Source organism: Leucobacter denitrificans, from assembly GCF_014396385.1.
GTDB lineage: Bacteria > Actinomycetota > Actinomycetes > Actinomycetales > Microbacteriaceae > Leucobacter > Leucobacter denitrificans.
In genome coordinates, this window is the sequence record NZ_CP060716.1 from 1,267,462 (window position 1) to 1,728,834 (window position 461,373).

Annotated in this window: 438 protein-coding genes, 8 tRNA genes and 6 pseudogenes (2 of these 452 cut by a window edge); 214 read left to right on the top strand and 238 right to left on the bottom strand. The window is 60.5% G+C overall.

The annotated features are described in order from the left end of the window. Nucleotides 1–407 carry the 3' end of an amidohydrolase gene (locus H9L06_RS06100; RefSeq protein ID WP_187554374.1) on the top strand. 1,186 nt of this gene lie to the left of the window's left edge, so only the last 407 of its 1,593 coding nucleotides appear in the window; its start codon lies beyond the left edge, outside the window; its stop codon occupies nt 405–407. Further along, on the top strand, nt 404–2,122 hold the full coding sequence (locus H9L06_RS06105; RefSeq protein ID WP_187554375.1) for a thiamine pyrophosphate-binding protein: 1,719 nt from the start codon (nt 404–406) through the stop codon (nt 2,120–2,122). Before H9L06_RS06100 ends, H9L06_RS06105 begins: the two co-directional genes overlap by 4 nt. 11 nt (nt 2,123–2,133) lie before the next feature. On the opposite strand, the gene H9L06_RS06110 is transcribed toward H9L06_RS06105, so the two are convergent. The 5 genes from H9L06_RS06110 to H9L06_RS06130 all read right to left on the bottom strand — a co-directional run bounded on the left by H9L06_RS06110 (nt 2,134) and on the right by H9L06_RS06130 (nt 6,644). Then, nucleotides 2,134–2,745 carry a cupin domain-containing protein gene (locus tag H9L06_RS06110; RefSeq protein WP_187554376.1) on the bottom strand — a complete coding sequence of 204 codons (612 nt, stop codon included), beginning with the start codon at nt 2,743–2,745 and terminating at the stop codon, nt 2,134–2,136. A 468-nt stretch (nt 2,746–3,213) separates the two neighbouring features. Further along, on the bottom strand, nt 3,214–3,870 hold the full coding sequence (locus H9L06_RS06115) for a TrmH family RNA methyltransferase (RefSeq protein ID WP_223165236.1): 657 nt from the start codon (nt 3,868–3,870) through the stop codon (nt 3,214–3,216). A gap of 75 nt (nt 3,871–3,945) precedes the next feature. Beyond that, a complete protein-coding gene (locus H9L06_RS11960; RefSeq protein WP_187554377.1) occupies nt 3,946–4,509 on the bottom strand; it encodes an excalibur calcium-binding domain-containing protein in 564 nt (187 codons plus the stop codon). Nucleotides 4,510–4,771: 262 nt separating this feature from the next. Then, nucleotides 4,772–5,725, bottom strand: coding sequence for an aldo/keto reductase (locus tag H9L06_RS06125; RefSeq protein WP_187554378.1), 954 nt, complete (start codon nt 5,723–5,725; stop codon nt 4,772–4,774). Between the two features lie 16 nt (nt 5,726–5,741). Beyond that, on the bottom strand, nt 5,742–6,644 hold the full coding sequence (locus H9L06_RS06130) for a glycerophosphodiester phosphodiesterase (RefSeq protein WP_246454275.1): 903 nt from the start codon (nt 6,642–6,644) through the stop codon (nt 5,742–5,744). A gap of 135 nt (nt 6,645–6,779) precedes the next feature. Here H9L06_RS06130 and H9L06_RS06135 point away from each other — a divergent pair, with 135 nt between their 5' ends. Further along, a complete protein-coding gene (locus H9L06_RS06135; protein ID WP_187554379.1) occupies nt 6,780–7,613 on the top strand; it encodes a siderophore-interacting protein in 834 nt (277 codons plus the stop codon). A 115-nt stretch (nt 7,614–7,728) separates the two neighbouring features. Here the strand turns inward: H9L06_RS06135 and H9L06_RS06140 are convergent, their stop codons facing one another. From H9L06_RS06140 to H9L06_RS06165, 6 genes are all read right to left on the bottom strand, one after another. Beyond that, nucleotides 7,729–9,297: a carbohydrate-binding domain-containing protein gene (locus tag H9L06_RS06140; RefSeq protein ID WP_187554380.1), complete on the bottom strand. Its 1,569-nt coding sequence runs from the start codon at nt 9,295–9,297 to the stop codon at nt 7,729–7,731. Beyond that, on the bottom strand, nt 9,294–10,097 hold the full coding sequence (locus tag H9L06_RS06145) for a polyphosphate polymerase domain-containing protein (protein ID WP_187554381.1): 804 nt from the start codon (nt 10,095–10,097) through the stop codon (nt 9,294–9,296). The genes H9L06_RS06140 and H9L06_RS06145 overlap by 4 nt, the downstream gene beginning before the upstream one ends. Next, nucleotides 10,094–10,786: a DUF4956 domain-containing protein gene (locus H9L06_RS06150; protein ID WP_187554382.1), complete on the bottom strand. Its 693-nt coding sequence runs from the start codon at nt 10,784–10,786 to the stop codon at nt 10,094–10,096. Before H9L06_RS06150 ends, H9L06_RS06145 begins: the two co-directional genes overlap by 4 nt. 174 nt (nt 10,787–10,960) lie before the next feature. After that, nucleotides 10,961–11,656 carry a phosphoribosyltransferase gene (locus tag H9L06_RS06155; protein WP_187554383.1) on the bottom strand — a complete coding sequence of 232 codons (696 nt, stop codon included), beginning with the start codon at nt 11,654–11,656 and terminating at the stop codon, nt 10,961–10,963. A gap of 33 nt (nt 11,657–11,689) precedes the next feature. Next, nucleotides 11,690–13,936: an ATP-dependent Clp protease ATP-binding subunit gene (locus H9L06_RS06160; protein WP_187554384.1), complete on the bottom strand. Its 2,247-nt coding sequence runs from the start codon at nt 13,934–13,936 to the stop codon at nt 11,690–11,692. Between the two features lie 105 nt (nt 13,937–14,041). After that, nucleotides 14,042–18,865 carry an NAD-glutamate dehydrogenase gene (locus H9L06_RS06165; RefSeq protein ID WP_187554385.1) on the bottom strand — a complete coding sequence of 1,608 codons (4,824 nt, stop codon included), beginning with the start codon at nt 18,863–18,865 and terminating at the stop codon, nt 14,042–14,044. 372 nt (nt 18,866–19,237) lie between these two features. On the opposite strand from H9L06_RS06165, the gene H9L06_RS06170 reads away from it, so the two are divergent. Further along, on the top strand, nt 19,238–20,200 hold the full coding sequence (locus tag H9L06_RS06170; RefSeq protein WP_187554386.1) for a hypothetical protein: 963 nt from the start codon (nt 19,238–19,240) through the stop codon (nt 20,198–20,200). Nucleotides 20,201–20,326: 126 nt separating this feature from the next. Here the strand turns inward: H9L06_RS06170 and H9L06_RS06175 are convergent, their stop codons facing one another. Together H9L06_RS06175 and H9L06_RS06180 are read right to left on the bottom strand one after the other, a co-directional pair. Next, complete coding sequence (locus H9L06_RS06175; protein WP_343069232.1) at nt 20,327–22,006, bottom strand: amidohydrolase; 1,680 nt, start codon at nt 22,004–22,006, stop codon at nt 20,327–20,329. Between the two features lie 11 nt (nt 22,007–22,017). Next, a complete protein-coding gene (locus tag H9L06_RS06180) occupies nt 22,018–23,259 on the bottom strand; it encodes an MFS transporter (protein WP_246454276.1) in 1,242 nt (413 codons plus the stop codon). A 119-nt stretch (nt 23,260–23,378) separates the two neighbouring features. Between H9L06_RS06180 and H9L06_RS06185 the strand changes: the two genes are divergently transcribed. Then, entirely contained in the window at nt 23,379–23,999 is a 621-nt protein-coding gene (locus H9L06_RS06185; RefSeq protein WP_187554388.1) for a TetR/AcrR family transcriptional regulator, read from the top strand. Nucleotides 24,000–24,057: 58 nt separating this feature from the next. Here the strand turns inward: H9L06_RS06185 and H9L06_RS06190 are convergent, their stop codons facing one another. Then, nucleotides 24,058–24,714, bottom strand: a complete 657-nt coding sequence (locus H9L06_RS06190; RefSeq protein WP_246454277.1) for a TetR/AcrR family transcriptional regulator — start codon at nt 24,712–24,714, stop codon at nt 24,058–24,060. Nucleotides 24,715–24,773: 59 nt separating this feature from the next. Here H9L06_RS06190 and H9L06_RS06195 point away from each other — a divergent pair, with 59 nt between their 5' ends. The 3 genes and pseudogenes from H9L06_RS06195 (at nt 24,774) to H9L06_RS06205 (ending at nt 28,557) form a co-directional block, all read left to right on the top strand. Next, on the top strand, nt 24,774–25,802 hold the full coding sequence (locus H9L06_RS06195) for an agmatine deiminase family protein (RefSeq protein ID WP_187554389.1): 1,029 nt from the start codon (nt 24,774–24,776) through the stop codon (nt 25,800–25,802). Between the two features lie 11 nt (nt 25,803–25,813). Next, nucleotides 25,814–27,525: pseudogene (locus tag H9L06_RS06200) on the top strand (amidase). Between the two features lie 9 nt (nt 27,526–27,534). After that, a complete protein-coding gene (locus H9L06_RS06205) occupies nt 27,535–28,557 on the top strand; it encodes a threonine aldolase family protein (RefSeq protein ID WP_187554390.1) in 1,023 nt (340 codons plus the stop codon). On the opposite strand, the gene lysE is transcribed toward H9L06_RS06205, so the two are convergent. Then, nucleotides 28,554–29,168: an L-lysine exporter gene (gene lysE / locus H9L06_RS06210; RefSeq protein WP_223165172.1), complete on the bottom strand. Its 615-nt coding sequence runs from the start codon at nt 29,166–29,168 to the stop codon at nt 28,554–28,556. The two genes, H9L06_RS06205 and lysE, sit on opposite strands and share 4 nt — an antisense overlap. Nucleotides 29,169–29,259: 91 nt before the next feature. On the opposite strand from lysE, the gene H9L06_RS06215 reads away from it, so the two are divergent. Both H9L06_RS06215 and H9L06_RS06220 read left to right on the top strand, forming a co-directional pair. After that, on the top strand, nt 29,260–30,162 hold the full coding sequence (locus H9L06_RS06215; protein WP_187554391.1) for a LysR family transcriptional regulator ArgP: 903 nt from the start codon (nt 29,260–29,262) through the stop codon (nt 30,160–30,162). A 54-nt stretch (nt 30,163–30,216) separates the two neighbouring features. Continuing rightward, nucleotides 30,217–30,813, top strand: coding sequence for a nitroreductase family protein (locus H9L06_RS06220; protein ID WP_187554392.1), 597 nt, complete (start codon nt 30,217–30,219; stop codon nt 30,811–30,813). 99 nt (nt 30,814–30,912) lie between these two features. Here the strand turns inward: H9L06_RS06220 and H9L06_RS06225 are convergent, their stop codons facing one another. The 8 genes from H9L06_RS06225 to H9L06_RS06260 form a co-directional block, all read right to left on the bottom strand. Next, entirely contained in the window at nt 30,913–31,338 is a 426-nt protein-coding gene (locus H9L06_RS06225; RefSeq protein WP_187554393.1) for a hypothetical protein, read from the bottom strand. Between the two features lie 2 nt (nt 31,339–31,340). Next, entirely contained in the window at nt 31,341–32,123 is a 783-nt protein-coding gene (locus tag H9L06_RS06230) for a uroporphyrinogen-III synthase (protein ID WP_187554394.1), read from the bottom strand. 170 nt (nt 32,124–32,293) lie between these two features. Beyond that, on the bottom strand, nt 32,294–32,551 hold the full coding sequence (locus H9L06_RS06235; protein ID WP_187554395.1) for a hypothetical protein: 258 nt from the start codon (nt 32,549–32,551) through the stop codon (nt 32,294–32,296). Continuing rightward, on the bottom strand, nt 32,548–32,982 hold the full coding sequence (locus H9L06_RS06240; protein ID WP_187554396.1) for a phage holin family protein: 435 nt from the start codon (nt 32,980–32,982) through the stop codon (nt 32,548–32,550). Before H9L06_RS06240 ends, H9L06_RS06235 begins: the two co-directional genes overlap by 4 nt. After that, entirely contained in the window at nt 32,979–33,326 is a 348-nt protein-coding gene (locus tag H9L06_RS06245) for a YtxH domain-containing protein (protein ID WP_187554397.1), read from the bottom strand. The genes H9L06_RS06240 and H9L06_RS06245 overlap by 4 nt, the downstream gene beginning before the upstream one ends. 113 nt (nt 33,327–33,439) lie before the next feature. After that, entirely contained in the window at nt 33,440–34,747 is a 1,308-nt protein-coding gene (locus H9L06_RS06250; protein ID WP_187554398.1) for a hypothetical protein, read from the bottom strand. Between the two features lie 11 nt (nt 34,748–34,758). After that, the gene (locus H9L06_RS06255; protein WP_187554399.1) at nt 34,759–35,892 is read right to left on the bottom strand and encodes a CPBP family intramembrane glutamic endopeptidase; all 1,134 of its coding nucleotides are present in this window, start codon (nt 35,890–35,892) and stop codon (nt 34,759–34,761) included. Nucleotides 35,893–35,977: 85 nt separating this feature from the next. Beyond that, a complete protein-coding gene (locus tag H9L06_RS06260; RefSeq protein WP_187554400.1) occupies nt 35,978–37,363 on the bottom strand; it encodes a glycine--tRNA ligase in 1,386 nt (461 codons plus the stop codon). A 188-nt stretch (nt 37,364–37,551) separates the two neighbouring features. Here H9L06_RS06260 and H9L06_RS06265 point away from each other — a divergent pair, with 188 nt between their 5' ends. Beyond that, entirely contained in the window at nt 37,552–38,316 is a 765-nt protein-coding gene (locus H9L06_RS06265; protein WP_187554401.1) for an NADPH-dependent oxidoreductase, read from the top strand. Nucleotides 38,317–38,319: 3 nt separating this feature from the next. On the opposite strand, the gene H9L06_RS06270 is transcribed toward H9L06_RS06265, so the two are convergent. Further along, the gene (locus tag H9L06_RS06270; protein ID WP_187554402.1) at nt 38,320–39,273 is read right to left on the bottom strand and encodes a 2-hydroxyacid dehydrogenase; all 954 of its coding nucleotides are present in this window, start codon (nt 39,271–39,273) and stop codon (nt 38,320–38,322) included. Nucleotides 39,274–39,357: 84 nt separating this feature from the next. Next, nucleotides 39,358–40,191 carry an alpha/beta hydrolase gene (locus H9L06_RS06275; RefSeq protein ID WP_187554403.1) on the bottom strand — a complete coding sequence of 278 codons (834 nt, stop codon included), beginning with the start codon at nt 40,189–40,191 and terminating at the stop codon, nt 39,358–39,360. A 144-nt stretch (nt 40,192–40,335) separates the two neighbouring features. On the opposite strand from H9L06_RS06275, the gene H9L06_RS06280 reads away from it, so the two are divergent. Next, complete coding sequence (locus H9L06_RS06280; RefSeq protein WP_187554404.1) at nt 40,336–41,226, top strand: alpha/beta fold hydrolase; 891 nt, start codon at nt 40,336–40,338, stop codon at nt 41,224–41,226. A 57-nt stretch (nt 41,227–41,283) separates the two neighbouring features. On the opposite strand, the gene H9L06_RS06285 is transcribed toward H9L06_RS06280, so the two are convergent. After that, a complete protein-coding gene (locus H9L06_RS06285; protein ID WP_187554405.1) occupies nt 41,284–42,525 on the bottom strand; it encodes an MFS transporter in 1,242 nt (413 codons plus the stop codon). A gap of 160 nt (nt 42,526–42,685) precedes the next feature. Between H9L06_RS06285 and H9L06_RS11910 the strand changes: the two genes are divergently transcribed. The 4 genes from H9L06_RS11910 to H9L06_RS06305 all read left to right on the top strand — a co-directional run bounded on the left by H9L06_RS11910 (nt 42,686) and on the right by H9L06_RS06305 (nt 46,789). Then, a complete protein-coding gene (locus tag H9L06_RS11910; RefSeq protein WP_187554406.1) occupies nt 42,686–45,106 on the top strand; it encodes a TNT domain-containing protein in 2,421 nt (806 codons plus the stop codon). Then, nucleotides 45,103–45,426, top strand: a complete 324-nt coding sequence (locus H9L06_RS06295; protein WP_187554407.1) for a hypothetical protein — start codon at nt 45,103–45,105, stop codon at nt 45,424–45,426. Before H9L06_RS11910 ends, H9L06_RS06295 begins: the two co-directional genes overlap by 4 nt. Before the next feature lie 667 nt (nt 45,427–46,093). Next, nucleotides 46,094–46,462, top strand: a complete 369-nt coding sequence (locus H9L06_RS06300) for an SseB family protein (protein WP_187554408.1) — start codon at nt 46,094–46,096, stop codon at nt 46,460–46,462. 54 nt (nt 46,463–46,516) lie between these two features. Beyond that, nucleotides 46,517–46,789, top strand: coding sequence for a hypothetical protein (locus H9L06_RS06305; RefSeq protein WP_187554409.1), 273 nt, complete (start codon nt 46,517–46,519; stop codon nt 46,787–46,789). 42 nt (nt 46,790–46,831) lie between these two features. Here H9L06_RS06305 and H9L06_RS06310 read toward each other — a convergent pair whose 3' ends face one another. Beyond that, a complete protein-coding gene (locus H9L06_RS06310) occupies nt 46,832–48,124 on the bottom strand; it encodes a type II toxin-antitoxin system HipA family toxin (RefSeq protein ID WP_187554410.1) in 1,293 nt (430 codons plus the stop codon). Next, on the bottom strand, nt 48,117–48,368 hold the full coding sequence (locus H9L06_RS06315) for a helix-turn-helix domain-containing protein (protein ID WP_187554411.1): 252 nt from the start codon (nt 48,366–48,368) through the stop codon (nt 48,117–48,119). Before H9L06_RS06315 ends, H9L06_RS06310 begins: the two co-directional genes overlap by 8 nt. Nucleotides 48,369–48,558: 190 nt before the next feature. Between H9L06_RS06315 and lplAB the strand changes: the two genes are divergently transcribed. Beyond that, nucleotides 48,559–49,608, top strand: coding sequence for a lipoate-protein ligase LplAB (gene lplAB, locus H9L06_RS06320; RefSeq protein ID WP_187556393.1), 1,050 nt, complete (start codon nt 48,559–48,561; stop codon nt 49,606–49,608). 21 nt (nt 49,609–49,629) lie between these two features. Here the strand turns inward: lplAB and H9L06_RS06325 are convergent, their stop codons facing one another. Then, on the bottom strand, nt 49,630–50,379 hold the full coding sequence (locus tag H9L06_RS06325) for an IclR family transcriptional regulator (RefSeq protein ID WP_187554412.1): 750 nt from the start codon (nt 50,377–50,379) through the stop codon (nt 49,630–49,632). Nucleotides 50,380–50,484: 105 nt separating this feature from the next. Between H9L06_RS06325 and H9L06_RS06330 the strand changes: the two genes are divergently transcribed. Next, the gene (locus H9L06_RS06330; protein WP_187554413.1) at nt 50,485–52,668 is read left to right on the top strand and encodes a malate synthase G; all 2,184 of its coding nucleotides are present in this window, start codon (nt 50,485–50,487) and stop codon (nt 52,666–52,668) included. 8 nt (nt 52,669–52,676) lie between these two features. Further along, complete coding sequence (locus H9L06_RS06335) at nt 52,677–54,074, top strand: FAD-binding oxidoreductase (RefSeq protein WP_187554414.1); 1,398 nt, start codon at nt 52,677–52,679, stop codon at nt 54,072–54,074. On the opposite strand, the gene H9L06_RS06340 is transcribed toward H9L06_RS06335, so the two are convergent. Then, nucleotides 54,064–55,038 (bottom strand): quinone oxidoreductase family protein, encoded by a 975-nt coding sequence (locus H9L06_RS06340; protein ID WP_187554415.1) that lies wholly within the window; start codon nt 55,036–55,038, stop codon nt 54,064–54,066. The two genes, H9L06_RS06335 and H9L06_RS06340, sit on opposite strands and share 11 nt — an antisense overlap. A gap of 347 nt (nt 55,039–55,385) precedes the next feature. Here H9L06_RS06340 and H9L06_RS06345 point away from each other — a divergent pair, with 347 nt between their 5' ends. Beyond that, complete coding sequence (locus tag H9L06_RS06345; RefSeq protein ID WP_187554416.1) at nt 55,386–57,680, top strand: molybdopterin-dependent oxidoreductase; 2,295 nt, start codon at nt 55,386–55,388, stop codon at nt 57,678–57,680. 141 nt (nt 57,681–57,821) lie between these two features. Here H9L06_RS06345 and H9L06_RS06350 read toward each other — a convergent pair whose 3' ends face one another. The 15 genes from H9L06_RS06350 to H9L06_RS06420 all read right to left on the bottom strand — a co-directional run bounded on the left by H9L06_RS06350 (nt 57,822) and on the right by H9L06_RS06420 (nt 73,669). Then, nucleotides 57,822–59,045, bottom strand: a complete 1,224-nt coding sequence (locus tag H9L06_RS06350) for a quaternary amine ABC transporter ATP-binding protein (RefSeq protein ID WP_187554417.1) — start codon at nt 59,043–59,045, stop codon at nt 57,822–57,824. Between the two features lie 2 nt (nt 59,046–59,047). Beyond that, nucleotides 59,048–60,964: an ABC transporter permease gene (locus H9L06_RS06355; RefSeq protein WP_187554418.1), complete on the bottom strand. Its 1,917-nt coding sequence runs from the start codon at nt 60,962–60,964 to the stop codon at nt 59,048–59,050. A gap of 143 nt (nt 60,965–61,107) precedes the next feature. After that, nucleotides 61,108–62,133 (bottom strand): glycine betaine ABC transporter substrate-binding protein, encoded by a 1,026-nt coding sequence (locus H9L06_RS06360; RefSeq protein WP_187554419.1) that lies wholly within the window; start codon nt 62,131–62,133, stop codon nt 61,108–61,110. Between the two features lie 203 nt (nt 62,134–62,336). Beyond that, nucleotides 62,337–63,314, bottom strand: a complete 978-nt coding sequence (locus H9L06_RS06365) for an alpha/beta fold hydrolase (RefSeq protein ID WP_187554420.1) — start codon at nt 63,312–63,314, stop codon at nt 62,337–62,339. Then, nucleotides 63,311–64,078, bottom strand: coding sequence for a 3-hydroxybutyrate dehydrogenase (locus H9L06_RS06370; RefSeq protein WP_187554421.1), 768 nt, complete (start codon nt 64,076–64,078; stop codon nt 63,311–63,313). Before H9L06_RS06370 ends, H9L06_RS06365 begins: the two co-directional genes overlap by 4 nt. Next, on the bottom strand, nt 64,075–64,743 hold the full coding sequence (locus tag H9L06_RS06375) for a TetR/AcrR family transcriptional regulator (RefSeq protein ID WP_187554422.1): 669 nt from the start codon (nt 64,741–64,743) through the stop codon (nt 64,075–64,077). Before H9L06_RS06375 ends, H9L06_RS06370 begins: the two co-directional genes overlap by 4 nt. After that, nucleotides 64,727–66,337, bottom strand: coding sequence for a class I adenylate-forming enzyme family protein (locus tag H9L06_RS06380; protein WP_246454278.1), 1,611 nt, complete (start codon nt 66,335–66,337; stop codon nt 64,727–64,729). Before H9L06_RS06380 ends, H9L06_RS06375 begins: the two co-directional genes overlap by 17 nt. Further along, on the bottom strand, nt 66,334–67,401 hold the full coding sequence (locus H9L06_RS06385) for a branched-chain amino acid ABC transporter permease (RefSeq protein WP_187556394.1): 1,068 nt from the start codon (nt 67,399–67,401) through the stop codon (nt 66,334–66,336). Before H9L06_RS06385 ends, H9L06_RS06380 begins: the two co-directional genes overlap by 4 nt. A gap of 23 nt (nt 67,402–67,424) precedes the next feature. Beyond that, nucleotides 67,425–68,306: a branched-chain amino acid ABC transporter permease gene (locus H9L06_RS06390; protein WP_187554424.1), complete on the bottom strand. Its 882-nt coding sequence runs from the start codon at nt 68,304–68,306 to the stop codon at nt 67,425–67,427. Continuing rightward, nucleotides 68,303–69,019 carry an ABC transporter ATP-binding protein gene (locus H9L06_RS06395; protein WP_187554425.1) on the bottom strand — a complete coding sequence of 239 codons (717 nt, stop codon included), beginning with the start codon at nt 69,017–69,019 and terminating at the stop codon, nt 68,303–68,305. Before H9L06_RS06395 ends, H9L06_RS06390 begins: the two co-directional genes overlap by 4 nt. Continuing rightward, entirely contained in the window at nt 69,016–69,780 is a 765-nt protein-coding gene (locus H9L06_RS06400; protein WP_187554426.1) for an ABC transporter ATP-binding protein, read from the bottom strand. The genes H9L06_RS06395 and H9L06_RS06400 overlap by 4 nt, the downstream gene beginning before the upstream one ends. 40 nt (nt 69,781–69,820) lie before the next feature. Then, nucleotides 69,821–71,023 carry a substrate-binding domain-containing protein gene (locus H9L06_RS06405; RefSeq protein WP_187554427.1) on the bottom strand — a complete coding sequence of 401 codons (1,203 nt, stop codon included), beginning with the start codon at nt 71,021–71,023 and terminating at the stop codon, nt 69,821–69,823. Between the two features lie 164 nt (nt 71,024–71,187). Further along, a complete protein-coding gene (locus H9L06_RS06410) occupies nt 71,188–72,357 on the bottom strand; it encodes an acetyl-CoA C-acyltransferase (protein ID WP_187554428.1) in 1,170 nt (389 codons plus the stop codon). Next, a complete protein-coding gene (locus H9L06_RS06415; protein WP_187554429.1) occupies nt 72,354–73,001 on the bottom strand; it encodes a CoA transferase subunit B in 648 nt (215 codons plus the stop codon). The genes H9L06_RS06410 and H9L06_RS06415 overlap by 4 nt, the downstream gene beginning before the upstream one ends. 2 nt (nt 73,002–73,003) lie before the next feature. Beyond that, the gene (locus H9L06_RS06420; RefSeq protein ID WP_246454532.1) at nt 73,004–73,669 is read right to left on the bottom strand and encodes a CoA transferase subunit A; all 666 of its coding nucleotides are present in this window, start codon (nt 73,667–73,669) and stop codon (nt 73,004–73,006) included. Between the two features lie 219 nt (nt 73,670–73,888). Here H9L06_RS06420 and H9L06_RS06425 point away from each other — a divergent pair, with 219 nt between their 5' ends. From H9L06_RS06425 to H9L06_RS06435, 3 genes are all read left to right on the top strand, one after another. After that, on the top strand, nt 73,889–74,665 hold the full coding sequence (locus tag H9L06_RS06425; RefSeq protein WP_187554431.1) for an IclR family transcriptional regulator: 777 nt from the start codon (nt 73,889–73,891) through the stop codon (nt 74,663–74,665). A 48-nt stretch (nt 74,666–74,713) separates the two neighbouring features. Continuing rightward, nucleotides 74,714–75,934: a D-alanyl-D-alanine carboxypeptidase family protein gene (locus tag H9L06_RS06430; protein ID WP_187554432.1), complete on the top strand. Its 1,221-nt coding sequence runs from the start codon at nt 74,714–74,716 to the stop codon at nt 75,932–75,934. Between the two features lie 198 nt (nt 75,935–76,132). Further along, a complete protein-coding gene (locus H9L06_RS06435) occupies nt 76,133–77,533 on the top strand; it encodes an aspartate aminotransferase family protein (RefSeq protein WP_187554433.1) in 1,401 nt (466 codons plus the stop codon). Between the two features lie 67 nt (nt 77,534–77,600). Here the strand turns inward: H9L06_RS06435 and H9L06_RS06440 are convergent, their stop codons facing one another. The 14 genes from H9L06_RS06440 to H9L06_RS06505 all read right to left on the bottom strand — a co-directional run bounded on the left by H9L06_RS06440 (nt 77,601) and on the right by H9L06_RS06505 (nt 92,088). Continuing rightward, complete coding sequence (locus tag H9L06_RS06440; RefSeq protein WP_187554434.1) at nt 77,601–78,341, bottom strand: aspartate/glutamate racemase family protein; 741 nt, start codon at nt 78,339–78,341, stop codon at nt 77,601–77,603. Beyond that, entirely contained in the window at nt 78,338–79,186 is an 849-nt protein-coding gene (locus tag H9L06_RS06445) for a citryl-CoA lyase (RefSeq protein WP_187554435.1), read from the bottom strand. Before H9L06_RS06445 ends, H9L06_RS06440 begins: the two co-directional genes overlap by 4 nt. Nucleotides 79,187–79,225: 39 nt before the next feature. Beyond that, nucleotides 79,226–80,398 carry an acyl-CoA dehydrogenase family protein gene (locus H9L06_RS06450; protein WP_187554436.1) on the bottom strand — a complete coding sequence of 391 codons (1,173 nt, stop codon included), beginning with the start codon at nt 80,396–80,398 and terminating at the stop codon, nt 79,226–79,228. Nucleotides 80,399–80,422: 24 nt separating this feature from the next. Further along, nucleotides 80,423–81,292, bottom strand: coding sequence for a polysaccharide deacetylase family protein (locus H9L06_RS06455; RefSeq protein WP_187554437.1), 870 nt, complete (start codon nt 81,290–81,292; stop codon nt 80,423–80,425). Nucleotides 81,293–81,300: 8 nt separating this feature from the next. Continuing rightward, nucleotides 81,301–82,080 (bottom strand): SDR family NAD(P)-dependent oxidoreductase, encoded by a 780-nt coding sequence (locus H9L06_RS06460; RefSeq protein ID WP_187554438.1) that lies wholly within the window; start codon nt 82,078–82,080, stop codon nt 81,301–81,303. A 32-nt stretch (nt 82,081–82,112) separates the two neighbouring features. Next, nucleotides 82,113–84,272 (bottom strand): oxidoreductase, encoded by a 2,160-nt coding sequence (locus H9L06_RS06465; protein WP_187554439.1) that lies wholly within the window; start codon nt 84,270–84,272, stop codon nt 82,113–82,115. A 152-nt stretch (nt 84,273–84,424) separates the two neighbouring features. Continuing rightward, nucleotides 84,425–84,862, bottom strand: a complete 438-nt coding sequence (locus H9L06_RS06470) for a hotdog family protein (protein ID WP_187554440.1) — start codon at nt 84,860–84,862, stop codon at nt 84,425–84,427. 24 nt (nt 84,863–84,886) lie between these two features. Further along, complete coding sequence (locus H9L06_RS06475; protein WP_187554441.1) at nt 84,887–87,124, bottom strand: aminotransferase class III-fold pyridoxal phosphate-dependent enzyme; 2,238 nt, start codon at nt 87,122–87,124, stop codon at nt 84,887–84,889. Nucleotides 87,125–87,333: 209 nt separating this feature from the next. Then, a complete protein-coding gene (locus H9L06_RS06480) occupies nt 87,334–88,788 on the bottom strand; it encodes an APC family permease (protein ID WP_187554442.1) in 1,455 nt (484 codons plus the stop codon). Between the two features lie 232 nt (nt 88,789–89,020). Further along, nucleotides 89,021–89,188 (bottom strand): hypothetical protein, encoded by a 168-nt coding sequence (locus H9L06_RS06485; RefSeq protein WP_187554443.1) that lies wholly within the window; start codon nt 89,186–89,188, stop codon nt 89,021–89,023. 1 nt (nt 89,189) lies between these two features. Beyond that, complete coding sequence (locus H9L06_RS06490) at nt 89,190–89,393, bottom strand: FAD-dependent oxidoreductase (RefSeq protein WP_187554444.1); 204 nt, start codon at nt 89,391–89,393, stop codon at nt 89,190–89,192. 10 nt (nt 89,394–89,403) lie between these two features. Further along, nucleotides 89,404–90,027: an NAD(P)H oxidoreductase gene (locus tag H9L06_RS06495; protein ID WP_223165173.1), complete on the bottom strand. Its 624-nt coding sequence runs from the start codon at nt 90,025–90,027 to the stop codon at nt 89,404–89,406. Nucleotides 90,028–90,034: 7 nt separating this feature from the next. Then, nucleotides 90,035–90,469 (bottom strand): hypothetical protein, encoded by a 435-nt coding sequence (locus tag H9L06_RS06500; protein WP_187554445.1) that lies wholly within the window; start codon nt 90,467–90,469, stop codon nt 90,035–90,037. Then, nucleotides 90,454–92,088, bottom strand: a complete 1,635-nt coding sequence (locus tag H9L06_RS06505; protein WP_187554446.1) for a GMC family oxidoreductase — start codon at nt 92,086–92,088, stop codon at nt 90,454–90,456. Before H9L06_RS06505 ends, H9L06_RS06500 begins: the two co-directional genes overlap by 16 nt. Nucleotides 92,089–92,337: 249 nt before the next feature. Here H9L06_RS06505 and H9L06_RS06510 point away from each other — a divergent pair, with 249 nt between their 5' ends. Further along, nucleotides 92,338–93,018, top strand: coding sequence for an aspartate/glutamate racemase family protein (locus H9L06_RS06510; protein WP_187554447.1), 681 nt, complete (start codon nt 92,338–92,340; stop codon nt 93,016–93,018). An 8-nt stretch (nt 93,019–93,026) separates the two neighbouring features. Here H9L06_RS06510 and H9L06_RS06515 read toward each other — a convergent pair whose 3' ends face one another. From H9L06_RS06515 to H9L06_RS06560, 10 genes are all read right to left on the bottom strand, one after another. Beyond that, on the bottom strand, nt 93,027–93,776 hold the full coding sequence (locus H9L06_RS06515; RefSeq protein WP_187554448.1) for an enoyl-CoA hydratase-related protein: 750 nt from the start codon (nt 93,774–93,776) through the stop codon (nt 93,027–93,029). 49 nt (nt 93,777–93,825) lie between these two features. Further along, complete coding sequence (locus H9L06_RS06520) at nt 93,826–95,265, bottom strand: aldehyde dehydrogenase family protein (RefSeq protein ID WP_223165174.1); 1,440 nt, start codon at nt 95,263–95,265, stop codon at nt 93,826–93,828. A 13-nt stretch (nt 95,266–95,278) separates the two neighbouring features. Next, entirely contained in the window at nt 95,279–96,361 is a 1,083-nt protein-coding gene (locus tag H9L06_RS06525) for a cytochrome b/b6 domain-containing protein (RefSeq protein ID WP_187554449.1), read from the bottom strand. A 155-nt stretch (nt 96,362–96,516) separates the two neighbouring features. Continuing rightward, nucleotides 96,517–97,497: an electron transfer flavoprotein subunit alpha/FixB family protein gene (locus tag H9L06_RS06530; RefSeq protein WP_187554450.1), complete on the bottom strand. Its 981-nt coding sequence runs from the start codon at nt 97,495–97,497 to the stop codon at nt 96,517–96,519. 38 nt (nt 97,498–97,535) lie between these two features. Next, the gene (locus H9L06_RS06535) at nt 97,536–98,309 is read right to left on the bottom strand and encodes an electron transfer flavoprotein subunit beta/FixA family protein (protein ID WP_187554451.1); all 774 of its coding nucleotides are present in this window, start codon (nt 98,307–98,309) and stop codon (nt 97,536–97,538) included. Between the two features lie 19 nt (nt 98,310–98,328). Beyond that, nucleotides 98,329–99,405 carry a tartrate dehydrogenase gene (locus H9L06_RS06540; RefSeq protein WP_187554452.1) on the bottom strand — a complete coding sequence of 359 codons (1,077 nt, stop codon included), beginning with the start codon at nt 99,403–99,405 and terminating at the stop codon, nt 98,329–98,331. After that, nucleotides 99,392–99,817, bottom strand: a complete 426-nt coding sequence (locus H9L06_RS06545) for an acyl-CoA thioesterase (protein WP_187554453.1) — start codon at nt 99,815–99,817, stop codon at nt 99,392–99,394. The genes H9L06_RS06540 and H9L06_RS06545 overlap by 14 nt, the downstream gene beginning before the upstream one ends. Beyond that, a complete protein-coding gene (locus H9L06_RS06550) occupies nt 99,818–100,714 on the bottom strand; it encodes a nitrilase-related carbon-nitrogen hydrolase (protein WP_187554454.1) in 897 nt (298 codons plus the stop codon). It abuts the gene before it with no gap. After that, a complete protein-coding gene (locus H9L06_RS06555) occupies nt 100,711–102,243 on the bottom strand; it encodes a class I adenylate-forming enzyme family protein (RefSeq protein ID WP_187554455.1) in 1,533 nt (510 codons plus the stop codon). The genes H9L06_RS06550 and H9L06_RS06555 overlap by 4 nt, the downstream gene beginning before the upstream one ends. A 184-nt stretch (nt 102,244–102,427) precedes the next feature. Next, the gene (locus H9L06_RS06560; protein ID WP_187554456.1) at nt 102,428–103,639 is read right to left on the bottom strand and encodes an NAD(P)/FAD-dependent oxidoreductase; all 1,212 of its coding nucleotides are present in this window, start codon (nt 103,637–103,639) and stop codon (nt 102,428–102,430) included. Between the two features lie 195 nt (nt 103,640–103,834). Between H9L06_RS06560 and H9L06_RS06565 the strand changes: the two genes are divergently transcribed. The 3 genes from H9L06_RS06565 to H9L06_RS06575 all read left to right on the top strand — a co-directional run bounded on the left by H9L06_RS06565 (nt 103,835) and on the right by H9L06_RS06575 (nt 106,603). Further along, complete coding sequence (locus H9L06_RS06565; protein WP_187554457.1) at nt 103,835–105,529, top strand: PucR family transcriptional regulator; 1,695 nt, start codon at nt 103,835–103,837, stop codon at nt 105,527–105,529. A 111-nt stretch (nt 105,530–105,640) separates the two neighbouring features. Continuing rightward, entirely contained in the window at nt 105,641–106,123 is a 483-nt protein-coding gene (locus H9L06_RS06570; protein ID WP_187554458.1) for a MaoC/PaaZ C-terminal domain-containing protein, read from the top strand. A gap of 93 nt (nt 106,124–106,216) precedes the next feature. Next, on the top strand, nt 106,217–106,603 hold the full coding sequence (locus H9L06_RS06575; RefSeq protein ID WP_187554459.1) for a RidA family protein: 387 nt from the start codon (nt 106,217–106,219) through the stop codon (nt 106,601–106,603). 66 nt (nt 106,604–106,669) lie between these two features. Here H9L06_RS06575 and H9L06_RS06580 read toward each other — a convergent pair whose 3' ends face one another. From H9L06_RS06580 to H9L06_RS06615, 8 genes are all read right to left on the bottom strand, one after another. Continuing rightward, complete coding sequence (locus H9L06_RS06580; protein WP_187554460.1) at nt 106,670–107,524, bottom strand: substrate-binding periplasmic protein; 855 nt, start codon at nt 107,522–107,524, stop codon at nt 106,670–106,672. Between the two features lie 62 nt (nt 107,525–107,586). Continuing rightward, nucleotides 107,587–108,246: an amino acid ABC transporter permease gene (locus H9L06_RS06585; RefSeq protein ID WP_187554461.1), complete on the bottom strand. Its 660-nt coding sequence runs from the start codon at nt 108,244–108,246 to the stop codon at nt 107,587–107,589. Then, complete coding sequence (locus H9L06_RS06590) at nt 108,243–108,935, bottom strand: amino acid ABC transporter permease (RefSeq protein ID WP_187554462.1); 693 nt, start codon at nt 108,933–108,935, stop codon at nt 108,243–108,245. The genes H9L06_RS06585 and H9L06_RS06590 overlap by 4 nt, the downstream gene beginning before the upstream one ends. After that, nucleotides 108,932–109,708, bottom strand: a complete 777-nt coding sequence (locus tag H9L06_RS06595; RefSeq protein ID WP_187554463.1) for an amino acid ABC transporter ATP-binding protein — start codon at nt 109,706–109,708, stop codon at nt 108,932–108,934. The genes H9L06_RS06590 and H9L06_RS06595 overlap by 4 nt, the downstream gene beginning before the upstream one ends. 165 nt (nt 109,709–109,873) lie before the next feature. After that, a complete protein-coding gene (locus H9L06_RS06600) occupies nt 109,874–111,388 on the bottom strand; it encodes an APC family permease (protein ID WP_187554464.1) in 1,515 nt (504 codons plus the stop codon). A 57-nt stretch (nt 111,389–111,445) separates the two neighbouring features. Continuing rightward, the gene (locus tag H9L06_RS06605; protein WP_187554465.1) at nt 111,446–113,080 is read right to left on the bottom strand and encodes a GMC family oxidoreductase; all 1,635 of its coding nucleotides are present in this window, start codon (nt 113,078–113,080) and stop codon (nt 111,446–111,448) included. Between the two features lie 39 nt (nt 113,081–113,119). Continuing rightward, on the bottom strand, nt 113,120–114,421 hold the full coding sequence (locus tag H9L06_RS06610) for a flavin monoamine oxidase family protein (protein WP_187554466.1): 1,302 nt from the start codon (nt 114,419–114,421) through the stop codon (nt 113,120–113,122). A gap of 42 nt (nt 114,422–114,463) precedes the next feature. Beyond that, nucleotides 114,464–115,585, bottom strand: coding sequence for an alcohol dehydrogenase catalytic domain-containing protein (locus H9L06_RS06615; RefSeq protein ID WP_187554467.1), 1,122 nt, complete (start codon nt 115,583–115,585; stop codon nt 114,464–114,466). Between the two features lie 207 nt (nt 115,586–115,792). Between H9L06_RS06615 and H9L06_RS06620 the strand changes: the two genes are divergently transcribed. Then, a complete protein-coding gene (locus H9L06_RS06620) occupies nt 115,793–116,596 on the top strand; it encodes an SDR family NAD(P)-dependent oxidoreductase (RefSeq protein ID WP_223165175.1) in 804 nt (267 codons plus the stop codon). Nucleotides 116,597–116,618: 22 nt separating this feature from the next. On the opposite strand, the gene H9L06_RS06625 is transcribed toward H9L06_RS06620, so the two are convergent. From H9L06_RS06625 to H9L06_RS06640, 4 genes are all read right to left on the bottom strand, one after another. Beyond that, nucleotides 116,619–117,821, bottom strand: a complete 1,203-nt coding sequence (locus H9L06_RS06625; RefSeq protein WP_187554468.1) for an ABC transporter substrate-binding protein — start codon at nt 117,819–117,821, stop codon at nt 116,619–116,621. A gap of 486 nt (nt 117,822–118,307) precedes the next feature. Then, entirely contained in the window at nt 118,308–119,957 is a 1,650-nt protein-coding gene (locus H9L06_RS06630) for an amidohydrolase (RefSeq protein WP_187554469.1), read from the bottom strand. Next, nucleotides 119,954–121,618: a thiamine pyrophosphate-dependent enzyme gene (locus tag H9L06_RS06635; RefSeq protein WP_187554470.1), complete on the bottom strand. Its 1,665-nt coding sequence runs from the start codon at nt 121,616–121,618 to the stop codon at nt 119,954–119,956. Before H9L06_RS06635 ends, H9L06_RS06630 begins: the two co-directional genes overlap by 4 nt. 110 nt (nt 121,619–121,728) lie before the next feature. Continuing rightward, entirely contained in the window at nt 121,729–123,069 is a 1,341-nt protein-coding gene (locus H9L06_RS06640) for an MFS transporter (protein WP_187554471.1), read from the bottom strand. Between the two features lie 159 nt (nt 123,070–123,228). Between H9L06_RS06640 and H9L06_RS06645 the strand changes: the two genes are divergently transcribed. Next, nucleotides 123,229–124,392, top strand: a complete 1,164-nt coding sequence (locus tag H9L06_RS06645; RefSeq protein WP_187554472.1) for a PucR family transcriptional regulator — start codon at nt 123,229–123,231, stop codon at nt 124,390–124,392. A 9-nt stretch (nt 124,393–124,401) separates the two neighbouring features. On the opposite strand, the gene H9L06_RS06650 is transcribed toward H9L06_RS06645, so the two are convergent. The 7 genes from H9L06_RS06650 to H9L06_RS06680 form a co-directional block, all read right to left on the bottom strand. Further along, nucleotides 124,402–125,925 (bottom strand): chlorohydrolase family protein, encoded by a 1,524-nt coding sequence (locus tag H9L06_RS06650; RefSeq protein WP_246454279.1) that lies wholly within the window; start codon nt 125,923–125,925, stop codon nt 124,402–124,404. Further along, on the bottom strand, nt 125,925–126,779 hold the full coding sequence (locus H9L06_RS06655) for an ATP-binding cassette domain-containing protein (RefSeq protein ID WP_187554473.1): 855 nt from the start codon (nt 126,777–126,779) through the stop codon (nt 125,925–125,927). The genes H9L06_RS06650 and H9L06_RS06655 overlap by 1 nt, the downstream gene beginning before the upstream one ends. Then, nucleotides 126,776–127,630, bottom strand: a complete 855-nt coding sequence (locus tag H9L06_RS06660; RefSeq protein WP_246454280.1) for an ABC transporter ATP-binding protein — start codon at nt 127,628–127,630, stop codon at nt 126,776–126,778. The genes H9L06_RS06655 and H9L06_RS06660 overlap by 4 nt, the downstream gene beginning before the upstream one ends. Further along, complete coding sequence (locus H9L06_RS06665) at nt 127,627–128,514, bottom strand: ABC transporter permease (RefSeq protein ID WP_246454281.1); 888 nt, start codon at nt 128,512–128,514, stop codon at nt 127,627–127,629. The genes H9L06_RS06660 and H9L06_RS06665 overlap by 4 nt, the downstream gene beginning before the upstream one ends. Continuing rightward, on the bottom strand, nt 128,511–129,461 hold the full coding sequence (locus tag H9L06_RS06670) for an ABC transporter permease (RefSeq protein WP_246454282.1): 951 nt from the start codon (nt 129,459–129,461) through the stop codon (nt 128,511–128,513). The genes H9L06_RS06665 and H9L06_RS06670 overlap by 4 nt, the downstream gene beginning before the upstream one ends. Before the next feature lie 3 nt (nt 129,462–129,464). Next, complete coding sequence (locus tag H9L06_RS06675) at nt 129,465–131,102, bottom strand: ABC transporter substrate-binding protein (protein WP_187554474.1); 1,638 nt, start codon at nt 131,100–131,102, stop codon at nt 129,465–129,467. A gap of 65 nt (nt 131,103–131,167) precedes the next feature. After that, nucleotides 131,168–132,241 (bottom strand): amidohydrolase family protein, encoded by a 1,074-nt coding sequence (locus H9L06_RS06680; protein WP_187554475.1) that lies wholly within the window; start codon nt 132,239–132,241, stop codon nt 131,168–131,170. 116 nt (nt 132,242–132,357) lie between these two features. Here H9L06_RS06680 and H9L06_RS06685 point away from each other — a divergent pair, with 116 nt between their 5' ends. Genes H9L06_RS06685 through H9L06_RS06695 form a run of 3 tightly spaced genes read left to right on the top strand, consistent with a single transcriptional unit; the run spans nt 132,358 to nt 135,258 of the window. Continuing rightward, a complete protein-coding gene (locus H9L06_RS06685; protein ID WP_187554476.1) occupies nt 132,358–133,041 on the top strand; it encodes a FadR/GntR family transcriptional regulator in 684 nt (227 codons plus the stop codon). Beyond that, nucleotides 133,028–134,209, top strand: coding sequence for an MFS transporter (locus tag H9L06_RS06690; RefSeq protein ID WP_187554477.1), 1,182 nt, complete (start codon nt 133,028–133,030; stop codon nt 134,207–134,209). Before H9L06_RS06685 ends, H9L06_RS06690 begins: the two co-directional genes overlap by 14 nt. 59 nt (nt 134,210–134,268) lie before the next feature. Beyond that, the gene (locus H9L06_RS06695) at nt 134,269–135,258 is read left to right on the top strand and encodes a GGDEF domain-containing protein (protein ID WP_187554478.1); all 990 of its coding nucleotides are present in this window, start codon (nt 134,269–134,271) and stop codon (nt 135,256–135,258) included. A 63-nt stretch (nt 135,259–135,321) separates the two neighbouring features. On the opposite strand, the gene H9L06_RS06700 is transcribed toward H9L06_RS06695, so the two are convergent. Next, nucleotides 135,322–135,543 (bottom strand): DUF5302 domain-containing protein, encoded by a 222-nt coding sequence (locus H9L06_RS06700; protein WP_187554479.1) that lies wholly within the window; start codon nt 135,541–135,543, stop codon nt 135,322–135,324. Between the two features lie 138 nt (nt 135,544–135,681). Here H9L06_RS06700 and H9L06_RS06705 point away from each other — a divergent pair, with 138 nt between their 5' ends. From H9L06_RS06705 to H9L06_RS06715, 3 genes are read left to right on the top strand one after another with little or no spacing between them, the layout of a single operon-like run. Beyond that, on the top strand, nt 135,682–135,852 hold the full coding sequence (locus H9L06_RS06705; protein WP_187554480.1) for a hypothetical protein: 171 nt from the start codon (nt 135,682–135,684) through the stop codon (nt 135,850–135,852). A gap of 42 nt (nt 135,853–135,894) precedes the next feature. Beyond that, nucleotides 135,895–136,140 (top strand): hypothetical protein, encoded by a 246-nt coding sequence (locus tag H9L06_RS06710; RefSeq protein ID WP_187554481.1) that lies wholly within the window; start codon nt 135,895–135,897, stop codon nt 136,138–136,140. Nucleotides 136,141–136,147: 7 nt separating this feature from the next. Continuing rightward, entirely contained in the window at nt 136,148–136,693 is a 546-nt protein-coding gene (locus tag H9L06_RS06715) for a TspO/MBR family protein (protein ID WP_187554482.1), read from the top strand. Between the two features lie 115 nt (nt 136,694–136,808). On the opposite strand, the gene H9L06_RS06720 is transcribed toward H9L06_RS06715, so the two are convergent. Further along, the gene (locus tag H9L06_RS06720; protein ID WP_187554483.1) at nt 136,809–138,011 is read right to left on the bottom strand and encodes an ABC transporter substrate-binding protein; all 1,203 of its coding nucleotides are present in this window, start codon (nt 138,009–138,011) and stop codon (nt 136,809–136,811) included. Nucleotides 138,012–138,220: 209 nt separating this feature from the next. Here H9L06_RS06720 and H9L06_RS06725 point away from each other — a divergent pair, with 209 nt between their 5' ends. Both H9L06_RS06725 and vapC read left to right on the top strand, forming a co-directional pair. Then, nucleotides 138,221–138,436 carry a type II toxin-antitoxin system VapB family antitoxin gene (locus H9L06_RS06725; RefSeq protein ID WP_187554484.1) on the top strand — a complete coding sequence of 72 codons (216 nt, stop codon included), beginning with the start codon at nt 138,221–138,223 and terminating at the stop codon, nt 138,434–138,436. Beyond that, a complete protein-coding gene (vapC, locus tag H9L06_RS06730) occupies nt 138,433–138,831 on the top strand; it encodes a type II toxin-antitoxin system VapC family toxin (RefSeq protein WP_187554485.1) in 399 nt (132 codons plus the stop codon). The genes H9L06_RS06725 and vapC overlap by 4 nt, the downstream gene beginning before the upstream one ends. Nucleotides 138,832–138,861: 30 nt before the next feature. On the opposite strand, the gene H9L06_RS06735 is transcribed toward vapC, so the two are convergent. Further along, on the bottom strand, nt 138,862–139,356 hold the full coding sequence (locus tag H9L06_RS06735) for an HNH endonuclease (RefSeq protein ID WP_187554486.1): 495 nt from the start codon (nt 139,354–139,356) through the stop codon (nt 138,862–138,864). Between the two features lie 96 nt (nt 139,357–139,452). Between H9L06_RS06735 and H9L06_RS06740 the strand changes: the two genes are divergently transcribed. From H9L06_RS06740 to H9L06_RS06760, 5 genes are all read left to right on the top strand, one after another. Then, a complete protein-coding gene (locus H9L06_RS06740; protein ID WP_187554487.1) occupies nt 139,453–139,620 on the top strand; it encodes a hypothetical protein in 168 nt (55 codons plus the stop codon). 220 nt (nt 139,621–139,840) lie between these two features. Next, the gene (locus tag H9L06_RS06745) at nt 139,841–140,779 is read left to right on the top strand and encodes an ABC transporter ATP-binding protein (protein WP_187554488.1); all 939 of its coding nucleotides are present in this window, start codon (nt 139,841–139,843) and stop codon (nt 140,777–140,779) included. After that, complete coding sequence (locus H9L06_RS06750) at nt 140,776–141,576, top strand: ABC-2 transporter permease (RefSeq protein WP_187554489.1); 801 nt, start codon at nt 140,776–140,778, stop codon at nt 141,574–141,576. Before H9L06_RS06745 ends, H9L06_RS06750 begins: the two co-directional genes overlap by 4 nt. A 30-nt stretch (nt 141,577–141,606) precedes the next feature. Next, entirely contained in the window at nt 141,607–142,224 is a 618-nt protein-coding gene (locus tag H9L06_RS06755) for a HEAT repeat domain-containing protein (protein WP_187554490.1), read from the top strand. Between the two features lie 668 nt (nt 142,225–142,892). Beyond that, on the top strand, nt 142,893–143,243 hold the full coding sequence (locus tag H9L06_RS06760; protein WP_187554491.1) for a DUF1801 domain-containing protein: 351 nt from the start codon (nt 142,893–142,895) through the stop codon (nt 143,241–143,243). 92 nt (nt 143,244–143,335) lie between these two features. On the opposite strand, the gene H9L06_RS06765 is transcribed toward H9L06_RS06760, so the two are convergent. After that, entirely contained in the window at nt 143,336–143,803 is a 468-nt protein-coding gene (locus H9L06_RS06765; protein WP_484497129.1) for a DUF7010 family protein, read from the bottom strand. 242 nt (nt 143,804–144,045) lie between these two features. Between H9L06_RS06765 and H9L06_RS06770 the strand changes: the two genes are divergently transcribed. Continuing rightward, complete coding sequence (locus tag H9L06_RS06770; protein WP_223165178.1) at nt 144,046–144,273, top strand: VOC family protein; 228 nt, start codon at nt 144,046–144,048, stop codon at nt 144,271–144,273. 191 nt (nt 144,274–144,464) lie between these two features. On the opposite strand, the gene H9L06_RS06775 is transcribed toward H9L06_RS06770, so the two are convergent. Continuing rightward, a complete protein-coding gene (locus H9L06_RS06775; RefSeq protein WP_187554493.1) occupies nt 144,465–146,120 on the bottom strand; it encodes an ABC-F family ATP-binding cassette domain-containing protein in 1,656 nt (551 codons plus the stop codon). A gap of 818 nt (nt 146,121–146,938) precedes the next feature. Here H9L06_RS06775 and H9L06_RS06780 point away from each other — a divergent pair. Next, a complete protein-coding gene (locus H9L06_RS06780) occupies nt 146,939–147,919 on the top strand; it encodes a DNA-processing protein DprA (RefSeq protein ID WP_187554494.1) in 981 nt (326 codons plus the stop codon). 3 nt (nt 147,920–147,922) lie between these two features. On the opposite strand, the gene H9L06_RS06785 is transcribed toward H9L06_RS06780, so the two are convergent. The 6 genes from H9L06_RS06785 to nrdH all read right to left on the bottom strand — a co-directional run bounded on the left by H9L06_RS06785 (nt 147,923) and on the right by nrdH (nt 153,628). Continuing rightward, entirely contained in the window at nt 147,923–148,129 is a 207-nt protein-coding gene (locus tag H9L06_RS06785; protein WP_187554495.1) for a helix-turn-helix domain-containing protein, read from the bottom strand. A gap of 58 nt (nt 148,130–148,187) precedes the next feature. After that, a complete protein-coding gene (locus H9L06_RS06790; RefSeq protein WP_187554496.1) occupies nt 148,188–149,459 on the bottom strand; it encodes a tyrosine-type recombinase/integrase in 1,272 nt (423 codons plus the stop codon). Between the two features lie 363 nt (nt 149,460–149,822). Then, the gene (gene nrdF / locus H9L06_RS06795) at nt 149,823–150,791 is read right to left on the bottom strand and encodes a class 1b ribonucleoside-diphosphate reductase subunit beta (protein ID WP_187554497.1); all 969 of its coding nucleotides are present in this window, start codon (nt 150,789–150,791) and stop codon (nt 149,823–149,825) included. A gap of 38 nt (nt 150,792–150,829) precedes the next feature. Continuing rightward, nucleotides 150,830–152,971 (bottom strand): class 1b ribonucleoside-diphosphate reductase subunit alpha, encoded by a 2,142-nt coding sequence (nrdE, locus tag H9L06_RS06800; protein ID WP_187556402.1) that lies wholly within the window; start codon nt 152,969–152,971, stop codon nt 150,830–150,832. Continuing rightward, on the bottom strand, nt 152,971–153,372 hold the full coding sequence (nrdI, locus tag H9L06_RS06805) for a class Ib ribonucleoside-diphosphate reductase assembly flavoprotein NrdI (RefSeq protein ID WP_223165179.1): 402 nt from the start codon (nt 153,370–153,372) through the stop codon (nt 152,971–152,973). Before nrdI ends, nrdE begins: the two co-directional genes overlap by 1 nt. A 22-nt stretch (nt 153,373–153,394) precedes the next feature. Then, nucleotides 153,395–153,628 (bottom strand): glutaredoxin-like protein NrdH, encoded by a 234-nt coding sequence (nrdH, locus tag H9L06_RS06810; protein ID WP_187554499.1) that lies wholly within the window; start codon nt 153,626–153,628, stop codon nt 153,395–153,397. Between the two features lie 362 nt (nt 153,629–153,990). Between nrdH and H9L06_RS06815 the strand changes: the two genes are divergently transcribed. Next, on the top strand, nt 153,991–154,224 hold the full coding sequence (locus tag H9L06_RS06815; RefSeq protein WP_187554500.1) for a helix-turn-helix domain-containing protein: 234 nt from the start codon (nt 153,991–153,993) through the stop codon (nt 154,222–154,224). 58 nt (nt 154,225–154,282) lie between these two features. On the opposite strand, the gene H9L06_RS06820 is transcribed toward H9L06_RS06815, so the two are convergent. From H9L06_RS06820 to rpmB, 10 genes are all read right to left on the bottom strand, one after another. Next, entirely contained in the window at nt 154,283–154,978 is a 696-nt protein-coding gene (locus H9L06_RS06820) for a hypothetical protein (protein ID WP_187554501.1), read from the bottom strand. Between the two features lie 52 nt (nt 154,979–155,030). Continuing rightward, nucleotides 155,031–155,384, bottom strand: a complete 354-nt coding sequence (locus H9L06_RS06825) for a hypothetical protein (RefSeq protein ID WP_187554502.1) — start codon at nt 155,382–155,384, stop codon at nt 155,031–155,033. Between the two features lie 70 nt (nt 155,385–155,454). Beyond that, nucleotides 155,455–155,913, bottom strand: coding sequence for a 23S rRNA (pseudouridine(1915)-N(3))-methyltransferase RlmH (locus H9L06_RS06830; RefSeq protein WP_187554503.1), 459 nt, complete (start codon nt 155,911–155,913; stop codon nt 155,455–155,457). Between the two features lie 2 nt (nt 155,914–155,915). After that, complete coding sequence (locus H9L06_RS06835; protein WP_187556403.1) at nt 155,916–157,133, bottom strand: pyridoxal phosphate-dependent aminotransferase; 1,218 nt, start codon at nt 157,131–157,133, stop codon at nt 155,916–155,918. Between the two features lie 97 nt (nt 157,134–157,230). Then, entirely contained in the window at nt 157,231–159,099 is a 1,869-nt protein-coding gene (locus H9L06_RS06840) for an ABC transporter ATP-binding protein (RefSeq protein ID WP_223165239.1), read from the bottom strand. A 30-nt stretch (nt 159,100–159,129) separates the two neighbouring features. Next, nucleotides 159,130–160,545 (bottom strand): MFS transporter, encoded by a 1,416-nt coding sequence (locus tag H9L06_RS06845; RefSeq protein ID WP_187556404.1) that lies wholly within the window; start codon nt 160,543–160,545, stop codon nt 159,130–159,132. A gap of 149 nt (nt 160,546–160,694) precedes the next feature. After that, a complete protein-coding gene (locus tag H9L06_RS06850) occupies nt 160,695–160,973 on the bottom strand; it encodes an HU family DNA-binding protein (RefSeq protein WP_187554505.1) in 279 nt (92 codons plus the stop codon). Nucleotides 160,974–161,280: 307 nt separating this feature from the next. Then, nucleotides 161,281–161,586 (bottom strand): 30S ribosomal protein S14, encoded by a 306-nt coding sequence (gene rpsN / locus H9L06_RS06855; protein ID WP_187554506.1) that lies wholly within the window; start codon nt 161,584–161,586, stop codon nt 161,281–161,283. A gap of 3 nt (nt 161,587–161,589) precedes the next feature. After that, entirely contained in the window at nt 161,590–161,757 is a 168-nt protein-coding gene (gene rpmG, locus H9L06_RS06860; protein ID WP_187554507.1) for a 50S ribosomal protein L33, read from the bottom strand. Beyond that, nucleotides 161,757–161,993 (bottom strand): 50S ribosomal protein L28, encoded by a 237-nt coding sequence (gene rpmB, locus H9L06_RS06865; RefSeq protein ID WP_187554508.1) that lies wholly within the window; start codon nt 161,991–161,993, stop codon nt 161,757–161,759. Before rpmB ends, rpmG begins: the two co-directional genes overlap by 1 nt. Nucleotides 161,994–162,346: 353 nt before the next feature. Here rpmB and H9L06_RS06870 point away from each other — a divergent pair, with 353 nt between their 5' ends. Together H9L06_RS06870 and H9L06_RS06875 are read left to right on the top strand one after the other, a co-directional pair. Next, on the top strand, nt 162,347–163,114 hold the full coding sequence (locus H9L06_RS06870) for a FadR/GntR family transcriptional regulator (protein WP_246454283.1): 768 nt from the start codon (nt 162,347–162,349) through the stop codon (nt 163,112–163,114). Then, the gene (locus H9L06_RS06875; protein WP_187554509.1) at nt 163,111–163,806 is read left to right on the top strand and encodes a cache domain-containing protein; all 696 of its coding nucleotides are present in this window, start codon (nt 163,111–163,113) and stop codon (nt 163,804–163,806) included. Before H9L06_RS06870 ends, H9L06_RS06875 begins: the two co-directional genes overlap by 4 nt. Nucleotides 163,807–163,823: 17 nt before the next feature. Here H9L06_RS06875 and H9L06_RS06880 read toward each other — a convergent pair whose 3' ends face one another. The 4 genes from H9L06_RS06880 to H9L06_RS06895 are packed head-to-tail and all read right to left on the bottom strand — an operon-like array spanning nt 163,824 to nt 167,931. Continuing rightward, nucleotides 163,824–164,603 (bottom strand): gamma-glutamyl-gamma-aminobutyrate hydrolase family protein, encoded by a 780-nt coding sequence (locus tag H9L06_RS06880; RefSeq protein WP_246454284.1) that lies wholly within the window; start codon nt 164,601–164,603, stop codon nt 163,824–163,826. Beyond that, complete coding sequence (locus H9L06_RS06885; protein WP_187554510.1) at nt 164,561–165,268, bottom strand: substrate-binding periplasmic protein; 708 nt, start codon at nt 165,266–165,268, stop codon at nt 164,561–164,563. Before H9L06_RS06885 ends, H9L06_RS06880 begins: the two co-directional genes overlap by 43 nt. Next, nucleotides 165,265–166,686: a glutamine synthetase family protein gene (locus tag H9L06_RS06890; RefSeq protein ID WP_187554511.1), complete on the bottom strand. Its 1,422-nt coding sequence runs from the start codon at nt 166,684–166,686 to the stop codon at nt 165,265–165,267. Before H9L06_RS06890 ends, H9L06_RS06885 begins: the two co-directional genes overlap by 4 nt. Before the next feature lie 33 nt (nt 166,687–166,719). Continuing rightward, nucleotides 166,720–167,931, bottom strand: coding sequence for a cytochrome P450 (locus H9L06_RS06895; RefSeq protein WP_187554512.1), 1,212 nt, complete (start codon nt 167,929–167,931; stop codon nt 166,720–166,722). A 194-nt stretch (nt 167,932–168,125) separates the two neighbouring features. Here H9L06_RS06895 and H9L06_RS06900 point away from each other — a divergent pair, with 194 nt between their 5' ends. Both H9L06_RS06900 and H9L06_RS06905 read left to right on the top strand, forming a co-directional pair. Beyond that, on the top strand, nt 168,126–169,409 hold the full coding sequence (locus H9L06_RS06900; protein WP_187554513.1) for an FAD-dependent oxidoreductase: 1,284 nt from the start codon (nt 168,126–168,128) through the stop codon (nt 169,407–169,409). 6 nt (nt 169,410–169,415) lie between these two features. Further along, on the top strand, nt 169,416–169,877 hold the full coding sequence (locus tag H9L06_RS06905; protein ID WP_187554514.1) for a flavodoxin domain-containing protein: 462 nt from the start codon (nt 169,416–169,418) through the stop codon (nt 169,875–169,877). 15 nt (nt 169,878–169,892) lie between these two features. Here the strand turns inward: H9L06_RS06905 and H9L06_RS06910 are convergent, their stop codons facing one another. The 3 genes from H9L06_RS06910 to H9L06_RS06920 all read right to left on the bottom strand — a co-directional run bounded on the left by H9L06_RS06910 (nt 169,893) and on the right by H9L06_RS06920 (nt 172,921). Next, nucleotides 169,893–170,705, bottom strand: coding sequence for a gamma-glutamyl-gamma-aminobutyrate hydrolase family protein (locus tag H9L06_RS06910; protein ID WP_187554515.1), 813 nt, complete (start codon nt 170,703–170,705; stop codon nt 169,893–169,895). Nucleotides 170,706–170,786: 81 nt separating this feature from the next. Then, the gene (locus H9L06_RS06915; RefSeq protein ID WP_187554516.1) at nt 170,787–172,388 is read right to left on the bottom strand and encodes an APC family permease; all 1,602 of its coding nucleotides are present in this window, start codon (nt 172,386–172,388) and stop codon (nt 170,787–170,789) included. 179 nt (nt 172,389–172,567) lie between these two features. Then, nucleotides 172,568–172,921, bottom strand: coding sequence for a hypothetical protein (locus tag H9L06_RS06920; protein ID WP_187554517.1), 354 nt, complete (start codon nt 172,919–172,921; stop codon nt 172,568–172,570). Between the two features lie 38 nt (nt 172,922–172,959). On the opposite strand from H9L06_RS06920, the gene H9L06_RS06925 reads away from it, so the two are divergent. Further along, nucleotides 172,960–173,901 (top strand): tRNA uridine(34) hydroxylase, encoded by a 942-nt coding sequence (locus H9L06_RS06925; RefSeq protein WP_187554518.1) that lies wholly within the window; start codon nt 172,960–172,962, stop codon nt 173,899–173,901. Between the two features lie 2 nt (nt 173,902–173,903). Beyond that, nucleotides 173,904–174,767, top strand: coding sequence for a hypothetical protein (locus tag H9L06_RS06930; protein WP_187554519.1), 864 nt, complete (start codon nt 173,904–173,906; stop codon nt 174,765–174,767). On the opposite strand, the gene H9L06_RS06935 is transcribed toward H9L06_RS06930, so the two are convergent. Beyond that, nucleotides 174,731–176,725, bottom strand: a complete 1,995-nt coding sequence (locus H9L06_RS06935; protein WP_187554520.1) for a M13 family metallopeptidase — start codon at nt 176,723–176,725, stop codon at nt 174,731–174,733. The two genes, H9L06_RS06930 and H9L06_RS06935, sit on opposite strands and share 37 nt — an antisense overlap. A 128-nt stretch (nt 176,726–176,853) precedes the next feature. Here H9L06_RS06935 and H9L06_RS06940 point away from each other — a divergent pair, with 128 nt between their 5' ends. Next, on the top strand, nt 176,854–178,185 hold the full coding sequence (locus tag H9L06_RS06940; protein WP_187554521.1) for an MATE family efflux transporter: 1,332 nt from the start codon (nt 176,854–176,856) through the stop codon (nt 178,183–178,185). A gap of 78 nt (nt 178,186–178,263) precedes the next feature. Here the strand turns inward: H9L06_RS06940 and H9L06_RS06945 are convergent, their stop codons facing one another. Then, complete coding sequence (locus tag H9L06_RS06945; RefSeq protein WP_246454285.1) at nt 178,264–181,473, bottom strand: lamin tail domain-containing protein; 3,210 nt, start codon at nt 181,471–181,473, stop codon at nt 178,264–178,266. Between the two features lie 179 nt (nt 181,474–181,652). On the opposite strand from H9L06_RS06945, the gene nucS reads away from it, so the two are divergent. Then, nucleotides 181,653–182,345 (top strand): endonuclease NucS, encoded by a 693-nt coding sequence (gene nucS, locus H9L06_RS06950; RefSeq protein ID WP_187554523.1) that lies wholly within the window; start codon nt 181,653–181,655, stop codon nt 182,343–182,345. Here nucS and H9L06_RS06955 read toward each other — a convergent pair. Beyond that, nucleotides 182,342–183,109: an alpha/beta fold hydrolase gene (locus H9L06_RS06955; RefSeq protein ID WP_246454286.1), complete on the bottom strand. Its 768-nt coding sequence runs from the start codon at nt 183,107–183,109 to the stop codon at nt 182,342–182,344. The genes nucS and H9L06_RS06955 overlap by 4 nt on opposite strands. Further along, a complete protein-coding gene (locus tag H9L06_RS06960) occupies nt 183,106–183,654 on the bottom strand; it encodes a TetR/AcrR family transcriptional regulator (protein ID WP_187554524.1) in 549 nt (182 codons plus the stop codon). The genes H9L06_RS06955 and H9L06_RS06960 overlap by 4 nt, the downstream gene beginning before the upstream one ends. Nucleotides 183,655–183,718: 64 nt before the next feature. Here H9L06_RS06960 and H9L06_RS06965 point away from each other — a divergent pair, with 64 nt between their 5' ends. From H9L06_RS06965 to H9L06_RS06980, 4 genes are read left to right on the top strand one after another with little or no spacing between them, the layout of a single operon-like run. Continuing rightward, nucleotides 183,719–184,357: a biotin transporter BioY gene (locus tag H9L06_RS06965; protein ID WP_187554525.1), complete on the top strand. Its 639-nt coding sequence runs from the start codon at nt 183,719–183,721 to the stop codon at nt 184,355–184,357. Then, nucleotides 184,354–185,034 carry an energy-coupling factor ABC transporter ATP-binding protein gene (locus H9L06_RS06970; protein ID WP_187554526.1) on the top strand — a complete coding sequence of 227 codons (681 nt, stop codon included), beginning with the start codon at nt 184,354–184,356 and terminating at the stop codon, nt 185,032–185,034. The genes H9L06_RS06965 and H9L06_RS06970 overlap by 4 nt, the downstream gene beginning before the upstream one ends. Next, nucleotides 185,031–185,639: an energy-coupling factor transporter transmembrane component T family protein gene (locus H9L06_RS06975; protein ID WP_187554527.1), complete on the top strand. Its 609-nt coding sequence runs from the start codon at nt 185,031–185,033 to the stop codon at nt 185,637–185,639. Before H9L06_RS06970 ends, H9L06_RS06975 begins: the two co-directional genes overlap by 4 nt. A gap of 23 nt (nt 185,640–185,662) precedes the next feature. Then, a complete protein-coding gene (locus H9L06_RS06980; protein ID WP_187554528.1) occupies nt 185,663–186,127 on the top strand; it encodes an SseB family protein in 465 nt (154 codons plus the stop codon). A 66-nt stretch (nt 186,128–186,193) separates the two neighbouring features. On the opposite strand, the gene H9L06_RS06985 is transcribed toward H9L06_RS06980, so the two are convergent. From H9L06_RS06985 to H9L06_RS06995, 3 genes are all read right to left on the bottom strand, one after another. Continuing rightward, nucleotides 186,194–186,766, bottom strand: coding sequence for an HdeD family acid-resistance protein (locus H9L06_RS06985; protein ID WP_187554529.1), 573 nt, complete (start codon nt 186,764–186,766; stop codon nt 186,194–186,196). An 84-nt stretch (nt 186,767–186,850) separates the two neighbouring features. Beyond that, nucleotides 186,851–187,249 (bottom strand): acyl-CoA thioesterase, encoded by a 399-nt coding sequence (locus tag H9L06_RS06990; RefSeq protein ID WP_187554530.1) that lies wholly within the window; start codon nt 187,247–187,249, stop codon nt 186,851–186,853. A gap of 41 nt (nt 187,250–187,290) precedes the next feature. Next, entirely contained in the window at nt 187,291–187,512 is a 222-nt protein-coding gene (locus H9L06_RS06995; protein ID WP_187554531.1) for a hypothetical protein, read from the bottom strand. A gap of 86 nt (nt 187,513–187,598) precedes the next feature. On the opposite strand from H9L06_RS06995, the gene tagD reads away from it, so the two are divergent. Next, nucleotides 187,599–187,997 (top strand): glycerol-3-phosphate cytidylyltransferase, encoded by a 399-nt coding sequence (gene tagD / locus H9L06_RS07000; protein WP_187554532.1) that lies wholly within the window; start codon nt 187,599–187,601, stop codon nt 187,995–187,997. A 14-nt stretch (nt 187,998–188,011) separates the two neighbouring features. Here tagD and H9L06_RS07005 read toward each other — a convergent pair whose 3' ends face one another. The 4 genes from H9L06_RS07005 to H9L06_RS07020 form a co-directional block, all read right to left on the bottom strand. After that, nucleotides 188,012–188,785, bottom strand: a complete 774-nt coding sequence (locus H9L06_RS07005) for an amino acid ABC transporter ATP-binding protein (protein ID WP_281381484.1) — start codon at nt 188,783–188,785, stop codon at nt 188,012–188,014. Next, nucleotides 188,697–189,812 (bottom strand): amino acid ABC transporter permease, encoded by a 1,116-nt coding sequence (locus tag H9L06_RS07010; protein ID WP_246454288.1) that lies wholly within the window; start codon nt 189,810–189,812, stop codon nt 188,697–188,699. The genes H9L06_RS07005 and H9L06_RS07010 overlap by 89 nt, the downstream gene beginning before the upstream one ends. A gap of 119 nt (nt 189,813–189,931) precedes the next feature. After that, the gene (locus H9L06_RS07015) at nt 189,932–190,831 is read right to left on the bottom strand and encodes an ABC transporter substrate-binding protein (protein ID WP_187554533.1); all 900 of its coding nucleotides are present in this window, start codon (nt 190,829–190,831) and stop codon (nt 189,932–189,934) included. 236 nt (nt 190,832–191,067) lie between these two features. After that, nucleotides 191,068–191,155, bottom strand: a tRNA-Ser gene (locus H9L06_RS07020). 196 nt (nt 191,156–191,351) lie between these two features. Here H9L06_RS07020 and H9L06_RS07025 point away from each other — a divergent pair. Continuing rightward, nucleotides 191,352–191,987 carry a lipase gene (locus H9L06_RS07025; RefSeq protein WP_187554534.1) on the top strand — a complete coding sequence of 212 codons (636 nt, stop codon included), beginning with the start codon at nt 191,352–191,354 and terminating at the stop codon, nt 191,985–191,987. Here the strand turns inward: H9L06_RS07025 and H9L06_RS07030 are convergent. Further along, a complete protein-coding gene (locus H9L06_RS07030) occupies nt 191,984–193,222 on the bottom strand; it encodes a glycosyltransferase (protein ID WP_187554535.1) in 1,239 nt (412 codons plus the stop codon). The two genes, H9L06_RS07025 and H9L06_RS07030, sit on opposite strands and share 4 nt — an antisense overlap. 4 nt (nt 193,223–193,226) lie before the next feature. Then, on the bottom strand, nt 193,227–194,435 hold the full coding sequence (locus tag H9L06_RS07035; protein ID WP_246454289.1) for a glycosyltransferase: 1,209 nt from the start codon (nt 194,433–194,435) through the stop codon (nt 193,227–193,229). Between the two features lie 217 nt (nt 194,436–194,652). On the opposite strand from H9L06_RS07035, the gene H9L06_RS07040 reads away from it, so the two are divergent. After that, nucleotides 194,653–194,961, top strand: coding sequence for a helix-turn-helix domain-containing protein (locus H9L06_RS07040; protein ID WP_187554536.1), 309 nt, complete (start codon nt 194,653–194,655; stop codon nt 194,959–194,961). 6 nt (nt 194,962–194,967) lie between these two features. On the opposite strand, the gene H9L06_RS07045 is transcribed toward H9L06_RS07040, so the two are convergent. After that, complete coding sequence (locus tag H9L06_RS07045) at nt 194,968–195,255, bottom strand: DUF4229 domain-containing protein (protein ID WP_187554537.1); 288 nt, start codon at nt 195,253–195,255, stop codon at nt 194,968–194,970. Nucleotides 195,256–195,330: 75 nt separating this feature from the next. Between H9L06_RS07045 and H9L06_RS07050 the strand changes: the two genes are divergently transcribed. The 6 genes from H9L06_RS07050 to H9L06_RS07075 all read left to right on the top strand — a co-directional run bounded on the left by H9L06_RS07050 (nt 195,331) and on the right by H9L06_RS07075 (nt 201,558). Next, nucleotides 195,331–195,702: a PLD nuclease N-terminal domain-containing protein gene (locus H9L06_RS07050; RefSeq protein ID WP_187554538.1), complete on the top strand. Its 372-nt coding sequence runs from the start codon at nt 195,331–195,333 to the stop codon at nt 195,700–195,702. Next, nucleotides 195,702–197,501: a 2-succinyl-5-enolpyruvyl-6-hydroxy-3-cyclohexene-1-carboxylic-acid synthase gene (gene menD / locus H9L06_RS07055; protein ID WP_246454291.1), complete on the top strand. Its 1,800-nt coding sequence runs from the start codon at nt 195,702–195,704 to the stop codon at nt 197,499–197,501. The genes H9L06_RS07050 and menD overlap by 1 nt, the downstream gene beginning before the upstream one ends. A gap of 185 nt (nt 197,502–197,686) precedes the next feature. Beyond that, nucleotides 197,687–197,995 (top strand): hypothetical protein, encoded by a 309-nt coding sequence (locus H9L06_RS07060; protein WP_187554539.1) that lies wholly within the window; start codon nt 197,687–197,689, stop codon nt 197,993–197,995. Further along, nucleotides 197,992–200,076, top strand: coding sequence for an alpha/beta hydrolase (locus H9L06_RS07065; RefSeq protein ID WP_187554540.1), 2,085 nt, complete (start codon nt 197,992–197,994; stop codon nt 200,074–200,076). Before H9L06_RS07060 ends, H9L06_RS07065 begins: the two co-directional genes overlap by 4 nt. Further along, the gene (locus H9L06_RS07070) at nt 200,064–200,735 is read left to right on the top strand and encodes a hypothetical protein (protein ID WP_187554541.1); all 672 of its coding nucleotides are present in this window, start codon (nt 200,064–200,066) and stop codon (nt 200,733–200,735) included. The genes H9L06_RS07065 and H9L06_RS07070 overlap by 13 nt, the downstream gene beginning before the upstream one ends. A gap of 301 nt (nt 200,736–201,036) precedes the next feature. After that, the gene (locus H9L06_RS07075) at nt 201,037–201,558 is read left to right on the top strand and encodes a hypothetical protein (RefSeq protein ID WP_187554542.1); all 522 of its coding nucleotides are present in this window, start codon (nt 201,037–201,039) and stop codon (nt 201,556–201,558) included. Here the strand turns inward: H9L06_RS07075 and H9L06_RS07080 are convergent. Next, complete coding sequence (locus H9L06_RS07080) at nt 201,555–202,892, bottom strand: isochorismate synthase (RefSeq protein ID WP_246454293.1); 1,338 nt, start codon at nt 202,890–202,892, stop codon at nt 201,555–201,557. The two genes, H9L06_RS07075 and H9L06_RS07080, sit on opposite strands and share 4 nt — an antisense overlap. A gap of 64 nt (nt 202,893–202,956) precedes the next feature. Between H9L06_RS07080 and ubiE the strand changes: the two genes are divergently transcribed. From ubiE to H9L06_RS07100, 4 genes are all read left to right on the top strand, one after another. After that, a complete protein-coding gene (gene ubiE, locus H9L06_RS07085) occupies nt 202,957–203,832 on the top strand; it encodes a bifunctional demethylmenaquinone methyltransferase/2-methoxy-6-polyprenyl-1,4-benzoquinol methylase UbiE (protein ID WP_246454295.1) in 876 nt (291 codons plus the stop codon). Continuing rightward, complete coding sequence (locus tag H9L06_RS07090) at nt 203,829–204,887, top strand: polyprenyl synthetase family protein (protein ID WP_187554543.1); 1,059 nt, start codon at nt 203,829–203,831, stop codon at nt 204,885–204,887. The genes ubiE and H9L06_RS07090 overlap by 4 nt, the downstream gene beginning before the upstream one ends. Before the next feature lie 10 nt (nt 204,888–204,897). After that, a complete protein-coding gene (locus H9L06_RS07095; RefSeq protein WP_187554544.1) occupies nt 204,898–206,274 on the top strand; it encodes an FAD-dependent oxidoreductase in 1,377 nt (458 codons plus the stop codon). A 179-nt stretch (nt 206,275–206,453) separates the two neighbouring features. After that, on the top strand, nt 206,454–209,852 hold the full coding sequence (locus H9L06_RS07100) for a pyruvate carboxylase (RefSeq protein ID WP_187556413.1): 3,399 nt from the start codon (nt 206,454–206,456) through the stop codon (nt 209,850–209,852). Between the two features lie 91 nt (nt 209,853–209,943). Here H9L06_RS07100 and H9L06_RS07105 read toward each other — a convergent pair whose 3' ends face one another. The 4 genes from H9L06_RS07105 to H9L06_RS07120 form a co-directional block, all read right to left on the bottom strand. Further along, nucleotides 209,944–210,204 (bottom strand): hypothetical protein, encoded by a 261-nt coding sequence (locus H9L06_RS07105; protein WP_187554545.1) that lies wholly within the window; start codon nt 210,202–210,204, stop codon nt 209,944–209,946. Between the two features lie 91 nt (nt 210,205–210,295). Next, a complete protein-coding gene (locus H9L06_RS07110) occupies nt 210,296–211,144 on the bottom strand; it encodes a Sir2 family NAD-dependent protein deacetylase (RefSeq protein WP_187554546.1) in 849 nt (282 codons plus the stop codon). A gap of 34 nt (nt 211,145–211,178) precedes the next feature. After that, the gene (locus H9L06_RS07115; protein ID WP_187554547.1) at nt 211,179–211,580 is read right to left on the bottom strand and encodes a type II toxin-antitoxin system VapC family toxin; all 402 of its coding nucleotides are present in this window, start codon (nt 211,578–211,580) and stop codon (nt 211,179–211,181) included. 2 nt (nt 211,581–211,582) lie between these two features. Next, nucleotides 211,583–211,933, bottom strand: a complete 351-nt coding sequence (locus tag H9L06_RS07120) for a type II toxin-antitoxin system Phd/YefM family antitoxin (RefSeq protein WP_246454296.1) — start codon at nt 211,931–211,933, stop codon at nt 211,583–211,585. Between the two features lie 104 nt (nt 211,934–212,037). On the opposite strand from H9L06_RS07120, the gene pyrE reads away from it, so the two are divergent. The 6 genes and pseudogenes from pyrE to pheA all read left to right on the top strand — a co-directional run bounded on the left by pyrE (nt 212,038) and on the right by pheA (nt 218,483). Next, nucleotides 212,038–212,592, top strand: coding sequence for an orotate phosphoribosyltransferase (pyrE, locus tag H9L06_RS07125; protein WP_187554548.1), 555 nt, complete (start codon nt 212,038–212,040; stop codon nt 212,590–212,592). 42 nt (nt 212,593–212,634) lie between these two features. Beyond that, nucleotides 212,635–214,179, top strand: coding sequence for a gamma-glutamyltransferase family protein (locus H9L06_RS07130; RefSeq protein ID WP_187554549.1), 1,545 nt, complete (start codon nt 212,635–212,637; stop codon nt 214,177–214,179). Nucleotides 214,180–214,201: 22 nt separating this feature from the next. Beyond that, complete coding sequence (locus H9L06_RS07135) at nt 214,202–214,975, top strand: sulfite exporter TauE/SafE family protein (RefSeq protein WP_187554550.1); 774 nt, start codon at nt 214,202–214,204, stop codon at nt 214,973–214,975. Between the two features lie 33 nt (nt 214,976–215,008). Continuing rightward, nucleotides 215,009–215,830, top strand: a complete 822-nt coding sequence (locus tag H9L06_RS07140; RefSeq protein WP_187554551.1) for a carbon-nitrogen hydrolase family protein — start codon at nt 215,009–215,011, stop codon at nt 215,828–215,830. A 44-nt stretch (nt 215,831–215,874) separates the two neighbouring features. Beyond that, a complete protein-coding gene (locus H9L06_RS07145; RefSeq protein WP_187554552.1) occupies nt 215,875–217,515 on the top strand; it encodes a phosphohexomutase domain-containing protein in 1,641 nt (546 codons plus the stop codon). 21 nt (nt 217,516–217,536) lie between these two features. Further along, nucleotides 217,537–218,483: pseudogene (gene pheA, locus H9L06_RS07150) on the top strand (prephenate dehydratase). Between the two features lie 3 nt (nt 218,484–218,486). Here pheA and H9L06_RS07155 read toward each other — a convergent pair. Beyond that, nucleotides 218,487–219,515 carry a diacylglycerol/lipid kinase family protein gene (locus H9L06_RS07155; RefSeq protein ID WP_187554553.1) on the bottom strand — a complete coding sequence of 343 codons (1,029 nt, stop codon included), beginning with the start codon at nt 219,513–219,515 and terminating at the stop codon, nt 218,487–218,489. A gap of 39 nt (nt 219,516–219,554) precedes the next feature. On the opposite strand from H9L06_RS07155, the gene serS reads away from it, so the two are divergent. The 3 genes from serS (at nt 219,555) to H9L06_RS07170 (ending at nt 221,801) form a co-directional block, all read left to right on the top strand. Beyond that, a complete protein-coding gene (gene serS / locus H9L06_RS07160) occupies nt 219,555–220,832 on the top strand; it encodes a serine--tRNA ligase (RefSeq protein ID WP_187554554.1) in 1,278 nt (425 codons plus the stop codon). Next, the gene (locus H9L06_RS07165; protein ID WP_246454297.1) at nt 220,829–221,677 is read left to right on the top strand and encodes an HAD family hydrolase; all 849 of its coding nucleotides are present in this window, start codon (nt 220,829–220,831) and stop codon (nt 221,675–221,677) included. The genes serS and H9L06_RS07165 overlap by 4 nt, the downstream gene beginning before the upstream one ends. A gap of 33 nt (nt 221,678–221,710) precedes the next feature. After that, nucleotides 221,711–221,801, top strand: a tRNA-Ser gene (locus H9L06_RS07170). A gap of 16 nt (nt 221,802–221,817) precedes the next feature. Here H9L06_RS07170 and H9L06_RS07175 read toward each other — a convergent pair. Both H9L06_RS07175 and H9L06_RS07180 read right to left on the bottom strand, forming a co-directional pair. Beyond that, nucleotides 221,818–222,039 carry a CDGSH iron-sulfur domain-containing protein gene (locus tag H9L06_RS07175; RefSeq protein WP_187556416.1) on the bottom strand — a complete coding sequence of 74 codons (222 nt, stop codon included), beginning with the start codon at nt 222,037–222,039 and terminating at the stop codon, nt 221,818–221,820. Further along, nucleotides 222,039–223,127: an iron-containing redox enzyme family protein gene (locus H9L06_RS07180; RefSeq protein WP_187554555.1), complete on the bottom strand. Its 1,089-nt coding sequence runs from the start codon at nt 223,125–223,127 to the stop codon at nt 222,039–222,041. Before H9L06_RS07180 ends, H9L06_RS07175 begins: the two co-directional genes overlap by 1 nt. Before the next feature lie 188 nt (nt 223,128–223,315). Between H9L06_RS07180 and H9L06_RS07185 the strand changes: the two genes are divergently transcribed. From H9L06_RS07185 to H9L06_RS07195, 3 genes are all read left to right on the top strand, one after another. Next, nucleotides 223,316–224,587: an LCP family protein gene (locus H9L06_RS07185; protein ID WP_187554556.1), complete on the top strand. Its 1,272-nt coding sequence runs from the start codon at nt 223,316–223,318 to the stop codon at nt 224,585–224,587. Between the two features lie 58 nt (nt 224,588–224,645). Continuing rightward, a tRNA-Ser gene (locus tag H9L06_RS07190) sits at nt 224,646–224,737 on the top strand. A gap of 84 nt (nt 224,738–224,821) precedes the next feature. After that, nucleotides 224,822–225,121, top strand: coding sequence for a hypothetical protein (locus tag H9L06_RS07195; protein ID WP_187554557.1), 300 nt, complete (start codon nt 224,822–224,824; stop codon nt 225,119–225,121). Between the two features lie 26 nt (nt 225,122–225,147). Here H9L06_RS07195 and H9L06_RS07200 read toward each other — a convergent pair whose 3' ends face one another. The 9 genes from H9L06_RS07200 to H9L06_RS07240 form a co-directional block, all read right to left on the bottom strand. Beyond that, the gene (locus tag H9L06_RS07200) at nt 225,148–225,963 is read right to left on the bottom strand and encodes a thermonuclease family protein (RefSeq protein ID WP_187554558.1); all 816 of its coding nucleotides are present in this window, start codon (nt 225,961–225,963) and stop codon (nt 225,148–225,150) included. A 27-nt stretch (nt 225,964–225,990) separates the two neighbouring features. Beyond that, nucleotides 225,991–226,197 (bottom strand): hypothetical protein, encoded by a 207-nt coding sequence (locus H9L06_RS07205; protein ID WP_246454298.1) that lies wholly within the window; start codon nt 226,195–226,197, stop codon nt 225,991–225,993. 59 nt (nt 226,198–226,256) lie between these two features. After that, on the bottom strand, nt 226,257–226,925 hold the full coding sequence (locus H9L06_RS07210) for an SOS response-associated peptidase family protein (RefSeq protein WP_187554559.1): 669 nt from the start codon (nt 226,923–226,925) through the stop codon (nt 226,257–226,259). 42 nt (nt 226,926–226,967) lie between these two features. After that, nucleotides 226,968–228,785, bottom strand: coding sequence for an ABC transporter ATP-binding protein (locus tag H9L06_RS07215; protein WP_187554560.1), 1,818 nt, complete (start codon nt 228,783–228,785; stop codon nt 226,968–226,970). Then, complete coding sequence (locus H9L06_RS07220) at nt 228,782–230,566, bottom strand: ABC transporter ATP-binding protein (RefSeq protein WP_187554561.1); 1,785 nt, start codon at nt 230,564–230,566, stop codon at nt 228,782–228,784. The genes H9L06_RS07215 and H9L06_RS07220 overlap by 4 nt, the downstream gene beginning before the upstream one ends. 78 nt (nt 230,567–230,644) lie before the next feature. Next, a complete protein-coding gene (locus tag H9L06_RS07225; protein ID WP_187554562.1) occupies nt 230,645–231,598 on the bottom strand; it encodes a 1,4-dihydroxy-2-naphthoate polyprenyltransferase in 954 nt (317 codons plus the stop codon). Beyond that, nucleotides 231,595–232,836, bottom strand: a complete 1,242-nt coding sequence (locus H9L06_RS07230) for an AMP-binding protein (protein ID WP_246454299.1) — start codon at nt 232,834–232,836, stop codon at nt 231,595–231,597. Before H9L06_RS07230 ends, H9L06_RS07225 begins: the two co-directional genes overlap by 4 nt. 35 nt (nt 232,837–232,871) lie before the next feature. Further along, nucleotides 232,872–233,804, bottom strand: coding sequence for a 1,4-dihydroxy-2-naphthoyl-CoA synthase (locus H9L06_RS07235; RefSeq protein ID WP_382336274.1), 933 nt, complete (start codon nt 233,802–233,804; stop codon nt 232,872–232,874). 27 nt (nt 233,805–233,831) lie between these two features. Next, nucleotides 233,832–234,197, bottom strand: a complete 366-nt coding sequence (locus tag H9L06_RS07240) for a TfoX/Sxy family protein (protein ID WP_187554563.1) — start codon at nt 234,195–234,197, stop codon at nt 233,832–233,834. A 68-nt stretch (nt 234,198–234,265) separates the two neighbouring features. Between H9L06_RS07240 and H9L06_RS07245 the strand changes: the two are divergent. Continuing rightward, nucleotides 234,266–235,263, top strand: a pseudogene (locus H9L06_RS07245) (o-succinylbenzoate synthase). 24 nt (nt 235,264–235,287) lie between these two features. Further along, complete coding sequence (locus H9L06_RS07250; RefSeq protein WP_187554564.1) at nt 235,288–235,782, top strand: DUF4385 domain-containing protein; 495 nt, start codon at nt 235,288–235,290, stop codon at nt 235,780–235,782. Nucleotides 235,783–235,798: 16 nt separating this feature from the next. Here the strand turns inward: H9L06_RS07250 and H9L06_RS11775 are convergent, their stop codons facing one another. From H9L06_RS11775 to H9L06_RS07260, 3 genes are all read right to left on the bottom strand, one after another. Next, nucleotides 235,799–235,999 (bottom strand): HAD hydrolase-like protein, encoded by a 201-nt coding sequence (locus H9L06_RS11775; protein WP_246454300.1) that lies wholly within the window; start codon nt 235,997–235,999, stop codon nt 235,799–235,801. A gap of 77 nt (nt 236,000–236,076) precedes the next feature. Next, nucleotides 236,077–236,463: an HAD family hydrolase gene (locus H9L06_RS11780; RefSeq protein WP_246454301.1), complete on the bottom strand. Its 387-nt coding sequence runs from the start codon at nt 236,461–236,463 to the stop codon at nt 236,077–236,079. 49 nt (nt 236,464–236,512) lie between these two features. Continuing rightward, nucleotides 236,513–237,292, bottom strand: a complete 780-nt coding sequence (locus tag H9L06_RS07260; RefSeq protein WP_187554565.1) for a GntR family transcriptional regulator — start codon at nt 237,290–237,292, stop codon at nt 236,513–236,515. A gap of 270 nt (nt 237,293–237,562) precedes the next feature. Here H9L06_RS07260 and H9L06_RS07265 point away from each other — a divergent pair, with 270 nt between their 5' ends. The 9 genes from H9L06_RS07265 (at nt 237,563) to H9L06_RS07305 (ending at nt 247,250) form a co-directional block, all read left to right on the top strand. Further along, nucleotides 237,563–238,783 carry a TIGR03364 family FAD-dependent oxidoreductase gene (locus H9L06_RS07265; RefSeq protein ID WP_223165180.1) on the top strand — a complete coding sequence of 407 codons (1,221 nt, stop codon included), beginning with the start codon at nt 237,563–237,565 and terminating at the stop codon, nt 238,781–238,783. Next, on the top strand, nt 238,780–239,880 hold the full coding sequence (locus tag H9L06_RS07270; protein ID WP_187554566.1) for an ABC transporter substrate-binding protein: 1,101 nt from the start codon (nt 238,780–238,782) through the stop codon (nt 239,878–239,880). Before H9L06_RS07265 ends, H9L06_RS07270 begins: the two co-directional genes overlap by 4 nt. 79 nt (nt 239,881–239,959) lie before the next feature. Continuing rightward, on the top strand, nt 239,960–240,796 hold the full coding sequence (locus tag H9L06_RS07275) for a hypothetical protein (RefSeq protein WP_187554567.1): 837 nt from the start codon (nt 239,960–239,962) through the stop codon (nt 240,794–240,796). Beyond that, the gene (locus H9L06_RS07280) at nt 240,793–241,680 is read left to right on the top strand and encodes an ABC transporter permease (RefSeq protein ID WP_187554568.1); all 888 of its coding nucleotides are present in this window, start codon (nt 240,793–240,795) and stop codon (nt 241,678–241,680) included. Before H9L06_RS07275 ends, H9L06_RS07280 begins: the two co-directional genes overlap by 4 nt. Next, nucleotides 241,677–242,816: an ABC transporter ATP-binding protein gene (locus H9L06_RS07285; RefSeq protein WP_187554569.1), complete on the top strand. Its 1,140-nt coding sequence runs from the start codon at nt 241,677–241,679 to the stop codon at nt 242,814–242,816. The genes H9L06_RS07280 and H9L06_RS07285 overlap by 4 nt, the downstream gene beginning before the upstream one ends. After that, entirely contained in the window at nt 242,813–243,583 is a 771-nt protein-coding gene (locus H9L06_RS07290; RefSeq protein ID WP_187554570.1) for an alkaline phosphatase family protein, read from the top strand. Before H9L06_RS07285 ends, H9L06_RS07290 begins: the two co-directional genes overlap by 4 nt. 87 nt (nt 243,584–243,670) lie before the next feature. After that, nucleotides 243,671–244,249 (top strand): NADPH-dependent F420 reductase, encoded by a 579-nt coding sequence (locus tag H9L06_RS07295; protein ID WP_187554571.1) that lies wholly within the window; start codon nt 243,671–243,673, stop codon nt 244,247–244,249. Nucleotides 244,250–244,412: 163 nt separating this feature from the next. Continuing rightward, entirely contained in the window at nt 244,413–245,375 is a 963-nt protein-coding gene (locus H9L06_RS07300; RefSeq protein WP_187554572.1) for an alcohol dehydrogenase catalytic domain-containing protein, read from the top strand. A gap of 264 nt (nt 245,376–245,639) precedes the next feature. Beyond that, nucleotides 245,640–247,250, top strand: coding sequence for an ABC-F family ATP-binding cassette domain-containing protein (locus H9L06_RS07305; protein WP_187554573.1), 1,611 nt, complete (start codon nt 245,640–245,642; stop codon nt 247,248–247,250). On the opposite strand, the gene H9L06_RS07310 is transcribed toward H9L06_RS07305, so the two are convergent. From H9L06_RS07310 to H9L06_RS07320, 3 genes are read right to left on the bottom strand one after another with little or no spacing between them, the layout of a single operon-like run. Then, complete coding sequence (locus H9L06_RS07310) at nt 247,247–248,455, bottom strand: cobalamin-independent methionine synthase II family protein (protein WP_187554574.1); 1,209 nt, start codon at nt 248,453–248,455, stop codon at nt 247,247–247,249. The genes H9L06_RS07305 and H9L06_RS07310 overlap by 4 nt on opposite strands. A gap of 59 nt (nt 248,456–248,514) precedes the next feature. After that, nucleotides 248,515–251,682, bottom strand: a complete 3,168-nt coding sequence (locus H9L06_RS07315; RefSeq protein WP_187554575.1) for a DUF2207 domain-containing protein — start codon at nt 251,680–251,682, stop codon at nt 248,515–248,517. A 2-nt stretch (nt 251,683–251,684) separates the two neighbouring features. Further along, entirely contained in the window at nt 251,685–252,173 is a 489-nt protein-coding gene (locus tag H9L06_RS07320) for an adenine phosphoribosyltransferase (RefSeq protein WP_246454534.1), read from the bottom strand. 204 nt (nt 252,174–252,377) lie between these two features. On the opposite strand from H9L06_RS07320, the gene H9L06_RS07325 reads away from it, so the two are divergent. After that, nucleotides 252,378–252,451, top strand: a tRNA-Arg gene (locus H9L06_RS07325). 64 nt (nt 252,452–252,515) lie between these two features. On the opposite strand, the gene H9L06_RS07330 is transcribed toward H9L06_RS07325, so the two are convergent. Continuing rightward, entirely contained in the window at nt 252,516–252,803 is a 288-nt protein-coding gene (locus tag H9L06_RS07330; RefSeq protein ID WP_187554577.1) for a rhodanese-like domain-containing protein, read from the bottom strand. 23 nt (nt 252,804–252,826) lie between these two features. Beyond that, entirely contained in the window at nt 252,827–253,225 is a 399-nt protein-coding gene (trxA, locus tag H9L06_RS07335) for a thioredoxin (RefSeq protein WP_187554578.1), read from the bottom strand. A 93-nt stretch (nt 253,226–253,318) separates the two neighbouring features. Here trxA (H9L06_RS07335) and H9L06_RS07340 point away from each other — a divergent pair, with 93 nt between their 5' ends. The 6 genes from H9L06_RS07340 (at nt 253,319) to H9L06_RS07365 (ending at nt 257,769) form a co-directional block, all read left to right on the top strand. Beyond that, nucleotides 253,319–254,197, top strand: coding sequence for an exodeoxyribonuclease III (locus H9L06_RS07340; RefSeq protein ID WP_187554579.1), 879 nt, complete (start codon nt 253,319–253,321; stop codon nt 254,195–254,197). A gap of 147 nt (nt 254,198–254,344) precedes the next feature. Continuing rightward, a complete protein-coding gene (locus tag H9L06_RS07345) occupies nt 254,345–254,689 on the top strand; it encodes a hypothetical protein (RefSeq protein WP_187554580.1) in 345 nt (114 codons plus the stop codon). 126 nt (nt 254,690–254,815) lie between these two features. After that, a complete protein-coding gene (locus H9L06_RS07350; RefSeq protein WP_187554581.1) occupies nt 254,816–256,000 on the top strand; it encodes a CE1758 family FMN-dependent luciferase-like monooxygenase in 1,185 nt (394 codons plus the stop codon). Nucleotides 256,001–256,005: 5 nt separating this feature from the next. Continuing rightward, nucleotides 256,006–256,470: a MarR family winged helix-turn-helix transcriptional regulator gene (locus tag H9L06_RS07355; RefSeq protein ID WP_187554582.1), complete on the top strand. Its 465-nt coding sequence runs from the start codon at nt 256,006–256,008 to the stop codon at nt 256,468–256,470. A 14-nt stretch (nt 256,471–256,484) separates the two neighbouring features. Then, nucleotides 256,485–257,147, top strand: coding sequence for a CE1759 family FMN reductase (locus H9L06_RS07360; protein WP_187554583.1), 663 nt, complete (start codon nt 256,485–256,487; stop codon nt 257,145–257,147). Between the two features lie 169 nt (nt 257,148–257,316). Then, nucleotides 257,317–257,769, top strand: coding sequence for a VOC family protein (locus tag H9L06_RS07365; RefSeq protein ID WP_187554584.1), 453 nt, complete (start codon nt 257,317–257,319; stop codon nt 257,767–257,769). A 33-nt stretch (nt 257,770–257,802) separates the two neighbouring features. Here the strand turns inward: H9L06_RS07365 and H9L06_RS07370 are convergent, their stop codons facing one another. The 3 genes from H9L06_RS07370 to H9L06_RS07380 all read right to left on the bottom strand — a co-directional run bounded on the left by H9L06_RS07370 (nt 257,803) and on the right by H9L06_RS07380 (nt 261,181). Further along, nucleotides 257,803–258,111, bottom strand: a complete 309-nt coding sequence (locus tag H9L06_RS07370; protein ID WP_187554585.1) for a DUF2853 family protein — start codon at nt 258,109–258,111, stop codon at nt 257,803–257,805. A 171-nt stretch (nt 258,112–258,282) separates the two neighbouring features. After that, nucleotides 258,283–259,674, bottom strand: coding sequence for an aspartate aminotransferase family protein (locus H9L06_RS07375; protein WP_187554586.1), 1,392 nt, complete (start codon nt 259,672–259,674; stop codon nt 258,283–258,285). A 19-nt stretch (nt 259,675–259,693) separates the two neighbouring features. Then, nucleotides 259,694–261,181: a CoA-acylating methylmalonate-semialdehyde dehydrogenase gene (locus H9L06_RS07380; protein ID WP_187554587.1), complete on the bottom strand. Its 1,488-nt coding sequence runs from the start codon at nt 261,179–261,181 to the stop codon at nt 259,694–259,696. 143 nt (nt 261,182–261,324) lie between these two features. Between H9L06_RS07380 and H9L06_RS07385 the strand changes: the two genes are divergently transcribed. Beyond that, nucleotides 261,325–262,995 (top strand): PucR family transcriptional regulator, encoded by a 1,671-nt coding sequence (locus H9L06_RS07385; protein WP_246454302.1) that lies wholly within the window; start codon nt 261,325–261,327, stop codon nt 262,993–262,995. 135 nt (nt 262,996–263,130) lie between these two features. On the opposite strand, the gene H9L06_RS07390 is transcribed toward H9L06_RS07385, so the two are convergent. The 7 genes from H9L06_RS07390 to H9L06_RS07420 all read right to left on the bottom strand — a co-directional run bounded on the left by H9L06_RS07390 (nt 263,131) and on the right by H9L06_RS07420 (nt 273,102). Then, nucleotides 263,131–263,790 (bottom strand): Maf family protein, encoded by a 660-nt coding sequence (locus H9L06_RS07390; protein ID WP_187554588.1) that lies wholly within the window; start codon nt 263,788–263,790, stop codon nt 263,131–263,133. A 122-nt stretch (nt 263,791–263,912) separates the two neighbouring features. Next, nucleotides 263,913–265,076, bottom strand: coding sequence for an NAD(P)/FAD-dependent oxidoreductase (locus tag H9L06_RS07395; RefSeq protein ID WP_187554589.1), 1,164 nt, complete (start codon nt 265,074–265,076; stop codon nt 263,913–263,915). Nucleotides 265,077–265,144: 68 nt separating this feature from the next. Then, nucleotides 265,145–266,308, bottom strand: a complete 1,164-nt coding sequence (locus tag H9L06_RS07400; protein ID WP_187554590.1) for an ABC transporter substrate-binding protein — start codon at nt 266,306–266,308, stop codon at nt 265,145–265,147. A 70-nt stretch (nt 266,309–266,378) separates the two neighbouring features. Beyond that, nucleotides 266,379–268,109 carry an ABC transporter permease gene (locus H9L06_RS07405; RefSeq protein ID WP_246454304.1) on the bottom strand — a complete coding sequence of 577 codons (1,731 nt, stop codon included), beginning with the start codon at nt 268,107–268,109 and terminating at the stop codon, nt 266,379–266,381. Next, complete coding sequence (locus H9L06_RS07410; protein WP_187554591.1) at nt 268,109–269,311, bottom strand: ABC transporter ATP-binding protein; 1,203 nt, start codon at nt 269,309–269,311, stop codon at nt 268,109–268,111. The genes H9L06_RS07405 and H9L06_RS07410 overlap by 1 nt, the downstream gene beginning before the upstream one ends. A gap of 105 nt (nt 269,312–269,416) precedes the next feature. Next, the gene (locus H9L06_RS07415; RefSeq protein WP_187554592.1) at nt 269,417–271,432 is read right to left on the bottom strand and encodes a hydantoinase/oxoprolinase family protein; all 2,016 of its coding nucleotides are present in this window, start codon (nt 271,430–271,432) and stop codon (nt 269,417–269,419) included. Then, nucleotides 271,429–273,102, bottom strand: a complete 1,674-nt coding sequence (locus H9L06_RS07420; RefSeq protein ID WP_187554593.1) for a hydantoinase B/oxoprolinase family protein — start codon at nt 273,100–273,102, stop codon at nt 271,429–271,431. The genes H9L06_RS07415 and H9L06_RS07420 overlap by 4 nt, the downstream gene beginning before the upstream one ends. A 367-nt stretch (nt 273,103–273,469) precedes the next feature. Here H9L06_RS07420 and H9L06_RS07425 point away from each other — a divergent pair, with 367 nt between their 5' ends. Next, the gene (locus H9L06_RS07425; protein WP_246454306.1) at nt 273,470–274,429 is read left to right on the top strand and encodes a LacI family DNA-binding transcriptional regulator; all 960 of its coding nucleotides are present in this window, start codon (nt 273,470–273,472) and stop codon (nt 274,427–274,429) included. A gap of 48 nt (nt 274,430–274,477) precedes the next feature. Here the strand turns inward: H9L06_RS07425 and H9L06_RS07430 are convergent, their stop codons facing one another. Beyond that, nucleotides 274,478–275,212 (bottom strand): ABC transporter permease, encoded by a 735-nt coding sequence (locus tag H9L06_RS07430; protein WP_187554595.1) that lies wholly within the window; start codon nt 275,210–275,212, stop codon nt 274,478–274,480. Continuing rightward, on the bottom strand, nt 275,209–275,949 hold the full coding sequence (locus H9L06_RS07435) for an ABC transporter ATP-binding protein (RefSeq protein ID WP_187554596.1): 741 nt from the start codon (nt 275,947–275,949) through the stop codon (nt 275,209–275,211). Before H9L06_RS07435 ends, H9L06_RS07430 begins: the two co-directional genes overlap by 4 nt. A 79-nt stretch (nt 275,950–276,028) precedes the next feature. On the opposite strand from H9L06_RS07435, the gene H9L06_RS07440 reads away from it, so the two are divergent. Further along, nucleotides 276,029–277,354: a class I SAM-dependent RNA methyltransferase gene (locus tag H9L06_RS07440; protein WP_187554597.1), complete on the top strand. Its 1,326-nt coding sequence runs from the start codon at nt 276,029–276,031 to the stop codon at nt 277,352–277,354. 86 nt (nt 277,355–277,440) lie between these two features. Here H9L06_RS07440 and H9L06_RS07445 read toward each other — a convergent pair whose 3' ends face one another. The 3 genes and pseudogenes from H9L06_RS07445 to H9L06_RS07455 all read right to left on the bottom strand — a co-directional run bounded on the left by H9L06_RS07445 (nt 277,441) and on the right by H9L06_RS07455 (nt 279,388). After that, on the bottom strand, nt 277,441–278,259 hold the full coding sequence (locus tag H9L06_RS07445; protein WP_187554598.1) for a hypothetical protein: 819 nt from the start codon (nt 278,257–278,259) through the stop codon (nt 277,441–277,443). Then, a pseudogene (locus H9L06_RS07450) lies at nt 278,256–278,876 on the bottom strand (ATP-binding cassette domain-containing protein); the annotation flags it as partial. The pseudogene H9L06_RS07450 and the gene H9L06_RS07445, both read right to left, overlap by 4 nt. Before the next feature lie 86 nt (nt 278,877–278,962). Beyond that, entirely contained in the window at nt 278,963–279,388 is a 426-nt protein-coding gene (locus H9L06_RS07455) for a GntR family transcriptional regulator (RefSeq protein ID WP_187554600.1), read from the bottom strand. Between the two features lie 92 nt (nt 279,389–279,480). On the opposite strand from H9L06_RS07455, the gene H9L06_RS07460 reads away from it, so the two are divergent. The 3 genes from H9L06_RS07460 (at nt 279,481) to H9L06_RS07470 (ending at nt 281,250) form a co-directional block, all read left to right on the top strand. After that, on the top strand, nt 279,481–279,867 hold the full coding sequence (locus tag H9L06_RS07460; RefSeq protein WP_246454308.1) for a YchJ family protein: 387 nt from the start codon (nt 279,481–279,483) through the stop codon (nt 279,865–279,867). Nucleotides 279,868–279,937: 70 nt separating this feature from the next. After that, nucleotides 279,938–280,639, top strand: a complete 702-nt coding sequence (locus tag H9L06_RS07465; protein WP_187554601.1) for a DUF6498-containing protein — start codon at nt 279,938–279,940, stop codon at nt 280,637–280,639. Next, complete coding sequence (locus tag H9L06_RS07470; RefSeq protein WP_187554602.1) at nt 280,636–281,250, top strand: GyrI-like domain-containing protein; 615 nt, start codon at nt 280,636–280,638, stop codon at nt 281,248–281,250. The genes H9L06_RS07465 and H9L06_RS07470 overlap by 4 nt, the downstream gene beginning before the upstream one ends. Nucleotides 281,251–281,275: 25 nt before the next feature. Here H9L06_RS07470 and chrA read toward each other — a convergent pair whose 3' ends face one another. Further along, nucleotides 281,276–282,475: a chromate efflux transporter gene (gene chrA, locus H9L06_RS07475; RefSeq protein WP_187554603.1), complete on the bottom strand. Its 1,200-nt coding sequence runs from the start codon at nt 282,473–282,475 to the stop codon at nt 281,276–281,278. A 52-nt stretch (nt 282,476–282,527) separates the two neighbouring features. Further along, the gene (locus H9L06_RS07480; RefSeq protein ID WP_187554604.1) at nt 282,528–283,124 is read right to left on the bottom strand and encodes a TetR/AcrR family transcriptional regulator; all 597 of its coding nucleotides are present in this window, start codon (nt 283,122–283,124) and stop codon (nt 282,528–282,530) included. 119 nt (nt 283,125–283,243) lie between these two features. On the opposite strand from H9L06_RS07480, the gene H9L06_RS07485 reads away from it, so the two are divergent. Further along, nucleotides 283,244–284,764, top strand: a complete 1,521-nt coding sequence (locus H9L06_RS07485; RefSeq protein WP_187554605.1) for an MFS transporter — start codon at nt 283,244–283,246, stop codon at nt 284,762–284,764. A 31-nt stretch (nt 284,765–284,795) separates the two neighbouring features. Here the strand turns inward: H9L06_RS07485 and H9L06_RS07490 are convergent, their stop codons facing one another. After that, on the bottom strand, nt 284,796–285,278 hold the full coding sequence (locus tag H9L06_RS07490; RefSeq protein WP_187554606.1) for a pyridoxamine 5'-phosphate oxidase family protein: 483 nt from the start codon (nt 285,276–285,278) through the stop codon (nt 284,796–284,798). 157 nt (nt 285,279–285,435) lie between these two features. Between H9L06_RS07490 and H9L06_RS07495 the strand changes: the two genes are divergently transcribed. The 3 genes from H9L06_RS07495 (at nt 285,436) to H9L06_RS07505 (ending at nt 287,976) form a co-directional block, all read left to right on the top strand. Next, nucleotides 285,436–286,344 (top strand): sulfurtransferase, encoded by a 909-nt coding sequence (locus tag H9L06_RS07495; RefSeq protein ID WP_187554607.1) that lies wholly within the window; start codon nt 285,436–285,438, stop codon nt 286,342–286,344. Then, a complete protein-coding gene (locus H9L06_RS07500; RefSeq protein WP_382336291.1) occupies nt 286,341–286,784 on the top strand; it encodes a SufE family protein in 444 nt (147 codons plus the stop codon). The genes H9L06_RS07495 and H9L06_RS07500 overlap by 4 nt, the downstream gene beginning before the upstream one ends. Before the next feature lie 61 nt (nt 286,785–286,845). Next, a complete protein-coding gene (locus tag H9L06_RS07505) occupies nt 286,846–287,976 on the top strand; it encodes a pyridoxal-phosphate dependent enzyme (RefSeq protein ID WP_187554609.1) in 1,131 nt (376 codons plus the stop codon). Here the strand turns inward: H9L06_RS07505 and mmsB are convergent. The 3 genes from mmsB to H9L06_RS07520 are packed head-to-tail and all read right to left on the bottom strand — an operon-like array spanning nt 287,964 to nt 291,539. Beyond that, complete coding sequence (mmsB, locus tag H9L06_RS07510) at nt 287,964–288,860, bottom strand: 3-hydroxyisobutyrate dehydrogenase (RefSeq protein ID WP_187554610.1); 897 nt, start codon at nt 288,858–288,860, stop codon at nt 287,964–287,966. The genes H9L06_RS07505 and mmsB overlap by 13 nt on opposite strands. A 25-nt stretch (nt 288,861–288,885) precedes the next feature. Beyond that, entirely contained in the window at nt 288,886–290,031 is a 1,146-nt protein-coding gene (locus H9L06_RS07515; RefSeq protein ID WP_187554611.1) for an acyl-CoA dehydrogenase family protein, read from the bottom strand. Nucleotides 290,032–290,036: 5 nt separating this feature from the next. Beyond that, nucleotides 290,037–291,539 carry a CoA-acylating methylmalonate-semialdehyde dehydrogenase gene (locus tag H9L06_RS07520; RefSeq protein WP_187554612.1) on the bottom strand — a complete coding sequence of 501 codons (1,503 nt, stop codon included), beginning with the start codon at nt 291,537–291,539 and terminating at the stop codon, nt 290,037–290,039. A 184-nt stretch (nt 291,540–291,723) separates the two neighbouring features. Here H9L06_RS07520 and H9L06_RS07525 point away from each other — a divergent pair, with 184 nt between their 5' ends. From H9L06_RS07525 to H9L06_RS07545, 5 genes are all read left to right on the top strand, one after another. Next, nucleotides 291,724–292,017, top strand: coding sequence for a lactococcin 972 family bacteriocin (locus H9L06_RS07525; protein WP_187554613.1), 294 nt, complete (start codon nt 291,724–291,726; stop codon nt 292,015–292,017). A 95-nt stretch (nt 292,018–292,112) separates the two neighbouring features. Next, nucleotides 292,113–292,724, top strand: coding sequence for a hypothetical protein (locus H9L06_RS07530; RefSeq protein WP_187554614.1), 612 nt, complete (start codon nt 292,113–292,115; stop codon nt 292,722–292,724). Nucleotides 292,725–292,731: 7 nt separating this feature from the next. Continuing rightward, a complete protein-coding gene (locus tag H9L06_RS07535; RefSeq protein WP_187554615.1) occupies nt 292,732–293,802 on the top strand; it encodes a peptidoglycan-binding domain-containing protein in 1,071 nt (356 codons plus the stop codon). Then, a complete protein-coding gene (locus H9L06_RS07540; protein WP_187554616.1) occupies nt 293,793–294,425 on the top strand; it encodes an ATP-binding cassette domain-containing protein in 633 nt (210 codons plus the stop codon). Before H9L06_RS07535 ends, H9L06_RS07540 begins: the two co-directional genes overlap by 10 nt. Nucleotides 294,426–294,428: 3 nt before the next feature. Beyond that, nucleotides 294,429–295,499, top strand: a complete 1,071-nt coding sequence (locus tag H9L06_RS07545) for a hypothetical protein (RefSeq protein ID WP_187554617.1) — start codon at nt 294,429–294,431, stop codon at nt 295,497–295,499. Nucleotides 295,500–295,636: 137 nt separating this feature from the next. Here H9L06_RS07545 and H9L06_RS07550 read toward each other — a convergent pair whose 3' ends face one another. Beyond that, complete coding sequence (locus H9L06_RS07550; protein WP_187554618.1) at nt 295,637–296,038, bottom strand: RidA family protein; 402 nt, start codon at nt 296,036–296,038, stop codon at nt 295,637–295,639. A gap of 91 nt (nt 296,039–296,129) precedes the next feature. Here H9L06_RS07550 and H9L06_RS07555 point away from each other — a divergent pair, with 91 nt between their 5' ends. Beyond that, a complete protein-coding gene (locus tag H9L06_RS07555) occupies nt 296,130–296,981 on the top strand; it encodes a fumarylacetoacetate hydrolase family protein (protein WP_187554619.1) in 852 nt (283 codons plus the stop codon). A gap of 67 nt (nt 296,982–297,048) precedes the next feature. Here the strand turns inward: H9L06_RS07555 and H9L06_RS07560 are convergent, their stop codons facing one another. The 7 genes from H9L06_RS07560 to H9L06_RS07590 all read right to left on the bottom strand — a co-directional run bounded on the left by H9L06_RS07560 (nt 297,049) and on the right by H9L06_RS07590 (nt 305,383). Further along, nucleotides 297,049–298,371 carry an MFS transporter gene (locus tag H9L06_RS07560; RefSeq protein ID WP_246454312.1) on the bottom strand — a complete coding sequence of 441 codons (1,323 nt, stop codon included), beginning with the start codon at nt 298,369–298,371 and terminating at the stop codon, nt 297,049–297,051. Nucleotides 298,372–298,488: 117 nt separating this feature from the next. Further along, the gene (locus H9L06_RS07565) at nt 298,489–300,879 is read right to left on the bottom strand and encodes a bifunctional salicylyl-CoA 5-hydroxylase/oxidoreductase (RefSeq protein WP_425489984.1); all 2,391 of its coding nucleotides are present in this window, start codon (nt 300,877–300,879) and stop codon (nt 298,489–298,491) included. Nucleotides 300,880–300,889: 10 nt separating this feature from the next. Continuing rightward, nucleotides 300,890–302,539, bottom strand: a complete 1,650-nt coding sequence (locus H9L06_RS07570) for an AMP-binding protein (RefSeq protein WP_187554622.1) — start codon at nt 302,537–302,539, stop codon at nt 300,890–300,892. A 37-nt stretch (nt 302,540–302,576) separates the two neighbouring features. Further along, nucleotides 302,577–303,443, bottom strand: a complete 867-nt coding sequence (locus H9L06_RS07575) for an acyl-CoA thioesterase (RefSeq protein WP_187554623.1) — start codon at nt 303,441–303,443, stop codon at nt 302,577–302,579. Then, nucleotides 303,440–303,880 (bottom strand): cupin domain-containing protein, encoded by a 441-nt coding sequence (locus H9L06_RS07580; protein ID WP_187554624.1) that lies wholly within the window; start codon nt 303,878–303,880, stop codon nt 303,440–303,442. Before H9L06_RS07580 ends, H9L06_RS07575 begins: the two co-directional genes overlap by 4 nt. Nucleotides 303,881–304,097: 217 nt before the next feature. Further along, on the bottom strand, nt 304,098–304,919 hold the full coding sequence (locus H9L06_RS07585) for a PaaX family transcriptional regulator (protein WP_187554625.1): 822 nt from the start codon (nt 304,917–304,919) through the stop codon (nt 304,098–304,100). Between the two features lie 2 nt (nt 304,920–304,921). Further along, the gene (locus H9L06_RS07590; protein ID WP_187554626.1) at nt 304,922–305,383 is read right to left on the bottom strand and encodes a hypothetical protein; all 462 of its coding nucleotides are present in this window, start codon (nt 305,381–305,383) and stop codon (nt 304,922–304,924) included. A 98-nt stretch (nt 305,384–305,481) separates the two neighbouring features. On the opposite strand from H9L06_RS07590, the gene H9L06_RS07595 reads away from it, so the two are divergent. Next, on the top strand, nt 305,482–305,910 hold the full coding sequence (locus tag H9L06_RS07595; RefSeq protein ID WP_187554627.1) for a DUF1801 domain-containing protein: 429 nt from the start codon (nt 305,482–305,484) through the stop codon (nt 305,908–305,910). A gap of 61 nt (nt 305,911–305,971) precedes the next feature. Here the strand turns inward: H9L06_RS07595 and H9L06_RS07600 are convergent. Then, nucleotides 305,972–306,055, bottom strand: a tRNA-Leu gene (locus H9L06_RS07600). A 145-nt stretch (nt 306,056–306,200) separates the two neighbouring features. On the opposite strand from H9L06_RS07600, the gene H9L06_RS07605 reads away from it, so the two are divergent. From H9L06_RS07605 to pknB, 7 genes are all read left to right on the top strand, one after another. After that, nucleotides 306,201–306,950, top strand: coding sequence for an FHA domain-containing protein (locus H9L06_RS07605; RefSeq protein WP_187554628.1), 750 nt, complete (start codon nt 306,201–306,203; stop codon nt 306,948–306,950). Then, nucleotides 306,947–307,480 (top strand): FHA domain-containing protein FhaB/FipA, encoded by a 534-nt coding sequence (locus H9L06_RS07610; RefSeq protein WP_187554629.1) that lies wholly within the window; start codon nt 306,947–306,949, stop codon nt 307,478–307,480. The genes H9L06_RS07605 and H9L06_RS07610 overlap by 4 nt, the downstream gene beginning before the upstream one ends. A 2-nt stretch (nt 307,481–307,482) precedes the next feature. Further along, complete coding sequence (locus H9L06_RS07615; RefSeq protein ID WP_246454313.1) at nt 307,483–308,886, top strand: PP2C family protein-serine/threonine phosphatase; 1,404 nt, start codon at nt 307,483–307,485, stop codon at nt 308,884–308,886. After that, complete coding sequence (locus H9L06_RS07620; RefSeq protein WP_187554630.1) at nt 308,876–310,279, top strand: FtsW/RodA/SpoVE family cell cycle protein; 1,404 nt, start codon at nt 308,876–308,878, stop codon at nt 310,277–310,279. The genes H9L06_RS07615 and H9L06_RS07620 overlap by 11 nt, the downstream gene beginning before the upstream one ends. Then, nucleotides 310,276–311,763: a peptidoglycan D,D-transpeptidase FtsI family protein gene (locus H9L06_RS07625; protein WP_187554631.1), complete on the top strand. Its 1,488-nt coding sequence runs from the start codon at nt 310,276–310,278 to the stop codon at nt 311,761–311,763. The genes H9L06_RS07620 and H9L06_RS07625 overlap by 4 nt, the downstream gene beginning before the upstream one ends. After that, nucleotides 311,760–313,487: a protein kinase domain-containing protein gene (locus H9L06_RS07630; RefSeq protein ID WP_187554632.1), complete on the top strand. Its 1,728-nt coding sequence runs from the start codon at nt 311,760–311,762 to the stop codon at nt 313,485–313,487. The genes H9L06_RS07625 and H9L06_RS07630 overlap by 4 nt, the downstream gene beginning before the upstream one ends. Before the next feature lie 77 nt (nt 313,488–313,564). Further along, on the top strand, nt 313,565–315,271 hold the full coding sequence (gene pknB / locus H9L06_RS07635; RefSeq protein WP_187554633.1) for a Stk1 family PASTA domain-containing Ser/Thr kinase: 1,707 nt from the start codon (nt 313,565–313,567) through the stop codon (nt 315,269–315,271). A gap of 105 nt (nt 315,272–315,376) precedes the next feature. Here pknB and H9L06_RS07640 read toward each other — a convergent pair whose 3' ends face one another. From H9L06_RS07640 to H9L06_RS07650, 3 genes are read right to left on the bottom strand one after another with little or no spacing between them, the layout of a single operon-like run. Further along, nucleotides 315,377–316,015, bottom strand: coding sequence for an anthranilate synthase component II (locus H9L06_RS07640; RefSeq protein ID WP_187554634.1), 639 nt, complete (start codon nt 316,013–316,015; stop codon nt 315,377–315,379). Next, nucleotides 316,012–316,170, bottom strand: a complete 159-nt coding sequence (locus H9L06_RS07645) for a hypothetical protein (RefSeq protein WP_187554635.1) — start codon at nt 316,168–316,170, stop codon at nt 316,012–316,014. Before H9L06_RS07645 ends, H9L06_RS07640 begins: the two co-directional genes overlap by 4 nt. Further along, the gene (locus H9L06_RS07650; RefSeq protein WP_187554636.1) at nt 316,170–316,913 is read right to left on the bottom strand and encodes a class E sortase; all 744 of its coding nucleotides are present in this window, start codon (nt 316,911–316,913) and stop codon (nt 316,170–316,172) included. Before H9L06_RS07650 ends, H9L06_RS07645 begins: the two co-directional genes overlap by 1 nt. Nucleotides 316,914–316,973: 60 nt before the next feature. Between H9L06_RS07650 and H9L06_RS07655 the strand changes: the two genes are divergently transcribed. Next, nucleotides 316,974–317,249 carry a cell division protein CrgA gene (locus H9L06_RS07655; protein WP_187554637.1) on the top strand — a complete coding sequence of 92 codons (276 nt, stop codon included), beginning with the start codon at nt 316,974–316,976 and terminating at the stop codon, nt 317,247–317,249. 69 nt (nt 317,250–317,318) lie between these two features. Here the strand turns inward: H9L06_RS07655 and H9L06_RS07660 are convergent, their stop codons facing one another. Further along, complete coding sequence (locus H9L06_RS07660; RefSeq protein WP_246454314.1) at nt 317,319–318,131, bottom strand: rhomboid family intramembrane serine protease; 813 nt, start codon at nt 318,129–318,131, stop codon at nt 317,319–317,321. Between the two features lie 170 nt (nt 318,132–318,301). Further along, entirely contained in the window at nt 318,302–318,811 is a 510-nt protein-coding gene (locus tag H9L06_RS07665; RefSeq protein WP_187554639.1) for a peptidylprolyl isomerase, read from the bottom strand. Between the two features lie 69 nt (nt 318,812–318,880). On the opposite strand from H9L06_RS07665, the gene H9L06_RS07670 reads away from it, so the two are divergent. Further along, complete coding sequence (locus H9L06_RS07670; protein ID WP_187554640.1) at nt 318,881–319,384, top strand: DNA/RNA helicase; 504 nt, start codon at nt 318,881–318,883, stop codon at nt 319,382–319,384. 43 nt (nt 319,385–319,427) lie between these two features. On the opposite strand, the gene H9L06_RS07675 is transcribed toward H9L06_RS07670, so the two are convergent. From H9L06_RS07675 to H9L06_RS07685, 3 genes are all read right to left on the bottom strand, one after another. Beyond that, entirely contained in the window at nt 319,428–319,937 is a 510-nt protein-coding gene (locus H9L06_RS07675; RefSeq protein WP_187554641.1) for an NUDIX hydrolase, read from the bottom strand. Between the two features lie 9 nt (nt 319,938–319,946). Further along, nucleotides 319,947–321,002, bottom strand: coding sequence for an alpha/beta hydrolase (locus H9L06_RS07680; RefSeq protein ID WP_187554642.1), 1,056 nt, complete (start codon nt 321,000–321,002; stop codon nt 319,947–319,949). Between the two features lie 232 nt (nt 321,003–321,234). After that, complete coding sequence (locus tag H9L06_RS07685; protein WP_187554643.1) at nt 321,235–321,375, bottom strand: hypothetical protein; 141 nt, start codon at nt 321,373–321,375, stop codon at nt 321,235–321,237. A gap of 100 nt (nt 321,376–321,475) precedes the next feature. Here H9L06_RS07685 and H9L06_RS11785 point away from each other — a divergent pair, with 100 nt between their 5' ends. After that, the gene (locus H9L06_RS11785; RefSeq protein WP_246454315.1) at nt 321,476–322,147 is read left to right on the top strand and encodes a MarR family winged helix-turn-helix transcriptional regulator; all 672 of its coding nucleotides are present in this window, start codon (nt 321,476–321,478) and stop codon (nt 322,145–322,147) included. A 73-nt stretch (nt 322,148–322,220) separates the two neighbouring features. Here the strand turns inward: H9L06_RS11785 and H9L06_RS07695 are convergent, their stop codons facing one another. Both H9L06_RS07695 and H9L06_RS07700 read right to left on the bottom strand, forming a co-directional pair. After that, nucleotides 322,221–323,834, bottom strand: a complete 1,614-nt coding sequence (locus H9L06_RS07695; protein ID WP_187554644.1) for a hypothetical protein — start codon at nt 323,832–323,834, stop codon at nt 322,221–322,223. A 186-nt stretch (nt 323,835–324,020) separates the two neighbouring features. After that, nucleotides 324,021–324,093 (bottom strand) — tRNA-Ala (locus tag H9L06_RS07700). A gap of 116 nt (nt 324,094–324,209) precedes the next feature. Here H9L06_RS07700 and H9L06_RS07705 point away from each other — a divergent pair. Next, nucleotides 324,210–325,268: an FUSC family protein gene (locus H9L06_RS07705; RefSeq protein ID WP_187554645.1), complete on the top strand. Its 1,059-nt coding sequence runs from the start codon at nt 324,210–324,212 to the stop codon at nt 325,266–325,268. Here H9L06_RS07705 and H9L06_RS07710 read toward each other — a convergent pair. From H9L06_RS07710 to H9L06_RS07720, 3 genes are read right to left on the bottom strand one after another with little or no spacing between them, the layout of a single operon-like run. Continuing rightward, nucleotides 325,243–325,995 carry a pyrimidine reductase family protein gene (locus tag H9L06_RS07710; RefSeq protein ID WP_187554646.1) on the bottom strand — a complete coding sequence of 251 codons (753 nt, stop codon included), beginning with the start codon at nt 325,993–325,995 and terminating at the stop codon, nt 325,243–325,245. The genes H9L06_RS07705 and H9L06_RS07710 overlap by 26 nt on opposite strands. Further along, on the bottom strand, nt 325,992–326,939 hold the full coding sequence (gene folP, locus H9L06_RS07715; protein WP_246454316.1) for a dihydropteroate synthase: 948 nt from the start codon (nt 326,937–326,939) through the stop codon (nt 325,992–325,994). Before folP ends, H9L06_RS07710 begins: the two co-directional genes overlap by 4 nt. Continuing rightward, entirely contained in the window at nt 326,936–328,162 is a 1,227-nt protein-coding gene (locus H9L06_RS07720) for an NAD(P)/FAD-dependent oxidoreductase (protein WP_343069235.1), read from the bottom strand. The genes folP and H9L06_RS07720 overlap by 4 nt, the downstream gene beginning before the upstream one ends. A gap of 73 nt (nt 328,163–328,235) precedes the next feature. Between H9L06_RS07720 and H9L06_RS07725 the strand changes: the two genes are divergently transcribed. Further along, nucleotides 328,236–329,600: an alpha,alpha-trehalose-phosphate synthase (UDP-forming) gene (locus H9L06_RS07725; protein ID WP_246454535.1), complete on the top strand. Its 1,365-nt coding sequence runs from the start codon at nt 328,236–328,238 to the stop codon at nt 329,598–329,600. Nucleotides 329,601–329,654: 54 nt separating this feature from the next. On the opposite strand, the gene H9L06_RS07730 is transcribed toward H9L06_RS07725, so the two are convergent. The 8 genes from H9L06_RS07730 to dnaA all read right to left on the bottom strand — a co-directional run bounded on the left by H9L06_RS07730 (nt 329,655) and on the right by dnaA (nt 339,515). Continuing rightward, a tRNA-Ile gene (locus H9L06_RS07730) sits at nt 329,655–329,731 on the bottom strand. A gap of 64 nt (nt 329,732–329,795) precedes the next feature. After that, on the bottom strand, nt 329,796–330,203 hold the full coding sequence (locus H9L06_RS07735) for a DUF3566 domain-containing protein (RefSeq protein ID WP_187554648.1): 408 nt from the start codon (nt 330,201–330,203) through the stop codon (nt 329,796–329,798). Next, complete coding sequence (gyrA, locus tag H9L06_RS07740; RefSeq protein WP_246454536.1) at nt 330,196–332,742, bottom strand: DNA gyrase subunit A; 2,547 nt, start codon at nt 332,740–332,742, stop codon at nt 330,196–330,198. The genes H9L06_RS07735 and gyrA overlap by 8 nt, the downstream gene beginning before the upstream one ends. 19 nt (nt 332,743–332,761) lie before the next feature. After that, nucleotides 332,762–334,753 carry a DNA topoisomerase (ATP-hydrolyzing) subunit B gene (gene gyrB, locus H9L06_RS07745; RefSeq protein ID WP_187554650.1) on the bottom strand — a complete coding sequence of 664 codons (1,992 nt, stop codon included), beginning with the start codon at nt 334,751–334,753 and terminating at the stop codon, nt 332,762–332,764. A gap of 173 nt (nt 334,754–334,926) precedes the next feature. Beyond that, nucleotides 334,927–335,415, bottom strand: coding sequence for a DciA family protein (locus tag H9L06_RS11965; protein WP_187554651.1), 489 nt, complete (start codon nt 335,413–335,415; stop codon nt 334,927–334,929). Further along, nucleotides 335,415–336,587 carry a DNA replication/repair protein RecF gene (recF, locus tag H9L06_RS07755; RefSeq protein WP_187554652.1) on the bottom strand — a complete coding sequence of 391 codons (1,173 nt, stop codon included), beginning with the start codon at nt 336,585–336,587 and terminating at the stop codon, nt 335,415–335,417. Before recF ends, H9L06_RS11965 begins: the two co-directional genes overlap by 1 nt. Before the next feature lie 4 nt (nt 336,588–336,591). Then, nucleotides 336,592–337,734: a DNA polymerase III subunit beta gene (gene dnaN / locus H9L06_RS07760; RefSeq protein ID WP_187556428.1), complete on the bottom strand. Its 1,143-nt coding sequence runs from the start codon at nt 337,732–337,734 to the stop codon at nt 336,592–336,594. 347 nt (nt 337,735–338,081) lie between these two features. Then, entirely contained in the window at nt 338,082–339,515 is a 1,434-nt protein-coding gene (dnaA, locus tag H9L06_RS07765; protein ID WP_187554653.1) for a chromosomal replication initiator protein DnaA, read from the bottom strand. A gap of 288 nt (nt 339,516–339,803) precedes the next feature. On the opposite strand from dnaA, the gene rpmH reads away from it, so the two are divergent. The 9 genes from rpmH to H9L06_RS07810 all read left to right on the top strand — a co-directional run bounded on the left by rpmH (nt 339,804) and on the right by H9L06_RS07810 (nt 346,534). Next, nucleotides 339,804–339,941 carry a 50S ribosomal protein L34 gene (gene rpmH / locus H9L06_RS07770; RefSeq protein WP_187554654.1) on the top strand — a complete coding sequence of 46 codons (138 nt, stop codon included), beginning with the start codon at nt 339,804–339,806 and terminating at the stop codon, nt 339,939–339,941. A gap of 20 nt (nt 339,942–339,961) precedes the next feature. Continuing rightward, nucleotides 339,962–340,315, top strand: coding sequence for a ribonuclease P protein component (gene rnpA, locus H9L06_RS07775; protein WP_187554655.1), 354 nt, complete (start codon nt 339,962–339,964; stop codon nt 340,313–340,315). 8 nt (nt 340,316–340,323) lie between these two features. After that, on the top strand, nt 340,324–340,620 hold the full coding sequence (yidD, locus tag H9L06_RS07780) for a membrane protein insertion efficiency factor YidD (RefSeq protein WP_187556429.1): 297 nt from the start codon (nt 340,324–340,326) through the stop codon (nt 340,618–340,620). A 4-nt stretch (nt 340,621–340,624) separates the two neighbouring features. Continuing rightward, complete coding sequence (yidC, locus tag H9L06_RS07785; protein WP_187554656.1) at nt 340,625–341,572, top strand: membrane protein insertase YidC; 948 nt, start codon at nt 340,625–340,627, stop codon at nt 341,570–341,572. Nucleotides 341,573–341,579: 7 nt separating this feature from the next. Beyond that, the gene (locus tag H9L06_RS07790; RefSeq protein ID WP_246454318.1) at nt 341,580–342,095 is read left to right on the top strand and encodes a Jag family protein; all 516 of its coding nucleotides are present in this window, start codon (nt 341,580–341,582) and stop codon (nt 342,093–342,095) included. A gap of 11 nt (nt 342,096–342,106) precedes the next feature. After that, on the top strand, nt 342,107–342,769 hold the full coding sequence (rsmG, locus tag H9L06_RS07795; protein WP_187554657.1) for a 16S rRNA (guanine(527)-N(7))-methyltransferase RsmG: 663 nt from the start codon (nt 342,107–342,109) through the stop codon (nt 342,767–342,769). Continuing rightward, a complete protein-coding gene (locus H9L06_RS07800) occupies nt 342,762–343,697 on the top strand; it encodes a ParA family protein (RefSeq protein ID WP_187554658.1) in 936 nt (311 codons plus the stop codon). Before rsmG ends, H9L06_RS07800 begins: the two co-directional genes overlap by 8 nt. Before the next feature lie 2 nt (nt 343,698–343,699). Continuing rightward, nucleotides 343,700–344,737: a ParB/RepB/Spo0J family partition protein gene (locus H9L06_RS07805; RefSeq protein WP_187554659.1), complete on the top strand. Its 1,038-nt coding sequence runs from the start codon at nt 343,700–343,702 to the stop codon at nt 344,735–344,737. A gap of 75 nt (nt 344,738–344,812) precedes the next feature. Next, nucleotides 344,813–346,534: a long-chain-fatty-acid--CoA ligase gene (locus H9L06_RS07810; protein WP_187554660.1), complete on the top strand. Its 1,722-nt coding sequence runs from the start codon at nt 344,813–344,815 to the stop codon at nt 346,532–346,534. A gap of 11 nt (nt 346,535–346,545) precedes the next feature. On the opposite strand, the gene H9L06_RS07815 is transcribed toward H9L06_RS07810, so the two are convergent. Further along, nucleotides 346,546–347,745 (bottom strand): thiolase family protein, encoded by a 1,200-nt coding sequence (locus H9L06_RS07815; RefSeq protein ID WP_187554661.1) that lies wholly within the window; start codon nt 347,743–347,745, stop codon nt 346,546–346,548. Between the two features lie 379 nt (nt 347,746–348,124). Between H9L06_RS07815 and H9L06_RS07820 the strand changes: the two genes are divergently transcribed. The 3 genes from H9L06_RS07820 (at nt 348,125) to H9L06_RS07830 (ending at nt 351,707) form a co-directional block, all read left to right on the top strand. Next, the gene (locus H9L06_RS07820) at nt 348,125–348,901 is read left to right on the top strand and encodes an electron transfer flavoprotein subunit beta/FixA family protein (RefSeq protein ID WP_187554662.1); all 777 of its coding nucleotides are present in this window, start codon (nt 348,125–348,127) and stop codon (nt 348,899–348,901) included. A gap of 15 nt (nt 348,902–348,916) precedes the next feature. Continuing rightward, a complete protein-coding gene (locus tag H9L06_RS07825) occupies nt 348,917–349,891 on the top strand; it encodes an electron transfer flavoprotein subunit alpha/FixB family protein (RefSeq protein WP_187554663.1) in 975 nt (324 codons plus the stop codon). A 76-nt stretch (nt 349,892–349,967) separates the two neighbouring features. After that, entirely contained in the window at nt 349,968–351,707 is a 1,740-nt protein-coding gene (locus tag H9L06_RS07830; RefSeq protein ID WP_187554664.1) for a cytochrome b/b6 domain-containing protein, read from the top strand. A gap of 56 nt (nt 351,708–351,763) precedes the next feature. On the opposite strand, the gene trxA (H9L06_RS07835) is transcribed toward H9L06_RS07830, so the two are convergent. The 3 genes from trxA (H9L06_RS07835) to H9L06_RS07845 form a co-directional block, all read right to left on the bottom strand. Continuing rightward, nucleotides 351,764–352,087, bottom strand: coding sequence for a thioredoxin (gene trxA / locus H9L06_RS07835; protein ID WP_187554665.1), 324 nt, complete (start codon nt 352,085–352,087; stop codon nt 351,764–351,766). A gap of 47 nt (nt 352,088–352,134) precedes the next feature. After that, entirely contained in the window at nt 352,135–353,088 is a 954-nt protein-coding gene (gene trxB, locus H9L06_RS07840) for a thioredoxin-disulfide reductase (protein ID WP_187554666.1), read from the bottom strand. Between the two features lie 73 nt (nt 353,089–353,161). Beyond that, nucleotides 353,162–355,384: a DUF6049 family protein gene (locus H9L06_RS07845; protein ID WP_187554667.1), complete on the bottom strand. Its 2,223-nt coding sequence runs from the start codon at nt 355,382–355,384 to the stop codon at nt 353,162–353,164. 42 nt (nt 355,385–355,426) lie between these two features. Between H9L06_RS07845 and H9L06_RS07850 the strand changes: the two genes are divergently transcribed. The 3 genes from H9L06_RS07850 (at nt 355,427) to H9L06_RS07860 (ending at nt 358,904) form a co-directional block, all read left to right on the top strand. After that, entirely contained in the window at nt 355,427–356,872 is a 1,446-nt protein-coding gene (locus tag H9L06_RS07850) for a CCA tRNA nucleotidyltransferase (RefSeq protein ID WP_187554668.1), read from the top strand. Beyond that, nucleotides 356,865–357,683 carry a PIG-L family deacetylase gene (locus tag H9L06_RS07855; protein ID WP_187554669.1) on the top strand — a complete coding sequence of 273 codons (819 nt, stop codon included), beginning with the start codon at nt 356,865–356,867 and terminating at the stop codon, nt 357,681–357,683. The genes H9L06_RS07850 and H9L06_RS07855 overlap by 8 nt, the downstream gene beginning before the upstream one ends. Before the next feature lie 153 nt (nt 357,684–357,836). Then, nucleotides 357,837–358,904: an inositol-3-phosphate synthase gene (locus H9L06_RS07860; protein WP_187554670.1), complete on the top strand. Its 1,068-nt coding sequence runs from the start codon at nt 357,837–357,839 to the stop codon at nt 358,902–358,904. Nucleotides 358,905–359,114: 210 nt separating this feature from the next. Here H9L06_RS07860 and H9L06_RS07865 read toward each other — a convergent pair whose 3' ends face one another. Continuing rightward, entirely contained in the window at nt 359,115–360,047 is a 933-nt protein-coding gene (locus H9L06_RS07865) for a hypothetical protein (protein WP_246454319.1), read from the bottom strand. A 101-nt stretch (nt 360,048–360,148) separates the two neighbouring features. After that, nucleotides 360,149–361,474 (bottom strand): glycosyltransferase, encoded by a 1,326-nt coding sequence (locus H9L06_RS07870; protein WP_187554671.1) that lies wholly within the window; start codon nt 361,472–361,474, stop codon nt 360,149–360,151. Nucleotides 361,475–361,686: 212 nt separating this feature from the next. Here H9L06_RS07870 and rpsF point away from each other — a divergent pair, with 212 nt between their 5' ends. The 7 genes from rpsF (at nt 361,687) to H9L06_RS07905 (ending at nt 366,232) form a co-directional block, all read left to right on the top strand. Next, a complete protein-coding gene (gene rpsF / locus H9L06_RS07875) occupies nt 361,687–362,046 on the top strand; it encodes a 30S ribosomal protein S6 (protein WP_187554672.1) in 360 nt (119 codons plus the stop codon). A gap of 3 nt (nt 362,047–362,049) precedes the next feature. Then, nucleotides 362,050–362,589 (top strand): single-stranded DNA-binding protein, encoded by a 540-nt coding sequence (gene ssb / locus H9L06_RS07880; protein WP_187554673.1) that lies wholly within the window; start codon nt 362,050–362,052, stop codon nt 362,587–362,589. A gap of 53 nt (nt 362,590–362,642) precedes the next feature. Further along, nucleotides 362,643–362,903: a 30S ribosomal protein S18 gene (gene rpsR / locus H9L06_RS07885; protein ID WP_187554674.1), complete on the top strand. Its 261-nt coding sequence runs from the start codon at nt 362,643–362,645 to the stop codon at nt 362,901–362,903. Nucleotides 362,904–362,915: 12 nt separating this feature from the next. Further along, nucleotides 362,916–363,368, top strand: coding sequence for a 50S ribosomal protein L9 (gene rplI / locus H9L06_RS07890; RefSeq protein WP_187554675.1), 453 nt, complete (start codon nt 362,916–362,918; stop codon nt 363,366–363,368). Between the two features lie 528 nt (nt 363,369–363,896). Then, on the top strand, nt 363,897–365,273 hold the full coding sequence (dnaB, locus tag H9L06_RS07895; protein WP_187554676.1) for a replicative DNA helicase: 1,377 nt from the start codon (nt 363,897–363,899) through the stop codon (nt 365,271–365,273). 67 nt (nt 365,274–365,340) lie between these two features. Beyond that, complete coding sequence (locus H9L06_RS07900; protein WP_187554677.1) at nt 365,341–365,964, top strand: DUF308 domain-containing protein; 624 nt, start codon at nt 365,341–365,343, stop codon at nt 365,962–365,964. Beyond that, nucleotides 365,948–366,232, top strand: a complete 285-nt coding sequence (locus H9L06_RS07905) for an ABC transporter ATP-binding protein (protein ID WP_187554678.1) — start codon at nt 365,948–365,950, stop codon at nt 366,230–366,232. Before H9L06_RS07900 ends, H9L06_RS07905 begins: the two co-directional genes overlap by 17 nt. A 21-nt stretch (nt 366,233–366,253) precedes the next feature. Here H9L06_RS07905 and H9L06_RS07910 read toward each other — a convergent pair whose 3' ends face one another. From H9L06_RS07910 to H9L06_RS07925, 4 genes are all read right to left on the bottom strand, one after another. Next, nucleotides 366,254–367,318, bottom strand: a complete 1,065-nt coding sequence (locus H9L06_RS07910; protein WP_187554679.1) for a DUF998 domain-containing protein — start codon at nt 367,316–367,318, stop codon at nt 366,254–366,256. Nucleotides 367,319–367,381: 63 nt separating this feature from the next. After that, nucleotides 367,382–368,221, bottom strand: coding sequence for a siderophore-interacting protein (locus tag H9L06_RS07915; RefSeq protein WP_187554680.1), 840 nt, complete (start codon nt 368,219–368,221; stop codon nt 367,382–367,384). A gap of 47 nt (nt 368,222–368,268) precedes the next feature. Beyond that, nucleotides 368,269–369,651 (bottom strand): adenylosuccinate lyase, encoded by a 1,383-nt coding sequence (gene purB, locus H9L06_RS07920; RefSeq protein ID WP_187554681.1) that lies wholly within the window; start codon nt 369,649–369,651, stop codon nt 368,269–368,271. A 64-nt stretch (nt 369,652–369,715) separates the two neighbouring features. Continuing rightward, complete coding sequence (locus H9L06_RS07925) at nt 369,716–370,123, bottom strand: phage holin family protein (RefSeq protein ID WP_187554682.1); 408 nt, start codon at nt 370,121–370,123, stop codon at nt 369,716–369,718. Nucleotides 370,124–370,198: 75 nt separating this feature from the next. Here H9L06_RS07925 and H9L06_RS07930 point away from each other — a divergent pair, with 75 nt between their 5' ends. The 10 genes from H9L06_RS07930 to H9L06_RS07975 all read left to right on the top strand — a co-directional run bounded on the left by H9L06_RS07930 (nt 370,199) and on the right by H9L06_RS07975 (nt 382,060). Beyond that, complete coding sequence (locus H9L06_RS07930; protein WP_187554683.1) at nt 370,199–371,530, top strand: AAA family ATPase; 1,332 nt, start codon at nt 370,199–370,201, stop codon at nt 371,528–371,530. A gap of 2 nt (nt 371,531–371,532) precedes the next feature. Beyond that, nucleotides 371,533–373,047 carry a tetratricopeptide repeat protein gene (locus tag H9L06_RS07935; protein WP_187554684.1) on the top strand — a complete coding sequence of 505 codons (1,515 nt, stop codon included), beginning with the start codon at nt 371,533–371,535 and terminating at the stop codon, nt 373,045–373,047. A 26-nt stretch (nt 373,048–373,073) separates the two neighbouring features. Next, entirely contained in the window at nt 373,074–374,267 is a 1,194-nt protein-coding gene (locus tag H9L06_RS07940) for a thiamine pyrophosphate-dependent enzyme (RefSeq protein ID WP_187554685.1), read from the top strand. After that, complete coding sequence (locus H9L06_RS07945) at nt 374,264–375,262, top strand: alpha-ketoacid dehydrogenase subunit beta (protein WP_187554686.1); 999 nt, start codon at nt 374,264–374,266, stop codon at nt 375,260–375,262. The genes H9L06_RS07940 and H9L06_RS07945 overlap by 4 nt, the downstream gene beginning before the upstream one ends. A 60-nt stretch (nt 375,263–375,322) precedes the next feature. Further along, the gene (locus H9L06_RS07950; protein WP_187554687.1) at nt 375,323–376,675 is read left to right on the top strand and encodes a dihydrolipoamide acetyltransferase family protein; all 1,353 of its coding nucleotides are present in this window, start codon (nt 375,323–375,325) and stop codon (nt 376,673–376,675) included. 81 nt (nt 376,676–376,756) lie between these two features. Continuing rightward, the gene (locus H9L06_RS07955) at nt 376,757–377,518 is read left to right on the top strand and encodes an SDR family NAD(P)-dependent oxidoreductase (protein WP_187554688.1); all 762 of its coding nucleotides are present in this window, start codon (nt 376,757–376,759) and stop codon (nt 377,516–377,518) included. A 143-nt stretch (nt 377,519–377,661) separates the two neighbouring features. Next, complete coding sequence (locus H9L06_RS07960) at nt 377,662–378,318, top strand: GntR family transcriptional regulator (protein ID WP_187554689.1); 657 nt, start codon at nt 377,662–377,664, stop codon at nt 378,316–378,318. Continuing rightward, nucleotides 378,315–379,838 (top strand): MmgE/PrpD family protein, encoded by a 1,524-nt coding sequence (locus H9L06_RS07965; RefSeq protein ID WP_187554690.1) that lies wholly within the window; start codon nt 378,315–378,317, stop codon nt 379,836–379,838. Before H9L06_RS07960 ends, H9L06_RS07965 begins: the two co-directional genes overlap by 4 nt. Beyond that, a complete protein-coding gene (prpB, locus tag H9L06_RS07970; protein ID WP_187554691.1) occupies nt 379,838–380,761 on the top strand; it encodes a methylisocitrate lyase in 924 nt (307 codons plus the stop codon). Before H9L06_RS07965 ends, prpB begins: the two co-directional genes overlap by 1 nt. A 111-nt stretch (nt 380,762–380,872) precedes the next feature. Further along, entirely contained in the window at nt 380,873–382,060 is a 1,188-nt protein-coding gene (locus tag H9L06_RS07975) for a bifunctional 2-methylcitrate synthase/citrate synthase (protein WP_187554692.1), read from the top strand. 146 nt (nt 382,061–382,206) lie between these two features. On the opposite strand, the gene H9L06_RS07980 is transcribed toward H9L06_RS07975, so the two are convergent. Together H9L06_RS07980 and H9L06_RS07985 are read right to left on the bottom strand one after the other, a co-directional pair. After that, nucleotides 382,207–382,974 carry a sulfite exporter TauE/SafE family protein gene (locus tag H9L06_RS07980; RefSeq protein ID WP_382336279.1) on the bottom strand — a complete coding sequence of 256 codons (768 nt, stop codon included), beginning with the start codon at nt 382,972–382,974 and terminating at the stop codon, nt 382,207–382,209. 154 nt (nt 382,975–383,128) lie between these two features. Next, nucleotides 383,129–383,824 (bottom strand): helix-turn-helix transcriptional regulator, encoded by a 696-nt coding sequence (locus tag H9L06_RS07985; RefSeq protein WP_187554693.1) that lies wholly within the window; start codon nt 383,822–383,824, stop codon nt 383,129–383,131. A gap of 100 nt (nt 383,825–383,924) precedes the next feature. Here H9L06_RS07985 and H9L06_RS07990 point away from each other — a divergent pair, with 100 nt between their 5' ends. The 7 genes from H9L06_RS07990 (at nt 383,925) to H9L06_RS08020 (ending at nt 390,708) form a co-directional block, all read left to right on the top strand. Continuing rightward, nucleotides 383,925–384,356: a hypothetical protein gene (locus H9L06_RS07990; RefSeq protein WP_187554694.1), complete on the top strand. Its 432-nt coding sequence runs from the start codon at nt 383,925–383,927 to the stop codon at nt 384,354–384,356. A gap of 86 nt (nt 384,357–384,442) precedes the next feature. Further along, nucleotides 384,443–385,378 carry an ABC transporter ATP-binding protein gene (locus H9L06_RS07995; protein ID WP_187554695.1) on the top strand — a complete coding sequence of 312 codons (936 nt, stop codon included), beginning with the start codon at nt 384,443–384,445 and terminating at the stop codon, nt 385,376–385,378. Between the two features lie 98 nt (nt 385,379–385,476). After that, complete coding sequence (locus tag H9L06_RS08000) at nt 385,477–386,256, top strand: ABC transporter permease (protein ID WP_246454537.1); 780 nt, start codon at nt 385,477–385,479, stop codon at nt 386,254–386,256. Nucleotides 386,257–386,463: 207 nt separating this feature from the next. Next, nucleotides 386,464–387,783, top strand: coding sequence for a sensor histidine kinase (locus tag H9L06_RS08005; protein WP_246454320.1), 1,320 nt, complete (start codon nt 386,464–386,466; stop codon nt 387,781–387,783). After that, nucleotides 387,780–388,451, top strand: a complete 672-nt coding sequence (locus tag H9L06_RS08010; protein ID WP_187554696.1) for a response regulator — start codon at nt 387,780–387,782, stop codon at nt 388,449–388,451. Before H9L06_RS08005 ends, H9L06_RS08010 begins: the two co-directional genes overlap by 4 nt. A 43-nt stretch (nt 388,452–388,494) precedes the next feature. Further along, a complete protein-coding gene (locus tag H9L06_RS08015; protein ID WP_246454321.1) occupies nt 388,495–389,256 on the top strand; it encodes a YwaF family protein in 762 nt (253 codons plus the stop codon). Nucleotides 389,257–389,265: 9 nt separating this feature from the next. After that, nucleotides 389,266–390,708: an MFS transporter gene (locus H9L06_RS08020; RefSeq protein WP_187556436.1), complete on the top strand. Its 1,443-nt coding sequence runs from the start codon at nt 389,266–389,268 to the stop codon at nt 390,706–390,708. Between the two features lie 63 nt (nt 390,709–390,771). On the opposite strand, the gene H9L06_RS08025 is transcribed toward H9L06_RS08020, so the two are convergent. Continuing rightward, a complete protein-coding gene (locus H9L06_RS08025; protein ID WP_187554697.1) occupies nt 390,772–391,962 on the bottom strand; it encodes an NAD(P)-dependent malic enzyme in 1,191 nt (396 codons plus the stop codon). 258 nt (nt 391,963–392,220) lie between these two features. Then, the gene (locus H9L06_RS08030) at nt 392,221–393,417 is read right to left on the bottom strand and encodes an MFS transporter (protein WP_187554698.1); all 1,197 of its coding nucleotides are present in this window, start codon (nt 393,415–393,417) and stop codon (nt 392,221–392,223) included. 124 nt (nt 393,418–393,541) lie between these two features. Here H9L06_RS08030 and H9L06_RS08035 point away from each other — a divergent pair, with 124 nt between their 5' ends. Both H9L06_RS08035 and H9L06_RS08040 read left to right on the top strand, forming a co-directional pair. Next, nucleotides 393,542–394,891: an MmgE/PrpD family protein gene (locus H9L06_RS08035; protein ID WP_187554699.1), complete on the top strand. Its 1,350-nt coding sequence runs from the start codon at nt 393,542–393,544 to the stop codon at nt 394,889–394,891. 25 nt (nt 394,892–394,916) lie between these two features. Next, on the top strand, nt 394,917–396,296 hold the full coding sequence (locus H9L06_RS08040; protein WP_187554700.1) for an MmgE/PrpD family protein: 1,380 nt from the start codon (nt 394,917–394,919) through the stop codon (nt 396,294–396,296). 99 nt (nt 396,297–396,395) lie between these two features. Here H9L06_RS08040 and H9L06_RS08045 read toward each other — a convergent pair whose 3' ends face one another. The 5 genes from H9L06_RS08045 to H9L06_RS08065 all read right to left on the bottom strand — a co-directional run bounded on the left by H9L06_RS08045 (nt 396,396) and on the right by H9L06_RS08065 (nt 401,282). Continuing rightward, complete coding sequence (locus H9L06_RS08045) at nt 396,396–396,800, bottom strand: Zn-ribbon domain-containing OB-fold protein (protein WP_187554701.1); 405 nt, start codon at nt 396,798–396,800, stop codon at nt 396,396–396,398. A 9-nt stretch (nt 396,801–396,809) separates the two neighbouring features. Further along, nucleotides 396,810–397,967 carry a thiolase family protein gene (locus tag H9L06_RS08050; protein ID WP_187554702.1) on the bottom strand — a complete coding sequence of 386 codons (1,158 nt, stop codon included), beginning with the start codon at nt 397,965–397,967 and terminating at the stop codon, nt 396,810–396,812. Nucleotides 397,968–397,990: 23 nt separating this feature from the next. Further along, nucleotides 397,991–399,166, bottom strand: coding sequence for a CaiB/BaiF CoA transferase family protein (locus H9L06_RS08055; protein ID WP_187554703.1), 1,176 nt, complete (start codon nt 399,164–399,166; stop codon nt 397,991–397,993). After that, complete coding sequence (locus H9L06_RS08060; RefSeq protein ID WP_187554704.1) at nt 399,163–400,392, bottom strand: CaiB/BaiF CoA transferase family protein; 1,230 nt, start codon at nt 400,390–400,392, stop codon at nt 399,163–399,165. The genes H9L06_RS08055 and H9L06_RS08060 overlap by 4 nt, the downstream gene beginning before the upstream one ends. Before the next feature lie 116 nt (nt 400,393–400,508). Next, entirely contained in the window at nt 400,509–401,282 is a 774-nt protein-coding gene (locus tag H9L06_RS08065; protein ID WP_187554705.1) for an enoyl-CoA hydratase/isomerase family protein, read from the bottom strand. Between the two features lie 78 nt (nt 401,283–401,360). Between H9L06_RS08065 and H9L06_RS08070 the strand changes: the two genes are divergently transcribed. The 14 genes and pseudogenes from H9L06_RS08070 (at nt 401,361) to H9L06_RS08130 (ending at nt 415,312) form a co-directional block, all read left to right on the top strand. Further along, nucleotides 401,361–402,056 (top strand): GntR family transcriptional regulator, encoded by a 696-nt coding sequence (locus tag H9L06_RS08070; protein WP_187554706.1) that lies wholly within the window; start codon nt 401,361–401,363, stop codon nt 402,054–402,056. 133 nt (nt 402,057–402,189) lie between these two features. Beyond that, nucleotides 402,190–403,653, top strand: a complete 1,464-nt coding sequence (tcuA, locus tag H9L06_RS08075; RefSeq protein WP_187554707.1) for an FAD-dependent tricarballylate dehydrogenase TcuA — start codon at nt 402,190–402,192, stop codon at nt 403,651–403,653. Continuing rightward, nucleotides 403,650–405,071, top strand: a complete 1,422-nt coding sequence (locus tag H9L06_RS08080) for an MmgE/PrpD family protein (RefSeq protein WP_187554708.1) — start codon at nt 403,650–403,652, stop codon at nt 405,069–405,071. Before tcuA ends, H9L06_RS08080 begins: the two co-directional genes overlap by 4 nt. Before the next feature lie 227 nt (nt 405,072–405,298). Next, nucleotides 405,299–406,288: an ABC transporter ATP-binding protein gene (locus H9L06_RS08085; RefSeq protein WP_187554709.1), complete on the top strand. Its 990-nt coding sequence runs from the start codon at nt 405,299–405,301 to the stop codon at nt 406,286–406,288. Further along, nucleotides 406,288–407,106 (top strand): ATP-binding cassette domain-containing protein, encoded by an 819-nt coding sequence (locus tag H9L06_RS08090; RefSeq protein WP_187554710.1) that lies wholly within the window; start codon nt 406,288–406,290, stop codon nt 407,104–407,106. Before H9L06_RS08085 ends, H9L06_RS08090 begins: the two co-directional genes overlap by 1 nt. Before the next feature lie 4 nt (nt 407,107–407,110). Then, a complete protein-coding gene (locus tag H9L06_RS08095) occupies nt 407,111–408,661 on the top strand; it encodes an ABC transporter substrate-binding protein (RefSeq protein WP_187554711.1) in 1,551 nt (516 codons plus the stop codon). 7 nt (nt 408,662–408,668) lie between these two features. Next, complete coding sequence (locus H9L06_RS08100; protein WP_187554712.1) at nt 408,669–409,688, top strand: ABC transporter permease; 1,020 nt, start codon at nt 408,669–408,671, stop codon at nt 409,686–409,688. A gap of 13 nt (nt 409,689–409,701) precedes the next feature. Continuing rightward, nucleotides 409,702–410,640 carry an ABC transporter permease gene (locus H9L06_RS08105; RefSeq protein WP_187554713.1) on the top strand — a complete coding sequence of 313 codons (939 nt, stop codon included), beginning with the start codon at nt 409,702–409,704 and terminating at the stop codon, nt 410,638–410,640. 40 nt (nt 410,641–410,680) lie between these two features. Continuing rightward, complete coding sequence (locus H9L06_RS08110) at nt 410,681–412,147, top strand: aldehyde dehydrogenase family protein (protein WP_187554714.1); 1,467 nt, start codon at nt 410,681–410,683, stop codon at nt 412,145–412,147. A 42-nt stretch (nt 412,148–412,189) separates the two neighbouring features. Then, nucleotides 412,190–413,209 carry a zinc-dependent alcohol dehydrogenase family protein gene (locus H9L06_RS08115; protein WP_187554715.1) on the top strand — a complete coding sequence of 340 codons (1,020 nt, stop codon included), beginning with the start codon at nt 412,190–412,192 and terminating at the stop codon, nt 413,207–413,209. Nucleotides 413,210–413,213: 4 nt separating this feature from the next. Continuing rightward, nucleotides 413,214–414,281 carry a C45 family autoproteolytic acyltransferase/hydrolase gene (locus H9L06_RS08120; protein WP_187554716.1) on the top strand — a complete coding sequence of 356 codons (1,068 nt, stop codon included), beginning with the start codon at nt 413,214–413,216 and terminating at the stop codon, nt 414,279–414,281. A gap of 123 nt (nt 414,282–414,404) precedes the next feature. Beyond that, a pseudogene (locus H9L06_RS12045) lies at nt 414,405–414,716 on the top strand (MBL fold metallo-hydrolase); the annotation flags it as partial. Between the two features lie 221 nt (nt 414,717–414,937). Then, a pseudogene (locus H9L06_RS12050) lies at nt 414,938–415,021 on the top strand (hypothetical protein); the annotation flags it as partial. Between the two features lie 141 nt (nt 415,022–415,162). Beyond that, nucleotides 415,163–415,312 carry a hypothetical protein gene (locus H9L06_RS08130; RefSeq protein WP_187554718.1) on the top strand — a complete coding sequence of 50 codons (150 nt, stop codon included), beginning with the start codon at nt 415,163–415,165 and terminating at the stop codon, nt 415,310–415,312. Here H9L06_RS08130 and H9L06_RS08135 read toward each other — a convergent pair. The 4 genes from H9L06_RS08135 to H9L06_RS08150 all read right to left on the bottom strand — a co-directional run bounded on the left by H9L06_RS08135 (nt 415,303) and on the right by H9L06_RS08150 (nt 420,420). Further along, nucleotides 415,303–416,325 carry a cation diffusion facilitator family transporter gene (locus tag H9L06_RS08135; RefSeq protein ID WP_187554719.1) on the bottom strand — a complete coding sequence of 341 codons (1,023 nt, stop codon included), beginning with the start codon at nt 416,323–416,325 and terminating at the stop codon, nt 415,303–415,305. The two genes, H9L06_RS08130 and H9L06_RS08135, sit on opposite strands and share 10 nt — an antisense overlap. Before the next feature lie 39 nt (nt 416,326–416,364). Next, nucleotides 416,365–418,632: a heavy metal translocating P-type ATPase gene (locus tag H9L06_RS08140; protein ID WP_246454538.1), complete on the bottom strand. Its 2,268-nt coding sequence runs from the start codon at nt 418,630–418,632 to the stop codon at nt 416,365–416,367. 135 nt (nt 418,633–418,767) lie between these two features. Then, nucleotides 418,768–418,977 carry a heavy-metal-associated domain-containing protein gene (locus H9L06_RS08145; RefSeq protein ID WP_187554721.1) on the bottom strand — a complete coding sequence of 70 codons (210 nt, stop codon included), beginning with the start codon at nt 418,975–418,977 and terminating at the stop codon, nt 418,768–418,770. A gap of 39 nt (nt 418,978–419,016) precedes the next feature. Beyond that, nucleotides 419,017–420,420, bottom strand: a complete 1,404-nt coding sequence (locus tag H9L06_RS08150; RefSeq protein WP_187554722.1) for an amidase — start codon at nt 420,418–420,420, stop codon at nt 419,017–419,019. Nucleotides 420,421–420,506: 86 nt separating this feature from the next. Between H9L06_RS08150 and H9L06_RS08155 the strand changes: the two genes are divergently transcribed. The 10 genes from H9L06_RS08155 to H9L06_RS08200 all read left to right on the top strand — a co-directional run bounded on the left by H9L06_RS08155 (nt 420,507) and on the right by H9L06_RS08200 (nt 429,051). Further along, on the top strand, nt 420,507–421,610 hold the full coding sequence (locus H9L06_RS08155; protein ID WP_187554723.1) for a metal ABC transporter substrate-binding protein: 1,104 nt from the start codon (nt 420,507–420,509) through the stop codon (nt 421,608–421,610). Next, nucleotides 421,607–422,452, top strand: coding sequence for a metal ABC transporter ATP-binding protein (locus tag H9L06_RS08160; protein WP_187554724.1), 846 nt, complete (start codon nt 421,607–421,609; stop codon nt 422,450–422,452). Before H9L06_RS08155 ends, H9L06_RS08160 begins: the two co-directional genes overlap by 4 nt. After that, complete coding sequence (locus H9L06_RS08165) at nt 422,449–423,324, top strand: metal ABC transporter permease (protein ID WP_187554725.1); 876 nt, start codon at nt 422,449–422,451, stop codon at nt 423,322–423,324. The genes H9L06_RS08160 and H9L06_RS08165 overlap by 4 nt, the downstream gene beginning before the upstream one ends. A 4-nt stretch (nt 423,325–423,328) precedes the next feature. After that, a complete protein-coding gene (locus tag H9L06_RS08170) occupies nt 423,329–424,153 on the top strand; it encodes a metal ABC transporter permease (RefSeq protein WP_187554726.1) in 825 nt (274 codons plus the stop codon). Between the two features lie 2 nt (nt 424,154–424,155). Further along, nucleotides 424,156–424,551 (top strand): Fur family transcriptional regulator, encoded by a 396-nt coding sequence (locus H9L06_RS08175; RefSeq protein WP_187554727.1) that lies wholly within the window; start codon nt 424,156–424,158, stop codon nt 424,549–424,551. A gap of 86 nt (nt 424,552–424,637) precedes the next feature. Beyond that, complete coding sequence (locus H9L06_RS08180; protein ID WP_187554728.1) at nt 424,638–425,414, top strand: amino acid ABC transporter ATP-binding protein; 777 nt, start codon at nt 424,638–424,640, stop codon at nt 425,412–425,414. Between the two features lie 87 nt (nt 425,415–425,501). Continuing rightward, nucleotides 425,502–426,380 (top strand): glutamate ABC transporter substrate-binding protein, encoded by an 879-nt coding sequence (locus tag H9L06_RS08185; protein WP_187554729.1) that lies wholly within the window; start codon nt 425,502–425,504, stop codon nt 426,378–426,380. A gap of 73 nt (nt 426,381–426,453) precedes the next feature. Next, nucleotides 426,454–427,104, top strand: a complete 651-nt coding sequence (locus tag H9L06_RS08190; RefSeq protein WP_187554730.1) for an amino acid ABC transporter permease — start codon at nt 426,454–426,456, stop codon at nt 427,102–427,104. Next, complete coding sequence (locus H9L06_RS08195) at nt 427,101–427,931, top strand: amino acid ABC transporter permease (protein WP_187554731.1); 831 nt, start codon at nt 427,101–427,103, stop codon at nt 427,929–427,931. Before H9L06_RS08190 ends, H9L06_RS08195 begins: the two co-directional genes overlap by 4 nt. Before the next feature lie 10 nt (nt 427,932–427,941). After that, on the top strand, nt 427,942–429,051 hold the full coding sequence (locus tag H9L06_RS08200; protein WP_187554732.1) for a threonine synthase: 1,110 nt from the start codon (nt 427,942–427,944) through the stop codon (nt 429,049–429,051). Here H9L06_RS08200 and H9L06_RS08205 read toward each other — a convergent pair. Both H9L06_RS08205 and H9L06_RS08210 read right to left on the bottom strand, forming a co-directional pair. Next, nucleotides 429,048–429,815, bottom strand: coding sequence for an SGNH/GDSL hydrolase family protein (locus H9L06_RS08205; protein WP_246454323.1), 768 nt, complete (start codon nt 429,813–429,815; stop codon nt 429,048–429,050). The two genes, H9L06_RS08200 and H9L06_RS08205, sit on opposite strands and share 4 nt — an antisense overlap. A 30-nt stretch (nt 429,816–429,845) precedes the next feature. Further along, complete coding sequence (locus tag H9L06_RS08210) at nt 429,846–430,148, bottom strand: ribbon-helix-helix domain-containing protein (RefSeq protein WP_187554733.1); 303 nt, start codon at nt 430,146–430,148, stop codon at nt 429,846–429,848. 177 nt (nt 430,149–430,325) lie between these two features. On the opposite strand from H9L06_RS08210, the gene H9L06_RS08215 reads away from it, so the two are divergent. Next, nucleotides 430,326–431,144, top strand: coding sequence for a MerR family transcriptional regulator (locus H9L06_RS08215; RefSeq protein WP_187554734.1), 819 nt, complete (start codon nt 430,326–430,328; stop codon nt 431,142–431,144). Here the strand turns inward: H9L06_RS08215 and H9L06_RS08220 are convergent. Further along, a complete protein-coding gene (locus tag H9L06_RS08220) occupies nt 431,141–431,917 on the bottom strand; it encodes a FadR/GntR family transcriptional regulator (protein ID WP_187554735.1) in 777 nt (258 codons plus the stop codon). The genes H9L06_RS08215 and H9L06_RS08220 overlap by 4 nt on opposite strands. A gap of 102 nt (nt 431,918–432,019) precedes the next feature. On the opposite strand from H9L06_RS08220, the gene H9L06_RS08225 reads away from it, so the two are divergent. The 6 genes from H9L06_RS08225 (at nt 432,020) to H9L06_RS08250 (ending at nt 440,395) form a co-directional block, all read left to right on the top strand. Beyond that, nucleotides 432,020–432,574 carry a YbhB/YbcL family Raf kinase inhibitor-like protein gene (locus tag H9L06_RS08225; protein ID WP_187554736.1) on the top strand — a complete coding sequence of 185 codons (555 nt, stop codon included), beginning with the start codon at nt 432,020–432,022 and terminating at the stop codon, nt 432,572–432,574. Nucleotides 432,575–432,643: 69 nt separating this feature from the next. Beyond that, entirely contained in the window at nt 432,644–433,750 is a 1,107-nt protein-coding gene (gene hisC, locus H9L06_RS08230) for a histidinol-phosphate transaminase (protein ID WP_187554737.1), read from the top strand. Next, the gene (locus tag H9L06_RS08235; protein WP_187554738.1) at nt 433,747–434,691 is read left to right on the top strand and encodes an ABC transporter permease; all 945 of its coding nucleotides are present in this window, start codon (nt 433,747–433,749) and stop codon (nt 434,689–434,691) included. The genes hisC and H9L06_RS08235 overlap by 4 nt, the downstream gene beginning before the upstream one ends. A 2-nt stretch (nt 434,692–434,693) precedes the next feature. Next, the gene (locus H9L06_RS08240) at nt 434,694–435,485 is read left to right on the top strand and encodes an ABC transporter ATP-binding protein (RefSeq protein WP_187554739.1); all 792 of its coding nucleotides are present in this window, start codon (nt 434,694–434,696) and stop codon (nt 435,483–435,485) included. Nucleotides 435,486–435,642: 157 nt separating this feature from the next. Further along, on the top strand, nt 435,643–436,650 hold the full coding sequence (locus H9L06_RS08245; RefSeq protein WP_187554740.1) for an ABC transporter substrate-binding protein: 1,008 nt from the start codon (nt 435,643–435,645) through the stop codon (nt 436,648–436,650). A 115-nt stretch (nt 436,651–436,765) separates the two neighbouring features. Then, complete coding sequence (locus H9L06_RS08250; protein WP_187554741.1) at nt 436,766–440,395, top strand: aldehyde dehydrogenase family protein; 3,630 nt, start codon at nt 436,766–436,768, stop codon at nt 440,393–440,395. 73 nt (nt 440,396–440,468) lie between these two features. On the opposite strand, the gene H9L06_RS08255 is transcribed toward H9L06_RS08250, so the two are convergent. Then, on the bottom strand, nt 440,469–440,942 hold the full coding sequence (locus tag H9L06_RS08255; protein ID WP_187554742.1) for a GNAT family N-acetyltransferase: 474 nt from the start codon (nt 440,940–440,942) through the stop codon (nt 440,469–440,471). Between the two features lie 111 nt (nt 440,943–441,053). Between H9L06_RS08255 and H9L06_RS08260 the strand changes: the two genes are divergently transcribed. After that, nucleotides 441,054–441,134, top strand: a tRNA-Tyr gene (locus H9L06_RS08260). Nucleotides 441,135–441,203: 69 nt separating this feature from the next. Here H9L06_RS08260 and H9L06_RS08265 read toward each other — a convergent pair. After that, nucleotides 441,204–441,380 carry a hypothetical protein gene (locus H9L06_RS08265; RefSeq protein WP_187554743.1) on the bottom strand — a complete coding sequence of 59 codons (177 nt, stop codon included), beginning with the start codon at nt 441,378–441,380 and terminating at the stop codon, nt 441,204–441,206. Nucleotides 441,381–441,540: 160 nt separating this feature from the next. Here H9L06_RS08265 and H9L06_RS08270 point away from each other — a divergent pair, with 160 nt between their 5' ends. Next, a complete protein-coding gene (locus H9L06_RS08270; protein WP_187554744.1) occupies nt 441,541–441,717 on the top strand; it encodes a hypothetical protein in 177 nt (58 codons plus the stop codon). A gap of 32 nt (nt 441,718–441,749) precedes the next feature. Here H9L06_RS08270 and H9L06_RS08275 read toward each other — a convergent pair whose 3' ends face one another. Continuing rightward, nucleotides 441,750–443,816, bottom strand: coding sequence for an FAD/NAD(P)-binding protein (locus H9L06_RS08275; protein ID WP_187554745.1), 2,067 nt, complete (start codon nt 443,814–443,816; stop codon nt 441,750–441,752). Between the two features lie 165 nt (nt 443,817–443,981). Here H9L06_RS08275 and H9L06_RS08280 point away from each other — a divergent pair, with 165 nt between their 5' ends. From H9L06_RS08280 to H9L06_RS08305, 6 genes are read left to right on the top strand one after another with little or no spacing between them, the layout of a single operon-like run. Beyond that, nucleotides 443,982–445,622 carry a TIGR04028 family ABC transporter substrate-binding protein gene (locus tag H9L06_RS08280; RefSeq protein WP_187554746.1) on the top strand — a complete coding sequence of 547 codons (1,641 nt, stop codon included), beginning with the start codon at nt 443,982–443,984 and terminating at the stop codon, nt 445,620–445,622. A 10-nt stretch (nt 445,623–445,632) separates the two neighbouring features. Further along, nucleotides 445,633–446,652 carry an ABC transporter permease gene (locus H9L06_RS08285; protein WP_187554747.1) on the top strand — a complete coding sequence of 340 codons (1,020 nt, stop codon included), beginning with the start codon at nt 445,633–445,635 and terminating at the stop codon, nt 446,650–446,652. Next, nucleotides 446,649–447,536, top strand: coding sequence for an ABC transporter permease (locus H9L06_RS08290; protein ID WP_187554748.1), 888 nt, complete (start codon nt 446,649–446,651; stop codon nt 447,534–447,536). Before H9L06_RS08285 ends, H9L06_RS08290 begins: the two co-directional genes overlap by 4 nt. After that, nucleotides 447,533–449,242 carry a dipeptide ABC transporter ATP-binding protein gene (locus H9L06_RS08295; RefSeq protein WP_187554749.1) on the top strand — a complete coding sequence of 570 codons (1,710 nt, stop codon included), beginning with the start codon at nt 447,533–447,535 and terminating at the stop codon, nt 449,240–449,242. Before H9L06_RS08290 ends, H9L06_RS08295 begins: the two co-directional genes overlap by 4 nt. Before the next feature lie 43 nt (nt 449,243–449,285). Next, the gene (locus tag H9L06_RS08300) at nt 449,286–450,590 is read left to right on the top strand and encodes an alkylhydroperoxidase domain protein (protein ID WP_187554750.1); all 1,305 of its coding nucleotides are present in this window, start codon (nt 449,286–449,288) and stop codon (nt 450,588–450,590) included. A 41-nt stretch (nt 450,591–450,631) separates the two neighbouring features. Further along, nucleotides 450,632–452,626 (top strand): bifunctional copper resistance protein CopD/cytochrome c oxidase assembly protein, encoded by a 1,995-nt coding sequence (locus H9L06_RS08305; protein ID WP_187554751.1) that lies wholly within the window; start codon nt 450,632–450,634, stop codon nt 452,624–452,626. A 13-nt stretch (nt 452,627–452,639) separates the two neighbouring features. On the opposite strand, the gene H9L06_RS08310 is transcribed toward H9L06_RS08305, so the two are convergent. Genes H9L06_RS08310 through H9L06_RS08320 form a run of 3 tightly spaced genes read right to left on the bottom strand, consistent with a single transcriptional unit; the run spans nt 452,640 to nt 455,568 of the window. After that, nucleotides 452,640–454,244 (bottom strand): aminotransferase class I/II-fold pyridoxal phosphate-dependent enzyme, encoded by a 1,605-nt coding sequence (locus H9L06_RS08310; RefSeq protein WP_187554752.1) that lies wholly within the window; start codon nt 454,242–454,244, stop codon nt 452,640–452,642. Then, a complete protein-coding gene (dcd, locus tag H9L06_RS08315; RefSeq protein WP_187554753.1) occupies nt 454,225–454,824 on the bottom strand; it encodes a dCTP deaminase in 600 nt (199 codons plus the stop codon). The genes H9L06_RS08310 and dcd overlap by 20 nt, the downstream gene beginning before the upstream one ends. A gap of 60 nt (nt 454,825–454,884) precedes the next feature. Further along, a complete protein-coding gene (locus H9L06_RS08320) occupies nt 454,885–455,568 on the bottom strand; it encodes a TetR/AcrR family transcriptional regulator (protein ID WP_246454325.1) in 684 nt (227 codons plus the stop codon). A gap of 86 nt (nt 455,569–455,654) precedes the next feature. Between H9L06_RS08320 and H9L06_RS08325 the strand changes: the two genes are divergently transcribed. From H9L06_RS08325 to H9L06_RS08345, 5 genes are all read left to right on the top strand, one after another. Beyond that, the gene (locus H9L06_RS08325; protein ID WP_187554754.1) at nt 455,655–458,492 is read left to right on the top strand and encodes an MMPL family transporter; all 2,838 of its coding nucleotides are present in this window, start codon (nt 455,655–455,657) and stop codon (nt 458,490–458,492) included. Next, entirely contained in the window at nt 458,489–460,399 is a 1,911-nt protein-coding gene (locus tag H9L06_RS08330; protein WP_187554755.1) for a YhgE/Pip domain-containing protein, read from the top strand. Before H9L06_RS08325 ends, H9L06_RS08330 begins: the two co-directional genes overlap by 4 nt. A gap of 239 nt (nt 460,400–460,638) precedes the next feature. Further along, a complete protein-coding gene (locus tag H9L06_RS08335) occupies nt 460,639–461,073 on the top strand; it encodes a hypothetical protein (RefSeq protein WP_187554756.1) in 435 nt (144 codons plus the stop codon). Then, nucleotides 461,073–461,294, top strand: coding sequence for a helix-turn-helix transcriptional regulator (locus H9L06_RS08340; protein WP_187554757.1), 222 nt, complete (start codon nt 461,073–461,075; stop codon nt 461,292–461,294). Before H9L06_RS08335 ends, H9L06_RS08340 begins: the two co-directional genes overlap by 1 nt. Next, nucleotides 461,291–461,373 carry the 5' portion of an NAD(P)-dependent alcohol dehydrogenase gene (locus tag H9L06_RS08345; RefSeq protein WP_187554758.1) on the top strand. 961 nt of this gene lie beyond the right edge of the window, so 83 of the gene's 1,044 nt are visible here — the first part of the coding sequence; its start codon is at nt 461,291–461,293; its stop codon lies beyond the right edge, outside the window. Before H9L06_RS08340 ends, H9L06_RS08345 begins: the two co-directional genes overlap by 4 nt.

The following is a 461,373-nucleotide window of genomic DNA, read 5'->3' on the forward strand; positions in this document are numbered from 1 at the left end:
CGAAATTCTCCCTGAGAACACTCAATAGGATCCAGGGGCGCATACCCGGCAATTCCGATACGGCAGGTGCGCAGCCATTCACTACGAACCCGTGGTTCACAATGCAGTGCATGTTGCAACTCACAAACAAGAATGGTATCGAGGTGAGCCCCGGCGAAACCGTGGATGTGCAAACCGCGCTTAAGGCGTTCACTGTCGATGCGGCCTACGCCACCATGCAGGAGACAAAGAAAGGTCGACTCGCTCCCGGGTACTTCGCCGACCTCGCAGTAGTCGACAGCGACCCCTTTGAACTCGCGACAGAGGACTTCGCCGGTGTGCAAACGCTCGCAACCATTGTGGGCGGTGACGTGGTGCACGGTTCGTTGTCGGCGCGTGCCGCCGCACCCAGTGGAGAAGGACAATGACCGCAGCTTCACAGCAGTCGGCGTACCCCGAGGGCAGTTCCGCAACCCGTGCGTCGGCCGAAGCGGCATCGATCGACCTGACAGTCGCCGATTCGATTGCGCGTCGGCTGGCACAGTACGGTATCGAGCGTGTCTTTGGCATTCCCGGCACGCATAACCTCGAGCTATTCCGATCTCTCGGCGCGGCTGGCATTGAAATCATATCCGCTCATCACGAGCAGGGCCTCGGGTATGCAGCAGACGCGCATGCCCGACTGACCGGAAAGCCTGCTGTAGTTGTTACCACTACGGGACCCGGCATCACGAATCTCGTCACTGCCCTCGCCACGGCGCGTGCAGCATCGGTGCCTATCCTCGCCATTGCCCCTGGCATACCCGAAAGCGGGGTGGGAAGGGACGAGGGATGGCTGCACGACTTGCCATCCCAGCTCGGACTAATGAGCCAACTCGTGCGGAGCCGACGTGCACAAAGCGGTTCAGAGGCTATCAAGTTCATCGACGAAGTCGCCCGCTCTTGGGAAAATGAGCGACCACTGCCTGCCTACCTTGAGATTCCTTTCGACATGTTTGGTGCCCCTGCGAACATATGCAGCGAGGGTGGGTCAACAGTTAGTGCGCTTGGCGAGCATACTAACGCTACGAAACACGACATTGATCGGGCTGCCCAATTCCTCGCCTCCTCGTCGTCTCCCCTCATCATTGTGGGGCGCGGCGCGACAAATCATCTCGCGGTAGGCGCGGTGCGTGAAATCGCGGAAGGGTTGGGCGCGCTGGTGATGACGACCGCGAATGCCAAGGGTGTACTCGACGAACGACATCCGCTCTCGCTAGGCGTGTCGCTGCGTACCGCATCGGGTAAACGTCTCATCGAGAGTTCCGATGCATTGCTGGTCGTCGGCTCAGATCTCGGCAGGTCCGAGTTCTGGGGACCCTTCCCAACAGGAGGTGGTCGGATGGTACGCGTGGACGTCGACCCTCAGACCATTTCTGCGAATGCCGATCCTCAGTTCGCGCTTCGGGGCCGCACCGAGGAAATCATGCCGCAACTTTCCGCACGCATCTCTAAATTGGCAAGCAAAGTGAAACGAGAGGATGTAGACGCATCTCTTCATACACGGGCGAGTGAGGCTGCCCGGGAAATCTCAGCTGATCTCGTTCAGGGAGGGCAGGTATATCGGGCGTTTCACGAGCATCTTCAGGATCTTACCGCAGGCCTCGACATCGCTGTTGCGGGTGATTCATCTCAGGCGACATACTTTGGTACCGCCACGTTCTGGAAGGCCACTCGACCGAATCGCTTCCTCTATCCCGCGGGCTACGGGACTCTCGGCTATGCGTTGCCAGCAGCTATAGGCGCGGTGCTTGCACAGGAGGTCGACCGCGTCGTGGCCTTCACTGGAGAAGGTGGCATGCTTTTCAGCGTCCAGGAGCTTGCGACAATCGCGGAATACTCCCTACCCATTATTACTGTCGTTTTCGTCAATGGCGGTTACAGAGAAATTCGCGATGGTATGGAGCAAGCTGGTATCGCACCCGTAGGAGTCGACTTCCCACCCCCTGATCTCGTGGCTATTTCTCGAGGATTCAGGATCGATGCGCGATCGATCGTTGCCGACGGAGAAGACGAAATAGAGTTTCGTGAAGCTTTAGTTTGGGCATTGCAACAGGAAAGTCCAACGCTAATCTCTGTTGATATCGGAAGAATTGAATCTTAGATGAGACTTCTCTAGATGTCGTTCTGTGCGGACGAAATCACCCAGAGCACGACGGCATTCTCGTCGGTGTTGTTCGAAAACGAATGATCAAGTTTCGGGTCTATAAGGATCGCATCACCCGGACCTAAGTCGTAGGGATTGCCATTCCATTCGAAGTGCAGTCTGCCCTCAAGCACGAGTACACACTCTTCATTTCCTTGATGACTGTATGGCTCGGCTCCAGAGCTTCGCCCCGGTGCGATCACATTGTGATGGATCTCGAGATCCTTAGCGATCTTCGGTGTAATGAGATAGTTAGCGCTGCCATCGGGCCGGAAAATACGACGTCGGTCTTGGAACCGCACGAGGTGCTGATCAACCTGCTGTGGTTCATGTGCGTCGTTGAAGAGCGCGCCCATATTCTCTCCAAGCGCCACGCAAATGCGACGCAACGACGAGATTGAAGGGCTGGTGAGTCCACGCTCTATTTGCGAGAGGAAGCTTTCGGAAACTTCTGCCAGGCGGGCAACCTCACGAAGAGGCATGTGCTTTGCCTTCCGAAGCGCCCGCAAGCGGCTACCAAGCGCACGTTGCTCGTCGGCTTCCGGATCGACCGCTTCCGCCATATGTACATGGACGGTCACGGGAGCCCCCTTAAAGGGTCAGACAAAAACAAAGAATCTTACAGTTGGCATAATATCAAGATATCCGCGGAGAGGTCGCCGACGCATCTAATTGTGTCGTACTTGACGGCTCGATTCTCGACTAAGCGTGGGCGAACGCATTGTTCATGTGGCGTCGAGTACGAAGTACGAGCGGAGTACTTAGTCATTGCTTTGTAGCGATTGAGCTGGTGTATTCAACAGATTGATTCAACACCGTCATTTTGAACAATCACAGACTGTTCGTCGAGTCCAGTTCTGGGCAGTTTGTCCCCAAGCACTTTCTCGAGTGTACGAGCAGGCGCGTGTGTTACCTCGTTGACGTCGTCCGAATCTCAATGCTCCAGGTCACCACACACTGGGATGATGCCAGCTAGGACATTCCGAGATGAAGTTCGTACAGCATCCCCGTGCTACTCCCCAATACCCGTTGCGCAAAGGTACTGCGAATCAGTTGAGCGAGCGGGGTGCGAGCGGGGAGTTCTGGGTCACCCACGAGTACATGGCCACCGCGGCAGCGGCTGAGGCGTTGATCGATCTCGTGGATCCATACTGCGTGATCTCAACCACCGCTTCGGCGGCGGCGATCGCCTCGTCAGAGAGACCCGGCCCCTCTTGACCGAACAGCATGATGCAGCGCTCGGGCCACTCGAACGATTCCATGGGTACACAGCCAGGCACGTTGTCGATTGCGATGATCGGGAGGTTCTGGGATGCTGCCCACTCGGTGAGTGCCGCGACATCGGGGTGATACTGAACGTGCTGATAGCGGTCGGTCACCATCGCGCCGCGCTTGTTCCAACGCCTGCGCCCCACGATGTGCACGGTGTCGGTTGCGAACGCGTTCGCGCTGCGCACGATCGAGCCGATGTTCATGTCGTGCTGCCAGTTCTCGATCGCGACGTGAAACGTGTGGCGGTGTTCGTCGAGATCCGCAACGATCGCGTCCATGCGCCAGTACCGGTACCGGTCAATTACATTGCGGGTATCGCCGTGCTCGAGCAGCTCGGGGTCGTAATGCTCTTCGTCGGGCCACTCGTCGCGCCCACCCGGCCACGGTCCGACACCAGCGCTCACGCGTTGTGGATCAGTGCCCACACCACCAATACCCGCTTCCGCAGTAGCTGAACTCTCGTCCCCAATTTCATCAGTCTGGCTCACCCACCCATTCTCCCAGGTTGGTTACTCACATCCGATTCCGTCGCCGTCACGGTCGAGATGCCTACCGTAACCAGGATCTCCTGAACGAACTGGCGCAGCCCCCGCTGCTCGTGCTGCTGTACAGTTTGCAAAGTAGCTCGGAGCACTCGGTGCAGCAGGAGCAGGGGCCGGGGCGGGTGCCGGCGAAGCAAGAGGAACGGGAGCAGCCGCGCTCTCGGCCTTTGCCTTTGCAAGTTCTCCTTCGAGACGCGTGACCTCGGATTCGAGATCAGCGACCTTCGACTTTAGCTCTGAGATTTCTCCCTTATGTGCGTCATGCTTTTCGGCGAGCACCGCTCGCTCATCCTCGACTTCAGCAAGTTCGGTGGTGACAGTGAGCCTCGTCTGCTCGAGCGTGTCGACTTTCGATTCCAGAGACAGTTGAGTCTCCTGATATTCCTCGATCTCACCCTTTGAGGTTGAGGAGCCGATGCCCGAGCCGATTCCTAGCGCAAGCACCGCAGACAACACCGGTATGCCTACCGACTTCCACTTACCCCAGTTTCGCTTTTTGTCCGCCGAGTAGCCGGCCGATACTTCGCCCATTTATAACTCCCCCATTACCGCGTTCCCAAAGAGTCCGCACCAATTTCCTCAGCATACGCGAAGTTAAGACATAGGCAACATTAATGTTCAAGATGCATCGGAGGATAGGTGGGTTCCCGATGAGTGAATGGGATCAAAGCGGCCACCTCTACTCAGCGTCAGGCGAAAAAAGAGCGTCGCGCGAACAAAAATCGCGGTTTGGGTTCGCGTGGTGCTCAAACTTCGCCTGACGCGAAGTTCGGGGTGGATCGGCTAGCCGACCCTAAGCCGAGACGGCGGTGAGGGCGTCGAGCTCGGGTGCGGAGAGCTCAAGGTCGAGGGACGCGAGAAGCGCGGGGAGTTGCTCGGTGTTGCGGGCGCTCGCGATCGGTGCGCCTACAGTCGGCTGCTGCCTGAGCCACGCGAGCGACACCGACGCAACCTCTACCCCGTGCGACGCGGCGATCTCGTCAAGAGCACCGAGCACGCGGCGGCCCCGATCGTCGAGGTACTCCGATGCCAGGGCAGCGCGCGGGCTCGCACCCGGCAGCGTAGCGTCTGCGGCGTCGCGGTACTTTCCAGCGAGAAAGCCCCTCGCGAGCGCGTAGTACGGAAATACTGTGAGACCCTCAGAAGTAGCAACTTCACGCAGCCCGTTGGACTCGAAACCTCGCTCGACCAGGCTGTAGAGCGGCTGCAGCGCGACGGGCAGGTGATAGCCGCCATCCTTGGCAATCGCGAACCACTCCGCGACTCGCTCAGCGGTGTAATTTGAGACACCAATCGAGCGGATCTTCCCAGCGTCTACCAACTCCGAGAACACAGCGACAGTCTCCTCCAACGGCGTGTCAGCGTCGTCGAAGTGGGCGTAGTAGAGATCGATACGGTCGGTCTGCAGCCGATTCAGCGACGCATCAACCGCCGCACGAACATTCGAGGCAGCGAGCCCTGAGAACTGTGGGTGAGTCGACACTTTCGTTGCGAGCACCAGCTGCTCGCGCGCACCACGTGAGGCGATCCACTCACCGATAATGGTCTCTGACTCACCACCACCGTTGCCCGGCACCCAGTGCGAGTACCCATCGGCGGTGTCGACGAAGTTCGCGCCGCCAGCAACGTACCCGTCGAGAACTCCGAACGAGGCGTCGCGGTCTGCCGTCCACCCAAAGACGTTGGTGCCGAGCGCGAGCGGCGCGATGCTGAGGTCAGATGTTCCGATGCGGATCGATGCGGCCATGGGCAGGGCTCCTTCGTTAGAGATTGACCCCTCGCCAGTCTTCGAGCGCAACGGGGTTATCGGTGATGATGAGGTCGATGCCGCGATTGCGCGCCTTCGACCACTTGCTCTTGCTATTGAGCGTGTACACCATTGTGCCAATTCCTAGGGTGCGAGCCTCAGAAATGAGCCCAAAGTTACTCGAAAAGACACGGTTTCTCGCTCCGACTGCCGATGCGCCGAGCACCGAGGCGGTTTCGAGGGTCTCACGGTTCCACTCGCGCGTGAGCATGACCCGGGCGAATTCGGGCGCGAGCGCCTCAAGGCGCACCAGGTTTTCGAGTTCGAAGGATTCGAAGGCGACCCGATCCACCAAATAACGATCGTGGAGCAACTCGACCGCGTGCATCACCTGCTCATCGTTCCACTGGCCCTTGAGCTCGATGAGCGCGCGACTATTGGTCGGGGTGAGTTCGTCGAGAAATTCTTCGAGCGTCGGCACCGGTTCGCCGGCAAACTCTGGGCCGAACCACGAGCCCGCATCGAGCGCCTTGATTTCGGCGAGCGTGAGGTCGGCGACCTCGCCAGACCCGTTCGTGGTGCGGTCGACGGTTGGATCGTGCATGAGCACCGGCACACCGTCGGCCGTGAGATGCAGATCTGCTTCAACAAAATCGACGCCACGGTCGAATGAGATGCGCATTGCGACGAGCGTGTTCTCTGGGGCATCGGAGGCCGCGCCGCGGTGCGCGATAATTCCGAAACCTTCGTCACGGCTCAGAGCGCCGTGCAACTGGAGGGTACTGGCGTTCGCGGCGTACGGATTCGAGCCGAGCGATGCGACCAACATGAGCACGAGAAAGGCAGCAAAGAGCGCCATACGTGTTCCCGCTGACTGGGCGCGGGTAAGTACCGCGCTCAGGGAGTAGGTGTGGCGCATCCTCGGTCTCCTTGCTCCGCGCCCCGTCGCGCGGTGACCCAAGCATAGCGAATTTCGTTACCGTTCTGTGATATTTGTTTTTGGGGTCGGTTTTCGTGCTCCACGCGTACCCTGAAGAGAAGGAAAGTGGGAGCAATGAGCGATTCAGTGAAGCACCCGCCACAGGTGCGATACCTCACCGTCGTGCGCACCGCGCGCATCACGCCATCAATTGCTCGCGTCACGCTCGTCGGCGACGACCTCACTGGGTTTAATGCGCCCGGGTTCGACGATCACGTCAAGATTTATTTGCCCGATTCGCACGGTGAGATCTCGGCCCCGGCACTCGTCGGTGGATCGCTGAAGCACACTGGCAAGAAAACCTCTGCCACACGCGACTACACAGTGCGGGCGTTTCGAGACGCCGTCGGCGATCGGCCCGCAGAGCTCGACATCGACTTTGTCTTGCACGGGCACGGTCGCGAGGGTGAGGGCGCTAGCGACGGTGCTGGTGGTGGTGGTGACGCCGCGGGACCCGCGTCGGAGTGGGCGGCTGATGCTGGTCTTGGCGATCCACTGGTCATCACCGGGCCGAAGCGGTCAGAACTCGCGCCCACGTGGGCGAAGTCTGCGGTGATTATCGCTGACGAGACCGGTTTTCCCGCGGCCGCCCGCCTCATTGTGGATCTCGGGGATGTTCCGATCGTGTGCCTCTTCGCCGCTTCAACTGAGTGCGTCGACGCGTACTTCGCCGAAGTGCCTGGGCGCGAGCGCCTCGATCTTCGGGTGGTGAAGTACCCGGAGGCCGCGGACGAGCACGAAGCCGCGCTTCGAAACCTGAGCATCGATGCCGAAACTTTCGTGTTTGCCGCGGGCGAGAAGCACTTGCTTGCCCCGCTGAGGCGCTACCTCAAGAAGCAGCTCGAACTGCCAAAGCAGCAGCTCTCGATGCACGGGTACTGGAAGCGAAGCAGCAAGCACCACACCTAAGCCCACCACCCCACCCATCAACAAAATCGGACCAAGAAACTCAGTTCGAATTGCGGAAAAAGTCGGACTTTCTTGGACCGATTTTGAAGGATGGGGGCGAGGTGTCGAAGTGGATCTAGGAGGTTGGGGGCTCCATTCCCTCTGGGGGCTTCATTCCCTCCGGCATCTCCCCTGAGTTGAAGCCACCAAGCGCACCTGGAGCAGCAGCACCATCCCCGGGCCCGTGGCCGGCACCACCGGGCGCACCGCCAACTCCACCGGGCCCACCCATGGATTCTGCGCCCTCACCAGCGACTGCTGCACCAACCTCGACACCGTCGACGTTCACGGCGTAGGTCGATCCATGTTCAATATCGGCGGCCGAATACGTTACCGAGCTCGCCTGTTTGCGCGAGGTGAAGGTCGCCACCACCGCACCAGACTCGTCGACTATCTCGGCCTCTTGACCCGCCCCGAGCGACGCGCTCACGAGCACCCAGCCCTGGCCGTCATCACCGAGGCCGACCTCCATGCCTCCAGCGCTCAGCGAACGTACCGTGCCGCCGGTGACTGAGATGGCACCGTTCGCATCGATACCACCATTGCCGGCACGGGTCGGGCCGTACACCACGGTGTCACCGCCCGAGATCGAGAGCGATCCGTTCGAGTCGATCCCGTCGCCCTCAGCATCGACGGTCACCGATCCACCAGAAATTTCAAGGCGCTCACCCGTGTCGGCCATGCCACCACCGGCCATGCCACCACCCGGCCCCACTGCAGATTCTGCTGCAGGCTCGGCTGCACCCGAGTCGGCTGCTCCGAGCTCTGTTGCCCCCGACGCGTTAATGCCGTCATCTGAGGCGGTGAGGTCGATCGTGCCACCTGAGATGCCGATGTACGCGGCCTCCATCGCCTCTGTCGACTCTGTTACGGTGACCTGCCCGTCGCCGACCGAGAGGATCACCTCTCCCTTCACACCGTCGTCGGCGGCCGACACGGCGAGCGATCCACCCGCGATGATGGTGTCGGTCTGCGCCTGCACCCCATCGTCACCCGCTGCGATGTCGATCGATCCGCCCGAGATATACACATAGCCTTGGGTTTCGTCGTCTTCTTGGTCGCTCTTCAAGCCGTCACCAGCGGTAGCATCGAGCACGACTGAACCGCCCTCCACGACGAGCGAATCCTTGCCGCGCAGTGCATCGTCGGCGGCACTGACGGCCACATTGCCTGAGAGAATCACAAGGTCATCCTTGCTCGTGATTCCGTCGTTGCCGTTCGCCTGAACGGCGAGAGACCCTGAACCAGAGATCGTGAGGTCCTGCTCCGAGTAGATCGCTGCGTTCGCCTCGGCATCCTCGGCGTACGATGAGGCGTCAGACACTAAGTTCTCACTGCCTTCAGCCAGGTGGATCGCCACATCGTCAGCCCCCCGCACCTCGATCGCGGGGCCATCGGGGTTGTCGATGTGCGCGCTATCCAAGACGAGCACGACGAGTGCGTCCTCCGCAGCCTCGACGAGCACTTGACCCTGGAGCGATCCGCTCAACTGGTATACGCCAGCTTCGCTGATCGTGACGGGAGACGACGCGGCAGACAGATCGATAGCTGTTGCATCAACCGCTGACCACTCATCCTCGTTCACGGTCGTGTAGTCGGCATTGTCAGCGAGCGCAGGCGGGGTGAATAGGAGCGATCGTTTCATGAGTGAATCCTTGGGTGTAGTGGTGCGTTGTGCGAGAACGGGCCGCGCAGCACGCGCGCCCACTTGTTGCTCGGTAGTTCTGGGTGCAGCGCCGCCGTTCCTGTGCCGAACTTGCTGATTCCACTCGGTCTGTGGCCGAGGCGCCAGAGGGTGCGGTCGATCTCGCTGGGGCCTCCGAGCGACTTCGATTCGATGATCGCGTGATCGGTCATGCTCAGGGTGCGTGCTGCTCCGTCGTGCCGCCACGAGGGGCTCACCCAGGCGAGGTGGGTATCGATCGTCGCGCGGCTGCCGCCACGTATGAGCAGGGTGGATCGCGTATAGGTGCTCCGCAACGCAGGATGCAACCGATCCACAACTGCGGGATCGACTCCTTGCTCCGCGAGGGTTGCCCGCACGAACCCCGCCGCTTCGGGCGTGAGCTCACCGCGCGCCTGAGGGTCGATCGGCATGCGCCGCTTCACCGTCGTTCCGCGCCCACCCTTAGTCTTGACCTCGACAAACGATTCGCCCGTGTCGCAGTAGTGCCTCGTGCGGATCTTAAAACGCCGCCTACGCCGCTGAGCGGTGAGCCGAAAACTTAGACGGTCGAATGTGTCGAAATAGAGAGAGTCATACGAGAGGCGTCGCGTTCGATCAATCTCAAGCACTCTGGTGCCCGAGTCGAGCCCATCAATCAGCGTTAGCGCGGTGTGGATCGGCACCAAGTACTTGCGGTCCACCCTCGTGAGCAGTGCGGCTTCGCTGGCGAGCTCATCGAGCCCTACCGGGGCGAACCTCGCGAATGATACGTCGATCATCGGGGGCCGCCAGAGGAGTGGTGCGACGCCGATACTGAGCGAAAGATCTGTTGCTCAGCGTGCGGTTGGTGGGGTGCGGCTGGTGTCGCTGGCTGAGCTGCCGGGGCCCGCGACTTCAGCGAGGCTGCTCCCGAAGTGACGGTCGGCACGCGGTAGCGCACGTCGACGAGCGTGAGGTCGTTCACGTAGTCCGTGCTCTGCACAGTGAGCGAGGTGACGGTCGCCCCGAGCTTGCGCTCGAGCTCGGTCTTCAGCTCATCCTCATTGGCAATCGCGCGATCGAGGCGGATCACCTGTTGCCTGCTACGGGAGAGGAGCGATGGGTGATCCGCCGCCCACATCACCACGAGAATAACGAAGATGAGCACGCTCGGAACGATGACGCTCGACTGCGCCAGGCCGCCGATGAGGCCCATCGCGAGGGCCGCGAAATAGTAGGCGACTTCGCGCTGCGAGATCTCCGAGGATCGAAGCCTGATGATCGAGAGTACACCGAACAGCCCGAGCCCCAGCCCGATCGCGACCTCGGCAGTGCCGAGCACCGACGCGACAGCGAGCACGCCGACATTCACGCCGAGAAACGCAACCACCAGGTCTCTTCGCCGATGCCTTGGGTAGTAGATACCGAACACGAGCACGAGGGCAGCGACGATATCGACGGTGATGAGTATGAGGGCGTTGACGGACAAAGGTTCTCCTGAAATCAGCGCGCGTGTTGCGCGGTGATCCCATCCCACCGAAAATGCCTATGCGAGACCTATGATTTCACCCCAAGTAGGTTGAAAGCGGGAATATCTGCGCAGAGAAATCCGCTCTTTAGCGCCAGATTTACAGACATTTCTGCGCATATTTAGCCGAAGAAGCTACGCCTTCGCCTGCTCCAGGATCTCGAGCACCTCGGCGTCGGAGACCTGGCGGAAGTCAAGATAAGCCATGCCTACCGCGTGAAGTCTCGGCGCGATCCACGGGCACAGCACTTCGTCGACCTCCTCCAAGAATGCAGCGGGCACAGAGCCGACGATGACCGGTAGTGCGAGTATGACGCGGGCAGCGCCTGCGGCCCTGGCGGCGCGAATTGCGGCGAGCGCAGTCGCACCGGTCGCAACGCCGTCGTCGACGAGGAGCACTGTGCGGTCGGCGAGGTCGAGGTCTGACCGACCGCGCCTGTAGTCTGCTCGTCTTCGCCGAAGTTCGGCGACCTCGGCGGCTTCGATCTGTTCGGCTTCCTTCGCGTCTGCACCCCATTGCCGAACGGCTTCGGCGAGCTCCGGGTTTTCGACGCGCACGATCGTCTCGCCCACCGCTGCAACCGCACCCATCGCGACCTCTGGCTGCCCAGGCATGCCGAGCTTTCGCACAATGAGCACATTGAGCGGCACGCCGAGGGCGGCGGCGACCGGTTCTGCAACGGGCACGCCGCCGCGAGGCAGCGCAAGCACAATTGGTGGATCGTCGCCTTCGGCTCCCTGCGCCGCGAGAGCCTCGGCAACCACACCGGCGAGCACGGCCCCGGCGGCACTGCGATCCGCATACGGTCGAGAGTCGCCACCGTTTTCCATCACGTACTCCAATCCCGGGCGCCGATATGGCAGCTACTCCTCGACGATCTCCCCTTCAATGACCTCGTCCGAGCCGTCGATCCCATTGGTTGTCCCTGCGGTAGGGATCCCCCCGGGCCGTGTCGCATCGAGCGCGAGCTCGTCGCCGCTCGTCGCCACGTCGACGCGCACCATGTCTCCATCGTGCGCCTCGCCACCGAGGATCGCGCGGGCAAGCCGGTCATCGATCTCACGCTGCATGAGTCGGCGCAGCGGACGAGCGCCGTAGATCGGGTCATACCCGCGCTCGGCCAACCAGCTGCGTGCGGCGGGCGTGACCGCAAGGGTGAGCCTGCGTTCGGAAAGACGCTGCTGCATGCGGTCGATCGACAACTCAACGATCTGGCCTAGATCCTCTTGCGAGAGCGAGTGGAAAATCACCATCTCATCGAGACGGTTCACAAACTCGGGCTTGAACGCGCGACGCACAGTCTCGCGCACTGCCTCTTCCTTTTCAGACCACGCCATGTCGGGATCGATGAGGTACTGCGACCCGAGGTTCGAGGTAAGAATGAGGATTGTATTGCGGAAGTCAACCGTGCGCCCCTGACCGTCGGTGAGGCGACCGTCATCGAGCACCTGCAGCAGCACGTCGAAGACCTCGGGGTGCGCCTTCTCAACCTCGTCGAGCAGCACGACCGAGTACGGCCTGCGGCGCACAGCTTCGGTGAGTTGGCCGCCCTGTTCGTAGCCGACATACCCGGGAGGGGCCCCGACGAGGCGAGACACCGAGTGTTTCTCGCCGTACTCCGACATGTCGATGCGAACCATGGCGTGTTCATCGTCAAAGAGGAACTCGGCGAGAGCCTTGGCGAGCTCGGTCTTGCCGACACCAGTTGGCCCGAGGAAGAGGAACGAGCCGGTGGGTCGGTTCGGATCCGCAATGCCTGCTCGGGTGCGCCGAACCGCGTCGGCCACCGCGCGCGCAGCCTCCTGCTGCCCCACAACGCGCTTCGCGAGCTCGTGCTCGAGCGCGAGCAGCTTCTCGGTCTCGCCCTGGAGCAGGCGACCGACTGGAATCCCTGTCCACGCGGCGACAACATTTGCGATGTCTTCGTCGGTGACCTGGTCGTTCACCATGCGGGGTTCGCCGTCGGCCGTAGTGCCCTCGCTCTCCGCACGCTCTGCCTCTGCTATCTCGCGCTCGATGTCGGGAATCTCCCCGTAGAGAATCCGTGAGGCGCGCTCGAGGTTTCCCTCGCGCTGGGCAATCTCAGCCTCCATGCGCTTGCTATCGCGCTGTTCGCGAAGCTCACCGAGTCGGTTGAGTGACGTGCGCTCGCGTTCCCACCGCGCCTCGAGCACGGCAAGCTCAGCCTCACGGGTCGAAAGATCCTCGCGCAGCTTCGCGAGCCGCTCTTTCGATGCGTCGTCTTTCTCTTTTTTCAGTGCAAGTTCTTCGAGCTTCAGCCGATCCACCGCGCGGCGCAGCTCGTCGATCTCCATTGGCGCCGAGTCGATCTCCATGCGCAGGCGCGACGCCGCTTCGTCAATGAGGTCGATCGCCTTGTCTGGCAGCTGACGCGCGGTGATGTATCGGTTTGAGAGTGACGCCGCTGCAACAAGGGCCGAGTCGGCGATCGTCACCTTGTGGTGCGCCTCGTAGCGCTCCTTGAGCCCGCGGAGAATCGCGACCGTGTCTTCGACCGACGGCTGCCCCACGTACACTTGCTGAAAGCGCCGTTCAAGTGCCGCGTCTTTCTCGATGTACTCACGGTACTCGTCGAGCGTTGTCGCACCGATGAGGCGCAGCTCGCCACGCGCGAGCATCGGCTTGAGCATCTGCGATGCGGCCACCGAGGACTCGCCGCCGCCAGCACCCATGAGGGTGTGCAACTCATCGATGAACGTGATGATCTGCCCGTCGGAGTCTTTGATCTCCTGCAGCACCGCCTTCATGCGCTCCTCGAACTCGCCACGATATTTGGCACCCGCGATGAGCGCTGAAATGTCGAGCGAGATGAGCTCTTTGTCTTTGAGCGACTCGGCGACATCGCCCGCGACGATACGCTGGGCGAGCCCCTCGACGACGGCTGTCTTACCGACGCCAGGCTCACCGATGAGCACTGGGTTGTTCTTCGTGCGCCGGGTGAGCACCTGGCTCACACGGCGGATCTCGCTGTCGCGCCCGATCACCGGGTCGAGCTTGCCCGAGCGCGCGACCTCGGTGAGGTTCACGCCGAACTGTTCAAGCGCGCTTTGCTCGCCGCCCTCTGGGGCGGGCTGCCAATTTGCCTGCATGGTGTTCCTCTCATGGTCCGTAGGTGTTGTGTGGATCGGCTCACGCACCGAAATCACAAACTTGAGTGCAGTTGACTCAAGTTTATAAAACTTTGTCGACGGCCGCTACTGCCGCATGCTGGGAGATTGGCGCACGAGCGAGCGAAGCCTGCGAAGCGCGACCGATAGCGTTGCGAGCCCCGTTTCCTCACCTGCACCCGCAGCGGCCGCAGCCTCGTCGAGCGCACGCGCTGCAGCCGGTCCGCCACCCGCGATCCATGCGTCGACGCGGGCCACTGGATCCACAACCGCCGCATCGCCACCCGCCGTGCGCTCGATGGCCGACGCGGTGAGCTCGCTCATCACCGCGTAGAGGTCGTCGCGCATCGCAGCCCTCGCGAGTGAACCCCACCGGTCGTCTTGCGGCAGCACCGTCACGCGGGCAAGCAACTCGTCGATGTGCACGCGCGACGATGTAGCGAAGTAGACGCCCGCGACCTCGTCAATGCTCCACCCACGAACCCGCGACTGCTCGATGATATCGAGCAGAGCGAGTGAGTCGAGCAGCCCAGCCCCTCGCTGTGCAAGCTCTTCGGGAACACCGGCCTCCACGAACTCCGCTTTCTCGGCGTCGAAGCGCTCTCGCTCTACACCCTGCTGCAGCGACCCGAGTTGCGGCGCGAGCTGCGACACCGAGTCTGCAAACAACTCGACCTCAGCACCGATGTCAATGGATTCTGATCGGTGCTGCACAAACCACCGGGTTGCGCGATCGAGCAGCCGCCTGAACGTGAGGTACAGCTTCGTCTGCACCTCGGTCGACACGACATTGTCTGTCGCCTCGACCTGCTCGACGAAGCCGCGCAGGTCGAAGATCTCTCGCGCGGCCACGTAGGCGAGGGCGATCTGCTCGCTCGTCGCACCGGTCTCGTCGGCGGCACGGTAGGCGAAGGTGATCCCTCCGCGATTCACCATCGAGTTGACGACCGAGTTGACGATGATCTCGCTGCGCAACGGGTGCGCGGCGAGATCATCACCGTACACCTCACGAATCTGCGCGGGAAAATACTCCGCCATCGTGCGCTCGAACCAGGGGTCTGCGGCGAGCGCGGTCGACGCGAGATCCGCCTTCAACGCGAGCTTCGCATAGGCGATGAGCACGGCGAACTCGGGCCGTGTCAGACCACGACCGGCCGCAATGCGCTCGTTAACCTCGGTGACGCTCGGCAGGCCTTCGAGTTCGCGGTCGAGCTCGTCTCGCCCTTCGAGCCACTCGATGAGCCGCTCGTGTGAGGGCAGCATCTCTGCGGCGTTGGCCCGAGAGTTGCCGAGGAGCACGTTTTGCTCGTAGTTGTCGCGCAGCACCTGCACGCCGACGTCGTCGGTCATCGAATGCAGCAGCTCGTTGCGGGCATCGCGGGTCAGGCGTCTGTCGCGCTCCACAGCACCGAGCAGAATCTTGATGTTCACCTCGCGGTCTGAGGTGCCAACCCCCGCGGAGTTGTCGATCGCATCAGTGTTGATCCGCACCCCGTGCATCGCCGCCTCAATGCGACCGTGCTGGCTGACACCGAGGTTGCCGCCCTCGCCAACGACCCGCAGCCTCAGCTCGTTACCGTTAACTCGCACCGCGTCGTTTCCGCGGTCTCCGATCTCGGCGTTGGTTTCGCTGCTTGCCTTGATGTAGGTACCGATCGCACCGTTCCAGAGCAGGTCGACCGGCGCAAGCAGCACCGCGCGTTTCAGCTCAGCAGGTGTGAGCGAGTCGACACTCGGTTCGAGTCCCAAAGCGTCCCGCATCTCGTCGCTGATCTTGACTGATTTAGCCGTGAGCGGGAACACCCCACCTCCTGCCGAGATGAGCGACTCGTCGAAGTCGCCCCATGAAGACCCCGGGGTGTTGAACAGGCGTTGCCGTTCGACAAAGGTAGACGCCGCGTCGGGCGTTGGATCCACAAAGACATGCCGATGGTCAAACGCCGCAACGAGTCTGATGTGTTCAGAGCGAAGCATCCCATTCCCAAAAACGTCGCCCGACATGTCGCCAATGCCGACCACGGTAAAGTCCTCGCTCTGGGTATCGTGGCCCATCTCGCGGAAGTGCCGCTTCACCGATTCCCAGGCCCCGCGCGCCGTGATACCCATGCCCTTGTGGTCGTAGCCCGCCGATCCACCAGAGGCAAAAGCGTCGTCAAGCCAGAACCCGTACTCGGCCGAGATACCGTTCGCGATATCTGAGAACGACGCCGTGCCCTTGTCTGCCGCGACCACGAGATACGAGTCGTCGCCGTCGTGGCGCACGACGCGCTCTGGTGGCACGACCTCGCTCCCAACCCGGTTATCGGTGATGTCGAGCAGCCCCCTGATGAAGGTGCGGTATGCGGCCTTACCCCCCTCGAGCCAAGCGGGTCGATCCGCCGGATCGGGGAGCCGCTTCGCGACGAAGCCGCCCTTCGAGCCGGTCGGCACGATCACCGCGTTCTTCACCATCTGCGCCTTCACAAGCCCGAGCACCTCGGTGCGGAAGTCTTCGCGCCGATCGCTCCAGCGCAACCCACCGCGCGCGATCGCCCCGAATCGCAGGTGCACGCCCTCGACCTCGGGCGAGTACACCCAGATCTCGGCCATCGGGTGCGGTTTCGGCAAACCAGGTATCGACGCGCAGTCGAGCTTCATCGACACCCATGGCTTCGGGTCGCCGTGCTCATCGCGCTGGAAGAAGTTCGTGCGCCAGGTGGCGTCGATGATGCTGATGAAGGAGCGCAGAATGCGGTCCTGGTCGAGGCTCGCCACCTGCTCGAGTTGCTCCTTGAGTGACGCATGCGCCGCGCGGGTTTGCTCAGCGCGCTCGCCGGTCAGATCTGGATCGAAGCGCAGCTCAAACAACCGCACGATATCGGCAGCGATGGCTGGATGCGCGATGAGCGCCTGGTCAATGTATTCGACCGAGAACGCCGACCCGATCTGGCGCAGGTACATTGCAATTGCGCGGAGGATGACGATGCGCCGCCACGTGAGTCCACCGAACAACACGAGCGCGTTCAGGCTGTCGCTCTCTGCCGCCCCGGTCCACACGGCTGCGAACGCCCGCTCGAACTCAACGCCCCACTCGGGGTCATTCCAATCCTCGTGGCTTGGTGCGGTCAGCCCAAAGTCAGAGATGTAGTGTGTCTCGCCGCTCGCAAGAGTCAGCGCGTAGGGGCGCTCATCGACCACGTCGACGCCAAGGTTGGTGAGGATCGGCAGCACGCGCGTCAGCGGATACAGTTCTCGTGACGCGACGGTCAAAAAGCGCTTATTTGGCTCGTCTGGTTCGGGCGGATAGAGGTGCACCCCAAACTCGCGCTCGGCCATGAGGCCCTCGAGCAGCGCAATGTCTTCGATCGCTTCTTCCGGGGTGACATCTTCTTTGTAGGCCTCGGGAAACGCGTTGCCGTATTGCGCGAGCAGCCTGGCGGTCTCCTCTTCTCCGTGTGTCCGGTGCAGCGCGTCAACGAGCACCTCGCTCCAGCTCTGGATCGTGGCCTCGAGCTGCGCCTGCAGTTCTGCCTCAGACACGTCTGGGATTGATGACCCCTTCGGCAGGCGCACAACGAAGTGGACCTGCGCGAGCGGCGAATCACCGACGCGCGTCGTGTGATCCACCGTCTCTGCGCCGAAGACCTCGCGCAGCAACGCTTCAATTCGCAGCCTCACGACCGTGTTGTAGCGGTCACGCGGCAGGAATACGAGCGCCGAAACGAAGCGACCGAACTCGTCGCGGCGCAGGAAAATGCGGGCACGGCGGCGCTCACGGAGCCTGCCGACCTCGACTGCGACCTGCAGCAAATGCTGCGGGCTGTCTTGAAAGAGCTCGTCGCGCGGGTACTGCTCGAGAATCTGCAGCAGATCTTTGCCCGAGTGCGAATTCGACGCGAAACCCGACTCGTCGAGCACGGCCTGCACCTTCGTCGAGACGATGGGCAGCGTCATCACGCTCGCAGCATACGCGACCGACGTGAACATGCCGAGAAAGCGTCGCTCGCCGATCACCTCGCCGGCATCGTTGAACGTGCGCACGCCGACATAGTCAAGGTAGACGTCGCGATGTACCGTCGCTCGAGAGTTTGCCTTGGTCACTGTGAGCAGGCGTGGATCGCGCGCCGTGCGCGAGGCTTCTGGTCTGAGCTGCGACACCGCTGTTGTTGGTTTGCGCAAGATCCCGAGCCCAGTGTGCGGGAGCGGCCGGAGCACCTCCTCGCCCGTCTCTCCCTCAAGAAGATATTCGCGGTACCCGAGAAAGGTGAAGTTATCGTCGGCAAGCCAGTTCAAGAACTCAACCGTTGGACCGACCTCGGCCGGGTCAACCGTCGCGGGGGCATCCGCGCGAAGGTCAGTGACGATCTCAAGACACGCGCGCCGCATATGCTGCCAGTCGCCGACCGCCGCGTGCACATCAGCGAGCACGTCACCGAGCCGCTCCTCGAGAGCGATCCGCTCCTCATCGGTCGGCACCCGATCCACCTCGAGGTAGATCCACGACTCGAGGTCACCTCCGTGCGCCTCGATCTCAAGCAACTCGCCGGTGTCCGAGCGCCGCACCGACACCAAGGGGTGCATGAGTAGGTGAACGGTGAGACCCAGTCGGGCCACGGCCGCAGTAACTGAGTCGACGAGGAAAGGCGCATCGGCAGTACAGATATTCACAATCGTGCGGCGAGAGGTCCACCCGTGCTCGCGAAGGGTTGGGGTGAACGCCTTGACGAGCGTCTCGCTGGGTTCCCTGCGCTCGGCGAGCGACAGCATCGAGCGGATCGACCCCACCACGTCACGGGGTTCGCGCTCATTGAGATCTTCATCGTCGATGAGGGTGAGTAGGTGCTGCACCCCATGTCTAAATTCCGGATCGATCGTCTCAAGCTCTTCGTCAAGCGACGAATGGTTTGCGTTGGTGTCGTGTGCGCTGCTCATGAACCTCAGTCCCATCAGGCGTCCCAGCGAGTCACCGTCGACTCGTGATCCCAGCGTAGCCCCGTAGAACTATTTCATCTAGCGCCCGCCACCTCCCCCTCGGTCACCAATCACAAGCCACCAACCGAATGGCCCGCGATCCACACCCTCTGGCCAGCACGGTTGGGTTGTCAGTTTGGTGCGCGATCCACACTTTTAGCGCACCGAAGTGACAACTCAACGGCAGAGTGCCACTCAGCTAGGAAGTATCGAGCGACCCGGCGAACCCGCCCTGCCGTCCACAACGTTGAAACTAGCGATAATCGCGCAAATTATTCATATTCGGCACTTAGTGCTCGGGTTCAGAACGCCACGTTGCATCAGAATTGCCCAATGCCCATGACCCCCCGATCCCTCTCCAAGCATCTCGGCCCAGGGTTCTCGACGGCACAGGCAAGAGCAGCGGGAGTCGGCTCACGCCGTCTTGCGCGCGATGATGTTCGCCGGATCGCGCAAGGCCTCTACATTCGGCAAACCCACGATGCACAGGAACAGGGGCACCCTGCAGAGTGGTGGCGCGAGAGACAGCGCGCCCGCGCAATTGCGGTAGCTGATTCAATCGGGCCGAACCACTTCTTTGCACGCCGCACTGCCGCGGCACTCTGGGGGCTCCCGGTCCCACCGAGTAAATCCGACGTTCTCGAGGTGTGCGCGTATTACCCACATCGGTCAACGAGACGAACCGGCATCAGTTCGAGTCAGGTTCGACCACATCTTGTAAACGTGGTCGAACGAAAACATGTGCGGCTCACCGACCCGGCAACGACCTGGGCGATGCTCGCGGGCGCTCTAGATCGGGCCGATGCGATCGCGCTTGGTGATGCAGTGATCCGCCGCGTGAGAATTCCAGGCACTCAGCGACTCGAGCGACCGCCGCTCGCAACCCTGAATGATCTCGAGCAGATACTCGAGGCGGGTCGACGAGAGCACGCCGCAGTACTTCGACAATTACTGCCGCTCCTGAGCACGTCAAGTGCGTCTGCTCCCGAGAGTCATCTACGTATGAAAATGCTTGAATGGGGTCTCCCTGTGCCTGTGCTAGATCACGACGTATATGACGAACGAGGGCGTTTGCTCGGGTGCAGTGAATTCGCCTTCCCTACACAAAAGCTCGCTGTGGAGTACGAAGGTCGGCACCATCTCACGAGCTCGCATCAATGGAATCGTGACATCCAGAAGTATCGCGACTATGCCGATGCTGGGTGGGAAGTTCTGCAGGTGACCTCGGCACTGCTCTATCGACGCAGTGACGAACTCAAACGCCAACTTAGCGCGGCTCTGGCTCGCCGAAGTTGATTAGCCTCACTCAGTTGTCACTTTGGTGCCTCATTTCGGTGGATCGTGCACCAAAGTGCCAACTGAGCTCCGGGTGGGTGGAGAAGGGATACCGGCGGCAAAGGTTGCAAGTAGAGATGGTTGCAGTTACCGGCCCGTTGGCGCGGAAAGCCTAAACCCCATCCCCCGCCGAGTGACGCACCTCCCCTCAACGACGGTGAGCCGCACCTTCGTGTCGAGCAGCGCTTCGGGCGCATCAGCGAGGGGGTTTGCGTCGAGCACGACGAAGTTGGCGAGAGCCCCAGGCACCAGGGCCCCAACCTCCTCCTCCGCGCGGGTCGCCCACGCGCCTCCGTAGGTCATCGCCTCGAGAGCATCGGCGGGCGTGAACACGCGCTCGGGTGCGTAGGCCCGGCGATCCCGCTCGAGCACCGACCTCGCGGTCATCGCGATGAACAGGTTGTGTGGCGCCTCGTGCGGTGCGGTTGGCGCATCGGTTCCGAGCGCCATGTGCACGCCCGCATTCCGAAACTCGTGCCACGGAAACCCACGCTCAGCACGCTCGTCACCGAGCATCGCGAGCCAGTTATCCATGATCGCGGGGTCGCAGTGCACGGGCTGCATCGACGCGGTAATTCCAAGGCGCGCCATATTGTGGATCGTCTCGCTGGTCACCGACTCAAGGTGCTCGATGCGGGGGCGGCGGTCAGCACGCGGCCCGTTCTCTCTTTCGCAGGCCTCGACGAGTTCGAGCGCGAGCTCGCTCGCCGCGTCACCGATCGCGTGGATTGCAAGCTGCAGACCGAGCGAGTCCGCGGCAACTGCGGCAGCGATCGCGTCTTCGCGAGGCCAGATCGGCTCAGCGTTTGACCCGTTGGCGTACGGTGCACGCATGGCCGCGGTGCAGGCGTCGATGACGCCGTCGAGAATGAACTTCACTCCCGCGATGCGCAGCGTGCCGGCGGAATCCTGCCCCTCGCAGCGCGCGGCGAGGCGGTCCCTCCACTCGGCGGCGCGCTCGACCTGAGCCCGGTCGGTCCCAGGAGCCCCGCTCGGCTGCAAGATCACGTGAGCGGTCATCGCGAACGGCAGCCGCCCGTCGCGGTCGAGCATACGCTCGAAGGCAGCGAGGTCGGCCTCGTTCAACGCCATCTCGGTCGCGGTCGTCACCCCGGTTTCGATATAGGCACGAAACGCGTTCTGCAGGTACCGGTCGCGATCCGCCTCGGTTGCCGACTCTTCAATGTACGGCCACGCGTGCTGCATCGCGGCAGTCTCGAGCAGAAACCCGGTCGCCTTACCCTGAGCGTCACGGCGAATCTCCCCGCCAATCGGGTCGGGTGTCTCGTCGGTGATGCCGATCGCGTCGAGCGCCGCGCTGTTCACCCACGCGGAGTGCAGGTCGTTCGCGTCGAGTACGACGGGTACATCGACGACCGCCTCGTCGAGCATCGCGGCCGTCGGATCCGCACCAGCGAGCGCCTCAAACCGCCAGCTGATGCCGAGGATCTGGCGAGCCTCTGGGTTCGCGTCCCGAGCCGCGCGAAGCCGCGACTGAATCTCGGCCACGCTCTCGCAGTCGCGCAGTTGCACCTTTTCGACGGCCTGGCCGAGCATGAGCATGTGCGTGTGCGACTCGACGAACCCGGGTGCGACGAAGACGTTGCCGAGATCCACTATCGACGCTTCGGCACCCGCCGCGGCAGCGACCTCATCAGCCGAGCCGACCGCGAGCACACGCCCGTCGCGCACGGCGACCGCCTCAGCGAGTGGATTGCCAGCGCGCCCAGTAAATACGGTGTCGGCGCGGTAGATGGTGGTGGTCACAGCGCTGCTCATCACGATGTCGCCCCCTGACGAGCAAGTGCCTTCTCGGCTCCAATTGACACACGAGCGACCCAGACCGCAGGAACGATCGCGATGAAGCTCACAATGCCCATGAGCACGCCGAAGGTCGGAATGCCGACGGCGTCGATGATCCACGCACCGATGATCGGGGCAAAGCTCGAACCGACGAGGTACGCACCGATGAGTGGCGCCGACCAGCGACCGCGGGCGTCGAGTCCTGCGGCGGTCGCGAGGAAGAGCACGAACGCGAAACCGTAGATGGTGTTCACGACGATGATGAGCGCGGCGAGCGTGGAGGGGTCGGTGGCGAGACCGATCCACATCTTGACGGCACCGCCGAGTACGAGCGCAATAACCAGCGGAACAGCGCGACCCATGCGGTTGCCGAAGACGGTCACAATGATCATTGCGATTGCGCCGCCACCGGCCGCGGCGCTGAGCGCGAAGCCGAGGGCCGCGGGATCGAGCCCGACGTTGTCGCCGAGGACCGAGGTGAGCGTCCAGACCGCATCTTCGCTCGCGCCCCAGACTGGGAACAGCACGAGCAGCACTATGCCAGCAATGGTGATGCGGCGCGGCTCGGCGATTTTCAATGACTGGGTGACCTCGACGGGCTCGGCATAATCTGGCGCGTTGGGAAGCCAGGCAGCGAGTACCAGCCCAATGAGCGAGAGCACCGCGAGTGCACCGAACACGCTGATTTGGCTCAGGCCAATGATGGGAATGATCGCGAGCACGATCATCACGAGCACGCGGTTGACGACACCGCTCGTGGCGCTCACGCGGTTCGGGTTGCGGATCGCCGCGATCGCAGCGCCAGACGCTGCAATCGCGGTTCCAACGCCCGCCCCACCGATGATGAAGCTCGCGACAACAACCGCGGGCCCCGTCAGCATCGCGGCGACCGCGAAGCCGAGAGTCGCGACAACGAGACCAGCTGCGGCGAGCGCCCGCCGGTGCGCGCCTGCTGCGAGGCGTGCGGTGCCGAGGCCGACGACTGCCGAGGCGAGAAGTGCCCAGGTGAGGATGTTGCCCGATTCAACGATGTCGAACCCGAGTTCGCCGAGCACACTCATGATGAGCGGGGCGAGGTTCGCCATCATGAGGCCTGCGAGCGAGAGCATAAAGGTGGCGCTGCCGTTTTTCCACCCGAGGGGAACGCGCGGATCGTGCGGCGCGGGCGTGGAATTTGGCGCTGGCACGTGGCCGAGCGCGGTGGCGGGGGTCGTCATGAGGCATCCTCTCTGATGACTGCGAAACTATCTGCAGCGATTAACCGAAACAATTTCGGTTTACGAGTATGATGCACTTGAGAGATCGAATTTGTCAACATCTCGTCATCGGAGACCCTGTGGCCAGACCCAAAGCACCGCTGCTCAGCCGAGAGATTATCGCGCGCGCCGCCATCGAGCTTGTCGAAGAGGGGCACGAACTGCAGGTTGTACCGCTCGCCGAGCGCCTTGGAGTAAGCACGTCATCGCTGTATCACCACGTGGAGGGGCGGGTGGGCATCGTTCACGCAATCCGCGAAGTGCTCGGCGAGGAGTACTCGCTCACTCCCGTGCCCTCCTCTTCTTGGGAGGAGACGGTGCGCAAGTCGACCCACACGCTGTGGCGGCTTTACGGGGATCACCCGAAGGTCATGCCGCTCCTGCTCAGCGTCGTGATCACCGAGCCCACCACCGTCGACTTCTACACCCTCATCATCGACGCGCTCGACGAGGCCGGAATTCCCGAGGACGAACAGCTGAGCACCGTCGAGATGCTCGACGCCTTCGCGTTCGGCGTGGCGCTTGACGCGCTCTCACCAGACCTCATCTTCGAGCCCAGCGGTGAGCACGAGCGCCTGAATCGGCTCATCCGGAAACACCCGTCGGGCCGCGAGCGCAATGCGCTACTCTTCGAACGCGGTCTCGACGTCATCGTGCTCGGAATTCGTGAGCGCGCGAGGCTCGCGGCTCTGGGCGCGTAAAACACCAAGCACCGCGACACGGGTCAACTCGACGCAACGCCAAGCATCGCGACAGGCCTCAATCCGACGCCACGCCGAGCATGGCGTCGACCGCCCGCAGCATGAGATCCACACGGTTCTCGTCATCTTGCCAACCGACGAGTGAGTGGGCACCGACGCCGTCGATCATGCCGAGCAGCTGCCCGGCGACAGCGAGCGGATCGGCGACCCGATACACCCCCGCCGCCTCGCCAGCCTCAATGAGGTTTGCGAGTAGCGCCCGCCACGCATCCATCTGAGCGCGCACGCGTGCCGCGAGTTCTGCGTTCTCTCGGCCGAGCACCCACGACTCCACCCAGACCCGAGTGACTTCTGTACGCGAACCGTCGAGCACCGACTTGAGAAGCTCAGGGAGTGCCCGCCCAGGCTCACGAACTTGCGAGGCGAGTTCTGTCACCTCACCGAGCTCCGATCCGACGATCCGCTCAAATGTGTTGGCAACCAAGAGGTCCATGCTCTCTGCATGGTGAAGCACGAGGGTTGGCGCGATTCCGATCCGCGCCCCGACTGCGCGCATGGTCACACTAGACAGCCCCGATTCACGCGCAATGGACTCGGCTGTGGAGGCAATCTCGGCGCGCCGCTCAGCCGCCGACTTGCGGGTCGTGCGGGCTGCGGCTCTTGACGGCATGCGGATCCATTCGGTACATTTGCGAGCAATCTCACTGTTGATCACTTGATCAACAACTCTATCCAGTAGCGACTCCCACGGCTACCGACGAACGGAAGACACACATGGCCTGGCGCATGCCCTCAGAAACCGCACCCCACGAACGCACCTGGATGGCGTTCCCACGCCCCGGCTACACCCTAGGCGAATCGGCAGCCGAGCAAGAAGATGGCTACGCGGCGTGGGCCGAGACCGCAAATGCGATCGTGCAGTTCGAACCACTCACCATGGTGGTGGATCCGAGCGAGGTCGAGCGCGCAAAGCGCATGCTCGCGAGCGAGATCGAGATTCTCGAGGCACCGCTAGACGAGTTTTGGATGCGCGACTTCGGACCCACCTTCGTCGTGGACGACGAGCGGCCGGGCGTGCTCGGCGCGGTGAACTGGGTGTTCAACGGGTGGGGCGACCCCGAGTGGGCCGAGTGGGAACTCTCGGCCAAGATCGGCCGCACGGTCGCCGAGTCGGTCGGCGCTGAGGTCATCTCATCGCTGCTCGTGAATGAGGGCGGCGGGATCCACGTCGACGGCGAGGGCACCGTGCTGCTCACCGAGACCGTGCAGCTCGACCCGCGCCGCAACAAGTACGCCGATAAGGCCCGCGTCGAGGCCGAGATGGCGCGCACCATCGGCGCCTCGCACGCCGTGTGGCTGCCGCGCGGACTCACCCGCGACTACGACGAGTTCGGCACGAACGGCCACGTCGACATCGTCGCAACCATCACCTCGCCTGGCCACCTGCTGCTCCACTCACAAGAAGACCCAGCTCACCCAGACTTCGAAGTAAGCGCGCAGCTTCGCGAGTTCTTCACGGGCCAGGTCGACGCCGCGGGCCGCAAGTTCACCGTGCACGAGATTGCGGCGCCGAAGACACTCAAAGATGACGAGGGCTTCGTCGACTGGAGCTACGTGAACCACCTCGTCGTGAACGACGGCGTGATCGCCTGCGGGTTCGACGAGCCGGAGGCAGACACCCGCGCTCGCGAAATCCTCGCCGAGGTCTACCCTGGCCGCAAGGTGGTCACGGTCGACGCCCGCCCGATGTTCGCGCGCGGCGGCGGGATCCACTGCATCACCCAGCAGCAACCACGAGTCTAAGGATCTAAAGCATGAGTGAGCATTTTGACGTCGTCGAGGCAAGCATCGCCGACCTGCGAGGGGCACTCGAGCGCGGCGAAGTGACGAGCGTGGGCCTCGTCGAGGCGTACCTCGCGCGCATCGAGGCGTACGACGTAGCGGGCACCGAGACCGAGCTGAACGCGCTCGTGGTGCGCAATGACGATGCGCTGGCAGAGGCGCGCGCGTCAGACGAGCGCAGGGCTCGCGGCGAAACGCTCGGCCCACTCGACGGCATCCCGTATACGGCGAAAGACAGTTACCTCGTGAAGGGGCTCACGGCTGCAGCCGGCAGCCCCACGTTCAAGGATCTCGTGGCCCAGCGCGACGCCTTCACCATCGAGCGGTTGCGCGCGGGCGGAGCGATCTGCCTTGGCCTCACGAACATGCCACCCATGGCGAACGGCGGCATGCAGCGCGGCGTCTACGGCCGCGCCGAGAGCCCATACAACGCCGAATATCTCACCGCGCCGTTCGCGTCGGGCTCATCGAACGGATCGGGCACCGCGACCGCCGCAAGCTTCGCAGCGTTCGGGCTCGGCGAAGAAACCTGGTCGAGCGGGCGCGGCCCCGCCTCGAACAACGCACTCTGCGCCTATACTCCGTCCCGCGGCGTCATCTCGATTCGTGGCAACTGGCCCCTCGTTCCCACAATGGATGTCGTTGTGCCACACGCGCGCACCATGGCAGACCTACTCGAGGTGCTCGATGTCATCGTTGCTGAAGATCCCGAGACGCGCGGTGACCTCTGGCGGGCGCAGCCGTGGGTGAAGATCCCCCGGTATCTGAGTTGCGGCCCGAGAGCTATCGCGCGCTTGGTGGTCACAGTGGATCGGGCCCGCTCGCGGGCCGCCGCTTCGGCATTCCAAAGATGTACATCAATGCAGACCCCGAGTCCGGCACCGCGACAGACCCAGGTATCGGCGGTCCGACCGGGCAGCGCATCGATACCCCCGCCTCAGTTGTCGACCTGTGGGAGGCCGCGAGGCGCGACCTCGAGGCATCAGGAGCCGAGGTCATCGACGTGGACTTCCCAGTCGTGTCGAACTACGAGGGCGACCGGCCAGGCGCGCCGAAGATTCACACGCGCGGCTTCGTGACGGCCGAGTACCTGAAGCGCGAGATCGTCGATCTCTCGGCATGGTCGTGGGACGACTTCTTGCGCGCGAACGGCGATCCGGCACTCCCAGATCTCACGGGCGTCGACGGCGCACAGATCTTCCCGCAACCAGAGGGAGCGCTCCCCGACCGCTACACCGGCTTCGACGACGACATCGCCGAGTACCCGGGCCACGTGCGCGCGAACCCGGTCGCCTCATTCACCGAGATCCCCGAACTCGAGGCGGGATTCAGGGGCCTCGAGCGCACCCGTGAGGTCGACCTCGAACAGTGGATGGACGAGCTCGGCCTCGACGCCGTCGTCTTCCCCGCGGTCGCAGATGTCGGCCCCGCAGACATGGACGTGAACGAAGCCTCAGCAGACCTCGGCTGGCGCAACGGGGTGTGGATCGCAAACGGCAACCTCACGATCCGGCATTTCGGTATCCCCACCGTCACCGTGCCGATGGGGCTCATGTCAGACATTCAGATGCCGGTTGGTCTCACGTTCGCCGGTCGTGCGTATGACGACACGAGACTCCTCGAGTTTGGTGCGGCGTTTGAGGCGATCCGCCCCCGCCGCGTCGCCCCACCCCGCACGCCGTAAGCTGTGTTCGTGCCATCGAACGAACTCGCAACGCCCCACTCATTCGCCTCCGACAACTGGTCGGGGATCCACCCCGAGGTGCTCGCCGCGATCACAGCCGCGAACACCGGGGCAGCCCGGGCGTATGGCGGCGATGCGTGGACCGAAAGGTTTCAGCAAGTTGCGCGCGAGCTGTTTGGCGCCGAGACTGAGGCGTTTCCTGTGTTCAACGGCACTGGCGCGAACGTACTTGCGCTGCAGGCCGCGACCCCACGGTGGGGTGCGGTGATCTGCGCTCGCAATGCGCACATCAATACCGCAGAGACCGGCGCCCCGGAGAAAACAGGTGGCCTCAAGCTGCTACCTCTCGAGGGCGAGCACGGCAAGCTCACCCCCGAGATCGTCGCGCGCGAGGCATGGGGCTGGGGCGATGAACACCGCGCTTCACCAGACGTCGTCTCGATCTCGCAGGTCACAGAAGTAGGCACGTGCTACACGCCCGACGAGATCCGAGCACTCGCCGATCAGGCTCACGAACTCGGCATGCTGCTGCACGTCGATGGATCACGTCTCGGCAACGCCGCCGCGCACCTCGGAACGAGCCTGGCCGCGATCACGAACGACGCCGGGGTCGACCTGCTGAGCCTCGGAGGCACGAAGAACGGTGCGCTCGCGGCTGAGGCGGTGGTGGTGTTGCGGCCCGGATCCACCCCGGGAATCACCTCGCTGCGCAAGATGAACCTGCAGCTCTCGTCGAAGATGCGGTTCATCTCAGCCCAGCTCACCGCCCTGTACGGGGGCGATCTGTGGCTGCGATCGGCTCGGCATGCGAACGCAATGGCGGATCGGCTAGCCGAGGGACTCGAGCCGCTCGGCGCGACACTACTCCACCCCGTCGAATCAAACGCGGTGTTCTGCGAGCTCGACCCCGAGGTCGCAGCTCGGGCAGACCTCCGCACCTCGCGAGGCAAGGGAAACACCTACCGTCTCATGTGCGCATTCGACACCACGCCCGAGGCCGTCGACGAGCTACTCGCAACGCTTCGCGGCTAACCCGCGATCCCGCCAAAGGCGAGGCGGGCGGCGATCACGAGCATGGTCACGGCGACGACACCGTCGAGGATCCGCCACGAACGCGGGGTCGCGAAGAATCGCGTGAGCGCGCGAGCGCCGTACCCGAGAAGGAAGAACCAGCCGATGCTCGCAATCGCGCCGCCGGCCACGAACCACCATCTGGCCGGGTCGCCCTGTGCGTTGCCGATCGACCCCATGAGCACCATGGTGTCGAGGTAGACGTGCGGGTTGAGATATGTAATCGCGAGGCAGGCGAGCACGGTCTTCTTCAGTGTAGTTTCGCCGCCGGCTCCAGCTACGAGCACCTCGGGTCGCATCGCGCGTCTCGCCGCCGACCAGGCGTACCAAATGAGGAAAGCGACGCCGCCCCAGCGCACCACGTCGAGAACAACCGGAGCACGCTCGACGATGAGGCCGATTCCGGCGACACCGAGCAGCTCGAGCATCGCGTCAGTGACTCCACAAATGAGCACCACCGGCAGCACGTGCTCGCGCCGAATGCCCTGCCTGAGCACGAACGCGTTCTGCGCGCCGATCGCGACGATGAGCGAGAGGCCGCTGCCGATGCCGATGAGAAGTGGAAGGATCACAGCATCGAGGCTAGAGCCTGTGATGCCAAGTTCACGAATTTAGCGCGCCTCATTATTCTCACCCTCATTAAGCATTGCTTAATATGTGAGTATGGATCTCCCCATCGACCACCTCCGCACCCTCGCCGCCGTCGTGCACCAGGGGTCGCTCGAGGGCGCCGCTAAGCAGTTGCACATCACGCCATCGGCGGTGAGTCAACGCATCCGCGGCCTCGAAGAGCGGGTTGGCTCGGTGCTGTTGCGTCGCACCAGACCCGTGTCGGTCACCGAGGCTGGCGCCGCGGTACTTCGCGCCGCGCGCCAGGTTGAGCAGGTGGTAAGTGACCTCGCGAGTGAACTCGAGCAGGGATCCACCGGAGGCTCACTCATTCCCGTTGTGGTGAACGCCGACTCACTCGCGACCTGGTTCGTTCCGGCCCTCGCACGTGCGGCCCGCGAAACCGGGGCCCGCTTCGAGGTGATCCGCGCCGACGAGACGATCTCGACCGAGAAGCTACAGAACGGCGAGGCGATGGCCGCACTCACCGCGACGCGCGAGGCGGTGCCCGGGTGCACCTCATCCCCCATTGGGGTGGATCGGTACTACGCCGTCGCAACCCCCGAGTTCGCAGTCGAGTACTTCGCATCAGGGCTCAGCGCTGCAACCCTCGCCGCTGCACCGCAGCTCGAATTCGATCGACACGACATGTTTCAACAGCGCTTCATCAAGCGGATCACCCGGGCCCGAGTCGATCCACCCCGACACTTCGTACCCTCGTCTGCCGAGTTCGTCATGGCGATTGAGCTCGGCATGGGATGGGGCATGGTGCCGCGGCTGCAGTGCGCGGAATCGCTCGCTTCGGGGCGACTCGTCGAGATCATGCCGGGATCGCACATCGACCTGCCGCTCTACTGGCAACGGTGGAACCTCCGCTCCCCGGTGCTCGATGCGCTCTCCGAAGTGATTGCCGACGAAGCTCGACACGCATTTCTTTCACCGGTGAAGCAGGAATAGTAGAAGGATGCCTGACGTTCAACTTTGTGGCGAGGCAGAGGCTTCGCCACACGTATGAACTCAGGAGAACTTTCCGTGATAGTGAAGCACGCAACTACCAGCGCACCCATTCTCGACACGCTCATCGAGCGATGGAGCCCGCGTGCCTACGACGCCGATCACGCACTCACCGAGGGTGAGCTGCGAGGCGTCTTCGAGGCCGCACGTTGGTCGCCGAGCGGCAGCAACACGCAACCGTGGCGTTTCATCATCGCGCGCCGTGGGTCGGATTCATTCGCAAAGGTCGAAGCCGCACTTATGCCCGGCAACGCCGCCTGGGCAAACACCGCCGCCGCGTTTATCGTGAACCTCGCCGTGAACCAGACCGAAGACGGGCAGCCTATGCGTTGGGCCGAGTACGACCTCGGACAGGCAGTTGCGCACCTCTCAGTGCAGGCGCACAGCGAGGGGCTCTATGTGCACCAGATGGGCGGCTTCGATCCGCAGGCTCTGAGCGAGGCATTTGACCTCGACGCGACCCTCACGCCGGTGACCGTCGCCACAATCGGTAAGCTCGGCACCCCAGATCAGCTTCCCGAGCCTCTCAGAGAGCGCGAACTCGCACCGCGCACGAGACTCTCGCTTGAAGAGATCATTGTCGTCAACGACTGATCGCCAAGCGCCAGGGACGAACTTCAGCCGTTTGCGAAGCGATACCCACTGAGCTCAACCAGGTGACGCGGCTCCGGAGGTTGCGATTCCGGTGCCGCGTTACTTGTTGGTATCGACCCTGAACGGTTCGTCTGCGTCTTCGAGCCGAAGCGCGCGAACCAAATCTGCCGCGTGTACGGTGGAGATAATGACGCGGGCGAACGAGTCGAACTCTCCGATCCACCCTTTGTTATCTTCACTGCTCTCAGCGACATCGAGGTCGATTACAACTGCGGATCGACCACGCCGCGCCAGCACGAAGTCTCTGCCACCGCGCGTGCGCCAGGTTCCATACGCAAGACCGCCAGGAAGACTCGCGCCGGGTGCCCTGATCCCGCGGATCCACACCCACGGGTCGTCAGTAATGACCGCAGAGCGGATCGCCTCGCGGTCAAGCACCACGTCACGCCTGCGTAGCGACACCGCCTTTTCGGCCGCGGTGAGGCGAATGACCACCCGGTCGCTGTGCACCTCGATACGTGCCATGGCTAGTCCAGCATGTCTGAGTGGTCGATCGCAGACTCAACTGCATCGATGATGGCCTGCCTGAGCGTGGAGTTGCCCTCTGAGCAGCCGGGAAGGCCGAGCTCAGCGGCAGCGGCAAGCGTGTTCTCACCGACGCACACGACGAGCGTGTCTTTGGGAACATTGACGAACTGCTCTCGCACCTGTTCTGCAATCTTCGCTGATGCAACGAGAATCGCATTGATGCGGCCCGAATCGATGTCTTCACGAATGTGCACCGAGGCTGGAACCCCAATGGTTCTAAACGCGAGCACTTGGGTCACGTTGTGGCCGCGGCTGATGAGACCCTGCGTGAGCACGGGAGTCGCAACATCTGAACGGAGCGTGAGCACCCGGAGCACATTGCCCGCGTCGATCTCGTGCCACTCCTTGAGCAACTGATGCGTTGAGTTCTCGTCTTCTTTCGGTGTGAGAGTGACGGGGTACCCGGCCTCGCGAAACGCTACTGCGGTCGCCTCGCCAACAATCGCGACCTTGGTGCGCTCATGGAACACCGCATTGTGGTGTTTCAACACATCGGCAACCGTTGCACTCGTCGCCGTCATCCAATCAAACTCGCCATTTTCAAGATCATGCAACGCAGCGACGAGCTTCTCTTCTTCACTCGTGTGCGCAAAATCTACTAGTGGCGCAATTACCGTTTGTGCTCCTTGTTCACGGAGCGCCTGGGAGACGAGGTCGCCCCAGATCCCACCGCGAGGAACGAGCACACGAAGGCCACTGAGCGGCTTCGCCTGATCCGACATACACCCCACTCACTCGAGCACGAACATGGAAATATAAACCCAAAGGTCAATGAATACCCAAAACGAGAATAACCTGTTCACCCTATTCTTGCCTTGCATTGCGCAAGACGCAAAACGTGCGTCGTTTTCAGTTGAATCGCAACACAGCCGTTATGCGGAAATAGCGCGATTTAGCGAATTCTCTTCGCTATTCCACTCGCAACCGCCCACACAACCGCACCAACTGCAGCCGCCGCCACAACCACGCCGGCCGCGAACACGGCTGGCCGTTCCTCCTTGACCTCCTGAATTCGCACCCCCACCCGATCTACCGCGTCGTCAAACCGTTGGGCGTAATTCAGCCGGTCACGCAGCTGACCAAGAGTGTCATAAAGGTCTGCGCGCGCGAGTTCGGCTTCAATGATGCCCTGTGCCTTGCTCTTGTTCATCGCACTCCTCCCGGGCCACCGAACGCTGGCCCGTCGTTGTTGACGCGCACCTCGCCCATCGCGTGAATATCGCCGGTCACCCGATCAATCGTTTCGTCGGGCACAGGGTTGCCTCGCTTGATAAGCATGACGCTGGCGAGGATCGCAAGCGCGGCGAGCACCAGTAGGCCCGCAGCCACAACCAGCGCCGCAAGCCACCAGGGCCACACCAAAGCGAGCGCTGCAACGGCTGCGATGACGAGTGCCTCAAGCATGAAGAAGAGGAAGAACAACGCGACGACAATGCCCGCCGCCCCGATGCCAATCTTCTTTGCCGCTGACAGCACCTCGCGCTTTGCGTTCGCGAGTTCGATCTTCGCGAGGCTCACAATTTGCTGCGGCAGCCTCGTCAAAAGTTCGAAGGTGCCCGGCTCATTGCGCTTTCGGCTCATACCAATGTCTCCTCCGCACCATCAGGCTTCGTATCCCCCGGTGCGGAACCCTCGTGTTTTGCCCCAGAATCGCTGGCCCTTGCGCCCCGCGGTTGCGTCGCTGCACCACGCGGCTGAGTTGCGGCGTCGAACGCTGCCTTCGCAACATTGGCCGCGGCAGCCTTCACGCTGTCGAGTCCGTCGCCAATCTGGTGTTTTACTGCCGAGACACCCTGCTGAACGAGCGGTGTCTCCCAGACCGCCGAGGCGCCTCGCTTAATCTGCTCGTAGCGTTCTCTGCCCGCTCGGCTTCCGAGTACGTAACCGAGCGCAGCTCCGAGAACGAAACCTATTTTGCCCTTCATGCTGCCTCCAGTTCGCGGTTGTATCCACCCTAACTTGCAAGGGACGACTGCGATACATTCCAGATTTGAAATATACAGGGCAATACTTGCCCATTCAAGGGGCTTGCAAATCTTTAGGCGATACCGGTAAGCCTTCTTCGAAGATGCACCGCACGGTCCCTGGCATCGGCAATGGCGTCGCCAAGCTCCCCACCGAACAGCTCAGTTCCGCAGAGCACAACGTTCGGGTGAGCGGCGTTCCAGTCGTCGACTTTGGTCTTTGCGCTCGCGCGCTGCTCGAGTGTCACAAATGGTGCCGGAACCGTGTGCGAGGTCGCTGAATTCGGTACAGGATCGAGACCTAATTCTTCTGCGAGGCCTGCGAGAGACTCGATCGTGTGTGTCTCTTCCGTGCGGTCACGACGACCGCTTGCGAGGGAGAGCGACCACGACCCATCAGCATGCAGCCTCGTACGAGCCGCCCACTGCTCTCCCGAATTCGAATTGATAATGCGCAATTTATCCGCATGTCCACCCTCAACCTGAGCGGTTCGCTGGCCATCAATTCCAATTTCAGCATATTCGCGATACTCCGAAGCACGAAGCTCCCGCGCTGACTGAAAGTCGTCGCTCGCACCTGAGATCGTTTGCTCAGGATCCGTAATGACTGCGGCAACCTCGAGCACGCGGCCAGTATCGTCCCATGCAGCCCAAGCGCTGCCATCGGTCGTCGATCGAAGATCAACGATCGCGGCATCGAGCCGCTCTGCACCGTATAGCTCGAGCCGCTCGTATAACACCTCAACAGCTCGCGCCCAACCCCGTGCCGGAGCAACGAGAGTTTCACGTGCAACGTGTCGCTCTAGGTGAAGCAGTGCGCCGCCGCTCAGCGAACCCGCCCGCGTCAGGCTCTCATTAAGCCCCGGAGCAACAGCAGCGACTTCAAGTTCTTCGGCGTGCGCACCGAAACGTTCAAAAACCAATGGTTCAACAAGCAGTTTGAGCACCTGTGCACCCATGCGTGACTGCACGAGCTTTGCAAGGTTCTCCTCTTTGCCAATCGTGAGCACCGGCTTGAGCCGGTCGAGGTACGCGCGCATGGCGCCTCCGAACCCGAGCAGGTTTAAGCAATCGCTCGCGAGTGGCACCGTCGGAATCCCCCACGGCGCCGCCTCGGGTACCGGTTGCCATCTGCCGTCGTGTCCCCGAAGCTGCACGGGCGCCGGCGCGCTCTGGGTCGGTCGCACACTCGGTTCGGGCCGACCACCGTCAGCAATTGGCGCGGCAAGCTCGTCGAGCAGTGTCTTCACGGTGCCATGTGGATCGCGTACCGGCCCATGCGGCACCCGGCCTGGCACGTCGGCGATCCACACCTTTACACCGACCTCTGCGAGGTCGAGCGCGGCCGCAAGCGCGGAGACACTTGAGCTAACGAGCAGCACGCCCTTCATAGTCAGCTGCCCGGGTGAACTGGTGGGGTCGGCTGTGGCTGTTGCTGCGGCTCGACCGGTGCTGCAGCCGAGGGCTGAACCGGCTGCATGACGACGTCAATGCGCTCGCGCCCGTACCCGTGCTTGCGGAAAATGCGAATCACGAGCCACGCAAAGACAGCGAGGCCAGCGATCTCGCCGATGATGCTCTCGATGCCGCTGCCGCTTTCAACCTGGGCAGTCTCACCGGTGATACCCGAAGCCATGAATGCGAATGCAATTAGGTTATTGAGTACGTGAATCGCGATCGCTGCCTCAAGACCACCGGTCTTCCAGGTAAGCCAGGCGGCAACGAGTCCCATAAGGCCAACTGCGATCAGCCCCCAGATGTCATAAATGTGCATTGCTGCGAAGGCCACTGTCGAGAGACCGATTGCAAGCCACGGCGACTTCATCCACGAACCAAACACCTGCAGCAAGAGACCGCGGAACGCGACCTCTTCGGCTGCCGCTTGAAACGGAACCAGGAGAACGACGAGCACCATCGAGATGATCGCGGCGTTCACGTCAAAGTCGGCGGGGAGTTCGGGTGCCTCGGCACCCGTCGCACCTGTGATTCCATCGATGACCATGTCGGCAAGAATGCCAACCCCGTTCATCACGATGACGCCGACAAGCGCGGCACCTAAGGTTCGGCCGAGCAATCCCCAGCGAATGCGCCCCGCGACAGACCACACCCTGCCGGTTGGCCGGATTCCGAGCGACAGCATCGCAAGAATCACCGCAGGAATAAACAAAATGATGAGAGTCATGCTCATCACCAGCGACCACGGGTGCTGCGTGTCGAGTATTGCCTGATCCTGTAGCAGGAACGCGCCCTGCGCGTATTCCGGATCAAAAACCATCAGGAGCGGTATGAACAGGAGACTTAGCGTCAAGTTCATCGCGAGGTAATAACTCACCGCGAGCAGAAATACGAGCAGCGGCTTCCACCACCGATACTTCGGGGCACCCCGGTACAGGCGGTGGTACTCGAGCGGCTCGGTCTCGACCGGAACGTACACCGGCTGCGGCTGCGCCCACGCCCACTGAGGTGGGGCGGTGGCAGGAGCCGTCACCGTGCCCGGTTCAGTGGGTTCAGATGGTGGGATGGTCATTGCTCAGGCCACCCCTCGCTTCGCTCCGTGGGCTGCCGCAGTGGCGGCACCGCGCGAGACTCGAAATGCGATGCATTTCTCATGCTCACGCGCCACGGAGTCTCGTTGCCAGGTACGCGTGCAGATCCGCAACTGGAATGCGCTCCTGCTGCATCGTGTCGCGCTCGCGCACCGTCACCGCGTTGTCATCGAGCGAGTCGAAGTCGACCGTGACGCAGAACGGGGTGCCGATCTCGTCTTGGCGACGGTAACGACGCCCGATTGCACCCGAATCGTCAAAGTCGATGTTCCAGTCGTCGCGCAGGTCGGCAGCGATCTCGCGGGCGAGCGGCGAAAGCTTCTCATTGCGGCTGAGCGGCAGCACCGCCGCCTTCACTGGGGCGAGGCGTGGATCGAGGCCGAGCACCGTGCGCGTGTCGGTGCCACCCTTCGCGTTTGGCACCTCCTCTTCGCGGTACGCGTCAACGAGGAACGCCATGAGCGAGCGCGTCAGTCCAGCCGCAGGCTCGATCACGTACGGGGTGTAGCGCTCGTTCTTGTTCTGATCGAAGAACGACAGATCCTTGCCCGAGTGCTCGGAGTGAGTCGTGAGGTCGAAGTTCGTGCGATTCGCGATGCCCTCGAGCTCGCCCCACTCGCTGCCTTGGAACCCGAAACGGTACTCAATGTCGGTGGTCTGCTTCGAGTAGTGCGAGAGCTTCTCTTTCGGGTGGTCGTAGAAGCGCAGGTTGTCGCGGTCGATACCGAGGTTCACGTACCAGTTCATACGCTCGGCCATCCAGTACTCTTGCCACTCGTCGTCTGTGCCTGGCTCGACGAAGAATTCCATCTCCATCTGCTCGAACTCACGGGTGCGGAAGATGAAGTTGCCCGGCGTGATTTCATTGCGGAAGCTCTTGCCGATCTGGCCAATGCCGAACGGTGGCTTCATGCGAGCAGACTGCAGCACATTCGCGAAGTTCACGAAGATGCCCTGGGCAGTTTCGGGACGCAGGTAGTGCAGGCCCGCCTCATCGTCGACGGGGCCAAGGAAGGTCTTGAGCAGACCCGAGAAGGCGCGGGGCTCGGTGAACTGGCCGCGGGTGCCACATGCGACACAAACGATCTCGGCGAGCCCATCTTTCGGCTCGCGACCCTTCTTCTCCTCGAATTCCTCAATGAGGTGGTCTTCGCGGTACCGCTTGTGGCACTGCATGCACTCGACGAGCGGATCACTGAATACCTCGACGTGACCCGAGGCCTCCCACACTTGCTTCGGCAGAATCACGCTCGAGTCGATGCCAACGACATCGTCGCGCTTCTGCACCATCGTGCGCCACCACTGGCGCTTGATGTTCTCCTTGAGCGCGGTGCCTAAGGGCCCGTAGTCCCAAGCGGATCGCGATCCACCATAAATCTCACCCGCCTGATAGACGAAGCCGCGGTGGCGGGCGAGGGCGATTACCTTATCAAGGCGGGACTGTTCAGCCATGTGAATTTCACTCCAAGGGGCAGACGGGGATCTTGGGTATTGTGCTGTGCGCCGGAACCCTGGTCGCAAGACCACGGTCAGGGGTACCAGAATTGCAGATACCCCGATCGCATAGACCTCTACATCCTATCCCTGCGTCGTTGAGCGTGAGCCGATAGCGTGGGTTGCTAACAAGAGAATGGACGGCAATGACGACACCCTCAAACCCGGTAACCGACCTTCAGCTGCAACACCGTTCGGTGCGCAAATACCTGAGCACCCCGGTCACCGATGAGCAGCTTGAGCTCATCGTTACTGCGGCGCAGCGTGCGTCGACGTCGTCGAATCTGCAGATCGCGACCGTCGTCGCGGTGCGTGACGCGAACCGCAAGCGTCGCATTTCAGAGGCAATAGGCGGGCGCGATTACGTTGAGAATGCGTCGGTTTTTCTGGTGTGGATCGCCGATTTCTCGCGCAACGTCGAGTTGGTGCGGGCACAGGGTGTTGAAACCGAAACCGTGGGGCTCATCGAGAACACGCTCGTGGGTGCGGTCGATGTGGGTATTGCAGCCCAGAACGCTCTGCTCGCTGCTGAGTCGATGGGTCTCGGGGGCGTGTTTGTGGGGTCTGTGCGAAACAATCCCGAGGCTGTGAGCACCGAGTTGGGCCTGCCGAAGCACGCGTTTCCAGTCGTCGGCCTCGCGCTCGGCGTGCCCGACCCTGAGGAGGGCACCGGGCTCAAGCCACGGCTGCCGCTTTCAGGTGTGCTGCACCACGAAACCTACAACGTGGCTGCTTGGGAGCACGCCGTCGAATCTTACGAAGAGGAGTACCGCGAGTACTTCGAGACGCAGGGCATTCCGGGTCGCAGCTGGGCGCGCACGGTCACCCGGCGCATCGCAACTCCAGAGGGGCTGCACGGCAGGCACACGATGCGCGACTCCCTGCGCTCACAGGGCTTCGACTCGGAGTAAGCGCTACTTCCACTCTCCGAGCACGATGTTTTCGGGGGTCGTGCCCGCCTGCAGGTGCCCGATCTGACGCTTGATGAGCGCGACCATGCGCGGCAGCATCGCCGATGAGTCCCCACCGACGTGCGGGGTGATAAGCACGTTCGGTGCATCCCACAGTGGATCATCAGCTGGGAGCGGCTCTTTCTCGGTTACGTCGACTGCGGCCCGCAGCCGACCGCTCTCAAGCTCTGCGATGAGTGCTTCGGTCTGCATGATCGGGCCACGGCCGACGTTCACCATGAGTGCGCCATCGGGCATCGCGGCTAGCTCAGCGGCACCGATGATTCCGCGAGTTTCGTCGGTGAGCGGCAGTCCAATAACCGCAATCTCTGCCTCGGCGAGCAGGTCGTGCAGTTCATTGAAGCCGTGTACGTGCACGGTTTCGCCAGCCTGGTTCACTTCGTCGCGGGCGGATCGCGCAACGCGCGTCACCGTCGTCTCAAACCCGGCGAGACGCGCCTCGATTGCCTTGCCCACGCCGCCGTAGCCAATGAGCAGCACCTTACGATCGGCGAGACTGGGGTACGACACCAAGTCCCACTTGTGCTCAAGCCCGTCTGTAATGAATTTCGGAAGACCGCGCTGAGCCGCGAGCATGAGCGCGAGCGCGAGTTCTGCGGTCGATGCCTCGTGCACTGTGGTGGCGTTCGCGACAACGCGACCCTCTGGGAGGTAGCGCTCCATACCGTTGTACCCAATCGACTGCCATTGCACGAGTTGCGTCGAAATATCAGCGAGCCTGGTGAACGGTTTCACCCCGCCCCAGTACGGAGGCACCACGATGTCGATGTGGTCGCGCGGTGCTGGGCTATCCAGGTCCCAGTCGACGATCTCTACATTGGATCCCTCGCCGAGCGCATCTACGAGCGCGTCTTTAAGGCCGGGATCACTGGGCAGCGAGAGCACGAGATTTTGCATGGTTCGAGTCTAGATGGGCCCACGGAGCGCGATCGAATCGCAGCTGCGCCGATCCACCGCTATCGGCCCGACACACACCCAGGACTAGTGAACGAGCACCGTTCGCAGCTCGTTCACGAACCTTGCGATCGTGGCGGTCGCGTCGCTGAGCGCCTGAGCTGACTCGTCGGGGCGATTCATGTATCCGTGCACCGTTCCGGCCTGCACGGTCTCAGAGACCGTCACGCCAGCAGCGCGAAGTTGCTCTGCGAACTCTTCGGCTGAGACCCTCAGATCGTCGGCGTCGGCATTCACGATGATCGTGGGAGGCAGCAACGCGAGGCGCGACGCCGGCAGCTCCCCCGCGATCGGAGCACCGGTCTCGCCAAGGTAGTACTCGTACATTTCGGCGATGCGCTCTGGCCCGAACCTCCGCTGCTCCGGCAGCTGCGAAGTCGCGGCGGCGACTACCGCATGATCGCGCTGCACGCGATGCAGTGTCGGGTATTCGAGTAGCAGGGCCTGCGCTTGGCGCGCACCCTGTCGATCCACCTGATTGAGCGTCGCGAGCACCGCGAGATGACCGCCCGCGCTCGCGCCCCCGACCACAAGCGGGGTCGTGTACTCGGCCGCGGCCCACGCGACCACCGCGGCGACATCGTTCGAGGGCGCGGGCGCCTTCACGGTGTCACTCGCCAACACGTAGTCGACCGAAATCACCCGAATGCCGGAGTCTGCGAACTGGCGCGAAACCCAATCGGCCTCAGGCCAATCGAGGGTGCCGCGCACAAACGATCCACCGTGAGCCCAGACGAGGGTTGCCCACGGGTCGAGCACTGGCGTGTACACCCGCACCGGCACCTCGGTAGAGCCTGGCAGCGATTGCAGCGCGGGCCCCGGCACCGTCATCGACACGACGAGCGGATCACTAGACGCCATCTCGCTCCCTTCGGCCTTGACCGTAATACACGACGCACAGAAGAGTAACGCCACGAGAAGAAGTGGCGCAGTGAAACGCCAGGCTCGCCGCATTGACCCAGTATATTTCTGCGTTTGCGCACTTGGGTAGGCCAGAATGAGCACATGAGCGAACAGAACAAGCGGCCTACTAGCGAAGCCTTCTCCTACGTCGACGCGCACGGCGTTGAGATCAGCGCGTACGCTTGGCTGCCTGACCCCGAGGTGACGCCCGAGCCCGTTGCGGTCGTGCAGATCGCACACGGCATCGGTGAGCACGCACTGCGGTACGACGCGTTTGCGCGCTTTCTCACGCAGGCGGGGCTCGCGGTGTACGCCGACGACCACCGCGGGCACGGCGAAACCGGCAGGCGTCAGCACGGGGGCGACCTCTCGTTGCTCGGCAAGCTTGGCCCTGGCGGGCTTCGCGCCGCCGAGGCCGCGATCGTGCAATTCACGGGCCTGATTCGCGAGCGGCATCCGGGGCTCAAGGTTGCGATGTTTGGACACTCGTGGGGGTCGCTCATGACGCAGCGGATCCTGAACGAACACCCGAAGCTCTGGGACGCGGTCGTGCTCTCCGGCTCCGCCTTCCGCACCTTCAAACACATGGAGAGCGGCGACCTCAACGCGAATTGGGCCTCCGTCGCAGATGTGAACGGATTCGAGTGGTTGAGTCGCGATCCCGAAACGGCGGCGGCCTTCATTGCCGATCCGCTGTGCTTCGAGGCGAACGTGCTCAAGCTGTTCGGCGTCGCCGATGGGCTCAGGCTCTACGGCAAGCCTGGGCCTGGCCTCGATCCGCTCACCCCGATGCTCATCGTCTCGGGTAGTGAGGATCCACTGAGCCGCGGCGACGGACTAAAACTGCTCGCCGACGCATATCGCGCTCGCGGAATGCGCGATATCTCGGTGAAAATCTACGCCGAAGGGCGACACGAGATGCTCAATGAGACGAACCGCGACGAGGTGTTCGAGTTCTTAGCGACGTGGATCCTGGAGCACACCGCCGAGTAGAAGTGGCCGCTCACGAGTTGGGCCATCATTCTGGCGGATCGCCGAGGGTTCCACGCGCTAAGACTTACGGGGCACGAATATTGGCAACCAGCGCAGGAACCCGGCGACACCTACGAGTCCGATCCCACCCATCACCCCGGTCGCGACCATGATCGGTGCGACTGCTGCGATGCCCGAAAACGCGAGGGGTGCGAGTACGGCACCGGAGTCAGTGAGTGTGCGCCACGAGCCGAGAAACGGGGCGGGATCGTGGCGCGGCGCGAGATCCGCACCGAGCGTCATGAGAATGCCGCTCGAGAGCCCGTTACCGAGCCCAATCACGGCGGCGAACACGGCGAACCAGATACCCGCAGCACCAAGGTCGTGGGTGAGCGATAGCGCGAGAAACCCGAACGCCATGAGCAGCATCGCGGGAGCGACCGCCCAAAGTCTGCCGAACCTATCCATGACCTGACCGCTCACATAAAACAGCGCGAAGTCGAGCGCGCCCGCGACACCGACCACGATGAGGATCGTCTGCGCGTCGAGGCCGATCGAGACTCCCCAGATCGGCAGCACAATGTCGCGCGCCGAGCGGATCGCCGAGAGCGTGGCGGCCGAAACCCCGATGCGGGAGAGCACCGTGCGGTGCTTGATCATGGTGCCGATTATGCCGTCGCGTTCAAGCGGAATCGGTGACGTCGCGGTTCCCTGCGGCTGCACGCGGGCAGCGAATTCGGTCTCTGGATCGGGTCCGAACCACACCAGCAAGAATGTGACGACGATGCATCCGACCAGGAACCAGATCGCTCCAGTCTGATGGCCGGTGAGACCGAGCATGAGCGCACCGACGAACGGGCCCACGAACGTGCCGAGCCGGAACGTGCCACCCAGCAGCGACAGTGCCCTCGCGCGGAAGGTAAATGGGACCCGAGTCGCCATGAATGCGTGCCTCGCGAGACCGAATGCAGACGTTGCGATACCGAGAATGAAAATCGCGATCGTAAGCACCGCCACGTTCGGCGCAAAGAGCATGCCGAGCGCGCCGACCATTGCGACGAGGCTCGCGAGGCTCATGGCGATGCGCTCACCCAGGCGCGCAACGACCCAGCTCGAGGGGAGATTGCCGCAGAGCTTTCCGATGACGAGCGCTGATGCGATTGCGCCGGTTGCTGCGAGACTCGCGCCGAGCCCGGTTGCCATCGTCGGGATGAGGGGAATGACCGCGCCCTCACCGAGGGCAAAAATGAGCGTCGGCCCATAGATCATCGGGGCGAGGCGAAGGATGAGTTTGCCGCCCGATGGTTGTGGGTCCGTCATTCAAATCCTCTCCAGAGGCAACCCTACCGCGGCGCTGGTTCTCACTAAGCGCAGCGGTTCGGTCAGTTTGCGCAGAGCGTGCGGTTCGGCGGTTTATGGCTACTACATTTGCGCGGAAGGGGGCTCAAGTTCGTTCGTTAAGTGAGTGAGGCTCCTCCCGGTGTTTGTGCGTGTGAATCCAGCCGCGATCGCGTCTGACGCCGAACAGGTCGGGTCGGTCGCAACCAAGATTCTCACCGCTACCACCACAGCGGGTTCGTCACTTTTGGCATGCCAGGGCATGGCCGGAATCGATCCGATGGCCGAGGAGTTCGCGCTCGGCACGAAGACCGAGGGCGGGTACGACCTGTCGGCCGCGTCGATGATTGAGTCCGGGGTGACGCTCGCGAAGGCCGTCGCGACCTTTGAGGGCCAAGTCCTGGGTCTTGCTTCCGCGTATCGGGCAATGGAGCTCGTCGGGCTTGGTGGTGGATCGAACCCGTACGCGACCATTACCCCCACCCAAATCACGGCGTCTCCGCCGTCGGTTGGTTCGTCTTTGGGTGATGAGCAGCGTGGTACCCCGCAGGGCGAGATCATGGAATGGGTCGAAAACTTCCTCAAAGACACGGCGGGGATTGTGATCCCGACCGCAGACACCGGGAAAATCACCCAAGCCGCCAGTGCGTGGGATGCGTACGCTGGGGAACTCACCACCGCAAAAGCAGAGCTTGAAGCGGCGCTCCCGCTGACGCTTGCTTCGGAGTTCCCGCAGCGCGGCGATGTTGCGGCGGTACACACGAAACTGTCGAGTCTCATTGAAGACCTCGCAGGCGATGCTGCCTCACTCAGCGAGGGGTGCGCGGCGTTCGCGAAGAGTGTCGAGGAGATCCGGGCCGAGCTCCTTGCAATGCTCGGGCAGTTAGCGGCCGAGATCGCGCTCGATATCGGACTCGGGGCGGTCCTGTCACTCGTGTCGTTTGGGGCTGGCGCGGTTGCGGCCGCGGGGAAGGCTGCACTCACGGTCGCGAGGTGGGTGCCAAAACTCCTCGCCGTGATCAACCGGCTGAAGACCTTGATTCAGTCAGCGAAGCGCACCATGGCGGTGATGCGCCGGGCGTCGATCGAGGCGATCGAATCGGCAGTATCAGGGACGGTCGCGAACGCGACCGCGTCGGCCGCGTTTGGGAACTTCTCCTGGGACGATGTGGGTGGTGCTGCGGTGTCGTCCGCGATTGGCGGCGCGATCGCGGGACCCTTCTCCCATATTGGCAGTAGCATCACCTCCCGCGGTGCCCGGGTCACGACCCGTGCCACGGTTGACGGGGTTACTGGTGGGGTGGGTGGTGTTGCGGGTGAGTTCGCCGCATCGCAGGTGACCGGGCAAGACTTCAATCTCCTGATGTCCACCCTCGTCGGCGCTGCGGGCGGCGCTGCTGGTGGTGGTCTGACATCGATCAAGAACCCGTCAGCGAGCTCGAGCGTTTCAGCCAACCCGAACGCGTCACTCACGAACACTTCACCTACGCCGGTAAGCAGTGGCGCACCATCGGCGACAACACTTGCGGGCGGGACCTCGTCAACCGGCAGCAATGCGATGAACACAGGTACGCCGAATGGCGGTCCACCGAACATAGGCGTGCCGACCCCTGGTGGAACTGCCTGCGGCGGCACCCCTACTCCTGGTATCGGTGATGGACCAGAAGCCCCAGTCGGTGAAGGCCCGGGCAACGGCAGTTCAAGTTCTGGAGGTACTGGAAGCGGTCCTATTGCAGGTGGCACGGACGTACCGCAAAGCAACATCGAGATTCCAGCATCACTACCCCACGACGCCGCTGCGGGTGAGGCCAGTACCCGCTCAGAGGTTTCCACGGCCACCTCAACCATGGAAGTGGATCCAACTGGTAGCGCTGGTCTAGAGACTACAAGTATCCCCGACACAAACGTCGAAGTACCGACTTCATTCGAGAACGACGTGCCACAGAGCGGTACGGGCGAATCGCCTACGACATTAGTGGATGCCGACGTTGAAAACGGCGGAGATCACAACACTGGTGGATCCGAGCCGAATCACCCAACGTGGCAGTTTGATGATCCGCAGGTGCAGGACCTGAAGAACACTCTCGAAGATGCGGTTCGAGCCAAGAACCTGCCGGATTACGACCCGACTGGTGGGCTCGGCTGGGAACAGTTCATGGATAGGTACTTCCGCGGGTTTGACACGGACGGCCGGGCGGAATGGAACTGGCCGGAATATCCACCACACAAGAACGGCTTCAAAAATGGTGAATCGACGCCGACTGACCTCAAACCTGGAGACACAATCGAACGCATCACTTTCTTAGACGAGGACGGCTTCCCGAAAGACGGACGCTTTGCCGCCCCCAAAGATACTCCCTTCGAAAAACTCTCACTACCGCCCGATAGACTCACCGACGAAACGATCACGGTACGATACCAAGTACTCAAGGATCTCCCTGATTTCATCCGAAAAGGAATCATTGCTCAGGGCTTTGGACAGCCTGGTCATGGGGTTCAGCATTACTTCCCCGATGGCCTAGAGAAACTGACCCAACTCGGCTATTTAAAGGAGATCACATGAATCAGCATGAGTTCAACGAAGCAATACTGGGAATCGGCGGCGGACCTAACGCATCCGAAACACTCGTTTGGATCGCTCCCGATGCCAAGACTCTGACTCAGAGGCCCTACAACTTTGTACCAGTCGGTCCAGGTCTTTACGAGATTTGGAAACCTGGTGGGAGGGGCGACTACTTTGCAGCTAGTGTCTTTGGACCAACTCTCGAGATGCCAAAATTCGTCGGCACATTAGGAGAAGCTTACGATTGGGTCTTCGCTGAACGCGAGCGTCTCTACGGCAGACGTGTTAAGCGCGGGAATGATCAGCCGAATGATGCTTGAGATGAAGCTCAGAAACAGGCCGCATCAGGCGTGGTGACCACTAATTGCGTTGAGCCACGAAAGTTTGGTCTATAAGGTAATTAACTCTCGAGGTGATGTCTTCAAAGGAAGCCTCGAGGAATCGTATGATCACATCTTCACCGCTTTACTTAAGCGTTTAGAGATTTATAAGGGGTGGACCCCAAACTGACTGTCTGGTCGCGCCTAAGGTGGCAACAATGCATCGTGATGAAGCGTTAGAAATTATTCGCAAGGAGAAACATGAGAATTATGTGTGGTTTGAGACACCTAAAAATATGGTTGATTGCGTAGCTATCTACGAAGATCATGGGTCATGGTTCGTGGTGAATACGGATGAACGAGCGGTAGTCGGGGCAGTGAAACAGTTCGGCAATGAGGCCGATGCGCTGGAACTGTTTATTCGTCGGCTACGTCTTTCGAAGCTGATTCGAGAAGATCAATTTGATCCACTTTCCCTCGGACAATTCCAACCTCGCACTGCGGACTTTCAACTTTGTTCGTGCGAAAGACGACCAATACGAAATCTGGCAGTCCGGCGAGCGAAATCTTTTCTTCAAGGCCTCAGGGAGCTACGGTGTGCCATTCCGTGGGTCGTTGGAAGATGCCATCCGCAGATTGTCTTGGATCGCAGAGGATAAGCGTTTCAATGAACTTAACTGAACGCGCAATTCTTGCGGCCCGCGGTGGAGATATTGAACTGCCAGTGCTCATAGCAACAATCCTGGAGTCCAATCTGCTGGTTCCTGCTCACGAATCGTATATCGCTGGCAAGGTCGACTTCTGCCCACTGCTTACGTCGCGTAACGGAGAAAGCTACGTTGTCGCTTTCACTCATTCCAAAGAAATAGAGAAAGCTGGGGTCGAAACCCAGTACGTTGCATCCTTTATTGGGTCCCAACTTTTTCGTGCAATTCCGGCTGGTACTGGCCTGATGATCAATGGCGGTTCCGACGACTCGTTTGCACTAAATGGCGAATCGGTCGCCAATATCGTCGCGGCAATGCCGAACCACTGACGGCCCCGACTGACCGCGCCTGAAGGCCAGCGCTGTTTGCAGAAAGGAGACTTCATGAACCGCGAAGAGTTTATTGAAAGCATGATGGTTCTCGGGTACACCGAATCTGGGGCTGACGATCTTATTTGGATTGCTGCCGATAGTACTGAGTCAAATCTAACTCTACGGGCGTTCAATTTCGTCACAGCGGGGGACGATCAGTATGAGATTTTCCTTCCAGGGGATAGAGGCGGATATTTCAAAGCCTCAGTGAGCTACGGTGTGCCATTCCGTGGGTCGCTGGAAGATGCCTACCTTTGGGTCTATAACGACAGGGCCGGACTCTAACGGATCCAGCTCACTTGCCTACGACGTTGGGGTTTGAACTGCTCAAGTGATCCACCCACGTGCCGCGCTGTAACTTGCGATCGCATCAACCAGGCTGTCGATGAACTTGCGACTGCCTTCGTCATCGAGACCCGGTAGTTGCCGCGCCTCATCACCAGCAGTGGAGAACGCCTCCGCAGTTTTTGAGAAGATCGCGTCAGTCAGCTCTCTTGCTTCAAGTTCATCGATGTCTAGAGACTTGGCGACGTTCACGAGCTGTTCTACACCCACAGCGTCGATCCGATACTTCCCGTCAATCGACATCGCTAGTTCCAGTGGGGAACCAGTTGCTGACGGGTACGCCGCATGGCTACCCAAGTCATACAGTGGCGCAAGCTTCACTTCTTTGTTGTTGAGTAGGAGCGAGTAGTTCTTTGCGTGCGCGTCTGTCCCTTGCATGGCGACGTTGAACACCAGCGACTTGAAGAAGGAACGCAGTGTCGATTGCCTGTTCGCTATATCAACCGAGCCCCTGAGGAGACGAGCAATCTGCTTCACACTCGGGCCACCGTCAGTTTGGTACTTCTGGTCCGGCATCACTGACATTGCTTGGCACAGGTCTTCTTGGTGCAGTCTTCGCCAGGTTCCGTCGCGCAGCTCACGGTCGTACCGTTGGGATACGAAAACATGATCCCCCGCAACTGTTCGAATGACTTCATCGCGGGCAACGTTCAAACCCAAGTGCCGCGCAGCAGTCATTGTCATGAACTCATTGATGTGGTGGTCTGAGTATGGAGGAACGGATGGTTTGAGAATATGTGTTGTCGGAGTTGAGTCGTTCGGCGTGGCCCAGTTGCCTTGCGCAGTCTTATGCAGTGCAACTTTGGGTTGCGCGCCTGGAAGGCTCCACTTGCCGCCACGTTTTGAGGCAGCCCAGGTTTCCTTGTTTCTGATGATCTCCGCAATCATTTCAGCAAACTCATCGTCATCATGAAGAGTTACGTCACCCTGACGTATGGCGGCGTCGCTGCTTTCGGCCCCTGAGGGGAGCAGTTGAACGGCCCCAGCCGCGTCAGATCCCATGTATTGCAGCAGTGCGACCGGATTCTTCCAATTGACTTGGTGTTGGCTTGCAATTGCTTTGAGACGACCCTCACTGTCAGGCAGCAGCCCCGCGAGAAATGCTCTGACCGGCTTATTCCCGTGCCGTGCTCGCTCCATAGGCATTGAGAGCGACAGTGGGGTGTGGTGGTTTGCCAGGTACTCGTCATCGTATGTGAACTCCGTTGACCCGCCGCTCGACTGCACCACTCTTCCAATCAGGGCCCCGTCGAGGTATGCGTCGAGTTCAATCATCGCGAGCCTCCTCTATTTCGGCATATATGGATACGCCAAGCACACTGAGTACATCCATTACGCGATACAGAACCGCTGAGGATCCATCTCGCTCGAAACGGGCCACCCAGGACCGGCTTACGAGGGCGCGGTCAGCAAGCTCCTGCTGCGTAAGCCCGAGGTATTCACGGCGCTCCGCGACAAATGCCCCCATACCGCGAGGTGAGCGCACCTGGCGGCGTAATCTACTCGCACCTTGTGTCATACGTGACACAATAGTCGATGTGTCATAGATGACACAATAGCGAACGTGTCACAAATGACACAAATTGGAAAGTGTCATCTGTGACACACAAGCACAAACGAGAATGACGAAAGCGCATCCGATACACAGAGGTTGTGGCGCTTTTGCCAGCAGAGAGTAGCCTGGTAACAACTTCGTGAAGGAGGCAGTGATGCACGGTGAGTACAAAGTTCCCGGCGGCAAGCTCGTGGTCGTTGACTTCGAACTTGTAGATGGCAAGATTTCAGACTTCAGTCTCTCTGGCGACTTCTTCCTTGAACCCGATGAAGCGCTGCACGACATCAATCGCGCGGTCGAAGGAATGAGCCCGAACGCGACCATTGAAGAGTTCGCTGATGCGATCCGCAAAGAATTGCCGAGCGAGGTGCACCTGCTCGGATTCACGCCAGATTCGGTGGGCATCGCGATCCGCCGCGGCGTCACCGGGGCCGCTCACTGGCGAGACTACGACTGGCAGATCTTGCACGAACCGCCCGTCGCCCCGATGCTGAACGCGGCGCTCGACGAAGTGCTCACGACCGCGGTTGGCGAGGGGCTTCGCGGCCCGACGCTGCGCATCTGGGAGTGGAACGAGCCCGCAGTCTTCATCGGCAGTTTTCAGTCGGTGAAGAACGAGGTCGATGAAGAGGCATCCCAGAGGCGTGGATCGAAGATCGTACGCCGCATCACCGGCGGTGGCGCGATGTACATGGAACCCGAGTCCTCGATCACGTATGCGCTGTACATTCCGGGCGAGCTCGTGCGCGGCATGTCGTTCGCCGATTCCTATGCTTACCTCGATGACTGGGTGCTCGAGGCGCTGAAGTCACTCGGCATCGACGCCGTGTATAAGCCGTTGAACGACATCACGAGCCCACATGGCAAGATCGGCGGGGCTGCGCAGAAGCGCCTCGGTTCGGGCGCGATTTTGCACCACGTCACGATGGCATATGACATGGATCAGGACGCTATGACCGACGTGCTTCGCATTGGCCGCGAGAAGCTTTCCGACAAGGGCACGGCGAGCGCGCAGAAGCGTGTGGATCCGCTGAAAAGCCAGACCGGGCTCCCCCGTGCAGAGATTGTTAAGCGCATGATCGAGGTGTTCCAGCGCCGTCACGGTGGTGTGATGGGCGAGGTCACCGAGGGTGAGTGGGATGCGGCGGAGCGTCTCGTGGAGCAGAAGTTCAACACCGAGGAGTGGCTGCGCCGCGTGCCGTAAGGCGCGCTCGTGCCGCGCCACTCACACGGCGGCGAGCTCGGCGGCAGCGCGCGTGAGTTCTGTGACCGCGGTCTCGACGATCGCGTCGGTAATTCGCGCGCTCGGGCCCGAAATCGACACCGCCGCAGGGGGTGTGGATCCGGGAATCGCGACCGCGATGCAACGCACGCCGACCTCCTGCTCCCCGTCATCAATGGCGAAGCCGCGGCGCCTGGCGTCGCGGAGATCCACCACGAGCGAATCGGCAGTGGTGTGCGTCGTCGCGGTATAACCAGGCATGCCCGTGCGCTCGGTGAGATCTCGAACGCGCACCTCGGACAGCGTCGAGAGCATCGCCTTGCCGACCCCGCTCGCGTGCGGCAGCACCCGGCGACCGACCTCGGTGAACATGCGCATGTGATGCCGCGAGGGCACCTGGGCAATGTAGGTCACGAGGTCACCGTCGAGCACCGCGAGATTCGCCGTCTCCTGCGCAACGTCTTCAAGCCGAACGAGCACCGGCCGGGCGCGCTCTGCGAGCCTCGGCGTCGCCCGCTCCCCGAGACGCATGAGCCCGGGACCGAGCGCGTACTGCCGGTTCTCGAGCTGGCGCACGTGGCCTAAGTCGAGCAGCGTGCGAAGCAAGCGGTGTGTTGTGGGCTGCGCGAGATCCGCCCGATCGGCGATCTCGGCAAGCGTGAGCTCACCGTCGGCCTGCGCGAGCACCTCGAGCAGCGCGAAGGCACGAACAACGGACTGCACTTGGCCTGCCTGGGACGATTCTGCACTCATAGATTCCACGATACGAAATAGGGATTCCAAAAACAAGAATTTCTCCTATCGTGAGGAGGTATAGGGCCAAATCGGCACCGACCCTCGAAGATCTCGGAGTACAGCATGACCACTTACGCCAGCCGCGCAGACCTGTCCGTCGCAGAACCGATCATCGCGTTCGCCGAGGAAAGCCTTGAGCGTCACAATCTCGACCCCGCAGGGTTCTGGGCCGGTGTGAGTGACATCGTGCACGATCTAGCTCCCCGCAACGCTGCGCTTCTGAAGATTCGCGAAGACCTCCAGGCGCAAATCGATATTTACCATCGCACCAACCCCGGCCGCCCAGACCCCGCCGCCTACCGCGCCCTCCTCACCGAGATCGGCTACCTGCAGCCAGAGCCGAGCAACGTGCAGGTCACCACAACCGGCGTTGCTCCCGAAGTTGCGAGCCTCGCCGGACCGCAGCTCGTGGTGCCCATTCTTAATGCTCGCTTCGCACTCAACGCGGCAAACGCGCGCTGGGGCTCGCTCTACGACGCCCTCTACGGCACCGACGCGATTTCGCAAGAGGGTGAGCTTGCCCCGGGCTCTGGGTACAACGAGACCCGCGGTGCCGCGGTCATCGCACGCGGGCGCGAACTGCTCGACACCGCAGCTCCCCTGCGCGGCGCCTCACACGCTGATGCCACGGGCTATTCGGTGCGCGACGGCGAACTCATCGTGTCGCTGCACGGTGGATCAGAAGCAAAGCTCGCAACACCCTCGGCGTTCGCTGGCTACACCGGCTCGGCAGAAGCACCCGACTCGGTGCTGCTCGTGCACAACGGACTGCACCTCGAGATCGTGATCGACGGCTCCGGTTCGATCGGGGCGACGGACGACGCGGGCGTGCAAGACATCGTGCTCGAATCAGCGCTCACCACGATCATGGATCTTGAGGACTCGATCGCGGCGGTCGACGCCGAGGACAAGGCACTCGGATACCGCAACTGGCGCGGGCTCATGGACGGCTCCCTCACCGAGGAGGTAGCGAAGGGCGGCAAGACATTCACCCGCGCGCTCAACCCAGACCGCACCTACACGGCGCCTGACGGAAGCGAGCTCGTGCTCCCAGGCCGCTCGGTGCTCTTCGTGCGCAACGTCGGTCACCTCATGACGAGCGACTCGATCCTCGATCGCACCGGGGCAGAGGCACCCGACGGCATCATCGACGCGATCATGACCGCGCTTGGCTCGCTCGACGACATTCGCGGCGCTCAAGCCAACTCGCGCACCCCGTCGATGTACATCGTGAAGCCCAAGATGCACGGCCCCGACGAGGCCGCGTTCACCGCCGAGTTGTTCGGTCGCGTCGAGCAGCTCCTCGGCCTCCCCGCACTCACGCTGAAGGTCGGCATAATGGACGAGGAGCGCCGCACATCGGCGAACCTCGCAGCCTCGATTGCCGCGGCGAGCGACCGTGTCGTGTTCATCAACACAGGGTTCCTTGATCGCACGGGTGATGAGATCCACACCTCGATGCACGCCGGCCCGTTCTTGCCGAAGGCTGCGATACGCGGCGAGCGCTGGCTGCCAGCTTACGAGGCGCGCAACGTCGATATCGGTGTTGCGTGTGGGCTCGATGACCATGCGCAGATCGGCAAGGGCATGTGGGCGATGCCGGATCTCATGGCCGACATGCTTGAGCAGAAGATTGGGCACGTGCGCTCGGGCGCTTCGACGGCGTGGGTTCCGTCGCCGACCGCGGCGACCCTGCACGCGACGCACTATCACCTTGTCGACGCATTCAAGGCTCGCGCAGCGCTGCCGCCCGCATCGCCCGACTCGCTCGATGCGCTGCTCGATATTCCGCTCGCGTCGCCCGCCGACCTCACTGCTGAGGTGGTGCAGACCGAACTCGAGAACAACGCGCAGTCGATCCTTGGGTACGTCGTGCGGTGGATCGACCAGGGCGTAGGCTGCTCGAAGGTTCCAGACATTCACGACGTTGCGCTCATGGAGGATCGCGCGACCCTGCGCATTTCGTCTCAGCTGCTCGCCAACTGGTTGCTGCACGGCGTGATCACTGAGGCACAGGTCGATGCGGCGCTCGAGAAGCACTCGGCGGTGGTGGATCGGCAGAACGCAGGCGACCCACTCTACGAGGCACTGTTGGGGGCAGATGGCCAGACACCGGGTCTCGCGTTCGAGGCCGCTCGTCGCCTCATCCTCGAGGGTGCATCGCAGCCGTCGGGGTACACCGAGCCGCTCCTCCACGCACTGCGCCGCGCGAAGAAAGAGTCGCTCGTGAGCAGCCCAACGGCTTAATCTGGGGTATGGCTTCAGAGCACATGACCACCCTCAAGAATCTTGCGGCACTGCTTCCGGAGGGAGCGGTCATTACTGACTCGGATCGCATGGAAGCGTACCGCCGTGATCGCGCTGCGGATCCACACGCTGGAACACCCATCGCTGTGGTGAGGGCAACCTCGACCGCAGACGTGCAGGCGGTCGTTCGGTTCGCAGCCGCGACCGGCACTCCCGTCGTGCCGCGGGGTGCTGGCTCGGGTCTCTCAGGTGGTGCGACTGCGATCGATGGCGGCATCGTGCTCTCGCTCGAACGCATGCGCGACATCTCTGTTGACCCGGCCACCCGCATTGCGACGGTGCAGCCCGGAGCGTTTAATGCCGAGGTGAAGGCCGCCGCTGCGGAGCACGGGCTGTGGTATCCGCCCGATCCATCGTCATTTGAGTTCTGCTCGATCGGCGGCAACGTTGCGACAAACGCTGGCGGCCTCTGCTGCGTGAAGTATGGCGTGACGACCGACTACGTGCTCGGCATGACCGTGGTGCTTGCTGACGGGCGCGCAGTGACGCTTGGTGGCCCGCGCATCAAAGATGTTGCTGGGCTGTCGCTTACGAAGCTCTTCGTTGGGAGCGAAGGCACCTTGGGTGTGATCACCGAGGTGCAGCTTCGATTGGTCCCTGCCCAGCGCACACCAACGACGCTCGTCGCCCTCTTCCCGTCGCTCACCAACGCCACAGATGCGGTGCTCGCAATTACGCGAACAATGCGGCCGTCGATGCTTGAGCTCATGGATCGCATCTGCATCAACGCCGCCGAGGATCAGCTACGCATGGGACTCGATCGCGGGGCCGAAGCGATGCTGCTCGTGCAGTCCGACGAGAGTCCCGACCAGGCGGCCACAGAGATCGCCGCGATCGAACAGCTCTGCAACCAGCACGAAGCGTCGGAGTGCTACTCAACCGATGACGCGGACGAGGGCGCTGCCTTCATCGTCGCAAGACGGATCGCCATCTCGTCGCTCGAGAAGCAGGGAGCTCTGCTGCACGAAGATGTCGGTGTGCCGATTCCTCGCTTGAGCGACCTCGTCACCGGGATTGCAGAGATCGGCGCCCGAAATGACGTCACGATCGCGGTGATTGCGCATGCTGGCGATGGGAACACGCACCCGCTCGTGGTGCTCGACCCGACCGACCAGGCGCAGCACGCTCGCGCACATGTTGCGTACGGCGAAGTGATGGATCTCGCGATCTCGCTCAGCGGCACCATCACCGGCGAGCATGGGGTCGGCAGGCTCAAACAGCCCTGGCTCGGCGACTATCTCGGCCCCGATGTGCTCGAGCTCAATCACCGCATCAAGCAGGCGCTCGACCCCCAAGGCATTCTCAACCCAGGGGTCGTGCTCGCTGCTGATCCACCTACGGAATGAGCACGACCTTGCCTGTGGTCGCGCGTGACTCGAGCGCGGTGTGCGCGGTCGCGGCCTCGGCGAGCGGGAAGGTCTGGCCGACCCGCAGATCGAGGGTTCCGTTCTCGAGCGAGTCGAAGAGTTCCTTGTAGCGCCACTCGCGCTCCTCGGGCGTGCGCAAGAAGTGTCCGAGCGAGGGGCGGGTGATCGAGAGCGATCCACCAGCGTTCAAACGTTGCAGGTCAAACGGCGGTACCTGGCCACTCGATCCACCGAAAAGCACGAACTCGCCGCGCGTGCGAAGTGTCGCGAGCGACTCATCGAAGGTGTCTTTGCCAACGCCGTCGTAGACCACCGCAACGCCCTCGCCGCCCGTGAGTTCGCGCACGCGATCGCCGAAACCGGCGTAGTCGATCGACTCGCTCGCTCCCGCTGCCGAACTGAGCTCGCGCTTCTCGGGCGTCGACGCCGTGGTGATGACGCGGATCCCGCGTTCGACCAACAACTGCGTCAAAACGAGGCCGACGCCTCCGGCACCCGCGTGCACGAGCACGGTGTCGCCTGGCTGTGCGTGTGCGGCAGAGGTTGCGAGGTAATGCGCCGTCAGGCCTTGCAAGGGCAAAGCTGCGGCGACCTCGGCTGGCAACTTCGCTGCGAGTTGCTCGGGCACTCGAACAGCGCCCTCGGCGGAGACAACGAATTGTTCGGCATAGGTCTTCTTCGCCTCCGAGGTGGTCACAAGATCACCTACTGCGAATCCGGTGACGCCCTCGCCAAAGCCGATCACGAGCCCCGACGCTTCATTGCCGGGCGTGAACGGAAAATCGACTGAGTAGACCCCCGATCGTTGGTACGTGTCGATGAAGTTCACGCCCACCGCTCGCGTTTCAACAAGCAGTTCGCCCGGCCCAGCTTCGGGGACCTCAGTCTCGCGAAACTTCAGAACTTCTGGTCCACCGGCCTGATCAGCAATGATTGCACGCATACCCCCACACTACGCCGGGGCTCGGAGTTTTCCACAAGTACCCGAAGCCGGAGATGACCACACGTCTAGGCATGTAGCATGGAAGTGACAGCGCCCCTCCAAGGCTAGAGCTTCGGCTTCCTGAAATCGGAGGGGCCTATCTTTTCTCCGGCGCTGCAAACGCCCCAAGCAACAATCTGGCGTTTGACGTTCAGATTTCGTCTCAACCTCGCAAAATGGCGGTTCAGGTTCAGCGGGATCCTTGGGCCGGACTGACATTATTGGAAAGATACCAATGGTGGGGCGACTTGAGATACTGTTCGCTGGCTACAGCGATGAAGCATCTGAAACTAGCTGAAGGGTAAGCAATGGGGCGACTTCACCTCACTCATTTTGGAGTGTTCGAGGCAGATTCCGACGGCAAAACGCTGAGAACACGGCCATGGTCTGGCGATCCCGACCCGCGCCCAGTTATAGACAATGTTGCAAGCAGTCAACACCACCCGGCGCGCATACTACGGCCGGCCGTTCGCCAAGGATGGCTTGAGCGCGGCCCAGGTGGTGCCGGGCGCGGCGATGAGCCATTCGTAGAGGTGGACTGGGAAACCGCGCTTGAACTACTCTCAGACGAACTCTGCAGGGTGTACAAAGAGCACGGATCATCGGCCGTGTATGGCGGCTCCTACGGTTGGGCAAGCGCAGGTCGCTTTCATCACGGACTCAGTCAAGTGCACCGATTTCTCAACAGTCTCGGGGGATACGTCTCATCAGTCGGAGACTATAGTTACGGCACATCTGGCGCACTCATGCCCCATGTGATCGGTACCGGGCCTGCAGACGTCATGACCAACGCCTCAACCTGGGAAACCGTAGCAGCGCACACTGAACTGTTTATCTCGTTCGGTGGGATGTCGGAGAAGAACACCGCGATTAATCCGGGTGGAGTGAGTGGGCACGGAACTCGCTCAGCGGTACGCACAGCGCGTGCACGAGGGTGCCAATTTGTCGACGTAACGCCGATCCGCGACGATACGTTCGCAGAAGCCGATGCCGAGTGGATCGCACCGCGACCCGGATCTGACGCCGCACTCATGCTGGCTCTCGCGTTCGTTCTCGAGACCGAAGAGTTGGTGGATCAGCATTTCATCGAGAAGTACACGACAGGGTATCGGCGCTTTATTGCTTATGTCCTCGGAGAGACGGACGGTATACCCAAGACACCCGAATGGGCGTCAGAGATCACGGCAGTTCCTGCGGAGACGATACGCAATCTTGCCCAGCGCATGGGGCGATCACGGACAATGATCAACTTGAGCTGGTCGATGCAGCGCCAGCCGCATGGAGAACAACCTATATGGCTTGGAATCACACTCGCTTCGATGCTCGGTCAAGTCGGGCTTCCGGGCGGCGGATTTCAACATGGGTACGGCACTGTCGCTTATGTCGGTATGGCAAAACGGGTCTCCAGCACCCCCTCGTTTCCACAGAGGAAAAATGAGGAGAAAGGTTTCATTCCCGCCGCGCGAATTGCTGACCTCTTACTCAATCCCGGGGCAACGATTCCGTTCAACGGCTCAGAAGTAACGTTTCCGAGAATAGAGCTCGTGTATTGGGTTGGCGGCAACCCGTTCCATCACCACCAAGATCTCGCTCGATTCCGTCGTGCGTTTCAGCAGCCGTCAACGGTAGTGGTGCACGAACAGTTTTGGACCAGCACTGCTCGCCACGCAGACATCGTGCTGCCTGCAACCATGTCGATCGAACGTGACGACTATGGTGCCGGCCGAAACGATCCACGCTTCTTCCCGATGCCTGCACTCACCGAACCGGCCGGAGAGGCACGCGATGACTACGCAATTTTTGCTGCCTTAGAACAAAAAATGAGCACCAAACACGAAATGCTTTGGTCGTTTTCAGAGGGGCGCACCGCATTCGAATGGCTGGAGCACCTATACGCCGATTGGTCTATCCACCTCGCTGCCAAAGGAATCGATGTACCAAAGTTCACCGAGTTCTGGGAGCAGGACTTTATTGAACTCCCTGCAGAGAATGAGAACCAGGTGTTGTTCTCTGATTTCCGTACTGATCCGGTTGCGAACCCGTTGCGCACTCCATCGGGCAAGATCGAGATTTTCTCTGAACACGTTGACTCATTTGGGTACGAGGATTGCCCAGGACATGCGGTTTGGTTGCCGCCGCAGGAGTGGCTCGGTGATCCGGCACGCAAGTTCCCACTCCATCTCATTTCAAACCAACCCAAAACTCGCCTCCACAGTCAACTCGACGTTGGCGCGGAAAGTCAAAGGAGCAAAATCCAAGGCAGGGAACCCGTGCGCTTGAATCCACAGGATGCCAAGGCTCGAGGACTCGTCGAGGGCGATATCGTTCGCATCTTCAATGACCGCGGGTCGTGCCTAGCGGGGCTCGCCATTTCAGATGCGCTGCTTGAAAATGTCGCCCAGATTGCCACGGGTGCCTGGTATGACCCAGACCCAAACGATCCATCTTTTTGCCGTCATGGCAACCCAAACGTACTCACTCCAGATCTTCCGACCTCACGTCTCTCACAAGGCACCTCCGCGCAGCACACGCTCGTCGAGATTGAGAAGTGGACGGGGTTGCTCCCAGCCCTCACCGTAGACGCTCCGCCGAGGTTCGCGTAGCCGCTGCTTTTTGTCGCAGCGCACTAACAAGCTAAAGAAAAAGTAGGTTGGGAGACCTTCTTTGAGGTTTCCCAACCTACTTTCGTAAATCCCCGCTGGGAGCCAGCTACGAGCACCGAAGTTATCGCTGGGCCTGCGGGCTCACAGGTCAGTAGCTTCTACTTTTTCCGAAAGTGCCCTCACGACCGAGGCCTCGTCAACGTAACCCATAGCTTCACCTGATGCGCTTCGCACCACTACCGGCCCGTTCGCCGCCGACAGGGATTCCATAACTGATTCAAGACGCGCATCTGCATTAACGCTATGGTCATTTTTCGGTGCTATTTCTGACAGCGCACGACCGTGCACGTGCGCTGCGAGAAGTTCCTCCGCCACTAGTAAGCGAGGCTCTGTCTCAGCACCCTCAAGTAGAACTGCTCGGTGCCCCTCACGCTCCAGCTTGGTCAAAATATTGCCCGGTGTTTCCGAATCAGATACTCTAATCAGCGGTTTCGTCACCGCAGAAGCTTTCACAACTTTCGCTCGAGGGGCTTCGACGGCAAACCGTCGCACATACTCTGTCGCGGGTCGCAAGACGATATCCTCTGGGGTTCCGACCTGCACCAGTTTGCCATCCTTCATAATCGCAATCCGATCCCCAACTTTGAGGGCTTCAGATAGGTCATGAGTAATGAAGATCGATGTCTGACGCATGACCCGAGCAAGTCGGATCAGTTCGTCCTGCAGATCAGTTCTGATGAGCGGGTCCAGTGCGCTGAAAGGCTCATCCAACAGAAGTAGTCGTGGGTTTACCGCGAGAGCGCGCGCCAGTCCAACACGCTGACGCATGCCGCCACTCAACTCTTGGGGATATTTACCTTCCACCTTCCCAAGACCAACGAGTTCAATCACCTCTCGAGCCCGAGCATAACGCTTCGCTCGCGGGACACCACTAATCTCGAGACTGTATGCAACATTGTCCAAAACTCGACGATGGGGAAGCAGACCGAAGTGCTGAAAGACCATTGACCAATCTTTTCGACGCATCTCAGTAAGAGCCGCAGATGACAACGATCGAACCTCGGTGTCGTCAATCCACACTTCACCAGCTGTCGGTTCGATCAGACGAGTAAGGCACCGCACGAGCGTCGACTTACCACTACCCGACAAGCCCATGACTACGAATGTCTCGCCAGAACTCACTGAGAAACTCACGTCATTCACGGCAACCGTGTGTCCGGCCAAATCTGAAATATCCTGCCCAGCCTGAAGCTTCGTTGCCACCCGTTCAGCGTGAGGTCCAAATACTTTCCAAAGGTTCTTCACTGTGACCGAAGTGCCAGCGCCAACGCCGACTGCGGTCTCACGTACTTCTTGCATAGTCATTTTTATTCCTTCTCAGGCGATCCCGCTGAGTGTCTTGCCTCAGCCAAGTAGTTCGTTGCCCCGTTGAAGAGGCGATCAATAATCACTGCCAGCAAGAACATGGCAAGCCCAGCCTCAAACCCGATCGCCAAATCTGCCTTGAGTACCGAGGTGAGGATACTCGAGCCCAATCCCGGAGCACCGATCATCGCGCTTACAACAGCCATAACCAACGACATGAGAATTGCCTGGTTTAAACCAATCGCAATCGTTTTGAGACCGAGAGGGATGCGAACTTGCCTCAATATCTGCCCAGGGGTCGCACCGAACATTGTGGCTGCCTCCACTACCTCTGGATCAGCTCCTCTCAATGCGGCATTCGTATATCGGATAAGGGGAGGTACCGCCGCAATTGCAGTAGCCAAAACCGCCGCAACTTCTCCAATTCCAAGCAACATTACGGCCGGAATTATAAGCAGATAGACAGGCAGTGCTTGCATCACGTCGAGAACGGGGCGCAACACTCGAGCCACCGGATCACTCATTGCCATAAGAATTCCGAGTGGAAAGCCAATGAGGACAACCACGCCGATGGAAGTACTAACGACGGCCATCGTTTCCACGGTTTCCTGCCACATCCCGAAAGCACCGATGAACATAACTCCAGCACCCAATAGCAAACTCGCTATACGGCCGACCAGAACGTACCCAATCACTACAGTCGCGACAACGACTACATACCAAGGGATGCTTCCAAAGAAATCTGCCAGCACATTCAGCCCATAAGTCTGAACGAAATTGCTCACGTCTTCGAGTACCGGCCCCCAATTCAAAGTGAGCCAGAGCACGAACGCATCAGCAGGTTCCCGAAGATTGACAAGCACTCCCCAGGGCGGATCTGAGAAATCTTGCCAGGTTCCCCGATGTAATTGACTGGCAAGAACAGCAGCTACGAACGTCAGTAGATAATAGTGCCCCTTGCCCCAAGGACGACCCCAGAGCGATCGGAGAATCTGAGCCGAAGCCCCTGAGACTCGCGTCTTGAACACAGTCGTGTTGCGACCACTAGGATCTGAGGCACGATCGATGAGTATCGCGATCAAGACGAGCGCGATTCCTCCCTCTAGCGCATCACCGAAAGCTAGCCGGGAAAGTCCGCTCCAGACCGGTGCACCGAGTCCCGCTGCACCAACCATAGCTGCCATCGTCGCCATCGCGATCGCATACATGATGAGTTGATTGGTTCCAGCCTGAATGCTGTTCCTTGCGAGCGGGAGTTTGACACCAAAAAGCAGCTGTCTAGGGTTTGCACCAGCCGAGATAGCGGCCTCGATCGTATCTTCAGAAGCAGTTCGAAGCCCCAAACTTGTCATGCGCGCAAGTGGTGGGAGCGAATAGATCACTGTGACGACCAATGCTGCAGTGTTTCCCATTCCAAATAAGAACACCGCCGGAACCAAATAAGCGAAGGCCGGGAAGGCTTGGAGAGAGTCAAGGAATATATTAACGGCTGCATTAATTCTCGGACCTATTGCACCGATCATGCCAACGATAATGCCCAAGATGAAAGCGGCACCCACACCAACCAGCATGAATGCCAGGGTTTCTACCGTATATTCCCAAAGACCTGTCGCTACCACCCATATGAAAGTTACAAGACCTAATAGTGCCAATTTCAACCCACGGAAGTAACCCAGAAGGCACAGCAAGCCCACGGCCAACACCACAGGTGAGATTCCAGTGAAGAGGTTTAGTAGCGCCGCATATGAAATATCTAACGCTGAGGTAAATGGTTCATAGACCCAGGTCGCGTCTTCTCGAAAAAGGGCAAAAGCTGATTCTAGTAGGCTACCTATTCGCAGTCTCAGAATTTGGGGGAATTCGCTCAAATTGAGCGTAAAAGCAGAGAGAATTACTGCTCCGATGGCGATCGGGAGCAAGTACCATTGTCTCCAACTAAATCCTCGTCGACTACCCCGGCTACCATGCCGGGTGCTTTCACGTGAACCTGAAGCTGATTCACGTGAAAGCACCCCGGGCACTGCATCGCGCTCTAAGATCGTCACAGTTCTAGTACCTACTCTTAGGCTGTCAGCCAAGCCTGCCATATATCAGTGTTTTCATCCATCCAGGATTCCGCTGCGTCTTCCGGCGACATTCCGTCATCCGTCACCAACGACTGCATTTCATGGAGTTGCTCGTTTGTGATCCCATAGTTTTCGACGATGCCGAATAGAGTCGGATGATCTTCTTGGACAGCTGTTGACGCGATTTTGTAAATAGTTGTTTCTGGCCACTGGCACGCATAGGTATTGCCCCAGCACTCGTCGGAGTACTCAGGGAAATCAACACGCGTGAGGTCATACTTGTGTGTCATGTAATTTGGTCGCCACATGAGGCCCAGCCATGGCTTGCCCTGCTCATATGCTCGTGTTAAGTCAGCAAACAGAGCCGCTTCTGAACCCGCAAAAACCATCTCATAATTGAGGTCGAGATTTGCTATACGGTCAGTATCACCGTACGCATCTGCCCAAGCCTCAGCACCCGTTGTGTATTGGCCCTTGTCACCTGTTTTAGCGCTCTTGAATACGTCCACGCACTCGTTAAGGGCCTCCCAGTCGGGCAAGCCAGGGCACATTGGTTCTATTCCCCGCTCCGTGTCACCTTCGACTACGTAGCTAGGAACATACCAACCTTCCTCGCCCGTGTATTCAGAAGTGCCAACTTCTACTACGACACCTTCTTGCTCGACATATTGTTCCCAAAGGTCCGGATACTGCCAACGCCAAATATCTAGAGAAACAATCGCATCTCCATTTGACATCGCTGCCATTGTTTCGGGGTGCCGACCTTGCAGAACGTCTGCTTCCCCTCCAGCTTCATTGATAACCGCAGCCATGAGATATGCCTGAATCGAACTCTCCATATAGAGGTTATCTGTAAAAGTAACCTTGCCTTCCGCTGCGAGAGCCTCGCTGATTTCGGCAGGTACTCCCTCCGCGGTCGCGGTTACCGACTGCGGAGCACACGCAGATAGCAAGGCCGCGGCCCCAAGACCGAGTGCGACTGCAGTTATGAACCGGCTTTGTTTCTTCTTCAAATGCACCATTGCTCCTCAAAGATGGGAAAGCGGGGTAAAAATAATCTGTAGTACTCCGCAATCAGTAGTTCGCAGGCGCCGTGAAGTGTCCTCCATCTGATGCCCGCGTGAACAATGCTTCCATCGAGCGAGATGCTAGATCATTGGTACTTTAACAATTAATTGGACCCGAGCCAGTATTTTCACTATGAATCCCGCGCTTTGGTTCGAAGTTAGGTGGTGGATTGGGCGGTCGCTACAGAAGTCGCGGCGCGCAGCAGTGGGCCGATGCGCTCGGCGCCGCGCGCACTCATGACGACCGTGTAGTGGTTGAGGTCGTCGAGGCGGTCGTGATCCACACATGGGAACGCCTCGAGTAAGCGAGCGAGATGCGCTGGCGCGTAGAGCCCAGGTGCCTCGTTCTGCAGGCCCCTCGGCACCGTGATGAAGTGGATCGGCTTCCCGAACCCAGGCAGAGCGCCGAGCGCATCGACGAGCGCGGTGCCCGTGTTGAGGTCGACGGTGTCTTCGGTCGTTGTCGCGAGGCTCGTTGCGGGCCGAAATTGCTCGCCGTCAGCGACGAGGTCATAGGTGAAGTACTCGTCGAGCTCAGCGCTCCACTCTTGAAACGCGGGGTGTGCTCGCCAGAATGAGAGGTACGACTCGGTCGTATCGAACCGCTTCGAAAGCCGCTCAGCGGTCGGCCCAAGAATCGCAGCGACGAGGTCTTCCGCTGAGATTCCAGCGGGTGCGTCGAGCGGCAGGCCGCCGTCGATGAGCATGAGGCGATCCACTCGCTCGGGTGCGAGGTGCGACATTACGACCGAAACGAACCCGCCCATTGAGTGGCCCAGGACCGGCAGCGACTCGATGCCGAAGTGGTCGAGCACCGCGACCAGGTCGCGCGCGTGAGTCGCCATGCCAGCGGGCCCCTCGACATCAGCGCTCTGGCCGCGGCCGCGCAGATCGGGCGCGATCAGACGCACGCCCGGGAGCTGATCCACAACAAACTGCCACGCGAGGTGCGATGCGGTCACGCCGTGGATCGCGAGCACGCTCGGCACGTGAGCGGGTGACGACTCGGAGGCGCGGGTGGAGTCGAAAGCGCCAGGCACCTCGGCGTCCGCAATGCTGGCAGGCTCCCACACGCCGACCCGCAGGTCGCCGCCAGCAACGGGCACATCAACCGTGCGATAGGTGTGGGTGCTCATCGTGCGCTCCATCCGCCATCCATGGTGTACGACGCACCTGTCACCATGCCCGCCTTGCCTGACACGAGCCAGCCCGCGAGCGACGCAACTTCATCGGCCTCGACGAGGCGCTTCACCGCGCTCTCGGTGAGCATGACCTGCTCAACCACTTCACTCTCGGGAATGCCGTGCACCTTCGCTTGGTCGGCGATCTGCCTCTCGACGAGCGGGGTGCGCACGTACGCGGGGTTAATGCAGTTGCTCGTGACGCCGTGTGGGCCGCCCTCGAGAGCGGTCACTTTCGAGAGTCCCTCGAGGCCGTGCTTCGCCGCAACGTACGCCGATTTAAAGGCGCTCGCACGCAGCCCGTGCACGCTCGATAAGTTCACGATGCGGCCCCACCCGCGCTCGTACATGCCCGGAAGCGCGGCACGGATCAGCAGGAACGGTGCTTCAAGCATAAGTCGCTGAATCAGGCGAAACGCTTCGGGGTCGAACTCTTCGATTGGGCTCACGCGTTGGATTCCGGCGTTGTTGAGCAGAATATCGACGTTGAGTTCGAGTGAGTCGAGCGCCTGCGTGTCTGACAGGTCGACGACCCATGACTCGGCACTGCCGCCCGCAGCCGAGACCTCTGCAACCGCCCGGTCGGCCGCCTCCGCATTGAGGTCGGCGATGATGACGTGCGCACCGCGGCCCGCGAACTCCTGAGCGCAAGCAAGCCCGATTCCGCTTGCACCGCCGGTGACAAGGGCACGACGGCCCGCAAGATCACGTTCTGTCATGATGCCTCCCCTTTTCGTTGCTCGTTTGAGCCGAGTGCGTTGGCGATGAACAGCATCATCGCGTCGAATACGCCTGGCTCGATCCGTGTCGGCTTCGCGCCCTCGCTGTCTTGCTCCCACAACAAGAAGCGCATGCCGATGAGTTCACCCATGCCCATGAGCGCCCAGGCGGCGACTTCTGGATCGAGCCTCGGGTCGATATCGCCCTCGCTCTGGGCTGCGCGAAGACCCGCAGCGTACCCGTCAACGATGCGCTCATAGTGCAGCCGCATGGTCGCGGGAGACACGAACTCCGCCTCGCGCACGACCCTGTACAGGGCCGGGTGCTCGGCCGTGAACCTGAAGAACCCCTCGAACCCGCCGCGCTCGGCCTCAAGCCTGGTCGTAGCCCCGGCCATCGACTCGGTCATCGACTGACGCACGCGAGCGTTGAGATCAATAACAAGCGCCTCAAAGATCGCCTGCTTGCTGTCGAAGTAGAGGTAGAACGTGCCGAGTGCGACGCCTGCCCGCTCGGTCACCTTCACGATCGACGCCTCGTGATAACCGAGGTCGGCAAACACGTCTTCGGCGGCCTCGAGAATGCGCCGCCTCGTCGCCTCGCCGCGCTTGGTGAGCGGTCGGCCTGTCGCGGGTGATACAAACACCTCATCGATTTGCGTCATGATCCGCCCCCTTCATTTCGCTGGCACCGCGTGTGTCGTGCGACTCAGTCGAGCCGGGCACTTCGAGTGCCTTTAGTGCTCGCCGTCGCAGCTCGCCGCGGTCAATTTTTTCAATGGTGGATCGCGGCAGCTCCTCCACGACCTCAACGTGACTTGGCAGTTTGAACGCCGCAAGGCGAAGCCGCGCGTGCGCAAGCAGTTCGTCTGGTGAGACGGGTGCCGCGGCCTCGACGAACGCGTAACCACGCTCACCCCACACCGGGTCTGGGACCCCGACCACCGCGGCATTCGACACGAGCGAATGTGTCATGAGCGCCGCCTCGACCTCGGCGGGGGCAACGTTCTCGCCACCTGAAACGTAGATGTTCTTGAGCCGATCCACCACCCGATGCACGCCCCCGGCATCGCGCGTCACAAGATCGCCCGTGCGCAACCAGCCGTCGTGCATGGCACGCTCGGTCGCCTCGGGATCATCGAGGTACCCCGCGAACAGGCTCGGACCGCGAACCCAGAGCTCGCCGGTTGCGGGCCCCGCAAGCGGCAGTTGGGTCTCGGGGTCGACGATCTGCGTTTCGACCGACGGGTACGGCATGCCAACCGCTCCCGGGTGCTCTTTGAGGCCGCTCGGCTGAAGGTGCAGCACGTTCGGGCCGGCCTCGGTGAGCCCGTACCCCTGCGTGAGCGGCACCCCGAGCGCCGCCGCGTCACTCGCGAGCTGCTCGGATATCGACGATCCGCCGACGAGCACGCGGCGCAGCGACGACAACTTCGAGTCGCGCACATTGGGCTGGTCGAACAGCATGCGGTACTGCGTCGGCACGCCCATGATCGTGGTGACGCCGCGCTCGCAGATGAGCTGCAACACTCGGCCCGGCTGAAATGATCGCTCGAGCACGACCGTCGCCCCAATGCACCAGGCGAGCAGCGGCTGCACGTTCCACGCGGCCACGTGATACTGCGGCAGCATCGACAGCACGACATCGTCAGCGGTCATGGGCATGGCCTGCGAGAGCGCAAAGTTGGTCCAGAAGCACGATGAGTGCGTGAGAATCACGCCCTTGGGTGCTGCCTCGCTGCCCGACGTGTAGATGACAAGCAGTGGATCGTCGCCGGTCGCCTGCCGCCTCAGCCGCGTCACAGCGGCGTTCGGCACCTCGCGCTCAACCCCCATCAGCCCGAGTTCGGCAGACGTCGGCGCCCCTATCCCCCCATCGGTGAGCGCGCGAAGCGCCTGCCCACCGAGGCTTGCATACTCGTCTTCCACGAGCAGCAGGTCTGGTTCGCTTCTGCGAATGAGTTCCCCGAGTTCACTCGCGGTGAGCCGCCACGACAGCGGCACGAACGCGATGCCGAGCTGCGCGCAGGCAAAGAATGCCACCACGTGATCGGTCGAGTTGCCAGAGATTGTGGCGATCCGCCCACCGGCCCCGTACCCCGCGCGGCTCAGCCGCTCAGCGAGCGCCTCGGCCCGCTCGTTGAGTGTTGCGTAGCTCGTGAGCACACCGCGGTCATCGATCGCGATGTTCGACCCCGCAAGCTGCGCGCGATCGCGCAACCAGTGGCCGACCGTGTATGCGTGTGAACCCTCACTCATGGCCGAACCTGCCGTCTGCGCTTCCATACCTTGTCGAGCGTACCCGCGATGCCGCCCGGGAGGAACATCACAACAAGGATGAACAGTGTGCCGAGAATGAAGAGCGGCTCCGAGAGCGGAATGCGCAAGACGTCGGGCAGATTCTGGATCACGTCGGCCTTCGCAAGCACCGTGAGTCGCTGGTCGAGCAGCGTGTAAATCACGCCACCGGCGATCGCGCCCCAGCGGAACCCGACACCGCCGAGCACCACCATGACGAGCACGGTGATCGTGAGATCCGCCGACACCGCGCGCGGCACGGTGCCCGACTGGAGCAGCATGTAGCCCATACCAGCGAGGCTCGCGAGCACTGCCGCGATGACGAACACGATGAGCTTGGCTGTGTACGGGCGGAGGCCAAGCACGCGCACCCGCTGCTCGTTCTCACGCGCGGCACGAGCGAGGTGGCCGAGGCGGCTGCGATCCACCCACAGTGCCACGAGGTACACAACGACAACTATGCCGAGAATTAGCCAGTAGAGATTGCGCGTGTTCACGACGCCGATGAGGAAGTCGGGAACCCCGTCGGTCTCGAGGCTCAGGCCCTCTTCGCCGCCGGTGACCTGCGCGTTGCGGCGCACGAGCACCGACCCCGCCTGGGCGAATGCCAGCGTGACCATCGCGAACGGAATGCCAGAGACACGGTTCGCGATTGCACCCGTCACCAGCGCGATGACGAGGCCGCCGATGATCGCGATGAGCGTCGCTGGCACGAGCGACACACCGAACTGGTCGAGCGTGATGCCGAGCAGATACGCGCCGCCGCCAAACGAGAGCGCGTGGCCGAACGACAGCATGCCCGCGGTACCGAGCAGCAGGTTGTACGAGAGCGCGAGTGCCGCGAAGACCATGCAGAGAGACAGCAGCGCGAGTGCGCCCGGTTGGTAGGTCGCGGTCGGCAAGATGCCTGGGAGCTGCAGGTTGAGCAGCGGCAGCACCGCCATGAAAACGACAAGCGCGACACCGACAATGATCGGGATGAGTCCGCTGCGTTGCCGCTGCGGGGTCGCCGCGGTCTCGAGCATGCCTGATTCTTGGGTCTGGATCGTCATTTTGCGACCGCCTTTCCCATGATGCCCTGTGGTCTGACAAGCAGCACCACCGCGAGCAGGATGACGACGATGAAGTCACCGGTGCCACCAAGGTAGAAGTTTGCGAACTGCTGCATCACCGCGACGATCACCGAGGCGATGGCCGCGCCCGCCAGCGAGCCCAGCCCGCCGACGATGGTTACGATGAACGCGAAGATGAGCAGGGTCTGGCCGATGTGCGGCGAGACGAAGGTCATGTAGTGCATCGTGAGCACGCCGCCGATGCCAGCCGCGGCTCCACCGATCGCGAAGACGAGCGTGAACGCCTTTCGCACATCGATGCCGAGCGCGGTAACCATCGAACGGTTCTCGACACCCGCCCTGATGATCATGCCGTAGCGCGTCTTCTTCAGGAAGATCACGAGTGCGGCGAGCACGATCGCGGCGGCGAGAATGAGGATCCAGTACACGTTCGGGATCTTCGCGCCGAGCACGAGCGTCGTCTGCTTGAGCCAGGCTGGCCCGGCGATGGTGACGGCGTCGGCGCCCCAAATGCCCTCAAACAGTGCGGTCGCGGCGAGCGCGAGGCCCACTGTGACGAGCACCTGTTCAATATGGCGTTCATAGAGCGGCCTGATGAGCAGCAGCTCGGTGAGCGTCGCGAAGATGCCGCCGACGAGTGCGCCGACGAGCACTGAGATCACGAGCGCGAACCAGGTGTCTGTGCCGAGCGCTTGCGCCGTCATCCACCCGATGAGCGCCGCGAGTGTGAGAAACGCGCCGTGCGCGAAGTTGAGCACGTGCATGAGGCCGTAAATGAGGCTCAGGCCCGATGCTGCAAGGAAGTAGAGCGCGCCAAGACCGACGCCCGTGATGAGTACGAGAATGATTGAGCTCATAGCTGCGCCTCCTCGTCTGCGTGAACGCCGAGCAGCTGCATGGTGAGCTGTTCGTCGTCGAGAATTTCGCGGGCCTTGCCTGTGTGCACGACGCGCCCGCTCGAGATGACTATGGCGTCATCGGCGAGCTGCTTCACGACCTCGAGGTTCTGTTCGACGAGCAGAATGGGCACGGTCTTCGATGCCTCCTGAAGCGCCTCGGCGACCTCTTGCACGATCTTCGGGGCGAGGCCCTTCGTGGGCTCGTCGACGAGCAAAATCTTGTTGTCATTGATGAGCGCGCGTGCGACCGACACCATTTGCTGTTGGCCACCCGAGAGGGTTCCCGCCTGTTGGTTGCGGCGCTCGACGAGGTCTGGGAAGAGCGCGGCGACGAAGTCGCGACGTGGATCCGCCTGGCGCTCCGCGAGCGACAGGTTTTCGGCGACGGTGAGCGCGCTGAACACCTCGCGGTCTTCGGGTACGTACCCAATGCCGCGCTGTACGAGCTTGTGGGTGGGCATGTTGTCGATCCGCTCACCCGCGAGGCGAACCTCGCCCGTGCGGTGGATCAAACCCATAATGCCCCTGAGCGTTGACGTCTTGCCCGCGCCATTGCGGCCGAGCACTGCCGTGATGCCGGTTGCGGGCACTTCGAACGTGACTTCTTCAACAACCTGCTGGCCCGCGATCGAGCAGCGAAGTCCGTTCACTGTAAGAATTGGTTCGGTCATGCTGTCTTCCCCAGGTAGGCGCTCTGCACGGTCGGGTTCTCCATAATGTTCTGTGGGGAGTCGAAGGCGATGATGTTGCCGAAGTACATGACCGCAACGCGGTCGACGAACCCGAGCAGCACATCGATATGGTGCTCAACCATGAGCACGGTGCACTGGGTCTCCTGCTGCAGGTCTCGAATATTCTGCACGAGACCTGTGACATCGCCCGATGCGACGCCAGCCATTGGCTCGTCGAGCAGCACGAGGCTCGCTTCGGAGACGAGAAGCACGGCAATCTCAAGCTTGCGCTTATCGCCGTGCGAGACGTCCCCAGCGAGTGTCTCTGCCTTGTGCGCGAGGCCGACCTTCTCAAGGCTTTCGAGTGCCTTGACGGTCGCGGTGTCGCCCCGCTTTGGAAAGTGGAACAGCGAGTTGCTGCCGCCCTCGGACACCTGCGCTGCGAGACGCACGTTCTCGAGCACAGTAAGCATTGGGAAGTAGCTTGAGGTCTGGAATGTGCGGCCCAGCCCCGCCCGCGCCCTGGCAGCGACCGAGGTTCGCGTGATGTCGTCGCCGTGCAGGTGCACGGATCCACTCGTCGGTGTGACGAGACCAGAGATCACGTTGAACAGGGTCGTCTTGCCTGCGCCGTTCGGACCGATGACGCCGACGATGGAGCCCTGCGGAACGTCAAGGTTGACGTCTTTCAGGATCGTGGCGCCACCGATCTTCAGGCCGAGGCCTTCGACGCGGAGTGCGGACGGGGGCTGGGTATGCACAGTGGAATTCCTTAGCTACTTGCGCTGACTTGCCGCGCGGTTACTGGGCTTCTGCCGGAGCAACGTCGTCGGCCGAAACCGTTGCGACGAGTTCTGGCGTGAAGGTGTCACCGTCTGCAACGAGCTTGACCTGGTACATCTCCTGGAGGAGTGCGTGGTCGCTCGCGCGAACCGTGGTCTTGCCCTTTGGCCCGTCGAAGCTGAAGCCCTCGAGCGCATCGATCATTGCGTCGACGTCGCCCTTGCCTTCCTTCACCGCTTGCACGATCATGAGTGCCGCGTTGAACCCGTCTGGGGTGAAGAGGTCAGGTGTGCCGCCAGCTGCTTCAACCGCCTCGACCATTGCGTCGTTCACCTCGTTGTCAGGTGCGCCCGGGAAGTAGTGGTTCAAGAAGCTGATCTGCTCAGAAGCCTCACCGTACGCGCCGAAGGTGATCGAGTCACCGAGACCCGTAACTACGGGGATCGAGTCGAAGACACCCTGCTGGCTCATTGCCTGCCACATTGCGCCGGTCGTAGCTCCAGCCCACGCGACAAACACGAGGTCTGCACCGGTGTCGAGCACCTGGGTGGCGAACGGCGTGAACTCGGTCACGTCTTCGGCAACGAGCACTGGAGTGATGGTTGCGCCCTGGGTGCCGAGGATCGCCTCGACCGCTGCGACGTTGCCCTGGCCAAACGCGGTGTTCTGTGCAAGCACTGCGATGGTCTTGCCATCGAGTCCGTCGAGGAACGTGCCCGCGGTTGCCACGTCTTGCGCGCTCTGGCGGCCGCTGCGGAAGGTGTAGTCGTTGATGCCGGTCAGCGCGTCAGCTGCTGCTGGGCCCGAGATGAACACGACCTTGTTCTGCTCGGCCTGCTCAGCGACAACCGCTGCAACGCCCGACGACGCGCTACCTGCGAGTAAGTTCACGCCCTGGCCGATGAGATCTTTCGCGGCCGTCACTGCCTTGTCAGGGTCGCCCGCATCGTCGATGTACTGAATGTCGAGTGCGATGCCGTCGACCTCGTTGGTGCCATCGGTTGCGTAGTCGAGTCCGGCCTTGAAGCCGTCGAGGTACTGAGCACCGTAGCTTGCGAGCGCTCCGGTCTCACTGGTGATGATGCCGACCGATACCGACTCGGGGCCTTCGCCGCCGCCCTCGTTGTCGTTTGAGCTGCTGGCAGCCGGCGCACACGCCGACAGGACCAGTGCAGCCGATGCGAAGAGCCCGACCGCTGCTAATTTCTTTCCAATGCGCATGTGCATTACCTTTCGTCCTTGGAAGGTTTATGAAACCTGATTCAGGTTACAAGAGTTCACATTAGGTGAGGCCCGTCGGCCCGTCAAGTGAATTAATAAATTAGTTACCTAAACAGCACGAAAGCCCCGCACCAAACGGGCGCAGGGCTCTCGTAGCTTCAGATTTAGAGGGCGCGCAGCACCACAGCGGATCCCTGCCCGCCACCACCGCAAATGCCGACGGCGCCGAGCGATCCACTGCCGAGGTCGGCGAGTTGGCGCGCGAGCGTGCCAACGATGCGCGCACCCGATGCCCCAATTGGGTGGCCGAGAGCGATCGCACCGCCGTGTGGGTTCACAATTTGTGGATCGAGGCCGAGCTCACGGCTCGACTGCAGCCCAACGGCGGCGAACGCCTCGTTAATCTCGACCGCCTGCAGCTCCGACGCCTCAGCCCCGAGCTTGTCGAGCGCCGCCGTGATCGCGCGCGAGGGCTGCGAGTGCAGGTGCGTGTCGGGGCCCGCAACAAACGCGGTGGATTCGATGCGCGCGATGGGGTGAAGCCCAAACTTCTCAGCCGCGGCCTCGCTCACGATCACGAGCGCTGCCGCACCGTCAGTGATCTGAGACGCGTTGCCCGCGGTGATCGTTCCATCTTTCGCGAACGCCGGGCGAAGACCCGAGAGCGACTCGGCGGTCGTATCCGCGCGCACTCCGTCATCAGTAGACACAACTGTGTCTCCGCGGCGGGACTTCACCGTGTAGGGCGCGATCTCACCCGCGAAGAAGTCGGCCGAGGCCGCCGCGCGCTGGTGAGAGGTTGCCGAAAACGCATCCTGATCCTCACGCGTGATCTCGAGCGGTGCGTTGCCGGTTTCGGTGAGCTCTCCCATTGCGACCCGATCGAACGCGTCGGTGAGCCCGTCGTGATCCACTGTGTCGACGAGCGTCGCGGCACCGTACTTCGTGCCGCCGCGCATCGGCATCACGTGTGGAGCAAGCGACATCGACTCTTGTCCAACCGCGACAACTACATCAGCCTCGCCAGCATTGATGAGCCTGGCCGCCTGCGTCACAGCTTCGGTACCCGAGAGGCACACCGCGTTCACCGTGATCGCGGGCACGTTCATCGGAATTCCGGCGCCAACGGCAGTCTGCCGCGCAGGGTTCTGGCCCGCCCCGCCCTGAAGCACCTGCCCGGCCACAACGGTGTCGACCTGATCGGGCGCAACACCCGCGCGCTCGAGCGCCGCCTGCACCGCATGTGCACCAAGCGCAGTCGCGGGCACGGATGCGAACTGGCCAGTGAACCGCACGAACGGGGTGCGGGCATATCCGGCAATGAGAGCAGTCATCGGTTTTCCTCCACGAGATCGACAGTGAACGACGCCCCGGTCACCGCCCTGATGTCGTCGACACTGAGACCCGGAGCAACACGCTTCAGTATCAGCGTACCGTCGACGATGTCGAAAACGGCACGGTCGCTGATGATGCGGTTCACGACGCCCGCGCCAGTGAGCGGCAGTGAGCACTTGTCGACGATCTTTGGCGACCCATCTTTTGCAACGTGATCGGTGAGCACGATGACGCGAGGGGTGCCCGCGACGAGATCCATCGCGCCGCCCATGCCCTTCACGAGCTTGCCCGGAATCGTCCAGTTCGCGAGGTCGCCGTTGCCCGCGACCTCCATCGCGCCGAGGATCGCAGTCTGTACGTGCCCACCGCGGATCATGCCGAACGACGTCGCCGAGTCGAAGATCGATGCACCCGGTGCAAGGGTCACGGTCTGCTTGCCCGCATTAATAAGGTCGGCGTCTTCCTCGCCCTCGTATGGGAACGGCCCCATGCCGAGAATGCCGTTCTCACTCTGCAGCTTCACATCGACCCCGTCTGGGAGGTGGTTCGCGACCAGCGTCGGCATGCCGATGCCGAGGTTCACGTACTGACCGTCTTCAAGCTCGGTTGCGGCGATTGCTGCCATTTCGTCTCTGGTCCACATGGTTACGCCTCCTGCATTACGGACTCGGCCACTCGCGGCCTGGTGGTCACTTGTTCAATAACCTTCGTCTGGTCTTCGCACTGCACAACGCGCTGCACGAACACTCCTGGGGTGTCAATTCGTTCTGGATCGAGGAATCCCTCGCTCAGATTCTCAACCTCGGCGAGGGTCACCTTGCCGCACATTGCAGCCAGTGGGTTGAAGTTGCGCGAGGTGAGGCGGTAGCGGAGGTTGCCCTCGGCGTCACCGGTGTGGGCACGGACGAGCGCGAGATCCGCCACGATGCCCCGCTCGAGAATGTAGCGGCGGCCGTCGAACTCGGCCTCGGGCTTGCCCTCGGCGATCGGGGTGCCGACGCCAGTCGCCGTGTAGAACGCTGGCACGCCGACGCCACCCGCACGCATGCGTTCGGCAAGAGTGCCCTGCGGCACGAACTCAACGTCGAGCGTTCCGTTCAGGTACTGCTCTGCGAAGAGCTTGTTCTCGCCGACGTACGACGAGAGCACCTTCGAGACCTGCTGATTCTCGAGCAGCAGCCCGAGCCCCTGTCCGTCGACCCCCATGTTGTTCGACACGACCGTCAGGTTCTTCGCACCCGAATCACGCAGCGCGCGGATCAAGTTCGTGGGGTTGCCGCTCAGGCCAAATCCCCCGACGACGACCGTCATGCCGTCGCGCACGACTTCTGCAAGCGCCTCCGCCGCAGTTTCGTAAACTTTTGAAGCCACGTTGCCTCCAATGTCCGTGATGTGGCCGCCGTTCATGATGTGACCGCGGCCAATTTGCACTCTTACCGTACGCCTGGCTAATGGCTGACTGCAATGCTGCAAGCCCCTGCGAATCAAATTGCTCGCCTGGTGAGGAAATTCCTTGCTATCGTTCACATTATGAACACCCTAGTTTCATCTTCGGGCACACAAGTCGTGAGCCGCATGACCAGGGTGCTGCGCGAACTCAGCACCCGCATGCCAGACGGCACCGGCACGAGCGACGTCGCCCGCGCGACCGGGCTCACCAGGCCAACCGCACACCGGCTCCTTTCTGCGCTCGCGGCAGAAGGGTTTGTGGATCGCAACCAGCACAACGGCAACTGGCTTCTCGGCCCCGAAATCTACCTCATGGGCGCGGTCGCCGCCGAGCGCTATGACGTCACCGAGATCGCCCGCGAGCACGTCGCAGCGCTTGCGGCCGACACCGGCGAGAGCGCGTTCTTCTCCGTGCGTCGGGGCGGTGAAACAGTCTGTCTCGTGCGGCAAGACGGCAGCTTTCCGATCCGCTCATTCGTGCTCTACGAGGGCAAGCGGTTTCCGCTCGGCGTCGCGTCGGCGGGGCTTGCGATTCTTTCGTTCCTTCCCAAAGACGCGGTGGATCGGTACCTCGCAGACGCGCAACTCACCGGAGAGTTCGGTGACGCGCACGACGTGGAGGCAGTGCGCGAGCGCATTCAGGAGACGCGGCGACTCGGGTACGCCGTGAACCCCGGGCTGATCGTCGAGGGTAGCTGGGGCATGGGGGCGGCTGTCTTCACACGGTCAGGGCAACCCGCGTGGGCGCTCAGCCTCACGGGTATCGAACCCCGCTTCAGCCCCGAACGCAGGCCCGAGCTCGGGCGGCTGCTTCTTGAACACGCGCACCGGCTCACAGAGCAGCTCGCGCGCAGGTAGTGGATCCACACCGGCGTTCACTCAACCACGGCGTATTAGGCTTTCTGCATGAGCACTGCACCCCGGCGATTCAGTCAGCGACGTCGGCGGAGGCTCTTCTTCACCTCACTCGTCGCCGTGCTGTTGCTCGGAAGTGGCGGATACGTTGCTGAGGCCGCGATGGCCGATCTGCCCGAGCCGACGCTTGCGCTCGCTTCAGCTGAGACGGCGATCGTGGAGGCGGATCCAAGCACCGCCCAAGCAGTCGTCGACGCGCAGACGCTTCCGACCGCAATCGGATGGGCAGACGATGATGATGTGTGGTCAAACGACGACGAAACACACCCACTCGGGAGCATCACGAAGCTCATCATGGTGCTTGTGAGCATGGATGAGGATCCACTCGAACCGGGCACCGAGGGCGAGACCTACACCTGGACCGCAGAAGACGCTGAACTCACAAACTATTACATCGCTCAAGACGGGGTCGCGTTCTATATTCCTGTCGGAGCAGAGCTCACTCAGCGCGACATGCTCAAGTTCATTTTTCTTCCGTCTGCCAACGATGTAGCTCATTCGTATGCGCTGTGGAGGTTTGGGAGCATCGAGGCGTTTCTCGAAAAGCTTGAGGCCTGGAAAATCAAGTACGATCTCCCCTCGATCACACTCGTCGAGCCGACCGGCATGGACACGAAAGATCAGGCGAATCCTGCGGATCTCGTGCGCGTCGCGAGGCTCGCGTTGGAGATTCCCGCGATCGCCGAACTCAACGGCATGCAGACCGCTGAGATGCCGTGGGGTATCGGCACGATTGAGAACTCGAACCCCCTACTCGGTTCCATGCCCGGGATTGTGGGTACGAAGACCGGCACAATCTACTCCTCGTATAACTTCGTCGTCTCACAGCACATCGATGTCGACGGTCGTGAAGCCACCAGCATCGCGGTTACGCTCGATCGAGCTTCGAAGGAGGACCGTGCGGCGTCAGGTCGCGAGGTGCTCACCGCGATGGGAGGGCTCGCGAGCGAGGTGTCCGTCGTCAAAGCCGGTGAGCAAGTCGCGACCCTCACCTCGGTCGATGGTCAAGTTGCACCGCTCGTTGCAGACGGTGAGGCGAGCGCTGTGCTGCTGCCGGGCGAAACTGCCGAGCGCTCAATCTCTGCTGATGCGAGTTCACTTACAGTAACGGGCCCGGCGGGCGAAACCGCGATCCCGATCGTGCGCACCTCAGAATTCAGCGAGCCGGATCTTTGGTGGCGCATCACCAACCCCGGCCTCGTATTTGGGTAAGTGAGCAGCTCGTAGAGAGACAACGAACCAGGCTCCTCATGTGTGTTTTCTCTAGGTTCGGCCTAATCTTCGTGATTTTCACCAATGTCCGCTTTCCAGTTCCTCTAACACAATGAGAAGTGCGCGCGGTGAATGGCTGCGCCTCAACCGTCTGACTTCGACGTAGCAGACCCTATAAGAAAGACAGCGAGGACGCTTATGGGTACCCCAATCAATCGCGAACGAGTAGATGAACTGACCGAGCAGGAACTAACCAAGCTGATCGAACGAACCCCAAATTCGAAGAAGCGCTGGGAGGAAGCATCGACACACCTCTCTAGCGGCGTCGCCTCGTCGTATCAGTTGATTGAGCCGTATCCGATTTCGATCGAGCGTGGACACGGACCGAGAATTTGGGATGTTGACGGTCACGAGTACATTGACTACATGAATGGCTTCGGTGCGATGATCCAAGGCCATTCAAACCCGGTGATCGGCGAGGCGATTGCCGAGCGCTTCCCGCTGGGCACCCACTTCGGCGCACCAAGTGGCGATGCCGCAATCGTGGCGAAAGAACTCGGGCGCCGCTTCGGACTTCCCAAATGGCGGTTCACGAATTCTGGTTCCGAGTCCACGATGGATGCGATCCGTATTGCCCGCGCGATGACTGGTCGCGACACTGTGATGAAAATCTTCGGTTCCTACCACGGCCACCACGACGCGGTCATGGTGTCAGTGGGATCCGCAGGAATGGATGATCCGGAGATTCGAGGAACCCGGGATAATTACGCCTCGATTTCGTATGGAGGGGGCATACCCCAGAGCATCGTCGATATGACGGTTGCAGTACCCTTCAATGACGCCGAAGCGATGGAACGGCGTATCGAGGAACTCGCAAACGAGGGCCGTAAGCCGGCGTGCGTCATCATGGAAGCCGCGATGATGAACCTTGGCGTCGTGTTTCCGCTACCCGGCTACCTCGAGAAGGTGCGCGAGATCACACGCAAACATGGCATTGTTCTCATTTTCGATGAGGTTAAGACTGGCCTGCTCATCGCAGCAGGTGGTGCCACCGAGAAGTTCGGTGTCACTCCAGATATTCTCACGATCTCAAAGGCGCTCGCAGGCGGACTCCCGAGTGGTGCGGTTGGCATGACCGAGGAGGCTTCGAAGCTCGTTGAGAGTGGCGAAGTGAATCAGGTCGGAACCTACAACGGTAATCCGCTCACAATTGCGGCTGCACGCGCGAACCTTTTTGAGGTGCTCACCGACGATGCTTACGCTCACCTCGCGCATCTCAATGACCGGATCCTAGCTGGGTGCAATGAGGTCATCGCCAAGTACGACCTCATTGCTCACACCGTAGGCATCGGGGCAAAGGGATGTATCGTATTCTCGGACACACCTGTCACCGATTACGAAAGCTATTTTGTGAGTGCTGAAGCCATGGAGCTCACTACGGCACTCACGACACTGGCGTGGCTCTTCAACGTGAACCGCGGGGTCTTTATGGCACCGGGTCGCGAGGAAGAATGGACGCTTTCGGTCACACACGGCGACGCCGAGGTGGATCGTTACGTTGAGGTGTTTGACGAACTGGCTGCAGCTCTACGAGCGTAACCATGACATCGTAAAAAGGAGGGGTGGAGATCGGTTGATCTCCACCCCTCTACGTTTTCTGACCTACCTACGTCATATGCGGGTACACGCGAGGCTCAGCCGCCCGATGTGCCCAGTCGATGAGTGTCATCACATCATGCACAGGAAGACCCGTTGCTTTTCGAATTGCAGGGGCGTACGGAGGCAGGTCCGTACATTCGAGCAAAATCGCCCCAAGATCTGGATTCTGTTTCTGCATCTCCAGGGCTTCAGCTACGAGATCCGCTTCCATCTCCTCAAACTCGAAGCTTCCGCTTTCCTCAGCCACCGCAGCGCGAAATGCCGGTCGATGTGAGAGGCCGTGAATTACGTAGCGCAAGGGCAAACCGGCCGTTGCGATTTCCATGTGACGCGACGTCAGCGACTCGGCGGAGAAGGTGAGGATTCCCACCTGCTTAGCCGGAGAAATCGTTTGAGAGATCAATGGCAGTTGAATGAGGCTCGATGAGTAAACGGGTACCGGTAGGGCCTCGGCGAGTTCGCGCTGAAACAGCACCATGAATCCACAACTGCCGACCACTGCTTTTACGCCGCGCTCAACCAGTCGATGTCCAGCTTCAATGAACTGATCGCGCAGTTTATCGAAGGCAGGAGCGTAGATGAGTGACTCATAGTTCGCTTCAGCGATCGTCTCGTGTGTGACCGGGTATTCAAACGTGCGCGCATTGTTCGGAGATCCCGGCGGGTACGGCACCTTCGCGTTCATCATGATCACCCCGATCGGTATCCCGGCGGGGTGGATCCCGGTGTTCGCGACGTATCGCATCATGAGCCTGACTGAGTTGTGTCTACATCCCACCCAGCGGCGGCCATGTCGGCCTGCAGGTCGAGCTCGGGCACATCATATTTAGCCTCGCTTCGCTGTACCTGGCGTACAAGGCGCCCCGAAGTGATTTCCTCAGTAATGTGTGCGGCTACACCAGGGAGGGTACCTATAACAGCAAGGGCAGTTGCCTCTTCAGGTGTAAACTCCATCGCCACGCACAGAGCGGCAAGCATTCCAACGTCATTAATTGGGAAATGTGCAACCTTCGGGTTCTTCACGAACTCAGCGTGAATTGCTTCGTAGAGTTTCGCTGGGCCTTCCCAAATTCCCGCCTCGACGGCGATGCGCTTGAGCTTTTGCGCCCGCGGGTCCTCGCCTCGGAAAACGGGGTGACCAAAACCAGGAATTCGGTATCGTTTGGCAGAGGCGTCGGCAACGACACCCGCTGCGAACTCTGCCATGTCAGCACTTCCCGACTCCTCAAAAGCTGAGTACTGCTCCTGAATGAAGCGAGCTGCGTTCTCCGGGGCCACGCTATGCTCGCCCGCGCCCAGAATTGCCGTGGCAAGGCCTGCCTGCATGTTTGGGTTGCTTGAGACAATGAAGCGCGCCGCTGCGGTGCCTGCCTTCTCGAGCCCATAATCCAAGATGCTAGTGAGGATTGAATCGACTACGCGTGCCTCCCCTGGTGAAGGCAACCGCCCCCGAAGCTGCAAGAATGTCGTCGCAGCGAATGGGAGTCCTATGAGCTGTTCAAGGTCGTAGCCGCGGATATAGATATGTTCTGGTTCGATCCGGCTAATTCCGGTCTTCCAGTACTTCTGCTCAGCAGCTTGTTCGTTCGTCATTCCAGTAGTCTCCTTCTTTAGTTCTAAATTTCGCGCCGACTACTTCAGACCTGCGACCAGTTCTTTCGCCAGCACGAATCGGAGCACGTCGTTCGATCCCTCTCCGATCGGCATGAGCGCCGAATCTCGGAAGTATCGTTCGACAGGGAATTCCTTGATGTACCCTGATCCACCGAGTATCTGCATTGCGTCATACGTGACCTTGAGACCGTTCTCGGTCGCAAATATCTTTGCCATCGCAGATGCACCGCTTGCGCGGCCTTCAGCCATCGTCTTCCGCGCTGCATTGATATATAAGAGCCGCGAAGCCTCAATCGTCGTCGCCATGTCTGCGAGCTTGATTTGGATAGCCTGTCGATCGCTGAGAGGCTTACCAAAGGTCTCACGCTGAGACGCATAAGAAAGGGCCTGCTCCAAGCTCGCCTGAGCCATGCCCGTGGAGGCAGCGGCCATGTAAATGCGACCGCGATCGAGTGCCGCCATCATTTGATAGAAGCCCTTACCCTCTTCCTCGCCGAGCAGATTCTCGGCGGGGATGATTGCATTCTCAAATACGAGTTCGGCGAGTTCAAGACCTCGATGGCCGAGCTTCTCGAAATCCTTCCCATAGCTCAATCCGGGCGTATCGTGCTCGAGCAGCATCAAGCTGATGCCACCTCGGTGGGCAGGCTCAATCGTTGGATCGGTCTTCACCATGAGAAGCAATGGATTCGCTCGGCGCCCATGCGTAATGAAGATCTTCGACCCATTGAGCACGTAGTGATCGCCTTCTCGACGGGCAGTCAACTTGATTTGTTTGAGATCGCTACCGGTCGACGGCTCGGTCATGGCGATGCCACTCATCCGCTCACCCGCGACTATGCCTGGAAGGAATTTCTCCTTCTGCGCCTGGGTGCCAAACTTGTCGATGAGGTACCCGCCACTCGTATTTGTGTATACGAGACTTGCGAGGCTCATCTGTCCTCGCGCGAGTTCTTCGAAGATCACGCCGTAACTCATATAGTCGGCGTCAGAGCCTCCAAACTCCTCGGAAATAGTGAAACCGAAGAGGCCGAGCTCGGCGAGTTCGGGCAGGAGCTCTTCTGGATAGATATCTCCCCGATCACGCTCTCCAGCACCTGGAATCACTCGCTGATCAACGAAATCTCTCACCATCTCTCGAAGCGCGACGTGTTCCTCATCGAGTCCCGGAGTAATGTATTTGCTTGCCATTTTGGAGTCCTTTGCGAAGAATACTTATTTGACCGAGTTGGCCGGTGCGTTATCGTCGGTACGCCAGGCATCGACGACTTCCGAGAGAGTTGGGAACCACACTCCCTCGTGCGATTGCATGTACTCGATGAATCGTTCGAGCATTAGCAGGTTGTACGAACGCCCAATGGTCTGCGGGTGGAGTGTCCATGTTGCGATGCCGCCGGGGCAACGTTCATATGCGAAATCGAATGCATCCTTCCACCGCTGAAACACCGCCTCGTTCGACTGCTGCGTCGCATTTCCCTTCAAGAGTTCAAGTTCAGGGAAATCATCGAGACCCCACGACACAGGTATCTCGAGAACTGAAGAAGGCTTTCCAAATGAATTGCCTTGCTCAAGATCAATCGATGTCACAAGACGAGGATGGTAAGGCTCGAAGTCCCGTCCCATGAGCGACGAATCCCACTCGAGTCCGAACTCCTCAAGTACGCTGAGAGTGTTATCGGTGATGTCGAGCGCAGGAGAACGGTACCCGCGCGGTCGACGACCGATGTGCTTCTCATGCAGGTTGAGTTGAAGCTCCATGAGCCTGCGTTCTTCATCGAGTTCTAGTTTTGGTACGTATTCGTGCCAAACACCGTGCGCGGCGACTTCATGACCAGCGTCGACTACCGCTGCTACACGTTCAGGGAACGTCTGCATGGTATGGGTCGGAATACACCATGTCGTGGTGATCCCGTATCGGGCGAACGTCTCCAAGAGTCGTGGCGCACCGACCTCTGCCCCAAACTCGCCCCGCGAAAGTGCAGACTGCGATGAGGTTCGGAATGTCCCGATCCACACACTGTGCGCGTCAAAATCGGGGCTCAGCGAGATCGCAAGCCGCTTACCTTCTGGCATCTGCAAAGACATGATGCTACCTATGCCGCTATCCAGCCACCGTCAACGTGAATCACGTCGCCGCTGATGTAAGAGGCGCCCTCGCCAGCGAGGAAGAACACGGTAGATGCAACCTCTGACGCCTCAGCAGCTCGACGGAGTGGCACGAGCATGTCTCGGAGCTCTGGGTTTGTGCCGACACCAACATTGGTGTCCGGAACAAGTTCGCCCAAGATTTCCTCAGATGTCGCGCGAATACCAGTACGAATGACGCCAGGTGCAACGATGTTTGCGTTAATGCCATGTGGACCCAGATCGACTGCAAGGCGCCGCGTCATTCCTTCGAGGCCCGCCTTCGATGCATCGTAGGCAAGGCCATCAGGGGTTGCCCGGTGCGCGGCAATTGAGCTCATGAGCACGATGCTTCCCGACTTCTGCGAAATCATCTGAGCCGCCACCGGTTTGACCACATTGAATGTGCCGGTGAGGTTGATATCGATAACGCGGTCCCACAACTCGCGAGTCGTTGTCTCCACAGTCGCAAGACCGTCGAACACACCTGCGCAACCAGCAAGTACGTCGATGGATCCGTGGGAAGCGACCTTCGCCACTGCCTCCTGCACGGCGTCAAAGTCAGTGACGTCTACGGGGTACTGCTCAACAAGCTCAGTAGGGAGCTCCTGAGCAACCTGGGCGAGTCGATCTGCTGAAATATCGAGCAGGTGAACGCGATCACCGGCATCGGTAAACACCTTCGCGACAGCAGCGCCGATTCCGCTGCCAGCACCAGTGATGAGAATATTGCGGGGAGTGGTCGTCATGTCTGTTCTCCTAATTTGTAATTCTTCGAATCTCAGTAGATGCTCGACAAGGCCTTGGCGCCGAGCTGATAATCTTCGGGCGTCGCGTCGATGATTCGGCGCTCACGAATAAATGGCAGCGGCTTCGCGGGATTCTCGGAATCGATCTCACGGGCGAGGCGATGCCCTGAGAATATAGCCTCGGCAATGAAGTGTGGTCGCACACTGTCGCCGATTCGGTGCACCATTGAAACGTCATTCTCAGCCCACTCGTTTCTTCGATCAAGCAGGCCCTTGAAGAGGCCATTGTCTGAGGTTCTTGGGCCGACCAGCACGATATTGTCGAACTCGAACTCCTCTTGCCAGTCGGGAGAAACCAGGGCGACCTTGGAATCTCCGGCCGGTATCACTGAGGTTTCGGTGCGGAGCTTCACTCCGAGATCTCGAAGGTCGCGAAGTGTGTGCGAAATCTCAAGCGTGTACCGCTGATACTCGCCGATATGCTCGCCCCTTGTTGCCAGCACGACTTCACACCCTCGCTTCGCTAGCATCTCTGCAATGCCGGGCCCCATGAAGTATCCGTCGTAGTCGACTACAACGACGCGCTTACCGACCTCAACTCCATCGCGCACTACTTGTTCCGGCGTGAGAACCCTCTCTCCATACACAGGATCGAGACCGATTGGCAGCCGGTTGTAGGGGTCGATGCCGTTACGCATGTAATGCGACCCGGTAGCGGCGATGATTATTCCGGCGCCGTACTCAAGCGCCTCTTCTGCGGTGAATTCGGTGTTGAGGATCACTTCGACGTTGTCGAGCTGGCTGAGTTGTAGCTCACGGTACTCGACGAGGCGACGCCATTCGTGTCGGCCCGGGATATTGGAGACCCAATTGATGCTGCCGCCGATCTTGGAGTCCTTCTCAACGAGGTGCACGTTCTCGAACCCTCGCTTGCCGAGAATCATCGCGCATTCCATGCCCGCTGGACCAGCGCCGATAATGAGCACGGGCTCGTCTCGGTTCTTTGCGGGGGTGAAGTTCTCGGGGTTCCAACCGCGCCGGAATTCCTCGCCCGCTGTCGCATTCTGCGTGCACTGCAGCGGCATTGAAATCATGTCGCGTGAGACACAGATGTTGCATCCAATGCACTCACGAATGTCGCCGATATTATTCGTGCGCACCTTTTCGGGCAAATATGGGTCAGCAATACCCGCACGCGCCGCGCCGATGAAATCGCACTGACCTGATTTCAGCACCTCGACCATTGTGTCTGGGCTGTTGAAGCGCCCGACGTTGACGACTGGTTTTGTTGTAAACGCTTTGAGACCGTCTACCCATTTCTTCTCGTGGTTCTCGGCAACCGTTCGCGAGGACTGCGCGTCAATCCCCCAGTCGACGACTCCCGGGACGAAATCCCAGTAGTCAACGAGGTCATCGAGCTGCTTGATGACCTCTGGTGTGTCGCCATCAGAGCGAAGTCCACGGTCTCCCAGTCCGATGGGCTCGTCGAGCGTATCAACGCCAAGCCGAAGTCCGAACGCGATACCAGGCCCAACTGCGTCACGAACTGCCTGAAGCATTTCGCGCGCAAAGCGGGTGCGGTTCTCAACCGATCCCCCGTACTCATCGGTACGCGTGTTGTAGTAGGGAATGAGAAAGTGAGCGATGATTGACGCAGCGTGACCGGCGTGGAAGGTCACGAGATCGAATCCGGCATCGCGTGCGCGGAGTGCTGCAGACACATAAATCTGCTTGATCTCCTCGATACCTTCACGGTCAAGCTCGAGAAGCGTGCCGGCGTATGCCACTGAGAGGCCCGAATCACCGATTCCGCCAGAAACCATCTTTGGCTGAAGCCCACGGCCTTCTGCCATAGGGTTCACGGATACGTTGTACTCGAGTTCAATACCCGCAAGAGCGCCGTTTCGGCGAATCTCGTCTACGACGAACCTTTGGTTGCGTACGTCTCCCTCGTCCCACATTCGCGACATCTTGAATGGAGTCTTGTCCATGTCTGGAGAGATTGTGTTCGCCTCAGTAAAGACCACACCCCAACCCCCAGCAGCACGTGTTGATCGCACGCCTGCCTGAGAAGCCACATTATCGATGCCGTAGCCAATAGCGTGCGGAGTAGACCAGAAACGGTTCTTCGCAGTGTGCGGCCCGACCTTGATCGGTTCAAACAGTATTGAGTAACGATCTGACAAGGTCATGAGCGCTTCCCCTCTCGCGGCACAAAAACGACATCGAATGTACTCTGAGCGTACGCAACTCCGACGGGTTCATTTCCTGTAAGAATCACAACATAGATCCATTGCTTGCGGAATATTTCCTATCCCTGGAAGCTTGCTATAGAGAGGGAACCCTATTCAGGCTTCTTGCTCCAGAGAAAGACCCATGTTCCGCGCTGACATACCTTGTGTTCGTGGGTGCGAATCTCGAACTCAAACTCCACGATCCCGCGATCAGGCTTGCTTCGGGAAGGTCGAAGCGCAGCAATACGCTGCATAACATAAACCGTGTCCCCGGAGCACACTGGCTCGATGAACGACCAGTCTTTCATCCCGAGCACGGCCATTGCAGTTCCTTCATTGATGCCGAGTCTCACCCAGGCAAGTCCCGTTGCGATCGCGACCGCACCGGCCTCCGGCATTATCAACCTGCCGGAGGGATCCACGTCGACCGCCGACCCGGTAAGACCGACGAACCCGACCACATCTGCGTCAGTGATTGTCCGTCTCGGGGTAATCCACTCTTGCCCAAGAGTGAATTCCTCGAACCAAAGTCCCGGCGCATTCGTCACGATGTCTACTCCTGTCTCGTGCGCTTAACGACTGTTTGCGACCGCACGCCCAATGGTTCGCGCAACAAAGTCGAGTTGGGCATCTGTGATCACCAATGGAGGCCGGATCTTGATCGTGTCCCACGCGAATCCTGTGGCGCTGAGCATGACTCCCTCGCGCCGCGCGAAATCTACGATCGGCTTGCCTGATCCATGGCCATCGAATTCGACACCGAACAGCAGCCCGATTCCCCGGAACCCCTTGAAGTTCGGCGATCCGCCAATTTCCTCGAGAATTCTCTCACGCAGATACGCTCCCTTTCGAGCAGATTCGGCGATGAGGTTTTCGTCTCGAATGACATCGAGCACGGCGAGGCCGGCAGCGGCCGCGACTGGCGACCCGGCGAAGCTACTAAACAGCTCCTGGTGTCGTCCGAGCGCATCGACATCGCTTGAGCGCGCCACCACGGCAGCGATCGGGTATCCATTGCCCATCGGCTTCCCGAGAGTGACGATGTCAGGGCGGAGACCAACAGCCGCAAACGACCACAGATGCTCGCCAGTTCTCGCGTAACCGCCCTGAACTTCATCGACGACGACACGGATTCCGGCAGCGTGTGCCGATGCGCTGAGTGCGGCGTGGTATTCCTTGCTGAAGGTGAGAATTCCGTCGGACCCGTATACAGGATCAACGAACATAGCGGCTGCTTTGAGGTTACGTGAAGCAAGAACATCGATTGCATTCTCAATTGATCCACCGGGCGTGAAGCGCGCTATGCGATCAGCCCGCATATCCTGCAACCACTCACCCGGCGATAGCTCTGTACCGGCCATCGTCACACTGTGGAACGCCATGTCAGTAACGATCGCACCGTCGCGCTCCGAAGCCGCAGACGCGATACGCCATGCGAGATCGTTGGCCTCGCTTCCCGAGTTCATGAACAGTACCGTGTCGAGACCGAGATCCGCAGGCATCGACTCAATAATTCGCTCAGCTAATTGAATCGCGCGCGGATGCAAGTACCGCAAGTTCGTGGAAAGTGTGCGTGTCTCGTCTGCAATCGCTCGGGCAACTCGCGGGTGAGCGTAACCAAGCGAAGGAATGTTGTTATACGCATCGACAAGAACTGTGCCGTCAGCCTCGGTAACGGTGGCGCCACGGCCAGACACCGGGTACAGCGGATCGCTATACGTGAGTGGGACAAGTCCCGACCCAAATACGCGATTCCGCTCTTCAAGGAGAGAGGATTGGGGCAACACCGTCGGATATACGCCAAGCTTCTGCGCAACCGCCTCCGGTCCAAGCTCATCGAGTTGTTCGAGCTGGCTCCACGCAGCACCCTCCCATGCCTCGAGAAAATCAGCATTGTTTGGATGCTCGGCAGCACGCCATGCACCGAGTGTCACCGTCGTAGCAAGTCGTGCTGCAAGCACGTCGCCGAGCAGTTCGCGCTCAAGGGGCTCGAGCGGAGTGATCCTCTCATAACCATCAAGGAAGAGGCGAAACGCTGTGAACAGATCGTCGCCTTGTCGCATGTCACCAAGCGATGTGAACGCTGCAGCAACATCGGCGACGAGTGCGGTATGCGTAAGATCACCAAGATCGATAATTCCGCTCACGATACCGTCATCCATGAGCACGTTATCGAGCAACATGTCGGAATGCACGACCTGCGCGCGCAATGAATTCCAACGCGGCGCAACGCGCGCATCAAAACGCTCGAAGGTCCGCTCTACCATTTGGCGGCGCCCTGACTCACCGAGGTGATGGGTCATATTCCGAACACGGTCGAGTGACTCGATATGCCACAAGACTTTTCGGTCGGCAGAAGGGTGAAAGAAGCCGCGGAGCGCCTTAGCGAATCTCGCGACTGCTTCGCCATACTGCTTGATCTCATCAGACCCAAGGGTCGATCCATGAATCGACGCGGTTCCCTCGAGCTTCGGGTAAACCCGAACGAAATGTCCGTCGAGTGACCCGCTCAGTTCTCCTGTCAAAGTTGGCATCGGTCCCGCGAGTGGAAGATCGGGATCCGCCCGCCTCACCCATTCAGCTGCCGCATTCTCAAGGCTGACATTGCTCTCAAGCTCGGCAGAATTTGAGACTTTCAGAATTCTCTCTTCACAGGATTCACCACGGAGGAGCACAACTTGGTCGCGCTCGCTCGACAGGACTGTCTGAACCTTGCTCGTGAACCCGTAGAGCCGTTCCATAGTTGACTCGAGTTCAGCATGCGAAAACGTCGGAGTTTCATTTGCAAGGATCTGTTCGAGTGTTTCCATATGTCATTCCTACCTCTCGTCTCTCGCATGGACACATGGTTGTTTTACCAAGTGAGTCAAGACTGTCTGGTGTTTCTACCGCCCGGAGCACGCATAACGAGACCAAAAGTGGAGAACGTACTACTCAGCAAACAAAGCTCCCATACATAAGATCTGCCACTCGCGAACGGTTTAGCGAGTGGCAGATCCATCTGGGGCTTAAATGACTACTAGTTGTCTCGCCGGCCGACGTTAGCGTAGATGTCGGGACGGTTCTTCTTCAGGTAGATACCAAGGACGACACCGCTAAGAATGAAGAGCCAGCAGACGGTGAGCATGACAATTGCGGGTGTTCCCACTAGACCACTGAGCAAGTCGAATCTCACGCTCGCGAAAATCATCGCTGCAGTAAATATTGCACCGGCGACGAAGATCAATATAGCGTGCAAAGCGCTGCTCGTTTTGTTCCTAAGAATGTACACACCGATTCCAAAGGACAGAGTCGAGACAAGAATGATCATTCCATATGTCACGAACGACACGACGGTCGCGTAGAGCGTGGCATTCGGGATTCCTGAGACTGCGACGCCGAAGACGCCGACGACAGCGACAATCGAAACTGCTGCAGATGCTTTATATGGTGAGACGTGCCTCGGGTGAGTAGCAGCCATTGCCTTCGGGAAGATCTTATCGACCCCGAAGTTGTACACGTAGCGAGTCAGAATATTGTGAGATGCCAATTGCAACGCAAAGGCGCTGGTAAAGAGCAGAACGTTCGCAAACAGGTAGCCGATGTCGCCAACGTACTCACGCACGCTCGCGCCTGAGGCTCCAGCGACGTCTTGGGTGAGGATCTCCATGACCACTGCAGGACCATAGGCATTGATAAACACCCACGCAAGTACGGCGTAGCTGCCGGCGAGCAGCGCGATGACGCCATAGGTCGCACGCTTAATCGTCTTGTCTGGGTCACGCACCTCCTCGCGGAAAATTACGGTCGCTTCGAATCCACCGAAGATGGTAATTGCGAATAGTGCGCCTACTGCGAGGGCCCCCGAAAACATGTGCTCGGGCGTGAAGGATTCAAAGCTAAATCCGTCAGCACCGCCTTGCGCAAGCACCGCAATGATGTACACGAGAATGAGCAGGAACTCGAGCGAGAGAAATACCGCGAGAACCTTCGCAGAGAACTGAATGTTGAAATGGCCAAGGATTGTCACTACCACGAGGCAACCCAAGCCGACGATCCACCAAGGAATGGGCTCTCCGCCCATAAAGTTCACGACGAAGTCGGAAAATGCTTGGCCGCCAATTACGTACACACTCAGCAGCGCAGCAAAGTAGGTAAGCAACGCTGTAAAGCCGGTACCAAGCCCGACGACTCTGCCGAGGCTCGCTGAAACAAGCGCATAGAAACCGCCGGGGCGTTTGATGGATTCAGAGACATTAATAAGACCTGTTGCAACCACGGTGAGCAATACGCCGGCAGCAAGAATCATCGCCGGCGCACCAAGGCCGTTGCCCCAGAGGATCAGAACGGGAAGGAACCCCATGAAAACCACAGCAGGACCGTTGTAAGCAACAACTGTGAATATGACATCGAGTACGCCTAGGTTGCCATGCAGCTTGCCCTGGGCTTTGGTGTCTGGCGGAATAATCGCCGCTATACCGGTTTCTGAACTCATTAGTTTGTGCTCCTTTGCAGTAGAAAAATGAGACATGACTCAAAAGGTCAAGAAATATCCACCTCAGCCATCTACGTTAGGCTGACCAAAAAATCAACAGCTTGTTTATTTCACGAAGCCGCGCTATCGAATTGGAAATTTCCCAGAATTTGACCAACGCATACAAGTTGGATGGCAGCTGTGTCGTTGAATCCGATAAGAGATCTTCCGCTATTTGGGCAGCGATAGCCTTTCAGCTCGCTATGACGCCAGAGACCCACCCTGTACGGAGATTTGGATGGTCGGTCCCTGCAAAGTACACATTCCTGTGAGGTTTCTCGAAGGCGCGATAGTCGCCGCTCGAGATCCAGCCAGGGTCAACAAGCATCGTCACCCAGTCATGCGTGTCGACGGCGAGCACTTCAACCTCCGGCAGGTATTACACCCCCGATTTCAACCATGTGGTCGGTACCAGAAAACTTCCGGTACCAGGTCCGCCCACCCGGCCTATCGCGCGCCCCCCCTAAAACGAGCACACGATAGCCCTGCTCGGTCAAATCGCGCGCAGCTACCAGCCCAGAGAACCCTGCTCCAATGACAATAACGTCCCACTGTTCCCCCGGCATGGCCTTCCTTTCAAACACTCGTTACGTCTGCAAACGCCACTACCCGTTGCACGGCCCTCCGCGCTTGACTACGGAGTGATGAGACGTGGAATGACATGTCGGCCACTCCTTCAGCCAACGTGTTGTACAGAAATTCCACTTCACTATGTTTGGCACCGCAATATTGCGCAATTCCCACATTGAGGTAGCGCTCCATCATTTCGTCATAGTTACGCTTTGCAAAGGCTTCTTGGGTATCTCCGGCCAGAGCAACCCACAACACCCTTTCGAATCCAATCCTTCGTCCACCTCCGTAGAAGTAACCGTGGTTCCAGACGCGATCGACGTACCCTTTCATCAGGGCAGGAAATGAGTACCACCACACCGGGAAAACAAACACCACTGAGTCAGCCTGACCATATTCTTTGATGTGTTCCATGACATCAGGGCTGTACTCTTTATCGAGATTTTCCCAATCAGGCTCGTCTGGTTCACGGAGAATAGGTTCAAAAGCAGAGCGATATAGGTCGACCACGGTGAGATCATGACCTAAACTCTGCAGCTCATCGATAGCGTCGCTTGCTACCTTCCCAGTGAGCGAGTCCTCCCTTGGATGCGCCCACACCACGATGGTCTTCAGTGTCTTGTCACCCAATGCAGCCCTACTCCGGGGTTGGAACGTAGATTGGTCCGCGCTCGATCACCGGCGCGATGAGCTCTGGCGAGACCAATTGGTCAGGAGTTGCTTCCGCGACTGGGACGCGGCCCTGACCCGGGTAGTTCAATGCCTGTCGCACGTCCTTCGACATGTAGTAGGCGGCATGCAATGCAAAGACGAGACGCTCCGTGTCCTCACCCATCCATTGCTCGACGTCAGCGAGCGAAATCTCGCTCGTTTGAGCTGCCTGCTCACCACATCTGCGAACAATCGGCTCAAGCTTCGGGTCGGCCCGCAGCACTCGATCAAGTAGTTCTCCCTGAGCATCGACGGCAGTCGCTCGAGGCAACACTTCTGTGCCCGGCAGAAGAACATCCATCACCCGGGCTACTCCCTGACGCGTCACGTCATCCATTGTGACCTCTACTTCTTCACACACAGCGGTACCTCCTGATTTGCTGCATTCTCAACAAGATGCTCGGTAGCCCGAGCTGCGAAGGCAGCGATTGTCACTGTCGGATTCACTGCCGACGATGTGACAAAGACGCTGCCGTCCATAACAAACAGATTAGGCACGTCATGCGATCGCCCGAACTCATCAACGACCGATGTTGACGGGTCAGTGCCGCACCGCGCAGTACCGAGTTGATGCCAACCCACACCGGGCATCCAAGGAACTTCTTTGGTTTCATAAGCGCCTGCCGCACGGTGGGCTTCATGCATGCGTTCTACATTCCACTCAAGATTGCGTCTGCTGTCTTCGGAGATGGTGTAATGAATTTTCGGCGCAGGCAATCCTGAGCTGTCGACGAGATCCGGACTCAATGAAACGTAGTTTCGCTCATCTGGAAGATCTTCAATAGTGGCTGCCCACTCAAATGCGTGCCCGAGCGCCTTCTCGACGAGCTTCTGCCCGGCCGCGCCGGTACGCTCCGCGAGCGGCACGTCGTGGTAACGCTCGAGGATATCCATCGGCCCCGGTATTGGCATGAGCGACCACTTGGTTCCGCGAGCAAAGCCTCGACTCAGATCGGTCTCAGCAAACTGCATCGAAAACAGACTTGCGCCGAATGGCCCCATCCAGCCCTGGAGATCCTCTTCGTAGATACCCATCACACCCACGAAGGGGTGGAGCATCAGGTTTTTGCCCACGAGTCCCGATGAGTTGGCAAGACCATTTGGAAAGAGGTTGGAAGTGGACATCTGGAGAATTCTCGATGTGCCAACGCCGTTCGCGCACATAATCACCACTGATGCCGCTGTATGGTGCTCCACTCCCTCGGCATCAATCCAGGTCGCACCCGTCGCGAGACCTCGGTCATTAACGGTCACCTCACGTACTCGCGCCTCGGTGATGATCTTCGCTCCTGCTGCGATGGCCGCGGGCCACATCGCGATATCAAACGACGCCTTTGCACCCTCAGGGCAACCCCACTGGCACATCGCCCAGCGCGCACATGCACCCCGATCACCTTCACCCTTTGAGCGAATCGCCTGGGCTGCTGGCCACCAATGCCAGCCAAGCTTGTTCATTCCCTCGGCGGCTTTCACACCCATTCGTCCAATTGGGAGTGCGGGCAGCGGATGCTCGAGCCCAGGCGGGTATGCGGTATCGCCGGGGTATCCCGACGAGCCCACCATCTCGTTGATGAGGTCGTAATAGGGCTCAAGATCTTCATAGCTGATTGGCCAGTCGTCGGCGATTCCGTACAGGCTATTGAGCTTGAAGTCGGAGGGGATGAGTCGCGGCCACTCCCCCGCAAAGAGCACGGTGCCTCCGCCGACACCATTGAAGTTGATTGGGTGGATCTCAGCTTCGCTCACGTCGCACGGGTAGTCAGTGCGTCGGCCGCGCACATTCGGATCGATCGACCACGAACTCGCACCCAGGACTTCACGCTCGAGCTTGTCACCCGCAATTTCGAGTCGGTTTGTCCATGTGCCCTGCTCAAGCACAGTCACATTGAAGCCGCTCTCAGCCAATACCCGCGCTGAGGTCGCGCCCGAGGGGCCAGCCCCAATAATAAGTACGTCCTGAGCACCGTCCGTGCGGCTCATACTCTCTCCTACTCTCGCCAACGAGTTGCGGTGACCAATTATCGCGAATACCAGGTGGATCGCTGAGGTCTCCATCTCAGTAAAGTGTGAGGAGGGTGAATTCCGTATTGGAAGAAATACATAAGCCCGTCCGGTTATTCAGAAATACTCACGATAGCTATTCTGGCCAAATCGATCATGCTTGAAAGTGGCGAATAAGACGAACTCAACTCGCCCCTTTTACTCACGTATGGCCATTGGAGGCTCGACATGAACGTCAAGACAAAACAGCGGGTACTATTTCTCACCCCGTTCAATTTCAATGATGAGCGTTTCGACGACGAGTTCGACGCACTTGTGCAAAAGCAGTTCGAGTCGCTTCCCGGTGTCGAGGTTGTCGCCGATCACGTAAATCGATTCGATGCTGATGACGATTCTTACGAATCGGTCCAGGAACAGATCGTCGTTGATGCCGTTAAGAATGCAGATGCGGACGGTTTCGATTCGGTGGTTATTGCGTGCTACTACGATCCCGCAGTGCCAGCAGCCCGTTCGGCTGCTCCCGTCCCTGTAATCGGGCCTTTGCAGCTCGTGGCAGGAATGGCAACCCAATACGGGCCGAAGTTTCATCTGATCACCGACATTGATGAAGCTGTTGAGCCTACCGAGCAGCTTCTTACAAGTTATGGGTTCAGCAATGCATCCACCGGAGTCACTGCACTCGGCATCGACGGTGACACTATTCTCAGTGATACGCGAGCGGCCGCAGAGCGTGCCGATCGAATCATTCAGGAGGTTGCAGAAGCAGGTGAAGCGCAATCGGTCATCATCGGTTGCACCATTGTCTCGGCGGCCTATGAGAAGCACCGTGATGAGTTCCCCGACCACGGAGTTCTTGTATTAAACAGCAACAAGCTCGCGCTTGAGGGAGCGGCAATTCTCAGTCGATAGCTGCCACTTCAGTCGGCCCAGTGAGGGGGTCGCCGCTCGAAGAAAGCGGCGATTCCCTCAGCCATTTCTGGGCCGCGGCGAACGCTCTCAAGATGCTCCTCAGTAGCATTCCACCCTACGGCTTCCACGTGTTCCCACACTTGGTCGCGAACCGCGAGAGTGGCTCGAATTGATGCGGGAGACGCTTTACGAATACGCCGAGCAAACTCGACCGCTGCTGACAAAGCTTTGCCAGGCTCGCAGAGCTCATTCACGAAACCGAACGCATACGCGCGCTCAGCGCTTAACGCTTCGCCAGTGAGCAATAGCTCATTGGCTACGTTACGAGGAAGCGCTCGCTGCGCACGAAACATGCCGCCGGATGCTGCAAGCGTTCCACGAGTCGCCTCCGGCAGGGCAAACCTTGCTTCTCTCGACGCAACAATGAGGTCACACGCGAGAGCGATTTCGAATCCGCCCCCGAAGGCGACGCCCTCAACCGCCGCTATAAGCGGTTTCGTGCGTCGCCTTCGAATCACTCCGTATTCGCCACCCCTCGGCATATAGTTTGAGCCGATTTCTGCTTTGAGGTCGCTTCCCGCGCAGAACACGCCTCCAGTCCCGGTAATCACTCCCGCACGAAGCGACGAATCGTCTTCGAGTTCATTGAGCGCTGACTCAATCTGCTCCGAGGTATTGCGATCGATCGCATTCCGTTTTTCATAACGATCAATCGTCACCACGAGCGTCGAATCGAATCGCTCAGTCACCACAGACATATGCGCGTCCTTCGAGTAAACGGTAGTTAATCTTCCAGGAACTAAAGCCTTACGACGTCTGCGTCATCACGTGCTTGTAGCGCGAGTACTCCTCGAGAGCCATCATTGAAAGCTCCTTTCCGTACCCTGAATTTCCGAATCCGCCGAACGGTGCCTCAGGCAGTACTTGGAGGTGGGTGTTAATCCACACAGTCCCGAAGTTCAGTTCGCGCGCCGCCCGTTGCGTGATGTTCTGGTCGTTGCTCCAGACACTTCCCGCGAGACCATACTGGCAGTCGTTTGCCCACCGCAGCATTTGATCTTCCGTCTCTGCGCGCTGAATGGATACGACTGGCCCGAATACCTCTTCTCGAATAATCTCGGAGTCCTGAGCCGCATCCAGCACGACCGTAGGCGAAACGAAGTAACCACCGTCTCCGGCAACGTCTCCACCCAGCGCAATATTTGCATATCCACGAGCACGGTCAACGAATCCCTGCACAGAGTCACGGTGCACTGCAGACACGAGCGGCCCCATGGTTGTCGTCTCATCGAGGCCCTGGCCCATTACGATCTGCTTGGCGAAATCGAGGTAATGCCCTACGAATTCGTCGTAGGCTGCTTCGTGAACAATGACGCGGCAGGCGGCAGTGCAATCTTGCCCCGAGTTGGCGAAGCCGGTACCGACAAGGTATTCTGCAGCGGCCCGGAGATCGATATCGGGGTGGACCATCACTGGTGCCTTACCTCCAAGCTCGAGGTGCATCCGCTTCAGGGTTCGAGCTCCCTCAGCCGCAACCTGCTTACCGGTACTCGTGGCACCTGTGAGTGAAAGGAGTCCGACACCTGGGTGCGCAACGAGCGCTTTGCCGCCCGTCGAGTTGCCGAGCACCAGGTTCAGCACACCTGGGGGGAAGATCTCTTGAGCAATTTCAAACAATCGCGTCGTCGATAGTGGGGTTATACCGGTAACTTTCATGACGACCGTGTTGCCCGCAGCGAGCGCCGGACTGATCTTCCAGACCGCTTCGAGAAGCGGGAAGTTCCACGGGATGATGAGGCCGACGACTCCGATTGGTTCGCGCTCGACACGCGAGTACAGGCCTGGACCAACTTCACCTAGTGACGAGCCATGCGCGAGACGCGCCGCGCCGGCGAAGTATCGAAGTGGATCGGTGTGGAAAGGGATCTCATCGCGTGCAGTCGAAATCGGCTTTCCGACATCGAGTGACTCGAGGCGCGCAAAGGTCTCACCCTCGGCCTCGATCGCATCCGCGAGGCGGAGGAGCATTTCGGACCGTTCGGCAGCGGTCGTGCGACGCCACGACTGGAAAGCTCGAGCGGCTGCCTGCACTGCCGCGTCGACGTCTTGCTCCGTGGCAACCGCCTGCGCACCCACCTCTTCGCCGGTGCTCGGATTAAATACCGCCTGCTTCTCTGAGCTATCAACGCGCTCACCGCCGATTACATGGTGTAAGCGAGGTAGCGTCGGCATTGTTACGAGAGTCATTTTCTTTACCTAACTATTTCGAGAGAGTTCCGGTGCGAGCAGCAATCGGACGTATGAATATTGGTTGAGTGAGCCACCATGCGGCAGCGATGACGACGAGCGATCCACCGAATACTGCGAGGCCCCACCAGTCGACGACGTCTCGCGATGTGAACATGTGGTTGAGGTTGCGAAGGGCGCCTGTGAAAAACACAAGGAATATGTGGACAATGGTGAACCCGACGAAGTAGAGCATTACCGGGAAATGGATCGCCCGCGCAATTTCGACGGGATATATCTTCGTCAAGCCCGCGTGCTGATCAGGCCACCACGTGGAGAACCTAATGCCTGAGATCACAGCAAACGGCGCCGCAATAAACACGGTTATGAAGTAGGCGAACACCTGCAAGGCGTTGTAGTGGATCCAGCCATTCTCCAGCGGCCAATTCAGTGACGCATACTGCAGCCCCGAAGAAAGGGCGTTCGGGAAGAACTCCCAGCTTGTCGGCACGATTTTCTGCCAGTGCCCCGTGACCAGGAGGAGCACGACAAACACAATACCGTTCACTACCCACAACACATCGAGCGACTGGTGCACCCACTGGGTAAGGCTCACCTTTTTCGGGGTCGCCCCTCTCGGGGAGAAGAAAGAACGCTCCTTCGGCTTCCAGTATCCGGGTGACTTCTTCTCGAGCCGCACCTGAAGGCCGGTGCGAACTATGAGCACCATGAAGAACATGTTGAAGAAGTGCTGCCACCCGATCCAGGCAGGCAGACCCACCGGTGCCGACTCCGGGAGTGCGACGTGTCCGGGATAAGTCGTCAGGAACTGCTGCACCTCAGGTAAGGTTCGCAACCAACGAGCAACGAGAACCACCCCAACCGCCGCAGCAACCAGAATCGCGCAGAAAATAGCGCGTCGAAGCCACCGCTTGCCTGGTTCGGTCGCGTTTTGCGATGCTGTCGCTGGGACGGCAGGTTGTTCCGCGGGGACCTCGGGCTGTGGAGTAACAGTGGCGGCCCCCATCCGGGTACGCTGAGCCGATGCCGCCGGCGCATCAGCCATTCTTGTGCGGTTCGCAGGAGCTGCCTCCGAAACCGTAGCTGATGCTCCCATACGCGTTCGATTCGGAGCCGGCTTTCCAGCTTCCAAGCCGCTTGGGGCTGACGCGGCGGAGCGAGTTGGGGCAGCATGCTGCCCCATCCTCTGCCGTCGCGGACCTTCTGGTCGACTCTCATCAGACATTTGCTTGTTCTCTCTTATCGCGCGGCTCAGGCGCCGCGTCGAGCCTTGATGCCTTCGATTACCTGCGGCACGACCGTGAAGATGTCGCCTACGATTCCGAAATCTGCGACTTCGAAGATTGGCGCGTCCGCATCCTTATTGATGGCAACGATTGTCTTTGAAGTCTGCATCCCAGCGCGGTGCTGAATCGCGCCTGAGATGCCGAGTGCCACGTACAGTTGAGGCGTTACCGTTACCCCTGTCTGACCCACCTGGTAAGACTGTGGCACATACCCTGCATCGACAGCGGCGCGTGATGCCCCAACTCCGGCACCAAGCGCGTCGGCAAGTTGCTCGACGATTCCGAAGTCTTCCTTTGAGCCGACACCGCGACCACCCGAGACAACAATATCTGCCTCGCGAAGTGCGGGCCTATCAGACTCGGCAACGACGGGTGTCGCACTAACCACCTGTGCGCTGCGACCGGTAACCTCGGGGCGGAGTTCGACGACCTCAGGGTTGTCTTGAGCCGGAGCTGCACCTTCAACGGCACCAGAACGGAGCGTGATGATGAGTGGACCGCCATCAACAGCTGACTCAGTGATGTAGTCGCCGCCGAAGACTGAGTGTTCTGCAATGACTTCATCGCCTTCAGAATCGAAACGAAGACCCGTGACATCGACTGCAACGGAACCGCCGGATCGCACAGCAAGGCGACCCGCAATTGAGCGCGAATCATTTGTATTCGGCAGGATCACCGCGTGCGGCGACGACTCAGAAATGGCTGCTGTGAGGAGTGCAGTCGCATCGGCGCCCAAGTCCGCTGGATTGCTCGCTGCGGCTGTGTAAATCTTGGCAGCACCGATGGCACCGAGTTGGGCACCAAGAGCGGTGTTATCGCCCGTTTGAGACGGGACTACCACGGCAATTGGCGTCCCGACCGAAGCGGCGGCGGCGAGAATACCGGCTGCGTTCGGCTTGATTTCGCCAGTATCGGTGGTTTCAATGAAAGCAAGTACGTTTACCATAATTCTGTTTCCGTTCGAATCTTGTAATGCCCGCGCGCCTAGATAACCTTCTGCGCGGCGAGGAAATCGATGAGTTGGGTCGCTGCGCTGCCATCATCAACAACCTTCGGACCGGCTGTACGTGCTGGCCGCTCTGTAGCGGAGACCATGACCGAACTCGCGGCGCGAGCCTGACCAGCGTTAGGCAGGTCGGCCAAGCTCCATGTGGTGTAGGGCTTCTTCTTTGCCTGCATAATCCCCTTAAAGTTCGGGAATCGCGGCTCTGCGGAACGCTCGGTAATCGAGATGATAGCCGGGAGCTCTGCGGTCAGCTGAATCTGCTCCGCCTCTGCTGTGAGATCGCCGCTCACCGCTGAGTTCGAGATCTCCACCGTGTTCAGAGCCGGAAGCACCGGCCAACCCACATACTCAGCGATCATCGCCGGCACTACTCCGCCACGACCGTCAGTTGACTCGTTACCCGCAATGACGAGGTCAGGATTGAGCTTCTCTACAGCCGATGCGAGAATTTCGGCCGTCCGTGCGGCATCGGAGCCGGCAATAGCATCATCCGTGATCACTACAGCAGAGTCCGCACCCATTGCGAGCAACTTGCGGATCGACGGTTCGGCACCAGCAGGCACAACAGAAACGACGATAATTTCGGCATCATTTCCCGAATCCCTGAAGCTCAATGCGTGCTCGAGTGCCCGCTCGTTGATCTCATCGGGCACAGACTCGGCCGACGCGCGGTCAAGAATTCCGCTATTGGGATCTAGCTTTCGAGTGCCCGCGGTGTCGGGAACTTCTTTTGCAAGAACGACGATCTTCATCTTGAACCTCTCTCAGATTTCAATGTTTGGTGTTGATTTGTTCAATCACGGCTGCTGTGAATTCTTCGGTGCTCAGGCTGCCACCGAGATCCGGCGTAGAGTGTCCCAACGCAACGACGGACTCAAATGCCCCAGTGAGCTCGGCTGCGGCCGCTTTCTGACCAAGGTGTTCGAGCATCATGGCTCCCGCCCACATTTGCCCAATAGGGTTTGCGAGACCCTTCCCTGCGATGTCGGGCGCGGAGCCGTGAACAGGCTCGAATAATGATGGAAACTCGTGCTCGGGATTCAGGTTGGCCGAGGGCGCGATTCCGATCGAACCAGCGGCAGCAGACAACAGGTCCGAAAGAATGTCGCCAAATAGATTCGAAGCAACAACTACATCTAAAGTGTCTGGCCGAAGCACTCCGCGCGCTGCAAGCGCATCGATGAGTACCGGTTCGATTGTCACGCTACTGAACTCTTTGCCCACCTCGTCAATGACCTCATCCCAGAAGGGCATCGAGTGGATAATTCCGTTCGACTTCGTCGCGGACACGAGCCTTCCGCTCCGCCTCGAAGCGAGGTCGAGGGCGAACCTTGCAACACGTTCCACTCCACGTCGGGTGAATAGCGCTTCCTGAATTGCGAGCTCTTCCGGTCTTCCTCGATAAGCGCGGCCTCCGAGCTCAGAGTATTCCCCTTCGACATTCTCCCGAACAACGAGAAGATCGATAGAGTCTGCCCCGGTAACACGAGGCTTCAGCCCCGGGAGCAACTTCGTCGGACGAAGGTTTATGTACTGCATAAAATCGCGGCGAATTGGGATCAGCAGGCCCCAGAGCGTGATGTGATCGGGAATATCGGGTGTGCCTACCGCGCCGAGAAAGATTCCATCCCCGTCTGCGAGTTGTTCGATACCATTTGCAGGCATCATGGTTCCATCGCGAAGGTACCGCTCCGAACTCCAATCCCGTTCACGCCACGTAATCGTAAAATCATGTTTCGCGGCCAACATATCGATGCAGGCGATTGCCGGCGGCATTACTTCTTGGCCTATGCCGTCACCAGCTATGACATCAATTGCGTAAGACTGTTTGATCTCACTGTTTTCCATTTGGATCCTTCTCACTTCTTAACGCTGCCCTAAGAGCGGTCGCGACTTTTTCGGGGAGAGGTACAGACTTTTCTTCTTTGGCATCGACATTGACGTGCACCATCGTGAGTTCGGCTATAAGTTCGCTCTTTCGAGAGATCACATTGCGTAACTCGAAACTGCTCGTGCCCACCCGCACGCACTGCACATCAACATCGAGTAGGTCGTCATAACGCGCCGGCACGGCAAACTGCGCATTAACACTGACCACCGACGGATCCGCACCGAGCTCATTGAGTTCCCCGTAGGTCCACCCAAGTGTCCGGATGAATTCCGCGAAAGCTACGTCGCAAATCTCGAGGTATCGGCCGTTGAAGAGAAAGCCCTGTTGGTCAACCTCGTGATAGCGGACATGGTGAGAATAGACGTGCATTTACACGGGCTCCTCACGCAGCTTGCGGTAGAGATCGGGTCGGTGCAGTTTCAGTCCGGGAGCCTCAGGCTTCTCGCGTGATTGAAGTAACAGTTCGCGGTCGAGATCCGCATACAGAATCATCTCCCCGGCCTCCTCTGAGGCAGCGAGCAGGCCATCATTCAACCCGAAGGTGCGATCCACCGGTGTAGCGACGAGCGATTTACCTACCGCATGCATCGGCGCATCAAGAGGAAAACCACTCGAACCGACGAGAGGCGACATCACAACATACATTTGATTCTCGATAGCCCGCGCCTGGGAGCCGGTCTTTACCCGATGCACTCCTCTGCGGTTCCACGTGAGCGACGGGCAGACGATAAGTTCGACTCCGCGTTCCATGAGGTACCGAGAGAGCTCGGGGAACTGGATGTCGGCGCAAATAAGCAGACCCGCAGTAAATGGCCCGATCTGTGTCACGAGCAAATCGTCCCCGCCACGGGCACCCATGTCATGCTCCGGCGGCGTCAAGTGCATTTTGTCTTGCGTCTCGAGTCGGCCATCAGGGTGGGCGAGAAACGCGGTATTTCGAAGTGTGCCGTCATCAGCAATGCGGTTATGACTACCGCTCATCACCCAAACGCCATACTTCTTCGCGAGATCTTGAGTTGCCTCCGCGATCGCGTCGGAAAACGGCGCGAGATGCTGCCAGTAATCGTCACCAATTGTCTTGCCGGTGACTTCGTGATCCGAAATGGTCGCGAGCAAGCCACTACTCGCGAATTCAGGGAATACGACGAGTTCGGCACCGTGCTGCACAGCTTCGGCAACGAGTACCTCAGTGTGGCTGAGGTACTCCTCAAGCGTCGACTCCTTGCGCAATTCGAATTGCACACTTGCGACTCGAAACGTGGTCATGACCGCACTCCTTCTTGAAGCATCTGCCGAACCTTTGATCGATTGATCTTCTGTGTCGTCGAGTTGAGGGGAAGTTCGTCAACGCGCACGAATCGCGACGGAACCTTGAATCGGGCAAGGCGCTCAGTGACAAACGCTTCGAGCTCCTCATCTGCAATGTCCGCACCGTCGGCAAGTTGAATGACTGCGACGACTTCTTCACCGTATTCCGGGTCGGGTACTCCGACTACGGCGGCCTCGAGTACGGAATTATGTTCGCGCAGTGTGCTCTCAACTTCACCCGGCGAAACGTTGCTTCCGCCACGAATGATCATGTCGGAGAGTCGGCCAACAACATACACATAACCGTCGGAGTCAACCCGCACGAGGTCCTTGGTCTTGTACCAACCGTCGTCGGTGAGGGATTCAGCCGTGAGTTCTGGGTCGTTCCAGTATCCGAGCATAAGTCCGGGTCCACTTGCGAGCGCCTCACCAGTCTCTCCTGGTGCGACGTCACGACCTTCCGCGTCGACCACCCGCATCAGGGCGTTGGGAACAATGCGCCCTGCCGACCCCTGCTTTGGCTCGGGGTCGAGTCGCGGATCATAAGTAATGAGAGGGAAGCTCTCTGAGGGGCAATACGTGTCGTGCACGGGGATTGACGTGTACTTGCGGAGCAAGTTGAAAGCCTGCTCGTTCCGTGGCTCGCCACCGGAAACGATAAGTCGAAGAGACGACAGGTCCCAACGGCGCTCGTCGCTATCGAGGAATCTCGCCAACTTTCCTAGCACCGTCGTGACCGTTGGGAAGATAGTGACCCGACGGCGCTCGATAGCTTCAGCAATCAGTTCGGGACGCGACCTCCGGAGTGAAACTACGGTTCCCCCAACAAGGAGGGTCGACATCGAGGAGGTGTCGAGACCGTAAAGCCAAGCCATGGGAAGGCTCACAAGTGTGACGTCATGAGATTGCAGCCCCCACACATCAGCGTAGACACGGGCACCGTTGTAGAGAGCTCTTGCGCTGAGCATGATTGCCTTGGGCCGCGAAGTTGTTCCCGACGAGTAACAGATCAGGCTCAGGGGCTCACGAAGATCCGTGGGAGTGGGAGCTACATCGGTCGCAACGCTCTCAACGACAAAGTCTGCAGTGTCAATGAGCGTGATGGGGAGACCCTCCCTCACAGCCCCTCGTACGAGATCTTCGGTTCCGGTGTCGCTGAGCACAAGCACAGGGTCGGAGTCTGCGAGCGTTGACTCGAGATCTTTCTGAGGGATCGACGGGTAGATGGTGACAAGCACGCCGCGCGCGACCCATACCGCAATTGCGGTCATGATGAAGTTTGCGGAGTTCTCGGCGATGATAGCCACCCGACCCCCTGCCTGCAGACCGCCCGAACGCAACTGCGCTGCCCGGTCCTCGACTGTCTCACGCATCTCGCTGTAGGTGACGTGGTCTTCACCGTCGATAAACGCAATCGCGTCAGGAGTGGCGTGTGCGATTGCGCTCAGTTCTGAGTAGTACCGTTCCTGGTCAGTAGATGCACGCATCAGGATCCTCTTTCTACTTGGCGCCACACTGAGAGGTGCTTCGACAACGAAGCGAATTTCTAGGTGTGAAGCTTCCCTTAGCCAAAGTTAACCCGGAAGAGCGGTGTCACACTTTGGTGGGTTCACAGAACTCAAGTGGATGTGTTGGTGATTCACCAACACATCGCTTGCCAGGAGGCAGAGATCACTTACGAGGGAGTCGGCTGCTTCGAAGTGCGTGATGAAATGGGCCCGTTTCACCCATAACGGTCTCCGCCATGAGTTGCCCACCTATCGGCCCCGTGGCGATGCCATTTGCATGGCCGACGTTCACATACGCTCCGTCAACGCGATCAATGACGGGCAATGCGTCATCCGTCCAAGAAGCGACGCCCGCCCAAAGACCGACGATTCCAAGATCAACTTTTTCTGGATATCGGTCGAAGGCTGCGTCTACCATCATCTTTGATGCTGCAAGGCCGATGTGGGGATTGAGCGACCCGTATCCGTCGAAGCTTGACCCGATCCACAGCACTCCCTCGCTACTCTGCGAAATCATGTCTTCGTAGCTGAAGGGGAGTCGCACATCCTCTGTCAGAGATCCGACACCATCGTGCTCAAACACTGAATATTTGAAACTGGGTAGTTCGGCAATCGCGGTACAAGTTGCGACCCCTCGGGGCCCCTTCATTATCGGCGCATCAGGAATAGGGGTGGTCGCCTGCATAATGAGTTGTCCCTGCCTCGCGGTAATAAGGGGGATCTCAATTCCCTCGCTATCGAGGCTCACAGACCAGGCACCAGTCGCCCACACAAGCGCAGGCGCCATAACGTCTCCTCGCACCGTGCGCACCCCGCTGACGATATCACCATTGCGAATCGTGGAGAGGGCTGAAGTGTTCTCATAGATCCGCACGCCCGCGCGAGCGCTCGCCGAGGCTACCGCACGCACGAACTTCGGCGATGACAACTGCGCGTCCTCGGCGCAGTAGACCGCACCGATCGCAGTTCTCGGAACTAATTCTGAGCGTCGTCGAGCTGACTCCTGGTCAAGCATCTCGATTTCGAGTCCGAGCGCACGTCGGTCGGATACATATTCTTCAAGAATCGTCCCCTGTTCCTCGGTTTCGAAAAAGAAGAGCCCTCCATTTTGACGATAATCGAATGTGTTGCCGAGCTCATCTATATAATCGAGGTACTTACGCTGCCCTGCGCGCGAGAGTTCGAGTTCAGTACCGCTGCGGCAGGTCTGAATCCACAGGCTGCCCGCGTTCCGACCCGAGGCACCATACGACGGAAAGCGTTGTTCGAGCACGACGACGTCAAATCCGCGAGATTTGAGTTCGAACGCAGTCGTGATTCCCGAAATTCCCGCACCGATAACAACGACGTCAGCAGAATCAAGTAACGCTTGCATTGCGACCTGCTTTCTTGAGGCTTGTACTCCAGAACCTCGCTGGATGCTTCACACGATAATGGTGATGTCTGCAACCATCATTAGTATTCACACCAAGAGTATCCGGTTCATCATGTAGTAATACCAAAGTATGCTTCTCTCAGAAGAGTGGATAATCCGGGGTAGAGATATTCTGACGGTGGAGGGGGCCAGCTCATGGATTCGGTCACCCGCGCAGTTCGACTCTCCGAGTTGTTTCACCTCTGGGATGCACCAGTGCGTTTTGCCGCGCAACCGGACATAGCAGATCCAAGTGTCACCGGAGCTCTCATTTGGGAGGCTGGAGCCGCATCTCAATCCGATCTACTTGTGCTCGTTCCCCAGACGGATTCCGGCTCCTTTATCAAGGAAATGACCGGTCTTGCGAAAGGTGATCAGGCAGGCACCTACCTTCTCATCGGTTGGGGCGACGCAGATATTGCGCGCATCGAAGACGTACAAACGCGTAGCACTATCGCTATCGCGCCCGAGGACATCAGCACTACTGTCGCGATCGAATCCGTCATTCGATCTACAATCGATCCAACTGCCGCCGAGTTGAGACGATTGACGGCGCTGCAGCGATCATTCACACAGGAACTCAGTAGTGAAAGTCCAACGCAAGCGATCCTGGAGCGACTCAAGCGACTCTCGAATGCCGTCTCACTCGTGGTGACGACCCGGGGCACTGTGCAAGAGAACACGGGTCAAATCCCCCTACAACAGGTTCTCGAGCAACTTGGCAGAACCGACTCTCCGAGCCAGTTCATTTCTGTTGGCGACTGGCACGGGCAGGCAGTCCGACTCCAAGAGGTCGACATGGTCGGAAGCCAGGCCGGATGGTTGGTAGTGGCCTGCCGTCGCGAAGGGTTTCCGGACTCGTCTGCCTCGGCCGCAATACATATTGCAGCTTCACTTATCGAGACCGTGCGACATATCAATGCTCAAGCGAGGTCGCAGGAAGAGGCAGTCCGTACTTCCCTGCTCGAACAAACCTTGGCACTTCGCCCGCAGTACAACTCACCAGAACTCGAGAGCCGTGTTGCCGCGATTGGTCTTTCATTCGATAACCCCCTTCGCGTTATTGTTGCCTCACCTCACGGTGGCAGACCGGCTAATCGCGCACCGGTGAAGGATGTACACGAAGAACTCAACAAGATTTTTTCAGAATCTGACATCGTGTCGCTCTCGACCGCGAGAGACGACGGTGCGATATTCCTGGTGCAGGCGAGCGAAGCTACTATCCAGCGGCTCATACGCAGCAACAAGCAGACACTCGCGAAAGTTCACTTTGGGCTCGGGCGAAATATGCGTCACGTTGGAGATGCCGCAGACTCGTTAGCAGATGCCTGGCTCGGGATCCGCACGCTACGTGCCGGCGGCCATTCTGAATCGCACATCTCATTCGAGCAGTTCGACTTTGCCACGAGGCTCTTTTCGAACGTTGGCATTGATGTGATGGCTGAGTGGTCGAGAGATTATCTCGAACCTCTCTTGGAGCGTGACCAGCTCATCTCAGGCCTGAGGCAATACTTCCTTCACTCACAAAATATTGCCTCTGCAGCGGATGCACTAGGTATCCACCATAATTCGCTCAGGTACCGCCTCGCTAAGGTCGAGGAGTTGTTAGACATTAATCTCCGCGACCCCGCGGCAATTTCGTCTCTGTACCTTGCAATCACGTCGCTTGACCTCGCAGTACTCAGCGGTAACACGCATGCACTGGCACAAACCACCGAAATTGTTGGCACCCGTGATCTTGCTCCAGCAAACTCTGCACGATTTCCGGGCGATCAAGAAGGCTCTCGCCGGCCTGGTGCTCGAATGTCTCCCGCAGGCATGCCTGCGTATCGAACATCACAGCCCCACTAGCCTTTTGGAAAACTTCCAAGAAATGCGCCGATAAGTCGATTGCCTCACACTATCTGCGATCCACGTGTTCCTTGAGAATCGTTATTAAGGATCATTGGAAAGGATTTACTCATGGGCGATTCTGCCGTACTCACGAATCAGGCTGACAGAGGGCTCTACCTCGACGACTTCTACGTAGGACAGCATTGGCTGAGCCCTCGTCGTACCATCACCGATGCAGAACTCACCGCGTTCGCCGGAATCTCCGGAGATTTCAATCCGCTCCACACTGATGAAGAGTTTGCCAAAACTACGCAGTTCGGCGGCCGAATCTTCCATGGTCCAGGTGTGTTCGCGATTGCAACGGGGCTTGAGTCGCGCCTCGGTATCAAAGAGGGAACGGCAATTGCGTTCCTTGGAATGAACTGGAAGTTGACAGGCGCCGTTCGCGTCGGCGACACCATTCATGTTGACCAGACCGTCGCAGAAGTTCGGCCTTCAAAGAGCAAGCCTGACCGGGGCATCGTCACGTTCGACGTCAAGGTGCGAAATCAGCATGGCGAAATTTGCCAAGAAGGCGAGTGGATCGTCATGTTCAAGCGCAAAGAAAGCTAAGACACGTATAAAGATCCCGGTTCGGTGAAGTGCCAGAGGCCAAGCACCGAGCCGGGGTCTTTCTGTTGTAACCACTCATGGAGAAAGCACATAATGAACTTAGAACGCAAAGAAATTTTCGTCACTACGCCCGGCAATGGCCAGTTGTATTCGGATGCTGTTGTAGCGGGCGGACTCATGTACACCACCGGGCAGATGCCCCTTGATGAGGATTGGAACCTCATATCTGAGAGCTTCGAAGAACAAGCGAGCTACGTCTTCGCGCAACTCGAAAAGGTGCTGGAGGCCGGTGGATCGGGTGTTGATCAGATCATACGACTGACGATCTATCTGGCCGATATCGATGACACATCACGTTTGGCACCGCTGCGTCGCGCCTTTCTCGGAGACGCCAGGCCTGCGAGCGTTATTGTGCAGGTCGGTGCCTTCGGAACACCAGGGATGCGTCTTGAGGTGGAGGCTATCGCGGCTGTCAAGTAGCGTCACATATAAAGTTTGGCCCGGCATCACGAAGGTGGTGCCGGGCCAAACTTTTATTAGACTGACTTATGCAAATTGGTCGACGTCTACGATGCGAGGATCAAGACCGTAGGTCTCGACAATCTTTGCGTAGTCGCCATTCTCGTGCATCTCGTTGATCTTCTCGTTCAATGCAGCGGTGAGTTCGTCGTTGCCCTTGGTGTGGCAGATGTTTGGCAACTGAGGCTCTACCGAGCTCGAGATGACTGGATTCGGATCCATGAGTTCCGTCTTGATCTCTGAGAGCGCTTGCGTCTGATCCACAATGTACGGGGCATCGATACCTCCTACAAGCGCATATTCGATGCGGCCGGCCTGAAGGTCCTGCAGCGTGGCATCACTGCTCTGGTACTCTTTCAGCTCACCCGCAATCTCAGCGAGCTCTTCATTCCATGTGTACCCGCTGATGGTGCCGACAACTTTTCCGCGCAGATCTTCGATGTCACTGGTGCCGTCTGCCGATGCAATTGTTGGTAGCTCAACATAGATAGGATCCGAGAGGCCCACGATCTCGCCACGTTCCTCCGTCGCGTACCAACCCCCTCCGGCAACATCAGCTCTGCCAGAGGCAACAGCCTGAATGACCGATGAGGCCGGCTGTACCTGCCAGTCGATGTCGAGGCATGCATCAGCAGCGAATGCCTTCAAGAAGTCTGCGTCGACGCCCTGCGGGGCACCGCCGTTTTCACTGAAGTACGGCATCAACTCGTTGATCGAGACAGTTAACATGCCATCGGAAATGGTAGGAAACTCCCAACGGGGAGTGCAGTCTTCTGTTGTCGCACCGTCGCCAGTGTCGGACGACGATGAGCAACTTGCAAGTGTGGTTACCGCAAGCATTGCGACCGCAATTGACGTGGCAACTTTATGGATCTTTTTCATTTCAACTCCATTGTGTGATGTGGTTACTTGGATTTGCGAACGTTACTAAGAGACGGCACCGTTCAAACTGACGACTTCGAACTACGCCTCTCAAGAGCCGCCACGAGCTGCGACCCTGGAATTGAGAATGCGGCGTAGATCATGCCGACAAGAATAAATAAGGTGAGGTACTGGAAATTCTTTGAAGCAATCGAGTACGCAGCGCTCATGAGTTCAGGCACAGCGATGGTGAATGCGATCGCGGTCGTCTGGAAGTAGACAATGATCCAACTCAGCAAAGGAGGGGTGATGATTCGGAAGGATTGCGGAATTGTCACGAAGCGCACTGTGTGCCAGCGATTCAGCCCGAGCGCTGATGCTGCCTCGAGTTGACCACGTGGAATACTATCGATCCCCGACCGCATCGTATCGCTGACGTAACCGATGTAGTTAATGGACAGCGCTATCGTCGCTGCAACGAAGGATGTCAGGGTTAGGCCCACTGATGGCATGCCGAAGTAAATGAGGTAGAGCATGATCAGTGACGGTATTCCGCGGGCGAACTCGATGATTGCAATGAGTGTCCACCGAAGGATCTTAAATCGGCTCCGGAGACCTATGGCGGCGAGAAATGCCAGAGGAGTGCCTACCCCAACCAACGAGGCAAGCAGCAGCACACTGACCCACAAGCCCTTCAATAATTGCGGAAAGTACTCAATCGCAATTGAGATCGGATCACTCATTTGATCGTCACCGCCTCGGTGAGGGTCGTCGCCGACTGTACTCGTGTTCTCCTGCCAGAGAACCGTTCGTCAAGCCAGCGTCCGAAGATACCGACGGGCACGCTGATCGCAAGATAAACAAGGCCCGCTGCGAGAAAGACAAGAAGTCCTTCTCCACTCGATCGATTCAGGCTGGTTGCGATCGAGGTAACATCAGCGACCCCGACCACCGAAACGAATGCGCTGTCCTTGAGAATCGCTATAAGGTAGCCGACCGCAAGTGGAAGGATCGTCTTGACCGCTTGCGGAAAAACGACGAGCACATTGACTTTGAGCCTGCTCATTCCGAGCGCGGTACCGGCCTCTACCTGCCCCGTGGGAACCGCCCGAAGACCAGACCGGTAGATTTCGGTGAGATAGGCAGATGCCACTAGGGAGAACACCCAGATTCCGGTCTCGATCGGGCTGAGCCTGAGTCCAATTATCGGGAATCCAAAGTAGACGATAAACAGCCAGGCGAGCGGTGGAACCCCTCGAAGGATCTCGACCCAGGCACCGCCAAGAAAACGAAGAATACCGAAACTCGATCGGCGGGCGGCAGTAATCGCAATAGCTAGGAGCCCACCAGCTACAAATGAAACCACTGCGACGAGCAGCGTGTATTGCAATCCGCGGAGCAGTGCGGGAAAGAACTCAAAGAAGACCATCATCGCTCCAGAACTGCATGCAGGAAACGTTGGGTTCGCGGGTGCTGCGGATTGCGCAACACGTCGCGAGGCTTGCCCTCTTCGACTATGCGCCCGTCTGAGATAAACACAAGACGGTCTGCAACGTCTTCCGCGAACTGCATTTCGTGCGTGACCACGATCATCGTCATTCCCGCTTCTGCGAGCTCACGCATAACTGTCAACACCTCCGCACCCAGCTCGGGGTCGAGCGCTGATGTGGGCTCGTCGAAAAGCACCACGAGCGGATCAAGCGCCAACGTGCGGGCAATTGCGATTCTCTGCTGTTGACCTCCTGAACACTCGTCTGGTCGATGATTCGCACGTTCGGCAAGACCTACCCGGTCGAGCAACGCGAGGGCTTTCTCGCGGGCCTCCTGTTTCGAGCGACCGAGTGCGTGAATCTGCGCCAGCATCACATTCTCGAGGGCGGTGAGGTTGGGAAATAGGTTGAACTGCTGGAAGACCATGCCAACACGACGTCTGAGCTGGGCGAGGTCCCTAGCATTCGGGTGACGATCCCTGCCTTCAGTGATTGCAACTCCATCGATGCGCACTGTTCCGCTCGTGGGTGATTGCAAGTGGTTGATACACCTAAGAAACGTGCTCTTGCCCGAACCGCTCGGTCCGATAATGGCGACGACTTCGCCACGTTCGACGGTGAGACTGATGTCTTGCACAGCGGGTTTGCCATTGAATTCGACACTGATGTTCTCTGCTACCAGAAAAGGCTGCGTGTCTTCAGAGTGCTGCGCCATTCGATACCCCTTTGAATAACCCGACGATTGCGTCGCAACTCCATTGAAGACCGTTGCATCGGATCGTGGTACTGAAGAAACTCTCAAGAAGGACCAGTACCTTTGGATTCCTACCAATTGGGTCGTCGTAGCTACACCGCGACGACGACCCAATTGGTAGTTTCTCTAAGTCGCGTCCTTCACCGCTGGTTGAGGTACGCTGGCAGAACTCGTGGCCGCAGTCTCCAAAACCTCGGTCGAGATCGTCTGCCTTCCAATCCGCTCGTAGACGTCAGGCTTGTTCCGACGCAGAACGAGGGACCACACGAACCCGATGACGAACGCAAGTGCAATTATCAGAAGCAGCACCGTCGAGGTCATCACGTTTCCGCCGATAAGGTCGGGGAAGTTCATTACGCCGAGAACAACCATGGCGAGAAGGGCCACACCAGAGATGGCGGGAGCCGTTTGGCGCTTCCATCGAGAGATTGGAATGTGTGTATTCTTCGAGAAATATCTGAAAATCGCAAAGCTCGTGAGTGTCATGGCAGAGAGAATGCCGACAGAGGCGAGACCCGCGAACCAGCCGTAGGATTCTTCCGCAGTAAGACCCCAGAACACGACAATTGCGACGAGTAACGCGTACACCGCACTCACTACCATGGATGCACGGTGAGGAGAATGATGCTTTTTGTGTGCGATACCCAGAGCCTTCGGCAGTACTCCGTCAACCGAAAGCGAGTACACGTAGCGCGTCGTCACATTTTGGATGGCAAGGTGCGCCGCGAAGATACTCGTGAGCAAGAAAACATTTGTGATGTCCACGAACGTCTGCCCGGCAAACGTACGCGCTACGGTAAAGAATGCGCCAGCAGGGTCATCTGACGCCATCTGGATCGCATTCGATGCTCCCATGCCGGTGATAAATGCCCATGAAGTGACGAGGTAGAGCACACCAATAAATATCGCGACCACGATCGTCGCCCGGGGAATCGTGCGCTCAGGATCCTTCGCTTCTTCACGATAGATCGCAGTTGCTTCAAATCCGCAATAGAGGCAGGCCGCAAAAACAAGCGCGATGCCGATCCCGCCAGATGCGAAGTTCTGCGGACTGAACACCTCAAGTGTGATCCCTTCGGCACCACCCTTCGAAAAGACGATGACGTCGAAGAGCAGTATCATAACGAGCTCAATCATGAGTAGAACGCCGAGCACTTTGGCGGAAATAGCTACGTGGAAGTAAGCGAGTGTTGCTACCAGCGCCCAGAACGCAGCGCTATACAGCCACCAGGGAAGATCTGGGCCACCGCGCGACGAAACAAATGACGCAGCTGACAGACCAGCAAAGGCATAGAATCCCAGGCCGATTGCAAAATATGAGGCGAGGATCATGAGCCCTGACCCAAGTCCGGCGCTTCGCCCAAATCCAGCGGTAACGTAGGCATAAAACGCGCCGGGATTCTTGACGTATTTCGTCATTGCCCCAAACCCAACCGCAAATATGAGGAATGCGATTGTGACCGGAATAAACGCCGCAGGTGCTCCCAATCCGTTACCGTAGGCAATGATGAAGGTGATGTAACCCACTACACCAGTGAGGGGCCCAGCGTACGCGAGCGTCGCCAATGTGATATCGAATGTCCCGAGCCGTCCCTTGAGGTCCGGGTTCTTCGAACCAACTGTCTGTTCTTGTTGTGACACAGATACGTCTTTCATTGTTTATTGATCGTTGATTTTGTCTTTCGAGAGAGCAAGCGACTAATTTGGGCTTATCTGCGTCGTTGCATTCTCGACGAGATTGATAGCACCACGTGCAGCGAACGCGACGACGGTGGGCGTGGGGTTGACTGCTGAAGAGGTCACAAAGACACTGCCGTCGAAGACATAGAGGTTGGGTACGTCGTGGCTTCGTCCAAACTCATCGACCACGGATGTTTCAGGATCGTTGCCACAACGCGCGGTGCCGAGCATGTGCCAACCCACCTCCGGCATCCACTCGACGCGTTTCGTCTCGATCGCGCCGCTGGCGAGATGCGCCTCTGTCATGCGCTCAACTTGAAACTCAAGGTTCTTTCGGCTGTCTTCTGAGATCCGGTACGTGATCTTCGGTGCAGGAAGGCCGGAGCTGTCTACGAGTTTGTCGCTCAAGGTCACGGTGTTGGATTCAAGTGGGAGATCTTCGATCTCGGCTCCCCATTCGAAGGAGCGGCCGAGCGCGCGCTCGACAAGGCGATGTCCCGCAGCTCCTGTGCGCTCTTCAAGTGGAAGGTCTGCGTACCGTTCAAGAACCTCTATTGGGCCTGGAATCGGCATAGAGAACCACTTAGCACCGCGGACAAACCCTCTTGCTGGATCAGATTCAGCGAATTGCATCGAATTGATGTTGGCACCGTGCGGGCCAAGCCAGCTTTCAAGTGGATCCTCGTATACACCCATGACAGTCACGAGCGGGTGCATCATCAAATTCTTTCCCACCAGTCCTGATGAATTGGCAATCCCATTTGGGAATCTCTTCGAAGTTGAGAGAAGCATGAGACGAGCGGTTCCGACTGCGTTTCCGCAAACGATGACGAGAGAGGCAGACGCGTGATGTTCGTTACCTTCGACGTCGATCCAGGTCGCTCCGGTCGCTAATCCTTCGGCGTTGACGGTAATCTCGCTGACCCGAGCTTCCGTAATGAGCTGGGCGCCAGCAGCAATCGCGGCGGGCCACATCGCAACGTCGAAAGAGGCCTTCGCACCCTCTGGGCAGCCCGTCATGCAGGTGCCCCAGCGCGCGCACGCTCCGCGATCGCCAATGTTCTTCGTCGTGATCGCGTGACTATTCGGCCACCAGTGCCAACCCAGTTTGTTCATCCCTTCCGCTGCCTTCACTCCAATGCGACCGATCGGCACACCATCAAGAGGTGGTGCGACATTCCCGGGGTAGGCGGTGTCTCCTGGGAAACCAGATGAGCTGATCATCTCGTCAGCGAGCTCGTAGTACGGTTCGAGATCTTCGTAAGCAAGCGGCCAATCATCGGCGACCCCTGTCAGGCTCTTCACTCGAAAATCTGAAGGCACGAATCGAGGCCATTCGGCACCAAACATGATCGAGCTGCCGCCAACGCCGTTGAAGTTGTACGGATGCATCTCGGCGTCTTCGACATCGCAAGGGTAATCCCAAGAGTTTTGTCGCCTATTAGGATTCGCCGACCATGGTCCGCTCGCGAGAACCTCACGTTCGAGCTTGTCACTCGGATAATCGAGTCGGTTTACCCAGCCACCTTGCTCGAGCACAGTTACCGAGTATCCACTCTCCGCAAGAATGCGGGCAGCGGTCGCACCAGACGGCCCCGCACCGACTATCAACACGTCGGAATGCTCGGCACCCCTGAGGTTAATCGCGCTCATCTTCTTCCCCTCTTCATTCGCAACCCTGGACGTCGCGTGCTACTGCAAAGAGTGCGCAACCTGTTCGGCGACATCGACACCACTCGAGAGTGCTCCCGCGATCCACCCCGTCCACACCATCGAGTGGTCCGCCCCAGCGAAATATACATTTCCGTGAGGCGCGGCAAAGGCTTTGTGTTCCCCGCTCGCGACCCAACCCGGATCAATGATCATCGAGGTTCCGTCAGAGAACTCATCGCCGATCCAGTCGTGGGTATCTATCGCGACAACCTCGACGTCAGGAAGATAGTTGCGGAGCGCCTGCTCAACACTGTCTTTGCTAAATGTGTCGACTTTAGCCACGTCATATCCGAAGTTGCAGAGGAGTGACGTGCCGTCTTCGAGTCGGTAGATCTCGCAAGTCCACTCGAAGCCCTGGTCCCACCCGACCGCAAGGAATCCCTTTGGAACATTTCGGCACTGCGCCCAAACCTTGAATGACTTCGACTTCGTTCCCTTTTCGACTTTACCTGCCGCAAGTTCGGGAAGTGCAGGGGTGAATTCCACTCGATGGAGCGAGTTGATCGGGACCGTGCATATCACTCGCTTCCCGGTGAAACTATCGTTGTCAGTTTCAACCGTCACAGTTCCGTTATCGGACTCCAGGACGCGACGTACCCGCGCACCAAACTTGATCTCGCCCGAGAAAGATCCCGCAATTGCTTCTGCTAGCGATCGCGTTCCATGCGTGAAGCGCTGAGAAAGCCCGTAGTGCAAACTCGTTATGCGGTTGTCGAACTGGCCGAAGATTGTGAGGAAGTGGAGCAATGACACATCTACTTCATTCGTCCCGCTGTACATGGAGGCCCACGCATAAATGAACTCTCTTGTGGCGAGCGGGAGCTCTTTGAAGGGCGGCCAATCAGCGAGAGGAACGTCAAGATCCGAGTAGTCTTCTGAATCGAGCACCTTACCGTTCGGAACTCGCTTGAGCGCCTCATACAATGCCGAAATTGCTCTCTCGGCTAGAGGAAATTCGTCGGCTGGAATCGGCGCGTGCTTGCGCCTTTGCCCACCTGTGACCCAGAGCATCTCCTCACAGCCATCTTGATCAACTATTTCGATGCCATAGCGGTCGACCTCACGCATCAAGGTAGGCATCGAGTCTTTCGAAAACCATGTGCCGCCCATCTCGATTTCGTGATCGGTGTCGCCAAACTTTCGATACCAGGTGCGACCACCGATGCGATCACGACCCTCAAGCACGAGCACACTGTGACCCTTCTCGCTCAGGTCTCTCGCTGCCGAAAGCCCGGAGAATCCCGCTCCAATAACGACGACGTCAAAAGTTCCTTCAGACATAAAGCCCCTCACCTCACTGTGATCTAAATCGAAAATTGCAGTTTATCTAAACTGAATGAGCGGCTTCAGTACTCCGACGCTACTGTCACCGAGTTCTGTCAACGCACGCCCGACCTCGTCAAATGAATAAGTGTGTGTGAAGAACACATTAGGGTCGAATGGCTCGCTCTCGAGCAAACGCAGCAAACGCGAGATACGTTCACTACCGCAGAGTTGAAAAGTGCTCAAGATTGTTTTATCTCCGAGCCCCCATCCCCATTGCTCGATGGGAAGTGACAAGGACGATTCGGCGGCGCCGTCGTACGAACTGAGCACGCTCGTCGTGCCACCAAGGCGCGTGAGCTCGATCGCGAGCGGAAACGCTTGGGTAGAGCCAGAGGCCTCCACGACAAGATCGGCGCCTGCGCCGTCGGTGAGCCGTAGCACTTCAGCTCGGACATCATCATCCGTATGGTTCAACGTCACTGTTGCTCCGAGCGCGCGCGCACGATCTTCGCCGCCCGGTCGATTCTTCACAACAATGACGCGGGCCGCGCCCTGCAGTTTCGCCGTCACAGTTGCTGCAAGGCCAACATGGCCTTGACCAATCACTACTACTGTGCTTCCAAGTGCAATGTTCGCCGCTTCCACACCAGAGCTACCGGATGCAAGAGTGTCTATCGCGAGCAACGCTGCGGCGTCGCTCACCCCGTCCGGAATCCGCACGAGGTTCTCGCGGGCATCTGTCACGCGATAGAACTCTGCAAGGTACCCGTCTCGGGAAACTCCGGCGGTGTACCCACCCCAGATGGTTCCTCCACAGTGACCTTTAAACCCGCGTTGGCAGTTTGTACATTGCCCACACGGGGAAGTCGAGGCAGCTCCCACGCGATCACCAATTTCGAAGCCTTCTACAAGTTCACCGATCGCGTGAACGGTTCCGATCGCCTCATGCCCGACTACGATTCCCCGCTGGTCGACGGATCCCGTTGCGAAGTCGAAGTCACCCTTAACTGTCGCAATATCAGCGGAACACATCGAGGCTGCCGTCGTGCGAACGATCACATCGTTTGGGCCAGGCTGAGGCAACTCGCGCGTTTCGATCCTTGCCCCGCCGCCGCGAGCAACAAACGCTCGCATGTCCCTCCGAGAAACGTCGCCGCGATCACCTACTACTTCGGTCACGTCCACCCCGCCCCTTGCATCTGCAATCGACCGCAGCTCATGATGCACACGACTGCTGCTCGTACTTCACAGTAGTAACGACCAGACTTTTTGCGTTTAGAAATTCGCCAATTCTGCCACGCAGGACCTGGTGTACTTCACAACGGACGGGCATGAGCCCAACGCCGTAAGGTTGACGATAAGACTGAGGATAAGGAACGATTCATCATGAGTCTCTCTGAAGCAACGGGTATGTCCACTGATTTCCCCGAGATGAGAGCCGTTATCGCTGGCGGCAGTTCAGGAATAGGGTTTGAGAGCGCTCGGAAACTTGCCTCACTCGGCACCAGATCGTTCGCCCTCATGTCATTCAATCAAGTTCGCCTAGAGGCAGCTCGTGACCGATTGCTCACTGAATATCCAGACGCAAGCGTCTCAGCGATTCAGTTCGATGCAATGGATCCAGAATCGGTGCAGACCGCGATCGACAAAGCCGCTTCCGAGCTTGGGGCTATCGATACCCTGATCGCCTCTATATCGGCACCGAAGTTTAAGCCCGAACTGCTGTTCCGCACTCCAATCACTGACATTCCTGAGATGCTCCTCGCGCAAGCAGTCGGCCCTATGCTCCTATCCAGAGCCGCACTCGACCATATGCGCGAGCAGAAATCGGGAAGCATCATCACTATCGCTTCCGACGCAGCAAAGGCCGCAACACCCGGTGAGACAGTACTCGGCGGCGCGATGGCGGCGATCGTCATGTTCACCCGATCGCTTGCACTCGAGGCGAAACGTGACGGGATCCGTGCGAACTCCGTCACTCCATCACTCCTCACTGGCACGCCCACGACTGATCGTGCACTGTCAGATGGTTTCAGCAAGAAGCTCTTCGAGAAGGCCGCTCAGCTTGCAAATCTTGGCGTGGCGTCTGCAGAGGATCAGGCGGAGATTGTCGCCTTCCTCGCCGGTCCCGCGTCTGAACGCATAACGGGCCAGGCAATCAGCGCAAATGGCGGAATCAGCGCGTTCTGATTCCGCCACTAAATGAAAACTCTTACAGTCCGAGAAGCTTGTTAAAGCTGGTGGTATATTTCACGTCTTCCTCATCGGAGATTCGGCGGTACGACTTCAACCTACTTACGATGGTTTCGTCGGGGAAGATGCTGGAATTCTCGACCTGAGTCGGATCAACTTTCTCCATTGCTTCTTGGGCTCCGCGTACAGGGGTGATTCCTCCGACGTATGCGGCTACGTGAGCAGCAACAGTAGGATCAAAGTAGAAGTTGGCTAACTCCTCGACCCATTCCTTACGTTCCTCCGGAGTTCCATTTGGGATCGTAAGCGAATCGGAGGCGAACGGTGCGCCGAACTCGGGTACTTCGTACGTCCATCTATCACCGAGTTCGGCATTCATAATCGCAATGTCACCAGACCATCCGAGCGAGGCAAGCAAGTTGTCCCTCTCTAGCTCGATGGTGTAGGAGTTTCCGAGAAGATTGGCGATGTGCCCATCGCTAATAGCGCGATCAAGCCATTCGAGAGCGCGCTCGTATTCCGGGTCTCCCCACTCCCCGCTAATGTCCACGCCTTGACCTGACATGATCACACCCATCGTGAACCGCCATTCGCTCAATAGCCCGACGCGGCCTTTGAGCTCCGGAGCTAGTAGATCGTCGAGAGTGTGGACCCCTCCAGGAACCAGTTCCGTATTCCAAACCAGCCCGCAGCCGGCGGCGTCCCAAGGCACCGAGAAGTCCCGGTTAGGGTCATTCGGAATTATGCTTTTGAAGAGATCAATAGTGTTCTCGTACACGAGTGGAATATTGGTGCGATCGAATTGCTGCACCGACCCCGACTCGATTATTCGAGCGTTCATCCAGTCCGTGAAGGTGATGACGTCATAACCGGTGAAATCGTTGAGACTTAGTTGATCCTTGATCTTTGCAAAGAATGTGTTGTTGTCATCAATGTCTTCGAGGTATCGAACGGAGATCCCTGATTCCGCAATGAACTCGTCGAGAGTTGGATAAGTCTGTGCGTCAGGATCGTAGTCAAGCAAGTACGGCCAGTTACCCCAGGTGATCGACTTCTCACCTGCTCCACTGGTACATGCGCTTAAAGTGAGTCCGGCCGCGCCTGCGAGGCCTGCCTTGATGAACCCTCGTCGATCGAGTTCAAGGATCGACGCTATTCGTCTCTTATGTGTCAACTCTCCAGGCACGTTCGTTCCTTCCTGTCGATGGCCTGCGTAGGCCAATCGGGCGAGATCTCGGCACCATTGCCAGCCTCTTGTCGTAACCTACTGGGTTTACGTAGTTGGCGGTATTGGTAAATGCACGCCTTAAAACTGCTGGTTATGGACAAATTCCGAACCCGCGCTCTCTAGAGGGAGAACTGCAGGCCTGTCTGTTCCTAGGCGACCTCTCGCGCAATCTCCAACCCATTTTTCGGAGTATGGCGTTCTCGCTGACTCGGCAGCTGACCCGCGCTCAAGAATCTCGATCACAACCGTGGCGGCCGACGCTGCAACATCGCTCCCTCGTTGTCGCGACAAGCTCGACCTTCAAAGGACGTCTTCCCGATCTGCTCTCGCAGTAATCACCGCGGGTCGGTACGCGTACACCTTAGACAACGGTGTACACGTCATTCCTATCAGCGCACTCAGGGACTAACACCTAACTGTCAGGCGAATTTCGGGCGACACACGGATTAGTCCACAACTACAGTTCTTGTTTCGCGCGTCCTAAGCCCGTGAGTCGTAGCTCAGTTCTCCGCCGAGCACCGTCGCGACGACATCGATCTCAGCGATGTTCGCGGCTTTGACTGGCGACTCCGAGAACACCGCGAAGTCGGCAAGCTTGCCACGCTCGAGCGTGCCCTTGTCACCGATCTGCCCGGTCGCGCGTGCTGCCCACTCGGTATGCGTGCGCAACGCATCTTCGGGCGTGATCGCCTCGTCGGCCGCGAGCGATCGGCCGGTCTCGGTGAGGCGGTCCACGGCCGACTGCATGCCACGGCGCAGATTGTTGTCGGCTACCGGAAGGTCCGACGACCCCGCAAGGATCATGCCGGAATCGATGATCGAGCGGCCGCGGTAGAGCCAGGCTTCACGGTCTGCGCCCACGCGATCCATCATCTGGTCGCCGATAGGCCCAATGAAGCCGGCCTGCGGCGTGACCGCGATGCCGAGCTTCGCGCCGCGCTCGACCTGGTCGGGCCTGGCGATGCCAAAGTGCTCGATGCGGCACGGCGCCTGCAGCAAACCGTACAGCTTCTGCGCCTCGTCGATGAGCTCGAGGGCGAGGTCGATCGCGGCGTCACCAATCGCGTGGAGCGCAAGCGGCCAGCCAGCTCGATACGCGCCGAGCACGCGCTCGCGGTACGACTCTGGGGTGTCGAGCAGGTAGCCGCGGTTGCCATGGTTCTCGTGCCCGCAGAAATCTTCGGTGACGGCAGCGGTTGCGCCGAGCAGCGACCCGTCCATGAACACCTTGACGTGACCAAATCGCACGAGGTCGTCGCCGAACCCGTAGCGAATGCCGAGATCTAAGCCGTTGCCCTCACCCTGGCCGTGAAGGTCGCTCGCGTGCCCGGTGATCGAGTGGAGTGCATCGAGCGCTGGCATGAGCTGAGCCCTGGCGTGCAACTTTCCGCGCTCTGCCGCCGCCTGGTATGCGGCGACTTCGATGGTCGAGTGGCCGATCCACCCGCCACCAACGCCAGCCTCTGAGAAACTCGTAATACCCTCTGCCGCATACCGCACGGTCGCCGCCTCGAGTGCGCCAACAAGTTGCTCGGTGGCGTACGGAAGCAGCAGTGCCTGCACGAGACCCTGCGCGGCCTCTTCAACCACGCCCGTTGGATGACCCTGCTCGTCGCGCACGACAACGCCACCGGTCGGGTTCTGAAACCCGGGCTCAAGCGCGCCAACAAGTTTGAGCGTCGCCGTGTTCGTAATCGAGGCGTGACCCGAGGTGTGCCTGAGGTACAGCGGACGGTCGCCCGTCAGCTCGTCAAGGCGCGCAATGTTTGGGAACTCGCCACTGTGGTGCGATTGGTTGAACCCGGTGCCGTGCACCCACGCGTGTGGATCGTCGCCGAGCCGCTCCACCTCAGCCTGAACCAGCGCGTACAGCTCGTCGAGCCCGCGCGCCTTGCTCAGGTCGATCGCGGAGAGCCCAAGCCCCCACCAGGGGGTGTGGCAGTGCGCGTCGATGAGTCCCGGGGTGACTGTCGCGTCGGGGTAGTCGAGGGTGCGCTCGGCGTCCAAGCCAGCGATCTCCTCGTCGAATCCGACGATCCGCTCACCAATCACGCCGACCGAGGTCGCCGTCGGGCGCGCCGGGTCGAGCGTAATGATCTCGCGCGCGGTGATAATCAGATCGAGTTTCACGCCGCTTTCCCTTCTGCTGGCACGTCGCTCGCGGCGGGCGGCATCACGGTGTCAGGTATGAGAATGTGGATCAACGCGGGCCCGTCGGACGCGAGCGCGCGATCGAGTGCGGGAGCGAACTCCTCGGTACGTTCAACCCGTTCGCCGTGCCCGCCGAAGGACCGCATCCACTCAGCAAAGTCAGGATTCGACATGCGCGTACCAGACGGTCGGCCCGGGTAATGCGCCTCCTGATGCTGCACGATCGTCGCGTAGATGCCGTTGTCGACCACGATAATGAGCGGCTTGCCGCCGTGGGCAACCGCAGTCGCGATCTCTTGACCGTTCATGAAGAAGTCACCGTCGCCGCACACAGCTACTACATCACGGTCAGGGAATATAAGGGATCCGGCGACAGCCGCGGGAACCGCGAGGCCCATTGCGCCATTGCGTGCACCCACAAGGCTCGCATGGGTGAGGTGACGCACGAAACGGTGCGCCCAAATCGTCGCGTTGCCCGCTCCAAAGGTGAGCACTGCCTCACCGTTCAGGCGGTCATCGAGCTGACCGAACGCAACGCCGAGATCCATCTGCTGCGCCTCGCCGTCGACACTTGCGTCGGGGCGGTGTGCTGCGGTTTTGGCCTGCGCGTCAGCACGGCCCGCCATCCATGCGTCCGTGCGCTCACCGCGTGCGGCCTGCACGTCAAGCGATGAAAGCGCCGCAGCGAACGTTGCCGGGGTTGCAAGCACCTGCTGGTCAATACGGCCCGCATGCATCACCGCGTTCGGATCCACATTCACCAGCACGGTCTCAGCCTCGAAGCCTCGCGTGTACCCGTCAGAGAGTACGTCAGCACGGCCGCAGCCAACAAAGATCAAGAGGTCAGCTTCACCGTAACCCGCGGCGACCGCGTCGGTACGCCCATAGCCGAGCCACCCGGCCCAGGCCGGGCCCTCGTTCGGTACCGCGTCGTAGGCGCGCCAATCCGCGAACACCGGAATACCCGCAGCCTCAGCAAAATCGAGCAGCTCGCGCCCGGCGCCCTCGTGCCACCCGTCACCGCCGACGACGAACGCGGGCCGCGCAGCTTTCGCGAGACGGGCCGTGAGCGCATCAAGCTCAACCTGAGCGGGCGTAGGCGACACCGGCGCGATCGGCTGCGCCGCGTCACGATCCGCCAACTCAACGAGCACATCTTCGGGGAGCCCCACCACGACGGGTCCTGGGCGGCCAGTGGCCGCGATCCGCATCGCCTCAGCGGTGAGTTCGCCAGCGCGTGCCGGGTCATCGATCGTCATCACCCGTTTCGCGGTCGACCCAAACCAGCCCGTCAAACTGAACTCTTGGAATGCCTCCCGCTCCCGATCATTCACCGGTACTAGGCCAACAAACAGCACCAGAGCGGTCGCGTCTTGCCACGCAGTGTGCAAAGCAATCATCGCGTTCGCAGCACCCGGCCCACGCGTCACCATCGCGATACCCGGGGTGCCGGTGAGACGCCCTTCGGCGAGCGCCATGAACCCAGCCCCGCCTTCTTGGCGGCACACCACGGTCTCAATGCCGGAGTCGTGCAGGCCGTCGAGCACGTCAAGGTAGCTCTCCCCAGGCACCGCGTACACCCGCTTCACACCGTGAGCCTCAAGAGTACGAACAATAAGATGACCAGCCGACTGCGCCATGATCGAATCCTTTCGGGAAGACAGGAAGTGTGTTGAGACGTTTGTGCCACACCAAAATGGGCGGCGCAAAGTGAGTGGCGGGGCGGTATGTGCCCGCCCCGCCAGGGTGATTAGTGCTTGAACCCTGGGAGATTCACGCTGAGCTTTGGTGCGATCCACCCGGCAAGTGCCGTGAGCAGCGAGAGCGCAATGAGCAGAATCGCGGCGGGCCACCAGTGGTTATCGAAGCCCGCAACGAGCGCGGTTGCGGCGAGCGGCACGAAGCCAGCCATCACGCCAGCGCCGTTCTGCGCGAGGCCAACACCGGTGTAGCGGGTCTTTGCCGAGAAGAGGCCGGTAAGCACCGTGCCCGAGGCTGCGTATGGGAATGAGAGGATCGAGACCGCAAGCGCCATCGCGATGACTACGAGCACACCAACGCCGCTCTGCAGCATGAGGAAGCTTGGAACCGACACGATCGCCGACGCGATACCGCCCCAGATGATGACCTTGCTCGCGCCGAATTTCTCGCCGAGGCGACCACCGTAGATGAGCACTGGAATCTGAACCGCAGCACCGATCATGCTGCCGAGGAGCATGAGTGACGGGTTGTAGCCGAGCACGTTCACGCCGTACCAAACGATGAACGCGGTAACGAGGTAGAAGCCAGCGACGCCGAGGAGCGCTACGAACATACCGGTGATGATCTGCTTCCAGCTGTCCTTGAACGCTGTGCGAATCGGTGCGGGCTCAACCTCGCCGAGCTCTTCGAGCTCGCGGAACACGGGCGACTCTTCAAGGCGCGAACGAATGTAGACGGCGATGAGCAGCATCGGGATTGCTGCGAGGAACGGCACGCGCCAGCCCCACGCGTCGAAGTTCACCTGCGAAAAGAGAATCGTCATGATGAAGAAGCCACCCGACGAGAGGATAGTGCCGATCGGCGAACCAATCTGTGGGATCGCGGCGTAGCGTGCGCGCTTGTGCAGTGGAGCGTTCTCAACAACGATCGTCATAGCGCCCGACCACTCGCCACCCACGAAGAGGCCTTGGAGCACGCGCAGGAGCACGAGGAGGATTGGGGCAGCAATACCGATAGCGGCATACGTCGGGAGTGCACCGATGAGGCCTGTGACGATACCGATGCCGACGATCGTGATCATGAGCACCTTGCGGCGGCCGATCTTGTCGCCCATCGCGCCGAAGATCATGCCACCAATGGGGCGCGCGACGAGACCGACACCAAACGTTGCGAACGAAGCCATCGCTGCTGCGGTGGCGTTCTCACTCGCGAAGTACTGCACGTTGAATACGAGCGCGGCAGCGGCTGAGAAGAGGAAGAAGTCGTACCACTCCATCGCGGTGCCAATGAGGGCACCGAGCACGACCTTGTTCGCGTCTTTCTCGCTGAGGGCCGCCGTGGCCCCATATTCAATCGTTGATGTACTTGATGTAGTTGGTGTTTCGCTCATGTAGCTCTCCATCGAGGATTACGGATCCCGGATATACGTCTACGGATTACACCCGGGAAATGGGTACATCTTAGGATGCCAAGGGAAACGCACTTATTAGCGGGTCATTCTTCGCCAGTTTTTCCACCAAAACAGTGCATTTGCACATAATCTGGGTGCATGGCCCCGTCACACACCCTGAGTGCGGTTCCCGCACCCCACGATGCCGAGCGGTGGAACGCACTGTTGAACATGCTCGACGTCGAGCAGCTCACCAAAGACTTCCTCTCCGTCGTCGAGCGTGTTCCGGGCTACGATCCGGCGCCAATCCCACAGGCCGAACTCGTGCGTACGGCCATTCTCTCGTTCGAGGCGCTCATCGCTGGTCTCCGCGCCGGAATGCTCGACGAAGAGATCAGCATCGCGCACCAGGTTGGAGTATCACGGGCCCGGGCAGGAGTGCCGCTCGCGGCGCTCATGACCGCGATCCACAACGACTTCACGGTGCTGTGGGAGGCACTCATTGCCGTGTCTGAACCCGAAGATGCCAAGCTCATCGTGCGGCACACCGCCATTGTGCTGCATACGGTGGATCAGTACGTGCGCCAGACGCAGGAAGCCTACGTTGACGAGCAGCGCCGCATGGACGAAGAAGCGTCGTCGCTGCGGCAGGGGCTCATCGCTGAGTTGTTTCGGGATCCACAACCACCCGCCGAACGCCTGATTGCGATTGCCCAGGTGCTCAGCATACCCGCCAACGCGCGAATCGATGTTGTCGTCGCGCTCGGTGACGACATCGAGTCTCTTCGCGTGTTTGTCTCTGAGAGCGAACGTGCCGGTGCGCGCGTCTACACGCACCACTCGGGTGATGCGCTGCTCGCCTTTTCGCACACGCCCGTTCCTGCGGGGTCGAGGCTTGAGGAGGTGCGTACGCAGCTTCTCGCGCAGCGCGTCGGGGTGAACACCGCGACCAATATTCGGACCCTTCGCGAGACCGCGAACGCTGCCCGAGAGCTTGCGCGGTTGCTCGAACCCACTGAGACAGGCGCGATGGATTGGACTCGCGGCTGGGCCAGACTCGCGAACCGTTCGCTGCTTGAGACTGGAACCCCGGTGATCTCAGACGTGACCACCGCACTCGATGACGCGGGACCGACCGAGCGTGCGCGGCTCGAAGAGGCGGTGCGCAGCTACCTCGCGACCGGCAGCATCAGTGAGTCGGCCGCGCTGCTGTTTTGCCACCGCAACACGCTCGCGAACCGTCTGCGTCGCTTCGCCGAGATCACCGGTGTGGATCCGCTCCTCCCCACCGATGCCGCGAGGCTCGTCGTCGGGTGGGCTTGATCCCCTCTCTTAAGACGCTGCGCGCCGCGGGAACACCGGGGGAAAGAGTTCGCTCTCGGGGGTAGGTTCCGCGCCTGCGAGCGGGTCGCGCTCTCCATACGCGGCTCGAAGCTTCTCGAAAATCCGTTGTCCCTCCGCGCGGAGTGCCTCCGTGTCGAGGTCGGCAATCCGGCCGTCTCGCATGATGACGCGTCCTGCAACCATACTGAAATGCGCGTCCCTCGCCGTTCCGGCCAGAGTGAGCGCGCGAATCGGGTCGTCGACCACTCCCATCCGCAGATCACTCAGCGAGAAAGCGACCATGTCAGCCTGCGCACCGGGGCTGAGACGCCCGAGGTCAGGTCGCCGAAGAGCGGCCGCGCCACCGAGCGTCGCCGCTTCAACATACTCAGCGAGCATGCCCGCGCCGAGGTCATTGTGCTGCGCCTTCGACAGTTGCACACCGGTATCGATCGCGCGGATGAGGTCGGGCGGGAAGGAGTCTGTGCCGAGCGCGACCCCGACTCCAGCCTCTAGGTACTGCGAGAGCCGCTCGAGAAGGAACGCGTAGCGCGCGTTCGTGAGCGGACAGTGCACGATGTGCGCGCCAGCCGCAGCGAGCCGGGCGAGGTCACCGCGATCCTCACCGTGCACCTGCGGGTGCACATCGAGATAGACGCCGTGGGCGAGAATCAGGCGCTGGGTGAGAAGGCCGACCCGCTCGAGAAGCTCGAGTGGCGTCACCCCGCCGCGCTCGCGCTGCAATATGTCGAGCTCATCGCCGAGTCCCTGCGCTGCGTGCACCCGCACGAGTACATCGCGCTCCGCAGACACCTCGGCGGTGCGCTGCAGCAGCTCATCACTCACCGTCTCGACGCGGCACGGCACGAGCACGCCAGTTACGAGTGGATCGCCGAGCGCGCTGACGGTGTCGAGAAATCGCACCGCCTCCGCGAACCCTGTCTCGCCGCGCCGCTCGTCCCAGTGAATGGCGCGTGAGCCATCGACCCGGGTGACGTGCACGCCCGAGCGGTAGGAGGGCCCGAGGAACACCCGAATACCGAGCTCAGATGCCGTGCGCGCGGTGTCGAGAAGATCGTCGTGCGTTTCCGCCCACGCACCATGCACCTCGCTCGAGATCGGCATCGCGCTCGTAATTCCGTGAAGAACGAGCTGCACGAGCCCATAGCGACGAAGGGTGCTGCGTTCGGCCTCAGTGAGCACTTCACGAAGGTTCAGGGCATATGTCTCCGACCACTCCAGGCGTGCAGCGTGAGCGTCGCTCCACCAGGAATCGAGTTGGAGGTGATCGATATCGACGAGGCCTTCGAGGTCGATGAGGCCCGGCATAAGAAGGCTCTCCCCAAGGTCGATCGTCGATTCGGCGGCCCCAGCGAGCGCGTCCCCCTCTCGCCCCGAGGCGACATCAATGACTTCACCCCCCGAGACGAGAACCGTGGCATCCCGCAACTCGACGAATCCGCCACCGCCTACCTGACCTTCTTCCCAGACCAGCGCGTGCGTCGCACGGATCGCTTGCGATCCACCGCTCACTACGCCTCCAATGTCGCTCTGCGCGACGGTCGCCAGCCAGGCCCCGGCACGGCGGCGCGTAGGGTTCGGGTGTAGGGATGGGTCGGGTGCGCGAGAAGCGCGCTCGTGTCTCCAGCGTCGACGACAACACCGTTCTCCATCACGATCATCCGATCGGAAATCTGATGAACGACCGCGAGGTCGTGAGAAATGAACAAATAGCTCACCTTACGCTCCGCCTTAATATCCGCGAGGAGATTGAGGATCTGCGCCTGGATCGACACGTCGAGCGCCGCTACCGCTTCGTCAAGCACGATCACCTTCGGCTCTGCGGCGAGCGCGCGAGCTATCGCCACGCGTTGCCGCTGTCCGCCAGAGAGTTCCCGTGGAAACCGATCGGCAAACGACCAGGGCAACCCGACGGAATCGAGAATCTCCTTGCCGCGATTCTCGAGTTCCTTGCGAGAGATTGCGCGATCCGCATGCAAGCGCACATTGTTGAGCACAACCTCGCCGATTCGCTGCCGACCGTTGAGCGACGAGTAGGGATCCTGAAAGACATACTGCACCTCGCGTGCGCGGGCGCGCCGCTCCCGGAGGTGCTTCGGCGCGGCGGTGCGATCCTGCCCGAGCACCTCGACGGTGCCGCTCGTCACGGTTTCGAGGCCGACGATCATGCGCGCAACCGTCGTCTTTCCAGAGCCCGACTCGCCGACGATCGCCAGGCACTCATCAGCCTCGAGGTCGAAACTCACCCCGTCAACGGCGAGCACTTCGGCGCCCTTCGTGCCGCGGGGTGCCGGGAAGACTTTACGCAGATCGCGCACGCTCAGGAGTCGCGTGGATTCGCCGTCGACTCGTGAATCTATAGTCATGACGCGCTCGCTTTCAGGTCATCGTGGAGTTCTCGGTTGTACGTGAGCACAGGCAAACGCTCAAGTTTCTCGTCGATGCTTGGGCGCGCTCCGAGGAGCTCTTTTGTGTAGGGATGGCGCGGATCCTTGTAGACATGCGCTCCCTGCTCGACGATCTCGCCGGCGTACATCACTGCGAGGCGATCACAACATGCGTTTGCCAGTTCGAGGTCATGGGTAATGAAGAGCAGAGACAGTCCGCGAGCCCTCCGTTGCTCGTCAAGAATCGCCATAACATCTGACTGGGCCGTGACATCGAGCGCTGTCGTCGGCTCATCGGCGAGGATGAGCGTCGGCTCGGCGAGCAACACACTCGCGATCATGACTCGTTGCAAGAGCCCACCCGAGAGTTCATGCGGATACTGCCTCAGGCGACGCTCGGGATGACGCACGCCGACCTCATCAAGGAGTTGCACCGCGCGTCGCTCAACGGCGTCGCGCGACTGGCCGCGCTCACGCATAAGCGCTTCGGTAAGGAAGTCACCAACGGTGTGCACCGGGTTTACGTGTGCGCGAGGATCCTGGAAGATGATCCCCACGTCTTTCGCCCGGTATCGCCGCAGTTCCTCTCGTCCGAAGCCCAGCACAGATTTTCCGTCGAAGCGAATGTCACCAGTCGTGCGAAAGCCTTTCGGCAGCATCCGCATGATGGCTCGAGTCGTGAGCGACTTGCCGGATCCGGACTCGCCGACGATGCCGAGAGCCTCCCCGCGGTCGAGTACGAGATTTACGCCATTGAGCAGATCGAGTCGCCGGTATTTGGTGATGAGGCTGGCGTGCAGGTCCTCTATCTCGAGAAGCGTTGCGGTCACTTGACACTCCTTGCGTTGTCGGTGAGTCGGTCCCCGATCACCGTGATGCTCCAAACGATGAGCACGATCGCGGTTCCGGCAGTGATCGCTTCGATCGGATGCCCACGGAGCACCGAATCAAAGCCGCTCTTCACCATGAGGCCGAGGTCTGCCGTGGGCGGTTGTACGCCGAGGCCAAGAAACGAGATCGCAGCGAGGTCGACGACGGCGAATCCGAGCGACGAAACCGCCTGTGCAACGACGATCGGCTGCACGTTCGGCAGTATCTGTCGCAGACTAATTCCGACGCCCGACTGACCCTGCAGCCAGGCTGCTTGGACATACGGCATATTGCGTTCGCGCAGCGCTGCGCCGCGCACGAGACGGGCGACGTACGGGATGTACCCGATCGAGAGACCCACGATCACTGTCGGGAGGCTCGGTCCGAAGACTGCGACCGCAATCAGGCCGAACACGATTCCGGGCACTGAGAAGAGCACGTCAAGGCACCAGGAGATCACAGTGTCAACGATGCCCCCGTTCCATGCGGCGAGCAGCGCGAGCAGCACGCCGACCACGGTTGCAATGAGGATCACGAAGGTTGGACCGATGAGGGTGATCCGGGTTCCCCACATGAGCCGAGACAGGAGATCTCGACCGAGCGTGTCCGCCCCGAGAAGATGATCCACAGTCGGCCCGGAGAGCGCCGCGAGAAGGTCGGGAGCGTTCGGATCGTACGGAGCAGCCCACGGCGCGAGCAAAGCCGCGAGCGCGAAAACCGCTAGGACAGCGCTCGCAACGAGGCCGAGCACACCGAGTTTTCTCATGATGAGGGTGAACGGGCCCGGATCCTGGCTTCTCGACCTCGCAATTGCGAGCTGTGTTGTGCGCGGTGCGGAGGTCATTGCTTGCTCCCAAGTTGAATGCGCGGATCGATGATGGTGTACAGGAAGTCGACGATCGCATTGATCACCACGAACGCTACGACGAGCACGAGAATCACCGCCTGCACGAGTGCGAAGTCGCGCTGAAGGATCGCCCGAACGAGGAGCGATCCAAGCCCGTCAACCGCGAAGACGCTTTCGATCACCACGGCACCTGCGATGAGCGTCGCGACGGTGAGGCCGATCACCGTGGTGATCGGGATGAGTGCGTTACGCAGCACGTGCCGAGCGACGACAATTCGGGGGCGAAGCCCGCGAGCCACCGCGGTCTGCACGTGCTCCCTGCCGTTCTCTTCGAGTATCGAGGCCCGCGTGATGCGCGATAAGTACGCCGAGCTCGCGACCGCAAGCGCGATCGCCGGCAGGGTGAGATGGACAATCGTGTCGAACCCACCCGATCCACTGCCATTTGTCGGGAACCACCCGAGTCCCACACTGAACAGGCTGATGAGGGCGACACCAATGACAAAGGTCGGCGTCGCGAGACCGAGGGTCGATAGCGTCGTGATGACCTGGTCGATCCACCCACCTCGCAAGGAGGCGATGAGACCGAGGCTCACACCGATCACCACAATGATGATCATGGCGAGGGAGATCAGTGCGACGGTGGTGCTGATGCGGCTACCGAGCAGATCGGTGACGCTCTGCCGATAGACGATCGAGTCGCCGAGGTCGCCCCGGAACACATCTGCCAACCACGCGAAGTAGCGAACGAAGAACGGGTCATCGAGGTGGTACTGCGCGGTGACCTGTGCGACCTGTTCCGGGGTCCCGCCCCGGGGCCCAAGCACAAAGAGCAGTGGGCTTCCCGGAGCGAGATACATGAGTCCGAAGACCAGGAACGATGTCACCAGTAGCACGAGAAGCAAGCTTCCCAAGCGCCGCAGGATGAATGTTGCGATGGACACGGACTACTCCACACCGCCGATGGTCGCGGCCCACGGGTAGTAGAGATACGCGATCGACGCGGTTGCGCCCGAGATCCGGTCACTCTGCACGAGGATCGGCGGCATGTACGTGAGCGGGAGCCACGGGAGTTCCTCGGTCACCTGTTGCTGAATGTCGACGGTGAGTTGCGCTCGAGCCTCATCATCGAGCGTGGCCCGCGCCTCGGCTACCGCATCGTTGACACCCGTGTAATTGCCGAAGTTGCTCGCCCCGTCGGTCGTGAAGACGGCATACACATCGAGCGGATCGGTCACGTTCCCGTACCAGGTCGTGAAGAAGGCGTCGATGCCTTCGCGGGCAGCAGGGTCGTAGTACATGTTGCCGTACTGTTCCACGGGAATGACCTTCGTCTCGATCTTGAGTCCGATCGATTCGCCAGCGGCCTGAATCAGGTTGGCGGTCTGCTCGTGCACCGCCGACGATCCCTGTACTGCGATCGTGATCGTCTCACCCGCTTCGGGCAATCCCTCGATCAGGCGCTTTGCCTCCTCTGGGTCCGAGGCGACGTCAAACTCTGCGAAAGCCGGTTCGTAGATGGCCGCTTGATCACCCCAAAAGTCGGGGCCAGCGAGCGTGGGCGCAGGCGCGGCAGCTCCCTGGAAGACGACGTCGGCGATCGCCTGACGGTCAATCGCGAGAAGTAGCGCTTGACGAATGGTCGGATTTGCGAATGGACCCTCCTGATTCGCACCGGCAAGGGTGAAGTACACGAAGGACTTGCCGAATGTTGTCGTCGCGCCACTGTCGCCCTGGAGTTGATTCAGCCCTGTCGGCGGGAGGTAGAAGTACTGCCCGTCGACGTCGCCAGCGCGAAGCGCATTGACTGCGGTCGTCTCGTCGGCAATGAAGGTGAAGCTCAGCTTCTCAGCCTTCGGAATGAGCGACTCATCCCAATAATTGGGGTTCTTCGCGAGCACGATCGACTTCCCGGCGCTCCAGGACTCAAGCGAGAACGGCCCGGTGCACATGAGACCACCCTGTGGTGTGCCGAATGCGGGACCCGCGGATTCCGCGAAGGCCTGCGACACGATCGCCCCAGCAGCCGTGGCCATCGCCTGGTTGAAGAGCGCATCGGGCTCGCTGAGATGCACGGTGACCTCGTGCTCACCGGTCTGCTCGACTGATTCCACGCTCGTAAGGTACTCACCAAAGTAAGAGTCACCGTTGTGCTCGCCGCTCTGGCGGGCGAGTGAATACACGACGTCCGCGGCCGTGAGCGGAGTTCCGTCCCAGAATGACACGTCATTGCGGATCGAGTACACGACCGTCGTGTCATCAGGCATGTCCACCGACTCGGCGAGGCCAGGGCCCGTCGTGAGGTCGGGGTTCAGACGCAAGAGACTGTCGCATAGGTTCGCATCGACAGTGTTCTCGGCGTAGTTAAAGCTCAACATCGGGTCGATCGAGAGCGGCTCGTACGGGAGGTTCCACGTCACCTCGTCGATCGGAGCGGTTCCCGGTTCGGTCGTGGTCGCGAGGTTCGAGAGGTCAACATCGAGCTGGTTATTACCCGATGCTGTTCCTCCCCCTCCCGAGCAAGAGGTCAATACGAGCGCAGCGACGGCAACGGCGCCGACGACTGCGATTGTTCGTTGGGACACGGGGTCCTCCTTTTGATTGCGGTTCATCATTCGGTTGACTGGCCAGAACTGGCTGCTTAGGTCGCTCAGAGCGAGGAGTTCGGGTGTATGGGGTGGCCTCGACGAACGACACTGAACGGGACTGGGCGATCGACCACGAGTTGAGCGATGCTCTGTGAGTGGAACTCGAGATACGTTCCGCCTGAGGCACCATCCCAGGTGGCGAGATCCGGGATGCGGAGCATCTCACCCCCAGCCGTCGAGCTGAGCCGGAACGCGCGCTCGAGCTCCGCGTCAGTGATTGCCCCGGTTCGGTAGGCGAGAAGATGTGCGCGGTCGACCATGCTCCCTGTGCCGAACGGGCTCCAAGAATCGCGCACACCATCGGATCCGGCAGCCAGCCGCACGCCGTGCTGTTCGAAAAGCCCCAGATCGGGTACAGGGTCTGGGCCGAGCGCGCATGTCGCGATCCACATCTCAGCCTCAGCGACGCGCTCGAGAGTCTCGCGCAAACTTGGAAGCGTCGAGTCGCAAAGCGCGAAGGCATGACCGATAGTGACGCAACCTTGCAGTCCGGCTGCGACTGTACGCGCGGCGATCTCGCGGATCTGTGCAAGTCCTTCCTCTCCTCCGTCATGGAGGTGAATGTCGATGTCGCGCCCTGCCCGGTCGGCGAGTCCGAAGACAGCATCGAGATGGCCTGCCATGTCGCCGTCGACTCCGATGGGGTCGATCCCACCGACAAGATCCGCCCCCGCCGTAAGCGACGCGGCCATTGCGTCGAGCGTGCCGGGATTCGTGAGCAGACCGAACTGGGGAAACGCGACGATCTGCACTGTGAGGTGAGGTGCAAGCCGCTCGGCCGCGGCACGAACACCCTCAACATTCGCCGTGCCGAGCTCAGATGAGACATCGACATGGGCACGCATCGCCAAAGTTCCATTGCGAAGCGCGTGCGAGAACAGGGCGTAGGCTCTCGCCTCAACCGTTTCCGCGAATTCTCTTTGCGTCGCAAGGTCATTCGCGATGAAATCCTGGAGCGTAGAGGCAGGGCGACGTGACATCCACGGCCCGGCCCAGCCTGTCTTATCGGGATGAATGTGCGCATCGACGAGACCCGGAGTGTAAACCACGGGTGCTACTTCTGGGTTTTCCGCCATTGGAAACCTTCCTCGAATCGTGCCCGCGTACCGGGCGTCGCAATCACTCTAGCGTGATCTGGTCATCAGACATATGATAACCATATAACTAAATTATTACCGATAGGATGGACAACGTGCAACAGGTTCAAAGACGTTCTCTCGTCGACACCGTCGTCGACGAGATGAAGCGTGAGATCGCCACCGGCAATTGGCAGGTCGGCGACCGCATTCCGTCGGAAGCCGAACTCACCGCGCAACTTGGCGTGAGCCGACCGTCTGTACGGGAGGCAGTCCGCTCACTCGTACAGCTCGGACTCCTCGAGACTCGACAGGGCGACGGCACGTATGTGGTTGCAACTGATGCGACGCAGGTCGCCCTGCGTCGCGCTCTGCACACCGCAGATCGGCGCGAGGTCATTCTCGTACGCAAGGCTCTCGACGCTCTCGCGGCGGGCGCAGCCGCCGAACAGCGAAGCGACGCCGATCTCGAGTTTCTCGCGGCCCAACTCCGCGCCCGATCCGCCGCCATTCGCGACGGCGACGTAGCAACATTCACGGACGCCGATGTTGCGTTCCACCTCGGTGTCGCAAGGATTTCGGGGAACCGCTTGCTCTCCGACATCTACGCAAGCTTCGATCATTCGCTCCGCGAATCGATTACCGACGCCTCATGCCTCGCCCGCGGTGACGACCCTGACCGCGCAGACCAACACGAGACCCTCTATCAAGCCATCGCCGCCGGCGATCCGGAGGCCGCACGCAATGCGGCCCTCGGTGTGCTCGATCAGCAGGAACGTCTCCTCGATGCTAGCGAGTGATCGTCGACAAGGATTCTCGGCGGGCCTGCTCGTACTCGCCATCGGCCTGAGCGTTAGGTTTCCGATCACCTCCGTCTCGCCGGTGCTTCGCGAGATCGGTGACGAGTTCGCGCTATCCCCGTCTGAACTTGCGCTTCTCAGCGCGATTCCGGTGCTTCTGTTCGGCGTCGCAGCGCCACTCGCACCCGTGCTTGTAGCGCGGCTCGGGCTCAACCGGGCGATTACGATTCTCCTTGCGACGCTCGCGATCGCGACCCTGCTCAGGCCACTCACGACACCACTTCTCTTCGCGGGTACAGTCGTCGTCGGATCCGCGATCTCCCTTCTCGGCATCCTCGCACCCCAGTACATCCGCCAGTCACTTCCCGCGCGTGGTGGGCTGTGGACCGGTGTATATACGACGTCCTTCGGGGTAAGCGCCGCGGTCGGTGCTGCCTTCACCGTTCCACTGTTTCACGCCTTCGGTGAGCAGCTCGAAGCTGCGCTCATGTTCTGGGCGATCCCCCTCCTCATCGCGTTCGGAGTTGCGCTCGGTTCCACGCGAGCGAGCAACGGTGGACCGCATAGGGCGCCAACACCGCGCACGCGTGGGAATATATCGACGTTCCGTACTCCGGGCATTTGGCCCGTGACCGGCTTCTTCGCTTGTCAAGCGCTTATCTACTTCTCGCTCACGGCTTGGTTGCCGACGCTAGCGGTAGCGCGCGGAATGGGAAACGCGGAAGCGGGACTCACCCTTGCGTGGATGAGCATCATCGGTCTGCCCGCTGCACTCATCTTTCCGACCCTGGCAAGCCGGGCCCGTTGGCGCACGCGGCTCGTTGTCGGTGTCGCCATCGTTTCGGCGGTGGGACTCGGAGGACTCGCCCTCGCACCGGTCGGGCTTCTTCCGACGTTCGTCGCGTTGCTCGGACTCGCACAGAGCGCGGCTTTTGGCCTCGCCGTCGCGCTCATCGTCTTCACTGCTCCGTCATCCCATGAAACTGCAGCATTCTCAGCCGTCAGTCAGGGCGTCGGCTATCTCGTCGCCGCCATCGGACCGCTCGTCGTCGGCCTCCTCGCTGACGTAGGCATCGGATGGCGGGAAATCGTGCTCACGCTCATCGCCGCCTCCGTCGGGGAACTCCTCTTCGGTATCGGCGCTGCCCGGGCCTCGGAAACCACATAAGCCATCACATAACCGATCACTTTTATCGCGCGACGGAGGCCACGTCTAGACTGGTGCGCGTGCCAGAACGCAGCGTCTCTCGGTTATTCAAGAACCAGTCGGAGCTTTCGATTGCCGTGGCGGCAGTCTTTGTCGCGGGCGGGATATTCGCAGTGCTCACCGCGATCCTCTTCCCACCCGAACGGCTGTGGACCTGGCCGAACCCCCATATCGTCGCGTTAGCCACGTTCACGATCGCAATTCTCATCCTCTTACGAGGGCGACGACTACGCCGCCCCGCCGCTGTCTGCACAACCGGCGCCTACGTGTGCACGCTTATCGTCACCGCTGCCTTTGTCGAGAACATCGAGCGTGCGCTCGCCGCGGGGCTCCTCATCATGGGCGTCACACTCATCTTCGCCTGGTTCATGCCGCCGCTCGTAACCCGCCTGTTTGGCCACACGAGCCTCGCCGCCTACGGAGTCGTGCTACTCATATGGCACCCCGGAAATGGCACGGTGCTCATCTCACTCGCGATCGCCGCGCTTTCGGTTCTACTCACAGAGATTTACGGTAGTTTCAAGCGCGAACTCCAGCGCACCGTGCTCACCGACCACCTGTGCCAGGTGTGGAACCGTGCCGGTTTCGAGCGGATGCTCGAAAGGGAGATCCGATCGGTCGTGCGGTCGAAGGCGCCGCTTTCGCTTCTCTACCTCGACCTCGACGGGTTCAAATCGGTGAACGACACGGAGGGCCACCTCGCGGGCGACCGAGTTCTCCAGCAGGTAAGTCGAAGTCTCGAGGCCTCCGTGCGCGGCCCGGATACCGTTGCGCGCATCGGCGGCGACGAATTCGTGCTCATTCTGCCCGAGACGACAGCGGCCGCAGCCCGTGCGCTCGGGTTGCGGCTTCGAAATGACGTGACTGCCTGCGAGTGGTCGTTCGGCGTCGCCGAGTATCAGAACGGAGAGAGCGCGCAGGAATTCATCGAGCGTTCAGATGCCGAGATGCTCGAGTACAAGCGGAAGCGCCGGCACAAGGCAAGTGCGGCAGTGCAAGGTCGCGGCTAACACGAAGAATCCCGTTCGAGAGATTTTACGTGCGCTGTAGTTCAGCGTTTTTCTTGGTTCGACTCAGCCGCTCTTCCGACGGTGCATCCGCTTCTGCACGGCGGGGCCGGTGTGAGCCGACTGCACGCCGCCATTTGGGTTCATGCCTGGGCCGTGGTGGCTGAATTTCTTCTTGTCGAGCGCCTCACGAAACTTGCGGCGCTGCGCTTCCTCGGGGGTCTCGGCACCCTCTGGAGTGTCCTGTGGTGTCGCGGGCTCGGTTTCAGCGGGATTATGATCATCCATGCAACTACCTTGCCCTCTACTGCGCAAGATGTCGACCCTAGAGGCACCTTCCGTCATTGCGCAACCCCCTACAGGTGTCGGCAATAACCCGGAATGCTGGTTACTCCAAACCCCATAAACTCACACCAGGAGGTCACCATGTCAATGATTGACGATGCCGACGACCAGACTAAAGACTCCATCAAACAGGCCAGGGAGCGAGCCCAAGAGCTCGGCGATCACCCCGAGGAGACAGATAGTTCGGATCAAGACGAAAGCGACGAGCCCCGTGACACGAGCGGCGACGTTCCTGTCGAGAATCTCGAGTAACACTGACCGGACACCCATCGATTTCACATAGGCAGGAACACTATGAATACGCGTAAGAAGGTTAGGAAAGCAGCCGAAGCTACCGCCTGGAACCCCATGAGCATGCTCAGCGACTGGGGCATCCGCAGTTCACATCTCTACTGCGCGGGCGCGATCGCTGCGGGACTCTCGATGCTCCGGTGGATGATTTCCCGCCGAGGCGACAACCCCAGTCGCCTGCACGTGGGAACATTTGCCCCCACACTCATTGCGCTCGGAGTGGGGTTGAAGATCGAAGAAGAGTCGTAACGAGACCGTGTCAGCACAGACCCGCGCTGCGGCTGGTCCGGCACCCGTTGGAGTCGGTCGCCAGATTCTTGCTGGCGTGCTCTTTCTCGTCGCTGTAGCCCTGATCGCGTTTCTCGGGTCACTTGCGACCATGCCGAACACCGAGGGCTGGTACGCCGAGGCCACGAAGGCACCGTGGAGTCCACCGAACTCGGTATTCGGTCCAGTGTGGTCGGTGCTGTACGTACTCATCGCGCTCGCCGGATGGCTTATTTGGCGGGCCGGGTACCGCGTCGGCGGGCCGAACGCCGCGCGAAGAACACTCGCGCTCTACGTCGTGCAGCTCGTGCTCAATGGTCTGTGGACTCCGGTGTTCTTCGCCGGGTACCCGCTCATCGGCGACATTGCGTGGTGGATCGCGCTCGCAATCATCCTCGCGCTGATTATTAGCGTGATTTGGCTCGCAGTCGCCGCCGTAAAATGGTCACAGGCCGCAATGTGGATCATGATCCCTTACCTGCTCTGGCTCATGTTCGCGACTTCGCTCAACCTCGCCATCATTGTGCTGAACTAACAGGAATCGGACGAATGGATCCAGCAGACGAGCAATCACTTCTCGCCATCCGAGGTGAAACTTCTACAAAACTAGACTTCAAACTCCTGCAAAACACGTAATGGCAGTTCAAAACCTAGTATCCAAGGACTCGCTGGTAGGCCTGCGAATAGCGGTTATCCTCCTCGGAACTCAATGGGCGCAGGTCGAAAATCTGCGAGACCATTTCGTCGTCTGGGAAGATGAGCGGATCCGCCGCGAGTTCTGGATCGATAACTTCCATCGCCTCCCGCGCGCCGGCAACGGGAGTGACGTACTGAACATAGGCGGCGACCTCGGCCGCGACCTCAGGCTCATAGTAGTAATCAATGAGCTTGTGGACCTGGTCGTACGCATCCACCGCCGTTGGCATGACGAAGGAGTCGATGAACTGCGTCGCACCGGCTTCAGGAACCACGAACTTCCAGACTTCCTCACCAGCTGAATCGTTGATCATCGTGATGTCGCCAGACCAGGCCATGCCCGCCCACACGGCTTCAGTCTCGAGGTCCTGGGTGTACGAGTTGCCCTTCACCGTATAGACCTGGCCGCTCGCGAGATGCTCTTCGACCACCTCAAGAGCGGCGTTAAACTCATCGTCACCCCAATCACCGGTGATGTCGATTCCCTGTTCGAGCATGATGAGACTGATGGTGTCACCCTGTTCGCTCAGCAAGCTGACTTTGCCCTTAAGTGCTGGATCCCAGAGATCTGAGACTGTTTTCACACCCTTCGGATACAGCTTGGTGTTGTACACGAGCCCCGTCATACCGGCCTGGTATGGAATCGACCAGGTCCGATCCATATCGAATGCCGCGTGCTGCACCAAATCGATCATCTGCTCGCTCACATTCGGCATAAGACTGCGGTCGAACTCGGCGAGTTGCTCGCGCTCGAACAAGCGCAAGACCGTCGAGTCGGTCAGGCAGAACGTGTCGTAGCCGGTGTCTTGCCCGAGCTGCAATTGATCCTTGATCTTCGCGACGAACGTGTTGTTGTCGTCGATGTCTTCGTAATACTGCACCCGGATATTCGTCTCAGTCTGAAATGCGTCAAGCGTCGGGTAGGTGACGGCGTCTTCGTCGAAGTCGAGGTAGTAGGTCCAGTTTGCCCACCGTACCTCACCACCGGAACCGTCTCCGGGCCCAGAATCAGACGAGCAGCCTGCAATTCCCGCCGTGGTCATTGCGGCCCCGCCGAGGCCGAAACCTTTTAGCAGGTTTCGCCTGCTCATCTTGGCGGCCCGCGCCTGCTGCAAGAGCCTGCGAACCATTGGATCTTCGGGAAGTTGTCGACGCATTGCGAGCTCCTTTGCTGCATACCGTTCTGGCCATAGTTGCATGAATTTGGCAGGAACGCTGGAGACATCCGGAGATGCGACGTACTTGATTCCTGCTGACCAACACGGATTCCTTGCGCTGCTCTCTGGCGCAGCCCTACTCACCACCAAAAGGCTCACGAAGGGCTGAAACCCACTGCGCGTTGAAAAAGCTGGTGTATCATTGGTGTATGACACGCACAAACATTGAAATTGACGACGACCTCATTCGAACCGTCATGCAGCGTTACGATGTGCGCACCAAAAAAGACGCGGTCGACCTAGCGCTTCGCAGACTCGTCGGCGTACCGCTCACCTCTGAATTCTTTAAGGGCATCAAAGGAATCGGGTGGGGCGCCGACCTTGATGAGATCCGTATGAGCGACAACCCTTGGGAGGCTCGGTGATCCTCGTCGACACATCTGTGTGGATCGAGTATCTGCGCAATGGCGACCAGCCCACAGTTGCCCGACTCGAAGCGCTTATTAATGCGAACGAAGACCTCCGCATCACCGAACCCATCGTTATGGAGTTACTTGCTGGCGCAGATACTCCGTTGCGAGACTCCCGTATCTCCCAGTTGGTAAACGGGCTCCCTCTCCTACCGCTCAATCCAGCACTGGACTACCGCGCTGCTGCCCAACTTTATGTCTTGAGTCGCAAGAACGGTCACCCGATTCGCAGCCTCAATGACTGCCTTATCGCAGCTGTCGTGGTTCGCTCCGGCGCACACCTCTTACATCGCGATCGAGACTTTGAGTTTCTGGCCGAGATCACGCCTCTCTCATTTCTTCAGGACTAAGTGGTTCGGACACACTGAACTATGCACTGCTTAGACCCGGTCGTGACGCAGTGCGCGATCCTCTACGCTCATCTCCCAACGAACGCATCGAGTTGACTCGGTCTGCACATAGGTTCGACGTCGTCGTTCGAGACCCAACACGTACCACCAAGGCGGCGTTATCGCTCCCTTTGATCGATTATGTGTTCGACACAGCGCTTGAGCGTTGCTCACTATCGTGGCGCCACCCTTCGACCAAGGGTAAACATGATCAGCTTCGACGGCATCTTCGCGACAGCGACCCCAGATGACGAAAAATGCAGCCTCGCATCGGCCGCCGGCCCGCTCGAACACTTCTCTGCGAGCGGCAAAACGGTAGCCCCGCCAAGGGTCTCGTTTTGAGCTCCACGATCCTCTACCGAGCGGCGGAAATCTAGCAATCGTCACAATGACAAGCAAGCCAATCATCCATGGGAAATAGGGCTGCAGCGCAAACCAAAGTGCGTCAATTACTTCCAACACAGCCACAGCCCCCAATTTGCGCATTCCCTATTCAGATCGTAACCCAGGGTGACCTCCGTCCCGTTTCAGCACCAGGCGAAGATGGAGCACCAGGCTAACTCTCAGGCAAAAAGTCTTCGTATGACGCCAGATTTTCGCCTGACGCTCACTGCGCAGACTGACGCTCACTTCCCACGCTCGCTGCGCACGTGCACCGCGCAGACTGAGGCGCACGGCAAAGGCCCGAACCCGCAGAAAATACTGGGAGATCCACACCGAGTGACCTGGGAATCACCGCGTCGATGGTGAAATCGAGCGAGTGGTCGCCGTCGGCGTTAGTCCAGGTCGCAGTGATCGGGAACTCGGTGCCGATGAGCAGGTTCTCGCCGAGCGCGACCGGGGGTTCCGTCGGTCGAAGATTAGTTCATGCTGACCCGGGCTGTGATGCCGAGACCCGTCAAGGCTGAGTCGACTCGGTACCGGCATCAAGCAGATGCGAGAAGCTGCACATCCGCTTAATGTTATAAACATGCGTTCACGAGCGACCACGCCTCCGATCATTCAGTGCGAGAAGCTGACCAAGAGGTTCGGCAGCTTCACCGCCGTTCGAGATCTTGACCTTGACCTCGAACCGGGGACTGTGCTCGGTTTCCTCGGGCCGAACGGCGCGGGCAAGAGCACCACTATTCGGATGATGCTCGGCCTTTCCACGCCGAGCTCTGGAACAGTTCGTCTCTTCGGTGAGGATCCGCTACGCAACCGAGATGCACGCGCGAGAGTCGGTTACTCACCAGGTGAATTGCGTCTTGACGACAGGCTGACCGTTGCTGCGACGCTTAATAGTTGGGCGCGACTTCGAGGTGGTGTCGATATATCATTCCGAGACAGCCTTATCGACCGGTTCGGTGTGCAAGTGGATCGGCACGTGCGCGGCCTTTCGACAGGAAATCGCCGTAAGCTCGCGCTCGTTGGTGCGCTGATGGCACGCCCCGAGCTTCTAATTCTTGATGAACCCACGAATGGTTTAGACCCGCTTGTGCAGAACGAATTCATGTCGGCGCTCGAAGAAGTGACTGCTTCTGGCACGAGCGTGCTGCTCTCGTCACACATACTCAGCGAAGTCGAACGCATCGCAGACCGCATCATTGTCATCCGTGCGGGCGTCGTGGTAGCAGACGGAACGACCAACGAGCTCCGTCGTGGTGCAGCCCAGGAGTACCGAGCTGTTTTCACAGGCGCCGCACCCGATACATCCACCTTTGCGTCGCTCTCCGGCGCGCAATCCGTAGATTCCCCGCAAGCAGATGAATTGCGTGTTCAGTGGGCCGGGCCACCGCGTGAGCTGCTCAACAAGCTCGCCGAGTATGAACTCGAATCACTCACCGCACCCGAGCCTGACCTCGAGCAGGCGTTCATGTCTTACTATCGCAGCGATCCACCACACGTCCAGTCGGAAGGGGGTGCATGATGAACACAGAACTCCTGCGTCGTGGACTCGGCGCACAGCGACGCGGCGCACTCATTTGGGGTGCTGCGTTGTTTGTTCTTACCGTCTCTGTCGTGGCTATCTGGCCGTCGATGAACGAGTCAGGCTCCCTTGACACGCTGGTGGCTGACATGTCTCCCACGCTCATCTCCGCGCTCGGTCTTGAGTCCCTGGCATCTCCGGCGGGTTTCCTTAACGGCAACCTGTATGCATTACTCCTCCCGCTACTCTTTGCGGCCCTCGGCATCATGCACATGAATGCTCTTACCGCTGGCGATGAGGACGCCGGGCGTCTCGAGCTGCTGGTCGCGCTCCCTGTGAGTCGAGTGAGCATCTATCTCAGCCGATTCGTTTCGGTTGTACTCGTACTTGCAGCGGTTGCTCTCCTCGTCGGACTCACAGTCGGCTTTGGTGGTGCAGCCTTCGATATGGAGCTCGACACCATGGGCGTTGTCGCGGCGACCGTGAATGTCTTCCTACTTGCACTGTTCCATGCTGCTCTCGCACTGGCTCTTGCAGGACTCGGGTTGCGAACCGGAGCCGTGCTCGCGGGGTCGTTCGGAGTGCTCATCTTGGGATACCTCGTATACGCGTTGTTTCCGTTGATCGAATCGTTGGAGAGCGTGAGCAAAGGATCGCCCTGGCATTGGGCGCTCGGCGGGCAGCCTCTTGAAACCGGGTTCGATGCTGCTGGCACCGCACTGCTCATCTGCGGCACTGTTGTACTCACCGCCGTGGGCCTCCTCGCAGTGCGTCGGCGAACCATACGTACGGCGTGACCCCACACATCCAGTTGAGAGAATAAGCGTATGACGAACTTGGTCACGCAACTTGCCAGCGGGCTCTCGCAGATGGATCCTTCGGCCCGACTTCAGACGGCTCTCACGGCGGGAACCTATCCCGACGACGCTTTTTTAGAGGTCCTGGTTGAGCGGTGCGCGATCGAACCCGATTTTTCTGTGCGCGAGATGCTGACTTGGGCGTTGACGCGACTTTCGCATGATCTCGTGCTCGAGCGCGTCATCGCAGAGCTTGACTCACCCATCGCGCAGGCCCGTTCGCAGGCGCTTCACACACTGTCCAAACTGCGTGACGTTCGGGCTTGGCCCGCAATCACGATGGCGCATCTGCACGATACAGATGATGAAGTCGCCCGCACCGCTTGGAGAACCGCGACAGGTCTCGCACCACTTCAAGAGCACGATGCGCTAGCTGGTGAGCTCAAGCACGAGTTCGGCAGAGGTGACGTCGACGTGCAGCGCAGTCTTGCACGTGCAATGGTGGATCTTGGTGACTCTGGCGAGAAGGCCACGCGAGAGGCACTTCTTGCCGGTGCCCCCAGGGTACGTATTCACGCGTCGGCCACACTCCGTCTGATCCACGACCCAGAGGCGACGTTCTACCTCGATCCCGGCGACGAACTCTAAGAGAACAGCCAATATCGTGCAGGAGCCCGCATTGGTCCTTCAAGCCAGAACTTCTTTCCCCATGGTGCCCGCACCCACCGGACCCTGCATGCCACACCGAATGGGTGTTCCTGGTCATTTCCGTCTTCCTCTGTTATCGAGCAGAGGGCATGAAAAAGGCCCGAGCCCGCGAGATTTCGCGGATCCGGGCCTCTGACCAGGCTTTTCAGCCGGGGCGCTTCAAGAAACTTCTAGAAATCCCAGTTCTCGTCATAGGTCGCATTATCATGCGGAATCTCAGGGGTTGCAGCGGGGCCGTGCCCTCTGCGTGCCACTCATGAAATATGGGCGCTTCGCGTGCAATTGCGAGACCGCGGCACAGTCAAATTGTAGCAATGCTGCTACGCCCGCGAGCAAGCAGAGCGCTGAAGTTCGCAGCAGTACGGGCCGATCAGCGACAAGCAGCGCGACTGACGAAACCTACGATCGCACTTCCTCTATCGAGCTTTGCGAGGATCGAGGTAGCCTGATAACGGTGGCACGCCACCAACAGCACTTCCACGTGGCAATTACGTGAATCATCGCGGAGAGGCCTGAGCACTACAGGACATGTCCGGATGGGGTGCGGCGCACCTACACGCCGACTTCATTCCGCCGATGCTAAGCATCGGCTGACGAAAGGACAAGACATGTCGAAAGACGAAAAGAACCTGGCTCAGGTCATCGACAAGATCGCGAAGATGGACGAGCCGAGACGTTCCGTCGTGCAGCGTGTGCACGACGTAATCATGAACACCGCTCCAACTCTCAAGCCACGCATCTGGTATGGAATGCCCGCCTACGCAATCTCCGCGAGCACGCCCGCATTGCTGACGCTACGCAATGATGAGCGGCTGAACCTTGCCATCACCGAGAAGGCACCCTTCCGCGCCGGGGGCGGCGTGGACGGCAAACTGATGCCAACTGCATGGTACTTCGAGAACGTAGACGAGGATACCGAGCGGCGGATCGCTGACATCGTGCGTTCAGTGCTCAACTGACAGCACAGGCCCGCCCGGCAATGCCCACGCACATGTGTCGGGCGGGCCCCGTACGAGTGGCCGGGAAGCCAACTGCCCAGATGGGTTACGGTCTACAGAAACCAGGCAATAACGGCGCTGACGACCAGCACGACGCCGGTGATCAGACTGGCGCGCCCGGCTTGCATGCTCGAAGACTGTTCTTCTGACCTGTCGGCACGACCCTTAATTCCCATAGCTACTGTGACACCGATGGACACCGCAGCCCCCAAGATCAGATACAGCGGCGTGGCGTAAAGCCACGAGTAAGGCGCGAAATGCACCACGAGCACGATCGCCATTGCCAACGGCACCTGCGTGTACCGGCGCGTAGCGACCAGAAGAATCACGAGTGGCAAAGCGAGCAACTGGCCAGCACTGAGCAGCACGGACAGTGTGTCCATGCCTTCCAGCACCGGACGATCGGCACCGGCGGTCAAGGCGGTCAGGCCCAATGCAACTGGCAACGCGGCCATGCCTTGGAACAGGGTTGCGTAAGCAGCCGTGCGCGGACTCGTCCGGCGCCACAGTAATGCGCACACCAGCCAAGTTGCCCCGTACGCAGCAAGGAAACCCCAACCGTGCCTGGTCGCCTCTCCCAGTGCGTGGGTATATTCAGGTATCGTCAATAATCCTCCGCAGGTCGTCGTAGTACCAGTCTGGCAGACGGTCCGTCCGGACCGACATCGACAGCGTTCACATCTTCAGCTTTTCGGCCGGGTCACGTCAGGCTGGCTGAGCAATCAGTCGATCACAATGACCCACGAATGCGAGAATGAGTCCCATGAGAGTGGAACGTGTCGTGCCGAACCTCGTGGTCACGGACCTATCAGGTGCGGTCGCCGAGCATCAGGATGCGCTGGGATTTTCTGTGTTGATGGATCACGGTTGGATCGTGACACTCGGCGATGACAAGGGCCACCAGCTCAGCCTCATGACAGCAGATGCCTCAGCGCCGGTCGCTCCCACCGTGTCTGTCTTCGTCGATGACGTGGCCGAGGCATTCTTGTAACATCGTGCGTTTCTGGGCTGACGATCCTCGGAGTTTGCTCGAGGAAGTCAGGGAACATATCGGGTAGATTTCGCTGTTCGTCAGCGCCTCGAAGAACCGATGCATGATTGCGAATCACCTCCCAGGCGCGGCAACTCCCAAAACCCCACGGTATTGTGCACCCAGAGGGAGATGACTGCTGGCTGGTTACCTCATACCAGCGCGGATCTTTCGGCGATCGTGCTGAGATGACAATGAGGCCATTCAGCGACATCTCGTAGAAGTTGCCGGTCGTGAGTCGACAGTACGACGGCCGCTTGGGTAGCCCCGAGTGCCTCGGTGAGTTCGTCGACGAGCGCGATAGAGAGGTGGTTGGTGGGTTCGTCCAACAGCAGCACGTGCGGGCGTGTCGCGAGCATGAGCGCCAGATCGAGGCGTCGTTGTTGACCCATCGACAGCTCACCCACCCGTTTGCCCGCCTCGCGCGATCGCAGCAGACCAAGCCCCGACAGGCCGACCGCCTCAGATGATTGCAGGTTTCCTTGAGCGACGAGTTCGTCGATGTGCCGGGCATACACTTCGTTCGCACGCCGATCAGGCGGCAACACCGACTCCTGGCGCAGAAAGCCCAAGCGCGTGCCACGGGATGTTCGCACTGTTCCCGTGTTTGGCAACAGTTCGCCCGCCGCGATGCTTAAGAGCGTCGACTTCCCTGCCCCGTTCGGGCCAGTCACTACAAGCCTGCTGCGGTGCGAGAGTTCAAACGACACCGGCTGCGTTAACCGCTCGGCAAGGCTCACGTTGTCGACGTTCAGCAGCACTGCGCCCTTTCGTGTGGGCAGGTCTGGAAACTGGAACAGCTGCGGTGGTTCAGGCACCGTCACCGCGTGGGCTCTCAGTGCCTCCTGTCGTCGGTGCACGCTCTGCACCAGCCCGCCCGCACGTGTGGCGCGGCCGTGTTTGGGCGAGCCCTTCTCCGGTCGCCACCCGGACACGAGCCGATTCTGCGCAGCGCTGAGACTGTCCTGCAGTCGCGCTTGCTCCTGCTGCTGGCGCTCGTACTCCTGCTCCCACCGTTCCCGGTCAGCCAGGCGCCCTTCTCGGTACCCCGCATACCCGTTGCCGTAGATACGGGGGCGATCATCGGGCGTCGGATCGAGGTCAACAACCGTCTCCGCAATGTCAGAGAGCAGCGCGCGATCGTGGCTAACGATGACGACACCACCCTTGCGCGCGCGGAGTTGCGCGGTCAGGAATTCAAGCCCGCTGCGGTCGAGGTGATTCGTGGGCTCGTCCAGCAGCAGGAAATCATCCTCTGCCCCCAGCAGGCAGGCCAAGCGCACTCGATACCGTTGCCCTACCGAGAGATCGGCGAGCAATCGTGTCATGTCGGTTTCTGCGTCGAGTGCTTCGAGCGCGATCTGTACGCGGCGCTCGGCATCCCACGCGTTGAGTGCGTCAGCACCTTCCAATGCTGCGGCGTACTGCTCTGCGGCCTCGCTGCTCCCATCTGCGAGAGCGGCAGCGGCGGCGTCGAGTGCGGCCAGCGCTGCGAGCGGTTCAGCGATGGCCTCGGCGACGGCCTGCCCAACGGTGCGGTTGTCGGTGGAGTTCATTTCTTGTTCAGCGAGCCCAAGTGCGCCGATGCGCTGGATCGTGCCGCTGTCAGGAGGCAGCGTGCCAGCGAGCGCATGGAGAAGCGTGGTCTTTCCACGCCCGTTCTCGCCAACGATCGCCACACGAGACGAGGGAGTGACGACGAGATCGACATGGTTGAGCACCGGTGTTACGCCTCGCATGACGGAGAGGTCGGAGGCGGTGAGCTGCGCGCGATGGCGCGCCGGATGACGGTTGGTAGGGGTAAGCATTCAAATCCTTCAGAACAACGCACCACGGCAAGCCGAACAGCCAACGGGTACGCAAATGACGGCGACCCTCCATGGGGTCAGAACAAGCGGCCGCCGCAAGCTCGGAGTTACTCAACGAGCGCGGTAGGCCTGCTCAGCCATCACAAGAAGTACAAATGCATACCGTCAATTCTACCCCACACTCACACCGCACCAACGAATCGGGTGCCGACTGTGGCTTCGGAGGCTTGATCGGTCTGACTCGGTCGCACTATCGGCGCCGCTCTCGCGATCTGTAGGAATCAACTCAGGGCCAGCTCAGACACCTTCTCACCGTCACGCCGTTCATCGGGTTGCTTTGCACGCACGCGACACAAGATGATCAGGCTAATGGGTCCAAACATGATGAATTTCATCGCATTCCACAGGCTGAGAAGGACAAGGAAATTCAGCCATGCTGGTCCGCCACCAGCGGCCGAAGATGAGCACCAAAGCGCGAGGCCGAGGTATGGCAGGGCGAGGAGCATGGCAGGCACTCCCCACTTCAAGCCACGCCGACTCCGGACTCACCGGAGCACGATGTTGCTCGGTGCGTAGCGCTGCAGGAGCGAATAGATAAAGTTCGTAATCGCCAAGATTGGACGAATCATGATGGGCCTCTCGTCACACGTCGTTCTCCGCCGAGGAAGCAGCGTGTGATCGAACGCCCAGAAGGGCCGCCCCGGAGGGCCCGCAGAATTGAGAACCTGCTTCAGCCTCCAGGGTACGCCGACATTCCGATTGGCGAAAGGGCAGCTCGCGCGTACCTCCTGAGCGATACACAGCCAAGGAGGCTTTCTATGCCAACGCTCACAGCCCTCGCCAAGGACGAAAGAACAGCTCGCCAGCTGTTGGCCGTGATCGGTTCACCGGGCGACATCTCGACCGGTGCACTTCTCTCCCAAGTCGGCGCGGTTGAGGCAGTCGCTCTCATCGAGCGCGACATCGCTGTCCCAGGAATGGATGCGGTCGAATCGGCTGTCTGGCGAGATCGTATGCGTCCCCGAGCGGGTGTGGATCATCTTGCCGCACAGACGCTCAGCAGCGAGGACTACCGGGTACTGATCCCGAGCGATCCAGATTGGCCGACCGGGATAGCCGACCTCGGTGATCGTGCCCCGTATGCGCTGTGGGCGCGCGGACGTACGGATCTGCTCGGCAACACACTCTCACGACTCGTCACCGTCACTGGTGCAAGAGCAGCCACAGCGTATGGCACGCACATCACCGAGGACCTCGCCGGTGAGCTGGCCCGAACCGGTAAGACGCTGGTCGCTGGCGCGGCTTACGGAATAGAAGGATCCGTACACCGTGCGGCGCTCGCCGAAGGGGGCAACACCATCGCAGTGCTCGCTTCCGGGATCGACCGCCCCTACCCCGCGGGGCACAGCGAACTGGTGGCCTCGGTCGCACGCGCTGGTCTGGTGCTTTCTGAGGCGCCGCCCAGCGTCGCACCAACCCGGCAGCGATTTCTGGATCGTTCTCGTATCCTCGCAGCACTATCCGGAGCCACGGTCGTTGTTGAGGCAGGGTTTCGGTCCGGTGCGCTTCATACTGCTCATGAGGCCAACGCACTCGACCGAATCGTTGGTGCACTGCCCGGCCCCATCACGAGCGCTGCCAGCTCCGGCACGAATCATCTGTTGCAAGACGGCGGTGCTGAAGTCATTGTCCGCGCGTCGGACGTGGTGCGCGCCCTGGACACCGAAGACGCTCCCAGTCGGAACTCGGTCCGTCCAGGAGCGTATCGATCACAATCTCCAACGAGCCGTGCGTTGTAGCGGCTACTTCACTGTGGGAATCTCCACGACCAAAGCCTTTCGCACTTCATCCAGATCGACGCGGATGAGCCGACCGACACGGTACCCGTGCACGGTTCCATCAGAGATCCGGCGTCGAAGGGTCTTGACCGAGACACCCAGGCTCTCTGCTGCCACTGTCAGTGAAACCAGCACAGAGTTCTGGAGTTCCTGCGACTGCCGAGCGATCATCGTGAGGCCCTCCTGTGAGCTGACTACCTTTGCTTCACAGGTGTCCAGCGCTGTCCGGTTACGACGTCTCGCCCTCGCTTGGTGCCCCGGAGATCGTCCCGGTGACACGAACACTCATGCGATCCGCCAACTCCCGATCTCGACTCATCGTGGCGTGCTGGTATCGGAGCACGATATGGATGTCAGCGTGGCCGCCGCGTCGCATCAGCTCCGCGAGAGTTGCTCCCTCCTGCGCGAAGAGCGTCAAGCCCGTGTGCCGGAGGTCATGGAACCGGAAGCGATGCGGCAGGTTTGGAACGCGCTCACGTGCGTCAGCCCAGATGTACCCCCAGCGAGTGTTCGAAAGCGGCACGCTGCCCCGCGGGCTCGATGGGATCACGGGAGCTTTGGCCTCCGCAGCGACGTACTCGTTGAGGTGTTCCTTCAAACGACGAATCATGAGTTTCGGAACGCTCAACGAACGCTTGCCCGCCTCACTTTTCAGCTCGGTGTAGTCGCCGGTGTTGGCGTTGAGCTGGCGGCGCACGTGCAGTGTTGCGCTGCCATCGTCATGCCATTCGATATCTCGGCGCTGTACGCCCAGGCACTCGCCCCGTCGGAGCTGGCACCACGCAGCAAGCTGCACCATGATCGCCCACTGGTTCGGCACTGCCTCATACAGCGCTTCGACCTGTATCGGCGTGATGACGTCTTCGCTTTCGTCGTGGTCGGCGTCGTATCGAACGGACTCCTGGCGTGGGATCGAAACGTTCGGTGCGGCAGGAATGATGCCCTCGCGAGCGGCTTGGCGCAGGATCATCATGAGCACGATCAGCACCGGTCTTGTGATGCCGTTGAACTTCGACTTCGGATTCAGCGGTGCCGGTATCTGGTCGAGTCGATCTGTCATCTCACGAATACGATCGGCGTCAATCTCTTTCAAAGGAGTATCGCCAAACTCCGGGACGAGATACCCCGTCACTTTGCCCGCGTAGGAGCGAACCGTTCCAACGGCGCGCATCTTGCCGCTGCGGTTCGGTTCGGTCCTGATCATCTGCAACCAGCGCTTCGAGTACTCCTCGAAGCCCATGGAACGTGCTTTCTCCTGCTCCGTATCAGCGCGGTGTCGTGCCGCCACGACCGCAGGAGGCTCCCACTGCCCGAGCGAAATCTTCGTATGCACCGCCGCAAGCCATCGGCGGGCGTCCGTCTTGGTGAGAAACGTGAGCGACTTATCGTCTTCGGTTCTCGCCGTGTAGGTCTCGCCATCTGGGCCCGGGTACCGAGCCTGCCAACGCCCGGAGGGCAACTTCCGTAGGCTCCCCCACGATTCCCTCTTCGTCGCACTCATGATGCCCTCCCGTGTACTCGGATGGACGCGAATGGACGCTCGTGCCACTCCGTGCCACTCACTCCGTACACCGGCGAGTATCCGCAGGATTCCGCGGATCTCACGGGGTTAGCAGCGCTTCCTATGGCACGAAGTGGCACGCACCCGGCACCTTGCCGAGCCCAAATTTCGGTGGGTACGCTCCCTCGCTTCCGCGGGGAAGGTGCACGCGTGCCATCCGCGTGCCACTCCGAATGGGCATTCCTGGTCATTTCTGTCCTCCTCTGTCATCGAACAGAGAGCACGAAAAAGGCCCGAACCCGCGAGATTTCGCGGATCCGGGCCTTTGACCAGGCTTTTCAGCCGGGGCGCTTCAAGAAACTCTTAGAAGTCCCAATCCTCGTCTTCGGTGGCCTCTGCCTTGCCGATAACGTAAGAAGAACCGGAGCCCGAGAAGAAGTCGTGGTTCTCGTCTGCGTTCGGCGACAGCGCCGAGAGGATGGCCGGGTTCACGTCGGTCATCTCCTTCGGGAACATCGGCTCGTAACCCAAGTTCATGAGCGCCTTGTTCGCGTTGTAGTGCAAGAACTTCTTCACGTCTTCGGTGAGGCCCACCGGATCATACAGATCCTGCGTGTACTTCACCTCGTTCTCGTAGAGATCGTAGAGCAGTGCGAACGTGTAGTCCTTGAGCTCCTGGCGGCGCTCTTCGGTCTCGTTCTCGAGCGCTACTTGGTACTTGTAGCCGATGTAGTAGCCGTGCACTGCCTCGTCGCGGATAATGAGGCGGATCAGGTCTGCTGTGTTGGTGAGCTTCGCCTTCGACGACCAATAGATCGGCAGATAAAAGCCCGAGTAGAAGAGGAACGACTCGAGAAGGGTTGAAGCGACCTTGCGCTTGAGCGGATCGTCGCCCTCGTAGTAGTCGACAATGATCTGCGCCTTCTTCTGCAAGTTCTCATTCTCGGTCGACCAGCGGAACGCCTCATCGATCTCCTGCGTCGAACACAGCGTCGAGAAGATCGATGAATAGCTCTTCGCGTGCACTGACTCCATGAACGCAATGTTCGTGTACACAGCCTCTTCATGCGGGGTCACCGCATCTGGGATGAGTGAAACTGCACCGACAGTGCCCTGAATTGTGTCAAGCAGGGTGAGGCCGGTGAACACCCGCATGGTGAGTAGCTTCTCGGCCTCGTTCAGCGTCTCCCACGACTGCACGTCGTTTGAGAGCGGCACCTTCTCTGGCAGCCAGAAGTTGTTCACCAGACGGTTCCAGACTTCGAGATCCTTGTCGTCCTCGATACGGTTCCAGTTAATCGCCCGAACCGCGTGCCCCAACTTGTAGTTCATTGAACTCTTTCTTCTCCGAAATTTCCCTGATCAGCGCATTACAACATGCAGCTGACGCACTGATCAAGCTCAGTGCCCTCGAGTGCAACCTGACGCAAACGGATGTAGTAAATCGTCTTGATGCCCTTGCGCCATGCGTAAATCTGCGCCTTGTTGATGTCACGGGTTGTCGCGGTGTCCTTGAAGAACAGCGTGAGCGAGAGACCCTGATCCACGTGCTGTGTGGCAGCAGCGTAGGTGTCGATGATCTTCTCTGGGCCGATCTCGTAGGCATCTTCGTAATACTCGAGGTTGTCGTTCGTCATGAACGGCGCCGGGTAGTAAACGCGACCCAGCTTGCCTTCCTTGCGAATCTCAACCTTCGAAGCGATCGGGTGAATCGACGATGTCGAGTTGTTGATGTACGAGATTGAGCCTGTCGGCGGAACTGCCTGAAGATTCTGGTTGTAAATACCGTGCTCCATGACACTCGCCTTGAGCTCACGCCAGTCGGCCTGCGTCGGAATCTCGACGTTCGACTTCGCAAACAACTCGCGTACACGCTCGGTCGCTGGCTCCCACACCTGGTCAGTGTATTTGTCGAAGAACTCACCCGAGGCGTACTTCGAATCAGCGAAGCCCTCGAAGGTGGTCTTACGCTCAATCGCGATCTTGTTCGATGCCTTCAGCGCGTGGAACAGAATTGTGTAGAAGTAGATGTTCGTGAAGTCGATGCCCTCTTCCGAACCGTAGTGCACGTGCTCGCGAGCGAGGTACCCGTGCAGGTTCATCTGGCCGAGGCCAATCGCGTGCGAGCGATCGTTGCCGTCTTCAATCGAGCGCACCGAAGAGATGTGGCTCATGTCGCTCACCGCAGTAAGTGAGCGGATCGCAAGTTCTACTGCTTCACTGAAGTTTTCGCCATCCATCATCATGGCGATGTTCATCGAACCAAGGTTGCACGAGATGTCCTTGCCGATTTCCTTGTAGCTGAGGTCTTCGTTGTAGGTGGTTGGGGTGTTCACCTGAAGGATCTCAGAGCAGAGGTTCGACATATTGATGCGGCCCTTGATTGGGTTCGCCTTGTTCACGGTGTCTTCGAACACAATGTATGGGTAGCCCGACTCGAACTGCAGTTCGGCAACGGTCTGGAAGAACTGGCGCGCACTGATCTTCGACTTCGAGATGCGCGAATCATCGACCATCTCGTAGTACTTCTCGGTCACCGAAATGTCGCCGAATGGCACCCCGTACACACGCTCTACGTCGTATGGCGAGAAGAGGTACATGTCTTCGTTCTTCTTCGCGAGTTCGAACGTGATGTCGGGCACGACGACACCGAGCGACAGGGTTTTGATGCGGATCTTCTCGTCTGCGTTCTCACGCTTCGTGTCGAGGAACCGCATGATGTCGGGGTGGTGTGCGTTGAGGTACACCGCGCCGGCGCCCTGGCGAGCACCAAGCTGGTTTGCGTAGCTGAAGCTGTCTTCGAGCAGCTTCATCACGGGAATGATGCCCGACGACTGGTTCTCAATCTTCTTGATCGGCGCACCCTGCTCGCGAATGTTCGAGAGCGAGAGCGCGACTCCACCGCCGCGCTTTGAGAGCTGCAGCGATGAGTTGATGCCGCGCGAGATCGACTCCATGTTGTCTTCGATGCGCAACAGGAAGCAGGAGACAAGCTCGCCGCGTTGCGCCTTACCGAGGTTCAAGAATGTCGGGGTTGCGGGCTGGAAACGACCCGAGATCATCTCGCGCATGTAGCCGCGAGCGAGCTCTTCGTCGCCCTGAGCGAGGCCCAGCGCGACCATCACGACGCGGTCTTCGAAACGCTCGAGGTACCGCTTGCCGTCAAACGTCTTGAGTGCGTACGAGGTGAAGAACTTGAACGCACCGAGGAACGCAGGGAACCGGAACTTCAGAGCGAACGCCTCATCACGAAGCTTTTCGATGAACTGCATCGAGTACTGGTCAACGAGCGCTTTCTCGTAGTACTCGTTGTCGATGAGGTAGCGCATGCGCTCTTCAAAGTTATGGAAGAACACCATGTTCTGGTTGACGTGCTGCAGGAAGTACTGGCGAGCAGCCTCGCGATCCTTGTCGAACTGGATCTTGCCGTCTGCGTCGTACAGGTTGAGCATCGCGTTCAGCGAGTGGTAGTCCATCTCGCTGATCTTCGACGACTCGAGTCCTGGTTCCATCACTGCTGTTTCCAAAACTTTTCCAATCCTTCTTGGACGGCGATAACGTCGTCCGGTGTACCAAAGAGTTCGAACCTATAGAGAAACGGCACTTGGCACTTGCGGGCGATTATGGTGCCCGCAAGGCCGTATGCCTCACCAAAGTTCGTATTGCCTGCTGCCATGACGCCCCGCAAGAATGACCGGTTCTGCTCGTCATTGAGAAACTTGATCACTTGCTTGGGGACTGCTCGTGTGTCGGGACCGCCCCCGTAGGTCGGTATCAACAGCACATATGGCTCCGAGACCTTAAGCGGCTCGTCGTGTGCGTAGAGCGGGATTCGTTTCGCCGGAATGCCGAGCTTCTCGACAAAGCGGTGCGTGTTCCCCGAAACGCTGGAGAAATACACCAGATCGGCCACGGCGACCGAACCTCCCTCCGAGTTAGGCCAGGCGGCCCGCGAGTCCTGCAATCTTGTCTGGGCGGAAGCCTGACCAGTGCTCATCGTCAGTCACCACCACTGGTGCCTGTAGATAGCCAAGTTCTTTCACCGTCTGCAGCGCCAGCTCGTCTTCCGAGAGGTCGTGAACTTCGTACTCGATGCCTTGGCTATCGAGAGCTCGGTAAGTTGCGGTGCACTGAACGCAAGACGGTTTGGTGTAGACCGTTACTGCCATGATTTGTACCCTTCTCTCATAAGTCTTCGCCTCGACCGAGGCACAACATCTAGTGAACCACATCGAGGCCGACCACAACATGGTGTAGTTACAACGTTGTAGTTTTCCACCAGCTTTCCACCGCCAAACACGCCCGCTTGGGGACAACTTTTGGCTCAGATCCGCCCTAAACCGCAAGTTATCCACAGGTTGAGGAAACAAAAAGTTTTTTCGTTACACAGGCGGCCCCGGCGTGTCGCAAAACCCCTCTTCCCTACATAGAGTTCAACACCAAAAGTGCCCGATTTATGCCTGAATTCAGGTTCTCCACAGCCCCAAAATCTGACCTGGATTCGACGCCAATAGTGGTGGATCATGCCCGTATGACGTATTACATCGAACGCACTCCAGCTCTCATGACCGGCGCCCGCATTCGTGAGCTTCGCGACCGAACCGGTACGAGCCGCAAACGCCTCGCATTGAGTTCAGACACCAACATCACACACCTCGCACGCATCGAGCGCGGAACCGCGAATCCAAGCCTCGGCACCCTGGCCCGCATAGCCGATGCGCTCGACACGAGCGTCGCCGACCTCGTGCGAGACGTGCGGAGCTAATTTCTATCGTTCCCTAAAGTCGAAGCTGCGTGAGCTATACCCCTTGCTCACCCGGAGCTCAAGCGTGCGACTCCCCCTTTGTCCACACTGGAGGGGGAAACCTCGAGGATGCGGGATCAGGGTCACCAAGTACCTCGCGAAGATAATGCACCAGGTTCTCATAAGCCTCGCTCTCTGACTTCGCTTTGACGCCTGGAGGCTTCGCACCAGCACCGAGCGTGAACTTGGTGCTCACCTTGCCATCTTCACTGAGCTTCGAGTAAGGGCTCTGCGTCACCCGTTCCGGTCTCGTGAGAAATCCACGCTCGTTCGGCTCAGCATCCGCAGACTCGACGAAGTAGTGCTTCACGAGCCATTCCTTGCCATCCATGCCATCGAACCAGTCGACCGCGGCTCGGCGCACCTCAGCGAGCGAATACTGCGCCGAAAAGTCGATGTTCATGGCCGATCTGTGCAGGCGCGCACCGAGCATGAAAGACCCGATGTCCCACTGCTTGCTATTGCCAGGCTTGCCGACCTTGCGGCTGATGGCGCTGCGCAGCTTCTTCTCCGCCGCCTCCTCATCTTCAAGTTCTTCAACCGTGACCCGGTGATACACGCGAGGGCCACCCTCAAAAAACTCGATCTTCTCATCGAGGCCAGCCGCGGTAATCGCCTGTTGAAGCTCGGCGGCGCCCGAGACTTCGTCGACCCATATTCGATACGCGAGTTCGGGCAGAATCTTAAGCAGCGTGTCGAAGTCGTATGTCGCCATGTGCTCCACGCTACTCGGAAATTATTCGCCAGCACCAGACCAATGTGCCGAACTACTCGAGCGGGATCGGCCATAGCAGCTCCGTTCCATCGGGCTGAAACCAACGCATCACGAGCATCGCATCGTGTGCCTCGGCAGCTTCATCGGCCAATGAGCCTCGCACCGCTACGCGAATGCGTTCACCCGGGTGCAGTGTGCTTGGCAGAGATAAGCCGAGCATGCCTGCACCAGCAAGCGCAAACCGCACCTGATGCGCTGATTCGACTCCGCGATGCTCGATCTCAATAATGCCGAGCGACCGCCTCACCACACGCCAAGGCACCGCCACCGGTGCAGGGTCGAGCGAACGTACCGGTGATTGGGCTCTGGCGGGGAGTGCTCGCGCACTCAGGCGAAATGGTGACATGTCGGAAGGCTAAACCACACCTCGGACATTGAGAGTTGGAGCAGCCGCCTCTCCCCTTACCGCCGCATTGTCACACGTGGTGATACGGCCGACCGGCCGCGATCTCCTGAGCCCGATACAGTTGTTCAGCCACAATGAGACGCACCAACTGGTGCGGAAACACCAGCTTCGAAAGACTCCACACAAGGTCTGCGCGCGCCCGCACACGATCGTCGACGCCATAGGCGCCCCCGATGATGAGCACGACCTGACGCCCGATATCGAACGCTCCCTGAAGCCGACCAGAAAGCCCGGGCGAATCAAGATTCACCCCGCGCTCATCGAGCAGCACAAGAAAGGCGTCGCGATCCACACGATCGAGCAGACGATCTGACTCTTCGGTGCGCGCGGCATCGCCCTCTCGCGCCGAGTGCGGCAGCAGCTGCCACGACACATCGAATGGCTTGCGCAGTCGGCGCTCATACCGGTCAATGCCGTTGGTCACCCAGGCCTCGTGCTTCTTGCCGATTGCGAGCACCCGCACAGACACGGTTACGCCACCCGAATCTCGTCGAGGTACCCGGCGATTCTCTCGATCGCTTCGCTCAGCACCGGCACCTCGGGCAGCGTAACGAAACGCAGGTGATCAGGGGTCGGGAGGTTGAATCCGCGCCCGTTGGTGACCAGCACTCGGGTCGCCCGCAAGAGTTCAATCACGAATTGCTGGTCGTCGGCGATGGGATACATCTCAGGGTCGAGCCGTGGGAACAGGTACATTGCGCCCCCTGGCAGCTCGCACGTCACACCGGGAATATCGGTGAGCAGTGAGTGGGCCGCGATCCGCTGCTCAAAGAGCCTGCCACCCGGCGCACACAGCGAGTCAATCGACGACTCAACCTCGAGGGCTACGGGTATCGCGTGCTGCGCAGGCACATTGGCGCACATGCGCATGTTCGCGAGTAAGGTGAGCCCCTCGAGAAAGTCGCTTGCGCGCGCTCGATCACCAGAGGTCACGAGCCATCCCGAGCGGTACCCGGCGACGCGGTGTGACTTAGATAGGCCCCCAAATGTGAGGCACAGCGTATCTGTGACGTGGAGGGCGGCGTGCTCGTGCGTCGCGCCGCCGTAAAGAATTCGGTCGTAGATCTCGTCGGCCATGAGCACGAGCCCATGCCGCTCGGCAAGCGCGGCGAATCCGCGAACCAGTTCGGGCGAATATACGGCCCCGGTCGGGTTATTCGGATTGATGAGCACAATGCCCTTGGTGTGCGGAGTGATGAGCGTCTCGATAACGTCGAGATCAGGCATCCACCCGTTCGCCTCGTCGCACGGGTAGTGCACCGCCGCGGCCCCCTGCAGCGTCACCTGCGCCGTCCACAGCGGGTAGTCGGGTGCGGGCACGAGAATCTCGTCACCCGGGCTAATCAGCGCCTGCAGCACCAGTGAGATGAGCTCGCTCACCCCGTTGCCGAGGTACACGTCATCGGGGCCAATTCCCGTGACGCCGATCTCTGTGTAGTGCTTCGCGACAGCCTCACGCGAGCGCAGCACGCCACGCGAGTCGCTGTATCCCTGCGCGGTTGCGAGCGCGTCACTCATCGCTTCGGCGAGCTCGGGAGGTGCCTCAAACCCAAACGGCGCGGGGTTGCCGATGTTCAGCTTGAGAATCTCGTGGCCCTCGCGTTCGAGCCGCTGCGCCTCCTCAAGAATGGGGCCGCGCACGTCGTAGCGCACGCCAACGAGCCTGTTCGACTGGGTGATCGGTCGCATTCGTAAGCTCACGGGCCGATTTTACTCCCATTATTGGGCCGTTCTTGCACGCGCCGCATCGAGAGCACTCGCACTGCGCGCTTCGCGCCGGGGTGGATCAGGTCTGCTGCGCGTACAGTTCGGCATATGCGCCGCCTGCCGCAAGCAGCTCGGCATGCGAGCCCTGCTCGACGATGCGGCCGGCTCGCACCACGTAAATGCGGTCGGCCTGCTCGATCGTTGAGAGGCGGTGCGCGATCGCGATCGTGGTGCGCCCCTCGCGTGCGTCATCGAGTGCGTGCTGCACAATGCGCTCGTTGACCGTGTCGAGTGCGCTCGTCGCCTCGTCAAGCACGAGCACGCGCGGGTTCTTGAGCAGCACGCGCGCGATCGCAATGCGCTGCTTCTCGCCGCCGGAGAGCCGGTAGCCCCGCTCGCCCACGATCGTGTCGTACCCGTCAGCGAACGATTCGATCGTTTCGTGAATGTTTGCAAGGCGCGCCGCCGCCTCGATCTCGCCCCTGGTCGCGTCGGGCCTCGCGTACCGCAGGTTGTCTTCAATCGAGGCGTGAAACAGGTATGGCTCCTGCGACACGACACCGATCCGCTCCATTAGCGCTTCCTGCTTCAAGTCGCGCACGTCGACGCCGCCGTACCGCACCACTCCAGCGCCGACGTCGTACAGCCTCGGTATGAGCGACCCGATCGTTGTCTTACCTGACCCCGAAGCCCCAACAAATGCCACGAACTCGCCGGGCTGCACCTCAAACGACACATGGTCGATGATTGGTGGATCATTCTTGTCCGAGTCCGGGTACCAGAAGACGACGTCTTCAAACGCAATTCGGCCGGCATCGCCCGGAGCGTCTGAGGGCTCGAGCGCGTCAGCGCGATCTACAATCGAGGGCTTGAGGTCGAGGTACTCGAAAATGCGCGCGAACAGAGCGCTCGATGTCTGCAGGTCGAGCGCAACCCGCATGAGCGCCATGAGTGGGAAGAGCAGGCGCGACTGGATCGTCGTAAAGGCAACGATCGTTCCAGCGGTGATCGCGGACTCGAGCCCCTGATCAGTCGCGCGCACGATGAGCCACCCAGAAACGAGGTACACGATCGCGGGAACCGCCGAAAGAAACACGTGAACGAGCGCGAAGAACACCTGGCCGCTCATCGCCTGCCGCACCTGCAGCGAGATCTGCCGCTGGTTTTCGGTCGCGTATCGTTCGGTCTCTGCCGTCTGCCGTGAGTAGGTCTTGGCCAGCAAGACGCCCGACACCGAGAGCGCTTCCTGGGTGATCGCCGTCATCTCCGAGAGCGACTCCTGCGTCTTACCGGCAATTCGGGCACGGATCTGGCCCACCCGGCGCTGCGCAATCACGAGCACCGGCATGAGGATCACGGCGATGATCGTGAGCTTCCAACTCAGCAGAATCATGGCCACTGCCGCAGCGATCACCGTGACCGTGTTACCGATCACGTTCGAGACGGTGTTGGTGAGCACATTCGCTACGCCGCCAACGTCATTCTGAAGCCTGGACTGAATAACGCCCGTCTTTGTGCGGGTGAAGAAGCCGAGCTCCATTGACTGCAGGTGTGAGAATAGGCGCACTCGCAGGTCACCCATGACCCGATTACCCACCCGCGTGGTGAAGTAGGTTTGCACGACCCCAAGCACCGAGGAGACAACGAAGACTGCAATCATGAGGGCGACGAGCCACCCGAGCACCGGAAGGTTCGGGCCACCGCCCTCTACGGGAAACAACCCGTCATCAAACACTCGCTGAGTGATGAGCGGTGGAACGATGCCGAGCGCCGCCGAGATGAGCACCAAAACGATGATGACTGCGAGCGGTACACGGTATGGCCGGAAGAGTTCGGCTATGCGCGACCCGAGGTTCTCAACCTTGGGTGCCGACTCGTTGAGTTTGCGCTGCGCCTTGTAGTCTCCGCCGGAAACCCGCGTTCCGCGCCCGCCACCACCGCCGCCCATACTCATAGGTCGAGAATACCCGTATCGTAGCTACGCATCTGGCGTCACCACTACCGGGTCTTGGCGCTTTGGCCGCGGAGCGAAGAATAACGTGACACCAGCACCCACGATAATGATCACCGCGGGTAGCACGAGCGACTCTGCCATGGCCTGCGCGAACCCCTCGCGAAGTGGTTCGGGGAGCCGACCCGCTCCACCATCCATGCCGACCGTAGCTTCTTCACCGAAGTACGATGCCAGCCTTGACGCCATGAGCGCTGTGATTGCAGCCGAACCGAGCACGGCACCCACCTGACGGGTCGTGTTGTAGACCCCGGACCCGGCACCGGCGAGTTCGAGCTTGAGGTTAAATGTTGCGATTGCCGAAAGCGGACCCCACATGAGTGTGTTCGCGACACCGAGCACCGCGCTCGGAATGAGCAGCACCCATACCGAGACATCGAGCTGCATCAACCACACGTAGAGCAGGATTCCGCCACCCACGAGGAGCAGGCCGAACGTGCCGAGTCTGCGCGGGTCACCGCGGTCAATGAGCAGGCCGACGGGCCGCGCGAGTGCCGCTGACAGCACCGCCATGGGGGTGAGCATAAGCGCAGATTGCGTTGGCGTGAGGCCGAGCACGAGCTGGAAGAAGAACATGAGCGGCAGGCTCATGCTCGTCACAGCGAATCCGGCAGTCGCGATCGCCGCGCTACCGACCGAGAAGTTGCGGTCGTGGAAGATTGCGAGCGGCATCAGTGGTTCGCCCCGCTGCGCGCGCTGCCACCACACGAACACTACGAGCACGACCGCGCCGACGATGATTAGCGACCACACCGAAACAGGCCCCCAGATGATGCCCCAGTCGAAGTTCTCGCCCTCTTGAATACCGAAGACCACGAGGAACATGCCGACGGCGCTCAGTGCCACACCAACCCAGTCGAATCGATGCTCATGCGTTTCGAGCACCGGCACGTACCGCATTGCGAGCACAAACCCTATGATGCCGACCGGGATATTGATGAAGAAGATCCACTCCCAGCCAGCCAGGTCGATAAGAAACCCACCAGCAATCGGACCGACGAGCGTCGCGACGCCAGCGGTAATACCCCAGACAGCCATCGCCTGGCCCCGCTCACGCGGAGCAAAGATGCGCGTAATAACGGTCATCGTCTGTGGCGTCATACAGGCCGCTCCGAGCCCCTGAAACACACGGGCAATGATGAGCATCTCGATCGATGTGGCGAGCCCACACACAAGCGACGAAACAACAAAGCCCGAGAGACCGATGAGGTACATACGCCGCGGACCAAACCTGTCGCCGAGGCGACCCGTGATGAGCAGCGGCACGGCGTAGGCGAGCAAGTAGGCGCTCGTCGCCCACAGCGTTGCCGTCATGTCAGTGTGCAGCCCCCGCATAATCGTAGGGTTCGCGACCGAGACAATCGTCGTGTCGACGAGGATCATGAAGAATCCGAGCACAAGCGACCACAGCGCGGCCCAGGGGCGAATATTGGCGGGATCAGTGGTCTTTGGCACCGAGCCAGCTTACGCCCTACCTACGACAAAACCCCAGCCGCATAAGCAGCCAGGGGTTTTGTACTGATCGCGAAGTGTTACTTCACGGCAGCCTTGAGCTTCGAGCCAACCGAAACCTTCACGCGCTTGCCAGCGGGGATGTTGATGGTCTCGCCGGTGCGAGGGTTGCGGCCGGTGCGAGCAGCGGTGGTCGCGGTCTCGAATGAGAGCCAGCCCGGAATCGAAACCTTCTCGCCAGCTGCAACGGTCTCTGAGACGGCAGCGAAGAGGCCGTCGAGAACGTTCGAAACTGCAGCCTGGCTCTGGCCGGTCTCAGCGGCGATCTTTGCAACGAGCTCGGTCTTGTTGAGTGCCATGTTGTGTCCTTTCAGGGCGATAACCGAATTTCGGCCGGCCCCTGATCGAGTACGGGGTGTCACCTCCGTGAAGAGGCTCCGATCAGTTTGATCGGTATGAATCTACCCTACGTTTACGCAAAAGTGGCAAGATTACGCGGATTTTCTCCGATTACATGCCCCAATTTTCTCTCTCTGGGCGAATTTCTGGCGCCACCCGCCCGAAATAGCTCGCCACGCGGCGCAAATAGCGAAGTGGCGGGGTGGATCCCTTAAGATCCACCCCGCCACTTCAGCGGAAACGACGAGCCGCTACCAGCTCAAACGCTTACCAGCTCGACTTTGTGATGCCTGGCAGCTCACCGCGGTGAGCCATGTCGCGGAAGCGAACACGCGAAACACCAAACTTCGAGAGCACACCACGGGGGCGGCCGTCGATGACGTCGCGGTTGCGCACGCGAACGGGCGAAGCGTTGCGTGGGAGCTTCTGCAGGCCTACGCGAGCAGCCTCACGGCTCTCATCGGTGCCATTGGGATCGACCAGTGCCTTCTTCAGCTCGAGGCGCTTTTCAGCGTAACGAGCGACGATTTCTTGACGCTGCTTGTTCTTCGCAATCATGCTTTTCTTTGCCATGATTTAGCGCTCCTCTCGGAATTCGACGTGCTGACGGACCACCGGGTCGTACTTCTTGAGCACGAGACGGTCGGGGGTGTTGCGACGGTTCTTGCGGGTCACGTAGGTGTACCCGGTACCTGCGGTCGAACGGAGCTTGATGATCGGACGTACGTCCTTATCTTTTGCCATTAGAGCTTCACCCCGCGCTTCTGCAGATCAGCAACTACTGATTCGATACCACGAGCGTCGATAACCTTGATGCCCTTCACCGAGAGGGTGAGGGTCACCTTGCGGCCGAGCGACGGCACGTAGTAAGACTTCTTCTGGATGTTCGGATCGAACCGACGCTTGGTGCGACGGTGCGAGTGCGAAATGTTGTGTCCAAAGCCGGGAACGGCTCCGGTCACCTGGCACACTGCTGCCATGATGTTTCCTCTCATACCGTGAGACCGGACGGCCTCACCCAAGATTTCTTGTCTGCGGGATCCCACTGTGTTTACACACGAGCTTCGGTTCCCGCGGTCTGCGCACTGGGACTGCGCACAGCCAAGGGTCAAGCTTACGGCATGCTCGGGCATGTCGCAACGCGAAGTTGGTAGAAAGAGGCGAACGCACCGCTCCAATAAGGCGTAGGCTAAAGGCAGCGCGCGCAATGGCTGCGCGGAACTCGCGGCAGTGTCCGCAGCGTAGATCACAATATAAAAGGAGTCGCCTTGCCCGTGAGGACAATCGTCACTGCTGACTGCGGATCCGCAACAGACTCACACTGACCACGACAATGCGCACGCCCATGCTCAAGAACGGCACCGGCCACGGTTCGCTCGAAGACGCACCTGGCCAGCAGGTTGGCAGTATCGTCGAGCGCATCGCGTCAGCGATTTCGGTCGGCATGCTCGCAGTTGGCGAGAGGCTCCCCGCAGAGATTGAACTCGCGAGCCAGTTCGGCGTTGCGGTCGCGACACTTCGTAAGGCCCTCGCGAGCCTCCGTGCGAAGGGCATCGTCGAAACGAGACGGGGTCGCAACGGCGGCACGTTCGTCGTTAAGGCACCGTTTCCCACAGACGAGTCGCTCACAGCAGCACTCGCTCACAGCAGCACAGCGTCGCTGCGCGACCTCGCAGACGAGCACACCGCTATCTCCTCGGCCGCGGCGCAACTCGCAGCTGAGCGCACCTCGCCCTCCCAGCGCACCCGACTTGCCGAGCTCGCATTCAGGGCTCGCGAAACCCACGGCTCCCAAGAGCGCTCACTGGCAGACAGCAGATTCCACATCGAAGTTGCAGTGCTCAGTCACTCACAGAGGCTACTCACCGCAGAGCAACGGCTGCAGACCGAAACGGCGCCGCTTTTATGGTGTGAGGCATTCTCCAAAGTCTCGGTACAAGACGCGTTTAACGACCATCTCGCTATGGTCATGGCGATCGAACAGGGCAATGCCGACGTGGCCAGGCAACTCGCTGGGGCCCATGTCATGAGCAACTTCCGTCGCATCATCGAGGCCAAATACTCACTGCCCGATCCACTGAGCATTGGGGGCGACTCGTGACACCCGATGAGACCATCGAGCAACTCGCGGCCTGGTTCGAAGACCGCTTCGCGCAACTGCGCTCACTCGCAGACACGCTCACCTCGATACTTAACCTTGATGCCGACGGAATGCTGGTACTCAGCAGCACCGCACGCCGCGAGATGAAGTCGGCCGCCTCGGACTTTTTACAGCAGCACCTGGTCGTGGATGGTTGCGGCCTCATTTTTGCCCACTCAAGTCTCGGCACGAAGTCGGGCAGGCTCGAGTGGTGGGTGCGAGAAGACGAATCGCGGTTTGCCCGCTACTCGTTCGGCGTAGTGCCTGGCGGAGACCGCTATTACAACTATGAACAGCACGAGTGGTTCATTCGCGCGTTCGAAGAAGGGCGCAGTGCCGCAGTCGGGCCGTTTATCGACTACCTCGGCGTCGAGGTCTACATCATGACGCTCACAGTGCCCGCGGTGGTTGAGGGGCAGCGCGTTGGTGCGGTCGGCAACGACCTGCAGATAGACGATCTCGAACGCGCGCTGCTTCCCATGCTGCAGCAGTGCGAAACCGACCTTGTTGTGTTGAGCCGTCATGGCAACGTGCTCGTCAGCAACACCGCAGAGTTTCTGCCCGGCGAACTCGTTTCAGATCCACGCCCCGGGTACCGGTTCGTGGCACTCCCCGACGTCACCGACGGAATACGGGTGATGGTCGCGGGCTGACGCCACCGTCTCAGACCCTACTTGCGGGAGCGGTAGAGACGGGCCTCGTCTACGAGCCACTGGAAGAGTGCGTGCTGCTTCGGGTCCTTGGCCGCTGTGTCTTCGGGATGCCACTGGATCGCGAGCAACGGTGTCGCGTTATCGGCGAGCTCGAGCGCCTCAGGTACGCCGTCTTCTGCAGTACCGACGACACGAAGGCCCTCGCCCACTCTCGCAACTGCCTGGTGATGGTACGACGAAACTTCGAGCGCGCCGACTTCCATGACCTTGGCGAGCGCTGAGTCTGGCTCGAGGTCGACGGCGTGCACGCTGTTGCGGTGCATGCTATCTACAGGCACGTCTTGCACAAGCGATCCACCGTACTCAACGTTCAAGAGTTGAAACCCGCGGCATATCGCGAGCACCGGCATCTGTAATTCGGTCGCTGCAGCCATCATGTCGGCTTCGAACTGATCTTGTGCGGCAAAGTCTGCGGTCGAGGTGGCCTCATGCGGGCTTTCGCCGTAGCGGGCTGGGTCAACATCCGATCCACCGGGAACAAGCAATGCGTCGAAGCCCCGCAAGCGATCGCGCGCCGACTCATTTGACTCTGCGAACAGTGAGTGCGGTTCGCCGCCCGCACGTATGACCGAGCGGAGGACGGCCGATGCCACCGCGCTGCCGTCGAACCGAAGTCCGTGGATCTGATTCGACCACATTCCGGTGACAGCAATGCGCGGCGCACCACCCGCACCGCCCGCATCTCCCGAACTCGTCACCGTGATTCCCCGAGCGGGAAGTCGAGCAGTGGCATCCACTTCTTCCACACCGCCTCGAGCGAACCGTCGGCGATCACTGCGGCGAGCGCGTCGTCGATCTGGGTGCGAAGCTCGTCGTTTCCGGGTGCCACTCCGATGCCCCAGCGGTTGCCCGTCATCGCGGTGAACGCGAGGTCAAAATCAGGGTCCTCTTCGGCGAGCGGCACCATGACCACGTCGTCGTCGACGAACCCGTCGATCGCACCCGAGCGGGTCGCCTCGATCATGTCGCCGAACACATCGTCGCTCGCACCAAAGCTCACGAGTTCGGCGCCCGCGAAGGTCTCGGCGAGCTTCATGTTCGTCGAGTTCGCAATCGCGCCGATCTTGTAGCCGGCGAGATCGTCGGCAGACTTGGCTGGGTCACCCGCGCGAACAATCACCGATTCGTTAAATACCGCGTAGGGTTGGGTGAAGTCCACGAGGGCAGATCGCTCCTCGGTCATCCCCTGTCCGCACCACACGGCGTCAGCGTCGCCGCGCCGCACCGCCGGAATCATGTCTTCCCACGGGAGCATGATCCACTCGATTTCGGCACCGAGGCGCTCGAAGACGAGCTTCGCGGCCTCGGGTTCGTACCCGTCGCGGGTCACCCCGTCTGGGCTTTTGTCGAACAGCGGAAGCGCCGCCGAGTCGATGCAGGCAAGTCGTACTTTGCGGGTCATGGAATCGCCTCCCAGTACTGGTCAAACTCCCACTGAGTGATCTGACCGCAGTAGCGGGCCCACTCATCACGCTTCAGCTGCAAGAAGATGCGCGTGAGCTCCTCAGGCATCGCTCCCATGAGGTACTCGTCTGCCTCGAACGCGTCGATCGCCATGCCGAGCGTGTTCGGCACGACCACGTCGGCGATCTCGGGTGTGGGCTGCCCCGGATCACCCGGGTCGAGTGCTGCCTCGAGTCCGTGCTCGATCGATGCGAGTAGGTAGATGTGCGAGAGATATGGGTTCACGCTTGCGTCGGGCAGGCGGTACTCCATGCGGCCGTTGGCTGAAATGCGGATCGCAACGCCTCTGGTGTCGAGCCCCCAGTCTGCTCCCGATGGCGCGAACTGGCCCGCGTCCCAATAGCGCTTGTACGAGTTGACGGTGGATCCCATCACGAGCATCGAGCCCGGCGTGTGAAGGAGCATGCCCGCGATCGCGTTGCGTGCGGTCTCGGTGGCGTGCAGTTCGACGCGACCGTCTTCAACGACGTTCTCGTCACCGCGCCACAGGCTGAGGTTGTGGTGGCAACCGTTGCCCATCTTGCCGTTGTACGGCTTCGCCATGAAGCTCGCCTCGACCCCGAGTTCCCGTGCAACCTGCTTACAGATCTGCCGGTAGGTCGTCATGCGCTGGGCGGTGATCTCAGCCTTGTCGTACTCCCAATTGAGCTCGATCTGCCCGTCGTCTTCGTAGTCGCCCTGAATCATGTTGAAATCAAGGAACTGACCGTAGCTGATGACCTTCTTAAAGATGGGCCGCATCTTTTCGAGGTTTTCGACCTGATACGCCGGGCTCTGATCGTCCTTCGCGATGACCTCGAGGCCAGGGCCTCGCCACGTCATTTCGGGCTCGAGGCCGCTTCGCAGTTCGAGACCGGTTCGCTCGGTAAACCCCTGGTGCGCGACGCGCAGAAGCGCACGCGTATCGAGCGGAATCAGTCGACCACCATCTTTGCCGAGATGTGGTGGATCGTACGCGGTGCAGAATATGCGACCGAGCTCTGGATCCCACGGAAGCTGCTGAAATGTCTCTGGCTCGGGAAGCCCCCAGAACTCGTGAGCATCAATGCCGCCGCCGATGAGCTCGCCCTCGCGGCTGGTCTGGAGATCGGTGAGGGCCGTGCGGTGGAACGCGATGCCCTTACCGAGCATGCGCTTGTAGTGCTCGGCAGGTACGACCTTCGCGACCGTGCGAGCGCCGAGCGTTGCGACTGCGAAGTAGATGTACTTCACTCCCGTACGCTCAATTTTTTCGCCAAGTTCAGCGAGAACCTCGGGGCGCAGATTCGCCTCGCGATGTCGGTCAAAGGCAGAGGTGTCTGCAAGTACTTCACGGAGGTGAGCACCGAAGCGGCCACCTGTCTTGAGGTCTTTCATGGTGATCCTTTCGCCATTGGAAGGTAGTCAGAGCTAACGAACCGAGAAGGTGACCGGCAACTTGAGCGGGCCGTGGTTACCCGAATCGGGTAGCCAGACGTCACCGCCCGGGCAGTCAAAGTCAGTGAAGGCCTCGGCAAGTTTCGGCAGCGCGATGCTCATGTCCGCTCGGGCGATGTAGTGACCGAGGCAGTGGTGCATACCACCGCCAAAGGTGTGGTGGCGCGGGCGATCGGTCGCGAGAATGTCGACCTCGGGGTCTGGGTAGGCCTCTGGATCGGTACCGCTCGCCATCGTAAACAGGTGCACGGTCGTGCCCTTCTTGATTTCGAGACCGTTGTACTCGAAGTCCTCATTCGCCTCGCGGGTTACCCATCGCGTCGTGGGGTTGACTCGCAACCCCTCTTCAAGAGCTGGTGTCGCGAGCTCGTCTGGCCTACTCGCAAGCAGCTCCCACTGGTCGCGGTTGCGCATGTAGGTCTGCAACAGCAACCCGATCTGATTGCGGGTCGTGTCCATGCCGCCAAACAGCATGAGCACGATCGCGTTGCGAAGCTCGATGTCGTTGAGCTTGTCACCGTGCGCGGTGAAGCCAATGAGTCGCGAGACCACGTCCTCGCCCGGCTCTGCCTTGCGTTCTTCGATGAGCTCCTCGACGAAGTCATAGAGCTCGTGCACCGCCTGGTCTATCGCCTCAATGTCATCCTTAATCGTGACAGCGAGGGCGTACCCGACCGTGTTCGCGCGAGATGCGATGAACGGCCAGTGCTTGTGATCGAGACCCATCATCGCGCAGAGCGCGCGCGTTGCGTACGGCTCAGCAAAGTCGCCAATGAACTCGACCGTCTCACCCTTGGCGTGTTTCTCTTTGAGCCCCTCGATCAGCTCGTCTGCGAGTTCAGCGAACTGCGGTTTCAACTGCTCCGCGACTCGAGGTGAGAATGCCGGGTTGAGCAGACGACGAATGCGGTGGTGCTCTTCCCCCTCGAGCACGAGCAGGTTCTTTGACCACCAGTCATAGAACTTGCCGCTGTGAACCCCGTTGTGTTCGGGCCACTTAGCACTGCCCTGGTTCAGGCTCTGATGCTTCAACAGGTCGGTGACCTGTTTGTATCGCAGCACGGCAACGCCGTAGTTGGTGTTCGCGTACCAGTTACGCTCCCGCGCATCACGAACTTCTTCTGAACTCATTGCGAAGTTTTCGGATGAAATATCGAGGTATGGAACCTCTGTCGCCTGGCTCATTCGTACTCCTTTGTCGAATTTCGCTGCCATCACCTTTGATTGGTAAATACGCTATACATAGATCTTTTAATTTGCAAGGGAATACAAGCGTGAGACAGCGACTTTTGAGGCGCAGCTGAACATATACCTTCACAACATGAATCTTTACGAGGTACACTCTTGGCAGACCGGTCTGATTCGCAAAGGAGCTGAACATGCCGAGCGATCTTTCTCCCCGCCTCGCCGTGATTGGCAGCGGCCCAGCAGGCTGCTACTTCGCCCAATCAGTGCTTCGCGGAGCCCCCAAGGCCGAGGTCACCATCTTTGACCGCTTAGCGAGCCCGTTCGGCCTTGTGCGCTACGGCGTCGCAGCTGATCACCAGCACACCAAAGCAATTACCAGGCAGTTCGAGCGTTTCTTCGCACAACCAAACGTGCGGTTTGCGGGCAACGTCGACATTGGCCGCGACATTACGCTCGATGAACTGCGTGAAGCATACGACGCGGTGATCCTCGCAACAGGGTTAAGCGCCGATCGCAGTTTGGGTTTACCCGGCGAAGCGCTGCTCGGTATTTATGGATCGGGGGGCATCACCCGAGTTCTCAACTCTCACCCCGGTGAGCGCCCTGAGTTCCCATCGCTAGGCAGCGACGTCGTCGTCATCGGTGGCGGCAATGTCGCGATCGATCTGCTTCGCTTCCTGGTAAAAGATCGCAGCGGGTACGAGGCGAGCGACATCTCCGATGAGGCGCTTGAGGCGTATCTCGCGAACCCTGCCGAACGCGTCACCGTGCTGCATCGCTCGGGTCCAGCAGAGGCGAAGAGTGATCCACAAATACTCAAAGAGCTCGCGGCACTGCCCCGCGGCCGCTACGAGTCACCAGATCTCGCCGATGCGTCGCCCGCGCCAGAGGGCGATCGGCAGGCAACCGCTCGGCTCGCGGCGTTCGCTGAGCTCACGAGTGTGGATCGGGAACCCACCACGGCCCCTGTCGTATCGCTGAGGTTCAACACGATTCCGGTCGAGTTCATCGGAACAGACCAGGTTGAGGCAGTGCGAGTCGAGACTTCCCGCGGCACCGAGACGATCGCAGCAACATCGGTCATCACCGCAATCGGGTTCGAGCAGGCGTCGAGTGAAATTTCTGAGCTCACCGAGGAACCAGCCGAAACCGGTCGCATCGAACCGGGCATGTACCGCACCGGCTGGGCCAAACGAGGACCTCGCGGTGCGATTCCAGAAAATCGAGCATGCGCGAAGGGCGTGGCTGAAGAACTCTTGGCCGATCTCGAGGCTGGCACCCTCACTGTGGGGTCGCCGGGGTTCGATGCTCTGAGCAACGATCTGCATGAACGTTCAATCTCGTACGAGCAGTGGACGAAGCTAGACTCACACGAGCGCGAATCAGCCGCAGAGGGCCGGGTTCGACGCAAACTTACTGATCATAATGAGATGGTCAACATTGCACGTGATGCTCAAACGGGCGAAAGGAACTGAGGCATCGTGAAGATTACCGTGTTGTATGGAACCGAATCGGGGAACAGCGAGCTCGTCGCCGAAGACCTCGGTGCGAAGCTACGCGAAACCCACGACGACGTCGAGATCTTTGATCTTCAAGACTTTGATCCGGCCGACCTCACCGCCGAACATTTCTACGTGGTCGTGTGCTCGACCCACGGCGAGGGTGATCTGCCAAACACCGCGATCGACTTCGCCGAAAAGTTCGACCAACTTCTGCCTGACCTCACGGGCATGCGCTACGCGATCTTCGGGCTGGGCGACAGCTTTTACGATACGTACAGCCAGGGCAGCGAACACCTTGACCGCCGTTTCACCGCGCAGGGCGCCGAGCGCGTTGGCGAGTACGGCCGCCACGACGCCTCGTCGTGGGACATGCCGAGCGACATAGCTCTCGAGTGGCTGCCCGGCGCAATGGAGGCGGCAGGACTTGCGCTCGCTGGCTAAGTTGCTTCGACTGACCTAGTTGTCATCGTTGCCTGAGTTGTCGCCCGTGCGAGCGACAACCTCGTCGACAAACCCCTGAAAGATCTTGCGGCGATCATCGAGATCGGCGCCCGGCTCCTCGGGGTGCCACTGCACGCCGATCATCCACGTCGCGGTGCGATGCTCAGTTCCCTCGACGATTCCGTCGTGCGCCCGCGCGGTGACACGGAGTTCGGGAGCGACCTCGTCGACCGCCTGATGATGCCCGTTACGCACTGAAATGACTTCGCTGCCCATGATCTCAGCGATCTTCGATCCGGGTTCGAGCATCACCTCTTCATTGATGAACAGCGGGTTGCCATCACCCTTGTGGAGCGGCCAGTTCTCGATGTCGGGGAACAATGTGCCACCGAAAGCTACGTTGAAGAGCTGCGATCCACGACAAATTGCGAGCGTCGTGACATCGCGAGCCGCGGCCTCACGAAATAGGTCGATGCAGTAATCATCGGCACGGCGATCGATGCCGTACAGATTGTCGGGCAGCTCTCCCGTGTAGCCGTACGCGTCGGGATCAACATCGGCCCCACCCAAGAACACGATGCCATCGGCTCCATCAAACACCTCGGCCGCCGGTTTCAGTTCGGTGTCCGTCGTGTACTCGACGAGTCGCGGTCGGCCACCGGCAGCGCGAATCGCGTCGAACGCGAGCCTCGTGGTCTCCTCTTGGATCGTGGCAGCGCCTTTACCCATTCCTGGAAAGCCGAGGGAAACGACCATGGGAATGATCGGGCCATTCGGGTTCTCGTCGGCGGACGGACGAAACTGCTCTGGATCAATCGAAACGACCATCACTCCACTTTCACTCTGGTGACGCGACAGCGGGCGACCGATACTGGCTCGGCCGCCCGCTGTCACTCAGTTGTACGAATATTATGCGTCTTGTGGTGCCACTACCTTGACTGGCCCGCTCGCATCACCAGCAGGGGCATCGCCGCGGAGGTGCGCCTTGGTTCCCAGCATGTACAAGAAACCAACCACGAGCACGATCACGAGCACGATGAGCACCGCCCAGTCGAGGAAGGTGTTGTCGTTCACTGGCCACGGGAACGAAATGTTCACGATCGCCAGGATGCCCCAGATGAGCGCGAGGATGTTGACCGGGTATGCCCAGGCTCCGAGCTTGAACTTACCGGCCGGCTTCCATCCCTTGATACGGGCGCGAAGGGCCGCGAGCACCACCATTTGGAATCCGATGTAGATGCCGACGGTACCGAACGCAATGAGCGCGGTCAGTGCATTCTCTGCGAACAGCGAGAGCAGAATGAACAGCCCTGGGAACACCGCCGCCGTGATGACCGCGTTGCTCGGAACACCGCGCGACGGCGTGTGGTGTGCAAGCCACTTCGAAGCTGGCAAGAAGCCGTCGCGACCCATCGAGAAAAGCAGACGGCTGGCTGCAGCCTGCAGGCTCGTGACGCACGAGATAAACGCGATACACACGATGATCATCACGATTGGGAATACCGGACCGAACGCGTCGCTAATCGCCGCGCTAATCGGATTCGCAACAGTGCCGTCAGCGACCTTCGAGTAGTCGGGAACCGCGAGCACGAGAGCGAACACGAGCAGGTTAGCCGTGAGGCCACCCACGTAGAGCGTCATGCGCATCGACTTTGGCACCTGGCGACTCGGATCCTTGATCTCCTCTGCGACGTCACCGTTTGCTTCGAAGCCGTAGTAGGCGTACATACCAATGAGCGCCGCCCAAGCGAACGCACCGAAGTATCCACCAACCCCGCTACCGAACGGTCCATCGGCACCGATTGCGGTCACCGTTCCATCGGCTGCCGTGATCTGGTTCGTAAAGAACACTGAGAACGAGTGTCCCGGATGCTCCGGGTTATCGCCCGCGAGGAAAATGAAGTTGCGAATAATGAGATAGACACCGATTGCAACCGAACCGATCATCTCGGCGATCAGCCCCACCAAGGCCGCGATACTCAACACCTTGGTTCCCGAGTAGTTAAGTATCGATGCGATCGCCAGCGCGCCGAACGCCACCAGGATTGTGGCAGTCGCGGTCGGTGCCGGACGCGCCTCGTCGTAACCAAGGAACGCATCGATCAAGAATGGCGCAACGCTGTACGCGACGGCGGCGATGGTACCAACGAGCGCAACCACGTAGATCCACCCGTTCATCCAAGCCCACTTGCGACCCCAGAGACGGCGAGACCACGGATACACGCCGCCGGCGACCGGGTAGTTCGATACGACCTCACCAAAGATGAGCGCCACGAAGAACTGCCCGACGAGCGCAATAGTGAGTGCCCACGCCATGGGTGGGCCCGCAGCCATGAACGAGAACGCGAACATCGCGTAAACGCCAGCAATCGGGGAGAGGTAGGTAAAGCCCAGGGAGACGTTCCCCCAAAAACTCATCTCCCGCTTAAACGTAGTGTCGTAGGTATAGCCGAGTGATGCCAGATGGGCGGCATCCTCGTCGTGTCCTGGCGACATCGATGTGTGAGCCATGATACTTGTACTCCTTTGTACGATCACCGCCGACTTGACGCCGACGATTAGCTATTAAAGTACATGCAGATGTTTTATTCTGCAAGGAATACAAAGGGCTGTCGCCGTATTGTGTCCGGGAAAGTTACTGATTAATTTATCTGTGCATGAATTCAGAATGCCGGTGAATTACTGCCAGATCACTGCCACAGCACAGCGATAACGACATTGAGCACGCCGAGGCCAGCAAGCGCGCCGAACGTTCCGGCAGACACGTCGCTCTTCTTGCGATTGAACAGCGTGAGAGCGACCATTGCGATGAGCACGACCATCTTGAGCGAGATCTTCAGGTTGTCAACCGGCTCGTCAAGCATGTACTTGAAGACGACGAGCAGCAGACCGGTCAAGAACATGGTGTTGAGGCCGTGAAATAGCCCCGGCACGATGGCACCCCGCCCCGCCTTTGCAGCCGGTAGCTGCGCAAGGGCGGTGCCGAAGACTGCCGCAAAGCCGATGATGTGGATGACGACCAGTACGCCTTTGAGGATCTCCATAACCTAAGCCTAAGCAACGACGACGTACCATTGGTAGCGTGAGTGACCCGAAGATTCTGCTGTACTACGCATTTGCCCCCGTTGCCGACCCAGAAGCCGCGCGCCTCTGGCAGCGCGAGCTGTGCGAGTCGCTCGGCCTGCGCGGCCGTATCATCATCTCGAAGCACGGCATCAATGGCACCGTTGGTGGCGAAATCGACGCGTGCAAGCAGTACCTCAAGCGCACACGCGAGTACGGCCCGTTCAGAGGCATCGACGTGAAGTGGAGCGATGGCACCGGTTTCGTCGACGCCAAGCCCACGATGCTTCGCGGGGTGGATCGCAGCGCGCCCTGGAAGCAGATTGCCGATTTCCCGAAGCTCAGCGTCAAAGTGCGCGATGAGCTCGTCGCATTCGGCATTCCTGAGGAGACGAAGGTCGACGCGAGCGGAGTCGTGGGTGGCGGCAAGCACCTGAGCCCTGAGAGGGTGAACAAGCTAGTCGCTGAGCGCGGCGATGACGTCGTCTTCCTCGACGGTCGCAACGCCTGGGAGGCCGAGATCGGCAAGTTCAAGGGCGCAATCGTGCCAGACGTCACGACGACGCACGACTTCATTGCCCAGATTGAGTCCGGGGCATTTGATGACATCAAGGGCAAGCCAATTGTCACCTACTGCACCGGTGGCATTCGCTGCGAGATCCTCTCGGCCGCAATGGTTGCCCGCGGTTTCGAAGAGGTGTACCAAATCGACGGCGGAATCGTGCGCTACGGCGAACAGTTTGGCAACGGTGGCCTGTGGGAGGGCTCTCTCGCGGTGTTTGACGGTCGAGAAACGATGGACTTTGAGCCTGGCGCAAAGGTGCTCGGCACCTGCGTCGTGTGTGGATCAGCGACTTCGTCGCTCGCGAACTGCGCCGATGGTTCATGCCGCGCGCGCCTGGTCGCCTGCGCCTCGCACGAAGCGGCGCATTGCCAGGAGCACGCGGCCGCCCGGGTCTAAGCATGTCGATCACGCCGTCGCCGGAGGATTACGCAATCACTGAGGTCGAAACCGCTGATCGCGTTCGATCGCTCGCGCTCGTCGACAAAGCACTCGACCGCATTCTCTCAGTACAGCGGCCTATTGTGCTCGGGCACATTCGCCGATTGCGGGCCCGGCACCCCGAGGCGAGCCCAGCTGTTCTCATCAGTTTGCTCGAGAAGCATTACCTCACGACAGTGATGGCTGGCGGAGCAGGGGTCGGCGCCACTGCTGCGATTCCCGGAGTCGGAACCGCGGCGGCTCTCGCTATTTCGAGCGCGGAGACCATCGGCTTTATCGAGGCGACGGCCCTGTACGGTCACGCGGTTGCCGAAGTTCACGGACTGGTGCTCGCAGATCGCGAGCGTGCCCACGCCCTGATTCTCGCGCTCATGCTCGGCGATGAGGGCGCCTCGCTACTTAGACAAGTGACGGGTCAGGTCGCCGGCGGCACGATTCGGAACGTTTTTTGGGGTGAGGTCATCACGAAGTCGATGCCGAAGAACCTCGTGAACCCAGCGGTGGATCAGCTTCGCAAGCTCTTCCTCAAGCAGCTCGCAAAGAAGGGCACAGCTTCGGTCATCGGCAAGGTGATTCCCTACGGAGTCGGCGCAGTCATTGGCGGCACGGGCAACCGACTTCTCGGTGGTCGCATCGTCAAGAACTCGCGACGAACCTTCGGACCCGCGCCGCTGTACTTCCCGTTCGAACTTGCCGAGGTCGCACCGAAAGTGCCCGCAAAGGTTCGCCGAGCGGAACGCAAGGCGCTGCGAGCGGAGCAAAAGATGCTGCGCTCACAGCCTGCAGATCACCAGATCGAAACGCGCTCTTCTGGCGACAGGTAGAGGCCATCGCCCGGCTTCGTGGCGTATGCCTCGTGGAACGCTGCGAGGTTCTTCACGATCTGGTTGCAGCGGAACTCGTTTGGCGAGTGCGGATCGATGGTGAGCAAGCGCACGGTTTCTTCCGGGCGAGACTTCTGCTGCCACGCCTGAGCCCATGCGAGGAAGAAGCGCTCGGCGCCGGTTAGTCCGTCGATTACCGGCGACTCGGCTCCCGCGAGTGATCGCAGGTATGCTTTCCAGGCAATTTCGAGGCCGGAAAGGTCGCCGATGTTCTCGCCAATCGTGAGTTCACCGTTGACGGTTTGTCCGTCTGCTCCCTCTGGCGAGAGCGCGTTGTACTGGCCGATGAGCGCCGATGTGAGCTTCTCGAATGCCTCGCGGTCTTGCTCCGTCCACCAGTCGGTGAGCTTGCCGTCACCGTCGTAACGCGAACCCTGATCGTCGAAGCCGTGCCCGATTTCGTGCCCGATGACCGCGCCGATCGCACCGAAGTTCGTTGCCGCATCCCAACTCGCGTCGAAGAAAGGAGGCTGCAGAATTGCGGCCGGGAAGACGATCTCGTTCATACCGGGGTTGTAATACGCGTTGACCGTCTGCGGCGTCATGAACCACTCGTCGCGATCGATCGGCTTGCCAATCTTCGAGAGTTCGCGGTTGAACTCGTATTCCGCGACCCGACGAGAGTTCCCGAGCAGGTCACCAGCGTCGACCGAAAGGTCTGAGTAATCACGCCACTTGACCGGGTATCCGATTTTCGGCGTGAACTTCGAGAGCTTCTCGAGTGCCTTCTCCCGGGTCTCTGCTCCCATCCAGTCAAGGCTCTCGATCGACTCTCGGTAGGCACCAATAAGGTGATCCACCAGCTCGTCCATCGCCGCCTTTGAGTTCTCGTCAAAGTGCTGTTCTACGTAGAGACGACCGACTGCCTCACCCATTGCCCCTTCGACGAACGAAACACCGCGGCGCCAGCGGTCGCGCTGCTCGGTCGCACCTGTCAGTGCGGTGCCGTAGAAGTCAAAGTTTGCCTTCGAGATCTCCTGCGAGAGCAGCGACGCCGACGCGCGCACAACGGCCCATGCGAGCCAGGCCCGCCAAGCCGGTAGTTCTTCTTCGGTGAGCAGCTCTGCAAGCCCCGAAAGCGCCTCGGGTTGAGCCGCGACGACCTCGGCGAATGCACTCTCTGGAACGCCCATGGCGGCGAGATACGCCTTCCAATCGAGTTGCGGAGTCATCTCTTGCAGACCCGCAAAGTCGCGCAGGTTGTACAGCTTTTGAATGTCGCGGCTCGCGACTGTGTCCCAGTGCGAGGCAGCGATGCGCTTCTCGAGATCGAACGCGAGACCTGCCAGCCGGTCTGCCTCACTCACGCCCGCGAGGGTGAGCATGCGCTCGATGTGTGCGACATACTGCTCACGCACCTCGGCGAACTGATCTTCGCGGTAATACGACTCATCAGGCAGCCCAATGCCACCCTGCATCACAAACACGATGTAACGCGAGGGATCACCCGGATCGTTGTCGATAAACATGCCGTAGAAGCCGCCAAGGCCCTGCCGTTCAAGCTCGGCTGTCACCTTCACGAGCTCTGAAACCGACGAGATCGCGAATACTCGCTCCAGATCGTCCCAAATCGGCTCAGCACCGAGAAAATCGACGCGCCCCGTGTCCATGAAGCTCGCGTAGAGTGCGGCAACCTTGCTGGCCTCGGCCTCTGGCCCGCCCTTGATGAGCCCGGGCGCTGGTGATTCCGTCGTCGTAATAATCTCGCGCACCGCCTCTTCGGCGTTCTCGGCGAGCACCGCAAACGAACCGTAGCGCGCCTTATCGGCGGGAATCTCAGTGCGGGCACTCCACTTACCGGTCACGTGCCGAAACAGGTCGTCTTGTGGGCGGATCGCGTGATCGAGCTCGTTGAGATCGATGCCTGACTTGCCAAATGAGGGCGCTTCGTTGCTCATGAGTGTAAGCCTAGTGCTGGCGTCTGACACCGGCATCTTGGTTCACTCTCAGCGATCCACACGCAGCCCGCGAGCCACCCACGACCTACGACACCGAGTTGTCGTAGGCCCGCGATACTCTGAACACCATGCCCGAGAACAGTTCGCGTCGCGTGATCGACCGCAGAATCGCGGGCCTTGCCGTACCCACTCTCGGGGCGCTGGTTGCCGAACCACTGTTCCTCATTGTCGACTCGGCACTCATCGGCCACCTCGGGGCCGAGCCACTCGCTGGCCTCGCAATCGCCGCAGCAATTCTACAAACAGCCGTCGGTCTCATGGTCTTTCTCGCGTACTCGACGACGCCGCTCGTCGCCAGGCGGCGCGGGGCCGGTGAAGTTCGTGGCGCGGTTCAGGCAGGTATCGATGGCCTCTGGCTCGCGCTCGGCATTGGTGTGCTCGTTGGCCTCGTCATTTGGAGGCTTGGTTCTCCGTTGGTCTCGTCATTCGGGGCCGACACCGGCACCTCGGAGCAAGCACTTACGTACCTCTCAGTGTCATGCATCGGAATTCCTGCGATGCTCGTCGTGTTCGCGGCGAGCGGGCTCCTCCGCGGCCTGCAAGACACACGCACACCCCTTGTTGTCGCGACCGTCGGGTTTACTCTGAACGCTCTGCTGAACTGGTGGTTCATCTACGGTCTCGGCTGGGGAATCGCAGGAAGCGCCTGGGGCACGGTCGCAGCTCAGTGGGCAATGGTGCTCGCCTATATCATCGTGATCGCGCGGCACGCAGTGCAAGCCGGGGCGAGCCCGTGGCCTCACAAAGACGGACTTTCGCAGACTGGCCGCATGGGCGGGTGGCTGTTCATCCGCACTCTTGGACTACGCGCCGCGTTTCTCGCCACGGTGTTTGCTGCAACAAGCCACGGCACAACCGCGACCGCCGCCTACCAGGTCGTGTTCACCATTTTCACAACCGCTGCCTTCGCGCTCGATGCCTTGGCAATCGCGGCGCAGGCTCTTGTCGGCGACGCGCTCGGTGGTCGAGACCCCGATCGGGCCAGGTTGGTCACGAAGCGCACGGTGTTTTGGGGTTTTGTGTTCAGTGGCATCATCGGTGTGGTGCTCGCCGCGCTGAGCCCGCTCATCGGATTTGTCTTCACGAGCGACGCGGGCGTGCTCGAAATTCTTCCCCCAGCGCTCATGGTGCTCGGTCTCACTCTGCCGCTCAGCGCGTATGTGTTCGTGCTCGACGGCGTGCTAATGGGAGCTGGCGACGCGCGCTACCTTGCATGGACGAGCCTTCTCAACGTCGCGGTGTACCTGCCAATCCTCTGGCTCGTCACCAGACTCGTGCCGAGCGGCGTGCCAGCTCTTGTCTCGCTCGTCACCTGCTTCACCATCGTATTTATGCTCGCCCGAGCTGTGACGCTCGGCGTGCGTGCCCGCGGCAGTCGGTGGATCGTGCTTGGAGTGTAACAAGCTCAGACATCTCATCACGACGAAGAGGCCCCGATCCGCAGACGCGAACCGAGACCTCTTCGTTTGTATCGAGGGCTATGCCTGGGTCTGCCCCGCCTTACGGCGAACGGTCACCAAGAACGCGCCGCCGAGGAGGAGCACGGCTCCCAGCGCGAGCGCGGCAGCCGAAGCCTCGGCACCCGTCGCGGCGAGCGCTCCTACCCGAACGTCGGTCCACCCGAGCAGGGTGCCATCGAGCGCGTAGACCGCGATGCGGTGATTGCCCGCAGTGGCATCATTCGGGATCGTCACAGTGATCGCCCCGGCAGAGTTCAGCGTGCCTGCGCCGATCTTCACCGGCGTTGAGTACATCCACGCCTCGACCTGCGTGCCAGCATGCTGGGCACCGACCGTGATCGTGATGCTGTCACCCGGGTTGGCAAAGTCGGTGGATCCGACCGCGCCGCCGCGGTTGCTGTCAGTCAGCGAGGTGCCAGGCAGCGGGGTCACTGTGCCGGGATTCGAGCCGCCGACGCCGGATCCACCGCCACCATCGGAACCGCCGCCATCCGAACCGCCGTCACCATCGGAACCGCCGTCGCCAGAACCGCCGTCGCCACCGGAGGACTGCCCACCCGGGAGCGTTCCCACACGCAGTGCCTGAGATGTGAAGCCATCGGCGAACCACCACACTGGGCGCTGACCGTCAATTGCGAGCGACGCCGGAGCCGTGGCGAAGCCTTCGTTGTTGATGTTCGGGAGGCCAGCTGGAGCCGCGAAGTGCGCGACTTCAGGTGTATCGGTGCCATTGAGGGTCAGCTGTGCGGTCTTGCCTGCGCAACCGTCGTCACACATAGCCCACAGCACGCCGAGGGCGATGTCGTAGTCGAGACCCATGACGCCGGGCAGGCCCGGATCGAGTGATGCGACGAGGGTCGCCGATCCACCATTGCCGAGCGCGAATGCGAACACGCCACCACCGTCTTCAACGGCCACGAAGAACAGCCCGTTGCCCGCGTAATCACCTGGCACATACGGCGCATTGGTGTTGTCGTCCCATAGCTTGCCAGCAAGTGCATCGTCCGAGATCCACTCAATTGCCTCGGCACCGAGGTTTGCACCAACGAGCGGCAGCAAATCGGTGATGTCCCATTCGGCCACCGCGAAGAGGTCTGAAGCGTCCTCATTCGGGTTCACCATAAGGATCGTGTTCTGGTTGACGCCCTTTGCGCTGTTATCGCGCTCGGCGACAACGTACACGCTGCCTGCGCCGTCAACCGTGATGCCCTCCGAGTCGGGGCCTGCGGCGCCCGCGTTGCCAGCGTCGCGCTGGTACCTCACGCGCTTGCCGTCAGCCCAGCCTTCGGCGGGGGTCACGGAGCCGTCAGCGGAGGCCTCGAACTTCCAGATGCGCCCGGTGCCATTATCAACGAGCCAGAGGAACGTGCCGTCGGCGGTCTCCTGCACGTCGAGTCCCGAACTATCTTCGAGGAACGTCGGGGTCTGATCGAGCACGCGCACGTCGGGCGAGCCGGGCCAGGTCGAGACCGCGATCTCGCCAACGCAGACATTCGGTTCACCCTTAGTCGACTCAGCTGTGGCAGCGAACGGGCCGGTACCAGTGGGGCAGCGCCCCCAGGTTGGATCGGCGTGATCGGCAGGCCAAGTGGTCGAGTCGACGAGCTGGTCGCCGTCAAACAAGCGCACTGAATCGCCGCCACCTAGGCCGAAATCGAAGTCGGCCTCTTCGAGCACGAGATAGCCAGATGCCGGAACGGTGGTGCCAACCGGGATCGTGTACTCGTGGGTATCGTCGTTATCCTTCACAACGATGCCGCCAACATCGAGCGCGGATGAGGTCGGGTTGTACAGCTCGATCCAGTCACCGAGTGTACCACCCGACGACTCGACCTCGTTGATGCGCACGGGGTTACCGCAGGCGTTGCGCATACCGGGAGTGCCGACTGAGACGTCGGCGAAGTCACCGGTTCCGTCCTCACAGCGAGCCCAGAAACCCTCTGCGTGATTCGGATACGCGTGCTCCGCGACGGTCAGGCCCTGCGCGTTACGAATGGTGACGGTGTCGCCATTGCCGAGACCGAAGGTGAAGTGGCTCGTGCCGTTGAACACGAAGTACTCACCGGGCTGGAGGATAGTGCCCTCTGTAAGCGGAATGACGTCTGTGGCATGACCTGCCGGATCGTTGTCCATGAGGGTCCAGCCCGAGATGTCGATCGGCTCGGTGCCGGTGTTGACGATTTCTGCCCAGTCCGGCGCACCCTGCGAATCGATCTCATTGATAGCGATCGTCGGTGGCACGCAATTGTTCAGTGCGCCAGGCGTCGCGAACGCGAGCTCGAATGAACCCTCGCCGTCGATGCAGCGGGCGTAGGAGGCCGCGGCGAAATCGCCGTCGATGGCGGCGTGACTCGTCCACGCGCCCGTGCGGTCGATGAGTGCGCCAGATGCGTCGAAGAGGCGGATCTCATCGGCGCTGCCGATGCCGAACACGCCGAACCCTGTTTCGACCCCTTCGGTGATGCCGATGTCGCCCTGCTCAACGAGCAGCAGCTCGCCGCCGGGAATGACGGTGCCGTCGGGGAAGGCCCACCGGTGGTCGGTGTCGTCGGCGTTGTCACGCAGCTCGTAGCCCGAGATGTCGAATGGCTCGGTGCCCGGGTTGTACAGCTCCACCCAGTCGGCCGGCTGCGAATCGACCTCGTTGAGCACGACCGAGCCCGGCACGGGCAGCGGCGCGCATATGTTGGCTTCGCCAGGCGTCGGCAACGTGGCGTGTGCCCACTCGCCGCTGCCGTCGACGCAGCGCGCCCACGTGCCAAGCGGGGCGGTTGCCTCGTAAGCATAGGTATCGACCGCGGTACCGGCTGGGTTGAACAGCGTGACCTGATCGCCCTTTCCGAGACCGAAGTCGAAGTGGGTGTCTTCAATGAACACGAAGTACTCGCCCGGCGCGAGCGAAACGTCACCGAGCGGCATCGCTGTGCGCTCGTCGAGCTTGTCGTCGTAGATCCACCAGCCCGCGAGCGAGACGGTTTCGCTGCCGCGGTTGTAAATCTCAACTTGGTCGAGACCAGACGGTAGGCCCGATGACTTGTCGTAGATGATCTCGTTCAGCACGATGTCGGAGGTCGTGCCGGCGGTGCCGGTGTCGCCACCCTCGTCAGATACACCTCCGTTCAAGACAACTTCATTGACGTGGTTGCCGATTTCGTCGGCGGCGACAGCAGCGGTGGGGGCGGCGAGCAGCAGGGAGGCGCCGACGGCGCTGATTACTGCTGTTGCCATTCCTCGTTGCATACGAGACATGGAACTCCAAGCGTGAGTGTAGAGAGTTGGGAACAGTGAGAACCCCGTTTAGAACACCAGACCCAACTTGCCAGTTCGAAAACGGCGCCTAACCGGGTGGTGAACGCAAAATAATCGAAGGGTTCGAGTACTCGGTTGAGGCCGCATAGACTGTCACGGTGAGAATCGTGGTTGCAGACTGTTCCGTTGATTATGCGGGCCGCCTTTCGGCCCACCTTCCGCGCGCTAAGCGGGTGCTCATGCTCAAGGGCGATGGCAGCATTCTCGTGCACTCAGACGGTGGATCGTACAAGCCGCTCAACTGGATGAGCCCACCTTGCTCGCACGAGACACTCGAGCTTGACGACGAGCAGCGCGAGGCCGGGCTCGTCGAGCAGTGGCAGGTGACGCACAAGAAGACCGCTGACAAGCTCATCGTTTCACTGTTCGAGATCATGCACGACTCGTCGCACGATCTCGGTGTGGATCCGGGCCTGATCAAAGACGGGGTCGAGGCTCACTTGCAAGAGCTGCTCGCAGATCAAATCGACCTGCTGGGCGACGGCCATTCGCTCGTGCGTCGCGAATACATGACAGCGATTGGCCCGGTCGATATTCTCGCGAAGGACTCTGAGGGTGTGTCGATCGCAGTGGAGATCAAACGCCGCGGAGGCATCGACGGCGTAGAGCAACTCACGAGGTACCTCGAACTCATGAACCGTGACCCGAAGCTCGCGCCCGTGCAGGGCGTGTTTGCGGCCCAGGAGATCAAGCCGCAGGCGCGCACTCTCGCCGAGGATCGCGGGATCCGCTGCCTCGTGCTCGACTACGACGCAATGCGCGGCATGGAAGACGTGAACACCCTCTTCTAGTTACGCAGCAACCCGCGCGAGCGGAGAAACTCAAGGATCATTGACGCGACCGGTTCGGGGCTCTTGATAATTGCCTCATGACCGCGGTCTTCGATCTCTGACATCTCGCTGTTCGGAATCGCATCTGCGATCTCAGAAACCCAGTTTCTCGGGCACACTCGATCAGTCTCGCCGCGAAGCACCAGCGTGGGGGCAGCGATCTTCGCACAGATCGCCTCGAGCCGGTGCTCAAGCATGAATTTCAGCTTATTCACGAACCAGATCGGACTCGTTTTCAGATACTCCCACAGCCCGAGCAACAGTACCTTTGGCCCTTCACCGACTAGGTCCTGCATCATTCGTGCTGCCTGCTTAAGCGCCGTGCGCTCTCGTCTGTTGACTGTCGGCGCGATGAGCACGAGCGCGCGAACAAGTTCTGGGTGCTTGCATGCAATCTCGGCAGCAATTTGAGTACCCATCGAATGCCCTACAAGCACAACCTGCTGGTAGGTCTCGTCACGAATGAACTCTGCAAGAACCTCGGCGGTTTCCTCGAGAGTTGCTGCACTTCCCGGCTCGGGTGAGTCGCCAAAGCCCGGGAGATCCACCGCGATCACCCGCCCCGCGCTCGCGAGCACATCGTTTACATCAGCAAACACGATGCGCCCCATGCCAATGCCGTGCAGCATCACGAAGGTCTCTGCGCCCTCGCCGCGCACCTCGGTGTATGCCATGACAACCTCGCCGCGAGTGTACCGACGGTCGAGGCTTTCGAACCCGCTCACGCGAGGCCCTTGAGAATGATGTCGAGGCCACGCTCGAACGACGAATCGAGGTCGCTAGACATGGCAGCAGGCTCGGCCTCGCTGTCATCTCGGTGCCGACCAGCCGGTGGATCAATCAGCGCGCCAAACGCCTCGGCCTGTCGATGCGTTTGGGTCGACTGGGCATGACCGAAGGTGTACAGCAGGAGCGTGCGTGCACCGTCCGAGCCGACGAGCTCAGCGATCCGCTCTTCGATCTCTGACGAACCAAGCCTGAAGGCCGTTGCCGTGGCGACGACATCGGCGCCGTCGCGCACCGCAAGCATTGCGTCACGCAGCTCGATGCAGAGCAGGCGTGGGTCTCGCGATTCGGCCGCGGTTACCGGATCCACAATCTCATCGGCCATGAGAGCGAGCAGGTGCTGCTTGTTGGGCACGTGATGGTACAGCGCGCTCGGCTGCACCTCGAGCTCGGCGGCAACTCGCCGCATCGAGCACCCTTCGAGGCCCTGGGCCTGCAGCACGCGCAGGGCCGCTAAAACGACGTCTGCTCTCGTGTTGCGCATTTGCCAAGCCTATCGTAACCTGAACACTGTTCAACAGAACACCGTTCAGGTACAAGGAGCCGCAATGACCGCCGCACAGATCACCACCGACCCAGAGGGCACCCGCCCCCGCAGGCGACCCGCGACCGACCTTGCGCTCATTGCGAGCTTTGCCGCGCTCATCGCGGCGTGCGCGCTCCTTCCCGCAATTCCGGTCGGCGGCCTCGTTCCAATTACTCTGCAAACCTTCGGTGTGATGCTCGCGGGCGCGGTGCTCGGTGCTCGCCGAGGCTTCCTCGCCGTGCTGCTCTATCTCGCGGTCGGCGCTATCGGCCTCCCGGTATTCTCGGGCGGTGCCGCAGGGCTCGCGCCATTTGCAGGCCCAACGGTCGGATACCTCGTCGCGTTTCCGTTTGCTGCCTGCCTCACAGGTTTCATCGTGGAGCGGCTCCCGCGGAAGCGCGTGGCAACGAGCATTCCGCTCATCTTCGTCGCGGGTTTCATCTCGAGCCTCATCTTCATTCACCCGCTGGGTGCCCTGGGGCTCGCGTGGCGCGCAGACATGACCATCGGTCAAGCGTTCCTGTTTGACCTCACCTTTATCCCGGGCGACATCATCAAGAACATTCTCATGGGGATTGTCGCGACCTCCGTGCACCGCGCGTTTCCCGCACTCCTTCCGACCAGGTCTGCGAGCGCTAGGCGCGATACGATCAGCGCGTGATTTCGTTCGACAGTGCCGCAGTCGTCGCCCCCGACGGCACCGAGATTCTGCGACCTATCACCCTCACGCTCACTGAGCCTCGGGTGTCGATCGTGGGCGCGAATGGATCAGGCAAGTCGACGCTCGCGAGGCTCATCAATGGGTTGATAGAGCCAACCACTGGCAGTGTGCGAATCAACGATCTCTACACCGTCCGAGACGGAGCAGAGGTGCGCAAAGCGGTTGGCTTCGTCTTCACCGACCCAGCTGCACAACTCATCATGCCGACGGTCATCGAAGACGTAGAACTATCGCTGCGGCGCACACACAAGTACCCCCGGGACCGTCGGACCGCGGCGATAGCTGCTCTCGAAAGGTTCGGCCTTGAGGCGCTCGCCGAGCGGAGCGTGCATACGCTCTCAGGTGGCCAGAAGCAGTTGCTCGCCATCGCGACAGTACTCTCGACCTCCCCCGCTACCCTCGTCGCCGACGAACCAACCACTCTGCTCGACCTGCACAACAGCATGCGCATCGGAGACCTGCTCATGTCGCTCGCGCAGCAGGTCATCGTTGTCACGCACGATCTCGAGCTTGCGGCTCGGGCAGACCGCACCCTCGTCGTCGCCGACGGATCCATCATCTTCGACGGCGACCCCGCCGAAGCGATCGCCCACTACCGCGCGAGCGTGACGCAATGATCACCTCTCCGCTCGGTGCGTACATCACAAGGCAGGGCCCACTGCACCGACTCAGGCCCGGTCTCAAACTGCTCGGCCTCTTTGTGCTTGCGATCGCAGTCATCGCGACCGGTGGGTGGATCTGGACCACCGCAGCGCTCTGCTTTTCGATCGCGCTCGCACTCGTCGCGGGGCTGCGGGGGCGAGATTTCTGGCGCGTCGCCCGGGGCTTCTCACTCATTGCAATTCCCCTCTTCGCTTTTCAGGCGTGGAGCGCCGGTTGGCTGCGCGGCTACGAGGTCGTCGGCGACCTCTTCGCGCTGATCCTTGCGGCGAGCGCAGTGACCGCCAGCACGAAGGCGACCGAGATGCTCGACACGATCGAGTGCGCGTTGCGACCGTTTCAGCGCTTCGGGGTGAACACAGAGCGTGTGGCGCTCACGTTCTCGCTTGCGATCCGCATGATTCCAGGGATTCAAGAGCTTGCGCGCGAAACCCTCGACGCGGCGCGCGCACGCGGCCTCGAGCGTAGCCCCCGGGCACGGTCAATACCACTCGTGCTGCGAACTGTCTCGCAGGCGCACCTGACAGGCGAGGCCCTCGCGGCCAGAGGCATCGGCGACTAGCCCTCGCACCGTAGGCTAGGGGTATGGCGAAGTCTGTGGATCTACCCGAGGGCGTTGACGAGAATTACGAGAATGTCGCCGTTCGCTCGGCACTCGAGGCGCTGCTCTCCACCCCTGACTACGCGCACCTCGCCGCTTTTCTCATGTCACTCCGAGAGGGCTACCTCGTCGTTGATGTGACGGGAGCAACCTCGAAAAAGAAGGGCGCTCGGGTGCGCACGATCCGCTCGACGAACGGGCAACTCGTGTTACCGATCTTCACGTCGATGGCGGAGTTGCGATCGATCTCACCCGCGGTGCGCGGCGAAGAGGTCAAGGGAGCGGTCATGCCAGCGAAGTCGGCGCTCGCGCTCATCACGACCGACCGCTTCGTCGCCGCGGAGTTCGACAAGGGTTCACTCTCGCAGGTCATTCTGCGCAAGTACATTTCGCTCGTGTTGGGTGACGACCCAATTACCGCCGAGCTGCTCGAGTCGGGTCGCTCATAGCGGTGTGGATCGGCTGCGCCTTTGACAGCTCCGCCGATCCACACCCTGCGAATACAACTCGCCGGCTTAGCGCGAACGGAACGCGCGAATAATCTGCGTGATGCCGAGCACCAGCATCCCGATGCCGAGCAGCCACCAGAGCGTGATCGCGCCCATGAGTGGCGAGAAGATGAGTGCGCCGCCAGCGAGCAGCGAGATGATGCCGTAGATGATGCTCCAGACTTTGCTCTCGGACTTCGAGGCGGTGACGAATGAAAGTACGCCCTCGAAGATCCAGGTGACGCCGATCATGATCGAGAAAAGCAGAGCGGTGACGACCCCTGAGAACAGCAGGTTCGACATGATGATCACGCCACCGATGACGTACAGGATGCCAAGCAGAATGTACCCGACTCGCGACCACGCGCTGATGGATTTCGAGCGGAACGCGGTGCCAAAGTACACGAGGCCGGTGACGACCGCGTAAATGCCGATGAGCGCTGCGATGAGCAATAGTGCCGCGCCAGCGGTCGCCTTGGGTGCGAAGAGCACGAAGAGACCGAGGATGACTGCGATGAGACCGCCGACCCCGAAGAGAACGCGCGAGCCCTCGCCCGCATCTTGCTTTGGAGTAGACGTCGTTGTGGTGGTGTCGACCATAAAAGCTCCCCTAATTCGTCACTTCGCGATGCACCGCTTTCTCCAATGTTGCCATCTCGCGTGGCGAAATAGGGGATTTCAGCGTTATTCGCGCAACCGTTCGGTTCCGCGCGTCGGTTCTGACTGACCGTGAGCGACCGGCTCACCACTCTCGTCGACCGAAACGAACACGATGCGCTCGAGCTGCAGCACTGCGTCGCCAGTAATCGCGTTCTCTACATTGCAACTCAGCACGATCGAGGTCGTACCAAAGCGCGCAATTGAAAACTCGAGTTCGAGCAGATCGCCGCGCTCAGCGCGCGCCATGAAGTTCACCTCTGAGATAAACCGCGTCACAATCTGCTTTGTACCGAGCTGAGCCATCGCGATGATTGCCGCATCCTCGTCGATCCAGGCGAGCAAGCGACCACCAAAAAGTGAACCATGCTGGTTAAGGTCTTCGGGCTTCACCCATTTGCGCACGATGTGTCGGTATTCAGACATGCGCTCAGCCTAGCCGCTGCCCGATCCACACCACCGTGGTGTTACTCAGCTGATTCGCTCGCCGAGGCGCTTTCGGTGTCGGCATGTTTTGCGCGTGACACATCGGCGTTGTGCTCGCCTGCGACCTCGTCAGGGTCAGACTTGGTGGTGTGCGTCGCTGGCCCCAAGTGCGAGGCACCGCCCTCATCAACCCACCCGTCCCCTGGCGTGTGGGCCGGATCCGACTCATGATCGTGCTGGCTCTTCTTCACATCGTTAGACATTTCCGCACTCCCTTCAAACACACCTATTGCTTCACACGATACGCCTCAACCGGATCTTCAGCCAGGGTGCACATAAGATGGGCGACATGAAGCGCATACTCACCTACGGCACCTTTGACCTTCTACACTGGGGCCACATTCGGTTGCTCAAGCGCGCAAAGAGCCTAGGCGACTACCTCGTTGTCGCCGCTTCGACCGAGGAATTCAACGCGGGCAAAGGCAAGAAGACCTATCACGACTTCGAGACCCGCAAAAACATGCTCGAGGCTGTTCGCTACGTCGACCTCGTCATTCCCGAAGAGGCGTGGGATCAGAAGATCAACGACGTCAAGAAGTACGAGATCGACACCGTCGTCATGGGTGGCGACTGGGAAGGCGATCCCAGGTTCGAGATTCTCACCGAGTACTGCGACGTCGTTTACCTCGATCGCACCGAGGGCGTCTCCACGACAAAGATTAAGCGCGACCTCGGAGTAAACTCCTAGCTCACTCCGAGCCCTTACAGCACCTTCGAGAGGAACGCCTTCGTGCGCTCGCGCTGCGGGTTCGTGAGCACCTCGACTGGATCGCCCGACTCTACGACGACGCCGCCATCCATGAAGACCAGCTCGTCGGCAACCTCGCGGGCGAACCCCATCTCGTGCGTCACGACGATCATCGTCATGCCGCTCTCGGCGAGGCCCTTCATGACATCGAGCACCTCGCCTACGAGCTCGGGGTCGAGCGCACTTGTCGGCTCGTCAAAAAGCATGAGCTTCGGCTCCATCGCAAGGGCGCGAGCAATTGCGACACGCTGCTGCTGCCCACCCGAAAGGTGCGCCGGGTAGTAGTCATGGCGCTCGGCAAGCCCCACGCGCGCGAGCAACTCCATTGCCCGCGTCTGGAGGGACGCCTTCGACCCCTTCTTCAAGAGGGTCGGTGCCATCATCACGTTTTCGAGCGCAGTCTTGTGCGGGAAGAGGTTGAAGCGCTGAAACACCATGCCGATGTCGCGGCGCTGCTTCGCCGCTTCCTTCGGATGCATCTCGTAGATCTTGTCGCCACTCTGGCGGTACCCGACAAGCTCGCCATCAACCCAGAGCCTGCCTGCGTTGATCGTCTCAAGGTGATTAATGCAGCGCAAGAACGTTGACTTGCCAGAGCCAGAAGGCCCGACAAGGCACAGCACCTCGCCGCGCTTCACCTCAAGTGAGATCGACTTGAGCACTTCGTTTGAGCCAAACGACTTTGAGACCGCTTCGGCCTTCACCATTGGGGTTTGTTCGTCGCTCATGCTCCGCCGCCTCCGGGTCGTTCGTGTGGGGGAACGATATTCTCGCCCCGGCCTTGCTTGGATAGGTCGGATGCGTCTCACCGACGACAGTGACCGTAGAAGTTTCAACCGATGGCTTCATTACATCTGGTCGCTGGGATACGCCCTTTGCGAAGTGCTTCTCGAGGTAGTACTGACCAACCATTAGTATTGAAGTGACGGTCAAGTACCAGATCGAAGCGACGATGAGCATCGGCACTGGCTGATACGTCACAGCCGAAATGTCGCGGGCTCGACCATAGAGATCGAGCGTGAACGGCACTGCCGTCACGAGTGAGGTTGTTTTCAGCATTGAAATAACCTCGTTGCCAGTTGGCGGAATGATGACGCGCATCGCCTGCGGCAAAATCACACGAGTCATCGTGTGCCACCAGCCAAGACCAAGTGCAATCGCGGCCTCGTCTTGCCCCTTATCGACGGCGAGCAGACCCGCGCGAACAATCTCGGCCATGTATGCGGCCTCGTTGAGCGCAAGGCCAATCACCGCGAGCGTAAAGTACGTGAATAGATCTTTCGTGTCAATCGACAAAAGCGCTTCCGTGAACGGAATGCCAAGCTCGATGGTCTTGTAGATCGTCGGGACCAGGCCCCAGAAGACGAGCTGCACATACACCGGTGTGCCTCGGAACAACCAGAGGAACACCCATGCCACCGCAGCAACGACCGGGTTCGGTGAGAGCCGCATGACCGCCATGGTTACACCGAGAATGATCGCAATGATCATTGAGTAGACGGTGAGCTGCAGCGTGTACCAAGCACCCGTAACGATGCGCTCGTCGAAGAGATACTGCCCGACTACGCCCCAGTTGTAGACGGGCCGGTTGAACGCCGCGTCGTAGATGAAGAGACCCGCGAGAATGATGAGCACGACCGCGAACACGGTACGCCCGTTGTGTCGTAGGCGGATCGCCTGAATTGCCTCGGGCTTCGCGTGATCGGTGGCGACATTGCCCCCGGATCCCCCGCTCCCGTACTGATTGTCTGTCATGGGAATCTCTTCCTACTTCTCACTGTTCATCGTGCAGCCCCCAAGAGCTGTGAGAGAGCACGCAGTTTGACCGGCGCAGATGCGAACACCCGCACCGGTCAAACCACACACCTTGCTGGTTAGTTCTGGCCAGCGTTGATTGTTGCGGTGTCGAGAGCGCCCGACTCAATACCTGCGCGAGTCAGGATGTCGAGGTAGGTGCCATCGTCCATCAGCGACTGGAGTGCCGCCTGAACCGCCTTGGTCATATCGCTGTCCTGCTGGGTAGCGAAGCCGTATGGCGCTGCGTCGAAGAGATCGCCAACGAGCTCGAGCTGGTCGCTGAGCTGGGTCACTGCGTCGCCGGTGACCGGTGAGTCAGCCGAGAATGCGTCTGCGCGGCCATCAACAACTGCCTGAGTTACCTCTGGCTGACCGTCGAAGCGCAGCACCTCGATCTCAGGCTCGCCTGCGTCGATGCAGGCCTGGTTCTTGGCAGGAAGCTCGTCCGTGTCCTGAACCGTGGTTGCCTGAACTGCGATCGTGAGGCCGCACGCATTGTCAGGATCCACATCAGACCCAATCTGGCCAGCCCACTGGCTACCGGCATTGAGGAAGTTCACGAAATCAACCGACTTCTGACGCTCAACGGTGTCGGTGAATGAGGAAGAACCCATGTTCAGGGCACCCTCTTGAATGCGAGGGATGATGCTGTCGAAGCCAAGGATCTCCCACTCGGGTTCGAGACCGAGCTTCGCTGACACAGCCTCAGCGAGCTCAACGCCCCAACCAGTGGGGTTGCCATCTGCGTCCTTGTACTCGTTCGGTGGGTACTCGGCATCGGTGCCAATGGTGAGTACTCCCGAATCCTTCACATCCGCTGGCAGCAGCGCAACTGCGGCATCATCTGGCTGGATCGAAGCTGCAGCCTCGGGCGCGTCGTTTGAACCGCCGCCTTCGGTCTCGGCGTTGTTCACGCAGCCAGTGAGAACGAGCGCTGCAGCAGCAGCGAGCGCAGGAAGCGCGTAGCGAATCTTCATCGATTTCTCCTAGATAAGAGGGTGGTTTACAACATTGAAACCTCGAAGCGAGCGTAACGTGTTCCGAAGTCCCGACAGTAGCCAGAGTATCTACCCGGCTCCATATAAGGTCTGGAACAGCGCCGTATTGTTGTCGAACTGTGTCTGGAATCTCGGATCAGTCTCGATGACTCTTAAGCTAAAAAAATAGAAATAGCCCCTGACCATGGCATAAAATCCCAGGTCAGGGGCTATTTTGGCGGAGGATAGGGGATTTGAACCCCTGAGGGCGTGAACCCAACACGCGTTCCAGGCGTGCGCCATAGGCCGCTAGGCGAATCCTCCTTATTAACCGAGCGCGCTCAGTCAACGCCGACAAGTCTAGCGCGTTCACGGCGCACATTTGACCGACTCGCAATCGGCGCAACTTCCTGTGAACTTCCTGCCCGGATTTGAAATGTAACAGAACCATAACGCATACTAGTGAGGTTGCCATTTCGTTAAATGTGCATATGTGGATTATTTATTTGGAGTTAAGTTAGTGCCATCACCCGCGAAGCCGTTTGTGGTCAGTCTTGTGGCGCTCGTTACTTTTTCATTTGGCGTTGCCCCTGCCGTAGCTTCTGAGACGATCGATATGTCTCCTGTTGCGGCGTCATCACCCGCAGTCACCGTTGAGGCGCAGTCCCTCAACACGCTCGGCGATCCAACATCGTTGCCCGCAATCAGCTCAGTACTCGAGCTCAGCGAGGCCGCAAATGCCAGCCACAATTTTGATGTCGAAGCCACCATTGCCGCCGCGACCGCAGAGGTCGGCACCAGCCGCGCGACCGGTTGGGGTCAGCCCGGCGAGTGCATCGTCTCCGCTCAACGGTGGATCCAGGCTGGTGGCGGCGCATGGACGGGCGGCGGCGACCCCGTTTCGAACTACAACGGCGCCCTTCGCCTCCCACTGTCAGACGTTCAGCGCGGAGACATCATTCAGTACGAGAACCTCGCCTTCCCCACTTCCTGGGTTTCGGGCGTACACACCGTACTTGTTACCGGCGTGAACGAAGACGGGACGCTCTCTATTATTGAGTCGAACAATCCCGGTGGATCGGGGCTCGTCGGTGCGAACGACAGCTGGACACCAAGCCCGCCCGCCGGCTTCCAAGCAGTTGTCTGGCGCTTCTAGTTCCGCTGACTAAGTACGCTTTCGTACAGCTTCACCATCGCCGCGGTCTTGCTTGATTGCAGCATGGTCGAGCCTTCGGCCTGAGAAACCCTGAGTTGCCCAGGCGCAGCCGCTAGCTCTGACACTGCGGCGCGAATCGTCTGCGCGAGCGCAGCGACACTCGCATCTGGTGCGAGCCACGAAGGCGAGACACCCACATCACTCGCGATATTTGGATCGCAAAAAATCGTGGGGGTTCCGAGAGCCGCAGCTTCAAACGGAGTAAGCCCCTGCGTCTCGAACCCGACCGAGGTCTGCACGAGCGCATCGGCATCGCGCATCGCGGCGAGCGCCTCAGGGTAAGAAACGGGCGCCTCGATCCGCACTCGCTCGCCCAGCCCCAACTCGGCGATTCGCCGCCGAACTTTCTCAAGCAACAGCCCGGCACCGTAGAGCACAACGTCGGCCTCAACATCTGCCTCACTGAATGCTGAGACGAACTCGAGCACGCGTTTCTCATGGCTCATGCGCCCAAGCCAGACGAGGCGCGGCCGCTCTCTCGGTGAACGTTCGTTGCGACGTGTCTGCTCGATCAGTTCGTCGTCTACCCCGCCCGGTGTTACCTCAACGTGTGAAGCAACGCCGTGGAGCACCAGTTGGTCAGCGAAGTGCTGCGACGGAGCCGTGACAAGCTCAGCGACCTGGGTGAGGTCTGCGAGATAACGCCACGCTCCGCTCGGGCGCCGCATATGAGTTTCTGCGGCACGCCTTGTCTTACCCACCGCCATCCTGCGCCACACCCGCAGGCCAGCAAATGCGAGAGGCGCGAGAGGCGTCACGGCGCGGGTTCCCTCGTCAACATTGTTGTGCATCGTGAAGACCACGGGCAGACCAAGGCCTCTCGCCGCACGAAGCCCAATCATTGCCCCCCAGAAGTCCCCCTGAATATGCACGAGGTCGACCGGAGGCGCACCGGCGGCGACACGAGCATTGAGTGCGCGCGCAAAGGCCCGGTCAGTCTTCCTCCCTGGCCAAGAGACGCCGTATTCGAGGTCACGTGTAATGGGCCAAGAAGGGAGGTTGATGTACGCTTCGCGACCCACATCGGCGACCTGGTAACCGCGGCGATGAAGGCGCGGGGCCGCGATGGTGGCCGTGTGACCAGCGAGCTCGAGCGCACGCCGCTGCAGCCTCAACGCCACCTGCACACCCCCAAGCGAGTCGGGGTGCTGGTCGGTGACAATAAGGATGTGCATGTGTTTATGCGCTCGGCACGCCTCGGTAAAGGCCCTCGAACACGTCGAGCGTGCGATCGATGTCGTGCGCCTGCACCGCTTCAAGCGAGGCGCGCTGCATCGTTTCGTACTCAGCAGGCGACATCTCAAACACCGTGTTCATTGCGTCTGCCAGTTCGCGGTCATTGCTCGCTTGGAACAAGAACCCGTTCTCTCCGTGATGCACCAGGTGTGGCAGCGCCATCGCATCGGCAGCGATGATGGGCAGGCCCGAGGCCATCGCTTCCATTGTTGCGATCGACTGCAACTCAGCGATTGACGCGATGACAAACATGCTGGCCTCTGTGAGGTGCCGCCGTAGCTCCTCGTCGCTCACTCGGCCCGTGAAGTGTACGCGGTCTGCGAGTCCCAGTTCGGTCGCAAGTTTCTCGAGATTCTTGCGCTGGTCGCCGTCACCGACAACGGTAAACGACACGTTGAGCTTCGGGTCGAGCCTCGTCATCGCGTGCAAGATGACGTGGATCTCCTTCTCGAGTGTGACGCGACCGACGAACACAATTCGGTTCTCATCGCGCGCCCCAACTACCGCGGTGTAGTCGCTGGCGCGAAGCCCACAACTCACCGGTAGCACGCCGCGCCGATGCGTGCTTCGCTCAAGAAAGTCTGCGGCGCGACGCGTGGGCGTGGTGACCGCTGCGGCCTTGCGCAGTATCAAGTCGGCCTGACGCCACCCCCACCGCACGAATAGGCGCTTCGCCCGCTCGGGCAACAGTGTGAAGTCGAGCACGTTCTCGGGCATGACGTGGTTCGTGGCAACGATGCGGATCTTGCGCTTCGCGCCCTCGATCGCGAGGCCACGCCCAATGACGATATGCGATTGCAGATGCAACACATCAGGCTGCACGAGGTCGAGCACTCGCCTCGCATAAGGCTTCGCCCGCCACGGAAGCACGAAGCGCAGCCAGTCATGCGGGTACCAGCGGAAGCTCGGGATGCGGTGAACCGTCATCTGCTCACCCTCGATGGTCTCGACGAAGGCCCCGGAGAGTCGATGCCGCTTCGAAGGCGCCATGATGTGCACGTCATGGCCGCGTTGCACAAGACCGGCAGCGAGCCGCTCGGCGAACCGCGCAGCACCGTTTACATCGGGTGCAAATGTGTCGCAGCCAATCAGAATTCGGAGCTTGTCTTCTGGGGTAACGTCAGTGGTTTCGGGGGTGGGCGAGCTACTCACGGCGTGCGATCGTCCTTCTTGTGGGTGGATGTCGAACTCGCTCAAGTGTAGTTCGACGGGAGACTCGGCGACATCAGGGTTAACCCTGAATCTGTGGTGGATCGGGCTCTCAGGGTGAACCCTGCACGATCCACATCGTACACATTTTCACCAAGCATATTTCTACCTGGTTGTCTACCTTCTGGTGCTCAGACGCCAGGGTGACAACCCTAGTAGGGTGCCCGGCATTCATTCATCGGCAGCTCGCATTATCGGCGAGCGTATTCGTGATGCGCGCAGGGCACTCGGAATTTCGATGGACGACCTCAGCGAACTCGCCGAAGTCAGCCTCACGACAATCGGAAAAATCGAGCGGGGCACTCAGAGTCCGACGGCAGAAACTCTCGTGCGGATCGCCTCGGCACTGGAAATCGACGCGGGTTCACTCATTAGTGGGCTTCAGGCCAAGGATTTCGGCGAGCGTGAACATGCGTACACGGTGAAAGACTTCTTGAGAGCCCGCCGCGAGCTCAGCGGTCGCGGCTAGCGTGACCTATTCGTTCGAGGAGTCGAGCGCGGAGTCTTCCGCAATGTCGTCGGCGGTGCGATCGCGATGGCGCCAGTCATGAATACTCTCGGACGCCTTCTCGCGGTGTTTCGACAGCAGCAGAATTGAGAGCGAGACCGAAATAAGGGCGGCAATGACAGCCGCGACGATGCCAGAAAGCATCATCGTGAATCCGAGCGAAAGCCCGAGAACGTACAACCCAGCAAACGGAACTGCAAAGAACAGTAACCGCAACACGGTGTAGGTAATCCATGCTTTACGTTGCTCACTCACAAGTAGCGAGTCTACCGCCGCCGCCTGGGTGAGAGCGCTCAGGAGCAAATGAGCCGCCACCGCTAACATAGGAGCATGGCCAGGATCTTGATTGTTGGGGTCGTTGTTGCCGTCGCGTTCACCTTGTATTCATTGGTTGACGCGGCGATGACCGATCACTCACGTGCTCGCGGGGTGAGCAAGCCTGTGTGGATCGTGATAATCGTCCTGCTCCCCGTCATCGGCGGCCTCCTCTGGCTATTTATCGGCAAGGGCGACGCCGCTGAAGCGAACCGCCGCCACACTGCCCCCGATGATGATCCTCGGTTCTCGGGTTCGCGCATGTCTGACGCAGAGCTCGACACCCATATGCGCGACCTCGAAGCTCGCTTGAAAGAGCTCGACGACGAGGTGTTCCCTGGCGAAGATCCGGGTAAAGAACCCGGCAAGGGGCAGGGCACCGACTAGTGAACGCCGGCCCAGCACCGTCGTCAATATTCGCCGTTGAACTGATCGCAGAGTTTGTTCGTCGCGGCGTCTCAGACTTCGTCGTGTGCCCGGGCTCGCGTTCTCAAGCACTCGCCCTTGCGGCCGCCGCTGCGGAACAGGCGGGGGCTATCAGGCTGCATGTGCGCATCGATGAGCGATCCGCCGCCTTCTTCGCGTTGGGTGTTGCACGTGAAACGGGGCGACCGGCACCGATAATCGTGACGAGTGGCACCGCAGTCGCCAACTTGGTTCCGGCCGCATTCGAAGCACACGAAGGTCGCGTGCCGTTTATCGCACTGACCGCTGACCGGCCGGTCGAGCTGCGCGGTCGACGCAGTAATCAGACCACCACGCAGGCCGGCATGTTTAGCGAGATCGCCCGCCTCTCGCTCGATGTACCCGCCCCCACGGGCGAGCCCGCTACCAGTGGCAGTTCGAGCTTCACTGAGCCGGGTCAATTGGCAGCGCAGGCACTGAGCGCCTCCCTCGGGGCACTGCACCGCGCTCCCGCAGGCCCCGTGCAGCTCAATCTGCAGTTCCGCGAGCCGCTCTCTGGCACGGCCGGGTTCGACGACATGATCGCGCAGGGTTTCGCTGTGGCGGGCGAAGAGGGCGTTGAGGCGCGCGCGATCCACCCGACATTGCTCGTGCCGAGCATCGATGACGCAACGCCCGATGAGACCGACCCGACACTGTATGTGCACGGAGACAACGCGCTCACCGTGGTCATCGCGGGTGCAGGTGCGGGAGCCGAAGCAGAGGAATTTGCGCGCGAGGCCGGGCTGCCCCTGCTCGCTGAAGTCGTGAGTGGATCGCGTTACGGCCGCGAGGCCATCACTGCCTACGCGTCGCTCATCGCTGATCCTGAGGTGGGTGGGCTTATTGAGCGGGCAATCGTGTTTGGGCACCCGACGCTCACTCGCCAAGTGCCGTCGCTGCTCGAGCGCGATGACGTCGAGGTGATCGTGGTGGATCCACACACAGACACCGACCACGTTCAGCCCTCTCGCGGTGCGCGCGTTGTGCGGGCGGCACGGGTTGCGGATGGGCACGATCCACACACTCACCGGCGGTGGCTTGGCGCGTGGGTCGCCCCCGATCGAGAGTTGCAACGCGAGCGCAGTTCGGCACACGTGCCCGACCTCGAGGCCGCGCGGGAGACCGGGTACAAAGAGCGCAATGCATACGCTCGCGCTGAAATGGCGGCTCGCCGTGAGCCTGTAACCCGGGCGATGCTTGTCGAGAGCGCCTGGCTCGGCACTTGGCCCCACGACCGGCTCGTCATCGCAGCCTCGCGGCTCGTGCGGGTGCTCGATGGTATTGCGCCTGCTCGCAAGGTCACAGTGCACGCGAACCGTGGACTCGCGGGAATCGATGGAACGATCGCGACAGCACTCGGCATCGCCGTGACGAGCCAGGCGGATCCCGACCCCAAGAAGGCCGCCGGAACCACACGCGTAATTCTTGGTGACATCGCGCTCCTGCACGATGTCGGTTCTTTGCAGCTGCCGCCCGACACCGAAGTGACGCCCCGCATCCAACTGCTCGTGGGCAACGACGGCGGCGGCACCATCTTCGACGGGCTTGAGGTTGCGGCGAGCGCCTCCACCGACACTTTCGACCGCGTCATGCTGACTCCTCAACAGGTTGATCTTGAAGCACTCGCTCACGCATATGGCTGGGCTTACGAGCGCGCAGAAACACGCGTGGAACTTGAACGAGTATTCACTGCGCCGGTAACCGGGCCAACAATCGTCGAAGTTCCGCTCGCCCGATAGTTATCCACAGGCGTATTGCGCATTGTTTGCGGTCATTGTTCTCTGACTGCTAGCTTCAATGCATTGCCCGATTGCGGGCGATACGTTCAAAAAATGGTGTGCACCAGGGGCTCTGCATTGTGATTGGAGTTCCTGTTGATACGACTTACCGTACCCGTTCTGCACGCTAATTTTGCGCTGTCAGCATGACGGACCAGCTACAGATTCGTGATGAGGTGCTCGAGTCTGCAGGCACGATGATGCTGAGTGCAACTCGCTGCATGTCTGCAGGCAACCGGGCGGTGCCGAACTCACCGATTTCGAGTTTGACTGGTGTCGGAGGCGACATTCGTGAGTTCTTGCGAGGAGTGCAGACTGGTCGTTTAGCACTCGGGGATGCCGCGAAGACTTCGTGCGAACAGCTCGCAGCCCTCATGAACGAGAGCGGCTCAGTTGACTGTAGCCTTGCGGCGTCACTGCCCACTGGCTTTGCCCTGCATGGGGGTAAGCGTTGAGCGTATACGTGCCGAGAGACGGTAAAGATGTGCTCAAGGGCACTCCGATCCTCGGCTCTACTGCGGAAATCGACGAGATCAGTGACTACCTCAAGAACATTGAGGCAGATGCGCAGCAATACAGGCGTGAGGTGCAAAGTGCTCTCCTTGCTCTCACAAACACGTCAAGCCGGGCAGTGACGAAGCTCAGCGAGAAGCTCGATGGGCGTCTCTGTGTTGGTGCCAACTCGCTACAGCAATCTACCGAGCAGGGAAGGAATGCGTGCAATTCATACGCTGCGGAAATCGACAGAATTCACACCGATGCAAGGAACGTCGTGCGCGATGTAGAGACTGCTTTAACCACGATTCAGGTACAAGCTTGGGAAGTCGAAGAAATCGCAGAAGCCATCTTGGCCCCGGTGCCAGCGCGGTGGGACGAGGAGGTTCCGAAGAACATGCCCGAGCCCCAGTTGTGGGCTGATGTGTATGGGACAGGGGTCGGCCCTGCAGAGCGTCCCACAAACGTCGCACAATTACGCAGCCTTTATGAGACGAGGTGGCTGGGTGCCGCTCATCACTGGCATGTAGCACTCGAAGACATTCGAGGTTTGCAGACCAAGTGGGCCAATCTCATCGAAGACCGCCGAGACGTGGAGAACTGGCTGAGAGGTGCGCTGTCGAACACCATCATCGGTCAATTGCTGACGGTGAGTAGTGCTGGTGCCACGGCTCAGCGTTTCACCATCGCCACGGCGCTTTCTGGCGAGCTTTGGGGTAAGTCGTATGCGAACGCCAAGATCGCGATGACACATCCGCTGCTATTGAAGCTGATTGGCTCGAAGTCGGGCGCGAATGCGTGGGATGATCCTCCCGCCCCTGAACTTGTCGCCAACGCATGGGCAGGGCTTTCAGCGGAAGAGCAGGCGACGCTCATTGCTGAGGTGCCCTGGGTCATCGGAAATCTCCCGGGTCTGCCGTATGCCGTGCGCGACACCGCAAACCGCAACATGCTCGAGTTCTATCGGGAGCATCCTCACATGCTGTCGCTGGATCAGCTGAAGCTGCTGTCTGATCTACAAGAGATCTTTAACCGAGAGGTATCGGAAACGCTGAAATATGGTGAGGCGCGTCCACCCATTCAGCTTGTCGCACTCGACCTCACCGGCCCAGTTTCAAAGACTGCTGTTGGATACGGTGATCTCGATACGGCAACGGATACGACGCTCGAGGGCCCCGGTATGGCTAGCGATGCACACCTCGCGCTCGAAGGGTGGGATGAGGCAAGTCGCAATCTTTACGCCGCGCAGAGTGATATCTCTGGATATACCGGTTCGACTGCTGTTATAGCCTGGCTCGGATACGACACCCCTGATTCACCCTTTGAGGGCGACTTGGGTGTGCTCAGTTCTGAAGACGCAGCTATAGGCGCCAAGCGCTTTGCAGCGGAACTCGACGGCCTGCACGTCGCACGCAGCACGAGTGGGAATGGAATGCCTACGGTCAATGTTTTGGCGCACTCATATGGTACGACGCTCGCGTCGATAGCACTCACTGAGGTTAAGTACACAGTGAGCACTTTCACGATGTTGGGTTCTGCAGGGTTGGACACCGAGATCGTGCCGTCATACGAGGTTCTCAACGTGGCAGATGCCGAGCCAGGAAAGAAAGCGATCTATACGACCCACGCTTCCGGTGATCATTTGGCCCCGCTGGGCGCAGGATTTGCCGGAAGGGGTCAGCCGAACCCCGACGCCTCAGCAATTGGATTGGAGAATTTGAGTCCGGTATACGGAGGCGCATTTTCCTTCTCATCTGAAGGCGACCCATCGCGCGGTCTCTTGAAAGCCGACGGGCATTCCACTATTGGTGAAGGCTCGAGACCTGGTCCCATTGGCATGACCGCCTCAGAGGGTCATGGCTATATGGACCGTCGTACCCAAACACTAGACACGGTGGCTCACATCACGACGGGCATGATTGACGCGGAACTTGAGGAATCGTTCGTAATCACAGAGGCCGAGCCGAAAACACTCTACCCGGGGCTGGGGTTTCGTGTGCTGGTCGAAATGCAAAAGGCGGAATACTCATGGCTCCATTAAGAAAAAGAATACTCACCAGTGCGGTCAAGGCGACGATCCTAATCTTTGGAGTGTTGACACTTGCCGGTTGTTTGCAGGAGGTTCCATTGGTATCAGAGGCAAAGATAACGACAGGCAAATCACTCAGGGAACTAAGGACTTGGGTTGGCGAGCAACTAGATGCCGCGGTCGCCGCGAGCGAAGTCGATGAAGGGTGGTACGACAGCTACTGGCACGATGTGTTTTGGTCGACAGATAGGCCCCAAGACCGCGAACTACTTCTGAGCGCACTATTTCCAGGAGGGTGCGGAGGCAATGGGGGCCGTATCGAGATTTCGCTGAAAAACATGACTGCGGAAGACCCCCTTGCCGCGGCTGCAAAAGTGCGAGACTTCTGGAAATCCGAAGGGTGGGTTGTCTCTGACATTCGCACGTATGCACCAGACACCCAGCCATACTTCCGAGCTGATAACGAGTACGGCGAAACCCTCGCGTTCCAAGCGTCCTCGGAGGGGATGACCCTAGAAGTGGCATCCTCCTGCTCCCGGGGCGTGAAGACGACGAGCTGGCAGGACGACATGAAACGCGAACTGCTTGCCTCTCGAGCGTCACAGATTAGCTCAGGAAGTATCAACGAGTTCAAGGACGAGATCGAGCGACGCGAACAATCCGATCAGTAGCAACAGCTCAGCAGTTCCAGAACGCATTGCCATCACCCTGGCTTGCGGGGGCCAACTGATTCAAAACAAGTATCAGCATTTCAAATTGAAAGAGACAACATTGGCATCGAAGAAGACAAAGACAATCGGCGCCCTCATTACGATTGCGCTAGCAAGTCTCGCGCTGAGTGGCTGCACCTCACTTGCTGCAAATTTGGGCCAACTCTCGAAACAGAAGAACCAACAAACCGAGCCAGCCGAGAGGGCCGAGAAACCCGAGAGAACCGACAAACTCAATAGTGACGAACAGTCAGACGAGCTCATGAGTCAAGAAGAAATCGACGTGCTCGCGAGGCTAACAACTGGATCACCCCCAACAGACTTGCTGTGGCACTTTTCGAAGGACTTGCCTGATGGTTGGACATACGAAAAGTTCAATGATGAGGGAATCGTACAGGCGACAGTGTCACCGCGATGTATCCTCCAATTTCATCAACCAATGGGGTTAGGGGACGATACCGAACCAGACTCTGCACAGGTGGCGCTCGACTACGCAACTGAACTCGGACAGGAAGCCTTTAATACCGAGCTCACCGTGACACCTGAAGCGATGGTCATGCTCAACGCCATCATCAATGACGGCGCGCTCTACTCTCAACTAGGTTTTGCACGGGTAAGTTTTTCAGCCGAATCAACACCCGGGCTCGAAGGAACAACTTACGCGCTACGGCAAGGCGACTTTGCCTTGATCGCAACCGCCGTGTGCGGTGATGGCGAGTTCGCCAAGCATGGCGACCAAATGCGCGAATACATTGAGAGCGCATCGGCCGACATCACGTATTAAGAACCCGAACTGAACGCCTCAGTGATTGGGCGAAACTTCGACACCGTCTCACCAAGCTCATGCTGAGGATCAGAACCCGCGACTATTCCGCCGCCAGCCGTCGCAACAACGGTTCGGCTCCCCGATCCACCGTCTGCTTCAGTCACTTGAGCACAGCGCAGCGCAATGACCCATTCGCCGTCGCCGTCGGCGTCGATCCACCCCACGGCACCCGAGTATCGACCGCGATCGAACGGTTCGAGTTCTGCAATAAGCTCGACCGCATCGGCCGTGGGCGTACCCGCAACCGCAGCCGTTGGGTGCAACGCATCAACAAGCTCAAGAGCCGTTGTCTCAGCACCAAGCGAAGCCCCCAAGTCGGTAGCGAGATGCCACACATTTGGCAACTGCAACGCAAACGGATCGTCGCTCGTGCGCATGTCCCGAACGTGCGGTGCGAGAGCCGTCACCACGCTCTGAACTGCAAAATCGTGCTCGTGCTGTTCCTTCGCACTGCGCAACAACTCATCACGAGCGGCGCGATCTCGTGCCGCATCCTCTGGGTGGCGACCGCGAGTTCCCGCAAGTACCCGAGCCGACACCGCACCACCAGTCGAACGAACGAGCGTCTCGGGACTCGCGCCGATAAGTCCATCAACCGCAAAGGTCCAACAATCAAGATACTTCGCGCTCAACCGATCGAGCGGAACGCGCAGGTCCGCTCCGGCGCTGACCTCGCCCGCAATCTGCCTCGAAAGCACAACCTTCTCAACTGCCCCAGCATCGATCCGCTGAGTCGCCTCAACAACGCCCGCAAGGTAGTCGTCGACCTTACTCCCGGCCGTGGCTCGATCCACCGAATCGCTTGCAGCATGCAATTCAACACCGTGCCACACACCGAGGTCAGTAGCCGTGGGCAACACAGGCACAGACTTCTCCCCCGCAACCTGGCTCGAATCAACGCGGGTAATTTCCGTGATCCACGCCGTACCGCGATGCCGGTTCACCAAGATTCTCGGCACAATCAACACACTCTCGACCGAGCTGTCATCAGCGAATGCGAACGTTCCGAAGGCGAGCAAGCCAGAACCCGGCATACCAACCGGGTCGTCAATCTCGGCGTGTGCCGCTATCTCACGCCACGCGCGCGAGGCTTCGAGGTATCGCTGCTCGCCAGAAAACGTAAGCCGCAACACTTCTCCGACACCAACACAACCGCGATCATCGCGATTCCAGAACATAGGGTTTGTCGGATCTGCGTACGACAAGAGTCGAGGAAGCTCACTGAGGGGCCTCGTCACAGCGCGGAGATGTGGAATCTCGCCCACAGCGTGCCTGTTCGCTTCGCTCGTCACCCTGCTAATCTACCTGCCCGACTTGTCAAGCGTTCACAGATGAACAACCGGCTACGATGGAACAGTGACTCGACCCGATACCGAGACCAAGAACGCGACGGAAGTATCTGCGATGTTCGATGAGGTCTCCCCCAGGTACGACCTGCTGAATGACGTACTCTCGGCGGGCAACTCCCGCCTGTGGCGCATCGCCACTACTCGGGCGATCGCTCCACGCAAGGGCATGCGAGTGCTCGACATCGCCGCTGGCACCGGCACTTCTTCGGCCGCGATTGCGGCACACGGAGCACACGTCATCGCTGCAGACTTCTCCGAAGGCATGCTCGCCGAGGGCCGCAAGCGCAACGCCGACAACGACCTCATCGAGTTCGTCTTCGCCGACGCGACCAAGCTTCCATTCGACGACGACAGCTTCGACGCAGCAACAATTTCGTACGGGCTCCGCAACGTGTCTGATCCGAAACAGGCGATCGCCGAAATGGTGCGAGTCGTAAAGCCGGGCGGGCGAATCGTCATTGCAGAGTTCTCGCGCCCCTCGTCAGATGCGGTGAACTGGGCATACACCAAGTACAACAGGCACGTGCTGCCGCGGGTTGCCGCGCTCATCAACCGTGACGCGGCCGAGGCCTACAAGTACTTGAATGAGTCGATCGAAGCTTGGCCGACGCAAGAAGAATTGGCGAAGTGGCTGCGTGAGGCAGGGCTCGAGCGCGTGGCCTATCGCAACCTCAGCCTTGGAATCGTTGCGCTGCACCGTGGTTTTGTTCCAAGCGCTCCGGTGACCACGTCTACGGCAGCTCGCAAGAAACCAGCAGCCCCGAAGAAGGAGCCGAAGTCTGCGCCAACTCCAAAGGCAACACCGGCCACAAAGAAGCCTCCAACCGCGAAGAAGCCAGCAACAAAGACATCCACCCCGGCGAGCAAGGGTACTGACAAATGATCCGCCCATTGGCCGCAGACACAACAACGCAGGCGCTTCCACTTCGACTGTTTCGCAGTGCTGAAGACCGGCGTCTCGTGAAGCAGCTGCAGCAAGAACTTGACCTTGTCGAAGAAGGCCTGGTCGAGCACCTGAGGTTTGCTTCGCCGATCGCCGACGCACCCGCACGGTACCTCGCGGCTGCTGGCGGCAAGCGGATCCGCCCGCTACTCACACTCATCTCGAGCCAGCTCGGCGATGGCCCCAACGAGATGGTTCGACGCGCAGCGCAAGCGATCGAGATGACCCACCTCGCGTCGTTGTATCACGACGATGTGATGGACGATGCGAACCTGCGACGAGGAGTACCATCTGCGCAGGTGGTTTGGTCCAACTCAGTTGCAATCCTCGCTGGTGACCTGTTGTTCGCGCGTGCATCGTCACTCGTTTCAGGAATGGGCGAGGCGGCTATCTTGCTGCAGGCTCAGACATTTGAGCGCTTGTGCCTAGGGCAGCTGCACGAAACGGTCGGCCCTCAGCCCGGCGACGAACCCATCGCGCGCTACATTCAGGTGCTCGCCGACAAAACCGGTGCGCTCATCTCGACGGCAGCGCGCATGGGCGTCATGTTCGGCGGTGGATCGGAAGAGTTTGCTGACGCGGTAACTGAGTACGGCGAGAAGATCGGCGTTGCATTCCAACTCATCGATGACGTCATCGATCTCTCGCCCGACAAGAAGCGCACCGGAAAGCGCGCAGGGACTGACCTGCGGGCCGGTGTCGCAACATTGCCACTGCTTTTGCTCAGGTCGCGGGCCGAATCGGGCGACGCAGAGGCCACTGAACTGATCACACGAATCGACGCAGGTATCGCTGCGATCGCGGAGGGTGCGGACCTTCAGGTGATGGATCCTGAGGTTGACGCACTCTACGCGCACCAAGTGACGCGTGAAACAGAGGCAACGGCACGACAGTGGGCGGACGACGCAGTTGCAGCGCTCAGTGTGCTGCCAAAATCGCCAGTGAAGCGCGCGCTTGAGCGCCTGGCAGAATCAATCGTCTCGAGAGAAGGGTAATTCTGGGGGAATGAGCAAGATGCGTTTAGCGATTGTAGGGGCCGGACCCGCGGGAATCTATGCTGCGGACCTGCTGCTGAAAGCGGAACGAGATTTCGAGGTCGAAATTGACCTTTTCGAACAGCTTCCTGCCCCCTACGGGCTTGTGCGCTACGGCGTTTCGCCAGACCATCCCCGCATCAAGGGCATCATCAACGCACTACGCGATGTGCTCGATAGCGGCACGATCCGCTTCTTTGGCAACGTTCGCTACGGTGAAGATCTCACGCTCGCAGACCTCAAACAGCACTACAACGCGGTGATTTTCTCGACCGGCGCGATCCGCGATGCCTTCCTCGACATCCCCGGTATCGACGCCGAATCCTCATACGGCGCCGCCGACTTCGTCAGCTGGTTCGACGGCCACCCAGACGTGCCACGCACCTGGCCACTTGAGGCCCGCTCGGTTGGAGTCATCGGCAACGGCAACGTCGCGCTCGACATTTCTCGCATGCTCATCAAGCACGCAGACGATCTGCTCCCAACTGAGATTCCCGACAACGTATATAAGGGACTCGCAGCAAACCCGATCGAAGAACTGCACCTTTTCGGCCGCCGAGGCCCGTCGTATGTAAAGTTCACGCCGCTTGAGCTTCGCGAACTCGGCGAAGTGCGCGACGTCGATATGGTCATCAACGAGCGAGACTTCGACATTCCAGATGCGCACGCCGAAGAAGTGCTCACGAAGAACAAGCAGGTCGTCGTGATCAACCGCATCATGAACAAGTGGCGCGAGGACCAGCGTGCGCGCGAATCCGGTGAGGTGCAGCCCGCCTCGCGCAGATTGCACCTGCACTTCTGGTCGAAGCCGGTTGAGGTTGTCGTTGAAGACGGTCGCGTCGCTGGCCTGAAGATCGAACGTACAGCGCCCGACGGTAAGGGTGGCGTCGTTGACACCGGCGAGTTCGAGGTCATTCCGATGCAATCGCTCTACCGCGCAATCGGTTACTTTGGCTCACCGCTCGATGAAATTCCGTTTGACGACGTGCACGGCGTTATTCCCAACGAGCAGGGTCGCGTTGTCGACGAGTCGGGCATCTACATTCCCGGCATTTACGCAACTGGGTGGATCAAGCGAGGCCCCGTCGGGCTTATCGGTCACACAAAATCTGACGCTATGGAAACGCTGGAGTGCCTCATGGAGGACGCAGATACCTGGTGGAAACCAGAGCATCCCGACGGTGAGGCTGTTGTCGCACTGCTAGAGTCACGCGGGGTACCGTTTACCAACCTCGATGGGTGGCACCGCCTCGATGAGCACGAACTCGCGCTCGGCGCGGCTGATGGGCGCACTCGGGTGAAGGTTGTTCCACGCGAGGAAATGACCCGAATCGCACGTGGCGAATGAGATAACAATCTTGACGTCGAACTAAATATGCGTATGGAAGCACATATTCTCGGCTATCCTGGGTCGGGGTCCGAGCCTCGTCACTGCGAGCCGATCCACGACACTACCTGTGTCACGCCTACCGGCAGCACCCATCTCTGGCCAGCAACCCGGCCACTCAAGGGAGAGACACCATGAAGATGTTTAAGAAGATTCTGGTTGCAAACCGCGGTGAAATCGCGATTCGCGCCTTTCGAGCGGCTACCGAGCTTGGGGCTCGTACCGTTGCGGTATATCCCTTCGAAGATCGCAATTCGCTGCACCGTCTGAAGGCCGACGAGGCCTACCTCATCGGCACGGAGGGCCACCCCGTTCGGGCATACCTCGATATTGCCGAGATTATTCGCGTCGCCAAGGAGTCTGGCGCAGACGCTATTTACCCGGGCTATGGTTTCCTCTCTGAGAACCCTGAGCTTGCCGCGGCAGCAGACGCCGAGGGCATCACCTTCATCGGCCCCGGCCGCCTCGCGCTCGAGATGGCAGGCAACAAAGTCGCGGCGAAAGAGCACGCGATTGCCGCTGGCGTTCCCGTTCTGAAGTCCACCCCGCCATCAACCGACATCGAAGCGCTCATTGCCGGCGGCAACGAAATCGGATACCCACTGTTCGCTAAGGCAGTCGCCGGTGGCGGCGGTCGCGGTATGCGCCGTGTCGAGCGCGCCGAAGACCTGCGCGAGGCGCTCGAGAGCGCGATGCGCGAGGCCGATAGCGCGTTCGGTGATCCCACCATGTTCATCGAGCAGGCAGTACTGCGCCCGCGCCACATCGAGGTGCAGGTGCTCGCAGATAACACCGGCGAGGCGGTGCACCTGTTCGAGCGTGACTGCTCGGTGCAGCGCCGCCACCAGAAGGTCGTTGAGATCGCACCAGCACCGAACCTCACGCAGGCGCAGCGCGACGCACTCACGAGCGACGCGATCGCATTCGCGAAGTCGATCGGGTACGCGAACGCCGGAACCGTTGAGTTCCTTCTCGACACCGAGGGTGCACGCGCTGGCGAGCACGTCTTCATCGAGATGAACCCCCGTATTCAGGTCGAGCACACCGTGACCGAAGAGATCACTGATGTGGATCTCGTGCAGGCACAGATGCGTATCGCGGCGGGCGCAACCCTCGAAGAGCTCGGGCTGACCCAAGACAAGATCCAGATGCACGGTGCGGCGCTTCAGTGCCGTATCACCACCGAGGATCCGGAGAACGGATTCCGCCCAGACCTTGGCCGCATCACCGCGTACCGTTCACCGGGTGGCGGCGGCGTACGCCTCGATGGCGGCACGATCAACCCAGGCGCGTACATCAGCCCGCACTTCGACTCGATGCTCGCGAAGCTCACCTGCCGCGGCCGCTCGTTTGAAGATGCTGTGGTGCGTGCCCGCCGCGCCCTCGCAGAGTTCCGTATTCGCGGCGTCGCAACGAACATTCCGTTCCTCCAGTCGGTGCTTGACGACGCTGACTTCCGCGCGGGCGACGTTTCGACTGCATTTATCGGGGAGCGTCCGGAGCTGCTGTCGCTCAACAAACCGAAGGATCGCGCGACGCGCCTCCTCCAGCACCTCGCGAACGTCACCGTGAACCAGCCAAATGGTCCGCGCCCGCAGCAGATCGATCCGCAGGTGAAGCTTCCAGAGGTCGATCTCCTCACCCCAGCCCCTGCTGGTGGCAAGCAGCGTCTGCTTGAGCTCGGACCTGAGGGATTCGCGAAGGCGCTCCGTGAGCAGAATGCGCTCGCTGTAACCGAGACCACGTTCCGTGATGCCCACCAGTCACTACTTGCGACGCGCGTGCGCTCGCGAGATCTCCTCGCGGTCGCTCCGCACGTTGCACGACTCACCCCCGAGCTCTTCTCGGTTGAGGCGTGGGGCGGCGCGACCTACGACGTCGCGCTTCGCTTCCTTGGCGAGGACCCGTGGGAGCGCCTGGCGGGCATGCGTGAGGCGCTGCCGAACGTGCCGATCCAGATGCTGCTTCGCGGCCAGAACACCGTGGGCTACACCCCGTACCCGCCGAAGGTTGCGCAGGCATTCGTGCGCGAGGCCGCGGCGACCGGTGTTGACGTGTTCCGCATCTTCGACGCCCTGAACGATGTAAACCAGATGCGCGTCGCAATCGACGCCGTGCGCGAGACCGGCACCGCTGTCGCCGAGGTCGCGTTCTGCTACACCGGTGACCTGCTGAGCCCTAACGAGGACAAGTTCACGCTTGACTACTACCTCGGTCTTGCTGAGCGGATCGTTGAGTCGGGTGCCCACATTCTTGGTATCAAGGATATGGCGGGTCTGCTGCGCCCAGCCGCTGCCGCAAAGCTTGTTACCGCTCTGCGCGAGCGTTTCGACCTGCCGGTGCACTTGCACACGCACGACACTCCGGGTGGTCAGCTCGCGACACTGCTCGCAGCCTCGACCGCAGGCGTCGACGCGGTTGATGCAGCTTCGGCACCGATGTCTGGCACGACGAGCCAGCCATCCCTCTCCGCACTCGTGGCCGCTCTGTCTCACACCGAGCGCGACACCGGCATCAACCCAGATGCCGTGTACGAGCTCGAGCCATACTGGGATGCCGTGCGCACCCTGTACAAGCCGTTCGAATCAGGGCTCCCTTCGCCGACGGGCCGCGTGTATACGCACGAGATCCCGGGCGGTCAGCTGTCGAACCTGCGCCAGCAGGCGATCGCACTTGGGCTCTCTGAGAACTTCGAGAAGATCGAAGACATGTACGCGGCAGCGGATCGTATCCTCGGCCGCCTGCCGAAGGTAACGCCGTCATCGAAGGTGGTCGGCGACCTCGCACTACATCTTGCTGCAGTTGACGCTGATCCCGCAGACTTCGAAGCGAACCCAGAACGCTACGACGTTCCACAGTCGGTTGTTGGCTTCCTCGCGGGAGAGCTCGGCGACATTCCTGGTGGATGGCCTGAGCCGTTCCGCTCGAAGGTGCTCGCGGGCCGCGACGTATCGATCGAGGTCGCGCCGGTTTCGGATGAGGACTCGGCACGACTCGAAGGATCAAGTCAGGAGCGCCGATCCACACTGAATCGCCTGCTCTTCCCGGCACCGACGAAGCAGTTCGAGGCAGTTCGCGAACAGTTCGGAGACCTCTCGGTCGTTGACACCGGCGACTACCTCTACGGACTCGAGACGAGTGCGGAGCACGCGATCGACCTCTCGAAGGGTGTGCGACTCTACGTTGGACTCGAAGCAATTGGCGAGGCAGACGAGAAGGGTGTGCGCACCGTCATGGTGCGCGTCAACGGCCAGCTCCGCCCCGTCTTTGTGAAAGACGAGAGCATCAAGGTCACCGTGGTTGCTGCAGAGAAGGCTGACCGTACGGTTCCGGGCCAGGTTGCGGCTCCGTTCTCTGGCACCGTCACCGTCAAGGTCGCTGCGGGCGATCAGGTTGAGGCAGGCCAGGCAATCGGCACGATCGAAGCAATGAAGATGGAGGCTGCGATCACCTCTCCAGTCGCAGGCACGGTGCAGCGCATCGCGTTCGACGGCACCCGAGGTGTCGAAGCCGGCGACTTGATCGTCGTCGTCGAGTAGGTAGCCACTCAGACACAGGATCCGAGTCAAAGTTTGTTGCTAAGCCCTAGGGTTTAGTCGCAGACTTTGACTCGGATTTCTGCGTTACGGACTAGGTTGCTGACACTTCCGCAGGCGGGCACTTGAGGTGGGTCGGCTTACCCGGTCCACCCCGTTCGACTCGGTGCTCTTTCATGGGTGCCCCACATACTGGGCACTTCGGGTTCTCGGGCATGATGTAGGCGGGTTCATTGCGGTCGCCGAGTTGAGCGGATCCCTCGAACTGATAAAAGAGCCTTCGCCAGGCGGCCCAGAAGCCCGGAACACCATCCCAGGGTGTCTCATGCCAGAGTCGTCGTTTTCGTTCGCGCACATCCAAGATGCTAGCCACTCACTCTGAACCACGCTTTACGCTTCGTCATGCTAGCTCGGCGGTATTGCTGGCGACCCACTAGAGAAGCAGGTTACGCCCCGAGTGCATCGGCGAGCGCGACGAGCGTCTCGGTCGTGCCGCCCTCTATGCGAAGCGCAAGGCTCGAACGCAGGTCGAGCGCGGTGTGCCCTCGGTTGATGGCAGCTATCGGGATCCCGCGCTGCTCAGCACGAAACACGAGCCTGATTCCCGTGTTGACTGCGAGCGAGGAGCCCGCGACGAGGAACGCTTCTGCCTCACTCACCAAGTGTGCGGCCTCATCGAAGACTTGAACGGGCACTGTCTCACCGAAGTACACGACATTCGGTCGAAGTACCCCACCGCACACGTGGCATTCGGGCACGACAACCGTGTCGACCTCAGAAACGATCGCATCGCCATCGGGCGCCACTTCCGCAGACGAGTTACGTTCGGCCAAACCGGGATTCAATTCGTCGAACCATTCCAAGACCTTGGTCCGGTTCCAGCGAGAGTCACATTCGACGCAGCGAATAACACTGCCACCGCCGTGGAGTTCCACGACCTTGCGCGACCCCGATTTTGCGTGCAGACCGTCAACGTTCTGCGTGATCACGCCGTCAATACGCCCGGCCGCTTCGAGTCTCGCGAGCGCCTTGTGCCCCGCGTTCGGCATGACTTTGAGCATACGGTTCTGCCCGATGCGTGCACCTGCCCAGAATCGTTTGCGGTACTGTTCGTCGTCACGAAACTGTGCGATGTTCATGGGATTCCTCGGTGGACTCCCCTCGCCTCGGTAGTCGGGGATGCCGGAATCGGTGCTGATTCCTGCACCCGTCAGCACGGCCACGGTGCCATGCTCGAATAGGCGAACGAGCGCAACAAGCTGCTCTTGGTCTACGAGCGCACCTGCCTTATCCACACGCTCATCCTATGCCGCGGTTACTACCCGAGCCTCAGTCAGCAAACGGATTGAGCAATCGCACGCCCAGGTCACTGAACTCAGCAGTATTTCGAGTCACAACTGTGAGATCGTGCGCGGCTGCAGTCGCCGCGATAAGCCCGTCAATAGTAGGCAAAGTCCGCATCGTTGGGAGTGTGACCCAGGAATCAATCACTCGCTCATCAATTGGGAGAACGCGTGTCATGAAGTCACGACGAACTCCTTCAAGCCATGCTGCAATCCGCTCCGCACGACGATCGTCGCGCTTCCGCAACGCCTGAGCACCCCGACCTATTTCGCCAAGCGTGAGTACGCTGACATACATGTCGGGCTGATCCACAACCCAGTTCTTTACCCCTAAATTTGGCCGGGGCTTCGTAAGTTCTGAGAGCACGTTCGTGTCAATGAGGTACATCTTTAGTCGCCATCACGAAACAAGTTGTCAACCTTCGCCCAGTACTCTGGCTCAGCAGTCCGGGGCGAAATCTCCAGTTCATCACCTTCAGCTAGGGCGCCCTCGAGCGTGAGAAGGTACTCCGCGAAACTCTGTTGTGTTTCATGCGTTCGTCGGTAATCTTCAATATCCACCACAACCGCGACAGGCTTTCCATGCCTCGTAATGAACTGCGGCTCGCCGCCCTCTGCGGCACGCAGCAGTTCGCTGAACCGCTGTTTTCCAGCCTGTACCTGCCATGTTCCCATGCACGCAGAGTACGCCGACAAATCAATTCTGTCTAGTCTGTCTAGATTCATGATCTCGCCCTTCATGAATCCAGCCTGGCACTCCTAATAGTTACTGCCGCCGTACTCCACAGGCCCTCCCATGGGAAAGTCACCAGATGCCCGATGTGGACGACGGTAGAATCGAATTCATGACTACCGCGCGCGAACAGCTCATCGAACTCATCAAGTCAGAAGCTGTGTTCCACGGCGATTTCACGCTCACGAGCGGCAAGAAGGCGACGTACTACATCGATCTGCGCAAGCTGTCGCTCGATCACCGCGCCGCACCGCTCATCGGGCAGGTCATGCTCGACCTCATCGAAGACGTCGACGGTGTCGTCGCTGTTGGCGGCCTCACGATGGGTGCCGACCCCATTGCATCAGCAATCATGCACCAGGGCGTCGCGCGCGGCAAGACGTACGACTCGTTCGTTGTGCGCAAAGAACCAAAAGACCATGGGCGCGGCCGCCAGGTCGAGGGGCCTGACCTCAACGGCAAGCGCGTTATCGTCGTCGAAGACACGTCGACAACTGGCGGATCTCCACTCAAGGCGATCGAGGCACTCAAGAAGGTTGGGGCTGAGATTGCCGGCGTCGCCGTCGTGGTGGATCGCCAGGCGCCCGCCAAAGCCCGCATCGAAGAAGCAGGGTACGAGTACCGCTTCGCCATCGGCCTTGAAGACCTCGGGCTCGAACCGCAGTAACGCGCACCACACAAAGCAACTCAGAGGGGAGAGCTGACAAGAATGTCCGTCATCGCGTCGGGCCAGAGCGCCATCTCGACCTCTCATCACCTCGCGACCGAAGCCGGTGCCGCCGCGATGCGTGCTGGTGGCAACGCCGTTGATGCCGCACTCGCTGCTGCAGCGACGCTCTGTGTTGTGTACCCAAACAACGTCGCGCTGGGCGGTGACCTCGTCGCGCTCGTGCGCAGCCCAGACGGCAGAGTTCGCTTCTTGAACGCGACGGGCGCCGCTCCTCAGGCGCAGACACTGGAGGCGTTGCGATCCACACACGGTGACCAGTTGCCCCTGCGCGGCATCGACACAGTCACGGTGCCGGGTGGTGTCTGCGGCTGGAATTCGCTGCACGAATACGGGGCTACGCGCAGCTGGGCAGATCACTTCGAGCACGCGATTCGTCACGCCTCCGAAGGGTTTCCGAACTCTCGCTCAGTGGCCAATGCCCTCATCGATGACCGCGTAACGCTCGAGCAAGACCCAGGTGCCGCGGCCGTCTTCTACCCCGACGGCAAGCCTGTCGCTAAGGGTGAAACGCTCAGACAGCCGGCGCTCGCAGAGACCCTTCGTCGTGTCGCCGAGTATGGCTCGGGTGAGTTCTACGAGGGTCGCACCGCGGTGAAGTGGATCGCCGGACTGCAAAAGCTCGGTTCGAAGATCACGCTGCAGGATGCGATCGACTATTCAGCGTATTGGGGCGAACCGCTCGAGGGCGAGTTTGGCGACCTTCGAGTACTCACTGGGCCACCAAACACCTCCGGCTTCATGCTGCTGCGAGCACTGAATGCCATCAACGGCACGGGCGGCAGCCCCGGAATAGAGGATCCACTCGGCACTGGAGCGGGAGAACTCGCCCGAGCGTTCGATGATGCAAACATTGTGCGCGCGGCGTCGCTTGCTGACCCGCGCATGGGTGGCGCGTGCGGCCCTGAACTCGTAGAGATGGATGCGAGCGGACTCACAACTCGAGGCCTCCCGAAGGCGAGCGGCGATACCGTCGGCCTATCGGCAGCGAGTGCTGACGGCTGGGCGGTCTCGCTCATCAACTCGGTGTACTGGGGTTTTGGCGCTCACATTCTCGAGCCCGAAACCGGCATTATTTTTCAGAACCGTGGAACTTCGTTCTCGCTCGATCCCACCTCACCGAATGCGTTCGCCCCGGGCAAGCGCCCGAGGCACACACTCATGCCCGTGCTGGTGCTGCGTGGCAGCGACCTGGCGTGGGTGCCGGCGACGATGGGTGGGGCGGCGCAGCCGCAGATCCACACCCAACTGCTCGTGCGCTCTGTGAGCGGGGCCACGCCGAGCGAGGCGACTCACACGCCCAGGTGGATAGTGGACGAACGCCGCGGCGATAACCCACCCTCGGTGACCGTCGAAGAAGGAGTCACCGAGGAGACCAGGCTCGCCCTTGAGCAAGCCGGTTTCACTGTGAACATCGTGCCCGATCACAGCGAAGACCTCGGTCACTCAAACCTCATTCGCATCGCAGATGACAACGTCGATGCAAGCAGCGACCCGCGCTCCGACGGTTCGGCAATTGTCTTCTAACCTCGCAACGAGAAAGTTTCGCATGACAGATTCAGTGCGCCCGAGCGCCATTTCCCTCCTCCTCGTAGGCGTCGCCGGCGGCTTGCTCTCAGGGCTCTTCGGCATCGGTGGCGGCACCATCATCGTTCCTGCGCTTGCCCTCTGGCTGTCGATGCCGCAGAAAATCTCGGCGGGCACTTCGGTTGCCGCGATTCTTCCGACTGCGATCGTGGGTGCGACCAGCTACGCGGTTCAAGGAAACGTCGACTGGGTCGCCGCGATACTACTTGCCGCAGGAATCATCGCGGGAGCACAGCTGGGCACTTACCTGCTCGCGCGCATTCCCGTTTCAGCGGTGCAGTGGTCATTCATGGGCTTTCTCGCGGTCGTCATTGTGAGCCTCTGGTTCGTTGTGCCGAGCCGCGAGAGCGAGATCACCATCAACTTCTTGACGGGCGCGCTTCTCGTGCTCACCGGATTCATTACGGGCATTCTGTCTGGAGTTCTCGGCGTCGGCGGCGGGGTAGTGGTTGTGCCGGTGCTGATGTTCTTCTTCGGGTCGAGCGACCTCATCGCAAAGGGCACGTCGCTGCTCATGATGATCCCCGGCTCAATCTCTGCAACCCTCGGCAATGTTCGCCGCCAGAACGTCGACCTTCGCGCCGCGGTGTGGGTCGGTGTCGCGGCGTGCGCGGCCGTGCCGTTTGGTTCGATTCTCGCGGGGTGGATCGACCCCTTCTGGGGCAACGTCGCATTCTCGGCATACCTCGCCTTTGTGCTCATCCAGATGCTCACGCGCAAGCTGAAGAAGAAATAGCCGAAGCGCGCGAATTGTGCTTGCATGAGGGGTATGACTGACGTGGCTTCAACACTCAAGATCGCTGTGTGGCAGGCTCACAGCACACCCGGCGATGTGGAGGCGAATCTGCAGGCGCTCGATGCCGCCGCGGGTTCGGCCGCGGCGCAGGGTGTGGATCTGCTCATCACCCCCGAGATGTTCGTCACAGGCTACAACATCGGCGACAGGATTCGCACGCTGGCAGAGCAGCAACCGCTGGAGTTGGTGCGCGACGTTGCAAAACGGAACCGGATCGCGATCATTGCTGGTGGACCAGAGTGGCTCGAGCCATCGGGCGACGCACCAGCGAGCGTCGCAAACGCGGCCTGGTTCGTAGACGAAACCGGGAATGTTCTCGCGCGTCACCGCAAGATTCAGCTGTACGGTGACCTCGATCAGTCGAAGTTCAAGGCCGGCGATTCGCCGCTCACGCTCGTCGAGTATCGCGGCTTCAACGTTGCGGTGCTCATATGTTTCGATGTCGAGTTTCCCGAAACAGTTCGCACCGCTGCGCTCGCTGGTGCAGACCTTGTCGCGGTTCCCACCGCACAGATGGAGCCGTTCGACTTCGTGAATCAGCACCTCATTCGGGTGCGCGCCTGGGAGAACGCCACCTACGTCGCGTACGCAAATCAACACGGGCCAGATGGCGAGCTCACATATGTCGGTCAGAGCGTCATCGCCGACCCATACGGGGTGCACCTCGCTCAAGCGCAGCGGGCTGGCGACGAACTGCTGATCGCCGACGTGGATCGCACCACTGTGACCGAAGCTCGAACCCAGAACCCATACCTCTCAGAGGTTCGAAGCTCACTGTTTCAGCGATCCTCTTGAGCAGAGCACGAAAGCCCTCCGCGTGAACCTGGCAGACTGGTGCCATGGATACTCGATCCGGCCAGCTCCCGCGCCCTGAAGACCTCATCGATGTCGAAGCACTCTTACGCGCATACGTTGAGATCGTTCCCGACCCAGAAGTCCCTGCGCAACGCGTTGTATTCGGCACGTCTGGCCACCGCGGCTCGGCACTGAGCGCGTCGTTTAACGAGGCGCACATCGTTGCGATGAGCACGGCTATCGCCGAATATCGTGCGGATCAGGGCATTCGCGGCCCACTCTTCATCGGAGCGGACACGCACGCACTCTCGGCCCCGGCCGAGCGCACGGCAATCGAAGCGCTCCTCTCGCTCGGAGTGCACGTGATGACGAATGCAGGGACCGGCGATGAGGCCTTCGTTCCAACCCCCGCGCTCAGCCACGCAATTCTCACGCACAATCGTGGGCGCGACACTAACGATCCGGAGCGAGCCGACGGCATCGTGGTGACACCGAGTCACAACCCGCCTGCCGACGGAGGATTCAAGTACAACCCACCGCATGGCGGCCCCGCTGACGGAGATGCAACGGGGTGGATCGCGCGCCGCGCAAACGAGCTGCTCGAGACCGGCGAGTGGCGCACGGTCACCGACCGTGAAGCCCCTCTGGGGATTCGGGGCGCATACGACTTCCTCGGTGGCTACGTCGAATCCCTCACCGATGTGACCAACCTCGAGGCGATACGCGACTCGGGTATTCGAATCGCGGCGCACCCGCTCGGTGGGGCGAGCGTCGCGTACTGGTCGGCGATCCGCGACCGCTACAACCTTGATCTCACAGTGCTCGGGGCAGGTGTTGACCCGCAGTTCGCGTTTCTGCACCTCGACTGGGATGGCAAGATCCGCATGGATCCATCCTCCCTACATGTAATGTCGACGATCGATTCCTACCGCGACGAGTTCGCAATCGTCACCGGCAATGACGCCGACGCTGACCGGCACGGCATAGTGACACGCGACGGCGGGCTCATGAACCCGAACCACTTCCTCGCGGTTGCGATCGACTATCTGCTCGAGCACCGACCTGATTGGCCGGTCACTGCGGGCATTGGCAAGACGCTCGTCTCCTCGGCGATGATCGACCGAGTCGTAGCCGCCCACGAGAGGTCGCTCGCTGAGGTGCCTGTTGGGTTTAAGTGGTTCGTGTCTGGCCTCTCATCTGGTGAACTGGTGTTCGGCGGCGAAGAGAGCGCTGGCGCTTCGTTCCAGCGGTTCGACGGCAGCGCTTGGAGCACCGACAAAGACGGCATTCTGCTGTGTCTGCTCGCGGCCGAGATTCAAGCGGTGACGGGCGAGTCGCCGTCAGAGCGGTACCGCAAACTGGTGGATCGCTTCGGCGAACCCGCCTACGCGCGCATCGACGCCCCAGCAACCGACGAGCAGAAGGCGAAGCTCCTCGCACTCTCGGCAGACGACGTGACCGATGGTGAACTCGCCGGAGATCCAATCACTCAAACGCTGACGGTGGCACCGAACGGAGCTGCGATCGGCGGACTCAAGGTGCAAACCGAGCACGCTTGGTTCGCGGCCCGCCCGTCGGGCACCGAAGCGGTAATGAAGATCTACGCAGAGTCGTTCAGAGGCGCGGAACATCTTGTCGAGGTGCAGTCTGCGGCTCAAGCTCTTGTGGCCCGTGTGCTGGGTTAGGGCGGCAGTAAGCTGGTGAACATGTCGCAGAGCCCCACGCTAACCCGCCGCTACTCCTACCTGGGGCCGGCGGGCACCTTTACCGAGGCAGCGCTCAAGCAGGTCGAAGAGGCGCAAGGGCAGGAGTGGCACCCAGTCTCAAATGTGGGTGAGGCGCTCAACGATGTGGTGACGGGCGCGAGCGATGCCGCAATGATCGCGATCGAGAACTCGATCGACGGCGGTGTCACGGTCGCGCAAGACGCACTCGCGACGATTCCCGGCCTTCGCATTATCGGCGAGTACCTGGTTCCCGTGAGCTTCGTGCTCGTCGCGCGTCCCGGCACCAAGCTCGAAGACATCACCGTCGTTGCGGGTCATCCGGTCGCGTACGGTCAGTGCCGCACTTGGCTCGATGCCAAGGTGCCCGCGCACGAATACATGCAGGCAAGTTCGAATGTGCAGGCCGCAGCAGACCTTTTTGAGAACAAGGGGGTCGATGCGGCGATCGCTCCCCCGGTATCGAGGAGCACTACGACGTCGAGGTGCTCGCGTCAGGACTCGCCGCAAACCCTGACGCGGTGACGCGCTTCGTGCTCGTGAGCCGCACGGTGCCAATGGGCGAGCCGACCGGCGCCGACAAGACCTCGCTCATCGTCGAGCTACCCGAGGACCGCTCAGGTGCGCTCCTCGACCTTCTCGAGCAGTTCTCAACCCGCGGCGTGAACCTCACACTCCTCGCCTCGCGGCCAATCGGTGACCGCATGGGCCGCTACCGCTTCGTCATCGACGCCGAAGGGCACGTGAAAGACGAGCGCGTCGCCGACGCACTGCTCGGTGTAAAGCGTTTTAGTCCGCGCGTCGTGTTTCTCGGGTCATACGTGCGGGCGGATCGCGTAGCAGCGACGATCCACGATGTGCACGACGACGACAACTTTCGCGATGCCAGAGACTGGTTGCGCGAAGTGATCGAGGGCGTCGACTCGTAGCTGTCAGATGAGCGGCAGCCAATTCGGCAGAACGCGAACGATGAGTGCCCCCGGATCCACCACACCGCGCACCGCAATCGCGAGCCCGAAGTCATCACCATCAAGCTGCACCGGCTCTGGCCTCGGTACCGAAAGCGCGTAGGTTCGTGCGGTGAGATAGTTCACGCTCTTCGTGTCATTCACGAGGTCGATGATGCGGCGGCCGACCTTCGACTTGCGGAGTACGCCGTTTTCCCACCCGATCTTGTTCCAGATACGCAGCCAGGAAAACGGGCCAAGCGGAGTGAGCGCCACGACGTCGAGGAGGCCGTCATCGATGTGCGCGTCGGGTATGAGCAGCACACCGCCCGGAAGCAGGCCACAGTTGCCGATCATCACCGTGTAGACCGTGAGTTCGTGCGCGGGGCCGCCGTCGACGGAGTAATGGATGTTGAGCGGGCGATCCTTCACCATCGTGCGAACGCCCGCATCGACGTAAGCAAGCCAGCCGACTCGCCGCTTCAGCTCTGACTTCGTGGTGCGGATCGTGCGCGCGTCGAGCCCCATGCCTGCCAACACAAGAAACGCGTGCTCGTCTTCGCGTTCGATACCCTCGGCGTCGGGCGGGCGCACGATCGTCATTCTGCCGAGATCGATCGGGCGATTGCGCCCAAAAAACGCTCCCTCAACTGCGGCGGCAAGATCACCGAGCGGCACACCAAGGTTGCGTGCGAGCAAATTGCCCGTGCCCTGCGGAATAATCGCGAGCGGCACGCGCGTGTGCCCGAGCCCCTCGGCGATCGCGCGGATCGTGCCGTCGCCACCCGCCCCGAGCACGACGCTCGCGCCGTCTGCGATTGCCTGCCGCGCCGCGCCCGTTCCCGAATCGTGCGCTTCAGTTTCGTACCACCGGGTCGGCGCCCACCCTGCTCGCGCCTCAGCGCGACCAACAGTGGATCGCAGGAGCGAAAGCTGTGTTTTCACGGGCTGATAGACAACCGCCGCGTGCGGCCAGCTTCGCGCTTGCTCTGCACCCGGGGCTCCCTGTGTCATGGCTCAATCGTAATGGGAAGCGCGCGATAGGCTTATGGGGTGATCGATCCAGTACTGCTCCGTAACGATCCCGACGCGGTCAAGCGCTCACAGCGCGCCCGGGGAAATGATGAATCATTGGTAGATCAGGCGCTCGCTGCCGATGCCGCCCGTCGCAGTTCGCTCGCTGAGTTCGAGCGCCTCCGGGCTGAGCAGAAGTCTGTCGGTGAGCGCGTAAAGGCTGCTTCGAAGGAAGAGAAGCCCGCACTCATCGCGGCCGCGCAAGAGTTTGCCGCTGGCGTGAAGGCAGCAGACGCTGCGGCGAAAGCCGCCGAGTTCGAGTTTGAGGAGATCGCCTCTCGCATCGAGAACATCGTGCTCGATGGGGTACCTGCTGGCGGCGAAGACAACTTCGTGACGCTGCGCACGGTTGGCGAGATTCCAACGTTCGACTTCGAACCGCGTGACCACCTCGAGCTCGGTGAGATGCTCGGCGCGATTGATATGGAACGCGGTGCGAAGGTCTCGGGAGCACGCTTCTACTTCCTCCGCGGCGTCGGCGCACGGCTCGAACTCGCCCTCATGAATATGGCTCTCGATCGGGCGATCTCCCGCGGATTCGTGCCGCTCATCACCCCCACTCTCGTGAAGCCAGAGATCATGGCGGGCACCGGCTTCCTCGGTGAGCACTCAGACGAGGTGTACCACCTGCAAGATCAAGACCTGTACCTCACAGGTACGAGCGAGGTTGCACTTGCCGGGTATCACGCCGACGAGATTCTCGACCTCTCAGAAGGCCCGATCCGCTACGCCGGATGGTCGACCTGCTACCGCAGCGAGGCTGGCTCACACGGCAAAGACACCCGCGGAATTCTGCGCGTGCACCAGTTCAACAAACTCGAGATGTTCGTCTACACGACGCCAGACGAAGCAAACGCAGAGCACGACCGACTCGTTGCCTGGCAAGAAGACATGCTGCAGGCACTCGGCCTGAGCTACCGCGTCATTGACACGGCAGCAGGCGACCTCGGCTCGAGCGCCGCGCGCAAGTTCGACGTCGAGGCCTGGGTGCCGACACAGGGCACCTTCCGCGAGCTCACCTCGACCTCAAACTGCACGACCTACCAGTCGCGCAGGCTCAAGACCCGGTACCGCACAGAGAGCGGCAAGACCGCGCAGGTTGCGACGCTCAATGGCACGCTCGCGACCACGAGGTGGATCGTCGCGATACTTGAAACGCACCAACAAGCCGACAGCAGTGTCATCGTGCCAGAGGCGCTCCGCCCCTACTTAGGCGGACTCGAAGTACTCACCCCGAACCAGAAAGCATTGACGTGACAGATCGCCACATTGTTGCCCTTGATCTCGATGGGACCGTACTCAGGCACGGTTCAGCAGGTGTGGGTGACAACCCGTTTGGCGGCGTCATCGACGACGACCTCGGTGATGCTATTCGCACGATCCACAATGCGGGGCACGAAGTCATTGTGTCGACCGGTCGCTCGACCGATGCGACCATTCCCATCGTCGAAGAGCTGCGCATTCGCCCCGACTGGGTCATCGCGGCAAATGGGGCGGTGACACTCAAGCGCGATCCACTCGCTACGCGCTCGTACCGGCGCAAGCACGTCGAGGCTTTCGACCCGACCGATGCGCTGCTCAAGATTCGTCCGCTACTCACGACCGCACACTTCTCTGTCGAACTTGCGGATGGCAACTTTCTTTACACCAAGCCGATTCCCGCTGGCACACTGCCTGCGAAGCAAGAGAAGGTCGACTTCGAAGACCTACTCGGTGTGCAGGCCGCGCGAGTGATCGTGTTCTCGCCCGACCATCACGTCGAGGAGTTTCTGTCGGCCGTCGAATCTCTCGGCCTCACGCACGTGTCATATTCCGTCGGCCGCACCGCTTGGCTCGACATCGCACCGCACGGCGTCACCAAAGCGAGCGCCCTTGAGGTTGTGCGCGCCAAGATCGGCGTGAACCCAGCAAACGTGTTTGCGGCGGGTGACGGGCGCAACGACCTCGAGATGCTGCGCTGGGCGGGCCGAGTCGGCATGTCAGTTGCCATGGGCCAAGCAGTGGAAGAGGTACAGGAAGCGGCGACACATGTGACCGCCTCAGTCGAAGAGAGCGGGCTCTTGCTCGCGCTGCGCAAACGTTTTCCTGAGCTTCTCAAATAGGAGCATGGCCCAACGTTTGCTAGGCTTTTCCGCGGAGGGTTGTCCGAGCGGCCGAAGGAACTTGTCTTGAAAACAAGCAGGCGGTGATCCCGTCTCAGGAGTTCAAATCTCCTACCCTCCGCCAAAACCCCCGGTGAGACCTAGTTTTCGCCGGGGGTTTCCTCGATTGTGGGCTCGGTTCGAAACCCCATGAGCTTGTGGGTTCCGTCGCAAAACGGCTTGATGTTCGACGCCCCGCATCTGCACAGTGCGACGGTTCGCCGTCGACAATCGATAGTTTCGCCGCTTGAATCCACGAGTTCGAAGTCGCCACGAATAAGCAGAGGACCATTGGCGCAGGTAACTATCTCGGAGTTGGTCATCACTTCGCCCCCTCCATCTCGAGTGCATCTGCAGGGTGTGATTGTTCTCCCACGGCAAACGGTTGCCGCAGTGCAGAACGGTCCGCGATCCACGCCTCGAGTGCCTCTTCTGCACCCCAACCGTCGATACACACCGACGCGTTCGCGCCAAAGACAATGTCTGCGAGCAATTGTGGCTCCTGCTCTGCGAGCCCTCCCGCGAGATCTCGCCCAGCTATCTGCTCGTGCACTGCGTCCGCCTCGACGTGCTCATCGAAGTAATCCGACACCGCTTCCCCAAACCCCAAGCGGCGAATCCCGTCACCGATCATTCGGTTCGGCAGTGACGACGTCATTTCGTACGCCGCATAGTGACCAGCACTGGCACCGCGAAGACGCCTGTTCAGACCGAACATGCTCATCATGTTGAACGAGGCGATGATCAGCGCCGGAACCGAATCGAGATGCGCAGCATAGGTGTCGTCAAGCCCGAACTCACGCATAGCCTTCGCGAATATCGACGAGTGCATACGTTCCTCGCGGCCGCCACCGTATTCATCGGTCTGGATCTCGACGAGCGCAGCCTTCACGCGTCCGTTGAGACGCGGGATCGTCCAGGTCTGCGCATCTGCCTCTTTGAGGGTGTACACGGATCGCAGCACGAGATACTCGCGCACGTGTTCTGCGGTCGCCCGCTTCGCGATAAACCGCGCGAGGCTCGGGCCCGGGGTTGGCTTTGTTAGCTCGAACAGTGCTGAAGCCACGGCCTCCGCTTCTGGCTTCGGCAGAGGCACTTCAGGAACGACTTCCCGCAGTTGGCGTTCAAACTCGCGCTCAATCGCGACTCGCGCGGCGACCATCACCGGGTGCCATTCCCACTCCTCGTCGGCGTCAACGACCGATCCATAGTGCAAACCGTGTAGCACCAAGAGGCTCACCTGCAAATCGTCATCGCGCAGAATGTCGTTCACGTGGCTCAGTGCGTGCGCGAGCCGTTCGTCGAAGCCAGCAAGTGTTTCTTCTGATTCCGAGGTGGGAGCACCCAGAGCGGCCAGCAATTGCTCACTCACAGGCCCCCGAGCTTGGAACGGCGGTTCGGCATAGCGCATTGTGGGTCCCCTTTCTGTTGACCTCTCCCCACAATAGAAACTTCGGCACGATCTGCGGTAGGGCTTGAACTTCCTGGGCATTGGGTGGTAGCTACGTGCCATTCCAGGCTGCTTCAAAGGCTCATCGGGTAAATTTGAACGTTAGTGCGGTTTTTGAGTTGTGCCGCGAAGTTAACCAAGGGGATCCGATGGCGAAAAAGAATGAGTGCGAGGAGCCGCGCCGATCTGTCGTGCGCCACGGCAAATTGCGCCGCTCGAGTTCGTGGCGAAATCTCACGCGCGTTGTGCTCACTACGCTGCTGGTTATCGGGTTCAGTGGTGTCGCCACCGCTGCATACGCCGTGTGGGGCATTGTGCGCGACGCAGAGACGATTGACCTCGGCGTTCCCGTGCCTGCGCCCGATGCTGTTGGCGCTGGCTCGCAGTCGATTGAGGGCGAGCTCAACATCTTCCTTGCGGGCTCAGACACGCGGCAAGGCCAGAGTTACAACGACGGCGAAGAAGGCGAACTCAACGACGTCAATCTGCTGCTCCACATTTCGGCGGATCACCAGAACGCAACCGTCATCAGCTTTCCTCGTGACCTGATGGTGCCGATCCCGAGCTGCCCAAGCGAAGACGGAGTCGACAACTACTACTCCGCGATGAGTGAGCAGCAGCTCAACAGCGCCATGATGTACGGCGGTCTGCCGTGCGTGGTGCGCACGATTTCGGAACTCACTGGTATGGAGATTCCGTACGCCGCCGTCATCACATTTGATGGCGTGGTCGGCATTTCGAACGCCATCGGCGGAGTCGAGGTGTGTCTCGCCCAGCCGATCGTTGACCCAAACACAGACCTCAACCTGCCCGCTGGTGACGTGACGCTTGAGGGCTGGGACGCGCTTCAGTTCTTGCGCACCCGTTACGGTGTCGGCGATGGTAGTGACGTTGCTCGCATCAGCAACCAGCAGGTCTTCATGTCTTCGCTCATGCGCAAGCTGAAGAGTGCGGAGACCCTCTCAGACCCAATCAAGGTCTGGAGCCTCGCGAAGGCTGCCGTGGATAACATGACGCTTTCGGAGAGCATGAAGAGCGTTCAGTTCATGCAGGCCGCCGCAGGCACCGTGAAAGACATCAACCTCGACAACATCAACTTCGTGCAGTACCCGACGTACGCTCACCCGTATCAGGAGGGCAGGCTCACCCCCGATTACACGTCTGCACAGACGCTGTTCGACCTCGTAAAGAGTGGTCAGTCGTTTAACGTTGCGGGCGTAGGCGAAGGCGCAGCTGTCGAGCAGACCGAAGAAACAGCACCAGAGACTGTGCCGGAAACCCCGGCAGACGGCACCGAGACTGTTCCGCCAGAGGGCACAACCGAGGGCACGGAAACCGAGGGGCCTGTTGTTCTACCTGAGAACATCACTGGGCAATCCGCAAGCACCGCCTCGTGCTCGGCCGGGCGCACCAGTTTCTAGCAAGCTGATTTCCGCGCTCAGCAAATTGCCGTTAGACTAAATGGCGCTGCCTGCGCATGGAGACGTGCCGGAGCGGCCGAACGGACTTCACTGCTAATGAAGGGTCGGGGTTAAACCTGACCGGGGGTTCAAATCCCCCCGTCTCCGCCATTTGCTAGGCAGCACTTAACCCCCGAATCACTGTTTATAACTGGGTTCGGGGGTTAAGCTTTTCTCTCGCATTAAGCTGACAACATGTCGCATACGAGTATCAATCGCCCCTCGCACCCGAAGCTAGCGCGCATCTTCGATGACGCAATGCAGCGAGGATTCGAAGTCAGGTACGCCGACGAACATCAGGTCGTCATATACAAACGTAATCGGTGGGGCTGCGGAGGAATCCTCCTACTGATCCTTCTCGGAATAGTTACGGTCTTGATCGTGCCGATCATTCTCCTGCTGCTCGGAGTCCTCGCACCGGGCGGTCAAGTAATTACCTACACGCTGAAACCCAACGGGAAGATCAAGAAGAAACAGCGCGCTGCACGCAACTAAATGCGATCGACCGCGACCAGGTACGCTCACTCACACGCGAGGCCATCACCGTCACCGTCGCCGCGGTGGCCAGTGCCATGTGCGAACCAGTTATAGATCTCGAGTTGTGCGGGATCAGACACGCTGAACGGGCCCGTCGGGTGACCCACGGTGTTCCGCTTGAGCGCCGCACACGAGGGATAAGAGCTCCACCAGCTTGCGTCTGCGCTAGGGGCCTCAGTTGGCTGGGGAGACTCATAATCCGGGATAGATTTCGATTCGCAACCAGTCGCCTGCACTGTGCCATCTTCGAGTAGAACAGCGAGTTGAGCTTCACGATACGACGATTCCTGCGGGTGTTCCGGGTACCCATCCTGTGAGTCGTACCGCGCAACCGCAGAGCCTGCCATCAGTTGGGTGAGCCCGATGTCGATGCCTTCCTGGGTCGAAACGTAGCGCAGCAGACGCTCGTACCTGTCAGTGTCGTTCTGCCCAGCCGGCAGACGAAGAAGAATCTCATCACCGACCTCGATGTGCTGATCGATGACCGCTGCTGCCTCCGCATATCCGCACTCACCTCGCTCTGGAGTGTCGATTCCTATGAGCCGAACAGTTCCCAGATCCGTTTCAATTGTGTCGCCGTCGACTATTGAAATGAAGGTCGCATGAGTGACAGTTGAGTCGTCATCGTTGAATGGCGTTTCATCACTTCTAGGTATGGCATCTGGCCGAGAAGACGAAAACTCCTCGTCGGTCATGAAGCCCAGCACCCCCGCAACAAGCATCAAGATGCCGACGACAATGACGATCAGACAACCGCAGCCTTTGGTTTTACTGCGCTTACGCGCACCCCGAGCCCCCATACGCTCATACTAGGTGGTAACTGGGCTCTAAACGTCTTCGTCGCGCACTGGTCGACGCGGTGAGGTCGTCGCCTTGAGGAACAGCCTTACCAGCATGCGTTTCTTCTCGAAATAGGCGTGCGGCTCGATCTCGCCGTCTGCGTACTGCTGCTCCAGTTCACGCAGCGTCTCATCCGCTGCAGCAGCGTCGAAACGTGATGTGCTCCCGATCGAAGTAGTTTCCCGAATTCTCACAATGCTGAACACTACCCGTCGCCCCAGACAAACAACCTGAACGCCCAGAGAGAAGATGCTCAGAAGAGGGTCGCGTGCAATCCGGGCTCGGCTTCACCGGTCGTCATCGCGTACGAAATCTCTTCCGACGCAACGAGCGCTTCGGCGACGAGGTCGGCGTCGCCGGGCCGTTGTGGATCGAGCCACGTATCATGCATCTCTCGCGGCAAAACCAGCGGCATGCGCGATTCGCCCCGAGACGACACGACTGTCGAAGCCTCACCCACGCCGTGACGGGTGACCATTGAATAGCTCAGGCCCGATCCACCATCTTCGAGTGAGCGCGGTGCGAGTATTGCTGCAATGCCGAAGAGTGCGCCGTCGGGTAGCGCCCAGCGCTTCTTACCCTCGAAGTACCAGTCGGCCGGGATAATGGCTCGGTGCTGAAACGGCTTGCGCCACTTAGTGACGAGAGCATCGTCACGGGAGTTGAACGCGGTGAACTTCGCGGGAGCACCGCCGACGTGCAACCACCACCAGGCCAGATCGATGCGCCGACCGTCTTCGTCGACTGAAATGACCGGGTTGAGGTTCACGCCCTTCTTTTGCGAGCGCGTCGTGTTTGCTTTGCCGCCCCACTCGGTGGCCCACTGGGCGAGCAGCGCCATGTTCGCCGGGTCGCTCATCGGCGGCAGGTCATAGGGCAGGGCTCGGCCGTCGCCGCCGCCAAGACCATACGATGCGCACATGCCGCCAGCGTACTCCGCACAGGTGCGAGTCGCCAGGAACCGTTAGGAGAGCGATTCCTTCCATGCGCGGTACAGGTGGGAGAAGCGACCACCCTGGCTAATGAGCTGCTGGGGCGACCCATCTTCGACGACTCGCCCAGACTCCATGACCAGTACCCGGTCTGCGATCGCAACAGTCGAGAGGCGGTGCGCGATAATGATCGCTGTTCGGTCGGCGAGCAATCGCTGGAGCGCATCCTGAACGAGTCGCTCGCTCGGCAGGTCGAGCGAGGCCGTTGCTTCATCGAGAATGAGCACCGCAGGGTTTGCGAGGAACGCACGGGCGAATGAGATGAGTTGCCGCTGACCCGCCGAGACGCGCCCTCCGCGTTTGTTCACGTCGGTGTCGTACCCATCTGGGAGCTCCATGATGAACTCATCAGCACCGACAGCACGAGCGGCTGCCTGAATCTCTTCGGCTGTCGCGTCGGGGTTGCCGAGCGCAATGTTTTCGGCGACCGTGCCGCTGAAGAGGTACGCCTCTTGGGTCACCATGACAATCGCGCGATGAAGGTCGGTTGACGAGAGGTCGCGCAGATCCACACCATCGAGCAGCAACCGACCCGAACTCGGGTCATAGAACCTCGCAATGAGCTTCGCGAGTGTCGACTTGCCAGCACCGGTCGTGCCAACAAGAGCGACGGTCTGACCGCCCAAGATTTTGAGGTTGCAATCGTTGAGCACGGTCGTGTGCTCGTCATACCCAAAGCTCACGTTGTCGAACTTCAGGGTGCCGTTCACGCTGCCCAGTTCGACGGGATGTGCCGGGTCTTCAACTGTCGGCTCCTCCTCGAGCACCCCTGACACCTTTTCAAGCGCCGCAACCGCAGCCTGATACGAGTTCAGGAACATCGCCACGTCTTCGAGCGGACCAAAGAAGTTGCGCACGTACAGCAGCGCCGCGAGTAGCACGCCAATCGCGAGCGAACCGTCGAGCACCCGCAACGCACCCCACGCGAGTGCGAGTGCGATCGAAATATTGCCCAGCAGAATGAGCCCGGGATCGAGCACGCCAAAGAGATTGATCACCCTCAGGTTTGCGACGCGATAGTCCTCTGAAACCTTGGCGAATTCGCGGTCATTGCGCTTTTCGCGACGAAACGCCTGCACCGCGCGAATGCCGGTCATCGTTTCGACGAACTGCACGATGAGCCTCGCGCTGACCACTCGCGTCGCGCGATATCCCTTCTGCGACTGCACAATGAACCACCAGAGCAGGAGCGCGAGCGGCACCCCCATGCTGACCACCACGAGTCCGCTGCGCCAGTCGAGAAGGCACAGAGCGGCGAGAGTGAACACTCCGAGCAGAACGGCGTTGATGAGCTCGCTGAGACTCCCACCCAGCAGTTCCTGGATCGACTCGAGGTCACTCGTTTGTCGCGAAATGATGCGGCCCGAGGTGTAGCCCTCGTGAAACTCAAGGCTCAAGCGTTGCGTGTGACGAAAGATGCGCGTTCGCAGCTCAAGCATGACCGACTGGGTGAGCTTTGCGATGAGCACGACGTACCAGCCGAGAAGCGCTGCGCCGCCCCCGCCAACGGCGAGGTACGCGATGGTGATGCCAACTGCCGGTACCCAGTCACCCTCTGAGATCACACGCGGAAGCGCGGTGTCGATGCCATAGGCGATGAGGCTCGGTCCGATAGCGCTCAGTGCCGACGACACCACAACGACCACCGCGGTCAGGGCGATGAGCTTTCGGAACGGACGCAGCAGCGAACCGAGGAGCCTGAGCGAGCGGCGTCTGATCGCTCGACTTTCCTCGCGCGAATACGTGTGGCGATCCTCCCCCTGCGTGCCGCGCACGCTCTCGCCGCTCACGAGTCAACCCCTTCCTCGAGCGTTGAGAACAGGAACCGGTAGTGCTCGCTCGACTTCAGCAGTTCGCTGTGCGTGCCAACCTCGACAACGCGGCCGTCTCGCAGCACGGCCACTCGATCCGCCATCGCGACCGTCGAGGGTCGATGCGCGACGATGAGGGCGGTCGTGGTCGCGAGCACGCGCCTGAGCGCTTGCTCGACCATCGCCTCGGTATCGACGTCGAGCGCAGAGAGTGGATCGTCGAGCACCAAGACACTCGGGGCCGCCGCAACGACCCGCGCGAGTGCTAACCGCTGGCGCTGGCCGCCTGACAGGCTCAGCCCCTCTTCGCTAACTGGGGTGTCGACGCCTTCGGGTAGTTCGTACGCAAACCCCGCCTGCGCGACCTCGAGTGCCTCGCGCAGCACACGCTCGGCCTCGGGGCTCCCGGGTTCGAGATCCTCGCGACCGAGCAGCACGTTCTCGCGCACGCTCGCCGAGAAGAGGATCGGCTCCTCGAAGGCGATACCAATGTGTCTGCGCAGGTCTTCGAGTTTCAACTCGCGCACGTCGACCCCATCGAGCTCTACCGCACCCCCGGTGACGTCGTAGAGCCGGGTCGGAAGCGTCGTGAGCGTCGTTTTTCCGCTGCCGGTCGCACCAACGAGCGCCATAGTTTCACCCGGCCTGAGCACCAGGTCGAGCCCGTCAACCAGATCTCGCTCCCCACTTCTCGCGTCTTGGAACCGGAAGCTCACATTGCGAAACGCGAGCTCACCACGAGAGTGGTCGGCGGTGCGGGGGCTGGGTGGATCCGCAATCTCAATCTCGGTATCGAACACCTCAAACACACGATCGACCGAGGTACGCGCGTCGATCATGAACGAGAAAAGAAACCCGAGCGAATTCATAGGCCAACGAAGCGCTGCGGCGAGCGCGAAGAACGCGAACAACTCGCCGACCGTGATGTGGTCGAGGCTGACGAGCACGATTCCGGTGAGTAGGCAGAGTCCGAGCGCCATCGCAGGCACCATGTCGTAGGCGAACCACATGACGCCGACCTCGCGGGCCTTGCGCATCTCGGTGCCACGCAGCGACTCGGCCTTCAGGCGAAACTGGCCGAGCGCGTGGCCTCCGCGACCAAAGGCTTTGAGCACGCGGATCCCGTGCACGCTCTCCTCGACCGACGTTGCGAGGTCGCCCGCCTGGTCTTGGCTCGTGCGCGAGAGTGTGCCGTACTTCTGCTCGAAGCGGTACCCAACGATCCAGATAGGAAGCGAGCAGAGGAAAAACACAACCCCAAGCGCCCAGTGCCAGCGGAACAGCAACGCAATGCCCGCGAGCATGGTGAGCAAGTTCACAAACAGCATGATCGCGCCGAAGGTGAGCCAGCGCCTGATGCGGCCAATGTCTTGCATCATGCGGCTGAGCAGCTGACCCGACTGCCAACGATCATGGAACGACACCGATAGGCGCTGCAACCGCTCGTAGAACGACTGGCGAATCTCGAACTCGACCTCGGTCATCGGGCGCAGCACTAATGTGCGTCGCAGAAAAATGAACGCGGCCTCAGCAATGCCGAGAGCGAGCACACCCAGGGTTGCCCACACGAGCGCTTGCCGGTTGCCCGACGTTAATGGCCCATCGACGACCCACTGCAGCAGGAGCGGTATGGCGAGGCTCGCGGCGGTCGCAAGCATCGCTGCACACAATCCGGCGATGACTCGTGGCATGGCAGGTTTGACGAACGGCCAAAGTCTGGCGAGCGATCGGGGAAGCGATTGCGAGGATGATGTGGTCATGGTGCCCTAGGAAAAACGATACTGGTTTGGGCAGGCCAGCACGAGGGCCGTAACTGGCTGGTGAAGCGAACTGCGCGGTCAGAACGCGAACGCGCAACCGAGCAGCACACCGTAAGCGAGGGCGGAGATGCTCGTGAGCTGCAGCACGATGATGAGTTCTCGCGCGGTCTTGGCAGTAAGCGTGATGATCATTGCTGGGAGTGCCGCCACCAGCACGAACCACACGAGCACCATTCCGGGCTGCACAGCTGAGTACAGCAGTGGCACACCAAACGGCAGCAGCACACAGAGCACAAAGAGAATGCGTGAGGGCAGGTCCCCTATCCGCACCGCGAGCGTGCGTTTACCCGCGAGCCTGTCGGTGGGAATGTCGCGGATGTTGTTCACGACGAGCACGGCGACTGCGAAGAAGCCGACGCCGGCTCCCGCGATCCACATCTCTTGGTTCTGCACATCGGTCTGCAGATACACCGTGCCTACCGTTGCCACCAGGCCGAAGAAGACGAACACGACGACCTCGCCGAGCCCCGCGTAGCCGTACGGCCGCTTGCCGCCCGTGTAGAACCAGGCGGCGACGATCGCTACCGCCCCGAGCGCGAGGAACCACCAGCGACCGCTGAGCACAACAGCGACAAGGCCAGCCGCTGCGGCGAGCGCGAAGAATATGAGTGCGAGCGTGAGCACGCGTTTCGGGTTTACGAGCCCTGAGCCTGTGAGACGCGCTGGGCCGACGCGGAACTCGTCAGTGCCACGAATGCCGTCGGAGTAGTCGTTCGCGTAGTTCACGCCGATCTGTAAGAAGAGTGCGACGGCGAGTGCGAGCAGTGTGAGCGTGAGCGAAAAGCCCTGAAGCATGTGCGCGATTCCCGCGCCCACTGCGATCGGTGCAACGGCGAGGGGAAGTGTGCGGAGCCTCGCACCACTGATCCAGTCGCGAACGGTGACGTTGCCGCGCTCGCCCGCTGCGATGAGTTGCTCTGCCGCGGCCCTGCGTGCGGGGTTGCCAGATCGCTTCGGGTGCTTGTTGCTCACTCGTGTACTCCTTCGGCCGCAGTCAGGTCTGTTGCCTGAGGCACGCGAAGACGCGCGAAGCTCTGGCGCAGCGTGCCGATCCACGCCTCGATAGCCTGCAAATCGGGCTTGCCACCGACAAGCCTCGGTAGGGTCTCGGTTTCGGTCGCCCACTCGGGTGCCGCGGCCGCACCAAGACGGGTGCGGATCGCCTCACGCACCTCATCGAACGGCACCGCGCCCGGTTCGGTTTCAACAACGAGGCTTGGGCGCTCACCCCACTCTGGGTGCGTGGTGGCGAGTGCGACCGTACTTCCCCATCCTGGCAGTTCGCGGGCGACGCGTTCGATCTCATCGAGCGAGACGTTCACACCGCCCGAGATGAGCACCCGGTCGAGTCGGCCGGTCACCGTGAGCATGCCGCCGAGAAGCTCGCCCGAGTCACCAGTGCGGTACCAACGTACGTCTTCGCCGTTGCGATCTTTGTCAGTGACAAACCGGTCATTCGTGAGGGCTTCATCGCCCACGTACCCGAGGGCGAGCGTGCTGCCTGCGAGTTGCACTTCGCCGTCGCGAATCCTCACGCGGGTGTCGCCGATCTCGACGCCGTCGTAGACGCAGCCGCCCGCGGTCTCTGTCATTCCGTAGCTGCGGCGAAGTTTCACGCCGAGTAGGTGCGCGCGCCTGCGTTGCTCGAGCGACACCGCCTGGCCGCCGACAAGCACCGCGTCGAACTGGCGCAGCGTATCTGCCGCATCTTCGTCTTGCTCGGCGAGGTCGAGCAGCCTCGTGAGCTGCACAGGAACGACTGAAATGTAGCGTCGCTCGTGGGTCATAGTGTCTGCGAGATCGAGCAGAGTGCGCGCATCCGCGCCCTGCGGTGCAAACACGGGCTCGATGCGCGTCGAGGCACTTCTCACGAGCATCTGAAGCCCCGAGATGAGGTTTGGCGGGAGAGTGACAAGCCACTGCCCCGCACCGCCAAGCTCTTCGCGCGTTGCGGCGGCGCTCGTTTTCAAGGCCTCAGCAGAAAGCGCGACAGCCTTGGGAATTCCACTCGACCCCGAAGTGCGCACCACGACCGCGGTGCCCTCTGGAAGTCTTTGCGCTTTGAGTGCCTCAATCTCTGGGTCACGCGGGTCGATGCCCGAGGCAAGCGGCAAAATTGGGGCACCCCCGGCGAGCGCATCGTCGAGGGCTGCGATGAGCCAGGCGCGATCGTCAACGGGAACCACACGAAGAGCGAGCGGATCAGTCACCCCTCTAGGGTACAACTCCCCCACTGGGTGGGGGCTCAGTAGTGGTAGGGGTACGGCGCCCAGTCGGGCTCGCGCTTCTCGAGGAATGAATCGCGCCCCTCAACAGCCTCATCGGTGCCATATGCGAGCCGGGTGGTCTCGCCCGCGAACAATTGCTGGCCCACAATGCCGTCGTCGACCGCATTCATCGCGTATTTCAGCATGCGGATCGCAGTCGGAGACTTTCCGAGAATAGTGCGCGCCCACTCAACTCCGGTGGTCTCGAGCTCAGCGTGCGGCACGACCTCATTCACTGCCCCGATCTCGCGAGCACGCTCAGCGTCATACTCGCGCGCGAGGAAGAAGATCTCCCGGGCAAACTTCTGACCCACCTGGCGCGCAAAATACGCACTGCCGTAGCCCGCATCAAATGAGCCAACGTCGGCATCAGTCTGCTTGAACTTCGCGTGCTCGCGACTTGCGATCGTGAGGTCGCAAACCACATTGAGCGAGTGACCGCCTCCCGCTGCCCACCCGGGCACGAGCGCGATCACAATTTTGGGCATGAAGCGGATCAGGCGCTGCACCTCGAGAATATGCAGGCGCCCAGCGCGAGCTTGGGCTTCAGGACCCACGGCCGTCTCAGAGTCAGAGTACTTGTAGCCGTCGCGGCCGCGGATGCGCTGGTCGCCACCCGAGCAGAATGCCCAACCGCAGTCTTTCGGCGACGGCCCGTTACCGGTGAGCAGCACGACCCCAACTCTTGGATTAACGCGAACTCGTTCGAGCGCATCGAAGAGCTCGTCAACAGTGTGCGGGCGAAACGCGTTCCGCACCTCAGGTCGATCGAATGCAATGCGCGCGATCCGCCCATCGAGACTGAGGTGAGCTGTGATGTCGGTGTAGTTCGCTGCACCAGGCGCAGTTTCCCAAATCGTTGGATCGAAGAGATCTGAAACACCGTTGCTCACAACCTGCTGGCTAGTCATGCCCCTAGCTTACGCAGTGCGCCGGTGTCACAGCTCTGCGCTCGGCACGGGCGGCTCCGACTGTTTCTTCTTCGGCCGTTTCGGCTTCGGAGCCGGGAGTACAGAAGCGGTTAGCCCGATGAGCTCAGTGAGCCAATCCCGATCTTCCCACCGGTCCCCGCTCACCCTGAAGTACAGCTTGGACCCGGGATAGGCTGGCGCCTCGTCGGGCTCGCCGATGAACGCACGCCCCTCCTGAGTCGGCTTCACGAACAGTTCGTCGTCGCACACAAACGCAACCGGCTTCTCGTCGCAGTACAGGCAGTACTCACCAAACATTTTGCGCGTGCGAATGTTCGGCAGCGCCGTCAGCTGGTCGGTGAGAAACTCCATCGTTTCTACTCGGGTACTCATGCCGAAAGCATAAGCTCCACCGGAGACATTCGGGTGCGCGAGCAGCCGCCGAGTGGGAGGATCGAACCATGACGACACCGACGCTGCAAGATTTACTCGATGCCGCACACGTGGTTGCGATTCCGACGCGCACGAGGTTTCGCGGCATTTCGGTGCGCGAGGCGGTCATCTTTGAGGGGTCGAGCGGCGCGAGCGAGTTCTCGCCGTTCACCGAGTACGACGATGCAGAGGCCTCGCGCTGGCTCCAGGCCGCAATCGAGTTCGGGTGGGGTGAGTTGCCCGAGTTGAACAACGATGTCATCGCAGTGAATGCCACCGTGCCGGCTGTCGCTGCCGACGAGGTCGCGGGCGTGCTCGCCAGGTTCCCCGGGTGCACGACAGCCAAGGTAAAGGTCGCAGAGCGCGGGCAGGCCCTCGCCGACGATGTGGATCGCGTGCGCGCTGTGCGCGAGGAGCTCGGCCCTGAAGGGCTCATTCGCGTGGATGCGAACGGCAACTGGTCGGTTGACGAGACGCTTGAGGCGCTATCCGCGCTCTCTGAGTTTGGGCTCGATTACGCAGAGCAGCCGTGCGCGACGATCGATGAGCTTGCTGAGGTTCGCGCGCAACTCGGCGGCAGGGTGCGCATCGCCGCCGACGAGAGCGTACGCAAGGCAGAGGATCCACTCGCCGTCGCGCGAGCGGGCGCAGCCGATCTCCTCATCGTGAAGGCGCAGCCGCTTGGAGGTATCACGTCGGCGCTGCGCATCATCGAAGAAGCGGAGTTGCCAGTCGTGGTGTCGAGCGCACTCGACACGTCGGTCGGAATCTCGATGGGCCTCCACCTCGCCGCGGCGCTGCCCGACGGTGCGCTCGCGGGTGCGTGTGGGCTCGGCACCGTCGCACTGCTCGAGGGGGACATCGCGGTGGATCCGCTGCTCCCCTGAACGGCGAGCTTTCGGTGCGCAGGCCCGCGCTCAACCTCGCTGCTCTCAGCCGCTATCGCGCCGACAACGAGCGTGAGACTTGGTGGCGCGAGCGGATCGAACGCTGCTTTGCCCAGCTTGCGCGCGAAACCGCCGAATGACCAAGCCCGAGGAGGAACTCATCGATGGCACCAGAATTCGACTACACCCTCGATTTCGACAAGATTGACTTTCGAAAGCAGCCTGGGCTGTATCGCAGCGGACGCGGGGAGCAGGGCGTGCTCATGGTCGAGCCGTATAAATCGGAGATACTTCCACACTGGCGGTTTGCCACGCCTGAGGTGGCTACGGCTTCGAGCGAGAAGATCCTAGCCATGTTTTATGAGTACCTCGAACAAGAAGACTTCGTTGGCGCCGATATGGCTCGCAAGCTTCTGCAGATGGGCTTCACCCGCGCAAGACGGTACGCCAATTACCCCGGAGGCAAGAAATACAAAGGTCCCGTTCCCGAGGACAAGAAGGGGCAGTGTGGATCCCACGGCCGACCCGAGAATCCCCGTCAGAAAGAAGACCCGGTAAAGGCTGAGAGCGCACGCATTTTTCGCGAGAAGTGGCAAGAAGCTGCTGCCGATCCGCGCTACAAAGAACTTCGCGAGCGCCACCACGAACTCTATGGCTGAAGCTACTGATAACGGACTAGGCGCGCAAGCTCATGATTTCTGTGACGGTCGACATGATGTGAGTGTGTGGCGAACACTCGAGCTCCTCTGAAGGGTGCGCTCCGGAGAGCACCCCAACCACATGCGCAGCACCCGCTCTCGTACCCGCAAGGAGATCGTTGGGCGTGTCACCCGCAACAAGAACTTTGCGCACATCGTCGACTCCGGTCGCTTCCATGGTGTGAAAAATAAGATAAGGCGCCGGGCGAGAAGCGACGACTTCGTCCGAAGAAACGAGCGCGTCGACGTGCGTTCCTACCTTCCACCCCGCCCCTCGAGCAACAATTCGGCGATGGGGCGCGAGTACCCGGTCTGGAGCGCAACCTTCACTCCTTCGTCGTGAAGCTGAGCGAACATCTCGGTCACTCCAGCGAACGGCGCGGGCGGGTCGTTCCGATACCGATCAACAAGCGCCTTCGTGAACTCTGCGTACACATCATTCGAATCCGCATCACTCTGGAGCGCGGCGAGCATCCCCTCAATAGCTTCATGCTTTGACGTGCCAGTCCATTTATCCACAAGCTGACGAGGTACCTCGGCCCCTATCGCTCGCGAAACCGACTCACCCAAGACCTCATACACGGTATTGCCGTCATCGAATGTGGTGCCTGCCATATCGAGTGAAACCAGGCTGAAAGTCATGCGTATCTCCTTGTCGAGAGGCGTAGTTTGGGTCGGGCTCGTAGGTGGATCATCGAGCATTCACGGCGGTGCTTCGCGACGCGCTCACCAGCGCAGCCGAATCTGCTCGAGAGTTGCGAATCCGTATGTTCGCGAGGTCAGATCGATACCGATCTTCCGAGTATTCGAGTACATGTCCCGCAGCCGAGGTGGTATTGCGGCGGACTCTGAGAATCGGGCTACCCGGTTCGACCTGGAGGAGCTCTGAATCGAGCGCGTTCGCCGGAACGGCATCGACGAGGTGTGTGCCTTCGTCGAGTTCGGCACCGCGTTCGATCAAATACTCATAAATTGATCCGCTGTCAGTATCGAAGTTCATCAACGCCTGACCGACAGAATCGTGAAACGTCGATCGCTCAATCATGGTGGGGCGGTCATCGATGAGACGCAAGCGGGTGAGATGAACAAGAAAGTCGCCTTCTGGGTACCCAAGAGGCAGTTCGGGCTCAGGGCTCTCACGTCGGCGTCGGGAGATCTCGATGGTCCGCTGCCCCGGAATGTGCCCCTGCGCAACCACCCACGATGAGAATGAGAAGAAGTCATCAATCGACTGCGCGAGCGGTTGCGCGTGAACAACAGGGCGTCGCCCGCGGCTCGTGTGGATGAGGCCTTCGTGACGCAACGTAGCGAGCGCCTGGCGAATCGTTCCACGCGAAACGTCGAATTGTTTGACCAGGGTCGACTCCGACGGAATCTCGCTGCCGACTGGAAACTCGCGCGATTCAATCGCGTGACGCAAGTGGTTCGCGATTGCAACATGCTTCGACTCGTCGGCGGCGCTCAGGTCCATACGAAGAAGTCTATACACGTGGCCGCATGCCTAAGGGTAAACAACGGATGAAGAATCATTTTAGGCGGGTAGGACCGAGCTGCCATTCCACCACACGCTTGGCAAAGCCGTGTCCGACGCTCCGTCTATTGTTGCCATGAACAGGAGTTTTTTCCTGAGATCACCCGATTGAGCAAACAATGGCTGACCAAGAAGAACGAGAGATGAAGTGTCAACGTCAATTGCGAAAACTCGCCAACATGTCTAGTCAAGACGTGCTTACATTGCCTCGTGCTTGAACGAAACTTCGAACCTATATCCGCACCAAAAGCGCTCTCAGTGCATCAGTACGATCTTGTGATTATTGGAGCAGGGATTGTCGGTCTCTCTCACGCCTGGCACGCACTTCGTCTGGGACTACGCATCGCCATCGTGGAGCGTGATGATGCTGCCGTCGGCGCATCGGTGCGAAACTTCGGCCACATTGGAGTTTCGGCACATTCTGGCAAGGCACGTGAATACGCCGAGATTGCCCGGGCGGAGTGGCTCGCGATCGCTGCTGCGACCGGCATCACGGTCGGCGAAGTCGGTACAACCGTGATACTGCGCAATGAACTCGAGGCCGCGGTCACAGAGGAATTCGCGGCGACCAACGTTGTCGAAACACGGCACCTCGACTCCGTGCAAGCCGCAGATGTGCTTGGCACAGACGCAGCACACATTCACAGCGGTCTGCATCTCCCGTATGACCTCAAGCTCGATCCGCTCACGGCGATACCCACTCTCGCACGCCATCTCGGTGATCAGGGCGTCGATTTCTACTACGCCACAAATGCAGGCCGACTCGAGCCTGGTTGTGTGTACACCAGCCGAGGAAAGCTCAACACCAAGTACATAGTCCTTGCAGTGAATCACGACATTGATCGATTCTTCCCAGAGATTGCGGACCTGCATTCTGTTGAGCGGTGCCGTCTTCGGATGCTCGAGATCGAACCGCCACGTGGTGTGCGCATCAACCCTGGGATCCTCACGGGACTCTCGCTTTTGCGATACGACGCGTTCCGAGAGCTCCCGTCACACGACGCGCTGAGGGCGCATTTTGCGCAGGAGCGCCCAGAATTGCTTGAACACGATCTCAACCACATGCTTACTCAGCGCCCTGACGGCATCCTCATCGTCGGCGATACCCATCATCGCGAACGAACCGAGTCCCCTTTTGAGCTTGAGCGCAGCGACGATCTGCTACTCCGAGAAACTCAGCAACTTTTCGGTGTCGACCACCTCACCATCCGCCGTCGGTGGCGCGGCCTCTATGCCTCCTCTGCCTCGACCAACTTCGTCAGTGAAAATCCGCTCCCTGGAGTACGCGCAATCTCCGTAACGACGGGCATCGGCATGACGACCGCACTCGGATTTGCCCGCGCCTCTCTTGAGTCGCTCCTCAACGCATCCTCGACCCCACCCTCAGACCCACTGCGATCTGCGCTGCTCACCTCGAAAGGTATCTCATGAAAAAGAAATTCATTGGAGTCCTCGGACTCACTGCTTCCGCCGCACTCGTGCTCACCGGCTGCTCCTCGACCTCACAAGCTGCCGAAGGGGACTGGACCGCAGCACCGGTGATGGAGAATCTCCAAGCCCAGGCCGACCCATTCACCACGTACGCTCTACCGGACGAATGGGCAAACTACGGCGCTCTGTTCGAAGATTTTTGCGAGATCAATGACCTCACATGCTCGCACGTTGACAGCGACATGTCCTCAGGAGAGGCGATCCAGCGATACGCGGCAGAAAAAGGGAACCCGATTGGGTACCTCAGCGACATCGGTGGCCTCTGGGGGCAGGTTGCTGAGGGCGCCGGAGTCACGGCACCGTACGTTCCGGAAGGTGCCGAGGACCTGCTGCCCGGTCAGTACGGAGAAAACGGCGGTTGGATCAATACATTCACCGGAGTCGTCGGCTTCCTCGTCAATGACTCTGTTTCTGAAGCACCGCAGACTTGGGATGACCTGCTGAAGCCGGAATATGCCAACGGAAAGGTCGCTTCGAGCGGTCTCAATGAGCCGATCGGCGGAACCCAGCAGGCAGTCGACCTCTCAATCGCACTCGCGCGCGGCGGCGACGTCACCGATACGGATGCGACCTGGGAGTATCTCAATGAGCTCTTCGCTACAACGAATGTCTCTGACGTATCTCCCAGCATCGACGCACTAATCCGCGGCGAGTACGGGGTAATGGTGCAGTACGACTTCAACGCGATCGCAGCGATCGAACAGGCTGAAGCACAGGGAGTATCACTCTCATTCGTCGTTCCGTCCGACGGCTCAATCTACATGCCTTCATCAATCCTTGCGAACGGTCACAACTCTGAGTCGATGGACTTCATCAAGGCCTTCATGGATTACGTACTCACAGACGAAGCGCAGCTCAAGTTTGCTGACTTCGGCGCCAGACCGATTCGCTTCGTGAACGGCGACCTCGAGGTTCCAGAAGAACGGCGCGCACGCTGGTTGCCCGAGGAGAACTATGCGAACACCCAAACCTTCGATGCCTCGCTCATTGATCCCGAGCAATTGCTCGCTGACTATAACGCGAACGTAAAGAACTAAGTCAACGGGTGTGTGAGGCGGTATCGCCTCACACACCCCCAATGACTACCCCACCTAGATACGGAAGAGTTCGCGAACCATGAAGCTCTACACGCTCGCTCGCACCCTACCCGCACTCCCGATGGTCCTCCTCGGTGCTGCGTGCCTGGTATTTCCCATGATCATGCTCATGCACACCGCACTCCAAACCCCAGATGGAGTCGGACTCGACAACTTCGTGCAAGTCTTTGCAAACCCAGTCGACCGCGCGGCGATTCTCAACTCGGTGCAATTTGCGCTTTGGCAAACGTTGCTCTGCGTGGGCATCGGTACCCCAATAGCTCTCGCGCTCCTCCGCCTCTCAACGAAGTCGCGCGGGTGGGTGATGTCGGCAATTAATGTCGCATCGAATTTCGGCGGACCGAGTCTCGCGTTTGCATTCCTTTTACTCATTGGGGCGAACGGGATGCTCTCGATCCTGTGGGGCAAAATCTTTGAACCCACCGAATTTCCCACACTCGGATCAATGGCGGGGCTGAACATCATCATGTTGTACGTGCACCTTCCCCTCTATCTCCTCCTCACCTTGCCGAGCTATGCGCTGCTTCGCGACGAGTGGCGTGAAGCGTCACGCATGGCAGGTGCGGGTACCTGGCGATACTGGACTCGTGTTGGCATACCCGTGCTCACGCCCTTCGTGCTCGGCAACGCGCTTCAGGTGTTTATGTGGGCGATGGGAGCGTATGGAGTGCCATATGTGGTAACCCAGTCTCCCAGTTCGGTCGACTTACTCTCCGTTCAAATTGGGCTCGGAGTGCAGGGGGGAATCTTCGGGCTCGAGCACCCAGCCACGCTCGCCGTGTTGCTCATGGTCCAAGCGATTGCATTGATCTGGCTGTACCGCACTGTGCAGCGCCGAGGGGAGAAGATACTGTGACACTTACACTGACTCAGAGCTCGACACGTCCCACCCGTGTTCAGCGATTCAATAGCTCGCGCATACCCATCGTTCTGCTGTTCGTGTACCTCGGGCTACCGCTTCTCGCGCTACTCCTCTTCAGCTTCTCGCGAGTGTGGGATGGAACTGTCTTACCATCTGCGTTCACTCTGGAGCACTGGAAGAATGCTCTGCAGAATACCGACGTTGTGCAGGCCACCGGCCGGTCGCTTTTCGTCACGCTCATGGTGTGTGTGATCAACTGGATCGTTGTGATTCCCGCGGCCTACATCGCGGTTGTCGTGTCACCCCGGCTCCGATCGCTCTTCCACGCGCTTGCGATCGCGCCCTTCGCACTGCCGTGGATCGTGATCGCTGCTGGCATGCAGCTCACGGTAGGAGAATTCGCCCCGCAACTCTTCGCCACAGTGGGACTGCTCGTAGTGACGATCTCAGCAGTGACATTTCCGTACCTATATTGGGCAGTCGAGAGCTCATTGATTTCGAATAACGTGAAGCAGCTCGCTGAGGCAGCACAGATGAGCGGCGCAGGGTGGTGGCAGACAATCACTCGGGTGGCCGTGCCATCGGCAAAGAAGGGCATCATGTCAGGCACGCTGCTTGTTGCTTCGGCAGCTTTCGGTGAGTTCGCGATCACGCAAATCATCATCGGTGGCGCTTATGAAACACTGCCGCTCTGGACGTTGCGCATGTTCCACGGGCGCGTTCCAGGGGCAGGCACCGACCTCGCCGCAGTCTCGTTCGCGATTTTCCTCGTGTTGTTCGCTGTCTCGATGGTTCTCAGTCGTATCGACTCTGATCCCGCACAACCCACGCTGGGTGGTTCGCAAAAGCTACAAAATAGAAAAGGAGTGAAGCGATGAGCGCGGTCACTGTGAAGAACGTTCGCAAAGCATATGGAGATCATGTCGTTCTCGACGACGTGTCGCTCGAATTCTCTGAAGGAGAATTCGTCTCCCTGCTCGGACCTTCCGGGTGCGGCAAGACGACACTGCTTCGGGTTATTGCTGGCCTTCAGTCTTTCGACTCAGGCAGCGTCGAGTTCGATGGTGTCGACATGACGAACGTACCCGCGCAGAAGCGCGGTATTGGCATGGTGTTTCAGCAGTATTCCCTCTTCCCGAACATGACCGTGCGCAAGAACATCGCGTTCCCGCTCGAAGCAGCTCGAATGCAACGGGCCGATATCGAGCGGAGGGTTGACGAGATGGTCGAGCTCATCGGGCTAGAAAAGCACCAGCATAAGCGGCCAAAACAGCTCTCAGGGGGTCAGCAACAGCGGGTCGCTCTCGCACGGGCGCTCGCCCCTCGCCCGCGCATTCTCCTCCTCGACGAGCCACTGAGTGCACTTGATGCCCAGGTACGATCGCGTTTGCGCGATCAGATCCGCGACATTCAAAAAGAGGTCGGAATCACTACGATCTTCGTTACGCACGATCAGACCGAGGCGTTCGCCATGTCGGATCGGATTGTGCTCATGGGCAGTTCGGGCATCTTGCAAGTCGCAGAACCAGCAGAGATTTACGCAAGACCAAGCCATCGCGAGGGCGCGAACTTCATTGGTCGCCGTAACGATATCAAAGTCGTAGCCTCGGAGGGTCGACTCAGGTGGGAGGGACTCTTCGACCTCCCGTCACCCGTGCCCGACGGAGAAAAGGTGCGCTGCTCATTCAGGGCGGAGAGCGTGAATGTAACTCTGGCCGGAGGAGCTCGGCGGTCAAACAGCGTCGTCAATGAATGGGCTGAAGCGAGATGGGTTCCTGCACGGGTGAGAACGCGCACCTACCTCGGTTCAACGAGTTCACTCAAACTCCAGCTCGCAGGCGAGGAGAAACTTAAGGCAGTAGTTACTGGGTCACTTGCCGTGCACATCGAAGATGACAGTGCCGTCGACGTGAGCGTCGATGCGAAGGACATTAACGTCTACTCGAAGGGGCGCTTGGTCGCAGTGGGTTCTGAGCAGGTAATGGAAACATACGAAGGAGCAACTGCAGCATGACCAAGAAAGTCCTTCTCTTCGGTCTCGACGGCGTCAGACGTGATTCACTCGAACAGGCATCGACCCCGCACATCGATGCTGTTGCTGAGCGCGGTGGCCGTACTGCGATCGATATCGATGAACGATGCCACACCGTCTCGGGCCCCATGTGGAGCACCATTCTCACCGGAGCCTTTCCCGAAGAGCACGGCGTTCACGACAATATTCAGCAACCAACCATGCGAGTGCCAGACGTTTTCTCGCGGCTCGTTACCGCTGGAAAGGCCAAACATCCGGTTGCTGCGGCATCGTGGCCACCACTTACGAGTCGGGTCGAATGTGGCCCTATCGTCAACCCTTCACTTGTGCGTGCGTTCGCAGCACCGCTCCGCGTCGAGACCCCGGAAATATACATTCCGGGCGACGTGATGGTTCGCGATGCTGCCATCGAACTCGTCGGCGTTCCAGAAGTTGATGGTGGTTTCGTGTACTTCGGTCAGGTCGATACCGTCGGGCACACTGAGGGAATCGGCACGAGCTATCTCAAGGCAATCGAGCGCTGCGACGAACACATCGGCTCTGTGCTCAATGCCCTTGCGGCGCGCGGCGATCGAGATGAGTGGATCGTTGTGATCACGACCGACCACGGCCATCTTGATACGGGCGGTCACGGTGGCCGCACATTCGAAGAGTGCGCGGTATGGGTTGTAAGCGACAGCGACGAACTGCTTTCCCGAATCACTGGTCCGCAGGACATCGCATCTGCGATTGAGCACGCATACGGATAACAGCTCGAATTCAGCCACTTTGGTTGCACTTACAACCAAAGTGTGTCTATCATTTAGTTACACGTACAACTAAAGGGGAAACCCATCATGGCTTCATTCACAATCTTCGGCACCGGCAACATGGCAAACGCAATCGGCGGCGTCTTTGCAAACGGCGGCGCCTCAGTCGACTACGTGTCGCACGAACAGGCCGCCGACGCGGTAGTGAATGGCGACACTGTCGTTCTCGCAGTGCCGTACCCCGCGGTCGCTGAGATCCTCAAGAACAATGCGGATAAGTTCGCTGGCAAGACTGTCGTTGACATCACCAACCCGTTGAACTTCGAGACCTTTGACTCGCTCACCGTGCCGGTTGGCAGCTCAGCAGCAGCTGAAATTCAGAGTGCTCTGCCCAACTCGCGCGTACTCAAGGCCTTCAACACCACCTTCGCGGCAACACTCGCATCAGGCAAGGTAGGCGACACCAAGACCACTGTGCTCGTCGCGGGTGACGACGCAGACGCGAAGTCAGCTCTTGTTACAGCAGTGCAGGCAGGCGGCCTCGGCGCGATCGACGCGGGCTCACTGAAGCGCGCGCACGAGCTCGAAGCAATCGGGTTCCTGCAGCTCACCCTCGCCGCTGGCGAGAAGATCACCTGGACTGGCGGATTCGGCGTAAACAACTAATCAGCCAATCAGAAGGGTCGCGCGTCACACTGGACGTGCGACCCTTTTTCTATTCTGCGCCGAGCGGCGACACGCGCCGCACCCACAGAAGATCCACCCAGGAATACTTCGCATTTGAAGCCGGTTGTATTTATATGCAAACGAATATAAAAGGAGTTGTGACATGAAGGCATGGCAGTTCACAGGAACCAACAAACCTCTTGAGCTCAACGAGGTACCCGAACCCACCGCTGGGCCAGGTCAGGTCGTTGTCACCGTTCGAGTAGCCGGCGTCTGCCACTCTGACGTTTCTGCGCTCGACGACGAAGGTTGGATGGGCCTCTTCCCCACACTCCCCCGCACGATGGGCCACGAGAACGCTGGCGTCATCACCGAGGTGGGCGAAGGCATGGATCACTGGAAGGTCGGCGACCGCGTAGGCCTCGCACCGATGTTCTCCGACGGAGACGCACTCGGGTACGGCAAGTGGGACGGCGGCTTCGGGCCGAAGCTCCTCGCAACTGACGATAACCTCGTCAAGCTGCCCGACGAGGTCTCATTCGAACTCGGCGCTATGGCGACCGACGCAGGCCTCACGGCATACCACGCCATCATGACCCTCGGCGAGGTGAAGAAGGGCACGAAGGTCGGAGTCATCGGACTCGGTGGACTCGGCTACATTGGCGCCCGCGTCGCAGTACTTTCTGGGGCTGAAGTGTACGGCGCAGATCTCAGCCTAGCCGCGCGCGAGCTTGCCGACGAAATCGGCCTCGCAGGAGTTGGCGAATCGATCGAAGAGTTTGCCGACAAGGGCCTCGAAGTTGTGGTTGACTACGCAGGTTTCGGCGTTACCACCGAATCAGGCGTGAACGCACTCTCGAAGTTCGGCGTGTTCGTGCAGGTGGGTATGGGCAAGCTCGAGGCGCGCCTCGACACCCTCCAGCTCATCACAAAGCAGCTCACTGTGAAGGGCTCGAACTCGGGCACCAAGGAGGATCTCGAGAACCTCTACGAGCTGATGCGCTCTGGCGATCTCAACCCGCCGGTGAACCTCATCACGCACGCAGAGATTCCCGAAGCGATCGATCGCCTCCGCGAAGGCGGGGTCGTCGGGCGTCTCATCGCCGTCTACGACGAGGCTCAGTAGCGGTCCGGATCGGTGGGGCGTTCGGGCTATTCGCTTAAACCTGGGCCAGTCGGCCCAGCGCGCCAGGCAAAAATGCGTCGCATTTTTGACGCGCCCCGCGTGTCACCTTCGTTGCCACGCGAACCCCGATGCGCGACTATCCCGAACGCCCCACCGATCCACCTCGCTACAAACCAACCTGGTACCCTAGACGCGTGCATAAGCATTACTTCTTTCTCTAGTTCGGTGATCGGTCTTCTGTAACTCCGACACCGAGGAAGTATTTTGCATACCCAAAAACACTCTGGGGCGTCTGCACGCGCCCAAATAACTCTCGCCTCCGCCTCAGTTTCGCGCGGCGGCAATCGCATTCTCAACAAGATCGACCTGTCGATCTCAGCACAATCACGCGTCGGCATCGTCGGCGAGAACGGTCGCGGCAAGACCACCCTGTTGCAATTGCTCGCTGGCAGGTTTGAGCCAGACAGTGGATCAGTCACTCGCATTGGATCGATCGGCGTCGCCGACCAAGAGATGCCCACGCACGACGAGCGCACTGTCGAAGACGCCGTCACTGAAGCGATCGCAGAATCAACTGCGGCGCTCGAGCAGCTCGATGCAGCGGCGGCAGGGCTCGGGAGCGGTGACGATCCACATGCTGAAACTCGCTATGCCGAGGCGCTCGAGCACGTTGAGGCCCTCGAGGCATGGGGTGCTGAGCGCCGAGTTACGCTCGCACTTCGCGAGCTCGACGCAGACTTCGACCGGGACCACAGGCTCGACACGCTCTCGGTCGGGCAGCGATACCGCGTGAGGCTCGCATGCTTGCTCGGCGGCGACCACGACCTGCTGCTGCTCGACGAGCCGACGAATCACCTCGATCGCTCGGGGCTCGACTTTCTCACGGTGAGTCTACGGGCGAGGCGTGGTGGGGTCGCACTCGTAAGCCACGATCGCGCCCTACTCGCCGATGTCGCGAACATCATCGTTGACCTCGACCCAACCTTCGACGGAAAGGCACGTGTGTACGGCGGGTACGACGCTTACCGGGAGGGCAGGGCGGCCGAGGTCGCACGTTGGGAGCAAACGTACGAACGCGAGCAAGCAGAGCGTGCACAGCTGCATGATGACCTGGTTGCTGCGCAGAGTCGGCTTTCGACTGGATGGCGACCCGACAAAGGCACAGGTAAGCATCAGCGCCAAAGCCGAGCCGCTGGCATCACCCAGTCGGTACACAGGCGACGTGAAGCACTCGAGGCCCACGCGGTCACGGTGCCAGAGCCGCCGCTTCGGTTCAACTTTCCCGAGCTCAAAGCACGCTCAGGTTCAGTGCTTATTGAGGCCGAAGGGGTCGTGCTGCACGGTCGGCTCGCGCCGGTTCCTGCGGTCGAAGTGCAGGGTGGATCGAAGCTCCTCATCACCGGCCCGAACGGTGCGGGTAAGTCGACGCTGCTCAGGCTGCTCGCAGGCGAACTTGAGCCGGATGCGGGGAGGGTGACGCGATCCACAACTGCGCGGATCACGCTGCTCAGTCAGGAGTCTGACCTGCCGCTGCGCCGAACCGCGGCTGACGTCTTTAGATCGGCGGCGCAAGGCGACGACACAGTATCGCTCACCTCGCTCGGGCTGCTGCGTTCCGCGGACACGTCGAAACGCGTCGGCGAGCTCTCGATCGGTCAGCAGCGGCGCCTCGATCTCGCGATCACACTGGCAAGCAAGCCTCAGGTGCTCTTGCTCGATGAGCCGACGAACCACCTCTCGATTGGACTCGTAGACGAACTCACCGAGGCGCTCTGTGCCATGCCGGCCGCGGTCGTGGTGACGAGCCACGACCGCCAGCTCCTCCGCGACCTCACGAATTGGTCGAGGATCGAGCTCGCCGATCCACACCACTAAATACGCGAAGCAGCGCGGCGCGCACCCTCACCGAGTGACTCGAGTTTCGCCCAGGCGATCTGCGGGTGTACGCGCCCGCCGAGCCCGCAGTCGGTCGCGGCGATGACTCGCTCGGGGCCAACGATCTTTGCAAAGCGCTCGATGCGCTGCGCAACGAGGTCGGGGTGCTCGACGAGGTTCGTAGAGTGACCTACGACGCCCGGTACGAGGATGAGGTCGTCTGGGATGAGGCCCTTGTTCTCTTCCCAGACAGCCCACTCGTGCTCGTGCCTCGCGTTCGCAGCCTCGAACGAAATCTGGCCAACATTCGCACCGAGCACGGTCTTCAGAATGTGCTTGAGCTCAATATCGGTGGTGTGCGGGCCGTGCCACGAGCCCCAGCACAGGTGCAAGCGAACCTGCTCCTTGGGCAGGCCCTTGATCGCCTCGTTGATGGCATCGATGCGGATCTGCGTGAACGCCACATAGTCCTCGACACTCGGCTCGGGATTGATCTGATCCCAGTTTTCGGCGAGCGACGGATCATCGAGCTGCAAGATCAGACCCGCGTCGGTGATCGCACGGTATTCCTCGCGAAGCGCGCCGACCCAGGCGTCGATGTGCTCCTGCTCGGTCGGGTAGAAGTCGTTGCGCACACGCGCGGCCGAACCGGGAGCGATCGCGGTGAGGAACCCAGACTCACCCTCGTTCAGTGCAGCGCGCAGGTGCTGGGTGTCTGCGGCCACGGCATCATGGCCGCGATACGAGATCTCACTCGTTGTGGTGGGAAACGCGGTTGCAGTTCGGCCGGTCGCAATGCCGCTCTCGGGGTCGTTGTACGCATCGGCAAACGCGGCCCGGTCGCGACGATCAAGGAACGCCGTGAGCTGCACGTTGCCCGGAGTCGAGCGGCGAGCTGGCTCGTTGAACGCATTCACCTCGGTGAGCGAGAGCCCGTTCACGCGCTGGAACGAGTACCCCCACCAAGCACCGTAATCAACCGCGTTCGACATCGCCTTGCCAAACTCGCCGTCACCCGGCTGCGTGATGCCAACCTCGCGCTGGCGCGCAACTACGTCGCGCACGGCTTCGGCGACGAGCTCGTTGAACTCGGGGGTCGACTTCAGCGTGAATCCGTCGTCTTCAAAGGTGCGCGCGGCGTTCGCGTCGATAAGTGCCTGCGTACGCGGCAGGCTTCCTGCGGTGGTGGTCTCAATGGTCGTCATACTGCGAAACTACCCCCGATCGAGCAGAGATACGACTCACGTGACGACGTATGACGCAACTAGCGGTTCTTCGTCGTGCGTTTCGTCGAACCGGTGGCTGCGAGCACGATCCACTGCCCAATGACGGTCACCCACATGAGCAGGCTGGATGCAATGAGCAAGCCCACCTTCACATCGCTGCCCGCCATCGTGCCCGTCACCCACCAGAACACAACAGACTGCGCGACCGCGAGCAGCAGGATCGTGCCCATCGAAGTGAGCAGCACTGAGGCGCTCGGCAAGCGGGCGCGTTTCTTGAGATACAGGAACACGCCAACCGACGCGCCAATTGCCAAGACGGTGAGTGCGATCACAAGCATGAGGGGCAACTGGTAGCTCACGCGGTAATCAATTAGGCCGCCGGCAGTAGCTTTCGTGAACGTGTCATCCTTGAAGTTGAGCGTGACTCCGAGGTCGCCGTTAATCGCGAGCTCGTGCTGCCCGAAGGTCTCGTTTAGCTCAGAATCCACCTCGAAGGCCCCGAGCGAGGTGTCGCCTTCCTCCCACTCATCAACCCGGGACTTCACGTTATCGGCGTCGAGCGTCATCACGAGTGCGCCGTCTCCGAACTGCGCCACATCACCGATGCGCAATTCGTAGCGGGTTGAATCCCCGACCTTCCCAGAAGGACCGTCAACGTAAATCGTGTTTGAGTACTCCCACTCATGGAAGCCGGAGCCACGCTCATACGGCTGGTTGTCGGGGTCGCCGTAACCGATCCACCCGCCAGACGCGACGTCGTCGACGAGGTCAGGTGGGATTGTGAACTGCACCCGCAAGGGTCGCACGGGTGAAGTCCCGTCATAGATCGCGTCACCGTCGGTGTAGAACGTGTCATCCCAGAACCACAAGAGGCCTGACCAGCGCACTTGCTGTCGCCCCTCGCCACCATCTGACACCTCGACAGACGGATTCGTCAGCGCGTATCTGATTTCGACGTCATACACACCGGAGAGCGGCTCGCTCAGCTGCGTCGCCAAAGCCCGGGTGCGCTGTCCGTCAACGGTGTGGTACTTCACCTCAGCACCGTCGACGCGCACCGACTTGATAACGAGACCCAAATCCTGACCATATCTCGAGGTCTGCCACTCGCGCTCGAACTGGGGCACCGAGGATCCACCCGGCGTGAACTGCACGCTATGCCGCTCAACTACCTCGAGCCGCGCGGCACCATCATCGTCTCGCGAGATCTCAGCCTCGATTTCGAACCCTTCGGTCTGGGTCCAGATAGCACCCTTCGATACCGAGGAGGGCCACGTAAGGTATTCGTTCGAGCCGTAGGGCGTGGGGAGCGTCGAGACGAGCACGATCGACCCTGCGAACAGCGCGAGGGTGGCGACGAACGCAAGCATCGACGGAATCGACAGGAAGTGCTGCGTGCGCCAACCGTCGACAATTCGCCGCTCGCCCGTCTCTTGCACAACCTGTTCGATGACCGCGTTGCCAGCAGCTCGCGGGCTCTCGGTGAGCACTGCGTACGGCAACAGTGGATCGTCAACAGGCCCACGATCGAGCAGGCGCGTGCCGCGGGCCCACACGTCGATACCTTTCAGCTGCTGCACCGTGAGCGCACCCTTGCGCGTAAGCGGCCTCGGCTTGCGCACGGCCCACACCGCGATGCCGGCGATAATCGTTGACGCAGCGACGAACGCGAACGGCCACCACACGATGAGCAGAATGAACTGCTCGGAGAGCTGGCGGAGGATGCCCCACTGCAGCATCGTGACAGCGATCGGCGCGAAGATGAATGTGTCGCGCACATAGCTGTCAGGCTTCCATCGCAGGCCCTGATCCACCACCGTGGTGTCGCCTGCCCAGCGTGTCGACCACCGCATGGCCGACGGCAGGTTGCCAACGCGGCCCGCGCGGCGACCCGCCCAGGCGACCGCTTGCAACCACCGCGAATGGCGAAGCTGTTGCCGTGCACCGTCGCTCCATTTGCGCCTTCGCGACTTCCGCTTTCTGCCATGGGTGTTTTCGGCAGCATCGTGGCCCCGAGTGGGCTCGGCAAGGGTCGACACAAGCTCAGCGTGACGTGGCTTGCCGAGCAGTTGCGCGGCGAGCGTCGGCGACAGATCGTCGGGTGGATCATTGCGCACCACGAACCACGGCTCACCCGCCGAGTCGGCCCACACAACCCAGCGTGCGGCGAGCGCGAACAGCATGAGCACGAGGAGCACAGCGAGCGGGATGAGTGGGCCCCAGGTTTGCACCCAGAACAGCGTGGTTTGTGCGGGCTGCGTGAATGTGCCATCTGTGAAGTCGAAGCGCAGCCAGACATCGGAGTTTGGTGGGAGACTGTCGTCATTCGTGAATGAGTAGGTGACCCACTCGTCGGTGACCTCGTCTGGTTCCATCCAGACGTTGCCCGAAACTAACAGCCATCCGACCGTCGCGTAGGGCTTGCGCAGGAGTTCATCGTCGAGTTCACGCTCTAGGGCTACCGAGACCTCGAGGCCCTTGGTTGCCTGGGTCCAGCTCGGTGCGAAGACGGGCCACTGCCACTGCTGCATCGCGTCGCCGGTCACACTGTCGTCGGTGTCTTCGATGAGATCGCGCAGACTGTACACCATCTCGATCTCGTAGGTGCCATCGAACTTATCGCCGCTTGGCGGTCGCAGCACGATGTCTGTGGTCGTCGCCCGGCCCGTCACCTTGGCGTCTGCGGGAACTCCGTCGATCGTTGCCGACTCGAGCTCAAACATTGCGTCGTGGCCATGAACCTCGGTGACGATCCGCCTAGTCACCGTGCTCTCTGCGCCGTTCACGAAGTTCGCGGTGTACCCCTCACGCACCGTAGTGCGAAAGTTGCCGTCGTCGTCACGACTCACCTCGTAGTCGAAGCTCGCATTCTGGGCGACCCACTCGACGTCTTTGAACTCGGCACTCGCAATGACCTCGTCGAAGTCCATCGGTTTATTGATGATGGGGCCGACGAGCAAGAAGATTCCGACTGCCGCGATGAGACCCCAGAACACGCGAATACCCATGCGCAGGCTGGTTCCGCCTCGCGCGCGCAAGAACTCTTCGACGTTGCCGAGCACCTCTGCGAGCCAGCGAAACAACCCGGTGTGTTCGGGGTGTGGATCGGGTATACGCCCCGACCGCAACAGTTCGGGGTCGCTGCCCGAAAAATCGAAGAGCTCCTCTGCTATTTTGCTGCGCTCGCGCTTCCCCCTATTCGCCACGCCTAACTCCGGAACACCGTGTGCAGGTGCGGATCCTCTAGCGCTGACCTACCACCGAGACCGTCGATCTCGAAGAGCACCGCAATACCCGCGACCTCGTAGCCGAGTTCACGGAGTAGCTGGCGCGCCGCGATGAGGGTGCCGCCTGTTGCGAGCACATCGTCGATGAGCAACACGCGACTGCCCTGTGGCACGTCATTGTGGGCCTCAACTTCAGCCACACCGTATTCGAGTTCGTAGCCAACCGATGCCGCTGGCCGGGGTAGTTTGCCTGCTTTGCGGATCGGGAACAGCCCCACCCCGCTTGCGTAGGCCGCCGCGCTTGCGAGCAGAAAGCCGCGGGCCTCAAGGCCAGCAATCACGTCGAACTTACCGAGGAACGGTTCGATGAGCGCATCAACCGTCGTGCGCAGGGCGGGACCGTCTGCAAGGAGCGGCATGATGTCGCGGAACAGGATGCCGGGTGCCGGATAGTCTTTCACTTCTCCGATGAGCCGTTCGGCGCGAGCAAGATCACTTGCAGTTGGCGCTGTCGAGGCTGGTGTCTGAACAGTGGGGTCGTTACTCGCAGGGTTCGCTGGCACGAATCCAAGCGTACCCGAGGTGACGACTCGCGCATGGGGCCCGCTTTTGTGCCTGCTTTTGCTGATCCGCACGGGATCGTGTAAAGTCTTTCTGGTTGAGAGATCAACATTGCGCCCCTAGCTCAGCTGGATAGAGCATCTGACTACGGATCAGAAGGTCAGGGGTTCGAATCCCTTGGGGCGCACAGAGAGAAATACCCGGTCAGACGAGAATCTGACCGGGTATTTTCGTTTGTGAGCGTGTGCGAACTACCGAACGACGGCGATGCCTGTGGCCTCCGCGGCCTCTTCGAGCGCACCGAGGTTTGTCGCGCTCGTGAATCCGGCCTGCTGCATAAGTTCGACCGTATGACCCGAACGCCCACCCGACTTGCAGTACACCAGGTAATCGGCAGTTGGATCGAGCTGCGGAATTGCCTCGTGGACTTCACCGTCAAGATAATTCACGAGTTGCGCCCCATCAAGGTGCCCCGCGTGATACTCCTCGGGTGTGCGCACATCAAGAATGATTGGCTGTGGATCGGTAGCTGCGTTCATGTGTGAGTTGGTCTCCTCGGTAGCTATTCTGCCGACTGCTCGTTTGCGGCCTGTTTTGCAGCGGCCTGCTGCTCGGCGACCTGCTTGCGCACATCGTCCATGTCGAGATCGCGTGCGCCCTGCACGAGCTGCTCGAGCTGGGGTCCTGCGAGCGCACCCGGCTGCGAGTAAACCAGAATACCGTCGCGGAAGACCATGAGCGTGGGGATCGAAGTGATTTGAAAGCTTGCGGCGAGCTGCTGCTCTGCTTCAGTGTCTACCTTGCCGAAGACGATGTCTTCGTGCGTTTCAGATGCTGACTCAAACACCGGCGCGAAGGCCTTACACGGTCCACACCAGTCGGCCCAGAAATCAACGAGGACGATTCCCTCGGTGCCTACCGTCGTAGCGAAGCTATCGAGCGTGAGTTCTTTGGATGCCACGTGGCTCCTCTCTTCCGCAACAATCTGTAGCGGTCATCCTCAATCCTCCAGGCTCAAGCTGTGAACGCAGTCCGAACTCAGTAGGCTTGGTCCATGCGCATCGCGACTTGGAATGTGAACTCGATCCGCACTCGATTTGGCCGCGTGGTTGACTGGCTGCAGCGCGAAGACATCGATGTGCTTGCAATGCAGGAGATTAAGTGTCGCCCCGACCAGTTCCCCATCGAAGCATTCGAACAGGCGGGGTATCAACTCGAGATTCACGGTCTCAATCAGTGGAACGGGGTCGCGTTTGCGAGCCGACACGAGATGAGTGATGTCGAGCGCAGCTTTGAGGGTATGCCGGGATTCGGCAAGCCCATCAAAGGTCAAGAAGAAGCTCAGGGCCTCGGCCCGAACGGGCTGCCGCTTGAAGCGCGCGCACTTGGACTCACCGTTGGCGACCTGAGGTTGTGGAACCTGTACGTTCCGAACGGGCGTTCCCTCGACGATCCACATCTTGAATACAAGCTTGAGTGGCTGACGCAGCTTAAGAACAACGTCGATACCTGGCTTGGAGAGGACCCAGAACTCGCGCTTGCACTCATGGGCGACTGGAACATAGCCCCGCTCGACTCCGACATGGGTGATCCGAGCTTTGTTCCGGGACACTCAACCCATATTTCGCCGGTTGAGCGCGCTGCGTTCGACGCGTTCGCACCCTATCTCGACGATGTTGTGCGACCCATCGTTCCCGACGGATACACGTTCTGGGACTACAAGGCAGGTCGCTTTCCGAAGAACGAGGGCATGCGCATCGACTTCATACTTGGATCGCAAGCGTTCGCCGATACCGTCACGGACGCGAGTATTCACCGCGATGAGCGCAAGGGTGACGCGCCGAGCGATCATGTGCCCGTAGTTGTCGACATCGACCCATCGCTCCTCGGCGGAACGTTCGAGGACGAGTACGACCGTCCCATGGTGTTCTAATCTCTCCACCTCCGTCCACAACCGGGAAATCTTGAATTGCTAGCGGAAGTTATCCACAATTCATGAGTTCCCTACTCGTTCCTCGCTGATTCTGAATAACCTCGTCTTGCAGTAGCCCCACAGGAGGGCGAGAATCGAGGTATGTACGTGTCGGCTGAAATAATCACGACGGTTGTGGCGGTGTTTAGTGCCGTCGCATCTGTATTCGGCGGCATGTACGTCTTGATGCAGCGACTCGAGAAGCGCATTGAACGGCACATGGACCTCAGGTTTAGCATCGTCGATGCGAGGTTCGAACAGGTGGACAAGAGGTTCGAACAGGTTGACAAGAGATTCGAACAGATCGACACGCAACTAGTCGAGGTTCGACAGGAAATTGTCAGGGCACACCAACGCATCACTGATGTGTCAGACAGTCTCGTGAACCTGCAGATTACAGTCGCACGCTTAGAAGGGCCGAGACGCACTCTTGAGATGCCGATCGGAAGTTAGTTTGTAAAACCTGGGAATAGATGCAGACGCATCTGGTTATATTTATATGCAAGCGCATATAATTGAGTTGGGACGGGGTTACGAGCCGCCGCACCCCTTCCGCACAGACAGCCAGGAGCACACACCATGGAATTCGGAATCTTCTCCGTCTCAGACGTCACACGCGACCCCATCACGGGAGAAACCCCGAGCGAGGCCGAGCGCATCAAGGGACTGGCGCAGATCGCGAAGCACGCAGAAGAAGTTGGTTTCGACGTCTTCGCAGTTGGCGAGCACCACAACCCACCGTTCTTCTCGTCGAGCCCTACGACGTTCCTCGCGTACATCGCAGCACAGACCACGAAGCTCAAGCTCACCACGAGCACGACGCTCATCACGACGAACGACCCGGTACGCATCGCCGAAGAGTACGCAATGCTTCAGCACCTCGCCGATGGTCGCATGGACCTCATGCTCGGCCGCGGCAACACCGCCCCGGTATACCCGTGGTTCGGCAAGGACATCCGTTCCTCGCTGCCACTCGCACTTGAAAACTACAACCTACTGCACAAGCTCTGGAGTGAAGACGTCGTCGACTACGAGGGCAACTTCCGCACACCGCTACAAGGCTTCACTTCGACGCCTCGCCCACTCAACGATGTCGCACCCTTTGTGTGGCACGGCTCGATCCGCACCCCTGAGATCGCCGAACAAGCCGCGTACTATGGCGACGGGTTCTTCTCGAACCACATCTTTGCACCGTCGGCACACTCGCTGCGTCTGATCAACTTCTACCGTCAGCGCTTCGAGCACTACGGTCACGGCAAGGCAAAGCAGGCGATCGTAGGCCTCGGTGGCCAGGCGTACATTGCGAAGAACTCGCAAGACGCCGCAAAGGAGTTCCGCCCGTACTTCGACGAGGCGCCCGTTTACGGGCACGGGCCGTCGATGGAAGACTTCGCGAACCAGACGCCACTCACCGTTGGCAGCCCGCAAGAGGTCATCGACAAGACACTCTCGTTCCGCGAGATGTTTGGCGATTACCAGCGTCAGATGTTCCTCATCGATCACGCTGGTCTCCCCACCTCGACCGTGCTCAAGCAGCTCGACCTCTTCGGATCCGAGGTACTCCCGGTGCTACGCGCAGAATACGACGCGCGCCGTGACCCAGAAGTACCCGATGCCCCGACCCACGAGTCGCTCGTGAAGGCAAAGTACGGCGACGCCGCGCCGCGCCAGCCACGCCCGAACGCGAACCGCGGCGACAATGTGACCGGTGGATCGCCATACCAAGACAGCCCCGCCCTTAAGGGCGCAGCATTCGGACTGTGAGACCAATGATCAGCAAGAGAACAGACATCCGCCTCGCGAACGAGGCATGGGAGTCGCTTATGACCGCGTACTCGCGGCTCTCGTCTGACTTCGGTTCCGAACCCATTTGGAACGATGCGAACATGCGCGAGTACGACGTGCTCTACACACTCGCGAAGCGCGACGAGCCTATGCGCCTGTGTGATGTGCAGAGCGGCGTGCTGCTGAGCCAGCCCGCACTCTCTCGCATGGTGGATCGACTCGTTACTCGGGGCCTGCTCGAGCGCGAGACCGATCCACACGATGGTCGCGCGGTGCTCGTGCGACTCAGCGAGGAAGGCAAGCGAGTGCAGCGCGAGCTCGGTAGGGCACACGGCCGCGATATTGGCGAAGCACTTCGCGTACTTGAGCCGGAAGAGCTCACCGAACTCAAGCGACTCACGCAAAAACTTATCGAGGCGCGCGAAGCAGACGCGCCAGCGCAAGATTAGACAGGACCATTCACATGACCGACACTAAACAACTCGTCGTCGTAAACGCGGGGGCAGGCGATCCATCGACCACCCGCCTGCTTGCCGACCGCCTCACGCAGAAGACGCTCGCTGAGGCGAAGCGTCAGGGCATTGAGATGGAAGCCAGGGTGATCGAGCTTCGTTCGTTGGCCGGCGACATTATGGCGGCGCTCACCACGCAGCTCGTTTCACCAGAGCTCGAACGCGCAACCGAACTGATGCGCGACGCCGACGCAATCATCGCGGCGACCCCCATCTACAAGGCGGCGGCGAGCGGGTTGTTCTCGTCGTTCTTCCAGGTGCTCGACAACGACCTGCTCATTGGCACCCCCGTGGTGCTCGCTGCGACCGCGGGCAGCCCACGTCACTCGCTCGTGGTCGACGACCAGTTGCGTGGCTTCTTCTCGTACCTGCGCGCGGTGACCGCACCGACCTCACTCGTGAGTTCGCCTGACGATTGGAACAGCAAGGAGTTCGGCAGTCGAGTGGATCGCGCCTCGCGCGAGCTCGTTGCGCTCGTGAAGGGCGGCTTCAGAGACAGCGCGCGCGGCGAGGGGTGGATCGAGTACCAGCACTCCTTCGGTAGTGCCGGTGGCACCGAGCTCGGCATCGACCTGAGCTCCGACCTCATGCGGTTGGCAACGGGCGGGCGCTGAGCGAGAAAGCATCGCTTTTGAGCTCCGCGCCCGGTGCCGCCCACGGCGGCAGCCTACGGAGCGGAGCGAGGGACGGGGGCAACTGGATCCACCCCCTAGTCAGGCCGAGTCAACAGGAGTACTGTGGTGCCCTGCAATGAAGCAACCTGAAACGGCGCGAGGAGCCCCCATGATTTTCGTCAACCTCACCACGACCGATCTCGACCGCAGTAGGTCGTTCTACACGGCGCTCGGCTGCGACATCAACCCGGCATTCACCGACGAGAATGCGGCGTGCATCGTCTGGGACGAGAACACCTTCTTCATGGTGCTCACCCACGCCCACTTCTCGCAGTTCACTGACAAGCAGATTGTCGATCCACACACGAGCGCCCAGGCACTCATCGCTCTCTCGCGTGACTCGCGTGAGCACGTCGACAGCACGCTGACGGCCGGGCTCGCTGCCGGTGGCAAGGAGCCCCGCGATCCACAGGACTACGGGTTCATGTACTCGCGAACCATGGAAGATCCCGACGGGAACATTCTCGAGTTCATGTACATGGAGCCGCAGGCCGCCGAAGAAGGCCCTGAAGCCTATGTCGCGGAGCACGGAGAGGGCCCCGATCAGGTGCCGGGTTACTGAGCGCCTCGCTGCGCCAGATCAGCCCGTAAAGTCTCAGGCGAAAACGTCGAGCTTGCCGTAGCGCTCGGCGAGCAGGTAGTACACGGTGAGGCGCTGCGCGCACCCGTCAACCTGATCGCCGACGTCTGCGATCGCCTCATCGATGAGGGCGTCTGCGGCGGCGATGCCGAGTTTGCCCTTTACGAAGGTCTCTCGCACCATTGCGAGATCTGACCGATCGCTATAGGCCACCATGCGCGTGTCTTCGTTGCTCAGCGCGCGGGCAAAAGCCTTCTCCATATTGGTTACGACTGATTCGTTCGCCCCAGGGGCGTACTTCTTGATGTCTTCAAGTGCACTCATGCAGCATGATTCCTTCCCCAGAAAAGTCAGGTCCCCCGCAGGACCTGTCCTCATTCTGGCCCTTATCGGCGAAAAGATACAGAGGCAAATCATAAAAGCCGCGGTGCAAAACACGCAAAAACACGACTGGCCCGGTTCAAAAACGAACCGAGCCAGTCTGTGAATAGGCGATTACTTGCCCGTGTAGTAGCTATCTGCAACGTCGAGCGCCGCATCGATGATGTCGAGGCCGCGCACGAGATCTTCCTCGCTCGTCACGAGCGGAGGAGCAACCTGCAGACGGTTGCCTGCCGCGAACGGCCAGAGCCCCGCCTGCTTGCACGCAGCGACCACTGCATTGAACGGTGCCGCAGCCTCGCCTGACGCGTTGAACGGTACGAGCGGTTCGCGGGTCTCGCGATCCACAACGAGTTCAAGTGCCCAGAAGAAGCCCTTGCCTCGAACTTCGCCGACCGACTTGTGCTTCTCAGCAAGCTGACGCAGACGCGGCTCGATGACGCGCTCACCCAGGTCGCGAACCCTCTCGAGAATGCCCTCTTCTTCGAAAATGTCGAAGGTGGCAACGCCCGAGGCGCACGCGAGTGGGTGACCCGAGTAGGTGAGGCCGCCCGGGAACGAGCGATCCACGAAGGTGTTGTGGATCTCTTCAGAGATCACCACGCCACCGAGTGGCACATAGCCCGAGTTGACGCCCTTCGCGAAGGTGACGAGGTCAGGCTTCACGTCGAAGCCCTGGTACGCGAACCATTCGCCGGTGCGGCCGAACCCAACCATAACCTCGTCGGCGATGTACACGATGCCGTACTTGTCACAGAGCGCGCGAACACCGGGGAGGTACCCGGGCGGAGGCACGAGCACGCCGTTGGTGCCGGTGACCGTTTCGAGAATAATCGCTGCGATCGTCTCGGGGCCCTCAAGCTGGATCGTCTGCTCGAGGTGAGCAAGTGCGCGCTCTGCCTCTTCCTCGGGCGAGGTTGCGTAGAACGCACTGCGGTACGCGTAGGGTCCGGTGAAGTGCACAACGCCAGCATCGAGCGTGCCGTTCGACCAGCGGCGAGGTTCACCCGTGAGGGTGATCGCCGTGCCGGTCGAGCCGTGGTACGAGCGGAACCGCGACAGCACCTTCTGGCGGCCGGTGTGGTGACGCGCCATGCGCACCGCGTACTCAACAGCGTCAGCGCCGCCGTTCGTGAAGAACACCGAGCGCGCACCCTCGAATGAGTGCTCGACGATGCGCTTGGCAAGCTCGCCGCGAGCGTCGTTTGCGAGTGCGGGCTGGATCGTCGCGAGGCGTCCCGCCTGCTCCTGGATCGCCTTGATGAGCTTCGGGTGCTGGTGCCCGAGGTTCAGGTTTACGAGCTGCGACGAGAAGTCGAGGTACTCGTTACCGTCGTAATCCCAGAACGTCGCACCCTCACCCTTCGCAATGGGCAGCGGGTTGATCGCGCCCTGCGCCGACCACGAGTGGAAGACGTAGTTGCGGTCGTTCTCGCGAACCTCACGCTGTGCTTCGGTGTCACCGAACGTCTGCGGGGTGCCCGCGAGATCGATGTAATCAGTCATCGCCGTGTGACCTTTCGGGTTAGCTGTTGCTCGGGAAACCGAGGTCGATCTTCGACTGCTCTGGGTTCGGCCAGCGAGTGGTGACGACCTTTGAGCGGGTGTAGAAGTTGATCGACTCTGGGCCGTAGATGTGGGTGTCGCCGAAGAGCGAATCCTTCCATCCACCGAACGAGAACGCTCCGACGGGAACAGGGATCGGCACGTTGACTCCGACCATGCCAGCTTCAACGTCGAACTCGAACTGACGCGCGACGCCGCCGTCGCGGGTGAAGATCGCGGTGCCGTTGCCGAACTGGTGATCGTTGATGAGCTGCAGGCCCTCTTCGTAGGTGTTCACGCGCACAACTGCGAGCACTGGCCCAAAGATTTCGTCGCGGTACACCTTGCTGTGGGTCTTCACGTGGTCGAGCAGCGTCGCACCGGTGAAGAAGCCATCGCCCTCGTAGGTGAAGTCGCGGCCGTCAACGACGATCGTCGCGCCCTCTGCCTCGGCACCAGCGACGTAGGACTCGACGCGAGCCTTCGCCTCAGGAGTGATGAGTGGCCCCATGTCGGTGCCCTCAGCGGCGCCATCGCCGATCTTCAGATCCTTGATGCGGCTGACGATCTCGGGGATCACGCGATCCGCAACCTCATCGCCCACGGCGACAAGCACCGAGATTGCCATGCAACGCTCGCCGGCAGCGCCATACGCAGCCGAAACAGCGGCGTCTGCGGTGACCTTGAGGTCAGCATCTGGCATGACGAGCATGTGGTTCTTCGCGCCACCGAGCGCCTGCACGCGCTTGCCGTTTGCTGCGGCGCGCTCGTAGATGTACTTTGCAATCGGTGTGGATCCGACGAAGCTCACAGCCTTCACGTCTGGCGCGTCGAGCAGCGTATCGACAGCGGTCTTGTCGCCGTTTACAACGTTGAGCACGCCGTCTGGCAGGCCAGCCTCGCGGAAGAGATCCGCAATGAAGATCGAAGCCGATGGGTCGCGCTCTGAAGGCTTGAGCACAACGGTGTTGCCGCACGCGATTGCCGACGCGATCATCCAGAGCGGAACCATGATCGGGAAGTTGAACGGGGTGATTGCCGCAACAACACCAACAGGCTGCTTGATCGAGTGAACGTCGATGCCGGTCGAAACCTGCTCGTCGCGCTCACCCTTGAGGAGGTTCATGAGGCCCGCTGCGAACTCGACGTTCTCGAGGCCACGCGCAACCTCGCCCGCTGCGTCGGCGAGCACCTTGCCGTGCTCGCTCGTGACGATAGCTGCGAGGTCGTTGGTGCGCTGCTTGAGCAGCTGGCGCAGGTTGAAGAACACATCTGCACGCTTCGTGAGGCTGGTCTTGCGCCAAGCTGGCAGAGCAGCCTTTGCCGCAGCGATTGCCTGCTCGACGGTCTCAACCGAAGCGATGCCGAGCTCGTGCTGCTGCTCGCCGGTTGCCGGGTTGTAGACCGGCTGCGTGCGCTCAGCCGCTTCGACCTTTTCGCCGCCGATGAAGTGTGGAATGTGCGCCATAGCTATCTTTCCTCCCGAGTGACCCAGTGTCATTCAATGTGTTCGATCGCGAAAACTCGCGGTATTACAAGCATTGCAGGGAACATCGAAAGCGTCGCCAGGCAAAGTATCGCCAATTCAGCAATTCTCCGTACACTTTGTATGTGGCCGAGAGTTTTGAATCCCTTCCGAGCGTGCGCGACGTGCTCGGTCTTGCCGAGCTTGCGGCTGGCGCACCCGAACTCGTCACGGGAGAGACCGGGCTTTCGCGCTCTGTGCGTTGGGCGCACGTGGTGGCCGGGCGCGAGGCTGTTGCACTGCTCGACGGTGGTGAGCTCGTGCTCACGACTGGCGCTGGCTGGCCGCAAGAGAGCGAAGACCCCGAGGGCCTTGCCGCCCTCGTAGAAACTCTCGTCGCAGCATCGCCCGCAGCAATTGTGTTCGAGCTCGGCACCCGCTTCGACGAGACGCCCCGCGCGCTCGTTACCGCTTGTGCGCGAGAGGGCATCCCGCTCATCGTGCTGCACCGAGAGGTGCGCTTCGTGCAGATCACTCAGCGCGTGCACCAGCGGCTCCTCACTGCGCAGAACGAGGCACTTGAGGCACGCGCCGAGGTGCACGCGATGCTTACCGAGCTCGGCTTGAATCGCAGCCCGGTCGATTATGTTGTGGATCGCATTGCCGAGACCCTCGGCGCACCCGTCGTGCTCGAAAGCGCGGGGCACCAGGTGGTCGCATGGTCGGGCACCGATACGACGGTGCTCGACCACTGGTCGGGATCAGAACGGCGACACCACGGATTTACGCCCGAGCTGCCGGAGGGCGCGATCCGCGTTCCCGTCGAAGCTCAGGGCACCAGATGGGGCACGCTCACCGCTCTACCCGGCCCGCCTCACCCCGCGGGCCGCGAAACCGTGCTCGAACTCGGTGCCTTCGCGCTCGCGCTCGCGCGGCTCGCAGACCCCGACGGCGAACAGTGGATCGACTTCGGCTCCAAACGACTCTTCGATGCCGTGCTCGAGGGCCGTTACAGCGGCGAGCGCGAGCTCTCGACCCAACTTGCCGCGGGCGGTCTCACCGTAGAAGACCGCGTGCTCCTCGGAGCCACGCTCTCGGGCACCGGCGACTTCGGCACACACGGTTCGCTCGAAACCGCGATCCTCTCAACCGCCCTCAGGCGCACGGTCGCGCCCGAGGGGCAGGTCATTCTGGCTCCGTCACCAGGCGACACTCGCACGCTGCTCGTGTTGCTGTCGTTCCCCGAGAACGATCCGCGACTCACATTCACCCACTCACCCGACACGCATCCGCTCGCCTTGCGGCTTGAGCAGGAGCTCGGGCGAATGCTTCCCGCAACCACACCTGCCTCGTGGCGGGCACACCTGAGTTTGGGCGTTACCGCTCGCAGGCCGCTCGCCCTGATCGCTTCACTCGAGCGGATCGCCGCTGGCGCCGGCGCACTCGCACCTTCTGGCGGCGGGCCTTCGCGCAGCAGGGTGACCGTGCAGCTCGCTGAGGAGCGGCCGCTCGCGTACCTCGTGCGGGGGCTCGCGGGCATGCCAGAGGTTGAGGAGTTTGCTGCGGCGCTGCTTGATCCACTCGTCTCGCACGACTCAACCACGGGTGCCGGGCACACAGGTGATCTACTGCAGGTGCTCGCCGCGTATCTCGCCCACCCGACAAACCGGTCGCTCGCCGCAAAACAGGCGCGTCTCTCGCGCTCGGTGTTCTACCAGCGCATAGCACTCATCGAGGAGCTACTCGGCGTCGATCTCACCGACGGTGAAACTATCGCCGCACTCTCGGTCGCACTCCTCGCCCGCGGCGGAATGTAGTCGCGGCACTCAATCCCGACGCCACACCTATTTCACCTCCAGGCGAAAATCGAGCACCAAACGTACGATTTTTGTCTGAGGCTTCGCATGAAGCTCATATTTCGCCTGACGCTGAGTCCCGGGTTCCTGAGCAGGTCAATCCCAGAGGGCGGTGTACTCGTGGCCGAGCTCGCGCACGAGTCGGCGCAGCGCGGGGAGCGACAGACCGATCACGCAGCTGGGTGCGCCCTCGATGCGTTCGATGAAGGCCCCGGCGAGCCCGTCGATCGCGAACCCACCCGCAAGCTCGAGTGGCTCTCCCGTGCCAACGTACGCCGCGAGCTCCTCGTCGGTGATGTCGGCTGAAAGCGTCACCTTTGCTGTGTCGATCGACCCAGCAGCGGGTGAGTCTTCGACGGCTGGGGCCGATCCACCGCTGTAATCAATGACCCAGTGGCCCGAGTGCAGCACACCGGTCTTGCCGCGGTGCTGCTTCGAGCGTTCGAGCGCGATCTCGGGCAGGTGGGGCTTGCCGAGGATCTCGTCGTCGAGCAAGAACATCGAGTCGCCGCCAAGTACGAGGCCACCACCGAGTTCGGCGATTTCGGCGCCGTGCCTGCGCACAACATCTTCGGCCTTGAGTCTGCCGAGGTACTCCGTGAGTTCGGGTGCGCTGAGTTCACGGCCAAGCTCGGCCTCGCGTGCGGCAACCTCGGCGTCTTCATCGACCTCGGGCGCGAAGCACACGGGGGTGATACCGGCAGCACTGAGCACCGAGAGTCTGGCGGGCGAGGTCGAGGCGAGAATCAAACGCATGCGATTCAGCTTATTGGGTTCAGATCCGAGTCAAAGTTTGCCCCTAACTTGCAAGGCAAACTTTGCCTCGGATCTGATTCGACTCTGCGCCGAACCTGCATCGAGGCTGTGCGGAAGGAGATTTAACCTTTCTGCTCGCCCTCAAGTGCATATGGATCGAAGTATCCTACGCCACGTTGCGCCGCTTCCAGCACCCGCGCAGGGCGGAACTCGTCAAGCAAGGAATGAGACTCCCCAGAAACGACCTCAGTCGCAACAAGTCTCGACACAATTGCCGCGAGCGTTACACCACTATGCATAGTCGTCACGTACAGCCCATCAAGACCGTTCCAGTTACCGACCACAGGCAGGCCATCAAAGAGATACGGTCGAGAAGCAATCGCGATCCGCTCGGCAAGAACATGCCGAGCTTCGAAGTCGTTAAGGTGCTCCCCGGCAATCTCGAACAGTTCATCGACAGCGCCTTGAGGAAGATCCCAAGCTGCTTGGTCAATCTGACGATCAGTATTCTTGGACCGCACGACAACACGGCCCTCGGCTTCGGGTCGAATACTCAACGCAGGAAAATGCAGTACCGTCGAAAGGCTTGAAGCACCTGGTGAGGTCGTGATCGAAACTCCCGGGGTACCAGACGTCCGGACATTGATGTCGTGTGAGGCAAGTAAGTCTCCGAGACCGGCTCCAGCTGCAGCTATAACTATGTCGGCTTCGAACTGTTCGCCAGATTCAAGGCGAGCACCGCAAACTTGACTCCCCTGAACCACAAGGCCCCGTACCCGTTCACCGAGCACAAATCGGGCGCCCAACGACTTTGCTGCGCCAATCAAATCGTGAATGAGCAAACTCGTCGAAACGTACCCCTCAAAAGGAAAGAACGCTGCATATTCATAGCTCTCCCTTCGGGTAATCGAACGGTCAAGCAGATGCAAATCATCCACCGGATATGGAATCGCAGCGTAACCGTATGAGTGAAGCCGGGCGACTCTCTCCGCTAGTCCCGCGGCGCTCTCGGGCGTATCCGCGACATGTAGGTTTCCGACTGGGTGTAGCCACTGATCACTCTTCAGTTCTCTCGCAACGAGTTGCCACTCCATAATCGACATGACGCTGAGGTCGTGGTACGGGCGGAGTGCCTTGTTGTTCGAGTTAATCCACGCGAGGCTTGCGGCACTTGCCGCTGCACCCGGAGTCTCAGCATCGATTACGGTCGTCTGAACTCCGCGCTTTGCAAGTTGGAAGGCAATTGAAGCGCCAATAACTCCGGCGCCGACAATGATGGCTTTCACGAATTCTCTTTCTAAGGATTTGAGGGGTCTTGCACGCTCCCGTGCAAGACCCCGTAATGTTGCGTCTGCTAACCCGTAATCCCAAATGCGGCATTCCAACCCGCGACTACTGAAGCGCTGTTGTTCTTTGCCTCTTCCGGCGTGTATGGATAGAAGATCTCGTCATTAGGGAGCGGAAGCTCGATATCACCGGTGGGAACTTGTCCTACGTCGGTCCGTGCACTGACGAAGCCTTGTGCTTGAGCAAACTTCTGGCCGCTCTTTGAGAGCATCCAATTCATGAATAGTTGTGCTGCGGGGTTGTCCTCACCCTTGGTCGTGAGTCCCTGCATGTTGTATGCACCTGCCACACCGTCAGTCGGAATCACAATTGAGATGGGAGCGCCTTGAAGGGCCGTGGCGTACGCGGTATTCACTACTGCGGGTGCAGCTTCGATTTCACCTCGAGCGAGTGCTTCCATGGCGACAGAAGTCACGTCAAAGAGCCGAGGTTCCTGCGCAGCCAGTCCAGTCCAGTACTCCTCACCGAATACGTCTTGCTGGAAGGCAGCCTGTCCTTGCGCAGCACCGCCAGCTCCTGCACTCACCACTCCAACTTTGCCCTTCCAAGCAGGCTCGAGTAAATCTGCCCAACTCGTCGGCGCCGACTCGGCTGGAACGGCTATGCTGTTGTACGCAATTGCAGAAACGGTATTGAATGCGGTGTAGTAGGCTCCGTCGCTCCACACAACATTCTCGGTTCCCTGCAACACATCGTGGGATGGCATCCCTGAGTAGGCAACGAATACACCTTCGTTGGCGAGTTCCTCAGCAAATACGGGGTCGCCAATTGTCACGACATCAGTGCTGAGTTTGTCTACGCCTGCTTCACTGAGTAGGCGCTCATTAAGCTTCGTTGATGCGAGTCTGCTGGCTTCAATACTTACGCCAGTTTCTGCTTCAAAACGGGCTGCTGTGAGCTCGGCGGTGTCACTACCTGAAGATGTAATCCAGATAAATGAACCAGCTCGCGCAGCTTCAAGTAGTTCAGCGTCCGCGACGAGTTCGCCATCTATAACGAGTCCGTCGGAGTCATCGATCTCTGGCATTGCGAGTATTTCAGACGTCTCGTTTTCCTCTGCGCTGACGTTCGCATGAGCGTCCTCAGCGCTCCCGGCAGAGCATCCTGAGAGAAGCAGCGCTGCGGTTGCTGTGACTCCAACGAGCGTGGTTGTAATTCGGAATGTATTCATGTGTTGAGCTCCTTTGCTTGAACAGTGGTTGGGTGAGTGTTTGTTAGAAATTTCCGGACAGTTTCAGCTCTTATGCTCGAACTAGCCGTCGCGGAATATAGGAGAGAATCATCATCAGGGCGACATAGAAGACACTGAGTGCAGCCGCTTCACGAAGCGCGCCACCGGTTTCGAAGGCGTCGTATATCGCGATTGACAAGATTTCTGCGTTTCCTGTGTTGAGGAATATTGGAACAGTAAGCTCACGCATACTCAGCATGAGCAAGAGCAAGAAGGTCGACAGAAGACCCATTTTCATGAGAGGCGCCGTGATCTTCGTAATTGCGGTGAACCTTGAAGCCCCGAGTATCACCGCAGAATCCTCAAGATCCCGATCAGTTGCAAGCATCGAAGCGGCAATTCCGCGATAACCCTGAGGGGCCTGTACCGCCAGGAATGCAACGACGAGCACCATAATGGTGCCATACAGCGGAACCGGCAGAATAAGCCAAGTCCACAACAGTCCGATGGCAAGCACAACTGCAGGAATGGCGAGCGGGATCATCGTCACGCCTTCGATGAACTCCTTACCTGCTGCTTTCGTTCGGTAGACAATGTATGCGCAGATAAACGCAAGGGCCACACCGATCAGCGCAGTAGTCACGCTGACTACGAGACTGTTCACCGATGCGTCTAGCACTCTCGGGGAAGTGAAGACACCCGCAAATGCGCTCAGATCAAACCCTCCTGGCGCGACGAGCTGCCGTAGGGAAGTAAGGTACGGGGTTGCCTGACCCGCGACAGTCACAAGTCCCAGCACAGGAAGAACGATCGACAGAAGGAAGAAGATCAGCACACCAATGAACGCAGGAACCCTCGCGGCACCAAGCGAAACCCTCTTAGGTCGAACCCCTTTTCCGCTCACGGTCGTATACGAGCGTTTAGCAACGATCCGGCCCTGCACCCACGTTACGAGCAGCACAACTGCAACGAGAATAACTGCGATAGCAGCGCTCTCATTTCCTCTCGATGGGCTCGTATTCATAAGCCGATAGATCAAGGTGGGTAATGTGTTTACCCCACCTGGTGTGCCCAGCGCCTGCGACACAGGAAAGTTCTCAAAAATGAGAATGAATGTGAGTAGTGCGGCTCCCATGATTGCTGGCAACGCGAGTGGGAACGAGATTAAGCGCTGCATGCGCCCTTGGGTCGCTCCGTGTACTCGTGCAGCTTCTTCCAAATCTGGACTCATCATCGACATCGCCCCATGTACCAACAAGAACGCATACGGGGAGTAGTAGATTGCAAAAACGAAGATCATGCCTGGTATCGAGTACATATTCAGTGGGATGGAGGTTCCCAGGTCTCGCTGAGCAATATTCAAGAGTCCAGCAACAGGGCTCCCAAGCGTTGACCATGCGAGTGCGCCGACATATGAGGGTAGAAACATTGGCATGAGGCCGACCAGATAAACGAACCCAGGCAGCGGTATGTTCGTGCGAGCTGCAAGAAACGCTAGTCCCGTGCCGATCGCGCACGCGAGTATCGATGCCGACACCCCAATGAGCAGCGAGTTCCAAAATGCCCCAAGCACCTCTGGAGTCGCAATAAGGGAGAAGCTATCCAGAGTGAGATTCCAGGTAATATTTCCCGGGCGAGGCACATCAGTGCTAAATGCCGAGAGAAGCACCAATCCCGCGGGAAGCACGATGAGAATTGCAAGGATGCTCAGCACGATTGCGCTGACCACCCAACGTCGCCTCGGCCGCATCACGGGTGACGCGGTGTTCCTAGGTGACACGAGCGACCGTACCGCAGCCATCAGTTACTCCTCCCCCAACGTGCCCGAGTTTTTTTCGACTGACTCATGGCAGGAATGGCACGTGTCGAGAGGCCCTCCAGTTCGACTGGAGTATCTGCCTGGGAGTCAGAGGATGCACTCGGCACCTCATCCGGAAGCACCAATACGTTACGAGCATCGAACTCCAGATACACTCGATCCCCCACATGCAAGTCAGGGGAGGATTGCATCCGAGTTTCAACCTCCATAGTTGGTCCCGCATCGAGCTTTACGGTCCATCTGGTGTATGCCCCTTGAAAGAGCCTCACCTCAATCACACCCGGCCAGGAATTGTCAGAATCAGTTCGCTGGCTGACCGCCATTGAAATATTCTCCGGGCGCACACACATACTGAATGTATTCGTGTGCGATTGGGTCTGGCCCTCAGCCACTACTTCGAGTTCATACTCAGCAAGCCGACCTCGCCCACCAACAAATGGGGCAAGCTTAAAGACGTTGACCATGCCCAAGAACGTCGCAATCGACGCTGATGCGGGTGAACCATAGATGTCTGCGGGTGCAGCAAGCTGACTTATCCTCCCGTGTTGCATAATTGCGATGCGATCCGCGAGGGCCAAAGCCTCACCTTGATCGTGTGTCACATAGACCGAGGTGAGTCCGAGTTCGAGTTGAATTCGTCGAAGTTCCACCCGCAAATCTTCGCGAAGCCGTGCATCGAGGTTTGATAGCGGCTCGTCCAGAAGCATGACGTTAGGTCCCATCGCAAGGCTTCGGGCAAGAGCAACTCGCTGCATTTGACCACCTGACAGCAGACTGGCACCCTTCTCGGCAAGATGCTCTAGTCCCACAATTTCAAGAGTTTCGAGTGCCTTACTTCGGACTTCCTTCTTTGGCAGACGCTTCATGCGAAGAGGGAACGAAACGTTCTCGAGGACTGTCATGTGTGGCCAAATCGCGTACGACTGGAACACCATGCCAATATTCCGCTTGTTCGGCGAAAGGTTGCGTCTCGATGCAGCATCGAACACAGTCTTTCCACCAATGCTGATGGAACCACCATTCGGGTCTTCGAGCCCAGCAATGCATCGCATCGTACTCGTCTTGCCACAACCAGACTGGCCGAGCAAGACAAGTGACTCACCCTCTGCAATGTCAAGATCGAGATTCTTAACTGCGTGAAAGTCTCCGTATGACAGCGAAAGTCCGTCAATTCTTACATCCATAGTTTCCTCCCGAAGGATCGCTGCTCTACGCCCTTGCGGCGTCGAGCATGGAAGCCTCTTCTGGCGAGCCTGCGGTAAGGCCAGTGTTGATAATCGCTGAACCGTCTACGAGTGGAGTGAACGTTGCCCCCGGGGCACCGCGATTGTGGTGTCCTCTTGAAACACGAGTGCGGGTCCGGTGATCTCGCTACCCACTTCAATCTCAGAGCGGTGAACCGCCCGAGTAGCAGAACTCCGATCACGTTCCCACCAAACCTCTATTTCTCGAGAGAGGATCCGGTCCGCAGGCGCACCTTGTGAAGCATAGCTTGTAGGTGAATCCTCGATGCGTGGCAAAGCTACGCTCGCCTCCAGGCGCACGCTCACCAACTCAATAATTTCGTCTTCCGCGGCATATCCGTTCTGTGCACGGTGCGCATTAATGAATGCCCTCCGTGCAATTTCGAGGGATTCAGTTGTGAGTGGAAGATCCGAGAGATCCACTGCCAGTGCATGGTGTTGGCCTCGGTACCTCATATCTGCGCGTAGTCGATAGTCCGGCACTCCGCCGTGCACTGCTTGCTCTTGTACCCATACCGAAGCCTCATGTTGCAACCCACTCGCCAATGTGTTGAGAGCTTTGAGGTTTTCAGCATCCAACTCAATGATTTGCGAAGATACAAACTCTGCTTCCTGGTCAGAGACCAAAAGTCCTAGTGCACACATCGTTCCGGGTGTCGCGGGAATAAGAACCTCTCTTATGCCAAGTTCACGAGCAACGTCCACAGAATGCATTGGGCCTGCACCTCCGAATGCAACAAGGGTGAAATCACGTGGGTCTAGGCCGCGTTCGAGAACCAACTTTCTGGCGGTGAGAGACATGTTTGTGTTTACGATATCGAGCACCGCACGAGCTGCACCCACCGGGTCAAGCCCCAGTTCGTCCGCAATTGTCTTCATCGCTTGCAGCGCGGCGTCATAGTGGATCGTCACGCTCGACCCAAGTTCGAGATTCGCTGGAATAAGACCAACTAAGACGAGCGCATCCGTGACAGTAGGCTCAGTACCACCGTGCCCATAGGCAGCCGGTCCTGGCCGCGCTCCGGCCGAGCGGGGCCCAACGCGCAACCGCTTCCCTGAATCTACCCACGCGATGCTACCTCCGCCCGCACCAATGGTGCTGATGTCGAGGCTGTTCCCAAGTACCGGGACTCGTTCGACCTCACGGAGTCGAAGCATGGTCGGCTTGCCCCCGTGAATCAAACTCAGGTCGGCACTCGTTCCTCCCATGTCAAAGGTGAGAAGTTCAGAACGATTGAGCCGCTGACCTGTTTCAATTGTTCCCAGTACTCCAGCAGCTGGGCCAGAAAGCAAGGTCATTGTGGGATGTTTGCCGGCATCACTCAATGTTGCAAGCCCTCCAGCCGAGTGCATCAGCAAAGGGTGTACAAAGATAGATGCATCTTCAACACGCTCTGAGAACCGTTCTAGGTAACGCTTCATAAGCGGTCCAAGCGCCGCATCCAAGACTGCTGTCGAGAATCGCTCGTACTCACGAAACTCTGGCGCAACTTCAGCCGAGGTCCACACTGGAATCCGAGGGAAGTCTTCGCTAATCCATTCGGCAACTTGACGCTCGTGCTCAGCATTAATGTAGGAGTGCAAGAACCCCACACACAGCACCTCTGCACCGTCCTCAATAAGGCTTGCGACCTTTTCTCGAACCTGCTCCCTCTCCGGCGCAACCAGAGGCACGCCTTCGGCACTCATTCTCTCATCGAGTTCGATACGCATGTTTGCGGGAACAAGGATCCGGCGGCTCCGGAACAACAGGTCATACAGCCCCTCGCGGGTCTGTCTTCCCACCGCAAGAACATCGGCGAATCCTGCAGTCGTCAAGAATCCAACCTGCGCAAATTCACCTTCGATAGCGGCATTTGTCGCAACAGTTGTGCCATGACTCACACCGAAAACCGACTCAGGTGCAGCCCCCGAGCGCTGAAGGATGACCTCGATCGCATGTGACACAGCTTCGTCGGGGTTCGGGCGGGTTGACGGCACTTTTGCACTGTAGAAACGTCCCTCCACTTCCGCGACGACATCCGTAAATGTTCCACCGATATCAATTCCAATGCGGGTCATTTTCCGCCTCCTATCTTGCTCTCGTTCTGGCTGATCTCAGCCGACACGGTTCCTGCGGCGGCTTCCGGCTGGCCATAACCGCCGCCACCAGCGGTTTCAATTCGGATAATGCTGCCCTGGGGTAACGAAGTTCCGTTATCCTCCCTGCGATAGATCCACTCTTGGTCGGTCTCTGGATCAATCGTCACTCTGAGCGTGCTACCAGCACCACCCCCCGCGAGACCCCATGGTCCGGTACGGACTCTGTCGCCCTTGGTACGAAGACGAACGCCTGGGACAAGTGTCTCAATCTCGCGGACAATACCCTCCCCGCCTCGAAAATGGCCCTCCCCACCAGAACCACTTCTCAGTCCGTATCGTTTGATCCGGAATGGATAGGCGATTTCCATGACCTCATTTGGGGTGTTGGCAGTGTTGGTCAAATGCGAGTGCACCCCATCGGGTCCATCGCCAGCAGGCGATGCACCAAAACCACCCCCATAGCTCTCAACGTAGCTAAAGAACTGTCCTGATTCGGGGTACCGCCCGTGGAGGTGAATGCTTGGAATGGAGCCGTGCGAAGCTGCAGGAATTCGATCTGGAAGCGCGGGGGCCAGAGCGCCTAGAATCGCTTCGGCGACACGCTGGCAAGTATCAGATCGCGACCAAACCGGAGCTGGATCAATCGGATTCAGAATTGAACCCCGCTCTGCCTGAATGTCGATCACGCGATAGAACCCCGAATTTGCAGGAAGCTCCGGATCCAGCGCGGCCTTGATCGCGTAATAGACTGTAGCGTCAAGAGCTGATGGCACCACATTGATCTGGCCTGGAACCTGACTCGAAGTACCTGAGAAGTCGACGCTGACGTTGTCAGCGCTAATACTGACTGCAACTTTGATCTCGATATCTTCGGTGCCAGCACCGTCATAATCAATGTAATCAACAAATGAGTAGGTTCCTGGCGTGACCTTCTCGAGGGCCGACCGGACCTGCTGTTCGGCCTTATCAAGCCACAGTTCGGTGGCTTGAAGCACATACTCGGGTCCGTACTTTTCACAGAGGTCCGCATAGCGTTGAACTCCCAGCCGAACTGCTGCGAACTGTGCCCGGAGGTCCCCACGCCGATCCAAAGGAGCACGGCAATTGTTCAAGATGAACCGCATAACCTGGTCGTCAACGAGACCACCGGAGATAATCTTCACCGGCGGGATCCGCAGGCCTTCTGAAAAGATGTCGGGTGCGCCACCGAGTGACCCGCCCATTTCGGCATGGTGCGCAACGCTGGCCGCAAACCCCGCAAGTTTTCCGTCCGCAAACATCGGGGCGACAACTGATACGTCTGGAAGGTGTGTACTACCCCCTACGTACGGGTCGTTGGAAAGAAATACATCACCCTCGTGAATGTCATCTCCGAATTGCTCCAATAAGCGTGGTATGAATCCAAACATCGACCCCATATGAAGTGGGATATGTTCTGCCTGGGCAATCGTACGACCCTCCCGATCGAGGAGAGAGGTTGAGCAGTCCCGACGTTCCTTAATATTCGGAGAATAGGCAGCGCGGATCAACGCAACGCCCATTTCTTCGGCCGTCGCGAGTAAGTGATTGCCGAGAATGTCAACCGAGACTGAGTCGATTAACAGTTTATTCTCTGAAGTCATGTCTTCTAACTTTCTGTATTTGGGCATAAGGATTTCAGGTCTGCAAAAGCCGCATCTTGGATGTTTGCGACGAAGTCAGGCTGGAAAATTCGATAGCTCTGGCTTCCTGTCCTACGGCTGGAATTCATCCATCCGTCTAACGATCGATATAGCTCGGTCGCATTCTTGAGTTATTTTGGACGACGTTGTCATTCAAATGTAACTAGTTACACTGTAAGCATGTCAAGTACTTTTTGCAACTGTTATCGAAGTTCGAGAATCTTGAATCCTCTAAATTCAACTCCCAACCCCACAACTTTTTGACGGTAGTGTTCACATCGTGACGAAAAATCGAAGGGCGACAATCGCAAAGGTAGCCGCGACAGCTGGCGTCTCTACGGCTACGGTTTCTCGAGTGCTTAGCGGAAGTTCGGCAGTGACTGAAGCAACACGGAACCGTGTGGAAGAGGCAGCCAAGTCCTTGAATTACCGCCCGAGCGACCTCACGCGAGCGGTGTTTGCGGGTCGCTCAAATTCCATCGGCGTTCTATTTGCCGACATGCGCAGCCCGTACTACGTGGGCCTTATTGAAGGCATTACCCATGTGTCAAGTCGCGCAGGGGCGCTGGCCTATCTAGCTGCGGGCAATCGTGACATGGACCAAGAGGAGCAGATCCTCTCCCTTATGGACTCGCACAGGGTGCGCGGCCTCATAACAGCTGCGCATCATCATGACGACCTCATACTCAACATGGCCGAATCTGGTACCGAATGTGTGTATATCACTCGGGAACCGACCTTCATCCATCCGCGGGCGCATAGCATTAGGCTCGATAACATCGCAGCGGGAAATCTTGCATTGCAGCATTTGACCGAGATTGGTTGTACGCGCACGCTCATCGTGAATCAAACTCCGCTGCGGTTGACCTCAATAGAGCGCACACAAGGTTTCCGCGACGCGGCACAGGCCGCGGGTTTGCATATTGCTGACGAACAAGTCCACAAACTGGATTCACTTTCCGCGCCGAGCGCCGATCTAGCGCAAACAATTCAGACTTATTGGCAGCAGGGACGGATCGATTCAGTTTTTGCAACCACTGGTGCCGCAACCTTCCGAGCCTATGAAGCACTTGCCGGCAGCGGACTACGTATTCCCGAAGATATCGCGATCCTCGGAATCGACGACTTCCAGTGGGCTTCCCACCTTGCTGCGCCGCTTTCAGTCATCACTCAACCCACCTTTGACATGGGTGAGGCTGCGGCGAAGCTTATTCTCGAGGAACCCGGATCCAGTCAAACCATGATTTTTCCGCCGTCAATTATTGTGCGCGAGTCCACCTTGGGGCATGCTGCCTCAGACAATGACGCGAGCTAAAGAGCAATTGAGGCGCGCCCAACAGACTAGCCACCACCTATAGGTCCCCTACGGAGTACGGCGGCGCAGCGTCACTGACGCCAGCACAAGCGCAGCGAGCGAAACGCAGGCGATCACGATGAGTGGCTTCCAAAGCTCCCACCCCTCGTCACCCGCGGTCACCGCATTGACGGCATCGACCGCGTAACTTAGCGGCAGCCAGTTCGAGATGTTGTACAGCACCTCGGGCATTTGGTCGCGCGGCATGAGCAACCCGCCCACGAGAATCTGAGGGATCACGACGAGCGGCATGAACTGCACCGCCTGAAACTCAGTGCGGGCGAAGGCACTTGCGAGCAGGCCAAGGGCGGTTCCGAGCAGAGCATCGAGCACGGCGACGAGACCGAGCTGCCAGACTGGGCCCTCGACCGTAAGCCCGCAAACCAGCACCGCGTAAGCAACGGTAAACACCGCCTGCACAACGGCGATGAGCCCAAAGGCGAGCGCGTACCCAACGATGAAGTCTGCCTTGCCGAGCGGGGTGGTCATCAGGCGTTCGAGTGTGCCCGACCTGCGTTCGCGCAGCGTCGTCACGCTCGTCACGACGAACATGAGAATGAATGGGAAGAGGGCGAGGATCGGCCCGCCGAGCTGGTCAAACACGCCATCTTGCTCGTCGAACAGCCAGGCGAACAAACCGACGAGGAGCGGCGGCGCAACGAGCAGCAGCACGACCGAGCGTGCATCATGCGAGAGCTGCCGCAGCACTCGAGCAGCGACGGCGAGGGTTCGGGCCGGGTTCACGACGCTCCTCCCTCGTGCGCTCGAATCACTTCGAGAAACGCGGATTCGGGATCGGGAGCACCCGTATCGGAGAGAAGAGCGTGCGGTGTCGTGTCGGCGATGACCTCGCCCTCGCGGAGCAGCAACAGGCGGTCGCAGCGGAGCGCCTCGTCCATCACGTGGCTGCTCACGATGAGCGCGGCGCCCTCGCCCGCAAGCCTGGCAAACAAATCCCACAGCTCTGCCCGCAGCACCGGGTCGAGACCGACTGTCGGCTCGTCGAGCACGATGAGCTCGGGGCTCCCGAGCAGTGCCGCGGCGAGCGAGACCCGGTTTCGCTGCCCACCAGAGAGGGATTCCACGCGTTGTTTGGCCTCGTTGCGCAAGCCAACGAGATCCACCACGCGTTCGGCGTCACCCTTCGGCGCACCGAGGGCACTCGCAAAGAAGCCCAGGTTCTGCATCACGCTGAGGTCGTCGTAGACCGAGGCGGCCTGCGTTGCGTACGCAACTCGCGTGCGCAATTCTCGCGAGCCAGCTGGTAGCCCGAGCACCCGCACATCCCCGCCGACATTCGCCTGCGCGCCGACGATTGAGCGCAACAGCGTCGTCTTTCCGCACCCAGACGGGCCAAGCACCCCCGTGACCTTGCCCACCGCAATGTCGAGGGTGAGGCCCGAGAGCACCTCTCGATGCCCGCGCTTCACCGTCAGCCCAGAAAGCCGGACCGCAACCGCATCATCGCTTGCGTGCTTCACAGCTTCAGCATACGCCCGGCGCTACAAGCGGGGAACGAACGCCCAGGATCTTGCGCAAAGTGATGGGAGAATAGTGCTCATGTCTGAACAGCGCAGCACCAGCCCACTTGAGGTCGGCACCGAGGTTGAACTCGAAATCACCGGCATTGCCCACGGCGGGGTGAGCGTCGCGCGGCACGAGGGCCGCGTTATCTTCGTCGCCGACGCAATTCCGGGCGAGCGGGTGCTCGCGCGCGTGACCGACGCGAAGAAGAAGTCGTTTGCCCGGGCCGCAGTCACCCGGGTGCTCGACGCGTCGGCGGATCGGCGGGACCACATCTGGGCCGAAGCCTCGGTCGACCGTGACCCCGAGGAACGCCCCGGCGGCGCAGAATTCGGGCACATTGCGCTCGAACGGCAGCGGGTGCTCAAGGCCGAGGTGCTCGTCGACTCGATGTCACGCTTCGGAGACATCGAGCTCGCAGCTGAGGAAGACGAAGACTTCGCAGATGTACTTGCTGAACTCGTCGAACCGGCCGACGGCGACGATGAGGCAAACGGGCTCGGCTACCGCACCCGGGTTCGACTCCATGTCGACCCCGAGACCGGCACGGTTGGCCCGTACGCCGCGCGAAGCCGCCGCGTGATCCCGGTCGAGTCACTTCCGCTCGCTATCGAAGGCATCAATCAGATCGCTCCACTTTTCGAGCAGATGGGTGGCCTGCAGACCGTCGACCTTGTTGCGCCTTCCGCTGATGATCCACGAATGCTGCTCACCGAGGTCGGTTCGAAGTCTGCGAGCGGCGCCAATGACCTCGTGCGCGAGCTCGTCGAAGATCGCGGCTTCATCGTGCGCGCCGGTGGGTTCTGGCAGGTGCACCGCGAGGCACCGGCAATGCTGTTCGGTGCGGTTGCAGACGCGGTTTCGGCTCTCGCCGAGGAGGGGCTCTTCGACCCCGCCGCTGGCAACCTCGACCTCTATGGCGGGGTCGGTCTGCTCGCCGCCGCAATGGCCGAGGCCGCAGGGCAGGGGCTAAAAGTCACGACCGTCGAGGTCGATGAGGCCGCGACCGATAACGCGGCCGAGAATCTCTCTGAAATTGTGGGGGCGCTCGCGGTCACCGCAAAGGTGGATCGGCACCTCGCCGACCTCCTCAAGGCATCGGCGCCCGTGCGCGATCGCTTGCGCCGGGGCACGGTCGTGCTCGATCCACCCCGCTCTGGCGCGGGCGGCAACGTAACCGCACAGCTCGCCGAACTCTCACCCCAGAACATCGTGTACGTCGCGTGCGACCCGGTCGCGCTCGCCCGCGACACGAAGTCGCTGCTCGACTCGGGGTACGACATGCTCGAGCTGCGTGCGTTCGACATCTTCCCGCACACCCACCACTTCGAGTCCGTCGCGGTGTTCACCCGCGGGGAGTAGGAAGACACTAAAATCCGAGTCAGAGTTTGCGTCCAACCTTCAAGGTGTAACCGCAAACTCTGACTCGGATTGGTGACGACTTCCCCCTAGCGGAGCGAGGTGCGGCGATCCACCGAGCGGGCACCCCACCAGGCGAGCACGATCGCGAGCACGATGCTCACTGGCACAATGCCGAGCCCGATGACGCCTGGGTCACCCGCATCGGGATTCGTGACCGACGCCACGAAGTCGCTCCACATGCCCTGGGCGACGATGGGTCCCGCTCCCGCTTCGTCGATCTTCAACCCGAATGGGATAAAGAGCATCGAAGCGAAGCTCACGATCTGCATGATCACGTAGAAGATGATCGCGCCGATCACCGGGGCCCCGAATCCGAGGTGATTGAACTTTCCCTCAGCACCGACGCTCATAATTGTTGCACCGGCGATCACCGTGAACGCGAGCTGCGTCACGATGCACACGACCAGGAACCAGAACACTCCCAGGCCGAATACGTCGATCAATTTGCCGATTTCCTCGAACACCTCGGCACTGCTCGCGCCGAGCGAACGGTAAAAGAGGAGCACCCCAGCGAGAGTTGCGAGCACGGTAATCACTGCTGAGACGAGCACAGCCAGCAAGCCGTACGCCACCTTCACTGCGTACAATGTGCGACCGCGAACCGGCAGGCTCATGGTGAAGTAGCCCTCGCTGCCGTACATGGTGCGCCAATAGCTGGCGACGAGAATACCCATGACCATCGGGGTGATGATGCCGATTGCAAACACGCCGAGGATCAGCGGCAACGCCCCGATGAACATCGCGAGAGCAAATGCGGCAAGGGCGACAAGCAAGGCGATGCCGACCGAAGTGAACAGCCACTTGCGGGTGATGCGAAATTCTTGGGCAAACAGTGTGCGGATCATGATGCGTACACCTTTCTGAAGAGGGCGTCGAGGCTCACACCGTGTTCGGTTCGAAGCTCGTCGGCATCACCCTGCAGCAGCACCTGGCCAGCACGCAGGAAAATCACCGAGTCGACAATCGGTTCGACGTCTTGAATGAGGTGGGTTGAGATGAGCATGAGTGCGTCATCGGCGAAGTTCTGCAGAATGCCTCGCAGAATCACGTCGCGCGAAGCGGGATCCACCCCCGAAATTGGCTCGTCGAGCAAATACACGCGAGCCCTGCGCGACATCGCGAGTGAGATCTGCAGCTTCTCGCGCATGCCCTTCGACATTTCTTTGAGGTTGCGATCCCACGGCAGGCCGAAGAAGTCGACCATGTCACGAGCCTTCTTCGCGTCGAAATCGTCGAAGAACCTTGTGAACTGCGCAATCGAGTCGGCAGGCTTATGTGAGTCGGGCAGGAAGGAAGCGTCGGGAAGGAAAGACACGAGTGCCTTCGATTCCGGTCCGGGCTCGAGCCCCGCGACGCGTGCCTCGCCCTCCCATTCAGCGAGTACTCCGGCGAGAATCTTCAGGAGCGTGGTCTTGCCAGATCCGTTGTCGCCCATGAGGCCGACGATCTGACCCGGCTTCAGTTGCAGGTTGAGCCCCGCTAGTGCAGGACGGCCGCGATACGACTTGCGCAGGTTCGCGACTTCGATTGCGGCGATTGGTTGGTCGTTCATCGCTCATCCTCTCGTTCGGGTTGAGAAAGTTTGGTTGTTTCGGTGTCCTTTGTGGATCCCGCCTCGTCCACGGCCCAGCGCTCGGCGAGCAGGTCGGTAGTTTCGCGAAGACTCATGCCGAGGCCCCTCGCCGAGTGCACATAGCCGTCGGCAGTTGTAGTGGCGAGTTCGGCTCTTGCGTCGGATACCGACGCCTGGTCGCTCGTCACGAATCGGCCCGCGGTGCGCTCGGTGGTGGTGAGGCCCAGGCGATCCACTTCGCCGAGCGCCTTTTGCACTGTGTTCGGATTCACACCGAGCTCGAGCGCGAGTTCGCGAACCGACGGCACTTTGGCGCCGATCTCCCACTCGCCCGCGGCGATGCGCCTGCGAAACTCGTCGACGAGCTGCGCCCAGATGGGCCGCGAATCATCAATTTGCATGGTCACTCCTTTCATTCGTCGTTGCTTCGTGTGTACCACTGTATTACGACACTAATACAGATGGCAAGTGTGAGTTTCGATACTGTGGATCGGTGAGCGTCCCCCCCGAAGAACTTCGCTGCCCCTGCGGCCTCGGCAACCCGTACGCCGCGTGCTGCGGCAGATTTCACGACGGTGAGGCAGCACCGACCGCCGCACAGCTCATGCGGTCTCGCTACTCAGCCTTTGCGCTCGGGCTGCGTGATTACCTGCTTGAAACCTGGCACGCGTCGACTCGACCCGAGGAGCTCGAACTCGATCCCGAGATCCGCTGGTTGCGCCTCATCGTCGAAAGCACAGAGCAGGGAGGGCCATTCGACACCGAGGGCACCGTCACGTTCACCGCGATTGGGCGCGGAGAGGATGGGCGATTTGAGCAGCACGAGCGCAGCCGCTTTGTGCGCGAGGGTGGGCGCTGGTTTTACGTCGACGGGGAATGATTGTCGGGCGCGGAGACCCGCCACCCGGTGATCCACCACCAATGTCGCACCAAGAACGTACGATGGATACGTGATCGAACGCCTCGTCTCATCAGCCGTCTACCTGGTGCTCCCAATCGTGGGCATCTTTCTCTTTGACTGGGATTGGCGCTCGGTGATCGTGCTGTACTGGCTGCAGAACATTACGGTTGGGATCCGCACGGAGATCGACATGATTCGCACGCGCACGCCGGAGGCGCCCGGCGAATCCGTGAGCCTCACTTTCAATGGTCGACAAGTTACCGGCAGTGCGCAGAAACCACTCATGGTCGTGTTCTTCGCCGTGCACTACGGAATCTTCACGCTTGTGCACGGGGTGTTCGTGTTTCTCATTGTGTCTGGGGTCTTCAACGGGCTCTTCCAGGCGTCAGGCGGCGCGGGCTCGACTGGTGGCGCAGGCCCAGCCTGGTTGCCAGGTGCGCTCACGCAAGAGGCCACTTTTGACCTGCGCGGCATCATCGTCGCATGGGCGATCGGCTCAATCGTGCAATTCGTGCTCGCGGCCATGGCACCGAGCGAGAATCTCCCGCCACTGCGCAAGCTGTTCTTCGCGCCCTACGCTCGCATCTTCGTGCTCCACTTCACCGTGATCATCGGGGTCTTTCTCATCACTCGGTTCGACTGGCCCCCAGCGGCCGCGATCCTTCTCGTAGCGCTGCAGTTCGTGGTCGACCTCTGGCGACCGCTGAACACGAACTCCAAGACGCCCAACACTTTGAAGACCGCAATATGACCGAGAAGGTTGATTTCAAGAAGACCCTCGCCTCGTACCGCGCGAAGCGGGGAGTATTCGAGGTCATTGAAGTACCCGAGATGCAGTACCTCATGGTCGACGGGCACGGCGATCCAAACACATCGCCCGAGTACGCGGCCGCACTCGAAGCGCTCTACCCCGTCGCATACAAGCTGAAGTTTGCGAGCAAGCGTCAGCTCGATCGCGACTACGTCGTACCGCCGCTCGAGGGTCTGTGGTGGGCCGACGACATGGCCGCGTTCACGACCTCACGAGACAAGTCGCAGTGGCACTGGACAATGATGCTCATGGTTCCCGAGTGGATCGACGCGGCACTTGTCGACGCGGCGATCGCAGAGGTGCGCTCAATGGGAGCTCCCGAGAAACTCGACGACATTCGCCTGGAGTCGCTCGCCGAAGGAACGAGCGTGCAGACGCTGCACGTGGGCTCATTTGACGATGAGGGGCCTGTGCTCGCGCGCATGCACGACGAGTTCATTCCGGCTCAATGTCTGAGGCTCACGGGCAAGCACCACGAGATCTACTTGAGCGATCCACGCAAAACTGCGCCCGAGAAGCTGCGCACCATTCTGCGCCAGCCAGTGAGCTAGGTCGGCCCGAGTAGGGTGAGACGCCTCACCAGAACAACCCAAAACCTGTCGCGCCAGACAGCGCCCCGGCTACGACACCCGTGAGCACGACGGCCCACGCAGGAAACCGTGCCGCGAACAGCAGAACAAGCCCGACCCCAGCTATGACAAGCGTCGCCGGGCTGGTGATTCCCGACGTGACTACCGGGTTCCAGAGCGCCGCTGCCAAGATCCCCACTACCGCCGCATTCGCGCCTGCGATCGCCGCGCGCATGACCGGCTTCCCCCGAACCTGCGACCAAAACGGGAGTACGGCAAGCAGGAGGAGCATGCCGGGTAGAAAGATCGCGATGAGCGCGATAAGTGCGGTGAGCGGTGCTGATCCACCCACACCCATCTCGAAACCGAGGAACGAGGCGAAGGTGAATAGCGGCCCAGGAACCGCCTGCGCTGCGCCATATCCAGCAAGGATTTGTTCAGGAGTTACAGCGTTGGCAATCGCTGGTTCTGCTGCGAGCAGCGGCAACACCACGTGCCCGCCCCCAAACACCAGCGCACCTGAGCGGTAAAACGCGTCGATAAGCGATACCCCGGGGCTCCGGGTCGTCGCCGCCGCGATCGGGAGGAGCACGAGCAGAAGCATCCAGAACGTGAGGGCTACGACGCCGGCTCGACGCGACACCCCGATCTGCAATGGTGTTGCCTCGGGCTGATCCACCCGCCTACACCAGGCCACGCCCGCCAAGATACCTACGCCAATCGCGGCGACCTGACCGATTGCTCCGGGAAGGAGCAGAGCGAGCAAGGCCGCAACAATCGCGATGCCGATGCGGCGAAGGTCGGGGGTGAGTGTGCGCGCCATGCCCCACACCGCATGCGCGACAACTGCTACGGCAACCGCGGTGAGACCCGAGATGACGCCGGCGCCAATTGCCCCGTCAAGGGTCACCGCACCGATAGCGAAAAGTACGAGCAGAATCGCCGAGGGGAGCGTGAAGGCGGTCCAGGCCGCGAGCGCCCCAAGATACCCACCTCGAATGAGCCCGAGTGCGAACCCGACCTGGCTCGATGCCGGTCCGGGTAGGAATTGGCAGATCGCAACAAGCTCGCTGTACTGCTGCTCACTCACCCACTTGCGCTTGGCAACGAGTTCTTCTCGAAAGTAGCCGAGATGGGCGACCGGGCCGCCGAATGACGTTACGCCAAGCTTGAGAAAGGCCCGGAAGACCTCGGCGGAATGCGACACCTTTCTAGCGTGTCGCGCGGCGATAAGCGAGTCAAGATTGAGCGCGCAATGGTTATGCGGCGTTCACCTGGTGCAGACCAACGCCCTGTACGGTCATCTCGAGCAGCAGGTCGCGCGCCTCTTGCAGGTCTTCCTTCGTTTCCTCGCTGTAGCTGTAGGCAGCAGCCAGCCCCTCGGCTGCGCGGCGCACCATGCGGATCACCAGTGGGTCGAGGCCGTCGAGCGCTAGCTGCTCTTCCCACCACACCGTGTCGGCATCCATCACCTCGCGAATCTCGGGCAGACCATACAGGCCATTCCAAATCGGGGCAGACCCGAAGTAGTTCGCCGCCTCGAGGTCGCCACCGCAGAGCGTGCGCACGTAGGCGCGCAACATCTTGCCGGGCGCATTCTCTGACAGGTCGAGATTGCCTGTCACCGCTTCGCGGAAGCGATCATTCGCGTCGTCAACGACTGCGATGAGCAGTTGGAGACGCCCCGAATAGTGGTGCATGAGCCCACCCTTGGACACTCCTGCGGCTTCGGCCACCTGGGCGAGCGTCATCGCGGTGCCCACCTCGCCGATCACATGCGCGGCCGCGTCGAGTATTTGGCGTTGCGTGCGTGTCGAGTTTCGCTCTGCGGTGCGCTCTAGGTTCTGTGCCGTCACAGGTGTGTCCCCTCTCCGCGCTGCGATGCAGCTACAGAAAACTCCGTCGACTTCCGCAACCAGCATACCATCCAGTATGCTGTTACCGACCAAATGGTTTGTACAGAGAAGGAATTGGAATGTCCACGAAGGTCGGCGGCTCGGCCCGCCAATGGCTTGCGCTCGCAGTGCTCACGCTCACAGTGCTGATACTTGCGGTCGATGGCACTGTGCTTGCACTCGCCGTGCCAGCGCTCACGGCTGACCTTGCGGCGAGCGCGACGCAGATTTTGTGGATCGGTGACATCTATTCCTTCGCTATCGCGGGCTTGCTCGTGACCATGGGCAACGTTGCAGACCGCATCGGGCGCAAGAAGTTGCTCCTCATAGGGTCACTCGGGTTCGGTCTCGCCTCGGTCATGGCCGCATTCTCAACATCACCTGAGATGCTCATTGCGGCCCGTGCGCTTCTCGGCTTCTTCGGCGCAACGCTTATGCCGTCGACGCTCGCGATCGTGCGCAACGTCTTCGAGGTTCCCGCTCAGCGCACCCGGGCGATCGCTATCTGGTCTGCCGGGGCGACGGCAGGCGCGGCCATCGGGCCACTGGTGGGTGGCCTGCTCCTCGAGCATTTCTCGTGGGGCAGCGTCTTTCTCATCAACGTGCCCGTCGTGGTGCTCATACTCGCGACCGGCATCTTCCTGTTGCCCGAGTCATACAACCCGTCGCGCCCACGAATCGACGTGCTGTCGTCAATCCTCTCAATCACCACGATCGTGCCAGTCGTCTACGCCCTCAAGCACCTTGTGGGCACCGGTTTTGATTGGACGGTTCCGGTGACGATCATCATCGGTGTTGCATCGGGGTGGATCTTCGTGCGCCGCCAACGTCGACTCACCACTCCGCTTATCGACCTCGAACTCTTCCGAATCCCTGCATTCGCAGGCGCAGTCGGGGCAAACGGACTCTCAATCTTCGCGTTCGTGGGACTCCTGTTCTTCCTCTCGCAGTATCTCCAACTTGTGCGTGGACTCTCCCCGCTTCAGGCTGGCCTCGCCGAGCTGCCTTCGGCCGTCGCTTCGGCGGCCGTGATCCTCATCATCACTGCGAGCTTGCGTTGGTTCGGCCTCGGCCGGTCAATTGGCATCGGCCTCTTCATCGCGGCGCTTGGCCTCGGGTTTCTTGCCGTGGCCGAGGGTCTGCCGGGCCTCATCTGGGTCATCGTTGCGCTCACTGTTGTTGGCCTCGGTGCGGGGCTCGCAATGACGCTCTCGGTCGATGCTGTCGTGAGCGCCGCACCCAAGGCACGCGCAGGAGCAGCATCATCGATCTCCGAGACCGCGTACGAGCTCGGCGTCGCCATGGGCATCGCCGTGCTGGGTTCGCTCCACACTGCGCTTTATCGCGCTAATCTGCCCTCGCTCGAGGGCGTGGCTGAGCCGGCGGCGTCAGCGATCCACCAATCTCTAGCGACCGGAAGCGCCGTGGTCGGCACCTCGAACCCCGACCTGCTCACCGCCGCGCAGCACGCGTTCACGGCAGGCATGCAGGTCACCTCGATCATCGCCGCCGTGCTGCTCGCGCTCTCCGCGGTGATTGCTTGGCGCGTGATTCCATCAGAGCGCATGCTCAAGCGCGTTCCCGTCGACGACGTGCACTAAAAAGAACAGACGTGCGGAACCTCAGATCGAGTTACAGCTCGACTGTACCCATCTGGCCGGGAGGCTCCGATCCAGTCACCTTCGACGCCATGATTTTCACGGCCGCAACCATGCCACCACCGGGAACACCCCAGTATTGGGCCGACTGACCGACGAACTTGAGCAGGCCAAGGTTTGGGTCGTCGGGTCCCGTGAAGTATTCGTCGAGCTGCCCGTCCCAGAGTTCGGCGACTTTGGAGCGATCCTCTACAAACTCGGCAACGCCTGAGACCGAAAGCCAGCTCCCCGTTTCTGCGAACGCAAGATTCACGTGGGGATTCACTCTAATTGCGTCGGCCTGGTCGCCCTGTAACCCGAGGAGGAACCAAACATTTGCGCCGTCGGTCACCTCTTGCGGCGTCATGGGGTGTGAGACGACCTTGCCATCGGCCGTCGCGGTCGAAAGCATGACGAATCGCTCGTCGCGCATGATGTCGACGACTCGCTCCTGGGTAATGTCTTCTGCAGTACTCATATTCCCTCCGTTCTCGCGGATCGGGGTCTTAACCGACCCACCGTGGTGTGTGCTCCATGGTTTCGGTTCGCTTCTCCCGCGTGAACCCCCTTGACAGCACCGCCCGGCACCGCCAAGCTCCCTGGCACCGCCATGCTCGGGGGGCTACCCTTGAGACATGACCGTGAGTACTGACACCACTGATCCGAAGTTCGCCGAGTACGCTCACCCCGAGCGCCTGGTTTCGACCCAGTGGCTCGCTGAGAATCTCGGCACCCCTGGGCTCGTGGTGGTCGAATCAGACGAAGACGTGCTGCTGTACGAAACAGGCCACATTCCGGGCGCCGTGAAGGTCGACTGGCACACCGAGCTCAACGATCCCGTTGTTCGCGACTACGTCGACGGCGCCGGCTTCGCCGACCTCATGTCGCGCAAGGGAATTTCGCGCGACGACACCGTGGTCATTTACGGTGACAAGAGCAACTGGTGGGCGGCCTACGCTCTCTGGGTGTTCTCGCTGTTTGGGCACGAAGACGTGCGGTTGGTCGATGGTGGTCGTGAGAAGTGGATCGCAGAGGGCCGCGAACTCACGCGCGAGGTCGCGACTGTCACTCCCACCGACTACCCAGTGATCGAGCGCAATGACGTGTCGCTGCGCGCGTACAAAGACGACGTCCTCGTCCACTTTGGCAATCCGCTCATCGATGTGCGCTCGCCAGAAGAATATGACGGATCGCGCACGACGATGCCTGCGTACCCAGAAGAGGGCGCGTTGCGCGGCGGTCACATTCCCTCCGCCCAAAATGTGCCCTGGGGTCGCGCGGCGGCCGAAGACAGCACCTTCAAGTCGCGCAGCGAACTCGAGCAAATCTACTTGGGTGATGCTGGCCTCCAGGCCGGAGACGACATTGTTGCCTACTGCCGCATCGGCGAGCGTTCGTCTCACACCTGGTTCGTGCTTCAGTTTCTCTTGGGCTTCAAGAACGTACGCAACTATGACGGGTCATGGACCGAGTGGGGCAGCGCGGTGCGCGTACCGATCGTTACGGGTGCCGAGCCCGGCGAAGCACCGAAGGCCGCGGCATAGTGACGAATCTGCCGCCGGTACTTGCCGAGATCCGCGAGGATTTTCTCTCGCTTGAGCACCCTGAGCGCCTGCAGCTGCTGCTCGAGTTTGCCGACGATCTTCCTGAGATGCCAGCGCGCCTTGCCGATCATCCCGAGTTGCAGGAGCGGGTTGTCGAGTGTCAGTCACCGGTGTACATCGTGCTTGAAGTGAACGATGGCATCGTGACGATGCACGCGACTGCCCCGCCTGAGGCGCCGACAACGCGCGGATTCGCGAGCATTCTCGCGCAGGGCATTTCTGGGCTCGAGGTTGAAGAGATGCTCGCGATTCCCGACGACTTTCCCCAGACCATCGGCCTTACGCAGGCGGTCTCCCCGCTGCGCATAGCCGGAATGACCGGCATGCTGTTGCGCGCAAAGCGACAAGTACGGGCGATCGTCGCGGCGAACGAGCACTAACCACAGTTCACCGGCGGTCGCTACCCTCGCGAGAACCCGCGGTGAGTCCGATACTGGACATATGACCGCACCCGAACACTGGTACTGCCGCGCCGAGGCTCGCGAGTGGAGAGCGGCCCCGGTCACTTCAACCGTGGAGTTTCACCGCTCATCTCCTGGGTACGCGCCGACTCCGCTGACCGAAGTTCCCGATCTAGCGCGCGAGCTCGGGATCGCTCGGGTGTTCATCAAAGATGAATCGGGGCGCATGTCGATGCCCTCGTTCAAGATTCTCGGTGCTGCGTACGCGGTAGCGCGGGCGGTCTCCGAGTTTCTTGGTGAGGCGGATCGCGCGCTCCCGATCGACGAACTCCGTAAGCGCCTTGAGGTGGCCGCCCGCCCCACCCTCGTTGCCGCAACCGACGGCAACCACGGTCGCGCGGTCGCGCACATGGCAGGGATTCTCGACTTGTCGGCTCGCATTTTTGTGCCAGAGTCGACGACCCGCGACGCCATACGAGCTATCGAGTCCGAGGGTGCTGAGGTCACTGAGCTCGCGCTCGAATACGACGAAGTTGTAGCGCACGCAAGGCGGGTCGCTGATGAACTGGGCGATCGCGGCATCCACGTGCAAGACACTGCTTGGCCCGGGTACGAGAAGATTCCGGGGTGGATCGTCGACGGCTATCTCACCCTCTTCGAAGAGATCGACGCGCAGCTCCTCGAACGCGAGGTCGAGCGACTCGACCTCCTCGCTGTGCCGGTCGGCGTGGGTTCCCTGATTCTCGCAGCCCTCAGGCACTATCGCGTCGAGGGTGCTGTGCATCGGCCGAGTGTGTTGAGCGTCGAGGCGGATCGCGCCCCCTCAATCCTCGCATCGCTGTACGCGGGCGATGCGGTGTCGATCCACACCTCGCCAACCATCATGGCCGGCCTCAACTGCGGCACCCCATCTGCGAGCGCATGGCCTGACCTTCGCGACGGGCTCGACGCCGCCATCGCGGTGAGCGACCCGGCTACCGCCCAGGCCGTGCACGACCTCGAAAATCTTGGAGTCGACGCGGGCCCGTGCGGGGCGTCAACGCTCGCGGGGATTCGCGCAGCGAAGCCGCATTTTGAATCACTTGGGCTCGGGCCGGATTCGGTCGTGGTGCTACTGAGCACCGAGAGCCGCTCGGCGAACCCTCTGCCCGCTGAGTATCAGCGTTCCTGAGCGCTGCGTGAGCGCACATCCTCGATGATCGCCGAAAAGTCCTTGCCCTGCCCGGCCCCCTCAGCAAAGGCGTGGTACAGCTCGCTCGCGAGCCTGCCCGCGCGCGCATCAACGCCGGTGAGGTCGAGCGCTGCCTCGGCCAGCCCAAGGTCTTTCGCCATGAGCGCGCTCGCAAAACCGGGCTCGTAGTTGTTGTTAGCCGGGCTCGTGGGCACGGGCCCCGGCACCGGGCAATTCGTAGTGAGCGACCAGCACTGCCCCGACGCGTTTGAAGCGACCTCGTAGAGCGCGTCGTGGGTGAGCCCCAACTTCTCTCCGAGCACGAATGCCTCACTCACGGCGATCATCGACACACCGAGAATGAGGTTGTTGCACACCTTCGCCGCCTGTCCGAGACCCGAGGCGCCGCAGTGCACGATCCGCTTACCCATGACCTCGAGCACCGGGAGTGCGCGTGCAAAATCGGCCTCAGATCCACCGACCATGAAGGCGAGCGTGCCAGCCTCGGCGCCGACCACGCCCCCAGACACCGGTGCATCGACGTTTTGGTGGCCAGCGGCGACCGCGAGATCGTGAGCCTTGCGAGCATCATCGACCGCGATGGTTGATGACTCGATAAACAGTGTCCCCGGGTCAGCTGCGGCCAGCAGCCCACCCTCATATAGCTCGATGACGCTGCTCCCCGCCTGCAGCATCGTGATCACGATCTCGGCGCCATGCACCGCATCGACCGCTGACTCAGCGATCACCACCCCTCGAGCGCGCGCCGCCTCAAGCGCCGCGGGCATGATGTCGAAGCCTCGCACCTCATGCCAGGCTTTGACGAGGTTGCCCGCCATCGGTCCACCCATGTGGCCAAGTCCAATTACCGCAATCGTGGTCATGCGAACGCTCCTCCCAGTGTCGTGGTCATTCCTCGAGCAAAGTGCGGCCAATAATGACGTTCATAATCTCGTTGGTGCCCTCGAGAATCTGGTGCACCCGCAGGTCGCGCACCACGCGTTCGATGCCAAACTGCGACAGGTACCCGTAGCCACCGTGCAGTTGCAGCGCCGAATTCGCGGCATTGAAGGCTGCGTCGGTCACAAAACGCTTCGCCATCGCGCAGACTGTCGCGACCTCTGGATGCCCCGTATCGAGCGCCTCTGCCGCCCGCGACAGCAGTAGCCTCGCCGCTTGCAGCTCGGTCTCCATGTCGGCGAGTTTGAACACGAGAGCTTGCTTAGTGGCGAGCGGCGCCCCGAAGGCTTCGCGTTCTTTGAGATGGTGGATCGACTGCTCGAGCGCCCACTGCGCCCCACCCAGTGCACAGGCCGCAATGTTCAACCGGCCACCATTCAGGCCGCGCATCGCGATCGAGAAACCCTGCCCCTCATCGCCGAGTCGGTTCTCGACCGGCACACGCACGTCGTCAAACATGACGGCGCGAGTGGGCTGCGTGTTCCAGCCCATCTTCTTCTCGGGCACCCCGAAGTTCAGTCCGTCGGATTCGGCCGGAACGAGAATCGCACTCACCCCGTGCGCGCCCTCGCCCCCAGTTCGCGCCATCACGAGATACACGCGCGAGGTGCCCGCCCCCGAGATGAACTGCTTCGAGCCGTTGATCACGTACTCGTCGCCATCGCGGCGAGCCGTCGTCGTGAGCGCCGCTGCGTCAGAGCCCGCGCCGGGCTCTGTGAGACAGTAGCTCGATAGTTCATGCATACTTGCGAGCCTCGGAATCCACTTCGCCCGCTGCGCATCGTTACCGAAGGTGTCGATCATCCAGACGACCATATTGTGGATCGAAATATACGCAGCAAGCGCCGGGTCGCCCCGGCCGAGCTCCTCGAAGATGATCGCGGTGTCGGCCCTTGTCAGGCCCGATCCACAGTGTTCTTCGCTCGTGTAAATGGCGCCGAGCCCGAGTTCGCCAGCCTGTGCGAGCACGTCGATCGGAAAGATTTTCTGCTGGTCTCGCTCATTGGCGTAGGGTACGAGCGCGGTTTCAGAGAAGTGTCGCACGGTCTCGACGAGCGCCCGCTGGTCGTCGGTGAGTTTTCTTAGATCAATCATCGGAGTCACTGCATCGTCGGTATAACGAAGCTTGCCCCTTCCTTGATTCCGGAGGGCCACCGCGATGTGACGGTCTTCGTCTTTGTGTAGAAGCGGAACGAGTCTGGGCCGTGCTGGTTGAGGTCGCCAAAGCCCGACTCTTTCCAGCCGCCGAACGTGTGGTACGCGATGGGCACCGGAATCGGCACGTTCACGCCGACCATGCCGACGTTGACCCGAGCCGCGAAGTCGCGCGCCGTGTCGCCGTCTCTGGTGAAGATTGAAACACCGTTGCCATAGTCGTGCTCCGATGGCAGCCGAAGTGCTTCCTCGTACGTCGCGGCCCGCGCGATGAACAGCACAGGGCCGAAGACCTCGTCGCGGTACACGCTCATGTCGGTCGTGACGTAGTCAAAGAGCGACGGCCCGAGGTAGAAGCCCTCTTCGAAACCTTCTACCGTCAGTCCCCTGCCGTCGACGAGCAAACTTGCGCCCTCTTCGACGCCCGCCTCGATGTAGTGGGTCACCCGATCCACCGCGTCTCGCGTGATGAGCGGGCCATAGTCTGCGCGCTCATCGTGTGTGTCACCCACACGAAGTTGCTTCACCCGCTCTGTGAGCTTGGCCGCGAGCGCATCAGCCGTCGCTTTGCCGACCGGCACTGCGACCGAGATCGCCATGCAGCGCTCGCCCGCCGATCCGTAACCCGCGCCCACGAGGGCATCGGCGGCCTGGTCGAGGTCTGCGTCTGGCATGACGATCATGTGGTTCTTTGCCCCACCGAAGCACTGCGCTCGCTTGCCGTTCGCTGCGGCGGTTTCGTAGATATATCGCGCAATCGGTGTGGATCCCACAAACCCCACAGCCTGCACACGCTTGTCGGTGAGAATCGCGTCGACCGCCCGCTTGTCGCCGTTGAGCACCTGAAGCACTCCATCGGGGAGGCCGGCCTCGGTAAGCAATTGGGCCAGGTGCAACGGCACCGACGGGTCGCGCTCGCTCGGCTTGAGAATGAACGCGTTGCCCGCGGCGAGCGCTGGTCCCATCTTCCAGAGCGGAATCATGGCTGGAAAGTTGAATGGCGTGATGCCCGCGACGACACCGAGTGGCTGCCGCATCGAGTAGACGTCGATGCCGTCACTCCCGGCGTTGGTACTGTACTCCCCCTTCAGCAGGTGCGGCGCACCGAGCGCGAACTCGATGACCTCTACACCTCGCTGCACGTCGCCCTTCGAGTCTGCGAGCGTCTTTCCATGCTCACGCGAGAGCATCTCTGCAAGTTCGTCTATGTCTCGCTCGATGAGGCGCAAGAACCGCATGAGCACGCGCGCTCGGCGCTGCGGGTTGAGTGCACCCCACTCGTGTTGCGCTTCTTCCGCAGTCGAGATCGCCGCGGCCACCTCGCTGTGCGAAGCAAGGGGCACGCGTGCGGCAATCTCGCCCGTGCTCGGGTTAAACACGTCGGAGAATTCTCCCGAGGTGCCCGCGCGCAGCTCGCCATCGACAAAGTGTGAAAGTTCGCGAACCATGACGCTCCCATCATCGGCCGAGCACCGTTGACTCCATGCTACGTCGCGCCCCTCGCCTTTACTAGGCCACGAAGCCACCCGCCCCATTCGCTATTTGTGTCGGAATATTGACGTGCGTAACAAGGGCACATATTGTTTCACCAGGGGGAGAGAACACATTCAAAAACGAACGAAGGATCTCCTAGTGAAAACCTCAAGAAAATTTCTATCTGCCGCTGCACTTGCAGCAGCCGTATTACTCGCGACACCGATGGCAGCGAATGCAGTGACTGTCTCAAAAGGCGGCGGAACATGGACGTACTCGGCCGAGGCGAAGAACCTCTACTCTCAGTATCAACACCATTCACGAACACATAAAGCCACCGTCGAGAACCTCAGTCAAAGACATTCCAGCGGCTGGCGGCCGAAAGGGGTTCTCGCTACAGCGGCATTGAGTGCGAGCCTTTTCGGAAATAAGGCCTACTGGGATGTGATCTAGCTCTCGCGAATATCGTTTCGGCGCACCGTCGCACAGTTCTTCGGTGCGCCGAAACCTTCTTTTCGTAACTAGGCCACAATTACGTCAGGACCCGAATGCGCCACATATCTACTTTGCTAATTGCCGGGATTGCAAGTTTCGTACTCATTGGCTGCTCATCAACAGACACGAATAGTATTCCTATTCCGGATGGAATCAGTTTCTCAGGGCCGCACGCTGAAACCTTCGAGGAGGTGTGGAAAAGGACTACATCGGACTTCAGCCGCGAGGTGATCAAAGATCAGAGGATCACAGACCAGGAGTGGGCTGAAACCAAATCCCGCATGGAGCAGTGCATTTCGGACACGGGTATGACGTTAGATTCAATTGATGAAGACGGCGGCACTCTCGTGAGCTTCAATTCCGTGCCCCCCAGCCTGGGAGGCGAGAAGGTAGATGAGTGTTCGATGTCATCTGGCCTAGATGACATCGGATTCCTCCGCTATCAGTTGATTACAAACCCGAATAACATCGAGCCGTCAATAATCATGGCGGAATGCTTGGTTCGCGCCAAAGTAGTCGAACCCTCTTACTCAGCGGCTCAATATCTAGAGGAAATTGACCTCGTATCTGAATCGCACCCCGGGATCTCGTATGTAGTGGATCCCGAGATTGGATACGACGCACTAATAACGTGCAGCGACGATCCGACGAATTCCTTCCAGTAGGTGATTCGTGAAGGTCAATATCGTTAAAGCCTCACTAGCCCTATTCTGTGTCGGCATACCGCTGGTCCTCGGCGGTGCCGCCGGGTACCTCGTCTTTGCAGACGATCTACCAGAGGCCATCGGTACATCAGCCCAAGAAAAGGTTGCTCCGGTGACTTATAGGGAGTTCACTGACACCCACAATGTGGAAGTCGATTTGGTTCAGGATAAATCAACCAACCTCAGGTCATCCGGCGGTGGAAGAGTAACCGCAGTCAATTGCAAACCGGGTCAGACTTGGGAAAACGGGAAGAGCTACATCGAGATTGACGGGGAACCAATCGTAAACCTTGCCACCAGCGCCCCGCTCTGGCGCGATATTTCCATGGGTGACTTCGGAAAAGATGTAGAGGAACTGCAGGCACAACTCGCAAAGATTGGATACAACTCAGAAGGCAACGGAGTCTTGGGCCCTTATGCGTCAGCTTCAGTGGTCGAGCTTCGCCGAGCCAATGGGAGCCTCACTGAACCGACAAACGTAGTCGAGATGCAAAATTTTCTTTGGGTTCCATCGGATTCTTTGGAAGTCTCAAACTGCAATATTGAAGTCGGGCAAATGCTTGCTCCTGATCAGACAGTTGCGTCCGTCCAAGGGGCAATACGTGAAGTTTCCGTCAAGAGCCTGCCTGACTTCAATCAAGAGGTGGGCATGGAACTCGTGGTCGACGATATTGCTATTCCCCTCGAGGCAGATGGCAGCGTTGCTGACCAAAGCTCATTTCAAAAGTTAGTAAAGACGCCCTCTTACATTCAGTCGCTTGCATCATCTACCGCTCAGGGTGAGACTCCAAACGAAATTCCTACAGGAAAGTTGACACTCAAGGGAGCAATTCGGCTTTCCGAGCCAATTCGGGTTGCGGTGATCCCACCAGCAGCACTCTTCGGTGAGAACGGGGCCAACGCTTGCGTTCTTTTGAACGAGAAATCGTTCGAAGTTTCGATACTCGGCTCAGAGCTCGGTCAGACCTTTGTCGTTGGGCGAGACGGAGATCTTCCTGAATTGGTGAACTTAAACCCAAAGGAATCAAGATGTCCGTGAGGTTTGAGGGCGTCGGTCATAAATTCACAGAGGAAGCATGGCTTTTCCGAGGCCTGACTCTGCAACTTTCCCCGGGGCATGTTTATGCGCTCACGGGACCGTCGGGTTCTGGCAAGAGCACCCTCCTAAATTTGCTATCCCGATGGAACAGCCCCACAGAAGGCAAGGTCGTAATCAATGTTCCTGGACGTACTTCCTGGGTATTTCAGAATCCACATGGGACTCCTCGTCGGAGCGCACTCGATCACCTGATGCTTCCGTTACTTGCCAAAGGTGAACATACCAAGAACGCACGCAGTCGATCCTTAGAGCTACTATCAAGATTCGGGCTGCGCGAAGTTGCCCTGCGTGAGTTTCGTGCGCTTTCGGGCGGGGAAGCACAACGTCTCATGCTCGCTTGTGGAATTGCAGTAAGTCCCGGGCTTCTCCTCGTCGATGAGCCAACTGCTCAACTTGATCCCGCCACAGCACAGGACGTGAATAGAGCTATCCGAGAGCTCATCAGCCCCGAGACTATCGTTGTCATTGCAACTCACGATCACGAAACACAAGTGGCGTGCACTGATCATATTGACTTGCGTAAGTACCAACCATTCAACGTACCCAGTTTCGTAGGAAGCTAGGCCATGCGCTGGAACGTGCTTCTTAGGGAAGTCTGGCTGAATGTTCAAAGCGGAACTAGCCGTTCCGCGCAATTGTGCGTGGTCTTCTCTATCCTGCTAGCTGGACTCATATACCTCGATCTCGGCAATACCCATTCGATTGAACTAGAGGCTCAGCGGTACCGCGAGAGCGGAGCCTCGATTATCACCCTTGAGGCAATTGGAAGAATTGACGGAACTGCGTGCGATCACCTGTCTAAGGTTCCTGGAATCCATTCATCTGGGGCGCTACGCAGAGAACCGACCGACCTCATCGTCGCAGCGCTGCCAGCTGCCCCTGTGTCCCACTATGCGGTTACTCCCGGGTTGAGGCATGTACTCCACATAACCGACAGCGGTACTGGCCTCCTGCTTTCATCAGTCCTCGCTCAGCAAGTTGCTGCAGGTCCAGGTGACGAACTCCTACTCTCCGACCGGCAAACCCCCATTGCAGACACATTCAACTACCCGGACGATGGGAGACGTGCTGGATTTGGCTACGCGGCTTTATCGCAGGAATTTCAAAGTGAGATTCCTTTCGACGAGTGCTGGGCAGAAATCTGGCCAACGAACCCTGAACTCGAAAGCCTCTTGTCGCTAACTGTCTATCCCGCAACTGATGACGAAACTTCAACAAGTCGCTCTCAGCTCAATACGACACTTGGTAAGACCTTTGATGGGAGAACAAGATTTGCAGAGCGGATTACTGCTCTGTCTTTTGCATTGGCAGGTGCGCTTGGAGCCTTTCTCGGGGTTTTCTCCGTTGCAAGCCGCCGTATCCAGCATGCCCGCAGCCTTCATTTCGGATTACATAAGAGAGATCTTCACATCATCACGATACTTGAGACTCTCACATGGGTCGCCCCGTCGATGCTCATCGCTGGAAGTGGCTCAATCCTATATGCCGAGTTCGCTAGCATTTCTGATTCCTCGTACGTTTTGGTGATCAGTCTACGCATTATGGCTTGGGCTGCTTTCGGATCATTCTTGGGCGCTTCACTCGCCATGTTGGCGGTCCGAGAGAGGCACCTTTTCAAGTATTTTAAAGACCGATAGGAATCCTCCTAGTACCCCTCACATGTTGCTTGGCGATAGGTACTCTGAGCCCTCACGAGTCTTTTGGAGTACTGACATGAGGGCGGTGAAAGGATCCGGACCTTTCACCGCTTCCCTCGTCAAACTTCCGACTACAGTTACTCCTGTTCTGAGATGTAGGCGACTCCCTGAATCTCGATAAGCGCCTCGGGCTGCCACAGACGAGTCACCCCGATGCCCGCCATTGCCGGGTACTCGGTGCCGGCAAGTTCGCGCCAGAGTCGACCGATCTCACGGCCGTGCTGCTGGTACGTCTCGACATCGGTGAGGTAGATCGTCACATCGACGAGATCGCTAGGCTTACCGCCCGCCGCCTCGAGCGTAGTGAGCACGTTCGAGAAGGCCTGAACAAACTGCTCGACGATGCCTCCGGGGACAATGTTGCCGTTGAGATCCATTGCCGTCTGCCCACCGAGGTAGACGAGCTCACCTGCCTTCACTCCGTGCGCGAATCCGCTTGGTTTGATGAGCGTTGGCGGGTTGATGATTTGGCTCGACATTTATGTTCTCCGTTTCTGGGATTGGGCACACGAATTGTGTATATTGAGACTATATGACGAACGTCAGCATAACGACACAGGAGCTTGATTTATGCGGCTTGCAACATTGAAGTTGAACACTCACTCAGGTGCGGGCGCGACCTTTGCGGCTGTTGGAGATAGCGCAGGTTGGGTTCATATTGATACGCCAAATGTTCAGACGTTCATTTCACATGAAAGTTGGCGCGCCGCTGGCGAAGCTGCGCTTCGTGAACCCACCCGCCTCGCGGAAGGAAGCTTTGAATTTCTCACACCGGTACCCCAACCGGCGAAAGTGATCTGCTGCGGCCTGAATTATCACGACCACATCGTTGAAACTGGACGTGAGGTTCCCGAGTACCCCACCCTGTTCGCAAAGTTTGCTGACACTCTCACCGGCCCCGCAGACGATATTGCTGTTTCTCTCACCTCTCGGGTGGACTGGGAGGCAGAACTTGCGGTTGTCATCGGCCGAGAGATCTACCAGGTGAACATTTCTGAGGCACGCGCTGCGATTCTTGGGTACACAGTCGCCAATGACATCTCAATGCGTGATTGGCAACAACGAACCCTGCAGTGGTTTCAGGGTAAGACGTTCGACCGCACGACTCCAGTTGGTCCATGTATTGTCACGGCCGACGAGATCGATCCCGTTGATGGCTTAGACATCGAATGCCGCATCAATGGCAAAGTAGTGCAAAGCAGTAACACCCGAGAGTTGGTGTTCGACTCAGCTCGCCTCGTGGCCTATGTTTCGAGCTTTACCCGTCTGCAGCCCGGAGACATTATTCTCACCGGCACCCCCGGAGGCGTCGCGCTCGGAATGGAGAACCCGCAGTACATGCGTAATGGTGACACGGTTGAGACATTTATCGAAGGAATAGGTGGGCTACGAAACACAATTCGCATGACCCCTACGCACTGAACGCGCTCAAGCAGAAACGGTCAAGGGGCGAACGCACATGGCTTGCGTTCGCCCCAAGCTTTTGTCGCTACCGAGACTCGAGCGGCTTGTTCGGCACGAGGGCGACGGCGATCGCCGCGACAACGGCAACAAGTGCAAATGTGATGAAGTTCCATTCCGTTCCCACATTGAGCGCGGCCAGCCACCCACCCACGATAGGACCCATAATTGCGCCGATGCGCGCGAAACTCAGCGCCCAACCCGTAGCCGTTGCACGAATTGAAGCGGGATAGTAATCAGTGATGTAGGCAGTGAGCACGAGTGAGGTGGAGATCGCTCCGATTCCAGATAATCCCACGAGGCAGAGGTTAATGAGCATCGAGTTCGGGAACATCATGAGGAGGCACGCGATTCCGCCCACCAGGTAAAACAAGATGAGCACAGATTTCGCGCCGTACCGGTCTGAGAGCCAACCTACGCCCAGACCTCCAACCGCTGAAGCGAGACTGAACACCAACAGAAATGCGAGTGCCGGCCCGAGCTCATACCCAGAGGCACGCATGATCGACGGCAACCACGAGTTGAGTCCATACACGAGCAGCAGGCCCGCGAATAGCGCGATCCACAAGAAGATGGTGGATCGAAGGTAGCGCGGCGAGAATAGCTGTCCGAGAATTCGCTGCCAAGACACTGGTTCGTGCACGTCGAGCTGTTTCGGGATCGCGGGCACGTACGGCGAGATCTTAAGCTTCTCAGCCAACGTTACGGCCCGGTCATGCTGACCGCGATTTTCCAGTGATTCGAGTGATTCTGGAAGCAACTTTGCGATGATCGGAATAAGCAATACCGGCACTGCTCCTGCGGCAATCACCCAGCGCCAGCCAAGGTTCGAAAGCAGAAGCATTGATGTGATGGCAGATGCCACTATGCCAAGTGAGTAGCCCGAGTACATCAGCCCGTAGTTCAGGGAACGCTTGTTGGGTGCGGAATACTCGATCGTTAGTGCAGCACCCACTGGGATGATTCCACCCATACCAAGGCCGCCAAGGAAGCGGAACAGCCCAAACAGTTCGGGGGTCGGCGAGAGCGCTGCCCCGAGTTGCATCACCGTGAAGATCGTCATCGATACGAGGAGCATGCGTTTGCGACCGAGACGATCGCTCAATGTACCAATGAATAGTGCCCCGATGAGCATGCCCACAAGCGACCACGAGGCGAGGCCACCGAGTTCTACCGGAGTCAGGCCCCACTCCGGATCATCCGCGATTGCTGGCAGCACCGCACCGATGACCCCGATGTCGTAACCATCGGCAAGAATTGCGAGGAAGCAACTCAGAAGCACGATGTTCGTCACCGCCCGCGGCACCGGCCACGCGTTCAAGGTTGCGGATGTTGTTGTTTGAGAAGACACCTTTGTCTCCATTCCTTGTAGAGGGTTGAGCGCATTCGTCGTCGCAAATTATTGACGCGAAAGCATGTGAGATAGGGAGGTGGGTGCGTTCAACGTCGTACGCACCCACCGGTCTTGTTATCTAGCGGCGACCTCCTCGCGCCGTTGAGGAGTCCAGCGCTGGTGGTGCGTGAGTTCACCTGAGCGTGTGTCTCGAATAAGTGAAAGCCTCGGTCGTACTGCATCGGTTCGTGAGCTTGGCGGCTTGCGTGATCCGGCCCGGAACTGTGGAATCCAGTCAGCGCCAGCGCCCCGATACTGTTGCTCAGCGGCGGCGTGCAGTGTCCAGTTAGGGTTCCAGAGATGCGTACGGCCGATGGCGACCATATCGGCGCGCCCAGCGAGCAGGATGGAGTTCACATCGTCGTACGAGGAGACTGCACCTACTGCAATGACAGTGACGCCTGCAGCAGCGGCAACACGGTTGCGGATCGCATCGGCGAACGGTGTCTGGTAGCTGCGACCGAACTGCGGGCGCTCCTCCTGTGAGATCTGCCCCGACGATACGTCGATGCCATCAACACCGTGCTCGATGAATGCGCGCGAGATCTCGACTGCCTCATCAATTCTGTTTCCGCCTTCAAGCCAGTCAACAGCCGAGATTCGCACGGTCATCGGTCGAGATGCTGGCCAAACTTCACGCACTGCATCGAAAACTTCTAGCGGAAAACGGAGTCGGTTTTCGAGACTGCCGCCGTACTCATCGGTGCGCTGGTTCGAAACTGGTGACAGGAACGAAGACAGAAGATACCCGTGCGCCGCGTGGAGTTCTAGGAGATCAAATCCTGCGTCAGCGGCACGCTGAGTGGCCGCGACGAAATCGTCACGTACTCGATCCATACCGTTGCGATCGAGCTCGACTGGAACTTGATTGTCCGGCCCGTACGGGATTGGTGAGGCTGAAACCGTCTGCCAGTTTCCGCTCTCAAGCGGCTGGTCGATTCCTTCCCACATCACCCTTGTCGAGCCCTTTCGACCAGAGTGCCCGAGCTGAACACCGATCTTTGCGCTCGAGTGAGTGTGCACATGCTCAACGATTCGCTTCCATGCTGCGCCCTGCTCATCGGTATACAAACCCCCACAACCGGGAGTGATGCGACCCTGTTCAGATACGCACACCATCTCGGTCATGATGAGGCCAGCTCCACCCGAAGACTTTGCGCCGAGGTGCGCAAGATGGAAATCACCGGGAACGCCCTCGACCGACGAGTACATGTCCATCGGAGAGAGCACGATACGGTTCTTGAGCTCAAGGTTGCCAATGCGATGAGGGCGGAACATCGCTGGCTCCTCCACCTGTCGACCGGAGAAGTTTGCACCGTGCAACACGCGCAGTGCGAAGTCCGGATCGCGCAGCGCTAGGTTCTCAAGTGTGATTCGGCGGCTGCGGGTCAACAAGTTGAAGGTGAATTGGAGTGGATCTTGCTCGCCGTACTGTCCGATCTGTTCGAACCATTCAAGTGAGGCCTGCGCCGCGCGTTGCGTCGACGCGACGACCGGTCGCCGCTCGCTCTCGTATGATTCGAGCGCGGCACTGATCTCATCATGCTCATGCAGACAAGCCGCGAGCGCCAGTGCATCCTCCATTGCAAGCTTGGTTCCGGACCCAATCGAGAAGTGGGCCGTGTGGGCGGCATCTCCGAGAATCACAAGATTCTCGTGGTGCCAGCGTTCGTTTCGCACGGTCGTGAAGTTCAACCACTTCGAGTTGTTCGACATTACATCGGCTCCGTCGAGCACTTCAGCGAAGTACTCTCGGATCTTGGCAATTGCGCGTTCATCGCTTACCCCAGGCGGGAAGATCTCGTGCTCAGTTTCGTCGAACCCTGCGGCACGCCATACACTCTCGTGCATTTCGACAAGGAACGTGCTGCCTGAGTCTGAGTATGGGTACCCGTGCAGCTGCATTACTCCGTGAGGCGTGTGCAGCACCGCGAATGTGAATGCCTCGAATACACGATCTGTACCAAGCCACATATACTTCGATTCGCGCTTATCTAGATCCGGCTTGAAGCGATCCGCAAACTGCGTGCGAACGCGCGAATTGATTCCGTCTGCGGCCAACACGAGGTCGTACTCTTTCATGAGTTCTGCGGCGTCTGGAGCTTCTGTCTGGAAGTGAACAGGTACCCCAAGCTCGAAGCATCGGACCTGGAGCAATTGCAGCAGCTCTTTGCGCCCCATTGCCGCAAATCCCTGACCACCTACCGTGTGCGTTTCTCCTCGATAGGCGATGTCGATGTCTGTCCAACGCGCGAATTTCTCGCTCATGCGCTGCGCAACGATGGGGTCTGCATTCTCGATGCCGCCCAACGTCTCGTCGCTGAACACAACGCCAAATCCAAAGGTGTCGTCCGCGGCGTTGCGTTCCCACACCGTAATATCGTGGGTCGGATCCAGCTGTTTCATGAGGGCGGCAAAATAGAGGCCTCCTGGCCCTCCGCCGATAATGGCTACTCGCATGTTCATTCTCCTTATTTCAAAGTGTTGGGACGGCAAGGGATTCCGCAGCTGCGCGCTCACGCAACTTGAAATGTTGAATTTTGCCGCTTGGGTTTCTCGGAAGTTCTTCTACGAAATCAATACGTCTCGGGCACTTGTAGACAGCAAGTCGTGACTTCACGTGATCGATGATTGATTTCCTCAGTTCGTCGCTGGCCGCCGCGCCGTCTCGCGGTACGACGAATGCGTTGACGATTGTTCCCTTGTCTGGATCAGGGCGACCAACCACAGCGCACTCGAGCACGTCGGCGTGCAGGTTGATCACGTCTTCGACCTCTGGGGCGCCAACGTTATAACCGGCAGTAACGATTACGGAGTCAGTGCGCGCTTGAAACGCGAAATAACCATCCTCATCCATGACATAGGTATCGCCTGTGACGTTCCACCCGTTACTTACATAGTTTGACTGTCGTGCATCGCTCAAGTAGCGACAGCCGGTGGGGCCGATCACGGCAAGACGCCCCACCTCGCCAGGCGGAAGCTCGTTGCCATCGTCATCGAGAATCGTCGCCCGGTACCCGGGAACAGCGCGTCCTGTTGTACCCGGTCGGATATCGTCTCCCGAGGCAGAAATGAAGACATGGAGCATTTCCGTCGCACCGATGCCGTTCACGAGCCGCAGCCCACTGGCCTGCTCAACTGCACGGAAGGTTTGCTCAGGAAGATGCTCACCCGCCGAAACACCGACTCGCAGACGGCTCAACTGGTCGCCATACCCCTCTTTGATCAGCGTTCTGTACCCTGTAGGTGCTGTATACAGCACGGTAATACCGAGTTCATCTATAAGCTGGGCCAGTTGGATTGGCCCACTGCGATCCATGAGCACACTCGCACCGCCAGTGCGCAACGGGAAGACGACGAGTCCACCCAAACCAAACGTGAAGGCCAGCGGCGCCGTGCTCGCACTCACATCAGTGGGTGAAAGCTGAAGCGTGTGCTTTGCGAAGGTGTCGGCGTTCGCCAATATGTCGCGATGGAAGTGCATAGTGACTTTGGCTTCACCGGTTGTGCCCGACGTTGCACTCATGAGCGCGACGTCATCGGACGCGGTTTCGACGGCGGTAAAGGTGTCAGGTTTGGAGGCACACGCATGAACCAATGGGTTTGATTCACCACCAAAAATCAGAATGTCGTTTACCGGCACATGATCTTCGAGCACCTCCGAGATGTCTTGCAGAGCATCGTGATCAACAATTGCTACGGTTGGGCGCACTTTGCGAAGCAATTGTTCAAACTCGTGCGACTTCCAGGCCACCATGGTGGTAGCTACGATGCCGCCGGCCTTCAGTGTTCCGAGCCAAAAAGCAACAGCCCATGGGCTGTTATTCATGCGAAGCAACACACGATTGCCCGGCACGACTCCGTGGTCTTCGGTCAGCACTCGTGCGAACTGATTCGCGCGACGCTGGAGTTCACCGTACGTCCAGTGTCCACCACCCGGTAGCAATATCGCGTTTCGCTCGGCTCCAAACTGCTCGACTGCACGGTCAATCAGTTCTGCTGCTGCGTTCAGCTGTTGCGGATACTGCAGCTCTGGCAGTGTGAATTCAAGTTGCGGCCATTGGTCATGAGGCGGCAGCACTGATCGCGCATAACCGTCTAGATGACCGCTGGGGGAAAGCTCCATCGCTGGTCCCTTCAGGGTGTGAGAGATTAAAAATGGGTTAAGTTTGGCCCGGCCGGATCATGCCTTCTTGCGCAACAGTTGCGACGAGCGCACCCGCTTGCGTAAAGAATCGACCGATTCCGAGGCCACGACCCTCACTGATGCCCGCACATTCCTGCGCATAGAGCAACCATTGATCAGCACGGGCGCTTGAATGGAACCACATCGCATGATCGAGGCTCGCCGTGACAAGGCCCGGACTGGACCACGGCAATCCAAGTACCCGCAGAATGGGTTCAAGGATTGTGTAGTCACAGACATATGCAATCGCGAGGCGGTGAATAGTCGCATCATCAGGAAGCTGCGTAAACGCTTTCACCCAAACTGCCTGGTGTGGCACCCGCCCGCCGTCGATATCGATATAGACGGGCCCAGGAACATGGCGCATGTCAAAGCTTCGACCGTGTGACCAGTATTCCGCTGCTTCACCCGTCTCGCTTTCGAGCACTTCGGCTGAACTCGGAAGGGACTCGGGATGGGGAACACTGGGCATTGTCGGACCGAGGGCCACGAACTGTTCAGGCACATGGAAAGAGGCGGTGCTCATAAACGCGAGACGCCCATGCTGATACCCACGAATGTGCCGAGTTGAGTAACCACGCCCATCTCGTAGGTCTTCAACCTCGTACTGAACTGGTTCCTCGGTCTCGACACCCCTCAGAAACGTTCCGTGGAGCGAGTGCAACACTCTGTCGTCAGAAACAGTGCGGATCGCTGCGGCTGCACTCTGTGCAACCAAATCGCCACCGTATGCTTTTGGCCACGGCACGGGTTGCGGCACAGCAAGAAATGCCCGGTTCACCCGATCCACACTGCACTCGGTGAGTGCGACCGCCTCAAGAAATGCAGCGGTAGTGACGCTCATGCGCGGCGGTAGCCTTCAAGTTTTGAGTCATCTACGTCTGGAAGGTCGACCACGAGGTTGTCTGGAGTGCGGGCCGTCAACCACACGAGCTCTTCGGTTACAGACATGTTGGCTTCAACGTGGGGCATGAACGGTGGAACAAATACCCAGTCGCCCGCCTTCATGTCGACCCACTGTTGAAAACCTTCGCCGTAATAGATGCGACCGTGACCTCGCAGCACGTAACCACCAGTTTCGGCTTCTGCGTGGTGGTGAGGCAGCGAACGGTAGCCCGGCTCATTTGACACATGACCGAACCAGATCTTTGTGGCATCAGTGTGCTCATGGCCGACGCCCGAGACTCGAATGCAGTCACCCGATGAAAGCGTTCTTTTGTCTTCTTCGCCGCCTCGAGTAACCTGCGGAACCTTATCCCAGCGCAGATTTTCGTGTCCCATATTGTGCTCCTTTGCAATCTGATGTTGAAGTCGGGCCTTTCACCCTTAGCTGGTTCGGGGTTCCCCTCAACCTCAGCGCAGCAAGAAATACACTAGCGCAATATTTACGACCGTCACAAGACCTACATACAAATTCCTGTCACTCGAATTTTGGGCGCACAAAAACTAACCGAGACACCCCGTCACGGTTAACGTTCCGGCAGCGCGAGAGTCAGGATTAGGCAGCAGCGAGCGTTGCTGAAACGTACCCTTCCGCGGTGCCAGCTAATCGATTGCGCAGCCGTGAGAACACTGCCTCAGCGCGAAAACCAGCCCAGTCTTCGGGAAGTAGCTCGGCGGGAATTCCAGGATCAAGGTACGGAAGCCTTCGCCACTGCGTCATCGCGTGCATATACGTCGCGAATGTCTCCTCTGCAGCGAAGTCTAGATCCACAACTTGCTCAAACGCCGAAATGAACTCGCGGTAGTGGGCTTCGATGGTCGGCAGATCCCACCACGAGCGAATCGCCTCGGCGAGTGGATCATTTGAAATTCGGTTACCGAGAAAGAGCTCCACGTACTTCTCGAGACCTGCGTTCTCTAGTGCGGTCTTCGTTTCTGACGCGAGTAAGCCAGGAGCGATCCACAGGCCGCCGCTGACCTGACCGAACCCGAGGCGCGCGAGTGTCGTGCGAAGCTGGTGCCGAACGGGCCGTTCCTTCTCGGGGACCGTGAACGAAGCGAGAAGCCAAGGGTCATCGAGCGTGGCGCGCTGCTGGTGGAAAATGCGCTGGTCGCCAGCGCGAAAGACCTCTACGAGCTCATCAGATAGTCGGTATGCCGCTGCGCCGTCTTTCTGCGTGCTCTGCAGGAGCCCGCGACGCTTGAGCCGAGACACCGAGGAGCGAACGGCCGAGCTGTCGACTCCGAGTGCCGTCATGAGCGCAATGATCTCAGCGATAGAGAGCACGCCCTCTCGTGGCCTGGCGTAAATGGCGAAGAGGGTAATGATGAGATGCTGGGGCCGCGGAGCATCACCGTTCTCTACCCCCTGTTGCATAGCTACATTCTAGGGCGGCCAGACCCGATCACCAGTCGAGGATCCGCCCAAGCACAAACGGAGAGGTGAGCAGCACCGCGCAGACACAGGAGACGGACACCCAGATCCACGCTTCTGACCGCCGGCGTAGGCGCCGACCTGCGGTTGCAACCTGAACGCGCATTGCTGGGTTTGCTGAGCAGGGCGAGCGCAATGATCCACACACCGATTGCGCCGAAAGACACCGTCACCGTGACGAGACCCCACACTGAATCAAGCCAACTCGGCAAGGCAAACGGGAGGTCGAGGAAGTAGACGATGGTAACGAGACTCAACACGACCGCAGGCAGAAGTAGGAACGCACCGGTCGATGCCGAACGATACGCCCGTGGATCTTCAGCTCGCACGTCACTACCGCTCACTGCGGGCCACTCTGCCCTGAACTGCGCGAGCCGCTCAGGCTGTGCAGTCTCGTTCTCGATCACTGCTTCAGAATACCGAGAACGTGGCGGCTCCCCCGGCCAATTTTTGCCTCCCCAGTATGATGAGCGAAGCGATGACCGACGGCAATCGAAGGAGAAGCATGGCAGTAAAACAACCCGCGATGTCTCCCTCTGAGATGCCGGTCGACGAGGTACTTGACCGCGCTACCGGGCAGAGACGCGCAGAGGCCGAGGAATTGCTCGAACTCCACGCCAAAATCACCGGTGAGAAGCCGGTCGTTTGGGCCGGCCGAATCATTGGTTTTGGTGAGGTCGAGTACAAGTACGAAACAGGTCACAGCGGCCGCATGCCGCTCCTCGCGTTCGCACCGGGTGCATCGAAGCACACCATTTACTTAGTGAACGACTTCGCAGAAAAGTGGCCTGAACTGATGGCGAGTCTCGGCAAGCACCGTGCAAGCAAGGTTTGTCTCTATCTCACGCGGCTCACGGGTGTGGATCGCAACGCACTTCGTGCATTGCTCGAGCACTCTCTCGAAGAGACTCGCGCCCAGTGGCAGCAAAACTGAGAAACAAAAAGTCCTGATCTGAGACATGTTTGTAAACAATGTCGCGGATCAGGACACTCTGTGCGCAAAGGGGGACTTGAACCCCCACGCCCTTGCGGGCACTGGCACCTGAAGCCAGCGCGTCTACCAATTCCGCCATTTGCGCGAGTCGCCGCCTGCTGGCAAAGCCTTCAGACAACTCACCAAGCTTAGCAGCACACAGGAATCCAAGCCAATACGGTTAAACTTGACCGAAAATCGCCCGATGTGTTGTGGCGTTTGCCACTATGGAACAGGGAAAGGGGCGGAGCATGGGAATTCTCGACAAGGTCGAGCGCTCGCTAGAGCGTGCCGTAAACGGTGCTTTCGCACGCACTTTCCGCTCGGGTGTACAGCCGGTTGAGATCGGGTCGGCGCTCAAGCGCGAGCTCGACATCGGTGCCGTGGTGGTGGATCGCGATCGCGTGCTCGCACCCAACCGGTTCGTCGTGCGTGTGTCTCCTCAAGATGCAGACAGGCTGCTCAAAATTGCAGACACACTCGAGGCCGAGCTCCGCGGAATCGTGCAGAAGCACGCTGCACGCCAGAGCTACCAATTACTGGGTGACGCAGATGTTGAGATCCGCTCTGACGACTCACTTACCGCAGGCATACTGCAGGTAGACGCAACTCGCGTCGAGGGGCGCGTGAACTGGGTCGCTGCCATTGATGTCGACGGCGTTCGTCACGAATTGCGTACTGGCGTCACTGTCGTTGGGCGCGGTTCTGACTGCGGGATCCGCATTACCGACAACGCCGCCTCGCGTAAGCATCTCGAGATTGTGTGGGATGGCAAGTCAGGTCTCGCGCGCGATCTCGGGTCAACGAACGGCTCGAAGATCGAGGGTCAGCGCTTCCGCGAAGCAAAACTCGAGGCCGGAACAGTCATCACAATCGGCCAGACTGCGCTACGCTTTGGGCTGGTGCCCGGCAGAGCTGCGGCACCGAGGCAGAACGCCCCGTCGGCTTCCCAGTCGCGGAGCGGCACCGGTATCGATCAGGATTTCTGGGGGGGTCTGTGAGCGAACTCACGCTACTCATCCTTCGTGTCGGCTTCTTGCTGCTGCTGTGGTTCTTCATCTTTGCAATTGTGTACGCGCTCAAGAGCGACCTGTTTGGGGCTCCAGTTCGCAAGTTGCGCAGTGACGGCTCGCAGCCACCGCAGGCGGCCGCATCACCCCAAGCAAACCAGACGCAGATGCAGCAACCACCAGCGATCACGCCCTCGGGCGGCGCGCTTCCAACGGCGGGAGCCTCAGGCACAGCGCGCACTTTGGTCATCACCTCAGGTGTCGCCTCAGGCACATCGATCCCACTCGATGATGATTTCGTTTCGATCGGCCGCAGTTCAGACTCAACACTCGTCATTGTCGACGAGTACACCTCGACCTATCACGCACGCCTTGCAAAGAGCGGCAGTGAATGGATCCTCACAGACCTCGACTCCACGAACGGCACCAAGCTCGCGGGCGAATCGGTGCACAAGCCAGTTCGGGTTCCGCTCTACACCCCGGTGACCATCGGCAAGACCACCTTTGAGTTGAGGCCGTAACCGTGGCAAACGGATATGCGAGCGCTATTGGCTCACACGTCGGTATGGTCCGCTCGAATAACCAAGATTCGGGCTATGCCGGCGACTATCTGTTTCTCGTAGCAGACGGCATGGGCGGTCACGCTGGCGGCGACGTGGCCTCAGCTCTCGTCACTCGTGACATTGCTCGCCTAGACGATGCGCCGGGCGGCCTCCCGCAGCAATCAACTGAATTGCTGCGCACCTCGCTACTGTCTGCGAACCGCATGCTTCGAGACACGGTCGGCGATCACCCAGAACTGGCCGGGCTTGGCACCACATTTGTCGGGTTTATCACCGTCGGTGATCAGCTCGCCCTCGCCCACATTGGTGATTCACGGCTCTATCTTCTGCGCGACGGGCATATGCTTCAGGTCACGAAAGACCACACGTTTGTGCAGCGCCTCGTCGACAGTGGTCGCATCACCGAGGAAGAGGCGAAGTTTCACCCCCGGCGTTCGGTACTCATGCGGGTGTTGGGCGACGTCGAATCTTCTCCCGAGATCGATACCGACATTCTCGACACGCAGCCCGGTGACCTGTGGCTGCTCTGCTCTGACGGCCTATGCGGCTACGTTGACGACGATGAGATCGAGCGAATCTTGCGCCGCCGTTCGTCACTGCAGGGCGCGGTCGACGACCTCATCGATAAGAGCCTCGCTCACGGCGCACCCGACAATGTGACGGTTGTGCTGGTCGAGACGACGACAGCCGAAGAGGCCGCTGCAATTGCCGCAGAAACAGCGGCAAGCGCGCCGGCTCAGCCGCAGCGCGACACCCTCGAAATTGCGGGCCATCTCTTCTCGGTCGACGAGCCTGGGTCGGTGGACCAGACCGTCGAAAGCGTCGACGGTGAAACGACAGAGATCCACCGCGGCCCGCTAAACCCTCGATTCGTGGGTTCGGCCGCAAACGCACCGGTGCTTCGCGACGGCGAGATGACTACCGGCCGCAACAAGCTCATGGGTCGCAGGCGGATTCGCCGTGTACCCGTTGTCGAAGAGAGCCACTTCGAGCCAAAGGTCGACGAGTATCTCGCAGAACTGCTCGCCGAGACCCGCCGCAGCAACCGCCGCCGCCGCATCATGTGGCTCGTCGGGGTTATTGCGGTGCTCGCAGCTGTTGGCAGTGCACTGTTCTTTAGCTATCAGTGGACGCAAACGCGCTACTTCGTTGGCACCGACGGCGAGACCGTCGTGATTTTCCAGGGCGTGAATCAGTCGATCGGCACGTTCTCGCTGTACTCACCGGCCGAGGACACCGGAATTCCACTCGAGGCACTCGACGGACTCGAGCGTCGCGCCATCGAACGCACACTCAGCGCGAACTCCCTCGGGGAGGCTCGCGAGATCGTGGTGCGCCTCGGAGGTGTGCAAAATGCCGAATAGGTCAAAGAGCGAGGCGCGTTCATTCGAGAAAACTCGCACGAGCGAGACGGTGCTGCATCGCATTACCGCGATCCGCGCACCGCGAAAATTGCGCTCACTCGAGACGTTCCTTCTCATATTTTCCCTCGGCGTTGGCGTAGCCGCTGTCGTCATCATTGATCTCACGGTGCACGGTGAGATCGGCACCGCGCTTCTCCCAACCGGCATTCCGTTCGTTGTCGCGGTGTTCGCGCTTCACGTGCTCGTGCGCCGCATCGCACCCGACGCCGATCCACTCATCATGCCGATCGCGGTCATGCTGAACTCGATCGGTGTCGCGATGATTTACCGCATCGACCTCTCGAACAACCTCAGCGGGTGGGGCGCGGTCTCCGTGCGCCAGCTCCTGTGGTCGACCGTCGCCATTGTCGCGGCCGCAATCGTGCTCTACGTCATCAAGAGCCACCTTGTGCTGTTCCGTTACACCTACCTCTTCGGACTCGGCGCACTCATACTGCTGTTGCTTCCGATGCTGCCGTTCATCGGCGCCGAATTGAATGGTGCGCGGGTGTGGATCCACATAGGTGAGTTCTCATTCCAGCCCGGTGAAATCGCGAAGATATTCCTCGCGATTTTCTTCGCTGGCTACCTCGTGCGTAACCGCGACGCGCTCTCGATGGTGGGCAAGAAGTTTGCGGGCATTCGCTTCCCGCGGGGTCGCGATCTCGGTCCACTACTCGCGTTCTGGCTCATCGCCATGGCGGTGCTCGTATTCCAGCGCGACCTCGGCACCTCGCTCCTGTACTTCGGTCTCTTTCTGTCGATGTTGTACCTTGCGACGGGCCGCATTGGGTGGATCGTGCTTGGCGTCGGCCTGTTCCTCGTCGGCGGCATCGCCGCAAGCCAGACCCTCAGCTACGTCAATCGCCGCTTCGAGAACTGGCTTCACCCGTTCAATGACCCAACTAACACCGGATATCAGATGGTGCAGGGGCTCTTCGGCATGGCCAACGGTGGCATGACCGGCACGGGTCTGGGCCAGGGATACCCGGCAGATACTCCCGTTGCCGAGAGCGACTACATCATTGCCGCGCTCGGCGAAGAGCTCGGGCTGATTGGCCTCTTCGTGATCCTCGCGGCCTACCTGCTGCTCGTCGGCCGCGCGCTGCGCATTGGGTTCGCGGGTCAAGATGACTTCGGCAAGCTGCTCGCTTCGGGCCTCGGCTTCGCAATCGCGCTTCAGGTGTTTATCGTTGTCGGTGGCATCACCCGCGTTATCCCACTCACGGGCCTGACCGCCCCCTTCCTCGCGGCGGGTGGATCCTCACTGGTCTCGAACTGGATCATCGTCGTGCTGCTGCTCTTGCTTTCCAATTCGGTGCGCAACCGGCCAAAGCTGGTGATTCGCTCATGAATAAGCAAATGAAGTTTCTCTCGCGAACCGTCTTCGCGATGTTCCTCGTGCTGTTTTTCTCGGTCACGCTCATTCAGTTCGTGAATGCTGACGAGTTGCGAAACAATCCGCTCAACCAGCGAACCATTAAGAACAGCTACAAGGTCGAGCGCGGGTCGATTCTCGTTGGGGGCAACCCGATCGCGTATTCGACGCCAACGAGCGATACGTTCCGGTTCTTCCGTCAGTACGACCCAGGAACCCCGTACGCGCACGTGACCGGCTATTTCTCGCGACAGCAGGGCATGACCGGCCTCGAAGCCGCGATGAACCAAGAACTGTCAGGTAACGCGAACGCCCAGTTCTTCACTCGCATTATGAACACCCTCAACGGCGTGAAGCCCCAGGGCAGCTCGATCGACACCACGATTGATGCGCGTGCACAGCAAGCGGCGTATGACGCCATGATGGAGTTCGATTTCCAGGGCGCCGTAGTCGCTATCGAACCAGACACTGGCCGAATCCTCGCACTTGTGTCGACGCCGAGCTACGATCCAAATCTGCTCTCAACAAACAATGATGCAGAGATCATTGCGAACTACAACGCGCTCACCGAAGATGAGCTGCAGCCCCTCGTGAACCGAGCCATAGCGGGCGATCTCTACCACCCAGGTTCTGTTTACAAGCTCGTCACCAGCGCTGCGGCAATTGAAAACGGTGACGTCACCCCTGAGACCGAGTTCGAGAATCCTGCCAGCCTGCAGTTGCCGCAGTCGAGCGCCGTGATGCGCAACTCGGACCAGCAGACATGTGGCTCTGGCTCGAAGGCAACGCTCGAGACCGCAATCATGTACTCCTGCAACATTCCAATCGCAGAGATGGCGATGGAAATGGATCGCGACGAGGTGCCAAAGATGGCACGCGCGTTCGGGTTCGATCAAGATCTCTCAATTCCTCTTGAGGTCACCCCGAGCACCGCGCCGCAGCCGCTCGACCAGGCGCAGGTCGCGCTCTCGTCGATCGGTCAGCTCGACGTGCGCACTACTCCGTTGCAGGTTGCGATGGTGTCTGCAGCAATTGCGAACGGCGGCACACTCATGACCCCGCTGCTTGTGGAGAGCATCATTGCACCGGATCTTCGCATTGAGGCGAGCTTCGATCCGAGTGAGATGGGCAAGCCGATCTCAAAGAACACGGCTGAGGCGCTGACCTCGATGATGGAGAAGGGCGTGTCCGACCCAACGGGCTTCGCGCACCTTTCTGCCATCGATGGAGTCAGGGTTGCAGGCAAAACTGGTACGGCACAAAACGGTATAGACGCCAACGGGAACGATCTTCCCTATACGCTTTGGTATACGGGGTTCGCCCCGGTTGACGACCCGAAGATTGCCATCGCCGTGGTCATCGAAAATGGTGGCGGAACGGCCTTCGAGAATCAGGGGGGATCGTATGAACTTCCCACAGCGGTTGGAAAACGAGTAATGGAAGCGGTGTTGAGCGAATGAGGCCATCGGCAGGGATCACATTTGGCGGTCGCTACGAGCTAGGCTCACGCATCGCGGTCGGCGGTATGGGTGAGGTCTGGAAGGCGAGCGACAGCATTATCGGTCGCACGGTCGCCATCAAGATCCTCAAAGACGAATACATGGGCGACCCGGGCTTCCTCGAACGTTTCCGCGCCGAGGCACGGCACGCTGCCCTCGTGAACCACGAAGGCATTGCGAACGTCTTCGATTATGGCGAAGAGCAGGGATCCGCATATATCGTCATGGAGCTCGTGCCGGGCGAGCCGCTCTCTGCAATCATTGACCGCGAGGGGCGCTTACCGTCAGACCGCGTTCTTGGCATTGTCGCGCAGACCGCGACCTCGCTGCAGGCCGCGCACGACGCCGGACTCGTGCACCGCGACATCAAGCCGGGCAACCTGCTGATCACCCCTGAGGGCCGCGTCAAGATCACCGACTTCGGTATCGCGCGTATCGCAGACCAGGTTCCGCTCACCGCGACCGGCCAGGTCATGGGTACGGTGCAGTACCTTGCGCCTGAGCAGGCGAGTGGTCACGCGGCAACTCCGTCGACCGATATCTACTCGCTCGGCATCGTGGCCTACGAGTGCCTCGCTGGCAAGCGACCGTTTACTGGCGAGTCGCAGGTCGCGATCGCCATGGCGCAGATCAATGACACCCCTCCTGCGCTTCCGGCCGACGTACCCGAGGCCGTAAGCAACCTCGTGATGTCGTGCCTGTCGAAAGACTCAGTGGATCGGCCAGAAACTGCCGCGAAGCTCGCGCAGGCGTCTGCCGCACTTCACCGTGGGGATATCGAACTCGCGGCGAGTTACGTTCCCCAGGTGAAGGGGAAGACTGAAGATCCGGCCGCGACCGTTGTCATGGGCCACGTTGCGGGCAGCGATGCCGCAACAACCGCACTGCCGCAGACCCAGGTGATGGGTGCCGGTGCCGGTGCAGCAGCTCTGGCCAACGGCAACGGTGACGAGCCCGGCGAGCCCGAAGCAAAGAAGAAGAGGAACCGCTGGACCTGGCCGCTCATCACACTCCTCGCACTACTGCTCATCATCGGCGTTGGCACGGCGGTTGCGCTGCTCAATCAGAACACTGAGGAGCCGAAAGAGACGCCGACAACTTCGGAGACCGAGAAGCCAACCGAGACCACGAAGCCTCCGACCGAACCAACGAGTGCAGCGATTGACGCAAGCAGCATCATCGGGGCGATGACCTACGACGAAGCGGTTGCCTATTTGAATGGCCTCGGGTTCACCAACATCGCTCCGGCAAGATCGGGCGCAGCAGTGCCAGACGATGAGGCAGGTATGGTGACAGATGTCTCACCCTCGGGCGAGACAGAATTCGACGAGCTTATTACGCTCACCGTCAGCGTTCCTTTTGGTGAGATTGGCACGCCCGGAGCGCCCACAATCGGCGGCCCATCAACCGTGAACGTCGGTGACACCGTCGTGCTTCAGGGGTTCTCTTCAACCTGCCCTGCGGGACTCACACTCGGGGCATATGATGTGCAACTGAGCGACCCATCGCTCGCGCAGTTGAATGGCAGCGCTTCATCGAGCGGGGTCTCGCTGACCACTCTGAAGGAAGGCGAGCTGAAAGTAACTTATACCTATCGGTGTGAGGGACCGCAGCAGCGTGTTTCGCCGGTATCCTCACCTGTGACTATTACGATTACATCTCAGGCTCCGCCGGAGGAAGAGTAATCCGGGGTTTACTCAGCAACAGTTGCTGAGTGCCAATACACTTAAGAGATGATTTGAGCACTCCGAGAGAGGTGAGCATGCCGGAAACTGCGGGCAGTACTGAGCCGCGAATTCTCGCAGGCCGCTATGCGATCGGGGAGTTCATTGGTCAGGGTGGCATGGCCACCGTGTATCGCGGCACCGATACGAAGCTCGGTCGGCAAGTCGCGATCAAGGTCATGAAGTCAGAACTGTCGAATGACGAACAGTTCCGCTCAAGGTTTCGGCAAGAAGCACAATCGGCTTCACGCATGGCGCATCCAACGGTCGTGCGAGTGTTCGACGCCGGCGATGACCTCATTCAAACCGCAGACGGAGTAAAGCGTCTCCCATTCATTGCGATGGAGTACATCGAGGGCAAGAACCTTCGAGAACTCGCCGCAGAGAACAAGCTCAGCCCTGCCGAGGCCGCTCGAATAGTGGACTCTGTGCTTACCGCACTCGAGTATTCGCACCGTGCGGGAATCGTTCACCGTGACATCAAGCCGGCGAACATTATGGTCACCAAGTCTGGCCAGGTGAAGGTCATGGACTTCGGCATCGCACGCGCGGTGTCCGACACCTCTTCGACGCTTCAGCAGACAACAGCGATCCTTGGCACTGCCGCCTATTTCTCGCCCGAGCAGGCCAAGGGTGAGTCAGTCGACGCCCGCACCGACCTGTATTCGACGGCGGTTCTGCTCTATGAGCTCCTCGCTGGTGAAGTGCCCTTCACCGGGGATTCGGCGGTCGCGGTTGCCTATCAGCACGTTAGTGAGCGCCCAAAGCCGCCGAGCGAACATTCTCCTGACCTCGCGCCCGAGTTCGACCGGGTCGTCATGTACGGACTCGGCAAGGATCGCGCAAAGCGTTTCCAGACAGCCGCAGAGTTTCGCGAGGCCCTACGCAAAGCCGCAAACGGCGAAATGCCAAAGCTTCCGCGCCATGACACGCAAAGCACGGTGCTGTTCTCGGCCGGAGACGAGATCTCCGACTCCGATCTCGCACTTCGGCAACTCTCCGAGGGGGGTGGCAGCAAAACTCAGAGCAGACCACCCGTGATGTGGACATGGGCTGCGATTCTCACGGTCGGCGCAATCGTCATCGCGGTGGTGTTCTGGCTAGTAAACCTCGTGCCCAGTAACATCGCCCCGTCGAGTGTTCGCGAGATTCCAGAGTTCGAGAACACAACTCGAGCGCTAGCTCTCGAACAATTGCAAGAGCTAGATCTAGAGGTGGTCCAGGTCGAGCAACCTGACGACGACGTGCCGAGTGGTTATGTCATATCCACGGATCCGGTCGCTGGCTCAAAAGTGAATGTGGGCGATGAAGTCACCTTGTTCATCTCTACCGGCCCTGAATCAGCCGAAGTGCCCGGATTTGCCGGCCTGACGCTCGACAAGTACACCGAAGCAGTAGAAGCGCTTGGGCTTGCTGTCGGCAAGGTCACCACGAAAGACGACCCAATTGAGCCAGAAAACCGGGTGCTGAGCGTGTCGCCAGAGCGCGGTACAACGCTCAAGTGGGGCGAATCGGTTGATGTGACGGTGTCGAGCGGTAAGGTCGATGTGCCCAATGTCGTGAGTCAGCCCCTCGAGATTGCGCGTTCACTGACGAGCGGGCTGGGCCTCGAACTCTCACTCGTTCCGCAAACCGCATCAGATACCGGGTGCACACCTGAGGCGAGTTACCCGATCACCGGCCAATCAATCGTGGGGCAGAACCCGCAGGGTTCAAAGCTCGAGCTCACGTACTGCGTCGGCTAGCCTGAGCCTGCAATCTGGCGTCAGAATCCGCTGCAGTCAGAGCAATACCTTTTGTGGCGTGGCCACGACTTGTCGTGCCGGGGCCGCGCTGCAATTACGGCTGCGTTAGTGGTTCACAATAAGCGGTGAGAGCGTAGCCGCGATCTCGGCCGCATTCTCGAGACCGACGCTTTGTAGCCAGTTACCGAGCTGTCGGTAGCCACCTTCGGTGAGCACGGATTCGGGATGGTACTGCACCCCATAAATCGGCAGCTCGCGGTGACGCAGTGCCATTACGACACCGCCCGCGGTCTCTGCAGTGATGACCAGGCTCTCTGGTACGGTGCTTCGCACAACCGCGAGGGAGTGATAGCGAGTCGCATCAAATTCCTCAGCGACCCCTGCGAAGAAGCTGTCGCCCGTGTGGCGCACACGCGAGATCTTGCCGTGCATGAGTTCTTGTGCGTGCGTCACCGTCGCTCCGAGCGCCTCGGCAATTGCTTGATGCCCCAGGCACACGCCAAGCAACGGGACTCCTGTGCGCAGGGCGATATTCACCATGGAAATCGACACACCGGCGTGAGCTGGCGTGCCTGGGCCGGGGGAGAGGAGAACCCCGTCGTATTCCGTGACAAGCTGCTCGAGTTCGCCAACACTCACGTCGTCATTGCGGATCACGATGGTCTCTGCCCCGAGCTGCTGCAGATACCCGTTCAACGTATAGACAAAACTGTCGTAGTTGTCGATTACGAGGACTTTCGTCACGTTCCCACCGTCGCTTCCTCTTCTGGGAACTGCACAAGCACCCATGGATACACATAGTTTATGACGACCCACACGAGTACGACCGCGAGTGCGAGCAGCACGATAAGGCGCAGCCAGACCGGGCCAGGGAAGAAACGCCAAAGTAGCGAGAACATTAGCTAGCGCCTCCCACAATTGCCGGGTTGAGCTCGATGAGCTCGGCTGGTGGGCCATCACTTCGGGGCTGGAACTCCTCAAAGATTGCATACGCGATAGCTCGCTCGTCTGACCCCCAGTTCTTCGGGTGGCAGGTGGTGAGCGTCAGAATCTGGTCGGTCCCAGGTGTTCCATCGATCCACGGAAATGGCTTCAACACACCAACATCGGTCGGCAGAACGTACTCGAGAGAACGGAACCGGTAGGTGTACCAGCCATCGGCCGTCTCAAAGAACAGTGGCTCGCCAATCCGCAGATTCATGATCTCTCTGAATGGCGTAATAAACCCGCCTGAACGGTGAGCAGCGAGCGCAAAGTTGCCGACCTCGCCGGGCATCACGCTTGTGGGGTAGTGACCAATGCCCTTGTCGTCATAGTTGAGCGTCTCCCACCATCCCGTTCCTTCTGCGACACGGTTCGCAAATGTTGTGCCAAACGCAGGAACATGGAGGGTGCCGAACACCTCGCCGATAGGAGGTTGTTCGGGAACCGGCACAGTGCCGGTATAGGGAGCCGCGTGCACTGCAGCCTCATCCCAAGCTGCCGAGTCTGCCGTCGTGAGTTCGAGTTGTTTCTCAACGACCGCAACTGAGGTGTGCCAGGGTTGCCACACAATGTATCCGAATACTCCAAGACCGCCGAGGATGAGGAGTTCACCAATCACCGTCAGCGGGCTAAGTTTTGCACGACGTCGCTTTTCCATTTACTGCCATTCTAAATGCGTCACACTGAGTGACCACCTCGAACTAGGTAGACTGTGAGCATGTCAGCAGCTGGTAAAGAAGTTAGCAAGCGAAACTCTGCAGAGGTCGCAGCCGAGCGCGCGCGTAAAGAAGCAGTTCGGAAGGAAGCGCCGAACCCCGTGTGGTTTAAGCCGGTGATGTTCGGCTTCATGCTTCTGGGGCTTATTTGGATCGTGTTGTTCTACGTCACGAGTTCAAACCTGCAGCTTCCGATCCCACAGCTCGGCCAGGCCAACATCTTCGTCGGATTCGGTCTCGTGCTCATCGGGTTCCTCATGACCCCGTGGTGGAAATAGCCTGCAGAATCTTCAGAGTTACACGCGTGTAATTCTCCCCACATGGGGATAAGCCTGTGGATAACTTTTCTACAGGGGCGGAATCACTAGGTATGTGCACGCAAGAAGCACAAGACCAATACCGAGTCCTATGAGCCCGACGAGCTGACGACGCTTGAACCTCGGTCCGCGCGTGCGCACCACGATCCACATCGCGAGAGCACCAATAACCATGCCGCCGAGGTGTGCCTGCCACGACACATTCGCACCCGGCATGAAACCAATACCGAAGTTGATTGCGAGCAGAACAAGCAGCGATGTGACGTTCGTGTTCATCGCTCGGAACGCCACTACCGTTGCCGCAAGCACTCCAAAGATGGCGCCTGAGGCGCCAACGGTAGGGGTGAAGATGCCGGTCGGCTGTGCGTAGCCCCAGAGCATTACGCCCAGCGATCCACCGATTCCGGCGAATACATACAGCACGAGATAACGCACTTTGCCCATGATGGACTCGAGGTGGCGCCCGAAAATGTAGAGCGCGAGCATGTTGAAGAGAATGTGGGGGATGAACGTCACCGAGTGTGTGAACATCACGGTGAGCATGCGCCACGGTTCAAAGGTTGTGCGAAGCAGTACGCCGTCTGGATAACCGGCCAGCACACCAGCATCTACTTCATGCACGCCCCCAGGGAGTGAGTAGGCAGGGATGTACCAAAGCGCGCCCGTCACCCCATTCGAAGCAAAGTGATAGCTCAACAACTGCAGCACAAACACGACGGCGTTCAGTGCAATGATGCCGAGAGTGACCGGAGAGTCGAGAGCCGCAAACTTTCGCGCCTGCACCTTTGCAGAACGAGCGAAACGCGTGGGAGCCGCGCCCTGGGCCTTTGCCGACTGTTTCACGCACTCAGGGCACAGCAGCCCGACGGGCGAAACGACCTGGCATTCTGCACAGATCGTTCGCCCGCACCGCTGACACAGCGTGAAACTCTGCCGGTCGGGATGCCGATAACAAATGTCGGTCTCGCCGAACTCCGCTTTTTCCCCGTAGCTCGGGCCGACAGATGCCACGTTTAGACCGCGACGATATCGACGCCGCTCATCACGACATCTTCAACCGGGCGATCCATTGCACCGGTCTGCACTGCCGAAATGGCGTCAACAACAGTCTTTGACTCGTTGTCAGCGACCTCACCAAAGATGGTGTGCTTGCCGTTCAGCCAGTCAGGCGCAATAGTCGTGATGAAGAACTGCGAACCGTTCGTACCTGCAAGGCGCCCGGTCATGTCTGGGCGCTTGCCCGCGTTGGCCATAGCGAGCTGGTAGGGCTTGTCGAACACGAGTTCTGGGTGGATCTCGTCATCGAAGTTGTAGCCCGGGCCGCCGGTGCCAGTGCCGGTGGGGTCGCCGCCCTGAATCATGAAGTTTGGAATGATGCGGTGGAAAATCACACCGTCGTAGAAGCCCTTTTCTGCGAGGTCGATGAAGTTCTTCACCGTCTTTGGTGCGTGATCACCAAACAGGTTGATCACAATGTCTCCATGGTTTGTGTGAATAGTCGCTACCGCGGTGTGAATAGTCATGACACAAGTCTACGGTGTAGCGTTGGGAGGCAAGTGGACGCGACCCGGACTACTTGAAGGAGAAAACACATGAAACTCTCTCGCAAACGCCGCCGCGAGCTTCGGCACCTGCGCTCCGAAGCGCAGGAGTTGCTCGACCAGCAGTTGCACGTGCTCGGCAACGCCAACACGGTGCTTAAGCAGGCTGGTAAGACGGCCAGAAATCTGAGCGATGAATACGTCGTTCCTCGAGTCGATGATGCTGTTGAGCGCGTGCGCCCGACAGTTGACCGCGGTGTTGCGTCAGCTCGGCGTGCGGGTGCTGCGGTTCGTCGTGTGACCACGCCACTCGTCGCAAGCGCGCTCGCAAATACGATTCGCGCGCTCGACGAACTCGATAGCCCACAGGCTTCAGCGCAAGTGCGCCACTTTGGCGAGCGCACCGGCGTGCTCAAGCCCGCAAAGAAGAAAAGTGGTGTCGGCGGCTTTATCGCGCTCGGTCTCGGCGTCGCAGCCGCGGTCGGCGTTGGTTACGCGCTCTGGCAAGCGTTCCGCACCGACGATGAATTGTGGATCGCGCCTGACGGCAACTAATACTCAGGCTAAGTGAGGCGGTGCAGCGGGTTCGCTGTGCCGCCTACTTGTTTGTGGTCGGCTTGTTGCGGGAGCGCGAACGGCCAGATCCACCTCTGCCCGAAGCAGCCTTCGCCGATCCACCGGGACCGCGCTTGGAAATACCCGCCATGCGCAGGCCCGTCTGCACGAGCGACAGTGTCTTAAGTGAGTGCACATCGCGCAGCGGAACCCAGCGCGCCTCATCTGAGGAGCCGCCAATTTCATGGCGGAGGGGACCGTCTTGCACACTAGCGCGATAGACGATGCGGATCGTGTGCAGCTCTGGTGTTTTGTCGTCGGGCACATCATCGCGGATCATTACGCGTGAATCGACGCCGAGAAGCCGACCAGTTCGCGCCGTAAGGCCGGTCTCTTCGAACACCTCGCGTACCACGGTCTCCCGCGGGTCCTCGCCGCTCTCGATACCACCGCCCGGCAGCGTCCATCCGTGTAGGTGACCGCGACGCCAGTGAGTAAGCAGGATCTTGCCGCGACGCTCAATTACAGCGTAGGCGGCGACTCGAAGATCCATACAGTGAGCCTACCGCTCGCTGCGAGCTGTCGCTTCCTTCCAACCGATCATCCAGCGCTCAAGTCGCTCGTAGGCCTGTTGTCGTGGCGATTCGGCAGATAAGAAAATGTCGTGAAGGGCTCCGTCGATCCGCTCAATCGTTACCGACTCACCGAGCCGCAGCGCAGCCTTCGCGACCTCATCGACATCGAGCACTGAATCTGCGCGAGTGAGTTCGTCGCTCCACTTCGTAGGAAATACGGAGCGCGCAGAAAGCATCACACAGATTGGAATCTCGAGGCCAAGACCGCGATGCACCAACTCGTGGCCCTCGAGCACGGCTGCGAGCCATCCGCTGTGAACCGTGCGCACCTGCTCAGGCCGCCAATCGAAGTTCACGGCCTCAAGTTCGCTACGTGGCCCGACCTCTGCCTGCGCCCGGGAGTAAAAGCCGTGGTCAAGCAGCGGTGTCGAATCAAGCGGTGTGTATCGTGCACCGAGGCGCACGATCGGCGTGAGGAGCTGTCGCGCCCGTGCCGCGAGTTGAAACTCAAGCCAGGGGCTGTTAAGCACCAGCGCATCGGCAATGCCGGGGTGCCGCGCCGCCCACAGGCTGAGTACGAGACCGCCCGTTGAGTGACCGACAAGAACGAACTTGCGTGGTGGCTTACCTGGTTTCTGATCTGACTGGATCTCGGCGACCGCTAGGTCGATCTCGGCGTCGTATTCTTCGAGATCCGTAGCGAAGCCGGCCACCTGATTCTCTCGGAGGCTTCGCCCGTAACGCCTGAGATCAAGAGCGAAGAACCTGGCACCCCTGCTCGTCCAGAACGACGCAAACTCCTTCTGAAAGAAGTAGTCGGACCACCCGTGCACATACAGCACGTCGATTTCTTCAAAGTCTCGAGTTTGGCGGGTCAGTTTCTGCCAGAGGCTGCGCCGGACCGGCAATGAACGAACGAGTGTGGCGACAAGTTCTTCTGAAGGAGTGCTTGCTTCCTGAGCGTCATCGCCTTGATCACCAACGAGCTCGAACGTGGTCTGCTCAAAACCAGTGCCGAGGTAATCGGGAACCCAGGTTGCCATGCCGCAATTCTATGAGGGCGCCCCTCGTCACGGCACTAACTTCAAGCTATTCAATCACCGCTTGAGTAGAGGAACTCACTGTGGAACTACGCCGCTGATCTGCCACAAGTGAACCCTGCTTCAAACCCGCGTTCGTACGCGCGCTGGAGTTGCTTGCGGAAGTGGAGACCGCGCCTGCCTTGGCGCTGGAGCTTTTGCTCTCCACGCTGTGGGCGACGAGCTTCGTGTGGGTTCACACCCTGGTCGCTACGCGCAGGGCCGTGCCAGTGTCCTCCACGTTCACCGCGAGTGGATCCGTGCCCACGACCACGGCGATGACTGTGTGGCCCGCGATCGAATCGATCGTGACCGCAATTGTGTTGGTGAGATTCATTGTTTTTCATAATTACATGTTCCTTACTTGTTATATTACATGTATATGTATGGTGACATGAATACCCAATGCATGTCAAGTGGCATGTAAAGTTATTTTTGTGAGTGATGAAAGCCTTGACACTTCGGTACCCGATCAACCAATCGATCCAGCCGCCGTCATCGGTGAGGCACTCGGGCGCCTTCGCGGTCGACGTCGGGGACTCCAGGGTCGACCCGCACACGGTGGTCGCGCGCATGACAGCCACGCTCACGGTGGCCACGTCGGGCACGGCGAACGTGGCGGGCGCGGCGGCTCGCACGGATTCGCTCCAGACGACCAGGGCTCACATGACCAGGGCCCGCACGACGAGCGCTTCACGCGACGGGGCGGTGGCCCCGGCAGGCGCTCGCCAGAACCGTACGTGGGCGATCCACGCCTGTCTCGCGGGCTCGGCGGCCCACCCGCAATCGTTCGCACCATCGAAGCCCTCGCGAAGGCGAAAGAGGCTCTCGGCGTCAGTGAGATCGCTGACGCGGTGGGGGTGGATCAGCCCAGGGCCTCGCGGCTTGTGCAACAGGGGGTCGCACGGGGCCTATTCGCACGCGAGGCAGACCCTGACGACGCGCGGCGCACTCGAATCGCACTCACCGAGCAGGGCCTACGGTTTGCACACGGCATTCGAAATCACCAGCGGGAGTCGCTGAACACCGCGCTCGAGAGCTTCACCGACGAGGAACGCACTGAGCTTGCGCGGCTTCTCACCAAGCTTGCTAACAGCTGGCCCGCATAGCTCGGCGACACAAGAGATGCGGGAACCGACGTCTAAGCCGCGGTCCCCGCATCTGCGAAGCAACAATCTGCAACTACCTCCTGTTTCTCTTCATTCGATGGCTCCCTGTCGCGATAAGCGCCAACCCACCCGCGAAGAGCAGCAGTGCGGCGCCTTCGACCGACCCAGAAACGCCGCTGGTACTCGCAGCACTCGCGGCACCGGTTTCAGCGAGCACTGGAGGTCGTGGCGCCATGTACTGAGTCACTACTCGCGGCATTGGTGTTGACGTTTTTGTCACCACGGGTGGATTCTCAGGTGGATTCCCTGGAGGGTTATTCGGTGGGTTGTCGGGTGGATCCACTGGGGGTGGGCACGGACTCACACTGAACTCAGTACTTGTCGACGCCTGATCCTCATCGAGGTTCACTACCGTTGCTTCGAATGATCCACCGCTCATCACAGTGAAAGTTTTCGAGAAGCTCTCACCTTCTGCCGTGAACGACCACACACCAAGGCTGGCTTCGGGAGACATCAACGAGATCACGTACTCATTGCCGACAATCAAACCGCTTACGGTAACTGCAATCATGAGGTCGCCCGGGTTCGGTGCGCAATCTGGTGTTTCTGCGACGATGCCAAGGTCAGGAACAACCGGAGGCTCGTCGCATTCGAACAGGTCGAGAGCGGTGCTTGCAACCATCATTTCGTCGTCAAAGAGTGTGATGGAGTAATCGCCATAGCCGCTGAGCGGAAGCATGTACTGTCCGTTGCCAGTGACTCCCACCGAAGCACTTCCTGCACCGCTGCTGATCGTCAGCGTGAGGTATTCATACCCCACCATCTCACTCACAGCAATTGAGACTTGCTCGGGCAATGAATTCACATTCATGTAGCAGCCAGGCTGCTCAACGTACACGTTCGCGTCTTTCACAGGCGGCGGTGGCGGTGGAGGATTCTTGGGATCCTTGCATCCGTTCTCGTAGATGGCCATTCCCGTAGCGTCCCAGTTCTGTCCCGGGAACATCTTCGTCATGCCATCAACCTTGTACTCAAACGGCGGAATGATGTCTCGACCATCCTGATGACCAGCGTGACCGCTAACATCACCATTCGCGTTCGGTTCGTTCACTACCCACGGATTCTGCTCAGATTCTGTCGCATGACAAATCATCACCTTGTTGTGCGGGTTGTCGTTTCCGTTTGGTTCATCCTTGCCGTCGTGGTCTTTGTCGTCATTGTCTTTGTCGCGGTTTGACTTTTTGTCGTCCGACTTCTTGTGATCATCCGACCGCTCATCTTTGCCCGGTTCCGCGTCGTCATGAGACTTCTTTGCATCGTCCTTGGCCGCTGACGCCGGTGGCGCGGGTGCAACTGGCTCACTCATCGTGGTTGCGGCGGCTTGTGGGCTCGGCGGTGTCGGCGGTGGATCGGCGACCTCAACTATCGGCGCGGCGACCGGCGCTGCTGGAGGTGCTGGTGGCGCAGGCGGTGGTGGATCGGCCGGTTCTCGCACTGGCGCCTGAGGAGTTACTTCCGTGATTTGCTCGGTGGCAACTGTGTCAGGAGGTGGAAGTTCTTCGGCGTGGGCCGCGAGTGCGCCGGGGCCGAGGGTGAGCGCCGCTGCCGAAACAATGGCGATGATGATCCGTTTCTGTTGAGTTCGAGTAGTGGAGTGCTGGTCCGCTCTCGGAATCCGGGATTCCATAGTGCGACATCCGTTTCATTTGGTGCAGCACACGGAAGTCCCACAGGCTGCACATCCTTGGTCAACCTGATTCGGATGTTAGGCCTAGCCTGAGAAATCTACATCGGGGAAAATTACCGATAAATCGTGAATATGAAACTCACGTGCTGCTCCTGGTGAAGGATCGCGACGAAACGCATAAAACTGTGGATCCTGGGAGAATCGAACTCCCGACATCCTGCTTGCAAAGCAGGCACTCTACCAACTGAGTTAAGGACCCGAGTGACACTCTGTGTCTCTCTCCGAACCTTGGCCGTAAAGCCGTTGTTCGGACTTGACTACTATAGCGGGATGTTTCGAGAGGTACAAATCGAGGCGGTGACTACAGTAGTTGAAGTGAATGAATCAGACAGGACAGGCCCCGCGAGAGTAGTGATGGGGGCGTTTCGCAGCCTTGTCACGCTACCGCAGCCAGGGCCTCCACGGTATGGCGTCGCGACGCGTGCGGGGCTCGCGATTGCTGTGCCTCTGTTTGTGCTCACACTTCTCGGGCAGCAAGAGATCGGCCTGCAGACTTCGGCGGGCGCGTTCATTGCCCTGTTCGCCGCTCAGGCGAACGCGAAGGAGCGCGCGAAGGCACTCCCCTTCGTGTTCGCAGCCCTCATTCTCAGCGCACTGCTCGGTGTCTTACTCAACCCGTGGCCGTGGGCATTCGCGATCGGTCTCGTGTTCGTCGCGGTTTCGACGTCGGCACTCTGTTTCGGGTTCCGAGTCGGTCCGCCGGGTCCCGTCTTCTTCGTGCTCGCATACGGTCTCGCATCGAACGTCACCGCCGTCGTCGATGGGGTGCGCGTCAGCAATCCACTCGTGTTTCTTGCGGCGATGTGCGGTGGATCGCTCTTCGCATACATCCTTGCGATTCTGCCGGTAGTACTCCCCTCGCAGCGACAGCTTCCGACGAGGCCACTACGCGAGTTGTTCCCTGGACCCTGGTTCGGTTCTGAGGAGCTGGTCCTGGTTGCGCGCATTGCGTTCGCCTCGGTGGTCGGTACCGCAGTGAGTCTCATTTGGCTGGATCAGGGGCATGCGTATTGGACCGTGTGCGCGAGCATCGCGGTCGTGGGGCTCGTCGGCGGTCGGCGTTTCTCACTCCAGCGCGGCCTGCACCGAATGGTGGGCACGTTCATTGGCGCTCTCGCGTTCATGCTCATCGCGCCAGTAGTTACGTATCCGCTGCTTCTCGCGGTGCTCATCGGCGCGCTGCAGTTCGCGATCGAACTTGTCGTGGTGAGAAATTACGCGCTCGCACTCACCATGATCACTCCGCTCGTGCTGCTCATCACCACGTCTGTGTCAACGAACAGCGACTTTGTTGCCTTCGCGCTCGAGCGAGTGGTCGATACCGTAGTCGGCGCGGTACTCGCGATCGTTACTGCGCTGCTTCACCGGAAGTAGCGCGCTCATAGCGCAAGAACACGAAGCTCTCGTCGTCGCTGAGCAGGCTCGCGACACGAAAGTCGCGCGGCGACTCCACGCTCGAGTGCGCGATACGCGGCGCTTGTCCGCTCACAAAATGCGGAGAAACGGTGAGGCAGACTTCGTCCACGAGATCCACCTCGAGCAGCGAGCCGAAGAGCGTTGGGCCCCCCTCGCTGAGTATTCGCCCGAGACCCAGGTCTCCAAGATGGTGGATCACCTCACCGAGATCAATCGCGTCCTCTCCATCGAGCGGACCCTCGCTACACATCACCACGTCGGCGACCTGCTCAAGCAGTTCACGCTGCCCAGCAGGCGCATCAGTGCGCGCGAACACAATCGGCCTGCTCTCTGCCTTCGTGAACACCGACATGTCGGGGGTGAGGTCGAGCGATCCACTCACGATAGCCATGCGAGGCACTCGCGACAGCCCGAGTGATTCGCGGCGGTCTGCATACTCTTCAGGCAGATTCAACCCGCCGTACCCCTCGGCTCGCACCGTGCCCGCGCCGACGAGCACAACGTCGCAGAGCGTGCGCAGCACCTTCATGAGTTCACGATCGTGGTGGCCGCCGAGTCCCCCGCTCCGACCGTCAATCGTGACGGCGCCGTCAGCGCTCGAAACGAAGTTCATGCGCACGTGTGGCTCACCAGATTCAGGGAGCGGATATGCGCTCCACCAATCAAGTTTCGATGACGAAGTCACACTGACACCTCACTGTTCACGGATTGGGGTTGCGCTGGTTCAGGTCGAGCCTCAGCTCCGAGAACCGGCATGTTATGGCGCAAATACGCGGGTCGGCGCCAGCCCTGAATCGCTTCAAACATGTGGATCGCATCAACTGTCTCAGGCACATTGTGTACCCGCACGATGCGCGCCCCCTGCGTTGCACACCACACGGCGCTCGACAGCGAGCCTGAGAGACGCTCACTGCGTTCTCGGTGCAGTGATTCACCAATGAAGTCTTTGTTCGAGAGCGCGACAAGCAACGGGTATCCCATGTTCGCGAACTCTTCGAGCCGGCGGGTGATCTCGAGGCTGTGCAAGGTGTTCTTGTTAAGGTCGTGGCCCGGATCCACAATGATCTGCTCTGGCCGCACCCCACGCGCGAGCGCGAGCTCGACCCGAGACTCGAGAAACTCACGCACCTCGGCGACGATGTCCTCGTACACAGGGCCAACGAGGCGCGTTCGCGGCTTCGCGACACTGTGCGCGATGATGAGTAGCGCGTCGCTGTCAGCGACGATGTCGGCCATCGCGGGATCGTGCAGGCCCGTCGTATCGTTCACCACGGCGGCACCCGCTTCGATCGCACGGCGCGCAACCTCAGGGTGGAACGTATCGACGCTCACGGGCCCGTGGGGAGCGAGTTCGCGAACGAACGGCACGACTCGATCCGCCTCTTCGTCGACCGGCAATGGCGGCCCGGGAGCGAATTTCACTCCCCCGACGTCGAGCAGATCAGCGCCGTGCTCGAACGCGCGCACCCCTGCCTGCACCGCCGCGTCGAGCTCAAACGTGGCACCGCGGTCGTAGAACGAGTCAGGAGTGCGATTCACAATCGCCATGACTGCGACCTTCTCTTGAAAGTCGATGTCGCGGCCACCAAGATTGTGGATCAGCGCGTCGATCTTCGGCCTAACGATCACTCGGCAGCCAACTCTTCAAGCGTCGAGTTCGTGTCAGCAAGGCGTGACTCATCAATCGTGTGCTTGCTACGAATGAGCTGCTGTACCGCCTCATTCACATCCCAAATATTTACGTTCATGCCGGCGACGACACTCCCCTCTCTCACCCAGAATGCGATGTATTCGTTCGCCGCGAGATCGCCGCGCACCACTATTTTCGCGTCTTTCATGAGATGTGGGTAGCCAGACAGCTCCATGCCAAGCTCAAACTGGTCGGTGTAGAAGTATGGGATCTCGTCGTAACTCACCGTCTCTCCGGTGAGCGCGCGAGCCACTGCCTTGCCCTGGTTGAGGGCATTTGACCAGTGCTCGCTGCGCAACCTGCGACCGGCGACTGGGTGCTGCACATTCGCGACGTCGCCAATAGCGAATACGTCAGCCGCGCTCGTGCGAAAAGAATCATCGGTGAGAATGCCGTCGTCGACCTCGATTCCGGCCGCTGTTGCAAGCTCGGTATTTGGCTCTGCCCCTACACCGACAACCACAAGGTCTGCCGGAATCGTTTCGCCATTGACCACCACGCCTTTGACTCGGCCGTCGCCAGCGATGCGATCCACCGCCGCATTCATCACGAATTTCACGCCGTGAGACTCATGGAGGCGCTGAAACTCAGTGCCGAGGGTGTTTCCAAGCGCCGCCGATAGCGGCACACTGCCGCGCGCCACAACGGTGACCTCGTTGCCGAGCGAGCGCGCAGAGGCCGCGACCTCCATGCCGATCCACCCCGAACCGATGACGACCACCCGGCGGTCACCCGACTTCAACAGGTCGTGTAATTCGGTGCTCTCGTCGACGGTGCGAAGGGTGTGCACGCCGGCGAGATCGGCCCCTTCGATGTCGAGCACTCGCGCACGTGACCCCGTCGCGATGACCAGCTTGTCGTACGCTAGGCGCTCGCCACTTTCGGTCGAAACCTCGTGAGTGTCGGTGTGGATCGCGCTCACCCTCACCCCAGTTCGCACGTCGATGCGCTGCTCCGCGTACCAATCGTCGGGCTTGAGGTACACGCTGTCGGGTTCGTGCTTGCCCTGCAGCACCTCCTTCGAGAGAGGCGGCCGCTCGTACGGAAAGTGCGGTTCTGCCGCGAGGATCGTCACGTCCCCCGCGTACCCCAGTTCTCGCACAGTTCTTGCGGCTCTGCCTCCCGCGAGTCCGCCGCCGATGATCACAATTCCTGACATCATCACTCCTTCGTGGTCGAGTGTGTTGCCTCAGGCCCGTAGCCCCAGGTTAGGCATAGGATGCAGTTTGGGCAAGGTGCACCAGTCCCGGAGGAAGGCGGCGATTCTGAGAGAAGTACTCATTGTCGCGAACCGGCTTCCGGTGAGCGTGGACGCATCGACACTCACGTCAGGTGGCCTTGTGAGCGCGCTGGCTCCCGTCTCGGATGCCATCGGTAGTACGTGGGTCGGCTGGCTCGAGAACGGGCCTGCAGAGCCGTTTGTAGTCGATGGGCAGCGGCTAGTTGCGGTGCACACCTCGCGCGAGCAATACGCCCGGTACTACGAGGGCTTTGCAAACCAGGTACTTTGGCCCGTGTTTCACGGACTTGGTGAGTACGAGACGCATCCGCCTGTGCAAAGCGAGGCCGCGAACTGGCTGAACGCGTACCGGAAGGTCAATCGCGCGTTTGCCGAACGTATCGCTGAGGTCGCGAGCAATGGCGCTCTTGTATGGGTGCAGGACTATCACTTGCTGCTCCTACCCGAGATGCTTCGCTCTTTGCGCCCCGACCTGCGTGTAGCGGTGTTTCTCCACATTCCTTTTCCCGATCCCGCTGCTCTCGTCACGAAACCTTGGGCGCGGGAGCTCGTGAGCGAGCTCGGTGCGGCACAACTCATTGGCACGCAGCGAGAGCGCGATGCACGGCATCTGGGCGCCGCTCTCCATCTCCTGAGCCCACAGTCCTCGCCAGTGGTTCGCGCGTTTCCCATCTCAATCGATACGGCACCGATTCTTCAAGAGGCGAATCGTGCTTCGTCGCCGAGCACGGTCACCTCTGTGCGTGAGCGGCTCGGCGTCACAGATCGGCCGATGCTCCTGGGTGTGGATCGCATCGACTACACCAAGGGCATCATCGAACGCATCGAAGCGTTCTCTGCCCTACTTGGTTCGTGGGAGGGCTCAGAGCCACTCCCCACGCTTGTGCAGGTGCTCACGCCAACTCGAGAGACCATACCTGCCTATCAGGGTTACCTCGCGCGCGTGAATGTTGCGACGACAGAGGTCAATAGGCAATTCGGTACTGCGAGTTACACGCCAATCGTGAACATCAACGGGTCGTATTCGCTACCAGAGCTGATCGAGCTTTTTCTCGCGACCGATGTAATGTGCGTAACCCCGCTTCGAGACGGCATGAATCTTGTTGCAAAAGAGTTTGTCGCCTCACGAGTCGACGATTCCGGGGTGCTCTTGCTGAGTAGCGAAGCGGGGGCTGCCGACGAGCTTCATTCCGCACTTATTGTGGATCCCCGATCACAGCTCGAGCTCACCGACGGCATGCGGCGCGCACTCAAAATGAGTGATGAGGAGATGCGGATCCGCATGCGGTCACTTCGCAAGCATGTTCTCGGACATACCGTGCACAACTGGGCCAGTAACTTCATAAAGGCCGCGAGCTAACACCAGCGAAATACAACGAAGGGCAGTTGATTTCTCAACTGCCCTTCTGTCATTTGGTGGGGCTACCAGGACTTGAACCTGGGACCTCTTCATTATCAGTGAAGCGCTCTAACCACCTGAGCTATAGCCCCTTGACCAAGCAATTACTCTACCGGTTCGGAGAGAAATTGCGAAATCGAAAGCGACGAATCGCCGTTAGTTGCTCGTAAATCCGAGCTGGAATCCGCCAAGCACGCGAACCAGCAGGTTGTAGATCAATGACCCGATAGCGCCGAGCACCGTTCCCACAATCGTGTTGAGAATGCCAACCACCACTGAGAAGAAAGCCACCTGCGGGAAGCCGATGAAGTTCATCAAGCTTTGTTCTTCACCAACAATGTCCATGAAGAGCGCGTCGATTCGCCCGAATACACCGGTTGTCTGAAGTACGACGTATACGAGTATTGCCGCGACGATTCCCACAATAGCGAGACAGATCGAAACCAGGAATGAGAACTTCACTGCCGACCAGAAGTCCACATAGACGAGCTTGAGGCGTACCTGCTTAGCTGGCGCTTTCTTGCGCGTCTTCTTTGCGAGCCTATCTGCGACTGTGTTACTCATTCACGTGTTCCTTGTCTTCGGAATTCTCCGAATTGGACTCCGCAGAGTCCCCCTCGTCAAGACCGCGTTCGGTGTTTCGGGCGATCCCAATAATACGATCCCCCTCTGGGAACCTGGCGAACACCACTCCCATAGTGTTTCGACCCTTTGCCGGCACTTCTGCGACATCGGACCGAACAACCTTACCGCTTGCAAGCACACAGAGCACCTCATCGGCCTCATCAACGATGAAACCACCGGTGAGATTGCCTCTGTCCTCATCGAGCTTCGCGACCTTAATTCCATAGCCACCACGCTGCTGAACGCGGTACTCGTCTACTGCGGTTCGCTTGGCATAGCCGCCCTCGGTGACGACAAAAACAAAGCCCTCGCCGTCGGTGAGTCGCGATGCGGCGAGCAGTGAATCGCCCTCACGGAAGTTCATACCGCGAACACCGCTAGTGGATCGACCCATCGGCCTCAATGCCTGATCAGAGGCAGTAAAGCGAATTGACATGCCGTGCTTGGAAATGAGCAGAATGTCATCATCCGCCTCAGCAACAAGCGCCTGAACGAGCTCGTCGCCTTCGCGCAATTTGATTGCGATGATGCCGCCGGTACGGTTTGTGTCGTACTCGGTAAGCGGAGTCTTCTTCACGAGCCCGTCACGCGTCGCAAGCAGCAAATAGCTTGCCGCTTCGTAATTACGAAGATCGAGCACCTGTGTTACCTGCTCGTCGGGAGCGAGCGCGAGCAGGTTGGCGAGGTGCTGACCCTTTGCGTCGCGACCGCCCTCAGCGACCTCATACGCCTTAGCTCGATACACACGGCCAGTATTCGTAAAGAACAGGAGCCAGTGATGAGTGGTAGTTACAAAGAAGTGCTCAATGATGTCATCCGCGCGCAGCTGAGCACCACGGACTCCCTTTCCACCACGGTGTTGCGAGCGGTAGTTATCGATGCGAGTGCGCTTGATGTAGCCACCACGCGTTACCGTGACCACCATTTCCTCTTCAGGAATGAGGTCTTCCATCGACATATCGCCGTCATAACCGTGCAAGATTGTCGTACGGCGGTCATCTCCGTAACGAGATACAAGCTCGGTGAGCTCCTCGATGATGATGGTTCGCTGCTGCGATGGAGATGCGAGAATGCCCTCGTACTCCTTAATTTGCGCCTCAAGCTTCGCTGCGAGATCAAGAATCTTCTGTCGCTCCAGAGCGGCAAGACGGCGCAGCTGCATCGCGAGAATGGCGTCTGCCTGAATCTGATCCACTTCGAGAAGCTGCATCAGGCCCTCGCGCGCATCATCAACGGTCGATGAACGACGGATCAGGGCGATCACTTCATCGAGAGCATCGAGTGCCTTCAGGTAGCCACGCTGAATGTGCGCCTCGGCTTCGGCTTTTCTGAGGCGGAACTTGGTGCGGCGAACAATTACCTCAACCTGGTGCTTCACCCAGTTCGTGATGAAACCATCAATCGAGAGTGTGCGAGGCACTCCATCGACGATCGCGAGCATGTTCGCACCGAAGTTCTCTTGCAGTTGCGTGTGCTTGTACAGGTTGTTCAGCACAACCTTCGCAATCGCATCGCGCTTGAGCACAATCACAAGACGCTGGCCGGTACGCCCACTCGTCTCGTCCCGAATGTCGGCGATGCCCTGAATCTTGCCGTCCTTCACAAGGTCGGCGATCTTCACGGCGAGATTGTCGGGGTTGACCTGATACGGCAGCTCGGTGATAACCAAGCAGGTACGACCCTGGATCTCCTCGATATTTACGACAGCACGCATCGTGATCGATCCACGCCCCGTGCGATAGGCGTCGCGGATCCCCTTTGTTCCGAGGATCTGCGCCCCTGTTGGGAAGTCGGGCCCCGAAATACGCTCAATAAGTGCGTCAATCAATTCTTCGCGCGTTGCTTCAGGGTGTTCAAGATGCCACTTAGCGCCCTCTGCTACCTCGCGAAGGTTGTGTGGCGGAATGTTAGTCGCCATACCAACAGCGATACCAACTGATCCATTGACAAGCAGGTTAGGAAAGCGAGCGGTAAGAACCGTGGGCTCTTGCGTGCGGCCGTCGTAGTTGTCTTGGAAATCTACCGTTTCCTCATCAATGTCGCGCACCATCTCCATGGCGAGAGGCGACATTTTCGTCTCAGTGTAACGGTGCGCTGCAGCGCCGTCATTACCGGGGGAACCGAAGTTACCCTGCCCGAGAGCGAGCGGATAACGCATAGCCCAGGGCTGAACGAGGCGTACAAGGGAGTCGTAGACTGCGCTATCGCCGTGCGGGTGGAACTGTCCCATGACATCACCAATGACACGGGTGCACTTCGAGAATGCTTTGTCCGGACGGTATCCGCCGTCGTACATCGTGTAAATCACACGGCGGTGCACAGGCTTCAAGCCATCACGCACGTCTGGCAATGCTCGGCCGACAATCACGCTCATCGCATAATCGAGATACGAGCGCTGCATCTCGAGCTGCAGATCGACCTGATCGATCTTGCCGTGATTCGCTTCGAGCGCTGCTTGCTGCTCGTCGTACTCCGCGATCGTCTCTGGAGTTTCGTTTTCAGATGTCAAGGAAACGCACGTCCTTCGCATTTTGCTGGATGAAGGTTCGGCGAGCTTCTACGTCTTCGCCCATAAGTGTCGAGAAGATCTCGTCTGCTGCTGCGGCATCGTCCATGGTGATTTGACGAAGTGTACGAGTTTCTGGGCTCATTGTTGTCTCCCAGAGCTCTTCGTAGTTCATCTCACCGAGACCTTTGTAACGCTGAACTCCGCTCTCCTTCTGCAGCCGCTTACCGTTATCAGCTCCCTGTTTCAAAAGGGCGTCACGTTCAGCATCGGTATACGCATATTCATGCTCCGAGTTTGTCCATTTGATTCGATAAAGTGGCGGTTGTGCGAGATACACATAGCCAAGATCAATGAGCGGACGCATATAGCGGAAGAGCAGCGTGAGTAGCAACGTCGTAATGTGCTGCCCATCGACATCCGCATCGGCCATGAGCACGATCTTGTGATATCGAGCCTTTTCGGGATTGAAGTCCTCGCCAATTCCGGCACCGAATGCGGTGATCATCGCCTGAACCTCGGCGTTATTCAGTGCGCGATCGAGTCGAGCCTTCTCAACATTCAGGATTTTGCCCCTGAGCGGGAGAATTGCCTGCGTTTCGGGGTTACGCCCCTGCACCGCGGAGCCGCCTGCGGAGTCACCCTCAACGATAAAGATTTCAGAAACCGACGGATCCTTCGATGAGCAGTCCTTGAGCTTGCCGGGCATTCCGCCAGACTCAAGCAATCCCTTTCGCCGTGCGGTCTCACGCGCTTTTCGTGCGGCGAGACGGGCTGTCGCTGCCTGAATCGACTTTCGAATGATGTCTTTCGCCGGCCCTGGGTTGCGTTCGAACCAGTCACCCAAGTGATCTCCGACAACCTTCTGTACAAAGGCCTTTGCTTCGGTGTTTCCAAGCTTGGTTTTGGTCTGACCCTCAAACTGAGGCTCACCAAGCTTCACAGAAACTACTGCCGTGAGGCCCTCTCGAACATCGTCACCCGAAAGATTCTCATCTTTATCGCGCAAAATGTTCTTTTCTCGTGCGTAACGATTCACCAGTGTGGTGAGCGCTGCACGGAATCCTTCTTCGTGGGTACCACCCTCATGGGTATTAATCGTGTTTGCGTAAGTATGCACACTCTCGGAGTATGAGGTTGTCCATTGCATCGCGATTTCCGCAGAAATCTTGCGTTCTGTATCTTCTGATTCGAACGAAATAATCTCTTCGTTGACGAGTTCAGCTCGTTTTGCAGAGTTTAGGTAGTGAACGTAGTCCTCAATACCCTTCTCATACATGAACTCATCGGTGAGTGGCGCTGGAGTGACGAGTTCTCCCTCGTCGTTCTCCACAGGTTCCTGTGGTCGTTCGTCTCGCAGCGTGAGGCGAAGGCCCTTATTGAGAAAGGCCATCTGCTGGAATCGAGTGCGCAACGTCGCGTAATCAAAATCAACTGTCTCGAAAATCTCTGAACTTGGCCAGAAACGAATCGTCGTTCCCGTCTCATCCGTTGGCTCCCCCTGGGCGAGCGGTGCATCTGGCACAGAATCAGTGAACGACATGTTCCACGTGAAACCTTGCCGACGAACTTCGACCTCAAATCGGCTAGAAAGTGCGTTTACAACGGACGAGCCAACGCCGTGCAAACCACCTGAAACGGCATAACCGCCGCCGCCGAACTTTCCACCCGCGTGAAGAACAGTGAGCACCACCTCAACAGTCGAACGGCCCTCGGTTGGGTGCTGATCCACCGGGATTCCACGGCCGTTATCAACAACCTTGATGCCACCATCTTCGAGAATGGTGATGTTGATCGTGTCACAGTACCCAGCGAGGGCTTCATCTACCGAGTTATCTACGATCTCGTATACGAGGTGGTGAAGACCGCGAGGTCCGGTTGAGCCGATATACATTCCCGGTCGTTTGCGAACTGCCTCAAGTCCCTCAAGAACTTGAATCGCCCCGGCGCCGTATTCTTCTGCTGCAGCCTGATCTGAATTCATATTGTGACGCACACTCTTCCCGTTTACCACAGGGGGTTTTGGAGCCCTGGGCACACTTCTACCCAACTCTATCAAAAATAGGCCTGTTAACGGGCGATTGCGTGCCTCTGAATGGTGTTTTTTCGGGTGGATCGATCCCTACACAGATACGAGCAAAAAGCAGCGCTCAGCGCCTATCCATAGGTATCTCTTGGTCCTCGACCGGGAACGACTCGCGGTCCGTGTCGCCAACTTGGCGCACCTGGAGCAAGGAACCTCATGTCACGAATTTCAGCGTCTGGATACTCAGAAAGGAGTCTCGTGAGCATCTCTCCTCTAAGGCGTCGAAGTTCGGTCGCCCAAGTTGTCGAATCGCACTGAACCTCAAGTACTCCACGCGCGATTCCGAGCACTCGTGTGTGATCTGAGGTCGGAGGCCCAACGAATGCCCCCCATTCATCGATGATTCTGGCTTGATCTAATTCCACAGACCAGCCCATGTCACGAACCACTGTATTGAGAACAGCCCCCAAGGCATTCGGCTCTCGACCTTTCCCAAATGGTGTCGATTTGCCGTTTTCATCGCCACTTGCTCTTCGCAGACGGCGTTGCACCTTTCCGCGCCACACACTTTTGGCCCGCAAATATGCCGCGGCGACGAAACTCTCCATGGAGGAGGACATTAGCTTGCGCCTCCCCCGGACAGAACTCCTGCGTGAACCTCGATGCGATGCCAGGCTTGCCCCACTGGCACGTCTTCTTCGACCGCTGCTGTAACAATAACTTGCTCGAAGTCTCCAACAAGAGTCATTAGTCGCTCGCGTCTACCAAGATCGAGCTCTGCAAAGACATCATCAAGGATGATTACCGGATCACCAGCTGATGACTCTGCTCTCAGGATATTGGCGAGTGCGATTTTTAAAGACAATGCAAACGACCAAGACTCACCGTGACTTGCGAAACCTTTTACCGGGAGATTATTCAGTGAAAAATATAGATCATCTCGGTGCGGTCCAACCAGTGTTACGCCGCGATCTAGCTCACGTGAGCGAACCAACGCCAATGCTTCTCGAAACTGACCGGTGAGCGTTTCACGTGAAACATCCTCTATCTCCTCAATAGCCAACGTTTCACGTGAAACAACAGAGAGAGTTTCAAGTACTGACTCTCTCAAACCAACTTTGGGTGAGTGGTCATTGCCCACAAGGAGCTGGTAGGCATCGCTCAGTGGTTGGATCACATCACGGACAAACTCTCTGCGTGCAAGCATGATACTCACGCCGTGTTCGACGAGCTGGTCGTCCCACACATCCAGCGTCGCCAGCTGGCCGGGGCTGCTACGCGATACACCGCGGGCAGACTTTAAGAGTGATGTACGCTGACGAACCACACGTTCGTAGTCGGCGAGCACCCCTGCGGCTACCGGAAGTCGAGTTATCAGTGCATCGTCAAGGAACCTGCGGCGGACCGAGGGCTCCCCTCGCACAATCGCCAAGTCTTCGGGAGCAAATGTAACTGAAGCGAACCATCTCGTGAGCTCGCGCGCGCGCACAACATTTCCGCCTATCTGCGCACGATTTGCTCCGGTTCTGTTGAGTTGCGCTTCGAGCACAACTACTCGCTCCCCTGAGGCAACGCTCATACGCAATATTGCTGAGGGCATTCCCGCGCGAATCATCGCAGAATCTTGAGACACGCGATGTGATCTCAATGTTGAGAAATAGGCGATCGCCTCGACCAGATTGGTTTTGCCCTGCCCATTTCGTCCTACGAGCAAATTCGGTCCCGCTTGTAGCGGCAACTCAGCTGTCTTATAGTTGCGAAAGTCGCCAAGCGATAAATGAGCGACCCTCATACGACTATCTCAACAATAGGTTTGGCTGAAGTAGATACCTGAAGCTAGCCTCGTCGGCTTCTTCCTTGCTCCTCTGGCTGGTGATTAGCACAGGGCCTGGCTTACCTGGATTCTCGGTTCGGGTGAAGGCGATCCGCGTAAATTCAGCTCGCGTTGAGCGGAGGCCGTCTAGCAAGAACTGCGGCTTCAATGACACAACGATCTCATCGCCAACGAGATGAACATCTACGTTTTCCACGGCCTGAGCCGACTCGGTTCCGGCTGCCTCGAGCATCACCGTGCCTTCCGAGAACGAAAATCGCAAAGCCGCTTCACGCTCGAGCACCAGACCGACACGACCAACTGCCTCAACGAGATCACCCGTGTTCACCACGGCGTAATTTTCAATTGCCTCGGGGAAAAGCCTGCCCACTGGCGGGTAATTTCCCTTGATAAGCAACGATGTCACCGTCTTGTTGCCGCCGGTGAATGCGATAAGCTCACGTTCCCCATCTTTCACAATCGTGATTCGAACTTCCCCGTCACCCGAGAAGGTCTTACCGACTTCGGTAACAATCTTCGACGGAACAAGTGCCGTGAGATGCTCACCAGCTCCGCGATCTTCCCAGTCAAGGCTGCGGGTAGCGACACGATAGCGGTCAGTTGCTGTCAGAGTAAGCACCCGCTCTGAAACCTCGAACTGAACACCGGTAATCACAGGCGTTACGTCATCTCGAGAAGCTGCGAGTGAGACCTGCGCAACAGCGTCCGCAAAGTCTTCTGCGGGAACCGCGCCAGAGGTTGAATCAACCTGCGGAACCTGTGGGTACTCCTCCACCGGCATAGCCGGAAGTGTAAACGTTGCGCTTCCGCAGCGAACCTCGACTCGATTATCGATGAGGGCCACCTGAACATCGGCGTGTGGAAGCCTCTGCGCAATCTCACCCAGCAGACGCCCTGAAACAAGAGCGCGACCCGCATCTGTCACTGCGGCAGAAATCCCAGTTTGGGCAGAGACCTCGTAGTCGAATGACGAAATTGTTAGTTCATCTCCATCAGCGTGTAACAACACACCACTCAACAGTGGTTGAGTGGGTCGCTGAGGAAGAAGTTTCACCGCGAACGACACAGCGTCGCTGAACACGTCTCGATTGACAGTGAATCGCATCAATACTCCATTCGACTGTGCACCTGGCACTAGCCCCACAATCTTTGCACAACTTGATGTCTCACGTCACCCGGCCGTTCGGAAACGGAGTGTGATCGAGTTACATGAATTCAATAAGAAATCTGTAATAGTAATAAGGGCTGTGGAAACTGTGGATAACTCAGAAGTGGCTAGACATCTGTAGGAAACTACATCGTTGTGAGTTGTTTGCACGTCGTGGATAGCGCGATATCCGCATGAATACGCGAATCCAGCTGAAAACCCACAATCCACAGGTAGACGCAAACGATCCACAAATAATTGAAGTTATCCCCAGTTATCCACAAGGAGTTGTGAGCTGTGGAAGATTAGCGGGCCTTTTGACGCACGCGAGTCGTGAGTTCTGTGACCTGGTTATATACCGACCGACGTTCAGCAATAAGCTTTGTGATCTTCCGATGGGCATACATGACTGTCGTGTGATCTCGGCCACCAAACAAATCACCGATCTTTGGAAGCGAGAGCGCGGTGAGATCTCGACACAGGTACATCGCGATCTGGCGTGCAAGAGCAATTTGCTGTGATCGTGAAGGACCATAGAGATCATCGACCGACAGATCGAAGTATTCGGCAGCGCAGCTAATGATGTCTGTCGGCTGCACCTCGTTGTCGGCATCAATCGAAATAAGGTCTTTCAGTACACTCTGGACCAGTGCCATATCGATGCGTTGTCGAGTGAGGTTTGCGTACGCTGTGACACGGATGAGTGTCCCCTCGAGCTCGCGAATATTCGACGAGAACTTTGATGCAATGAACTCCAGGATGGAGTCATCGACTTCGAGACGCTCACGTTGGGCCTTCTTTCGAAGAATCGCGATACGAGTTTCGAGGTCAGGCGCCTGAATGTCGGTAAGCAGTCCCCACTCGAATCGCGAGGTAATACGTTCTTCGAAACCGCGCAATTGCTTTGGCTGCACGTCACTCGTAATGACTACCTGTTTGTTGTGCCCATGAAGTGTGTTGAAGGTGTGGAAAAAGGCCTCTTGGGTTTCGGCCTTTCCTTCAAGGAACTGGATATCGTCGACAAGCAGGACATCGACGCTGCGGTAACGCTCCTGGAACTGCGCTCCCTGATTGTTTGCGATTGAGTTGATGAAATCGTTCGTGAAGTCCTCAGAACTCACGTAACGTACCCGAACCTCCGGAAAAAGTTCGCGAACGTAGTGTCCGATTGCGTGAAGCAGGTGAGTTTTACCAAGGCCAGAATCACCGTAGATGAATAGAGGATTATAGGCCTGAGCAGGGGATTCTGCGACGGCTAATGCAGCAGCGTGTGCAAGACGGTTGGATTGACCGATAACAAACGAGTCGAAATCGTACTTTTCATTGAGGTGCGGCTTCTCCGCGGGTTCGCTCGCAGCATGGCGGCTCCGAGGTTCCTGTACCGGGCGATCCAATCTCGTCGCCGAGGGAACAGTAGGTTCGGGCGCATCTGTAAAGGCCGACTCGCTGCGTACAGGCTCAGGGGCAGGTACTGCATCCTCATCAACAATGACGACGAAGTTGTTAATGCTCTCAACGGAGGGGACACCGGCAAGCGCTGACATGATGGGCGGACGCAGTCTGCCATCAAGAAGCTTCAGGGTAAAGTCCGACTGAACCGCAAGATACAGAGTTCCGGCCGCGACCCCACGCGGAGTCGCTAACGTCAACTGGGCCCCATACACGGGGCCAACGGATGCATCAGCGTTCACATGACGCTTGATCTCTTCCCAGAGTTCGTAGAGTTCTTCGTCAGACATGCGCTTCTTCTTGGTAAGGTTCAAACCCATCCCGAAATTGGGTTATCCACAGATGAGTGTACCCAAGAATCGCACAAACATGCCTCTTTTGACCAATTATCCACAGGATCAGACATTTGTGTACTCGTGTGGAAGAAACATAGAATGCCCCTGGCTTTGACGCGAAACCAATAACCGCGTAAACTAAGTACCTTGTATGGGCGGCAGCTCCTTTCTTGCTTGCCCAAAACCGACTTTCTCGTGACCTGGAGTTACGGGGATCTTTTCCAAAAGTCACGGAGTTTTACTATGAGCAAGCGCACATTTCAGCCAAACAACCGCCGTCGCGCAAAGGTACACGGCTTTCGCGCACGCATGCGCACCCGCGCTGGTCGTGCAATCGTTGCCGCCCGTCGCGGCAAGGGCCGTGCCAAGCTCACTGCTTAGTCAGTAGCGATCGAGTCCTCATGCCGGCACGGCATCATCGGGTGACTCGCGGCGATGACTATCGTCGGATCGTGCGAAATGGGAGCCGCGTAGGTGGTGCATATTGCATTACCTACGTGGTTCCTCATTCGTTAAAGGGGGATGAAACGACCCCGGTGAGATTCGGTTACATCATTTCGAAGGCCGTAGGCAACGCTGTAACCCGAAATCTCGTGCGTCGACGCATGAAGTCGATCACAGATGAGCTCATCGCTGAGGGTGAGTGTTGCCGTGATGTTGTATTTCGTGCACTCCCCGCTGCGGCAACATGTTCGTACACCGAGTTGCAGCGAGAAATACGTCGTTCATACGCAAAGTTGCGAGTTCGAACATGACAATATTGATGCTCGAACTCTGGTTACTCCCCAGAAATGTCGCCATTCTTGTGATGAAGCTGTATCGGCGCCTGATTTCTCCACTGTATGGAGACGTCTGCAGGTATTATCCATCCTGTTCCCGGTACTCTATGGAGGCATATCAAAGGCGCGGACTCGTGATGGGGTTGGCGCTTACGGTATGGAGACTTTTGCGGTGTAACCCCTTCACAAGAGGCGGTATCGATGATGTACCGCAGTCCCGAGCCCCACAATTTGACATAAGTTCCCGCGGTTTTGTCCGCCCGCGCACCCGAAAGGCCTGATCCAGTGCAGTTTATCGAGACCCTACTTTGGCCACTGCGATGGCTGGTCGAGGTCGTTCTCGTCCTCTGGCACCAGTTGCTTACCTACTTCGGTATGAGCCCTGACAGCGGTGCCACTTGGGTGCTCGCAATTATCGGTCTCGTCATTGTGGTGAGGTCTGCGCTCATTCCTGTCACCGTGCGGCAGATTAAGTCACAGCGCCGAATGATGGATATTCAGCCTGAAATGAAGAAAATTCAGGCGAAGTACAAGGGCAAGAGCGACCAGTTCTCTCGCGAAGCAATGAGCCGCGAGACGATGGCCCTGTATAAGAAGCACGGAACAAACCCGTTCGCTTCGTGCTTGCCCATCCTTATCCAGATGCCCGTGTTCTTCTCGCTCTTCTACGTGCTGCGTCACGCTTCGGAGAACAAGCCGGGAATCGGCCTAATGGATGAGGAGCTCACGCACAACTTCAACCAAGCGGAGATCTTTGGTGCTCCGCTCAAGATGACGTTCACCCAGGGTTGGGAGAGCAACAACTGGGTCGTTGTCGGCATGCTTGGCGTCATCGTCATTCTCATGATTGCTTCCCAGTTCTTTACTCAGCTGCAGATCATGTCGAAGAACGTATCGGACGAAACGAAGAATTCGCCGATGTACAAGCAGCAGAAGATCTTCCTCTACGTCATTCCATTTGCATTCCTGTTCTCGGGTGTCACTTTCCCGCTCGCCCTGAACATCTACTGGTTCACTTCGAACATTTGGACAATGGTGCAGCAGGGAATCGTTATCAACACCATGCCAACTCCCGGGTCTGACGCATACCGTGCCCGCCAGGCGCGGCTTAAGGCAAAGGGTAAACTGACAGACGACGATAAGAAGGAAGACAGCGCCGAGGCTGTTCAACCTCCACAGGGTCAACGTCAACAGCCAGTAAGCGCAAAGCGCGCCAAGAAGAAGAACAAGTGAGGAATCAGTGAGCACTGAGCAACGGTCGAGCACTGAGCGTCAATATTCAGACGCAGAGGAATTGAGCCTCGAGGCACTTGAAGCAGATGGTGACCTTGCCGCTGACTATATTGAGGCTCTTCTCGATATCGCAGATATGGATGGCGACCTCGATATCACGGTAGATAACGGGCGCGTCTATGTTTCAGTGACTGGCGGTGGCCAAAGCATCGACCGCCTTTCGACGCCCGAAGCCGTGCAAGCGCTTCAAGATCTCACTCGACTCGCAGTTCAGGCGAAAACGGGTCGTTTCTCACGTCTCATCGTTGACGTCGGTGGATCGCGTTCGGCACGAGCTCAGCAACTCACTGGAATGGTCGATGCCGCGATCGCGCAAATTGTTGCGGGCCGTATGGAGGTACGACTCGAGCCAATGTCTTCATACGAGCGCAAGCTCGTGCACGACGAGGTTGCAGCACGCGGATACTTCTCGGAATCACAGGGTGAGGGCAAGAGCCGTCGCCTGGTCATTCGAGCGTCGTAACGAAGTTTCACGTGAAACACGAAGAGGAACTCAATCGAGAACCATTAGAGCAGGAGCCATCAGCTGCCGCTGCTCTTGCTGGCGATCGAATTGATGTGCTTCGTGCGTTTGCGAAGGATCTCGCGGAACGAGGCGAGGAGCTTGGGCTCATCGGGCCGCTTGAGCTCCCCCGTCTCTGGACCAGGCACCTGCTCAACAGTGCAGTGCTTGCTCCACTGCTTACATCTGGCGGAACCGTCGCAGACATAGGTACTGGCGGTGGCATGCCGGGTCTTGTCCTTGGAATAGTTCGACCCGATGTTAGTTTCAAGCTGATTGAGCCAATGGAGCGTCGCTGCGTCTGGCTAAACGAGCAAGTCGAGCGCCTCGAACTCACAAATACGACGGTGATGAGGGGTCGAGCCGAAGAATTTCACGGCACATTTGAAGTGGATCAGGTCACCGCTCGGGCTGTGACCGCTCTCCGAAAGCTTGTACCGCTCACTGCCCCACTGCTTCGTGATGGCGGAGAGATGCTCTTTCTCAAGGGCGCTGCTGTCGGGCAAGAAATCGAAGCCGCACAGAAGGTGCTGAAAAAGCATCGAGTGAAAGACGTGCGAGTGGACGAGCTCGGTGCTGAAATTCTCAGCGAGTCAACTCGTGTATTTCGGGCTAGAGTGGGTACTCATGGCTGAGAAATCACTCGTCGGCGACCTCATCGCAGACAAGTTCAAGCGGCGACGACGCCTCGCGAACACTGTGTCTCCGCTACCAAGCGAGACTCGCATCATCACCGTTTCCAACCAAAAAGGTGGGGTTGGTAAGACGACAACCACGGTGAACCTCTCTGCTGCACTCGCACGCCGCGGTGCAAACGTGCTGGTGATTGACCTTGATCCACAAGGAAATGCGTCGACCGCGCTCGGGGTGAACCACAGGCCAGAAGTCACAAGTGTGTACGACGTTTTGCTTGGCGATGCTGAGTTGAGCGACGCGCTGCAGATTTCGAGTGATCATGAGAATTTGGCGTGTATTCCGTCAACGATCCACCTTGCAGGCGCTGAGATCGAGCTCGTTTCTCTCGTTGCGAGGGAACAGCGATTGCGAACGGCTGTCGATACTTTTCTAAAGGAATCGGATCGCAAGTATCACTACGTCTTCATTGATTGCCCACCGTCACTTGGTTTGCTCACCGTGAATGCGTTTGTTGCAGCGCAAGAAGTGCTCATTCCCATTCAATGCGAGTACTACGCTCTCGAGGGTCTGAGCCAACTACTCGGCAACATTCAACTCATTCAGAAACATCTGAACCCGACGCTCAGGGTATCCACCATTCTGCTCACGATGTTCGATGCTCGAACTAATCTTGCGCACGAGGTTGCGCGCGAGGTGCGAGACCACTTCCCCGGCGAGGTGCTGCGTGCAGTGATACCGCGTTCGGTGCGCATCTCAGAAGCGCCGAGCTACGGTCAGACGGTGCACGAATACGACGGTGGATCGATTGGCGCCATCGCTTATCTCGAAGCGGCGGCAGAGATTGCTGAGCGCTGGGCAAAGTTAGAGAGTTTGGAATCGGCCGAGGCCCATTCTGGTGATGCTGTTATTCAAAGTGAGGGAGCATAGGGATGGCGACCAAGAAGCGCGGTGGTTTGGGACGTGGGATTGGTGCACTCATTCCACAGTCGGGCACTGGAGGCGAGCGTCCGGTTGACGTGTTCTTTCCGTCGGAGGCAACTGAGGTTTCGCCGCTTGCTCCTGCAGCGGCCGTCGCCGCAAGTGCAGAGCGTGCGGTGGTTGCCGAGGTTGAGACTGAGGCTGAGTCGACTGAGTCAGAACTCGTAGAGGTGCCAGGGGCCGAACTCAGGAGCCTGAACGTCGCAGATATTGTGCCCAATCAGGCACAGCCGCGTACTGAGTTTGATGAGGAAGCTCTCGAAGAGTTGACACACTCGATTCGCGAGTTCGGTGTGTTTCAGCCCATCGTTGTGCGTGAGATTTCTCCTGCTCCGAAGGCGGGTGCCCCGGCGTTTGAGCTCATCATGGGTGAGCGGCGCCTGCGCGCGTCAAAGCGGGCGGGTCTCGAGACTATTCCAGCGATCGTGCGTTCGACTTCAGATGAGAACATGCTTCGCGACGCGCTGCTCGAGAATCTGCATCGGGCACAGCTCAATCCCCTTGAAGAAGCCTCGGCGTATCAGCAACTGCTCACTGACTTCGGCATCACGCAGGAGCAGCTGGCAACACGCATTGGACGCTCACGGCCGCAGGTTTCCAATACGATTCGTTTGCTCAAGCTCCCTGAGACGGTTCAGGCGCGCGTAGCCGCTGGAGTGCTCTCTGCTGGTCATGCGCGCGCGATCCTCTCACTCGACGGCGATGTGTCTGCGATGCAGTCGCTCGCTGACAAGATCGTGAACGAAGGTCTGTCGGTGCGAGCAGCTGAGGCGGTCGCGGGTGAGGCGCCGAAGCGTAAGGTTCCGCAGGCGCGTGCAGGCGGAGTGCAGTCGCAACTTGACGAGATTGCTGAGCGCTTGGGTGACCGATTCGATACCCGGGTCTCTGTGAAGCTCGGTGCGAAGAAGGGCCAGGTCGTCATCGACTTCGCCACCATCGCTGATCTCAAGCGTATACTCGACGAGCTCGGAGACCCTGGCTTCAACTGAGTCGCGGCAGCAAGTTTCTCACGTAGAACTCCCGGGTCAGGGCGGGAAACCAGGCAGACGGACTAGTCTAGAGCGGTGAATCTCAACGAAACTCGTGCCTGGAACCGCTTCTATGCCAAGGGAACTCCGGTAGATATCGAGCCGGTAACTGGCTCACTCATTGACTTGCTCGACGAACGTTGCGCACAGTGGGCAGACCGAGACGCTATCAGCTTCTTTGGTTCGACTCTGACCTATCGCGAACTCGGTAACCGCGTCGCGCGCGTCGCGAATGGCCTCAAGCAATTGGGTGTCGCGGCGGGGGATCGCGTGGCGCTCATCATGCCAAATGCCCCGCAGCACGTTATTGCGTTTTACGCGGCGCTCAGGTTGGGCGCGACGGTCGTTGAACATAACCCGCTGTACACGCGAGATGAACTCGAGGTGCAGTTCAGAGACCATGGCGCACAGGTCGTCATTGCGTGGGACAAGGTTGCACCGACTGTACAGGCGCTTCCGAAGGAACTTGGGATCCACACCGTTGTTGCGGTCGATGTGACTCGCGCCATGCCGTTCGCAACGCGGCTCGCACTTCGCCTGCCGATTCAGAAGGCGCGCGAGTCTCGTGCGAAGCTCACCGGGCCAACGACCGGAACTGTTTCGTTTGCGAGCCTGGAACGCACGGCTGCGCTTCCTAGTTCGCACCCCCGCCCGGCGGCTAGCGATATCGCGTGTTTGCAGTACACCTCCGGCACGACGGGAACACCGAAGGGTGCGATGATCTCGCACTCAAACCTCTGGTCGAATGCGCGTCAGGGTGCTGCGTGGATGCCCGATTTCACACGCGGTGAGGGGAGCATCTACGGTCTGCTCCCCATGTTCCACTCGTTCGGCTTGCTTCTGTCTGTGATCTATTCGGTCGAAACCGGTTCTCGAGCGGTGTTGTTTCCGACGTTCGATCCAGAACTCGTTTCGCAGGCCGCAAAGAAGTTCCCGCCAACCTTCGTTCCAGCGGTGCCACCCATGTTCGACAGGCTCGCACGCGTTGCGCGCGACGGTGCGCTCGATCTGAGCGGAGTCGTGTACGCGATCTCTGGCGCAATGACGCTGACGCCTGCGATTGTGAAGCGCTGGGAAGATCTTGCGGGAAGTATGCTCAATGAGGGATACGGGCTCACGGAAACGAGTCCCGTCGCGCTCGCGAACCCCTTCAATGAGTCGCGGCGCATCGGTGCGATTGGCATTCCATTCCCGTCGACGGATATTCGGGTTGTCGACCCCAACGAGCCCACTCGCGAGGTTGAGCTCGGCGAGTCAGGCGAACTGCTTATCAAGGGGCCGCAGGTCTTCCAGGGGTACTGGAATCGCCCTGAGGAGACTGCTGAGACACTGCTCGAAGGTGGGTGGCTGCGCACTGGTGACCTCGTGGTGCAAGACGACGATGGGTTTGTGACAGTTGTGGATCGCAAGAAGGAACTGATCATCACGGGCGGGTTCAACGTCTCCCCCAGTGAGGTTGAGACCGTCATCACTGAGGTACCAGGCGTGCTTGAGTGTGCGGTAGTCGGAGTGCCGCGCGGCGGCGGTGCAGAGGTTGTTACGGTCGCTGTGATCCTTGAAGAGGGTGCCGAGTTCGACGAGAACGCTGCGCGAGAGATCGCGCGTAAGCGTCTTGCGGAGTACAAGCGCCCATCGACATATGTTGTTTGGGAGGAACTGCCGAAGTCACTTATCGGCAAGGTACTTCGCCGCAAGGTGCGCGACGCACTCATTGCGGATCGCAAGGCGGTGCGGGCCCTTCCAGAGGATGAGGGTTAGCTCAACAAAGGTTACCCATCGTAGCGGCGAAGTAGTGCGGCGAGTGCCTGGCCACCACCGATGCACATGGTGACGACGGCGTACTCGAGGTCTCTGCGATGCAGGTCGAGTGCGGCTCGCAGTGTGAGGATCGCACCGGTTGCGCCAACCGGGTGACCGAGCGCGATCGCACCACCGTATGGGTTGACCTTTTCGGGGTCGAGACCAGCGTCTCGAACGACTGCGACGGCCTGCGCCGCGAATGCTTCGTTGACTTCAAACACGTCTACGTCTGCGGGTGAAAGGCCGGTTTGCCTCCACAGGCGTTCGAGAGCAACAACCGGTGCGTACCCCATGAGTTCGGGCTCCATCGCTGCCGTTGCTACGGCCTCTAGGGTGACGAGGCCAGAAAGGCCACGCTCACGAACGTCCGACTCGCGCATGAGCACGGTTGACGCTGCACCATCGTTGATGCCAGATGAGTTGCCCGCGGTCACTGACCCCTCTGGGTCGAACGCGGGACGAAGGCCCGCGAGTATTTCGAGCGTTGTGTTTGGCTTCGGGTGCTCATCGACCGAAACTTCGACTGGCTTTCGTCCGCCCGACGATACCGTCACAATTTCCTCGGCAAAGGCAGCACGTGCCTCGTCAGTCGATGCTCGGCGCTGGGATTCGAGCGCAAACTCATCCTGCTGTTCACGCGAGATGCCGTACTTGTTTGCGACATTCACTGCGGTGAAACCCATGTGCTTGTTGCTGAAGGGGTCAGTGAGAATTGCGAGCGTACCGTCAAGGAGTTTGCGGTCGCCAAGTCGTGAATTGCCACGCGCATTGAACTCCAGGAACGGGGTGCGAGACATTGACTCGTTTCCGCCAGCGACGGCGACCGTGAGGTCAGGCGACCAGAGCAGTTCTTGAGCTGCAGACCAGATTGCTTGCAGCCCCGATCCACACAGACGATTCACGTTGAATGCCGGCACGCTGCGGTCGAGCCCAGCCCCGAGCGCAACTCGCCGAGCGTTGTATGCGTCTGGGCCCACCTGCGAAATGCAGCCCATGACAACTTCGCCAACCTCTTCTGCCCCGATACCGGTGCGCTTCAGCGCCTCGACGGTTGCTGCGGCACCGAGCTCGTACGCACCAACATCTTTAAAGGCACCCCCGAACGAGCCGATCGCTGTACGGGCACCTCCCAGAATGACAATCCTTTCGCGAGGTGATGCTGCAACCATGAATGCACTCCCTTGTTCACACCGGGTCGGAAATTGAGCCTATAGGCGGCAGTCTACCGACGAGCACCGCCTCCCTTCCCCGAAGGCAAAGGAATTCGACGCCCACGCTTCAGTGATCTCTTCGGCCCGCAATGTGACGGCGTTTCTTCTGCGAGTTCCGCATCGAAGGCATTCCGCTGATCTGGGCGGTTGAGCGTGATTCGAGCGATGCCATTATTGACGGTGACTAATACTGCATTGGTCATACGCAGATCATAGGGACGCCTTGAGGCTGATATTGTCGGTTTGACGCGGGTGAATAGTCACCACCAGAAGAAAGAAAATATCATATATAATGTTCAAAACATCTTGAGCATGAGGTTTCTTGAAGGGAAAAGCGATGAAGCTGGTCGTTCTAGTCAAAGAGGTGCCCGACACCTACGGTGATCGGAAACTGAACTTAGAGACGGGACTGGCTGATCGCGGCGCAAGCGACGCCGTGCTCGACGAGGTCACCGAGCGCGCGATGGAGGTCGCGCTGACCTACGCCGACGCAAACGCTGACACTGAGATTATCGCAGTTGCGCTCGCTCCTGAGGGGGCGACGGCAACGATCCGCAAGGCGCTCGCGATGGGTGCGACGCGCGCGATTCACGTCACGGATGAGGCGCTCCTCGGTGCTGACGCAATTCTTACCGCTGAGACACTTGCCGCGGCGATCAAGCGCGAAGGGTTCGACCTCGTCATTGCGGGTAACTCTTCAACTGATGGTTCTGGCGGCATGGTGCCCGCGGCTATCGCTGAGTACCTGGGTGCGGCGCATGTCTCCGGCCTGTCGAGCGTTGAGATCAGCGACTCCTCGGTTTCGGGATCGCGTCCGGTTGACGGTGGCGTGCAGCAGGTGAGTGTTGATCTCCCGGCCGTTATTTCGATTACTGAGGCACTTCCGGATCCCCGGTTCCCGAACTTCAAGGGCATCATGGCGGCGAAGAAGAAGCCGCTTGACACGGTTTCGCTTGGGGATCTCGGTGTGAATGCGGAGGATACTGAGGCTGCGCGGTCAATCATGCTTACTGTCGCGGAGAAGCCGGCACGTGAGGCGGGTATCAAGATCGTAAATGAGGGCGACGCGGCCGAGAAGCTTGCTGATTTCCTCGTAGAGAACCGTCTGGCGTAAGGGGAAGAGAACAAAATGACTGATTTCGCTACTGATTCAATTCTTGTCGTTTGCCTCCCGGCTTCGGCGGGCGACAAGCTTGCCAAGGCGTCTGCCGAGCTCATCGGTGCTGCTTCGCAGGTGGGCACCCCGGTCGCGCTCGTTGTCGGGCCAGCGTCGCTTGCTGCTGAGGCCGCTGAGCTCGGCGCCGCGCAGGTACTTGTTGCCGACACGGGTGCAGAGGGTACGCTCGTTGTTCCCGCCGTTGACGCAGCTACACAGGCTGTGGAGCTCGTGCAGCCCGATGCCATCGTGCTCGCACATGCTGAAGATAGTCGCGATATTGCGGCACGTCTTGCAGTTCGTACGAAGCGAGCGGTGGCTGTGGACGCGGTGGATATCACACGCGACGACCTCGGTGTTGTCGCGCATCATTCGGTATACGGCGGTGCCTACAACACGACGTCAGCGTCGACATTTGGTGCCCCCATCATTACCCTGCGCCAGGGTTCAGTAACGACGCGTGCCGCTGCCCAGACGCTTGTCGAGGTGCCACTCTCGGTCACCGCATCCGACAAGCCGGTCGCGAAAGTCACCGGGTTCGAGGTCGAGACGCAGGTCTCGTCGCGCCCAGAGCTTCGTGGTGCTGCGAAGGTTGTGTCGGGCGGCCGCGGGCTCGGGTCGCAGGAGAAGTTCGTGCTCGTTGAGCAGCTCGCCGATGCGCTCGGTGCTGCGGTTGGCGCGTCGCGTGCTGCAGTTGATGCGGGGTATGTGCCTGCGAATCACCAGGTCGGTCAGACCGGTGTGTCGGTGTCACCACAGTTGTATGTTGCATTGGGCATTTCGGGTGCGATCCAGCATCGTGCCGGCATGCAGACCTCGAAGACGATCGTCGCGATCGATAAGGATCCCGATGCACCGATCTTCGATGTTGCTGACTTCGGGGTTGTGGGTGACCTCTTTGAGGTTGTGCCACAGCTGATCAGTGCGCTTGAGGCACGAAAGAAGTAATCGTGGCGACGTATTCGGGCGAAATTCGCCAGGGCCTTCCACGGGTGCCGGGGGCGAGCCGTGGCCTGCCGGGGGCGTGGCCGCGTCGGCCGCACCGTCGACTGCGCCTACTGCAGCAGCTGCCGCACCAGCTGAGGCTCCGGCCCAACCTGTCGCTGTTGCGGCGGCGCCGGTTGCTGAGCCGACTGTTGCTGAACCTCAGGCTCCCGGGCCAGTCGCTGCCGCTGAGCCCGCGGCTTCGGCGGTGGATCAGGCAGCACCGGCTCCGACTGCGGCGTCAACCAAGAGTGTCCCGCTGCGCCGCGGTCTTCCCCGCGTTGCTGGCGGGGATCCGTGGCCGCCAGAGGGAACAGCCGCGGTTTCGGTTGCTGCCCCGGCCGCCGCTGCTGGTGCAGCTGCTGCGCAGTCGGCTCCTGCCGCTACCCCGGCTCCTGTTGCTCGGCATGCCGCTGAGTCCACTGAAGCTGTTGCGAGCGACGCGGGGGCCACATCGGTCGCTGCCGCCCAGCAAGAAGCCGCAGCACCGCGCGAGTTTGTCGCAAGCGAGACCCCGCTGCGCAGGGGACTTCCCCGCACTCCGGGTGGCGAGCCGTGGCCTGCCGAAGGGTTCGCGCCCGTGCAGGTTTCTGCGTCGGCGCCGGCCGCCAGCGCGGCACCGGCGACCGAAACCGCTCCTGCCGCAGAGTCCGCACCGGCCGAGCAGCCCGTTCGTAGGCAGCGCTTGGGTGCGGCCGCCGAGGCGCCGGCAGTAACCGAGAGCCCTGCCGCGCCTGCAGCTGCGGAGCCCGCAGCTGCCGCAGTCGCAGAACCAGCAGCTACCGCAGCTCCAGCAAAGCAGGCAGCACCTGCGGCTGCCACACAGTCGGCGCCAGCCGCGAAGCCCGCACCTGCATCGAAGCCGAAGCGTGAGCCGATCATGATCGGTGAGAAGACGCTCGGCCAGTGGGTGAAACTTGGCATCCTCGGCGTCGTCGGCGCGATCATTGCCGCCGGCATCTTGGTGCTCGCTGCCCGCGGTGTCACGACGCTTCCTGGGGTTCCCGAGTGGCTTGAACGCTACCCAGGCGAGTATGATCTCCCCGAATCGGCCGAGCCCGGGTTCCCATGGTGGGCGAGGTGGAGCCACTTCTTGAACATCTTCTTGATGGTGCTCATCATCCGGTCAGGTATTTTGGTGCGGCAGCAGCAGAAGCCACCGGCGTTCTTCACTCCGAAGCGCGGCGGCAAGAAGATCAGCATCAACCTCTGGCTGCACACTTCTCTTGATGTGCTGTGGCTTGCGAATGGTGTGATTTTCGTGGTGATGCTGTTTGTGTCTGGTCACTGGATGCGGATCGTGCCAACGAGCTGGGAAGTGTTCCCGAACGCTCTGTCAGCTCTGCTGCAGTACATGACATTGGATTGGCCTGCTGAGCACGGTTGGGTGAATTACAACAGTCTGCAGCAGATCATGTATTTCCTCATCATATTCATTGCGGCACCGGTTGCCGCGATCACCGGGGTGCGGATGAGTGAGTGGTGGCCGAAGAACGCAGAGAAGCTGAACAAGTTCTACCCGGCACCGCTTGCGCGTGCGCTGCACTTCCCGACGATGTTGTTCTTCGTCATGTTCATCCTGGTGCACGTGTTCCTCGTGTTCTCCACGGGTGCGCTGCGGAACTTGAACCACATGTTCGCGGGCACGGATGTCGTGAACTGGACGGGCTTCTGGTTCTTCGCTCTCGCGATCTTCTTGACCGCTGCGGGGTGGGTGGCTGCCAGGCCGCTCGTGCTCGCACCGATCGCGAGCCTCTTCGGCAAAGTGAGCAACAGGTAGAGATACAAAAATCCGGGCGGCGACCAGATGGTCATCGCCCGGATTTTTCTGTCTGCTTAGATGATGCCCGAGAGCTCGTTCTCGATCGCCTGCTTCGGCATTGCGCCGATGATCTCGTGCACCTCTTCGCCGCCCTTGAACACCTTCATCGCGGGGATCGAGGTGATGCGATACTTCGCAGCAAGGTTCGGGTTCTCGTCGACGTTGAGCTTCGCAATGACAAGCTTGCCCTCCTGCTCGCCGGCGATCTGGTCGAGCACTGGCGCAACCATGCGGCACGGGCCGCACCAGGCAGCCCAGAAGTCTACGAGCACTGGAACTTCGCTCTGCAGCACGACCTTGTCGAAGGTCTGCTCATCAACAATTACTGGTTCATTCATTGGTCTACTCCTTGATTTAGCTGAGGTTCGGCGGCTCGGCCGAAGAATTAGCCCGCGGCTACAGTTGCGGGGGCCTGTGACTCGAGTGCGGCGAGGTAGTGCTCGGCGTCAAGTGCTGCCGCAGTGCCCGAGCCGGCCGCGGTGATGGCCTGGCGGTAGGTGGGGTCAATGACGTCGCCCGCCGCAAACACACCCGGCACCGAGGTGCGCGACGAACGGCCGTCGACCCAGATGGTGCCTTCGTCAGTGAGGTCAAGCTTGCCGTGCACGAGGTGTGTGCGTGGATCATTGCCAACTGCAATAAAGAGCCCCTCAATGGGCAGTTCACTCTCTGTGCCGTCGACCGTGTTGCGAAGCGTCAGGCGATCCACCGCGGCGTCACCGTGGATCTCTTTCACCTCTGAGTTCCAAATGAACTCGATCTTCTCGTTGTCGAACGCGCGCTGCTGCATGATCTTCGAAGCCTTGAGTTCGTCGCGGCGGTGGATCACGTAGACCTTGCTCGCGAAGCGCGTGAGGAAGGTGGCCTCCTCCATTGCAGAGTCGCCACCGCCTACAACAGCGATGGTCTTCTCGCGGAAGAAGAACCCGTCGCAGGTCGCGCACCACGAAACACCGTGGCCCGAAAGCTTCTCTTCGCCCTCGACACCAAGCTTGCGGTAGGCCGAGCCGGTGGCGTAGATGACCGACTTCGCTTCGTGCACATTGCCAGCGGTGTCGGTGACCTTCTTGACCTCGCCAGAGAAGTCGACTTCGGTGATGTCGTCGTAGACAACTTCGGTGCCAAAGCGCTCTGCCTGCGCCTGCATCTTCTGCATGAGGTCTGGGCCCTGAATTCCCTCGGGGAACCCGGGGAAGTTCTCAACATCGGTGGTGTTCATGAGCTCGCCGCCCATGCTTACTTGGCTGGCGAAAAGCAGCGGCTTGAGTTCAGCGCGGGCAGCGTAAATTGCCGCGGTGAATCCGGCAGGGCCAGAACCGATGATGATGACCTCGCGCATGTTACTCCTTGGCGGTCTTGCGTTGGTATTTGGGGTAAATCCCGTAGGTGGTACAACCCATCCTAAAGCCGACCTATTCCCCTGCCGACTGCGCGCGCCTGCGCACACTGCGCCAGATGCCGAATCCGAACAGCAGCGCGGCGGCAACGGCAAGGCTCGCGATAGCAATTGATTCGAGCGATGTGCTGATCGAGACAGGTAGTACGTCGGTTGAGGAGGTGAATTCTTCGTCGGTGCTCGTGACCGAGAGCAGGATCGAAGATTCGCCCGAGGACACACGGCTTCGCACGGGAACAAGCACGCCCTCGGTTGAGTCCTCGGGCAGCAGAATGTCTGTGAACTGGCGCTCAGACATCGAGAGCGCTGCCGAGGTTGGGGCCGCTGAGAGGGTCACAATCGCGTCGAAGGGGAGCGGGTTGCGCAGTTGCACAGGAATCCTGCTCGAGACACCGACGAGCTGGGCCTTCTTCGTGCCAACGATTGAGACCCCGCTCTGCAACTCCTCGTCACGCTCGAAATAGGCGCGTTCGAGCTCTTCGACGTTTGTGGTGGCGGCCGCGTTGCGAGTCGCGAACAGGTTCAGAAGGCGCATGCGCTGGTAGCTGTCGAGATACTCGGGATGCACGAGAAGTGCGCGCGTTTCGAGCACAGCGCTTTCGTTTGCCGCAGCGCGTTCGAGTAATTCGATGCGCTCCGCGTCGGGCTCGGCGGGCTCGAGCACCGCGGTCCCTTCCGCTTGATTCTCGAATGCAGTCGTTTGCACCCAGTCTTGCGAGATCAGAGATTCGAGCACGTCGATGGGGTCTTCCGAGTCGACGATGCCGCCGCGATCCACTCCCAACACGAGGCCGTGCTCACTGGTCATTGCCGCGAGCACGAGACGGGCCTGCGCCTGGGCCGCGCCGAGATTACGCTCGGCGTCGGTCGCACCTCCGAGCGCGAGCTGCACGCCGCTCGTGAGCTCTTCGTCGGTCACCGCCGCCGATCCGTCGCCGAGCGTAGCCTGTGGGCCCCCCGTCAGCGTGACATTGCTCGAATTCACCACTGTGAAGTCGAGGCCCGAGCGATCGAGCAGCGTCATTGTCTCGTTCGAGACCCGGCCGTCGGCGGGCCACGCACCTGGCAGCCCACCGGGCCAGTCGCCAAGCGCTGAGAGCGTCGGCTCCCCGGTCACGGGGTCGGCTGCGGTGTCGACCGTCGCCGACACGTCGGTGGCTGGCGCATCGCTTTGTGGATCGTCAGGGTTCTCGGGATCCGAGTCCGTTCCGCCTGTTCCATCCGACGTTGAGCCCTCACCCTCTGTACCCTCGGCATCAGAACCGGCCTCGTCCTCTGCCTCGCTCTGAGAGCTCCAAGTGCCGAACCGAGTAATGAAGTCGAGGCCCTGTGGCATAAGCAGCCCTTCGAAGTTCAGGGTTGCTTGCGCCGCGGGATCCGCATCGGCGTACTGCAGCGTGAAACTCGTGAGCGAACTGCGCTCGAGCCGGGCCAAAAACTCTTGCGCCGACTCGGGCGCTTCGTCGCCGTACGCACGCACGGCCGCAATAATGCGTGGATCAATCGCGAGCATCGCATCGGTCTGCGTCGCAAAGTCGAGGAGGTCGTCGAGGCCCGGCACTGCGTCTTCGAGCTGAGGGCGCGAGGGCATCGAGTGCACGTCTTCGGGGAGCAGAAGGGGAACGATGAACGAGACCTTGACGTTCGCAGTCGGATCGCTCGTGCCCTGCCACACGATGGGGCTGTAGGCGGTGAGGGCGGCTTGGCTGCTCGACTCAGCCGCGACATACTTCGCGTAGAGGCGATACACGCCAGGCTCGGTGGAAAGAGCGAAGGGCACCTCATCCATTGGCACGGTGACCGTGACTTCCTGCTCGCTCGCGGCGGCCGTCACCCCGATCTGCTCGGTCGCAACAACAACAGGCGCGGGCCGATTGTCGCTCTCTGCAACCTCAGGGCCCGTCGGCAAGATCACGCTGCCAGACACGATCTGATCGCCGAGAGAGAGCTCAATCGACCCGTCGGGCAGGCTGCGCTTTCCTGAGTTTCGCAGGAGCACGCGAAACTCGACCTCCTCTTGCGTCGCAAGAATGACCGGATCCACCGGGGCGACAACGAACTCGACGTCCTCCGTAACCGCTGCTTCATCGGCCGCGTCTTCAGCCGCATCGATTTCGCCGGATTCCTCGGTTGCGTGGGCCACGGCGAGGCTGTTCGCCTGCACGAGCACCCCGGTGAGAGGAAGAGCGAGCGCCAGCAACCAGGCAGCCCACACACCGGGGCCTCGTGTTACTCGCATGGGCTTAAGTTTAGGGTTGCGCAGCCCAGGTAACCTTAATGGGTGCTTTCTCTTGCAGAATCTATGGCTGCCCTTCAGCGGATCGCGGACTCCAAACCCGTGTCAACGCTCGCTGCGGCGTTCGCTGATGCGGGCTACGAGTTCGCGCTCGTAGGCGGGCCGGTGCGCGATGCCCTGCTTGGCCGCGCTGTGACGGATCTTGATTTTACGACCTCGGCGAAGCCTGACGAGACGCGCGCTATTCTTGAGCGCCTCACGAAGAATATTTGGGATGTTGGCCGCGATTTTGGCACCATCGCCGCGAAGCTCGACGGCGAGACGGTCGAGATCACGACGTATCGCGCTGACACTTACAGCGACGACTCGCGCAAGCCAGACGTAGCATTCGGGGACTCGATCGAGGGCGATCTCGTACGTCGTGATTTCACGATCAATGCGCTCGCGCTGCTACTCCCCGAGATGCGGCTCGTCGACGTGTCTGGCGGCGTCGAAGATCTGCTCGCCGGGCGCATCAAGACGCCTGGCGAACCCGAGGTGTCGTTCACTGACGATCCACTGCGCATGTTGCGTGCCGCCCGGTTCTCGTCGCAGCTCGAATTCGAGGTGGATCCAGACACCGAGGCCGCAATGGTGCGGTTTGCTGAGCGGCTCGACATTATTTCTGCTGAGCGAATTCGCGAGGAACTCGTGAAGCTGCTCGCAACCGGCGACCCCGTGCCCGGGATCCGGTTGCTCGTCGATACCGGGCTAGCGGAGCGTTTCTTGCCCGAGCTTGTGGCCCTCGGGACGACGCAGGACGACCACGGGCGCCACAAAGACGTGTACGAGCACAGTCTTACCGTGCTGCGGCAGGCGATTGAGCTGGAAGAGGCTCGACACGGGGACAGCGAGGGTGGGCCCGACATCGTGCTGCGCCTCGCGGCGCTGTTGCACGACATTGGCAAGCCCGCGACGCGGAGGTTCGAGCGCGGAGGCGTGACCTTTCACCACCACGACGTGGTTGGAGCGAAGCTCGCGAAGAAGCGCTTGCGCGAGCTGCGCTTCGACAACGACACGATTAAGAAGGTGTCGAGGCTCATCGAACTGCACCTGCGCTTCTTCGGGTACAGCGACCAGCAGTGGACCGACTCGGCAGTGCGGCGCTACGTGCGCGACGCCGGTGACGTGCTCGAGCAACTGCACATCATCACTCGCGCAGACGTGACCACAAGAAACCGTCGCAAGGCCGAGCGCCTTGAGCACGCCTACGATGACATCGAGCGGCGGATCGCTGAGCTTGCCGAAGCTGAAGAACTCGCGGCCGTGCGGCCCGAGCTCGATGGTGCCGAGATCATGCGGTTGCTCGATATTCCGCCGGGTCCGGTGGTTGGTAAAGCCTATGCCTACATGCTCGAGGTTCGGCTCGACGAGGGCCCAATCGGCAAGGAGGCAGCCGAAGCGCGGCTTCGGGCGTGGGCAGCAGAGAACGGGATAGGGACTGATGAGTGACGCTGAAGTGAAGCCTGCGGTTCACGAGTGGTTCGGCGGTGCAGTGCGCGTGCTCTTTGTGCACGCGCACCCCGACGACGAGACAATCACCACGGGTGGAACACTTGCGGCGCTCGCCGAAGCCGGACTCGAACCCCTACTCGTTACGTTGACGCGCGGGGAGCAGGGCGAGGTCGTTCCCGGGCCGCTTGAGGCGATGGCTGCGGCTCACGGCCTTGCTGTAGTGCGCCAGAATGAGCTCAAGAACGCGCTCGCGATGCTCGGTCTCGAACGCCACGTGTTCCTCGGAGTTCCGCCAGCGCGTGCCGCCGACCTTGAACCGACGATCTACGAAGACTCAGGCATGTCGTGGCTGCCAGACGGTCGCGCCGGTGCGTCGGAGAACGCCTCGGCTGACTCGTTGACCACGGTTCCAGCCGTTGAGTCACTCACCGACCTTTTAGCGGTCGCCAACGACTCCGGCGCCGGCGCGATCGTGAGCTACGACGATGGCGGCGGGTACGGACACCCTGACCACGTGCATGCGCACTGCATCGCTCGTGCCGTCGCAATGGCGCTTCAGCTGCCGTTCTGGGAGATCGTGTCGGGTGACGTTGCCGATATAGGTGCTGACACAAATGCTGACACTGTTGCTGACACTGCGGTCGAGGCCCACGACATCTCCCCCTGGTACGAGCGCAAGCAGGCAGCACTCCGCACACACACCACGCAGCTTTCGGTAGACGGTGATGACATTGTGCATGTGGGCGGGCAGCGCCACCCCATTGGTCGCGTTGAGCGGTTCAGGCGCGTGGATGATCCACTTCGGTGACCGACCCGGTTGACCAGCTCGGACGACCGCCAGCAGCGACCCAATCGGGCGATCCACATCCCCTATCGCAGGTGTCAGGCGAGCACCCATCTCGGGCGAGTAAAGTAGAGAGTTGGGCCATCGCCCGGGCTTGAGAAGAGAATTGAGATTTCGATGAGTGTCAAAGTCGCCCTTGCGGGCATCGGAAACTGTGTAAGTTCGCTGGTTCAGGGAGTCGAGTACTACCGGAACGCTGATGACAATGAACAGGTTCCGGGCCTTATGCACGTTCGACTCGGCGGGTATCACGTCTCAGATCTCGAGTTCGTTGCCGCGTTCGATGTCGACGCGCAGAAGGTTGGCCTCGACCTCTCAGAGGCCATTTGGCAGAGCCTGAACAACACGATCAAGTTCTCTGACGTGCCGCACATTGGGCTCGAGGTGCTGCGAGGCCCAACGCTCGACGGCCTCGGTATCTACTACCGCGACGTTGTCGAGGAGTCGACCGTGACGCCCGTTGACGTTGCGCAGGTCCTGCGCGACACCGGGGCAGAGGTGCTCGCCTGCTACCTTCCCGTTGGTAGCGAAGAAGCAGTGAAGTTTTACGCGCAGGCTGCGCTTGAAGCCGGTGTCGCCTTTGTGAACGCGATACCTGTGTTTGTCGCGAGCGACCCAGAGTGGGCTGCGAAGTTCGTCGAGGCCGGCCTGCCGATCGTCGGCGACGATATCAAGAGCCAGGTCGGTGCCACCATCACGCACCGGGTGCTCGCGCGCCTCATGGAGAGCCGTGGAATCGCGCTCGACCACACCTATCAGCTGAACGTCGGCGGCAACATGGACTTCAAAAACATGCTTGAGCGCAATCGCCTGCACTCGAAGAAGATCTCGAAGACCCAGGCAGTGACATCGAACATCGTCGCCAATCTGCCCGAAGAAGACGTGCACGTTGGCCCGAGCGATCACGTGCCGTGGCTAGAAGATCGCAAGTTTGCGTTTGTGCGCCTTGAGGGGCGAGGCTTCGGCGACGTGCCGATGAGTCTTGAGTACAAGCTTGAGGTGTGGGATTCACCGAACTCGGCCGGAACGATGATCGATGCGATCCGCACGGCCAAGGTCGCGCTTGATCGCGGTCACGCCGGGCCCGTCGAGGCCGCGTCTGCGTACTTCATGAAGTCGCCGCCCGTGCAGAAGCCCGACAGCGAGGCGCGCGCCGAGCTCGAGGCCTTCCTCGCCGGGGAGTAGGGGGCTCCCTTCCTCCTTCCCCTTCTCCTTAACCACCCACGACTTCCTCCCCAACCTCCCTCCCTCAGCATCCCCCAATTCCTCTGCTGCATCCCAGGATCGGCGCAGAAACCTCAGTGATTTTGGCCCTCAAGGTCGTACTTCTTCACGCAGATTCTGAAGAGGCTGAGCGAGGAAGGTTAGGTAGGCAGGGTTGTTGGGTGGAGCCCTTCACTGCGCGGCAACGATGGCGGCGGCTAACCGCCCCAAGAACCGTCGTGGATCGCGAAGGTCAAGCGCCGTCACGAGTAGCACCCGCCAACCCGCCGCACGCATGGCTTCGTGGCGCTCGTTGTCGCGCCGTGCTTGCTCGGCGCCACCTTCGAAGTGGTACTGTCCCTCGTAATCAATGGCAATCTTCCACTCGGGATACCCGAGGTCGGCATGCAATAGCTGACTTTCAATCGGCACAGGGCAACAGGTGATGGGTTCGGGCAGACCGGCAGCCCGAATGAGCAACCGGGTGTGAGTCTCAGTCGGCGATTCGACACCCGTGCGGAGTAGAGGCAGTGCTTCCCGGAGCCTGCCAACACCGGTGCACCCTGAGAAGCGGCGCACCGAGTCTCGCAGGTTGTCAAGAGAAGACATGGGTGCCGCCCAACGGTCTTTCCCTGAGATGAGGAAGTCGCCGACGATTACGAGCTCCTCTAAATCGGCGACAGGAGCAAGTAGAGCCCAAACGTCTTCTGGGGAGGGCACCCAGTAGGGTGCCTCGGGGAGACTACTCAGTACACCGTCACCTATTTGCATGCCTGAAACCCCCTGTCGAGTAGGCGGTCTAATCGGGCGAACCGCCCCAACGTCAACGTGATTGCCAGCGTTGCGCGCCAGTCGTCCGTTCGGCAACCCAAGGAGCTTTGCAGCGGTTCGCCGAGTGAAAAACTGTCCCGGTCTCAGGCAAAGCGCGATTGAAGCGACCCGGGTTTCAAAAGCCTGCGGATCCACACCCGGCGCAGTGACGACACCGTGGGTCGACCTGCCAATGCCTTTTGCGTAGAGACGCCATCGGTGAGTACCCGAGTCGAGCAGGGTGCCCACCCGCGCAATGGGGATGTGCTTTGAGGATTGATACCCGGAGTTTTGAAACGGAGCAAGTGGACGCATGGCCGAAACGCTACGTGCGTGATGGCGCGGAAGGTTGGTTTTGCACAGTCGAGCGAGAGGAAATCTGGCAAATATCAGTTGTGGACGGAGATGGGGTGGGGTTAGTGGCGGGCGTAGATGCGCTCGAGAGCTTCGGCGTGCGCGGCCCAATTGTGTTGTTCGGCGTGATGGCGGGCTGATTGGCCAAGCGCTGCGCGGCGGTGTGGATCGGCAATCAGCGCCGCAATCCCTCGCCCCCAGTTGTGTGGATCGCGATCCGCCAAGTGCACACCCGCCACACCATCGGGCGCCGCTTCAACGAGACCCGTGTGACCGCCCGCGAGGATTGGCACGCCTGACGCCCCGGCCTCAAGTGCTGTGAGGCCGAAGGTTTCGGAGTGCGAAGGAACCAGCACTAGCGCACTCGAAGCGAGGAGCTCGGCGGCCTGCTCACGGGTCTGGGCAGGGAGAAAGCGCACGCGATCCAATATTGAATACTCGGCGCAGAGCTCGCGCAGGTTGTTGGCATAGGCCTCTGCGCCGGGGGTCGGCTCCCCCGCGATGACCAACTCGGTGCTGGCGGCGAGTTCGGGGTAGGTTCGCGCGAACTCCCCCATCGCTCGGATCGCGAGATCTTGGCCCTTGAGCGGCTGCACGCGACCGAGCACCGTGATGCGCAGAGGGCTGCCTGGCGTGTGGGCAGGGTCGGTCGACTCCTCTACTGCGAGCGGTGCCGAGGTTGATCGAGTCGGTTGGGGCTGAGCCAGAGGCTGTGGCTGGAATGGGGGTCGCGGCCGAAACAGCGAGGTGTCGACGCCCGGATGCACGACGGCAGAGCCGATGCGGGGGGATTCGCAGTACTGCTCAACCGCGTCGAGCTCGCTGGCGCTTGCCGCAATGACAAAGCAGCGCTGTGTGAGCTCGAGTTCGGCTTCTAGGCGTACCAATGGCTCGGGACTGTCTCCGGGGGCGAGTCGCGCATTTTTCTGCGCACCCAGCGTGTGAAAGGTGAGGTGTGGAGGGTTTGTGGATCCACCTGCGACCCCAAAGGCTTCGAGTGCCGCGACCCCACTCAACCAGTAGTGCGCGTGCACCGCATCGAACTTGCCGAGGGCCCTGAGCCCCTGTGCAAACTCGGAGACGACATCGGGAAGCTGTTCTTTGCGCAGTGCAGGGTCGCCCGCCGGAAGCACGTGCAAGGTAACGCTCCCGGGCACTGCCAGAATGCCCGCCGAGGCAGTGCGCTCTCCCGTGGCCAAGTATTTGTCTGAGACTGGGTACTCCCCCGCACGAAGTTCGCTCGTTTCGCGCGTCACCATGACGACGTCGTGACCTCGGGCCGCTAGAGCACGAGCGGCCTCGGACACGACGACGTTCATTCCGCCCGCGTCGCCAGAACCCGGCGCGGCCACTGGTGAGGTGTGCATAGAGACGAGGGCGATCCGCATGAAAGCAATCGTTCCATGGAATCTCAACTTTCGTGGGCCGAGCCCGGGTCGTGGAGGCGAGATATCTCGGGATGACGGGCACGCCATGAAGTGATAAGCTGTTCAGGTTGTCTGTGTGTTCGGCACTCTGCTGTTCGCACAGAAACAATGCACAAACACCCTCCTGCCACAGAAATCCTGTGGCCGTTAAGTCCGAAGGAGGTGGGTCAGTAATGCATACATACGAACTCATGGTGATCCTCGATCCCGGTATCGATGAGCGCACTGTGGCCCCGAGCATGGACAAGTTCCTCGGCGTTATCCGCAATGCGGGTGGCGAGATCGAGAACGTGGACATCTGGGGCAAGCGCCGTCTCGCATACGAGATCAACAAGCAGTCTGAGGGCATCTACGTCGTCGTGAACTTCACCGCGACCCCTGAGGCAACCGCTGAGCTCGACCGCCAGCTGGGCCTCTCAGAAGCCGTGCTTCGCACCAAGGTGCTGCGTGCCGATGAGCTCATTGCTCAGCGTGCCGCAAAGGCAAAGCGTGACCAGGCTAAGGCCGCTCGCGCTGCTAAGGTTGGCGCATAGCTTATGGCCGGAGAGCCGCTGATCACAGTCGTCGGCAACCTTGTTGCCGATCCCGAGCCTCGCGTGAGCCAGGCCGGCAAGTCGTGGGTGACCTTCAGGATCGCCTCGACCCCGCGCGTGCGTGACCGTCAGTCTGGCGAGTGGTCAGACGGCGAAGCGCTGTGGCTCGGTTGCCGAGCATACGGTGAGTACGCCGACAATATTGCGGCAACACTCACCAAGGGCATGCGCGTTATCGTGCAGGGCCGCCTCACCCAGCGCAGCTACACCGATAACCAGGGGCAGCAGCGCACCTCTCTCGACCTTGAGGTTGAAGAGGTTGGGCCGTCACTCCGCTTCGCGACCGCACAGGTAACGCGCGGTCAGGCACGCGGCCAGGTTGGCGGATTCGGTGGCGGTCAGCCACAGGGCCAGAGCGGCTGGGCTCAGCCGCAGGCACAAGCACAGGACAATCCCTGGACCAACTCGGGTCAGGGCGCGCAGGTCTCATCGAATAGCTCCTCCGACTTCGGTGGCGGCTTCGACGATGAGCAGCCCTTCTAAGACACACTTCTTGTTCTGGTCCATGCCAGAACGCATTACGAAAAGAGATCACCATGGCAGGCAAGTCAAGCGGCGCAGGCCGCAAGCCGGCTCGCGGCAAGAACGCTAAGGCGGCCGCACCGGCGAAGAAGCAGACCGTTGGCGTCATCGATTACAAAGACGTCGCAACGCTTCGCAAGTTCATTTCTGAGCGTGGAAAGATCCGCGCCCGCCGTATCACCGGCGTGTCCGTTCAGGAGCAGCGTCTGATCGCAAAGGCAGTGAAGAACGCCCGCGAGATGGCTCTCCTCCCCTACGCCGGCTCTGGCCGCTAAGGAGAGACCATCATGTCGAAAGTTATTCTTACGCACGAGGTCCGTGGCCTCGGTTCCGCGGGTGACGTAGTCGAGGTAAAGAACGGGTACGCCCGCAACTACCTCGTACCCCAGGGTTTCGCAGTGAACTGGACCCGCGGTGGCGGCGCTCAGGTCGAGCAGATCCGTGCGGCACGTGAGGCTCGCGCGCTTGCTTCGGTCGAAGACGCACAGGCGCTCAAGGCGAAGCTTCAAGAGGCCGGCAAGATCCGCCTCGAAGTAAAGACCGGCACTGGTGGCCGCCTCTTCGGCTCGGTAAAGCCCACTGCTGTTGCTGCCGCTATCGAGGCCGCTGGCCTCGGTGAGGTAGACAAGCGCAAGATCTCGCTCCCGACCATCAAGTCGACTGGCGAGTACAAGGCGACCGTGCACCTGCACGAGGGCGTCGATGCTGTGGTGACCATTCAGGTAATCTCACAGCGCTAAGCGCGCGCAACGCATTTAGAACGGGGTCTGATCCGCAGATGTGGATCGGGCCCCGTTCGTCGTTCCTGGGGGCGGTTTTGGGGCGTTACCGGGGATGCTTGGAGCGCGCCTGTCATGCGTGCGGCAGTCGGGGCGCGCTGGTTATTGAGACGTGCCGTATCAGTGAATAGCGCGTGAACAGGGAGTTTTGGGGTTTAGAAGAGGCTTAGGCGAAAGCGGGAAAGTTCTCCACATGTGGGCATTTCTCGCAAGCTTAAAGTTGCACCTGAAGGTTGATAACTTTTCTTCATTAGTGAGATAAAACTCCAGGTCACAACGCGTGTTTCAGGAAAAACCCACATTTGATCCACAAGTTATCCCCAATTATGTGCATAACTTGCGGCGTTTCACCGTGAGTTTCGCACAGAGTTATCCACAGGGCAAAACTCGGATGGTTGAACCAACTTGCGCGCACCCCTACGGTGAATGTCTGAGGTCTGGGGTGTCATCAATAGGTAACAACCCGGGTTTCACAGAAGGAGTCAACGAGTGTCGATCGCCCATCTTGGAATCTCGCAGCCCATGGACGAGCAGCGAGGCCATGAATACGAACGCACGCCTCCGTACGATCTGCTTGCAGAGCAGAGTGCGCTTGGTGGCATGCTGTTGTCGAAAGACGCCGTCGCTGATGTAACTGGTGTGCTGCGCGGCGATGATTTCTATGTACCTAAGCACGAGGTCATCTACGACGCGGTATTGACGCTGTACTCGCAGGGAGAACCCACCGATGTCATTACGGTGACGGATGCGCTGGCGAAGGCTGGCGACCTGCAGCGCGCTGGTGGGGCTGAGTACCTGCACACGCTCACGAGCATCGTGCCGACCGCGGCAAACGCGGGGTTCTACGCCGACATTGTTGGCGAGAAGGCCGTCTTGCGTCGACTGGTCGAGGCCGGCACTCGCATTGTGCAGATGGGATACGCAGCAGAGGGCGAAGCTCTCGACCTGGTCAATATCGCCCAGTCAGAGATCTACTCGGTTACGGGAGAGGCGCAGAGCGAGGACTATGTTCCGCTGTCACTCGCGGTTGACGCGGCGATCGAGGAGATCCACCGCGCGAACTCAACCCCCGACGGCATGCTCGGTGTGCCAACCGGATTCAGCGAGCTCGACGCCATGACCAACGGATTCGCTGGTGGGCAGATGATCATCATCGCCGCGCGTCCGGCCATGGGTAAATCAACACTCGCGCTCGATGTTGCGCGGCATGCGTCGGTGCACGCGGCTGCGCCGACAGTCTTCTTCTCGCTTGAGATGGGTCGTGCTGAGATTGCGATGCGTTTGCTCGCGGCAGAGGCCACGATCCCCATGCAGACGCTGCGTAAAGGATCGCTTGACAGCCGTGACTTTCAGAAGCTTGCGGCAACTCAGGCGCGAATCGCTGAGGCGCCACTCTACATCGACGACAGCCCGAACCTCACGCTCGTTGAGATTCGGGCGAAGTGCAGAAGGTTGAAGCAACAGCACGGACTCAAGATGGTGGTTATCGACTACCTGCAGCTGCTCTCAAGCGGTAAGCGGGTCGAGAGCCGCCAGCAAGAGGTGAGCGAGTTCTCGCGTGCGCTGAAGCTGCTGTCGAAAGAACTCGACGTGCCGGTCATCGCGCTTTCGCAGCTCAACCGTGCATCCGAGCAACGTGCTGACAAGATGCCCGCGATTAGCGACCTGCGTGAGTCGGGTTCGCTTGAGCAAGACGCCGACATGGTCATTCTGCTGCACCGCGAAGCGTCAAGCGATCGAGATCACCCACGCGCGGGCGAAGCAGACTTCATCCTCGCAAAGCAGCGTAACGGCCCCACCGGCACCGTCACGGTTGCGTTCCAGGGCCACTACTCGCGCTTCCAAGACATGCCGCAGGGTATGTAGTCGCCACCTCACGCCGGAGTTTCGCAGCCTGACGGGGTAGAATCCGGTTGTTAGGGAAAGGGGAGCGATGAGTTCGTCAGTTCGCGGTAAGCGCGCAGTTGATCCGTCGCTTCTCGCACCCCGCTGGGTGCGTCTGCTTCGCGCGATCGTGCTGTGTGTTTTCGGCTTTGCGATCACGTTCTCTGCAACGCTCCACGAGGATCTGGGCTTTGACGTCGCAATCGTCTCTTCGGCTCTCGTGGTTATTGGCGCTGTGCACATCATTGAGTGGACGAAGCGCCGGGGCAAGCCCGGCGCACCAGTCGCGCTCTTGCTCGGAGTGGTCTCGATCGTTGCGGGCATCTTGGTCTTTACGATCCGCCTCGAACTTGGCCTTGCGGTTGTGATTGCCGCGTGGGCGCTCATATGTGGGCTGCTTGAGTTCGTGGGCATCACAGTTGTTCCAGGTACTCGCTCTGAAGGTGCACTCGTTGGCTTCGCGGGGCTAGTGCTCGCACTCGCCGTGCTGATCGTGCGAGAAGATCTCGTCGCCGTTGTCGGCTTCTTCGGCGGTTACGCCGTGCTTACCGGGGTGTTCTTGGGCATTGCCGCCTTTGACCCCCGCCATTCTCGTGCAAGCAGCGGAGCTCGCCAGCAGTTGTCAAATGCATCAGTTGATCCCAAGAGAGCGAGCGATGACTCAGTCTTCTGACCCTAAGCCCCAAGATCCGATCATCCCAACCCGTAGAGATCGACTCAAGCCACTCGAGCTTCTCGGTTTCTCGGGTGTGCTCGCGGTGTTTGCTGGTCTCATCGTGCTTATGGCGTCGCGTTCGTGGGTGCTTGCGCTCATTTTTGCGGTGATCACCTTTATCGCAAGCGTGATGATGGTTGCCCTGGTTGGCCTGGGCAAGAAGCCTTCAGACGAAGACGTAGAGGCGCGCAAAGATCTGCAGAAGCCTGACGCCGACTGGCACTAGTCGCTCTGCCAGTTACCTTCTCTACGGGCGTGCAGCGATCAGCTGGTGACGACGTGATGGACGTGACACGTTCGGCACCAGAATGCAGAGGACTCGCGTCAATGTGGTGAGCCAGAGCAACATAACGCCAACGACCAGGCTCTCAAGCACGGTTACCGAGATGAGCGGCACGACGAAGGTGACTACGAACGCACCAACAGCGATGACCACTGAAACTGCGGTGACGATCCGGAGCGCCAATGGCGGATCGGGCAGGGTCGTCGCAGTGAGGATTGCCGAAGCGATGAGTAATCCGAGTGTGAGGAATGCGACGATTGCGTGCGGAAGCGGCAGCAGGTAGATCGGAAGCATGCCAACAGCGGCGAGCGCTAGACCTGCGAACGCCCAGAGCAGCACAGTTGCCCCGATCCGACGCAGCTGACCATCCCCGAGAAGCCGGTGCAAATCCCGGCCAATGTAGGAGCCAATTGTCGAAACCAGCGCTCCTGCGATCATGAGCGTGCCATTGAACGCGAAAGCGCTCTCCCCAGTACCCAATTGCGAGAAGTTTCGCTGCCACCACGTTGGGTCGGTGGCGGTCGTCATGGCGAACAGGGTGCCGATTATCAAAAATGCGAAAAGCAGGGAAGTGAGGTTGCGTGTGCTCACGCTCACCCCGGTCTGGAACGCGAACCGACCGGCCACGGCAGCAGCGATGCCCACAAAGATGCCGCCTCCGACAGCGCCGACCTCAAGACCTTGCAACCCAATTTCGAGAACCTCCCCGAAGAGCAGCACCCCTAGGCCGGACACACCGCCGAGAGTAAAGGCCACCGCAGCCGTAGACACCGTAGATACGAAAACCTGCCAGTGCGGCATCGGTCGTGCCTCGCCGCTTCGATGCCGTATCGCGCTCACGCTGAACGCCGCGGCAGCAATAACTCCGGTGACGAGCGCCACGATTAGGATCACCGAACTTGGACCCGTAAACGGGCGCGAATCACCCCACAAGATCACCGTGCCCGAGAGCAAGCCAAGCAAGAAGCACGCTCCGGTCGCCAAAAGGGCTTCAACTTGGCGTCGAAGGGCCTGCTCGACCTCGTTCATGCCTCTATCGAAGCACGCCGTGCCGCTAATACATAGCGGTGTCGCGAGCGTCGCGGCAGGTAGTTAGTCTTCGGGGTCGGCGGGGTCGATCGGGGAGTGATGGTCGAAGTTCGCCTCACCGCTGCGCCAGTAACCCGAGATGTCGTATTGCTCGCGCGGTAGACCGAGTTCGTCGCGAATCACGCGGCGCAACGGGATGAGCCGGTTCGCGTCGCCAGCAGCAAAGACAAACGTGTCGTCGGTGAGCTCGCTGTCGAGTAGCGCCTGATCGAGACCGCCGAGCGGCTCGCGAACAGTGACCTCGCGACCCGTCGCATCGCGCAGGTAGTCAACGACCCAGTCGATGTCGTCGTATGAAACGTCGGCGACGACCTCAACCTCGACAGCCGCTGGCACGTCGGCGATCCACCGACTTGTCGCCGGGAGCGCCGTCTCGTCGACGATGCAGAGCAACTGCGAGATACCGGCGGGAACCGTCTTTGAGCCACGCGGGCCAGCAACGACCAGTTTGTCGCCAATGGCGGCCTTCTCGGCCCAGAACGATGCGGGGCCCGGGTCTTCGTGCAAGAAGAAGTCGAGATCGAATTCGGTCGCGCCCGAAGCATCGACGCGCACGTTCATCGGCGTGAAGAACCTGCCGAAGATCTGTGCGTCGGGCATCACCATGCCGTCTTCGCTGGGGCCCACGGCCGTTGGCGCATTCAGCTCGCCGGTGAACGGGTGCGGGAAGAACACCTTCATGTGGTCGGTTGGCCCGGTCGAAGCGAAGTCGTGCAGGTCTGGCCCAGCGAGTGTCACGCGCGCAAATGTAGGAACCGGGCGTGAGACGGCGGTGACCGTGACCTCTCGCGCTGTGAACCGGTGGCGGGTCATTTCCCGGCTGAATTTCGCAACTTCACTCATGCTTCAACTCTCTCGTACAACTCTGAATGCCTACAACGCGCGGTGTGCTAGTCGAGAAAATCGATGAGCTCGGCCGCGATTCCGACATAGCCAGCGGGGGTGAGTTCGAGCAGTCGCTGCTTCGCCTCGTCGCCGATTTCGAGTGCAGAAACGAACTCGACGAGTTCGGTCTGCCCGATGCGGCGGCCGCGAGTGAGCTCCTTCAGCGCCGCATATGGGTCGCTGATGGTTGAGCGGCCGGCGGTGACCTCGGCGCGAATCACAGTCTGGATCGCCTCGCCGAGCACCTCCCAGTTCGTGTCGAGGTCTGCGGCGAGCACCTCGGGTGCCGCGTCAATCTGACCGAGGCCGCGCTTGATGTTGTCGAGCGCGAGCACCGAGTGGCCGAGGCCGACGCCGATGTTACGCTGCGCCGACGAGTCGGTGAGGTCGCGCTGCCAGCGGCTCGTCACGAGCGTGGCGGCGAGCGAGTCGAGAATCGCATTCGAGAGTTCGAGGTTTGCCTCGGCATTTTCGAAGCGGATCGGGTTCACCTTGTGCGGCATCGTCGAAGAACCCGTCGCACCAGCCACTGGGATCTGACGGAAGTACCCGATCGAGATATAGCTCCAGATATCGGTCGCGAGGTTGTGGAGAATGCGGTTCGCGTGCGCGATGCGCGTGTAAAGCTCTGCCTGCCAGTCGTGCGACTCGATCTGCGTGGTGAGCGGGTTCCAGTCGAGCCCGAGACCCTCGACGAACTCACGCGAGATTGTCGGCCAGTCGGCGTTTGGATCCGCCGCCAAGTGCGCCGCGAAGGTGCCGGTCGCGCCCGAGAACTTGCCGAGATATTCGATGGCGTCGATCTGATCGAGTTGGCGCTTCAGACGGTGCACGAAGACGGCGAGCTCCTTGCCGAGCGTGGTCGGCGTTGCGGGCTGACCGTGCGTGCGGCTCATCATCGCGAGCTCGCGGTACTGCGCGGCCTGGCGCTCGAGCTCCTCGATGACGTCGACGAACTTCGGCCGCCACACATCGGCAATCGCCTGCTGCACGGTGAGCGCATACGAGAGGTTGTTGATGTCTTCGCTCGTGCAGCACACGTGCGTGAGCTCGGCGAACTGCCCGAGCCCTTGCGCTTCGAGGCGATCGCGCACGAGGTACTCGACTGCCTTCACGTCGTGCTGGGTGACGCGCTCGGTCTCAGCGAGCTGATCGATCTCGGCCTGCCCGAAATTCGCGGCCCACTCGCGCAGCGAGGCAAGTTGGTCGTCGCCCATCGGCGATCCACCAAGCAGCGAGTGCTCGGTCAGGTACGCGAGCCATTCAACCTCAACGTGCACGCGTGCCTTGTTCAGGCCCGCCTCGGAGAGACTGTCGCCAAGCCCCTCTACTGCCTTGCGGTACCGACCGTCGAGCGGGCTGATGGGCTGCGGGGGGAGCGAAGTCATTGGGTCTCCGTGGCGTTAAGGGTGGATCGCGACACCCCATTCTCCCATGGTCGCGTCTCGACTATCAGCGGCCCTTCTTCTTGTTGGTTCCGAGGAGTCCGTTCATGATTGCGGCGAGCACCGACATCACGAGGGCCGCGAGCACGCCCCACCAGAAACCGTCGACGCGCAGACCGAAGTCGGCAAGCTCAGACAGCCAGGCGACCACAGAGATCATGATCCCGTTCACGATCAGCCCGAATAGGCCGATAGTGAGAATGTAGAGCGGAATCGAGATGAATCGAACGATCCGCCCGAGCGTGCCGTTTACAAGCCCGAACACGAGAGCGACGAGCAGGAGTGTGAGCACTGGCGCATAGGTGTCCGAGCTGTAGGGCTCGATCCACACCCCGTTTTCGCCCGACCCACCCACAATGAGCGTCGTGAGCCACAGCGCGAACGCGCCGACGAGCACCCGAATGATTAACCTCATACCTCTATGTTCTCGCGAACCTGCCTGAAGATTCCAGGGTGGATCGAGGGGTTCCACCTCATTAGCATTGATGCTATGAGCGACCCACTCCTCAACAGCCTCGCCGCAGCCGTCGCCTCGAGCCCGGAGGATGTTGAGCTCAGAGCGCTCTACGCCGACCGGCTCGCGCGCGCCGGTCGCACCGACGACGCGGTCGGCCAAGCGATGGTGGTGCTCGCGCGCAGCCCCGAACACGCAGGGGCTCAGGCGGTGCTCGACCGCATTACGGGGCGCGATGAATCGAGCAGTGCATCGGCGCCGGTGTACTCGACCGAGTCACCACCAAAACCCATCGGCTACCAACCACACGGCCAAGGCGACGGCCCGATATATGCGCCTGGCGAGGAGCCGCCGAGTTCAGTGGATTGGAAGCGCCTCGAGGCCGAGGTAGGTAGCACGATCAAGCCGCCGTTCATCGTGCACGATGCCGAAGAAACCGACGAGGGAGTAAAGCTCACGCTGAGCGAGGCCGACGACGACTCGGTGCCGGGCCTCGTGACGCAGGAAGCGCTCAAGCTCTCAGACGTCGGGGGACTCGACGCTGTGAAGAAGCGCATCTACGAGACATATCTCGACCCCATCGCGCACCCCGAAATTGCCAAGGCGTTCAAGCCGCAGCTCGGCGGCGGCCTCTTGCTCTACGGCCCGCCGGGATGCGGCAAGACGTATCTCGCGCGCGCGATCGCAGGCGAGCTGGGCGCGAGCTTCATTTCGGTGACGCTCGCCGATGTGCTGAGCAAGTGGCTCGGCGAGAGCGAAGGTAACATTCACAAGACCTTCGAAGAGGCTCGCCAGAAGGCGCCAGCCGTGCTCTTCCTCGATGAGATCGACGCGGTCGGCGGCAAGCGTTCGAATTCTGGTGGATCGCAGAGCTTCCGCAATCTCGTCAATCAGCTGCTCATGGAGATGGACGGGATCGGCAGCGACAACGACGGTCTGTTCGTGCTCGCGGCGACGAACATGCCGTGGGATGTGGATCCGGCGCTGCTACGCCCCGGCCGCTTCGATCGCGTCGTGCTCGTGTCGCCACCCGACGAACCGGCTCGCGAGACGATACTCAAGCTGCACCTCGGCAAGCGCCCCGTCGAGGGTATCGAGATCACGAAACTAGTGAAGGTGACCGAGGGGTTCTCGGGTGCCGACCTCAAGCACCTCTGTGACACTGCTGCTGACAAGGCGCTCGCCGCTTCGATCAAGCGCGGCGAGGTCATGCCAATCACGATGCGAGAGTTGAACGAGGCGCTCAAAGAGGTGAAGTCGTCGATCGGCCCCTGGCTCGACAGCGCGCGAAACGTCGCGAACTACGCAAACAACGACGGTCGCTACGACGACCTGGTCGATCTACTGAAGCGTCTGAAGCGGTTGTAGTTATGGAAGGAAGCGAGCAGGTCGACACGCCCGCATCGATTTTCGAGCGCGCCCGCGCGCTGAGCGAATTCGGCCGCAATGACGAAGCGATCGCCGAGCTGCGCCGCGGGCTTGCCTCATTTCCCGAAGACCCCTGGCTGCTCGGCGAACTCGCCTGGCGCATGCTGCACCTTCCGGATCACGCTGAGGCCGAGCGCCTCGCCCGTCAAACGCTGGCGGCGCGCCCGGATGACGAAGTTGCGCTGATGGTGCTCTGCGAAACATCTGTCGCCAGCAAGCGGTTCGATGTTGCGCAGCAACTCGCACGAGAACTGGTGGGGCATCACCCCGAATGGGCCACATCGCACTTGAACCTCGCCTTTGCGCTCGTGAGTGACGACAGGGGAACCCGCGCTGAACGCAAGGCACGCAACACCGCGGCCGCGCAGTCGGTCGGCGAGGCGCTGCTGCTCGACCCCGAGGGCAACGACACGCTGTTCCGATCCACTGTGCTGTTTCGCCGCGCCAACAAACCCGCGGAGGCGCAGCGGACCCTCGACCGAGCCCTCGAACTTGACCCGACGAGCGAGCGCCTTCGCCTGCTCGTCGCAGACAGCACAGAAACGAACGAAGCCGAAGCGTTGAGGCTGCTCTCAGGCGTGCTCGCCGAGAATCCCCAGCACCGCGGCGCATCGCGCTCCGTCAGCGACCGCATCTGGAGCCACACGCAGCACATCGCTACCTTCGCGGTGTGGGGCTGCGTCGCGGTCATTCTGTTCGCGAACTTCGCGTTCGGCGAATCGATCGCAGATCTCGCGTCGCCCACACGCCGTCAGTTCACGCTGCTCTTACTCGCGCTCTCATTCGGGTGGATCGGGTTCGTCGTACTCCTCAACCGAGGCGGGCTTCCCAAGCGATTCATTCGGCGCCTGTTCGGTGGCGCATGGTGGGTGTGGATCGGACTCATCATCGCCATCACCGGTTCGTTCCTCGCGTCCATTCTCCTTGGTGGTCTCGCGGCGAGATCACAGAGCTCATTGCCGACGGTGATGGGGGAGTACGTCGGCGACGTCACGATGATGGTTGGGTTTGTCGCGTGGTACCTCATGATCGGCGAGCTCGCGATCGTGCTTGCGAGATTCCATTCCGAGGCGCGAACTGGGCTCTTCCCGCCAGACGCGGAGGGCCTTCAGGCCGCGCGCGCCGCACTCCGGCACTCATATTGGGGGCTCGTGCCGATAGCGATCGCCGCCCTAGTCGCCGCGCTCCCGTTTCTTCCGATCACCTCGCGCAACCCCGAGGCTGCCGGTGGGTTGTTCCCGGTCGCGCTCGCCGTCGCGGCGCCACCTCTCGTGACGATACTGCTTCGCGCACTGCGCGTGCGCAACCTGGGTGGATCGGGGCCGCTGCGCGTCACGCTCATCGGTCTCGGTATCGCCGTGCTCTTCGTCATCGGTGGGTGGGCGCTCGCTGACCGGCACGCGGCCGAGTACGATCCACCGCAACTGGGAACCTCCCGAACATATCCCGGCACTTAGACCCACGCTCACTACACTTGACGGTTATGAGCCAGACCCAGCAGCTCGACGTCGACATGGTGGATCCGGAGCCGATCCGTTTTCTCGACGTCGATGGCCGATACGCTCCCTCAAGTTCAGCGTCAGCATTCGCAGACGAGCTTGAGGGCGTGGGCCTCGACGAATTCAAGCAGTGGTATCGCGCAATGTTTTTCACCCGCGCGTTCGATACCGAAGCCACGCACCTGCAGCGCCAGGGGCAGCTCGCGCTCTGGGCGCCAAGCGTCGGGCAGGAGGGCTGCCAGGTCGGCCTCGCGCACGCCGCAGAGCCGCAGGATCACCTGTTTCCCGCGTACCGCGAGCACACCGTCGCTCACGTGCGCGGCGTCGATTTCGTGTCGGTCGCAATGCTCTTCCGTGGATTCACGCACGGAGGCTGGGATGTCACTGACCCGAAGAGCGGTAACTTCCACCTTTACACGCTTGTGCTCGGTTCGCAGTCGCACCACGCGAGCGGCTACGCGCTCGGCCAAGTGCTCGACGCAAAGCGTCGCGAGGGCAACACGAAGCTCGATCCGGGCGAGGCGGGCACCGAAACTGGTGAGGCATCGATGGTGTTTTATGGCGACGGCACCTCGAGCCAGGGTGATACGAGTGAAGCGATGGTCTTCGCCGCGAGCTACCAGACGCCGACGGTGTTTGTCGTGCAGAACAACCAGTGGGCGATCTCGGTTCCGGTAGAGCGCCAGAGCCGCACCCCGCTGTACCGCCGCGCGCTCGGATTCGGGATTCGCAGCGTGCAGATTGACGGCAATGATCCACTCGCCGCGTACGCGGTGGGTCGCAAGTTCTTGCGCCTCGCTCGCGAGGGCAAGGGCCCCGGCTACATCGAGGCACTCACGTACCGCATCGGCGCACACACCACGAGCGACGACCCGACGAGGTACCGCCAGCAAGAAGAGCTTGAGGAGTGGCAGCAGCGCGATCCGATCAAGCGGCTCGAAGCGTACCTGCGCGAGCAGGGCGTCGACGACGCGTATTTCGACGAGGTCGCAAAGGCGGCGGATCAGGAAGCGAAGCGAGTGCGCGATGCAGTGCTCGCCGAGCCGGCACCCGACGCCGACTCGATGTTTGCGCACGTGTACTCGGAAGAGCACCCGCGAATCGAGGAACAGCGTCAGTGGCTTGACCACTATGAGGCCTCATTCGAGACGGCTGAGGCAGACGGAGGCGCGAAATGACCGTGACAACGCTCCAAGAGCGCACCGTGCTCCCGATGGCGAAGGCCATCAACGAGGGGTTGCGCGCGGCGATGGCCGCTGACGACAAAGTTCTGCTGATGGGCGAAGACATCGGCCCGCTCGGCGGCGTCTTTCGCGTCACCGACAAGCTGCAGGCCGACTTCGGTTCGGCTCGCGTGCTCGATACACCCCTCGCGGAGTCAGGCATCATCGGCAACGCGATCGGACTCGCGCTGCGCGGCTACCGCCCGGTCATTGAGATTCAGTTTGACGGCTTCATCTTTCCCGGCTTCAACCAGATCGTCGCGCACCTCGCGAAGATCACGAACCGTCACGAGGGCGCGATCTCGATGCCCGTCGTGATTCGTGTGCCGTACGGCGGACACATTGGCGCGGTTGAGCACCACCAAGAGAGCCCTGAGGCTTACTTTGCCCACACGCCGGGGCTTCGCGTCGTCGCGCCGTCGACGCCGAATGACGCGTACTGGATGATTCAGCAGGCGATCCAGTCGAACGACCCTGTGCTGTTCTTCGAGCCGAAGGCAAAGTACTGGATGAAGGGCGAGGTCGACCCGGCAGCACCCGCAGCCGACCTCCATCAGACACGGGTCGCGCGCACCGGCACCGACTGCACGGTCGTCGCGTACGGCGCTATGGTGACGATGGCGCTGCAGGCCGCCGAGGTGGCTGAGAGCGAGGGTACGAGTCTCGAAGTGGTGGATCTGCGGAGCGTCTCGCCGATCCACTATGAACCGCTGCTCGAGTCAGTGCGCAAGACTGGCCGACTCGTCGTCGCGCAAGAGGCATCGGGTAACGCGAGCGTGGGGAGTGAGATCGCCGCGTACGTTGCCGAGCACGCGTTCTATTCGCTCGAGGCCCCGGTGCTGCGGGTATCGGGCTACGACGTGCCGTTCCCGCCAGCGCGGCTCGAGGGCTACTTCTTGCCAGACGCCGACCGCATTCTCGAAGCGGTCGACCGCACGATGCACTACTAGCCCGACCATTTTGGGCACCGCGAACCTAGACTGAGACGAAGCAACCCTAAGGAGCCTTCGATGAGCGACATGACGTTCCCACTCCCCGACGTTGGCGAGGGGTTGACCGAGGCAGAGATCGTGGCCTGGAAAGTGAAGCCCGGCGACGAGGTCACGCTCAACCAGGTGATCTGTGAGATCGAGACCGCGAAGTCAATCGTTGAGCTGCCATCGCCGTTCGCGGGCACGGTCACCGAATTGCTCGCCGAGGCGGGCGAGACGGTGCCGGTCGGTTCGCCGATTCTCAAGGTGAGCACCGCGGGGGGTGGATCGCCGACTGCGCCGGCAGGTGACGCGTCGGCTGCGGCTGTTGAGGCGGGTGACGCTGCTCAGACGTCAGCCGAGACGAAGCCCGTTCAGGGTGCCGAGCCACAGGCCGCTGAGCCCGCAGAGCAGGCTGACGAGGCTGGTTCGGTGCTCGTCGGCTACGGCCTTGCAGGCAAGGTGAACTCCCGCCGTCGGAGTGGTGGCGAACCGCTGCTCAATGCACACCCGATTCCGGTTGCAGAAGCGGCGCCGGTGATTGCGAAGCCGCCGATCCGCAAACTCGCGAAAGACCTTGGTGTCGACCTCGCGCTCGTGCAGGGCACCGGCATCGGCGGTGAGATTCTGCGCGACGACGTTGTGCGCCACGGTTCGCAGGTGAGTGTGTTCCGCAACATCACTACTCCCGAACCGCCTGAGCAGCGCGAGGAGCGCATTCCGCTCAAGGGCATTCGCAAGCTCACCGCCCAGGCGATGGTTGCGAGCTCGAACGAAGCGCCGCACGTTGGCGTCTTCGTCGAGGTCGACGCGACCCGCACGATGGAGTTCGTGAAACGACTCAAGACCTCGACCGACTTTGCGGGCGTAAAGGTGTCGCCGCTGCTCATCTTCGCGAAGGCGATGCTGTGGGCGATTCGCCGAAACCCCGAGATCAACTCGACGTTCACCGAGACCGAGATCATTCGGCGCCACTACGTGAATCTCGGCATTGCTGCGGCGACCCCGCGCGGTCTTCTCGTGCCCAACATCAAGGAGGCGCAAGACCTCAGTCTGCTCGACCTTGCGAAGGCAATCGAGCAACTTACGATCACCGCTCGCGATGGGCGCACGCCGCCCGCCGACATGCAAAACGGCACGATCACCATCACGAACATTGGCGTGTTCGGCATGGACTTCGGCACCCCGATCTTGAACCCGGGCGAGGTCGCGATCATGGCCATGGGCACGATTCGCCAAAAGCCGTGGGTGGTCGACGGCGAGGTGCGCCCGCGCATGGTGACCACGGTGGGTGGATCGTTTGACCACCGCGTTGTCGACGGCGACGTAGTTTCTCGATTCGTTGCCGATGTGGCATCAGTGCTTGAGGAGCCGGCGCTTCTGCTCGACTGATTTCCCCCGCTTATGTCGGCCCTGGCAGTACGCACCCACTAGGTTTGGAAAGCGAATGTACATGGCCGAAAGGGGCAAGCAGTGAAGCTTGAAGGAATGACCGCACTGGTGACGGGGGCAGCCTCGGGGCTCGGAGCCGCGACCGCCGCCATGCTCGCGGGCCGAGGGGTGCAGGTTCTCGGTGTGGATCTGCAGCGTTCGATCGAGGCTGCGGGAGAGCAGGCTGAGGGGATCCGCCTTGTTGCCGCAGACGTGACGAGCGAGAGCGAAGTGAGTGCCGCGCTCGCCGCGCTTGACGGCCTGCCACCTCTGCGCCTTGTCGTGAACTGCGCGGGAATTGCTCCGGCGCAGCGCATTCTCTCGTCAAAGGGTGTGCACGATCTCGAGACCTTTCAGCGCACACTGAACATCAATCTCGTCGGCACCTTCAACGTCATGCGACTCGCTGCCGAGCACATGTCTGCGCTCGAACCTGTCGATGAGTCGGGGCAGCGCGGCGTCGTGGTGAACACCGCCTCGGTCGCGGCGTACGAGGGTCAGATTGGGCAGATTGCGTACGCGGCTTCGAAGGGTGGGGTCGTCGCGATGGGCATTACTGCCGCACGTGACCTCGCCCGTAATGGGATCCGGGTGAACACCGTTGCACCCGGCATCGTGCACACGCCGCTGCTCGAGGCGCTCGGCGAAGAGGTCAACGCGTCACTCGCTGCCGCGGTTCCGTTCCCGGCGCGACTTGCGCGGCCCGACGAGTTTGCGCAGCTCGTGGCCATGATCGCAGAGCACGACTATCTGAATGGTGAGACGATCCGCATGGATGGCGCACTGAGGATGGGCCCGAAGTAGCGTCGACAGCGCCTGGCGGCCCGCGACTCCATAGTGATCCACCCCTGATCGCAGCAATGTATGCACTGAGTGCGATAATTTCTGCTAGTTGTGGGAATTTCCCTCACTTGTGTATACACTGATGTGGAACAGGGAGGTGGATCATGCGCGCAAGTGATCTCGCGTATTCGACGCTCCTCGATGAGATTCAGCGGGGTGAACTCGCGCCCGGAACCGTGCTCGGTGAGGTTGAGCAGGCCGCGCGACTGGGCGTTAGCCGCACCCCGACCCGTGCTGCGATCGGCCGACTTGTGGCCGACGGGCTCGCGGCACAGCTGTCGCCGCGCATCACTGTCGTTACCGACTTCGACGCGGGCGACATCAAGCGACTCTTCGAGGTGCGACGTGCCCTCGAAGAGAGCTCGGCTCGACTCGCGGCTACCCGCGGCGACCGCGCGGAGTTTACCGAGCTCGCGCAGGCGTTCGCGGCCGCGCACCCTGAAGAGGGGGAGTCGAGCGCCGACGCCTACTACGAACTCATCGCAAGATACGACGCGGCACTCGATCGCGCCGTCAATAACGCGTACTTTACGAATGCTCTGCGCACGATCCGCACCCACCTCGCCCGCGCGCGACGCCTTGCCCGCGACAACCGCGAGCGACTGCACGCATCGGTCGCCGAGCATCAACTCATCGCCGAAGCGATCGCATCTGGTGATGCCGAACTCGCCGCGCACGCCACCCACGTTCACCTGCACAACGCGCTCGCCGCGATACTGACCCAGCTCGACACGAGCACCCCACCGGAAGGAACACAATGACTGTCTCCCATCACGTTCGCGTGTATAAGAGTGAAGAAGATCTGCCCCGCGAGGAGCAGCTTGCGTGGAAGATCGCGGCGGTCGCAACCGACGCTGTTGAGGTCGAGCAAGACGTCGTCGACATGATCATTAACCGCATCATCGACAACGCGTCGGTCGCTGCGGCATCGCTGAACCGCGGCCCGATCATCGCATCGCGCGCGCAGGCACTCTCGCACCCGGTCTCGACCGGCGGTAAGGGCGCTTCGGTCTTCGGCCTCGCAGCCGAGCGCACAAGCCCCGAGTGGGCAGCATGGGCAAACGGCGTGGCCGTGCGCGAGCTCGACTACCACGACACCTTCCTCGCGGCCGAGTACTCACACCCGGGCGACAACATTCCGCCGATTCTCGCGGTCGCGCAGCACGTCGGTGCCGATGGCCGTGCGCTCGTGCGCGGCATCGCGACCGGGTATGAGATTCAGATGGATCTCGTGCGCGCAATCTGCCTGCACAAGCACAAGATCGACCACGTTGCACACATTGGGCCGTCGGCCGCTGCGGGCATCGGTACGCTGCTCGGTCTCGACACCGAGACCATCTACCAGGCCGTAGCGCAAGGCCTGCACACCACTACCGCGACGCGTCAGTCGCGCAAGGGCGAGATCTCGACGTGGAAGGCGCACGCACCCGCGTTCGCAGGCAAGATGGCGGTCGAGGCAGTGGATCGCGCGATGCGCGGGCAGACTTCACCGTCACCGATTTACGAAGGTGAAGACGGCGTCATCGCGTGGATGCTCGACGGCCCCGACGCTTCGTACAACGTGCCGCTCCCCGCTCCCGGCGAGGCAAAGCGCGCGATTCTCGACTCGTACACCAAGGAGCACTCAGCCGAGTACCAGGCGCAGGCGTGGATCGACCTCGCCCGCAAACTGCACGGCGAGCACCCAGAGCTCGTTGACCCAGCAAACGTGAAGTCGATCGTGCTCCACACGAGCCACCACACGCACTACGTGATCGGTTCGGGCGCGAACGATCCACAAAAGTACGACCCCAAGGCATCGCGCGAGACACTCGACCACTCGATTCCGTACATCTTCGCGGTCGCACTGCAAGACGGCGGCTGGCACCACGTCGACTCCTACGCTCCCGAGCGTGCGGGTCGTGCCGACACCGTCGAACTCTGGCACAAGATCACCACGGCGGAAGACGCCGAGTGGACTCGCCGGTACCACTCAGAGGATCCGGACGAGAAGGCGTTCGGTGGCCGCGTCGAGATCGAGCTCGCCGACGGAACCAAGATTGTCGACGAGATCGCAGTTGCCGACGCGCACCCGCTCGGTGCTCGTCCGTTCGCTCGCGAGAACTACATCAACAAGTTCCGCATCCTCGCCGAGCCAGTGCTCGAAGAGGCCGAGATCGAGCGCTTCCTTGAGCTCGTGCAGCGCCTGCCAGAGCTCACCGCTGACGAGGTGCGCGAGCTGAATATCGTTGCGAAGGACGGTCTCCTCGACCTCGCGGCAGCTCCGAAGGGCCTCTTCTAATGCTGTACTCGAAGGTTGCAGCGCACGAGAAGCGTCGCCTCTTCCGAGAGCAACTGGCGGCGACGTTCGGCAGCGGTGGGCCAATGCGGTTCCCCGGTGCGTTCAACCCGCTGTCGGCACGCCTCATCGAGCGCAAGGGCTTCGAGGGCGTGTACATCTCGGGTGCGGTGCTCGCGGCAGATCTCGGGCTTCCCGACATCGGACTGACGACGCTCTCAGAGGTCGCCGGTCGCGGCGAGCAGATCGCCCGCATTACTGACCTCCCCGCAATCATTGACGCCGACACCGGCTTCGGTGAACCGATGAATGTTGCGCGAACGATTCAGGAACTCGAGAACGCGGGCCTCGCGGGCGCGCACATCGAAGACCAGATCAACCCGAAGCGCTGCGGCCACCTTGACGGGAAGGCCGTCGTCGACGAGGGCACTGCGACGAAGCGCATTCGCGCGGCCGCAGACGCCAGGCGCGATGACAATTTCCTCATCATGGCGCGCACCGATATTCGCGCGACCGCCGATGGCCCGCACGGGCTCGACCTCGCGAAAGATCGCGCAAAAGCACTCGTTGATGCGGGCGCAGACGCGATCTTCCCCGAGGCAATGCGTAGCCTTGAGGAGTTTGAGGCGATCCGCTCGGCAGTCGATGTGCCCCTGCTCGCGAACATGACCGAGTTCGGCAAGAGTGAGCTGTTCACCACGCAGCAGCTCGCCGATGTCGGCATGAACATCGTGATCTGGCCGGTATCGATGCTTCGCATCTCGATGGGAGCTACGGGCCGCGCGCTCGACACGCTCATCGAGGAGGGGTCACTCACCTCGAAGCTCGACGAGATGCAGCACCGGGCCGACCTGTATGACCTCATCGACTACGAGGACTACAACCACTTCGACACGAGCGTGTTCAACTTCACTGTTGAAAAATAACGCCGAGCGGTGAACACCGCGCGGTGACACCTGATCCTGCGAGCCGCGCCAAAAGCATGGTGCGGCTCGCAGGATCCACACATACACTTCACTCAACAAAAGGAGTCAACGATGACCGACGTAGAAATCAAAAAGGGCCTAGCCGGCGTCACGGTCGACTACACAGCGGTCTCGAAGGTCAATCCCGAGACAAACAGCCTGCTCTACCGCGGATACCCCGTGCAGGAACTCGCGGCGACGCAGCCATTCGAGGCAGTCGCGTACCTGCTCTGGAACGGTGAGCTGCCAACTGACGAGCAGCTCGCTTCGTTGCGTGCGGAGGAGCGCAAACACCGCGCGCTCGCCGACAACGTCAAGGCGGCAATTGACCTGCTGCCACTCGAGGCGCATCCCATGGACGAGGTGCGCACCGCGGTCAGTGTGATCGGTGCCTCAGATTCGTCGGGCAGTGGATCGGTGCTCGACGCAGCCGGAAGCCCAGAAGAGAATCTCGCGCGCTCGATCCGCCTCTACGCGTCGCTGCCTGCGATCGTCGCGTATGGCCAGCGTCGTCGGCGCGGCCAGGAGATCGTGCCGCCGCGCGACGACCTCGATTATGCGGCGAACTTTCTCTGGATGACCTTCGGAGAGGAGGCTGAGCCGGTCGTCGTCGACGCATTCAACCGCTCGATGACGCTTTACGCAGAGCACTCCTTCAACGCCTCGACGTTCACTGCGCGAGTGATTACTTCTACGCTGTCAGACCTCTACTCGGCAGTCGTTGGCGCTATCGGCGCGCTCAAGGGCCCGCTGCACGGCGGCGCGAACGAGGCCGTTTTGCACATCTTCAACGAGATCGGTTCGGCCGAGAATGTCGTGCCGTGGCTCGACAAGGCGCTCGCCGAGAAGCGCAAGATCATGGGCTTCGGCCACCGCGTGTACAAGCGAGGCGACTCGCGCGTGCCGACGATGAAGACCGCGCTCGACACGCTCATTGAGCACTATGATCGACCCGATGTTGCAGCACTGTACGACGCGCTCGAGAGCGAGTTCGTGAGCCGCAAGGGGATCTACCCGAACCTCGACTACCCGTCGGGCCCTGCGTACAACCTGATCGGGTTCGACACACTCACCTTCACGCCGCTGTTCATCGCGTCTCGTGTGACCGGGTGGACGGCGCACATCATGGAGCAGACGGCGTCGAACGCGCTGATCCGCCCACTGTCTGCGTACAACGGACCCGACGAGCGTCACATCGACGGGTATGTGCCCGATGCGGCGCACCTCGAGGCCGCCGAGCGCGCCGAAGAGAGCGCGTAGGCTGCTCGCCGGGCCTTCTCGGCCCGCACCTCACCAGATCCGAGTTAAAGTTTGCCCTTAAGGCTCAAGCATTAGAGGCAAACTTTGACTCGGATTTTTGGGTTGGGGACGAGCGGGTTGGTTCTGCAGGGATTTGTAGATCTTATTCAGAAGAAGAGGTAGATGGCGCCGAGGGCGGTGAAGAGTAGGATCGCGTATTCAAAGGAGCGCTGCTGGATGCGCGAGGCGATCCACCGCCCGAGGATCGCGCCCACGACCACGCCGGGCACCGTGAGCAGGGCGAGCGACAGCACCTCTGGAATGAAGAGGCCGAGGCTCGCCATGATCGGCACCTTCACGAGGTTGATGATCGCGAAGAACCAGGCCGCCGTGCCGAGGAACGCCTTGACCGGGAACCCCGCCGACAAGAAGTAGAGCGACATCGGGGCGCCGCCAGCGTTCGCGACCATCGTGGTGAACCCGCCGAGTGAGCCGTACCCGGCTCGTGCGATGGCGCTGCCCTCAGTTTGCTGGCGTGGTTTGGTGGGGTTTTTATGCGTGCGGATCCGCTGCCACACCGCGTACAGCACCAGTGCGAGAAGTATCACGGCGATCGCGCGGCGCACCCAAGTGTCGTCTGCAAAGGCGAGAAAGAGTGCGCCGACCCCGAGGCCACCTGCGACCGCGGGGATGAGCTTGATGAGCGTCTTCCAATCGGCGTGACGGCGGTAGCTGATGAGTGCGAAAATGTCGCCGACGATGAGGAGCAGGAGCAGCGCTGCCGTCGACTCCTTCGGTGGGAGGAACGCGGCAAAGATTGCAATCGAGAGGGTGTTCACACCCGGGAGTGCGGTCTTTGAGAGGCCGATGAGCACCGCCGCAAATCCGAGCAGCGCCCACGCGAACGGTGGGAGCTCGAGTATCTGCAATGGCACGGAGTAACTGTATCCGATGTGAGGGTCGTGGCTCGGCGGGTGTTACATCGTTACCTGAGGAAATTTGCGAAGAAAAATCAGTGATCTGGAGGCTCAAAATGTGATTTCTCTGCGCCGATTTGGGAAAGAGGCTAGGGCGGGGCTAGCTGCGGGGCTAGTCGCTGGGCGGCGGATCGAGCCTGGCTTTTACGCAGCAGTACCCCTCCTCGGGTTCAAGGTGAGCGCTCACGCCTTGGCAACCGGCGGCGTCGAATGCGCCCTGGGTGTAATGCACGTTTGCGGCGCACACTACTCCGCGGTGGTCTTGCGCGAGCGTGTCGAAAGGACAGTTGCGTAAACGCACGGAATGCTCAGTGACTTCTGGCTCGTAGCCGAGGCGAGCGAGGACTTCGCCGGCGACTTCGAGCTGGGCTTCCGGTGATGACGTTGCTGTGTTCGAAGGCGTCACGGCCGCCGCACCCTGTGCGTATGACGCAGCGCGAATTGCTGCTTCGAGGTCACCACCGCTTGCGGCCTGTTCGACCGCAGCGGCGAGGATGCGGCCCATGACGTCGTACCTGCGCGCGGGGAGCGAGACCTCGATGGTTCCCGACGCACGTCGATAGAGCTTTGAGGGTCGACCGGCACCGGGCCCCTGTTTTCCGGAAAGTCGCCGATACTCGGTCTCGAGCAAGCCCGCCTCCACGAGTCGATCGAGGTGAAACTTTGCCCTGGTGAGGGGGAGAGATAGTGCCTTGGCTGCCTCCTCACGGCTCACCGGATTCTGTTGCTTGGACACGTAGTCGTATAGGCGCCTACGGTTGGCATCTACAAGAGCGCCAATCGAATTGACCGAGGCTTCAGAAGGCATGATCCAACTCTAACATCTAAAACTCTTGACTTTAGAAAGAAACGTTTCTATCGTTCAAATAAGTGGTTTTAAGAAAAGGTCAGTACAAAGGAGTGCAATCATGTCCACCTCAACTTCGGCTCGGGTATCCACCCAGCCCACCTCATTCTGGTCCGATGGCAATCGGGTCGCGTTTGTGTTGCTCCGCACAGTATTCACGGTCGCACCCATTCTCTTCGGGCTCGATAAGTTCGTGCGCGTGCTCACCGACGACTGGGAGCGCTATCTCGCACCCTGGATGGACGGCATGATTCCTGGCGATGCCTACACCGCGATGATGATCGTTGGAGTCGTTGAGATTGTCGCGGGCCTGGTGGTCGCGATAATGCCACGATTCGGCGGATTGCTCGTCGCGGTCTGGCTCGCGGGCATCATCGTCAGCCTGGTCTCTGTCGGCGGATACCTCGACGTCGCTCTGCGTGACTTTGGCCTGCTCGTCGGGGCGCTCGCGCTTTCTGCTCTCGCGTTCGGGCGCCACGCTCACAGTCGCTGAGAGCAAGCGGATCCACCGATCGGTGGATGGGGAAATCAGCTAGATAGTCACTGTTGCGCAGCCCGCGGGTTCGCGAGACTTGAGGTATGGATCAAGTAACTGCGAAGAAAGCTGTCGTGAGTGTCAGCGGTCTCACGAAACGGTACGCGGGTCGCGACGTGCTCGCGGGGATCGACCTCGAGATTGCGGCGGGCGAAACCTACGCGCTGCTCGGCCCGAACGGCGCCGGCAAGAGTACGACGATTGAGGTGCTTGAGGGGATCCGCCGCCCGGGAGGTGGTGAGGTGAGTGTGCTGGGTGAGGATCCACTGTCGGCCTCGCGCGCGTGGCGCTCGCGCATCGGCATCGTCGCGCAGAGCACCGGCGACCTCGGCGTCTACACACCGCGCGAGCTCATCTCGCACTTCGGGTCGCTGTACCCCAACCCGCGCGGCGTCGACGAGGTGCTCGACCTTGTAGGTCTCACCGACCGGGCGAGCGTGCGCGCGACCAAGCTCTCGGGCGGGCAACAGCGCAGGCTCGACGTCGCGCTCGGCATCGTTGGCCGCCCCGAACTGCTCTTCCTCGATGAGCCGACAACCGGGTTCGACCCCGAGGCGCGCCGCCAGTTCTGGGACATGCTCGCGGGGCTCACCGGCGAGGGCACGGCGATTCTGCTCACGACGCACTATCTCGATGAGGCGGCGCATCTTGCGGATCGCGTGGGCGTGCTCACTGGTGGCACGATCGTGGCAGAGGCACCTCCCGCGCAACTCGGGGGCGCCGACGCTCGCGTGCCAATTGTGCGCTGGCGCGACGCCGGTGGATCACTGCGCGAAGAGCGCACGCACACTCCCGGCGCACTGATCGAGAAGCTCTGTGCTGAGGCACGCGAATTGGGCTTCGCGAAAGGTGAACCCGCCGAACTCGAAGTGCGCAGGCCAACGCTCGAAGAGATCTACCTCGAACTCATCGGGGCGAACGGTGCTGGTGGCGCTGACGAACTGACCGAAGCTACCGATACGAACGGAGCAGACCAGTGAACGCAGCAACGACCCCACGAACCGCGGCTGGGCGATCGACCATGAAGGCCAGCCCGGCACACAAGCCGTCGAACGTCTTTCTCGACGGCATCTCGAGCATGAACTTCGAACTGCGCGGATACTTCAGGTCGCCCGACACGGTGTTCTTCACATTCCTCTTTCCGATTCTTCTGCTCGCAATCTTTGGTGTCGCATTCGGTTCGGTCGGCGAGATCGGCGCGCTGCCTGATGGCACCGGCGGCGTCACGATGGCCGAGTACTACGTGCCCGGAATGGTTGCGGCGGGCCTGCTGCTCGGCGGCGTGCAAAACCTCGCTGTCGATATCGCGCGCGAGAAGAGCGAGGGGTGGCTGCGCAGGCTCGGGGGCACGCCGCTCTCCCCGGTGAGCTACTTCATTGGCAAGGCCGGCATGGTGCTCGTGACCTCAATCGCTCAGGTCGCGCTGCTGTTCGCCTTCGCTGCGCTCGCGCTCGGGGTGGATCTGCCCACCGATCCAGACCTCTGGCTGCGATTTGCGTGGATCTTCGTACTCGGCATCATCACCATGACGCTGCTCGGCATTGCGCTGTCGGCGGTGCCGCGCTCGTCTCGAAGCGCAACCGCGGTCGTGCTGCCCATCGTGCTGTTGCTGCAATTCGTGTCGGGCGTGTACCTGCAGTTTTCGATGCTGCCCGAGTGGTTGCAGAACGTCGCGGGCATCTTTCCGCTCAAGTGGCTGGCGCAGGGCATGCGCGCGGTGTTCCTTCCCGAACACTTCGCGGCGGCCGAGCAGTCGGGTGCGTGGGATCTCGGGCTTGTCGCGCTGAACCTCGGTATCTGGTTGGTTGTCGGCCTCGTCGCGAGCCTCGTGACGTTCAGGTGGCAGAGGCGATCATGATGCGAACGCATGGCGTTCGCCGAGCGCCTCTGGTGCCGCCCACGGCGGCGGCCCACGGAGCGAAGCGCGGGGTGAGAGGCGATCATGATGCGAACGCATGGCGTTCGCCGAGCGCCTCTGGTGCCGCCCACGGCGGCGGCCCACGGAGCGAAGCGCGGGGTGAGAGGCGCTCATGATGCGGGGTGGCGCTCATGAGAGGCTTAGCACGTGAGCACTGACGCACCCGATCGCATGTCCCGCACACTGCGGTGGTGGGATCTCGCGTGCGCCGCGGTGCTCGCCTTCATGCTCATCGTGATGCTCATCGAGGGAATCTCGGGTGCACCGTACTGGGCGGCGTCGCTCGAGACAGTCTTGCGAGTCGCCCTGCTCGTCGCCCCCGCACTGCTCCTCGCGTTGCTCTGGGTGACGCTCGGTCGGAGCTCGCTCAGGGAGGGTCTCTGCGATCTCCCACTTTCTGGGCGCAGCGGCACATTCCTCGTGCTTCTGCTCCTCGTGCTCGCCCTCGGAACCGCCACGGCTCCGATGTACGCGATGCTTCAGGCGATTGCGTACCCGGTGGTCTGGACGATTGCGATCGACTACCGGGGTGCGGTGCTCTGGTGCCTCGCCGTCGCTACCGCCGTCGGTGCGGGCATGTATCTCGGGCTTTCGCCCCTCGATCCAAATTCCGCGCTCGCCTCGAGCCTCACGACCGCGCTTGTGTCGCTCGTGTTTTCGATCGCGATGGGCACCTGGATCACACGCATCCACGCCCAGGGCGAGTCATATCGTGAACTCGCCGAACAGCTTGAGCGCTCGCAGGGCGAGGTCGCAGCTCTCTCGCAGGAGGCGGGTGCCGCGGCTGAACGCGAGCGCATGTCCCGAGACCTGCATGACACGCTCACGCAGACGCTCGCGGGCCTCGTGATGCTCAGCGAGCAGACCGAGCGCGCCCTCGATGCTGGTGACGAGTCGCGCGCTCGGGATCGCTTGGCCCGGGTCGAGTCGGCGGCCCGAGCCGCAGTTGCCGAGGCCCGGGCGCTCGTTGCCACGACGCAACCCATCGGTGAAGACGGACTCGAGCGCGCAATCGAGCGCGTCGCAGCCGCGCTGCGTGCCGACACGGGCCTCGAGGTCGAGTGCACGCTCACGAACGTAGAACTCGCTCGCGAGCGCGAGGTCGTGCTGCTTCGTGCGGTACAGGAGGGGCTCGCAAACGCGCGTAAGCACGCGAAGGCGTCGCGGGTCGTGATCACGCTCGAGCCGTTAGGGGATGGCGGCGCGAGGCTCCGCGTCGATGACGACGGCGTCGGCCCTGACGCAGACGCTGCAGACCCGACCCGCGGTGGCGGCTTCGGCCTCACAGGCCTCGCCGATCGCGTTCGCCAGGTTGAGGGCGAAGCGCGGTTCGGTGCTCGCGCGGGCGGTGGATCAAGGCTCGAGGTCGAACTCGCCCCGGCCCGATCCGCCACTGAGACGGGCCACACCAACTCGGGGCACACCGACTCGGGCGAGATCGACCCGAGTGAGAGAGTAGACGCATGATCAGAGTGATGGTGGTCGACGACCACCCCATCGTGCGCGCGGGGATCGTGGGGCTGCTCGAAACCGAACCAGACTTTGAGGTCGTGGGCGAAGCCGTTTCGGGGGAGGAAGCGCTCGCGCTCGCCGCATCCGCCGCACCAGACGTGGTGCTTATGGACCTGCGCATGCCGGGCATGGGCGGTGTTGAGGCGACCCGTCAGATGCTTGCGGGCGCTGTTACGGGCGGCGGATCCACATCGAACGGATCCACACCCCGCGTGCTCGTGTTCACCACCTACGAAGATGACGACCAGATTCTCGCGGCCATTGAGGCCGGCGCGCACGGGTACCTCGTGAAGGCGGCTCCCGCCGAGGAGCTCGCCGCTGGGGTGCGTGCGGTCGCCGCGGGGCAAACCGTGCTCGCGCCGTCGATCGCGGCTCAGCTCGTGCGGCGCGCGCAGGGAGGCGACGCGGGGCCGAAAAACAGCGGCGACACCGTCTCGCTCACGCCCCGGGAGAGCGAGATTCTCGCGCTCGTTGCCGACGGCCTGAGCAACCCGGCAATCGCAACGAAGCTGTTCATCGGCGAATCAACCGTCAAAACGCACCTACTGCACGTGTTCGAAAAGCTTGGCGTCTCTGATCGCACACGCGCCGTGACTCGCGCGATGGAACTCGGTCTTCTATAGGGCAGAATGTCTCGAGGAGCACACGACAGTGCGAGGAGGCAGCGTGGTCGCATCGGTAGAAAATGTGGGGCGCATGACGCCATACGGGGCCGAGCACTTTGCGGCACTCGCTGTCACCGTGGTCGCCGCAATCGTGCTCGTCGCGTGGGCGCGAAAGGTGCGTGGCACGCGCGCTGAGTCACGGGGCCTCACGGTAGCGGGGTGGATCATGCTCGCAGCCACCCTCACCTGGATGGGATGGAACTTCCTCCCCATGAACTGGAACATTGAGCAATCACTGCCGTTCCACCTCTCAGATGCGCTGCGCATCATCACGTCGCTCGCACTGCTCACACGAAGCAGCTGGACCATCGCGATCAGCTACTACTGGGGTCTTACGCTCAACATCCAATCGGTGCTCACGCCCGACCTCACGTACTTCCACGCACCGCTGTTCGAGTACATCGCTTACTGGTTCTTCCACATCGCCGCGCTGATCGTACCGATCATGTTCGTGTGGGGGCTTGAGTATCGCCCGACCTGGCGGGGGTATGGCGTAGCGCTCGCCGCAACGCTCGGGTGGGCCGGAATTGCGGGCATCGCAAACGCGCTGACTGGGGCGAACTACGTATACCTCGCGCGCGCACCGGAAGTCGCTTCTGCACTCGACCTCCTTGGGCCGTGGCCCATCTATATCCTTTGGGAACTCGTGCTCGTGGCCAGCGTGTGGGCACTCATCACCTGGCCGTGGACGGTCGGCCGCAATGCTCAGAAACCGGTTGTTGGGCGGATCGCCGCCGTTCGAAGGGAGTCACTGCACCGATAGGGTGTGACTATGGGAAGAGATGCGGCGAGGCGAAGAAGGCTCGCCCGCAGTTCCCCACACCGCGCGATTGTTGCGGTACTTCTGGCAATGGGCCTGTGCGCATCGTTTCTGTTCACGCTCGTTGTGCCGATCCAGGCGAGACTGCCCGAGTTGCTCAACGCGAGCCGCGACGATACCGCCTGGGTGCTCACGGCGACCCTGCTCGCGTCAGCGGTCGTCACACCGATCTCGGGCCGCCTAGGTGACATGTACGGCAAGCGTCGGGTGATTCTCGCACTGCTCATTGTCACAATGTGTGGATCGCTTGTCATTGCGCTCACTTCGAACGTCGCCATTGTCATTGCGGGTCGTGCTCTACAGGGAGCGATGTCAGGGGTGATCCCGCTCGGTATCGCGGTCATGCGTGACGTGCTTCCCGCGAGTCGTGTCGACTCGGCGATTGCGATGATGAGCGCGACGCTCGGCGTCGGGTCCGCTGTAGGTCTTCCCGCGAGTGCGCTCATAACGGAGTACGCGGACTGGCACGCCCTGTTTTGGGTGACGACCCTGCTGTGTGCGATCGCGTTCGGGCTCGTGCTCTGGATCATTCCGGTGAGCGTGTTGCGCACCGAGGGCAGATTCGACTACCTGGGAGCAATCGGCCTCGCCGCGGCGCTCATCTGCATTCTGCTCGCCATCTCACGTGGGGACTCGTGGGGCTGGTTGAGCCCAACCACGTTGATTACCGGGATCAGCGGGCTGATCATCGCGCTGCTCTGGGGCTGGTACCAGTTGCGGGCGGCTGAGCCGCTGCTTGACTTGCGCGTTGCCGCGAGAAGACCAGTGCTTCTCACAAATCTCGCATCGATTTCGCTCGGGTTCGCGCTGTTCGCGTCAAACGTCGTCTACCCGCAAGTGCTTGAACAACCGGTCTCTGGAGGGGTCGGCTTCGGTCTCACCCTGTTCTCTGCGAGTCTCATCATCATGCCCTCAGGGGTGCTCATGATGCTGCTTTCTCCAGTCGCAGGTCGCCTTGCGCGGCATGTGGGGCCGAAGCTCCTGCTTGTAATCGGCGCAGCTTCGCTTATTCTCGCTTACGGGTATTCAATCGCGTTTCACGATGAGGTGTGGCAGATTCTCGTGGCGAACTTGCTCATCGGCGTCGGCATCGGGTTCGGGTATGCCTCAATGCCGATGCTCATCATGCGTTCGGTGCCGCAGGGCGAAACGGGCGCGTCAAACGGACTCAATGCGCTCTGTCGCGCGCTTGGTACGAGCGGCGCAGCGGCGGTGATGGGTGCGATACTCGCGACTTCGAGCGCCGAGAGTGCAACCGGTATGCCGACTGCGTCTGGGTACCAGCTCACATTCATCGTGAGCATTATCGCGGCAGCGGTCGCGCTCACTCTTGCACTGCTTATTCCTCAGCGCCCCACCGCAGAGCGGCACCCAGCACTCCCCGAAGGGGTGTAGTGCAGAAGCCCGCGCGAGAGACTTGGCTCAGCACGCGGGCTCCGGGGTGGATCGGGAAGTGCGTTACTTGTGCGACGCCTTCGCGACCGCGCGGGCGACAGCCTCAGCGACACCGGGCGCGAATGGGTTCGGCACAATGAGATCCGCTGCGGGTTCCCCGACCTGATCCGCAATTGCTGCCGCGGCAGCGAGCTTCATCTCAGTCGTGATCTCGCGTGCGTTCGCATCGAGTGCTCCGCGGAAGATGCCGGGGAATGCGAGCACGTTGTTGATCTGGTTAGGGAAGTCGCTGCGGCCGGTCGCGACGACCGCGGCGTGCTTGAGCGCAATGTCTGGTGCAATCTCGGGGTCGGGGTTCGATAGCGCAAACACGATTGCGCCGTCGGCCATCGATGCGACGTCGGCCTCTGGAACCTTCGACGAAGACACCCCGATGAACACGTCTGCGCCAGCGAGAGTTTCGGCAGTGCCACCGGCAACGCGGCGGGGGTTCGACTTCTCTGCGATCTCGAGCTTCTTGCCCGCGATGTCGCCGCGATCCGCATGGATCGCGCCCTTCGAATCAAGCACAATGAGGTCTTTCACGCCAACCGCGAGCAACAGTTCTGAGACTGCGATTCCCGCCGCGCCAGCGCCCGAGATGACGACGCGGAGCGACGAGAGCTCCTTGCCGACCACCTTCAGCGCATTCGTGAGGGCGGCGAGCACCACGACTGCGGTGCCGTGCTGGTCATCGTGCATGACTGGCATGTCGAGGGCCTCGATGAGGCGACGCTCGATCTCAAAGCAGCGTGGGGCCGAGATATCTTCGAGGTTCACGGCGCCGAAGCTCGGGGCGATCCGCACTATTGTGTCAACGATCTCGTCGGGGTCGGTGGTGTCGAGCACGATGGGAATCGAATTCAGGCCGGCGAAGCGGCGGAAGAGTGCGCTCTTGCCTTCCATTACGGGCAGCGACGCGCTCGCACCGATATCGCCGAGCCCGAGAACCGCTGTGCCGTCCGAAACAACAGCGACGAGGCGCGATGCCCACGTGTGGCTCTTCGCGAGTTCGGGCTTCTCGGCGATGGCGCGGCTCACCTGAGCAACACCCGGTGTGTACGCGATCGAGAGATCTCGGCGATCCTCGAGTGGATCAGTAAGCTCGACGCTCAGCTTGCCGCCGAGGTGCGCCGTAAAGATCTCTTCCTCGGTGATCGTCTGTGCGCTCGCAAGGTTTGCGTTGGGGTCGGTGGAAGTGTTTTGGGTTGCCATCGCGGCTCCTTCAGGTCGAGTTGCAGAGCATGCAACTGGGAGTGGGGCGATTGAGTGCGGCCCGGGAAGATCACTCGGTGCGCGCAGCTAGTGCAGCGTTTCGGCGGGGATGTTGCCGATTAGAACGCAGGTCTCTGGTGGTGAGATCGCCTGTTCACGTTTGTCGAAGTTCTAATAATGACCGGAATTGAAATCTGAGTCAATTGATGTTTCACACAATGAATGAATTTACGTAGTGAATTAGCTGTTTTTACGTAGTTACCTCTCTGGATTTTGAGTCTTCCATGATGATTTGATGCTCACGAGGCCACTTACGAGTAAGAGCGAGCCAGACATGAGGAGGCTTCGTGTTGCGGCGGAGCCGAGTGTGCCGAGTGGGATGGATACGGCACTCACCAGGATCGGCAAGGTGACCTGCATGAGACGATTGACAAGCATGCGTAGCCCCAATGCGGCGCCGCGATCCACTGCGGAAACGGCAGATACGACCCAGGTCATTGTGAGCGGCTGTACGAGGCCGAGACAGAAGCCGAATACCGCCATGACAAGATACGTCGGGGGAAGGCCGAGGAATGGAAGCACGCCCATGCCAATGGCGCCCAAAAGGAGGCAACTCGTGATGAGCAGCTTTCGGGTGAACCGCTCGACGAGAAGGTGCATACCGACGCGGCTTACGAGACTCATGAACCCGCGGATTCCCAGCAGTAGTGCGACTGATTCCGGGCGTATGCCACGTTCTTCGGCCCACAGAGGGAGAAAGACGACGAGGAGGTCAAGGCAGGCGAGAGTTGCGCCGCTCAGAGCCACGGCAACAATCATGCCCGGGGTGCGAAGTATCTGGAGAATTGGTGTCGAGGCCTGCTGTGTTTTTGGAGTGTGTGTACGGCGCATGATCCGCACCCCGGTGGCGAAGGCGCCGCAGGTGACTGCGATCGAGAGTCCGGCAACGATTGTGAGTCCGGTGTGGATCCCGCCATCTGGCAGCAGACCAGGAAGGGCGAGTGCGAGGAGAGGGCCAGCAACCTGGCCAACTGAGGTACCCGCGCTGAGCCAGCCAAAAATGACATCAAGCTGTGTGTCCTTCTGCTTGTGCACCACTGCCGCCTGAGACGCCACCACCATGAAGATCTGCGCGCATCCGAAGGCGACCGCGACGATGAGGAGCGTTGTAATGGTCTGCACGAAGAGCGCGCACACGATGGGGATCGGGAACACGAGGCTCACGATTGCGAGCACCTTGCCGGAGCCGTAGCGATCCACCACGCGACCAGCAGGAACCGCGAGCAGTAATGCGCCGACCGCAAACGCGGTGGCGAGAAGGCCCACCTGGGTAGCCGACGCGCCGACGCGCAATGCGAGGTAGCCTGCGAGTGGACGAAATCCGTGGTCGACGATGGCAAGGCCGGCGGTGACGCACACGAGATTCCAGGGGATGTAGCCCATCGTTTTCGTCACCGAAGCATCCTGTTCCTGACGCGATTAACGTCATCGAATATATTATATATACTAGTGAATGACCGTGTGGCGTTGTCGAGCAAGGTTTTCCGGGCCCGCACGGTGATGCCGGAAGAGAATTGAGATGAGCATGTCAGCGACCCACACCGTAGCCTGCTGGGCGAGTAGCGTCAGCGAAGAAAATCTTCCAGACAACGTGGCGCATCACGGGCGAAGGCTCATCATTGATTACCTCGCGGCGGCAACGGCGGGTAGCACGACGGAGCTCTCGCAAAAACTTCGTGAGCATCACCGAGTGGTGGAGCCGGGAACTCGCGCGACAGCAATCGCGGGTCCGCGACTCACAGCGGGCGCCGCGGCGTTCGTTAACGGTGCTGCCGCACACGGCCTCGAGCTCGATGACGGGTATACCCCAGGCTCAGTTCACCCCGGTGCCTGCGTGATACCCGCAGTGCTCGCGGTCGGCGAGGCCACAGGGGCCACCCTCGGTGCGGTTGCTGCGGCGGTTATCGTGGGCGTCGAGATCACGACGCGGATCGCGGAGGCGGGCCACCCGAATGTCTTGAAAGCAGGGTTTCACAACACCCCGGTGGCCGGAGTCTTCGGTGCCGCCGCTGCGGTGAGTAATCTGCTCCGCCTCTCGCCCGAGGCAACCGCGGGCTCACTCGGCCTCGCTGGATCGTATGCCGGGGGCCTTCGTGAATACCATGCACACGCGTCTGAGGTGAAACGACTGCATACCGGCAAGGCAGCGCAGGACGGGTTGAAGTGCGCCGAGCTTGCCGCGCAAGGCATCTACGGTCCGAGCACAGTGCTCGAAGGTGAGAATGGCTACTTCAAGGCATTCGCGCACGGCAACTGGTCGCCTGAGGTACTGCTCGACAATCTTGGCCAATCTTGGACCTCGCTGCGCACATACGTGAAGCCATACCCATGTTGCAGGCACCTGCACGGTGCGATCGATGCGGCGCGAGCGCTTCGTCGTGCCGAAACCTTTGAGCTCGGCGATATCGAAACTATGCGGCTCGGGACCTTTGATCTAGCCGCACGATTGAACCGGGCAGAGCCAACAACGGTCATGGAGGCTCAGTTCAGCTTGCCGTTTGCCATCTCGGCAGCGCTCAAGTTTGGCAGCATCGATTTACGCACCTTCGAGCCAGAGCGGCTGTTCGATGATGAAGTCCAGCAACTCTCGCGGCAAGTAACTGTAGTACTGGATGAGGCGGCGCAGCAGGCGTACCCGCGCGAACGTGCCGCTCAACTCTCGATCACCCTGAAGAATGGACAGGTGCTCGAGACTCGCGTGCATCAGCCCCTCGGTGAACCCGACAATCCGCTCAGTGACGACGACATTGAAGAGAAGTTTCGCAATCTCGCAACCCCAGTCATTGGTGAGGCCCGCGTCGAGGGTGTGCTCGAGGCAGCCTGGAGCGGATCCGACCTGACGGCGCTTACGTCGGCGCTCTCCGAATAACCCGAACACTTCACAGGAGACGAATATGACAACCTCAGACGTAGCAGCACCCACGGTGCTCACCCGACTCGCGGACTGGATTAGTTCGGACTCAATCGAGATTCCCGAAGAGGTTCGGAGGCGTGCAAGGCTTGCGATGCTCGATACGCTCGGAACAACAATTGGTGCGCGAGCGAGTTCCGACTTTGACCAAATTGCGCCGTTTATCTCTGAGCAAGTAGCAGGAGCGAATGAGCCACTCATTGGCCGTGCGGGGTACGCATCAACGGCCGATGCAGCGTTCATTAACTCATTTACCGCGCACCTTCTCGACTTCGATGATTCGCACGGAGACATGGCGGGGCACCCAACAGCAGTCGTGCTGCCCGCAGCGCTCGCCGTGGCGGATCGGTTGGACCTCAGGTTTGAAGCTGTAGTTGACGCATACATCGTGGGCGTTGAAGTCATCAGCCGAATCGGTCGCATGTTGAACCCGGATCACTACGATCTCGGTTGGCATCCGACAGCGACGATCGGTGTCTTTGGGGCCGCCGCCGCGACTGCACGCTTGCTCGGGCTCGACGCCCGTCAGACCCAGGTAAGCCTGAGCCTCGCCGCTGCGTTCTCGAGTGGCATTAAGGCCTCGTTCGGCACTTCGGCGAAGCCGCTCCAGGTTGGGCGAGCTGCGGCATCAGGGGTGCAGGCTTCGCTCCTCGCTCAATCAGGAGCCACCGGGCGACCGGATGCCTTCGAACATTCACAGGGGTACGCACGCACCTTCGAGCGGAAGGACCCGGCGGTACTCACCGCGGAACTCGATACCGCGAGCCTCGGTGTGGAGTGGGCACTGATCCACCCTGGCATCATTATTAAGCAGTATCCGTGCTGCGGTAGCACACACTCGGCGATTGAGTCGGCAGCTGCGCTCGCGCCGCTTCGTGCAGAAGACATCGAGCAGATCCACATTCAATTGCACCCGAAGCGGCGCGGCCACGTCGACCGGCCGAACCCCAGCTCAGAACTCGATGCGAAGTTCAGCGTGCAGTTCACTGTGGGTCGGGCGCTTACCGCGGGCACGGTCACTCTGCAGGACTTCACTGGCCGGGTGCACGAGACCCCAGAAGCAGTTGCGCTTCTCAGCAAGACTGTGGTGAGTGACATCGATGCCGCTGACAATTCGGTGGCGGATCGGTACGTCGCCTCTGTCGCGGTGAAGCTTACTGACGGGCGCACCCTCGAGAAAGTCACACCGGTTGCCTCAGGGCGTGCACCGGGCGAGATGCTCGCAGCATCGCGAATCGTTGAGAAGTTTGAGAACTGCGTGCGACCCTACTTTGACGCGGCACAGGTGGAGGCGCTACGCAATCTAGTGCTCGAAGAAAATGATCGAAGTGTTGCGGAACTTCTGCGCTTGACGAGGGTCTAAGTATCGTTGCCATCTCGGCAAACAGGAGATCGGCCCGGACACAGCGTGTGCTGTCTCCGGGCCGATCTTTGTGAGCACTCAGCGTGGGGAAAGGGGGGGTTATTCGCTGAGTGCAAACCTCGGCAGGATCATGCCGTCCGGCATCTCGCTGTAGCAGAGAGAGACTCGCTCGCCGATCCACGACCCCTCGGGCTCCTTGCCCTCGAGGTTTGAGATCATGATTGGCCCCTCGCTCAGGCGAACTGCAATGACCTTGTGCGGTGCGGGATATGCGGGTAGGTAAGTCTTGTGGAAGACTACCCAACTAAGGATTTCTGCCTCGCCGCTCACCCGCTCCCAGACTGCGTTTTCCGAGTTGCACTGTGAGCAGATCGGGCCCGCTGGGTACCGCCACTCAGCGCAGTCTGCGCACCGCTGGAGCTGCATGTCTTTGTTCTTCACCGACTCCCAAAAGGGGATGTCATAGACCAGGGGAACCGGTTGTGGTGTGGGAGCAATTTCCATGAGAATCTCCTATCGTCCGTAAATGATCGACATGCACTTGCCGGCGACGTCGGAAGTGTAGTGAATGGTCTTCGCGTTCTCGATCTGCCGGGCGCCCGCTTGCTGGCGCACTTGGCGAACAGCTTCGAGCTGGTGGTTCCAGCCCTGCATGTACGACTCGGAGAGGTGGCCGCCGTGGGTGTTCACGGGAAGCTTGCCACCCGGGCCGATGCCCTGCTCTGTGAGGAACTGCTTCACGGTGCCCACCTCGGTGTATCCGTATCCCTCGAGCGCGAGCGGCACATGGACAGAGAAGCTGTCATAGACGAGAAAGCCGTCCATGTCCTCCGGGCCTACTCCCGCAATCTCGTACGAATCCTTACCTGCCTGCTGCTGGGCGGGAAGATAGTAGTCGGTGAGTCGCGGTTCGAGGCTCGTCGCGCCGGTATTGAGGTCGGAGCGGCCGGTGCCGAGGATGGAGACGGGATTGGGGCTCATCTTCTTCGCGTACTCGGCATCAGCAATGATGAGGGCGACGCCGCCGTCATTCACGAGGCAGTAGTCGAAGACGTGCAGTGGCTCGCAGACGTACCGTGACTCGATGTAGTCATCGACGGTGATGGTCTTGCGCTGAATCGCAGCCTCGTTCATGCTCGCCCATGCGCGCTGCGCAACTGCAACTTCGCCCATGTCGGCCTCGGTCATGCCACGCTCCTCTTGGTAGCGGCGGGCGGTGAGAGCGTAGAGAGCGCCCTGAGAGGTCATGCCCCACGGTGAGTGATAAACGTAAGAGAGGAACGATCCACCGCCCATCGCGGCCGGGCCACCATACTGGGTACCCGCCGAACGCTGGTCGTTGCCGTAGACAAGGGCGATCACCTTCGCGTAGCCGGCCTCAATGGCCATGTGCGCTTGCAGAACTGACTGAACGGCGTCTGCCTGCCCGCCCCAGCGCACATTGAGACCGAGTACCTCGCCCATGCGTTCGTACGCCGTAGTGGGCCCGACGATGAGACCGTCAATGTCTCCCTTGGGAATGCCCGAGTCCTTGAGTGCCTGTTGGAATGCCTGTGCGGCGTATCCGACCGAATCAGCTGGCTTCTCGCCAGCACGCACGCGCTTCCAGTCCGTGACCCAATCAGTTTGGCCGATGCCAATGATTGCCGCGGCACTTCGCTTTCTTACCATCGTGTGCTTTTCCTCCTCGTGTCCTACACCAATACGTTCGTGTCGCGCAGGTGTGCAATCTCTTCTGGTGAGAGATCTAATAGGGTTTCGCAGATTTCGTCGGTGTGTTGTCCGAGCATCGGCGCCGACGTGGTTGGCTGCACCTCAGTGTGGCGAAACTTAAACGGTTGGCCGTTGTACAGTGTTTCGCCCATCTCGGGGTGCTCGAGCACGCGCCAGTGTTCCCGGTACCGCAGCTGCTTATCGACAATGACCTCCGCTGGGGAGAGCACCGGTGCGGAGGGAACATTACGCGCCTGCAGTTCTGCGACGAGCTGATGGTTGGAGCGCGAGGCAACAGCCTGGGCAAGTGCAGTACTGTCAGCATCAGGGGTGAGTTCGGGATCGAGCTGCAGGACCTCGAGCACGCTCGACCATTCGGCCGTAGTAGGGGCCGTGATTGAGATCCAATTGTCGTCGCCCGACGTTGGGAGTACATCCTGCCAGACGAATCCCTCATCCTTGTTGCCGAGTGGCCCCCGATCATTACCGTTAACTGTCCAGTCGAGGAACTCGGGGCCGAGTGTGACGAGCATCGCCTCAGTTTGCGCCATGTCGATCTGCTGGCCCTGCCCGGTGAGGCGGCTGCTCCGGAGTGCTGCGAGCATTGCGAACGCGGCGTGCCCCGGGTTCGGAATATGGTCGGGGTAGTTGGTGCCCGTTCCCGTAGGAATCTCACCAGGGTTGCCACTGAGGTGGTGGAATCCGGTAATTGCGCTCATCATCGCGCCGTACCCTCGTGCATTGCGTTCGGGCCCCGAGTCGCCGTTCATCGACATTGACAGATATATGACTCGGGGGTTCACGTTGGCGACGGCTTCGTATCCGAGACCGAGCCGATCCATCACACCGGCGGAAAAGTTGTTGCAGACAATGTCGGCTTGCTCGATGAGCTTGAGTGCGATCTCAACGGCGCCAGGCTCCTTGAGGTTCAGAAGCATACTTCGCTTGCTCGTGTTCCGGTCAGCGAAGTATCCGCTCCGATTGACGCCGCTCTCGCCGCCGGCAAATGGGGGGCTGAGACGGATTCCGTCGATCTTTTTCGTGCTCTCGATCTTGATGACCTCAGCACCGAGGTCAGCGAGAATCTTTGTGGCGTATGAACCAGCACCGACCCAGCTGAAGTCGATGACGCGAACCCCGTTGAGTGGGCGTTTCATGCGTAGTTTCCTCTTCCTTGTGCGGTGGCAACAGATGTCGCGTCGGCTCCCAGTTCGCTAAGAATTACGTCTGAGTCTTGCCCGACCTGAGGTGCGTGGCCGCCGGATTGCCAGGGAGTGCCGAGTAGCCGGTATGGGGCGCCTGGTGCGTCAACCAGAGCCTCGCCAATGCGCATCTCTGTGAAGAACTCACGAGCCAGCAGCTGCAACGACTCATGTACCTCTGCCAAGGTTTTCACCGGTGAAAGTGGAACATTCCACTTGATGGCAGCTTCGAGCAGTTCGGCCTTTGTGTGCCGTTCGGAATACTGGGTAAAGATCTCCCAGAAGAGATCCTTCCCCTCGTCACTCTCGACAAAGCTACGTTCCCACCAACGCTGCTCTTCGAGGAGCGCAGCGTTCGGTACACCAGCATCTTGCATCCACTCAGTGAAATTGCCCCAGAACCGATTGCCGCCAATACCACCTGCAATGAGGAACACGTATCCGTCAGCACAGGGAAATACGCCAAAGCCGGCCTGTTTCTGCTTGCCTCCGTGCCGGCGACGATTGTGTCCCTCGAGGTCGTAGAACTGGATCGCGTTCTCGAGTCCGAGTGACACACATTCTTGAACGGACACATCGATGACTTCACCCGCGCCTCCGTTCTCAGAGACGAGTGCGGCCATTGAAGCAACGGCACCAAAGAGGCTGCCAGCACGGAACGATTGGTGGCCGGCCGCTTGTACGGGAGCGCCGTCGTCGTATCCTCCGAGCCAGAGCATTCCACCAAATGCCATGCATGTTGCATCGGTGGCCACGTAATTGGAGTACGGACCTGCAAGCCCAAATGGAGTGATCGCCGTGACAGTGAGGTTCGGGAACTGTGTGTGGAGCTCGTCGTAGCCGAAGCCTTGAGCCTCAAGATCGTGCTGGGTGCGGTCATCGAGAAGGAGATCAGCCGACTTTGCGAGACGGGTAAAGGTCTCACGGCCTTCGGGGGTTCCGAGATTTACCTCGATGGATCGTTTGTCACAATTGTCGTACGCGAACCGGAGGCTCTCGCCCGTCGATTGAGCGAGTGGTGGCGCCGCGCGGTAGCTCGATCCACCGGGGGGCTCAACGAGAATAACGTTCGCGCCCAGTTGAGCAAACATGCGGCCGCAGTAATTTGCGATTTCACCACCGAGATCGAGCACTGTGATTCCGTGCAACGCACCGCCAGGATTTGGGTGCTGGGTGGTCATGAATGGCTCCGATCGCGTACGCTTCGTCTTTGAGTAACTATATTATATATAATACAGAAGAACAATGTTTTGCTTCTGACGTGCTACGCATCGCCAGAATGGGGGCGATTGCTGGGCTACCGGCCCGTGAAGTTTGGTGTGCGCTTCTCTCCGAACGCCTTGCGTCCCTCCGCGCGATCCTCGGTGTCTCGGAGCAGCCCGAACGCGTACCGCTCAGCAGCAATACCAGCGTCGAGCGGCATCTCAAGCGCCTGACTCACGAGTTTCTTGGCTGCAGCGACGGCCAGTGGCCCGTTCTGCGCGATCCGCTCAGCAAGTTCGCGTGCGCGAGTCTGCAGTTCAGAAAAGGGCACTACCTCTTGGACTAGTCCAATGCGCAGAGCCTCATCGGCTGAAACACGATCACCGGTGAGGATTAGCTTCAATGCCTGAGGGACGCCGACAACGCGGGGGAGAAGTTGGGTGCCAGCGCTTCCTGGGATACTTCCAATCCGGGTTTCGGGGAGTCCAAAACTTGCGTTCTCGGAGGCGATGCGGATATCAGCGCGGAGTGCGATCTCAAGGCCCCCGCCGAGCGCATACCCGTTGATTGCGCAGATCACCGGCTTGTTGGTGGGGAAGCCCGAGAGAAGGTGGTCACTCTGGCCACCAAACTCCTCGACGGCCATGTTGTTCGGTACACCCGCTGTCTTCTTGAGATCCACACCGGTGCAGAATGAGCGCTCGCCAGCCCCAGTAATGATGGCGACGCGAATCGCCGGGTCGGAGGAAATTGTCGCGTACGCCTCGCGTAGCTCCCTGCGCGTTTCGGCATCGATGGCGTTGAGTGCATCTGGACGGTCGAGCGTGACCTGGGCGACGCCGCCTTCAATTGAGAGGTGGACAGTCATATCATGCTCCTTTGCCTGCGGGATATTCTATAAAGTATAGACAATACAGCATCCTATACCTTCCGATATGCTTGCCGCATGAATGAACTTGACTCCGATGGTGGAGTAAACCAGTCCACATCCTTTGAACGACCACTGAGTAAAACTGAGTACGTCCTACAGCGACTGCGCCAAGAACTTGTCGACGGTACGATCCAGCCCGGCACGCAGATTCGCCAAGGAGACATCAGTGCTCGTTACGGCGTCAGTGCGACTCCCGTGCGTGAAGCGCTGCGTCGCCTTGAGGCCGAAGGGCACGTGAGCTACTCGCCACACCGCGGTGCGACCGTGAACACCATGCCCGAAGAAGACTTGTATGCGCTGTACCGGTTCCGTATCGAGGTCGAGAAGTTGCTCGCATCGCTCGCTGTTGAGCGTGCTGACGCTGACGCGATTGCACTCGCCAAGCAGAAGCACGCGGACCTCAAGGATGCGGCAAAGTCGGGACAAAGCGCAGAGCGGCTTTCTCAGCTCAACCGTGAGTTCCATCTCGCAGTAATGCGAGCCGGTGCCCCATATATAGCGGATCGCGTAGTGCGCCCACTCTGGAAAACGGTGATTCCAACTTCGCAGAGCCAGTGGGATCGCGACGACTCGGTGAAAGAGTTCCTCCACGCGCACGATGAGATCATGCTTGCGCTCGAAGGCGGTGACGCCGAGAAGGCTGGCGAGCTTATGGGCAAGCACGTGCTCGAGGCCTACAAGGAGCGCCTCGCACGCATTCGCAAAGACTAATCCGGCGATAATTTCACTCAAAGATAGGTCAGCCAGCGACGCCTTGATATAAGATATATAATCCTTAGTACATTTTATATGTTAAGTTTTATGGAGCAACGCTAAGTGGCGTTGGTCAATCTATGGAGGCGAAATGAGTGAGAAGTACGACGTCGTGGTCGTAGGCGGAGCAAGCGCAGGCTATGCAGCAGCAGTCGCTGCGAGTCATGCGGGCGCCGAACGCATTATTGTCATCGAGAAGGCACCCCGTGACGAAGTAGGCGGAAACTGCCGCTTCTCAAAGATGGGCTTTCGCACGGTTCACGAGGGCACCGATGACCTGTTCGAGATGCTTAACGCAGATCAGCAGGACGAGCTCCGCGGCAAGTTTAAGGTGCGCCCATACACGAAAGAAGACTTCGCGAGCGACCTTGACCGCGTGACCAAGGGTCTCGTGGATCCCGAGCTTGCACGCACACTCGTTGAGGACTCGCGCGACGCAATTGACTGGATGACGGAACTCGGCCACAAGTGGCTTGCATGGCAGCAGCCGGTCGATCGCGACGGTGTGCTTGAGTTCCCTCCCGGCACCGTGCTGGGCCCGGTTGGCGGTGGCCTCGGTCTCGTCGAGCAGTGGATCAAGATTGGTAACGAGCTCGGCATTGAGCTGCGCACCGATACTCGCGTCTCGAGCATTATCGGTGACTTTAACCGCGTTACCGGTGTCATCGTCGACGGCCCCGAGGGGCGTTATGAGATCGAAGCGAAGACCGTCATCCTCGCGAGTGGTGGATTCCAAGCGAGCGCCGAACGCCGCGCCCGCTACCTCCCACCAGGGTCTGACCTCATGAAGGTTCGCGGTAGCCGTCACAACACCGGTGAAGTTCTCGACATGGCGATTCAGCTTGGCGCCGATACCTCGGGTCAGTGGCAGGGTGGCCACGCATCACCGATCGACGCGAGCGCGCCGAACGTTGAGGTGAACAACAATGTGAACCGTTACGCCTACCCGTACGGCATCTCGGTAAATATCAATGGCGACCGCTTCTTCGATGAGTCAGAGCGTCACCGTACCTACACCTACGCGAAGACCGGCTGGGCTGTTGCTCGCCAGCCAGACGGCGTTGCCTTCCAGATCTACGACCAGCAGGCGAACGGCATGTACCCAGATGCCTACCGTGCCGCGACGCCAGTAGAGGCAGACTCGATTCGCGAGCTCGCGGAAAAGATCGGCATCGATCCCACCGCGCTCGAGCGCACCGTTAACGAGTACAACAACTCCGTGAACGAATCGGTTCCATACGATGCGACTGTCGAAGATGGACGTAACGCTGTTGGACTTACACCCCCTCACAGCAACTGGGCGCTCCCGATTAACCAGGGTCCGTTCCGCGCCTACAAGGTAACCGGTGCGATCACCTTCAGCTTCGGTGGATTGAAGACGAACAAGGATGGCCAGGTGCTCAACACTTCGCAGAAGCCGATCCGCGGCCTCTATGCGAACGGTGACATCGTCGGAATGTTCTACCACAACTACCCCTCGACGAGTGGAATGACCAGAAATGTCGTCTTCGGCGGTCGCGCCGGAGCCCACGCAGCTACAGAGGCTGGGCGATGACATCTCAGGAAGAGACCTTGAACGTCACCCGCACGGTCGCAGAATTTGCGGCCGGGGTGGCGTTCGAGGAACTCCCCGCCGACGTCGTCGAACGAGCGAGACTGCTTGCGCTTGACGGCATCGCTTGCGCGTTTGTCGGGGCGAAGCTTCCCTGGGCGAAGAAAGCCGTCGAAGCGATGTCGATGGTGGAATCTGGCACCGGCGCAACGTTATGGGGATGGGGTAAGAGCGTTTCCCCGTCGTCGGCAGCACTGCTCAACGGCACATTTGTGCAGGGGTTTGAGCTCGATGACTTCCATGCTCACGGCGCATTGCATTCGTCGTCGGTCGTTGTGACCGCCGCAATGGCTGCAGCCGACATTCGGCCCGAAACTACCCTCGGTGAGCTGCTGCGTGCGTTCGTCGTTGGCTATGAGGTCGGACCGCGCGTCGGTATGGCCATGGGTGGCGGCCGCCTGAGCACCATCGGCTGGCATACCGGATCGGTGTACGGGACCGCCGCATCGGCGGTGGCTGCTGGCTCCGTATTTGGACTCGATGCCGCCAACATGGAAAGCGCTATCGGAAACTCGGTCACTCGGGCGAGCGGACTCATGGCGGCTCAGTACAAGTCGATGGTGAAGCGAATGCATCACGGTATGGCTGCGCAGTCAGGTCTCGTGGGTGCGGCACTTGCGAGCAAGGGCTTCGCGGGTACTGAATCCGTACTCGAGCATCCGTATGGTGGGTTGGCTGCTGCAATTCTCGGCGATGTCGATGAGGCTGACTTCAGCAAACTCACTGACGGTCTCGGTGAGAACTGGATCCTGAAGACCATCGGTATTAAGCGCTATGCATGCCTCATTATGTTGCACTCGACGATTGATGAGATGATCGCGCAACGTGTACAGGGTCTTCGCGACAGCGACATTTCCCGGATTCGCATTGGCGTCGCAGAAAGTGTTGCGCGGCGCACCTCTTGGAAGATGGAAGCGCCAGGTAAGACGCTGAGCGCTCAAATGAATCTGCGTTTTGCCACTGCGGTTGCTTTGCTTGATGGAGCAGCGTATGTCGAGCAGTTCTCTCAAGAGTCGTTGGCTCGACCTGAAGTGTGGGACCTCATGGATCGCATCGACGTTTACCACGACGAGCGTATCGATGCACTTGGACGTGACCGCAGGTTCGTGACCAATATCGATATTGAGCTCACCGATGGAACGACGCGAACACTCGTGAGCACGCCGCCTCAGGACCGGGAATTCGACGCGGAGTCCGTCCGTGTGAAGTTCCGTGGACTTGTTCAGGGGCTCATCCCTGACGCGAAGATCGATGAGATTGAGCAGTTCATTCTCACCGCATCTCCCGACACTCCAGCAGCAGAGCTTTCTGCCCTCCTCGGGACGCCGTCTGAGCCCGCATTGAGCGGATTAGATTCGTAGCGGATCTCTGTGAGTAGGCCGGCTGAGTCATGGATATTCAGCCGGCCTAGGAATTTCAACAAGACTGGTGGAACCAGCTTGTGTTTCCGTTAGATTTCAGTATTATATAGACTATATTACGTAGATTAATCGAGGCTCCGGCCCCGATGTGCGCGAGTGAAGGCCTGTTCTGCCGCAAGGTGGGCACAGTTCCCAAGCACGTATTTTCCAATGATGGGAGTTGAACAATGGAGTTACCGACTCAACCTACCGGGTCTGACGTGGTCCTCCGGGTCGAGGGACTTCGCGTACAGTTTGGCTCGGTGAATGCCGTAGTCGATACTTCGTTCGAACTTCGCCGGGGCGAGTTCTTAGGGGTCGTGGGCGAATCCGGTGCTGGCAAGAGTGCAACAGCTAAGGCGATCGTCGGGCTTCTCGCGAAGAATGCGCGGGTTTCAGGAACGATCGAATTTGACGGTAAGAACCTCGTCGAAGCGTCTGGCGCTCACATGCGCAAGGTTCGTGGTCGGAAGATTGGGTATATCTTCCAAGATGCGCTTACCGCGCTAGACCCCGTGTACACAGTTGGGTACCAGCTCGTCGAGGCTTACCTCGCCTCAAACCCAAAGGGCACGAAGGCGGAGGCGAGGAAGCGCGCACTTGAGATCCTCGAAGAGGTACAGATCCGTGATGCTGCGTCACGACTTGATGCATACCCGCACCAGCTCTCGGGAGGTATGCGCCAGCGCGTTGCGATCGCAGTTGCACTGATCGGTGATCCAGACATCATCATTGCCGACGAGCCAACGAGCGCGCTCGACGTGACGGTGCAGCGACGTATCCTCGAGCTCCTGCAGAAGGTTTGCCACGAGCGGAATGCGGCCGTGGTGCTCATCACCCACGACCTCGGAGTGGTTGCCCAAACCTGCGATCGTGTTGTCGTGCTATACGGCGGTATCGTTGCCGAGGAGGCTGGAGTGTTCGACCTGTTCGATACTCCGCGCCACCCGTATACCAAGGCACTGCTCGATTCGCTTCCGAAACGTGGAGATAAAGACTCGCTCAAGCCGATCCCGGGACAGGCCGAGCCAGTCATCGGGGAGGCAACATATTGCCCGTTCGTGCATCGGTGCGCGTCAGCGACCGCAATTTGCAGAAGCGAACTCCCACAGCCCAGCCAGGTGGCCGCGAGTGAAGTGCGCTGTTTCAACCCTCGAATTGAGAAGGGAGCGGCCTGATGTCGACAGCACTTGAGGTAAAGAACCTCAACAAGATCTTCAGTTCAGGGGCGCTTTTCGCCAAGAAGTCCTCGGTGCACGCGGTGAACGATGTGTCGTTCACCGTTACCGAGGGAAGCACGATGGGACTCATCGGCGAATCGGGTTCTGGTAAGTCGACCACCGCGCGGATGGTGTGCCGACTGCTCACTCCGACCAGCGGAAACATTGAACTCTTTGGTCGCGACATCGTCAAGCTCAGGAGCCGGGCTGCAACGCAGGTCACACGCGAGGTGCAGATCGTGTTCCAGGATCCGGGTTCCTCGCTGAACCCTCGGTGGAGAATCGGATCTCTCGTCGCTGAAGGTATGCTCACACACGGCATCGGTACCGCGGAACAGCGGAAACGCCGGGTGCGTGAGTTGCTCGAGATGTGCGGACTCCCGGCCTCGGCCGCGGACAAGTTTCCACACGAATTCTCGGGCGGTCAGCGACAGCGAATCGCTATTGCACGCGCGCTGGCCGTCGAGCCCCGCCTCCTCATTCTTGATGAGCCTGTTTCGGCGCTCGATGTGTCAATCCAGGCGCAGATTCTCATCTTGCTGCGAGACCTGCAGCGTGAGCTTGGAATGACGTACCTCATGGTGTCTCACGACCTAGCGGTCGTCGAGCAGTTCTGTGACGACGTCTGCGTCATGCGTAACGGTCAGATCGTGGAGCAGGGCAACGCGACGGCCGTTTTGACGAATCCTTCAGCTGAATACACCCAAGAACTCATCAACGCTCATCCCGAGCCAGACCCAAGAAAGTCACGACTGCGAGTTGAAAATGAAAGGTAATATTGTGAATCCCAAAAAGCAACGTCGCTTTGCAATAAGTCGCAAGTTCCAACGTGGTGCGCTCGTCGGCCTCGCCGGCTTCGCGCTCGCCCTCACCTCATGTGCTGGTGGCGGCAGCGGTGCGACAACCTCTGGCGGGGGCGGTGGCTCCGAGCTTGTGATCGCACAGTCCGAGGACATCCAGACATTCGATCCGGCAATGTTCCGTGGTCGCGCAACCCAGTACGTGTTGCGCCAGATCATGACCCCGCTGACCGAGATCAACAACGATATGGAGGTCGTCCCCGCGCTCGGTACTGAGTGGGAGATGATCGAAGACACCGTCTGGCAGGTGAAGCTCCGTGAAGGCGTCACGTTTACAAACGGTGAGGCATTCAACGCCGATGCCGTGAAGTACAGCTTCGACCGTATCCTTGATCCCGCGAACGCTTCGCCTCGTCGCTCACTCATCGTGACGCTCGACAGTGTTGAGGTCGTCGACGAGCACACGGTGAACTTCCATACGACCCAGCGAGACGGTGCTTTCCCGCTTGCTCTTGCGTACATTGAGATCGCGGCTCCCGAATACATGGAGGAGGTCGGACCCGAGGCCTTCGCTGAGGCGCCGATCGGCACCGGGCCTTTTAAGCTCGTGAGCTCGAATCCGGGTCGCGGCATCATCATGGAGCGCAACGACGATTACTTTGGTGAGGCGCCAAGCTTCGAGCAGCTCGTCATCAAGATCATCCCTGAGACGGCGAGCCGCATTGCGGCGCTGCAGTCGGGTGAAGCTGACATCATCAACGCTGTTCCAGCCGACCTCGCTGGCACCATCACGGGTAGCGCAGAAGCAGTATCTGCCTCTGGTACCGAGGTTTGGCACCTGGCAATGCAGGTGAATAATGGAACGTTCTCGGACGTTGAGGCGCGCCAGGCTATGCAGTCGGCGATCAACCAGCAGCAGATTGCAGACACCGTGTTTGAAGGACGTGCTGAGGCACTGAACCAGCCTGCATTCGAGAACATGAACTGCTACAACCCGGACTTCAAGGGCTACGAATTCGATCCCGAAGCCGCTGCTGAAGTGCTCAGTGATCTGCCGGCCGTGACGCTCGATACGATCGAGAGTGAGAAGCACGTTGCAGAAGCACTCGCCGGGCAGCTTCGCCAGGCCGGCCTCAACGTGAACGTGAATTCTATGGAGGACGGCGCGTACCTTGCCCGCATTAACGCTGGCGAGAGCGAACTCTATCTCGCAAGCTGGGGCGCAGGCCGCGGTACGTGTGATGAGATTTGGCGTCAGCACTTCCACAGCTCAACCCGCGAGTCACAGGTGTTCACCGGCTACACCTCACCTGAGATTGACAATCTCATCGACTCAGCATTCGCCCAAGTTCCTGACATGGACGCGGCGAACGAGTACTACGTGCCGCTGATGAACAAGCTCATGGAAGATTCGCCATGGGTGCCAATCGTGAACCCTGACCAGATCTATGGCGTATCAACCGCTGTGACAGGCTTCGAGCCTTCACCGATCGGTCAGTTCAACATCACCACTGTGGAGATTACGGAGTAACCATCTCATGATCGGTTTTATCGGGCGAAGGCTGGGCCAGGCTCTGCTCGTTCTGTTCGGCGCATCCATCATGGTGTTCTTGTTGGTGCGCGTGCTGCCAGGAGATCCGGTGGATATCCTGGCAGCCGAGGAGGGCGCAACAGCGGAGCAGCGTGCGCTCCTACGTGAACAGATGGGTCTGGATCAGTCTTTGCCCGTCCAATACTTTGACTTCATCATTGCGGCACTTCGTGGTGACCTGGGTGTCTCGCTTACACAGCGAATCCCGGTTTCTCAGGCGCTGATCGAAGGCTTGGGTGCGACGCTCCAATTGACGCTTGCGGGTATGCTCGTCGCGATCATCATCGCGCTGCCACTTGCACTGCTCTCGGCACTCAAGCAAAACAGTATTTGGGACCGGTTGGGCACCATTGGAAGTATGTTTGGTGTTTCGATGCCAACATTCTGGCAAGGCATCATGCTGATCCTCATTTTCAGTGTGGCATTCCATGCGCTTCCTACCGGCGGCATTATGGGTACTGGATATAACGTGCCCAATGTCACCTACATGCCGATTCTGGATTCGATGATCGCGGGCAACCCGGCGGCTGTCTGGTCGAATATTGTTCACCTCACGCTTCCGGCAATCACCCTGGGAACATCAGCGGCTGCAATGCTGACCCGTCTCCTCAGGGCGAGCTTGCTCGAGGTAAAGAACCAGGACTTCGTGGACGCGCTTCGTGCACGTGGCATCTCAGACTGGAAAGTCATGATGCATATGCTGCGCAATGCGCTCCCAACGACGGTAATCGTGTTCGGGTCCAAGCTGGGCACACTCCTCGGTGGCACACTCGTCATCGAAGTGGTGTTCAGCTGGCCCGGGCTCGGTGCGCTACTTGTCGAAGCTATCAGTGGGCGAGACTACCCGGTCGTTCAGGGTGCGGTGCTCGTCGCGACAGTAATGGTCGTGCTGTGTAACCTGCTCGCAGACCTTGCCCAGGGCTGGCTCGATCCTCGCGTGCAGATGGCCAAAGCAGCGAGTGCGTGATTCGGAGAAAGAAATGACCTCACCAATTTACGATCCGCGGGCCGACCTTGAGGGCCCCGGCCCCGCCACTGGCGTGGTGACGACCAGACTCGCGAAGCGCAAGCGCAAGCTTCCTCCAGTATTCGTGATGGTGCCTATGCTCATCATGATCTTGTTCCTGTTCTTCGGAATTTTCGGGCAGTGGGTGAGCCCGTATGATTACACGGATCAGGACCTCGCGAACCGCTTCGCACCACCCGGCACTCCGGGTCATATCTTTGGCACCGATCACCTCGGGCGAGATATCCTCTCGGGCCTCATCGGCGGCGCGAGGATCACCCTCATCATCGGTTTCGTAGTGCTCGTCTTTGGCGTTGTGCTAGGCGTCGGCGTTGGTGTTGTGAGTGGATTTGTTGGTGGACGCTTCGATGCGTTCATGATGCGCATCATTGATATCTGGCTTGCCTTCCCCTTCCTCATCTTGGCGATCGCGCTCGTCGCGGCACTCGGTGGTGGACTTGACAAGCTCATCATCGCGCTTGTGCTCGTTGCCTGGGTGGTGTTTGCCAGGCCGATCCGTGGCGAGGCGCTCTCGCTCCGAGAGCGTGAGTACGTGCTTTCTGCTCGGGCTCTCGGCGTCTCGCGAACGAAGATCGTGGTGAAGCACCTGCTGCCGAACCTGCTGCCTTCGATTCTTGTGCTGTCATCGCTTGAGCTCGGTGCGATCATTCTGATGGAAGCATCGCTCTCGTTCCTGGGTCTCGGTGTGACCGGTGGTGAAGCGACCTGGGGCGGCATGCTTTCAGACGGCCGTGCGTACATCGGATCGTCGTGGTGGCTTGCAACAATCCCGGGCATCGCAATTTTCGCGCTCGTGATGTCAGTGAATGTCATCGGTGAGTGGTTCCGTGACGTCTTCGATCCGCGTAACAGCTCGCGGGCACAGGTGAAGCAGGAGATCGCGCTGCCATAGTGCGCTGCCGAAGTCCTCTATAGGTATTAGGAATAGGAACATGACCAGTTTTTCAGCATCAGACGTACGCCCTCTATACATCGGTGGCGAGTGGACGCCAGGACGCGGCGGTAATGAGCCGATGCCTACATACAATCCGACCACGGGTGAAGAGATCGCGCGAGTGACCGCAGCGACGGCGCAGGACGTCGACGATACGGTCATCGCCGCCCAGAAGGGTGCGGCCGAGTGGCGTGCACTTCCGTGGACAGGTCGTGCTGCCGTGCTGCGTGAGATGGCGAAGCGCATTCGCGATGAAGTGGATCGCCTCTGCCTCATCGATGTTGAGAACGCAGGTCTGCCGATCAGTGCCTCCAGGCGTGACGTGCTTCGCGCTGCTGACGAGATCGAGTACTTCGCCGGTATCGCTGGTGAGGTAAAGGGTGACACGATTCCTGCCCCCGAGGGTGGTCTCGCGTACACACTGCGGGAGCCTTATGGCGTGGTTGGCCGCATCATTCCGTTCAACCACCCATTCAACTTTTCGGCTGCGAAGGTTGCCGCACCGCTCGCTGCTGGCAATGCAGTCATTCTGAAGGCACCCGATCAGGCCCCGCTGGGTGCGCTTGCGCTCGCTGAGCTCGTCGGTGATCTCTTCCCTGCGGGTGTGCTCAATGTGCTTACGGGCACGGGTGCAGAGGTCGGCAATGCGATTTCTTCGCACCCGAAGATCCCGCGTATCGGCTTTATTGGAAGCGTGCCTGCTGGTCAGGCCGTGATGCGCGCGGGCGCCGAACACATCAAGCATGTGACACTTGAGCTCGGTGGCAAGAACCCGATGATCATCTGTGAAGACATGGATCCAAAGCTCGCTGCGAAAGAGGCAGTGAACGGCATGAACATGCGCAAGACGATGGGCCAGTCGTGCCAGTCGAACTCTCGCGTATTCGTACATGAGAGCATCGCCGATGAGTTCATCAAAGAGCTTGATCAGATCGTGCGGGCGATCACCATCGGCGATCCACGCAACGAAGAAACCGAGATGGGGCCGGTTGCGTTTAAGGCCCATTACGACCGCGTGCGCACCCACATCGACCAAGCGCACGAAGACGGCGCGCGTCTCGTCTACGACGGTGAGAAGCCCGAAGGGTTCTCAGACGGCTACTTCGTTGGACCGACCGTGTTCGACGGTGTTACCCCCGACATGCGTCTCTTCCACAACGAGGTCTTCGGCCCGGTCATGGCCGTCGTGCGCTGGAGCGACGAGAATGAAATGATCGAGCAGATCAATGCAGTCGAATTCGGGCTCACTGCCCGCATCTGGACGAACGACCTCAGTCGGGCGAATCGCATCGTGTCGAAGGTAGACGCCGGGTTTGTGTGGATCAACGAGTCGGGACGCAAGGATCGTGGCATTCCGGTGGGTGGCTTCAAGCTCAGTGGACTCGGTAAAGAGTCGTGCGTTGAAGAGATTGTGAGCTACACACGAGAGAAGTCGGTGACGACGACGTTCGTCGCACACGCCTAAGCGCGACACCGTTCAATAGTTTGTAGATCTAGAGGAGTAACGATGAAGGGTCTCGTATTTACGGGCAACGAAACCGTGGAGCTGCAGGATTTTCCTGATCCACAAGCTGCGGCAGGCGAGGCCATCATCAAGGTTCGCGCGTCAGGAGTCTGCGGCAGTGACTTGCCAAGGTACCGCGACGCTGAAGGCAGTAAGGGCATCATCACCGGTCACGAACCGTGCGGTGAGGTTGCCGAGATCGGACCGGGGGTCCCATCGGGGCTTCGCGTTGGTGACCGTGTCATGGTGCACCATTACGCTGGCTGTGGCTTCTGTGATGTCTGCGCAATGGGATTCGAGCAGGCATGCCAGAACGACCGGGTGACCTATGGAACCGGTGCTCATGGCGGGCACGCCGAGTTCATTAAGGTTCCGGCGCGCACCCTCGTGCACCTTCCCGACGAGCTTTCGTTTGAGGCCGGCGCCGCGATCGCCTGCGGTACTGGCACCGCCTGGAATGGCCTCAAGAAGATGAACGTTTCGGGCCGAGACACCGTCGCGGTGTTCGGGCAGGGCCCTGTCGGAGTGAGCGGTGTCGTAAGCGCTAAGGCGATGGGCGCTCGTGTGATCGCGGTCGACATCTCGCCCGAGCGTTTGGAGTTCGCTCGCCAACTCGGTGCGGACTTCACGATCAACTCAATGGAGACTGACCTCATCGAGGCCGTGCAGGAGATCACTTCGGGGCACGGTGCAACCGCTTCGCTCGAAACTTCGGGAGCGGGTCCAGCGCGGGCTCAAGCGCTTGAGGTGCTCTCGTACTTCGGTCGCTGCAGCTTCATTGGCAATGGTGCGCCGAGCACGATCGACATCCGCGGCGAGGTCATTCGTAAAGTTCTCACCATCTTTGGTTCGTGGACATTTACTAAGGCCGAGCAGATCGAGATTGCACGCTTCATGGTCGAAAATAAGGTCGACCTCGATGCGCTGGTGAGCAAGCGGTATTCCCTCGACGAGGCTGAAACCGCCTATCGCGAGTTCGCTGGCGGTGCGACCGGAAAGCCGATGATCACCTTCGACAACTAACGGTATGACTGGCGCGCTCAACGTCGAAACACTCGATCCACCTCACGTGGTGGGCGGTGAGGCTGAGCGCGCCAGCAAAGTTATTGGGCTCCTCCGCGAGCGTGAGGCGCCGATTCGCCATGACGCTGCACGGGCGAGATTGCTGCTTGAGGATCGCGCGATCCGCTCATGGGTAGACGCGAGCATTGCGATCACGGCAAAAACGCTCTCTGACGAGGTGACTTACCTTGAGGCGACCGCCGATGCGCTCGATGTTCAGTTCGAGGCGCTGTTTCTCGCGCAGAACAGGTCGCTGTTTCGTGTTGAAGCCCCCGGCGATGACTGCACCGTTGGTGCAGCAAGGCTTCCGGAGGGATCAGCGTGGGTCGTCAAAAATCGTGACAACAAGCCCGACGGGCGGCATATCCTGGTGCAGTATACCGACGATCGGTGGGGTCACTCCGTGCTCGCTCACTCGAATTATGGTGGGCCCATCGCTGCGTCTTCGGGGGTGAACACGCGCGGTCTCGGCGCCGTCATTACGCGCACGATCGTGCAGGATCCACCGCCCGGAATCTACCGCGGAAGTCTCATGAGTGCACTGCTTGCGAAATGTGGGACCGTCGAGGAAGCACTCGACATGACCTACGGGCTGCCGCACCTTGGAGGCACCATCACCCTCGGTGACAGATTTGGCACGATTGCAACGGTCGAACTCGAGCCCGACGCTCTCACTGTGGAAATGGCCGGGCATCGGGAGTGGCTCGCGAAGACGAACCACCCGAGTGCCCAATCCGTTGTGAATGAGAGCGGGGGAGCCGATCCCGAATACTTGGCTTCATCGAAACTCAGGTTGCTCGCGATGCAGCAGACAATGTCACAGTCGGTGCAGCTTGAGCCGAGCTGGCCAGTGATTGAGTCCTGGATCGCGAGCCGGATGAGCAGCCATGATGGTGACGGTGCACCATGCCGTCACGGAAAGTCTCCAACGGTGAATACTGCGGTGATCCTCTGCGATCCACCAACAATGCTCACGTCAGTTGGGCCGCCGTGCGAGGGGCAGTGGCAGCGGTGGTCGGCTGAACTGGTCTGAGGACCGCCGATACAATCGGTGACTATGCAGCCAACGAGCGCGAACCAGGCACAGGCACTGCGAGACGGGACCCTTCCCGAAGTCGAGGAGGTGCGACCGGGCATCTACGCGATAGCGCTCGACATGCCCGGGTTGCGACCGCCGTACGCGTTTAGTTACGCGATTCTCGCACCCGGTGGATCGCGTGACGTGCACCTCATCGACGCAGGGCTCGGCACCGACGAGAACTGGGAGGCTCTGCAGCAGGACCTCGGGTCGCTTGACCGAAGCATCGAAGACGTCGCTTCGGTCACCGTCACCCACATGCACCATGACCACCTCGGGCTCGCACCACGCATACGCGACGCGTCGGGCGCTGTCGTGCGACTGCACACGCGCGAGGCCGATGCGATTGAGCGACGGGCTACATTCGGGGTTGCCGACGACCCTGTTGCGACGCTCGCACGCTGGGGTGTGCCCGAATCGGAGCACGAGGCGCTCCTTGCGACCGGTGCGATGGCAGCGGACTCCGGTACTGAGGGCGAGGCCAACGTGTCGATCGACGAGCGTTTACAAGACGGTGACGTGTTGCAGCTTGGGGTGTATGAGGCCCGAGTGATCCACACCCCGGTCACACTACGGGGCACATTTGCCTCGCCATCGAGAGTGAGGGGATCGTGTTCACTGGCGACCACGTGCTCCCGGGAATTAATCCGGGCATCGCGCTCGGCGGTGAGCGGTCGGCCGATCCACTGGGCGAGTATTACGCCTCGCTCGACCGGCTGGCCGAGTTCGCTGGCGCCGAGGTGCTGCCCGGGCATGGGTTTCGGTTCACGACGCTTGGCGAGCGTTGCGCCGAGATTCGCGCGCACCACGAAACACGCACGCGCGAGGTCGCCGAGGTGTTAGCGGCGGATTCAGAGAGCAGTGTCTGGAATACCGCGAGTCAAATCAACTGGAGTTACGGGTGGGAAGCGCTCTCTGGCGTCTCACTGCTCTCTGCGCTCTCGCAGATCGAGATGCACATCGCCCGCGTGCGCGCTCAGTCGTGAGAGTGCAGCCCCGCGAGGTGATGGCTCTCGGGTTCGAGCTGCAGGGTTGAGTGCTCGAGCGAGAAGTGCGTCATGAGGCACGCCTTGAGCTCGTCGAGCACCGCGTGATACCCGCGCTCTGACCAGCTCTCATCGGTAATGGTCACGTGCGCCGAGAACGCGGGCACCCCTGACGTGATGGTCCAGGCGTGTACGTCGTGCACCTCGACAACGCCGGGCACAGCGAGCATGTGTGCGCGCGCCGCGCCTATGTCGATGTCCTTTGGCGTCGCCTCGAGCAACACATTGACCACGTCACGCAGCAGACTGTAAGCGCGCGGCACGATGAGTGCGGCGATGAGGATGGAGGCGAGCTGATCCACCATGACCCAACCCGTAAACATAATGATGAGCGCAGCGGCAATCACCGCAACCGAACCGAGGAGGTCGCCGAGCACCTCGAGGTAGGCGCCGCGCACATTCAGGCTCTCGCGCTGCGCGGACTGCAGTATGAAGAGCGAGACCAGGTTTGCCACCGCACCGATCACGGCGGCGATGAGCATCGGCACCGACGCAACCTCGACCTCGTTGCCGAACCGCGAAATCGCCTGTACAAGAATGATGACGGCGATAACGCCAAGCACGATGCCGTTCGCGAGCGCGGCAAGCACCTCGACGCGCAGGTACCCGTAGGTGCGCTTCGAGCTCGCGGGAAGCCCCGCGATGAGGCTTGCAATGAGCGCGATGCCGACCCCGGTTGCGTCGGTAAGCATGTGGCCGGCATCGGCGAGCAGGGCGAGCGAGTTCGAGATGATCGCGCCGACCACCTGCACGCCGACTACCGAAAGCGTGATGACGAGCACCCACACGAGCCGCTTGCGGTGCTTGCCAGTCGCGCTCGCCGCACCGTCGAGGCCGTGAGAATGACTGTGCCCATCCCCGGTCTGCGCGTGCGCAGGAGCGGCGGGATGCCCGGCGCTAAACCCCGGCTCGCAATTCTCCGCTCCAGAAGAGCGTGGATCGTTGTCGCTCATACGGCTAACGGTACCCCCTCAACCGAATCCCAATCGCCACTACGAGGTCGAACTCTTAAAGGTCTTCAGCGTAAGCGAATTCCCGACGACGAACACGCTCGAGAACGCCATGGCGGCCCCCGCAATCATCGGGTTCAAGAGGCCTAGCGCTGCGAGCGGTATTGCCGCGACGTTGTATGCGAACGCCCAGAAGAGGTTGCCTTTGATGGTGCCGAGGGTGCGGCGTGAGAGGCGGATCGCGTCGGCCGCGCTCACGAGATCGCCGTGCACGAGCGTGATGTCTGCGGCCTGCATTGCTGCGTCGGTGCCGGTGCCCATGGCGAGGCCGAGATCCGCCTGCGCAAGCGCCGCGGCGTCGTTTACGCCGTCACCCACCATCGCGACGACCTTGCCCTCAGACTGCAGCCGCTTTACAACCGCAACTTTGTCGGCGGGCAACACATCGGCGAACACCTCGGTGATGCCGACCTGGCTCGCGACCTCGCGCGCTACGAGCTCATTGTCGCCGGTGAGCAGCGCGGGTGAGAGGCCCAGCGCCTTGAGTTGGCGGATCGCCTCAGCACTCGTCGGCTTCAATGTGTCAGAGACGGCGACGACTCCGCGCACCTCTCCGTCCCAGGCGGCGAGTATGGCGGTCTTGCCTTCCGACTGCAAGCGTTCGAGGGTGGATCGCGTCTCGGGATCCACCGATACCGCCCACTCCGTGAGCAGCGACTCACGGCCAACAATGACGGCGTGGCCGTCGGTGACCCCGGTCACGCCCTTGCCCGCGACGTTCGCGAAGTTTTCGACAGGCGGCAACGCCTCGCCGAGCTCGTCGACTGCATCACGGGCGATCGCCTGGGCAATGGGGTGTTCTGACCCGGACTCCACGGCGCCGACGAGGCGGAGGAGCTCGGTGCGATCCACGCCGCTGACGGGAATCGCGTCGCTGAGGGCCATCTTGCCGCTCGTGACCGTGCCCGTCTTGTCGAGCACGATGGTGTCGACCTTGCGGGTGGATTCGAGGATTTCGGGGCCCGAGATGAGTACGCCAAGCTGTGCGCCACGACCGGTGCCGACGAGCAGCGCGGTGGGGGTTGCGAGACCGAGTGCGCACGGGCAGGCGATGATGAGCACAGCTACCGCGGCGGTGAAGGCCTGCGCGGGGGAGTCACCGAGGATGAGCCACGCAGTGAGCGTGATTGCGGCGATCGCGAAGACGATGGGTACGAAAACGCCCGAGATGCGGTCGGCGAGGCGCTGCACCTCGGCCTTGCCCGACTGCGCCTCCTCGACGAGCTTCGCCATGTGCGCGAGCTGCGTATCGCTGCCGACGCGGGTGGCGCGCACTTCGAGGAGTCCGCTCGCGTTGACTGTCGCACCGGTCACGGCGTCGCCGGGCCCGACTTCGACGGGCACCGATTCTCCCGTGAGCATCGACGCGTCAACCGCGCTGAGGCCCGACACGATGACTCCATCGGTCGCAATCTTCTCGCCTGGGCGCACGACGAACACGTCGCCAACGGCGAGATCGTCGATCGGGATCCGCCGTGTTTGTGCACCGCCGTGGGCGGTGGTTCGCGGCGGGTTCGGACGCGATGCGTCCTGCTCGCCCGCCACGTGTAGCACCTCAACATCTTTCGCGCCGAGCTCCGCAAGGGCACGGATCGCCGCTCCCGCCTGCTTCTTCGCGCGCTTCTCAAAGTAGCGGCCCGCGAGCAGGAACATGGTGACGCCCGCTGCGACCTCGAGGTAGATATTGGCTGCGCCGTCACTCGGCTGGATCGAGAACTCGAAGCCGTGCGTCATGCCGGGGTGGCCAGCGGTTCCGAAGAAGAGCGCGTAGAGCGACCACAGGAACGCGGCGGAGGTGCCGACGGAAACGAGCGTATCCATCGTGACCGCACGGTGCATGGCGTTGAGCCATGCGGCGCGGTGGAACGGCCATGCGGCCCAGACGATAACGGGACCGGTGAGCGCGAGCGACGCCCACTGCCAGTACGTGAACTGGAACGCGGGCACCATCGCGAGCACGATGACGGGCACCGACAAAATGATCGAGCCGATGAGTCGCTGCCTGAGCGAGACGAGCTCGGGGTCTTCGGGCTCCTGCTGATCCGCCCCCTGCGCTTGCTCATGATTCGGCGGCGCGGGCAACTTCGCCGTGTACCCGGTTGCCTCGACAGTCTCGATGAGCAGATTCGCGTCGATGCCAGACGCGACCTGCACCTTAGCCTTCTCGGTCGCGTAGTTCACGCTCGCCTCGACGCCCTCGAGCTTGTTCAGCTTCTTCTCGATGCGGTTCGCGCACGACGCGCACGTCATGCCGCCGATCTCGAGGGTGATCTGATCGGCCTCGCTGCGAGGTATAGTGCCGGTCACGGTCTGCCTTTTGGGTGTCGGTGTCTGTGGTCGAGTACGTTGGTGCGTCGGTGAGTCGGTGTGCCGTGGTGGATCGCGCTACGCGCGCACCGCTGTATACCCCGCTTCATCAACGGCGGCGATTACCGCAGCATCGTCGACGGGGTTCGCTGAGGTTATGCGCAGCACCTTCGTTTCACGGTTGACCTCTTCAACTGTGACGCCAGGAATCTCGCTGACCTCCTCGCGCACGTGGTTCTCGCAGTTGCCGCAGGTCATGCCGGTGACGGTGTATTCGATGGTTTCCATGCCCTCAGTGTATACCCCTATGGGGTATCTGGCTAGGGCTTAACTGAACGACTGGAGCTGGGCGGCGAGTGCGAGGAGCTGGGCCTCGCTGCCACGGCGCCCGATGAGTTGCACACCCATGGGTAGTCCGGCGGAGGTTTTGAGGATCGGCACCGCGATCGCCGGCAGGCCCGACACATTCACGACCGAGGTGTACGGCGCCCACTCGCACTGCAGTTGATAATCGCCGTCGGGCGTGCGTGAGAGAAACTCGCCGATGAGCGGCGCATCCATCGTGAGGCCCGGGGTGAGCACAACGTCGCTGCGCCCCCACAGCTCACGTACCTCGGCAGCGAACTGGTTGAGCAGTGTGGCGTTGGCCCGGTGCTCCTCAGCGGATCGCCCGAGCGCCCGCTCGCGAAAGGCTCGGGTGAGGGGCATGAGGTGATCCACCGCACTGTCTTCGATCTCGAGTAGCGAGAGGCCCGACGTCCACCCGTTCGTGAAAATCTCGGGGTAGGTGGGGTCGTAGGTGTAGTCGGCTTCGTCGACGAGGTGCCCGAGCGCTGCGAGGCGAGAAGCCGCGGTGTTATAGGCAAGCCGAGCGTCAGGCGAGAGTTTGATGTCGAACACCGCGTCAAACGGAGATGCCTCGCACCGTGCAACCGTGATGCCGGTGAGGTCGCCCGCCCGAGCCACAGCTTCGCGGTAGTGACCGCCGGGAGCCAGGGCGTCCATGAGCAGCGCTGCATCGGCCGCCGTGCGGGCGATAGGGCCGTGCACGCTGAGCTTCGGTCCTCCGAATGGGTCCGCGGCACCCGATTCGATATCGCCCGCGATGGTGCCCAGGCCGGTTTTCAGTCCGACGAGTCCGCATGCGAGCGAGGGGATGCGGATCGATCCACCGCCGTCACTGCCGGGCGCCACAGGAAGGAGGCCCGCGGCAACAGCAGCCGCCGATCCACCGCTTGAGCCGCCCGGGGTGCGGGCGAGGTCGTGCGGATTCCTCGCGGGCGGGGCGATGTTGTTCTCGGAGTAGCCGGTCAGCCCGAACTCGGGAACTTGGGTTTTGCCGAGCGAGATCATGCCAGCTCGGCGCAGCGTCGCGACGACCGGGTGGTCGGCCGTCGCGATTTCTGGCTCGAACGCCGCGCTTCCCCTGGTCGTTGGCACTCCAGCGACTTCGGTGAGGTCTTTGTGGGCGGTCGGCATGCCGAGAATCAGCGGGAGGGGAGTGGCGCTCGGGTCATTGCGGTGCGCGTCGAAAAGCTCGTCGGCGAGACGCGCCTCTTCGAGGGCTGAATCTGCGGTGACAGTAATAAAGGCACCGAGGTCTTCGCGAGACGAGATGCGTTCGAGGTATGTGGTGGTGGCCTCGACCGCAGTTATCTCGCCCGAATGCAGCGCCGCCTGCAGTGCCACGGCCGAGTCGAACGGGTCTGAAGTGCCAGGCAAGACGCTCATGGCCCCGATCGTACTCCAACTTCCTTTTGCGAATGATTCTCATTTGCGATTAAACTGAGACTCGTTCTCATTTAGAAAGTCTTCTCATGACACATACTTCCCGTGCGCGACGCCATGTCGCGCTGCCAATCACGGGTGCCCTCGCCGGCGCACTTGCCGGTGCGTTGTTGCTCAGTGGGTGTGGATCCACACCGGCAGAAGCACCCACCGACGCGCTGAACGTAGTCGCGACCACGACCCAGCTCACCGACTTCGCAACCCAGGTTGGCGGCGACGACATCTCGTTGACCGGGCTGCTGTCGGTCGGCGCCTCGGCGCACCATTTCGATCCATCACCCAAGGAGCTACTCGCGCTCAGTCAGGCCGATGTGCTCATCGTGAACGGCGCTGGGCTCGAGACCTTCATCGATTCGGCGATCGAAGCGAGCGGGTTCGATGGCGCGATTATTACCGCGGCCGATGGGGTCGACCTCGAAGCGCACGAAGAGGAAGAGCACGAGCACCAGCACGAAGATGAGGCTCCCGACCAGGATGCCGACCACGACGAGGCGGATCATGCTCACGAAGAGTCGGATCACGCAGATCACGCCGACCACGACCACGATCACGGCGGTGTGAACCCACACATCTGGACCTCGCCCCGCAACGCCATTGGCATGGTCGACGAGATTGAGCACGGTTTCGTCGCCGCCGATCCGGAGAACGAGGCCGCATATACCCAGCGAGCGTCTGAATACCGCGCAACGCTTACCGCGCTTGATGAGTGGATCAGCACCCAGTTTGAGCAGATTCCCGAGGCGGATCGCGTGCTCGTGAGCGGTCACGATTCACTGCACTATTACCTCGAGGATTACGGCATCGAGTTTGCCGGATCAATTATTCCGAGCTTTGAAGATAACGCCGAGCCGAGTGCCGCGGAGATCGACGCTCTTGTCGCGACGATTCAGGAGCGCGGGGTGAAAGCCATCTTCGTGGAGTCATCGATGAGCCCCAAGCTCGCTCGCACGATCGCCAAGGAGGCGGGCGTCACCGTCGTAGATTCAGAAAGCCTGTTCGCTGACTCGCTCGGCGCGGAGGGGACCGGCGCGGAGACATATGTCGCTGCGACCATACACAATACGCGCGTCATCGTCGAGGCGTGGGGCGCGACTCCGACCGAGCTGCCGGCAGAACTCGGAGGTGCTGAGTGAGCGAAGTTAGCGAGCCAGCGGACCCAGCCGACCCAGCCCACCCAGCCGACCTCGCCGAACCGGCCGTCGCCCTGAACTGGGCCGCATTCGGGTACGGGGGCGAACCCCGAGTCGAACACCTAAACCTCGTTGTGCCGCGCGGGGCCGCGGTGGCGCTCATTGGCCCCAATGGATCAGGGAAATCGACGCTGCTCAAAGGCCTGCTCGGCCTCGCTGACATCACCAGCGGCAAGGCAATCGTGCTGGGAGGAACTCCGGAGCAGGCGCGCAGGCGCGTCGGAACGCTCCCGCAGTCGGATGCCCGCGATACCAGCCTGCCCATAACCCTGCGCAGGGTTGTGACTATGGGGCTGTACCGGAACGTCGGTCCGCTCGGGCGCATTGGAAAGCGTGGGCGCGAGGCCGTAAATCAAGCGATCGAGCGAGTCGGGCTTGAGCACTATGCGCACCGCCGCTTCGGTGAGCTGTCTGGTGGGCAGCAACAGCGGGCCATTCTTGCGCGGGCGCTCGTGTCCGATCCACAATTGCTGCTGCTCGACGAACCATTCAATGGCCTCGACCGAGAAAACCGCGAGATGCTTCTCGATCTCGTGCGCACGCAGCGCGACGAGGGGCGGACAGTCATCGTTTCGACGCACGATCTCGAGATTGCGCAGCGTGCGTGCACGCATGTGCTGTTGCTTGCGAACGGACACCTGCCCGGTCAGCCTGGGCATCCGACAGCGTTCGGTCCGCTCGATGAGGCGCTCACGCTTGCCGCGGTGCAGCACGCGTTCCACGATTCGACGGTCGAGCTCGATCAGCACACCGTCACAACGACACGCGAAATCGATGCGCCATGATTGACGTCGGCGTCTTCGCGATGTTCTCGCTCCCGTTCATGATGCGCGCACTCATCGCCATCGCGATCCTCTCGGTTGCGGCGGGTGCAGTGGGCGTCTTCATTAACTTTCGCGAGCTTGAGTTCGTGAGTGACGGCCTCGTGCACGCTGTGTTCCCCGGCCTGGTCATCGGCATGCTTGTCGGCGGCAGTGCGGGGCTGCTCCCCGGTGCAGTCATCGCGGCCGTGATTGCTGCGGCGCTCTTCGCATTCCTCGGTCGCACCGGTGGATCGGGCAGAGACGCCGGCATCGCCGTGACACTCACGGGCCTCTTCAGCCTCGGTGTGGTCATCGTTTCGCGAAGCGAGAGTTACGTCTCGCAGTTGCAAGAGCTGTTGTTTGGGCGGATACTCACGGTCACTGTCGCCCAGCTCTGGCAGATCGCCGTCGTTGCTCTCGCTGCCCTCGTGATTATTTGGTGCGCGCGGCGGGCTCTGCTCTTTCGCTCTTTTGACCCCGCAGGATTTGAGAACGCGGGGTTCAACGCGTTTCGCACCGACCTCGCACTCAATGTCGCCGTGGCGCTCCTTGTCGTTGCCGGGGTACAGGCGCTCGGTGTGCTCATGGTGATCGCAATTCTCGTGCTTCCGGTGGCGATCGCGCGGCTGCTGTCTCGAGCACTGTGGTCGCTTATGCCGATTGCGACACTTATCATGTTTGGCGCCGGAGTTGCGGGGTTATGGGCCTCATTTGAGTGGTCCGTGAGTGGCAGAGTTTCGGCTTCTCCGGGAGCGCTTATCGTACTCATTCTTATTTCGGCATACATTGTCGGCGTGGGTATCTCTTTTGCCGTCGGGCGTCTCGGCCGAAAGCCGATGTGCGAGCGAAGGTGATTGCGTGAGCTACATCGAACTTGCGGCCCTCGAACTGACGATCCTTGGGTTGCTCGCTGGCGTCGCCGGCACGCTCATCGTCTTCCGGCGACGCTCGTTCTTCGCCGTTGCACTCAGTCATGCCACGTTCCCCGGTGGCGTCGTGTTCGCGGTGCTTGGCTGGAACCTGCTCATCGGGCAGGCGCTCTTCGCTGTAGTGCTCGTCATGATCATGGCGCTACTTGAGCGTATTCCGCGTCAGGGAAAGCAGGTGTCGAGTGGCGTTGTGCTTGCGCTTGGATTTGCGCTCGGTACTCTTCTCGCAAGTGCGAACCCAGGGCTCGGAGTACCTGTCGAGGCCCTTCTCGTTGGTTCGCCGCTCGGGGTGACGCTGACCGATGTAGTTGCTGCCGCTGCAGTACTCGTACTTTCGTGCCTTGTACTCGCGCTCTTCGGGCGCCGAGTGCTATTCCATACGTTTGATCCCGCGGGCTTTCGAGCCGCCGGTTTTCGGTCGTGGCCTGTCGAGCTTGCTGTCACAGGCATCATCGCCGCATCCGTAGTCGTAGCGATGCCCGCGGTTGGCGCAATCCTCGGTGTCGCGATCCTCATCGCGCCCGCGGCGGCAGCTCGGTTGATCGCCCCATCTCTGGTGTGGGTTCCCCCGTTAGCGGCACTGCTCGGCATCTTGAGCGGCCTCGCGGGGCTCTGGGTATCGCGCAACTTTGACATTGCGGCTGGCGGTGCGATCGGATTGGTGGCGACTGCTCTCTATGCGCTCGCCCACGCCATTGCGCCGTTGCGAAAACTCGCTGCGTCACGCGCGGCAGCGTTGGTTGGAGGAAATTAGTCATGCAGCCCAAACGAAACACCTGGCAGCGCGAGGCGGTGCGCGTCGAACTGCACGCTGCCTCCGGGTTTGTGAGCGCACAAGACCTACATCGTCGGCTGAAAGCCGACGGATCCACCGTCGGTCTCGCTACCGTGTACCGCGCGCTCGCAAGCCTCGCAGACACCGGTGAAGCCGACACGTTGCAGTCGCCAGAAGGCGAAGCGCTCTTTCGCTCGTGCGAGACCACCGGCCACCATCACCACCTCGTGTGCCGCAGCTGCGGAGAGACGAAAGAGCTCGCCTCCACGGTCGTTGAAGATTGGGCGAGCCGGGTCGGCGCCGAGCACGGGTACACCGAAATTGGTCACGTGGTGGATCTCTTTGGGCTTTGCCCAGACTGCGCCAAACGTGGCTGATCAGGGCTTTGGTCCTACCAGGCCGGTGCATAACACCTCGGTAACGGGCTATACGTAGCCCTCAGTTGCCCGGTAGCTTACAAAGCATGGGAGATACCACGGCGGTCAGAGTCGTCCGCGATCACGACGATCCACTTGTCGAGATCAAGGACGTGAATAAGCACTACGGTGAGCTTCACGTGCTCAACAACATCAACACGACAGTTGGGCGCGGCGAGGTTGTTGTCGTGCTCGGCCCATCGGGTTCAGGCAAGTCGACGCTGTGCCGGGCAATCAACCGCCTGGAGACGATCGACTCCGGCACCATCACCATCGATGGCAAGAAGCTCCCGGAAGAGGGCAAAGACCTGGCAACGCTGCGCGCAGATGTTGGCATGGTCTTCCAGTCATTCAACTTATTTGCCCACAAGACGATCCTCGAGAACGTCACGCTCGGGCCAATCAAGGTTCGCGGAATGAAGAAGAAGGCCGCAGACGAGAAAGCGATGGCGCTCCTCGACCGAGTGGGAATTGCCAATCAGGCGAAGAAACTTCCGTCCCAGCTCTCGGGCGGCCAGCAGCAGCGCGCCGCAATTGCCCGGTCGCTCGCGATGGATCCAAAGTTGATACTGCTCGATGAGCCAACCTCGGCGCTCGATCCCGAGATGATCAACGAGGTTCTCGAAACCATGATCGGCCTCGCGAACGACGGCATGACGATGGTCGCAGTGACGCACGAGATGGGCTTCGCGCGTCGCGCGGCCGACCGCATTCTGTTCATGGCCGACGGCCAGATCGTCGAGGAGGCGACGCCCGAGCAATTCTTCACCGATCCGAAGACATCGCGAGCACAGGACTTCCTTTCGAAGATTCTCGGACACTAATTACACAAAGCTCCCGCAACCGGCACAATCGGCTGCGGACCTAACGGCCGACATCACCGGCCATATTCAATGAGGAAGGCAAGAAACATGCGAATTGCGAAATATATCGCGGTGATCGCCGCAGCTGGCGCACTTGCGCTCACGGCATGCTCATCGGGCACCCCGGGCGACACAGGTACTGATGACGCACCCACGGTTGCGGAAGACGTGCAGTTCGACGAGGGCACGACGATGGCCAAGCTCAATGAAGCGGGCAAGATCACCATTGGCACGAAGTTCGATCAGCCACTATTCGGTCTGATGAACCCGACGACGAATCAGCCTGAGGGCTTCGACGTTGAGATCGGCAAGCTCATTGCTGCAGAACTTGGTATTTCTGAGGACAACATCGAGTGGAAGGAAGCGGTTTCGGCAAACCGCGAGCCATTCATCGAGAACGGTCAGGTCGACATCGTTGTGGCAACGTACACGATCAATGACACTCGCAAGGAAGTAGTGAGCTTCGCAGGCCCGTACTACATTGCAGGTCAGGATCTGCTTGTACTCGCTGGCAACCCAGACGGCATCACCGGCATCGATGATGTCGTGGGTCAGAAGGTGTGCTCGGTTACCGGGTCGACCTCGGAACAGAACCTGAAGGATGCGGGCGTTGAGGTGCTTGCAACTGACACGTACTCCAACTGCCTCGAGCCGCTGCGCTCGGGTGACGTTGTTGCGGTATCGACCGACAACGTGATCCTCGCTGGTCTCTCGTCACAGAACGAAGGCGAGTTTGAGGTCGTCGACAACCCCTTCACCTCCGAGCCTTACGGCATCGGACTGGCGTTGGACGACACCGACTTCCGCAACTTCATCAACGACGTGCTCGAAGCATCGTTCGATGACGGATCGTGGGCAGCAGCTTGGGAGAGGACCGCTGGCACCGTGCTGAGCACGCCGGAGCCACCGACCATCGACCGTTACTAGTCGCAGTGTGGTGGGTGGATCGTGATCCACCCACCACCAACCCACCCGCCACCGCACCGGAAGGGATCGAATCATGCAGGTTCTCCTCGACAATTTTGGAAGCATTCTAGACGGCTTCCTCATGACACTCCTGCTGCTCGTTTGCGGTGGCCTCGGGGCCATAGTCATAGGGCTCATCACCGCGACGATGCGAATCTCGCCTGTGGCGTCGCTTCGCGCGTTTGCAACGGGATACACCGAGCTCATTCGCAACATCCCGCTCGTAATGGTCTTCATTTTCATGGTGTTCGTGCTTCCGCTCATCGCCCCAAACAAGCCACCGTACGTGGTGCTGGCGATGATCGCTCTTGCGGTATACACCTCACCGTTCGTTGCAGAGGCGCTTCGAAGCGGCATTAACGGAGTGCCTGTCGGTCAGGCCGAGGCCGCCCGTTCGGTCGGACTCACCTTCGGGCAAACACTCACGATCATCGTGCTGCCACAGGCGCTTCGCATGGTCGTGCCTCCACTCATCAACGTGTTTATCGCGCTCACGAAGAACACATCCGTTGCAGGCGGCTTCTTTATTGTTGAGCTCTTCGCAACGGCGCGAGCGCTCACAAACAGTCACGGTAACGCAGTGATCTCGATCCTTATCGGAATCGCGATCTGCTACCTCGTCATCACAGTTCCCCTCGGCCTCATAGCTGGTCGCATCGAGAAGAAGGTGAGGGTACTCCGATGACCGCTCAAGCTTCAGTCCTCTACGACGCACCCGGCCCGAAGGCGCGACAACGCTCGATACTCATCTCGATCATCGGCATCGTCGCCATTGCGCTCCTCCTCGGTTGGGTGATCCTGCGTCTTGCGCAACCACAGATCGCGGTCAATGGTAACGAGACACCCGGTATGTTCGACCCGTCACGCTGGGATATCTGGACCTACACCGGCGTCTGGGCGACCATCGGCAACGGTGTGATCGCGACGCTGCAGGCAGCGGTCATTGCCATCGTTGGTGCGTTGATTGTTGGAATGCTTTTCGCCTTCGGGCGTCTGGCCGATACCGCGTGGATTCGCGTACCGGTCACCGTGATCCTCGAGTTCTTCCGTGGCATGCCCGTGCTGCTCATGATGCTCTTCATCCTGCTCGTCGCCTCGACGAGCTCATTCTGGGCGGTCGTGCTCGCGCTCACTATTTACAACGGCGCGATCATCGGTGAGGCACTACGAGCCGGCATCGTCTCGCTGAACAAGGGCCAGCGAGAGGCCGGCCTCTCCATCGGCCTCAGCGTGACGCGCACCAGGCTGCTCATCGAGTTTCCGCAGGCGTTCACGCAGATGCTGCCGATCATCATTGCGCAGTCGGTCGTGCTGCTCAAAGATACGTCGCTTGGTTACATCGTCGCCTACGCAGAGCTTGCGTCGCAGGTGAAGAACATCGGCGCATTCTTTGGTAACCGGTACATGTTCAGTGGTTGGGTGGTCGCCGTGGTGATTTACCTCGCGATCAACCTCACAGTGTCGTGGATCGGCCGCCGCACCGCCAGGGTGGTGGCAGCGAAGAAGGCCTAGGCTCAAAGCCGTGACGGTTCACTATCTTGACTCAGTAACTGGGGAACGCGCCCCGCTCGATACGCCCAAGTGGCGTGGTGCGAGCGGGGCGCCACTCTTGCTCACCGACCTACCGGGCATCTCGCGCGACGATATTGACGAGTCGGCGCGGGGGCTGTGGCGCTATCATCGCGCGTTCCCTGTGGCAGTGGATCGGCCGATCTCACTCGGCGAGGGTTGCACCCCGATGGTGGATCGGGAGGGCACGTTGTACAAACTCGAGTGGTTCAGCCCGACCGGGAGCTTCAAAGACCGCGGCGCGAGCGTCATGCTCTCGATGCTTCGCGAGCAGGGCGTCACCCGAGTGCTCGAGGACTCGTCGGGCAACGGAGGCGCGGCAATCGCGGCCTACGGTGCAGCAGGCGGGATGCAGGTTGAGGTGTTTGCTCCGGCTTCGACCTCGCCCGCGAAACTCGTGCAGGCGCGGGCGTACGGCGCACAGATTCACCTTGTTGAGGGGCCGCGTGAGGAGTCGCAGTACGCTGCAATTGCTGCTGCCGAGTCCGGTGGTGGATTTTATGCGAGCCATGCGTGGCAGCCATTCTTTTTGCACGGCACGAAGACCCTAGCGTATGAGATTTGGGAGGATCTCGGGTTCGAGGCACCCGACGCTGTGGTCGTGCCGGTGGGCGCGGGGACAAGCTTGCTTGGGCTCGCAATTGGGTTTCATGAACTCTTGGCTTCGGGTGCGATCTCGAAACTGCCCCGACTGTACGCCGCCCAACCGCTGCACTGCTCGCCCGTCGACGCGGCGCTTCGTGGAGACTCTGAGCGGCCTGTGCTGCCCACGATTGCGGAGGGCACGGCGATCCGCACCCCTGCGCGGGTGGAGCAGATTCGCGCCGCGCTCGCAGAGACCCGCGGTGACTCGATCGCTGTGAGTGAAGATGAGATCGTTGATGCGCTCGGGGTGCTCGCCCGAACCGGCTTGTTTGCCGAACCGACGAGTGCTGTCGCGGCGGCGGGGCTGGCGAAGCTTCGTGCTGCTGGGGTCATCGGGCCGAGTGAGCGAGTCGTTGCGTTGCTCACGGGCTCGGGACTTAAGGCCTCCGGGGGGATCGCAGAGGCTCTGGGGCTCTAACCTCGGGGGAGTACGGTGACGAACTCACAGTACTTCGGGGTGCGCCCGTCGCCGCTTGAACGGCCTGTGAGCCTGCGGCCGATCCACGGAATCACGTGCTCGCGAGTATAGGCGAGTTGTTCGCGCGCGCCTGGCGCAGGAATCGACTCGGCGTCGATCACCCAGTCGGCCGGATGCGCGTGCCCAAGGGTGCGGAGCACGTTCGCGGCAACTCGATGGTGACCCACAGGGGCGAGGTGGAGTCGGTCGATTGACCAGTACTGTCGACCGGCAAGCTCGCGATCGCTCCAGTTGTCTGCAAACTTCACGTTCAACCTTGAAGCAATCCCACCGGCAGCGCGAGTGAGGTCGTCCCCTTTACGTGCGACTCGCCCACCACTCGGCAGGCCACCAGTTGGGTTCGCGCCCGCTAGTAGGAGCGGCTCGATACCTGCATTCTGAATTTGCCGAAGTGCTTTCTCGGTTTCACCAATGATCCAAGGCATGTTTGTGCCAGGCCGCAGCATGTCGTTGCCACCGCCATTGAAGCTGATGAGCGTGGGCTCCAGTGCGATTGCTGGTTCGAGCTGCTCCGAGATGATGCGCGCGAGCAGTCGCCCGCGAATCGCGAGATTCGCGTATTCGACGGGCTGCCCTGTCGCGTCGGCGAGGCCTTGAGCAACGAGATCCGCCCATCCGCGCACAGTGCCATCGGGCTGCTCGTCACCGACACCCTCGGTGAAACTGTCTCCGATAGCGACGTAACGAATGGCTGCAGAACTCACATCCCCACACTACGCCCCGTTCATGGCTTCTTAATTCTCAGACGCGTCTTCTGAGAATTCTCTACGCGCTTCAGGCAGGCGGGCGTCCATTGCGGAATCGGCAGAGTAACCACGAGCGATTTGTCTTGCCTGCGCGTGGATCTCCTCCGACGTCAAATCGGAAAGGGGTGAAGCTAAACCCTCGATGATCTTCTCCTGCAGCTCGACATCATCGCGTCGCGCTTCAATGAGTTGGTTCATGTACTCGCTCACGGAGGCGAATGCGCCTGCCTCGACTTCATGCTCGACAAACTCCTTGAGTTCGTCGCTCAACAAAATGGTCATTGTTGCCATGCCTCGATTCTAAAAGTAAAGTGCTGCATTCCCTCGAGACTTTAGCTAGTGCCGACTTTTCCTTGTCAAGCTCATCAAGCTAAACCCAGTTTGCTTGTGAATAACTCGCGCTTGACATTGACGTTGCGTCAACCTTTACCGTTGTTATCAACACCGAGAACGGAAAGGAGGCGCCAATTGGAGTACTCGATTCAAGAGGTGGCGAAAGCCGCCGGAACAACCTCACGTACCCTCAGGCACTATGACAGCGTTGGGGTGTTAACGCCGGTGCGCATCGGGGCAAACGGCTACCGCTATTACGATGACCGCTCGCTTGTGCGATTGCAGCGAATACTGCTGTTGCGTGAGCTCGGCCTCGGTCTCGACGCAATCGCCCAGGTACTTGCGGCGCAAGACAACGAACTGGGGATAGGGGAGAGCGCGATCCACGCGGAGGCAAAACTGCTTGAATCGCACCTCGAATTACTGCGTGGCGAGCGTGACCGCATCGACCGCCAGATCGGAGCGGTCGGGCGCACTGTTCAAGCGCTCAAGCGCGCCAATACCAATGAAACTCAGAAGGAGGCTCTCATGAGCACAAACATGTTCGACGGGTTCGATCACACGGAATACAAGGAAGAAGTAGAGCGGCGCTGGGGCGCCGACGCCTATGCGAAGAGCGATGCCTGGTGGCGTGGGCTCGGCAGGGAGTCGCAGCAGGAATGGATGGCGAAAGCTGAGCAGCTGGGCATCGACTGGATTGCGGCGGCTGAGCGGGGTGTGGATCCAAACTCGGAGGAAGCTCAAGCGTTCGCGGCGCGGCATGCCGCTTGGTTACGCGGGATACCGGGGACGCCGAGCGGTACCCACTTTGCCGCGTACCTCACTGGTCTCGGCGAGATGTACGTCGCCGACCCACGCTTCGCAAAGAACTACGGCGGAGTCGAGGGCGCAACCTTCGTGCGCGACGCCCTACGTGCCTATGTGGAAAGCGGTGGCGCTGACAACGAGCACTAGGCGGTCGCGGGGCGCCCCTCGCGCACATCGTCCATACGCTGCTGCTGCTCGGGGGTGCGGAATAGAGGCGGCACGACCTCTTGCTGCTCGTTCACAATGACCACGTCGTGGTCAACGTGGTCGACCATCGCGTGCACGGCGTCGATGAAGTCACGGCGCTTGATGGCGTCGAGCACGCGATGGTGATCTCGTTCCATCTCGGCGCTCGTCGCCACGTTCGCGAGGCGACCGCGGTGCTGCGGAGTGCGCAACTGGTCGTTGATGCCGGCATAGAGCGATGAAAGCAGCCGGTTCTTCGCAGCGTCGAAGATGAGGCGGTGAAAGCGGCTGTCGAACGCGCCTGCGCCCGAATCACCCAGGCTGAGCACTGGGCAGCGCGAGCAGCCCACCTCTTCGACGGTTGCGAGTTCGAGTGCCTCGATGTCTTCATCGGAGCGGTGTAGGGCAGCCTGCTGCGCCGCTTCGACCTCGAGGGCGCGGCGGTAGCTGAGGATCTCTTCGAGCGAGAAGTCGGCAAGAAACTCGTCGAGCAGTGAGCTGGTGGGTGTTGCCGAGCGAACGAATGTTCCGCGACCCGGCGCCGTTTCGAGCATGCCCATGCTCGCAAGCGAGCGCACGGCTTCGCGCACGGTTGAGCGCCCCACACCCATCTGCTCGGCAAGTTCAGGCTCAATGGGAATTCGCTCACCGAGCGGCCACTCACCCGAAGAAATTTTTCGCCTGAGGTAAGAGAGCGCTGCGCGCGCGCGATCAGAGCCGGTCGTTGACGCCATCGATCCACCACCTGAGATTCGTATCTAGGGCCTCTCGGCCAATTCATACAGTATATCTGGGTGCACTACCGAGAAACTGAGTTCCCCGGTAGCGTAAATGGCATGACGAACCAACCGAGCCGCGGTCTCATCAACCCATACGAGGGCATGCCTGAGAAGCCCGAGTTCACACTCTCAAGCACCGATATTCTCGACGGCGAACCATTGCCCGCTGAGCAGTACGGCCAGTCTGCCGGTGGATCGAATCAGTCACCACAGCTGTCGTGGTCCGGGTTTCCTGAAGAGACCAAGAGCTTCGTGGTGACGTGTTACGACCCCGATGCGCCAACGGGCTCGGGGTTCTGGCACTGGGCCGTCGCGAATATTCCGGGATCGGTCACCGACCTGCCAGCAAACGCAGGCGCGGCGAACAGCACTCTTCTGCCCGAGGGCGCGATCACGATGCCAAATGAGAAGCGTGACCCGGCGTTCGCCGGTGCGGCACCACCGGCTGGTACCGGCGTGCACCACTACTGGTTTGTCGTGCACGCACTGAATGTTGATCACATTGACATCGACCCGCAGGCAACCCCGGCGGTGCTCGGATTCATGATGCGCGAAGCGGTGCTCGCTCGCGCAATTATCGTTGCGACCGGCGAGTACGGTAACGCCGCATAAAGGACTCGCGTTCACGCGCGCCGTTTTGCGTGCGTAGGATTGGTGTATTCGTCGAAAGTGAGTACACCTATGTCGTTTTCGTTCCGCCCGGGGCTTGAGCAGGTTGCTGCGTACACGCCCGGCAAGCCCGCACCTGTGGGGGCAGACGGGCTGAGCGCTAAGCTTTCGTCGAACGAGAACCCGAACGATCCGCTGCCGTCGGTCATCGATGCGATCGTGAAGACGTTCCCAACCTCTGTCAACCGGTATCCGAATATGGCGACCCCAGAACTGAGCGAGGCGCTCGCCGCGAGGCTCGGCGTTGATGCGCAAAGCCTCGTGTTTGGTTCTGGCTCGGTCGAGGTTGCGTCGCAGCTCATCCACGCGCTCGCTGGCCCCGGCGACGAGGTCATGTACGCGTGGCGCTCGTTCGAGGCGTACCCCATTCTTGTGCGCGCGGCGGGCGCGGTGCCGCTTGAGGTGCCGCTCGACGCAGAACTGCGGCACGACCTTGATGCGATGGCTGATGCGATCACTGAGCGCACGAAGCTCGTGTTCGTGTGCACTCCGAATAACCCCACGGGCGCAACGGTCACTACCAACGAACTCGACCGCTTTATGCAGCGTGTGCCGAAGCACGTGCTCGTGGTCATTGACGAGGCGTACGTGCATTTCGATGTGGATCCGAAGTCGCCAACCGGCCTCGACTTCTTTGCGCGGTACGAGAACGTCGCGGTGCTGCACACCTTCTCGAAGGCGTACGGGCTCGCGGGCCTTCGCGTGGGCTACGCAATCGCGCGCCCGGACGTTGCAGAGGCGCTCCGCAAGGTCGCGTTGCCGTTCGGCGTCACTGATCTCGCGCAGTCGGCGGCCGTTGCGTCTCTCGCTGCCGAAGCCGAGTTGCAGGTGCGGATCGACACGATTGTGGAAGAGCGCGACCGCGTGTATGCGGCGCTCAAGTCCGCTGGACTTCCGGTATTTCCTTCGCAGGCGAACTTCGTTTGGCTTGAGGCGGGGGAGTCGACTGAGGCCGTGAACGAGGTATTTCGCGCAAGAGGTGTATCAGTTCGCGCATTCGCAGGATCAGGCCTTCGCATTTCGATCGGTTCGGCAATCGAAAACGATGCCGTTATCGAAGTTGCGGGTCTTGCAGCTGCGGCACACATGAACATTCAGACGAACAGGGGACCGCAGTGATCGGTGCAATTGAATTTGGGCTCCTTTACGGAATCATGGCCCTCGGGGTGTACCTCACCTTCCGCGTGCTAGATTTTCCTGACCTTACGGTTGATGGCAGCCTGACAACTGGAGCTGCGACCGCCGCCGCGCTGATCCACGCGGGTCAAAACCCGCTGCTCGCAACAGCCGCGGGCTTCGTCACGGGCGCCATTGCGGGCGCGGTAACCGGAATTCTGCACACGAAGGGCAACATCGATGGGCTGCTCGCGGGCATTCTCACAATGATTGCGCTGTGGTCGGTGAACCTGCGCATCATGGGTAAATCGAACCTGCCGTTCTTGCGAGAAGACACTCTGATCAGCCCCCTTCGCGAGGCTGGCTGGATGGGTAAGACCTGGTTCGTCGTGCTTATCTTCCTCGCGGTGGTCTTCATCATTAAGCTGCTCGTCGACTGGTTCTTGTCGACCGACATCGGTCTGGCGATTCAGGCGACCGGTAACAACGAGCAGATGATCCGCAGCTTCGGAGTGAACACCGACGGCATGAAGATTCTCACGCTGTCGCTGTCGAACGGCCTCGTGGGGCTCGCGGGCGCACTCATCGCGCAGTACAACGGAGTCGCCGACATCAGCATGGGCATCGGCGTGATTCTCGTTGGTCTGGCATCGGTGATTCTCGGCCAGGCAATTGTGGGGCAACGGTGGATCTGGCTCGCTACGCTCGCCGTCATCGTCGGCTCTGTGCTCTACCGTCTCATCATCTTTGGTGCGCTGCGAGTCGGCCTGAACCAGGATGACATGAAGCTCATCACGGCGATTCTCGTGGTCGCGGCGCTGCTGCTGCCGCGCTGGGGCTTCCTCAAACGCGTACCTTCGCTGCGCGACCGCGGTGGCAGGCGGCGACCCCCTGAGGCGGTCGCGCCCGAAGTGGCCGCACCTGCCGAGGCGAAGGGGGCGTAATCATGCTGAAGATTGACAACATCTCGAAGACCTTTTTCGCTGGAACGATCAACGAGCGCCGAGCACTCGTCAACGTGAGTTTGCAGCTCGACGAAGGTGACTTCGTCACAGTGATCGGGTCGAACGGTGCCGGAAAGTCGACGCTGCTCAACACGGTCTCGGGCCGCTACACGGTTGACACGGGCAGTATCGCAATTGACAGTGCCCCGGTTGCGAAGCTCAAAGAATTTCAGCGTGCAAAATACGTGGGACGTGTGTTCCAGGATCCGATGGCGGGAACCGCTCCGGATCTCACGATTGAACAGAACCTCGCCCTTGCGCTGCAGCGCGGCAAGCGACGAAGCCTCGGTCGTGGAATCACGAAGGCGCGCAAGGAGCGCTTCACCGAAGAGCTCAAGATGCTCGAACTTGGCCTCGAGAACCGCCTCACCGCGAAGGTGGGTCTGCTCTCTGGTGGTCAGCGCCAGGCTCTCTCGTTGCTTATGGCTGGGTTCACCTCACCGCGCATTTTGCTGCTCGATGAGCACACGGCCGCGCTCGATCCACAGCGTGCCGATCTGGTGACGAACCTCACCGAGCGAATTGTCGCCGAGGAAAACCTCACCACCCTGATGGTGACGCACAACATGGAGCAGGCGCTCAAGCTCGGCAACCGGCTCATCATGATGCACGAGGGGCGAATCGTCTTCGAGGCCTCTGCGGCGGAGAAGAAGAAGCTCACGGTGCCGCTGCTGCTAGCGGAATTCGCGAAGATCAAGGGCGCGAGCTTCGACGATCGAGCACTGCTTGCGTAGGTGCACCGCGTCAGTCTCGTTTGCGTAACTGTTAATCGGACGCGTCAGGGGCGCACATAAACAGTCGGTACGATGCTGGAAATGGCGAATGCCCTCGCCGTTTTGTCATGCCGCTGCTTGGGAGCAGCGGGACTCTCATCGAAGGATTCCACATACTATGCGAATGACCTCGTTCCGACGCCCAGCTATGGCCATTGCCGGTCTTGCTGCCGCAGCACTCGCGCTGACCGCATGCTCGAACAGCCCCGCCGCTGAAGACACCGACTCAGAAGCAGCCACCTCGTACACGATTGGCATCAGCCAGTTTGTGCAGCACCCGGCACTCGATGCCGCGGCAACTGGCTTCAAGCAGGCCTTTGCCGATGCAGGTCTAGAGGTTGAGTGGGATGAGGCGAACGCAAACGGTGACCAGAGCACCGCAGTGTCGATCGGCCAGGATTTCGCAGCATCGGGTCCAGACCTCGTGCTCGCAATCGCAACCCCGTCGGCTCAGACTGCTGCTCAGGCGATCATGGACATTCCGGTGCTCTTCACCGCAGTGACCGATCCCGTTGAGGCGCAGCTCGTGGACTCGAACGAGGCTCCTGGCGGCAACATCACCGGTACCAGCGACGCAGTTCCGGCTGACACGCTCGAAGAGCAGTTCGCGCTGCTCACCGATCTCGTGCCTGGCGCAAAGAAGGTTGGCATCGTCTACGCCTCGGGCGAAGTGAACTCGCAGGTGCAGGTCGACGCTGCAACCGAGGTCGCTGAGGGTCTCGGCATCGAGATCGTCACGAAGACCGTGACCACGCAGAACGATATCTCAGCAGCAACCGAGGCGCTCGGCGACGTTGACGCAATCTACGTACCGACCGACAACATGGTCGTTGCGGGCATCGCTTCGCTCGTGCAGGTCGCAGAGACCAAGCAGATCCCTGTCATCGCTGCCGAAGAGGGCACCGTTGAGGGTGGCGCAGTCGCAACCCTCGGTATTGACTACGAGGCGCTCGGCTACCAGACCGGTGAAATGGCAATCAAGGTACTCGAGGGCGCTGACACCGCAAGCATGCCGGTCGAGTTTGCGAACGAGTTCTCGTACGTCGTGAACGAGGGCGCAGCAGAGCGCATGGGCGTCACCATTCCGCAGGAGATCCTCGATCAGGCATCGAAGGTCGGCGAGTAAGTCTCACGACTGACTGACGCATTACCTACGAGAGCCCCGCTCCGCCACCACTTGGCGGGCGGGGCTCTCGCGTGTTCTGGGCGTATTAGCCTCCTCCCCGCTTTAGAGTGGGGTCATGGCAGAAGAGCGCGTGCCCGAGGGGTCGGTGTGGTCAAGTGTTGCGAGCGCTGCTCCCGAGCGGGTGAGTCGCTGGAAAGCCGAGGGCGCCGCGGGGGGCGGATCCACACGCAAGCCGGCACCCACGCTGCTTGGTGACCTCGCGGGTGACCCCGAGCACCTCGACTTCACGAAGCGGCTTATCGACGCGCTCTTCGGTAGCACCGACGCATTCACCGCGGCGATGGACTTGCGTGAGATCTCACAGCAGGAACTGCCCGACACGATGCAGGCGCGCGATCGCCTGTTGCTTCGGGCGAGCGGAATCGCGTCGCTCGGGCTCCCGTGGATGGTGCGGCCCGCGGCGCGCAAGAGGTTGCTGTCGCGGCTCCCAGATCTCTTTCTGTCTCTCAAGCTTTCGGGCAAGATGCCCGCGCTTGTCGAGACGATTCGGCGGCACAGCGACCGCGGTCAGACGGTGCTCACCGCGTTGCACGGCGACCGCGTGCACGGGGCCACGGGTGGTCAGCGCGAGGTGGATCGGCTCGTAGCCCTCACTCAGGTACCGTCGGTAAAGTATCTCGCGTTTGATCCCGCGCGGCTCGTGCCGGAGGCGACCGACTGGTCGATCGACGCCGATCTCGCCATCGCCGTGGAGCGCGTCCAGCCGGTGCTCCGCGCTGCCCTCGAACACCGTGTGCGTGTCATCTTCGAACCGCGCGACACCACCTGGGCGCGACAGGTGCCCGAGCTCCTCATCCGGTCCCTCGCCGACCCCTCGCTCGACCGACTCGAGGTGGGGGTCAGCCTGCTCGCTGAACTGCCAGAGAGCTGGGAATCGTACGCGGCGATCCACCGGTTTGCGGGGCGACGTGTGTCAGATGGTGGATCGCCGATCGAGATCGTTGTCGGCCTCACTGACGCGCTCGCGGAGGAGCGGGTGCGATCGATCCACTCAGGCCTGCCGGTGGCGGTGCTCGAGGACCCGACTGAGCGTTGCGCCCAACTGCTTCGACTCGCCGAGATCGCACTGCAGCCGAGTCGCGCGGCGGTGCTTCGGCCAGTCATTGCGACGGAGGATCCGCTAGTCGCGGCTGCTGTGATTGAGATGGCCACGCAGCTTGGCTCAGAAAAGCTCTACGCGCTGCAACTGCGCGACGGCGTGGCAACGGCTCTCGCGGAACACCTCGCGAGCGAGGGCAAGGACACGCTTCCCGAAGTGCGGCTGCGGCTGCCGGTGACCGCGCGTGGCGAGTTCGGCGAGGTGATTGACTACCTGTTCAACCGCATCGTTGATGCGGTGACGCAGGAGACGTGCGACTTTCCCGAAGCGGTGCTGCTCGCTGCCGAACCGCCGCCGACGCGTCGCCGAGCGCAGCAGCGTGCGCGCGAGTGGGACCCCACCGAGCGCGACAGTGCACTCTTTTATCGTGCGCCCGAAGATCCGACACCGCACGACACCGGCGGGCTCACTGCCGCAGTGCTTGGGCTTACCCGCGCATCGACCGGTGAGATCTCGCTTGAAGAGGTCGTGCCCGCGAGGCAGATCCCGGTTCGATCGGACTCAGGGTTCGCGAATGAGCCAGAGACCGACGGGTCGCACCCGGCGAACCGAGAGTGGGCTCGTGGTCTGCTGCGCAAAGCCGGAGAAATCACCGCTTACGGCGACGGACTCGACGAAACGATTGCTCTGTCGCAGGCCGACCTTGACCCTGACGCCGCAGCCGAAGCGGCCCGCGAGGCCGCAGGTCGATGGGCAAATCAGCAGCACGAGAATCGCTCGGTGCGATTGCGCAGGGTTGCCCTCGCGACTGCCGCAGCGCGCGACCGACTCATCACCGAGCTCGCGGCAGACACCGGCGCGCCGGCCTCAGAACTCGATGCCGCAGTGAACCACATCATTGACGCCGCTCGGTACGCGGGGCAGCTCGCCGACGAACTCAAGGTGGTGCGCGGCGCAGTGTTTCTGCCGGATCGCCTCGTGCTCGTCGTCGCCGACGCGACCGCGCCGCTCGCGACCCAGGCCGCGTCGGTGCTCGCGGTGCTCGGCACCGGAGCTGGCGCACTCTGGGCCGTGTCGCCGGGCATGATGCGATCCGCCACCGCGTGCGTCGAGGAGTGGGAAGCCGGGGGACTGACCCCCGGGGCTGTGCGACTCGTGAGCGTGGTCGGCGAGCACACCTTCGCGGCGCTCGGCGCGAGCACATTTGTGGATCGCGCGATCGCTCTCGGCGACCCCGCGCTCGGGCGCGAGCTCGCGAGGCGGCGACCAGACCTGCGTGTCGAAGGACACTTCTCGGCTCGCGGATCGATCGCGGTGACGCCCTCAGCCGAGCCTGATCGGGCGATTGCCGACATTATCGCGTCAGCGTTTCAAGGAACCCAGACCACGCTCAGCCGTGCGCGCGCCGTCATTCTCGTGTCGAGCCTCGCGCGGTCGCGAGAGTTTCGAGAGGAGCTCGCGGATGCGGTTCGCAGTCTTCGCGTCGGTGACTCGGCGAGGCCGGGAGAGTCCGATCCGCTGCAGTTCGACATCGGGCCCCTGCCCGCGCCGCCCGGCCCCGCCGCACTCGCCGCACTTTCCGAGCTGGGCCCTGGCGAGGAGTGGCTCGTGCAGCCGCGCCAGCTCGACGACGAGGGCCGACTGTGGAGCCCGGGAATTCGCATGGGCGTCGCGCTCGGGTCACCGTTCTGGGATGACGCACTCGGGCTGCCGGTCATCGGCATGACGTCGGCGCAGATGCTTTCTGAAGCGATTGCGCAGCAGAACGTTGTCGGCAGCGGTGCCGTTGCAGGGCTGCAATCGTGGGATGAGCAAGAGGTGCTCGCCTGGCTCAGCAACATTGAGGCGGGATCGCTCTCGGTGAACCGTCCTACGAGCGGTGCTCGTATCGAGCGCCAGCCCAGCGGCGGATGGAACGAAGCTGTCATGGGCTTGCCCGGACTCGTAGGTGGCCCCCACTGGTTGCTCGCGCAAGGGTCTTGGCAGTTGCGTGCTGGCAAACGCAGCGAGACACTACACCTGCGCGGCCTCACCCCTGAGGTCGTCATGCTCATCGAGTCGGTGCAACCCGACCTCAGTTACGAGTCGTTTGACGAAGTGCGACGGGCCGCCCTCGCCGACCAGCTCACTTGGCAAACCACGCTCGGCACGGTCACCGATGAGATCGGTCTCGGCATCGAACGTAACGTGTTGCGGGTTGAACCGGTGTCGGTGCAGCTCAGGCTTGCCGAAGACGGCGACCTCGCTTCTCTTGTGCGCGTGCTCGCAGCTGCGCTGCTCGTTCGTGCGCCGATCACGGTCTCGACCGGTGTCGTGCTGCCGCTGGCGCTTGCCGGGGTGCTCGAGTCGCAAGGCATAGAGGTGTCGCTCGAGCGCGACGACGATTGGCTCGAGCGCCTCGCGGTCGCGGGCCCGGCAGGCCCAGGTGGATCGGTCGCCTCCCGCGTGCGACTCATCGGCGGCAACCGCGTGCGCGCAGCCGAGTGGATGGGCGGGCTCGACCGGTCAGCACTCTGGGCCGAACCCGTGACGATGGCTGGACCCGTCGAGCTACTCTCGCTGCTGCGCGAGCAGTCGGTGTCTGTGCGCGCCGAGCGGCATGGGCTCGCCGATCACGCCGCCGGGATCGACCAGCTGCTCGACTAGGTGAGGCGCGGGCGGCCACGCCCTGCGATGCTGCCCCGTGATTTTGCCTGCGCTTCACGGCGCAACTCTGTGCTTATGCGTGCGCCTCACGTCGCATCGGCGTATGGGGAATGCCGTCTTCGAGGTACTCCGATCCACACGGAACGAAACCGAAGCGACCGTACCAGCCGGTGAGATGTGACTGCGCCTCGAGAATCAGGGGGCGGTGCCCGAATTCGGCGACGACCGCCTCGATGAGCGCACCCGCGAGCGACTTGCCTCGGTGCGCCTGCGCCGTCGCGACGCGGCCGATCGCGAGCAGGTGCGGTTCGCGATCGCCCTCGTCAAGCACGCGAAGCGTCGCGGCCACGGCACCGTCTGGCGCGGCGACCCAGTACTGCGCCGTCGAAGGTTCGGCGTCGCGCCCATCGAGATCGAGGTACACGCAGTTCTGCTCGACCACAAACACTTGCTGACGCAGTTTGCAGATGTCGTGAAACGTGTGGATCGGTAAAGCGTCGAGACCCTGGGCGGAATGCAGCGTGTAACCGGGGGCGAGAGGCGTCATGTTTCGATCTTGGCACGAGTGCTGGCGCGTGCGGAATTTTGGTGATGTTCGATTTCCCAAATCCGGGATTCACACGGTAATGTTGTTCCCTGGTCGTATTCGTACGATCACGGCGGGTTGCCCGAGCGGCCAAAGGGAGCTGACTGTAAATCAGCCGCGTAAGCTTCGCGTGTTCGAATCACGCACCCGCCACCCACAGAAATTAGCCCCTGACCCGGTACTACTACCGAGGTCAGGGGCTCTTTCGTTTGCGGCGGGCACCTACATGAGTCGCTCGGGCCGGTACGCGGTGAGCGGCATAGTTTCCTCTAACCGTTCATCTATGAGTGGCTCATGTGTTGTTGGCGCCTGTAACTCGGCCTGGGGCGTGTAGGCTGGGCCATTCCACGCGATGCGCCGTTCCTCAATCAACGATTCGAAAGTCAAATCCTCGTTCATTGGGTGCTCCTTTGCATTGGTCGGGTCTTTAGTATGACCAGACTGAGCACCTTCTCAATAGGCCTGGTGCTAAATGGTCGCCATCTGTACACTTCGTGTTCTTGATTGTCGAAGCTGAGAGAACAGAGCAGCATCGTGACAACCCGCGTAGGCTTGCACAATGGATGAGACACCGGGATTTCAGGTTGGTGACAGCGTGGTTGGCGTGGCGGGTGTCCGCGGCACAATCGCCGATATCAGCACCATGTCAAACGGCGAGACGGTCTACGGCATCGTCGACACCACGGGTGCCGTGCGCTACTTCACTGCTGCGGCGCTCAAGCAAGTGATCTCCTAATCAGTGGTCACTTTGGTGCGTGAGGCGCGCGCTTAGTGCACCAAAGCGTCCACTGAAGCGGGGTGTTGCGCGCCCACAAGGGCAACGCGTAGCGCGCTCGCCGCGACGCGGTCGGTTTCGCGCAGCATCGTGGGGTCGGTGCCGGGCATCGGGCCGATGATGGTGTCGTGCACGGTGTCATCGACAGGAATGCCAGCGGCGTGGATCGCGGGGTCGAGCTCGCCCGACTCGCCAATGAGCAACCCCGTTGCTGCGTCGATATCGAAGCTGCGCGAGATGTACGCCAGGTCGGCGTCGCCGGTGCGCGAGGCAACCGTGAAGGGGCGGGCTCGCCCGCTGTCGACGAGCTCTCGGGTGAGTGGATCGGTAGTCGCCGTCACGTCTGCCGAGTGCATCCACGCGTCAATAAGCCCGGTGCCCGAGACGCGGGAACCGGGAACCGAGTGAGACTCGGCGGTGAAGCCTTCTTCGGTGACGGTGACCTGACCGCTCGGCCCGATGAAGCGCACGAGCCCGGCCTCCATGAGTGCGAGCAGTTGCTGGTTGCGGAACGCGGGCGGACCCGATCCGACCATGCCGCCAATGCGGAACAGTTCGGCAAACCCTGACGCCCGCGACTCCGCGTCGAACCCGCCGAAGGTGCCGGTGCGAGAGGTGAACCCGCGCGCCGAACTGATCGACCAGAGCCCAGCCTTGAGCGCACTGTCGCGGCCCAAAGTGCCCTCGGTGAGGTCCTCGGTGACACGCGCGGCGATCCACCGCTGAAAATCGTCGGCGTCTGAGAACGAGCGGTTCGCAGGATCGAGCTCGCGCGCGATCTCGAAGCGGTCAGCGGTGTCGACGAAGTAGGGGGCAACTGCGTCCTCGAACTCGCGAGCAACCTCGGTCGTGTCGGTCGCGTGCGGGCGAGCGAGAATCTCGTCGAGCTTGGCTTCGAGGGCGCGCACGAGCGCGGAGTGATCCACAAGGGCATCGGGCCGCACCCGGCTCAGCGTCGACGCATAGTCAAACATCGCGTCGGCGATGATTCGCGGCCAGAACTGCCGATCGAAATCGAGCGGCCGCGGTTCGCGAGTCCAGTCGACCGAGCGCAGGTAGCGCTGCTCGGAACGCGGGGGGAGCGAACCGTACAGCGTCTTCGCGCGAAACGGAATGCCGCGCCGCGACGTAACGTGCAGGCGGGGTTCGTTGCCCGACGCCTCGTAGCGTAGGCCGCCGGGGGCGTGCGGATCCACCACGAAGCGACCGCCCCGCTCGGCGGTGAGCAGTGCCATAGTGTCGAAGAACCCCATGCCGAGGCCGCGCACGATCACGTCGGTGCCGGCCGCAATTTCGCTGAGATCTTGGTCGATCGGGCTCGCGGGCCGCACCCACACGAGGTCTGGCCGGTCTTCGAGCTGGTGGGCAAGCCGCGACTCGGGCACCGTGTTGCCGCGCGGCAGCCACCCGGTCGCGAGAATGACGGAATGCGCCGAAACCTGAGCGCCGTCGCTGAGCGTGATGCGCTCGAGATCGCCTTCGCGGCGAATCGAAATTGCGCGGGCTTCGTGGCGGATCACGGCAACGTCGCCAGGCAGCGACGCAATTGCGCGGTCGTAGTTCCAACGCAAATACTCGCCGTAGAGCGCGCGGCTCGGGTGCGACTCGGGCACGGTTGCGAGAAGCTCCTCGCGGAAGCTCACGGCGAAGCCCTCGCGTGCCGGGAACTCGCGATAGGTGGCGCTCCGAGATTCTGGGATTGCCGAGATGCGCTCCTCGAGCACGTGTACGTGGGCGCCCGACTCGGCGCTCACGAGATCCCACAGCGCGAGCAGGCTCCACTCGTAGAGCGTCGGCCCTTCGATGATCGGGCCCGCGACCGTGCTGCTCGGTTCGGTGAAGAGTGTGACGGCATCAGACAGCGTGTTCATGCACATTTCGCGAGTCTGATCGGTGGCCCAAACAGCCCCGGCACCCGATTCCTTGTCATCAATGACGTGGATCGTGAGCGGCCCACTGGGTGCCTGATCCGCACCGAGATACGCCGAAATTCGTTCGAGCAGCGAGGCCCCTCGGGGGCCAGCGCCAACGATCGCGATGCTGGGCTGCAAATGCGTCATGAGATCCGTTTCGTGAAGTTGTGTTACGTCGAGAGTTTCACTTTTCTTATGTCTTCCATAACAATAGCAAGGGGTCAACGTGAAGATTCGTTGTCTTACCTACCGTTACGCCGAACGGCGTACATCACAGAACACCGCCAAATGGCGTGAACCCGAGGAGAATTCATGAAGAAGCAACGTATCGCCTGGATCGGAGCCATAGCTGCCGCCGCCATAGCGATGACGGGCTGCACCTCGGGTGCAAACGGTGCCGATGAGAACGGTGCCGAAACCACGGGTGGCACGCTCACCTACCTTGAGCCGCAGACCTGGAACACGCTCTACCCGCCGCAGGCAGGGTTCTACCCGAACGGCGGCATCGTCAACCAGATCACCGACCGCCTGCTCTATCAGAACCCAGAGACGCTCGAACTCGAGCCGTGGATCGCGACGGAGCTTCCAGAGGTCAATGACGACGCGACCGAGTATACGTTCAAGCTTCGCGAGGGCGTCACTTACTCTGACGGCACCCCGCTCGACGCAGAGAACGTTGTAAAGAACTTCGACCTTTACGGACTCGGCGATGAGGATCGCGCGCTCACTGTCTCAGAGGCGATCAACAATTACGACCACGGCGAGGTCATTGACGAGCACACTGTGAAGTTCGTGTTCTCGGCACCGTCACCGGGCTTCGGCCAGGCGGTCTCGACCATCAACTCGGGCCTCGTCTCGAACGCGACACTCGAGCTCACGAACGAGGAGTTCGGCCCCGGCAATGCGACTGAAATCATTGGCAGTGGCCCCTTCGTCATCACCGACGAGAAGCTCGGCACTGAGATCAGCTTCGAGTCGCGAGATGACTACGACTGGGCGCCGCCGTCACTCGAACACCAGGGTGCGGCGTCACTTGACGGCCTGCACTACGTTGTCGCGGCTGAGGCGAGCGTTCGCGTCGGAACTGTTGTCGCAGGTCAGGCTGACATCGCGCGCCAGATTCCGGCACCCGATGAGTCGCAGTTTGAAGCAGACGGGTTGAACATCGTCGCCGCCTCCACGAACGGTGTGAACAACTCGCTGAACTTCAGGTTCGATCATCCGTTCCTTTCGGACATCAAGGTGCGCCAGGCGATCATCGCTGGCATCGACCGCGAGGCCATCGTTTCGACGCTCTTCACCGACAGCTACCCACTCGCGACCGGCATTCTGGCGAAGGGTGCGCTTGGCTACACTGACACCTCTGAGTTCTACGAGTATGATCCGGCGCGCGCGGCAGAACTGCTCGACGAGGCGGGGTGGATCGAAGGTGCTGACGGCATACGCGAAAAGGACGGCCAGAAGCTCGAACTCACCTTCAATGAGGCGCTCCCGCAGCCGCGCTCTCGCGAGGTCGTCACCCTCATCCAGGAGCAGCTCGGGGAGCTCGGCATCGGTGTCTCGCTCTTCGCTGGTGACCAGGCTGCACAGACCGCAGCACAAGTCGACCAGAACACGATTCAGGTGTACCACTCGATGGTTGGGCGCTCGGACTTCGATGTGCTGAAGTCGCAGCTGTCGGCCCAGAACCGCAACACCCTGCTGAATGGAGCCGCTGACGGCACGATCCACGACCAAAAGCTCGATGACCTGCTCTCGCAGATCGCATCAGTGCCTACGGCCGAGGAGCGCGCGAAGGCGTCTGCCGAAGCTCAGCTCTGGGCGGCAGAGAACGCGTACGTGCTGCCGCTCTTCGAAGAGCCGCAGGTCTTCGGCCTCACCGATAAGGTGCAGGGCTTCGAGACAGAGTCGGTTGGTCGGCCAACGTTCTACTCGGTGAGCCTGAATAAGTGAGCTTGAGTAAGTGACCGGTATCGAACTGTTGCGACGCGTGGGCCAGGCCATCCTGGTCCTCGCGCTCGCATACACGGTTGCCTTCATCCTGCTGAACGCGCTCCCCGGCGACGCGGTCATGGCGCGGTACGGCAACCCAGATCTTGGGCTGACGCCCGAACAGCTCGCCGAGATTCGGGCGTCGTACGGGGCGGATCAGCCGTTCATCGTGCGCTACTTCGACTCGCTGTGGGCATTCATTCGCGGCGACTTCGGGTACTCGGTGAACAGCGGCACCCCGGTCGCGGTGCTCATCGCGGACGCGCTGCCGCGCACACTCACCCTCGCGGTCATTGCGATCGTCGTCGCGATCTTTCTCGCGGTCGTGATCGCGTTCACCGCGAGCTACGGTAAGGGCGCCTGGTTGCGTACGATCTTCCGCAACCTGCCGCCGCTGTTTGTGTCGCTGCCAGTGTTCTGGATCGGCATCGTGTTCATTCAGATTTTCTCGTTCAAACTAGGCCTGATTCCCGCAATCGGGGCGGGGCCTGTGCAGCAGCTTATTTTGCCGGTGGCGACGCTCGCGATCCCTATTGCGGCACCGCTTGCGCAGGTGCTGCTGCGGAGCATCGATGAGGTGAGCGACCAGCCGTTCGTGAAGGTTGTGCGTGCGCGCGGCGCGAGCACGTCGTGGCTGCTCTGGCGCAACGTTGCCCCGAACGCGCTGCTCCCTGCGCTCACTATGGCGGGGCTGTTGTTCGGCGAACTCGTCGGCGGCGCGATCGTCACCGAGACCGTGTTCGGCCTGAACGGCATTGGCAGCCTCACTGCGCAGGCGGTCGCGCAGCGCGACACTGCGATTCTGCTCGCTGTGGTTGTTATTGCCGCGGTCGTGTTCGTGACCATCAATCTGCTCGTTGACCTTTTGTATCCGGTACTCGACGCGCGGCTTCGCCGAAGCGGTGGATCGCGACGCAAGGCAAGCCGTCAAGAGCTCAGCAGTCGAGCAACTGCGTCCGCAATCCCGGTTTCGACAGGAGACGCCCAATGAGCGTTCAGCAGCTCGACACATCGTCGCCGCAGGAGCCGCAGGAGCCGCAGGAAGCTCAGGTCGGGGCGCGTGTGCGCGGCCCGCGATCCACATATTTGCGCATCGGCTTCATCTTGCCGGCGCTCGTGCTGCTCGTCGCGCTCGCATGGGCGGTCGCCCCGGGGCTCTTTGTGTCGGTGGGCCCGACTGAGACGGTTGGCCCCGCGCTGCAGGCACCGAACGGGGCGCACTGGTTTGGCACCGACTCGACCGGGCGTGATCTTTACGCTCGCGTGGTCTATGGCGCCTCGCAGTCGATCACCGCGTCACTTATCGCTGTCGCGGTCGGCCTCATTGCGGGATCGCTCATCGGCATCACCGCGGGTGCCGTGGGCGGAAAGCTCGACGAGGTGCTCATGCGACTCATCGACGTGCTGCTTGCGATTCCGACGCTGCTGCTCTCGCTCAGCGTGGTCATTCTGCTCGGCTTCGGCACAGGCAATGCGGCGATTGCCGTTGGTGTGACGTCGGTTGCCGTGTTCGCTCGCCTCTCGCGCTCGCAGGTCGTGAGCGTGCGCACGAGCGAGTACATCGAGGCTGCCTACGGCTCGGGCGGCACGTTCTTCAGCGTGCTGGGCCGCCACATTCTTCCCAACTCGCTCACGCCGGTCATCGCGCTCGCGGCGCTGCAACTCGGGTCAGCGATCCTGCAGATCTCGACCCTCGGGTTCCTGGGCTACGGTGCTCCGCCGCCAACGCCCGAGTGGGGGCTGCTCATCGCCGAAGGACGAAACTACGTTGCGACAGCCTGGTGGCTCACGGTACTTCCGGGACTCGTCGTTGTACTCGTCGTGCTTGCGAGTAACCGCCTGAGCACACTTATTGGCCAAGGAGGCAAAGCATGAGTTCGCGAGATTCTGCGCTGCCACTGCTGCGCATCTCCGATCTGGCAGTGCAGTACAGCACGAGTCGCGGGCCCGTAGAAGCCGTGCGCGGCGTGAGCTTTGATGTCGAAGCCGGTCAGACGACCGCGCTCGTCGGCGAATCTGGCTCCGGCAAGAGCACCGTTGCGCAGTCGGTCATCGGCCTGCTTGCCGGCAACGGTCGCATCTCGCGGGGCAGTGTGACGCTCAACGAGCGGCGATATGGGCCGACCGAGCTCGTCGGTCTCTCCGAGCGCCGTTGGCGCGGCCTGCGCGGTCGATGCGTCGCGCTCATTCCCCAGGACCCCGGCAATTCGCTGAACCCGGTCGCCACCATCGGGTCGAGTATTGCAGAGGCGCTGCTGATCCACGGTGAAAAAGACCGCGGCAAGGTGCGCGCGCGAGTGCACGAACTGCTTGACCACGTCGGCATCGACGACCCCGTGCGCCGCGCCAAGCAGTACCCGCACGAGTTCTCGGGCGGCATGCGTCAGCGCGTGCTCATCGCGGCGGCAATCGCGAATAATCCCGAACTCATCATCGCCGACGAGCCCACGAGCGCACTCGACGTCACCGTGCAGCGCACCGTGCTCGACCTCATCGACCAGCTTCGCGAAGAGACCGGCACCGGCGTGCTATTCATCACGCACGACCTCGCGGTTGCGGCCGAGCGGGCGCAGAATGTGGTTGTCATGCGCGGTGGCGAGGTGCAGGAGCAGGGGCCAAGCGAGCGCGTGTTGCAAGCTCCCGAGTCTGAGTACACGAGGCAGCTGATTGCCGATGCGCCTGCGTTCGGTGCGCCGGTGGTGAGCGAGAGCATTCGCATTGTGGATCGGCCGACGGTCACCGATGACGAGGGGTACGTGTCGCGCGTGCCGGTTGCTTCGACGGCCGAGACGCTGCTCACCGTGAGTGGGCTTCGGCAAGAGTTCGGGGCGAAAGGCGACCCCTTTGTAGCTGTCGACGACGTATCGTTCACCGTCGCCCGAGGTACCACCCACGCGCTTGTCGGCGAGTCCGGGTCTGGCAAGACCACCACAGGTCGAGCACTCGCCGGGTTTGCGAAGCCGACCGCGGGGAGCATCACGCTCGCCGGTGCCGACGGTGCTTCGCTCGACGTTACGTCGCTGGCCGGTTCGGCGCTGCGCGAGTACCGGCAGACCACCCAGCTCGTCTACCAAAACCCCTACGGCTCGCTCGACCCCAAGCGCACGATTGGGCAAACGCTCGCTGAGCCCCTGCGCAACTTCAAGATTGGGTCGAAGGCGGATCGGGGCGCGCGCGTCGCGCACGCCCTCGAACTCGTAGCCCTTCCCGCAGTGTTTGCACACCGTCGCCCTCGCGAGCTCTCTGGTGGTCAGCGGCAGCGAGCCGCGATCGCGCGAGCCCTCATCTTGGAACCCGACCTCGTGGTGCTCGACGAAGCCGTGTCCGCGCTCGACGTCACCGTGCAGGCGCAGATTCTACGACTGCTCGCGAGTTTGCAGCAAGAGCTCGGTCTCAGCTACGTGTTCATCTCGCACGACCTCGCCGTCGTGCGCCAGATTGCAGACACCGTCTCGGTGCTGCAGCGCGGCAAACAGGTTGAACACGGCGACACCGAAGAAGTGTTCAGCAACGCGAAGCACCCCTACACCAGGCAACTCATAGAGGCGATCCCCGGGCGTGCGCCCGTGTGGATGATTTAGTCTCGCCCGATCCCCCCTGCACTGACCCACCGAAGGACACACCATGACTACCACCGCCAGCACCACCATCGCCGATGTGCTCGATGCGCTCACGGGCATCAACTCGGGCGACCCATTCGACGTGGCCCGCGCTCGCCGCAGCGACGCCCGCGACCACGCGCAGGGGAGCTTTGCCGCACTGTTCCTTCCGGTCGACGCTTCGGACGTCAGCCTGCCCGAGCGTGCAGCGGTTGCGCTGTTCGTCGCTAGGCTCCACGAGCACGCTGCCGCCGTCGAGTTTTACGGTGCGCTGCTGCGTGAGACCGGCGGCGGGCAGGGGCTCGAGCCGCTCATTGTGGCGGAGGCCGAGCGTGCCGCGGGGCAGGGGCCGTACGGGGCGTTCAAAGCCGAGAACGCTGACGAGAGCGTTGAGGGCCCTGTGTATCGCGTCGACTCGATTGCGGCGGCAGCGTCGCTGGGCGACAGGCTGTCGGCTGCGCTCGAGCACGCGCACCTGCTTGTCTTGCACCCGCGAGATGCGGCACGCGAGCACCTCGGTGCGCTACTCGACGCAGGTTGGAGCAGCACCGGCATCGTGACGCTGTCGCAGCTTGTGTCGTTCCTTTCGTTCCAGCTACGCGTTGCTCACGGGTTGTCAGCAATTCGCGAGGCCGCCGGTGAGTCGACCGTCACGACCGAGGGTCTTGCTGAGCTTGCTGCTCGAGTGGCCGAGGCGGCTCGCGAGCGTGTCGGCAATGCGTCGGTTACCGCAGCCAGTGAGTCGTTGCCCGATGCGCCCCGCGTCACCGAGCCGCCGCGCTTTACCCAGGATTCGCTTGGTTGGAAGCCGTGGCTTGAGCCACTGCCGAAGGCGGAGTTCACCGAGCGGCACCATGAGGGCCTCGTGAAGCCCGAACGCATCAACATGCCGTACTTCAGGTTGCTCGCCCGCGACCCCGAGGCGTTGCGCGAGCGCACCCTCACCGACCTCGACATCTTTTTCAACACCGACGCCGGGCTGCCTCGCGCCGAGCGCGAGTTTGCCGCCGCTGCCGCTTCGCGCGAGAACGGATGTGTGTACTGCGCGTCAGTGCACTCGCGGGCTGCGAGCGAGCAGGGGTTGCCTTTCGACACCGTGCAGCGTCTGCTTGATGAGGGTGTGACAGTGCGGCTCGATCCACGTCTTGATGCGATCGTTGATGCGACAGTCGCGCTTACCCAGACGCCGCCGCGGTTTGGTGCTGAAGAGGTGGCCGCGCTTCGCGAGGTCGGGCTCGACGAACTCGAGCTGCTCGACGTCGTGCAGGCCGGCTCGTTCTTCAACTGGGCGAACCGCCTCATGCTCTCCATCGGCGAGCCGACAACATAGCTACGGGGATTCGGCTCAGGCAGGCGGCGTAGGCTAGTGGGGTGCTTCGTTTCTTTCGCGTGATCGCCCCTGCTGTGCTGCTCGCGGTCACACTCGCGGCGGTGTTTTGGGGCCTCGCGATTGGCGGGGCGGCAGACGAGCGAACCCTCCTCGACCCGGGCGACATCGTTCGCTACGGGTTGCCGCTGTCGCGCACCCTCGTGAATGTGTCGATCGCGGGCCTCATCGGCTCTGTGGTCATGGCGGTTTGGGCGCTCGCGACCGATCGCGATGAGTACCGCATTGCGATGGATCTCGCAGCGGCTTCGGCCGCAGTGCTCACGGTCGCGTCGGCGGCCACCATTATTTTCACTTACATTGATGTTTCGAACCTCGCATTTTCGCCCGACGCCTCCTTTGGGGCTGGCCTGGCGCAGTTCGTCACCGAGATCGAACTCGGTCAACTCTGGCTCTGGGAGTTGCTACTCGGCGCCTCGGTGACGGTGCTCGCTTTTGCGATCCGCGGTAGGCGCTCGACCCTCATTGTGCTCATCGGCGCCCTGCTCACAACCCTGCCGCTCGCGCAGCAGGGTCACGCGGCGGGCGCATCGGGCCACAGTCAGGCCGTGAACTCTCTGCTCGTGCACCTAGTTGGGGCCGCGGTGTGGCTCGGCGGGCTTGTCACCCTCGTCTTCCTCGCGAAGGCGGTATCGCGCGACCGACTCGCCCTGCTCGTCTCGCGCTATTCGACACTCGCGCTGCTCGCCTTCATCGGCGTTGCCGCGTCTGGCATCGTGAGCGCCTGGCTTCGCATCGGCTCGTTCGAAGACCTCTTTGGCACCGGCTACGGCCAACTCGTCGTCATCAAAGCGCTCGCACTCATCGTGCTCGGCGCATTCGGTGCGGTGCAGCGACAGTTGCTCATTCCGCGCATCGCGACGGGCGAGCGTGGTGGGTGGATCTTCGCCTGGCTCGTCACAGCCGAACTCGCAGTGATGGGCATCGCGAGCGGCATCGCCGGGGCTCTCGGTCGAACTGCAACGCCCGTGCCACAGGAGTCGGCGCAAGATCTCGTGGGATCCACACCTGCCGAGTTCTTGACCGGAGACCCACTGCCACCCGAACTCACGTTCTCGAGCTACTTCACCGAGTGGAAGTTCGACCTAGCGTGGGGCCTCGTCTGCTTCTTCGGTATCGCGTTCTACTTGGCAGGCGTGATCCGCCTCGCTCGCCGCGGCGACCGCTGGCACGTGGGCCGCACGATCGCCTGGCTCATCGGCATGCTCATGCTGTTCTACACCTCGAACGGGCCGTTCAATGCCTACGAGCAATACCTGTTTAGCGTGCACATGCTCGGGCACATGATGTACATGATGTTGATCCCGCTCATTCTCGTGCTTGGCGCCCCGATCACGCTCGCTTTGCGCGCGACCGCGAAGCGCACCGACGGCTCGTGGGGCGGTCGCGAGTGGATCATGTGGATGGTGCAGACCCCTTGGTCGAAGTTCATCACGCACCCGGTCATCGCGGCGGTCATCTTCGTCGGTGGCCTGTGGGTGTTCTACTTCACCCCGATATTCCGCTGGGCGATGTCGGAGCACCTGGGCCACCAGTGGATGATTATCCACTTCCTCATCTCGGGCTACCTATTCAGCCTCACGATGATCGGTATCGACCCGATTCCCAAGCGCTACCCGCACCCGTTTAGGCTCGTGATTCTGTTCGCGACGATGGCGTCGCACGCGTTCTTCGGCGTGACCGTGATGACGGGAGACGCACTGCTGCTCGCAGACTGGTTCGGAGCGATGGGGCGTGATTGGGGGGCCGATCCGCTCGCTGACCAGAAGACCGGCGGCGGCATCACCTGGGGCATAGGCGAGTTGCCGACGCTGGCGCTCGCTTTGGTTGTTGCGGTGCAGTGGGCGCGCAGCGACACGAAAGAGCAAAAGCGCAAAGATCGTGCGGCGGATCGCTCGGGCGAAGCCGAGCTCAAGGCCTACAACGAGATGCTCGCGAAACAGGCCGAGCGCGACGCCAAGGTTGGCCCGCGGCGGTAGGTGCGCCGGGCGCTTACTCAGCGATCACGCGGAAGGCGGTGACGCGGGGGTCGAGGGATCCGCGCACGTAGCCGATTGGGGACGCGGCCACGGCCTGGAGAAAGTCGACCGCCTCGCTGGTGATTTCCTCGCCTGGGACAATGTTTGGGATGCCAGGTGGGTAGGCCGCGAGCGAGTCTGCAGAGACCCGGCCGATCGCCTCTGCCGCGGGCACGACCTCGGTGACCGAGAAGTACGCCTCGCGCGGGGAGTGGCGTGCTGGCCCAGGGGCGGGAAGTGGGGGGAGTGCAGAGTCGGCACCCGGTGTTTGGGGAGCAGCCTCGGATTGAGGCTCGGTCTCGGGCGCAACTTGAGAACCGGGTGCAAGCTCAGGGCCGGGCACAGCGCCAGCCGATCCGCCGCTCACGCGCGGCGGACCCGCCGACGCAGCGATGCGCGAAAGCGCGCCTTGCAACCGCACGATGTCGAGCTTCTTGCCGGGCCCGAAGAACGCGACGACGGCCCCCGATGTCGCGATCTCGAGGAAGATCGCGTCGGTGTCGGCGAGGATCGAGCGGACCCGGTACCCGGTGAGCCCCGTGGCGGTGACGTCGATGGCGACGCGAAGCGGATCTACACCGACGATGTCGGGGAAGTCGCCGAAACCGTCGCTCACCAGGGAAAATTCATCACGACCCCGCACCCACTCACGCATGGAGTCAGCAAGCTCGATACTCTCGCTGAGCAACTCGGGGTGCATGACGAGCGACCTCCGGGCAACATCGAGCGACCCGAGCAGCAGCGAGCTCGCGCTCGTTGTTTGGGTGAGTCGAAAAGCGCGGTCGATGAGCGGCTCGAGCGCGGCAGTGAATGGCCCGTCGCCGAGGTGGATCATCGCACCTTGCCCGAGCCCGCCGCCCATCTTGTGAATGCTCGTGATGACGAGGTCTGCGCCTTGCGCGGCGGGGGACTCGGGGAGCTGCTCGTGGAACCCGAAGTGAGCGCCCCACGCGGCGTCGACGATGAGTGGCACCCCGTGCTTGTGGGCGACCTTCGCGAGCGCGGCGACGTCGGAGACGGCGCCGAAGTAGCTCGGCGAGACCACCTGGGCCGCGGTGACCGTTTGCCCAGCAGCGCTCGCCCGCGTGAGTTCGGCATCGAGCGCCTCGGGTGAAATTCCGTGGTTAATGCCGAGGCGGGTATCGACGGTTGGCGTGAGGAAGAGCGGATCGAGCCCCGCAAGAATGAGCCCATCCGAAAGGCTTGAGTGCGCGCTGCGCTGAGCGACAACATGCTGACCGAGCCCCAAGCCAGCGACGGCGAGAATCACGAGGCGATTGCCCTGCGATGAGCCGTTCGCGAGAAACCAGCTGCGGTGCGCAGCCCAGGCGTCAGCGGCAAGCTGCTCAGCGACCTCGAACGGGCTTCCGGGTCCGACGTCGATACCGTCGATGAGCTGCGGGATATCCATGGCGATGGCCCGCTCGCCGACAAAATCGGCAAGCGCCTCAGTGAGCCCGTCTTCGGTGCCAGCGTGCCCCGGCACCATAAACATGAGCGGGTTTCTGCCCGCGTGCGCAATGAGCGCCTCCGCGTAGGGTGCCGACGAGTGGGCGGCCCTACTGCGACGACGGGTCATTGCGTAGCACGTCTGCGCGGTGAAAATTGAGGTGTGAGCGTGAGGCGGTCGGGCCGCGCTGACCGAGATACCGCGAGAACGTGGCGCCTGCACCGTATGGGCGCTCGGCTGGTGATGAGAGCTTGAAGAAGCAGAGTTGCCCGATCTTCATGCCTGGCCAGAGACGTATCGGCAGAGTTGACACGTTCGACAGCTCGAGTGTGATGTGCCCCTCGAAGCCCGGGTCGATGAACCCCGCGGTTGAGTGGGTGAGCAGACCGAGGCGGCCAAGCGAGCTCTTGCCCTCGAGTCGCGCGGCAATGTCGTCGGGTAGGCCGACGAGTTCGAATGTGGATCCGAGAACGAACTCGCCCGGATGCAAGATGAAGCCTTCATCGGGGTTCACCTCGATGAGGCGCGTGAGCTCTGGCTGATCTTCTGCCGGGTCGATGACCGCATACTTGTGATTGTCGAACAGCCTGAAGAACCTATCGAGGCGCACGTCAACGCTCGACGGTTGCACCATTGATGGTTCGCTCGGATCGAGCTTGATGCGCCCGGAGTCGAGTTCGGAACTGATGTCGCGGTCAGAGAGCAGCACGTCTCGATCCTACCGGTGTGGGAAGGCCCGATCCACAATATTACGACCGCCGCCGAACCACTACACCTCTTCGGTGATCGCAAACAACAGCTCGACGATGCGCCCGCCAAGCTCGGTGAGGCCACCCGGCGCATCGATGCCCCTGAGCGCGCTCGTGCGGAGCGCGAGATCATGCAGCCCTTCGAACACGGTGATGGCGCTCTCGACGGGAATGGTGAAGCGGCGCCCGGCCGCCTGCACGATGTTGCCGACGACGCGCGCGAGTTCGCTGCGAAACAGCTCGCCAAACTCAACGAACTGCACGGGGCCAGCGGGGTCGCGCAGCGTGAGGAGCAGGAACTCGGTTTCGAGCGCGTACCAGTCGGTCTCGGTGCCGGTCGGCGAGAGGAAGTCTGAGACATATGCGGCGGCAGCCTCAATGCTCAGCCCGTCTTCTGTGGTCTGCAGGTGCTCGGTGAGTTCACCTACCCGCGAGAGGATGCGACTTGCGCGCTCATCGAATTCGCGCCGAAGCAGCGCAAGAAACAGCTCCTCTTTCGACGAGAAGTTCGAGTAGAACGCACCGCGCGTGAAGTCTGCACGGCTGCAGATGCGCTCGACCGATGTGCCCTGAAAACCGAACTCGACGAACACTTCGGTTGCGGCGTCGAGCAGTCGCGACTGCGTGTCGCGGCGGCGCCTGCTCACTTCAGCTGTCTCGACCGGCACGTCAGTCACGGCAATCTCACTCTCAGTTTGTGTCACGTTCAGTTTCTCTCAAGTCACTGCGGATACACTACTGTATCGAAATGGATACACACCTGTATCCAACGCTATTCCGAGGGGAATTCATGTCGTCTGCGCTCTACGCGCTTGGTCGCTGGGCGGCCCGTGCGAAGTGGCTCGTACTTATCGTGTGGATCGTGTTGCTCACGGTGCTCGGTGTCGGTGCGCTCACCATTGGTAAGGGTGCGAATGCACCGATCACGATTCCAGGAACGGAGGCGCAGGAGGCGATCACGTCGCTGTCGCACACGTTCCCGGAGGTGAGTGGAACGAGCGCCTCGGTGATCGTGGTTGCGCCCGACGGCGAGCGCGTCGACACCGACGAGTACCGTGACGCGGTCGTCGATTCGATCGCAGAGTTTGAAGCGCTGCCGGGTGTGACGGGCGTGCAGACACCCTTCGGCACCGGCGACATGGCTGCGGCAAACACTGACATTTCCCCGAACGGTCAGGCTTTGCTCATTCAGGTACAGGTCGAGGGAGACACGACTTCAGTTTCTGACGAAACGAAGGTTGGCATCGAAACCGCAACCGAAACCCTTGGCGACCGGCTGCCCGACGCGACGGTGTCGTTCGGTGGCGAGATGTTCTCGATCTCGGTGCCTGGCATCACGATCACCGAAGCGGTGGGCGTGCTCATCGCGGCGGTGGTGCTCGTGCTCACGCTCGGCTCGTTCGTCGCAGCCGGCATGCCGCTGCTCATCGCGCTCATCGGGGTTGGCGTCTCGATCGCGGGCCTCTTTACCGTCACGGCGTTCGTCGAACTCACCTCGACCACTCCGATGCTCGCACTCATGCTCGGCCTTGCGGTCGGCATCGACTACACCCTCTTTATTGTCAGCCGCCACCAAGAGCAGCTGCGTGCTGGGGTGCCGATGCGCGAGTCGATCGCCCGCGCCACGGCGACCAGTGGATCGGCGGTCGTGTTCGCAGGTCTCACCGTCATCATCGCGCTTGTCGGTCTCTCAGTCGCAGGCATTCCGTTCCTCACGTCGCTCGGTGTGGCAGCGGCCGCGGCAGTCGGTCTCGCGGTGCTCATCGCGCTAACACTGACGCCAGCGGTGCTGTCTATGGCTGGTATGCGGATCCTGTCGCGCAAGCACCGGCGACTGCTTGCGGCTACAGGTGAAGCGAACACCGCGCAGACCGCAGGCGAAGTCAGTGCTCTGAGTGCGACAGACGCGCTGACGACCTCTGATGCGTCAGGCACCAAGGGCATTCCCGCCCCCGTCCCAACCCGCGCCGACCGCTTCTTCGGAGGCTGGGTACGCGCGGTTACGAAGAAGCCGATCATCACGGTGTTCTCGGTGCTGGTGGTCCTCGGACTCGCAGCGCTCCCCGCACTCCAACTGCGCCTCGCGCTTCCCGATGCGACGGCGCTCGAAGAAGACGCGCCCGCGCGCGTCACCTACGAACTTACGGGCGAGCATTTTGGCGACGGCTACAACGCCCCGCTGCTGCTTACCGGCTCGATTATTTCGAGCACGGATCCACTGGGTCTGCTCGACGACCTCAAGCGCGAGGTTGAGCAGATTCCGGGCGTTGCAAGTGTGCCGCTAGCGACCCCGAACCAGGGTGCTGACACGGCGATTATTCAGGTGATTCCTGAGGAGGGTGCGCACGCTGAGAGCACGACCGAGCTCGTGCAGACGCTGCGTGACCACCGCGAGGAGTGGGAAGACAGGTATGGCGTAACGCTCTCGGTCACCGGCTTCACCGCTGTCGCGATTGACGTTTCGGCGATGCTCATGGAGGCGATGCTGCCGTTCGGCATCTTCGTCGTTGGGCTCTCGCTGGTGCTTCTTGCGATGGTGTTCCGCTCGGTCTGGGTGCCGATCAAGGCGACGCTCGGGTACCTGCTCTCGGTCGGCGCCGCGTTTGGGGCGGTGGTCGCGGTGTTCCAGTGGGGCTGGCTGCAAGACGCCCTGAACGTGCATTCGACAGGCCCAATCCTGAGCTTTATGCCGATCATTCTCATGGGCGTGCTGTTTGGTCTCGCGATGGATTACGAAGTCTTCCTCGTGGCCCGTATGCGCGAGGAGTACGTGCACGGGGGTGATGCGCAGCGCGCGATCCACCGCGGTTTCGTGGGGTCGGCAAAGGTCGTCACCGCGGCAGCGCTCATCATGATTGCGGTCTTCGCGGCGTTCGTACCCGAGGGCGACGCGAGCATCAAGATCATCGCCTTGGGCCTCGCGGTGGGCGTGTTCGTCGACGCGTTCGTCGTGCGCATGACGCTGGTTCCTGCAGTGATGGCGCTGCTCGGCGACCGCGCGTGGTCGATGCCTCGCTGGATGAGCCGCGTGCTTCCCTCCTTCGATATCGAGGGTGAGGGCCTCGCCCGCGAGATTGAGCACGAGAACTGGCCGGCCGATATGCCGGGCGCGCGCATCGCGTCGAGTGAGCTTGCGTTGCAGCGGGGTGGATCGAACCTCCGCACGCCCGAAATCCGGCTCGCCGATCACGAGGTGCTCGTGCTTGACCCGCGCGATCCGGTGAGCGTGCCGCTCGCTCAGGTGCTGAGTGGACGAGGCAGTATCGACGCCGGAACGCTGAAAGTCGACGGGCTGTTGTTGCCCGAGCGCGCCGGTTCGCTGCGGGCGCGGGCCGCGTGGGCCGATCCACACACACTGCGCCAGGGCATTGGCGACGCACCGAGCGTGCTCGTACTCGACCTGCGCGATACGGCTCTTTCGCCGCTTGGGCCCGATGCGATCGCCGACGCTAGGTCTGCAATTGCCGCGTGGGCGACTGCGCTCGAGGGGTCGACACCGCCAATCGTCATTGTGGTCGGCGACCTCGCCCTGGCATCAGAACTGCTGCCCGACTCGCTCACTCTGGTGAGTCTCGGAGACGACAGCGCAACCGTGTACGAAGAACAGTCAATGGAGGCAGCACGATGACCGCCGCACTCACCCCACTGCGTGGCAAGCGCGTGCGTTGGAGCACCATTCTCGGGCTGCTGCTCGTGCCGCTCACGATTGCCGGTGTGTTCTTGTGGGGGCTCTGGAACCCGACCGAGCGACTCGAGAACGTTACTGCGGCAGTAGTGAACCTCGATGAGCCTGTCGAAGTTGAGGGGCAGCTCGTTCCGCTTGGGCGCGTGCTCGCTGCCGAACTCATCGCGGGCGGCGAAGACGGCAACGAGCGCCAGAACTTCACATGGGTGCTCACCGACGAAGCCGATGCCGCGGCGGGCCTCGACGAGGGCCGCTTCGCGGCGAGCATCACGATTCCAGAAGACTTCTCGGCCGCCGCAACTTCGCTTTCAGACGGGCCGAGCGAGGCGCGCCAGGCTACCATCGCGATCACGGAGAGCGACCGAGGGCGCCTCCTCGACACCGCGCTCTCGAGCATCGTCACGCAAACCGCGAAGAACGTCGTTAACCAGCAGCTTGGCGAGCAGTTCGTCGGCAACATTTTCGTCGGCATGTCGACCATGCAAGACGGTGTGGCGACCGCGGCAGACGGCGCGACCGCACTCGCCGACGGTGGATCGCAGCTTGCCGAAGGCACACGGTCGCTCGCCGATGGCGCGTCTCAACTCGCAGCCGGAACCGGTCAGCTCGCTGCCGGAACCGCGGAGCTATCTGTCGGTGCGCAGCAGCTTGCGGCCGGAGCCTCCGGTCTTGCCGCTGGGGCGCAAGAAGCCGCCGACGGTGGAGCCGCTCTTTCGAGCGGTGTCACCGACTACGTGAACGGCGTGAACGCCGCGATCACGGGTGTGCAGGGTGGCATCGCGCAGGCGATTGCCCCGGTGCAGCAGCTGCGTGATCTCATCGATGGCGGTGTGATCACTCCGCCGCAGGGCACACCCGAAGAGGTGGTTGCCGGGCTTGATCAGCTCATCGCGCAGCTGCAGATGCTCGCGACGGATTCGCCCGACTCGCAACTCACACAGATGAAGAATGGTGGCACGCAGCTTGCTAGCGGTGTGGCCCAGTCTGCGGCCGGCCAGCAGCAGCTCGCGACCGGGCTGCAAGAGTACGCCGGTGGTGTCGCTGAGTTCTCGGGCGGAGTCTCAGAACTTTCGAGCGGCGTCTCGGCGCTCGCCGCGCAAACCCCAGAACTCGCCTCGGGTGCGAGTGAACTGGCCGACGGCGCCAAGGCCGCAGCCGAGGGCACCGCCTCTCTCGCTGAAGGGCTTGGCGAGGCTGCTGCGGGGATCCCAAATTACACCGAAGATGAGCAGCAAACCATGGCCTCGACCGCTGTCGAAGCAGTGACTTCTGAGGGCGGAAGCGACGAGCTCTTCAACAGCTCTGGCGTGCCGCTGTTTGTTGGCATTGCGCTGTGGGCGGGTGCCCTCGCGTTGTACCTCGTAGTTGCGCCACTGTGGTCGCGCACCCGCGAGGCCGCACGTGGAGTGTTCTCTCTGACGATGCGCAGCGGTCTGCCCGCCGTGCTGCTCGGCGCGGCCCAGGGCGCGCTCGCCGGAATCGTGTTGCCGATCGCTCTCGGTTATACGTTTGGTGAGGGTCTCGCGTTCTTCGGCCTCGCGCTGCTGGCTGGCGTCGCGTTCGGCCTGTTGCTGCAGGGGCTCTCGGCCCGGCTCGGCGGGTTCGGCCGGTTCGTCGCCTTTGCCGTGCTGGTAATCGCCTTTGTGGTCGGCATCGTGTCGACGGTGCCAGGGCCGCTCCAGGCCATCGGTGATGCGAGCCCAATTGGTGCGGCGTTCACTGGGTTCCAGGCAATCGCCAGTGGATCGACCGGCGCCGGCGTTGCCGCATTCGTGCTTGCGCTCTGGGGTGCGGCCGGCCTTGCGCTCACCGCGTGGGCCGTGGCCCGCGAGCGGCGCCGGGCCGTCTGAGCGCTGGGCCGATCCACCCACCTGGCTCACATGCACCCAACCCTCACTCAGCGTCAGGCGAAAATCTAGCGTCATGCGAAGGCTTTTTGCCTGAGCGTTAGCCTGGTGCTCAGACTTCGCCTGGTGCTTAAACCGTGTCGCCCGAGCGATATCGGAAACTTCGCGTGTAAAGAATATTTGACACGATCTCGGCATCGGCTTACGCTGTTCATGTCAAAGTTTCTTTACATTGGAGCATCATGGTCTACACCGAGCGCAACGTCTGGTCGAGCCTCATTGTGAGCATCTTCGGCGTCTCCGCATACATCGTCTTCATACTCCAGCGCGCGGCCGGCGGCCCACTTGCCGAGGTCGAATGGGTCGCTCCCATGCTTTGGACGATCGGGCTGAGCATCGCCCTCGCGATCCTCGTAAGTATTCTCTGGGGCATCTTCGCGGGGCTCCGTGACCCGAGCGAAGGATCCACCACCGACGTGCGCGACCGCGACATCGCGCAGATGGGCAACCGGGTCGGCAGCGCATTTCTCGTGATTGCGGGTATCGGCGTCATCGTGCTGTGTGCGGTGAACGCGGCTTCATTCTGGATCGCGCACACCATGTTCATCGGGTTCGCGCTCTCGGCGATAGTCGGCGGTTTCGCCCAGGTCATTGCCTATCGCAGGGGGCTCATCTAATGGTCAGGCCGACCCGCGTAACGAACACCATGCGCGATCGCCGTGAGGAAGCAGGTCTCACGCAGGCAGAGCTTGCTCGACGTGTAGGCGTCACGCGCCAGACGCTCATTGCCATCGAGCAGGGCAAGTATTCTCCGTCGCTCGAACTCGCGTTTCAGATTGCGCGGGAGTTCGGCGTCTCTCTCGATTCCGTATTCCAGTACCCCGAGGAGTCAGCATGAATGCCAGCGAATTGCCGGTTGCTGCGCCTACATATTTCGCCGAGTCCACGATGCAGGCATGGGTGCAGCATCGCTACGG

Coding starts and splice junctions, on each gene's coding strand:
- H9L06_RS06105 (WP_187554375.1), top strand. CDS start 404: ATGACCGCAGCTTCACAGCAGTCGGCGTACCCCGAGGGCAGTTCCGCA.
- H9L06_RS11960 (WP_187554377.1), bottom strand. CDS start 4,509: ATGGGCGAAGTATCGGCCGGCTACTCGGCGGACAAAAAGCGAAACTGG.
- H9L06_RS06125 (WP_187554378.1), bottom strand. CDS start 5,725: ATGGCCGCATCGATCCGCATCGGAACATCTGACCTCAGCATCGCGCCG.
- H9L06_RS06130 (WP_246454275.1), bottom strand. CDS start 6,644: ATGCGCCACACCTACTCCCTGAGCGCGGTACTTACCCGCGCCCAGTCA.
- H9L06_RS06135 (WP_187554379.1), top strand. CDS start 6,780: ATGAGCGATTCAGTGAAGCACCCGCCACAGGTGCGATACCTCACCGTC.
- H9L06_RS06140 (WP_187554380.1), bottom strand. CDS start 9,297: ATGAAACGATCGCTCCTATTCACCCCGCCTGCGCTCGCTGACAATGCC.
- H9L06_RS06145 (WP_187554381.1), bottom strand. CDS start 10,097: ATGATCGACGTATCATTCGCGAGGTTCGCCCCGGTAGGGCTCGATGAG.
- H9L06_RS06155 (WP_187554383.1), bottom strand. CDS start 11,656: ATGGAAAACGGTGGCGACTCTCGACCGTATGCGGATCGCAGTGCCGCC.
- H9L06_RS06160 (WP_187554384.1), bottom strand. CDS start 13,936: ATGCAGGCAAATTGGCAGCCCGCCCCAGAGGGCGGCGAGCAAAGCGCG.
- H9L06_RS06165 (WP_187554385.1), bottom strand. CDS start 18,865: ATGAGCAGCGCACACGACACCAACGCAAACCATTCGTCGCTTGACGAA.
- H9L06_RS06170 (WP_187554386.1), top strand. CDS start 19,238: ATGCCCATGACCCCCCGATCCCTCTCCAAGCATCTCGGCCCAGGGTTC.
- H9L06_RS06180 (WP_246454276.1), bottom strand. CDS start 23,259: ATGACGACCCCCGCCACCGCGCTCGGCCACGTGCCAGCGCCAAATTCC.
- H9L06_RS06195 (WP_187554389.1), top strand. CDS start 24,774: ATGGCCTGGCGCATGCCCTCAGAAACCGCACCCCACGAACGCACCTGG.
- H9L06_RS06215 (WP_187554391.1), top strand. CDS start 29,260: ATGGATCTCCCCATCGACCACCTCCGCACCCTCGCCGCCGTCGTGCAC.
- H9L06_RS06220 (WP_187554392.1), top strand. CDS start 30,217: ATGAACTCAGGAGAACTTTCCGTGATAGTGAAGCACGCAACTACCAGC.
- H9L06_RS06225 (WP_187554393.1), bottom strand. CDS start 31,338: ATGGCACGTATCGAGGTGCACAGCGACCGGGTGGTCATTCGCCTCACC.
- H9L06_RS06230 (WP_187554394.1), bottom strand. CDS start 32,123: ATGTCGGATCAGGCGAAGCCGCTCAGTGGCCTTCGTGTGCTCGTTCCT.
- H9L06_RS06235 (WP_187554395.1), bottom strand. CDS start 32,551: ATGAACAAGAGCAAGGCACAGGGCATCATTGAAGCCGAACTCGCGCGC.
- H9L06_RS06240 (WP_187554396.1), bottom strand. CDS start 32,982: ATGAGCCGAAAGCGCAATGAGCCGGGCACCTTCGAACTTTTGACGAGG.
- H9L06_RS06245 (WP_187554397.1), bottom strand. CDS start 33,326: ATGAAGGGCAAAATAGGTTTCGTTCTCGGAGCTGCGCTCGGTTACGTA.
- H9L06_RS06255 (WP_187554399.1), bottom strand. CDS start 35,892: ATGACCATCCCACCATCTGAACCCACTGAACCGGGCACGGTGACGGCT.
- H9L06_RS06260 (WP_187554400.1), bottom strand. CDS start 37,363: ATGGCTGAACAGTCCCGCCTTGATAAGGTAATCGCCCTCGCCCGCCAC.
- H9L06_RS06265 (WP_187554401.1), top strand. CDS start 37,552: ATGACGACACCCTCAAACCCGGTAACCGACCTTCAGCTGCAACACCGT.
- H9L06_RS06270 (WP_187554402.1), bottom strand. CDS start 39,273: ATGCAAAATCTCGTGCTCTCGCTGCCCAGTGATCCCGGCCTTAAAGAC.
- H9L06_RS06275 (WP_187554403.1), bottom strand. CDS start 40,191: ATGGCGTCTAGTGATCCGCTCGTCGTGTCGATGACGGTGCCGGGGCCC.
- H9L06_RS06280 (WP_187554404.1), top strand. CDS start 40,336: ATGAGCGAACAGAACAAGCGGCCTACTAGCGAAGCCTTCTCCTACGTC.
- H9L06_RS06285 (WP_187554405.1), bottom strand. CDS start 42,525: ATGACGGACCCACAACCATCGGGCGGCAAACTCATCCTTCGCCTCGCC.
- H9L06_RS06295 (WP_187554407.1), top strand. CDS start 45,103: ATGAATCAGCATGAGTTCAACGAAGCAATACTGGGAATCGGCGGCGGA.
- H9L06_RS06300 (WP_187554408.1), top strand. CDS start 46,094: ATGAACTTAACTGAACGCGCAATTCTTGCGGCCCGCGGTGGAGATATT.
- H9L06_RS06305 (WP_187554409.1), top strand. CDS start 46,517: ATGAACCGCGAAGAGTTTATTGAAAGCATGATGGTTCTCGGGTACACC.
- H9L06_RS06310 (WP_187554410.1), bottom strand. CDS start 48,124: ATGATTGAACTCGACGCATACCTCGACGGGGCCCTGATTGGAAGAGTG.
- H9L06_RS06315 (WP_187554411.1), bottom strand. CDS start 48,368: ATGACACAAGGTGCGAGTAGATTACGCCGCCAGGTGCGCTCACCTCGC.
- lplAB (WP_187556393.1), top strand. CDS start 48,559: ATGCACGGTGAGTACAAAGTTCCCGGCGGCAAGCTCGTGGTCGTTGAC.
- H9L06_RS06325 (WP_187554412.1), bottom strand. CDS start 50,379: ATGAGTGCAGAATCGTCCCAGGCAGGCCAAGTGCAGTCCGTTGTTCGT.
- H9L06_RS06330 (WP_187554413.1), top strand. CDS start 50,485: ATGACCACTTACGCCAGCCGCGCAGACCTGTCCGTCGCAGAACCGATC.
- H9L06_RS06335 (WP_187554414.1), top strand. CDS start 52,677: ATGGCTTCAGAGCACATGACCACCCTCAAGAATCTTGCGGCACTGCTT.
- H9L06_RS06340 (WP_187554415.1), bottom strand. CDS start 55,038: ATGCGTGCAATCATTGCTGATCAGGCCGGTGGACCAGAAGTTCTGAAG.
- H9L06_RS06345 (WP_187554416.1), top strand. CDS start 55,386: ATGGGGCGACTTCACCTCACTCATTTTGGAGTGTTCGAGGCAGATTCC.
- H9L06_RS06350 (WP_187554417.1), bottom strand. CDS start 59,045: ATGACTATGCAAGAAGTACGTGAGACCGCAGTCGGCGTTGGCGCTGGC.
- H9L06_RS06360 (WP_187554419.1), bottom strand. CDS start 62,133: ATGGTGCATTTGAAGAAGAAACAAAGCCGGTTCATAACTGCAGTCGCA.
- H9L06_RS06365 (WP_187554420.1), bottom strand. CDS start 63,314: ATGAGCACCCACACCTATCGCACGGTTGATGTGCCCGTTGCTGGCGGC.
- H9L06_RS06370 (WP_187554421.1), bottom strand. CDS start 64,078: ATGACAGAACGTGATCTTGCGGGCCGTCGTGCCCTTGTCACCGGCGGT.
- H9L06_RS06375 (WP_187554422.1), bottom strand. CDS start 64,743: ATGACGCAAATCGATGAGGTGTTTGTATCACCCGCGACAGGCCGACCG.
- H9L06_RS06380 (WP_246454278.1), bottom strand. CDS start 66,337: ATGAGTGAGGGTTCACACGCATACACGGTCGGCCACTGGTTGCGCGAT.
- H9L06_RS06385 (WP_187556394.1), bottom strand. CDS start 67,401: ATGCTCGAGACCGCGGCGACCCCGCAGCGGCAACGCAGCGGACTCATC.
- H9L06_RS06390 (WP_187554424.1), bottom strand. CDS start 68,306: ATGAGCTCAATCATTCTCGTACTCATCACGGGCGTCGGTCTTGGCGCG.
- H9L06_RS06395 (WP_187554425.1), bottom strand. CDS start 69,019: ATGACCGAACCAATTCTTACAGTGAACGGACTTCGCTGCTCGATCGCG.
- H9L06_RS06405 (WP_187554427.1), bottom strand. CDS start 71,023: ATGCGCATTGGAAAGAAATTAGCAGCGGTCGGGCTCTTCGCATCGGCT.
- H9L06_RS06410 (WP_187554428.1), bottom strand. CDS start 72,357: ATGACTGCTCTCATTGCCGGATATGCCCGCACCCCGTTCGTGCGGTTC.
- H9L06_RS06415 (WP_187554429.1), bottom strand. CDS start 73,001: ATGTGGACCAGAGACGAAATGGCAGCAATCGCCGCAACCGAGCTTGAA.
- H9L06_RS06420 (WP_246454532.1), bottom strand. CDS start 73,669: ATGACGGTCGTCGTCGGGGGATTTGGCCTGAGCGGCAACCCCACGAAC.
- H9L06_RS06425 (WP_187554431.1), top strand. CDS start 73,889: ATGAACACCCTAGTTTCATCTTCGGGCACACAAGTCGTGAGCCGCATG.
- H9L06_RS06430 (WP_187554432.1), top strand. CDS start 74,714: ATGAGCACTGCACCCCGGCGATTCAGTCAGCGACGTCGGCGGAGGCTC.
- H9L06_RS06435 (WP_187554433.1), top strand. CDS start 76,133: ATGGGTACCCCAATCAATCGCGAACGAGTAGATGAACTGACCGAGCAG.
- H9L06_RS06440 (WP_187554434.1), bottom strand. CDS start 78,341: ATGATGCGATACGTCGCGAACACCGGGATCCACCCCGCCGGGATACCG.
- H9L06_RS06445 (WP_187554435.1), bottom strand. CDS start 79,186: ATGACGAACGAACAAGCTGCTGAGCAGAAGTACTGGAAGACCGGAATT.
- H9L06_RS06450 (WP_187554436.1), bottom strand. CDS start 80,398: ATGGCAAGCAAATACATTACTCCGGGACTCGATGAGGAACACGTCGCG.
- H9L06_RS06455 (WP_187554437.1), bottom strand. CDS start 81,292: ATGTCTTTGCAGATGCCAGAAGGTAAGCGGCTTGCGATCTCGCTGAGC.
- H9L06_RS06460 (WP_187554438.1), bottom strand. CDS start 82,080: ATGACGACCACTCCCCGCAATATTCTCATCACTGGTGCTGGCAGCGGA.
- H9L06_RS06465 (WP_187554439.1), bottom strand. CDS start 84,272: ATGACCTTGTCAGATCGTTACTCAATACTGTTTGAACCGATCAAGGTC.
- H9L06_RS06475 (WP_187554441.1), bottom strand. CDS start 87,124: ATGGAAACACTCGAACAGATCCTTGCAAATGAAACTCCGACGTTTTCG.
- H9L06_RS06480 (WP_187554442.1), bottom strand. CDS start 88,788: ATGAGTTCAGAAACCGGTATAGCGGCGATTATTCCGCCAGACACCAAA.
- H9L06_RS06490 (WP_187554444.1), bottom strand. CDS start 89,393: ATGCCGGGGGAACAGTGGGACGTTATTGTCATTGGAGCAGGGTTCTCT.
- H9L06_RS06505 (WP_187554446.1), bottom strand. CDS start 92,088: ATGAGCCGCACGGACGGTGCTCAGGACGTACTTATTATTGGGGCTGGC.
- H9L06_RS06510 (WP_187554447.1), top strand. CDS start 92,338: ATGAACGTCAAGACAAAACAGCGGGTACTATTTCTCACCCCGTTCAAT.
- H9L06_RS06515 (WP_187554448.1), bottom strand. CDS start 93,776: ATGTCTGTGGTGACTGAGCGATTCGATTCGACGCTCGTGGTGACGATT.
- H9L06_RS06520 (WP_223165174.1), bottom strand. CDS start 95,265: ATGACTCTCGTAACAATGCCGACGCTACCTCGCTTACACCATGTAATC.
- H9L06_RS06525 (WP_187554449.1), bottom strand. CDS start 96,361: ATGGGAGCATCAGCTACGGTTTCGGAGGCAGCTCCTGCGAACCGCACA.
- H9L06_RS06530 (WP_187554450.1), bottom strand. CDS start 97,497: ATGGTAAACGTACTTGCTTTCATTGAAACCACCGATACTGGCGAAATC.
- H9L06_RS06535 (WP_187554451.1), bottom strand. CDS start 98,309: ATGAAGATCGTCGTTCTTGCAAAAGAAGTTCCCGACACCGCGGGCACT.
- H9L06_RS06540 (WP_187554452.1), bottom strand. CDS start 99,405: ATGGAAAACAGTGAGATCAAACAGTCTTACGCAATTGATGTCATAGCT.
- H9L06_RS06545 (WP_187554453.1), bottom strand. CDS start 99,817: ATGCACGTCTATTCTCACCATGTCCGCTATCACGAGGTTGACCAACAG.
- H9L06_RS06550 (WP_187554454.1), bottom strand. CDS start 100,714: ATGACCACGTTTCGAGTCGCAAGTGTGCAATTCGAATTGCGCAAGGAG.
- H9L06_RS06555 (WP_187554455.1), bottom strand. CDS start 102,243: ATGCGTGCATCTACTGACCAGGAACGGTACTACTCAGAACTGAGCGCA.
- H9L06_RS06560 (WP_187554456.1), bottom strand. CDS start 103,639: ATGCAAGCGTTACTTGATTCTGCTGACGTCGTTGTTATCGGTGCGGGA.
- H9L06_RS06565 (WP_187554457.1), top strand. CDS start 103,835: ATGGATTCGGTCACCCGCGCAGTTCGACTCTCCGAGTTGTTTCACCTC.
- H9L06_RS06570 (WP_187554458.1), top strand. CDS start 105,641: ATGGGCGATTCTGCCGTACTCACGAATCAGGCTGACAGAGGGCTCTAC.
- H9L06_RS06575 (WP_187554459.1), top strand. CDS start 106,217: ATGAACTTAGAACGCAAAGAAATTTTCGTCACTACGCCCGGCAATGGC.
- H9L06_RS06580 (WP_187554460.1), bottom strand. CDS start 107,524: ATGAAAAAGATCCATAAAGTTGCCACGTCAATTGCGGTCGCAATGCTT.
- H9L06_RS06585 (WP_187554461.1), bottom strand. CDS start 108,246: ATGAGTGATCCGATCTCAATTGCGATTGAGTACTTTCCGCAATTATTG.
- H9L06_RS06590 (WP_187554462.1), bottom strand. CDS start 108,935: ATGATGGTCTTCTTTGAGTTCTTTCCCGCACTGCTCCGCGGATTGCAA.
- H9L06_RS06595 (WP_187554463.1), bottom strand. CDS start 109,708: ATGGCGCAGCACTCTGAAGACACGCAGCCTTTTCTGGTAGCAGAGAAC.
- H9L06_RS06605 (WP_187554465.1), bottom strand. CDS start 113,080: ATGAGCGCGATTAACCTCAGGGGTGCCGAGCATTCCGACGTGTTGATA.
- H9L06_RS06610 (WP_187554466.1), bottom strand. CDS start 114,421: ATGTCTGAAGGAACTTTTGACGTCGTCGTTATTGGAGCGGGATTCTCC.
- H9L06_RS06620 (WP_223165175.1), top strand. CDS start 115,793: ATGAGTCTCTCTGAAGCAACGGGTATGTCCACTGATTTCCCCGAGATG.
- H9L06_RS06635 (WP_187554470.1), bottom strand. CDS start 121,618: ATGGCGCAGTCGGCTGGTCATCTTATTGTTCGTACTCTTGAGGCTCAC.
- H9L06_RS06640 (WP_187554471.1), bottom strand. CDS start 123,069: ATGAGCGAAACACCAACTACATCAAGTACATCAACGATTGAATATGGG.
- H9L06_RS06645 (WP_187554472.1), top strand. CDS start 123,229: ATGGCCCCGTCACACACCCTGAGTGCGGTTCCCGCACCCCACGATGCC.
- H9L06_RS06655 (WP_187554473.1), bottom strand. CDS start 126,779: ATGACTATAGATTCACGAGTCGACGGCGAATCCACGCGACTCCTGAGC.
- H9L06_RS06665 (WP_246454281.1), bottom strand. CDS start 128,514: ATGACCTCCGCACCGCGCACAACACAGCTCGCAATTGCGAGGTCGAGA.
- H9L06_RS06680 (WP_187554475.1), bottom strand. CDS start 132,241: ATGGCGGAAAACCCAGAAGTAGCACCCGTGGTTTACACTCCGGGTCTC.
- H9L06_RS06690 (WP_187554477.1), top strand. CDS start 133,028: ATGCTAGCGAGTGATCGTCGACAAGGATTCTCGGCGGGCCTGCTCGTA.
- H9L06_RS06700 (WP_187554479.1), bottom strand. CDS start 135,543: ATGGATGATCATAATCCCGCTGAAACCGAGCCCGCGACACCACAGGAC.
- H9L06_RS06705 (WP_187554480.1), top strand. CDS start 135,682: ATGTCAATGATTGACGATGCCGACGACCAGACTAAAGACTCCATCAAA.
- H9L06_RS06710 (WP_187554481.1), top strand. CDS start 135,895: ATGAATACGCGTAAGAAGGTTAGGAAAGCAGCCGAAGCTACCGCCTGG.
- H9L06_RS06720 (WP_187554483.1), bottom strand. CDS start 138,011: ATGCGTCGACAACTTCCCGAAGATCCAATGGTTCGCAGGCTCTTGCAG.
- H9L06_RS06725 (WP_187554484.1), top strand. CDS start 138,221: ATGACACGCACAAACATTGAAATTGACGACGACCTCATTCGAACCGTC.
- H9L06_RS06735 (WP_187554486.1), bottom strand. CDS start 139,356: ATGCGCAAATTGGGGGCTGTGGCTGTGTTGGAAGTAATTGACGCACTT.
- H9L06_RS06740 (WP_187554487.1), top strand. CDS start 139,453: ATGACGCCAGATTTTCGCCTGACGCTCACTGCGCAGACTGACGCTCAC.
- H9L06_RS06745 (WP_187554488.1), top strand. CDS start 139,841: ATGCGTTCACGAGCGACCACGCCTCCGATCATTCAGTGCGAGAAGCTG.
- H9L06_RS06750 (WP_187554489.1), top strand. CDS start 140,776: ATGATGAACACAGAACTCCTGCGTCGTGGACTCGGCGCACAGCGACGC.
- H9L06_RS06755 (WP_187554490.1), top strand. CDS start 141,607: ATGACGAACTTGGTCACGCAACTTGCCAGCGGGCTCTCGCAGATGGAT.
- H9L06_RS06760 (WP_187554491.1), top strand. CDS start 142,893: ATGTCGAAAGACGAAAAGAACCTGGCTCAGGTCATCGACAAGATCGCG.
- H9L06_RS06770 (WP_223165178.1), top strand. CDS start 144,046: ATGAGAGTGGAACGTGTCGTGCCGAACCTCGTGGTCACGGACCTATCA.
- H9L06_RS06775 (WP_187554493.1), bottom strand. CDS start 146,120: ATGCTTACCCCTACCAACCGTCATCCGGCGCGCCATCGCGCGCAGCTC.
- H9L06_RS06780 (WP_187554494.1), top strand. CDS start 146,939: ATGCCAACGCTCACAGCCCTCGCCAAGGACGAAAGAACAGCTCGCCAG.
- H9L06_RS06785 (WP_187554495.1), bottom strand. CDS start 148,129: ATGATCGCTCGGCAGTCGCAGGAACTCCAGAACTCTGTGCTGGTTTCA.
- H9L06_RS06790 (WP_187554496.1), bottom strand. CDS start 149,459: ATGAGTGCGACGAAGAGGGAATCGTGGGGGAGCCTACGGAAGTTGCCC.
- nrdF (WP_187554497.1), bottom strand. CDS start 150,791: ATGAACTACAAGTTGGGGCACGCGGTTCGGGCGATTAACTGGAACCGT.
- nrdE (WP_187556402.1), bottom strand. CDS start 152,971: ATGGAACCAGGACTCGAGTCGTCGAAGATCAGCGAGATGGACTACCAC.
- nrdH (WP_187554499.1), bottom strand. CDS start 153,628: ATGGCAGTAACGGTCTACACCAAACCGTCTTGCGTTCAGTGCACCGCA.
- H9L06_RS06815 (WP_187554500.1), top strand. CDS start 153,991: ATGACGTATTACATCGAACGCACTCCAGCTCTCATGACCGGCGCCCGC.
- H9L06_RS06820 (WP_187554501.1), bottom strand. CDS start 154,978: ATGGCGACATACGACTTCGACACGCTGCTTAAGATTCTGCCCGAACTC.
- H9L06_RS06825 (WP_187554502.1), bottom strand. CDS start 155,384: ATGTCACCATTTCGCCTGAGTGCGCGAGCACTCCCCGCCAGAGCCCAA.
- H9L06_RS06835 (WP_187556403.1), bottom strand. CDS start 157,133: ATGCGACCGATCACCCAGTCGAACAGGCTCGTTGGCGTGCGCTACGAC.
- H9L06_RS06840 (WP_223165239.1), bottom strand. CDS start 159,099: ATGGGCGGCGGTGGTGGCGGGCGCGGAACGCGGGTTTCCGGCGGAGAC.
- H9L06_RS06845 (WP_187556404.1), bottom strand. CDS start 160,545: ATGATCCTCGTCGACACGACGATTGTCTCGGTCGCGAACCCTACGATT.
- H9L06_RS06850 (WP_187554505.1), bottom strand. CDS start 160,973: ATGGCACTCAACAAGACCGAGCTCGTTGCAAAGATCGCCGCTGAGACC.
- rpsN (WP_187554506.1), bottom strand. CDS start 161,586: ATGGCAAAGAAAAGCATGATTGCGAAGAACAAGCAGCGTCAAGAAATC.
- rpmG (WP_187554507.1), bottom strand. CDS start 161,757: ATGGCAAAAGATAAGGACGTACGTCCGATCATCAAGCTCCGTTCGACC.
- rpmB (WP_187554508.1), bottom strand. CDS start 161,993: ATGGCAGCAGTGTGCCAGGTGACCGGAGCCGTTCCCGGCTTTGGACAC.
- H9L06_RS06870 (WP_246454283.1), top strand. CDS start 162,347: ATGCGCACGCCCATGCTCAAGAACGGCACCGGCCACGGTTCGCTCGAA.
- H9L06_RS06885 (WP_187554510.1), bottom strand. CDS start 165,268: ATGACCCGCAAAGTACGACTTGCCTGCATCGACTCGGCGGCGCTTCCG.
- H9L06_RS06890 (WP_187554511.1), bottom strand. CDS start 166,686: ATGAAAGACCTCAAGACAGGTGGCCGCTTCGGTGCTCACCTCCGTGAA.
- H9L06_RS06895 (WP_187554512.1), bottom strand. CDS start 167,931: ATGAGCCAGGCGACAGAGGTTCCATACCTCGATATTTCATCCGAAAAC.
- H9L06_RS06900 (WP_187554513.1), top strand. CDS start 168,126: ATGCCGAGCGATCTTTCTCCCCGCCTCGCCGTGATTGGCAGCGGCCCA.
- H9L06_RS06910 (WP_187554515.1), bottom strand. CDS start 170,705: ATGGTCGTTTCGATTGATCCAGAGCAGTTTCGTCCGTCCGCCGACGAG.
- H9L06_RS06915 (WP_187554516.1), bottom strand. CDS start 172,388: ATGGCTCACACATCGATGTCGCCAGGACACGACGAGGATGCCGCCCAT.
- H9L06_RS06920 (WP_187554517.1), bottom strand. CDS start 172,921: ATGGAGATCCTCAAAGGCGTACTGGTCGTCATCCACATCATCGGCTTT.
- H9L06_RS06930 (WP_187554519.1), top strand. CDS start 173,904: ATGTCGATCACGCCGTCGCCGGAGGATTACGCAATCACTGAGGTCGAA.
- H9L06_RS06935 (WP_187554520.1), bottom strand. CDS start 176,725: ATGAGCAACGAAGCGCCCTCATTTGGCAAGTCAGGCATCGATCTCAAC.
- H9L06_RS06940 (WP_187554521.1), top strand. CDS start 176,854: ATGCCCGAGAACAGTTCGCGTCGCGTGATCGACCGCAGAATCGCGGGC.
- H9L06_RS06945 (WP_246454285.1), bottom strand. CDS start 181,473: ATGGCAACAGCAGTAATCAGCGCCGTCGGCGCCTCCCTGCTGCTCGCC.
- H9L06_RS06960 (WP_187554524.1), bottom strand. CDS start 183,654: ATGCGCAACACGAGAGCAGACGTCGTTTTAGCGGCCCTGCGCGTGCTG.
- H9L06_RS06965 (WP_187554525.1), top strand. CDS start 183,719: ATGACCGCCGCACAGATCACCACCGACCCAGAGGGCACCCGCCCCCGC.
- H9L06_RS06975 (WP_187554527.1), top strand. CDS start 185,031: ATGATCACCTCTCCGCTCGGTGCGTACATCACAAGGCAGGGCCCACTG.
- H9L06_RS06980 (WP_187554528.1), top strand. CDS start 185,663: ATGGCGAAGTCTGTGGATCTACCCGAGGGCGTTGACGAGAATTACGAG.
- H9L06_RS06985 (WP_187554529.1), bottom strand. CDS start 186,766: ATGGTCGACACCACCACAACGACGTCTACTCCAAAGCAAGATGCGGGC.
- H9L06_RS06990 (WP_187554530.1), bottom strand. CDS start 187,249: ATGTCTGAATACCGACACATCGTGCGCAAATGGGTGAAGCCCGAAGAC.
- H9L06_RS06995 (WP_187554531.1), bottom strand. CDS start 187,512: ATGTCTAACGATGTGAAGAAGAGCCAGCACGATCATGAGTCGGATCCG.
- tagD (WP_187554532.1), top strand. CDS start 187,599: ATGAAGCGCATACTCACCTACGGCACCTTTGACCTTCTACACTGGGGC.
- H9L06_RS07005 (WP_281381484.1), bottom strand. CDS start 188,785: ATGAGCGACGAACAAACCCCAATGGTGAAGGCCGAAGCGGTCTCAAAG.
- H9L06_RS07010 (WP_246454288.1), bottom strand. CDS start 189,812: ATGACAGACAATCAGTACGGGAGCGGGGGATCCGGGGGCAATGTCGCC.
- H9L06_RS07015 (WP_187554533.1), bottom strand. CDS start 190,831: ATGAAGATTCGCTACGCGCTTCCTGCGCTCGCTGCTGCTGCAGCGCTC.
- H9L06_RS07030 (WP_187554535.1), bottom strand. CDS start 193,222: ATGCACATCCTTATTGTCACCGACCAGCACCCCGACTCGCTTGGGGGT.
- H9L06_RS07050 (WP_187554538.1), top strand. CDS start 195,331: ATGGCCAGGATCTTGATTGTTGGGGTCGTTGTTGCCGTCGCGTTCACC.
- H9L06_RS07060 (WP_187554539.1), top strand. CDS start 197,687: ATGACGGACCAGCTACAGATTCGTGATGAGGTGCTCGAGTCTGCAGGC.
- H9L06_RS07070 (WP_187554541.1), top strand. CDS start 200,064: ATGGCTCCATTAAGAAAAAGAATACTCACCAGTGCGGTCAAGGCGACG.
- H9L06_RS07075 (WP_187554542.1), top strand. CDS start 201,037: ATGAGTCAAGAAGAAATCGACGTGCTCGCGAGGCTAACAACTGGATCA.
- H9L06_RS07090 (WP_187554543.1), top strand. CDS start 203,829: ATGATCCGCCCATTGGCCGCAGACACAACAACGCAGGCGCTTCCACTT.
- H9L06_RS07095 (WP_187554544.1), top strand. CDS start 204,898: ATGAGCAAGATGCGTTTAGCGATTGTAGGGGCCGGACCCGCGGGAATC.
- H9L06_RS07100 (WP_187556413.1), top strand. CDS start 206,454: ATGTTTAAGAAGATTCTGGTTGCAAACCGCGGTGAAATCGCGATTCGC.
- H9L06_RS07115 (WP_187554547.1), bottom strand. CDS start 211,580: ATGTACCTCATTGACACGAACGTGCTCTCAGAACTTACGAAGCCCCGG.
- H9L06_RS07120 (WP_246454296.1), bottom strand. CDS start 211,933: ATGAAGGGCGAGATCATGAATCTAGACAGACTAGACAGAATTGATTTG.
- pyrE (WP_187554548.1), top strand. CDS start 212,038: ATGACTACCGCGCGCGAACAGCTCATCGAACTCATCAAGTCAGAAGCT.
- H9L06_RS07130 (WP_187554549.1), top strand. CDS start 212,635: ATGTCCGTCATCGCGTCGGGCCAGAGCGCCATCTCGACCTCTCATCAC.
- H9L06_RS07135 (WP_187554550.1), top strand. CDS start 214,202: ATGACAGATTCAGTGCGCCCGAGCGCCATTTCCCTCCTCCTCGTAGGC.
- H9L06_RS07140 (WP_187554551.1), top strand. CDS start 215,009: ATGACTGACGTGGCTTCAACACTCAAGATCGCTGTGTGGCAGGCTCAC.
- H9L06_RS07145 (WP_187554552.1), top strand. CDS start 215,875: ATGGATACTCGATCCGGCCAGCTCCCGCGCCCTGAAGACCTCATCGAT.
- H9L06_RS07155 (WP_187554553.1), bottom strand. CDS start 219,515: ATGACACAGGGAGCCCCGGGTGCAGAGCAAGCGCGAAGCTGGCCGCAC.
- H9L06_RS07175 (WP_187556416.1), bottom strand. CDS start 222,039: ATGACCAACTCCGAGATAGTTACCTGCGCCAATGGTCCTCTGCTTATT.
- H9L06_RS07180 (WP_187554555.1), bottom strand. CDS start 223,127: ATGCGCTATGCCGAACCGCCGTTCCAAGCTCGGGGGCCTGTGAGTGAG.
- H9L06_RS07185 (WP_187554556.1), top strand. CDS start 223,316: ATGGCGAAAAAGAATGAGTGCGAGGAGCCGCGCCGATCTGTCGTGCGC.
- H9L06_RS07195 (WP_187554557.1), top strand. CDS start 224,822: ATGTCGCATACGAGTATCAATCGCCCCTCGCACCCGAAGCTAGCGCGC.
- H9L06_RS07200 (WP_187554558.1), bottom strand. CDS start 225,963: ATGGGGGCTCGGGGTGCGCGTAAGCGCAGTAAAACCAAAGGCTGCGGT.
- H9L06_RS07210 (WP_187554559.1), bottom strand. CDS start 226,925: ATGTGCGCATCGTATGGTCTTGGCGGCGGCGACGGCCGAGCCCTGCCC.
- H9L06_RS07220 (WP_187554561.1), bottom strand. CDS start 230,566: ATGACCACATCATCCTCGCAATCGCTTCCCCGATCGCTCGCCAGACTT.
- H9L06_RS07235 (WP_382336274.1), bottom strand. CDS start 233,804: ATGACTAGCCAGCAGGTTGTGAGCAACGGTGTTTCAGATCTCTTCGAT.
- H9L06_RS07240 (WP_187554563.1), bottom strand. CDS start 234,197: ATGAGTACCCGAGTAGAAACGATGGAGTTTCTCACCGACCAGCTGACG.
- H9L06_RS07250 (WP_187554564.1), top strand. CDS start 235,288: ATGGCACCAGAATTCGACTACACCCTCGATTTCGACAAGATTGACTTT.
- H9L06_RS11775 (WP_246454300.1), bottom strand. CDS start 235,999: ATGGAAGCGACCGGAGTCGACGATGTGCGCAAAGTTCTTGTTGCGGGT.
- H9L06_RS11780 (WP_246454301.1), bottom strand. CDS start 236,463: ATGACTTTCAGCCTGGTTTCACTCGATATGGCAGGCACCACATTCGAT.
- H9L06_RS07260 (WP_187554565.1), bottom strand. CDS start 237,292: ATGGACCTGAGCGCCGCCGACGAGTCGAAGCATGTTGCAATCGCGAAC.
- H9L06_RS07270 (WP_187554566.1), top strand. CDS start 238,780: ATGAAAAAGAAATTCATTGGAGTCCTCGGACTCACTGCTTCCGCCGCA.
- H9L06_RS07275 (WP_187554567.1), top strand. CDS start 239,960: ATGAAGCTCTACACGCTCGCTCGCACCCTACCCGCACTCCCGATGGTC.
- H9L06_RS07285 (WP_187554569.1), top strand. CDS start 241,677: ATGAGCGCGGTCACTGTGAAGAACGTTCGCAAAGCATATGGAGATCAT.
- H9L06_RS07290 (WP_187554570.1), top strand. CDS start 242,813: ATGACCAAGAAAGTCCTTCTCTTCGGTCTCGACGGCGTCAGACGTGAT.
- H9L06_RS07295 (WP_187554571.1), top strand. CDS start 243,671: ATGGCTTCATTCACAATCTTCGGCACCGGCAACATGGCAAACGCAATC.
- H9L06_RS07300 (WP_187554572.1), top strand. CDS start 244,413: ATGAAGGCATGGCAGTTCACAGGAACCAACAAACCTCTTGAGCTCAAC.
- H9L06_RS07310 (WP_187554574.1), bottom strand. CDS start 248,455: ATGACGACCATTGAGACCACCACCGCAGGAAGCCTGCCGCGTACGCAG.
- H9L06_RS07330 (WP_187554577.1), bottom strand. CDS start 252,803: ATGAACGCAGCTACCGATCCACAGCCAATCATTCTTGATGTGCGCACA.
- H9L06_RS07340 (WP_187554579.1), top strand. CDS start 253,319: ATGCGCATCGCGACTTGGAATGTGAACTCGATCCGCACTCGATTTGGC.
- H9L06_RS07350 (WP_187554581.1), top strand. CDS start 254,816: ATGGAATTCGGAATCTTCTCCGTCTCAGACGTCACACGCGACCCCATC.
- H9L06_RS07355 (WP_187554582.1), top strand. CDS start 256,006: ATGATCAGCAAGAGAACAGACATCCGCCTCGCGAACGAGGCATGGGAG.
- H9L06_RS07360 (WP_187554583.1), top strand. CDS start 256,485: ATGACCGACACTAAACAACTCGTCGTCGTAAACGCGGGGGCAGGCGAT.
- H9L06_RS07365 (WP_187554584.1), top strand. CDS start 257,317: ATGATTTTCGTCAACCTCACCACGACCGATCTCGACCGCAGTAGGTCG.
- H9L06_RS07370 (WP_187554585.1), bottom strand. CDS start 258,111: ATGAGTGCACTTGAAGACATCAAGAAGTACGCCCCTGGGGCGAACGAA.
- H9L06_RS07375 (WP_187554586.1), bottom strand. CDS start 259,674: ATGACTGATTACATCGATCTCGCGGGCACCCCGCAGACGTTCGGTGAC.
- H9L06_RS07380 (WP_187554587.1), bottom strand. CDS start 261,181: ATGGCGCACATTCCACACTTCATCGGCGGCGAAAAGGTCGAAGCGGCT.
- H9L06_RS07390 (WP_187554588.1), bottom strand. CDS start 263,790: ATGCGTTTGATTCTCGCCTCGACCTCGCCCGCCAGACTCTCGGTGCTC.
- H9L06_RS07400 (WP_187554590.1), bottom strand. CDS start 266,308: ATGAATACATTCCGAATTACAACCACGCTCGTTGGAGTCACAGCAACC.
- H9L06_RS07405 (WP_246454304.1), bottom strand. CDS start 268,109: ATGGCTGCGGTACGGTCGCTCGTGTCACCTAGGAACACCGCGTCACCC.
- H9L06_RS07410 (WP_187554591.1), bottom strand. CDS start 269,311: ATGGATGTAAGAATTGACGGACTTTCGCTGTCATACGGAGACTTTCAC.
- H9L06_RS07415 (WP_187554592.1), bottom strand. CDS start 271,432: ATGACCCGCATTGGAATTGATATCGGTGGAACATTTACGGATGTCGTC.
- H9L06_RS07420 (WP_187554593.1), bottom strand. CDS start 273,102: ATGCCCAAATACAGAAAGTTAGAAGACATGACTTCAGAGAATAAACTG.
- H9L06_RS07440 (WP_187554597.1), top strand. CDS start 276,029: ATGTCTGAACAGCGCAGCACCAGCCCACTTGAGGTCGGCACCGAGGTT.
- H9L06_RS07445 (WP_187554598.1), bottom strand. CDS start 278,259: ATGATCCGCACACTGTTTGCCCAAGAATTTCGCATCACCCGCAAGTGG.
- H9L06_RS07455 (WP_187554600.1), bottom strand. CDS start 279,388: ATGCAAATTGATGATTCGCGGCCCATCTGGGCGCAGCTCGTCGACGAG.
- H9L06_RS07470 (WP_187554602.1), top strand. CDS start 280,636: ATGACCGAGAAGGTTGATTTCAAGAAGACCCTCGCCTCGTACCGCGCG.
- H9L06_RS07485 (WP_187554605.1), top strand. CDS start 283,244: ATGTCCACGAAGGTCGGCGGCTCGGCCCGCCAATGGCTTGCGCTCGCA.
- H9L06_RS07490 (WP_187554606.1), bottom strand. CDS start 285,278: ATGAGTACTGCAGAAGACATTACCCAGGAGCGAGTCGTCGACATCATG.
- H9L06_RS07495 (WP_187554607.1), top strand. CDS start 285,436: ATGACCGTGAGTACTGACACCACTGATCCGAAGTTCGCCGAGTACGCT.
- H9L06_RS07505 (WP_187554609.1), top strand. CDS start 286,846: ATGACCGCACCCGAACACTGGTACTGCCGCGCCGAGGCTCGCGAGTGG.
- mmsB (WP_187554610.1), bottom strand. CDS start 288,860: ATGACCACGATTGCGGTAATTGGACTTGGCCACATGGGTGGACCGATG.
- H9L06_RS07515 (WP_187554611.1), bottom strand. CDS start 290,031: ATGATTGATCTAAGAAAACTCACCGACGACCAGCGGGCGCTCGTCGAG.
- H9L06_RS07520 (WP_187554612.1), bottom strand. CDS start 291,539: ATGGTTCGCGAACTTTCACACTTTGTCGATGGCGAGCTGCGCGCGGGC.
- H9L06_RS07530 (WP_187554614.1), top strand. CDS start 292,113: ATGCGCCACATATCTACTTTGCTAATTGCCGGGATTGCAAGTTTCGTA.
- H9L06_RS07540 (WP_187554616.1), top strand. CDS start 293,793: ATGTCCGTGAGGTTTGAGGGCGTCGGTCATAAATTCACAGAGGAAGCA.
- H9L06_RS07545 (WP_187554617.1), top strand. CDS start 294,429: ATGCGCTGGAACGTGCTTCTTAGGGAAGTCTGGCTGAATGTTCAAAGC.
- H9L06_RS07550 (WP_187554618.1), bottom strand. CDS start 296,038: ATGTCGAGCCAAATCATCAACCCGCCAACGCTCATCAAACCAAGCGGA.
- H9L06_RS07555 (WP_187554619.1), top strand. CDS start 296,130: ATGCGGCTTGCAACATTGAAGTTGAACACTCACTCAGGTGCGGGCGCG.
- H9L06_RS07565 (WP_425489984.1), bottom strand. CDS start 300,879: ATGAACATGCGAGTAGCCATTATCGGCGGAGGGCCAGGAGGCCTCTAT.
- H9L06_RS07570 (WP_187554622.1), bottom strand. CDS start 302,539: ATGGAGCTTTCCCCCAGCGGTCATCTAGACGGTTATGCGCGATCAGTG.
- H9L06_RS07575 (WP_187554623.1), bottom strand. CDS start 303,443: ATGAGCGTCACTACCGCTGCATTTCTTGAGGCGGTCGCACTCACCGAG.
- H9L06_RS07580 (WP_187554624.1), bottom strand. CDS start 303,880: ATGGGACACGAAAATCTGCGCTGGGATAAGGTTCCGCAGGTTACTCGA.
- H9L06_RS07585 (WP_187554625.1), bottom strand. CDS start 304,919: ATGCAACAGGGGGTAGAGAACGGTGATGCTCCGCGGCCCCAGCATCTC.
- H9L06_RS07595 (WP_187554627.1), top strand. CDS start 305,482: ATGGCAGTAAAACAACCCGCGATGTCTCCCTCTGAGATGCCGGTCGAC.
- H9L06_RS07605 (WP_187554628.1), top strand. CDS start 306,201: ATGGGAATTCTCGACAAGGTCGAGCGCTCGCTAGAGCGTGCCGTAAAC.
- H9L06_RS07620 (WP_187554630.1), top strand. CDS start 308,876: ATGCCGAATAGGTCAAAGAGCGAGGCGCGTTCATTCGAGAAAACTCGC.
- H9L06_RS07625 (WP_187554631.1), top strand. CDS start 310,276: ATGAATAAGCAAATGAAGTTTCTCTCGCGAACCGTCTTCGCGATGTTC.
- H9L06_RS07630 (WP_187554632.1), top strand. CDS start 311,760: ATGAGGCCATCGGCAGGGATCACATTTGGCGGTCGCTACGAGCTAGGC.
- pknB (WP_187554633.1), top strand. CDS start 313,565: ATGCCGGAAACTGCGGGCAGTACTGAGCCGCGAATTCTCGCAGGCCGC.
- H9L06_RS07645 (WP_187554635.1), bottom strand. CDS start 316,170: ATGTTCTCGCTACTTTGGCGTTTCTTCCCTGGCCCGGTCTGGCTGCGC.
- H9L06_RS07650 (WP_187554636.1), bottom strand. CDS start 316,913: ATGGAAAAGCGACGTCGTGCAAAACTTAGCCCGCTGACGGTGATTGGT.
- H9L06_RS07655 (WP_187554637.1), top strand. CDS start 316,974: ATGTCAGCAGCTGGTAAAGAAGTTAGCAAGCGAAACTCTGCAGAGGTC.
- H9L06_RS07665 (WP_187554639.1), bottom strand. CDS start 318,811: ATGACTATTCACACCGCGGTAGCGACTATTCACACAAACCATGGAGAC.
- H9L06_RS07670 (WP_187554640.1), top strand. CDS start 318,881: ATGAAACTCTCTCGCAAACGCCGCCGCGAGCTTCGGCACCTGCGCTCC.
- H9L06_RS07675 (WP_187554641.1), bottom strand. CDS start 319,937: ATGGATCTTCGAGTCGCCGCCTACGCTGTAATTGAGCGTCGCGGCAAG.
- H9L06_RS07680 (WP_187554642.1), bottom strand. CDS start 321,002: ATGGCAACCTGGGTTCCCGATTACCTCGGCACTGGTTTTGAGCAGACC.
- H9L06_RS07685 (WP_187554643.1), bottom strand. CDS start 321,375: ATGAATCTCACCAACACAATTGCGGTCACGATCGATTCGATCGCGGGC.
- H9L06_RS07695 (WP_187554644.1), bottom strand. CDS start 323,834: ATGGAATCCCGGATTCCGAGAGCGGACCAGCACTCCACTACTCGAACT.
- H9L06_RS07720 (WP_343069235.1), bottom strand. CDS start 328,162: ATGATGTCAGGAATTGTGATCATCGGCGGCGGACTCGCGGGAGGCAGA.
- H9L06_RS07735 (WP_187554648.1), bottom strand. CDS start 330,203: ATGAGTAACACAGTCGCAGATAGGCTCGCAAAGAAGACGCGCAAGAAA.
- gyrB (WP_187554650.1), bottom strand. CDS start 334,753: ATGAATTCAGATCAGGCTGCAGCAGAAGAATACGGCGCCGGGGCGATT.
- H9L06_RS11965 (WP_187554651.1), bottom strand. CDS start 335,415: ATGTCCTCCTCCATGGAGAGTTTCGTCGCCGCGGCATATTTGCGGGCC.
- recF (WP_187554652.1), bottom strand. CDS start 336,587: ATGAGGGTCGCTCATTTATCGCTTGGCGACTTTCGCAACTATAAGACA.
- dnaN (WP_187556428.1), bottom strand. CDS start 337,734: ATGCGATTCACTGTCAATCGAGACGTGTTCAGCGACGCTGTGTCGTTC.
- dnaA (WP_187554653.1), bottom strand. CDS start 339,515: ATGTCTGACGAAGAACTCTACGAACTCTGGGAAGAGATCAAGCGTCAT.
- rpmH (WP_187554654.1), top strand. CDS start 339,804: ATGAGCAAGCGCACATTTCAGCCAAACAACCGCCGTCGCGCAAAGGTA.
- rnpA (WP_187554655.1), top strand. CDS start 339,962: ATGCCGGCACGGCATCATCGGGTGACTCGCGGCGATGACTATCGTCGG.
- yidD (WP_187556429.1), top strand. CDS start 340,324: ATGCTCGAACTCTGGTTACTCCCCAGAAATGTCGCCATTCTTGTGATG.
- H9L06_RS07800 (WP_187554658.1), top strand. CDS start 342,762: ATGGCTGAGAAATCACTCGTCGGCGACCTCATCGCAGACAAGTTCAAG.
- H9L06_RS07805 (WP_187554659.1), top strand. CDS start 343,700: ATGGCGACCAAGAAGCGCGGTGGTTTGGGACGTGGGATTGGTGCACTC.
- H9L06_RS07815 (WP_187554661.1), bottom strand. CDS start 347,745: ATGGTTGCAGCATCACCTCGCGAAAGGATTGTCATTCTGGGAGGTGCC.
- H9L06_RS07820 (WP_187554662.1), top strand. CDS start 348,125: ATGAAGCTGGTCGTTCTAGTCAAAGAGGTGCCCGACACCTACGGTGAT.
- H9L06_RS07825 (WP_187554663.1), top strand. CDS start 348,917: ATGACTGATTTCGCTACTGATTCAATTCTTGTCGTTTGCCTCCCGGCT.
- trxA (WP_187554665.1), bottom strand. CDS start 352,087: ATGAATGAACCAGTAATTGTTGATGAGCAGACCTTCGACAAGGTCGTG.
- trxB (WP_187554666.1), bottom strand. CDS start 353,088: ATGCGCGAGGTCATCATCATCGGTTCTGGCCCTGCCGGATTCACCGCG.
- H9L06_RS07845 (WP_187554667.1), bottom strand. CDS start 355,384: ATGCGAGTAACACGAGGCCCCGGTGTGTGGGCTGCCTGGTTGCTGGCG.
- H9L06_RS07855 (WP_187554669.1), top strand. CDS start 356,865: ATGAGTGACGCTGAAGTGAAGCCTGCGGTTCACGAGTGGTTCGGCGGT.
- H9L06_RS07860 (WP_187554670.1), top strand. CDS start 357,837: ATGAGTGTCAAAGTCGCCCTTGCGGGCATCGGAAACTGTGTAAGTTCG.
- H9L06_RS07865 (WP_246454319.1), bottom strand. CDS start 360,047: ATGCGTCCACTTGCTCCGTTTCAAAACTCCGGGTATCAATCCTCAAAG.
- H9L06_RS07870 (WP_187554671.1), bottom strand. CDS start 361,474: ATGCGGATCGCCCTCGTCTCTATGCACACCTCACCAGTGGCCGCGCCG.
- rpsF (WP_187554672.1), top strand. CDS start 361,687: ATGCATACATACGAACTCATGGTGATCCTCGATCCCGGTATCGATGAG.
- ssb (WP_187554673.1), top strand. CDS start 362,050: ATGGCCGGAGAGCCGCTGATCACAGTCGTCGGCAACCTTGTTGCCGAT.
- rpsR (WP_187554674.1), top strand. CDS start 362,643: ATGGCAGGCAAGTCAAGCGGCGCAGGCCGCAAGCCGGCTCGCGGCAAG.
- rplI (WP_187554675.1), top strand. CDS start 362,916: ATGTCGAAAGTTATTCTTACGCACGAGGTCCGTGGCCTCGGTTCCGCG.
- H9L06_RS07900 (WP_187554677.1), top strand. CDS start 365,341: ATGAGTTCGTCAGTTCGCGGTAAGCGCGCAGTTGATCCGTCGCTTCTC.
- H9L06_RS07905 (WP_187554678.1), top strand. CDS start 365,948: ATGACTCAGTCTTCTGACCCTAAGCCCCAAGATCCGATCATCCCAACC.
- H9L06_RS07910 (WP_187554679.1), bottom strand. CDS start 367,318: ATGAACGAGGTCGAGCAGGCCCTTCGACGCCAAGTTGAAGCCCTTTTG.
- H9L06_RS07915 (WP_187554680.1), bottom strand. CDS start 368,221: ATGAGTGAAGTTGCGAAATTCAGCCGGGAAATGACCCGCCACCGGTTC.
- purB (WP_187554681.1), bottom strand. CDS start 369,651: ATGACTTCGCTCCCCCCGCAGCCCATCAGCCCGCTCGACGGTCGGTAC.
- H9L06_RS07925 (WP_187554682.1), bottom strand. CDS start 370,123: ATGAGGTTAATCATTCGGGTGCTCGTCGGCGCGTTCGCGCTGTGGCTC.
- H9L06_RS07930 (WP_187554683.1), top strand. CDS start 370,199: ATGAGCGACCCACTCCTCAACAGCCTCGCCGCAGCCGTCGCCTCGAGC.
- H9L06_RS07935 (WP_187554684.1), top strand. CDS start 371,533: ATGGAAGGAAGCGAGCAGGTCGACACGCCCGCATCGATTTTCGAGCGC.
- H9L06_RS07940 (WP_187554685.1), top strand. CDS start 373,074: ATGAGCCAGACCCAGCAGCTCGACGTCGACATGGTGGATCCGGAGCCG.
- H9L06_RS07945 (WP_187554686.1), top strand. CDS start 374,264: ATGACCGTGACAACGCTCCAAGAGCGCACCGTGCTCCCGATGGCGAAG.
- H9L06_RS07950 (WP_187554687.1), top strand. CDS start 375,323: ATGAGCGACATGACGTTCCCACTCCCCGACGTTGGCGAGGGGTTGACC.
- H9L06_RS07960 (WP_187554689.1), top strand. CDS start 377,662: ATGCGCGCAAGTGATCTCGCGTATTCGACGCTCCTCGATGAGATTCAG.
- H9L06_RS07965 (WP_187554690.1), top strand. CDS start 378,315: ATGACTGTCTCCCATCACGTTCGCGTGTATAAGAGTGAAGAAGATCTG.
- prpB (WP_187554691.1), top strand. CDS start 379,838: ATGCTGTACTCGAAGGTTGCAGCGCACGAGAAGCGTCGCCTCTTCCGA.
- H9L06_RS07975 (WP_187554692.1), top strand. CDS start 380,873: ATGACCGACGTAGAAATCAAAAAGGGCCTAGCCGGCGTCACGGTCGAC.
- H9L06_RS07985 (WP_187554693.1), bottom strand. CDS start 383,824: ATGCCTTCTGAAGCCTCGGTCAATTCGATTGGCGCTCTTGTAGATGCC.
- H9L06_RS07990 (WP_187554694.1), top strand. CDS start 383,925: ATGTCCACCTCAACTTCGGCTCGGGTATCCACCCAGCCCACCTCATTC.
- H9L06_RS07995 (WP_187554695.1), top strand. CDS start 384,443: ATGGATCAAGTAACTGCGAAGAAAGCTGTCGTGAGTGTCAGCGGTCTC.
- H9L06_RS08000 (WP_246454537.1), top strand. CDS start 385,477: ATGAACTTCGAACTGCGCGGATACTTCAGGTCGCCCGACACGGTGTTC.
- H9L06_RS08010 (WP_187554696.1), top strand. CDS start 387,780: ATGATCAGAGTGATGGTGGTCGACGACCACCCCATCGTGCGCGCGGGG.
- H9L06_RS08020 (WP_187556436.1), top strand. CDS start 389,266: ATGGGAAGAGATGCGGCGAGGCGAAGAAGGCTCGCCCGCAGTTCCCCA.
- H9L06_RS08025 (WP_187554697.1), bottom strand. CDS start 391,962: ATGGCAACCCAAAACACTTCCACCGACCCCAACGCAAACCTTGCGAGC.
- H9L06_RS08035 (WP_187554699.1), top strand. CDS start 393,542: ATGAGCATGTCAGCGACCCACACCGTAGCCTGCTGGGCGAGTAGCGTC.
- H9L06_RS08040 (WP_187554700.1), top strand. CDS start 394,917: ATGACAACCTCAGACGTAGCAGCACCCACGGTGCTCACCCGACTCGCG.
- H9L06_RS08045 (WP_187554701.1), bottom strand. CDS start 396,800: ATGGAAATTGCTCCCACACCACAACCGGTTCCCCTGGTCTATGACATC.
- H9L06_RS08050 (WP_187554702.1), bottom strand. CDS start 397,967: ATGGTAAGAAAGCGAAGTGCCGCGGCAATCATTGGCATCGGCCAAACT.
- H9L06_RS08055 (WP_187554703.1), bottom strand. CDS start 399,166: ATGAAACGCCCACTCAACGGGGTTCGCGTCATCGACTTCAGCTGGGTC.
- H9L06_RS08060 (WP_187554704.1), bottom strand. CDS start 400,392: ATGACCACCCAGCACCCAAATCCTGGCGGTGCGTTGCACGGAATCACA.
- H9L06_RS08065 (WP_187554705.1), bottom strand. CDS start 401,282: ATGACTGTCCACCTCTCAATTGAAGGCGGCGTCGCCCAGGTCACGCTC.
- H9L06_RS08070 (WP_187554706.1), top strand. CDS start 401,361: ATGAATGAACTTGACTCCGATGGTGGAGTAAACCAGTCCACATCCTTT.
- tcuA (WP_187554707.1), top strand. CDS start 402,190: ATGAGTGAGAAGTACGACGTCGTGGTCGTAGGCGGAGCAAGCGCAGGC.
- H9L06_RS08080 (WP_187554708.1), top strand. CDS start 403,650: ATGACATCTCAGGAAGAGACCTTGAACGTCACCCGCACGGTCGCAGAA.
- H9L06_RS08085 (WP_187554709.1), top strand. CDS start 405,299: ATGGAGTTACCGACTCAACCTACCGGGTCTGACGTGGTCCTCCGGGTC.
- H9L06_RS08090 (WP_187554710.1), top strand. CDS start 406,288: ATGTCGACAGCACTTGAGGTAAAGAACCTCAACAAGATCTTCAGTTCA.
- H9L06_RS08100 (WP_187554712.1), top strand. CDS start 408,669: ATGATCGGTTTTATCGGGCGAAGGCTGGGCCAGGCTCTGCTCGTTCTG.
- H9L06_RS08105 (WP_187554713.1), top strand. CDS start 409,702: ATGACCTCACCAATTTACGATCCGCGGGCCGACCTTGAGGGCCCCGGC.
- H9L06_RS08110 (WP_187554714.1), top strand. CDS start 410,681: ATGACCAGTTTTTCAGCATCAGACGTACGCCCTCTATACATCGGTGGC.
- H9L06_RS08115 (WP_187554715.1), top strand. CDS start 412,190: ATGAAGGGTCTCGTATTTACGGGCAACGAAACCGTGGAGCTGCAGGAT.
- H9L06_RS08120 (WP_187554716.1), top strand. CDS start 413,214: ATGACTGGCGCGCTCAACGTCGAAACACTCGATCCACCTCACGTGGTG.
- H9L06_RS08135 (WP_187554719.1), bottom strand. CDS start 416,325: ATGAGCGACAACGATCCACGCTCTTCTGGAGCGGAGAATTGCGAGCCG.
- H9L06_RS08140 (WP_246454538.1), bottom strand. CDS start 418,632: ATGACGTGCGCGTCGTGCGCGAACCGCATCGAGAAGAAGCTGAACAAG.
- H9L06_RS08145 (WP_187554721.1), bottom strand. CDS start 418,977: ATGGAAACCATCGAATACACCGTCACCGGCATGACCTGCGGCAACTGC.
- H9L06_RS08150 (WP_187554722.1), bottom strand. CDS start 420,420: ATGAGCGTCTTGCCTGGCACTTCAGACCCGTTCGACTCGGCCGTGGCA.
- H9L06_RS08155 (WP_187554723.1), top strand. CDS start 420,507: ATGACACATACTTCCCGTGCGCGACGCCATGTCGCGCTGCCAATCACG.
- H9L06_RS08165 (WP_187554725.1), top strand. CDS start 422,449: ATGATTGACGTCGGCGTCTTCGCGATGTTCTCGCTCCCGTTCATGATG.
- H9L06_RS08175 (WP_187554727.1), top strand. CDS start 424,156: ATGCAGCCCAAACGAAACACCTGGCAGCGCGAGGCGGTGCGCGTCGAA.
- H9L06_RS08180 (WP_187554728.1), top strand. CDS start 424,638: ATGGGAGATACCACGGCGGTCAGAGTCGTCCGCGATCACGACGATCCA.
- H9L06_RS08185 (WP_187554729.1), top strand. CDS start 425,502: ATGCGAATTGCGAAATATATCGCGGTGATCGCCGCAGCTGGCGCACTT.
- H9L06_RS08190 (WP_187554730.1), top strand. CDS start 426,454: ATGCAGGTTCTCCTCGACAATTTTGGAAGCATTCTAGACGGCTTCCTC.
- H9L06_RS08195 (WP_187554731.1), top strand. CDS start 427,101: ATGACCGCTCAAGCTTCAGTCCTCTACGACGCACCCGGCCCGAAGGCG.
- H9L06_RS08210 (WP_187554733.1), bottom strand. CDS start 430,148: ATGGCAACAATGACCATTTTGTTGAGCGACGAACTCAAGGAGTTTGTC.
- H9L06_RS08220 (WP_187554735.1), bottom strand. CDS start 431,917: ATGGCGTCAACGACCGGCTCTGATCGCGCGCGCGCAGCGCTCTCTTAC.
- H9L06_RS08225 (WP_187554736.1), top strand. CDS start 432,020: ATGACGAACCAACCGAGCCGCGGTCTCATCAACCCATACGAGGGCATG.
- hisC (WP_187554737.1), top strand. CDS start 432,644: ATGTCGTTTTCGTTCCGCCCGGGGCTTGAGCAGGTTGCTGCGTACACG.
- H9L06_RS08240 (WP_187554739.1), top strand. CDS start 434,694: ATGCTGAAGATTGACAACATCTCGAAGACCTTTTTCGCTGGAACGATC.
- H9L06_RS08245 (WP_187554740.1), top strand. CDS start 435,643: ATGCGAATGACCTCGTTCCGACGCCCAGCTATGGCCATTGCCGGTCTT.
- H9L06_RS08250 (WP_187554741.1), top strand. CDS start 436,766: ATGGCAGAAGAGCGCGTGCCCGAGGGGTCGGTGTGGTCAAGTGTTGCG.
- H9L06_RS08255 (WP_187554742.1), bottom strand. CDS start 440,942: ATGACGCCTCTCGCCCCCGGTTACACGCTGCATTCCGCCCAGGGTCTC.
- H9L06_RS08265 (WP_187554743.1), bottom strand. CDS start 441,380: ATGAACGAGGATTTGACTTTCGAATCGTTGATTGAGGAACGGCGCATC.
- H9L06_RS08270 (WP_187554744.1), top strand. CDS start 441,541: ATGGATGAGACACCGGGATTTCAGGTTGGTGACAGCGTGGTTGGCGTG.
- H9L06_RS08275 (WP_187554745.1), bottom strand. CDS start 443,816: ATGACGCATTTGCAGCCCAGCATCGCGATCGTTGGCGCTGGCCCCCGA.
- H9L06_RS08280 (WP_187554746.1), top strand. CDS start 443,982: ATGAAGAAGCAACGTATCGCCTGGATCGGAGCCATAGCTGCCGCCGCC.
- H9L06_RS08290 (WP_187554748.1), top strand. CDS start 446,649: ATGAGCGTTCAGCAGCTCGACACATCGTCGCCGCAGGAGCCGCAGGAG.
- H9L06_RS08295 (WP_187554749.1), top strand. CDS start 447,533: ATGAGTTCGCGAGATTCTGCGCTGCCACTGCTGCGCATCTCCGATCTG.
- H9L06_RS08300 (WP_187554750.1), top strand. CDS start 449,286: ATGACTACCACCGCCAGCACCACCATCGCCGATGTGCTCGATGCGCTC.
- H9L06_RS08310 (WP_187554752.1), bottom strand. CDS start 454,244: ATGACCCGTCGTCGCAGTAGGGCCGCCCACTCGTCGGCACCCTACGCG.
- H9L06_RS08325 (WP_187554754.1), top strand. CDS start 455,655: ATGTCGTCTGCGCTCTACGCGCTTGGTCGCTGGGCGGCCCGTGCGAAG.
- H9L06_RS08330 (WP_187554755.1), top strand. CDS start 458,489: ATGACCGCCGCACTCACCCCACTGCGTGGCAAGCGCGTGCGTTGGAGC.
- H9L06_RS08335 (WP_187554756.1), top strand. CDS start 460,639: ATGGTCTACACCGAGCGCAACGTCTGGTCGAGCCTCATTGTGAGCATC.
- H9L06_RS08340 (WP_187554757.1), top strand. CDS start 461,073: ATGGTCAGGCCGACCCGCGTAACGAACACCATGCGCGATCGCCGTGAG.